Raw genomic sequence first — 431,827 nt, forward strand, 5'->3', positions numbered from 1 at the left:
GTGAAAGGTGAAAGGTGAAAGGTGAAAGGTGAAAGGTGAAAGGTGAAAGGTGAAAGGGATTATGTTAAATAGAGGTTCTCAAATCTCGTCTATGTTCTCCGCGGCCCGTTCTTATTAATAAACCGATAATCCGGCAAATCGTATAAATTCTGGTTCAAACAAAAAAAGCCGCCCTCAACAGGCGGCTCTCTTCATTAACTATAAAAGCTATTAAACGCTTTTCTCTGCTTTAACAACCACATGAATGCTCATAGGGTGTTTGTTCATTTCTTTTTGAATCCTGGCGCTGGTTGCAGCCGAATGGCTGTTCAGGTGCGGGGCAATAACCAGTGAAACTATCGACATTAACTTAATAAGGATGTTCATGGATGGGCCTGAAGTATCTTTAAACGGATCACCTACAGTATCACCTGTTACTGATGCTTTGTGCGGTTCCGATTTTTTGTAGAAGATCTCGCCATTGATATCGCAGCCTTTCTCAAATGATTTTTTGGCGTTGTCCCATGCACCACCTGCATTGCTTTGGAAAATCCCCATCAATACGCCCGATACGGTAACGCCTGCCAGCAAGCCGCCTAACACTTCGGGGCCAAAGGCAAAACCGATGATGATAGGGGTGATCAGCGCGATTAAACCAGGGGCAACCATTTCGCGGATAGATGCTTTGGTAGATATGGCCACGCATTTTTCGTATTCTGGTTTACCCTCGTAAGTCATGATACCCGGAATTTCGCGGAACTGGCGCCTAACTTCTTCTACCATGGCCATGGCGGCCCTGCCCACGGCTGCTATCGCCAAGGCAGAAAAAATGAATGGAATCATTCCGCCAACAAACAGACCTGCCAATACATTGGCTTTATAAATATCAATATGTTCAATGCCTGCAACGCCCACAAAAGCCGCAAATAAGGCTAATGAAGTTAATGCTGCTGAAGCAATGGCAAAACCTTTACCTGTAGCGGCTGTAGTGTTACCAACAGCGTCCAGGTTATCGGTACGGTGGCGTACTTCTTCGGGCAGGCGGCTCATTTCGGCAATACCGCCGGCATTATCCGCAATAGGCCCAAAAGCATCTATCGCCAGCTGCATGGCCGTTGTTGCCATCATACCGGCGGCGGCGATAGCTACACCATATAAACCGGCAAAGTAATATGACCCGTAAATACCCGATGCCAAAACAAGGATAGGCAGTACAGTTGATTCCATACCTACAGATAAACCGCCGATGATATTGGTAGCGTGACCGGTTGACGACTGCCTGATAATGCTCAATACCGGGCGTTTACCCATGGCGGTGTAGTACTCGGTTATAATCGACATTAAAGTACCTACTACGAGGCCAACCAATATCGATCCAAAAACACCGTTTTTTGTAAAAGGTATCACGTCAGTTTTTACTACCCCGTTAACTTCATCACGTACCATGTGAAATTCGTCCGAAGGTAACATCCATTGAACAACAAAATAAGTAGCTACAGCAGTTAGTATAATTGATGCCCAGTTACCTATGTTCAATGCTTTTTGCACACTGTCGGTTTCTGATTTGATTTTCACCATAGCCGCGCCCACTATCGAAAATATCAAGCCAAGGCCGGCAATTACCATTGGCAGCAATACGGGGGCAATACCACCGAATTTATCGTGTGATACGATTTCACGGCCCAGCACCATAGTAGCCAGCATAGTAGCTACATATGAGCCAAAAAGGTCGGCACCCATACCTGCAACATCGCCTACGTTATCACCTACGTTATCGGCAATGGTGGCCGGGTTGCGCACGTCATCCTCGGGGATACCGGCTTCAACTTTACCAACAAGGTCAGCACCTACGTCGGCCGCTTTGGTGTAAATGCCACCGCCAACACGGGCAAACAGCGCTATGGATTCTGCACCTAATGAAAAACCGGCTAAAACGTCAAGCGCTTTTGCCATGGCTTCGCCGTTAACACTGCTGCCTGCTACTTTAACAACATAAAACTGATAAAAAACAATAAAAAGCGATCCTAAACCAATAATAGCCAAACCGGCCACACCCAGGCCCATTACGGTTCCGCCGGTAAACGATACTTTTAAAGCTTGTGCCAAACTGGTCCGTGCGGCCTGTGTGGTTCGTACGTTAGCTTTGGTAGCAATACGCATCCCCAGATAACCTGCAAAGGCAGATAGAAACGCGCCTATCAGAAATGATATGGCAATAACAGGACTTGAAGTAGCAACCGTTGTGCCCGACCATGCCAGCAAAATACCGGCAACCACAACAAATCCGCCTAATATTTTCCATTCGGCACGTAAAAAGGCCATAGCGCCATCTGCAATGTAACCGGCAAGCATGGCCATGTCGCCGTCACCGGCGTTTTGTTTGGTAACCCAGGCGGCTTTAATAGCCATAACAAGGATCCCGATAAGCCCCAAAACAGGAATTAAATAAATTAAATAATTGTTCAGAAAATCCATATCACAAATTTGGTTTAATAAAGTAGTACTGCTTGGTTTAACAGTGTGTAATAACAATTGGTGATTGCAAAATAGTAATTTTATTTATTTACTATAGTGATCGTTAATATTAAAGTTTTTTGAATAGTTTAGAGATTTAAACCCTAAAACAATATATGGCGAAAAACTCATCGCAACCAAAAATGAAACATGAGCTTAGCTTGCTGGACGGTACCATGCTGGTATCAGGATCCATGATAGGCTCAGGTATTTTTATTGTTAGTGCAGATATTACCCGTAACGTTGGCTCGGCTGGCTGGCTGATAGCTATCTGGGTTATCACCGGTTTCATGACCCTTACCGCGGCCCTAAGTTATGGCGAATTGAGCGGTATGTTTCCCAAAGCTGGTGGCCAATATGTATATTTAAAGGAGGCTTACAACAAGCTCGTCGCTTTTTTATATGGTTGGAGCTTTTTTGCAGTGATCCAAACGGGCACTATCGCGGCGGTGGGGGTGGCTTTCAGTAAATTCACCGCCTATTTAATACCTGCTTTTAGCGAGGATAATATATTATGGAAGTTGCAAACCGGGGCAACATCAACGGGTGATGCGAAGTTTTTTGCTATAAGTGCCGCCCAGGTGGTATCTATTATATTGATCATTATCCTTACTTATGTAAATACCCGCGGGGTAAAGGGCGGAAAGGTTATTCAAACCGTTTTTACTTTAACCAAGCTTATCAGTCTTTTTGGTCTTATAATTTTTGGCCTTTTTGCTTTTAAAGCAGATATATGGCATGCCAACTGGACAAACGCGTGGGATTTGCATAACCTAAATAAAGACGGCAGCATTACTACTCTCACCACAGGTACAGCACTTGGCGCTATTGCCGCAGCCATGGTTGGTTCTATCTTTAGTAGCGATGCCTGGAATAGTGTGACCTTTGTTGCCGGCGAAATGAAGAACCCGAAACGCGACGTTGCTTTAAGTATGATGTGGGGTACTATCATTGTGACTTTTATTTACGTGATGGCCAATGTGGTCTACACTGGCGTATTGTCATTACATGAAATTACTGTTGCCGATAAGGATAGGGTGGCTGTAGCTGCTTCACACGTTATTTTTGGTAACGTGGGCACTTACATAATTGCCCTTATGATCATGGTGTCAACGTTTGGCTGTAATAACGGTTTGATCCTTTCGGGGGCGAGGGTTTATTACACTATGGCCAAAGATGGTCTGTTTTTCAAGAAAACAGGCAGCCTGAATAAATTTGGTGTGCCACAGTTTGGTTTATGGATCCAGTGCGTAGTTGCCTCGTTACTTTGTCTGAGTGGTCGTTATGGCGATTTGCTGGATATGATCTCATTTGTGGTAGTGGTATTTTATGTACTGACTATATTGGGCATATTTATTTTACGTGCTAAACTCCCTGATGCCGAACGTCCTTATAAAGCTATAGGTTATCCCATTTTGCCTGCACTTTACATTGTCATGGGGATTGCATTTTGTATTTTGTTGCTTGTTTATAAACAAAGCTTTACACTTATCGGGCTCGGAATTGTGCTTATAGGTTTACCGATATATTATATTTCGCAACGGAACGTTAAAAAACAGGATGAGGCGCTTACTGGTAATTAGTTTTTTATTTATAGGAGAGTCTGTTGCGGCGCAAACGCTTCAGCAAAAAATATCAAATGCTTTTGGGAGGTTGCAGGCGGATAGCCAGTGCAATTATGCTTCAGTATCATTAACCGTACTTGATGCCAAAACCGGGGAACAGGTGTTTGGCGGTAACCCTAACATGGGTTTGGCTACCGCTTCAACGCTTAAAACCATTACCAGTATTACGGCTTTTAATATTTTAGGTCCCGATTTTCAATATCAAACGCAATTAGGTTATACCGGCGAGATTGGGGCCGATGGCACCCTGACCGGAGATATCATCATTAAAGGTGCTGGCGATCCAACCCTGGGCAGCTGGCGTTATGAGCAAACCAAAGAGGGGCGTGTAATAGCCCTTATGGCCGATGCCCTGCAAAAGGCCGGGATCAAAAAAGTTAACGGCCGCATCATTGGCGATGACAGCATCTTCGGTACACAATCCATCCCCGAAGGCTGGATCTGGCAGGACATCGGTAACTATTACGGAGCCGGTACATCGGGTCTTTGCTGGCGCGAAAATCAATTTGATATAAAGCTGCGTACGGGTGCGGTTGGTAGCCAAGTTGGCATATCGCGTACTATTCCGCTGATGCCATACCTTGCATTTAAAAGCGAGTTGACAAATGGTTCTGCCGGATCAGGCGATAATGCTTATGCTTTTTTACCGGTTGACAGTAAAGTAATATATCTGCGTGGTACTTATGCCATTGATCAGGATAAGAAAAGTATTTCGGCGGCCTTACCCGATGCTGCTTATGATGCTGCGTTGCGGCTCAATGATACGCTGAGGGGTTTAGGTATCATTATCGGTAATGAGCCGGAATCAGCCAATACGTTGAGCGCTAAAAACCTGCCATTGCCTGTAATTGCTAAAAATCTGGCAACTATATCATCACCAACTTTAAGCAAAATAGTTTACTGGCTTAATCAGAAAAGTATTAACCTTTACGCTGAGCAACTGCTCAAAACCATAGCCTGGAAACAGGGACGCAAGCCTACAACGGCAAATGGTGTGGATGAGGTACAAAAGTTTTGGGCGGCCAAAGGTATAGATACCCGCAGCATGAATATTTACGACGGCAGCGGCCTTTCGCCCGGTGACAGGGTAACTACGTTAACGCTGGCCCGCATCCTGCAATCGGCAAAGAAGGAAAGCTGGTTTGCTGATTTTTATACAAGTCTGCCGGTTTATAATGATATGAAAATGAAAAGCGGTAGCATCAACAATGTGTTGTGCTATGCCGGTTATCAAACCAAAAACGGGCGAGAGCTTTGTTTTTCTATCATGGTTAATAATTTCAGCGGCCCGAGCCGTGGTATAAAGGAGAAAATGTTCAGGGTGTTGGATGAATTGAAGTAGTAAGAGTTTACAGGAATAATTTTGATGATTTGACGTTATATAGTGAACTTAATACTATAAACCTCATCATGAAAATATTAACCTTAGCTCCCCACAAACCTATTACCTACGCTCCTGGATTAATTAGCCTGGTTTTACTTCCTGTGCTTTGCGTGCTTTTCTTTCACCAGCATAAAGTGTTTACACAACGGAACTGCATTGATTTGGTAATGTTTGATCCTTCGTGGCCCAAACTGACACCTTCAGAACATAAGGTTAGTTTTCCGCCCGATAGAAGTTTTATCGATGTTAACCTCAATGGAGATCCTGCGAGTGACAGGTCATTGCTTGACTTTGCCCGTATGGAGATCCGTACCATGCTTAAAACCAGGAATACCACGCTTGGCATACGCTTTCATTTTGGCAATAAATCGCGATATTGGACATATGTGAATGCGCTTGATATTTGTTATACTGAAAAGGTGCAGTCATGGATGGCTTATCAGGATTATATTTACGTTGTATATGTAAAACCCCGATATTAGTACAAGTTGAAGAACATATAAACCAATGAAAAAACTCAATATCCTTTTACTTGTGATAGCATCATTCGTTGCCTGCAAAAGCAAAACCAGCTCAAATGATGATGTCCAGTCCATCAAATTTAAGTTCACAGAGCTTGGCCGCGAAACTCAGTTCAGGATCACCTGCGATAAGTTTGATTATTACTTCCCCGAAGGGAAAGAAAAAAACTTTAACAAAAAGCCGGGAATTGATAGTGTTATGCAATTGCTAACCGGTATGAAGATGGTGAGTGACGGTACAGAACCGGACGTGCGCGGGAAGATCTATATTACACACACTACCAAAACCGTTGATACCGTATGTGTTGGCGCTAAAGCACTCAGCTACAAAGGTACAACTTATGAAACGCCACAGGAGCTGTTGGTGTTGATACAAAAATAGGTTGCACAGGGGTGCAAATGGTTTGTTGTAATCAAATCATTACTTAGGGAATGAGCAGGATCATCTAAAAATAGCAGCGGTCAGTTTTTCATTTTGGCCAGCCGTTCGGGCGAAAGCACGGTGATCTGGCTTCCTTTTTTATCGATTAGGTTTTCATCTTTAAAATCGGTAAGGGTACGGCTCACAGTTTCAGTTGCCACACCGGCCATAGCAGCAAGGTCTTCCCGCGAAATTTTGAAATCCCCACCCTGCTGTTTATGCAGTCGCACCAGGGTATCGGCCATCCTTTTCCGTACTGAGTTATACGCAAGCTGCAATAATTGCTCTTCCCGGTCGCGGATATGATTAGAAAGCAGTTTGATAAACTCACGCGCAATATCAGGGTATAAATTGAGCAAGTTGTCTAATTGATCTTTAGGGATCAGGCACAGATGGCTGTCCTCCATGGCGGTCGCTGTGTCGATATAAGCCTCGTTCGAAAGTAGAGCATTTACGCCAAGGTATTCCTCGGCAGAGTGGATGGCGGTCATCAACTCACGGCCATCGTTTGCCAGTTTAACGGTTTTAACCCTGCCTTTCAATATCAGGTACAAGCCATTTCCCTTATCACCATCATAATAAATTACCTGGTCTTTTTTAAACAGGCGTACCTTGCGTTCGCCAATAATACGTTTAAGTTCAGCGAGACCGCTGTTCTTCGATACAATTGAATTTAGGTTTTCGAGCGATTGACTATAAAAGCATTGCTGGGCAGTTTTTTTCCTGAGCCTGCTTTCAATGGCGTTCAGCAGTTCAATATCATCAAAAGGCTTGGTTAAGTAATCATCGGCACCCATTTCCATACCTTTACGTTGGTCAATCCGTTCGGCCTTTGCGGTTAAAAATATAAAAGGTATGGCGGCAGTTTCGGGATTTTTATTCAGCATAAATAAAACGCCATAACCATCAAGTTCGGGCATCATGATATCGCAAAGTATTACATCGGGCAGGTTGTTAACGGCCAGTTCAATACCGGTTTTACCATTATCGGCTTCAAATACCGTGTAACCGGCCAGCCCCAGTATTTCTACCACGTTTTCGCGGATATCGTTGTTATCTTCGATGATAAGGATTTTTTGGTTCATGATGCGGGAAATGAAATGGTGAATGAAGTACCCTCGTTTACGTTACTTTGAAAATCAACCCTGCCGTTCATAAGGGCAGTGTACCGGGCCACAATATTAAGGCCTAAACCGGTACCCGCGATATTGCCTGTATTGTGCGCTCTGAAAAATGCCTCAAATAAATGCTTCTGGTCGCTTTCGGGAATGCCTATGCCATTATCTTTTACAGTAATGGAACAGCCGGAAGCATTTATTTCGGTACTAAATTCAATAAAACTGTCCTCGCCCGAATATTTGATGGCGTTTGTGATGAGGTTGATGATGCAGTTTTTGAGCAGATTAATATCGAGGTAAACCATACTATCTGTACCTGTATGCTGATAAAGGATATTTTGGTTTTGCTTGGCCATAATCTGCATTTCTTCAGTTAGCTCTTCGGCCAGCTTAACCAGGTCAAACCTGGTGTATGATGGTTCAATACGCCCGGCTTCCAGTTTTTCGAGCGAGAGAAAATCATTCAGAATGGTAGTGAGGTTGCCAACGGCGTTTTTGATTTTATTAACATGCTTGCTGATCTGCAGGCTGTGCAAAGGCTCGGCATATTTATCAATGAGCGAGGCTGATAATTGAACAGCGCTTAGCGGCGTACGAAACTCATGCGATGCCATGGATACAAAACGGCTTTTCAATTGCCCCAGTTCTTTCTCTTTCTCGAGAGACTGGCTTACTTCCTCCTTGGTTTTTTGCAGTTCAACAACAAATTGTTTCAAGGAGAGGGTGCGTTCCTCTACCACCTCCTCCAGGTGTGATGTGTATTCCTTCAGCTTATCTTCAGCTTCCTTCTCACGGCTAAGGTCGTGTATAAAGCCGGCATATATTTTACGTCCCGAAAAATTTACGTCACTAACCCCAAGTCTGAACGGGAATTGGGTGCCGTCTTTACGCAAGCCTGTTACTTCACGACCTATACCAATGATATGTGGTTTACCGGTAGTTTGATATCGATTGATGTAATGATCATGCTCCTGCCTGTAAGGCTGGGGCATCAGCATCGATACATTTTTTCCGATAACTTCATGAGGTTCATATTGAAATAACTTGCAGGCCGATGGGTTAATAGATTCGACAATCCCCCGTTCATCGATAGTAATAATGCCATCGATAGCATTTTCAATAATCGCTTTTAATAAGGCAGCATTTTCCATAGATGAGGTTTGAGATATTTATCTGCTTTTGCAAATATCAAATTTGATATGGATTTTTTACACCTAAAGATGGTATATCTTAATTAAAATTAAAATTAGGCCTTTTTTGTAAGAGGAAAGTTACCGGTAGTTAACTTTGAGTTTATCTGCTTAGGCGTTATTTGCGCCTTGTTAAAAAACAGCTCAATGAAAAAACTCCTGCTACTAACTATGCTTGGATTAGGTGGTTTAAGCGCCTTTGCACAAACCCAGGCCCCTGTTAAAAATGCCCCGACAGATTATGTAAAGATTAAAAACTACGGCCTGCTGACTTTATTTGAGCAGGATGCCGAAGTAAGCAATTTACTTAAAAACGATCCTGAACTGGCACAGCTCACTCAGAAAAAGCTAAGCGCCCTTAGCACTTCTCTTACTGATTGTAAAGACGCGGCGTGCTTAGTAACTGCGGTAAAACTAACTGATGAGGACATCAAAACCGTAAGCGACCGGCTTGCAGCACTATATAAAACAGGTAACGCGTTTGACAGGATGGTTAAATCGAAACTGATCCCATCGGGCCTTTATAGCTTGTATAAAAAACTATCGCCAGAGCAATTGCTTATAAAAGCATGGGAGCAGGACGCAGGTAGTATTAATTACACTATTGGCATTTATGCTGAAGGCAAAAAGCCTAACTATCCGCAAATAGATTCTATTAGCTATAATGTTAAAGCGAGGGCATATTATACCCTGATGTATGATGCTTCCGCTACATTGTTGGGTGATATTAAAGGAACAAAGCTGTTTTTTGAACCCGCTACGCAGGCAGCCCTGCTTTATCTGCAGATCAACGAAAGGCAGGATCCAGCCAATTACGAGCCTATGGAGTTAGGTAGCAATAAGGCTGCCGTAACCCGTATCAAAACCATTAAATGGGCCGATTATCCTTATTCAAATATTCTTGTACCCGGCGCTGGTCCGGATAATTTAACATCGCCATTGAGCGGTGAGGGGATGCTGCGCTGCAGACTGGCGGTACAGGAATATAAGGCAGGCAAAGCGCCGTTTATCATTGTATCGGGCGGCAATGTGCATCCATATAAAACAAAGTATAATGAAGCCGAGGAAATGAAAGTTTATTTAGTAAAAACCCTTCACATTCCTGAAAATGCGATCATCATTGAACCTCATGCACGTCATACCACAACAAATATGCGTAACAGCGCGAGACTGCTTTATAAATATGGTATCCCTGCCGATAAGCCCGGAATTGTGGTAACCGATAAATCACAAACCGATTTTATAATGAATATGGATGCCCGCTGCCAAAAGGAACTGAACTATGTGCCATATAAACTGGCCAAGCGTAACTCCGAAACCGAAGTTGAATATTACCCGGTAGAAGAAGCCAAACAAATTGATCCTGACGAACCCCTTGACCCTCGTTAAGAAAGCCGAAAGCGGAATGAGCAAAGCTTAAAGCTGTGGTCTGATCATTCATGTAATATTTTATTAAACTAATGCAAAAACTTACTTTAACTATGGTAGCTGCTGTTTTAGGTATCGGCAGCATCACCACCGGTACCATTGATCATAAGCTTAACCGGGCCATAACTATCGACTCGTTGGGCGCCTGCCAGGGTATTTCATACCAAAATGGTCGCATATTTTTATATGGCGACAGGGAAGTTGGAATGATCCGGGAGTTTAAGTTGGAAAATGATAGCCTGGTATATCTGCATAAGGAATATAAGCTAACCCAAAACGGGCAGGATATTATTAACCACCCTACCGGCATAGCCTATAACAATGATAGAGGCCCAACCTTTATAGGCAACTCTATCCGATTGAATGCGGCGGGTAGCCAGTGGAGAGCGGTTATTTATAATGTAAACTGGAAAGGCTTGCTTAAAACCGGTACGCTTGATGGTAACTTAATTAATACCATTGAGGATGATGCCTGTATCCAGGGCACCCGTCCGGAATATGTAAAGTATAATAATAAGTGGTATGTAGCCACTGCAGATTATGGTGATCACGGCAACGAAGTGCGTTTATACGACCCTGAAAAGCTGGCCAAAGCCAAAAGCACGAAGGAACCTGGTGTGCTTTACAAAAAATTTACGTGTACACCCTGGGTACAAAATCTGTTTTGGAAGGCTGATAAAGGCGTTTTAGTATTGATCCAGAATAAGCTTGAGGGCAGGCAATGGCGGCTTACTTATGTTGATCTTAAAAAATCAATAGAGGCCGGTAAACAGGTGGTGCTAAGCCAGGTTGATGGTATTGACAGAGGCGATGAGTTGGAAGGTTTTTCCCTGCTCGGTGGTGGTGAGAAAGGGATAGCCGTAACCTCCTCACGGAAAAATAACGTGAATTTTACCACTACTTCATGGTAGTGTTAAAAAACGGGCTAAAGCAAAAAAATCTGCAAATAGGCAAGTATTTTTCTATTTTTTGTTTAATGTAAATTTAACACTAAGGTATCCTTTGGTTAAGATAACAGGTTTAGCTTTGCTGTCATTATTACAATATTAATAACTTTATATTAATATTATTTAATGATAACGCAATAATAATTATTAAATTATTAATCTTTGGCTCATGTCTTTAAAAATATCGCCTATGTAACATAACTTCAACTTAACATCGGGCCCGGCGATAAAACTAAGAACCGGTGAATGCGCTAACACTCACCCGGTCCGGGATAATTGTCAAATAACTCAAAAGCGGTCCAAGGCTTTAAGTCATTTCTTTCAACAATCAATTTTAAAAATATGAATAAAAAGATTAACCCAAATCTTTTGAGCAGGTTTTTTTTAATTCCTGTATTGTTTTTACTGGTTTTGCTAAAACCTTTTATCTCAAATGCTTCGGTAAAAAATATAGTATATAACGCAACCCAAATCACGGGTATTGTTACCGACGAAACTAATCTTCCGTTACCCGGTGTATCAGTTCGGATCAAAGGGACTGATAAGGGTACCGCAACTAACACAAACGGTAAATATACCATCTCGGTCGAAGAAGGCGCCATGCTGGTTTTTAACTTTATTGGTTATGAGCAGCAGGAAATAACTGTTGGCGGTTCATCAACCATTAACGTTAAGATGAAACCAAAGTCAAACATGCTTAATGAGGTGGTGGCCATCGGTTACCAGTCTATTCGTAAAAGTGATGTTACCGGTTCTATTGCCAGCGTTAAAGCCAGTGATCTTAATCTTTCTGCTCCTTCATTGGGGCAGGCCCTTGCTGGTAAGGTATCAGGTGTACAAGTGTCTCAAACCAGCGGTGCACCTTATACAAGCACTAAAATCAGGGTAAGGGGCGTTGGCTCATTCAATGCCAGCTCTGATCCCCTATATGTAATTGACGGTTATCCGGCCGGTAATGATATCTTCATTAACCCTGATGACATCGAAAGCATCGACATTTTGAAAGATGCTGCATCTGCCGCTATCTACGGTTCACGCGCATCTGGCGGTGTAGTATTGATCACTACCAAAAAAGGTAAAGAAGGTAAAGGCCGTTTTGAATATGATGTACAGACCGGCGTTGATCAGCTTGCCCACAAAGTAAAATTGCTTGATGCCGATCAGGCAGCACTGCTGGTTATCGACGGACGTAACAACGCTTATCATGACCTTTGGGTTAATTCAGGCCATACCTGGAACGATGCCATGTATTCGGATAACAACGTAACCCGCGTTACTAACGTTGGTAACTCGGGCAGTGTGAGCATTCCTAACGGCTTATATGATTTTGCTTCACAAACCCCTATTAAACAAACAGTACATACCGATTGGCAGGACGAGCTTTACCGCAACACGTTTTTCCAGAAACATACCTTGTCTTTTTCAGGAGCATCGAATGGTATTCGTTATTATGTAAGCGGTGCGTATCAAAACCAGCCAGGTATTATTCAATCAACAGGTCAGCAACGTGTTAACTTTCGTACAAATATTGATGGTGATGTAAGTAAACGTATTCATATTGGTGCAAACATAGCTTATACTCAAAACACCAACCAGGAAACACAAGAAGGCCGCTTTGATCATAGCCCAATCCTTGGCGCCTTGATTTATATGCCTTACCTGCCTGCTTATAATGCTGATGGTACTTTACAAACAAACGTTGAAGCTGCCGGTTCATCACAATACGGCTATCAGAGCATCGAAAATCCTGTAGCACTTGCCGAGCGTATTAAAATTAATAGAAAGGGTTACCGTAATACTTATAATGCAAACGTTACTTATAATATTTTGCCTGGTTTTAATTTTAAAACTAACCTTGGTACACAAACCTATACCGAAAAATACGATTACTACTACCCAACCACGATAAGCAGTGGTGCGTTCCCTCCGGGATCTCAGCAGTCAATACTGGCGGCCAATGCACAGGCATCAAACCTTGTTAACGTTGACAGGCTGGCTGAGTTTACGTTGAATTATACCAAACAATTTGGTAAACACCACTTTGATGCGTTAGCCGGTTACACTGCGCAAAAAACAACCAGCGATTACATCAGTGTAAAAGCAAACGGTTTTCAGAGTGATTATGTACCAGAACTTTCAGGTAAAGGTGCCGATGCAGCCTTCTTTAGTTTAAACTCGGCTTCTAAAAGTACTTATACGTTATTGTCATATCTTGGTCGTGCAAACTACAACTGTGCGGGTAAATATTTCTTAACCGCATCGTTTCGTGCCGATGGTTCTTCTCGTTTCGGACCGGCAAATAAATACGGTTATTTCCCTTCTGTGGCCACAGGCTGGAACCTTTCTGACGAGTCTTTCTATCACAATTTCCTTGGCGAACAGTCAACAGTTAAGATTCGTGCAAGCTGGGGTAAAAGTGGTAACTTCAATATCCCTAACTACGCTATCGCACAAACCCTGGCCAGCCCGGTTGGTGCAGTGTTAAACGGTGGTATTGCTACTGCTACATACGCCGGCGGTTTAAAGGATCCTAAGCTAAGCTGGGAAACAACCTCACAATATAACTTTGGTGCCGATATTGGTTTATTTAACGGCCGTTTACAGGTTATCGCCAACTATTACTTAAGTTATTCATATAACCTTTTGTACAATCAGCCAATTTCGGCAATATCCGGCAGTACTACTATCTTAACTAATCTGCACGACTCAAGGATCCGTAATACCGGTTTTGACTTGCAGTTAGATGGTAAGATAATTAATACAAAGGATTTTACATTTGGCGCGAGCGGTAATATTTCATTAAACCGCAACAAAGTAGTTAAACTGCCTGCTCAAAATACCCTCATCATCAACGGTGCCGAGCGTTCATACCTTACCAGTATAACTACCCAGGGCCAGCCTATCGGTATGTTCTACGGTTTCCAGGTTGGTGGTATAATCAACGCTTCTAACTATGGTAAAACTGCTCCATCAGCTTCTCAAACCAACCCTGCCAAAATTGGCGACCTTTGGTTTGTTGATACCAATAAAGACGGTGTTGTGAATGATGCTGATAAAACCATTATCGGTTCACCATATGCTAAATTTACTTACGGCTTCGCCCTTAACAGCACTTACAAACGTTTTGACTTCGGTGCTTCATTCAACGGTTCTTATGGTAATAAGATACTTGACGGGCAGGATTATTATTTGTACAATGGGGAAGGTTCCGGTAACCAGTATGCTAATGTTGCACAACGTTATCGTAACGAAGCTGAACCAGGGGACGGTTCATTTTACCGTGCTTCACGTGCCGGTACGCAAAGTAACAGTACCCGTTTATCAACTTTTTACCTGCAAAGCGGCTCATATCTGCGTTGTACCAACCTTACTTTAGGTTATACCTTGCCTGCCTTCCTGCAGCAAACTTTAGGCCTGAGCAAAGCACGCGTTTTTGCCAGCGTTGTGAACGCATTTACCATCACCAAGTATAAAGGTTATAACCCAGATGTGGATTATAATTATTCAGGCGCTGCTTCAAACAATACTCAGCCTGCCAATCTGGCCCCAGGTATCGATTATGGTACTTACCCGCTGGTTAGATCTTATAACTTAGGTGTTAATGTTACTTTTTAATGAATTTTTTAAAGAGATATTGAGATGAATAAAAAATTTGTAGCCATTGCCTGCCTTGCAGTTGCAGTGGCGATAAGCCCGTCTTGTAAAAAAGACTTTTTAAATGAGAGTGACCCCAACGCTATAACGGTTGATGCCAGCTATAAAACCCCTAATGATGTGTTACTGGCTGTAAACGGTATTTATCAATCGTTACGCAGTGGCAATAATGTAGGCGAAAGCAGTGATTTGTGGACAGATCAGCGTTCGGATGACACCGGTACTCAGGATAACCAGTCAAACGCAGGCGAACCTTTTCAGTTTGGTAATTTTTCGATACTGCCAAGCAATACCTATCTTAAAAATCATTGGGTATCGCTTTATGGTACTGTTACCCGCGCTAACGTGGTGTTGTCGCATATTGATGCTGTGCCGTTTCCGGATAATAGTGTAAAGTTGCAATACATTGCCGAAGCCAAATTTTTACGTGCATTTACTTATTTTGAATTGGTGCGCCTTTGGGGGGATGTACCGTTGGTTACTAAGCAATTATCTTATGCTGAATTGCCTGCAGCTACTTTCCGCGAAAAGCAAGCTGTTGTTTATCAACAGATAGTGGCCGATCTGACAGATGTTATCAATAACAGCCCGCTCCCTAACCTGCAAGCTTCTACCGGCAGAGCCTCAAAAGCGGCTGCTAATTTCCTGTTGGGTCAGGTGTACCTTACTATGGCAACTACCCAGGATCAGGCTAACCGTACAACTAACCTTACCAATGCCAAAACATATCTAATGAATGCTTATAATATGCGTACTTTTGGCACGCTAAACAGCATCCCTTATACTGATGTTTTTGATGTCGCAAAAAAAACAACATGTCCGGAGTTAATCTTCCAGATAGTAAATATTCAGGGTGATGTTAATTATAGCTCTTCAATTGCGGCTAATTTCCAGGCGAAGGGTGAGACTATCAACTCGCAAAAAAAATCATCAGGTGCTGGTTATAATGTTACTCATGATTTGATTAATGAGTATGAAACCAACGATCCCCGCATGACTTTCTCTGTTAAATATGCCAATGATCCTATTGTGAAAGACTGGTTTGTTACTAAATTCAGGGATGTGAGCACCAGCGCCGGCGTAAATGGCTACGGCGGTAACGACTGGATCCTGATGCGCTATGCTGATGTGATCCTTTCCCTGGCCGAAGTTAATAACTACCTTGGCGACCAGGCTGCTGCTATCGGCTTCCTTGACCAGGTACGCACACGTGCAGGTATGCCAACTTATGCTGTATCAATGACTAACAGTGATTATGCCACCAAATACCCAACATTAAAGCTGGCTATTTTGCATGAGCGCCGTGTTGAGCTTGCTTTTGAGCATCACCGCTGGTACGATTTGTTGCGTACCTTTAACGATGCAGATCTGGTAGCTTACTTCAAAGCAAAAAAACAAACTGATTTTGGTTTGGCTTCATTGGCAAACTTTACCACTAAAGATCGTTATTACCCGATTCCGTTTGATGAGTACAAACTTGACCCTGTTAAGATGTACCAAAACCCGGGTTATTAATACTGGTATTATATAGAAGGAAGCCGCCTCGTAAGTCAATTATGAGGCGGCTTCTTTTATCATCTGTTAATAGGTATTTATCAAATTCAAATAACATTTCTGTTATGTATTAAGTTTGTTTTGCCTCCGGAAAATATAAAGTGTTGATCTACTGCAAACTTTTGTTTGAGTTTTGTAAGAACTGATTTACCAGAAGCAAATAGTGATGTAGTTATCATTAAGTTTGTGTAGCTCATCAAAGCAAAAAAATGAAAACGGTAACAGTAGAAGATTTTTATAAAAAGGCCGCCGAGCGTACCAACTGCACGGTGGGAGACCTGCTTCCGGCTGATATCAACAAGGAGATAGGGCATTTTAATGTATTTAACCTTAGCGACATCATCGCTATAGTAAAAAAAGACCCTACCCATGTGCCTTACAATCGCAGGCTATATTACAAGATAAACCTGGTAAGGGGCCGAAACATAGCTGAGTATGCTGATAAGGTGATCGATATTGAAAAAAATGCGCTGGTATTTGGTACCCCAAAAATCCCTTACAGTTGGAAACCACAGGATATGGAACAGTCTGGCTATTTCTGTATTTTTACTGATGAATTTTTGGTGCAATCAAAAAGTGGGGTAATATTGGATTCATTGCCTATTTTTAGTCCCGGAGGGTGCCCTGTGTTTATGCTTACTGATGGACAAGCAGAGGAGATCACACTTGTTTTTAGGAAGATGCAGCAGGAAATAGCATCAGACTATCTGTACAAGTATGATCTGATCAGAAATTATGTGCTGGAATTGATTCACTATGGCCAAAAATTGCAGCCTTTTACCAATTATAATAACAGTCATAATGCATCTGCAAGGGTATCATCCCTGTTTATTGAGCTGCTTGAAAGGCAATTTCCAATAGCGTCACCCGATCAAAAGGTGATCCTGCGTACTGCTAAAGACTATGCCGACAGGCTCGCTGTTCATAGTAACCATCTCAATAAGGTATTAAAAGAAAGCACCGGAAAAACAACCACCGAACATATAGCCAACAGGCTCATCCAGGAGGCCCGCATCCTGCTCAAACAAACCGACTGGAATATATCGGAAATAGCCTATAGCCTGGGCTTCGGGCAGTTGTCGCATTTTTCAAACTTCTTTAAAAAGCAAACATCGTTATCGCCGGTTGAAGTACGGAATTTGGTTGGGTGAGGGCTGGCTGCCGATAATTATCTAAATGTGAAAAATGATTGTCGTTAATTTAAAGAGAAGCTGAGCCTATATAAAAAATCGTTGATCATTTGAACGACAGATTAAATGAATTTACCTTGAATAATGGGTATAGGTTTGACAGGGGTGAAGCTAATGATTATGAATAATATCGCAATCGACACAAATATTCTGCTTTACGCCTCATGATTTTTATCCCAAAAAAGCTAAAAATAATAAACCCATTTAAGGCAAAAGGATAATAATATTTCGAAGTAATTATCCCATTTACAACTCATCATCCTGAGTTAAAAGAAAAAGTTTATCATGATTGATAATACTGATCTTTTTGCCATTTGTGCTAATCAGTTTTTCCTGTAACAACTCGTTAACTACCCTGAAAACGGTTTCGTAAGTGGCGCCGGCGTATGAGGCCAGGTCCTGCCGGGTAAGTTCTACATCAATATGGCCTTCCGGGTTTGTACCAAACTGATTTTTGAGGCTTATGAGTGCCTGGGCAACGCGGCCCTTTACCGGCATATGCGCGAGATTACGCATTTTGCGTTCAGCCTCCTGCAGTTCGTCGGCAAAAAATAACATTAGCTGGTAGGTAAACTGAGGGTTTACTTTTAAAGTAGCTTCAAAAAACTCCATATCAATGTAGCATATAATACCTGCTTCCAACGCTGTTGCCGAAATAGGGTAGTGGGTGGCATGTTTACCCAACACACGGTGACCAAAAATGGCACCCTTATTGGCAAAGCGAATAATAAGTTCTTTATCCGGCCCCCATTTTTTATGAACTTTTACATTGCCTTCATAAACAAAGTAAATTCCTTTCACCGGGTCGCCTTCACTGAAAATAACCTGTCCTTTTTTTACATTAAAGTTTTTTTTGTTGGCTGCAATTGCAGGCAGCCACTCTTTTATACAGCCCTTACATAAAAGACAGGTTTGATTATCGCACTGGATATTTCTTTTCATTCAAATCTTGATCAATCAGTCAACGTTTTGTTGTAAAAATATCAATGAAAATTGTATTTTTTATCAAAACAATGAATTTTAATTGATGAATTTTTCTATAATTATTGGTTTATATGATTTTAACAATGATAAATCATGTTTTTTGTTAAGCGAAAAGATTAATTATGCTTTTTAAGGTTTGTTTTAAGCGTTTATTTTGTGTGTTTATTAATAAACGGAATCTTGTTTTAAGGGGATGTGCAAAATGCGATGGCTAATTTTAAAAAAGCCTCATATTATCCCATTCTTTACAGCAAACATTACCAGCCCTGCGGTATTTCGTACGCCCACCTTATCTATCAGGCGCTGCCTGATCCCTTCAACCGAGCGCGGACTAAGGAATAGTTGTTTGCCCATTTCATTGGCAGTTTTTTCGGCACAAATTAATTTCAGTACATCCTGTTCCCGTTCGGTGAGTTCAACGCCTTCTTTAAAGGATGGTTTGATATTACCTTTTATCACCAATTTCTTTAAAAGTGCGTTGCTTACTATATTGTTAAAGTAATAGCCTGTTTCGTGTACCGAATATATCGCTTTCCTGATTTCTTCAGCTTCTGCGTTCTTTAGCAGATACCCGTTGGCGCCAATCTCCATTAAATGAATTACGAACTTTTCGTCATCGTACATCGTCACCACTAAAATTTTCATATCAGGATACTTCTTTTTAATGTGTTTGGTAGCTTCCATGCCATCCATAACAGGCATTTTAAGGTCCATGATAATTACATCGGGCATATTGGTTTCAATGCCTTTTATCAGGTCTTCACCATCGCCGGCCTCAAGCATTACTTCCAGGTTCTCATCCTGGGTAAGTCCAATTTTGAGGCCGTCCCTGTATATGGTATAATCATCGGCTATGGCAATTTTAATAGGTTTCATCGCCTTATTTTTGATTGTTATAATGGTTAAATAGTAATCGTTCGGGGGATGCTGATATTAATGTAGTATCCCTCGGGCTTGTGATTGAATGATACCTCGCCTTTCAGCAAAATGATGCGGGTTTGGATAGCTTTGAGGCCAAGGCCCTGTTTATTAAACTTCAGTTCTTCATATTGTGCATGGCTAAGCCCCTTCCCATTATGAAAAATACTAATGTTTAAAGCATCGTGGTTATAAGTTGATGTGATATGTATTTTTTTAGGTCTGGCATGTTTAAGTATATTGTTCATTAACTCCTGCACCATGCGGTATATGCTAATATCATTTTCATTAGCCTGGGTTGTATATGAATCATCAAGATCGGTGGTAATAAATATGAGGTCGTTATTTGTTATTTTCTCAACAAAATGCCTGATTGCTTCATTTAGCCCGAACTCTTTCAGAATACTGGAGTGCAAATTGTGCGAAATACCACGCACCTGTTTAATGGCCATGTCAAGCAGCTCCTGTCCTTTTTCATACCTCGGCTCATTGTTTTTATCAATAACGTTGATCTTTACTCCTTGTAGATGCAGCTTTGATGCCGATAAAATGGCGCCCACTTCATCATGCAGCTCTTCGGCAATACGATGACGTTCAGTTTCTTCACTGCGCACAGCTGCCTCTATCAACTGGTTTTGCTGGGTTTGATGCAGCCTTTGTATTTTTTGCTGATACTGGTATTTCTTACGCTGAAAAAATATAAAAATGAGCAATATACTTGCGAATAAGGAAAGCATAACCGCAATGCCCATAAAGAGCAGGAGCCTGATATCATCATTCGTTTGTTTCATATAACCCTTTCGCTATAAATACACATAAAATGGTATACGTGAAATTGTGGATGTTCCACAGGTTTATGGCAAAATTGTGCAGGCGTATTGTGAGTTCATTGTATAACAAAAAAATAAAAAAATTTACAGTGTAGTAAATACCCAGGCCGGTTACTATCCAAAAGTCGGGCTGTTTCTTACCGGGTTCTTCATCGTCGGTTATTTTAAACAGGTAATACTGCATACAATAAAACATCATAATTACCGCCTCAAATGATAGTAATCTGCTGCTCAATTGTCCGTAATCAAAAAAATTTTGATAAAAGCTGAAATTGATAAGTACAAACCCTAAAAAAATATAAGGCGCTATCCTTTTTGTTTTGGACAAAAACTGCTGGTTTAACTTTATAAAAAAAGAGCTAAATAATAACACCCTGATTATGGAGTGTATATTATACAGATAATTATTGGTGTTGTATGGATGCGGTAAAATGGTTTTAAGCTTCCATATGGCGTCAATAGTTACATTAATTGCCAGCGCTGTCCATAAATATATAACAACAGGTTTGTTAAAAGCAGGTTGTTTTTTCTTCAAACAAAGAATGGCCAGGGGAATGAGCAACGCCCAAACCTCCGACCAGTCAGATATACCTTTCATTAGCTGTTCCACTTTGCAGCAGTTTTGTAACGCTATTACATTTTTGCCGGAGGTGATGGATTTGAATCAACATTCCCGGTGTCTGAGTCGCGGTAATCAATAGGTACACCGTTTTTTATAAGGCTGATGGCGTATACAAGGTGCTGGTTGGAAGCTATGATCTTAGGAGTAAAAACCAGGAAGTCATAATCACGTTTTTTTCCGCTATCGGTTGAGATAATTGCCATAATAGCTTTTTTGGTTAGATACGTATTGCCTAAAACCACCGGGCCGGTTAAGTTAACCAGTGTATCTTTTGTAATAGCCAGTGTATCGGGATGCATGGGGTTAAGATAGCCTCCGGCTGTATCCAGAATATATGATACGAGCTGATATGGCTTTTTAACATCATCAACTTGGGGGCTGTAAAACTGAAAAACAAAATTGTCAGTTTTGGCCGAGTCGAGCCAGTGATTAACCTGTGTAGCGGTGTACTTTACCTGGGCAAATTTGCTAGCCTGCCTGCATGAAGTCATGGCAAAAAACAAGCAAATAGTAATCGCGGCAGCGATCGGTCTGAATAAGTTAAAAGGTCGTTTTTTCATGATATAATAGGTTTAATATGCAGGTAATATAGTTGTATTATTTGTATTTTATGTTGGTAATAATAAATTATATAAGTGAGAAATTATTTATACTACTGTGAAAAAATTTCTCACTAATTATTTATTGTTCGCTTCGTTTTCTGCTGATTTTCCTATACCGCAAAGTTAGTAGGTGTGAAATAGTGTGAAAGGGTGTTTTTATGGTTTGTATACGTATAAATACTTATTTTTTTTATTCGGTATTTTTTCTCTAATAAGCCTGTTTAAATAAGCGGAGGTTTGTATTGTGATAAGCGAATAAGAAAAACCGGTTAAGAAGCGCCTCGGTTCTGTTCGCTCTGATCAAAGGAGCTAACCCGAAAATCCTTTAAAGAGTAGGGACATTTATTTATCCTAATAACCTTTTTAGTCATGGCAATTAACAGTGAATTTGTCTCCACCTCGCAGGAGATCATCAACATCCAGGTAGTTATTGATACCGATGCAATTACTACCGATTATCCAAACCCAAGTCAGGATCCTAACAATCCAACAGGTTTGCCGCATAACTATATGTATATGGTTGCTACCCGCGGTAATACCATGACCGGATCTGGCGGCGCCGACCTTAACATCAAAGCTGATGTAGGTGATGTTATACGCTGGTATGCAGTATCAGAGTACGGTAACTTTGATTCGGCTGTAGTTATTTACAAGTTAGCATGGTATGCGCAGGATGTAGTATTTGATGGTGAAACTTTCAATGTATATACGCGCACAGGCATTTTGCCAATTAATGGTACCGCTATTCCGGTTGGCTTTTCTACTCAAAATTTTTGGTTTAACCAGGCTACTGTAATTAGCAAAGGCACCGAACAATACAACGTGCAGTTTGCACTTTATGTGCGCCAGCGGGGCGTTGATAATCCGGTATTATTTGGTTACTATTACTGGGACCCAACCGTTACCGTACAAAGCTAATCCAGCTTAAACCCGAATTAAAAGAACAGGCACAAGCCCGGTTTATCATCAAATGATACCAGACTTGTGCCTGATTTCCATTAAACGGCTTTAAAGCTTTTTTATTTGGTTTTACCACTACCTCCTTTACTGTCATCTCCCTCGGGTTGGTCGGTTGGTTTTTCATTTCCAACGGTAGTTGAATCATGTTGCTCTGTTGGCTGGTCTTTGGTTGGTTCGGTAGCCTTTAACCCGGCATAAGTGCCAGCACTGATACCCATCATCAGCAATATATTGTTATCAAAATCGGGAAGTAGATTTGATGATACGGTTTTTTGTATAAAAATTAGCCCGAACAGGATATTGAACAGCACGTTTTGAAGGCGCTGGATATTGATGCTGGTCCTGTCAGATAGGATATCGTGAAAAAAGCCTTCACTATGTGCTTTAGGATCAATCTCCGTTTTGGTTTTTTGGTCATTTTCGATAACCTTGCCCGTAGCCATAGTTGCAGCGCTAATGCCCAGGATAGCCAGCAGTGAGCCTGGGATATCAGGAAGTGCCCCCGTTTCATTACATATATACAGGTAGGTGACCGAAAAAATGACCGTCCAATAAAGAAGTTGTGTGCGGCTCAGACTGTAGTATAAATTGCTGTCATCTTTTAAAATATTGTTTTTTAAGCCCATAGCCAGGAAGCCGGCCATAATAGCGGCCATTATCCATACCCAAACCCGGTTTATTTTCTGTTTAACCTCAAGTTGTGTTTTTATTAATCCTTTGGTTATGTAGCCACCTGAATAGCCCACCGAAAAATAAACCGGGATGCGGGCTTTATCGATGGATTTGCTGGCTAAAAACTGTACGGCCAGGTTCTGTACCGACTCGTCTATTTTGAAATACACGATCTTTTCGTAGTCGTTATTACTCCAAAAAGCAGTTTCTCCTACTTTGATATCGTCAACATACAGGGTTTTGAACGAATCGATTGGGAGTGTGGTTTTGAGCCTGATAGCGATGATCTCATTTAACCTGGCCGAATCTTTTCTTCCGCTTAGGTTGTAAATATTTAATATAGAATCAGGAAGAAGGGCTTTAGTTACTGAATCTTTTTTAACCCTGTTATTTTTTACACTATCGGGGTTTGCAGGCTGAGCATGAACTGCTTCAGAGAAAGCAAGAATAAAAAAAACAGCTGTAAATAGTTTAAAAACTTGTTTTTTTAAACAGGGGTTTAGTAACAGCAGTGAAGCTATTACAGCTAAGCATAACAGGAAGGCCATCGGTTTAATAATTGTTGCCTACTCTTTGATCCCTTTTTCGGCACACAGGTATTACTGGTAATCAAATTTAAATTAATTGCTGAACAAAATGAATACCTAATATCAGGTATTTTTATTTTTAATTAATTGGTAATAAGTTAATTGCAGTATTGTTGGCTGCTTTTTATTAATAGTGATTTTTAATGTAAAATCCCCGCTATTGTATAAAATCGGCAACAAAAGGTTAATATATCATTATACTGAGCCCTTGTCACAGAGGTATTTTTAGCCGTGCAAATATCTTGTTGCATATTACCGGTTAATCTATTATCCTGATGAGATCTAAATTTACCTTCACCGCGATTATTGCTGCCTGTTGTTTACTGCCCTGTTTTTTGTATGCACAGGTTAAGCCTGCTGCAAACTTAATGAAGCTTAACGCACAGGAATATCTTGAATATAATGGCATAAACGTAATGCTTGCCCATGATTTTTACCCTGAGGGGCACCAGGGTGGGGTAGGCATTATTCAAAACGGACAGCGTGTAGCTACCAATGGTGATATCAGGCTGGAGCCTACGCCGGGTCAATGGTCGCCTATACCCAAAGTAGGTAAGCGTGTGGTTAATAAAGCTACCGGCGAAGTAAGCGTACGTATGGAGTTCCCCAACCCTGATATGAACCGCCATGGTTTTAACCCTATTATCTATCCGGATCTGAATTTTGCTTATAATATTCGGGTGGTCCCTGCAGGAAAGGCGTTCAGGATCATTGTTGATTTGGATAAGCCATTGCCCGATAATTGGATAGGTAAAGTAGGTTTTAACCTGGAGTTATTCCCGGGGATTTTGTTTGGCAAATCTTATTACATGGATAAGCAATTTGGCATATTCCCTCAACAGGCCGACGGACAAACTTATATCGACAAAGAAGGTGAAACCCAGGTTATGCCCATGGCCGAAGGCAGAAAGCTCACTATTACGCCCGAAACCGATTTGCAGCGCATGACTATCGAAAACCTTTTGGGCGGCAGCCTGCAATTGTTAGATGGCCGGGCCAAGCATAACAATGGCTGGTTTGTAGTACGTTCGTTAGTGGCTAAAGGCGCGTCAAAAGATGCTGTAGAATGGTTGATAACTCCAAATGCTGTAGAGGGCTGGCAATCGCAACCGGTAGTGCAGGTATCGCAGGTAGGCTATCATCCCGCGCAGCAAAAAATTGCAGTAATTGAACTGGATAAAAATGATAAAAGAGTATTGCCGGTTTCGCTGATGAGGATAAATGAAAACGGCGGACTAATAACCGCTTTGAAAGCTACACCCACCATTTGGGGAGATTTTTTAAGGTATCATTACCTGCAATTTGATTTTACAAAGATCACCACACCGGGTATGTACTTGGTGAAATATGGCAATTATCAAACGGAGCCATTCCAGATCAGCACTGATGTATTTAGAAACGATGTATGGCAGCCAACGCTTTCATATTTCCTGCCTATACAGATGTGCCATATGCGTGTTAACGAAAAATACCGCGTATGGCATGGCTTATGCCATATGGATGATGCCCGAATGGCGCCGGTTGATTCCAACCATTTCGACGGCTATATTCAGGGGCATAGTACACTCAATAAATATAAACCGGGCGATAACGTGCCATTTCTCGACCGCGGTGCATGGCATGATGCCGGGGATTTTGACCTGCGGGTTGAATCGCAGGCAGAAACGGTACATGGGCTTACATTAGCTTATGAGGCTTTCGACGTAAGATATGATAACACAACTATCGACCAAAAGAACCACATCGTTGAAATTCACCAGCCCGATGGCAAGCCGGATATGCTGCAACAGATTGAGCACGGTTTATTAGCCATTACAGGAGGCTACCAGGCCTTGGGACGTTTTTACCGTGGAGTTATTGAGCCAACTATCAGGCAGTACACCATTTTGGGTGATGCCGCCAATATCACCGATAACACACCTTTTGTAACCAATGCTTCAAATATTAACCCTGTATTGAAAACTCCCGCGGCGGCTGATGACCGCTGGGTGTTTACGGAGGAAAACCCTGGCCGTTCGTTAGAAACAGCCGCCGCCTTGGCTGCTGCAAGCCGTGTAATGAAGGGATATAATGATACACTTGCTACGCAATGCCTGCAAATAGCACAGGAAGTTTGGAAAAACACACCTGACCAGACTTTGCGCCATCGGGTTGCTTTGGCGGTAGAATTACTCATCGCCACAAAAGATAAAACCTATGCCGATTACCTGGTAAACAATACCGATGCGATAGCCAATAGTATTGATAATACCGGCTGGCTGGTTGGCCGCACCATGGGGTTGATCAATGATGCAAATTATCATGATAAAATAACCGAAGCAGTAAAAAAACTATATGCTCAAATTCAGCAGCAGGGAACTAAAACCCCTTATGGAGTTCCGTATGAACCCAATATTTGGGGAGCGGGGTGGGGTATCCAGAATTTTGGTTATAAACAATACTTTTTATACTCCGGTTTTCCGTCTGTTTTTAGCGACACCTATATGCTGCACGCCATTGATTTTGTGCTGGGCTGCCATCCAGGTTATAATACAGCTTCGTTTGTATCGGGCGTAGGTTCAAAATCAATGACAACAGCCTACGGCTTTAACCGGGCCGACCGCTCATATATTCCCGGTGGTATTACCTCCGGCACGGCGCTTATCCGGCCTGATTTTCCCGAACTGCTTAACTGGCCTTACCTATGGCAACAGGGCGAATACGTTTTGGGCGGTGGCACAACCGACTACCTGTTTTTAGTTTTAGCGGCCGATCATGTTTTAAATAAAAAGTAAGCTTATGAAATTGAAGATCACTTTGCTATCGGCTTTAACCAGCGCCGTGTCGATTGTATTTGCCCAAAATAATCAGGGCGAAAAGCAAAAGATAGCCCATGAAATGCAAATATCCATGGTTGATGAACTGCTTAAGCCCTGGTACCCGGCCGCTATTGATACTGCCGATGGTGGCTTTTTAAGTGCTTTCACCTATGATTTCAAGCCAACAGGTTACCAGGATAAAATAATAGTGACCCAGGCACGCCACGTTTGGAGCAACAGCAAAGCCGCTGAACTTTTCCCCGCAAAAAAATATTATGTAGAGGGGGCCCGCCATGGCTATGAGTTTTTGCGGGATAAATTGTGGGATAAGCAATACGGGGGCTTTTACATTTTTACGGATAGACAAGGCAACCCCAAACAGGGTGGCTTTGCTCCTAAAGAAGCTTATGGTAATTCTTTTGCAATTTACGCGCTTGCAGCATATTACCAGGCCTCGGGCGATACCAGCGCATTAAATTTGGCTAAGCAATGTTTTTGGTGGTTGGAAAAACACGCTCACGATCCGGTTTATAAGGGGTACTATCAGCATATGCAGCGTGATGGAACACCAATTGTAAGGGATGCAACCATAAAATCTACTGCCGAAACGGGTTATAAAGATCAAAACTCATCCATCCATCTGCTGGAGGCGTTTACCGAATTATACAGCGTGTGGCCGAATGAATTGCTTAAAACCCGCCTGAAAGAAATGTTAATGCTGGTGCGTGATAAGATCACTAATGATAAGGGAAATCTTATCCTGTTTTTTCAACCCGATTGGACACCGGTATCTTACCACGATTCTACCCTTGCCGTTTATAAGCAGCATCATAGCCTTGACCATATTTCGTACGGACATAATGTAGAAACGGCTTATCTGATGCTCGAAGCTTCACATGCTTTAGGTATTGAAGGGGATGTCAAAACCTTGCAGGTGGGCAAAAAAATGGTTGATGATGCGTTGGATAATGGCTGGGATAATAAAGTGGGCGGTTTTTACGATGAGGGCTATTACTTTAAAGATAAGCCCGGACTTACCATTACTGAGGATACCAAGAACTGGTGGGCGCAGGCCGAAGGGCTCAACACGCTGCTCATTATGGCTGCCAGGTATCCGCAGGATAAGCACCAGTACTTTGAAAAGTTTAAAACCCTGTGGCAATACACGCAAACCTATCTCATTGACCATGAACACGGCGACTGGTACCAGGGCGGCATAGATAAACAACCACAGTATAAAACAGCTCTCAAAGGCCAGGTTTGGAAGGGAACTTACCATACTTTCCGCGCGCTGATGAACTGTATGATGCAACTTGACCCGGATAAAATACCACCCACCGCGCCAAAGCAGGTAATACTGGTTAAAGCTACCGGTACTTTAAAATGGCAGGCATCTAAGGATAATAAGCGGGTGCTGGGCTATAATATTTACAATAAAGGCAAACGGATAGGTTTTACGCCGTTAAATTATTTTGTGGTGGACAGGAGTTTGGGGGGTAAAGGCAAGTTAACAGTGAGAGCGGTTGATTTGGCGGGTAATCAGTCTGCTTTAAATAAAGCTTTTTAATTTAATAATTAACAGATTATGATAATGTTATTGTGAGTTGGTTAATGTTCAAATTTCTTGATCAGGTTTTTATTAGGGTGCACTTTTGCTTTTTGCTTTCAGCCTTCAGCTTTTGAAAGTGACTACGGTCATTTTTTTAACGCACCATGATCATGTTACAGGTAAACTGTATCAGCCATCTTTGTATCATTAAAAGATAACAATCATGGCAACTTTAAAAATAAATGCTCCTGAATGGACAGCTGCAAATACCAGTACCGTTAACACCGCTAATACTAAAGCCGGCAACAATACATGGAATAAGTTAATGGCCTTTGCCGATAGCCAGGCATCTAATAAAACAGTTTGGTTCATGTTTTCACTTGTTTCACAAGGTGTGCTCTTTTTACCTGTACCTGCTTTCCTGCTGTATTATTACAATGCTCCGATAATAGTACTGGTAGTAACTCTTGTGTTATTCTTTGCCAACATAATAGCCGGAATGGGCGGCTCCGGTATCCGTACACTGCTTGGTTTTTTCGCGTTCAGCGTTCTGGTCCATATTACCATGTTGCTTGTATTTATGCTGTAATATAGCTTATTGACCCCCTGATTTAATATGTGCTGAAAAGTCGCCGGTTTGCCGGCGGCTTTGTTGTTTTAAAAAGGAGTGGATAGGGGATGAGTCAACAAAAAGGGGATTGTGCACAGCACAATCCCCTTTTTGTATTTTGTAAAATGTAATTAAGCGTAAGTAACACTTAAAGTAATTGGTACGCTCAGTGCTTTTGAAATAATGCAGTTAGCTTTGGCGCCTTCGGCAATTTCTTTGAATTGTTCTTCAGAAACACCATCAATTGCCGATCCTTTTATTTCTAAATGGATGCCTGTAACTTCTAAAGCCTGCATATCAAGGTCAAGAATTGCATCGGTAGTTAAATCATTAGGAGTAAAGCCTGCCTGGGTTAAAGCAGCGCCAACGGCCATAGTAAAGCAGCCTGCATGAGCAGCAGCTAATAACTCTTCGGGGTTAGTACCGATGCCATCGGCAAAGCGGGTTTTAAATGAATACTGGGTTTTGTTTAATACAGTGCTCTGGGTAGTGATCTCTCCCTGGCCTGCCTGTAATGTACCGTTCCAATGGGCGTTTGCTGTACGTTTCATAGCGTGTGGTTTTTGTTTTTTGGTTATTTAGTCCATAGACCATAGTCTATAGTTTTATTATTATTTAATCCATAGGCATGGTCAATGGTCCATAATTTATAGTCTTAATAAGTGCAGCTTCTATGGACTATCGACCATAGACTATTGACCAATTAATGCCATTTAGCGCGTTCATACTGAACAGGCCATTTTATTTCCTCGCCAAGCTCATGTGCCGCGCGCAGGGCAAAATGTGGATCACGAAGCATTTCCCTTGCAAAAAACACAAGATCGGCGCGTTCGTTTTCTATAATTTCATTAGCCTGGTCCGATTTGGTGATCAAACCTACCGTACCTGTAAGTATACCGCTTTCTTTTTTAACTTTTTCGGCAAATTCAACTTGATAACCCGGTGTTAACGGGATTTTAACATTTGGTATGTTGCCGCCTGTTGAGCAGTCAATCAGATCAACACCTTTTCCTTTTAAAATATTGGCTAATGCAACAGAATCACCTGCCGTCCAGCCGCCTTCTACCCATTCGGTTGCCGAAATCCGTACAAACAGCAGGTTCTCTTCAGGCCAAACTTCCTTAACACTTTCAATTATTTCGAGGAGTAAACGAATGCGGTTTTCAAAACTTCCGCCATATTCATCTGTACGTTGGTTACTGAACGGTGAAAGAAATTGATTGATCAGGTATCCGTGTGCACCATGCAATTCTATCACTTGAAAACCGGCGTCAATGGCCCGTTTAGCAGCGGCTTTGAAATCGGCTTTTACTTTTTCAATGCCCGCTTTATCTAAAGCTATGGGTGGTTCTTCATTTTCAAAAAAAGAAATGGTACTTGCCGAAACACTTTGCCAGCCGTTTGGCTGATCGGCAGGGGCCTGTTTACCGCCGTTCCATGGTTCCTGGTGACTTGCCTTACGCCCTGCATGGGCCAGCTGTGTGCCCGGAACAGCGCCCTGAGCCTTTATAAAATCAGTGATCTGTTTTAGTTTTTCAACATGTTCGTCTTTATATAAACCCAGATCGGCGAAGGTAATGCGGCCTTCGGGTGATACCGCGGCGGCTTCGGTGATAATTAACCCGGCACCGCCTGTAGCAAAGCTACCAAGGTGTACCAGGTGCCAGTCGTTGGCAAAACCATCCTGGCTTGAATACTCGCACATAGGCGATACTACGATGCGGTTTTTTAGTTCGATGTTTTTTATTTTAAGGGGAGAGAATAGTGTAGACATGTTTTTTGTTTTTGCAAATATGCGTACTAACAAGCAGTGTGTATGTACTGTTTTTGTAAAATGATATTGCAGTGAGAGGAAAGAGGCGTTTTGTGCCAGGCGTAATTGTCCGAATCAGAATTACAGAATTATTCAATTTTCAGAATAAGGTCATTCTTTAATAGCGCAGGTTGTGCTATTTACTAAAACGTTACATTTACCGCCATGTTTACCATTACTGCACGCCTGGCAACTTTTAATGATATCCCCGAATTGCAGCGGCTGATCGCTCTTTCTGTTCGTGGATTAAGCACTAATTATTATAATCAGCAGCAAATTGAAAGTGCTATTAAGTACATTTTTGGAGTGGATACTCAATTGGTTACCGATGGTACTTATTATGTAGCCGGAATAGACGGCGTTACCGTAGGCTGTGGCGGCTGGAGCAAACGCAATACTCTTTACGGTGGCGATCAGCATAAAGAAATTGAAGACCCATTGCTTGATCCCAATCATGATGCTGCCAGGATCAGGGCTTTCTTTGTTCATCCGGATTATGCCCGGAGGGGTATAGGTAGTTATATCATAAAGGTTTGCGAAACTGCTGCACAAAACAACGGCTTTAAAAGCCTGCAATTAGGGGCCACATTACCCGGTGTGCCGCTTTACGAAGCTATGGGGTACAAAGCCATAGAAAATATTGATCAGCCGATGCCCGATGGGGTAATATTGCCTTTGGTTAAGATGTTTAAGGTTTTATAGGCGTGGGTTTCATATTAAACCCTCCGTTTCAGCGTTATAGCTTTGAACCAAGCCCGCAATCATGTCCAGGAAAATATTGACGGTAATAATCTTATTAATGGCTGTTACCTTAACACAGGCGCAAACTGTTGAAGATACCTACAACAAATACCTCGACTTTAACCTGGCACGTTTACAGGGAGAGCAGGATAAGGCAATGGACTTTTCCCGGCAAATTATGCAGGATACGGCCAGGCTATCAGTCAAAGTAAAGATCAATTTTTTCAATTCACTGGCCAGGCTTTATGAAGATGATAATCAAAGTGTAAATGCGATACCCTTATACGAGCGCGTAGTTGCTGCCGAACCTGATTATTATGTGGCCCACCGGGCTTTGGGGTACTTGTATCTCAAAAATATCTCCGATGCTGATAAACCTTTAAATAGCCCATCTACAGATGCCGAATACGTTAAGGCTGTAAAAAAAGCCCTGCCTCAATTGGAGAAGGCGCAGGCCTGCGATGCTGACGACAATACTTTAGCCCTGATTAAAACGCTTTATAAAAACATAGGTGATGATGCCGGGTTGACTGGACTGAATAACCGGTTAAAGATTTTGAAAGGAAAGTGTGAGGATATTTTGGGTGATTAATACAATATATATCAATAGAGAGGAGCTTGCCGGGATAGTGCCATAGGCGCGACGTGGAAATCTCTTCGCTTGTAAAGGTGTTATGTTTTGAAGTATCTGTATAGCAAGCGATTGCCACGCTATCGCTTGCTATGACAAGGTTTGGTTAGCGCACCCTACTTTTGCCTAAAGCTATCACCAATAAACGCTAATGCATCGGTGATGCCGGTGCGCCAGTAGGTCCAGTTGTGGGCTCCGTCGCGGATGCGGAATTCATGTGGCACTTTCTTTTCTGTAAGGGCTATATGCAGCAGGATGTTCCCTTTGCTTAGCGCGTCATCATCACCGCAATCTATCCAGTAGCGCACATTTTTCAGATCATCGGTTGTTTTGCTTTGTACCAATCCCATTATGGAGTTAGCCTGCCAGGTAGCATTAAGGCGTTCTTTTCCTTTAAGATCGGGGCCAAATACCTTGCTATATACATCCTTCCAGCGCTCGTCGGGTATCGCCATAAAATCATCATCGCCACGTACCGCAGCACTCAAAGCCGCTGCTGCCGAGAACATATCGGGATGTTTAAGGCTATATACCAATGTGCCAAATCCTCCCATGGATAAGCCCGCCACGCCGCGGTATTGTTTAGTACCTTTTATACGGTATTCTTTTTCGATAGATGGTATAAACTCCTTGAAAAAGAAGTCCTCATAGTTTAGTTTCTCCTTGTATGCATTGATAAAGAAGCTTGTGCCCCCGTCGGGCATTACAATGATCATCGGTGGAATGGTACCATCGGCAATAGCTTTATCGGCATAGCGGTTAACTTCACCAAATTGCAGCCAGCCGGTATGGTCATCCCCATAACCATGCAACAGGTATACTACGGGGTAGGTCCGGTTTGATGTTTCATAATCAGCAGGGAGGTATACTGTGTATTTTACATTATGATTTAAAATATCGCTTTTTATATATTGCTCTTCAATCACCTTGCCGGTAGTTTGCGCAAATACATTTGCCGAAATCAGCAATAAACAAACCAGCAAAATCCTTTTTATAATACTCATATTCTAATTGATTCAATTAATCGTCATTTACACATCCGCATATCTGAAAACAGCGCATCTGCTACTTTTGCCTGAAACTATCACCAATAAATTGCAGTGCGTTGGTGATCCCTGTACGCCAGTAGGTCCAGGTGTGGGCGCCATCGCGCATGCGAAATTCATGCGGTACATTTTTTTCGGTAAGGGCAATATGCAACAGGCAGTTGCCTTTGCTCAGAAAGTCGTCGTCGCCGCAATCTATCCAGTATCTTACAGATTTTAACTCATCGGTAGTTTTGGTTTGCACCAGGTTTAAAACCGAATTACTTTGCCAGGCATTGTTAACCCTGTCTTTCCCCTTTAAGCCCCGGCCGTAAAGCTGTGCAAATATTCTTTCATAAGTATCATCAGGAGTGCTTACGAGCTGATCGTCAGGAAATACAGCGGCACTTAAGGCCGCACCGGCTGCAAACAGATCGGGATGTTTAAGTGTATAGATCAGTGTTCCGTAACCGCCCATCGAAAGCCCTGCAATGCCCCGGTATTTTTTTTCGGCCTTGATGCGCAACGCTTTTTCAATATGAGGCATAAACTCTTTGATGAAAAAGTCTTCATATTTTTCCTTACTGTCATAAGAGTTGATGTACCAGCTCGAATCGGCATTTGGCATTACAATGATCATCGGCGGGATAGTGCCATCGCTAATAGCTTTATCGGCATAGCGGTTAACTTCGCCAAATTGCAGCCAGCCGGTATGGTCGTCGGTATAGCCGTGCAGGAGGTAAACTACAGGGTAGGTGCGGTTGGCCGTTTCATAATCCGGAGGTAGATAAACTGCGTAGTTTACATTGCGCTTTAAAATTTTGCTTTTGAGGTTTTGCTCTTCAAGCACCTTGCCCTGCTGTGCAAATAAATTGAAGCCGCTTACCAGTAGCAGGAATAAAAAAACGGGTTTAAGTATTTTCATAGTGTGGATGTTTCAGGTTTAAAAATCAAGGGCCTTTCCCTGCTGAGGATATACCAGGTTTAGGTTCAGTTTATTGGCAGCTTTTAACTGAGTTTTGATTTTGCTGATACTTGTCATTGGCGGCTTTAAATGAGTTATTACAATGTTTAAGCCTTTTATAGCATCTGTGCCGGTAAACGAAGCCAGTTTATCCATCTCGGCCATTAACCATTTTGGCGTAAGGTGACCAAACAATGTTTTATCCGGCTGCTCATTAGGGAAAGATACCTCTATTAAAATAGCCTTTAATTTTTTGCTTTTTATCAGCGGAGCAGCGGCCTGCCACAGGTTTTGCATGTTGTTGCTTTTTTCTATCTCGTCGGGGCCTGTATCACCTAAATAAAGCAAATAATTGTTATTGCTATTAACCAAAAAAGCAGTACTGGTTAAATTGGAATGACTGAGCGGGAAAGCCCGGACCTTAAGCTCGGTATTTTCGATAGCTGTTTCGGTACCGGGTTCCAGTACTTTATAGTGATATTTTTTCAGTGCCGGTGTTTCACCCTGGTCGGCAAAATTGGCCCAGCTTTTCCATGTAAAATAGTGCGTCTTTATCGTTTCAATACAATCATTAAGTGCATAGATGTTTTTGGTGCTGTCCTCGGGCGAATTAATAATGAGCCCGGCAATATGGTCAAGATGTGGATGGGATATAAAATAGCCTTTAATATACTGCCTGAGCACAGCATTGCCGGGTACATTAAAGCTTTTACACGTTACAGCTTTTTCAATGCCATAATGGATTGTGCCTGCATCAAGGCAGATGTAATTATTACTGCCTTTGGGTGCAAGCATATAAGCCGATAAGTTACTTTCATCAATACCCCCTAGCACACCTAAAGGTACCAGCCTGAAAGTTGAGGTCTTTGGAGTTTGAGCAACCAAAATTACAGGAAAAAGGAAAATATATAAAAATGGCAGTAATTTATACTTGAGGTTCATTTCAGGCAGATTTAGCTTTAGTATGCTACGCTACTAAATTAAGGATATGCATAAATAATTAAAGTAAAATGCCGCCTGTTTTTATGAACAGTCACATTACATAACGCGTTTTAAGGCATCGTTCACAAAAAAATTTGCGAACAGGAAGCCAAAACAGGGTGATTTTTAATAACAGGCCGCGCTTACGCCTGGTTTTTAAAGGCTCATTACATTTTTTACACCTGTAAATAGTGCGTGGCGTATATCTTACAATTTCCATTGTTAGGGGGAGCAACAGTTTCTGCAAAATTAAAGTTCAGTGTATTTAAACGAAAGGTTACAGGTTTGGGTTTGCCTTTTTTGAGAATTTATTCTGTTTTCATGGTCTTCGCAGCAGGTTTTTTATATTCATAATCGCCACCTAACAGATACCCCCACGGTTTAAGTGTTTCAATGCGGTCAAATATGATCTTGAATATGGCAATAACAGGAATAGAAAGGAACATACCCGAAAGGCCCCAGATCATTTCGCCTAAAATAATGCCTATAAAAGAGATGAGAGCATTGAGCCTAACCTTTGAACCAACTATAGTGGGCAGCAAAAAATTAGCATCAACTGCGTGAATGCCTATAACACTAACAGCCACCGCTACAGTGTTGCTGATACTGCCTGTAGCAAAAGTTATAACAGTACTTAAAAGCAAGGCAGTGAAGATCCCGATGTATGGAATAATATTGAAAAGACCGACTATAATGCCCAGCAAAGCGGCATATTTTATACCTATCATCCAAAAAACAGTAATGGCTACGCCGGCAACTATTACCATCTCCAGCAGCAGGCCTAAAATGTATTGCCTCAAAATGCTTTGAATATTTTCAACGATATCCATTACTACATGCTCGTTTTCGTCCCTGAAAACCCATACTATAAAACGAATGAGCAAACGCCTGTATAACAGTATAAAAAAGGTGAAGATCATGATGAACACATAAAACAGCATGATTGATGAGATGGCCCCAAAAGTAGTGCCTAGTACATCAGTGCCCGACTCCATGAGTTTTTTGGCGGTGTCATCAACATAGGCCATTTGTTTGGCGGCGTTAACATGAAACGCATGTTGGATCCATTCCTGCAGGTCCCGTATGGATTGCGTAACCTGTTTTTTAAGCATTGGCCAGTCGTTAGCCATGTTTGAGATCTGTGACCCTACCAGGTAGAGGATCCCCCCAACAACACCAACCAATAATAATATAGAAACCAGCGATGCCATGCTGCGGGGTAATCTCAGCTTATTTTCCAGAAAATTACAAACGGGAAGCAACAGTATGGCGAAAATAAAACCAAAGATCATGGGATCAAGCAGATCCTTACCCATAATAATCAGGTAACCCAGGGCCATAAAACCAATAAGTACTAAAGCAAGACGTTCGTAAAATGGAGCGATGAGTTTTTTTGTTGGCATATGGGGCAAATGTAGAGGTATTTATGAAGGTTTAACACGTAATTATTTCAGAAGTTTGAAGATAAGTAATAATCGGGAACAGACCCGGTGAAAAATGCGAAAGGTTTAAATCATGCCGGATTGAGCAGCAGTTGCAGTTTTAAGTAGCAACAGGAACAGTTTGGTGTACTTGCTATTACAGTCGTTAACTCTACCTATACAGCAACTGCCACTCAGTAACTGCTACTAAAATTGTCGCTGCTACTATTAAAAAACTACTGCTGATTTTATGTTTTGGCAAATATTTTGCATTGTAATATTATCATTTACTTAAAAAGTAACATTATGGCAAAGTATTCAGAAAAAGCCGGAGAGAAGGTTGAGAAAACCATGCACGAAATGAAGGAAGGCAAGCTGAAAAGCGGCAGCGGCAAAAAAGTAACCAGCAAAAAGCAGGCAGTAGCTATAGGCCTTTCAGAAGCGCGAAAAGAAGGCGCCAAAGTGCCGAAGAAGAAAAGTTAATAGATTATAACCGGAAAAATTTCGGCACCTGTCGAAGTTTGATGAATTTAAACATCATGCTTCGACAGGTTTTGGCCTGATCCTTTTACTTTTTTAATGTAAACGCGTCGATGATATCCATCAGCGTCACAGCTTCATCAATGGAGCAGGGGTTGGGCCCTTCGCCATTAAAGTAAGCTACTATTTTGGATATGAAAGGCTGCTGGATATGCTCGGGATGAGTGAAAGTTATGGTGTCTTCTTCACTATCAGTTTTCCAATTGATGTAATTGCCAAAAAACGGGAAGATGATTTTTCCTTTTGTGCCTATGATCTCGCAGGTATCGGTGGTTTCACTTTCGGCTACATTAAAACACCAGGAACCGTTAACCACTACCTTGTTTTTAAATAGGATCTGCCCGCAAACATGATCGTCGGCAGGCGTTGAGTTTGATTGATTGAGCGAAAAACCATGATACATTTCAGGCTCGCCGAAATAATACAGCATCAAATCGAGCTGATGCGGGGCAAGATCATGGAAGTAGCCGCCGCCTGATAATTCGGGCTGTACACGCCAGTTGGTTTCCACGTCGGCAATCAAAGTTGGTTTGCGGCTTTGCCACATCCTGATCTGCACGGTACGGATCTCGCCAATCAACTGCGTGTCAATTAATTCTTTAACCTTTAAAAACATAGGTAAAGCCCGGCGGTAATGGGCAACCGTAAGTTTTGAACTGCTTTCCTTTACCGCCTCCGCCATAGCCCTTGCTTCGGCCGAATTACGGGTGACCGGTTTCTCGACATAAACGTTTAACCCTTTTTTTAATGCGGTAAGTGCATAATCGAGATGGGACGCGGGAGGGGTGGCTATGTAGATCGCGTTTAATTCCTGGTCGTTCAGTAATTCACTGGCATCGCTGTACCATTTGCCTACGCCATGGCGTGCAGCATAATCGGCCGCTTTTTCTGCATCGCGGCGCATAACTGCCACAAGGTTACTTCCCGCCACTTTTTTAAATGCAGGCCCGCTCTTTTTTTCAGTTACGTTGCCGCAACCTATAATACCCCAGTTTATCATTGTTAGCCCCTCTAAATCTCCCCTAAAGGGGAGACTTTAATTTTTATTTAAGGAAAGATATTAAAATTACTTGTCGAAAAGAATAGAAATTGGCGCTCCACCATAGTTCCCCCTTTAGGGGGTTAGGGGGCCAAAATTTCTTCTATCCTTGCTAACTCCTCTGCCGAAAACCGCAGGTTATCCAAAGCTTTTAATGAATCGGATAATTGTTCGGGCCTGCTTGCGCCTATCAATACAGATGTTACGCGCTCATCTTTCAGGATCCAGGCCAGTGCCATTTGGGCCAGCGACTGTCCCCGTTGTATTGCCAAACTGTTTAAATCCCTGATCTGGTTCAGGCGTTCGTCGGTGATGTGACTTTTTTGAAGGAAACCGGTCGGTCGGGCAGCCCTTGAATCTTCGGGGATGCCATGAAGGTATTTATCCGTCAATAAACCTTGCGCCAGTGGTGAAAAGGGGATACAGCCTACGCCTTCGTTACCTAAAACATTCAGCAAACCGCCTTCAACCCAGCGCTCAAACATGGAGTATTTAGGCTGATGGATAAGGCACGGTGTGCCAAGCTCTTTGAGTATTTTGATAGCTTTCGAAGCCAGTTCGGCAGGGTAGTTGGAAACACCAACATACAAAGCTTTTCCCTGGCGAACAATGAGGTCCAACGTAGCCATGGTTTCCTCAAGCGGCGTGTTTGGATCGGGGCGATGGTGGTAAAAGATATCCACATAATCAAGCCCCATGCGTTTAAGGCTTTGATCAAGACTGGCTACCAGGTATTTTTTTGAACCCCAGTCACCATACGGGCCCGACCACATGGTGTAACCGGCTTTACTTGATATAATAAGTTCGTCGCGGTAATCGCGGAAATCTTCCTTCAGGATCTTTCCAAAATTCTCTTCGGCTGAGCCGGGAGGCGGCCCATAGTTGTTGGCCAGGTCAAAATGGGTGATGCCGCTGTCGAAAGCGAGATGTAATATTTTGCGGTAATTATCGGCAACGTCAACATGACCGAAATTATGCCAAAGGCCTAATGAAATAGCCGGAAGCTTGATGCCACTGTTACCGCAGCGGCGATATTGCATTGTTTGATACCTATCGGCAGATGCTATATATGTCATATTTTTAGGTGAGGATCGGGCCGTAAAAATAGAACTTTAGGTAGATTAATAAAGGTATTTTTGACTTTACTGAAATTAAATTATGGCATGGCTACTATATCATTAACCTGCATCTGATGTTTGGCCCAATCGCGGAGTAACTGTAAAAAAGGAAGTAATTCCCGGCCTGTATTGGTAAGGGTATATTCAACCTTTGGAGGTACTTCAACATGCACCTGCCGAACGATGAGGCAATCATCTTCCAGCTCACGCAGGGCCTGGGTAAGCATTTTAGAGGTTACTCCTGTTACAGTGCGCCGTAACTCGCCATAACGCATGGTGCCATTGCGTAAACGCCACAGGATGCGACCTTTATATTTGCCGCCTATCCGCTGAAAAGCGTAGTCGATACCGCATCTTGGAGCCTCGTGTTTTGATTTTTTATCCATCAATTAAAAATAATATAACTGATTTACAGCATGGTAACTTTTTAGTAATCAGGCTACTTTTTTGTGCCTTATTGTTAATGGAATATAGCAAATATAACTTTGCTGCATGAAATATAAATTGCTTTTCATTCTAATATTGTTCACTACGTGTGCAGCATTGGCACAGAACAAACCCTCTGGTCATAATTTGACCGGAACCTATGAATTGGTAACAGTTGATAATATTGCCGCCGACGGCAGCCGCACCCATCTTTACGGGGATTCGCCGAAGGGGACCCTTATAGTTGACGCTATGGGGCATTACGCTTTACAGATCTACAGTGAAGGCCGGCTAAAATTTGCATCGGGTGATAAAGCTAAGGGTACCGATGATGAGAACAGAGCCGCGATAAAAGGATGTAATGCTCATTACGGTACCTATAAAGTTGAAGGGAATAATATCATTTTCAATATCGAACATGCATCGTTCCCAAACTGGGAGGGCACACAGCAAAAACGCCCCTTTACAATTTCGGGCGATATTTTTAAGTACACTGTACCTGCGCCAACTACCGGAGGAGCGGTAATGGGAGAGGTGGTTTGGAAGAAACTGTCTTAATCAGAATTTACAGGATTTAAGAATTAACAGCATGTTTTACTTCAAGCCCAGATTTTACAGGATTTGAATTAGCAGAAAACCTTGCCAATTCCTATATCAAAATTTTGCAAATCCTAAAATTCTGTAAATTCTGATTCAGACAACTTCAGCCACCACAAAAGTGCTGCCGCCTACAAAAACAAGATCATCATTAGCTGCATTTTTTTGTGCCGATAACAATGCCTCTTTTACAGAAAGGTAGGCTTCACCAATTAAACCATGAGCCCCCGCCTGTGCTTTCATGCTTTCAGCGTCCAGGCCTCTTGGAATGTCTGGTTTGCAGAAATAATAAGTAGCATCTTTAGGCAGCAGCGATAACACTTTGCCGGTGTCTTTATCATTTACCATCCCGATAACCATGTGCAGATGATTGTATTTAACAGATGCGATATTTTTCAATACTTCCTCTATGCCATCTGGGTTATGCCCGGTGTCGCAAATAGTAAGGGGATTTTTACTTAAGGTTTCCCAGCGGCCATGTAAGCCGGTGAGATTTTTGACTTGCTTTAAGGCTGTGTCGAGATGCTCATCGGTAATTGCAAAGCCTTGCTCGCGTAATTCATCAACGGCGGATAAAACGGTTTTTACATTTTTAAGCTGATAGCTACCTGTTAGGTCGAGTCCGAAAGTCCGAAAGTCCGAAAGTCCGGAAGAGGTATGGCCCAATGGGTTTCGTTTTGCACTAATTTTAAGTAGCCCTTCGTTTTCTTTCCGACTTTCGGACTTCCCGGCTTCCGGACTTGAAATCGTCCACTCTCCTGATGCAAACCGAATGTTGCTGTTAGTTTGCGCAGCTTTATCGATAAACACGTTTGATACCTCCGGTTGTTGTTCACCAATGATTACCGGGATGCCCGGTTTGATGATGCCTGCCTTTTCGCCGGCTATAAGTTGCAGGGTATCGCCAAGCATGTTCATGTGATCCCAACCTATATTGGTAATTACCGAGAGCAGCGGAGTGATCACATTCGTTGAATCCAGCCGACCGCCCAAACCTACCTCTATAACGGCGATATCCACCTTTTCTTTGGCGAAAACATCAAAGGCAAGAGCAACGGTCATCTCAAAAAAGGAGGGGACTATTTCATCAAAATCGGCCCTGTGATCTTCAACAAAGTCAACTACCGTTTGCTCGCTGATCATTTGTCCGTTAATGCGGATCCGCTCGCGAAAATCTTTGAGATGGGGTGAGGTATAGAGCCCTGTTTTGTAACCGGCAGTTTGTAAAATAGCGGCCAGCATGTGCGATGTTGATCCTTTGCCATTAGTGCCGCCTACGTGCACACTTCTAAATTTATGCTGAGGATTATCCAACCGCCTGCAAAGCCCGAGCGTATTGGTAAGGTCTTTCTTAAATGCCGAAGCCCCGTCCCGTGTAAACATGGGAAGCTGGGTATAGAGGTATTGGAGGGTTTGATTATAGTCCATAGTCCATGGTCCATAGTCCATAGTTGATGGTCAATGGATTTTACCGCAAACTTATGGTTTATGCGTCATAGTGCATAATCATGGTCGATCCAATTTACCGTAGGTTAACAGATAAATGCTATGGTCTATCATCCATCGACTATGAACTAAGAAATCAATTTACCTTAAACACAAAAACAACGGTACCCTGTTGCTGATCGGGGGCATTATCAAGCGGGTTGAGTTTGGAATTTTTTACAGCATCTTCGCATTTTTGAAGCAAGCCGGCATCTGATATGGTGGTACCACGGGCACCAGCACGGGCATACGTAACGTTGCCATCTTTATCAACCCTGATATCAACTACAATTTTACCGCTTTGACGGTTGTCATCACTTACAGAGGGTCGGCTCACAAAGTTACGCTGTGCCATATTCAGGCTACCGCCATTGCCGGATCCTGTTCCATTATAGTTATTGGTGAGTGTAGTACCCGTAGTTTTACCCTGGTTGCCCGGAGTTTTGCCTGTGCCATCGCCTTCACCGGTACCGGTTGATGCTTTGCCTCTGTACAAAGCATTTTGGTTAACGGTAGGTTTTGCCGGCGGTGTTTTTACCGGTGGAGTAGGGGCAACATTTTGACTTGGTTTTTTAGTAGGCGCGGCCACTTCTGGGGCATCCTCGTTATTTTGGGTAACTACCGTTTTTTCGCTGCTTTCGGGCGTTGGTTTTTCTTCGGTGGGTTTACTTTCGGTAACTTTATCCGGCTTAGTATGATTGGCTTTTTCCGCTACCGAAGGTTCTTCGGTGCTCATGTAATCATCGCCCATACCTTCATCAACCGTACCGTAGTTTACCAATATGCCGCCTGTTCCGTTCTCTTCAACCGGCGGATTTTTGAATACTATAAAATAACATGCCGCTATCAGCACAGCCATAATAATGCCTGTTGCTATAAATGCTTTCGGATAGTTATTTTCTTCCCTGTACTCCATTTTTATAATTAGTGCAATTTTTTAGTTAGCAGTATTTTCTTAGTTGCAGTGACAGTAGCGAGTAGCACTTTTTTATTCTTATCAGTAATCTGTTAAAACTGCTGCTAAAAACTGCAACTGCTACTTAAAGAACAACTGCTACTAAAAAGAGTGGCAGTTTGTTTAAAAGATTACGGTAACTTACTGCAATAATCTACTATAAACTTTAAGCTCAACTGCCACGGTTATCCCTTAGGTTCTGTCGCCAAAACCAGTTTAATGTTCAACTTTTGTGCTACGTCCATTACCTGTACCACATCCTGTATGGCTACAGTTTTATCAACATATAAAACTATGGTAAGTTCGGTAGCCAGGGTTTTGTAACCCGCCAGTGTAGTTTGCAGGGCATCCACCGGGATCTCCTTTTTATCCACGTAGTATTTCAGGTCTTTGGTTACGGAAACAGTTATGGTTTTTTTAGATACCGACTGCCCTGTTGATGACTTAGGAAGCACCAACTTAATAACGTTAGGGTTGGTAACTGTTGATGCTATAAGGAAAAACAGCAGCAGAAAAAACATAATATCGTTCATTGCCGACGTATGTACTTCTGCCGATGCGCCCCTGTGTCGTTTTCTTAAATTCATTTGCTCGGCTCCTCTAACAGGTCAATAAATTCAATAGCATCGGTTTCCAGCTTTAGGATCACCTTATCAACCATCATATTTAAAACGTGGTAGCACACATAAGCTACGATACCTACAAACAAACCTGCGGCTGATGTTACCATTTTTACGTATAAACCGCCAGAGATTACACCCATGCTGATGTTATCGGTTTTTGAGATATCATAAAAAATCTTGATTACACCGGCAATAGTACCAAGGAAACCAAACATCGGTGCTATACCGGCTACGATACCTAAAATACCAATGTTTTTTTCCAGTTTTGATACCTCAAGCTTACCAACGTTTTCAATGGCGCCTTCAATATCTTTTATAGGGCGACCAATGCGCAATAAGCCTTTTTGCAGCATGCGCCCGAGCGGCGTGTTATTGTTACGGCAAATAGCAATGGCCGATTCCAAATTGCCCGAGTGGATACTTGAACGTACCTGTACCATCAGGTTTGATTCATCACGAGATGCTTTACGGATAGTAAAGTAACGTTCAAAAAATATTACCAGCCCCAGTACAGCTAAAATACCTATCGGGATCATTACCCAGCCACCCTTGATCAGCAGGTCGCCAAAGCGAAGTTCTTCAGTTGGCAGTGCTGCGGTTGTTACGGCGTGGTTTGCGGTATCTGCCAGGTGTTTGGCGGTATCTGTAATTTGCTGAATTAATAATAAAGTCATTTCGTGGAATCAGTAATTTGTTTTGAGTATGTGTCTTTAGTTATTTTTCCTTGTGATATGAGTTTTTTTCTCACGGCTTCTGCTTCCTCGGATGAGGAAAACCCTCCAATTATGATCTTGATCCGCGGACCGGTTCCGGGGCCTTTCAGCAGGCGGGCATCAATCCCCCTGCTTTTATAATCTTTAACCGCCTCATTGCTTTTGGTTATCGTTTTAAACGATCCTAAAAATATCGCAAACTCCGGTTGTGCTACGGTATCTGTTTTAGCTGCCGGATTATTTAACGCTTCAACAGGTTTAGAAATTGCCTTTGCCGTATCAGCAACAGTTGGAGTGGAATCCTTTTGGATCCTATCCGGCTTAATTATGGGAGCAGCTTTGGGCTTTTCAACCTTTGGTTGTTCTTTAGGGCTGTCATTGTTAAGATGTAATAGTGCGGGGTTATATTTATATACGCCAAAAGCTGCTGCGGCAAGTATAACCACTGCAATTGCTATTATAACCCAAATGCTGATACCCCGCTTAACTTCGGGTTCATCATCAATATACTCAGGCTGCTCAACAAGGGTTGCGTTTGCAGGCGGCGGTGTATAGGTTTGCTGTAGAGATATAGCCGTAGGCAAAGGCGGCGGCGGTGGCGGCGGGGGCACGTAGTTAACCTTGTTAATGGTTACCGGAGTAAGGCCAAAAAACAAAGGATCGCTGCCCGATGCCTGTTCCTGCGGTCTGAAAGCAATTTTGCCTTCCTGCATATAAAACCAGCCTAATTGGGCAAAAGGTACTTCATGCAGCACCAGCTCCTGCTTAAGGCTGTTGATGTATTTTTCGGTGAAATATTTGGATGATGCCAGCGAGATTTTTTTCTTTTCGGCGATATGGCGTGTCAGGATCTCATCGTCTTTAGCCTCCTGATCAAAATGCAGCTTATGACCGGGCGGATAAAAAGTTGCCTGTACATCATCATAATAGCCATTTACGCGCAGGCGCGAAAAGCAGCCCAAGCCAGGTACACTTATTTCGGTGTACCGGCCGAGTAGTTCGCTTAAATAATTGGCTATATCCATCCGGTAAAAATACGGTTAATTTTAAAACATCAAACAGGGCTTAAAACGAGTACCCTACCCCGCCAAAGATATTAAATCCGTAGTTAGGGTAGTATAACCAATTTTGATACGAACTGCTCAGGATATTATTAGCCTGCGCAAATACCGAAAACTTGCTGTTTATCCTGTATTCTACGCTGCCGCTCAGGTCGCCAAAGCCCTTAATAGGCTGTTTAATCTGGTTGTAAACCGGGCTTCCCGGGGTAGATGTTGGTGCCAATACCAATAACCTGTCGGTTGTTGAGCCGCGGATAAGTAATGAGCCTGTAACAGTCAATTTGCTGTCGATATGTATAGCTGTACCAGCAGTTAATAAAAATTTGGGCAAATTCCATGGCTCACTTTCTTTAGCCATTTGATAGTCTTTTATTTCAACGCGACCGAAAATGTTAAAATCGTCTGTTGCTTTAAAATCCAGCTCGCCGTTAAAACCGTTTACGCGTGTTTTGCCATCATCATAAATAACAGCGAATTTGTTGCCCTCGGCGTTGAAGTTACTCACCATTAAAGGCATGTTTTTAATGCTGTTGCGGTACACGGCAGCTTTGAAGCTTAAGCCCGGAGCAAGCGTACCTTTTAAACCAGCACTGATATCCAGCTGATCAACCGAGTTTTTGATGTTGATGTTTTGGCCAAGGAATGGATTGATCATGGCAAAATCGTGCAGTGAAGAGCGGTTAACATCACCTTTGGCTTCCACAAACAGCCGTACATATTTAGGTACCACCTGTACCTCAAGCTTTGCTGCCGGGAAAATGTAAAACTTGCCAAAGTCGCCAAACTCTTTCACAATGTTAACTCCCGCGTCTATCTTGTAGTTAGTACCCTGAAATTTGATGTAGGGGTTAACCCTTGCAATGTTATTACCAAGACTGTATAGACTGTCTTTTTGACTGGCCAGGTCTAACGAAGCGCTTAAGCCTGCATAAAACTGCTTAACAGTTTGATTTAGAAAGCCTGAAATAACTACATTGTTTTCACGTGCCTGGTAAGCATTGCTAAATGCGTATCCTTTTAACTTTACAGCATAGGTAAAGTCGTTTTCAACGTCTTTGTAATTCTTTGCCAGTTCAACCTCGCCGCTTATGGTATTGAAGTGCTGTTTTGTCGGCACAAAATTGTTGTCGGGAGCATCCTGGTTGTAACCGTAAAAATAGGTACCTAAACGATTGTAATTGATGCGGCCTGAGACATTGTTATCGCCAATGATACTTTTACCGAAAACACCAACGTCATCGCGGCTTTGGGTTTGTTTTTGCAGTGAGCCAGATTGCGACAAATGTTTTATGAAACCGCCAAATTGTAAAGCCTCATCCCGACCGTTGGCAAAATAGCCTTCGCCATAAATGGTTTTCAGGTTGCCAAAACCAACTTTAGCAAAGTTGTTGGTTAAAACAGAATCCTGTTCTGCCGGCCTTTTCATTGGGTCAAGCTGCCTGATCTCGGAGTTTTGCTCCTGGCGTTTATCAAGCGGGGCATAGGTTAAAGGTGCTTTAAAGGGCACTTTATCTTCCAAATCAGGGTTACGACGGATCTTTACCGCATCGGCCAGCACCGGTTTGTAGGCAGTGGTCACTACAATTTCTTCTGATAAGCTACCGCCATTGGCAGCGTTATTGGGATTATTGCCGCCTCCCTTTTTAGTAGTATCCTGCGCTGTTTTTGCAGCAGCATCGCCCAAGCTTTTGCTGTCTGTAGCTTTTTTAGCTATAGGTTTTGGCGCGGCCTTTTTAGGTGCCGGTTTAACGACAGTTTTTTTTGTCGCAGTTTTTACTGTTGTTTTTTTGGTAGATTTCTTTGTTTGTGCCTGGGCAGGAACAAAGTATAATGCTATTATTAAGGTAAGCAGCGTATATGTGTATCTTGAGTTCATTGCTTGTCTTTTTTTATATTACTCTTTGTTACTGTTTGTTAGTTGTATCGGGCTGGGCAGTTTCTTTGGTGCCTGCGGCAGGGGCTTTGGTTTTGCGGCCGCTCAGTTTATCCAGCTTTTCTTTAGCAGTAGGTAATATGTCGTCATCGGCTTTATAGTTATCAATGATACTTTGCAGGGTTGCTTTTGCCTGGAAGGTATCTTTTAAGCCCACATAGGTGTCAGATAACAAAATGTATGTTTTGGCTACCCAGTAATCGTAGTTTGGCATTTCCTTGGCCAGGTCAAAACACATTTTTTGCGCTGTTTTATAACGGCCTTTTTCATACTCAATAAGGGCAAGGTTGTAACGGGCTTCGGCAGCAGCAACGGTTTTGGTGTTGGTTGCAGTATAGGTGAACTGCTTAACAGCAATGGCGGTATCGCCGGTTGCGAGGTAAGCTTTACCTTCGTAAAGACCGGTTTTAAATTTATCTTCCTGCGATGTTTTATCATTGGTTTTAACAAGCTCTGCGTATTTAATAGCATCGTCGGTCATTAACATTTCCGAGTAGCAGTACATCAGGTTGGTGATGGCAAAAGTATAGTCGGCCTTATATTCGGAGTTGGTTTCCAGGCGTTTCAGGAACACTACAGCTTCGTTATATTTCTTTTGCTGCATGTATAATTTAGCCATGCTGATCAATGCTTTTTCGCTGTAGGCGCTGGTCCAGTCATTAAGGATCACATTGTAGTCAACAACGGCTTCGTCTGTGCGGCCCAATGCAGCTAAACCTTGCGCGCGGATAAAGCGTGCCTGTTTTTCGTAGATCTGTTTGCCTGGGAACTTATCGAAATAAGCGTTTACCGCGCTTACAGTACCCTGCCAGTCGCCTTTAAGATAAAGGTTGTTGGCTGCGGTTATCATTATGCTTTCCTGGTCAGACGTGGTATAGTTACCAATAGGGGTGGTACCAGCATAATTGATGAATGTTTGGGCATCGCCTTTATCGGTATAGATCTTTTCAATCTGTTTTAAAGATTGTTTTGCCTCATCTGTTGACGAGTAATCCTGTACTACTTTTTTAAATGATTCAACAGCAAGGTCATCATTGCCTGCGTTATAATCTATCAAACCAATGGTAACCAGCGCACGCGGTACATAACTGCTGCGCGGATATTTCTGGATCATGGCATTCAGATCGGTTTTAGCTTTATCTCCGTCTGTTTTCAGGAAATAGGTGTAGGCAATCTCAAAAGATGCATCATCGGCATAATCTGAGTTAGGGAACTTGTTCAGCACATCATTAAGGGTACTGATCTTAGTATCTAACGAGCCTTGTAACCCCTGGATCATACCACGCTGAAATAAGGCGTAATCTTCGCCCTGGTTGTGCATGGCTATAATGCGGTTGTAGTAGTTCATGGCATTGCCGTAGCTTTTCATTACAAAGTAGCTATCGGCCAGGCGGGTGATGGCATCATTTTGGGTATTAACGTCTTTAACATCACCCTGTAAAAACTTCTCAAAGTAGTTGGCTGCTTTTTTATACTGCTCATCGCCAAAAGCTGCATAAGCTAAAGCATAGTTGGCGTAGTTAGAAACATCAGTTTCCTTAGCTTCAGGCATGCTCAGGAATTTCTCAAAATTCTCTACCGATTCGCCGTATTTACGAACCTCGAACATGGCCTCGGCCATCCAGTAAGTAGTTAAGGCTTCAGTTTTGCTATCAACCGGATCTTTTAATGAACGAAGGAAAATACCGATGGCATTTTCAAAAGCACGCTCATTATAAAACTCCAGACCGCGGTAGTAAGTAACTTTTTGATAGGCTAAACGTGCACTCTGGCTTTTATTAGGGATGGGCTCCAGGATCTCAACAGCTTCTTTATAGCTGCGTGAGTTTAGTAATTCTTCACCCAATAATACCTTAACCTCGTCAATACGTTTTGAACGTGGGTATGTAGCCAGGTATAACCTTGTGGCACCTAAAGCTTGCAGGTTAAAATCGAGCTCGTATGATAGTTTGGCATACTCATAAAGGGCATCTTCCTGCAATTGCTTATCATAATCAAGCTTGGAAGCGTTGAGGAACGCATTACGTGCGCTCTGTTTGTTGTTCATTTTCAGGAACACATCGCCAAGGGTATAGTTACCGCTTTGACTGTAAACATCGTGTTGTTCAACCAGTTTTTCCAGTTCGCTGGCAGCTTTGGCATAGTTGCCTACTTTATAATAGGTATAACCCATCTGGTAGCTGTCCTGCGTGTTTTGCGTACGGCCCTGATCCCGGTCTTCAAAACGGCCATAATACTTCACCGCGTTGTCATAATCAGCCTTGGCAAAGTACGATGCGGCGATGATACGCAGCATTTCAGTTTCGTTTTGCTGATGTGTGCTGTTTACAATAGGAACGGCGTAGTTGAGCACATCGTCATAACGCTTATCTAAAAAGTAAACTGCCGAGATATAGTAAGGATAGCTGTTTTCGTATTTCTTTGAGTTTTTAAGCTTTTCAAAGTTTACCAGGGCAAGATGATAATCCTTGTTCAGGTAAGCGATGTAGGCAAAATAATAAGTAGCATCTTCGGTAAACTCGGTGCGTTTGTTTTTAACCTCGCCAAAAAGCAATTGGGCATTTTTGTAGTCTTTTAGCTCAAAATAGGCATAACCCTTGCGAAATTTATACTCGGTATTGTCATGGCCGTTAAGCTCGCCTGCCTCAACCTTGTTAAACCAGCGGATAGCGTCTTCATATTTACCTTGTTTAAAATACGATTTACCAATCTGGAAAAAAGCCTGTTTGGTAAGCGGATTTTCAGGGTGTTCTTTTATAAAACGGAGAAACATGCTTTCGGCATCATCATTACCCAGGTTAAGGGCGCAGAATGCTTCATAATACTGGCAGTTTTCTTTAGTGAGCGATAGCTCGGTTTCAAACTGTGGCTGGGTGCTTGTTTTAATTTTGTAAGCCTCAACCAGGCGAAATTGTTCGGCCGCCGAAGCAAATTTTCCTTTGTCCATCAAATCAATAGCCGCATGATAAGTGCGGTAAATTTGAGTGGAAGGATTTTGCTGGGCTCGTGCTGTTGTAACTAAAAATACGGGAATGAGCAGGGTGATGTATCTTGTTTTGATCATAAAGCGCATACTAACGATAGTGCGAAAATAGCTAAACCAAAAAGAGGCTTTTCACATTAGAAATTAACAATTGTGGATAACACTTCTTTTAACGAAGGTAATACTTAAGATAATATCCATGTGGAAAACTTTAAAATTGTTGAGTACTGCCGTGGTACCGGCTATGGATAATCAAAAGTAATAATTACACGTTAAACAGTGCAATTTATTTGTATTTTGAGCATTATAATACCCTGGGGGCGGCGTGCCCCATCCATTATTTTTACCAATTATGAATAGCGTTCTTAACAGAGGGGGATTGTGGTTGCCGGTTATTTTGTACATGTTGGTGTTTTGTCCGTTAAATTCAAAAGCACAAAAAACAAATGCCGAAATTGTTTTAACAAACAGGCAGTTAAATGATAAACCGAACGAATTTTATATCGCAAATGTTACTGATGAACGGCCCGACCGGAGTGCCGTCGCCTGGTTATTATCGGCCACAGGTAATTTGCCGGCAGTAAAACATGAAGTTGATCTACAGGGAGGCACAGCAACAGCTGTTAAACAATTTGCTGATAATGCTATCCCTGTTAATAAGATGTTACGCCCGGTGGTCATCCGCATTAAGAAGTTAAAGCTTACCGAAACGGCAATGGCCGATGGCAGGATAGAGGGCCAGCTTGACATACAATTGTGGTTTGAATTGAAAAAAGCTGAGGACAATGTGCATTTGATTGATTACCCGGCAGCTACAACATACTATCGCGGCGCGGGGCAACAGTACGATACCGGGGCGCTGATAAGCCGGGCCCTTGAAGCAGGACTGGTGTATTTTAACAGATGGATGAATCGTGAAGCGGGCACTAACATCAAACTGGCTAAGGGAGTAAAGTTAATTTTTACCGATTATTCGGAACAGCCGGAAGGCGATACCATCTACTACTCGGCTAAACGGCCTTTAACCTGGAATGACTTTCAGGATAAAGCCCGGGGCGAAAAGTATGTTGCCGAGGTGCAGCCAAGTTTCGGTTACACAGAACAGGTAGAAGTAGTGAAGTCGGTAGTGGTAGTGAAGATAAGCATGCGCGTGTTTTTGCCTAAAAGTGCCGCCTGGGTGAAACCGGAAGGACGTACAGACTATGCTCTAAATCATGAGCAGCGGCATTTTGATATTGTAGCAGTAATAGCCCGGCATTTTAAGAGGGCCCTTATGACCATGAAACTCCCGGTTGATAACTATGATGGCTATATTAACGTACAATACCTTGACTCGTACCGTGAAATGAATCAGCTACAAGATCAGTATGATAACGAAACCAGTCACGGTACAAACCAATACTACCAACGGGAATGGAATATGAAGATAGATGGATTTTTAAGAGATTAAAGCAGGAGACTCAACACGCCCGAGCCCGGGGGATAAATAGCACATATATGAATTTAAATTCGTGGATGTCAGCATAATGTTACATGGCATAACACATCCTTATGCTGTTCAGGACTTATTTTTCTTATGTTTACTCTCCTTTATATAATTGGATTGTTAATTTTAGGATCATAAGCAAGGGGGCGAAATGAATTTTGGCGGAGTTACCATAAAGGATATTGCTAAAGAGTTAGGGATCTCACCGTCAGCGGTTTCCAAGGCGCTTAAAGACAGTCATGAAATTGGCGAAAAAACTAAGGCGCTTGTACTGGAGTGTGCTAAAAGGCTTAACTATCAGCCCAATCTTAACGCTCAAAGCCTTAAACGGGGCAACAGCAAATCTATCGGCATTGTGGTTTCAACTATTGAGAACCAGTTTTTTTCGCAGGTGATCAATGGCATCGAATCAGTAGCACACAGTAAGGGATATAATGTGTTTATTACACAAACCCATGAATCGTATGAGCTTGAAATGCAAAATGTACGTCACCTGACTTTTCGCTCCATTGATGGTTTGCTGATCTCCCTCTCAACCGAAACCCAAAATATTGATCACCTGAAAAACCTGCATGAAAAAGGTTTGCCTATTGTTTTCTTTGATAGGGTAAGCGATGAAATTGATACGCATAAAGTAGTGGCCGATAATTTTGCCGGGGCATATAAAGCCACAACACAATTGCTTGAGGCAGGATACCGTAAAATAGCTCATATTACCAGTTCGGTAAACGTGTCCATTACCGCCGAACGCTTGAGGGGATACAAGGATGCACTTGAACAACATGGTATAATACCTGATGAAAAACTGATCAAGTACTGCCCGCATGGTGGTAAAGACCTTGCCGAGATCGAAAACGCGCTAAGTGAATTGTTTTCTGAAAGTAAACCCGATGCTATCTTTACAGCCTCCGACAGGATCACGACTACTACCTTGTCCCTTCTTCATAAATTAGGCTTCCGGATCCCTGCTGATATTGCTTTGCTCGGCTTCACCAATACCCAACTGGCCGAAGTTTTAAACCCACCGCTAAGTGCTGTTTATCAGCCCGGTTTTGAAATGGGAAAAAAGGCAACCGAAATGCTGATCAGCATTATCGAGAGCAAGCGGCCTGTTACAGAGTTTGAAACTACCGTATTGCCTACCCGGGTTTTTATCCGCAGTTCCTCTCAACCGGTAAAAGCTTAATATTAAACACCTGATTGGTAATAAATGTATGCTTAACATTTGTTGTTTTTGTGAAAACTTTTACAGATTTTTAGCGCATTATAAACCACGCTAAAACCTTTCAGCCCTATGAAAAAAATGTTCACTGCCTGTTTGCTGCTGCTTTTATTTTACAGCGCGGCAATTGCACAAAATACCGGCGATAAAACTTTTACCAACCCGTTGTTGCCATCTGGCGCCGATCCCTGGGTGATCTGTAAAGATGGGTTTTACTATTATACCAATTCAACAGGGGGCAATATTGTTATCTGGAAAACAAAAGATATTACCAAGTTGAGTACTGCACCTAAGAAAGCTGTTTGGGCGCCGCCGCCTGGTACAGCTTATTCCAAAGACCTATGGGCGCCCGAACTCCATTTTATAAATGGCAAATGGTATGTATATTTTGCCGCGGATAATGGCGATAACAATAACCATCGCATATATGTACTGGAAAATAGCTCGGCCGATCCAATGGAAGGTACCTGGGAGTTTAAAGGAAAAATAGCAGATAGCACCGATAAATGGGCTATTGACGCTTCGGTATTTGAAAATAACGGTGGTTGGTATATGATCTGGTCGGGCTGGGAAGGAGACCATAACGGGCAGCAGAATATTTACATCGCTAAAATGAAAGACGCTATGACCATCGGCAGCGAACGCGTGAAAATATCGAGCCCGGCTTATCAATGGGAAACCAATGGCGATCTGCATGATGCCGGTAACCCGGCACATGTAAGCGTAAATGAAGGACCGGAAATTTTGAAGCATAAAGATAAGTTATTCCTGATCTATTCGGCCAGCGGCTGCTGGACTGACTTTTATGCATTGGGCATGCTTACCGCTTCTAAAAATAGTGATCTGTTGAACCCTGCCTCATGGATCAAAACAGAGGAGCCGGTATTTAAGCAATCGCCGGAAAACAGCGTTTACGCGCCCGGTCATAACTCATTCTTTAAATCGCCAGATGGAAGGGAAGACTGGATCCTGTACCATGCCAACTCAAACCCTAACGAAGGCTGCGGTAATAAACGTTCGCCGCGTGCGCAAAAATTTACCTGGAATAAAGATGGTTCGCCAAATTTTGGTATGCCAATGAAAGATGGACAGCCTTTGGTTGTACCTTCGGGAACGAAATAGCATTCTGGAATAACCGACGTCGTGATTTCGATAGAGCAGAAGGCTCGGAATGTGTGCCGGAGCGAAGGAGAACTTATACAAGCTGTCTGTATAGTTTGTAGCAGGGCGTATAAGATTTCGACGAGGGACGAGGAGAAATGTCATTGATTTAAATCTCTGCTCCATCTTCTTGACAAATGTCAATTTCCTTCTTATCAAATGTCAATGTACAGGTTATAGTGTCGCGGTAAATTTGTATCAACAAAAGAACGATACAAAATGTCAAAAACAATTTTTATAACCGGAACAAGCACAGGATTTGGTAAATTAACCACTATAACCCTTGCAAATGCAGGCCATACCGTAATAGCAGGTATGCGCGGAATAAATGGCAAAAATGAAACTGTAGCCAAAGAGCTTTCAGCCTTGCCAAATGTTGAAGTAGTTGAGGTAGATATTACTGATGATAATTCAGTTAAAGCTGCTTTTGAATATACATTAACCAAATACGGCCATATTGATGTGTTGGTGAACAATGCCGCAGTTTCAGGCTTTGGCGTACTGGAGGCTTACTCGCTCGATCAGATCAGGCAGATGTTTGAAGTGAATTTTTATGGAACCCTGCGCACCATCTTTGCGGTTTTGCCGGGGATGCGTAAAGCTAAAAATGGCCTTATCATCAACATTACATCGGGTGCAAGTGGTCATACCCTGCCATTCATGATTCCTTATCTTGCATCAAAATTTGGGGTAGAAAGTATTACCGAAGGTTTAAAGGATGAGCTTGCACAGTTCAACATCGAGAGCGTTAGTATCCAGCCGGGCGTATATCCAACCGAAATGAATAATGGCAGCAAAACAGGTATCCATGCCGATAAACCGGAAGTTATAGCCGAGTACGGCGAGGCCTCAGCACAGCAATTTAACGCTATGGGCACCGCGCTTTTCAGCAAAATGGCCGAGTTTAACATGGACCCGCAAACTATTGCCGATGGTATATTGAGACTGGTTGAAATGGAAAAGGGCACAAGGCCTCTACGCTATCCGCTTGATGCAGTAGCGCAGGGTACCGACCAGGAATTTATTGATGCCCGCGCCGCTATCAAAACAAAATGGTTAAGCAAATACACCGCATAACCTAATTATAAAAATATGACCCGAACAAAAGCAAATATCCCCGGATAAAGGAGATATTTGCTTTTATATGTTTGAGCAATTTAAAGAGTACATTGGCCAGAAAGCAACACTCACCGAAGCTGACTATGCTAAAATTGAAGCAGTTTGTATTTTTAAAAAACTCCGTAAAAAGCAGTATTTATTGCAGGAAGGCGATGTTTGGAAGTATAACGCTTTTATAACCAAAGGCTTGGTTCGATTTTACAGCGTTGATGAAAATGGCCGCGAAAACATAGTAAGCTTTGCCAAAGAAAACTGGTGGACCGGCGACCGTGCCAGCCTGCTTACCGGCGAGCCTTCTAAAAATAATATTGATGCTATTGAGGATACAGAACTGATACTGATTACCAAAACAAACTTCGACAGGCTTTGCCATGATATACCGGCTTTTAACGATATGGTTAATGCCATCCTTAACAAAAGTTTCATTACCAGTCAAAACCGCATTCACTCGGCTATTGCTTTTACTGCCGAGCAAAAATACCTTGATTTTGTGCAGAAATATCCCGATCTGTCGCTAAGGGTGCCACAGGCGATGATTGCATCTTACTTAGGCATTACACCCGAAACCTTAAGCCGTGTACGAAAAGAAACTGTAAAGAAACATTAACCCTGAAACTTCATCAGTTCAATGTTTTTCTTTTTCATGGCTTGCAATACCGTTTTACCGTATTCCGTAAAATATTGGTGCCGTTGTAACAGGCTTAAATTGAGGGCATGCCATTCTTCGTCGCTATACTGCTTATCCAAATGTACTTCCCATTCCTGTTTTAAATCATGGGCAAAATCCAGGTAGTTTACAGATGCCAGGTGGTGCATATCGGCATCGCAAATAATTTGCTGGATAAGGTTTTGGGGCGATTGCGGTAATTTGGTGGCTTCAATACAATCCCATACCTGTTGTATAAAATCATTATTATAGTGGTGCTGCATTAAAAAAGTACCGGCAATGATCATGCTTGTGTCTTCATGGCCGTTATAATGATAGAGGTAGCCTGTATCATGAAACCAGGCAGCTATTGTTAAAATAGTTAGTTCCTGCTTTTTTAATTTGCAGTGTGCTGCAATTTCTGTTGCTGCGTTAACAACGCCCAATGTATGTTTAAGGTTATGAAAGTACATGGTTGATGGTAGGTTTTCTTCCATCAGCGACTTGACATAGGCAGCAGCTCTTTTTACTATACTTATTGCAGGCATAAGATAGTTGCGATACTACCCTCACATTCTGTAGGAATTCTGGATAAATATTAACCGGCCAAACTCTCAACAAAAAGATGACACTTTTATCTTATTTGTGTAAACATGGATTTTGCGTTTTTAAGCGGGATTTTAAACCTGTATTTTAGATGCATAAATGTTGATAGATGAAAAATACACTTCAAATAGCACAACTTTACTTGCGCTTTGCTTTAGCTATTGGTTTTTTGTTGCCCGTGGCAGATCGCTTGGGTTTCATGGGGCCGGCAGGGCAAAATTCAGTAAGCTGGGGTAGTTGGGATAATTTTGTGGTTTATACCAATACGTTGATGCCATATTTGAGCCGGTGGATGGCAGGTGTCATGGGTTTTTTAGCAACAGTGGCCGAGGTTTCAATAGCCATCATGTTTATTGTAGGTTTTAAGATTCGTACGGCAGCTTATGCAAGTTTTGCTCTTACGCTTACTTTTGCCCTTTGCATGACCATATTTTCAGGAATCAAGGCTCCTTTTAATTATTCGGTTTGGGCCGATAGCGCGGGTAGTTTATTACTGGCAAGTATAGCTACTTATCGCTGGAGCATTGATTTTATATATGATGAAGCTTAGTGCATGTTAAGGCTTTTTAGTATTCATTTACCTTTGAAGGTATCAAAATAACCGCTTATCAAACCTGGGCTTATTTCATCGCTAAGCAGGCCTATATAATTGTCGGGCCGTATTAGCAGGTATAAACCCGATTGTACCCCTAATTTTTGCCAGCTTTCATTAAGGGGTAAATTAACTACTTTGATGTAATTTATTAAGTGAACAGGAATTAGGCTGTCGTACCCAATGCTGCCAATACATAACAGGTGAAATTTGGGTTCCATGAGCAAATGATAGATGCTTTGTAGTTTGCCGTCGATAGCGGTCATAACGTAGGGGCACCTGTCGCCGGCACTAAATTTTAGCTTCTGTTTAATAAACTGCAGGGAAAGCCGGCTTTTTCTGTACGAATACCAAATTTGGGACAAGATCCTGAAAATCCGTTTTGAGATCCATTGGGTTGACAGTACGAGGCGTAAAATATTGGGCATAACGTAGGTGCGTAACTGATATAAGAACCAGTTACAGCTTGTCATGAAAGCAAATATTTTATCGGTAAATTTCATGAGCCATTGGGCAAAAGGGTACCGTTCGTCATGATATGTATTAATAAGTTTATCGTCAGCAACACCTTGCAGCACCAGGGCCAGTTTCCAGGCCAGGTTATGTGCATCCTGCAAGCCGGTATTCATGCCCTGTCCACCTGCGGGACTATGAATATGTGCGGCATCGCCCAATAAAAAACATCGGTTTATCCTGAACCTGTTAACACAGCGGTGATGTAGTTTATAAACTGAAAACCAGTTTAATTTTTCTACGTTCAGCGGCAGCTTAATATTGGCCGTGATCACATCTTTAAGATCATCAAAACTAACATTTTCTTTGCCTTCAAAACCTTTGGGCAGGGTACCTAAAATGCGGTAATTACCATTGCCATACATTGGGAAAAAGGCGCAGAAATTAACACGCGACAGTGATGCGATGAGCTTGTTTGCGGGTTGCAGCCAGCTAAGCTTTACATCGGCAACAAAAAATTTATTTTGGTAGGTGCCTCCTTCAAAATTTAATTCCAGTTGCTGCCTTACCAGGCTCGATGAACCATCGCAAGCCAGCAAGTAGGAGGCTTTAATACTTATTTTGCTGAACGGATCACTTTTATCGTAAAGGCTGGCCACTACGTGATCATCATGCTGTTCAAAACTAACCAAACTGGTTCGCCACAAAACGTCACGGCCTGTAGCTTTCAATTGCTCGTAAAGCAGTTCCTCGTTTTTAAACTGTTCAAATGCCTGCAGGTTGGGGAAATCGGTGAGTCCGTTACCTGCGTTGGTTGTTTCGAGTGTTGCTTTTTCCCGGCCATTCATATAAATGGCGAATTTTCCAATCACCTGTCCCTGTTGCAAAACAGTATCAGCCAAGCCCATTTGCTGATAAATTTCCATGCTGCGGGCTGTAACCAACATAGCCCGCGACTCATGAGTAGGTGCGGGCTTGGTATCGATAATAATAAACTCAACGTTAAAGCGGGCCAGCTGGCAGGCGGCCATTAAACCGGTTGGCCCGGCACCGATAATAATTACTTGTGTATGCACGATGTATTACCGGGCTTAAAAATATGAAATTAATTGGCAAAGCGCAGGCATTATTGCACTATCGCCAGTAATTATTAGCTGCAGCTATGGTGGCAAATTCGGTTGCAACTGTTTGTCCTACGGCAATGAGCATCGCTGGGTCTTCGGCGTAAACACCTCTTAGCTTACCACGAATTTCGGCGTCGGGCTGGGTTACCTTGATGATGAGCCGGGCCATTTTAATTGCAAGTTCACGGCCTTCCTGTGGTGTTGCTGTAATTAGTGAGTCGCCTGGGATTAGTTGTACTGTTTCTGACATGGTGATAAATTTAATTAGTTATAAAGCTGATTAATAGGTTTTTGATGCGTTGTTAAAAAACAGGTTGTAATATTGTGCCCTTTTTCTTAAAATCAGAAAAGCTTATACCGGTAGTGTTTTTAAAAAATTTACTGAAATGGGCCAGGTCACAAAAGCCCAGATCGTATGCAATTTTTTTCATGCAGCTATCAGGGTGTATGGCCTGCCGTTTTGCCTCGGCGGCAACCCTTTGTCTGATGTGATGACCGGCCGGCTGGCCTGTTAGCTTTTTGACCACCTCGTTGAGGTAATTGGGGGTTACCGCTAACCTGCTGGCATAATCGGCAACCATTTTATTCTCCCTGAAGTTTTTATCAAGCAAGGTCATGAAGTTTTGCAGGATGGCAGTATTTCGCGATTGCTTTGGCGCTTGCTCCGAGTCCAGCTGGCGTGAAAGATAAATTAGGAAAATCTTGAAATAACGCTTCAATATCTCGGATCGGTAAAGGTTATGCCTACTGTATTCTTTAAGCATTATTTCGCTGATATCAATCATATCTTTGGCCAGTTCACTGCTTATGGTGATGATCTGCGTTTGGTTAAACATTTGATAAATGGGGCTGTATACAGGCTCCCTGCCGTAATCTTCTATATCTAAAAACGAATCGGTAAATGAGATGACATACCCTTGCAAACTGCTGCTAAATTTAAGATTATGCAGCCGGCCGGGTTTGATCAATAGTAATTGATTGGGGGTAACAGCTTCTTTTTGCAAATTGAGCCTGTAGTAACCGTTACCGGCTGTTATCCAAATCAGCATAAAATAATCGTTAGGAAGGTCAATGCCGTTTTCTTTGATCCACTCAATGGCATGGATCTTAAAAGGAAAGCAGCAGGATGCTTTGTCAAAGTGTAGCGGAGCAAAATCGTTAGCTTGTTTCATGGTTACTTAGTTTAAAGCTTGTAATACATGTACCGCAACTCTAATTTCGTGCCGTTGTGTTTACTTTATTGATATTCAGTTATTTGTTGTTTTTATAAGCGCTGCTTCTTAACGAAATATCATTATATTCCTGATGGGAAAGCGAAATATCGTCCGTATATATCCTTAACCGCCTAAGCCGTGTTCTATCACCGGCAAAAGCGGGCGCGCCGATATACTCAAGCTAAATCTATTGAAAAAACATTTATTAGTCGGGAGAAGGGATGCCGATATTTTTGTTCTGCTTCAGTCATCCTACATTCACGAATAAAAGAGCTTGAAACTGGTAAGTTTGATGCTTAGTATTTGATTATTAATCATATAGATTAATATTTGCTTTTATTGCAAGGTGGTAATACAATACATAATTTATACATCAAAATCCATATTTAATACATTGATAAGGTTTGGGCATCATATTATTTTTATAAGTTGAATTTGAGGACATGCCTATTTGTGTATAGGCATGCATTGTGAACAGGATTTTTGGTTTAGGCCGGTAATAAAAATAATACCAAGTGAATATCAATATAAGCTTATCCCGGTTTTATTGCAAGCTGACGTTAACAGGCTTTTTGCTTTTGATATCCACAAACTCGCCGGCGCAGCGTTACGATCATATCTCCCAGGGTGTTTTGTGGGCAAAAAGTAGTTCGTTTTTTATGAGGTGGGATCTTATAATTGTCGGCATTGTTGCGTTGCTTTTCGTTTTGGGGGGTGCTTGTGTTGGTTATTGGCAAAAGCAAATAAACGGTAAACGGTTGCAGCTAAAGGAGAAAGAAATCAGCGAGCAAAATCAAATGCTGCAGCATTTAACCGCGGATAAAAATCGTCTGCTTGATGAAAAGGACTGGTTATTGAAAGAGGTGCATCACCGGGTAAAAAATAACCTGCAAATAGTGATGAGCCTGCTTAATACCCAATCGGCATTTTTAAAAAATAACGCAGCGCTTGCCGCCATCCGTGAAAGCCAGAACCGCGTACAGGCTATAGCGCTCATCCATCAAAAATTATATAGCAGTTCAAACGTAGCCTTTATTGATATTGCTGTTTACATCAGCGAACTGGTTAATTATCTTGCCGATTGTTACGACGCTCATGAACGGGGAATCAGGTTTGAACAGCAAATTGAACGTGTTAAAATAGATGTTGCCCAGGCCGTACCTGTTGGCCTTATGCTCAATGAAGCTATTACCAATGCTATTAAGTATGCTTTTCCACACAAGCGTGGTTATATAAACATCTCGCTTGGTACACTTGATGATAATAATATCATGTTGAGCATTGCCGATAATGGTATTGGCCTGCCACAGGGTTTTGATATTAAAGAAGCGTCGTCATTGGGTATGGAAATGATGAAGGCCCTGAGCAAGCAGCTTGGCGGGAATTTTAAAATGGAAAATAGCGAAGGCGTGGCAATAACCCTGGTTTTCCGTGCCGAAAAGAATTTCGGGAATATCGAAAATGAATACTATCCTATATAGTATTAACGTCTCATTTGTATTGGGCCATATGTAATTTGTACTACTGAAACCATAATTAGTACATTGATTTCGGGTATCTCCGGCCCGAACTTTACATTGTTAAATAACAGTTAATAATTAAGCATTAATTAATTGTGCGATAAACGTGTAAAGCCCTCATGCTATGAAAAAGTTTGTTTGTTTGGCAGTTGCCTTCTTTACAAGTGTGTTGATGTTTATAGCAGCAGGTTTATTTATTAAGCTTAGCACAAGTTTGATGGAACCCCTGGTGCCTGCCAGGTTTTTCATAATCGTGCTTTATAGTATATGTTCATTGAAATTTGCTTTGCTGGTTATTATGCTTATGCCGGACAAACCTGTGCTTAAGCAAATGAGCATCGGTTTTATATCGGCCGATATGTTTTTAGTGCTACCGGGCAACGTCACCTGTATTGCAATAAGCGTGCCTGTGCCGCTTATTGCAATACAGGCATTACTCCTGCTTTTTTACATGGCTTTGCAAGGTCGTTTGTGGCTTTATAAGGTCAATGAAAATACTATTGAAAATGAATTGATGGCATCACCTATTTAATGAATGACAATATGCATCACTATGATGAACAATTGATTAATCTCATTATTGATCTGCAGGAGCGGGGCTTTAATCACGATTTTGTAATTGAGAAAGAATATATCAGGTGCTTACAATACAACGAGCTGATTTCGCCCGATGATTTTGATATCCTGGAAACCTATCACTGCAAATCATCGGGAAAGAATAATGATTGCAGTTTGGTGTATGCCATTCGGTTAATTAACCATGACATGAAGGGCATATTAATGAGCGATTACGGGGTGTACATTAAAGGGATGTCATTAAGCTTATGGTCAAAATTTAATAATGTAATCAGGTTAAATCTATCAGTAATAAAATAAAATTTAAGAAAAACATATCCAAATGAACAGGGAAATCAGAAATATGGAAAGCCGGACGGGGCTAATGCCTGAACACCCCATAGGAGCAGCATACATAGGCAATTGGAAAATCCAGCTCCGGTCAAATAAGGTATCCTTTTGCCCGCGAATGCGCAAGATGCTTGAGCTATCAAAGGGATATGATGAAAATATCGAAGAACTTTTTGGGCTTGTTAAACCCGGGCAGTTGAGCGGACTTATCCATGAGTTTAAGGTTGCCTCCTTTAATGGAACCAAATTTGAAAAGCAGGTGCAAATTGTAACCCCATCCGGTACCGAAAAATGGATCCGGCTTACAGGTGTTTTATACTCACGCCGGTGGGGTACTGCCGAGCAAATGATTGGTACCATTGAAGATGTTACCCAGAAAGTTAACGAGGACTGCCTGAGCATGGCTATTTTAAATCATGAACTGCGTGCGCCGTTAACTATTATAAAGCTCAATACCCAGTTTTTAATTAACCATCTTGCACTCAGTATCAATAAACAACCAGTGAGGTTGCTGAACATGGTTGATCAGCATATTAACGGGATGACCAAGTTGATTGATGAATATTTATCACCATCAACCGGCGAGGACAGATCAGCACAGCTCAATTATAGCCTGTTTGATATTAACGACCTGGTTGATACAGTGCTTGGTGAAATGAGGATTCTTTATCCCGGGCACCGCTTTTGTAAATATCCCACTGCCGATAGCATTTTGGTTAGGGGAGATAAATACAAGATTATCCAGGTGCTGATCAATTATTTAACCAACGCTGCCAAATTTTCGCCGCCATGCTCACACATTAACATTAATATAGACTGTAACGAAAATGATGTTGAAGTATCGGTGCATGATGAGGGGGTAGGGATTAATGAGGAAAGCAGCCAGGCGCTGTTCCAGAAGTTTTACCAGTGCAATCAAAAATCGATGAGGCAAAAAAACAGCAAAGGCCTGGGTTTGTATATTGTGAAAAGCATTATCCAAAAACATGGCGGTACAGTGAAGGCCGAAAACGGAAAGGATGGAGGTGCTGTATTTTCTTTTAGCTTGCCGCTTAACCAGCAAAATAAATTTAACAGCACCAGCCAGGAAGCAATAAAACTAATGGCATAAACTGTCAGGTTTAAGTAAACGAAACAATAAAAGATATTTATATCTTTTATTGTTGATTTAAATAATTACTTTTGCTTTATAAAGCAATGGGAATATTTTCAAAAACATGTGAGTATGCGGTAAGGGCGGTATTTTTTATAGCCCAGCGCACCGCCGACGGTAGTAGGGTTGGCATAAAGGAAATAGCCGTAAACATTGATTCGCCCGAGCATTTCCTGGCTAAAATACTTCAGGATTTAAGCAGAAGAGGTATCATTCAATCCGTAAAAGGCCCCAACGGCGGTTTTTATCTTGATGCACAAAGCCTGGCCCGCCCGCTATCAGATGTAATAGAAGCAGTTGACGGCGGAGGCATATTCAGGGATTGTGGTTTAGGATTGAAAGAGTGTTCATCAAAAAATCCATGTCCCTTACACCATGATTTTTTAGATGTAAGGAACCGTTTACAAAACATGCTTGAATCTATCACCATAAGCCAGTTCAATGAAGATTTGAACCTGGGAATTGTAGTACTAAAAAAATAAATCGCCCGCCCGAAAGACTTAAGGCGCGGTCAAAGCATCAAATTTAGTAAATTAAATAAAATCTGGTGTTGAAATAACTAACTAAAGGATAAAAAGGTATTAATATATTATATAAAAACCAAATTAATACCTCAAAGAAATCCGATGAGCTTTGAGGTGATATGAAAAGTAGGAAGACTTACGAAATTTCAAAAACTTCATAAGTCTGGGCTCTGCAACTTGTCGCGAATAGCCGGTTGAAATACACTAAATGGTCTTTTTACGCGCTATTCTTAGACCGGTTTACACTGGCAAGGTGGTTAGGCTCAATGGAATAATAATTGTGATGGTTACTGCTAAATAGCGTGTATTTCAACAAATAAACAACTAATGAACGATATAGAAGACCTAACATCAATTAAGATACTGGTTGATGAATTTTACACCAGGGTGCGTCTCGATGAACTATTGGGCCCCATTTTTGCCGAAGTTATAAAAAACGACTGGCAGCCGCACCTTGATAAAATGTACGCCTTCTGGAATGCCGCTTTGTTTGGTGTTCCGGGGTTTAAAGGTAATCCTTTTGCGAGGCATGCGCCGCTACCTATCGGTAATGCTCATTTTGATCGCTGGCTGGATCTGTTTAAAGAAACTGTTGATGCTCATTTTGCCGGTCCTATGGCCGATGATGCCAAGAACAGGGCGGGCTTAATGGCGGTAATGTTCATGAGTAAGCTGGCCAATATGAAGGGTGGATCAGGAAGAGTTATTATGTAGCCGATATTTCCAGATATAAAAATCAAATGTTATGAAACAACTTGAAGTAAACGAACACTTCCAGGTGGTTAAGGTTGAGCTTACCGCAGGTGCAAATATGAAAAGGCACATAGCTACTTCAGATGCCTGCCTGATTGTAGAGGAGGGGAACGCCCTGCTCATCTACGCTGGCGAAACCTATGAACTTGGCAAAGGCGAAACTTTTCTGATCCCTGCCAACGAGCAGCATATGCTTAAAATAATCAATGATTTTAAGGCCTGGATTGTATTGGCTAATGGCGCGAAGATCAAATACCTTGAAGCTGATAACATTTACATTAATTGATATGATTATAGAACAAGTGCGGGGGCAAATGCCCTTGGCTACAGGGCCGATAGTTAAAATACTAAAACAAGGCAGTCACTATAAAGTGATAGCAATCGGCCTTAAAAAAGGAACGGTTTTAAAGGAGCATAAAACCGCTGTACCCGCCACGCTGATAGTAACCGAAGGAAGCGTGTTGTATAAAGAACATGAACGCTCGGTTGAGTTGAAGCGCGATACTGATTTCGAAATACCAATAAATGTGCTGCACAGTCTGCTGGCCCTTGAGGATAGTATTTGCCTTTTGATACAGGGTTAAACAGGCACAGCAATTAATTATAAATATATACTGTTAAAATGATGATTACTAAAGAACAAAAAGAGCTGGTTAAAGCCACAGTGCCTGTATTGAAAGAGCATGGAGTATTATTAACAACTCATTTTTACAACCGGATGTTTACTCATAACCCCGAACTTAAAAATGTGTTTAACATGGGCAATCAGCAAAACAGCAAACAACAAACCGCTCTTGCCATGGCTGTACTGGCTTATGCCGAGCATATAGAAAATCCGGGCGTGTTAATGCCCGTGCTTGATGGCATTGGTCAAAAACATACAAGTCTTGATATTAGGCCCGAGCATTATGCTATTGTTGGCGGTCACCTGATTGCCTCAATCAGCGAAGTATTGGGCGATGCCGCTACACCCGAGCTGCTCGAAGCATGGACTGTTGCTTACAATCAGCTGGCGGCTATTATGACTGGCCATGAACAAAACCTTTACAGTAAACAAGTGGCTAAAAAAGGTGGCTGGACAGGCTGGAGACCATTTGTGGTAAAACAGAAAGTAAAAGAATCGGCAGAGATCATTTCCTTTTACCTTTATCCCGCGAACGGTGGAGCGGTACCGGATTTTACGCCCGGTCAGTTTTTAAGCGTGCGTTTGTTTTTGCCCGAGCTTAACCTGTTACAACCCCGTCAGTACAGTATTTCAAGTGCGCCTAATGGTGAGTATTACCGGATTTCGGTTAAACGCGAAGCTGGAACTGAATTGCTTGCCGATGGCATGATCAGCAACCGCCTGCATAATTTTGTTAATGAAGGTGATATCATCGAGGTATCTGCACCGGCAGGTGGCTTTGTACTAAATGGTGATGGTGACCACCCAATAGTTTTCATTAGCGGCGGCGTTGGCCAAACCCCATTAATGAGCATGATGGAAAGCCTGATTAAAAGCGGCAGTAAACGACCAAAAACCTGGGTCCACGGTTGCCGCGACAAAAATGTACATGCCTTTAAAGAAGTTATTGAACATTGGGAAGGTAAAAACGAAGAGGTTAAAAAGCACATTTTTTATAACCAGATTGAAGAAGGGGTGACTGATGATTTATATGAAGGCTGGGTTGACCTGAGCCAACTGGGTGATGAGATATTTGAGCCTAATACAGAATATTACATTTGCGGTCCGGCTGGCTTTATTGAACTGCATTACCGCGAGCTCGTTAAAAAAGGGATCGATAAACAGCTGATCCATTTTGAGGAGTTTGGCCCGCAAACTTTGCAGCTGAATTAAGCAGCGTTTTAAAATGTAGAGACGCATCACATGCGTCTCCCGCATGCAAATTCTTGAAGTTAATGATTACGAAGCGGCTTGTCATATGTGAGACGCATGTGATGCGTCTCTACCAGTAAACAAACTCTAAAAGTAATAGTTATTCGTGCTGAAATAAGCTGTCTTTCACATTGGCTATTTCAGCACGAAATAACCATCCAACATTATTATCCTTTCTTCAGCGTTACTACCGCTTCATTTGGTTGAGCCTGGTATAACACGTAAGTGCCCTGGTCATCTTTAGCTGTACTAATCTTTTTGCTTTTTTTGCCCTGGATAACTGTTGTGCTTGTCCAATTGGGTGATACATAGGTTTTGAGCGTCACCGGCAAATAATACAATTTACCATCGAGGTTATGGCTCACCTTAACCTGAATACTGTTGCCATTTACCGAAGCCACAGCTTTACCGTGCTCTCGCTCGCGCATGTAGCGGGTTACGTCGCCAAAGGTGGCTACCCAAAGTTTATCGTTTTTGCTTTTGATGTATTGGAAATATTCATCGAGCAGAGTGCTTGGCAAGGCTTCGTAACCCATGCCGTCAATCCCATGGAAAACAAGTACCAGCCAGGTATTGGTATGATTAAGCGTAGTATCAACCCAAAGCTTCATCATAGGTAGCGGTGTTTTTGTAGTTGCGCCGCGCTGCCATTGAATATAATCTTTATCTGTTGAGCCGGGTGTTTGTTTGCTGGCGCGATCAATTTCCTTTAACCATGGTTCGGGCATGCGATTACGCAGTGCCGGGTAAATTTTAAGCGCGTAGCTCATCACCCGGTCGTTTTCAAAACCGTACGGGCACTCGGCCGAAAAGGTATGTTTAGGGCCAAGCTGGGCCAGGATATCGGCCTTACTTTTTTCCAGTTCCCAAAGCAGGTTTGGCTCATCAAGTCCGGGCATACTGGGGTGGGTGATAGAATGACTGGCAAACTCGTAACCTTTAGCCGCATCTTTTCTGAAATCATCCCAGGTTGAACCTATGGATTGTTTAAACTCATCGTTAGGTTCATAACCTGGTTTCAACTCGCCATTGCGGACCTTGGCATAGATGTCATCCAGCACTTTAAAAGCTTTTTCCTTTTTACCGCTATCGTACAAACTTCCGGCCTGCGTATGCGAAGCGATGGTACCCATATAACCCAAATACCCTGTGGCCGAGCATCGCTCAAAAAAGTTCTGATCGTTGGTTGGTACGATTGCCGATTCTTTGATGATCTCTTTTACCGGGCGACCAATAAATCTCCCATGGTATTTGGATCCGGGAATGGAACCTGTAATGATGAAAAATGTGGCCGGCATTTTTAGGCGTTCCATCACAGGGAGGGCTTTTCTGAACTGGTTCATGGAGCCGTCATCATAAGTAAGGGAAACAGCTCCGGTTTTGCCGTATTGCCATTTAGTTATTTCGGTTGTACCCGCTTTGGTTTGGGCATTGCTTTGCAAGCTTTGCAGGCCGATAAATGCAGTGAGCAGCAGGGTTTTAATTGGTTTATGATTGGTGGTTAGCATAACTAAAATTAACTTTTTAAATTAATTTACAAAGTAATATTGCTGTTTCAATTGGCAGTATATGAGGTCTGAAAACTATTTATGGAAAAAGGTTTGTCATTGCATCTTAAGGGTAGAGTGATTGATCAACCGTTAAAAAACGTTAAATTTTAACCTATGGATATTTTATATCTTGGTACGTCGTTTAAACATCAACCAAAACCATTATCCAGCATGTTACCACAACCTGCCAAAACCCTTGCCTGCTTGCTTATCTTAAGCTTAATTATTTCGATTAACCCGGTATCGGCACAAACTAAATATGACGTGCTCAATTTCCGGATCGATTCACTGGCAGCCGTAGGTTTGCCCAAATCAGCATTGAAGGAAGTTGATAAACTCGACAAACTGGCCCATGATGAAAAAAATGCCCCTCAGCAGGTACACGCGGTAATTTATAGAATGACTTTTCAATCATACATTGAGGAAGAAGCATTGGTGTCTATTATCGCCCGCTTAAAAGCTGATATTGATAAGGCGAAATTCCCCGTAAAGCCGGTGCTGCAATCAATGCTGGCCGAAATGTATTGGAATTATTACCGGGAAAACCAATACGAATACAGCCAGCGCAGCCACCTCGAAAAGCATAGTGACGACTATACCAAGTGGGACCTGCAAACTATTATTTCTGAAACAGCCAGGCAATACCAGCTTTCGCTTATGGATGCAAAAGAAGAGCAGTCCACGCCAATTGGTGTGCTTGACGGGGTTTTAGACGGTGATAAAAGTATCCGCTATCTGCGGCCTACGCTTTATGACCTGTTGGCACAACGGGCATTCGAATTTTTTTTAGCTGATGAGCCGGAAGTCATCAAACCTAAAATGGCTTTTTCGGTAAATGATCCGGCCTTTTTTGGTGATGCCCGTTCATTTGTCGAGATAAAGATCCATACTACCGATACCGCTTCGACATGGTACAAGGGTATTAAATTACTGCAGCAGATAACGGCCTTTCATTTGCATAAAAATAATGATGAAGCCCTTGCTGATCTTGAATTGCAGCGCCTGAAGTTCCTGCATGAAAAGTCTGCATTAAGTAATGCGGACTCATTATACTTTACAGCCTTAAAACAAATAGCCACAAGCTACGCCGCTAAGCCGATAAGCGCCGAGGCATTGGTGCTTATCGGTAGTTACTACAGCGGGATAGACAGTTTGGTAACTGCCCATAATTATTATAAAAAAGCTGCAGAATTATTTCCCAACAGTGTTGGCGGTAAAAACGCGGTGACTTACATCAGGGAATTAGAAAATGAAAATTTATCTGCCCAAATAGAAGAAGTATACGCCCCTGGCAAACCTTTGCTGGCCAGCTGGCAATATAAAAATGTTAAAGAGGCAAAATTTGCTATCTACAGTATTACCGATGTCCAAATTGAACAGTTAAAAAAAGATGGCAAACAGAGCGAAGATCAGGATTTAATGATCTCAAAACGGCTGTACAATTTTGTAAGTAAATTAAAACCTGTGGAAACCGGCGGATTTTCGTTACCCGGTCCGCATGATTACCGGAGCCATAGCACTGAATTTAAGATAAACCCGCTTAAGGCCGGTAATTACATCCTTGTGATTGATGATACATTGTTAAACAAATCTCCTTTAGCGGCTATGGCAAAATTTAGGGTAAGCGGTTTAGCTTATGTTACCAGGCAAAGGCCGGATGGGGTAAAGGAGGTCAGGGTGCTGGACCGTGATAGTGGAAAGCCTTTAAAAGGTGTAAAAGTTGATGTATACAATACCTATAATGATAAAGGGAAAATATTACGAAACGCTATTAGCAATGGCGTTTCGGACGCTGAAGGTGTGTTTACCTTTACCTGCAAAGGAGATTATTATAATGTAAACCTGTCAACAGCTAACGATAAATTTGCTGATCAGAATAGCTATGTATCGGGCTATCTCGAAACAAAACAACCTGCCGCCCAGCCTATTGAACGTACTATTTTATTTACCGACAGGCAGATCTATCGTCCGGGCCAAACCGTTTATTTTAAGGGCTTGCAGATAAGCACTTTGAATAACAAAAGCAGTATTGTGCCTAATGAGCAGGTTATAATTACCTTATTTGATGCCAACCGGCAAAAACAAAGCAGTCTTAATCTTAAAACTAATGAGTATGGCACAGTAACCGGCTCGTTTATTGTACCTCAGCAAGCGCTGGGCGGCATGATGTCTGTAACTACCGATCATGGATCGGCCTTGATTCGGGTTGAGGAATATAAGCGGCCTACCTTCCAGGTAGCGTTTTCGCCGGTTAAAGAAACTTACCGATTTAACGATTCCGTTCACATCAACGGAAAAGTTACTGCGTTTTCGGGATATGGCCTTTCAGGCGCTAAGGTAGCCTATCACGTAAAACGGGTTGCAGCGTTTCGGCCCTATTATGCAAAAGTAAGGGGCGATAATTTTACGGGGGATGACAATGTGGAAGTAACATCAGATACTATTAGAACGAATGATAATGGTGACTTCCAATTTACCTTTAAGGCTTCTGCCGGTAACGGACAACTTCAGGATATGTTTAATTATACCGTAACTGCCGATGTTACCGACGGAAGCGGCGAAACCCAATCGGCCAATACGGTTGTTAAGGTGAGCAATAATGTGCTTGACCTGGATCTGTCAGTACCTGAACAATTGTCGACAAAAGATAAAACCACTATCCCCGTAAAGCTTAGCAACATAAATGGGCAGCCGCAAAACGGCGTTTTAAATGTAAGGGTTTATTCACTAAACCAACCCGAGGGGGTATTTAAGAAGCGTTTGTGGGACGCTCCCGATCAATACCTGATGGGCGCCGATGAATACAAAAGGCTGTTTGAAGGTTATGCCTATAAACAGGAAGATAAACAGGATAATTGGCAAGTAAATAAAACAGTTATAGAAACCGATGTAAAGGTTACGGACACTACCAATAGCCAGCTTGATCTGGCAGCGTTAAAAAAGCAGCCAACCGGTGTTTATGAGCTGATTATTAATGCCAGGAGCAATAATGGCGACACCACATCGCAAACCTATTACATAAAAGTTCATACTGATCCGGCCAAAGCACCCGATATGGATAGCTGGGTAACGACTATCAATGATGAAGTAGGAAAAGCCGACGATACGGCTGAGTTTTGGCTGGGCGTGACGAGGGAAAGCAATATACTTGTTGAACAATATGAGGGCGCCAAGATGCTTTCGGCAAAATGGCTTACTGTTGGTGCAGATTATCAGCAAAGCTTAAAAATAGCTGTACCTGCAACCGCTAAAAATAATTTCGCGGTACAGTTTTTAATGCTGAACGATAACCGTCGGTATAGTTATTACAAGCAGATAAAAATAAAAGATACTGCCTCGGCCCTGAATATTCGATTACTTACTTTCAGAAATAAGCTGCAGCCTGGTGAAAAAGAGCAATGGAAATTACAGGTATCGGCACCCGGTAAAGAAAAAGAACAGGCCGAATTGCTGGCCGGCATGTATGATGCCTCGCTTGACGATGTTGCAACATCTCAAACCTGGAATAAACAATTATCGGTCTACGGTGGCAATGATCCCCAATATTTTAGCTGGCAGGCTTACGACGAATTTGTAAAGGCTACTGATACCTATGTTTTTAATAATCTCCAATATTATCGTCCACGCATAGTAAGTTTTGATTATGAAACCCTTAATTGGTTTGACTATAATTATTTCGGCGGCGATAATTATGGTTATAATACCTACATCGAATCGGTAAAGCAACATAAAACAGTATCGGCTAAAGATAAGCGGCTCGAGGGATTGTATCTTAAAAATTCGGCACTTGTAAAAAACGGCGTGATAGTAAGCGGTAGGGTTGTTAATGTGTTCAATTTGCCCATAACGGGTGTTAAAATCGCTATTAAAGGTACAAGTATCAGCACACAATCAAACTCATTAGGATTCTACAAAATCAAAGTACCGCGAAATGCTACATTAATATTTACCGGTAAATACCTGGTTGAAAAATATATGACACCTCCGGTAAACGGCTATTTACGAATGAGTTTAGAAAAATTAGACAAAATAAGAATTAACGGAAAAGATTATATGCGTATTGCTGATCCCGGTGTGAAATCTCAAATGGGAGAGCCTAACCAGTACATTAACATAGATGAGCCGGTAGGTAATAGCGATATGAAGGGGTTTGTAGAAAACGATAATAATATTGTGGGGGGGCTACGGGGAAAAGTACCCGGCATGCAGGTTGTTAACCGTTCTATGGGTTATTTTTCTAACGTACCATTGCGGGAAATACAGGCTAATGTTCCGAAATTTGATAAAGAACTATTATCTGTAGGTTATGGCTCCCTAAAACCAATCGCCACCCGCAAAAACTTTAATGAAACAGCTTTCTTTTACCCGCAACTCCGTACAGATGAAAAAGGAGAGGTATTGATTGAGTTCACCATGCCCGAGGCACTCACCAAATGGAAGTTCAGGGCTTTTGCACATGATAAACAGCTACAGCTTGGCTATACCGAGGCAGAAGTGGTTACACAAAAGCAATTGAGCATAACCGCCAATATGCCCCGCTTTTTACGTGAAGGTGATACGGTGGTCGTTTCCGCTCGGTTAGCTAATCTCGAAGGAGAACCATTAAAGGGACAAGTGGAGTTACGGCTCTTCAATGGCATTAATATGCAACCTGTAGAACTATTAACAAATAAAGATGATGCACAACAAAAGTTTGAGATCGGCGCTTCGGCAACTAAATCAATTTCTTTTAAACTGGTAATCCCGCCCGGGCTTGATGCACTTACTTATCGTTTAACAGCTGACGTGGGTAAATACACCGACGGTGAAGAAAATACTATCCCGGTATTGCCAAACCGCATGTTGGTTACCGAAAGTATGCCGATGATGGTGCGGGCTGGTCAAAGCAAAACGTTCAACTTTGATAAGCTGATCAATAACAGCAGCACTACGTTAAAAAGTAAAACCCTCACGCTGGAATACAGTCAAAATCCAGCCTGGAATGCTGTGCAGGCCATTCCTTATATGATGGAGTTTCCGTATGAGTGTTCGGAACAATTGTTTAGCCGTTATTATGCCAATAGCTTGTCGACAGATTTGATCAGTAAAATGCCGCTGATCAAGCAGGTATTTGATCAGTGGAAAAGTGGCGACAGTAAAGAATTGCTCTCCAATCTCGAAAAGAACCAGGAATTAAAAACCACACTGCTCGAAGAAACACCATGGCTGCAGGATGCCCTTAGCGAGTCGGAGCAAAAGAAAAGGATAGCCCAGCTTTTTGATCTCAATAAAATGAGCTACGAAATGAAGGCTAACTTGGATAAACTGAAACAAAAGCAATTACCGAACGGCGCTTTCCCCTGGTTTGGGGGCAATTATGCCGATGATTACATCACCCGCCATGTTTTGGAAGGAATAGGACAGCTTTATCATCTGAAGATAGCCACAGCTGATAATAAAATATTAAAAGAGATTGCCGGCAAAGCGCTTGGGTATATGGATGCCGGGCTGATAAAACAGGATAAAGAAGAGAAGAAACAAAAGGACTATCAAAAAAGAGAGATTGGTTACGATGAAGCCCATGCGTGGTACGTGCGGAGTTACTACACTGATAAGCAAATGGAACCGGCGTTAAAATCTATCTTCAATAATTATCTGAAACGAGCCGAAGATCAATGGGTAACGCGAAGCATTTATGAGCAGGGGATGATAGCCCTTACCATGGTGCGTAACGGCAAACCATTGGTTACAAAGGCCATCATTAAATCGTTGATGGAAACGGCACAAACTTCGGACGAAATGGGTATGTACTGGGGAAAAAACATGGTGGGTTATTACTGGCACCAGTCGCCAATTGAAACGCAAAGTTTAATGATAGAGTTGTTCACTGAGGCTGGTAATAACGCGAAAGCGGTTGAGGAAATGAAAATATGGCTTATGCGCAAAAAGCAAACCAATAACTGGAAAACCACCAAAGCGACTGCCGCTGCAGTGTATGCACTGCTATTAAAACAGGAAGACTGGCTGCAAGGTGGCGCTGCATCTGAAATTAAGCTGGATAATAAACCGCTCGCCAAATTAAAGCCGGATGTTAAAGCTGATGCCGGTACAGGCTACATAAAAACCAGCTGGATTGATGAGCAGGTAAAACCAGCATTGGGCAAGGTGGAGGTCAAAAATAACGGAAAATCCATCTGCTATGGTGCTATGTACTGGCAGTACCTGGAGCAAATGGATAAGATCAACCCGTCGCAAACGGATATCCATTTGGAGCGTAAGTACTTCATCAAAAAGCAAACAGATGCAGGCCCCGTATTGCAGGAGGTTGATGTAGCGCATCAGCCTAAAACCGGAGATTTGCTCAAAGTGGTGGTGTATTTAAAAGCCGGTCGTGATTATGAATATGTGCAGCTTAAGGATCTTCGCCCGGCAGGTACGGAGCCTGTAACGGCTTTATCGGAATATAAATACCAGGATGGTTTATCATATTATCAGGTATCTAAAGATGTAGCAACCAACTTTTTCATTAGTTATTTAAACAAAGGCAGCTACGTATTTGAATATGAATTGCGGGTAGCACAGCCTGGCAATTTTTCAACGGGGATTACCAGTATCCAATGCATGTATGCGCCGGAGTTTAATGCGCATAGTGAGGGGAGCAGGGTGGTGTTTAAATAGAAGTTTTTTTTAAGCTTTTTGTCGTTTCGATAGAGCTTGGGGGAATGAGTATAGGGGCAAAAGAGAAATCTTATGAGCCCGGCTGAGCGGTTTTGCAAAGTCCGCTTAGCAGGGTGTATAAGATTTCTCCCTGCGGTCGATGACAAGGGATACGCGAAAAAAACAGTTAGATGAATTGAAAATTAGCTGATAATATTATACAAAAGGGGGGTAACACTTTTTTTGTATAAAAAACGATTAATTATCTGATTGTTAAATATATATGTAAGTGTTAGCCCTGAATTCTGTTAACCCTGTTAACCCCCTTTGTTAGTAAATCCAACTCAAACTCTATATCACTTATTAACTGAATAAGAAAAAAAATGAGGCTAATCCTGATTTGCGGTACAGCTTCATAGTATATTCGATTCAAAGGATAGAGCAGCGTTTAATAACAAAAAAACAGCCCGAAGTTAAAAACTCCGAGCTGTGGGCGTGATAAAGCAGTAGGTATTAAGCTTTTTTAAAAATGCTTGATATATAACCAACTTCGGCACGTTCAGGTGCCCGGTCGATATAGATCTGACGGTCTCGCGGTGCCCAGGTTCCCAATCCATCAACATAGCGGTTGAACATACAAAATGCAGCCGCAATCAATACCGTATCGTGGATCTCCTTATCATCGGCGCCTTCTGCACGGGCGGCCTCAATCTGATCGGTGGTTACGTGTTTCCCACCTTTTTGTACGCTGCCGGCAATAGCTAATAGTGCTTTGATCTTTGGTGAAAGATCAGCCGTAGAAAAATTAGCTTTGATAGCATCTATCTCGTCAATATTGCAGCCAAGGTAGTGCCCGGCTACAGCGCCGTGCACATTCTGGCAAAAAAAACAATCGTTAAGGTAGGATACATAGGTTGCAATCAGCTCCCTTTCGCCACGCGATAATGAATTGTTATCATCACGAAGTAATTGCTCGGCAAGGGCATTCAACGGGGCCTCTGTTTCCGGACTATAAAACATCAACCCACGAATGCCGGGCAGATCGTTATTTAATTCTATATGTGCCATATCTGTCAGGTTAAATTAATGCTGTGGTTGTGGTAATACGTAACCTTTAGCCATACGTTTTCCCATTTCGACGTAAGCTTCTGGATCGGTAGGGGTAAGGCTGGCAAGCCCGTCAACATAGCGGTTAAACATACTGAACGCAGCTGCTATCAATACCGCGTCGTGGATCTCACGGTCGGTAGCTCCTTCTGCGTGTGCGGCGTCAACGTCTTCCTGTTTTACTTCTTTTCCTAATATCTGCACTTTACCGGCAATATTCAGCAAAGCTTTTAGTTTGTTGCTGATGGGGGCTTCGGTCATATCGCGCAGCACTTCGTCAACAATAAGGGCGTCATCTTCATAAAGGCAACGGGCGGCAGCGGCATGACTGCTGTAGCAAAATGTGCAGTTGTTACGATATGATACATAAGTGGCTATCAACTCACGGTCGGCCGGACTTAAGGTTGATTCTCCGCGTAATAACACTTCGGCCAGTTCATACAAATACTGACCGGTTTCGGGCCTGAACATTACCAGCGAACGGATGCCCGGAACGCCTTCGGGTACATTGATGTGTGCCATATTTTTAATTAGTGAATTAGTGAGTTATTGAATTAGTGATTTTTTTAATTTTCTTCTAAGCTTTCGGCTTTAAGCCTTCAGCTTTTTGCTTTTTCCTCGCCTTCGGCTTTCTCCCGTACAAATAATACTACCAGTAAGCCAATTATAAATACCAGTGAAAAGATGAATAAAGCGTTACCGTAGCCACCCAGGGTTGATACCAGTACCCCTACAAATAAAACCGCAGTAGCTGTAAATATTCGCCCGATGTTGAAGCAAAAGCCAGTTGCAGTTGCTTTGATGCCGGTTGAAAATAATTGTGGAATATAGGCTGATAATACGCCCTGGCTCGCCCCGAAAAATAGCGCCAGTATGATGATCTCGATGTAAACTGCTGCACTGAACGTGGTATTGGTTTTAAACAGGATAAATGACATACCCGCGCAAACCGCGAAACAGATCACCATGGAGCGCCTTATAGATAACAGGTTAACAAGCCATCCTGAAAAGAAACCACCGGTTAACCCACCCATACCCATACACATCATGCTCAGGCCGCGTTCTTTTGCGGCATCATGGTCGGTAATCAGGCTTTGCACCCAGGTAGGTAGCCACGAAAATATGGCCCATAAACCTATCAGCATTGTACCGAAGGTTAAGGAGCCAACAATAAGCTCGCGGCGATGGCTTTTAGAGAGGAGCTTGTTCAAGGGATTTTCGCGGTTGACGATATCGTTACGGTAGTTGAGCCAGTTTTCAGATTCATTCAAAACCAGAGCGCCTATCAATGCCAGTGCAAGAGGGATCGCCCCGACAAAAAAGCCCGACCGCCATGATGATACAATAAAGTTGATTAGCCCTGCAGAGAAAATACCTATCGGGAAAGCTATGGAAAGAATGCCTATGATCACTGCTTTGCTTTTGGCCGGCCAGACTTCGCTCACCAGCGTTATGGATGTTACCAAAACGCCGCCTACGCCAAAACCGCTGAAAAAGCGGCAACACAGCACGCCCCACCAGGTTGGCATTAACCCGGTTAAAATGGTAAATACGCCATAGCTGCCAATGGCGAGCAGCAGGGCTTTTTTCCGACCCATTTTATCGCTGATTACCCCCCAGGTAAACCCACCAAAGGCCCAGCCGAATATAAAAATGGCATTGATATACCCGCTGATGGCGTTGATTTCATTGGCCGGAACGGCACCCTGTAGATCCTTTACCACAACAGGCAGGTAAACCGACATCAGCGTGGAAACCGAACCGCCCAGGGCAGTACTAAAAAAACAGATCACAAACAGCACCACCCTATAGGCGGCACTGAGGTTTGTTTGAGGTTTTACAAGCTGCTGTTCTTCAATTGCTAAAGTGCTCATGTTGTTCTATTTTAAAAGGTCATCAAATACTATTGAAACATAATAAATGGCGCCAATTGCCGGCGAACCATACGATTGGTAAATGCGGTTGTTGAAGATATTGCTGCCTCCCAGTTTAACGGTTGATTTAAGTTTTGGCAGTTTTTTGCTGAACTGCAGATCAACAACTGAATAGGCATCTACACGGCCCGGACGGGTGCCGTTGAATGTACCATACCAGTCGTAAGCAGTTTGCCAGTGCCATGCCGCGTTAAAACCGAAATCATTGATTACGTTGCTGTTGCCAAACGTAGCGTTAGTGCTCCATTTTGGTGTATTGAAAGCCGCAATATTGTTAGGATTAGCGTTGCGAAGGTTAAACACCGATAAAGTTGCGTTACCACCTAAAGCGTAACCGCCATTAAGCAGATAGGTCAACCCCGCGCTTGCTCCTTGTGCCGATACTTTATCAGGTGCGTTAGTATACAACTGAAACGCGTGTACTTTACCATTGGGAATGTCAGTTGCTGAAGCGGTTGTAACCTGGCCATCAGAACCAAGAATTGGGTTGCTCGGCTGGATAACCACGGTATTCAGGATAAAGTTGGTGTAGCTGCTGTAATAGTAGTTTACATCAATCAATAATTTATCCATCATCAAGCCTTTGTAGCCCAGCTCAAACGCTTTCTGTTGCTCTGGTTTGATATACGCTACACTTGCTTTTTGTAGGAGGCTCTTATTTTGTTCAATAGCTTGCGGAAATGGTGTCCCACTTTGTACCGCTTTGCCAAACGCTGCACCAAAGGCACTTACCGATGATGAAGTGAACGAGTTTTCATAAACGTTTAAGCCCTTGCTGTTATTAGGCGCGCCACCCAAAATAGTGATAGGGCCTACGTTAAGGTGGATAAACTGATCAACCGGGGTTGGGTTCCTGAAACCGGTTTGATATGATGCCCTGAAGTTTGAGGTTTTATCAACCGTATAAACTGCCGAAACACGAGGAGTGAAGCTGCCTTTAAAGTTTTCGTTTTTATCATAACGGATAGAAGCTGTTAGTTTCAGGTTGTCATCAAACAGTTTTTTGCCGGCTTGTAAAAATGAGCCGTACTCTTTAATGGTTACACGATTTACCTTATCATCAAACAAACTGCCATTGGTAAACATCCTGTAATCGCGGAAACTGCCGCCTGCCAAAAGCTCAAACACTTTTATGGCGCTGGTAAAATCATACTGGCCTTCGGCATGGTAAAATTTACTGTTACTGAAAACACCTGCGCCACTTAATCCATAATTATGAATTGATGCATTCTTAGCATTGTTAAATTCTGTTGTACCCGGTAAAAAGCGACCCTGGTCGGCAAAAGTCCTTGCGGCGGAATTGCTGTTTGGTGTAACGCCACTTACCGAACCGTTAAATGCTGCGGCATAGCGGGTAAACCAGGTATCATCGGCTTTATCAGGTGTTACGGTGTTGCCATTAAGGTCTTTTACCCAATCGCGGTTAATGAACTGAGCCAGTGAGCGGGTATTGTATGAGTCGTGTGAATTTTCTTCAACCGAGTAGCCGCGAACGAAGAAGTTGCTGCCTTTTAACTCAATCCTGTGTGTTTGCAAAACAAAGTTATTCAGGTCGAAACGGCTGCTGCCTGTATAGCTTGCAGTACCGCGACCGTAGTTGTATTGGTAGATTGCCTCCAGATTATTGTTGAAGCGGTATTGTAATGCGCCGTTAAGTTTAAGGCTGTAAACGTTGTAGTTCATTAGGTCTTTTTCTTCATAACCAGTTCTGGAAACAAGGCCAATTCCCGGTAAGGTTTTTGTAACCTCATCTCCATAAATGTTAAGTGCATCGCGGCCAGGGTTATTGGGGCCGCGCTGAGCGGCTGGAGTTGATGCGCTTACGTCGGTATAGTTATCGGCATACCAGTCGCGCCCGGTAAGGTATGAGGCGTTGATTTTAAACGCGAATTTATCATTGAATGCTTTGGCATAACGGGCTGCAAAGTCATATAAGCCCTGCGGCTTAACAACCGATTCGCCAAAGTGGTTGAGACCGCTTTTTACCTGTACGGTTAATCCCTGGTATTTAAACGGATCTTTGGTTTTAAGCGAAAGTAAGCCGTTAAAAGCTACCGGACCATACAATGCCGAAGCCGCGCCCGGAATAACTTCCACACTTTCGATATCAATATCCGAAGCGCCAAAAAGGTTACCTACCGAAAAGTTTAAACCGGGGGTTTGATTATCCACACCATCAACCAGTTGTAAAAAACGGCTGTTACCTGTGCTGTTAAAGCCGCGTGTGTTGATCTGTTTGTAGGTTAAACTGCTGGTAACGGCTTCGAGGCCTTTCAGGCTCTGTAATCCATCGTAAAATGTGAATGAAGGGTTTTCCTTAATGGCCTTAAGGCTCATTTTTTCGATACTTACCGGCGATTGTAAAATGCTTTGGTTGATACGGGTAGCCGATGATACCACCTCATTAAGCACAATTGCCTTTTGTATTAGCTTGACGCTGATATTGTTATTGGCAGATGTTATCTGGCTTTCCTGCACTTCAAAGCCTACTGCCGATATAATGATAGTAAAGGGCAGCTTCAATTTATTGGCATTTAAAGTATAGTTACCCTTTGAATCAGTAGTGGTGCCTGTAAGTTTTCCTTTAACAGCGATACTTGCGCCGGATACAGGTTTGCCTGTAGCTGCATCGGTAATGTTGCCCGTTATTTTAATGTCCTGTGCAAACAGGTTTATTGAGCTGAGCAGTAATATGATGAATAAAAGTTTTTTCATTGTGATTGGGTTTTACTTCAAATGAGGATTAGGGTTATTTTTTTAAATGATCATAGCCTTGTGGCAGGCGGGTATAGCCATGGTTTACTAATCGCTCGGCCAGTATGTTGTAATAGCCGGCATCAGCAGGTAAGGCTGTGGCCAATCCGTCAACATAGCGGTTGTAATAGCAAAACAGGGCAGCTATGAGCACGGTATCATGGATCTCGATATCGGTAGCTCCGGCAGCTTTGGCACGGTCGATGGCTTCGGTAGTTACATTCCGGCCATTTTGGGCAGTTAGCTTTGCAATGGTAAGCAAAGCTTTCATTTTTTCGGTAACCGGGGCAGTTTCAATGTTTTCCTTTACTTTTTGCGCTGTTTCAGCTTCACCTGCAAGTAGGTCGGCCGCGGCGGTGTGAGCGGTAGTGCAAAAGGTGCATTGGTTGTTGTGTGATACCACTGTGGCGATCAGCTCACGATCGGCTTCAGACAAGGTTGATGGCCCGCGCAATAAAAACTGTGTAAGGTTACGGATAGGTTGTGCCGCTTCTTTGGCATACTCCAGCAGGCCGGTAATGCCCGGCAAATGGCTTTCAAGTGTAATGTAAGGCATTTTAATAAATTGAATGTTTATAGGTTGGGAGAGGATGTATCGTCTGGAGATTACTAATCTTATCGATATGTTGTTATTTTCATAACTCTTGAGCCACGAATAAACTATCGACAGAAATAAATAATAACACAGCGGTAGAGTGGCACAGCCGCTACCCTAAGAAATGAACTAAAACAGGAGAAGATTAACAAACGGCCTTTGGCGGTTGCTCGGGGATATCCTGGTGAGCAGGAATTAACTGTTGAACTATGTGAGCAACAATTTGTTGAGTATATTTTATAGGGCAGCCAAACTCAAAATGTACAAAAGTGAAATTGAGGTTATCCTGCATAATTATTTTACCAAAGGGTACATGCTCCTTTTGCGGTACCGGGTTTTCTTTTATATCCTTTGCGTTAATAATGTTTTTATCGGCCAGCTGGGTGGTTTCGTAGTTTGGGATGCACATCAAATAAATTGCGCGACTGGTTACGCGCATTTTTTGATAATTGTAGCTGTTGTTGCCAAACCGGATCTGCCCATGAATATTTTCGTAGTTTTTCCAGTCGGTTATGCCAGGCATGTTTACCGGGATTACTACCTCGGTAAGGTCTTTCACATTGTAAAAGCCTTTGGCAGTTTGTTCGGCAAAGTATTTATTGCTTTTGTAAACCATGAACTGATGCAATGCCAGTTGCCCGCCTATATTAAGCAGGTGAAAACCGAGCAGCATTAGGGCAATAAACTTCTTCAATTGGTTTACGAACAATGAGTGGCTTAAAATTGCTGTTTATAAACGCAGTATCCAAATTTATTTAGAATAATTACGCGTAATGTGTAGCTGGTTTTCTTATTCTTTACCGGTTGTGATTAAAAGTTTCAATAGCTCTCGTACTGGTTGAACTTTCGGCTTAAAGAATGTCTTGTTCACGACATGGCTTGTCCGGTTCACATAGTTAGTGATAGGGCACCGGGCGATATCAGGGTATCTTTGAGCATACAAAAAACAAAAATTAATTAAATAAATAACACAATGGAAACTATTGAAGAATCAGGTATCAACAAGATCAAGGTTATCGAAGATATCTCACCTAATAAAATCGACAAAGTATTATATACAGGTAAAGTTCGTACCGTTGGCGGTCGCGACGGTGGTTCATCTGTTAGTACCGATGGCCAGTTGGATATCAAACATTCAACTCCCGGAACCCCTAAACCAGGCACTAACCCCGAGCAATTATTTGCAGCAGGCTGGTCAGCATGTTTTGAAGGTGCCATCGGTATTGCTGCTGCTAAAAAACGGATTGCCCTTCCTGCCGAACTGGCTATTGATGCAGAAGTGGATTTGGGTATTACCTCAGGTGCATACTTCCTGCAAGCCCGTTTAAATGTAAGTTTGCCAGGTTTGGATGTTGAAGTAGCCAAAGCATTGATTGAAGAAGCACACCAAACATGTCCTTATTCAAAATTGACTTACGGTAATATCAATGTTGAGATCAATTTAGTATAATTCGCCCCCTTCCGTCCCCCTAAAGGGGGTACTTTAAAAGCAACAAAGATGCCTTCCCAATTTAATTAGGAAGGCATCTTTGTATTCAAGAAAACTAAAGTTTAAATTTCTATACTCTCGCCAATACCCGGTAAAAATAATTTTAATCCGGCTTTTTCAAACTCACTAACAGCTTCGTCTTTATCTATTTTAATAAAGCCAAAGGTATCATAATGAACTCCCAAAACTTTATTGGCCTTAACAAGCTTTGCCGCTTCAATGGCATCTTCAACGCCCATCGTTAACATGTCCCCGATAGGAAAAACCGCGAAATCGAGATCAACCCATTTGGCCACCAGTTCCATATCTAAGGTGAGACCGGTATCGCCGCTGTAATACAGATTGCCATCATCAGTCGTTAATGCATAACCACAGGCTACACCGGCATAGCTACCATCTGGAAAGCTGGCAGAGTGTTGGGCAATGAATGATTTTGCAGTACCGAAATCAAAAGTCACCTTGCCGCCAGGGTTTAAAGGATGCACATTTTTAACGCCTTTTTTGCTGAAGTAATCATACACCTCATAAATACCCACAACCATAGCGCCTGTACGGTTGGCTATAGTTTCTACATCCAAAATATGATCGTAATGCCCGTGCGATACAAAAATGTAATCAGCTTTAATTTCATCAATGTTAATTTCTTTTGCCAATTCGTTACCTGTAATAAAGGGATCAAACAAAATGTGTTTACCTCCGGCTACTACCGAGAAGCATGAGTGACCGTAATAGTTGAGTTTCATTGGTTTGTTTTTTATGTTAATGATGATTAGTTTAAGAGCGGAGTTAAGGCGTTTAAGACAGGCATTGGCAATAGCTTAAAATGATCGTAGGCTGCGTAGGTAAATTTACCTGTTATATTGTTTATTTTAGGATGTAGAAATGTCATCTTTTTTGACATGATAGTATCAGCCGGGGAATAAGCTGAGTACGAATCAGTTTTTTTGTTAAAGCCGGTAAGAAGCGTGCTTCCCGCTTGATTTTGTTTACTGGTATTAGCACCCGGCAACCTGAATTCCGGCGATAATTGTGAAGCATCAAAGCGGCCTATTTCAGATGAATAGTTGCGTCCACTCGCTGGCAGGTTTATTTTAAAAGTAAATGCCCGCTCGGTACAATTTAGTTCGTTTGCCTGGGCATAAACCCCAATGCTTAAAAATGTTGCTATGGCAATTAGCAGTAATGTTTTCATGATAGTATTTATTAAAAACAGGATCGGCCCTGCGAAGGGCCGATCCTGTTTATGTTAGATTTAGTTATTTTCCACCGGTTTTTTTCTCTTTCCCGGAACGCAGATCAATTCACAATCCTGCGGGTTACGTTCAAACGGTGCCCTTGTCAGGAATGATAAAGAGAACAGTGACAAGAATCCCATTAATAACCGGCCTTGTTTCAACTTGCTCATGATTTTTGAATTTATAGTTGTTATATTTTGGCTACAGCTTCATTGGTTAAAACTGCTTTTGTTGCGGTTAAAACCTCACCATTATCTTTGTTTTGTATAAAGCCTACTACTTCCCATTCTTGCTGGTTAAATTCTTTAGGAACGCTAATAATGGTTTGGCTTGTTTTTACCTGGCTTAGGGCAACTGTTTTTAAGTCGCGTACAATTTGGGCGTGTGATAAGGTTCTGCCTTCGTTTTCGCCGCGGGCAACTTTGCTGATGGCTGTTTTTTGTACAATGGCTATCAGCAATTGTTGGTTATCAGTGTTGCCCGATAGTTCGTAATTTACAGCAAGCTTATCGCCGGTTTGTTGTGCTTTTAAGGAAACCTGAGCGGCTTGTGTGGTTGTTAGTGCATTCGAAATCGCTTCACGAAGTGCCGGCTCATCCGAGCCAACCATCTCAGTTTTACCATTAACTATAACTTGGGGTGTATAAACCTGGGCATTTAAATGGTAGCTATATTCTTTTTGGCGTTTTGAAAACATGGCATTGCTGAATGCATCTTTCCAGCCGAGGTTATTCCAATAGTCCACATGGTAAGCCAATATGTAAACGGGTTTGTCCTCTGAGTCTTTTTGGATCCTCGCCAGCAATTCATCAGCAGGAGGACAACTTGAACATCCCTCTGAAGTAAACAATTCTACCAAAGCAAAACCTTTTTCGGGAGTAGCGGCGTTTTCAGTTTTAGGGGCATTTATTTTACGATTAGCGTAAGCTGCTGTAGCGAGTGCCAGTGCCACGGTACCAACGCAAAAGCTAAAAATTTTTAAGGTTTTCATATTTCTTGATTTTTTATTTACTTCAAAATTATACCCTAAATAGCCGCAGAAACAGCATAAAAAAGCCCAACCAGACATATCTACAGTTCAGTTGGGCATTTGTTAAGTCGAAAGTCTTGAGTCAGAAATCGTTTTACTTAGGACTTAAGACTCAAGACATCGGACTTAAAACTATCTATTCTCGAGCCAGCTTAAAAATACCGGCGCTTTTTCTTTATTGATGAGTAATTTCTCGGGAGTTGGAATGGTTAGTTTCACAAACAGCTTACGCATAAAATAATGCTCCACCTCTTTTATCGCACTGAAGTTAACTATGTATTGCCTGTTGAGCCTGAAGAACTGCTCCTGCGAGAGCTGACCGCTGATCTGATCAAGCGACTGGTTAACCACATATTCCTGCTGATCAAAAGTCATGATGGTCGACAATTCGTTACGGATGTAAAAGAAAGCGATATCATTGGTAGCTATCGTGATGTACTTATTGTTTTTAAATACCAGGAAGCTTTTTTTACCTGCCGGAGGAGTAATCTGCGATAACAGGCTGCTGATATCCGGCTGCGAGCCTTGCTGAAAGAAATTTCGCAGTTCATCTACCTTTTTAAAAGCATCGGCAATATCTGTTTTTGAGAAAGGCTTGAGCACATAATCAACGCTGTTGGCCTTAAATGCCTCTAACGAATATTCATCAAACGCAGTGCAGAAAATAATAGGGCAGTACACCTTTACCAATTTAAAGATCTCAAAACACAACCCATCCGAAAGCTGGATATCCATAAAAATAAGATCGGGCTGCCTGTTCTCTGAAAGATAGGCAACCGAGCTTTCAACGCTCTGAAGCTTCGCAATTATTTTTGAGTGCGGCCTTAATTCTAATATGATACCTTCAAGCGAGCGGGCCGCTTTTAGTTCGTCTTCAATTATGATAATGTTCATGTATAATAGGTAGTTTAACTTTGAATATTTTATCTTCAGATATGATCTCTATGTGTTTATCAAGCAGGTGATCGTAGCGTAGATTAATGTTCTTAAGTCCAACACCTGTTGATGGTTCTTCAAAACGCTTTGGTTTTATTTCGTTTTCCATAACGATGTTTTCACCTTCAGCATAAAGCTTAATATGCAACGGATGATCCAGCGATACCACATTGTGTTTAATACAGTTTTCTATCAATAGCTGCAGCGTGAATGGGGGGATTAGCGTACCGCGATATTGTTCATGTATAGTATTAGTGAAAATAAAACCGTCTTCAAACCTGGCTTTAAGTAAAAAATTGTAAGCTTCTACAATTTCCAGTTCTTCGGATAAATGAATAAGGTCTAACCTGCGGCTTTCAAGCGTAAAACGATAAAAATTTGAAAGTTTAAGGATGAAATCTACCGAGTGTTGGTCATTGGTCTCAACCATCGCCTTTAGGGTATTGAGACTGTTAAACAGGAAATGCGGGTTGATCTGCTGTTTCAACAGTTCATATTGTGCGCCAAGGTTATCGGCCTTGATGCGTTCCAGCTCAACGTTAACCTGCTGGTTTTGGTAGTTTTGGTACAACAGGTTTATAAGCATATAAAATACGAGGTTAATAAGTATACCCCTTACCTCAATCATCAGCATTACCGGGCCGAAATTTAAATGCGTTAATATCAGTTGCTGTATGTAGGCTAAGGCCAGCATTACCCCCATACCTATCAGCAGTGTTGTAAGAAGCCGGGAATACGAGATGCTTTTATTCAGTTGTTTATTGCCCGATTGCTTTGGCAGCGTATAGATATTATAGTACCATACAAACAGTGAAAAAGAAGCGGTAACAGCCGAATTCACTGCCGCTTCAGCGGGTTTAAAATGGCGTTCGGCTATTTGGGGAACAGAGGCCAGCAGGCCAAGGAAAATTGAACTGCTCCATATAATTCCGGGGGAAATTTTAAATGTAGTGTTATTTTTCATTTACTGTAAACGGGTTTACGGAAATACGGACAGTTGCCGGGCAAATATAGAGTTAATTACGGCCTGTGAGCCAAATCCACCTTCATGATGCTGAAAGGGAAGCTAATGTTAATCTGTTTTGACCAAACACTTTAATTATTTTACGTTTTTGAGGGCTAAGATATAATCACCCGGGCTGTTGAATTATAAATTTATAGTTAAACCGGGCATTTGCCTTCCTGAATCAGACATTTGGAAACATGAAAAACCAATGTCAAATAAAAGAATATCGTAGACAGATTAATTCTTTTACAGGTTTTCTAAATCAACCTAAAATAGTTTGGATCAAGATTTTTTACTTAAAATTGTACATTATTTCAGTTAACTGTTCCCGTTAAAAGCAAGCCGCTCAACATTGGAGATTAAAGAACTTATAGATTCTATTCATTACAACAATGATGAATCTGCCTTTAATGAATTGTATAAGCTGCTGATCAATAATCTTAATCAGTTTGCCTGGTCCTTTTTGGGCGATAAGGAAGCTTGCGAAGAGATCATCAATGACCTTTTTGTAAATATCTGGACAGGCCGCCACAAGCTTAACAAGATCTCGAACCCTAAAGTATACTTTTATGTGGCTATAAAAAATGCCTGTCTTAACCATATCCGAAGCAACACCTCAAAAAGAAACCGCGATGCTCAACTTGCCGAAACCTATTATTTTCATTTATCGGTTGATCCCGCGCAATTGCTCATCAGCAAAGAGCTGCAGGCCGGAGTTTTAAACGCTGTAAACAGTTTGCCGCCCCGTTGTAAGCTCATTTTTAAAATGGTTAAAGAGGATGATCTCTCCTGCAATGAGGTAGCCGATATCCTTGGCCTGTCGAACAAAACGGTTTTTGCGCAACTGGCTATCGCCCTGAAAAAACTTGACGAGGCGCTGGGGAATAAATAGGTTAATCCCCCTCAAAAAAATATTTTAATTTCTTTTAGGAAAAACCGGGAACTGCCGTGTCCTTAATGCAGAATACCAATTACTATGAGCAAATCCAGGTTTATTGAGTTAATGGCCAAAAGCATGGGCAAAACTGCCAGTGCTGAAGAATTGACCGAACTCGACATGTTTCTTGAACAATTTCCCGACTATAAAAAAACGTATAATGTTACCAATGCTTTAAAAGGAAACGGCACTGAAGCAACAGAAACAAAACCAGAAGAGATTAACGGAAACCTGGAGGAAATCTGGAACCGAATTAAAAACTTGAACGAAAATTCGGCGAATGATACTAAGATAAAACCAATGTTCAGGTGGCAATGGGTTGCTGCAGCGGTACTGGTGCTTGTTACTACGGGAGTTTTATTTTATAACAGAGCGGCACAGCAGGATACTTTAACCGTCGAAAATATATTACATGAAATTCATGTGCCTTATGGTAAAACCGAAAAGCTCAAATTGCCCGATGGGACACAGGTTACGCTAAATGCGGGCAGTACTTTTTCGTACCCCGAGGCTTTTGAGAAAAACAGCCGGGATGTAAGCCTTACCGGCGAAGGTTTTTTTGAGGTAACTAAAAATTCTAAGAGACCTTTTCTGGTACATACTGCCAGACTTGTTGTAAAGGTATTGGGAACCGTTTTTAACGTAAAAGCCTACAATAACGATAAAACTGTAGAAACAACATTGCTAAAAGGTAAAGTACAGGTTGAATTAAAAAACAATCCCGAGAAAAAGATCATCCTGTTGCCTAACGAAAAGCTGATTGTTATTAATAACCGGGAACCACAAAGTGTAAAACCCAAAGAGGGAAAAATTGAATACCAGGTAACCGAACTGCCTGATGTTAAGCCGAACGAAGTGAAAGAAACAGCCTGGGTTGATAACCGCATCCTGTTCACCAACGAAATGTTTGAAGATGTGGCTGCTCAAATTGAACGCAAATACAACGTGCAGGTTGTGTTTGAAGATCGGGCGCTTCGTACCGAGCAGATAAGCGGGTTACTTGATAAAGAGACGTTGAAGGAGGCTTTGGGCATTATTGAATTGACCACACCGTTCAATTTCAGGGTTGATGGACAAACGGTTTATCTGTCAAAGAAAGATAAATAAAAACAAAATAAACTAACTAACCACTAATTAACAGCTTATGATATTGAAAACTTACCTGTCAGATTCCTGAAACATCCTCAAATAAACAAGGGAAGAGCTGCCACTCCTCCCCGCAAACAAATAGGATTTTATTAACGGAGTAAGCTATTGTAACACAGCACTTACTCCATCCATTTATTTTCAAAACAAATGTAATGAAAAAAACAAGAAGGGTGTTCCCGCTTCGTGGCGCGCCCGTGTGTCTCAAAGTTATTTTGCTGATGAAAGCAGTATTTTTATTGGTCATGGTTACCTGTGTGCAAGTTTCTGCAAAAGTGTACTCACAGCAGAAATTTACACTTAACCTAAAGCAGGCCGAAGTAAGTAGTGTCCTTACCAAAATTCAAAAACAAAGTGATTACCGTTTCTTTTACAACTATGCCAGTATTAAAAAGTTGGGCAGGGTTGATGTGGATGTAAAAGACGCAACAATTGATGAGCTGCTTGCCGTTATTATTGATGATAAGCTTTCCTACAAAATGAATGATGATCATGTAGTGATCATCGCCAACCAGGAGGATGCCAAAAGCCTTGCCCTTATAAAAGGAAAAGTTGTTGATGCCAAAGGCGAACCGCTTATTGGTGTAAACATTAGGCTTCAAGGGACTAACCAGGGCACCACTACCGATGCAAATGGTAATTTCAGTATCGATGCCCCTGTAAACGGTGTGTTGGAAATCTCTTATATCGGGTATGAAAAGAAGGTTGTTACAATAACCGGAAGCCAAACTTTAAATATCACCCTGGTTGCCTTGCCATCTGCCTTGACCGAAGTTGTGGTTGTTGGTTATGGTACCAGCAAAAAGGTTGATGTTACGGGTGCAGTAGCAAGCGTTAAAGGATCGGATATTCAAAACTTGCCTGTTAGTACAGCGGCTCAGGCTTTAGATGGTCGTGCAAGTGGTGTAAGTATTGTTCGTAACGATGGTTCACCTGGCGCTGCGCCGAGCATCAGGATCCGTGGAACAGGTACAGTGAATGATGCCAATCCGTTAATTGTAATTGACGGTGTACCTACCAGTAACCCTGACGCGTTAAGTGACATTAACCCTAATGATATTGCCAGCGTTGACATTTTGAAAGATGCTTCATCAAGCGCTATTTACGGTACCCGTGCTGCAAACGGTGTAGTTTTGGTAACCACAAAAAGAGGTACCTATAATCAAAAGCTTGCAACAGCATTTAATTTCTACAGTGGTTTTTCTAACACAACTAAATATCTTAGCCTGTTAACTGCTCCACAGCTTTATCAGCTAAAAAGAGAGCGTTATACCAATGATGGTGTTGCTATTGACGCGCCATGGGATGATAGTTATTATGCTACACAAAGAACCGACTGGCAAAGGGCTATTATGGGTACCGGACATGTAACCAATGGCGATGTTAGTATTCAAGGCGGTAACGATGCTTCAAACTATTACTTTTCAAGCTCTATTTATAATGAGGATGGTATTATTGATAAAACCAACTTCAAACGATACAGTACACGTATCAATTCCGAGCATAAGATAACTTCGTGGTTAAAGCTGGGAGAGAACGTTCAACTGACCTACGGTAATAACAATGGCTTTGATAACAATAATTCGCAAACAGGTTTGATATTTTCGGCTCTGCGTTTTAACCCGGCTATACCACTGGTAAATCCTGATGGTACTTACGGTACATCAAAGGCTTTTGCTAATCAGTTGGGTGATATCAACAGTCCCTATGCTACTATCCAAATGGCCGACAGGTACACTAAAAAGTACAGGGCATTGGCCAACGCGTTTGCTGAAATTACCTTTTTAAAGGAGCTGAAATTGAAAGTTAACTATGCCTTTGACGGTACATTTATCCGCAATTATAATTTTAGTATCGCAGATAATAATCAAACAAGGCCAAATCCAAATTCTACTTTAACCCAATCTGAAGAGGAAGTATCGTCACAGTTGCTTGAATCTTTTCTTACGTATGATAAGGTGTTTGGCAAAAATCACGTAACTTTTACAGGTGGTTATTCTTATCAAAACTTTAAAGATTACGGTTTTAACGCTCAAAGGGTTGGTTATGACGATACCGATCCCGATCAACGGGTGCTTAACCAGGGCAATGGCCAATTCAATTCAAATATCTTGCCTCAGCCATCTTCATTACAGTCGGGCTTTGCAAGGTTATTTTATGATTTTGACAGCAGGTACCTGGCAACCGTTACTTTTCGTGCAGACGGTTCTTCCAAATTTGCGCCCGGCAAACAGTGGGGGTACTTTCCTGCATTTTCCTTGGGCTGGAGAATTACCAGTGAAAAATTCATGAAAAATATCACCTGGGTTAATAACTTGAAATTGACGGGTGGTTATGGTGAGTTGGGTAATCAAAATGTACTGCCTTTTCAGTATCTAAGCTTGATCAAAATTGGCAGTACTTATGAAAATGGTGGTTATGCCTTTGGTGGCACGGGAGTAAGTGGTGCAGCTGTTACAAGTATTGCAAATCCGGATATTACTTGGGAGCGTACTGCTATGACCAACATTACCCTTGATGCTGGTTTCCTGAATAACCAGTTAAATACCACACTTACGTATTTCAATAAGAATACTAAAGATATGTTGATATCACCGCCGGTAGTAGGTTCAGCGGGTTCGGTAGCTATTCCAAATCAAAACATCGGTACAATGAATAACAAAGGTGTCGAAGTTGAAATTAACTATCAAGGCGGCGATAAACTAAAATATTCATTCGGTGCCAATGCTTCGTTTATCAAAAATAAGGTAACTAAACTTAATGGAGAAGGCACTTTCATTGGTTCGACAGTTTACGGGCGTTCAAGCCAGGAAATCTCAAGAACATATCAGGGTCAGCCGATAGCTTCTTTTTACGGATGGAAAACAAATGGCCTTTACCAAACCCAGGCAGAAATTGATAACGATCCGGCGCTTAAAAATGATTCGCGTAAGGCTAATATCAAACCCGGCGATGTGCGCTTTCTGGATTTAAATGGCGATGGCCAGATTGATGGTAATGACCGCACCAATTTGGGCAATCCAAATCCTAATGCTACAGTTGGTTTGCAAGGCAGTCTTTCATACAAAGGTTTTGATTTTGCAGCAAACTTTACCGGCGTATTTGGTGTAAGCCTTTATAATGCCGATAGGATGCAAGGTATTGATCCAACCTATCCGTTTAATCTTTATGCCGAAGACATGAACCGCTGGACAGGGGCGGGCACAAGCAACTCGATCCCGCGTATGTCATTAGATCGTGCTAACGACAATTATCGCACATCCGACTTGTTTGTCGAAAGCGGGAATTACTTTGCCCTCAAAAACGCCACTTTAGGTTATACTTTACCTGCAAGCTGGGCTAAAAAAGCAACACTGAAAAGCGTAAGGTTATATGCATCAGGTCAAAACATATTTTTTATAACCAATTATAAGGGATACACGCCTGAGCTTGGTTATACTAACGGCAACCTGCAGCGTGGGGTTGATGTGGCCCAGTATCCTACGGTACGTACAATTACATTCGGTATAACTGCTAAACTTTAAAATCATGAAATCGAAAATTACAATATATATGGTTATAGGGCTGGCGTTACTCAACAGCGCCTGTAAAAAAGCACTTGACCTTAAACAACAAGGGGTTTATACCTCAGATAATTATTTCAGGAACGAAGTTGATGCTGTAAATGCGGTTTCCGGTATTTATAGCCTTTTGGAAGAAGAGGATTATGTTGGCCACGCGGAGGCTACATTTGATGTTCCATCTGACGATTACTGGCGTTCAGGTGATCATAGCGAAGATGAGGGCATTGAGAACTTAACTTATGATGCTTCAAATGCTGCCATCAGGTATCCATGGAAATGGAGGTATGAAACCATTAACCGGGCAACCAATTGCATCATTAACATCCCAAAGATCACCGCAATATCTACCGATATTAAAAATCGGAGTATGGGCGAAGCTTATTTTTTACGTGCCTTTGGCTACTGGCGTTTAATGATCATTCATGGCGATGTACCTATCATTACCGAAGATGATTACTCAAAACAAACTTTTAATGTTCCAAAATCGCCAATTGAAGAAGTACGAAAACAGATCGAGTCGGACTTGTTGAAAGCGGTGGATCTTTTGCCTGAAAGCTATGGCTCTGCCGACCGCGGCCGTGTAAGCAAAGGAACTGCATTGGGCTTATTAACCAAGCTTTACATGTATTGGGAAAAACTTCCTGAGGCAATTGCAACCGGTCAAAAAGTGATTTCCAATTCACATTACGCGTTGGCTGCTAACTACGCCGATAATTTTACCCGCGCTAATGAAACCAGCACCGAGTTGCTTTTTTCGATCCAGGCTGTACAAACCGTTGTGCAAAATGACTTTACAGTTTATTACATTCCAAGATCATGGAATGGTTATGGCTTTAGTCAGCCATTACAGGGACTTGCCAATGAGTTTGAGGCAGGTGATCCACGTAAACAGGCTACTTTATTAAGCGTTGGCGACAAGGTTGATCTGGGTGATGGCAAGGGCTTGACAACGTTTACCGCCGATCTTTCTGCTACTGGTTATGCATTTAAAAAGTACGCTGTATTTAATACTGAAGCTGATGGCGGCGGAGTTGACCACAGTTATGCTGTGCCTCTAATGCGTTCTGCGGATATTTATTTATTAGTTGCCGAAGCCTTGATCCGTACACAAGGTGCCGGAGCTGGTGACGCTTTGATCAATCAGATCAGGCATCGTGCATCTCCGTTGTTAAAGCCGGTTTCCGGAGCAGGTATGAAAGAGCTGATCCATGAGCGCCGTGTTGAGCTGGCTGGTGAAGACCAACGTCACCAGGATTTGATGCGTTGGGACAAAGCCAAAATTGTGGATATAGCTGCTATTTATAATCTGGCTGTTTCCAAAGCTCCGCTTGATCAAAACAAAACGGTAACCTTTGTTCGCCCTAAAAACTATTATTTCCCAATCCCGCAGGTTGAGATTGATAAGAGTAAAGGTGTGTTGGTGCAGAACCCTAATTTTAAATAATGATATCCTCATACCGGCAATAGGAGAGAGCCTTCTGTTGCCGGTATTTATTTCCAGCGTTTAACTATCTGTTGATGAGAAAGTGCTTACTTGTTGTTGCTATTATTTCATTGGGTTTTAAAGCCAATGCCCAGGTTGATCAGAAAGCCTCGTACGATTTTATTGAAAGAGTAATTGCCGGCAAAAGTAATTTGTTTGCTGTTGAGGCTATCCCCCAACAAAACGGCAAAGATGCGTTTGAGTTGGAAAGCCGCAACGGTAAAATTGTGTTGAGGGGTAACAATGGACTTTCAATAGCATCAGCATTAAACTACTATCTTAAAAATTATTGCTTTTGCGATATCGGCTGGAATGGCACTAATCTTAATTTGCCTGCTACCCTGCCTGTGGTTAAAGGTATTATCCATAAAACCACGCCTTATCAATATCGCTACTATTTAAACTATTGCACGTTTAATTACACCATGGCCTGGTGGGATTGGGAACGCTGGCAAAAAGAAATTGATTGGATGGCTTTGAACGGTATTAACCTGCCGCTGGCTATAACAGGTGAAGAAGCCATTTGGCAAACTGTTTATAAAGAAATGGGCTTTACCGATAAACAACTGGATGAATTTTTTAGTGGCCCCGCTTATTTTTCATGGTTCTGGATGGGGAATATCGACGCCTGGGGCGGCCCGCTGCCACAGCATTGGATGGACTCGCACAAGGCATTACAGAAAAAGATTTTGGAGCGTGAACGCTCATTTGGGATGACACCTGTTCTGTCGTCATTCACCGGCCACGTGCCGCCATCATTTAAAGACAAATTCCCCGGTGCCAAGATTAAAAGAACCAACTGGGATGCCGGTTTTCCCGATGTATTTATACTTGACCCCGACGATCCGATGTTTGAAACCATCGGTAAAAAATATATAGAAGCACAAACTAAAGAGTTTGGTACCGACCACCTGTACTCGGCCGATACTTTTAATGAAAACGTGCCGCCAACAAACGATTCAACCTACCTGGATGGCATGAGTAAAAAGGTATTCAACTCCATGGCCGCTGCTGATCCTAAAGCAATCTGGGTAATGCAGGGCTGGATGTTCCATTATAATAACAAATTTTGGCAGCCGCAACAAATTAAAGCTTTGCTTAACGCTGTACCTAATGAACAAATGATAGTGCTTGACCTGTACAGCGATGCCCACCCGGTTTGGAACCGTACCGAAGCTTATTACGGCAAACCGTGGATCTGGAGTATGCTCCAAAACTTCGGCGGGAATATCAGCCTGTTTGGTCGTATGCGCCATGTAGCTGCCGATCCTGCCATAGCCCTGCACGATCCCGAATCAAAAAATATGCGTGGTATTGGTGTTACACCCGAAGGTATTGAACAAAACCCAGCGCTGTTTGCCCTGATGCTGGAAAACGTTTGGCGCGATAACCCGATTGATGCCGATAAATGGGTTGCAAATTACGCTCAACGCCGTTACGGGCAGGTAAACAGCCAGGCCGGTGAAGCGTGGCACATGCTGTTAAATTCGGTGTACTCAGGCGGCTTAACCGAAGGCGGCCCAGAATCGATTATTGTGGCAAGGCCAACGTTGAAAAAATATATCGATAGGGTGCTTACCAAACTGGATTATGATCCCATGCAACTGGCTAAAGCATGGACATTACTTATAAACGCTGCCGACAGCCTGAAACAAAGTGATGGCTTTCAGTATGATTTGGTTGATGTAACACGGCAAGTATTAGCCAACTATGCAAGTCCGCTGCAACAAAAAATGGCTCAAGCTTATCAAAATAAAGATCAGCAACAGTTTAAATTATACAGCAGCCAGTTCTTGGAACTGATGGACGATATGGATGCTTTGTTGAGCACCCGTAAAGATTTCCTGTTAGGCAAATGGATCAACGAAGCCAGAGCTAACGGCGTAACCGATAAAGAGAAAAACCTGTATGAGTTTAACGCCCGTGACCTGGTTACCCTTTGGGGTGACAAAGAAAGTGGCCTGCGCGAATACTCAAACCGTCAATGGGCTGGTTTAATCAAAGGCTATTACAAACCACGCTGGGTAATGTACTTCGGTTTGCTGGATAAGTCATTATCAACCAAAACTGACTTTAATGCCGAAGCTTTTGATAAGCAGGTGAAAGATTGGGAATGGCAATGGGTGAACAAACATGATAATGCTTATACCGATGCTGCAAAAGGTGATGCCGTTGAAAAATCAAAGCAATTGTTTGCGAAGTATAATGCGATAATTTTGGGGACGCGATAAGAAGTTTAATAAAAACGATGTCATTTCGATAGAGCAGGGGAGGAATCGAGAACTGGGACGAAAGAGAAATCCTATACGCCCTACAAGGCACAGCATAGTTTAATGGAATGGCGTATAAGATTTCTCCTCACGCTACGCTTAGGCCATCACAAGTTCGTCGAAATGACAGGAGTAAAAACATACAGATAAAGACTTACGAAGTTTTCAAAACTGCGTAAGTCTGGATTTTTGAAAAATCATGAGAATACGCTATACCATATTAACATTTATCCTATTGTTAACCGCTTTTACATCAGCCCTCAGCCAGGGCTCAAACGATTATATCTTCCCAACTACAGCAGTTGCTAAGCCTTATATTGATTTTGACAGTAAAGGTTTCATTGTTCAGGGTAAACGTACGTTTATAGTATCAGCCGGATTGGAGTACTCTCGCATACCGCATGAACTTTGGTACGACAGGTTGATGAGAATCAAACGGGCAGGTTTTAATTGTATCGAGATCTACACTATCTGGAATTTTCATGAAGAGCAGGAAGGTAAATTTAACTTCAGCGGGGACCGTGATCTTGGAAAATTTCTGGACATAGTAAAGCAACTTGGTTTATATGCCATTGTGCGTGTTGGCCCGTATTATTGCGCCGAATGGGATAACGGTGGCTACCCGATATGGCTTAAATTTAAAAAAGGTCTGCGGGTACGTGAAGACAATAAACCATTTGAACAATATGTCGACCGCTTTTTTGATCATCTTTTGCCTGTGGTGTTCCAAAGGCAAATCAATAAAGGAGGAGCGGTTATACTGGTTCAGTTAGAAAACGAGCATCCCAACGGTTGGGGAACCGTAATGCCCGATGGTTATTTCAAACATCTTCAGGCAAAAGCTTTGGATATGGGTATGCAGGTGCCATATTTCTTCAGCGGTTTACACCACGCCAGTGACCCTGCAGGTGATGGAAAGCTTGACGATGATAAACGCCCGAACCCATGGTTCTCTACAGAGTTCTGGACTGTTTGGTATTCACAATATGGAGCCAAGCCGGGAGATGCTGAGCTTTACGACAGACGTACCTGGAAAATCATTGCTCATGGCGGTAACGGTTATAACTACTATATGGCCCATGGTGGTTCAAACTTTGGCTATACCAATAATGACGAGGATGCAGCTTCGTACGATTATGGCACGGGTATAGGCCAGGCGGGCGATTTACGACCGATTTATTACACTTTCAAGCGCGCCTCATGGTTCTCCCGCAGTTTCCAGGATGTATTGGAAAACAGCACAAACGCTTCCGAAATATACAAAGGCATTGCTGCTGATACAGCAGTTAAAATATCTGCCCGTACAAGCCCGGCTGGTGATCTGATATTCCTTGATAATCCGGGAGCATCTAAGGTAAGTACATTGTTAAATATCAAGGGTGACGAAGGTTTGCTTGCGGGTAAAAAGATCAGCGTGCAGCCTAAAGAGATCTATCCTTTGGTGCACAATTACAAGCTTAATGATGAAGTTACGCTTGATTGGGCGCTTACCCGTGTATTCGCTATTGTTAAACAGGTTAATACGACGACTATAATTGTTGATGCTGAAGCAGGCGATCAGTTGTTGCTTCGTTTCAATACTAAAGAGAAAGCTTCGTCAGCATCGGCTTCGGTAAAAATCGGCAATAATAATTTGCTAATTGATGAGCAAATGCCTGCTACTGCCGAAATGCCGGTTGAATATACTTTTAATTCAGGCTCGCAAACTATAAGGGTTTTGGCCATGAACCACACTTTAACCGATAAAACGTGGATAGTTGGCATTGAAGGCACAAGCTATATCATCACAGGGTTAAACTATGTTGGTGATCTATCGGTTAAAAATGGACAATTAAAAGTTACGGCAGAAACGCCTTTAATACAAAATGCAGGCCAGAAGATAATGTTATACACTGATGGTAAAGGGATTGCTTTCAGTGTCGACGCGCAAGAAGGGAATCAGCCGCGGACTATCAGTCTAACTAACTGGCAGTATAAAGACGCGTCCGTTAATGCTGCTCCAAATGTTAATGCCAGCAGCTGGCTCAAATCAAAAGATCCGCAGCCAATGGGAGCGGATGACGATATAACTGCCGATGCCTGGTACCGGGCTTCGCTAAACATAACATCTAACGGAAAATATACCTTGCAGGTTAAAGGAGGGGGCAGGGGACAGGCGTTTATTGATGGCAAACCTGCTGCTAAATGGAAATTGAACGATAATGAGTTAACGATTAATCTAACCAAAGGCAAGCATAACTTAGCTGTTTTTGCAGCGCATGACGGGAGGGATAAGCTGGCCGCCTATCTGGGGCCGATTGATGAGGTTGATAGCAAAGGGCTTTTCGGTAACGCGTTGATCAAAAAAGGCGGACCGTTTATTTCTGAGCTTAGCGATTGGTATTTTACCAGGGCCAATAAAAAGTATGATGTAAAACAAGGACCACCGGCGTTTGATACATCGGTATACAAAAAGTATAAAATAGGCAATGATGTTTTCAACCTGAAAGAGGGTTATGCCTGGTTTCACATAACTATTCCGCAGCAGCCGGCGGGGACTTCAAAATTAGCAGTGCTGTTTAAAAGCGTTGACGAAAACGCCACCGTATTTATTAACGGTAAACAAGTAGCCCATCATGACGGCTGGAACCAGCCATTTGAAGTGAACATTACTGATGCAGAAACCTTAAAACACCCGGTTGATCTTACCCTTTTTATTGAAAATTACTCAAATGAAGGGGGCATCGATCAATCTGTAAAAATCAATGCCATAGGTGATGCCACAGCGGTAATCAACTGGCAATTAAAAGGTGGTCCGGGTGATGCGCAAGCTGTTCAGGGCTGGACGAAGCTTGAAGCAGTTAAGCAAGTAAAAAACGTACCAGCCTTTTATCGCACCATTTTCAGTCTGCCATCATCAGCAGGAAGTACATTCATCTGGCGTTTTGATCCCGATGGATTAGGACATGGCTCCGTTTGGGTTAATGGTCACAACTTAGGCAGGTACCCTGAAAAACTGGATATGAAAAGCCTTTATATCCCCGAATGCTGGCTTAAACCGGGTGTAAACCAGGTGGTGGTTTATGACGAAGACGGCAATAGTATCAATAAAACCCGTATTGTGGCAGAAGGAGCTGCAGGCCGGTTAATCAAAGAAATTTCAATACCCCTTAATTAATATAATTGCAAAAATGGCTGCAACAACCGAAAGATTTACCGCGCTCGATGTTTTCCGTGGTATGACCATTTGCTTCATGATCATCGTTAATGCCCCCGGTTCGGGGGCAAACGTATGGTCGCCGCTTGATCATGCACCCTGGATTGGTTTTACACCTACCGATCTGGTTTTTCCTTCTTTCCTTTTCGCAGTAGGCAACGCGCTTAGTTTCTCTAAAAAGAAATTTGAAACTGATGCCGCTTTTATAGGCAAGATTTTTAAGCGCACTGTGATCATTTTTCTGCTGGGGCACCTGATGTATTGGTTCCCGTTCTTTCACCGTGAAGCAGGTAGCTGGGTATTTAATCCGCTAAGCCATACCCGTATTATGGGGGTGCTACAACGGATTGCTTTGTGTTACTTTTTTGGCGCGTTGATAGTTCATTACTGCTCGCAAAAAACGGCCGTTATCATATCTGTTTTACTTTTAATTGGCTACTGGGCATTCCTGATATTTTGTGGTGAACCGGGTAAAGAGTATACCATGCTTGGCAACGCAGGTACCCGGTTGGATATTGTATTGATGGGCAACAACCATTTATATCATGATAAAGGCGGCCCCATAGCTTTCGACCCGGAGGGTTTACTCAGCACCATGACGGCTATTGTTAATGTGATTGGCGGGTACCTGGCCGGAGCGTTTATACAGCGTAAGGGTAAAAATTATGAGTCGATTGCGCGCTTGTTCATGTGTGGGGTATTGCTGATAGCTGCTTCATTATTCTGGGCACAATTTTTCCCTATAGCCAAAAAATTGTGGACAAGCTCATTCACACTTCTTACTATCGGGATTGATCTTTTACTGTTAGGTTTTATGGTGTTCGCCATCGAAATAAAAAAGGTAAAGAGTAGCACAAACTTCTTTCTCATATTCGGGCGCAATTCACTGGCCATATATCTGCTGTCAGAATTGCTGTTAACCGTGTTCCAAACCATTTGGGTAAAACCACAGCTAAGTTTTTACGACTGGATAAACCAGGCGTTTTATCAAAAAATATTCCCCGGCGCGTTTGGTACATTGGTGTTTGCGCTTTGTTATATGATGCTTTGCTGGCTGGTGGCATATCTGCTTGATAAGAAAAAGATCTATATAAAAATATAACATCCACGTAGAGACGCATAATTGCGTCTCCAACTATACAGAGAGGGTATACACGTTAAATGCCCTGCAAGAGGGAGACGCAATTATTCGCCTCTACATTAGTGTTTTAAATTATTGATTGCGCAATTGAAGAAGATAATCTGTTTAGTTTCAATCATTACATTATTGGGCAGCAACCTCTATGCCCAGCAAATAAATCATCTACAATATGTTGATCCGTTTATTGGTACATCACTTAGCAATGTGCTTACTAAATGGGGCAACAATGGTGGTTGTTATCCTGGAGCCGTTGCGCCATCGGGTAGCGTACAGCTAAGTCCAGAAACAAGGACAATGGGGGCAAGGGGATATAATTATACCGATAGCTCAATTTATTATTTCAGTTGTTTTGGCCACATGAGTGGCTTCCCCGAAGGTTCGTCCGGACATTTCTTTGTGATGCCATTTAATGGAAACAATATTTTTGAGCCTGGTAAATCAAATCTCCGTTTTTCGCACAGAAATGAAATGGCTGCTCCTGGCTATTACAAGGTAAGTTTTGACGGTAAACAGATTGTCGCCGAAGCTACCGCTACGGCAAGAACAGGCATGTTCCGTTTTACATTTAATGGGAACGCTAATCCGCAAATCTTTATCGGTAATGCCGGCGAAATTCAGGTGGTATCAAATAAAGTGCTTCATGCTTCAAATGCTAACGCGGTAATAAACTTTAACCAAGGGTACACTGATAAAAAAGAAGTTAAAGGCGGCTGGCTGTTTACTTTCAGCAAAGCTCAGGCAGGTGCCACAATTATCACTTTACAATTAAGCAAATCATCGGTTGGTTACCCCGGGGCACAGCATAATATCAATCAGGAAACAGGTAGCCTTAGTTTTGACGAGATACGCGCCAAAATAAATAGGGAATGGGCTAAACTATTATCAATCGTTGATATAACCGATGATAATGAGCAGAATAAAAGGGTGTTTTACACAGCACTTTATCATTCATTATTGCTGCCGTGGGTTGCTGATGACGCTGATGGCAGTTACCGCGGTACGGATGGTAAGGTCTATCAAAAAACAGGTCAAAACCAGTATGAAGCTTTTTCTCCATGGGATACATTCCGGTCGTTACATCCTTTGCTCACTTTGTTATATCCGCAAAAGCAACAGGATGTGATCTTGTCTATGTTGGATGTATACAAGCAAAGCGGTCACCTGCCTACCGAAAGTATGACGGGCAACCATGCTGTTCCAATTATTGTTGATTCCTATTTGAAAGGGATTGTGGGCTTTGATAAAGATTTTGCTTATAAGGCTATGAAGAAAGATTTGGTTGACGGGCCATTTGTTCAGTCAGACATGGAAGTTTATCACCAAATGGCCTATGTCCCCTTTACCCGGCCCGAGTCAGTTACCCGCACGGTTGAGTATGCCTATGATGACTGGGCGCTGTCGCAATTCGCAGATAAGGTGATGAATGATAAGCCGACTTATCAGTTATTATCAAGCAGAGGTTTTAACTACCGCAATCTTTTAAATAAGGACGAACTGTTTATGCTTCCGCGTAATGGAGATGAGTTTAAGCTTCAGCCCGGCACATCGGGTTATAAAGAAGGCGACAAATGGGTATATTCCTACTTTGTGCCTCAAAATGGTAAAGACTTGATTAATATGACCGGCGGCAATGAGCAGTTTGCCGCCCGTTTGAATTCAGCTCTTCGCAATAATGTTATCCTCTTTGATAACGAAACTGTTTTTCACTTACCTTATCTGTTTAACCAGGCCGGCAAGCCACGGTTAACACAAAAATGGGTGAGAGATATCATGCTCAATAGGTTCAAGGCTACTCCTGGCGGTTTGCCCGGTAATGATGACCTCGGTTCAACATCAAGCTGGTATGTCTTTAGCTCGCTCGGGATATATCCGGTATGTCCTGGTAATCCGCTTTACGCTATCGGTGCGCCTTTGTTCAAATCTGTAACGCTTCATTTACCCAATGGCAAAAAGTTCATCATCGACAGTAATAATTCATCTGCAAAAAATAATTACGTACAGGCTCTGCATGTGAATGGCAAAGCCTGGCAACAATTGGCCCTGACACATTCGGTGTTGGTTAACGGTGGTGCAATGACTTTTGATATGGGGAAAGCCCCAGGTAACTGGCCAACCGATAAAGATCCGATTGAGCTATCGGCCACACAAAAAAATACTGCCTTTAGTATAGCGAGTTATTCGGTCGATAAAAAAAATGCAGTGCCTGACGAGCCGCTTGTGATAAGGTTTAAACTTAAAAATACAGGTAGCAAGGGCATTAAAACCGTAAAGCTGTTGGTTAACGGAAAGCCATATAGTTATAAAAACTGGCTGGTTGAGCCGGGACAAACTGTTCAGGATTCTATTGAGTTTCGCCTTTACCCTGTGGGAAAAACGGTACTGAAGCTTGATAATACACTACCGTTGATTGTCGAAGTGAATCTGCCTGCAAAACCGCAGGAACAAGCTTTTAATATATCGGGGCTGGAGGTAAAACCGATGATCAGGTTGAATGAAAGCCAGGAAATAAAATACCGGATAAAAAATACTGGCGGATTAAAGCAAACCTTTATTATACCTGTAATCCAGAATGATTCGGTTGTTTTTACCGATAATATTAAACTTGATGCCGGTGAAGTTAAAACCATTAGTCATCATATAAAAGCTTCCAAAAACGGATTTGAATATGTGAGGGTCGATACGGCGAAAACTATCTACAAGGTTTATGAAAATGCTACAGAATCATTATTACTTGATTTCGCATCGATAGTCCGTGGTAAGATAGTTGCTGATAGTTCGGGCTTTCATAACAACGGAAATGTTATTTCATCTTCAGTAACGACTACTAATGATAAATTGTTATTTAGCGATAGTACTTATGTGGAAGTCCCAAACTCACCAGCTTTGGACAATATGGATGAATCCATTACTATGATGGGATGGGTTTACCCGATGGGCAATAAGAAAGGTCTGGTTGATATCATTACCAAAGGCGATAACCATGTATTGCAAATGACGGATAGCAAAACCCTCACTTTTTTTGCCGGTGGATGGGGCAGGGGGGACTGTACCGTAAACCTTCCTGTCGATTGGAAGCAGCACTGGCACCACATAGCCGGCGTGTGCAACGGCAAAACGCTGTATGTTTATATCGATAGTGTTTTGGCCGGAACCACGCTGTTAGAGGTAACCGCTGATCTGTCGGTAAATAACAAATGGACGTTAGGCCGAAACGAAGAGTTTCCATCGGAACGCGTGTTTCACGGCTTTATGGACAGAGTGAAAGTATTCAAAGCCGCATTATCCGCTGATGATATCAAAAATATAGTGTCGTCAGAAAAAAAGTAAGCTGGTGGTGTCTCCTACGTTTAAGAACGATATTTAACAATCTCTAACTGGCTGTTGATGCTCTTGCTATTAATTGCGATGGCATTATCAGTTCCTGCTTGGCTTCATTAAGCCGCCCGGACAGACGGCCGAAAAGGGTTTCCGCTGCCTGCTTCCCCATATCATACGCAGGTTGTAAAATTGTAGTAAGCGATGGATTAAGTATGGCCGCGGTAATTTGATTGGTAAAGCAAATAACTTTTACATCACGAGGGATCTGTAGTTTCAGTTCATCGCAAGCCAGATAAGTTGCGGTAGCCAACTGCTCAACTGTAGCTATGATACCATCTGGTTTAACGGTCGTCAAATGCGCTTTGATCATATTTACGTTTTCCTCCGTATATTTATTGGAGCAGGTTACTATTTCTGCATCTTTAACTACAAACCCATTTTCAGTTAAAGCGTTGCGATATCCTTGTTCCCGGGCGGTTAAAATAGAAGGATATCCACTGATGGTAACCAGTGAGATGTTTTTACATCCGGCTTGCAACAAGTGTGTGGCTGCGTTGTAAGCGCTATTATAGTCGTCGGTTACTATTTTATCCGCAGTAATATCCTCGCAAACCCTGTCAAAAAAAACTATGGGGATGCCTGTTTCCTGTAATGTTTTAATATGTCCGGTATCCTGGGTGCTGCTGGCTACCGACATAATGAGGCCATCAACGCGTCCGCTGGCCAGGTCGTTAAACATGGATGCTTCCCGTTCATAACTGTCATGGGAAAGGTAGATCAGCGCATGGTATTTTTTTGGCGCGACAATACTTTCAATTCCGTTAATGGCCTGGCTAAAAAAGCTGTCGGCAATTTCGGGTATAATGATGGCTATAGTATTGCTGCTTTGTTTGCGGAGACTGCTGGCATAAGCGTTAGGTACGTAATTTAAACGCCTGGCAGCTTCCATTACCCTCAGTTTGGTTTCAGGACTTATATCATAGCTATCGCGAAGCGCTTTGGATATAGTTGCGGTTGAAAGGTTAAGCTCTTTCGCAAGCGTTTTCATATTCACCTTATCGTTCTTATTACCGCCGGTCATTTTTAGTATTGGTTATGCTTAATTGTGGAGCAATATAACGAAAAAGATGTTCAGTAGTTTCGACACGACTCAACCTGAACGGAAGAAGGGCTTCTATATGTTAAAACAATATTGGGTGCGGTTTAAATGAGAAAAGGCACAATTTCTTGTGCCTTTCGTGATCCCGCTGGGATTATATTTTGAAGGCTTAATGCCTCTATTTATCAATAAGTTACGACTATGAATTTGTAATGGGTCACCGAAAAGGTCACCGATTTACTTTGTACTTACTTGTACTTGTTTGATGTCGTTTAAAGAACGAAAATTAATGTTTACAAATGTACAATTTATAGTTAAAACTTAAATGTCATAAAGCAAAAACATTTTAAGTTCTGCGGATTAGAATCACTACATAATTGCAGAATTATGTAAGTATGTATTTTTATATTTTTGTAAGTTAAATTTGCGAAATCCATTTACTATATCAAAATACATTTACTTGTAGATGGTGTGCATATTGTCGTTAAGTTTCTCGCCCGAGTAACTCCCACCCTTAATAAATATCTTGACTGTTCTATTGCTCCTGGAGTAGGTTTATAAGGAACGATTGAGTGATATTTGTCTTCCCAAATTATCACCTCATCAAATTCTTTTCCTTTTGATTTGTGCAAGGTCATTACAAATATTCCATTATAACTACGATTACTCAATGAAAAATGTTCTTGCAGCAAAGCATCTTTAATCGCATTTTTCGCATTAGCATAGTGCTGATTTTGTCGCCAAGCTTCTGCAAGCCTTTCACCCAATAAAGCACCTTTGTTAAGCAATCGCAAATATTTGGAATCTTCAAATATATCTTTCAAAACAGAATTTGTACAATGCTCCAAGAGTTTCCTTACTTTAAGCCAATCAGTTTGCGGAGTACCTGAATATTCTATTTTTTCGATTCCCTCTACTATGGTATTAATTTCATCTACTAATACAACACGAGTTTTACCTCTAACAGTACCAGTTTCCAAGTACGATTTTAAGAACTCTGCATTTTTTAAGTCTTCTTGTGTGATTTTGTCTTTTCTTCCTCGCAAATGGGATATGATATTACTGATAAAATCTTTTTTTCTTTCGTCAGGGGTATTTGGTTCCATTAACCCTGCAATAATCATCGCCGATAAGGACGGCCCAGATGGGTCAATCATTACTTCGTGGTAAAACTCAGGCAAGCGTGATGACTTCTTTGATAGATAGGAAGAAATTGATAAGGTGGTTGCTTTGGTTTTTACTAAAACAGCAATCGACCAATCCCCATTTGGATTAGATGCTCTTAACCTTTTTAAGCTGTTTAGTAATGTATATTTAACAGCCGACATTGGTTCGCCACCATCAAATGTATAGGGGGTGACTATTACATCTTTATATTTAACACCTTTATTTGCACCAGTTAAAAGATCATTACCAAATTTGGTTATATCTTTTCCATTACTACGGTTGTTTTCATCACCAAAATCAAATTCAACAGGCTTAAAACAATCCTCAAACTCTTTAATTCTTTTAGGATTGGCACCTCTAAAATCATAAATCCTTTGATATGGATCTGCTAATGCTATGATGGTGCTTTTTTTGCCCAAAAGTTTAATAAAATCCCATTCATGTGGGTCGGTATCTTGAAACTCATCTACAAAAATGTATGGGTAGGTGTCGCTGATTATATTACGGACTGATACAATTCTTTGTAAAATTTCTTTTGCTTTCTCAGCAAACAAATCGAATGTTAAAATACCTTCATCTACAAACATCGATGTGCATTTTGCTCTCCTTTGTTCTTCATCAAGGCCGAACAATAATGAAGCGGTTTCTGGAGGTGGTAGGAGCCTTATAAATCGATGTTTAACAATTAACCTACTATAGGTTTGAATAATTGACCAGGTAAATCCATGATATGTGTTGATTTCAAGGTGCTTAAAACTTTCATTGGGTATCATTGATTTTGCGCTTTCAATTACCCGACCAACAGTCGATCTCGCAAAACTTAAAAACAATATTTTTTGTCCTTTCAATAATTTCCCATCTGATATTAGTTGCTGCGCTTTTAAAATACTTATTGTTGTCTTGCCGGCACCAGGGCCTCCTTTAACCATAAGATGCCCGTCTTCAACCAATAACTGTTTTCTTTTTTCACAAAGTTTTATCATCGACGCAATCTTAAATATCTATCTTGATTTTAATATCTTTAATAGTTTTACGCAATGTTATCGGGATTTCATTCACAGTACAATCACCTATCAAATCTGCTGCTGCGCCTGCACCCTTCGCCCATTTGAGATAGTCACCTATAGACTTTTTTATTTCATCATCAGTTGAAGTCTTTAGAGGTTTAACAGTTGATAAATGACTTGGCCATGAACCCTCCTTAGTGAGTTTAAGGGCGAATTTTTTAAGGGCGGCGGAATCGGTTTCTTCGATTATTAATTTTTCAAATCCTTTGTACGGTATCTCATAAGCATAATCCACATTCGCAACAATTTTTTCTTTATGCTCATCTGTTTGCTTATCGAAAACTGCTAATACGATTTTTTTTAACCCCCTAAAATATTCGCCATAAATAGGAACTGAACTTTCGGAAGCGGCGTCAAATACTGCTACACCCAAAGCCTCAAATGACAAATATTTGTCAGGATTTATTTCTTCCAGTCTTTTAGCGGCAGCAGAATAACTGGTGGCTTCAGTATTACCTTCTGTAATTAAAACTCTTTTAGCCAACAAAGCTTCTGCGAAGCGTAATCGAAATTCCGACCGGTAAGATTTTGGCTTTATAATGGAAGGCAAATCAACTGATTTACTGAACACAATTCCTTTTTCTCGATTGATAAGGCAAATACTTTCAGGAGTAAATTCTTCTAATACAAAAGGGGAATGCGAAGTAAATATAGCTTGGTTAGTTTTTTTGCGAATTATGTTTACTATCCGTTTTTGTGTATATGGAGGAATTGCAATTTCAGGTTCCTCCATTGCAAAAATTACTGTATCTTTCATTTCGGCAATCATTGAAAGTAAGGCAAGAACCATAGTATTAACAGTACCTGTTCCCTGATGATGAAACGGAGCATAGTAATCATCAGTTCCCGTTGACATAAAAACTGTTAGAGTTTTACGCAGACTTTCCCGAGTAAGATCTGTTACTTTGAGATGTGGTTCTGATCCCCAGTCAGCAGGAACAAATTCCTTTAATGCCTCCTGTACACCATCTAATACTTCTTTAACGCCAATGGTAGGGTCTGTTGCAACAGTGGTTACTCGCAATTTTTGGAGTACATCCTCCCACATTTTAGGTCTAAGTTCACGTATTTTAAGAATTATGTCTAACAAAGACCCCCTTTCAAGGCTTAATGCCCTTGAGCCTGTACGTAAAGCTCGCAAGTATAAAAATCCGCAATCTCGTTTATCTTTTTTTCCAAAACTGGCAAAAGTTAAATTTTCTCTTTCGGGGTGACAGAAAAAAGTTTCTCCAGCAAAATCATCTTCTTCCGAATCGTAATAACCTTTGAAGGCTACTCTTAATGCTTCAACAACGTGTTCTTCATCTACAACTTCACCGGGAGGCTCTTCAATTAGTTTATCTTCCTCTGTATCCCAAAATTCAAGATGGTTTTTGAATTTCCGTACTTGCTCAGCGTTTAAGCCGGTAATTACAATTTCTATGAAAATATTTACAGGGGTTTCTCCAATAAGATATTCCCCATTGTAAAAGTCATGTTCGTCAACTACAGGTGTACGATAAAGCCTGTCTGGGCCAAGAACCAAATCCATAGCTTCAAGAATGGTAGACTTACCCGCATTATTATCTCCAATAAAAACTGTATGCCCTTTTAAAATTATATCTGCTTTACGTATTCCTCGAAAATTTTGAATTTTAATTGATGTGATTTGCATGTAGGCAACGATGGATAGGTGAAATTATAATTATAAAAATACCTATTATTTGATGGATATTCCTGTATAACCTTTAATAAAAAACACCTACCTCATACATGAGGTGTGAAAAATCTATTTTTTTCCTTTTCAGCTTTGCTCCATAAAATATTGATTATGGAAAAAGCTATTTCACATTTCGATAAACACGGAAAGATGTTCCGCGACCAACTTATTACAGTTGGCGACCTTTTAGAATTTAAAGACCTTTTGCTATCAGATATAAAATCTATGCTTAAAGACCAGGTTAGCGGTAAAACCAAAAAATGGTTAAAAGCTATGGAGGTCCGTAAGATGCTAAATATATCACATGGCAAGCTACAGGCTTTGCGAGATAACGGCAAAATCCCCTTTACCAAATTAGGCAAAGTCACTTATTACGATGCCGACAAAATAGAAGGGCTAATGGAAACAGCAACCGTCGTTAAATTCTAATTATGCAAAAGCGCAGGGCTAAGCGACGCGTTATTCAGCAGCAGGAATTGATTGCTGTTTTTGATGACATTTTGGCTTATTCTACCAATAAGGGAATGGGCTATCAAATACCGCCGCTCATCGGCCATGTGGCAATTTATTTCGATCAGCAAAGTATGGCTTTGCCGGATGCCCAAAGATTTTTTCAGCATCACGAAAATATGGAATGGAAGACCGTTACGGGCAGGCCGCAAAAAAACTGGAAAGTTTTAGCAAAGGATTGGATTTACAACACTGTTCAGCAAACAAAATTATTGGAACGCAAGGAGGCAAAACGCGTGGCGTTCCCCGATACATAATTACAGGTTACTGTATTTACAGCAATATGTAATTATAGAATTATGTAATTGTAGAAGACTGCAATTGTGGAAGTACAGGCTTACAGCAATATGTATTTACAATACCTCTGCAATTAAAGAAATATGTATTTAAAGATTTACAGCATTATGCAATTACAGCATTATGTATTTATAACAATTTAGAATTACATAAAATGGGAAAGATCATCACGGTAGCCCACCAAAAAGGGGGCGTAGGAAAAAGCACACTCGCAATGAATTTAGCAGTGTGTTTTCAGGATCAACTAAACGTTGCTTTGGTTGATACGGATTTACAGGGTAGCCTCTTTCAGATTAAAGAGGAACTACCTGGCCTGGCAGTTGTCGGTAACGAACAGTTGCAGGAAATCAAAAGGTTAGATTACGACCTGATTATAGTTGATACCCCGCCTTATCTGTCGAACAAACTACCGGAACTGTTCAGTCTTTCGGATTTTATATTGATACCTACTAAAGCAGGCTTTTTTGATGTAATGGCTATCCGGTCAACCATCGCCTTAGTAAAGGATGCGCAGGTGAAAAAGCCCGACATACAAGCTGGCATTGTAATGAATATGATTAAACCCCGCTCAGGCATAACTAAGGAGGTAAGCGGCCTTTTAGAAAGCATGGAAACCCCTGTTTTGGAAACTATGATACATGACCGGGTGAGCATTGCAAGGTCGTCTATCACCGCAGGGGTGTTACAAGGAAGCGATATCAAAGCGATAGAGGAAATTACATCCTTAGCGGAAGAGATCGTTAACCGCATCAGTGCATAATTACATAAATACATATTTATGTAATCGTCAAAAATCTCTTGAATAACGATGTACTAAAAGAAAGATTTACAATGACAGATTATAAAGACAAACTCGGCGGTTTAGCGGACAAACTTAAAAAGGATACGCCCAAAACGCCCATACAGGAAGTTCACCCGATCAGGCAAAGTGCCGCATTAAAAGAGGAAGAGGCGCAGTTAAATGTGTGGATTCCAAAGGCGCTTTTAAAGCGCATGAAATCCTACGGGGTGGAGTACGATACATCTTTAAAAGACATCAGTGTCGATGCTTTAAAATTCTTTTTAGATACCAAATTGAAGAAGTCAACATGATACAGGTCTTAAAGGAATGCTGGCAGGTTAAAGAAGTTTTAAGGGATGAGATTGCCTCTTAATAGCAATCAGCAAGATAAACGTTTGTCGGACAAACGGATCTTGCCCCTTCCTTCCGAAGTCTGTCGGGGGTAGGGTAAAAATCCTCCAGGGTCGGATTTTTTAAAGATTACAGAAATGGAAAACGAAGAAGAAAACAGGGAGCGCAAAGTAACCACGAGGTTTAAGCCCAATGAATTTAAAGTACTTGATACCCGCTTTAAGAAAACAAGATTTTTAAAAATGAGCGAGTACATCAGGTGCGTTTTGCTTGAAAGACCGATCACGGTAAATTACCGGGATAAGTCAATGGATGAAATGCTGGAAGAATTGGCATTGCTCCGAAAAGAGTTAAATGCAATCGGCAATAATCTTAACCAGGCAGTTCGACAAATCAATAGTGCGCACGGAAATGCGGATAACCGCTTATGGTTAAATCTGCTTTCCATCATTGGCAGTAAGGTCGATCCGGCCATCGGTCAGATCAAAGAACGTATGCAAAACTTTTCAGAAATATGGTCGCAAAAATTAAAACCGGGAGAAGCATCAGCGGTGCAATAAACTACAATGAACATAAAGTAAGGCAGGGCAAAGCAGAGTTGATTTCAGCACAAGGTTACCTGAAAGATCCGGTCAATTTAACGTTCAATGATAAGCTTCAAAGATTGACCGATCTTACCAATCGAAATGAGCGAACGCTCGTGAATACGCTGCATGTTTCTTTAAATTTTGCCGTGAGCGAAAACTTGGAGCAAGGCGTTCTTCAGCAAATTGCCGATGATTATATGGATGGTTTAGGTTTTGGCAAACAGCCCTATTTGGTTTATCAGCACCATGATGCAGGACACCCTCACCTGCATATCGTAACGACCAATATTGAGCCGGACGGTAAACGTATAAGTTTTCATTTACTGGCAAACAGGGCTTCTGAAAGTTCGAGAAAACAGGTTGAATTAAATTACAATCTGGTAAAGGCAGAAGAGCAGGGTAAACAGCAAAATGTAATCAGCAGGCCATTGGAACAGGTGAATTATGGCAAGTCAGAACTTAAAAGGTCGATCACCAATGTGGTGAATGAAGTGGTAAAAGCGTACAAGTTCACAAGTATTCCCGAACTAAACGCGGTACTAAATCAATACAATATTACCGCTGATCGGGGTTCTAAGGATTCAAGAATGTATGAAAAAAACGGGTTGGTTTATTGGATACTTGATGAAAAAGGCAACAAACTTGGGGTTCCGATCAAGGCCAGCAGCATCTACGGAAAGCCAACTTTAAAGGCACTTGAAGACCGTTTTAGATTAAATGAGGTGTTGCGCAAACCCCTGAACGAGCAATTAAAATCAAAAGTTGATAAAGCATTAGCAACGCCGATCTCTAAAATGACGTTTCAAAAAAAGTTAAAAGAGGACGGTATTCAAGTCATTTTTCGGCAGAACGAAGAAGGCCGTTTATACGGGATAACGTTTGTAGATCATGGGTCAAAATCGGTGTTTAACGGGAGCGATTTAGGCAAAAATTATAGTGCTGCCACATTAATAAATTGGTTTAAAAAGGATGAGGTCAACCATAACCAAACAGTTTCCAAAAAGGAAAATAACATCGCACAGGCTCCAAAAAATACTGACAATATTTCAGCATCGAATACGGCCGGCAGCAATGGTGATTCGCTGCTTAATATATTATTCAAAGAAGAACAACAAGACATGGCAGCTATCGGCAGGCTGCAACAGAATAAGCGCAAGAAAAAAAGAAAAGGACACTCACTTTAAAATATATTATCATGCAAACAGGTGAAAACGAACAAGCCCTAAGAAAGATAATTGACTTTACCAGGCTTTTAAGTATAGCTATTTTAATAGTACATTTTTATTTAAGCTGCTACCCGGCTTTCCAGATTTTAGGTTTAACAAAGCCTTTTGTAAATCACATTTTATTACCCTTATCGAAGATGGTAGTTTTTGCTAAAGTGCTTTATGCAAAACTGGCCGCGCTGATCCTTTTGATGATTTCGCTGGTGGGTAGTAAAGGCAAAAAAGATGAATCGATTAAGGCAAGCAGGATTTTTATTTATTGTATGATGGGATTGATAATGTACTTTATCAGCACCCTGTTTCTTACAATACATTATCCGGCCACTACGATAGCAGTATTGTATATCGGCGTTACAGTCATTGGTTACATGCTACTACTTTCCGGTGTAAGCCTGCTTTTCAGGATGCTAAAACTTAATTTAGGCAAGGATATATTCAATAAAGAAAACGAATCTTTCCCGCAGGAAGAACGGCTTTTAGTGAATGAATACTCTATCAATTTACCTGCGGTTTATAATCTAAAAGGTAAAAGCCGTAAAAGCTGGATAAATATTATTAACCCGTTCCGGGGAACACTGATTGGTGGTAGCCCAGGTTCGGGTAAGTCTTACTTTGTCATCCGTCACATTATTACACAGCATATTCAAAAAGGCTTTACCATGTTGGTTTATGACTTCAAGTACGATGATTTAACAAAGATCGTATATAATGCATTGATAAAATATGGCCACCTATACAAAGTAAAACCAACTCAATACATTATCAATCTTGAAAATATTATGCACCGGGCTAATCCCTTAGAACCGCATACCATGTTTGATATTACCGATGCGATAGATTCAAGCCGCACAATTATGCTCGGCCTTAATCGCGAGTGGATTAAAAAGCAAGGTGACTTTTTTGTTGAATCCCCCATTAATTTTATTACCGCCATCATGTGGTTCCTAAAGAAATATGAAGATGGGCGCTATTGTACTTTACCCCATGTAATAGAATTGGCGCAGGTAGAATATAAAGACCTGTTTGAAGTATTGTTGCAAGAACCTGAAATAGAGGTATTAATTAACCCTTTTGTGTCTGCCTGGCAAAATGAGGCTTACGAGCAATTGGAAGGACAGGTAGCCAGTGCTAAAATCAGCCTGGCCCGTATATCGTCGCCGCAATTATATTATGTATTGAGCGGCAACGATTTTTCTATGGACATTAATAATCCTAATGAACCCAAAATAGTATGCCTTGCCAATAATCCGCAAAAGTCACAAATCAATGGCGCGGTTTTGTCCTTGTATATCAACCGGATTAATAAGCTGGTTAACCGCAAAAATCAATTAAAATGCAGTATGATTTATGATGAGTTTCCAACTATTTACTTTAACGGTATTGATAACCTGATCGCTACAGCCCGATCAAATAAAGTGGCCGTTACATTAGCCGTTCAGGATTATAGTCAACTAAAAAAAGATTATGGGCGTGAACAGGCAGAGGTCATTTTGAATATTGTAGGGAACATTATTTTTGGACAAGTAACCGGCGATACGGCAAAACAACTTTCAGAGCGGTTTGGCAAAATTAACCAAGAAAAAGAAAGTATCTCGATCAATAGTCAGGACACCTCAATCAGTAAATCAACACAACTGGATTACGCCATACCTGCATCGAAAATATCCGCCTTATCTTCCGGTGAATTTGTAGGTATGGTGGCAGATGATCCCGATAACAAAATTGATCTAAAAACTTTTCATAACGCGATACAAAACGATCACGAAGCAATCAGGCAGGAAGAAGCAGCCTATCAGCCTATTCCGAACGTACGCAATGTCGACCAGGCGGAGGTGCTGATAACTTATCACCAAATCAAAGAAGACGTTAAAAGAATAATTGAAAGCGTTTTAAGCAACATTTCTTAAATAAAGCAAATATTTTTCGTAATATTTCATATATAAGAATTAATACAACGTATCCGTTGTGTTAATTTCGTTCTGTTTGCCATTCTTTTATACTTCCGATGAAAAAGGAAGAACTTTTAAAAGATTTAGGTGAGCGAATACGCACTGTCCGAAAGGATAAGGGTATTACTCAACTACAGCTTGCTCACTCCATCGGAAAAGACCAGCAATCAATTCAACGTTTAGAAGCAGGTAATATAAACCCCTCATATATTTATCTGCAAGAAATAGCCGAAGGTTTAGACACCACCCTTCTGGATATGCTGAATAAAGAATTGCCTGCAAAAACCTGATAAAAATAAACATTGCGAGAACTTTATTTAATTACAGCGATGTAATTATGCTTTGCTATACGCGAATATTACGCCGTATAAGTTTTACGGCTTTACACACATTTTTTATAACCCAGTACTAAACCTATCTAACCTTATCTATGAGAACTATTACAGAGCGCTTTTACAGCGCTTTAGAAAACCAATTAAATGAAGTTTCAATTAATGGCGATTCATTAGCCGATCAATATAAAACGTCTATCCAGCTTTGCAAAAAAGCAATGGCTAAACTTAAAAATTATATATCCAGCTACAATTTTGAAAACACCGAGGATGAGGTGGAATTTTTCAAAGTTGTAAAACCCCAATTTTATAGTAAGTATATCTACTTTATCAATGTGTATAATTTTTTGATGCAAAAGCCTTTAGGAAGTGAGGAAATTATAAAGGATTATATCAACTACGAACTAACCGATATAAAAAGGTTTTTCGACCATAACCATGCATTTTACCAGTATTACCGTTCCGGTTCTACACAAATGGATGAAGTTTATTTTACGCGCGGAGGCTTTGACGTTCATGTAGAACTGGAAGATTTTGAAGAAGATGAATTATATTCTACAAGCCATGATTATAAACTATCTAAAGTTATAGCTAATGAGAAATACCAGGATTATCTTAACCTCGAATTGCAAAAGATTTTAAATCACGATGAAAAGCCACAGGAAATCGGTATAGAATTACCATTGACCTGGACTGCCAATAAAACGGATTTGGTCGAATTGATTTACGCACTGGTCGCGTTAGGGGTATTTAATAATGGAAATACCGAAATCAAATCGGTGGTGAGTTTCTACCAAACGGTTTTTCACGTCGATCTTGGCTCTTATTATCATAAGTACACGGACATAACACGCAGGAAAAAAGAAAGAACCTCATTTTTGGATAAACTAAAGCTGGCTTTGTTGCGCCGTATTGATGAAAAATTGGATGAGGAACCAACTCAACAACAAAGGATCAAATTTGGGTGATTTGCAATAGTTTGTTTTTCAGATACTTATTTGCCGGTTAAATAAAAAAACACCTACCTCATGTGTTAGGTGTGAAGAATATATTTTAGGTAACCCAACCTTTGTTTTCGGAATCGCCGCATGGTGCGGTGGTTTTTAAACCAAAGTAATATGTTGTCTTCAATTTCGTGGCAGCACTATCTTGCAGCCGTTGTTATCATCACCATTTCATATTACCTGTACGTAATTCTCAGGTACTATCAAAAAGAGATCGGCAATCTTTTTAATCGCAAGCCGCAAAATGCTGATGTATTTTCAGCAATTCAATCTCCTGTTATTTCTGTCATGGGCCAGGCCAAACCGGATAATGGTGTAACCGTCACCGAAACCCAAAATTTACCATTTACCGATGTTATGCCGGACGAACCTATACAATCCATCACGGAGCAAATGCAAACCGCCGACATTCAAAGTGATCCATCTTCTGAATTAGTATCGGAAGCCGGTAACTTGATTGATGCGTTTAAGGATGTTGATAATAAACAGGAGTTTTTAACGCTCTTGGGTATTTTGGTCAGCTCTTATAAAAGGTTTCAGGAGCAAATAGATCTTCCGGCTGCTCTAAGCCGTGTGGTAGAAATTTCCAAAGACAAATTAAAATTCACAGTTGCCCTATCCGATTTTCAAAACACTTGGGCTTAGGCAACCTATCCGTTTACATTAATTCATAAAATTATGAAATCTCAAAAAACAGACTTCCGTTCAAGAGCGGTTAATTTTTTCAGGCATCTACTGGCAACAGTCACCTTATTGATAATCAGCCTAAGCCTTTACGCTCAGGATGGCAATTCAGGAATAACGGCAGCAACTACACAGGTTAAAAGTTATTTCAGCACAGGCACAAGTTTGATGTATGCTATCGGTGCCATAGTCGGACTTGTGGGAGCGATCAAAGTATTCAAAAAATGGAACGACGGTGAACATGATACTGGCAAAGTTGCTTCAAGCTGGTTTGGCAGTTGTATCTTTTTAGTGGTAGTCGCTACGGTACTAAAATCATTTTTCGGAGTTTAAAATTTTAATCATGGCATTGTATCAGATAAACAAGGGCATAAACAAGCCAATCGAGTTTAAAGGGCTGAAAGCACAATACATTGGCTACCTCGCTGTGGGGCTTGTACTGTTGCTGATCGGGTTTGCTGTAATGTATATCGTCGGGGTGCCGGTAGTTTCCTGTATCATCATCATATCCGTTTTAGGAAGCGCCCTTTTTTACCAGGTATTCAAATTAAGCCATAAATACGGTGAACACGGCTTAATGAAAAAAGCAGCCAAAAGGTACTTACCCGACCATTTGAAGTTTACTACACGAAACATCTTTTTACAACTAAAAAAATAATCATGGCATCACACAGCAAAGCAGAGCAGGTATTTCCTGTATATAAGGTGGAACATAACTGCATGGTTTCCGCAAATGGCGACCTTACCATTGGTTATAAAGTGAACCTGCCCGAAATTTTCACTTTGTCAAATGATGAATATCTTTCTTTTCACGAGGTGATTATAAAAGCGTTGAAACTACTGCCTAAAAATACCGTGTTTCATAAACAGGACTGGTTTATCAATGATCAATATGAAGCTGTATTTGCTAAAGAGGACCATCAGCAGGTTAAAACATTCTTATCTCATTCAAGCGAACGCTATTTTCACGAACGCGAGTTTTTGCATCATCATTGCCATATCTTCATTACTAAAAAACCCGATAAGTTTAAACAGTATTCAAGCGCAGTTAGTTCCCTGATGCGTAAACGCATAGTGCCTGTACAAACAACCTGCGACGAATTGTTCAGGGACTTTCAGGATAGCGCAGGGCAGTTCGTAAGAGTGTTGGAGGATAGCGGTTTAATTAAGTTAACGCGCCTGAACAATGACGAATTAGCCGGAACATTAAATAAGGCCGGGGTTTTGGAGCAGTATTGTTTTCTGCTTAATCAAAGCGAGGCACCAGTATTGAAAGATATTCATATTCAGGATGAGATCAGGATCGGTGATAATCACTGCCAGCTTTACACTTTAAGCGATGCCGAAGATTTGCCGCCATTATGCGGCCCGAGGATCACTTATGATAAATATAGTACGGATAAAACAAAATTCAGCACTGGTTTTGCTACGCCGATAGGTACGCTATTAAAATGTAACCATTTGTATAACCAATATATATTTATCGGTGACAGCCTGCAAGCGATCAAAAAATTGGAAGCAAAAAAATTGCGCCTGCAATCTCTTTCGGCTTATTCGCGCGAAAATGCGATTGGCCGCGATGCTACGCACGATTTTTTAAATGAGGCTATCAGCCAGCAACGCCTACCTGTAAAGGCGCATTTCAACGTTTTAGCCTGGACGGATAACCCTGCGCTATTAAAAGATCTAAAAAATAAGGTTAGTTCATCGTTGGCTCAAATGGATGCGCAGCCTAAACAGGAAACCGACGGTGCTGCTCAAATCTGGTGGGCGGGGTTGCCTGGCAACGAAGCCGCTTTTCCAATGAACGATACATTTGATACTTTTGTTGAACAAGCTACCTGTTTCTTAAACCTTGAAACAAATTACCAGTCAAGTATCAGCCCATGTGGCATTCGCTTAGGCGACCGTTTATCCGGCAAACCGGTTCATGTGGATATTAGTGATGACCCGATGACTAAGGGAATTACCACCAATCGCAATAAATTTATTTTAGGTCCGTCAGGCAGCGGCAAATCTTTTTTCACCAATCACTTATTAAGAAGTTATTTTGAGCAGGGTTCGCATGTGGTTTTAGTAGATGTGGGACATAGCTATCAGGGACTTTGTGATTTTGTTGGTGGTTATTATTTTACTTACACCGAAGACGAGCCGATCAGTTTTAACCCGTTCTACATCGCTGATGGTGATTATCTGGATACCGAGAAAAAGGAAAGCATCAAGGCGATGATCCTGGCTTTATGGAAGAAAGAAGATGAAGGCGTACAGCGGTCAGAATATGTCGCCATATCCGATGCTTTGTATCACTATTACGAGAAACTAAAAAACCATCCTGAAATTTTTCCGTGTTTTGACAGCTTCTATGAATTTCTAAGCGAAGATTTTTATGAAACGATGAGGCAATCAAAAGTTAAAGATATACGTTTTGATATTGATAATATGTTATTTGTATTGAAACCATACTATAAAGGTGGTGAATACGCCTACCTGCTGAATGCGAAAGAAAACCTTGACCTTTTGCAAAAGCGCTTTATTGTCTTCGAGTTGGATAATATTAAAGACCATCCTATTTTATTCCCGGTAGTTACACTCATCATTATGGAAACGTTTGTTTCTAAAATGCGAAAGCTTGCCAAAGACACTCGTAAAATGATTCTGATAGAGGAAGCCTGGAAAGCTATTGCACGTGAAGGTATGGCCGAGTACATCAAATATCTTTTTAAAACAGTCCGTAAATATTTTGGTGAGGCATTGGTTGTTACCCAGGACATTGAAGATATTATTAGTTCGCCGGTAGTTAAACAGGCCATTATCAATAACAGTGACTGCAAGATCTTACTTGACCAGCGAAAGTATCAAAATGACTTTCCTAAAATACAACAGCTATTAGGGATAACGGATAAGGAAACGGCACTCATTATGAGTATGAACCGCAACAATGATGAGAACCTGAAATATAAAGAAGTTTTCATCAGCTTAAACGGCCAGTTATCAAAAGTTTATCGCACCGAAGTAAGCCGCGAAGAGTATTGGACTTATACCACAGAATCTTCGGAAAAAGCAAAAGTTCATGCCTACACTAAAAAATTAGGCAGTGTAAAGCTTGCGATAGCCGCTATAGTCAGAGAAGAATTAGAAAAAGCAGCATAAACTAAAACCTATAATTATGAAAGCATTAATCGTTATAATAAGCCTAACATTTGTAGCCCTTATAGGATGCAAAAGTAATTCCCAAAGCAACTCGTTAGAGGGTACTTTTACAAACCAATCTAAAAGTGAATATAGTACCGCATCAGATACATTAATAATAACGCGATCGAGTCAATCAAGCAATACTTATCAAATCGAGCGAAGAACAGGTTTTCAAAAAATACGGAACGGGGTAACTCAAGCCAAAGAATATAAAACCGAAAAATGGCAATCATCATGGAGTGACGATAAACAAGTATTGTCTGAAACTGAATATGGCCGTCAGATAACTCCCGGTAAAGACGGTAATTCCGTAAAGTTGAAAAATACGGAGTACCAAAAAATTAAGTAATATTTTCTAAATATCAGTAAGTAATTCCTGTATATACACAGGGATAAGGGGGCTTTTTATGAAAAATTTACCTATAAAAATGGTTTCATTGGTGGTATTTATTGCTTTGATATTACCCGTCCAGAAAGCAAAAGCACAATTCGTAATTGGCGAAGTGATCAAACTCACAGTTACCAAAATCATTAAGGCTATTGACCTTAAAGTACAGCGTATGCAGAATAAAACAATATGGCTTCAAAACGCGCAAAAGGTCATCGAAAATCAAATGTCCAAAACCAGGTTGACTGAAATTTCAGGTTGGACAGAACAGCAAAAACAATTATACAGCAACTACTATACGGAATTAGGAAACATCAAAGCCACCATATCAAAATATCAGCGGATAAAGGATATCACGATGAAACAAGCGGCTCTGGTCAGTGAGTACAAACAAGCCTGGAGTCTATTTCGCCAGGATAATCATTTCAACCCGCAGGAACTAAGTTATATGCAGCAGGTTTACACCGGCATCTTAGATGCGAGTGTAAAAAACCTTGATGAGATCATGCTCGTAGTTAGTCCGGCAAAAACACAAATGACGGATGAACAACGCCTCGAATTGATTAATAAAGCCAGTGACCATTTGGATGAAAATTACAATGATTTGCACCAGTTCAATAATCAGGGTATCAGGTTAAGCCTGCAACGCAGTAAAGATTTAAGCGACACACAATCAATTAAAAAGCTTTATGGAATCAATTAACCAAATAAAAACACGGGCCGACGAGATCCGTCGTAAGAGCAAGAAGTTGCTGGCTTTTACGGTAATGACAGTTGCCGCATCTGCACTGGCTACTACGGTAAGGGCGCAAACTTTTGCTGAATGGTTCCAACAAAAAAGCACGCAAAAAAAATACCTTTTACAGCAGATAGCTGCATTACAGGTTTACGCCGCTTATTATAAGGCCGGCAATAATATCGCTCATAATGGCCTGGGTTCTATTACGGGGTCTTTAAAAACAGAAAACGGGTTGCATACTACCTACTACAATAACCTGAATACCGTTAGCCCTGTAGTAAAGAATAACAAACAGGTAACCGACATACTGCAATGGCAAAAAGATATACTTTCTCGAATGAGTCCGCTTGAAAAAACCGCCAATCTTAACGATGGTGAAAGAAAGTATATCATAATGGTTAAGACTGCTTTATTTAAAGATTGCGACCAGCAGATCACCGAATTACAAAATGTGATTACTGATAGCAAACTAAAAATGAGCGACGAAGAACGGTTAAAACATATTGGTGTGATTCACTCCGCTATGCAAAATAATTACCGTTTTGCTTCTGCATTTGCTGACCAGGTTAAAGTTTATGCAGTGCAGCGTGCGCAGGAAAATAATAATGTGATCTCCGAAAAGAAGATTTACGGGATTCAATAAAAAGCCAGTTATTATGAAGAAGAAAATAAAGAATATCGTAATTATAGTGGTCTTTTTTCTTTGCCTGGTTACGACAAAAGTTGCGACCGCACAGGTTCAGGAAATGCAGCAATTGATTTTAGATATTGAAAAGCTAACCCAATTGAAAGGCATATTGAGCGATATGAAAACGGGTTACCAGATCTATCAGCAAGGCTATGGTAGTATATCCCAATTATCCAAAGGTAATTTTGACCTGCATAGCATTTACCTTAATGGTTTACTTTCTATAAACCCTACTGTTAAAAACTATGGCAGGGTAGCCGAGATAATCACCCAGCAAGTTAGTTTGGTTAGCGAGTATAAAAGTGCCTATAAACAATTTCAGCAAAGTGGCTCATTTAGTTCAGGGGAATTGAATTATATGAGCAATGTATATACGCAGCTTGTCAACCAAAGCCTGCAAAATCTGGACGATCTAACAAATGTGCTTACCGCTGGTAAACTGCGAATGTCCGATGATGAACGAATGCGGGCTATTGACCGCATCTATGCCAGCAGTTCAGATAAGCTGCAATTTCTCCGGCACTTCAACCGGCAAGGCGTTTTACTCAATATTCAGCGCACAAAGAATATTGGTGACACCCGAACGGTGAAGCGGCTCTATGGTATAAATAACTAATCCCAATTTTATGAAAAAGAACATTAATTTAACCGCAATTCTTGCGGTAACGGGGATAGCTTTTCCTTTATTTTCCAAAGCAGACGGCCTTGCTACAGATATACAGGGCTTGCAGGGAACTTTAAATGGCGTTTATAATGATATGTTGCCTATGTGCAGCCAACTCATCGGAGTTGGCCGGGCAATAGCCGGATTTGGTGCGTTATGGTACATCGGCAGTCGCGTATGGCGGCAGATAGCCAGTGCCGAGCCTATAGATTTTTACCCCCTGATGCGGCCATTCGCTTTAGGCTTAGCCATTCTTTTGTTCCCTACGGTCATCGCCATTATCAATGGAATTATGTCGCCGACCGTAAGTGCTACGGGTGGGATGGTACAAAATTCAGATGCGGCTATCGCCGCCTTGCTGAAAGCCAAAGAAGCGGCGGTAGAAAAAACGGACACCTGGCAAATGTATGTTGGTGCTGATGGCGATGGCGACAGGGATAAATGGTACAAATACACCCATCCCGATGACCCTACAGGCTCAAACGAAGGTATGCTTGCCAGTGTAGGTAATGATATGAAGTTTGCTATGTCCAAAGCTTCCTATAATTTCCGCAATTCAGTTAAGCAATGGATGTCCGAAGTATTGCAGGTGCTATACGAAGCAGCGGCTTTATGTATCAATACCATCCGGACTTTTTACCTGATCATTCTCGCCATATTGGGGCCAATTGTATTTGGATTAGCTGTCTTCGATGGTTTTCAGCATACCTTAACGGTGTGGCTGGCTAAATACATTAATGTATTTCTATGGCTGCCGGTGGCAAATATTTTCGGTGCGATTATCGGCAAGGTTCAGGAAAATATGCTGAAACTGGATATTACCCAGGTTCAAAATGCGGGTGATACTTTCTTTAGTTCCACAGACACCGCTTACCTCATATTTTTAATTATTGGCATCATCGGTTATTTCACCGTACCAAGCGTAGCCAACTATATAGTAAATGCAGGCGGCGGCAACGGTTTACTACAAAAGGTAAACAGCATCGTAAGCAACACGAGCCAGTCGGTAGCCGGGGCGGCATCATCAGGTTTGTCAGCAGATGCCTTTGGCAATCAAAAATCCAACACCAGCCAAAGCATGGCCGACAGCGCAGTATCAAAGCCATACTTTCAGGATAATGGCAGTAACCCAAATAACGGTCGGGCAAGCAAGATCGATCCACAGCAAGCCTAATTATTCACCTATAAATAAATAATCATGTTTACACATCTCAAAAACATTGAAACAGCCTTTAAGCACATCAAATTATTCAGCTATTTTTTGATTGCAGCATGTACCATTATATCCTGTTTCGCACTTTATAAAAGTTACCAGGCAGCGAACATCGCAGGCAGCCACATTTACATTTTGGCTAATGGGAAAGCGTTGGAGGCTTTTGCAGCCGACCGGAAAGACAATATACCGGTAGAAGCACGCGATCATATCCGAATGTTCCATCATTATTTTTTCACTCTTGACCCTGATGAAAAGGTAATTGATGCCAATATAGGCAAAGCCTTATATCTGGCTGATGAAAGTGCCAAAAATCAATACAACGATTTAAAGGAAAAAAGTTACTACAACAACCTTATTTCCGGCAATATCAGCCAACAGGTTACCGTGGACAGTATTCAACTGGATATTAACCAATACCCTTACTACTTTAAATGCTACGCCACTCAAAAGCTGATCCGCTCTACTTCAACTGCGAACCGCAGCCTGATCACACAGGGTTACTTGCGGAATGTAGCAAGGTCGGACAATAACCCACATGGTTTTTTAATCCTGCATTGGGAAACTTTAGCTAACAGGGACACTACCATTCAACACTAAAGCTATGAATTTATCAAACAGTAAAACATCAGCGCAATTGAGCGACAAGGTTGCAGCATCGCTGGCAAAACAGATAATTAATTTTCAAACTCTTTTTTCGGCCGGGCTTAACAGGTGGTTTAACGCCTACACTATTCGCCAAAAGAAACAGATCGCTATTGCAATCGGGCTGCTAATATCCATCATATTGATTAGCAGTTCATTTTGCAGCTTTTATACCATTCCCAAATTATCACAAAATTATACCTCTGCCCATATTGGGCAGGCATCCGATTTTCCCAATCCCCGATTTATTAAACGTCAATTAACAGATTCATTAACTAAAAAAAAGTAAATCATGAATGCAGTATTAAACAGCGGCCAATTGCCGCAGCATACTCCTGAATTTTTGAAGGAGCGCAAATTTTTAGTCATTATGCCCCTGCTTATCATCCCGTTTTTAACGATGGCATTTTGGGCGTTAGGCGGCGGTAAGCAATCCGCATCTGCCTTTGAAAACTCTAATGCGCAGGGATTAAACGCTACGCTACCACAAGCGCAATTTAAAGATCAAAAAGCCCAGGACAAAATGGGCGTTTACCAAACCGTTAAAACGGATTCCGCGAGTTCAGCCAGTAGCGGGGTTAGTGAAAGCTTCGTAAAATCAATGGGACTGGATGCCGCTAAAGCGGGACACACCGATTCAGTTACCCAGCGTTCAACCGCTAATCTTACAGGTGGCCCGACAATAGCAGATGTGAACGAAGCAAAAATTCAGGCCAAGCTTGCCGCTATTAATCAGCAGATTAACCAGCCGGAAACACCGAATTACGGCAGTGGTGGTACTTCCTCGCCGCAATCTGCCGCCGACGTAAAAAGGTTGGAATTAATGATGAAAGCCATGAATGGTAGCGGTAGTAGTAGCGACCCTGAAATGAAGCAGCTAACTCAAATGCTTCAGCAAATAAACGATATACAAAATCCCGGCAACGCCAATAGCAGGTTGCGTAACCAATCACTCAAAAACCACGGGCGCGTTTATGCGGTGATGGCAGCGAATGATGATGACGATTATCATTCCGCATCCAATAAAATGCAAGTAAGCTACGCATCCTATGATGGTGGTGGTCAATCAAAGAAACGCCGCTCTGCTAATACTGCCGAAACAGCAGGTAATACCATACAGGCAGTAGTGCATGAAGATCAAACGTTAGTAACCGGCGCGGTTATCAAATTAAGATTGCTGGATGGTATCTATGTAAACGGCAAAATGATACCTAAAGGCAGTTTTGTTTACGGCACTTGCTCGTTGAACAATGAGCGTTTAGAAGTCAAAATTACCAGTATTCGTTACCTCAATAACATTTTGCCGGTAGCGCTCGCTGTTTACGACCTTGACGGTATGGAAGGCTTATATGTTCCAGGTTCCATCGGAAGGGATGCCGCAAAAAATGGTGTTGGGGATGCCGTGCAGTCTATGCAACTCCTGTCAATGGATCAGTCTGTAGGTACACAGGCCGCAAGCGCGGGCGTTGAAGCCGCCAAAGGTTTATTCAACCACAAGGTAAAACAGATCAAAGTTAAAGTAAAGGCCGGTTACGAAGTCCTTTTAAAGGATAGTAACGACCGTGACAATTAAACCAAATAAGCCATGAAAAAATCATTCATTATTTTCATTCTTGGTGCCTGGGGGACAGTTTCCTACGCGCAAGATACCGCCTATGTTAGCCGTGATAAAACCACCGCTTTATTTTTTAAATCCGCTGTTAAAATTATCAGCAAACCAACATCAGATTTTGATGTAAGCCAAAAAGAAGATGCGCTGATTACTATTAAAGCGCTGGATGCGGATTTTAAGCCCACACGCATAAATGTGCAGGAAATTAGCACTGCCAAAATCTATCACATTCCTGTTGAATATTCTTACGGGCGTGCCGGTAGGCGTATTGAAGTTGACGGAGCAGCACCAATGACGGTAAGGGTTATTAAAACCGCTGATTATAATTACAGCGCAGTAGTTACCCAATTAGCCGAGGGTAAACGCAAAGATGTAGTAGACCGCGAAAAAACAGGAGGTGTAAAAGCCTGGGTTGATAAACTTTCACTTGCTGGTAACCGGATTTTCTTTAGGCTGGATATTCGTAATAAATCCAATCTGCCTTATGAAATTGATTTTGTCCGTTTTTATATCAGGGATTTAAAAACGGTTGCGCGGATGGCTACTCATGAGCAGGAGATAGTGCCATTAATTACCACACTTCATAAAAAAACTTCAATTGCACATAAACAGGAGATTGCAAAGGTATTTGGCTTTCACCGCTTTTCGCTTTCTGAAGACCAGGCACTGAATGTTGAATTATACGAGCGCAACGGGAACCGCCATTTATACCTGCAAATCAAACAAAAGGATCTGGACAAATCAAACCCGATTGAAGTGCCCAGGCTTGCTTTGGAAACAGTCGCTTTCAATCATTAAATATAAATGCCAAACTGGTTGCATATAAAAACTAAGGTATGGAAGACGAGCAAAATTTTGACGAATTGATAGGCGAATTGGATTCGTTGGGTATCAATACAAGGGATATAAGCGGCACGATCTGGCAAGCAATACAACAGGAAGTCAGCCTGAAGGCTATATCTTATCATGATGAGCAGGCAAGGATTGTTTTAGACATTGGATTAGACGATTCATATAGAACGAGCCTGTTTGATTATGCGGTTTATTATCCAATAACACCTGAAAGATCTCATGTACAGGCATTTGATACTGATGTACCTCTTTCCGATGCAAAGAAGCTACTTCAGTTGCGGATAAAAAAAAACATAGACGAGCCAATAGGTGCTTATGAACCGATGTCACAAAGAGAAGTAATACAAGAATTAAACACTTTAAATCAAAATGTTATGAACACACAAAATGCAGAATTTTTAAAAAAGAGCCTTTTAAACTTAGGGTTTGGAGAAAAATTAAACACTGAACTTGATAAAGAAATGGCCGCTAAAACACCGGAGTTTAAGTTAGGACTGCAACACGAGTTTAACCAAAAGACGGTTGACTACACTTTGCACTTTAAAGCCGGTGATAATCAGGATATGTATTTCTTCAACAAGTATGATGCAACCATCAACCACAAGGACGACTCTGCAAAGAACATCGATCAAACTTTTTTTATAAATAAGGGCAGCGGCATTACTGCTAAGGAAGCCTTTAACCTGATGGAAGGCCGCGCCGTTCACAAACAGCTTTACAACTTAGAGGGGCAAAAATACCAGGCTTGGTTAACGCTGGATGATAAAAATTTGACCGAGAACGGCAACAAAAAGATCAAGCATTACCATGAAAATTATGGCTACGATCTTGAAAAAGTTATTGCCGGAAAAGGTATTAGGGAACTGGAAGACCCGAAAACAAAGGAAGAACTTTTATACTCCCTTAAAAAAGGTAATGCACAACAAATAACCATTGGAGGAGACGATGGCGATAAAAAGTATTTTATCGCGGCTAACCCACAATACAAAACCGTTGACCTTTTCGACCATCAGATGAAAAAAATAAAACGGGAAGAATTGCTGCAGACCGACCAAAAGCCTGTTAGAAATTTAAAACAACGTGAGCAGCAAAAGGAGGATGCTCCTGCAAAAAAGCAGTCGCGTAAAGCCAAAGTTCACGTTTAGGCAAATTAAAAAGGGAAGTAAAGGCTTCCCTTTTTTTGTATTGTGATTTTTTTAAATCCAGTTTTTTATTGTTATATAAATACGAATGGCTTACTTTAATTTGGTGATACTTGACAAGTTCGTCCCATCATTCTCTAAATACTACGTAAATTGCGGATCATAATTTATTCTAAACCATGTACATATTCAACCGCGACACCATAAAACCTTTCGACATTCTTCTATTCAGATTCCCAGGAAACAGAATGTCTGATGCAATCCGACGGATATGCAGATCAGAGTATAGTCACGCGGTCGTTTATATTGGCGACGATTCTTTTATAGAAGGTGTAGAACCAGTTGTTACGCTATTTTCGACTTACAGGTATTTTTTTAACGAATTGGACAACCTTAAAGTGCTGCGTTTGAAACCGGAATTTATCGCAGGATTTGATTCAACAAAAGCAGAACACGCAATCAGGCGGTTAGCCTATTGTAATTACTCTAATTCACTACTTTCTTCCATGAGAAAGCAGGATTTGAACTATGAACATATCAGCCGTTTTAAGGATGATGGGCAATGGACAGGCGGCGTAGTATGCTCTACAATGGTTTCGCTGCCGTACTATGCTGGCGGAATAGATATTTCAAATAACGAAGAACCATACTATGTTGACTTTGGTAAAATAGAAAGTTCTGAATATTTTGAGGATGTTACTGCCGATGTTTTTGTTCAGGTCGAAAAAGAGCCAGGCGAAAATATGTTTGATTATTTCAGTATGCTGCCTACGAATACCATTTTGGAAAAACAGGCAGAAATTGTTGGTCGGCTAAACAATTTTGTTGAACAGCTTTTTAAGGAGGTTAAGGCTGAAAAAGATTTATTTCCTGAATTGAAAATTACTGATAAAGATTTTGTTTTTAGTAATTGGGAGGATATTTACCCATACATAAATCAATGGTTTGAAACTGAAAAAGGCCAGGAAATAGATAACCGAATTTATCAGGAGGTTTATTCATCAGGCTACACCAACTTATGGTTTGACGAGGTACATTCAAAAAGATCGCTGTATTTCCCTTTTTATTTTATTTTACCTCGTGAAGATGGACCAAAACGAAAAATCGAATCAAAAAAACATTATGAACTTTCATGTGAAAGCTTTGAACATGCACTGGAGCGAATGAGCGAAGCCGAAGATGCTTTATTTAACAATTTTACAATTTGCCCTTCAAAAACTTTACATCTGTTATTAGATATGTACAGATCGTGGACAGATTTGCTTCGATCAACTATACGAGAATATCAGAGTATAATCAAAGAATATGATCAGCTTAAAGCAGCACTTGTTCAATTCGGGTAGCCATCAAATAAATTTAAATACTATTTATCGCTGCTTTTAATTCCTTGGCTCCAATCGTGAAATTGGTGATAATGTTTGCTTTTTGCGTTGGGTCAGATGTTACTTCTCTTGTACTTTTTTCAAACAGAGCAACTTCAAGCTGCCTGTTTTGTAAAGCAGATACGGCATAGCTTGATACATTTGGATTAGAAGTTATTTCTTCTTCCTTTTCAGCGAGACAATGTTTTAGATCGTTTACTATTTCTTCTAATTCTTTCATGGTCTAAGTCTTTATCCAAAATTAATAATTATTATAAGCAATGCGCTTTTAAACTTATAATTATTGTATGCTGTCCCTCCGGCCAGGCTTTCCGCTATATCTTTTCCCTGAAAAGGATGCCGTTTCAATCCTTGACAGGTGACCACTCCAATATCCGACGATCAAAGATAGCTGCTGCATTTTTGCTGCGCTGCAAAAAGCATTCGCTAATCCGCAAACTTCCCCCAGCTCCGATTAAGAGCATCGTTCAGGACTTCACTCGTTTACCCGCTTCATTTTATTACGCCGGGAAAAGCTTCGCTTGCCTTCATTCTGCACTTAATAGACTGCTGAAATATCAGATGCTTTCAAGATGCTATTTTCCAAAGAAAACGGACAAAAGAGGCGTCAAGATCGGTCAGCCCGGTCGTACGCACGCATAATGTCCTCCGCTTTGCTGCGGCCACCCTTCGGGACTTATAGTTCTCCCGCCCAGGCTTTACGACCGCCTTTTTGACTTTCTTTTTTACCGTTTTTTCTTTTGAAAAATAGCTTTTCAGGGAAAGTCTTCGGGAAAAGAGGGAAACAAAAAAACAAATTTTTAACCCTTTTAAATCATTTAAAAAATGAAAACAGCAGAAAAAAATGCAAACGGTGTACAAGGTGCAGCAGCAAAAAACAACCAAACAGTTAACCGCAGTGAAAACCGCCCAAGCCTTACAGGAAAGGAAGCTAAACAAGATGAAACCGCTAAAGATCAAACACCTGCCCAAATTCCGCAAGTTGAGAAAACCAACCCTGCCGAGGCTAAGACCAGTAGCCCCGCTACAATGGATAACCAACCCGCTAACGTTGCGCCCTTTACCACAGGACAAGGCATAGACGAGCCTAAAGCAGAACCCGCCAAAAGCGAAGAAGTGAAAGCGGAAGCCGTGCAAGCAGCACCCGTTAAAACCGAAGAAGTAAAAGCCGAACCTAAAAAATTTGCTTTGAACTTAGAGCAAACTTTAAAATCGGTGGAGGGCTTGCACCGCCTAAGCATTCAGCGCATTACCCTGTTATCCCGTATCAAATTACTGGAAGATTTTGAGGTGAAACTGATTGAGGAAAACGACGAACTGGAAAATAACCCTTATCAGGGTTGCAAGCTGATTATCAAAGATGATAAAGGACGGGAGTTTGTCACCAATACGCCGAACCTAATCCGCATGGTTTCACAATTTATATTCGATGCCTGCCACGAAAAACTGGCCGAAATTGAAGCAAACATCATTTTCCCCAATGCTTAAACAAATTATGCTCCCATCCCGAAGCTATCGGGATGGTGAGCATTTTTTATGGTTTCACAAAAAACAGCAATTCCTATGTACGAACAATTTGTAGAACTGACCAACCAAATATTTTGGGAGGGTTACGCTGAAACATTAGCAAAAGAAAACCCTACACGGTTTCAGTTAGAACTAAATGATTTTATAAACACCTACCAATTTTAAAGCAATGGAAGACACGATTTTTTTATTGGTGAAAGTGAAAATTAAAACCAGTTACCAAAGCATACACGATGCTATAGCCGAACTGCAAACCGAAACGGTTTACACCATCGGCAGCACAGAAAATGTACAGGTTATTGAAACGGAAATAATAGACTTAAAAACTAAAAAATAAAGATCATGGCACATCAAATAAATTTCAATCAGAAAACGGGCAAAAACAGCTTTATGAGTGTAAAGGAAAAAGCCTGGCACGGATTAGGGCAAATTATAGACCGTTACCCAACAAGCAGCGAAGCTATACAGCACGCAGGTTTAGATTATATTGTGGAAAAACGCCCTTTATTTACTTATGATACCGCCAACCATTTAGGCGAGGGTAGCGATGATATAATGATACCGGAAATTGAAGTGCCTAATTTTTTTGCAACAGTTCGGGCAGATACTGAACAGGTTTTGGGTGTAGTGGGCAACGATTACGAAGTAGTGCAAAACCGTGATGCTTTTTCGTTCTTTGATGAGATCGTAGGCGGTGGCGATGGCATTTTATACGAAACGGCAGGGGCTTTAGGTAATGGTGAGCGGGTATTTATCACCGCTAAGTTGCCCGATTATATTAGGGTTGGTGTAAAGGACTGGATAGAGCAGTATTTATTTTTGACTACTACGCATAATGGTTTAGGGAGCATTACCGCAGCTTTTACGCCAATCAGGATAGTTTGCAATAATACGCTTAACGCTGCCATGAATAACCATTCAGGGGCTATTAAAATACGCCATACCGCATCGGCTACCGAACGCCTGAAACAAGCCCACACGCTTATGGGTATCAGCAAATCGTTAGGCGGTGAAATGGAGGGCTTATTTAACCAATGGGCTAAAGTGCGTATCACGGATGCCGAAGTTAAAAAACTGATACAAATTGCAATGGCACCTAATAAGGAAGTTTTAGAAAATTTAGCCGAAGGCAAATTAGATTTGCTTTCAACCCATTATACCAATATCGTAGATAACGTGTATGAGTACGCATTAGGTAGCCAGACCCAGCAGATGGAAACCACCGCCGGAACGGTGTTTGGTGCTTATAACAGTGTTACGGGGTATTTTCAGAATGTGCGCAGTTTCAAAAGTGACGAGGCGAAGTTTAAATCTATCATGGATGGTACAGCCAAACAACGGGCGCAAACCGCCTTTAATCTTTGCCGTGATTTTGCGGTGCAGGGTAGCGAAGCATTGATTTTTAATTGATAACTAACAGGGGGAGCAATCCCCCTTTAACTTTTTTCAGATGAGTATTTTAGCGGATAAAACGGATTACAGGGTTTTGAGAATCATAACCAAATCGCTTAAACAGTTGGAGGAAATAAACGACCTGAATTTGAAGGTGACCAAAGTAGATGATTTTGAAATCAGCCTGGCAACAAATATGCTAAAGAGCGTACTTGACAACAATGCGCAGGTGATTAATATAACCTCAACTGGATAGACTACTTTTTTTTAATATTAAAGGGGGAGTAATTCCCCTTATTTTGAAAAGTCCCGGCGGCGGGCTATCGCCCGCCCGGAAGAACGCCCCCTGTTTTCTTATGGTTTGATGATCTTTGGTGAAAACAGGGGGCGGTTTGAAATTGCCTCAAAATCAATATAAAGAACGATAACAATAATTATAAATTTCTGTAGATGCTTACCTATTTACTGGTAAGCATTTCTGTTTACCTTGTGATAAGGTTTCCTCTAAAAAACAAAAGTTGACGAGGAAAGCGTGCGGAGGAAATAATATATATTTGCGATCAACAAAGCTGCATTCGCGGCTTATTGTGATAAGGTTTAGGTAAAGGTCTTCAGCAGCGAGTGCATGGAGACCTTTTTTTTTAAAGGCTCCCACACTTCCTGAAATGCAATCCGTATGCAATAAAAAAAATTCTTATTTAAATAATTGCTTAAATACTTATATTTGTTTTCTAATTTTCAAATTATGAACACGTGTAGCAGGATTTTTGCCGATGAGGCACAGATTAACAATTGTAAGGAAACGCTACAGGCCAAGCAAGCTGTTTTCACGGAATTGACCCAAATTCTTTCATTAGCTGCTAATGAAGCACGGCTAAAAATATTATTCCTGCTTCATTTGGAAAATGAGCTTTGCCCCTGTGACCTCAGTGATATATTGGGGATGACAATTCCTGCTGTCTCTCAACATTTACGCAAGCTTAAGGACGGTGGGATTATCAAGTTCCGCAAAACCGGTCAGACTATTTTCTATTCGCTAAAGGACGCAGCGGTTTTGCTGCCGCTATTTAATTTATTGCAAAAACCATTAACTATTGAATCAGTATGATAAGCACTAATGTAAATAAGAGTTGGGTAGCTGGATTGATTGCAGCGTTTGCAGCATCGCTATGTTGTATCACGCCAGTTATAGCCTTTTTAGGAGGCATCAGCAGTATCGCTTCGTCGTTTGCCTGGATAGAACCGGCACGACCGTACCTCATCGGTTTAACCGCTGCGGTGTTCGCATTTGCCTGGTATCAGCAATTAAGTAAGAAGGCCAAAACAGTTGAATGTGATTGTGAAGCAAAACCTGCATCGTTCTGGCAATCCAAAAAGTTCTTGCTGATCGTTACTGTACTATCCGTTGTCCTGATTACATTCCCATATTATTCATCGTTCCTGTATGGATCTCCGAAGCAGTCTTCGGTACCGATGAGTCAGCAAAGTAGTCTTAAATGGGCAAAGTTTGCAGTTAAGGGGATGGGTTGTGCCGATTGCACAAAACATATTGATGGCGAGTTATCTAATGTGCCGGGGGTAATCAAGGCAAGTACGTCATTTGAGAAAGCCACGACTACTGTTGGATACGATCCAAAGAAAACGTCAGCAGACAGCCTGAAAAAGAAAATCGATCAGATCGGCTATCGGGCTACTATCGTACAAACTAAATAATATGGTTAAGGAAATTCAATTACAATCGACACTAACATGTCCTCAGTGCGGGCACAAAAAAGACGAAACAATGCCAACCGACGCTTGTCAGTACTTCTATGAATGTGAAAACTGCCATGCATATTTAAAACCCCTTGCCGGCGATTGCTGTGTGTTCTGTAGTTATGGGACGGTTAAATGTCCGCCTATGCAACAAGGTTCATCTTGCTGCAGTTAATATCGAATAAAATAAAAAAATAAGTTTCCTCTGCGTTCTTGTGAACAAGCCTGGGTGCTATCTACAGATTTGGCAGCTTAGGTTTCAGACTGTTTGTTCTATTACCTTTTCCGTCCTTTTAGTGTGTTTAATTATCAATTGCTTTGAGGCCACGATAGTTGAGCCTTATAATACAAGGCTGCTTTGGCTTGCAAGTCAACAAAGTGAGCAATCCCTTTTTCTTTATACAACGTTAAAGTTTCCAGCGTTTTGTAAACCACTTTGAGCAATCGTCTTGCAACAGCCATGATCGCTTTCTGCGCTTTCATTCGTTTACGAAGTTTGTCGAATAATGCATGCCAGTAAGAATCCTTCATTCTGATAGCCGCCCATGCTGCACTAACCATTGCGGTACGCAGGTAGGTGTTGCCTTTTTTAACACCGGTGCTTTTTCTTTTACCTGCACTTTCATTATTCCCTGGGGCAATACCGCACCAGGCGGTAAAATGATCAGCAGTAGGAAAACGTGTCATATCCTTACCAGCCTCGCTTAAAATGATTTGAGCTGATTTTACAGCAATGCCACTGATGCTATCTAAACATTCTACTGCTTGGGCGTAGTGCTCGCTGATGATATTATCTATTGAAGTTTCTAACCGATTTATTTGTTTCTGAACATGATCATAGTCCTGAAGCAACATTTGCAGTTGAATTAAATGATGCTCCTGTAAAGTACCTTCCAGTGCCATAGTCAAGCGCTCTCTTTTTTGTTTGATTTGCCCTCTCGAACAGTTCAATAAGACCTCTTTGTCAGTGACGCCCCGAGCAAGAAGGCGAATGATGTCCATTGCGGTTTTAGTATGAATAGTGCTGATGACTGAACGTAGTTTAATGTTATTGCTTTCCAATATCTTGAGGAGCCGGTTCTGTGTTTTAGTTTGCTGCCAGGTATAAAACAACCGGCTGCGGCAATAATCGCGCAGAATGCGCTGGTCGTTATCCGGCATAAAGCTGGCGCGTACAAAGCCGTGCAGTAAGAGCGTGCACAGCCATCGGGCGTCCTTACGATCTGTTTTGCGTTTGGGAATTTGCTTAATGTGAACCGGATTTGCGACAGTGACATTGATACCTGCTTCGGTAAGGATGAAATATAAACTCATCCAATAGATGCCCGTGCTTTCCATAAGGCAGTGCTCAACTTTGTTCCGTGTCAGCCAATCCCTGACATCCTTTAACTCGCAAGTAAATGTACCGAACTCCTTTAGCTCCTGTTCGCTACCATCTTTGGATGAAATAAACCCAACAATCTTGTCTTTGTGCATGTCCAGTCCGCATGCCCTTTCCAGCTGTGGCATGATATGGACATCGGTATTTAATGCCTTTCTCATAAAATGTTCTCCTTTCCTTCAACTACATTTTTATGAGCCTGGATGTTTGTTCAAATCATATCACTTAGGTTAAAAATCCCTGGCAGCGAGTGTCGGGGATTTTTTATTTAACTCGATTTTATTTGTAAATAATTTCTAAAAGAAAAAGGAAAAAAAGAAAGCCTAAAATTTGTCCGCGCAGGTAAAAAGGAAACGGAATAAGTCCCGAAGGGTGTAGCCAGGAGGAATCAAGTGGCTACATTATGCCGTAGTCTTTTTCGGATGTTACAATCCTATCAAATACGCGGGCAAAGCTTCGCGTTGCTTTTTTTGATTTGCTGCCGTATTTTGTTATTTAGAATTATTCTAATACATTTGCCTTGAATGAAATACATTGCGGTCATATTCAGTATCTATTTTGCTTTGCTGGCGGTAATGCCATGTCAGGATAGAGAGGATATGATTGCCAGCGTGATGCATCTTACTATTCAAAAAAGTCATGCACCAAATGACGAACGCGGCCAGGAAACCTGCCCTCCTTTTTGTACCTGTTCTTGCTGTTCAACTGCCAGGGATTTAACTGTAACTGTAACTATCGGCGTTTTTACAAAAACAATCGCCAGTGAATATCCTGATTACGACATTCCTGCTATTCAAAAACAGCCAATCAAAATCTGGCAACCCCCGCAAATAGGTTAATACGAAATTTCTTGATGTTTTCGCCTGCAATCAACTTTGCACGGCTTTTCCGTATTCGTATTAATTTTTACAATTTATGTTTGACAAGATTATCGCGTTTTCTATCAGGAACAAGGTAACTATCGGGATTATGACACTGGTTTTAATACTGGTGGGCATTTATTCGGCCTACAACCTGCCGGTTGACGCGCAGCCCGATATTACCAATAACCAGGTACAGATCATTACACAGGCCCCCAGCCTTGGGGCGCAGGAAGTGGAGCAGTTTATTACTGCTCCGATTGAATTATCTATGGCTAATATCGCCGGGATCATTGAAAAGCGTTCAATATCCCGTTCCGGCATATCGGTCATTACCATTGTCTTTAAAGACGATGTAGATATTTATTGGGCAAGGCAGCAGGTCAATTCCCAATTAAAAGAAGCTGAAAACAGTATCCCGACAGGTTTAGGCGAACCTACGCTGGCACCAATCACTACCGGGCTTGGTGAAATCTACCAATATGTGATCCACACAAAAAAGGGCTATGAAAACAAATACACCGCTGCCGATCTACGCACCATACAGGATTGGTTGGTGCGTACCCAATTAGCCGGAACCGTTGGCCTGGCAGAAGTAAGCGGCTGGGGCGGTTATGTAAAGCAATACGAAATAGCTTTAGACAACGACAAGCTGAACTCTTTGGGTATTACTATACCGCAGGTATATGAGGCCCTGCAAAAGAACAACGAAAATACCGGCGGCTCTTATATCGAGCAGCAACGTAACGCTTATTTTATCCGTGGCCTGGGACAGGTGCAAAACCTGGACGACATCCGCCGGATTGTGGTCGCCAATACCAAAGGCTCGCCTATATTGGTGCGGGACATTGCCACCGTGCAATTCGGTAGCGCGACCCGCTACGGAGCGGTAACCCGAAATGGCGAAGGTGAGGTTGTAGCCGGTGTAGCCCTGATGCTCAAAGGTGAGAACTTCAGCGAAGTGATCAAAAATGTTAAACAGCGGATGGTACAGATACAAAAATCCCTGCCGGAGGGTGTCGTTATCGAACCGTTCATTGACCGTACAGAACTCGTAGGCCGGGCAATTAATACGGTTAAACGTAACCTTTTAGAAGGTGCATTGATCGTTATTTTTGTGCTGGTGTTATTGTTGGGGAATTTACGGGCAGGCTTAGTTGTCGCTTCGGTCATTCCTTTAGCTATGCTTTTTGCCTTTTCTATGATGCGTTTATTCGGCGTATCCGGTAACCTGATGAGTTTGGGGGCAATTGATTTTGGTTTGATCGTAGATGGTGCGGTGATCATTGTCGAAAGCGTGGTACATCACATCACGACAGGCAGCTATAAACAGAAAGGCGTAGAAAAACTCACCACCGCGCAAATGGATGTGGAGGTTCGGGATAGTGCCAGCAAACTGATGAAATCAGCCGCGTTCGGACAGATCATTATATTGATTGTTTACCTGCCGTTATTATCTCTTGTCGGGATCGAAGGCAAGATGTTCAGGCCAATGGCGCAAACCGTGGCTTTCGCTATTTTGGGCGCATTTATCCTGTCACTGACCTATGTGCCTATGGCAAGCGCCCTGTTTCTCAGTAAAAAAACAGCTCACAAACGTAATATATCAGATCGAATCATAGAATTTTTACAGCGGATATACCATCGTGCATTAATAGCCGTATTGAAAATAAAAGTGATTACTGTTACCATCGTATTTATTGTATTTGGTATTGCGATATGGGCTTTTAGCCGTATGGGCGGGGAGTTCATCCCTACTTTGGATGAAGGCGACCTGACCGTAGAAATTTCTATGATGCAAGGTACTTCCTTAACCGAAGTGGTCAAAACTTTCGGTAAAGCAGAGAAGCTGTTAAAAGCTCAATTTCCGGAGATTAAACAGGCGGTTACCCGCATTGGCAGTTCCGAAATACCTACCGACCCGATGCCGATGGAAAAGGGCGATATGATGCTGGCCATGAAACCTAAAGGGGAATGGAAGTCTGCAAAAAACAAGGAGGAGATGATCGATAAGATGGAGGATGCGTTATCGGCTATTCCCGGCATTAACGTCGAAATATCCCAGCCGATGCAGATGCGTTTTAATGAACTCATGACGGGTATCCGGCAGGATGTAGCAATCAAGATTTATGGGGATGACTTGGATATTTTAGCGGTACAGGCCGATAAATTAGCCAAACTGATCGCACCTGTAAAAGGGGTTAGCGAACCTTATGTTGAGAAAGTTAGCGGGCTACCGCAAATACAGGTAAACTATAACCGGGATAAAATGGCACAGTACGGTTTGAGCATCAGCGATGTAAACATGATCCTTAAAACCGCCTTTGCAGGAAGTGTGACCGGTGTGGTATTCGAGGGTGAAAAAAGGTTTGATATGGTAGTTCGCCTGAATCGTGATTTACGGGAAAATATATCCGGCGTTGAGAACCTGTTAATACCGCTTCCATCGGGCAACAAAGTGCCGTTAAGCCAGGTGGCAGATATTTCATTTAAAGATGCGCCTGCACAGGTATCGCGGGAAGATGGTAAAAGGCGCATCTACGTCGGCTTTAATGTAAAAGATCGTGACGTAGAATCTACCGTTAAAGAAATACAGGCAAAACTTAATACCGCATTGAAATTACCCACCGGTTATTACCTTACCTATGGTGGACAGTTCCAGAACCTGCAAGCAGCCAAAGCGAGGTTACTGATCGCTGTACCTGCGGCTCTGTTATTTATCCTGGTGTTGCTGTATGTGACTTTCCGTTCGGTAAAAGAAAGCCTGCTGATCTTTACAGCGGTTCCCCTTGCTTCAATGGGTGGCGTGGCTGCTCTGTTATTGCGTGGTATGCCATTCAGTATATCCGCGGGGGTAGGTTTCATCGCCCTGTTTGGTGTGGCGGTACTCAACGGTATCGTACTGATCGGTTATTTTAATCAGTTAAAGGAAGAAGGCATGACCAATATTTATGAGCGCGTGTTAGAGGGTACAAAAACCCGGCTTCGCCCGGTACTGATGACCGCTTCCGTGGCTTCGTTAGGTTTTCTGCCGATGGCTCTATCATCAAGCGCAGGTGCTGAAGTTCAAAGGCCATTGGCAACTGTTGTAATAGGAGGCTTAATTACCGCGACCTTTTTAACGCTGTTTGTGTTACCATGCCTTTACCTCTTATTCAACCGCAAAGAAGCCGGAAAGATCAAAGTACCTAAAGCGTTGACTACCATGTTGATGATCCTCGGTTTTGGCTTTTTCCAGCAAAACACTGCCCAGGCACAGAGCAAAGTGCCGCTTACTTTAGACAGTGCCATCAATCAGGCCCTTAAAAACAACCTACAGATTCGCTCTGCTGGTTTGTCCGTCGATCAGGCCAGGGCGTTACAAAGATCGGGTACGGATATCCCAAAAACTGAATTGATGGTAACGCAAGACCCGACAAGTGGCGGTAACATGGATAATGCTATAGGTATCACACAAAATATCGCCTGGCCCGGCTTATACAAAAACCAGCGTAAGTTATTGAACCAGCAAACGCTATTGGCAGAACGCACAGGCCATTTAACCCGTGCCGAGGTGACCCGTCAGGTACGGAGCGCCTGGTATGCGTATTTATTGAACAGGGAAACTTTGCGCATCCTGAATTACCAGGACAGCGTTTATAAGGGCTTTGTTAAAAAAGCGGAGGTTCGGTTTAAAACAGGCGAAACTTCCAACTTGGAACTCATCAGCGCGAGAAACAAATATCAGGAAATTGTAGCGCTCAAAATTGGGGCAGAGGCAGATCTGCGAAGCAATGAATTGAGTTTGCAGCAACTGCTTAACACTTCCGGGCCATTGGTTATCGCTGAAGGTAATTTGCCTTTGGTTTTAAACCTGCCAACGGATAGTATCAATGTAGCTAATAACCCGCAGGTTAATGTTGACCTGCAAAACATTGAAGTCGCTAATGCGAGGATCGCTGTTGAAAAATCAAAAGGGTTGCCTGATCTGACTTTAGGCTACAACCAGCAGTTAGTTATCTCCGGTTTTAATCCTGCCAATATTAACCGGGAGTATTCACCGGGTACACGCATTGCAGGCATACAGGTAGGTGTTGCGCTGCCGATATTTAATGGTGCTAACCGGGCAAGGGTCAAATCCGAAAGGCTATCCGCGCAGGTCGCGCAAACCAATTATCAGCAAACACAATCACAGGTACGTTTGCAATATGAGCAGGAAGTACAGCAATACCAGAAATTTAAACAGGCGGTTGATTATTACCGGTCAGGCGGTTTAAAGCAGGCTGATGAACAGTTACGGATCGCGCAGGTATCATTTAACCTGGGCGAGATCGGTTATATCGAGTATATCCAAAATATGTCCGCTGCGGTACAGGTTAAATTAGCTTACATCGAAGCGGTGAGCCGCTTAAACCAGTCAGCCATTCAAATACAATTTATCAAAGGAGAATAAACAATGAACATTCAAAAATATAAACTAATAGCGGCTGCCTTTTTGATCGGGTTAGCCTTTGCTTCCTGTTCGGGTGATTCCGGCAAAAAGGAAACGGACGGCAAAGAGAACAGCGGCGCGGAAGAAACTACGAAAAAGAAACCCGAAGGATTGGAATTGACATCGGAACAAATGCAAACGGTTGGTATCGTAACCGGCCCGATAGCGCAAAAGAACCTGGATTCGGTGATCAAGGCCAACGGGCAATTAGCAGTACCGCCACAAAATAAAGCGGATGTAAGTATCCTGTCCGGCGGTATCATCAATCATATTAGTGTGATCGAGGGCCAGCAGGTAAAACGTGGACAATTGCTGGCTACAATTAAGAACCAGGACCTGATCAAAATACAACAGGATTATTTAGCAGCTAAAAACAACTTCGCTTATGTACAGGCAGAATATAACAGGCAGAAGCAATTGCAGGAAGCCGGTGCGGGTACTGGTAAATCGTTCCAATCATCCGAAGCAACTTATAATGCGGAACGTTCCCGTATTACAGCCTATGAAAGCCAGTTAAGCCAGTTGGGTATTTCGCCGGGCAAAATAGCGAACGGCAATATTGTTTCCCAATTCCCGGTACTGTCACCTATCGGCGGCACGGTCGGACAAATTACAGCCAATACAGGTGCCTTTGTGCAGCCTGGTACGTCTATCATGGAAGTGGTGGACAACTCCAAAATACACTGCGACCTGACTGTATTTGAGAAAGACCTGATGCACGTTAAGGTAGGCCAAAAAGTAAATTTCCAGTTAACGAATCAGGAAAATCAAGTGATTACCGGAACAATCAACGGTATCAATAAATCCTTTGAAAATGAAAGCAAAGGGGTTACAGTTCATGCGGTCATCAATAACAAGGAGCAAAAGAACCTGATCCCCGGTATGTATGTAACCGCGCTGATCAGTACAGGCAGCAGGTTAACAGCGGCTGTACCGGTTGATGCGGTCGTTCGTGCAGAGGGAAAACAATATATTTTCATTGTCGTAACTACAGCGCAAAAAGAGGGTAAAGAAAATACCGTAAAGTTTAAAAAGGCAGAAATAACTACTGGTGTAACGGAATTGGGTTTTGTACAGATCAAACCCATCGAAGAAATGCCGCCATCAGTCATGATCGCTTTAAAAGGTGCATTCTATTTACAATCAAAAGCTTCAGGAAGCGCAGAGGAAGAATAGGTTATGAAAGAGCTGGAAAACAAATTAATGGAAAAGCGGATCAATCCCACCGCTATGCGTTTGGTGGTACTGGACTACCTGCTTAAACAAACTAACGCTGTCAGTTTAACAGATATGGAATTAAGCCTCGAAAAAACCGACCGGGTAACTTTATACAGAAGCGTAAAAACATTTGAAGAACATGGGTTAGTACACCGGATCGATGATGGCACTGGCATTACTAAGTTCGCACTTTGCCAACCGGCTTGTACCGTTGACGGACACCACGACCTCCACGTACATTTTTACTGTACGAATTGCGGTGAAACCCACTGTTTGCCTAAAACGCAAATACCGGAAGTTAAACTGCCGGGCGGTTACGAAAGGCAGGAAACAAGCTTGCTTGTCAAAGGCTTATGCGCTGAATGTAAAAATTAATGCACTACGATTGCAGGGCATACCTGCTTAAATTTGAAGATGTTAATCATGAGTGAAGAAAAATTTGTGGCTTTTGACGATCAGTTGAAAGATCTGCGGCCCGAAGTAAAACAGAAGGCATTGGAACTGGCAGAAGGTTATCATCAGGATGGTCTGGAACCCGGTATAGCCTTGAAAAAAGCAATTGCAGAAGCCGAACTTTGGTTTTTAGATTCAGAAGGATAAACCGTTTAATTTAAAACTATGAAAAAAGAAACTAAGAGCGGTGTGGCAGATACAAATCTGCCGGATAGCCACATAAAAACAGGAGAAGATAAAGCCCAGGTTAATATCATAAAGGATACTGATCGCGAATTGAAATCGGATGAGGAGGAAGAAGAAGATGAAACACTGGATTTGAATAAACCTGCTGAAGAAGAAAACTGGCTAAGCCATTGGCCGCTGCTTACCGCTTTAGCTATTTTGATGGTTATGCTTACCCTGGAGTTTGGATTTGAATTTCAGCCGGTCTTTCCCGTTAACCTGATCATATTTTCCGTGGCGTTTTTACTTGCCGGTTATAATGTGTTAGGTATGGCCTGGCGCAAAGCCAAACATTTTGATTTCTTTAATGAGTTTTTCCTGATGAGCGTAGCTACTTTGGGTGCATTCAGCATCGGCTCTTACAGCGAAGGAGTAGCGGTTATGGTGTTTTATTCTATTGGTGAATGGTTCCAGGATGCGGCGGTCAACAAAGCCAAAAAGAGCATAAAAGCCTTACTGGACATCAGGCCGGATAAAGTAACAGTGATTCGGGATGGTAATACATCAGTTACCGATCCGAAAGAAATCAAAATCGATGAGATAATCCAGGTAAAAGCCGGCGAAAAGGTTGCGCTGGATGGTGAACTCTATTCGGATGCGGCTACTTTCAATACTGCGGCTTTAACCGGAGAAAGCAAACCGGATACCAAAAGAAAAGGTGAAACCGTGCTGGCCGGGATGATCAATTTAGATAAGGTATCAGAAGTGCAGGTGAAATCGCTCTTTAAGGATAGTAAGTTGAGCAAGATACTTGAAATGGTACAGGATGCCACAGCCCGTAAATCACAGACGCAGCTTTTTATAAGCCGTTTTGCAAAAATCTATACACCAATTGTTTTTGCGCTTGCTTTGCTGGTTTGTTTTGCGCCCTATTTTTTTACCGACCCTTATAATTTCCATCAATGGTTTTACCGCGCACTGGTTTTTCTTGTCATTAGCTGCCCCTGCGCTTTGGTAGTATCTATCCCACTGGGTTATTTTGGCGGCATCGGCCTGGCCTCCCGCAGCGGTATCTTGTTTAAAGGTTCTAATTTTTTAGATGTGATGACGACCATTAATACCGTCATTATGGATAAAACAGGCACTTTAACCAAAGGTGTATTTAATGTGCAGGAGGTTATCACTGATGGCATTGATCAAAAGGAACTGGTCAGGATCACAGCTGCTATCGAAAGCAATTCGACCCACCCTATCGCAAAAGCAGTTGTTGCCTATGCGGGGGATTCGCTGGGTGATTTGAAAGCAAAAGATGTACAAGAAATATCAGGACATGGGTTAAAAGGAGATGTTGAAGGCAAAACTGTTGTAGCCGGAAATAGCAAACTATTAAAGAAATTCAATATCGCTTACCCTGGGGAAGTAGATCAATTGGTTGATACGGTGGTTGTCGTCGCTATTAATGGCAAGTATGCAGGTTACCTGACGATTGCAGACGAAATTAAAGAAGATGCCAAACAGGCCATCGACCAGATGCACAGCCTGAAAATACAAACCATTATGCTGTCCGGTGATAAACAGGCGGTAGTTGATAAGGTGGCCAAACGGTTAGGTATTGATAAAGCCTTTGGAGATCTGCTGCCTGATGGAAAGGTGCAAAAGGTACAGGAATTTAAAAATTCAGGCAATCGGATAGCATTTGTGGGAGACGGCGTAAACGATGCGCCGGTGGTGGCGCTGGCTGATGCCGGAATAGCGATGGGTGGCTTAGGCAGCGATGCCACTATAGAAACCGCAGATATTGTTATTCAAAATGATCAGCCCTCTAAAATAACTGCCGCTATTAAAATCGGCAGGATCACCAAACAGATCGTCTGGCAGAATATCACCATCGCGATGGTCGTCAAAGTCATTGTATTGGTTCTTGGAGCAGGTGGTGTAGCCAATTTATGGGAAGCTGTTATTGCCGATGTCGGCGTTGCGCTTTTAGCCATCCTGAATGCTGTCAGGATACAAAAAATGAAGCTGGAGTAAATTATTCACTAAACAGGTTAAGCTATGTTGGCAGATACAGATGATGGGGCCTTGTTAGGGTTGTTGCACAACAAAAACACAAGGCGCGAAGCGTTTGAACAGGTACTGAAAAAGTATCAGCAGAAAATATACTTTTTCCTGCGCAGAACAGGTTTAGAACACGAGGTTACGGATGAATTAGTACAGGATGTTTTCTTGAAATTCTGGAAATTGCCAAATGCAGAGCAAGAAAGCAATTCCTTAATTATCACACTCTACCGCCTCTCGGTCGCAAGGTTGAAAAATAGTCACCCGGCGGGTTTGCAGGGATTAACGCAGCAAGAACAAATTATTGTAGTTTTAAAAACGCAGGAAGATTTTGACTTTCAGGAGATAGCACAAATTGTAGCTATACCTGTTAACGAGGTAAGAAGCCTATTCAAAACTGGTATTATCAAAATAAACGACCAACTCTAATTAACAACTAAAATAACGCAATGGCACACGCACACGACCACACCTCTTCCAATCATGGTAAAGCTTTTATGATCGGGATATTTTTAAATACTGCTTACGTAGTGATGGAAGTCATTTATGGCCTGATTGCCCATTCGTCGGCACTTTTGGCCGATGCCGGGCATAATGCAGGCGATGTTTTAAGCCTGGGGTTTTCATGGGGTGCTTTAGCTTTTGCGCTTAAAAAACCCTCGCCAAACTATACTTACGGGTTAAAACGCATGAGTATTTTAGCATCCATCCTTAACGCTTTGATCCTGTTGGTTACGATGGGTATTATTGCCGGGGATGCCATACACAAATTCAAACATTTAGAGAATGTAGATGAAAACATCGTAATGTGGGTTGCGGCTGTGGGTATCCTGATCAATGGGTTTACCGCCTGGCTATTTATGAAAGGCCAAAAGGAAGACTTGAATATTAAAGGTGCATTCCTGCACATGGCTGCTGATGCCGCTGTCGCGCTGGGTGTGGTCATTGCCGGTTTCATTATTAAATTAACACACTATAACTGGATCGACCCGGTGATGTGTTTTATAATCATTATCGTGGTCGTTTGGGGAACCTGGGGCCTACTAAAAGATTCAGTCAACTTGGCGTTGGATGCTGTCCCGGAGGGCATTTCCATTGCAAAAGTTAAAAACTACTTTTCAGGCGTAAAAGGTGTAAAAGGAGTTTACGATCTGCATATATGGGGTATGAGTACCACACAAACTGCGCTATCTGTCCATTTGCTTGTGCCGGATCATAAAGACGATAATATTATAATGGAGATCAGGGAACAGCTACACGAGCAGTTTGAGATCACGCATCCCACCATCCAGATTATTCATGATGAAAAGTTCATGGCCTATAAAAAAGATTGTGTCAATGGATAAATAGAAATTAGCAAACTGAAAAAAGAAGATTGCGGTTAACAAAACGAAATTTGCTTAAAAGAAATTTTCTAACTTAGCGTAGTTCCCCTGATTAATAATAAATATCATCCAAAGAGGCGATTGCTTCTTTGGATTTTTTATGCCAGCGGTAATTTGAAATAAAATGTTGAACCAGCACCTTCCTCACTTTCAATAGCGATCTGACTGTTGTGGTATTTTAAGATCTCAGCCACCAGGTAAAGCCCAATACCAAATCCTGAAACTTGTTTGATCCGCTCATTCTCTACACGATAGAAGCGCTCGAATAATTTATCCTGGTCGCGGCGCCTGATGCCGATCCCCTCATCGCTTACCGAAAGTTGGGCGTAGCCATCCGTTGTTTTACAACGTACAATTATCAGGCTGCCTTTAGGTGAATATTTAACAGCGTTACTTAATAAATTCTCAATCACCTGCCCGATCTTTTCCCGGTCAGCATTCACCACTACAGATTCGCAGTCTTTTAATTCTATCGGGTGAGAAGGAGAAATGACCGCAAAATCTGTCACAACTTCCAATAATAATTCATGGATATTGAACGGATGTATATCTAACTTAAATTCGCCTTCCAGCAGCCGGGCATTGTCCAGGAGGTTACGGATCAGGCTGTGCATTTTATTGCTTTGCTTATCTACGCGGGTCAATGCGTTGATCCTGAAGTCATCGTCATCCTCCTTCGCTTTAGCTAAAAGCACCTGGATATACGATTTAACCGTAGTTAGCGGAGTTTTTAATTCGTGGCTGGCGATATTTATAAAATCATTCTTGCGTATCTCCGCAAGTTTCTGTTCAGTAATATCATACACAGACCCGATAAAACGGATAGGCTTTTCTTTTTGATCAAAAAAGACCTTGCCTTTTGATTTGACCCAGCGCAATTTCTTGTCTTTTGCGCCGATCGTGCGGTATTCTACGTCATAGTCGCCATTGGATACGCTTTTGATGAAGGCTGAATCTTTGATCAATGAATCGACCCGCTCCCGGTCATCAGGGTGAAGTCCAGGGAGAAAATCCCCCTCATAGGTTACTTCACGATCTCCGTCTATATCGAACAGCTCACGGCAGCGCTGATCCCAGTACATCAGCCCGGTAACTAAATTTTTATCAAATGTTCCCAGTTCCGCTGCCTGTACAGCCAGCCGGAACGAAGCTTCCGAAGCTTCTGTTCGTTTGCGATCTTCGACGCGCTGCGTCACATCTTCGGCCGCTACAAGAATACCAGATACCTTACCATCGGAATTATGCAGCGGCTCGTACAGATAACTAACGTAATTCGTGATCAACCCATCAGCCGTTTCCAGTAAATGCGGAGTTTCAACTTCTCCGTGCGGCTCACCGGTTTCATAAACGTGTTTAAGCACATTGGGGAAAGACTGGCCTTTTAATTCGGGCAGTACTTCCAGCAAAGGCTTGTCCAGCGTTTGTTCGGGCGTTTTTCGCCAGTAATCGAACAATGCCTGGTTAGCAATTTCCACCACAAATTCAGGCCCGTTTAGTACCAGCATAATATAAGGGCTCTTGGTCACTAATTGCCTGAATTTGTTTTCGCTTTGTTCTATCTGCTTTTGGGCCACAACCCTGGTGGTTACGTCGTTGGCAAAGCAGATCACACCGCTGATCTTTCCTTCTGCATCTTTGAAGGGCTGATAAGAGCAATTCAAAAAGTAGTTCCTTAATTGGCCTCCGACCTCAAGCTGTGCCTCCACATCTCCTGAAAAATAAGGAATGCCTGTGCGAAATACGTTGCGAATAAGTTTTTCAAATGGCTGATTTCTCAGCTGGGGAAGGGCATCGCCGAATTTTTTTCCTAATACTACTGTTGTTTTTCCCCAGGTTCTTAACACCGCCGGGTTTGCCAGGGTAATAACCAGTTCTTCTCCCATTAAAAGGAAGATAGGAAATGGAGAGGATTCAATAATAGTACGAAAAACAGTGACAGAATCCTGAATGTCCATTTTGGGCGGCTAATTTTATAAAGTGTCTGGCTAATTATAGTAGATTATAAAGCATTGATTCAATGAAATGTTTTAATAGAGAATGTTTTTTTCTTGATGTGTAAACAATTATTAAACCGCAGTACGAAATCTTCAAATTATATAAATCTTTCGCTGAATCCTGTAAGAGTTTAAGTGTAGGCCCGGTGTAATTTTGTCTTATCAAACAATTACACGCATGGCAGCACAGCATTTGATTACACTCACTTTCCCCGTTACTGGCATGACCTGCGCCGCCTGTGCATCCAGCGTAGAATCGATGATCGGCTTACAAAATGGAGTTGAAAAGGCCGAAGTTAACTATGCCACACAATCCGTCAAAGTGGCCTTTCATCCCGAAATCATTGAGCCTGCCGGTTTGCAGCGTTCTGTTCAGTCAATCGGATATGATTTGATCATTGATACCGTTAACGGTAAAGAAAAACAGGAAGAAGCGAAACTGGATCAATACAATAAGCTGAAAAGAAATATCATGTGGGCGGGTGTTTTAACTATCCCCACTGTACTGATCGGCATGGTATTTATGAATATACCCTATGCCAATTATATCATGCTAATGTTGACCGCACCTGTGCTTTTCATAGCCGGCAGGAGTTTTTTTACAAATGCCTGGAAACAAGCCGTTCACAGAAAGGCAAACATGGATACCCTGGTCGCTATGAGTACCGGTATTGCTTTTTTATTCAGCGTTTTCAATACGGCCTATCCTGAATTTTGGCACCGGCAGGGTCTGCACCCGCATGTGTATTTTGAAGCCGCTTCCGTCGTAATCGTCTTTATCATGTTAGGCAAACTTCTGGAAGAAAAGGCTAAATCAAATACATCTTCCGCCATTAAAAAATTAATAGGGCTGCAACCCCAAACGGTGCTATTGATAACCGCTCATGGGCAAATTGAAATTCCGGTGTCCGATGTTCAGGTTGGCGATCAATTATTAGTCCGTCCGGGCGACAAGATTCCGGTCGATGGAACGCTTTATGAAGGCAGCTCATTCGTTGACGAAAGCATGATCAGCGGCGAACCTGTTGCGGTAGAAAAAAAGGCCGGGGACCAGGTTTTTGCCGGAACATTGAACCAAAAGGGCAGTTTCCGTTTTACTGCCCAAAAGGTGGGCGGGGGTACGATGCTGGCGCAGATCATTCAATTGGTGCAGGACGCGCAAGGTTCCAAAGCACCGGTACAAAAATTAGTAGATAAGATTGCTGGCGTTTTCGTACCGGTAGTCATGCTGATCGCTTTATTAAGTTTAAGTGCCTGGCTGTTATTCGGAGGGCAACATGCCTTAACCCAAGGGTTGTTAGCTATGGTGACGGTATTAGTTATCGCCTGCCCCTGCGCGCTGGGTCTGGCCACACCTACAGCAATAATGGTTGGTATAGGCAAAGGCGCAGAAAACGGGATTTTGATCAAAGATGCCGAAGCGCTCGAATCAGGCCACAAAGTAAACGTGGTAGTACTTGATAAAACCGGAACGATAACCGAAGGAAAACCCAATTTAACCAACTTCTTATGGGCTGATCGAGCCAGGCTTGATCAGAACCAGTTGCAAACTATCTTTTTATCAATAGAGCATCAATCAGAACATCCGTTGGCTGAAGCTATTGTTTCCTATTTGACATCAGAAACTGCAACGATTATTCCTATTACCTCCTTCAACAGCATAACAGGCAAAGGTGTTGAAGCAGAATTTGAGGGACAGGTTTATTTCGCAGGAAATCATAAACTGATTGAGGAAAAACATATTGTTATTCCGGAAGAGTTGCAAAACGATATTGATAGCTTTTTAAAACAGGCTAAAACTGTGATCTATTTTGCAGATGATAAGCACGTATTGGCCATAGCAGCTATAGCAGATCAAATTAAATCTGGTTCAGCCGAAGCGGTAAGACAGTTAAAATTGCAGGGTATAGAAGTTTATATGCTGACCGGCGATAACGCGCAGACCGCCGAAGCCATTGCTGCCGAGGCTGGTATTGAACAATACCGTGCCGATACCCTGCCTTCGGATAAGGCCGGATTTATTAAGGAATTGCAGGCCATGGGTAAAGTCGTAGCGATGATCGGCGATGGTATAAATGACAGCCAGGCATTGGCGCAGGCGGATGTGTCCATAGCGATGGGTAAGGGTTCTGATATTGCGATAGACGTTGCCAGGATCACTTTAGTTTCCTCTGATCTGCGGCAGGTGCCCAAAGCGCTAAGGCTTTCCAAATTAACGGTTCGTGCCATTCGTCAAAACCTGTTTTGGGCTTTTGTTTATAACCTCATTGGCATACCTATAGCCGCCGGGATATTATATCCGGTCAATGGCTTTTTACTCAACCCGATGATCGCAGGCGCGGCAATGGCCTTGAGTTCGGTATCCGTGGTGAGCAACAGCCTCCGGCTCAAACTTTCAAAACTTAATCTTTAATTTTTTAAATCAACAATCATGGAAACTTTAAAATTCAAAACCAATATCAAATGCGGTGGCTGTATTGCAACCGTAACCCCGGCTTTAGACAACCTGGAAGGCATACAAAAATGGGAAGTAGATACCACGAACCCGGATAAGATCCTTACTGTGCAATCGGACGAAGCATTTAACGCTAACGACGTTATAACCGCTTTAAAAACTAAGGGATATAACGCTGAAAAAATTTAGTCGTAATATTGTTTAAAGAAAAAAATGATTTTACACATCAAAAATATGGTCTGCGACCGTTGCATCATGGTAGTCAGGCAACAGTTGGAAAATATCGGGTTGGATGTTGGCGAAGTCAACTTAGGCACAGCTACAGTAAACCCCGAACTAAATAGTGAGCAATTGAGTTTGATTTCATCGCAGTTTAAATTGCTGGGCTTTGAGTTACTTGACAATGAAAAGGACCGGGTCGTTGAACGGATCAAAAGTCTGATCATTGAAAAAGTTCACCACAGCGACTTGGCGGATACGCATCTTAATTTCCCGCAATATCTGTCAGATGGGTTAAATAAGGATTATGCCTACCTCAGCCGGATGTTCTCTGATGCAGAAGATACCACCATCGAGAAATTTATCATCCAGCAGAAAATCGAGAAAGTGAAGGAATTGCTGGAATATGGCGAGCTAAATCTAAACGAGATCACCTGGAAGATGGGCTATAGCAGCAGTGCGCATTTGTCTGCCCAATTTAAAGCCGTCACCGGGATAACGCCCAGTCAATTCAAAACTTCTGAAAAAATGAGTAGGAAAGCTATCGATAAAATCTAAGCGAAACCAAACAAAGACATTATTGAAAGGGTTAGTTTATAAAACTTTAACTATGGAAAAGGGAAACTACAAGACATTTGTTTTGACGCTCTTCTTGTCTTTTATTATTATGTATGGGGTTATGTTTTTGAATGTTGACCAGGCTGACCATATTTATTTAAGTATGACGCGCTTTTACATGACGTTAATGATGGTAGCCGCTATGGCCTTATTAATGTTAGCAATGATGCGGATGATGTATAAAAACCGCAAGCTGAACATGGTTATCATTTTATCCAGTACGGCGGCTTTTGTTCTCTCACTTATCGGTGTGCGAACCCAAACATTTGTTGGTGATGTCCAATACATGAAAGGAATGATACCCCACCATTCTATCGCAATTATGACCAGTAAAAATGCAAGTATTAAAGATCCAGAGGTAAGAAAACTTGCTGACGGTATTATTAAAACCCAAGAAAAAGAAATTGCGGAAATGAAGGCGATCCTATCACGCATGAAAAAGCAGTAAAGTCCTTTTTATTATCTTAATAATTCGACAAATCAGTCAATTTCTACCCACATCTATTCATCAAGAAAATATTTTACAATATATTTATAGAATATTGCTAAAATCTTAATGAGAAAAAAGTGTGCCTTATTTTTGACCGCATTTTACTTGGTGCTCACCACCGGTTTATATGCCTGTCTGGCACACTGCGCTCTTGAATTTATCGGAACAAAACTTGGGCTTGTCCACAATGTGACCGATAATTCAAAAAATTCAGATAAAGACGAGGAGCCGTGTGATGACTATTGCAAATGTTGCTATCATCATGGGGTTTACGTTGTACAGGAAAATTTCAGTCCAGACGACATTTTTCATTTTGTATATTCTCAGCCCATAATATTAACTAAAGAGATTAAACTTATACCTAATACACCAACCTTACGCCATATTGAAGTAAAATGGCCGCGAGCTACCGGGCCGCCTAATAGACTAACCGCCAAATTATATATTTCTTACCGATCAATTCTGATTTGATTTGAGTCACCGTTTACAACGGAATAGCAGTCTATTGTTATTTTTTTTGACTTAAATCACACCTTTAATGAAATTTATTAAAATTTTGGCCAAGACTTTTGGCTTCGAAAAGCTATATCATAAATTGCATGATATAGCCTTAAAAACTCGCGGCTTAGATGTCTTAAACACCGAACAAACCATTGAATTCATGACGCGATATGTACTGGTCGTTGTTCCTGAAAACAAAGAAATGTTACCTGAAATAAAGAATTGTGCAAGCCCTCAAAATCTGATTTTTTACGCCAAGCAAAGCGTTTCCGACCGGCTTTATATTTGGGACTATAAAGATATTGCATCGCCAGCATTTTTATCCAAATATGGGTCGGTAGTATTGCAACGCAAAGTTTTGTGTACCGACTGGATGAACGTTAGTTTTTATAAAAACATTTGGAAATCCGATACACGTTTTATTTTGGCTAAGCCAACTGTAATTGCGTTGTTTAGTCATTTCCAGGACGGTTTTTTTTATGGCGGATATTTCGACTATGTGTTTCTGGTCGTCGCAAAGTTATGCCGGATCAAAGATTTTTTTCCAGATGAGGACTTTGCTCACATGACAATCTCATATCCTCTTTTTAATACATCATACGAAAAAGACTATTTGAATTTGCTTGATATAAACCCAGGAAATATAGTTGACAGTCAAAGCATGAAAGTGGTTACCAACCGAATGATAGTCTCTAATTGCGGGCACTGGTATCCGAACATTGCAGATATTGAATCTTTGAAGCGACATATCCAAAAAAAATTACAACCGGCTAAAACAGCATCAAACAAAGTGTACATAAGCAGAGTTTGCAGGAGAAGAATTTTAAACGAAGATGAAGTTGTCATTTTGTTAAGATCATTTGGCTTTATAATAATAGAGGACAAAAACAGGTCTATAAGTGAACAAATATCTATTTACCGAAACGCTTCATTCATCATTGGGCCACATGGTGCATCCTTTTCAAATGTGATCTGGTGCGAGCCAGGCACACAACTTTTCGAGATTTTTTCACCTAACTATGCACCGGATTTTTTTCTCTATCTGGCATCAATAATGAAAATGAAATATCACGCTTATTATGAAGGTGAACCTACCGGGAACATGGACTTTAAAGATGCTATGGTTGAAAACATCACGGTATCAATCCCCAAATTAGAACAATGTTTGAGGGAAATCTTTAACCATCCCGCATGACGTATGTGAAATTTAGTTGTACATTCAATTTATCATGAGCGAACACTTACAGTCTATTATCAGCCAATATAAAAGCGACCAAGAATCGGTGTATAATACCTGGTTCATCAATAATGAAGAAAGATTGAAGGCGTTTCGTTCGATCCGCCGGGGAGTATTGCAGGTTATTGATGATATTAGAACGAAGCGCTTTGGAAACGATTTTAAAGGAACCTCACTTGAATTTGTTTTGAATTGCATTACGGAGCAAAAACAAGTTTTTGAAGGGGCATCACATCCTTTTTATTGGAAACCCAAATTACGGATTCCTGATATTTACGAAAACCAGGCTAACAAGATTGCCTTTGGCCAGTTCTTAGAAAATTGTATTAACGCGAAGAATGAACAGCAGATCGTCAGGGAAATTGAAAAGTTGGATGCCTTAAAAATCAAAGGATTGGGGCCTGCTGTGGCCAGTATTCTTTATTTTTTGCATCCAACCCTGATCCCTCCATTTAATACAGCCATCATTAACGGGTTTAATTACTTGTTTAAAGACAAGAAAAAATTAGGGAGTTGGAGCGAATATCTCAAGATAAGGGAAGTCATCATGGATATGAACCGGAAATACTGCAACGAACTGTCATCAGATACCGGCGCATTTGCCGGCTTGCTATTCGAAATCGGCACGCAAAAACTATTGTTAGGTAAGGATGAATATCTTTCAGAAACTGAACGCACCCGACTTGAAAAGTTAATTGAAAAACGTCACAAGGACAAAAGAGTCGAAACTGCCGATGACCATTTGCATGATGAAATGCAGTACCATCTATTAAAGATCGGACACTCCCTTGGGTATGATGTGATCGCGGCCTCTAACGACCGTTCAAAGTCATGGAACAACAATAAATTTACTTTTATTTCATTGGCGGATTTCCCTAAACTTACATTAGAAAAAGAGGTGCTAAATACCGTTAAACTAATTGATGTGCTGTGGTTTACCAAGGGAACGGCCAACGTTATTGCGGCTTTTGAGGTGGAAAAAAGCACGAGCATTTATTCTGGTATTTTGAGGCTTAATGATCTGAGTTGCAGTTTGAATAATAAGGAAGAAGTCTTATATCTTGTGGTACCCGATAACCGTGAGAAAGATGTCATCATGCAATTGTCCCGTCCATCTATAAAACAAGGAAATATGCAAATGAAATATATCTGTTTTAGCGATCTGAGGCAGCACTGCGATGCTTTATGTAAATTTGGTGATAATCATTCCATTATGCAAAAGATAGCCCGGACTGTGGCTTAGCCGGTTTTGGTATAGGGTATATAGGGTATAAATTTAAAACGTAATTATATAAAACAATTTGACAACCTGTTGTTTAACTTTGTAGTTGAAGATGAAAAGTAAAGCACTTTTATTATTATTTATATTCCTGCTAAATACGGTTACCGGATTTGCATGTGCTTTACGTATGTCTACCCATGAGCATGATGAAGCTACAGAACACCACCACGATGGAAACGGTGGTAAGGAGCAACATCATGACGAAACAACTGAACATCATCATGAACATGGTGGGCGAGAAATACAGGCTGCTGTTACTGATCAGTTACTCCTGTACAACCAAACGTCGATCGCTCAAAATGACCCTTGTTGCCAGAATGCGGTCAATAGCTTTAACACCTTAGCTAAAGTTACCCCTCAGTCGGCTCAAATTATTTTACTGCCCCTGTTCAGTTATTTAAGTACTTACTATCAATTCTTTTTTAAACCGGTTACGTTAACTCAAACAGTACCTCTGGTATTGGTTGACGGGCGACGACGGCCTCCTCCATATTCTATCCGCGTCGCGCTGCAAAGTTTTCAGATTTGATTAATTAATAGATTATTAGACCTACATGGACTTGCCATGTGCCAATTTTTTCTATTACATTAATCAATTCAGATCATGAAAAAGATATTTTTATTGGTTGCGCTGATCGCAACTGCTTCTAATCAACTACTTTTTGCGCAGGATACAAAATCAACTTCTCTTACATCGTTAATAGCTTCTTATTACAATATTAAAGATGCCCTGGTTAAATCAAACAGCGCCGATGCGGCTACTTATGCAGGAGAATTTCTAAAGGCTGTTAACGGTGTGGACATGAAATCGCTGCCAGTCGCTGACATGACCACTTTTATGGCGGAACAGGAAAAACTGGCTTTCGATGCCAGGCATATGTCTGAAAGTAAGGACATAGCTCACCAACGCGAGCATTTCGCCAATTTTTCAGTCAACTTTTTCAAACTGGCTAAGGCTGTAAAATTAACGGATAAGCCCGTTTACTATGCCTATTGCCCAATGAAAAAGAGCTATTGGCTATCGGCTGAGGATGTGATCAAAAACCCTTACTATGGTAGCCAAATGCTTACCTGCGGTAAGGTCACTGAAACCCTGAATAAATAAGCTAACTAAATTCTTAAAGATTTGATTTCCCTGCGCGGCGACTTGCGCAGGGCGATCAGTAATTTATAATCATCGTATGAAAAATCTAATCATTATTTCGGTAATCTGCCTGGCTTCATTTTCAATGATAGCCTGCAATAACACGAATAAATCAGCATCCAATAGCCCCAAAGATTCGACTGGAACAAATTCAGCAGGTACATCTAACCCAGCAAAAAGTGGTGTTGACTCAAAAACGACCGCTGCCGTAAAGGAAATGGTAGGAAACTACCTGAATTTAAAAAACGCATTGGCCAAAGATAACAGCGCCGATGCCGCAACTGCCGGGAAAGCTTTATCCGAAGGCTTTATGAAATTTGATCAGTCAGCATTAACGCCAACTCAAAAGAAGTCATTTACCGACATAGCCGATGATGCAAAAGAAATGGCGGAACATATCGGGATGAGTGGCGGGAAGCTACCCCACCAGCGCGAACACTTTGATATGTTAAGCAAGGATATGATTGACTTTGTTAAATTATTTAGTGCTGGTCAGGGTTTATATGTTGATCACTGCCCGATGTATAATAATAACAAGGGAGCGGATTGGTTAAGCGAAACCAAAGAGATCAGAAACCCTTACCTCGGCACTAAAATGCCCACCTGCGGATCGGTCAAAGAGGAATTAAAATAGGAACTATGAAACGGATCGTAAAAATTACCGGTACGGTATTGGTAACCGTTCTTCTCGCTATCCAATTCATACCCCGTGATCATAATGAGAAAGGAACTAAACCAGTGAATGACATTGCACAGGTAATTTCCGTTCCCGAAAATGTAGGCGCTATACTCAAAAAATCATGTTATGATTGCCACAGCAACAACACGGATTATCCCTGGTATGCGAAGCTTCAGCCATTTCGGTTGATGCTTGACAGGCACATCAGGGGCGGTAAAGCAGAGCTTAATTTCAACGAATTCGGAACCTATTCTTCCAGGAAACAAAGGAGCAGATTAAGGGCCATTGATGAAAGCCTGGAAGAAGGCTCGATGCCTTTATCTTCTTACACCTTTATCCACAAGAACGCTATTCTTTCAAAGGAAGATAAAGCGACATTAATGAACTGGGTTAAAATGGCAGGCGACAGCCTTTTATTAAAAAATTAAAGATGAAAAAATTATTAATCGTGGCAATGATGCTTTGTTTGAAGCAATTCGTATTCGCCCAAAACGATATGAAAAATATGGCTGGGATGCAAAAGCAGCCAACGGTAACCTATACCTGTCCCATGCACCCGGAAATCCACGCAACCAAGCCGGGTAATTGCCCTAAGTGTGGCATGAAACTGGTTAAAGAAAAACCAAAAGCCCTACCGAAAAAATCCCCCGCCAAAAAAACAGGCGACATGGATGGAATGAAGATGGACGGGATGAAAATGGATCAGAATAAGTCCGAGACTGGAAAGCCGAATGATATGCAAATGCCCAAAGACAACGGTAAAAATGCCGATAATATGGGTGGAATGAAAATGGATGGCATGAACATGGGTGACGCTAAGGAAGCAGCCAATGACATGAAAAACGCAAAAGCAAAGTTAGGCCCGATTAACACACTGGTCAATAATGCGCCGCCCCGCACTATTCGTTATGATCTTTATATTGCAGACACCATTGTCAACTACGCGGGAAAACCCAAAAGAGCGATTGCGGTTAACGGCAGCATCCCAATGCCGACCCTGACTTTTACCGAAGGCGATACCGCGGAGATCTACGTGCATAATAAACTAAAAGAAGAAACATCCCTGCACTGGCATGGGCTTTATTTGCCCAATCGCTATGATGGGGTACCTAATCTGACACAGATGCCGATCAAGCCGGGAGAAACCCATTTGTATAAATTCCCGATCAAACAACATGGTACCCACTGGTACCATAGCCACACTGGCTTGCAGGAACAAATCGGTATGTACGGGGCTTTTATCATGAACAAACGTAAAGAGTGGGATATCCCAACCCTTCCGCTTGTATTAAGCGAATGGACAAATATGAATCCTAAAGAGGTTGATCGTAGTCTACACGCAGCATCCGACTGGTTCGCTATACAAAAAGGGACAACACAAAGTTATGCAGAGGCGATTGCTTCCGGCCATTTCAAAACAAAAGTTACCAATGAATGGAAACGCATGAACGCGATGGATGTCAGCGATGTTTATTACGATAAATTTCTGATCAATGGAAAAAATCAAAACGAGCAGCCTCAATATAAAGCCGGTGATAAAGTGAGGTTAAGGATTGCCAATGGCGGTGCTACCTCTTACTTCTGGCTCAAATATGCAGGAGGCAAAGTTATCGTAGTAGCTACTGACGGCAATGACGTTGAACCTGTTGAAGTTGACCGGCTGATCATCGCCCCATCTGAAACCTATGATGTGGTAGTCACAGTTCCTGAAAATAAAAGCTATGAGTTTTTGGTAACGCCCGAAGACCGTACCAAATCAGCCTCGCTTTGGTTGGGCAGCGGTCAAAAAGTTTATGCCAGTAAAATGCCAAAGTTGAAATACTTTGCGGGAATGAAGATGATGAACGACATGATGGACATGAGCGGTAACATGGTTCAAATGGAAGGCATGAAGATGCAAAACCAAACCATGGATATGAATACCGTGATGTACCCGGAAATAACCGGAGCTGACAAACCCCAGGCGGATGATAAAAAACCGGCCATGCCGGGTATGCAGATGCCTAATGACAAAAGCATGGCAGGTATGAATATGGCGGCAGATAATTCAGACATCGTTACCCTTAATTACGGAATGCTGCGTGACCCTCATCATACTACCTTACCAAAAGGGCCGATGCGGGAATTGAAGTTTGAACTGACGGGTAATATGAATCGTTATGTGTGGACAATGGATAACAAAACAGTATCGGAATCGGATAGGATCTTGATCAAAAAAGGTGAAAACCTGCGGATCATCCTTTATAATAACAGTATGATGCGTCATCCTATGCACCTGCATGGGCATGACTTCCGGGTAATCAACGGGCAGGGTGAAAACGCGCCGATGAAAAACGTGGTGGATATTATGCCGATGGAACGGGATACGATTGAATTCAATGCATCTGAACCGGGCGGCGATTGGTTTTTTCATTGCCATATACTTTACCACATGATGAGCGGTATGGGAAGGATATTCAGCTATGAAAACTCTGCGCCAAATCCTGAAATCCCTGATCCAAAGCTGGCACAACGAATGCTGAATCGCGATGATCAAATGCCGCATTTTATGGGTAAACTTGGTTTGGAAAGCAATGGGAGCGATGCGCAATTTATGCTCTCTAATACCCGGTGGAAAGCAAGTACCATGTGGCATTTAGGAACTGACGCTACCATGGGTTATGAAAGTGAAACAATGATCGGGCGTTATATTGGAAGAATGCAATGGTTATACCCTTATATAGGATTTGACTACCATTACAAGAAATTTGACTCTAATGAAAAAAATATATTTGGCAGCGATGCTAAAAACCTGTTCGGTCAAGTGAGCAATAAGGATAATCGGCATACGGTTGTAGCGGGTCTTGCCTATACTTTGCCGATGCTTTTTGTGGCCGATGCGCGCATCGATGGTGACGGTAAGTTACGCTTCCAGTTAGGCCGTGACGATATACCGGTTTCCAGCCGCCTGCGCTTTAACATCATGGTAAACACAGATAAAGAATACGCGGCAGGTTTAAGATATATCGTTACGAAGTATTTCTCTTTATCAACCCATTATGATAGTGATATGGGCCTGGGCGGCGGATTAACACTAACGTATTAAATTTTACAGCTATGAAAAATCAACACGATCATCACACTATGGGAGCGCATAAAATCCCAGCTATTAAACAACCAGGACCCAAGGCTAAAGCTGAAACTATAGATCATAGTAAAATGAACCATGGCAGTGACGGGCATATGGGTATGTCGGAGCATGATCACCATAGCATGATGATCGCTGATTTTAAAAAGCGTTTTTACGTGGTGCTCGTACTGACACTTCCGGTTATGCTGCTGTCTATGCAAATTCAGCAATGGCTGCACCTGGATATTAATTTTGCCGGTTCATCGTACCTGCTTTTTGCTTTAGCATCTGTCGTATTTGTTTATGGCGGCTGGCCATTTTTAAGCGGCTGGATGAGCGAAATGAAGGCTAAAAATCCCGGCATGATGACTTTGATCGGTTTTGCGATCACCGTTGCCTATGCCTATAGCGCAGCTACGGTGTTCGGACTGAAGGGTATGGATTTCTTTTGGGAACTGGCTACCCTGATCCTGATCATGCTCTTAGGGCATTGGATAGAAATGCGGTCAGTCATGGGTGCCTCAAATGAACTGGAGTTATTGGTTCAGTTAATGCCCGCAGATGCGCACATGGTCATGGGTGACAAAGTACATGATGTAAAAACAGATACGTTAAAAGAGAACGATGTAATTTTGGTAAAACCGGGAGAAAAAGTGGCCGCAGACGGGATTATTCTGGATGGTGAAAGCTATTTGAATGAATCCATGTTAACCGGTGAATCCAAGCCCGTTCAAAAAGTGAAAGGCGATAAAGTGATCGCGGGTTCCATCAATGGAAATGGTTCATTTAAAGTAACGGTATCTCACGCAGCCAAAGATTCCTATTTGTCGCAAGTAGTCAAACTGGTAGACGATGCGCAAAAGTCAAAATCTCAAACGCAGCTATTGGCCGATACTGCGGCAAAATGGTTAACCCTGATCGCATTGGTTACAGGTATAGGTACTTTTCTGTACTGGTACTTAACAGGGCAAAGTTTGGCGTTCGCGATGGAAAGAATGGTAACGGTAATTGTTATTTGCTGCCCCCATGCTTTGGGTTTGGCTGTACCACTCGTCGTAGCTAAGTCAACTGCCTTATCGGCCAAACATGGCTTGTTGATCAAAAACCGGACGGCATTTGAGAACGCAAGGAAGATCACCACCATTGTATTTGATAAAACGGGGACACTAACCGTAGGTAAGTTTGAAGTATCTAAAATAGTATCGTTAGATAAAACCATCAAAGAAAATGAACTGGTACGTTTAGCATCGGCATTAGAACAAAAATCAGAACACCCTATTGCTACAGGAATCCTGCTAAAAGTGAAAGACCTGAAATTAGACATTCCGCCAGCCGAAAACTTTAAGGCCATCACCGGCCAGGGGGTTCAAGCCACCGTAGATGGCAAAAAGTTAATGGTGGTTAGCCCCGGTTATTTAAAAGAAAATAAATTAGCCCTGCCGGATGGCTTTGCGGCCAATGACACGGAAACAGTTGTGTTTGTGCTAATTGATAAGAAATTGGCGGGATATATTTCACTGTCAGATGAGATACGCCCGGAATCGGCAGAGGCTATTAAGACCTTAAATGCTGAAAACATCAAATCTATCCTGCTTACGGGTGACAACAACAAAGTAGCCGCCAGTGTAAGCAAAACTTTGGGTATGGACAGTTTTATAGCCGAAGTATTACCGCATCAAAAATTAGAGAAAATTAGAGAACTGCAAAGCAAAGGCGAGTTTGTAGCCATGACCGGCGACGGGGTAAATGATGCTCCTGCACTCGCCCAGGCAGACATCGGTATTGCAGTTGGTTCGGGAAGTGACATAGCAGCAGAAACAGCCGGGATTGTTTTGGTGAACAGTAATCCCAAAGATATCGTCAGCTTGATCTTGTTTGGCAAAGCCACCTACCGCAAAATGATACAAAACCTCATTTGGGCAACCGGTTATAATGTGATCGCCCTGCCATTAGCAGCCGGGGTATTATATAACCAGGGCATTGTATTAAGCCCGGCGGCTGGCGCTGTATTAATGACGGTCAGTACGGTCGTGGTAGCCATTAATGCCAGTATGCTTAAAGTAAAGGAGTAATAATACAACAGGATATAAATTTTAATCGGAATTATATAAATAGATCGCCGTGATTGCCCTTAACTTAGCCTTATAATAAATACACGTTTAATATATCATGAAGTATATCGCTGTTTTCCTTATCCTGAATTTACTGCTGTTATCCTCCTTTTCGGGGATAGCCGGTATTCAGTATGGCGCAGCAAAGTGTTGTAAACAAAAAACGCATCAGGATTGCTGTAAACAGCAAAAACAAAAATCTGCCGGCGATTGCGCCAAAGGAAATTGTGATGCGATGGTCAATTGCGGAACTTGCAGTTTTATCATTGTTCAGCCGTCGTCATTTTCGCCTGCGGTTGTTGATCTTCAACAACAAGCAGCTTATCCTTTCTTAATTGGTGCCTTATCCGATTATTACGGCAATGGCTGGAACCCTCCGAAAGCTTAATAATTCAATTCGTTTTTTCGGCCTGTCTATGGCCGTATTATTCAAATAATTATTAATCTTAAAATTCAAAATCATGAAAAAGTTTCTTTTCATCACTATGGTGATGTTGCTATCCGCTATATCAATAACTTATGCCAATACTCCTTGCTGCAACAGCAAAATGAACCACTGTACAACTTGTGCTAAAAGCTGCGGGCCGAACTGTAAAGATTATTGCAGTAAAACTTGTAAGGAATCGGGTGTTTGCAAGACTACTTGTAAATTATAATAACTGAATAAAGCCGCCACTTTTGTGGCGGCTTTAAAACTAATTGCCAAACAGGACGTATAATTTATTATCTTCGATTTGTGAAACGCACCACACTCATCTTATTAACGGCTCTATATCTCTTATCCTGCATGGGTATCGGGGTAAACCGCTTTTATTGTTGTGGTAAACTGGCTTCGGTTACCCTGACCTACGCCATGCCGGACAATAACACCAAAGATTCAGGTGATAAGGATAATTGCTGCAAGCATGAAAAGCAAAGTTTCAAGGTAAAGGATAGTCATTTTAGTGCAGTCACTGCGGCTTTGGCTCATCCAGTACCTGCGATGATCCCGGCATTTATAATGCCGTACCGCGAACTTACTTTAACGCAATTACAACCGAAGATCACGTATAACGGCAATGCTCCCCCTGGACATTCCGATACACCCGTTTATACCCTTAACTGTACTTACAGGATCTGATCCTGAACTTTCCCATAGCCCTGCCATTCTGCATCCGGCTATTATTCCTTTGTAATCAATCTTAATTTATAATTCAAGCACAGGCTTTGCCTATGCTATTTATCCATTTTTAATTTTAAAAATCATGAAAAAAGTAACCCTAATGGCTATTGCCATTCTGTTTTCTGCCGCGACCGTTTTTGCCGCTGACACGCACACCGGTAAAATGGCTTCCGACACCACCAAAAAATTAAAACCGGCTAAAGTGCAATACACTTGTACGATGCACCCGGAGGTATTAAGTAACAAGCCTGGAAAATGTCCGAAATGCGGTATGGCTTTGGTTAAAAAGACCGATGCCAAAAAGAAACCCGCAGAAAAAATGAAGATGTAAAATCATTCATCCCCTTTGCTATTAGCGAAGGGGATGATTAAAGCAATTAAGATGATTAACCAATTGATTACCCTGTCTTTAAAAAACAGGTATATCGTTCTGCTGATCGCGGTTGCCCTTTTTGCATGGGGAGCCTACGCGGTTAAAGACAACCCTATTGATGCCATACCCGACCTGTCGGATAATCAGGTGATCGTATTTACCGAATGGCAAGGTCGCAGCCCTCAGATCATGGAAGACCAGGTGACTTACCCGCTGGTGAGCAACCTGCAAGGCATTCCCAAAGTAAAGGCCATCCGCGCAACTTCCATGTTCGGGATGAGCTTTGTGTATATCGTATTTGAAGATAAAGCCGATGTGTATTGGGCAAGGAGCCGGGTATTGGAACGGCTGAATTATGCGCAGCGTTTATTGCCGCCGGGTATTACACCAACATTGGGGCCTGATGGTACAGGTGTCGGCCATATTCTTTGGTACACTTTGGATGCGAAAGGCATGAACCTGGGTGAACAAAGGGCTTTACAGGATTGGTATGTGAAGCTGGGTTTGCAAACCGTGCCGGGCGTAAGCGAGGTTGCTTCCTTCGGCGGCTTTGAAAAACAATACCAGGTTACCATCGACCCGCATAAATTGAACTACTATAATATTTCCTTGTCACAGGTACTTAAATCTATCAAAAGCAATAACAATGATGTAGGCGGACGTAAGTTTGAAATGAACGGCACCGGTTTTATTGTTCGTGGTCTTGGTTATATCAAAAGCTTAACGGATGTAGAAAACATCCCGGTTGGCGTGATTAATACCAACCCGGTCAGGATCAAAGATGTGGCTACCGTACAAATGGGCGGCGATGAACGCCTGGGCATATTTGACCGTAACGGCAACGGTGAAGCCGTTGGCGGCATCGTGGTGATGCGCTACGGCGAAAATGCGGACAAGGTGATCCATGCCGTCAAGGATAAAATGGCTGATATTCAAAAGGGCTTGCCTGCCGGGGTCAGTTTTAACATTGCCTATGATCGCAGTGAGTTGATCGAAAACGCGGTAAACTCTGTAAAGCATACGCTGATCGAGGAAATGATTACGGTTTCTATTATCGTAATCCTGTTCCTTTTTAGCTGGCGCAGCGCATTAAGTATCATTATCCAAATACCTATTACTATAGCAGCCAGCTTTATTTTATTAAATGCTTTTGGCATATCATCCAATATCATGTCGCTAACTGGCATCGCCTTAGCCATCGGCGTGATCGTGGATAACGGTATCGTCATGGTAGAAAACTCGCACCGGAATTTATCCATTTCACAACAAAAAGAAAAGTCATGACCACAGCAGAACGAATAAAAATCATAGAACAATCCTGCAAGCAAGTAGGGCGTGGCGTGTTTTTTTCAACGCTGATCATTGTTGCCTCATTCCTGCCGGTGTTTCTATTAGAAGGGCAAGAGGGTAAATTGTTCGGCCCATTAGCCTGGACAAAAACCTTTATACTGGCCATTGATGCGATATTGGCGGTAACCTTAGCGCCCGTGCTGATTTCCTTTTTTCTGAAAGGAAAGTTAAGGACGGACGATCATAACCCGCTGAACCGGGGATTAGAAAAAATTTACCGGCCTGTATTGAACTGGTGCGTAACCTGGCGCAAAACAACGCTTTCGATCAACATCGTTGCTTTACTTATCAGCATACCGCTTTTGCTTTCATTAGGCAGTGAGTTTATGCCACCGTTGGACGAGGGTACGATCCTGTTTATGCCGGTCACCCAGCCGGATGTTTCCAACGCGGAAGCCAAACAATTGCTGCAAGTGCAGGATAAAATCATTAAAAGCGTACCCGAAGTGGCCAATGTATTAGGTAAAGCAGGCCGTGCCAATACCGCTACGGATAATTCACCCATCAGCATGACCGAAACCATTATCCTGTTAAAACCAAAAGATGAATGGCGCAAGGGTTTAAAGAAAGAAGACATCATCGACGAACTCAATGCCAAACTGCAAATACCCGGCGTAGTGAACGGCTGGACACAACCGATCATCAACCGCATCAATATGCTTTCCACCGGTATCCGCACAGATGTGGGCCTGAAAGTTTACGGACAGAATTTAGACACCATCAATGCCCTCTCCAATCAGATGAAGCAGGCGTTGACCGGGTTAAATGGCGTAAAGGATTTGTATGTTGACCCGATAACCGGTGGCAAATACCTGGATATACAAGTGAATAAAGATGCCATAGGCCGCTACGGTTTGAGCGTGGATGATATAAATGAGGTAGTGGAAAGCGCATTGGGCGGTATGAACTTAACCACTACCGTCGAAGGCCGGCAACGGTTTAGCGTTAACGCGCGTTTGGCGCAGGATTATCGCAATAACCTGGAAGAGATCAAACGCACGTTGGTACAAACGAGCAGCAACGGCCCGATACCTTTATCATCCGTGGCGGATATTAAGATCAGCAACGGCCCTGCCATGATCCAGTCGGAAAACGCCTTATTGCGGGGAACGGTATTGTTTAATGTGCGCGACCGGGATTTAGGCAGCACGGTAAAAGAGGCGCAGGACAAATTAAATACGCTGGTCAAAACCTTGCCCAAAGGCTATTATATTGAATGGAGCGGACAGTATGAAAACCTGATACGTGCGGAGCATACGTTAAAGTTAATCTTACCTATTGTACTGATTATCATTTTCGCTTGTCTGTATTTTGCATTTCATTCGATACGGGAGGCATTTTTTAGCCTGATCTCTATTCCATTCGCGTTGATCGGCGGGGCTTATATGGTGTATTTTTTTGGGGTTCACTTATCGGTTGCGGTTGCCGTTGGCTTTATAGCCCTATTTGGTATCGCCGTGGAAACGGGTATTGTGATGGTCATTTATCTGAATGATGCCATGCAGCAATTGGTGGCGCTCAAAGGCAACAGTAGAGAAACGATTACAAAAGCTGATTTGCGTGAATATGTGATGAACGGCGCGGTAAAACGTTTGCGGCCAAAACTGATGACAGTCTGCGTAGCCCTGTTCGGTTTGGTGCCGGTGCTTTGGGCAACGGGTACCGGCAGCGATGTGATGCGGCCTATCGTACTGCCGATGATCGGCGGCGTTTTAACATCTTCCACCCACATCCTACTGGTTACCCCGCTGATCTTTTTGATGGTCAAGGAATACGAACTCAGGAAACATGGCAAACTGGAAATATTGGAGGTAAAGGAATAATGAAAACAAGAGATCAAATCTTACTTACCGCAGCTATTTGCTTTGCAGGTTTATCTGCTAAAGCTCAGCGTTTACCCTTAAACAGCGTTTTAGCCAGTGTGGGCAACAACCCGGCCTTACAGGCTTATGATGCTAAAGCCCAGGCGCAGGATGCCTATGCGACCGGGGCCAAAAGCCTGGATGCGCCAAAGATCAGCGCCGGGCAATACCAGACGCCTTACCAATTAAGCCCCAATGGTGGTTCCTTTATGATACAAGCTGAACAAATGTTCACCAACCCTGCTAAACTTCGCGCAAAAGAAAATTATCTGAAAGGGATGTCCAAAGTAACAACGGAAGATAAGGGTTATTTAAAAAACCAACTCATTGCACAGGCAAAGCAATATTATTACGAGCGAGTAGTGTTGGAAAAGAAATTGGCGCTATTGGAGGGCACGCAAGGCTTACTGGAATATATGCTTAAAGATGCCAATATCCGGCTCACTTACGGAAAAGAGAAACTGCCCAATATTTACAAGGCCAAGGCGGAGTTATTTGAATTGGAAAATACCCGAGAACAGCTTAACAACGAGATCAGCCAGAAAAATATCCTGCTCAATATCCTGATGAACCGTGATAAGGCTACCGTTTTTACGGTGGATACCAATGTTGCGGTGAAAGATTATGAAAGCGCGCTTACCGATACGGCTGCCCTTGCCGCTGGCCGCAGCGATATTAAAGCCATCAGTCGTAATTTGGACTTGCAGGCCTTAAATGCCCAAATGGAATACAGCAAACGTAAGCCGGATTTTGGCTTACAGGCCGGGCACATGTTCAGCTACGGCGGCAACGCCAATCAATATATTCTCATGGCTTCGGTGACAATACCTGTTGCTCCCTGGTCTTCCAAAGAATATAAGGCCAACCTGAAAGGCATACAATACGAGGTGGCGGAACTGCAACAGAAGAAACTGGATATGCTGAACCAGGCAGCAGGTGCTTTAGCCGGCATCCGGGCCGACATGCACAGCAAGAAAAGGCAATTGAATAATTATCAGCAAAACATTATCCCCGCCCTTCAAAACAGCTATAAATCCGCTTTACAGGCTTATGACCAGAACACCGGCGATCTGCCTTCGGTATTGGTTGGCATCAAAGATCTACAGACAGCCCGGCTGGAAGCACTTGATCGTTTACAGGAACTATTAAACTTACAGGTGGCTTATGAAAAAGAGAATGAGCAATATTAAAATATTAATGGCAGTTCTGTTGTTCGGCATGGCGCTGATCACTGCCTGTTCCGATCATAAAAATAAACCCGCTATTACGCAGGTTCAAAACGCGGTCAAATACACCTGCCCGATGCACTCGCAAATACTGGAAGATCATCCGGGTAGCTGCCCCATCTGCGGAATGACCTTAGTAAAAAAATCAGGCCAGGCCAGTAAGGGCGCAGGTATCAGTTTGAAAACGGTTTTACAGTCGGTCAATGCTTCGGTTATCTCCACAGTTGAGGCCATAGTGCCTGAACAAAAAACAATACCGACAACCGTTTCGGCGAACGGCTATCTGGATTTTGACACACGGACTTTTAACAATATCGCTGCCCGCTTTTCGGGCCGTATCGAAAAGTTGTATATCAAATATGCTTTCCAGGAAATTCACCGCGGCCAGCGCATTTTTGATATTTATAGCCCGGAACTGGTGACCGCCCAGCAGAATTTGATATTTGTGAGCAAAAACTCTCCACAGGAAACGGGGTTGATTAGCGCCGCCAAACAGAAATTGCTGTTATTGGGTATGACAAATGCACAGGTGGCGCAAGTGTTGAAAACAGGCAAATCTTTCTATAGTCTACCGGTGTTCAGTCCTTATGAGGGCCATGTGCATGATATGCCGCATAGCCAGATGCAGGGTGCGCCGGATACGAAAATGCCAACGGATGTGACCGGGAACCAGCCTTTAGCTGTTAAAGAGGGCATCTACGTTGAAAGGGGGCAAACGCTTTTCAATGTAGTTGACCCGCACCACCTTTGGACGATCCTGAAAATCCAACAAGCTGATGTAAATAACATCAGGCTGGGCCAGCCGGTAACGATTGCTATTGCGGATGCGGATATGCAGATGAATGGCAAGATCGACTTTATCGAGCCGATTTTGCAGGCAGGCGACCGTTCCGTTTCGGTGCGCGTTTATCTGAATAATCACCAGCACGGCATGAAAGTAGGCAGCCTGATTAAAGCCGAGATAATAACCGGGCAAACTAAAGGATTATGGATACCCCGGTCTGCGCTAACGGATTTAGGAAAAACAAAGATTGTTTGGCTTAAAAAGGGCGGCACATTCGAGGCTCGTCAGGTCAGTGCCGGTTTAACTAATGGTAACCAAATTCAAATTACTAAAGGTTTGACCATAATGGATAGTCTGGCAAGCCATGCCGAATACTTAACAGACAGCGAAAGCTTTATTAAAACAAAAGGAAATGAATAAGATCATCACGGGGCTATTGTTGTTGATGCTGGCGTTTTCCGCCTGCAAGCAAAAACCCCAACAAGCGATAATACAAACACAAAACAAGGCTTATTATACCTGCTCGATGCACCCGCAGGTACACGAGGAACATCCGGGCAATTGCCCGATTTGCGGCATGAAGCTGATTAAAGTGGAATTAACCGGTAATAATAAAGCTTCGGATAAGATCACTTTAACCGCTACGCAGTTACAATTAGCCAATATCCAAATTGATACTGTTCGGGAAGCCTATACCGGGCAGGAAAAGACGTTGACCGGAACAGTTACAACAGATGAAACGAAAGCGGCGGAACTTAGTGCAAGGACAGCAGGACGGATACAGCAATTGTTTGTAAGGACGGTAGGTGGAAAGATTGCTGCGGGTCAGCCCGTTTATACCATCTACAGTGAAGATTTGCAAGAAGCTGAAAAGGAATACCTATTGGCAAAACAGCAGCAAAGACTATTGCACAATCCCGATGTGGATTATGGTCAACTCATCAGCAGTGCCGAAAGCAAGCTAAAACTATGGGGCCTTACATCCGCGCAAATCAAAAACTTAGCGGCTTCGGGAAAGGCATCAGCCACCACAACCATATTGAGTAAGGCAAGCGGAACGGTAAGCGATATATTAGTTCATGAGGGGGATTATGTCACCGAGGGCATGACCATCCTGAAAACACAGGCGTTAAACAGCTTATGGGTGGAAGCTCAGCTCTATGCCGGTGAAACCGGGAATTACAAGGAAAACGACCGGGTAAGCGTAGCCTTTCCAGATCTGAACGGGCAGATATTACCCGGCAAAGTGGAGTTTATCAATCCCGAATTATTGGATGCTTCAAAGGTAGATTTAATAAGGATCAGCATTGCCAATCCGCAGGGATTGATCAGGCCGGGTATGCAGGCTTATATCTCCATTGGCAAGGGTGGTAACCGCTCATTAGCGGTATCAACTTCGGCAGTTCTCACCGACGGAAACGGCAGCAAAGTTTGGGTCAAAAATCCTGACGGTAGTTTTTCGCCAAAAATGGTCGAGGTTAGTTCGGGAAATCAATCGTATGCGCCTGTTATTTCCGGTTTAAACAAAGGTGATATTGTGGTTACTAACGGGGCCTATCTATTGAATAGCGAAGCGATCTTTAAAAATGGCAGCGATAATATGGCCGGTATGAAAATGTAATTACAACATATCTGCTATACAACGCTAATCCATTTTCAATTGCTTATTGCGATTTTAAAATTTCATGAAACTTCTTTTGCAGGGCTTTTTTGTCAGGAAGTATAGTTTGATACTCCGCTACCATTGCAGGAGATAAGTTTCTGCTTAATGCGTATTCTACAACTTCACTATCTTTATTTTTGCATAATAAGATACCTATGGATGGGTTTTCGTGAGATTTTTTTACATCCCTATCCAATGCTTCTAAATAAAAATTCAGTTGCCCAAGATGTTCAGGTTTAAATTTATCAGCTTTTAGTTCAAATGCTATTAAACATTGGAGGCTACGGTGATAAAAAACTAAGTCAATAAAAAAATCACTATTCCCGACCTGGATTCTATATTGTTCATCCATAAACAGAAAGTCCTTACCCAATTCCAAAATAACATTTTTCATTTGGGCTATTAGCGCATGTTGCAGGTCGCCTTCGCTATGGACTTCCGATAAATTGAGGAACTCAAAAATATAAGTGTCTTTGAACGCACCGGCTATGTCAGGTTTTAATTCTCTCATCACTGATGAGAGTTTTTGATTGCCTATCATTACTCTTTCAAATACGCCACTATTCATTTGCCTTTCTAATTCTCTGGAACTGTACAGCTCTTTAGCACACAAGCGCAGATAAAATTCCTTCTCTTCAATAGAACGGCAACGACTAAATATCGCTAAATTATTTGTCCAGGTATTTTCTCTCAGCAGTGCCGAGAGATTTTGATGATCCTTATAGGTTTCATAAAATTGCTTCATGCGCCATAAGTTTTTATCGGAAAAACCTTTTAGTTCAGGTTCGGCAGTTAATATATAAACCGCCAAACTCGATACAATTGATTTTCCCCATTCCTCATTCTCAATTCTGTTGCTTATATATTCACCAACTTTCCAGTATAAGTCAATCAATTCCGTATTTACTGCTTTGTAAGCGTTGAAGCGCGATTGCTGAATTAATCCTATTACCTCTATAAACTGATTTTCCACCTGCTTTTTCATAATTTTAGATTTAAGATACCTTTAATAATCCTTGTTCCCCGAAAATTTTGCTTTCTAACGCCATCATATTATTGCTGATCTTTCGCTTAGTGATTTTGGCGTAAATTTGAGTTGAACGCAAATCCTTGTGACCTAACAACTTTCCGACAGTTTCTATAGGAACATCATTTTCGAGAAGAACAGTTGTCGCAAATGTGTGCCTCGCTGTATGCGTGGTAAGTTCTTTTTTGATACCGCAAATTGTTGCTACCTCTTTGATGTACGCGTTGTAGCGAACGTTGCTATTAACAGGCAACAACTTATTCTCACTTAAACAGTAGGAATGATTTTTATATTTTTCAATTATTGCCAGGGCTATTGGTAACAATGGTACTGTTTCTTCAACGCCGGTTTTTTGCCGATCTTTCGTAATCCATAATTTGCCATCCAACCCTTTGAAGATATTTGCCGGTTCAAGATTATAGACAGTTTCGTAAGCATAGCCAGTAAAGCAACAGAAAACATAAACGTCACGCACCTCTGCTAACCGCTCAACTGAAATTTCTTTTTCATACATTCCGACCAACTCGTGCATTTCAAGTGTTTCTCTATCAGGATCTTTATAAGTGCATTTAAACCCTGATATAGTATTATGTTTAATCCAGCCTTCATCAATGGCGCGATCTATAATCTGTTTGAGCGTTTTTACATATTTCATGGCGGTATTATCCCCGATATTTTCCATAGTTAGATGGTGGAAGAAATTAACGGCGAAAGCCATTTCAATATCTTCTAAAGCAATATCAGCCACTTTAAGTTTTTTCTTTAGAAAGTCCTGTACTTTATCTTTTAAACGCTCATAACGTACTAAAGTACCCTTACTGCCTTTGTTCTTGTCAACCCTTTGTGCAAATTCTTCGTTATGAAGTTTGAAAGCCTGCATCAACGTTTTTTGTAAAATCAGTTTAGGCATGTAAGCATCTTTAATCATATCAGGATGCACACGTTTATTTACAGCCGATACTTGATTATAGTGTTTTTCTAACTCTGCTTTAGTTTTTATAATGTAGCTGTTGATTAGTTTGTAATCGGCGCAGCCACTTGTGGCTGTTGCGGATTCTTCGTCCCAATGATCGGGATGAATTTTTTTGCCGGAAGAAAACTCCGTGCGGCCCCCTTTTACGGTTATGCGAACATAGATCGGCACCAAACCTTCTTTGGTAGCCTTTTGGCGTTTAAGCCAAAATAAGATAGAAAGATCTTCATTTACTTTCATGAGATTTTTTTGTTTAAAAGATGAAACCAAACGTTTTTAAACTGAAAATCAAACTGGTACAAGTCACCAGTATTAATTCGGTGACCTAATTTCGGAAGAAACAATAGGTCACCGAATAGGTCACCGATTACTTTGAATTACATTGAACTAACTTGTATTGAAATTTTTAAGAAAATCAGAGGGATGGTTTTGAAAAAAGCTGGTTTCTAAGCTAAAAACCGCGTTTAAACAAAAAAGAGCCTCTTTTTCAAGAGGCTCTTACTTCAAAAACCGGCTACGAACTCTGGTATTCTGTTCGTCTCTGTGATCCCGCTGGGACTCGAACCCAGGACCCCAACATTAAAAGTGTTATGCTCTACCGGCTGAGCTACGGAATCTTTCTTTAAATTTTTCGCTTACTAAGGCGTGGCTGTTTAAAGGCAGCTTTTGTTTTTAAATGAAAAAGCCTCTTTTCAAAGGCTTTGTGATCCCGCTGGGACTCGAACCCAGGACCCCAACATTAAAAGTGTTATGCTCTACCGGCTGAGCTACGGAATCATTCTTTAAACTTTTTCGGTTCGGTTAACCGTTTCCGTTTAAAGTGGTGCAAATATAGGGTTCCTAATTATTACCTGCAAGCTATTTTTTAAATTAATGTTAAGGTTTTTTTAAGCCGTTAAAAACCAGTAAACTACAATTTTAGAACGGCTATTTTACCACTATTCCCGGCTAATAATACAAGCTTACCGTGTTTTGCCCTACGGCAAACGTTAAAACTTGTGCTATCTATTTGTTTCCATGTTTGGCCGCCGTTTGTTGTAATATTGCTCCCGGGTGTGCCTGTAGAAAGAAACATTCCGGATTTTATGTGCTCAACACTTGATTGAAACCCTGCCGGCCCTGTTTGGGATGGTGTAAATGTGAGGACAGGGTGAACCGCCAGGATAGTCGCCACTGAATCTGTTTTTTTATCACTGGCATAATCACCCCCAACAATGATACCGGTATTTTGCCCTATCGATATTGAAAAAGCGCCTTCACTGCTTTTTTCATGTGTAAGTGGAAGGTTTGAATACTGCCATTGATTATTGTGAGGCTGTAAGGAAATAAGCCTGGCGTTACTACCCCCTGAAACGATGTATATCGCCTCTTTGTCCGATACTCTGAGGCATGTGCCACTTGCGGCAAACGATGCCTCTCCAGGCAGTGCATTTGGGGCATTATTCGACTCGTTCCAGGTTTCACCGCCGTCTTTGGTTTCCAGTAATAAAAATTTATTGTTGATCGGGTCGCCCAAGATGTAGCCATGAAGGTTATCGGCAAAATCCATGGCGTCTAAAAAATAGGTGGTATCCGTTTTTCGATATTTTTCATGCCAGGTTTGTCCGCCATCAACCGTTTTCAAGATGAGGGACGGCGTGCCCGAACTCATGATTACGGCCTCTTTATCGTTGAAAGCTTCAATATCCCGAAAGTCGGATTTTTCATAGCCCTTTATTTGCTGCCAGTCCCAGGTTTTGCCGCCATCGTTTGTTTTGGCGATGTATCCTTTGCTGCCGCTTATCCATGCCGTATTATCATCAACTACAGATAAACCACGGATGCTTGTTGGTTTATCCTGTTGTAAAACGGTAATAGTTTGTGCTTTCAGGACAGAATTGAACCACAAAGAACAAAGTAAGATACTTGAAATAAAAATGCGGTTTAGTTTCATTACGTGTGATATAAAGAGTTTTATGAAACCTAAGTTAGATTTTCAAAGGCCGTTAAACAACATAATATTGATTTTTTAATTTATTAAGTTGCAATTTGCCGGAAACGATTATATTTGCACGCTTGTTAATAAAACGATAAGCCCGGATGGCGAAATTGGTAAACGTTGCGGTCTCAGAAGCCGTTGAGAATTGTCTCTTGAGAGTTCGAGTCTCTCTTCGGGCACGCCTTTTTTAAAGTAAGAAAAATTAGAATGTGAGAATTGAAAGATTCTCACATTTTTTAAAAGCCCAGGTGGCGAAATTGGTAGACGCACCATCTTGAGGGGGTGGCATTCGTAAGGATGTACGAGTTCGAATCTCGTTCTGGGCACACCTCTTAAACTTTTTTTTTAAGATCTCTTCCCCTCTTTTAATCCACGGACTTCCTGCTGTAATACATTAACTTGTCCTTCCAGTACTTTCAACCTGATCTCATTGATCCTGCTTTGTGTTTCCTGCGATGAACGGATATCTTTAATGTCGCCTTTCAATTGGAAGTAGCCTGTCATTACCGAAACAACAATGCTTACGGTGCTGGCTATGGTGACTATCATATTCTTTATGGTAATGCCCCTGATCTCTCTGTGTTCAAATGTTGTCATGATGTAGATATTATAAATTGGTTGAGAAATGCGCGGGTATTTAATTGCTTGCGCTATAATGATGGTGAGCAAAATCTCAAAATCCCCATTAAAAAATAAAACGCCTGGTAATATTTTTTATATGCGATTTTGATAGGTATGGTAAATCATAAAACTCCAAAAAAAGATTTAATCGGGCTTTAAGATTCAGAGAAATTCAATTAACATAGCCTTTTATGAGCCTGCGCCAATTAAAATATCCTGCTTGACTAAGGTGGATACCATCAATCGTAAGATCAGGGTCTATCTTATCTCCTTTTAAGAACTCGGGATACAAATTAATAAACGTTACATTAGAACTATCGCAAATACTTTTGGCATCCTTATTATACCTTACAATTTTTGTATTTAAAGTGTCTAACGACGTAGGGAGAATCGATTCAACAAATATGCCTGTACTCGGTGATTTCGTTTTTATTAAGTTTATCATTGTAACAAGATGAGCGATAACAGTATCTGAAGGTATCGCATATCTAAAATCATTTATCCCAAATTCAATAAAAAGCCTTTTCGGTTTACGATAAATCAGCCTGTTAATTACTTCTATACCATTTTCTGATATACTACCAGCAAAACCCATGTTCTTAACAAATGGATTATCAAATCCTCTTTCAACATTAAATCCTTCCGTAATGCTTGTTCCTAAAAAAACAATTTCATTTTTATTGGGCTTTGATTTTAAAAAATTCGACCAACGCTGTTCGGTATCTGATGGCTTTTGGGGATGAAAAAACAGCCAATTGCCATAATACAGCCGTTTACCCACAAAAAACAATACAAATAAAATATTGAGTGATAACGAAGCTATCAACAAACGTTTTTTAAACTTATTATTAAATATTAATTATCTACAATTCTTATGCGAATTTATAATTATAAATTAAGTTAGTGTTACTTCTTTAAACATGTTGATTCGCCATGAGAGTAGCTTATAAAGCGCATTGCGGGAAACTATACCCATTAAACTAACGTAACCTGCTTCCACGCTTGCCAAGAACCATATCCAACCCTTACAAACTCATTCGTTACAGAATCATAAGAGGATAGTGTTTGTTTAACGGTACCAATACTCGATCTATGAGTTATCACCATTCCATTAATCGGCCACCCATCAGAGGATAAAACAAAATCGGTACATATCCCCGTCGGAAACGCAGATGGCGATTTAGAAAGTGTTATCCCTCCTGGAGTACCGTCATAAACGAGTGCAGTTGGAACCGGGGATAAAATGTAAAAAGACTGCCAGCCCGATATTGACCATCCTACACGAACGTATAACTTACCGTTGTTAGTTCCATCGAACGAGGCTAATTCTTGCCTATACATATCATTACTAAGATGATGAGTTATAAGAAATCCGCTAATAGGCCACCCGTTAGACGATTCAACATATTCGTATGTAATACCCTTACGATACGCAGATGGTAACGCAGAAAATAAACGTCCTGATTGCCCGGCATCAACAACATCAGGGGCTCTAAAATATTCAGGGAACAAAACATCAAATGTCTTATTAGCAATTGCTACATAAAGCGGGTCTTGCGGGTGAACTAATTCGTTTGGTAGTGATATGTTTATGGCTGTTAGGTAATCCTGCCCATGCACACTATCTTGAAAAGTACCGTATATGTCTTGAAAAATACATTGGTACTTTCGCGCCAATGCTCTTAGACCGTTATTAACTAGCTCATTAAAAATCTGCCCTTGATGTCCATTAACATCGTCTGTCGTCGGATTTTGCGATTGAAGAATAATAGCTAAATGCTGATAATCAAACCCCGTTGTACTCCTGATGGTAGACAGTCCAGTATCCAAACGCCCTAAAAAAGCAATAGCATTAGCTTCGGGAGTACCTCCAACCCACGAATCATTTATTCCCCAACGTAAAATGTATACGTCAGGATTTTGGGCTAAATCTGCCGGTAAAGCAGTCGATAGCCAGTAGGCAGTACTTTGCCCTCCTACACCGCTGTTAATATATGTAACGTTATCTATGTGATTATTTAAAGTAATTTGATTAAGAAGTATATCCGGGTGATAAGTATTTGAGCTTGCACCAGTTCCCGCGGTTGTGCTATCTCCTGAAAGAATTACCTTAACAGCTGTTTTAGCTAATAGCTTTTTGTGAAATGAAGATAAATACTCCTCACCGAATACTCTTTGGTATTTATCAGCATAGCTATTTATTTGCTGTTTTAGATAGGTGGTTTGTTTTAAAATTTTAACGTCGCCCTCTATAGTTACCCCCTTTGTATTATCAAAAGCAGTAACCGAGAAATCGCCATTGTCAAATATTCTCTTATTGGCAGCTAAAGCATTTGCAACCGCCGCCGTATCATCCGTCACACCATCCCCAACAGCTCCATAATCAACCCTGAAAGATTTAATCTGCCCGGATGGTTCAGACGAGCCGCCCCCGCCACTACCAGAAGGCGCATTAATCCAATGCAAATCACCATCAGTATTGCTGTTTTTTGCCAGGATCTGCCCACTTGCCCCTCCCGAAGGAATCTTAAATAAACCGGTAATTTGCGCTTGCAGCTTCCCTAAAGCCTGCAAAATGCTATCGATTGCTGATATTGCCGAGGCACTCCCGAATCCGATACCTGTAAGTACAGCGTTTAAAACCCTCGATACCGTGAAATATTTGTTTGTCGCGCCTTCGGGTACAGCATCGGTAGTACCGGGCGACGCGACAATTTGGATGTATGCCGATCCGCCCCACCTGTATTCATTGTTGGTATCGGTAGTAATATAGATTTTTCCGGTTTCTCCGATCGCCGGCAGGGATGCATAATTGGCAATCTCCAGTACATCATCAACATAGCCGGGGAGTTGGGCTGCCGAAATCTTTCCGCTGCCATCTAAACCCGCATAGCCGTTGGGGGTGTTTTTGTTCGCAGTTTCTTCAAATTGTACGCCCGAAACTATCAATGAAATTCCGCTGCCCCAGATACCGGCGGTCTTGGGGCCGAAAAAATAATAAGAGGAGGTGTTGATATAAAAATCACCGTCGGTACCCAGGCTGTTTGCCGGATTGGTTAGCCCGTTTAATATGGTTTTGCCGTTTGTACCATTGGTACCATCCGTTCCGCTTGCCCCTTGTGGTCCCTGCGGACCTGTTTGCATAGAGAATACCTGGTTCCATGCTCCGGCGGTCTTTTTGTAAAATATACCGCTTACGGTGTTTATAAATGTATCGTCATTATTACCGGTTGACGTACTGGGGCTGGTTGTGCCATATAGCACGGTGGTATCGCCGGTGCTTCCGGTGGCTATGGTGTAAACAATTGTCCAAACACCTGCTATTTTTTGCGCAAAGGAGCCTGCTGCAGTGTTTATAAATACGTCCCCGTCTTTACCACTTGTGTTTTGCGGAAGCACCGGGCCGAAGGTTAGGTTAGCTCCGGCGTTTAGCCCTGAATTGATAAATTGAAGCAGGGTGGCAAAATCGAATTGATAATCGGCATTGTTGCTGATCAGGATTGATCTGTCTTCGGTATTTATAGTTTCTGCTATCGGGAGCTCGCTTATTTTTTTATCGTTCGCCATCAGTTTAAAAATTCGGTTATTGGTAAATTGTAATTGTTAATTGTGCCCGGATAGTTGAAATCATTTTTGTCGATACCACGGATCCGCGGACCGGACTGGCGGCTGCTTTTATTCTTTTCGTTGTAGCGCCAAAGCGGAAAGTTTTCCTGGTTATCTCTTAAAAATTTTTCTATATCATTGGTATAAGCATTGGCTATACTGCGCTGCTGCTGCACCAGTTTTACAATCTCGGGCGATGAAAGGGCATCGCCGTTATCGTGGCGTTTAATAACTGGTCCAGTTGCAGTGTAGTATATAGCGTCGTTTTCAATAAAGCGGGCAAAGGTGAAATAAACCAGGGCGGGAGCGAGGCCTTCGTATAATACGATGCGGCCATACTCGTCAAGATATTCGCTGCCGTTTAACAGATCTTTATAAGCCTGCGGCGCATCATCTTTTATAGTGCCGTCATCATTGCAATAGGTTATTAGCTGGTAGTACAAAGCATATCCTAAAAATGGTTTTAGGTCGAGCTCCTGGGCCTTTTTGATAAATACTTTGAGCCGTTCGGGTTTAATGTTTACGTTAATATCTTCATATTGTTGAAATATGGTTTGATTAATTAAATAGATCATGGCATGGCCTCCTAACTCCTGTTAAGGGATTTGAAAATGTTATTTACGATTGTGTTGATTGACCTGGAAGTCGAAAGTCTTAAGTCTAAGGCCTTGAGTCAGTATTTCTTTATACTTAGAACTTACAATTAAAGACTTATGACTTAAATCACGGACACATAGCTTCAGCTTCTGCTTGTTTAAAACCATAAGCGTATATCAAAGCGGCTATTTTGCTTTTTTGAGGAATGGCCGATTGCAGGAGCCCGTTGATGGCGTTTCCGGCCTTGATACCCGGGCTATCATCGGCTGCTATCGCTGTTACGGGTACGATGTTCCAGTTATTACCGGGATTTATATTTCTGTAAAAACGATTGAAAATTTCAGCTAAAGTTTCTGACAGGTCAAGCCTGTCGGCCGCGGTATTGTCATTGAACTCAAGAATAGCCTGCTTCTTTTCGCTGCCGTTGCTTAACCCTGATGATTTTTCGGCGTTAATCAATTCTTTTGGCACCGAAAAGCCTTTAATGATGCGGGCTTCGACAGATCGTTCCGTCGTTTCAAACAGCTTATCGTTATTCTGAATAGGGTAGGCTTTGAATTCCGGTTTTGAGTTTTCATCTTCATATTCAATTACGATGATCTTTTGCGCGCTTTTCGCACCCTGAAATGCGCCGAGGTCTTTTTCAAGCTGCGATGGGATATTGGCCGCTGAGTACTCATCGGCATCAGGCCTGGTGTTTTCGGCCTCCTCGCGGCGCGACTGCATAAAAAGCATGGTTGATGGCAGAAACCCGGTGGTTACCTCCCTGTTGTTGAAAATCTTGATCCCGGCCTCGGTTTCAAAATCCTCCCATACCGAATCTGCTTCAATTAACGGGTAATCATCAACTTCCGGATTAAAATAAAACAACTGTCCTTTGTAATGTTCCCATCCGCCGGCCCGGGATACCTGTTCCCGGATCACCTGCGGATCAGGATTATACCTGTCTAAAAAAGTGATCTTGCTGCGCATGATGTTTTTCCAGGTTTTGCGGCCCCAATCCGAGTATAGCGCGTATTTATCGGCTGTTTCCGGGGCATCAGTATCACCCATGCGGATATCTTCGAACTTCACATAGCTTACTGATACAATCTTAAAATCAGCATTGTAATTTAGGTGAATGCCGAAACCAGTGAAAAGTGCTTTGTCGGTAGCCAATGCCTTTAATAGTTTGGCAAGGGTCAAGCCTTTAGAGTTAATTACCTGTTTGCCGAGGTCCCTTTGTTCAAACCCGTTACCGGCAATGAATTTTGTTCGTTTGTTCCAGCAGTCTTTTGCTGTAGGTGATCCGGCTACCAACTCGAGCATGCGCTGCGGATAAGCATTATCCAGGTCATAATTAAGAATACCATAGGTTTGGTTTGGCCTTACCAGTATTCGCCGTTCAATTTGCGGAAGGTAGGTTTTCATTTTGAACCTCCTTTGTTTGAATCTTTATTAGCCATTGATTTGCGCCTATTCTTAGATTGGATTATAACTCCCCCTTCAGGGTGACGGGGGGCAAACAGCGCTTCTATATGTGGATATCGTTGTAAGTACCATTCTGCTTCTTCATCGCTCAGGTTTTCATTGCAATGTATTGCTGCCGAACCAGGTGCAAATTGATGAAAGCCGGGTTTAAGCATGTATTTCTTTGTTATTGCGTCATCAGTCATTTGGTCATTAGTTTTAGGTTATAGAAAAAGGATCTTTTAATGGTCATTAGCCATTATACAATGACTAATGACCTCATGACACAATGATTATGCTGTAACCAGCGCCTCGATAGCTGATAAAGTGCTGGCATAAGTGGCGTTACCAGTGCCGGGAGCAATAGATACCGCGCGGGGAGGGTAGGGCTCTTTCATTTTATCAGGATTGGTAAGCTTCAGTTTGTAACCACCGTCAAGTGATTCATCTGCGGCATTACGTTCGGCATCGGTTAGGATCAATCCGTTTACCGCGCCAAAAAGTTCAATAGCCGAATCGCTTGATTTATAGTTATTAACCGCTATGGCGCGTACGCGGCCATATCCCATGGCCATAAGCTGGCCTTTGATATCAACAGATAAACCTGCTATGTTGAAATCTATCTCTTCGGTATAACGCGGGCCTACCTGTGTTTTTGTTTGTTTAGAAGTAGTATTGAAACTGTTATTTGTTCCTTCAAATTTGTAAACTTTGGCATTGCTCACAGCGGTTAATCCTTTAACAATAAGCGGGTTGCTGGTGTCGTAAGTGAGCACAATATCATCCGCATTAAAGATATAGATCACATCCTCAATACCCGAGGTAATAGGTTCATCCGTACCCAGGCTAAAACCTGCGTTTATTTTATTATAAATTGACATGTTATTATTGGTTGATTAAGTTAATGGTTGATTAAGTTGATTGGGTTAGTTAAGGATAGGGTAAAGAGTCAATAACCACTCACCTAACCAACCCAATCAACAATTCACTAAGCAGAGAGGTAGAACAGTTCGTTGGCAAATTTGAAATTTACGGCCGCTTTCATACGGGCTTTCATGCGTACCACGTTATCGTTGGTGTAAGGCTTCAGGTAAACGGTTGATAGCTCAGAAGCATCACCTAACAGGTCGACACCAAGGAACAGGTTTGACGACCTTGCACCTAAAATGGTATTAGCCTGCCAGTGGTTCATGATCTGGAGCGGAATACCCAGGTAGTCCATCTTTTTCATATCGGTAAAAGCGTTGATAACGTTTAATGCCTTGTTTGCCTGCGCCTGGGCATACGCATAACCCACATGTAAAGGAATCTGTAAGTTAAAATCTTCCTGTATCCTATCGGCAGGGTCAAGCTGGGCGTAAACGCTGCCCAGCACCTGCAATACATTGCTTACGTTAATGTAGTTTACTATAGCCGCGGTAGCTGTGCCGCTAAAAGTTGCGGGCTTACGGCTGTTAACTTCGTTGTAGTTACGCACCAGCTTAAACGAGGTGGCGCTCGCTACCTGAATAAAGTAAGATTGGCCCTGAACAGCTATGCCTGGCGCGCCATTGGTAGTATCCTTGCTGGTGCCGGTTACCGCGGTGATTGTAACAACATCGCCATCAGCGAGAGGGTTGAGGTATCGGCCACGGTTACAATGCCGTTTGCATCAATTGCGGTAGCTGCCAATGAGGTGGCGGGTTTGCTTAACCCTACTTTGTAAACGCCTGAAGCCGCAGCTATTGATAGGAGCAGGCCGGGGAAGTCGGCTGTAAAGGCAGCTTCCTTAGTGGCGCTTTTGCCAAGCCAGTACAAGCGTTCGTTAGCAATCTGGATTTTTGTTAAATAACGCTGTACCATAAAGTCCGACAGGTCAACCACACCTTCGTAATCCATAAAGGCACCTGGTTTAAGCGACTGGGCTTCCCAGCTTTGCGCAAGTTTATCCCATTGCTCCTGTTTCATGAATTCGTAAACCACAGGGTCAAGATAGCTTTCCGTTTGGTGGGCGGTTGTGCCCTGATCGGTAAAGATGCCCGATGGGTTTTGCAATACAACGTCGTCATCAACATCAAGGATCACCTTGCGGGCTTTTACGTCGTTGATTACTGTGAGCAGGCCACGCTTAACCGAATCAGCTTCCAGTAATGTGCTTGCCATAAATCCTGCCAGCGCTTCGCCGGCGTAGGTGTTGTTTGTAAATGTAAATTGAGCCATAAAGTTTAGCTCCCCGGCCCCCTAAAGGGGGAGCTTTTGATTGTTTTAACGTATAGGGATAGTGAGAAAGAGTTAATTAGATATGATAAGGTTTAGATGGTATGTTGATTTGTTTAGGAAGCGATAGCTTTTTTTACAGCGTTTTTCGCGATTTCGGTTTGTGGGGCAAAGAATGGAGCAGGCTCTGAATGGGTTTTATTGCTGCGCTTTGAACTTTCAGGTATAAAGGTTGATTTGATTTCGTTCTTTACTTCAGTACGTGTTTTTTGCAGGCGGTTGTTGGCTTCCTCAAGCGCGCTACGAGCTTCTGTCAACAGTGCGTTTTGTGCATGCAGGCGGGCTTTTAACTGCTGCATACGGTTTTGTACATCAGCAGTTTTTTTTGTCGATTTAAATTTACTTTCCGGCAGGTTGTCGTCTTCATCCTCTGCTTCCGGTGCTGTTTCAGGGTCAGCAGGTGTTACCGTTTGAATCTTTCCGTGTTTAACGTCCAGTTGTTTGCCATCGGCGCAGGTATAAGTATCGCTTATGGCGGGCGTAGTCATGTCTTCGTCCTGGTAAACTTCGGCACCTTCTTCAATTTGGTCTGCGTGGTGCAGCGTTCCCTTATCGGTGATGGTTTGCTTGTTTACCACTTTTTTGAAAAAATTCATGATCTTGTTTAATACCGACGTGGTTTTCTCAATGAGTTCTTTGTTTTCGATGTTCATGCTGTTGTTATTTATGTTTAAGAGTTTGTTGATGCATCGCTGGTAAACTGCTGGGGCAGCGTTTGTATAGTTTTTAATAAGCGCGCTGTTAGTGATCTCTGTTTGATAATCTTCTATTTGATCGATAAAGCCGAGATCAAGGGCCTGATCGGCAGTCATCCAGGTGACGGAGTTGATCAAGCTGTTTACGGTAACTCCGTCTAACCCGGATTTGTCCATGTAGATCTGTGCCAGGCGCTCCTGAACTACATTTAACATTTGTACATCTTTTAAGAGTTCATCGGCGTTGCCGCCTGTGCCAACCATAGGTTTGTGAATCATAAGCAATGCGTATTTGCTCATGATCACTTTTCTGCCGCCCATTGCAACAACTGAAGCTGCCGAGGCAGCCAGCGCGTCGATATAGGTAGTAATTTTACCGGGATACTTTTTAAGCAGATCATAAATAGCGATGGCATCAAATGCACTGCCGCCTACCGAACTGATGTGTACTTCAACGTCATCGCCCGCTGCCGCCTCAAGTTGGGTTTGTATGTAAACTGATGATAAATTACCCGAACCAATGCAGTCGGTTTCGGTATCGTATAAATAAATTTTGTAGCTCATATTGGTATTGTTTTTGTCTGAAAGTCGGGAAGTCAGAAAGTCCTGAAGATGGACTGGGGATTGTTAATTAGCTTGTAATAGCGGCCGTTTTTTTTACGTCTTATAATGCCGGCTGGCATGTATCAAAGGTCGTTGTTATTTTTTGTTTGGATGGTGACAGTGTTTTGTCAGTTGTTTATCTGACCCCGAATTTTTTGAATGAATTGAATTTGCTTCGGCTGATTCTGGCTATGGGCTATTTTTTGTTTAGCTGATTGATATAACAAATGTCGATACAAATTTCTTTTAATCTGGTGACAGTGTTTTGTCAGTGGAAGAATTTTTAAGCTGCTTTTTCAGAAAAACAGTTGAGTGCACGCCAAATAGTGCGTTCGTCCTTATTAAACTTGATTTCTGCCTCAAGCACAGCCTGATTTTTATTAATACCACGGGTTTGCTGCTGGGCGTTCACCCATAAATAAATTTCGCGGTACACAAATACTTTAGTGGTTATAAAGCCTGCTTTATACATGGCCGAGAAAATGCCTTCATCAAACAGGGTGTTTGCGATTTGAATATCCATAGAGGTTAGCGGTTAGCGGTTAGCGGTTAGAGGTTAGCGGTTAGAGGTTAGAGGTTAGAGGTTAGAGGTTAGAGGTATGTTAATTATGACAATTGGCATAGTTTGCTACAAATTTACCCTGTTTATAGTTTGAGCCAGAATATTTTGCTGGTTGTTAATATCCTTAACATCCACATAAACAGGAGGGAAGTTATTGATCATTTGGTAAGCGAGGGTATTGGCCAGGTCCTTCACATCATTGACTGGTTGATTATAATAACGGTTAGCGTTGCCTCCGTCGGTAAATATACCTCCTATGGCATAACCGCGGCCTGGATTGGGTATCGAAAAGTCACGACCACCATGCGCCACGTTAATTGCACTTACCAAATTGCGGGCCCAGGGATTACGCATTGCTTCAGACACAACAATAGCTTCACCCGAACGGAGGTATGCGTTTGTATTATCGGTACGGCTATAACCGGGCAATAATGCCCCCCGACCGTCGGACTGATAGTGTAAGCCGCCTTTAGCATATTGAGGTGGTTTTTGAGCTACAATAGTGGCTACTTGTATAGCTGTAGAGGCGATGATGCCCGGTATAACAAAGGGAGCAAGTATACCCGTTTGTGACGTTGCTTTGGTAATGGCCAATGCACCGTTAATAACGGCTTGTAATATCGATGCTTTCTGTTCTGCCTTAAAGGCCTTGACTTTTTCTGCAGCTTCCTTTTTTTGATACTTATCTTCAATCGCTTTTTTCTGGGTGTTTGTCAGGTTTTTATTGCTTAGTTCGGCTGATTTGTCTTTTTCCAACCCTCTTATCCTGGCGCCGCTTTGAGTTTTAATGTTGTTTTGAATGATAGAAAAAGCTTTATCGGCCACTTGTTGTGCGCTTTGCAATGCAAACTCTTTACGTTGTTGCTCGTATTGCTGAGTTAACGCTGTAATATCCTTTTGCTTTTGATCTTCTAATTCTTTAATCTTGTCGACGTTGCCGGCGGCCAGTTTAATCTCGTAACTATATTTATCATCAATGAGTTGTTTTTCAGCTTCTAATTTCTGACCGGGCAGCAGGGCTTTATCAACCTTTTTCTCATCCTTTGCCACAGTGTCCTCGTGTTGATTAGCATCTATTACGGCCTGCATTTGCTTTTTTGCTTCATCAAAATCATTTTTATTAAAAAACTGAATTTTATCACCAATACCAAGATGGAATTTTTGTTGAAGCTGCTCACTTTTTTTGTCGTAATCTTCCTGGCTGATCAGCTTTCTACTCAGCGCATCATTCAACGCGGCGAGTTCAATGTCGTAGTGTTGCTTATCAAGCTCAATTTGTTTGGCAAATGTAATTGCCCTGGCTTGCAATAATTGGGCGGCGCGGGAGGTATCTATTTTCTGTTTCTTTTTTTGTGGGGCTGTGTCAGTGTCAAAATTATCCCAAAAACTCATGTCCATTTCTTTCGCTATATCAGCAGCTTGTTTTTGAAATCCGGCTGCTATTGCTTCCAACTTCTTTTGCTCGTTTTGGGCATCTTTTACTGCTTGAGCCCGCCGATTTTCGGCTTGCTTTTTCTTTTCTCTATCGGCTGTTTCACTTGTGTTTGGTATACCTCTTGACCCTTCGCCAGCGGCACCCGGATTTCTGTTTAGTACGTCCATCACTTTGTCCCAAAATGTAAGAGAATCATCGTCTGACTTTAATTTGGCTTGCTCTGCTTCATAAGCTTTTTTTGCAGCATCCTGAAGTGCTAACTGGGCTGCAGCTTTGTATAAGGTCATTTTTATATAGGCGGGCCCATCTTTTGTTAACTTGTTCTCAACTTCGGCCAATGATGATGCCTTGCCCATTGTTTTTCCCAGCGTTTCATTATATTGATTCAATACATCTTTTTTCTTAAGAAAACCATTTCGGGCTAAATCGACATTTATTTTTAACTCATCTAATTGCTGGATAGCTTTTGAATAGTCGCTACTGCTGAAAGCTTTATTTAGTGCATTTAATTTAAGTGTAGCGTCATTAATAGCATCTTTTCCTTGTATGAGAGATGCAACCCATTCCATTATTTCCGGGCCATAAATAGTTAATATAGTTAGACCAGCGCTTAATATATTGGTGAATGTAAGAAAGCCTGCCCTTACGCCTTCAATGATATTTTTCCATATAGAAAATGTGGATGAAAGTGTTGATAAAGTTTCCTTGAATGCATTGCCAGATTTTGCAGCTGCCTCATTTTGTTCATTCAATTTTTTAATTGAGTCTGTTAATTTGTTAAGGTCTTTATCTAAGGCATGCACATTGTCTGAGACATTTTTTATCGGTTTACCAAGGTTACTTATGCTGTTCTTTAAATTGATAAACGCCTGGTTGTATTTTTCGATCTGCTGAATGGAATTATTCATGTCCGAAAATATCGGGTCATCATTGGATGAATTTGTCATTTTGATTATTAGTTTTAATTATGTTTAGGTAAAAAAGTAGCCGCTAATATTAAACAAAAAAGTCTTTTTTAATTTGATGGCTTAATGCTTAAAATTCCATTTGGCATAATTTAAAGATTGATTTAATTCAGAATGATTAGAAGAATCTGCGGTTATAGCGAACTGTCCGAGCTATGGCTTAGGATATTAGGATGCGGAACTGATTATCAACAAAGTTGTGTGCAGCCTTAACTAAATAATCAGGCGATATTTATTACTGTAGCTTTTTAGTTATTTTAGTAATGCTTTCTATTTTGAAATCAAGTTTAGGGTTTGAGAAAGCATAATCCTTATCATCCCCATTACTTGTAAACTCAATATCCCCCGTTTTATTTTTCTCAAATGATCCGGTTATTAATACTCTATCACCTTTTAACAAATCTTTTAGCTTATCTTTTATGATGGTATTGTCTGGTAGTACCCTGGCAGATAATACTATATTACTCAAATCTGGGTATTTTTGGTCGTCATCTAAGTAAATCTTTGGCGTAACAAGTAAAGTTGCCTCGATATAATCAACGGGGTAACTTTTTAATTCAATTTGATAAAGAGTAGCCTGCCATTGCACAGCTTTCGCATGCAAAGTATCCACAATCAATTTAGCTACCTGAGCATGTTGTTTATCATATATTTCATTTTTTTTTATCGCATTTTCTTCTCCGGAATAGAGAGAATCAGCTACATGAAATTTATTTATTAACGTTAATTCCTCAGTCGGTCGGTCATCTACTATTTTAACAGGAGGAGTGCAACTTGCTATAATTAATAATAACAACAGAAGGTTATATGATTTCATCAAAGTGATAATTTAGATTTTACTAATATTATTGGTAAATATAACGTTTACACTTTGGGTTGCAAATAATATTTGAAAAATAAAAAAATGTTAACCAAGCTTTACTAATTCTACTTTTGTCGGCTGTCCTTTACGCCAGCTATCGATTTTGTTGATATAATAATAACAGCTGTCCTGCTCCAGATAAACCGGAATAAGCAAATCAAGTTCCATGATATCGCGCGGGGTTAATAAAAAATAGCGCACTACCTTTTTGGTTTGGGTTAGTATCTTTTGCAGTTGCGGATAATAGTTTGTTCTTAAACCTGGCTGCTTTGCGCCGTTAACTCCCGGTTTATCGCTAAAGCAAAGGTTAAATTCACCATCGGGTTTATAAAAATAAGGCACCGATACTACGTCATTTACCTCAACAGTCTTTTCGCCGTCGGTAAATTTTACCGTAGGATAATCTTTAAGATTGAGCAGGTTTAACTTTTGATCAATCAATATTCTTGGTGATGTGCTGATGCTGAAATCGTTGGTATCGCTATCAGGATCGAGCTTTTTAATTTGCGCTATAGTTCCACCGGTAAATGCCCGGTTAAGGGTAGGGGCAAACTGGCTTTCGAACAGGTCGGCACTTGCCGGCAGGGTCTTATCTTTAACTATAATTTCAGAATCGGCCAGTTTTTTGGGTAATACGTTATCGTCATCCTTGTATTTCATGTAATTAACCTGTGCATATCCGCCGAGTTGAAAACTTATGGTTTTACCCTGATCAATACACTTGCTTGTCCAGTTTTTTGCGATTGGAATATTGGAAACAATATCTGCAAATGAATTAAAGGACACGGTGTGGGTACTGTTATCTGTTTGGCATACAATGCCGAAACGTTGCAGCGTATCCTTCAATAAATCTTTCTGACTTATATCCGGAAAAATGCGTTCGCATTGTACCTGCTGGCCATATAAAACCGGTTTCTGATCAACATCGAACCTAAACACAGCGCCTTTATGAATAAATACGGTGGTGTTATAACGGTGCAGGTGGTAAGTGATGAAAATCGAATATCCTTTATTAAGCTCGAAATCGTATGTGAGCTTTAAATTCTTAACCGGTTCTGTGCGCTCACGGGTATTAGGCGGATAAGCCTTATCTGTAAAGTTGATGGTTTGCTTTGCCACTTCGCTTGAATGGCCGTTTGCATCACGATAGTTTATGATGAGTTCAAAATACCCGTTATCGCCGGTATTGGCCACGCCATGCATGTCTAAGTCGAGAATGAGGCTTGCTGTGCCGTTAACCCGCTCTGTTGCGTGGTATTCCTGAAATCCAATTGGTAAAGTTCTGTCCGTATTATCATTGGCATGCATACCTAACTGCCCGCCATCAATTACAAGTTCGTTATTTGTAACGTACAACATCGATGCTGATTTACTCAAACCTTCAACTGAGTTCTGAAAATCGGTACCATGTTCAAACTCGTCATTGGCAAACTGACAAATAAGTTTAGGGTATAACTCATTTTTAAGCAAGGAGCCTGTTGCTTTATAACCTGTGTTTTTGATCATTAGTTCGATTGCAGTTTTAATGAAAAAACCTGGCCGCATGGTATACACATCCAAAGGTTTATCAAAATCAACCTCATTTATTGATCCATAATCAACAACAGGCCATATCCAACCCTCTTCCTTTTTTTGTGATGCAACAATGGTTTCCAAATTCCAGGGATGGTCAAAAGCCTGCCACGGCAGGTTTTTACCCAAATTGGATGTGGTGCTGCTGCTATCGCCCATGTCATAGATTTTTCCCTCCAACGCGTCAAAAAAATCAACATTGCCACTTAATATGGTGATGTTGGCCGTATCCTGTTCAATGCTGTTAAGCACAGCTAACCCATAAGGGATGATTTCAAGCCCATCCTGTATAATTTTAGCCTGATAATTATCATAGGGCAGGTTTGTAGTAAAAGCTACCTGATCCGGAAAACCCAGAATTTGACGGTTACGTTGCGTTAGCGGGATCTTAAACTGGTTGCTGGTATTGCCCTGCTGGTTTTTAACTTCGGCCAGGTTATTGATCTGGAAGGTAAGCGCAATAGGGCTGTCATCAGTTAAATCAACCAGTTGGTCATTAATATAAAGTTGTATCTGATTCATGAAATTAGCAAATGTTAGTTGTTGACCGTTGTTTAAAACAATTGGTTTATTATCAATAATTTATTTAAGTTTATGATCCCGACCAATTAACCTGAAACAGCATTCAATGCATGTAAAGTATCTTTTGATAATTGCCATATTGGTATGTTGCCTGGTATCATGCAAAAAAGATGATAAGGCTGCTAACCCTGTAGTTACTATTACAGGTAAATGGTACCTGAAAAAATATCATACCCGCAGTTATAAAAACAATGTGCTGTTGAGAGATACTGCCCGTACAGATTACTCGGCTGCTGATTTTGAAATTTTTAATAATGATGGTTCAGGTTATACGTCAAACCGCACTCCGTCGGGCGAAACGGCGCTTATTAAATATCAATACACTTTGAAGGATAAAGTATTAACCATAAGTAAAACAACACCAGCATTTTATGAAGGCACTTATACCGTTAATACACTTAGCGAAAAGGCACTTGAAGTAAGTTATGAAAGTAGTATAACTGTTGATGGTGATTATTACTATGGGATTGATAACATTAGTTTTACGAAAGAATAAGTCCGTTACTGGGTTTGAATATTTATGGACGGCATGTTGAATGTTATGCTAAACGGGGCCTGCCCGTTGCGGGTTTCATATTCGCTGTAGGTAGCGGTATTTATCACAATGGTTTGCCACCTGACGGGATTTTTATTTACCAGCATCTGTACCTTTGGCGAATATTTAATTGACTGCAGCCCGCGGATATCATTTACAGAAAGATCTTCGGCCATAACCTTCATTTTTTGCCCTGCACTTTTGCTGATCACTTCTTCAATTCCTTCCTGGGTTTGCCAGTTTTGTACAAAGTTTTTAATGATAACAGCATTTTGAACATCCAGGCTTATTTCCTGGTTAAATACAAAACGATAGTAATTCCAGGAACCACTAAGCCCGATCCATCTCAGGTATACTGAATTATCATCAACAGCATCATCTATCCGTACAGTTTGTGCTTTGGTTAACGAATGCGAACCATTTTCATCATCATACCTGATCTGGATATTAAAGTAATAGGCCACGGCCTGGAAGTTTGCATTAACCATAAGCCGGTGCAAGCCGGCTGGACCTGTTAACGGCATGATAAAAGATGTTTGGTTACCGATGCTAAACTTGCTGCCATCTTCATTCAGGATCCACGAATCATCCTCATTTTGCAAATAATCGGGTTGTGAACCACCGGGTAGCGGGTTCCGGTTAATATCAAGCAAAGTAAGCAGGCAATAGGGTTGGAGGCCGGCCATCTCATCGGTGCAGATGAACCCAATATCAAATGGGTATCCGGCCGAATATGCAGACTCTTTAAAGTCCGTTATCCATTGTGCGGGTGAGTTGATATTGGGAACATAAGCAGCAAGATTGCCGCCATACTTATCTCCGAGTTGTTTGGCCGCATAAACCACATAGTACGGATACTGAATTTGACTGAAGCTGCTTGTAAATCCTTCGTTTGAGCCATCATCATAATGCTGGGCGTACTCAACCGTATAAGCGGCACAGAGATTGGTATCGCGATGATCAACCTGGTTATAATCGTTGCTGTCGGCCGGGCGTAGCAAGCTCTGTAAAAAGTTTGACAGGTCTGCTTTTACTAAGCCGGTATTATCCGGCCGGTTTACTGATTTTATGGTGGATAGGTTATTGGTAAGCGGATCGGTATAGGTAATGCGGGTATGCAGCTCATAATACGGGTACATGCTGTTGATATTAATAAAACCGGTAGTGTCACCGTTTATAAAGGGAGTATCAATCACTATGCTATTGGTGCCTGTTACTTTTTCAATGGTATAAACTCCTTTATAAGCGTTCGACTTCAGATAGATTTTATCCCCTTCCTTAACTTTAACCAACCCTGTATTGGTGTCTTTAAAATTGGCGTTAACACTGATGCAGGCATGTCCTTTTTCGCTGTCGGCTGTTATGCTTTTAATCGTGAAATCTTTTCTTTGATAGGTAAACACGATAGGATTGAACGCCGCGCTCCAGCGTGATACATATCCATCGGGGAGCATTACCGAAGGATCACCGGTTAACAGATTGGTGGATGTTGAAATACTAACCTCCGCGGTGTCTGTACAGCCTAAGGGGTTACTGTCTTTTACAAGTATGTGTTTTAACCCCCCGCTTTGGTTTGTAAAAACAGGAGACGCCTGCCAGTTTGCACCCAGATCGATACTATACAATATGGATGCAAAACTTGAGGTCGCGTTAACTGTAATCTGAGCGTCGGCAGCTCCCGGGGCCGACTCGATCTTATTGATAGCTATATAATTTATCTTCAGATCACAAACAGAGGGATTGGGGGAAGGATTGTCACCGGCTTTGACAGCAATTATGCTGAACGATATATAGTTGCTCCGGATCATATCGCCCTGGGGACTATATTCGTAATCCCTGATGATACCTGAATAAAGTGGGAATGATTGCCCGGCTACAATAACGTTGAAGGTGCTTGTATACCCGTTTTCGTTACGCTGATAGGTGACTTCGCAGTTATTGCCATTGGTGGGCTGCCCGGTATCAGCATCAATAATGCTGATGAATACATCGCCCTGATCAATTTGCCCCCCGTTTTGGTCGGGGTAGGTTGTTGAGCTGATGGTTTCATTAATAGTGGCTGTTATATTCATTTTTTATTAGTTAGAATGAGGGTTTAAAAAACATCAAAATACATGGCCGATAAAGTTATGGTTAAACCAATACCGGTGGTGTTAACATCAAACTTGTTATAAACCGGCACACATTTGGCTTTTTGCCCTGCTTTGACCCTGAAGTACCGGCCTTCGCCTTCCCTGTATTTTGAGGCTTTTACCACAAATTGACTGGCCATTTGCAGCGCTTGCGATACGTAGGTTTCATTTTCGGCCGTGAACTGTCCAAAATCTGTTTTGAACAGAAACTCCATATAAACGGTAAACATATTATCAACCGAGCCATTGACCTGCGGACTTACCTCAATAGGCTGAAGGGGGTAAAGAAATACGTAGGGAAAGCTGATATCATCTGCAAGGGTATTCAGTTCGGCCTGGGTGCCATAGGCAAATGCCGGGTTGCCATTAAGTGTTTGTACAATAGCTTCTATTTGGTTACGCATAATAATTCAGGCCCCGATCCCTGGGTTGGGGTGGTTTGGTATTTAATAGCCTTGCAGGGATAAGGCGCTTTAAGTTGTAGTTTGAGATAGCTCGCTATATCGTTTTTGATATTCAGCTTCGGTTTTGTTAAGCAGCAGTTTGGTAAGCAAGCGCTCATATGGCATACTCATGATCAAGTCCCATTTGGTAATATCGCCGCCTGCTAATGAGTTTACAGTGTTGATATATTTAAATTTTTCGAAGGACTGGATTCCTGCCCTTTTTTCCAATACGGTAGGAGCCGATGCCAAAAGCTTATTCTCGGCATCGATAAGCTGGGATAACAGGTAAAAAAATGCTTTGAGATGGGCAGTGCCTCCGTTACCCGTAGCTTTTTAACTTCGTCCATAAAGCTTTCTACCTCATATTCGTTATATTTTTTACCTGTTGCCCGGCAATAGAAGTATTGCGCCAATATCTGGCAGCAAGCGTTTAATGAAGGATTAAAATGTTCCTGCCAATCATCTTCGCCATGGGTTTTTATATGGGTATTTATTTCTTCGGCTATGATATCGCGGGCTGCCATAAATGCGCCGGCAGGCTCAACCGAAAGGTTTTGCATTACTTTTACCTTTGTTTTTTGGGGTGGTGCCCCGCTGCCCCCTGATAGCATAAAAATTACCTCTTTGGGGATCTCGTTACTGTTGTACAGGTATTTAATCTGGTGGGATAAAGAAAGCACGGCATCGCCAAACTGGTGCAGATCATCATAGTTTTTGATGTTATGAAGCTCAGTAACCGGTATGCCCGAAAGTATGCTGATGGCCTCCAAATCTGTTATATTGGGCCGGGCTTGCAAATCCATTAGTTGGCCGAGGGTTACTTCATTTAATTGCGTTGGTATCCGGACCCGCAACTTGCCCTGGGTTGTTTTTAATATTTGTTCTGTCATATCTATTAAGCCTGTGTCGGTTTTGTAGTTTTTATTATGGATGTTTAGATCAGCCCGTGTAATACCCCTACCTGTTGAATGCTTTGCCTGTGCGGCAGGCGCGATTGAAGTTTTCCGGTGCCGTTTATTTTTAATTTATTAAGGGCGATATACCTTAAGGGGTCTATCAAATGGTTCCATGAGTCAACCGGTTCATTGATGGTTTTGCCTGTTACATCTACGCGCCATTTATAACGGTTAAGCTCGTTGCGCAGGTTTGTACTATTGCGGGTTATATTTATTTTGTAGCGTTTAAGGATATCAATAGAGTTTTTAACACTATCGGCACCTTTTTTTGCAGCTGTAACGCGCCACCCCAGGCGTTTTAATTCTTCTATTGATTTGGGTTCTGCACTATCTGCAATAATTTCGCAGTTAAAACCTACACCGGCCTCTTTTAATTTTGAGGAAATATCTGTGTTGGTGAGGCCTGTTTTGTAGAGTAACTCGTTTACCCACAATTCGCCGTTTTGCTGGTATACTTCAATGCATCCGGTTTCATCATTGGTAAAACCAAAATCTAAGCCCAGGGCTATCAAACGGGCATCGGCCGGGATAGATTCGCAGATATACCAGTTGTCAAATATAAGCCCGTTTATTTTGCCGGTTAAACCACGGGCGTATACTTTCCATAGTTCAATATCAACAGTTTTTAACGCTTCTATTTTGTCACGTACTTCCTGACCTAAAAACGGGTTATGCCGATGGTCGGACACTATAAGTTGTACCCCCGGTTTACCAATTAAGTGCTCATGTACCCAAAAGCCGGTATTGGGGTTATAGTCAATAAAAATGCGCTTTTTGGTACGCAGGGCCAATTCTGTATATACATCCCATGTAAGGCCATTGGCTTCGTTGATAAACAGGTAGTCGCGCTTTCCGGATTTTGCGTCCTGTCCGTTGTCGTAGCTTTTAAACTCAATTATGCTACCGTTGAGAAACTCGAAAATACGGTCGCTTTTATTATAGCTTTTAATTTTTGCCTGTAATACCGGCGAAGAGCTGTATATATTTAGAGCATCGCGCAGGGCGCCTGCTTTAAGGTTAGGGATATCCTGTCCAACTATGGTGATCACCTGTTTGGGGTTTTCGCAGGCAAGGCAAAACAGCGCCTGCTCAATGGCAAATGTTTTACCGCTGCTGGTACCTCCCTGGTTAATTACCACATGCGCGGTTGAAAGATAATTTTGTTTGAACAGGACAGAGCAGTGAAAACCTTCCGGCTCTTTAAATGTAATGTCGGTGATTACTTCTTCATCGGTCATTGTTACTGATTTTAATCTGATAGCTGAGGTTGCAAACGGGTACCGGGGTTATAGTTTTACCTCTTTTTCGCTACCGGCAGGAGGAGGACCGGAGCTAAAAACCTTTACTGTTAAAATGTTCCCTGCTTCTGTATTTGGTAATGGATCATGTTTTTCGTTCCACCCCATATTTTTTAGCGCGAACATTGCCCCGGTTACATTTTGGTGCAGATGGGCTTCATAGCAGGCTTCTACGCGTAAAACGCCCTGTTTAACTGCCTGTGAAAACGGGCCGTGCTGTACATATGTATAAAACTCCTGCCGGCTGCTAAAGCCAAGGGCAAGGGCCAGTCCTGATAATGTTGCAGGTTCGGGTTCACGGTCCCAAACCTTTTGTTCAATAGTTTCTGCATTGTCTTTACTGTTTTTTACCGGTTTTTGTTCAATATGATATTTCCCCTTTATATAGGCGAAATATTTGTCAATAAGCCGCTCAACCTGGGCGGCGTTATTAAAGGAAGATATATCAGGCTTCATTATGTTTTGAATGCCGATTGGCATAAGGGAATAATCAAATGTCGGGAATATTTTTCACAATTACTAATTTTATTGGTAATTTTTTATTTAAGCAGATGTAGGCGGATGGGCATAGCGGTGGAATGAATAAAATGTAAATATTTTCTTTTTTAATAGAAAAAATTTACATTTGTGTATGAGCAAAGCAATTAAACGTAATACAGCTATTGAAGGCCGGCAAGGGCAGGCTGCATCCCGCCCTTATGTATTTACCGATGCGCCTATGCAGGTTTTTAATGATCTGCTGATGCCTTATGAAACCTATTTTAAATCGCCTTTGGCTAAGCTTGGGGCTATAAAACAAGGGTTGCGTTCAAATTCCATCACTGATTTATTAAAGGTAACCGGTGCTACTCAAAGTGATATTGCCAAATGGTTGCATATAACCGAGCCTACTTTGCGTAAGCATTTGCAAAGCACACATGAGCTAAACCAGGGGCTGAGTGAGCACATCATTCAACTGTTTGAGCTTTTTGACAAAGGCCTGGATACCTTTGGCTCCCTTGATGAGTTTAAAGGCTGGCTAAAACATTATAATCCGGGTATTGATGCTATCCCATTTGATTTGCTCGATACCATAACAGGCATTGGTATTGTAATAAGTCAGCTTATCCGTATTGATTACGGTGTGCTTGCCTAAAAATAATTATTGAATTAATGATTTAGTGAATTATTGATTGCATTTTTAACGCAAATTTATGATCACTAAATAGGTTATTAATCTTTCCTTCTATCTTTTGAACGTTTACCGGATAAGTCAAACCAAGTATGCCCATGACCGCAAAGGCTCAGGAATTGACGGCCGATGGAATTCATTGGGACAATATATGATCTATACAGGCGGTTCACTGGCTCTTTCATGTCTTGAAAAACTGGCGCACTCGCCTGGTACTGCTTTATATGCCGGTGATTTTTCAGTTATTATATTTCAGATACCGGATAACCTGCCTGTTTTTGAAATCACTGTAAACAAACTCCAAAAACTTAATGCCAACTGGCACAAGGTAATTAACTACCCGGTTACTCAATTGCTTGGTGATACCTGGCTTCGTAAAATGGAAACGGCCGTATTAAAAGTGCCATCGGCAATTATTGACCTGGAGTATAATTACCTGCTTAATCCGGCCCATCCCGATTATAACAAAATAACTATCAGCAGTGTAAATAAGTTCACTTTTGATCCGCGGCTTAAAGCTCAATAAAATCTTGTACAAACAAATAACTTAAATAATTATTTTATAATTGCACGGATAAACCTTTACTTTTCCTGCATCGAATAATTATAATGGGTATTAATAAAACAAGCATTTTAATTTTTGCAGGCCTGCTCATAAGTATCAGAGTACACGCCCAGGATAAAAGATACATCCCGATAGGGCACACTAAATATAAAGATACAATACTGGTTACCCATCCCGACACTACTTTTGAAAAAGATGTATTTGACGTTATAGGATCCATTTTTGGTGAAAGCAAGAAGCCCGGCAAAGTTGATTCTGTAACTTCAAAACCGGTAATATCAATTATTCCGGCTATAGGTTACACTTTACAAACAGGGCTGGCGGGTACTATATCGGGCAATGTGATTTTCAGGTTAGCACCCGATACCCGGATCTCCACTATAACGGTAAACCCTGCTTACACTCAAAATAAGCAGGTGATCGTCCCCATCCAATCAAACATATGGTCGAAAAATAACAAATATGATTTTATAGGCGATTTCAGGTTTTACAAATATCCGCAAAGCAGTTTTGGCTTAGGCAGTAATTCTGACAGGGATAATGAAAATCCCCTGGTTTACAGTTTTTTTCGTTTCCATGAAACTGTTTTGCGCAATGTATCCGGAAATTTTTACGCCGGTTTGGGGTATATTTTTGATGACAGGTGGGATATGTACGAGAAAGGTCAGTTAAACGGAAAAACGTCCGACTATGAAAGGTACGGCCCCGTTAGCCGCGCTATATCAACCGGGATAACGTTTAGCGGGCTCTATGACAGTCGCGACAACCCGATTAATGCATCGCGCGGATTCTACACCTCATTACAGTACCGGGATAATTATACTTTTTTAGGCAGTACAACTGCTTGGCGCTCTTTAATTGTTGATGTGCGCAAATACTTCAGGTTTCCGGAAAGCTCGGATAACGTGCTGGCCTTTTGGTCATACAATTGGCTGGTAATTAATGGTCGGCCGGCATATCTCGACCTGCCCGCTACAGGGCATGACCCGAGCTTTACTACCGGGCGCGGATACATACAGGGTAGGTTTAGAGGGGCGCAAATGGTTTACCTTGAAAGCGAATACCGGTTTAAAATAACCCGTAATGGTTTACTTGGAGGGGTAGCTTTTGTAAACGGCGAGTCGTTTTCGGCGGCACCGGGTACGGCTTTGCAAACTGTGCAGCCTGGTTTTGGAGCCGGTTTAAGGGTTAAACTGAATAAGGTATCCAAAACAAACATAGCCATTGATTATGGTTTCGGGCGCGAAGGGTCAAAAGGCTTGTTTATTAATGTGGGCGAAGTGTTTTAATTGGTCGATATTGGTTTGATTAACAGTATATTGTCTGTAATTTGTATTTTAATTTTTACATTTTGGATGGTGAAAATTCCTGAAAATAGGCCGTAGCTTGCCCGTTTTTTGCATTTTTATTAAAAGGGCATTACCGCGCATAAACCGGCAACTTTAGCATGACTATTGACGTATATTCATATAAAGGTTAAAAAAAGTTAAAAAATTAATTCGTTTAACCATATTTAATGAAATTTGTAATTATTTATTGCTATGTTTATTCGCCAGTAAGCCTATGATACGTACCAGTTTTACTAAATGGTTTGTTTTACTAAGTTTATCCATTTCGGTGGCTTTAACTTCCTGTCAAAAAGACGAGGAAGTGAAAGATATCAGCGCGGTTAAAACATCTGGCAGTAAGGACAGCGTATCATCAGTAAACATTATCAATACTCCGGGTAATTTTCTTGCAGGCAAAGGTACTTTAAAAGTTACCATCGAAGATTCTACTTACACTTTCGATGCCAGCCAGGATTCAATTGCATTCATAAACGTGCATAATGGCGATAACAAATACTTTGGCATCACAGCAATCAATAAGGCGCATAACATGAGTTTTGGCATCAGCTCGTTAGGATTGGCGTCGGTGAAAACCAGCAGCGACGTAGCCGGAAGCCAGTTTTTATTTAAGGTTGATGAAAAAAAACCATTACTTCAATATACCCTTACCAAATATGCCGGACAACAGGATTTTGGTAAGATTGATATGGATCAGTATAATCACGAAAATATGATTGCTAAAGGTACTTTCTTTACCTTTTTAGCTAAAGACGATAAGTCTGACTCTCCTTTTTACCGCGTTGAGGGAAGCTTCGAGCTACAACTCAAATAAAATCCGGTTCTGTTTTTAACATTTGGTTTGGAAGTTTTATTCAGTAATATGAAGGTAAAAAAGCCATTACCTAATCATCATTAGTGCCCGGAGAGGCAGGAATCCGGCTCTTTTTTTGTACCTTTACGCAAATTTTAAAAACATTGATGAAAGTATTTATTGCAGGTCTTCCTTTAGAAGTAGATGAGGCCGAATTAACAGCTGTTTTTGGTGATTTTGGGCCGGTTAAATCGCTCAGGATCATTAAGGATCGCGAAACAAAAGAGAGTAAGGGTTTTGGTTTTGTGGAGATGGTTAACGAGGATGAAGCGAAAGAAGCGATACGTTGCATGAATGGAGCAAGTTATTATGGCCGCAGGATCACGGTTAACGTAGCCGAAGATAAAGGTCCTGGCTTTAACGGCGGTGGCCAAAAAGGTGGCTTCAGACGTAATTAATACCAACTAAAACATTATTCTTCTTTTTTTAAAATATTAGCCGGCTTAGTCCGGCTTTTTTGTTTTTGGTGATGCGGGATTTTATAATTTAAATCACTTAAACTAATTTGTTGCTTTCCAAACAATAGCCCTGAAATTGATCTGTTTACGTGCGCAATTTAATGGGCACGTGCTGCCGGCCGGGACTTATTATCACGTGGTTGATCTTAAAGATGGTAAGAAACCGCTGTCGGGGTATGTAACACTTTTAAAGTGATATATGCGAGCCGGCGCAATTAAGTAACTTATTGTTTATGATGCTTGTGCCAGTGAATTGTTAACATCGAGGTTACTAAGTAAGCTGTCAAGCTTGAGGTTAAATTCTTTCAATTTGATATCGCCTTTTTCAAAAGCTCCTGTTAAGCGTGTTAACTCCTGTTCAATACTTGTTACAATGGCATTGTTGGTATTAGTAGCATTCTTTTGTAAATCTTCAATTACTTCTATTTTATGTTCTGCAGCTTTAAGCAGGTATAGTTGTTGCACATCGGCGGTTATATGACTACTATCGCCAGCTTTTGTGTTTTGCCGTTTGTTAAATTCAACTAAAATTATGGCAGCAATAATAGCCGCGATTACCAGTATCATGATAGGTTCCATCTTCTTCTCTTTTTATTACAACTTTATCACTCCGGCAGAGGCCTGCGGTTTATAATTACTATAAATATAATTGAATAAAAAATAAACTAAAAAGCTATTGTTGATAAAATGCCCATTTGTGAATAACTATTGAGAAATGGTTGTAAGTTTTGTGTAAATATGTGAAGCTTTAAATAGATGGAAACAGGTTAGCCATACCGGATAGCTGTTGTAATTTGTTATTGTTTGCTATTGAGCCGCTTTTCGTAGCACAAAAAACTTAAACCCGGCCTTATATCCAGGCTAATTTCGCCGGCCAAAACATAGCCCAGCTTTGGGAATAGCTTTTGCGTTGCCATGTTCGCAATATTGGTGTCAATTCGTAATGTATTTATTCCTCGCTGTATAGCTTCATGTTCGGCCTGCTTGAGAAGTGCTGTGGCGACGCCCCGGCCCTGGTAGTTAATGTTTACAGCAAGCCGATGCGTAACTATAGCAGCTTCACCGATATCAAGCCCGGCCTGCGCATATTCTGCATCCTGATCGGTAGTTAGGGCAGCCACACCCGCAATTGCTCCTGTAACTTCGGCGACCCAAAGTTGGTTAAGGTTAATGTCCTCTGTAAATACTTGTTTATTGGGATAGTCGTCATTCCATTGAAAATTACCTGCTGCTTTCATGCCAGGTATTACTTCAGCTACAAAAGCTAATATCTGGGGTATATCATTGAGGGTAGCCAGCCGGATTGTCATTTTATCTGTCAAGCAAATTGTAATTAAAAATAACGAAGTTTTAAGCTATGATAGCTTGATTTTTGTAATAAATAATCGGCTTATTTCGCTGTGGGCCGTTTTATAATACTGTTTGGATGTTAATTTATAGGTATGATAACCGCTCACCGGGCAGGCAACAATGGCGGTGGAATTTGTTGTTCTTTTAATAAATTCTACCGCCACGCTGGTTAATGGTTATGCTTTTTGTGGATGTCTTTAACAAGGCAAAGTTTTTTGATGTCGACTACTTTTATAATAAATGGGGCATATTTGAGCCGGTTGCCAACCATTTCGGTTGTATTATCTGAATGTGCAATTACTTCATCAGGGCTATCCCCTGCAAGCAGGCGTTTATACATTCGGTAATCTCCCCACTCGATGTAATAAACCTCGCCGGGCAGGATCTTTTTGTCATGAATTATTTTTAGTGCAACCCAGCAGCCGTTTTCAAGATATGGGTACATACTGTGCCCCCAAACCGGAAGTGCGAAATCGCAATCCTCAATGCCCGGGAAATTCATATGACCAACCGGCTGTGAATCATTAATGTCGTTATATACTTCTACGCCTGAAGCGGTTGCAGAAATTTCATACATAGGTATGCCCTCACTGTGTTTGGATACAGGCTTTGATTCAGAGAAATTCTGTTTTTTGTCTCCGATTATGTATTCTTTGTATTTTTCTTTAAAAATACGGAGTTTTTCTGGATCTATGTTCTGTCGGCTCTTTATTATTTCAGTGATTGAGCTTGGCGAGTTAAAGCCTAACGCTTCAGCTAATTGAGCATTTCCATTAAAAGCTTTTCCCTTAAGCTGATTGTAAAGTATGATAAACTCCAATGTGTCGGGCCGTACAATCTTTATTTTGTTTGGTTTTATGTCGTCTTCCATGATGAAAATAATTTAAATATTTTTCTTGATTATAATAAAGATTATTCTGTATATTTGTTTCGTTGATAAATGCTAATGTAAGTCAAATTATTTACAAATCAAAATGTTCGTTTCGTTTTATAAAGAGTATTCTTTTGTTAAGTACGATATTCTGTAATTTAAAATCAAGAAATAATATCAATAAATAATCAATATCATACCACCATGCATATAGTATTTTCGGCCCTGCGGCAATTGACAGGAAGTAATAGCAATCAACATAATCGAGATACTTTGAATGAACATGAGGCTTTGCAGCGCTTTGAGGGTTACAAAACTGCATGTGAAAAATATAGAGATGAAATTGCTGCTATCCAAAAGTATATGCCGGGATGGATGCCCGCTTTTAAACGGTCATAACCTGGTTGCAGGTATTACGGCCTTAAATTCTCAATTAAAATAATACGAAATCAATACACTAATTATCATGATAAAAATTTCTCAAAAACTTAAAAGCCAGCTTTGGTGGCTTATTATATCGGTTGACTATGATTACAGCCGGATAACTATTGCCGAACACGATATTACCGATGAAGTGCTTACTTTGTGGCTGGAGGATAAACAGGATTTTAAAAACTCAATTGATGAATGCCTTCAGGTAGATATCCGGATCCGTGACCTTGCCCGGATCATTAAAGCCGAAAATCTGAATAGTTACGAGGGTACCAAATTACACCCAACCAAAAACTTTGCCTACAAGGCCCGCATCGAAATTAACACCCCCTTGCAATGGTATAAAGAGGACGCCTCGTCACCCGAACAGCAATGGACCCGCGAAGCTGTATTGAAAGCTTTGCTTACACAACTTGTAGAAGAGGGTGCTGCAAGTGATTATGCGTATTAAATTAGCTATAAAATATGCTGTTTGGCATTTAATTCATAATTGACCGTGTTGTTAAAATTGCTTTAAATACCGTTTTACAGGCTTGAGATCATTCACCGTCTATTAGTTGTGGCTTTTACCTGATTGGCCATAACCAGGCAAATCAATCGTAATAACCCGGTATTTATTACCAAGGTATTTTACCTGATTGTTAAAGTAACTTTTGTTAATGCGTCGTCCATGTACAAAAAGCAATGTGGTATCACCTTTGCCTGTATCTGTATAGGCAATGTTAACGCCATGGTTGCTGATTTTTACGGCAGACTTATCAATAGCGTTTTTGTTTTGCGGGTGCTGGGTACAGGCATACCACAATCCAATTGAGGTTGCCAGTGAAAACAATGCGGGTAACTTTTTCATACAGACAGATAATTATATGCAGCAGGTTCGCTATATAAATATCCGTTTATGAATAGGTTGCAGCAAATGTTTAACTTATTTTAACAAAGCGATCATTGTTGCCTGAAGGAGGGCCGGGATGCAGGTCCCGACGCTATTTTACTTTTACCAGCTGTTGTTCTTTTTCAATATGCTCAACCAGCTCCAAATCTTCGCTAACAGCTTCGGCTTCCGGACTTGCGTAGTTTAGTTTGCGGAAACGCCACTGGGCAAAAGCAGGTTCCTGGAAGCGGTTTATCAGTTTAAAAAATTTGGGGAAATTGTGTACTTCTTCCAACAACAGGCCGGTTACAATACCATTGTTATCAAGTATTTCGCGTATGGTGTATTCCTTATCTTTGGTGATCCAAATCTCAAAGTCCTGCCGTATTTCAGCCATCTTTTCAGGATCTATTTTGTCATTTATACAAATTACCTTATCGCCCGGTTTCATAATGATCGCAATTTTATGTATTTCTTTTGTTAAGAGATTGTGAATGTAAAGGTCGGCTTTTTATACATATTTTAAAATTTGTGCGCGGGGATTTTTGTGTTAGAAAAATATTCGAAAAAAGTTTTAAATATTATGCAACCTTATTTTATTGGCTTCGTATTAAAATGTATAATGAATGTTTAATATCAGAGCTTTATATGGATTATTTTTATTTGTTTATGATAGCGGGGCTCGGACTGGTATTTGTTATTTTACAGTTTGATAAGCAACAACGCAGCAGGGTTAACTTATTGCTGAAAAACGCGAATGATGTGCAGCCGTTACTGATGAAACGATGCATGGATCAAAAAATAAGTAAAATTAATGCCGGGCTCAGTGCTGATACCTGTCATACGAATATTCGTAACGATGCGAAGCAAAAAATAGATGCAAACCTGCAACAGATAGCAGATGAGTACCATGCAGGAAAGATCAGTTTGCCGGTTTATAATGATAAGCTTGGCGAGCTGCTTGAAAATTTAGGAAATAAATAATTTATGGTTTAACCTGAGTTTATTTTATTGTCATATATAGTTTTTGTTGGTTAGTTTTACTTTAAGGTCATCTGCTGTTGGGGCATTTGACCTTTTTTGTTTTGGGTGCTTGTTCAATAAAGCAATTATATATTGCATGGATAAACAAAATGATTATTATTGCAGTCACTTATGTCTGACGAAGCGATTATAAAACGGTTAAAGGTAGTTGTTAAAGAGCACGGCGGCCAGCTGGGGCTTGCCGGGGCCATTGGTGTTGATCAGGGTTTCATTAGCAAGGTGATCAACAAAAAGCAGGATATTAGCTATTATCTTATCCGCAAACTCTGTTTCCAGCTTAAATACTCGCCCGAATGGCTTATTCTTGGTACAGGCGAAAAAATAATCAACAAACCCGAATCGGCCAAGCTTATTACCGAAATACAAATGATGCGTACCGAGGTTGATATTTTACAGGCCCGTATGCGCGCCTACGAAATGGAATTGAAAGAGCTACGCGCGCAATTACATATAGAAGATAAGAAGGCGGTATAGCCACTCCAAGTCCGCGTAAATGTAAAAGCCCCTTTCGGGGCTTGGTTGTTATTTATAGATCAGTTAATAGTTACTTATTATACGAGTATTGTAAATAAAAAGTTATTGTTATTTGCAATATTTTATAATGAAATCAGATGCTTCTTTTGCGCCCATACTTAAAGCTTTATTCATATCGGCGCAGCCGCCGGTTTTATCATCAAGTGCTATTTTTGCAAGCCCCCTTTGTAGATAAGCACGGCCATTTTTCGCGTCAAGGCTTATAGCGGTATTACAGTCTAAAATTGCTCCGTTCAGATCTTTTAAATTTATTTTGGCGGCAGCCCTGTCAATATATAGATCAGGATTGTTAGGGGCAAGTTTAAACACGGCTGCAAAATCTTCTTTCACTCCCTGGGCGTCCCCGAGACTACTTTTAGCAATACCGCTATGCGAGTAAGCTTTTACATTGGTATCGTTCATATAAATGGCATTATGATAATCATCGGCAGCGCCGGCATAATCCTTCATAGCCATTTTAGTATCGCCCCTGATTAAAAAGGTTTCGTCGTTTGAGTAAATTGACACAGCACGGTCGAGATCAGCCAGGGCGCCTTTATAGTTTTTAAGTTTGGCTTTTACAAAGCCCCGCGCTTGCCATACTAAAGCGGTTGAATCTGATAGTGAGTCAATTTTTAGTGCGTTGCTCAAATCGGCTATAGCTCCGTTGTTGTCTTCAGCGTCTGCTTTGGCCAGGCCCCGCTTCAATAATAGCGTTATATTTTTAGGGGCTTTTAGTACACCGGTATTATAATCGGCCATGGCCCCTTTGGCATCGCCGGTGGCGGCTTTTGCTTCACCCCGATAAAGGTAAAAATCAGCATTTGCAGGGTTAAGTGCTATAGCCTTGTTAAATATTTGTACGCCATTGTTAGTGTATTTAAAAAAATTATTGATTTTACCCAATCGTGAATAACCATTTTGTTGTTGCGGGGCAATACTGATCAGTTTTTCGAGGTCAGTTACAGCTGCGGCATAATCGCCCAGTTTGGTTTTTTCAATGGCCCGGTTTAAAAAGGCATAAGTATAAACCGGGTTTATAGCAATCGCCTTGGTATAGTCGTTAATAGCAGCTAAGGGAACTCCTAAATCGCGATAAGCATCGCCGCGCGACAGGTAAGCTTCATCGCTTTTACTGTTCAGGTTGATTGCTTTTGTTAAATCGGTAATCACTCCCGCGGTATCCTTCATGGCCATTTTAGCTTTGCTTAAGGTTACGTAAGCACTTATGCTGTTAGGGTTTATTTTAATTGCCGAATCGGCATCAGCCCTGGCGCCTTCGTAATTGCCTAATGCCAGCTTTGAAAATGAACGGCTTTGGTATGCATCGCCGTTTTTGGGTTCAAGGGCAATAGCTTTGTTAAAATCTTCCAACGCGGCATTATTATCTTTTTTGTCGCTCTTAATAATTCCACGATATAGGTACAGATTTGCATTCCGGGGGAATTGAGCAATTGCCTTGTTGAAATAATCAAGAGCGCCATTTGAATCGCCCAGGCTGCTTTGGGCATTGGCCATGTAAAGCAAAAGGTTTTTAAGGTTGGGGTTGATAGCAGCCGCTTTTTTATAATCATCAACCGCACCTTTAAAATCATTTAGTTTTGCCCTGGTATTTGCCCGGTAAAAATAAGCTTCAGCGTTATCGGGATTAAGCGATAGTGTTTTGGTATAATCAGCAATAGCGCCATTATAATCGTTTATGCTGGCCTTGCTGCCTGCCATGTATTGATAGATTTCGGCGCTGTTAGGGCTTAGTTTAACAGCCATATTATAATCAGCAATGGCTCCGGTAAAATCGTTGTTATTGTTTTTGGCCAGGCCCCGGTACTTGTAAAGATCGGCGTTATTTGGTGTAAATTGAAGTGCTGTGGTAAAATCGGCAATAGCGCCGGTATAATCGCTCATATTACTTTTGGCATTGCCCCTGTAGTGAAACATGTCTGCAGTTTTAGGTCCTAACGCTATCGCGCGGTCAAAATCAATAATGGCGGCCTGATAATCTTGTATGGCAGCCTCTGCATTGGCTTTATAAAGGTAGGCGTTGGTTAAATCGGCTTTTAGGACAATGGCCTGAGCATAATCATTAATAGCTGCTTTATAGTCTTTGAGGTTGCCATATGCATTGGCCCTGTAATAAAAAACGTCTGCGTTTTTGTCGTTTAATTCTATAGCACGTGTAAAATCTTGTATGGCATCTTTGTAATTCCTTACATTGGCTTTTGAGTTTCCCTCCTGGATATATTTACTTGCTGTTTGGGCAAGTGAACATAGCGGCAAAAAAAGCAGAAATAGAATTTTTTTCATGAACACGGCAGCGGTTTATCAAATATCAATAAAAAACTGTTATTGACTATGGCAAAACTTATACCATAATGAAATATCTTATAACTGATAAGAAAAGAGTGGGGGGGGTAATGGGCATTGGGGATAAAATTGGGGCGTAAAAGCCCCAATTTTAAAGAGTTTAATTACAACCGGGCAGGAATATTCCTTTATTTTTTTATCAATGATCAGGAAAAAGAAGCTTCGTTTGTCCTGTCCTGATTCCGTTTTTTTCCATATGCTATCGCGGCTGTACAAAGCGCAATGCACACCAATAATGCTACCTCAATTACAACGTGAATTACCGGAACCTTGCCAGGGAAGTTTGACAACAAAATACCTGCATCCGGAACCAATAGACCAACAAGGGGGAAGCAAAAGAACATTCTTAATATTATTAATTTTTCCATAATTATTAACATTTAGTATGACAATGCTAAGGTACGTATTATTTCTTTGTAATTTAAATAAAATTGCATTCATTCCATTGAAACCCTCAAAATCAGCCGGCTAACAATTTCGAAGGCATCGTTTACAAAAAGCCTCTGCAATTTTTAGTTAATTAAGTGTTGATAGAACATTACATTGCGGTTATTGTTTTAACTTCCGTGTTTTTTTATAGATTTTTTTAGGGTGATATAGGTTTTTAGCCCATATCCAAAATGAATAAAAATAAATTTTTAAATAAGCGAATGCTCACTTATTTTTGCGTTGAAATGAGGCCACGCGACGAACATAAAGAATACAAAATACGCCAGAAGGCGATAGAATTGATAGTGGCTGAAGGCCTTGACGGTTTTGGAGTGAACAAGCTTGCGCGGTCGGCAGGGGTATCACCCGCTACTATCTATATTTATTATAAAGATAAAGAAGAATTAATAAGCAGTATTTGCGTTGGCGTAGCTGAAAAGATGATGACTTTTAGTCTTCAAAATTTTTCGCCTGATATGGATTTTGCAGATGGGCTGAGGGTACAATGGCGCAACCGTCTTGAGTATTTCATGCAATGTCCGTTAGATATGGAGTTTATTGAAATTATGCGCTATACCCATTTTTATGAAAAGGTAACCGCCATGCTTACCGTTAATTTTGGGCAGGTACTGGGAGCATTTATGCGTAATGCCGAAAAAAAGCAGCAACTGATACCACTGCCTTTTGAGGTTTATTGGGCGGTAGCATATGCGCCTCTTTATCAGCTTATCAAATTTCATAACCAGGGCAACAGCTATGTGAACAGCAGTTTTAAATTGGATGATAAACTGATGGAGCAAGCATTGGGTCTGGTATTAAAAGCATTAAAGCCTTGATCAGTATGTCAGCAACCACTATTAAACTTAATCATGTTAATTTGCCGGTGACCGATGTTGCCGCCTGCTCTGAATTTTTTGAGCAATATTTTAATTTTAAATGTACTGGCGTAAAAGGTAATAATATGCTGGCCGTAATGGAAGGCAAGGATGGTTTTATCCTGGTGCTTATGGCTGATACCTTTAACCGGAATGGCAATAACAGTTACCCCGATGCTTTTCATATCGGTTTTTTGGTTGACAGTCATGAACAGGTTGCCGAAGTTTATGACCGGCTGGTAAAAGGGGGAGTAGCTGTAACGCAAGCCCCTGCGCCTTTGCGTGGCGGTTATGGGTTTTATTTTAATGCTCCGGGTAATATATTAACGGAAGTTACCTGTTTAGCTTAATGAGTGTAATAATTAAGTATTAAATTAAATAATCAACTTATGGTACATGCATCAGCCTATAAAGATCCGCATCACGTGATGCTTTTTTTTCAAGAGATTGACAGCCTTGCGGATAACGAACAATGTTTAGTTGATAGAAATGGTTATTACGATGATCTTAAAAGCAATGGCAAAGTTGTTATAAGCGGTAGTTTCTGGAACCAGGATAGAAACTTTGTAATAGTTTCTTTTTCAGATGATAATGAGCTTGTGCAGATTATTGAAAACGATCCCGCGATAAAACAAAATGTACTTGAATTGGTAAAAGCAATGCCTTTTTAACCCTTTTTTCAGGGTGAAAATACGTAGTGTAAAATGGGTTAAAATACGGGGTGCGTCACGCTTGTATATCTGTATACTACACAATATTTTTGGGTAAACGGATTGCCCATGGAGCCTTTTAAACTAAGAGTTAATAAGCGGACTTATAAAATCATACCTTCGGTTGTTAATGAAACCACTTTCAGTGTATTAAACTACTCGGCTTTTTACACCATAACCAGGTTAACAAAAGGTTACTGGGAAATTATCGAGCATCGTTTTGGAGATCATCTAATCCCTCTGCAGGAAATAGGCCGCTCAATTGAGGAATATTATAAACTCTGATGCTGTTTAAATCTATAAAAACTCACATTAACCATATCGAAAATATTTATTGCTTTTTAATAAATATTATTTTAATTACTCTCTAAAGTGTTAAATTAGACGTATTAACTGATACCTTAAAATATTATGGAAAAATTAGCAATTTTAAGAATGTTTGCCGGCTTTCCATTGTTCGGCTTATTACTGCCTGATATTTCTACTTTTATAGTTGGCCGTTTTCAAGATATTTCGCCGTTTCATATATACATTGAATGCTTTTTATTTCTTTTTATAATTGCTTGTACATTGGGCATAGCCTATATCCGGAAACTTGGCGACAGGCCAGGTTCACAGTTGCAATAATAAATTACTGGCCTCGGCCAGTTACAGTAGTTTTTAACATTAATCATTATAAACCCAATATATTGTTTAGTACCCTTAAAGCCCTGTTGCCCGGTTTATTTAGGCCGGGCTTTTTTGTGGCTTTACATGTTATGAAATTAATTTAGTGTTCGGGGTTAACTTTATTTTTTTATTTTTACGGGTAAATGAACCCTAAACACCATTATCTAACTTCTCCCCGTAAGGCGCACTTACTCCTCATGAAAAAATCAGCTATCTGTTTTAAGATATTTTTAATATTTATACTGTTTTGTTGTTTTAATACTGCTATGGCCCAGCATCATTCAAGCCGGGCGTTAACGTATGGTGGCGGAGGCAGTGGCGCCGTTAATTTTAGCGATGGCTGGGGCATAGCCGCAGGTACAGGTGTTGATATTCCGCAGGGCAATTTTAATTATACCTTTAAGCCTGCCAATAGTTTTAATGCCAGCGTTTACAGGTTCTTAGGCCCTTTTACCGCAAATCTGAGCGTAGGGTACATGAACTTTAAGCCCGATGAATATTTAATTTCAGAGGAAGTTGAAGGCACCGGCTCAACTGCTAATACGTATTATGCGGATATGCCCGTAATTGCCGCGTATGGTGGTGCTGCTTATAATATTGATATAGCCGATAACTTCCGGGTATATGGCGGTGTGAACTTAGGGGTATATTTTACTGATTTTGCTGTAGGTTATGAAATTGACGGCGTAGATCCATTTGTTTATGATAAATGGTCGCAATCATTATATTATGCTCCTAAAGTAGGGGTGATATTTCCGATAACTCCTAAGTTAGGGGTCAGCATCGAATCAAAATATAATTTTTTTTCCCAGAAACTAACTTTGGGCGATGTTTCGGCAAAACAAAACTGGAATTCTCTTTCGCTTGGGGCCGAGCTGGTTTTTAAATTTTAAATTGTTATAAATAATAGCATAACAATTTACAGCCGCCGGTGTTATCAATCTCAATTTATTGATATTTACACAAAAAATTGTATTGATGAAAGGCTTGCGCACTGTTACATTTCTGTTTATATCCAACACCTTTATGACATTTGCCTGGTATGGACACCTTAAGTTTAAAGAGTACGAATGGGGCAAAAACCTAAGCTTAATAGCCATTATACTTATAAGCTGGGGCTTGGCATTTTTTGAATACCTGTTCCAGGTACCTGCTAACGAAGGAGGCTTTAAGGAAAACGGCGGCCCCTTTACCCTGGTTGAATTAAAAACCATTCAGGAAGCGATTACGCTCACGGTATTTATGATTTTCACAACCCTGCTTTTCAAAAATGAAAAACTGGGCTGGAACCATTTAGTAGGTTTCGGACTAATTGTGCTGGCGGTATTTGTTATTTTTAAAAAATGGTAATTAACTAACACTTAGGTAAAGCGGTCTGAATGATACGCTGTAAAACTTACCGCCCGCTTCCCGTTTTCATATTTGCTGGACTACCTGCTTTCTTAATCCTGGCTTATTGGGATAACGCAGATGCTGTTTACATTTGATTAATAGCTTGTAAACAACTCAATAACAATATGGAAATAACTTATAAAACCGGTACAATACCATCCGCCCGGCAAGTGATAGAACTTTATGATACAGCCGGGCTGAAACGCCCAACCCATGACGAGCAGCGGATTGCCAGGATGTACCAAAACTCAAACCTTGTGGTAAGCGCTTGGGATGGTGATAAACTGGTAGGCATATCTCGCGCGCTAACCGATTTTTGTTACAGCTGCTATCTTTCAGACCTGGCGGTTACTAAAGCTTATCAAAAAGAAGGAATAGGCAAAAAGCTGATTGAACTAACTAAAGAAGCTATTGGCGATGAAACTATGCTTTTATTGCTTTCGGCCGCAACAGCTATGGAGTATTATCCTAAAGTAGGTATGGAAACTGTTCGTAACGGCTTTATCATTCACAGGGTAAAATAAAATAAGGGCAGGACGATAAGTTTATATCTTTTCATCCTGCCGTGATTTAGCGTTTATTTACCGCCAAATATATAAAATACAGAGAGCAATACGCCATTGTTAATTATATTGAAATTAACGTTATTGGTACTTCCAATCTGGCTGTTATAATCGTCTTTGATCTTGCTGTGATTGTAAGAGAAATTGGCCAATGTGGCGGCTACGCCAAGTTTTTTTGTAGGGTAATAAACAAGACCCATTGTTGCTCCTGCTACATAACTGTCAGTTTTAGTTGGAGTACTTGTATCAGCTGATCTGAAATCGTAGCGACTGTATCCGATATACGGTCCTGCGCGAAGCCCTAATTTATCGCCGAACATAAAATATTTTCTCAGAAATAGTGCAGCCCCATATTGATGTGAAGTTACGTTGTTGGGATAATTACTGTTTTTACCGTTTTGTGAGGTGTGGGCGTAATTAAGACTTACTCCAATATCAAGTTTATCTGCTATAAAATAACTATAGTTAGGACCGATGCTGAAATTTGTATTTTTAACTTCAGATTCGTAAGGGTTGGGGACCGACTGAAAAGCGTTTTGCGTCGATTTCTGATACATAAATTGCAGATCGATACCTAATGTTTGTGAACCTTTTTCGGTTTGGGCTTTTGATATTTGAAAAGCCAATAAAAATACGGGGATTAAGATTAGGATTTTTTTCATTTGTGTTAACGTTTTGGTGTGTTGAGCTATTGAAACGGAAAAACACAAAAGATATTTTGCCCGAGAAAGGCTTTTAATAATATTTATAAAATAAATTTAATTTGAGCTGAAATAGATAATATAAGTTATAAAAACTCGTTATAACGGATTTTTTATAGTTGTGCTAATATTCAATAAAATAAATATCAGAACGAAGCATAAATGTTTAATTAGGGTGATGATGTAAGGTGGGTTACTGTTAATTCCCCTCCAAATTATTACGGTATTGCTTTAGCGCTGTTAGGATTGATCGTACAATTTCGTTTTGGCCGCTGGTCGAGTTCAGATATGCTTCATCAGATGGATTATTGATAAACCCGGTTTCAACCAGTACGGCAGGCATACCGCTTTGTGCCAATACCAAAACACCCTGTTCCTTTACGCCCAAACTATGCCTTCCATTGGTTTTACGGAACTGATTGTCAACCAAATCACCAAACTGTATACTTTGCTTGCGGTATTTTTGCTGAAACGCGTTAAGTACAATAGTATTTACCGCAGCATCATCACCATAGCCATTGTATTTTTCTTTGTAATCCTTTTCTATAAATATCGAAGCATTTTCACGCAAGGCTTCACGCTGCTCCTGGCTGCGGTGAAAGCCGTATACAAGCAACAATGTTCCCCTCGATGATCCTTTTCGCTGGGGCGATGAATTACAATGAATGGAAATGAACAGGTTGCCGTGATTGTCGTTAGCGATATCGGTACGTTTGTGCAACTCAATAAAAACATCGGTACTGCGGGTCATTACTACTTTAATGCCGCTCATTTCATCATTTATAGCATCCCTTAACTTTTTGGCGATACTTAAAGAAACGTTTTTTTCCTTTGAATAAGTCCCGTGCGATCCCGGATCTTTGCCTCCGTGTCCGGCATCGATAATAACCGTTTTAAATTTGAAACGATTGGGGCTTGCTGTTGCAGACTGTTGCCCGAAACACCTGGCGGTGAACATCACGCATAGTAAGGGAAAAAGCGAAATAAATATTTTATATTTTTTGGGAAAGGAAGCAGGCATGAACATATATGTATACAGGTTTATAAACATTCATTCTATAACAAATAATTATAGGTATGATATTGTTTTAACCGTATGGTTTAAAAAGCGCATTTGTTAAAGTGCGCAAATATAATACATGTTTGATTTACAGCACTATCTAAAAAATAATAGCCCGGGTCCGTAACAGAAGTTTAAACTTTGCATTATGTATGTATATTTAATGACTTAAACAGGTGTGATCATGATGTTAAAAAAGCTGTTGTTAATTGTATTGGTATGTCAGGCATTTTTGGCCTGCAGTCAGCAAAAAGGCGTAGTTTATGGCGATAATGCCGTTGCCGGTAAATATTATGATATTAGGGGAATAAAGTTGTATGCCGAAGTTTATGGTAAAGGCAAACCCCTGCTGATGATACATGGCAACAGTAGCAGCATCAATGCTTTTAAAAAAAATATACCCTATTTTGCAAAGAAGTACAAGGTAATAGCTGTTGACAGCCGTGCACATGGCAAGTCCACCGATCCGCGCGATTCACTTACTTTTGAAATGATGGCCGATGATTTTGCTGCCCTGCTCGATGTAATGCATATCGATTCGGCTTATGTGATAGGATGGAGCGACGGCGGCATTAACGCGCTGGTGATGGCTATGCGCCATCCCAACAAAGTAATAAAACTGGCCTCGACCGGTGCCAACCTCTGGCCCGATTCTACAGCCCTTATACCTTCCTTATGGAAGGATATGGAAAAAGAATATGCCGCCAAAAAGGATTATCATTTTATCACCGCCAAAGAAAAGAACGATAGGAAGGTGTTTATGCTTGATTATAAAGAACCCCATATTAAACTTTCGGCATTGAAAGCTATTAAATGCCCGTCGCTGATTATTGCCGGCGACCATGACCTTATAGTAACAACGCACACTGTTCAGATAGCCGAAAATATTCCGAACGCGTATTTATGGATCCTGCCCAACTCGGGTCATGGCACATTGGTTGAACATACCGATGAGTTTAATAAAAAAGTGGATGATTTTTTTGAGCAACCGTTTCACCGGCGTTAAGGGATATAAAAAGGGGGATGTAATTGGTTACAAGGTATTTAAAAAGATGGCCCGGTTGGTACGCCGGGCTATCTCACATGATTACTTTAATTTAGTAAAATCTCAATTGCTTTGGGTAACAATTTTTTTTGCCTTAGGTTTTATAAAATTTGCGTTACATATGCTTTTGGGGCAATTTCACTATACTAATTACGGCCTGATGCCGTTTTCACAATAACTCAACCGTAAGCTAACCTGCAGCTTTTACTGTTTAAGTAAAGTAATATGGAATCAAAAAACCAAAGGCTGCTTATCGACACGCTTTTAACCATCTCATTTCTTTTAATAGTTTTACTTGCCGTTATTATGGTTTTTCAGCCCGGTGTTTATTCCAATTAATATTATCTTTATTGGGAAGTAAACCCAGATAAAAAAACATGCTTAAACCCGGTGAACATATTGAAGATACACCTGCCGAACTGCAGGCTCTGCTTGACAACGATGCAGACGCCCGTGCGTTTTTTGAAAGCCTGTCCAAATCATATAAACAAGGTTATTGTGATTGGGTAGGTTCGGCTAAGCAGGAGGCTACCCGTAAAGTAAGGGCCGATAAGGCATTGATCATGCTCCGTAACAAACAAAAAACCTTAAAAACCTAAGTATAAATCTCCCCGGAAATAGTTTGTTTTTCTTGTAAGTTCTACTAAAATGGTAGTATATTGTCATCTGATTTCAATAAAAACATGTTTAAACATTTATTTTATTTGAAGTCCGGATCATTTACATACTTTTGAGCCATAAATCAAAAACAAAAAAAGAAATTAAAACAATGAAAAAGATTTTTATCCTGTTAGCAGCAGCATTCACCTACACGGCGGCATCAGCACAAACTACCTGGACTGTAGACAAAGCTCACTCAAACGTTAAATTTACAGTAACCCACTTAATGGTATCTGATGTTGATGGTATTTTTAAAAACTATGATGCAACCATCACTGCCGCTAAACCTGATTTCAGCGACGCTAAATTTCAGATCAGCATACAAACAGCCTCAGTAACTACAGATAATGATCAGCGCGATAAACACATCACAAGCCCTGATTTTTTTGATGTTGCTACTTACCCAACTATTACTTTTACCAGCACCGGTATCACCAAAACATCTGATAAGCACTACAAACTTACCGGTAACTTAACTTTACACGGTGTAACCAAACCGGCTTCATTTGATTTATGGTACCGTGGTACTATCCAAAACCCAATGAGCAAAGCTGATGATGCAGGTTTCCAGTTAACCGGCACCATCAAACGTTCTGATTTTAACTTCGGTTCAAAATTTGGCAACGCTATGGTAAGCGACGAAGTTGCTATTAAAGCAAATGGTGAGTTTGGCAAAGCCAAATAATTGCAAAAATATATTAACAGGAACGGCGCGGATAACCCGCGCCGTTTTCTTGTTTTATGATACAGGCAGTGGAAGATCTATGCTTGGGAAGGCAGATATTGCATTTTTAATCCCTGCTTTTTTTGATAGCGGATTATTAAGGTGCAAATGCTAATTATTGAAATAAGGGCCGCGCTTGCTATGACATGTGTAAAGGGTACTTTAAACTCCGGATTGATAAGCGTTTCGGTTATGTCAGGAATGATGATGGCGATGAGGGGTAAGCAGGAGAATAGCCTCAGGAAACCAAGTTTTTTCATAAAAGTGATAATGGTATTTAGCGCAACTAATGCGCTGTAAATATGCCACTATGTTTCTTTTTATAAAATACCCGTTACACGGTATTTTTACAACCTGAATTGGTAATTTGCTGAGTAACTGCTTAGCTTTGAAAGAAGCGCCGGTAAAACGAGGGAAAAAAGAAAGTCCGCTTAGGCCTTGCGGGAAAGCAGTTGTTTTAGGGTATTAAACCACAATTGATTTTTAGCTCCAAAAAGGGTATGATCAACAATAAGATATAAGGTGATAAGCTCTTCTTTTAGCCTGTAGCGTAATCTTAACGGCTGCCAGAATAAACCATTGTTCCGTACCATCGAACGTTTGTAAAGCTCGTCAAAACCTAAATATAACTGTTCAAGACTATCAAGCGGGATATGTTCATAGCTATCGCCGTCAAGTACAAGGCTTTTAGGGGTAAGTATAATTTCGCCGTTGTAATGGTGTGGTGGCGGGGTAAATGCAAATAATGCTCCTCCGTCATTTGCCAACCCTAATGTGGCCAGGTCATAATCGTGACTCCACATTACCTTTCCAATTCTCAATATCTGCATGTTATAAACTTCGGTATTTTAAACGGCAATTACAACAGATTGTTATCATTGTAGTTTCATTTTGTTACAATAATGTTAATACCCCTTATGGGTTACCATATCATGTGCTAAACAGTAAAATCCCTATCTTTGATTTACAGGAAATATTTTCCTTTTATTAAGTAATTGAATAATATCAATAATCAAGTTATTAGCTTAAAGCTTTGTGCATTCAGCTCTCAGCTTTTATATAAATAATATGGCTACAGAAGTTAAGTGCCCAAGTTGTGGTTTCGGTTTTCCGATAGAGGAGGTAATGGCCGAGGAGTATAAAAAAGAGCTCAGGGTTAAAATGATGGATTATACCCGTCAAAAAGAAGAAGAATACCGCAAAAAGGATGAGGAGTTTTTAAATAAGGAGCGCCAGCAGCAGGCAGCCTTTGAACAAAGGCTTAACAACGAAAAAAAGCAATTGCAGCAAACGCTTGAAGACAACCTGCGTAAAACCATAAGCCAGGATTTTGAAAACCAGCTTGTACTTCTCAAAAATTCAGCCGCTGAAACAGAGGAAAAACTAAAACTATCACGCCAGAAAGAGCTGGAATTTTTGCAGCGCGAGAAACAACTGCATCAAAAGGAAGAGGAAATGGAGCTTGCAGTGCAGCGCAAGCTGCAGGAGCAGCGGAACGAACTTACCGATCAGATCCGCAAGCAGGAAGCAGAACGCCACAGCATAAAAGATACCGAATACCAGCTAAAGGTAAAAGAGCTTGAAAAACAGCTTGACGACCAGAAGAAACTGGCTGATGAAATGAAGCGCAAAGCCGAGCAGGGTTCTATGCAGCTGCAGGGCGAAGCCCAAGAGTTGATACTGGAAGAGTTATTACGCAATTATTTCCCGTTCGATATCATAAGCGAAGTAGGTAAGGGCGTACGCGGTGCCGACTGCGTACAAACCGTGCGTAACCAGTTTGGCCAGGAGTGCGGCCGCATTATTTATGAAAGCAAGCGTACCAATGCTTTTTCGGCAGACTGGATCGAGAAGCTTAAAAAAGACATGCGCAGCATGGGGGTTGATGTAGCCGTTATTGTAACCCAATGCTACCCAAAAGGCATGGATTGTTTTGGCGAGCGTGACGGGGTTTGGATTTGTAGTTTTGATGAGGTGAAGGCAGTATCCTACATTTTAAGAGATGGGGTGATGAAATTATCAAACCTGGCCAAATCACAGGATAATAAAGGTGATAAAATGCACCTGTTGTATGATTACCTTACCAGCAGCGAGTTTTCGGAGCAATGGAAGGCTATTCGTGAAGGATATATGAGCATGCGCCAATCCATTCAGCGCGAACGCGATGCCATGGAAAAACTCTGGAAAGCCCGCGAAAAGCAATTGGATAAAGTGCTGCTAAGTGCCGCTCACATCCGCGGCAGTATTGAAGGGATTGCGGGGAGTGATACTATTCAGCTTAACCTTACCGATGATGAGGATGCGTTGCTGTTGGAGTAATTAATGTAGTTTCAGTCGGTCCATATACTACCGCAAACGTCGCCGCTTGTGGTTATCATGCAGTGTCATGCGGATTGCTTGCAAATTGATAACCTGAACCTCGGCTATAAGTGAAGGCCTGGAATCAAATGTTCTTAATTACCGAAGGATGATATTTTGTGAGTTTTTGCCGCCCTATTTTGGATAGTGCACTTGCATGGCAATTATTTTGATCGCCTTGTCAGTATATCAATTTTTGCGCTAAATACAAAGGCATGAAGCAGGGCGATATTAACTCAATTAATCATATTATAAACAAAGAAATAGACAACACTCATAACAAACCTGCTAATAAAAATAGCTTTTACTTAAATTAGCTGTTTACATACTGAACCTTGCCTGTACATCCAAATGAAAGTTAATTTTATTAACGGTTTAATTTTACGCTCGGCTGCTTTGTCGTACAGGCAAAAGCTTGATAAAAAAAACTTGCTTACATTATGGAATGACAGGTTAATCAAAGAAAGTATTTACCTGGCAAGTAAATCGCTTTATAATGAACTGGATGCTTTTTTTGCAAACGGGCAGCAAACGAAAGCTAAAGAAGCTCAATTACTATCAAGTTTTTATAAATATATGGCCCGTATGTCAAACCGGGCTACGCCGTTTGGGCTGTTTGCGGGTTGTTCATCGGTTTACTGGGGGGCTGCAAATAAAGTAAAACTTACGGCAAAGTTCAGGAGACATGCAGTGCCCGACGCTGTGGTGAGTTTCTCGCTTGCCAAACAAATTGAAAATGCCAATCAAATATCTGCAGGATATAAGCTAAATAATACCCTTTATAAAGTTGGGGGCGATTTACGATTTATTACTTATCAAATTATTGATAACCAAAGGGTTTACCAGGTGAGCGCCATTGCCTGCAATGAGGTGCTTGATGACATAATTACCGTTGTTGGTGATAAAATATGGAATAAACAACAACTGCTCGAAAAATTCCCGGATTTTGAGCCTGATGATTTCATTGTGTTTATTAATGACCTTATTGAAGGGCAACTGCTAAAACCGGCATTTGAGCCGGCAATAGGGTATGATTTTCCAGTCTTTTTGCAAAAGACTGATGATCCGGGATTAAGGGATACCATTAATGAATTGGTCGATTTGCTTAATAAAATTAATAATGGAGATGTTGAAAGCTCAAACTGGTTTTCGTTATATACTGCTATTGAACAAATTACTAATCACATAACCGGCAGGGAACTTAAAGACCAGGTGCATGTAACCAGGTTTAACGAGCTGGAAAGCCGGGAGCTTGGTCAATCATTGCAATGGAAAATAACTAAGGCGATTGCATTGCTTAATAATGTGAGTGCTGTGGCTCCCAATAAAAGGATTGAGCAGTTTAAAGGCAGGTTCGGGAAAAGGTATGAGGAGCAGAGCGTACCGCTCCTGGAGGCATTTGACACCGATACGGGAATTGAATACGGGCAATGGTATGAGCATGAAACCCTTTTTACAGAAGGGCTGTATACCGGAAGCGAAGGGGGGCCTTCATGGGTGGATTATACAGAGATAGATTTTAAAATGCTTAATCTGTTAAACCGCGCCAAAATTGAAAAACAGTATAAAGTTATTATACCTGATAATTTTGCCAGGGAACGCAGCCCGGATCATTTGCCATTTTCCATGTCGGCGGTTTTTCAGCTTTTTGAAAACGATATGGTATACCTGGAGAGAGTTACCGGGCCCGGCGCTTTAAGCATGATAGCGCGGTTTGCAGTTGGGGATGCCGAAATTTATAAAACAGGTTTAGAGATAGCGGCAAAGGAGATCGCCAACTGCCCGGATGCCATGTTTGCCGAAGTGATCCATATGCCCGAAGAACGGATCTTAAACGTCATGATGCACCCGCCTTTCTGGCCCCATGAACTGGCTTATATTGATGATGCCAAGGGAAGTTCAGTTTTGAGGCTTGACGATATCTACATAAAGCTTGAGCAGGGCGTTTTTAAATTGTTTTCAAAAAAACATCAGCGGGAAGTAGTTCCGCGCTTAAGCAGTGCTTATAATTATAACAGGTCGCAGCACCCCATTTACACCTTTTTGTGCGATATCCAGCATCAGCGGGGCAATGGCAGCTTAAGTTTTAACTGGGGGGCACTCTCTACAGATTTTGTGTTTTTTCCACGCGTTGAAACCAGCTTTGGCGTTATCCTGCACCGTGCCACCTGGAAGTTTACGCCCGCTATTTTGGGTGAACTTTGCAAGGCTGAAAAATTCATGGATAAATTCGGCGATTTGTTTAACAGCTTTAGGAATGAGTGGTTACTGCCCGATAAATTTTATATAATAAAGGGCGATAATGAATTACTGATTGATACTGAAAATGAGATTAGTATACAGGTACTTGCAAAGGAAATAGCAAGGCAGGACCCGGTTTTGATTTTATCTGAGTGTATTCACCTTCAGCATGAGGCTATTGTACAAGATGTGGATGGCGATCCTTACATGCACCAGTTTGTTGCACCCTTCCATTTCGATAGGCCTTTGAAGCCCCCATATTTCCAATATATTGAAAATACGCTTCAGCGTAATTTTTTTCCCGGCAGCGAGTGGTTATTTATCAAGCTATATCTCAGCAGTAATATCGCCAACGAGGTGCTGTTAAAATTGGATGAACTGTTAAATTATTCGGGTACTGTTAAAATAAAACAATGGTTTTTTATCCGGTACCATGACCCGGATAATCACATTCGGGTTAGGATTAATTTGCTTAAGGACGGTGATTTTCAGGATGTTTACCTGGCTGTGCGCGAGGTGTTGTCGCCATTTTTGACAAGCGGGCAGCTTCATGTTGTACAGCTTGATACCTACGTGCGCGAACTGGAACGTTACGGGCAACAAATTGAACAAGCCGAGGGCCTTTTTTGTATTGAAACTTCGTTTTGCTGCAGCGTATTCAGGCTGCTTGAAAGCAACCGCTATGATACCGAAGACTGGCTCCTGATTTTTTGGCTGATCAAAGATTACCTAAACCTGATGAGCAATAACCTAAACGACCAACTGCAATTTGTTGAAAGGCAGCAGGCTTATTTTTTTGCCGAATTTGATGATAAGGCGGTTAAAATACAGATTGATCAGTTATATAGAAAATATCATGGCAGCCTCAATAACCTGCTTTTAGCATATGATGACCTGCTTCGGCAAAAAAGAATGCAGGTAGAATTACTGCTGCAAAACTACACTATTGATTGGAATGCGAAGTTTTTGAGCAGCGTGATCCACATGGCAATTAACCGCTATTTTAGCAGCCGGCAGCGCCTGCATGAATGCATCTTGTACGGGATGCTCTTAAAGTTCCTTAAATCGGAAAAAGCCCGGAACGGGAAAGTATAGCTTACTTAAACATCTTGTTATTGAGCAGTGCGAAAAAGCTGTCGCGGTAAGTAACACCTATGGGGATCTTTTCTTTGATCTTATCAAAGATCACCATGTTGCCATCAATAGCTTTAATGCGTTTTAAAGCGATAATGTAGGATTTATGGGTCCGCGCAAAATTTTCCTGGGGCAGGGTGTCAACCAAGGTTTTCATGCTCACCAATGAGATATGCCGTTCATTTTCTGTAAAAACCGAACAGTAATTTTTAAGTCCTTCTATATAAATGATATCCTCAAAGTTGATACGTACAATTTTACCGTGATCGGTTTTCAGGTAAAATGAGTCGGGCTTTGGCTGCAGGTCAATTACCGGCGCTGGCTTATTAGATGAAAGCAGTATTAGCTTGTCAAGGGCTTTTTGTGAAGCCTGTAAAAACCTGTCGAAAGCGAAGGGCTTAAGCAGGTAATCGAGCACATTGTTTTCAAACCCCGCCAGCGCAAATTCACTAAAGGCTGATGTTATGATGATCTCCGTGCTTTTCGGTAGCATTTTAATCAGGTCGATACCCGAAAGCTCAGGCATGTTTATATCAAGAAAAATGAGGTCAGTGGCTGATCCTTTTAAATATAATAGTGCTTCAATAGGATTGGTAAACGTTTCGGTAAGGTTAATAAAAGGCACTTTTGATATAAAATCGCTTAAAATATCAATGGCATAAGGCTCGTCCTCAACTATAATACAGTTAATTACTTTCATGATACTTTAAAGGCATGGTAAGTTTGCATTCATAGCTGTTGTGCGTTTCATCCACCAATAATTCATATCCGTCCCGGCCATATTCATCGGTTAATCTGTCGCGAATATAATTTAATCCTATCCCGTTCGACTGTATTTTGTTAACGCTGTTATTGTTTTTATAATTAAGCGAATAAAAATGCAGCTTCCTATCTTCAACAGTAATGCTCAACACAGCCTCCTTTGTACTTTGATTGAAAATGCCGTGCTTAAACATGTTTTCGATGAGGGTAATTAAAACCAATGATACTACCTGATACGGAATAACACCGCTTTCGATACTTATCTTCATAAAAAAAGCTTTGCTGCGATCTTCATGAATTTTTATGAAGTCTTTGATATAGGCAAGCTCACTTTCCAGGCTGCTAAACCCGTCCTCATTTTTGGTTAATGCATACCGCATAATGTTTGAAAGTGTAATGATTGACTGCCCTACTTCCGGGAGTTTCTTATAAGTTTCAGCATATAAAAAGCCGAGCGTATTAAATACAAAGTGCGGATTGATCTGTGATTTTATTACATTTAGTTCGGCTTGAAGGGCTTTCTTTTCTAATTTTTGCCGCTCCTCAAGCATTTGAGCCTTTTCCAATCTGTGCTGTGCAGCCTCGCGCTCTTTTAATATTACCTCTTTGGCAAAACCATAAGCTACGCCCATTACAGCAAAGTAAATAGAGCGCATAACAAATGTCAGAATCCTGGCGGGGGTTCCATAAACCTTAAGTGAACTATGCTGGAAAATGATGAGCGAAAATGCTTTTAAGTAAGCGGATACTACAATGATAGCTGCGGAAACAACAAGGGTTGCTGTTACTAATAACAATTTGTTGTTGGTTTTTTTATTGAGGAATTTATAAAAGTTCCAAATACCATAAAATACTCCGGCATTAACCATGAAGGCAACAATGGTGTTAAGAAACTCAACTTCCACGCCGGCAAAATAAACAACCACTTCTTCATAAAGTACATAAGTAATCCAAAAAAGTAGATGCTGAAATATTGCTTTTAGATTTTCCTTATTCACGATAAAGTCCTCTGTCATTTTTTTCGTCACTCTTAAAAGCGGTTTTGGTCATTCGGAAAGGGGCATTGGTACTAAATTTTTTCTCGGTAAAAGCCTGTTAACCAAATTTATACTATCTGGGTTAAATAATTAACCATTTACAGCCATTTAAAAGTTTAAAATTATGAAAAATCACGACAAAGCAACCTTGCCAAAAATCCAAATTAAACAGGTACAGATACTCAATAGGGTTTTAAATAATAACGTAGCAAAATATGCCAATCAAGCCTGTTTCATGCAAACAACTACCGAAACAGGTACTATAACGGCTACTGCAACAGGCATTATTTAGTTTAGTCGCCCCGGATGCTGGTATCAGGAAAAAAATGAACGGAGTGTTTTTCATCAATGAGGTTATTATCAATAGCCAGCTGTCATGAAAGCGACAAAATTATCCGAGCAATATAAATTTTCATCAGGCCTGATGTTCAGGTTTCCTGCATTTGATTGCGTGGAAGCAATTGATAAAGAAACTATCAGGGCATTCACAAAAGATGAATTGTTTATGCAGGCGCTTTGGCTTACCTCTAAAGACTTGTATGAAGCGGTTTTGCATATAGATGATATTACAGATGCGAAAAAACTGGAGAAGCTTGAAATAACCTTAGCCAAATTTATTAACAGGAGCGCCACCGGCACCAATCCATCAGGGTTATTTGCAGGTTGCGCTCCTGTTACCTGGGGGAATACGACCGATTTACAGCTTGGTAATGCTTACCAGCATGTAAGGCTTAATGTTGCCGTAGCGGTTAATTTGAACGGCCAGATTTTAAATAATCGCCTCATACGGACATTGTTAAGTTACAAGGTAAATAAAACAATGTATACCTTAAACGGGACCTACCGTAAAATTGACCGTCAAACTGTAAACCGTGGTAAATACAAAGCATCGCCGGTAAAGATATCTGACGATCTGCAGGCGGTTATCGGGTTTTGTGAAAACGCCAGGACATACAATTCGATAGGCTTATTTATAACGCAAAAACTTGGCAAAAATCCGGAATGTGCCGCTGCTTTTTTGGATCAATTGATTAAAAACCAGGTTTTGTGGAGTGAGCTTGAACCGTGTATTGACAGCGGGGAATACCTTGACCAGGCCATTGGCATTTTTACCCGGTTGGCATACCAAAGTGCACAGGCACAAAGCTATTTGTCAAAACTGAATACCGTTAAGCAGGTGCTAACAGGCACCGATAATGTAATTACAAAAAATAATAAGGTTGCTATGATTTTGAAAGATTTACCAGGTGATGCCTCACAGGGGACATTGCTGCAGGTTGATTATTTTAGGCAGGCAGATTCGGCTACGCTTGATAAAGCTTATGCTGATAAATTGCTCGATGCCATTGATCTGCTTAACCGGATCACACCCAGGCATCAAAGTAAAAACCTGGAAACGTTTATAAAACGCTTCCGCGACCGGTATCATGAGCGGGAGATTTTGCTAACAGAAGCGCTTGATCCTGAAAAAGGTATCGGTTATGCCATAAACTGTTATACAGAACCATCTGGCTTTGCAGCTGATAAGGAAGATCTGCAATATACCAGCGCCGTGAAGTGGCTTATCGGGCAAATTGTTAATAACCCCGGGCAGGAAATTATCCATTTGCAAAAGTCACAGTTTGAAAACGTTAAGGCTTACGATGATGAGTTGCCCCCAAGTTTTTCGGTAATGTTCCGAATTTCGGGCCATGATGAGCCCTTGCTGTACCTTGAACATTGCGGGTGGCCGGCCGGTACCTCCATGTTTGGCCGTTTGGCTAATGCCGAGCGGAATTTTGGCCAGATCCTTGATGAAATAGCCGAAACAGAAGCCCGTATTTATGAGCCGGCTATAGTTGCCGAAATTGTACACTCGCCTGATGACTGCTTAGGAAGCTTTACCTCTGCGCCGTACCGGGGCTACCAGTTTCAAACACCGGTAAGCGCTGGTGACCAGGAAGTTAATATAACAGATCTGCTCGTATCTGTTAAAGGAAATAATGTTGTGCTGCGTTCGGCCAAATTAGGTAAACGGATTATTCCCCGCTTAAATACAGCATATAATTACGGAATGACAGCTTTACCTGTGTACCGGTTCCTGGCCGATCTGCAATGCCAGGATTTAAAATACGAGCTTGGGTTTAATCTTGACATATTACCTAAACTTGGGGTAACCAAAACGCCAAGGGTAGTTTATGAAGGCGTAATATTAGCCTTAAAAACCTGGTACATAAACAATGCTGATTTACAGCAGCTGTTAAAAGAACTGGCTATTGATTACAGCGAAGCATGGGCGAAGTTTGTTAGATACTGGGATTTGCCCGAGGCTTTCGTTTTTACAGATATTGATAGTGAATTGGTTGTACATACCAACAGCAGGCTTGAGGTTGCTGCATGGCTTTCGTCATGCAAGAAAAAGAATGAAATTATTTTAAAGGAATACATTGGCGAACGCGATAATGTCATGCTTAAAAAGAAGGATGAAAAGCTTATCGGTAACCAGTTTGTCGCTGTTTTAAAGCGGGACGAAAAAGTAGCCGGCAAGTATACCAGTATGGGGCCGCTTAGCACAAACGTGGCCAAACGCCAGTTTTTCCCGGGTGATGAATGGCTGTATGTAAAACTGTATTGCGGCATAAACACTGCCGAACATGTGATAGGCAATGAGCTGATACAGCTAAGCAAAAAGCTTTACCACGAAGACCTGATTGATCAATGGTTTTATGTACGATATGCTGATCCTGAACCTCATATTCGTTTCAGGGTCCATCTGGCTTCTGTATTTGCATTGGGCAGGGTCATTCAAAATATTAACAATTGCTTTTCGGCCTTAATTAAATCAAAGCAGATCTGGAAGGTGCAGTTTGATACCTACGAGCGCGAACTGGAACGCTATGGGGAGGCGTCGATTGAACTTGTTGAACAGTTGTTTTTTAACGATAGCCTTGCCATAGCCAGCCTCATATCAAGAGCGGATGTGACCGAAAACTTTGAAGAGGTGAGGTGGCTCTGGGGGCTGTTATCAATTGACAGGCTGTTGAATGATTTTGATTTTCAGATCGAACAAAAAAACGAGCTTATGGAGCTGCTTGTAGCCTCATCATATCCGGACGTTAATTATGATAACCTGCTTTCAAAGCAACTGACTTTTAAATACAGGCATTACCGCAACAAGATTGAGGGCCTTTTTGCCGAAGGTGCCGCGGTTGCAGGCAACGACCTGCTCAGGTACCGGAGTTTAAACAACAGACCGGCAGCTTTATTGCTCGCCGAGCTTATTTCATCCGAAACGGTACCGCAGGATTTGAACCTGCTTGTGATCAGCCTTATTCAAATGAGTATGAACCGCTTGTTTAAAACCAGGCAGCAGGCTCACGAACTGGGCGTGTACGATTTTCTGCTGCTTTATTATAAATCAGTTTTGCAAAACAAAGAAACGGATTACAACAATAAATATATTGGCGGGGTTGTAAATGATTACATGACAGGCAGGCCGTATCTTCAATAAATAATGGTTAAGTACCCTGAAATACTATTTTAACCTTCCCTACACAAATCTATTAAGCCTTCTGCTAACGCGGAAGGCTTTTTGTTTTATATAAATGTTTCGGTCATTATTTTCTTAATAAAAGTTTAACAGAAATTCCAGCGGCCTACCAATATTATAAATGTATTTTTAACCCCAAAATTACCTGAACCCGGGAGGTAGCTTTTACATTATGGAAAGAAGATCAGCATTAAAAAATATAGGCGGCCTGCTTCTGGCGCCTTCATTAGCACTTGGCAATACAACACCAGCTGCAAAGCCATCATTACGAATAGCCCACATTACCGATGTGCACCTTAAGGATAAGTTTGATGCCCCTGCCAGGTTTACCAGGTGCCTCCATCACCTGCAGCAGCAAACGCCAAAGGTTGACATGGTATTGAATGGCGGCGACATTGTTTTTGATATGAACAAGGAAAACATCGGCACCATCAATGATCAATGGAAGCTGGTGCAAAACATCATGAAAAATGAATGCAGTTTGCCCGTTCATTATTGTTTGGGCAACCACGATATCTGGTGGTACGAGGACGACAAGGGACAGGCCATCTACGGAAAAAAATACGCTTTGGATAAGTTACAGCTTGTAAAGCCCTACTACAGTATGGTTAAGAATGGCTGGAAGGTTATTGTGCTGGATAGTGTGCATTTAGATATTGATAATACCTGGTATATAGGTAAGCTGGGCGAGGAACAGCTTAACTGGCTCAACGATGAGCTGAAAGCTACGGACGCCAATATGCCGGTAATGGTTATGTCGCACATACCGATATTGACGGCTTTACTGATGATAGAGGATGATATTGTAAACAAGTGGACAATGCTTGGCGGCGATATGCATACCGATACGGCTAAGATCATTAACCTGTTTTACCAGCACCCCAACGTAAAGTTATGTGTGAGCGGTCACCTGCACATGCGCGATAAGGTGGTTTATAACAATGTTACTTACCTGTGTAACGGCGCCGTTTCCGGTGCCTGGTGGGAGGGGAACCGCCGGGAAACAGCCCCCGGCTATGGTTTGATAGACCTGTATGCCGATGGTACTTTTGAAGAAAAGTATGTGAATTATTAAAATATAAAAAAGGGGCAGGCTAAATCAAATAGCCTGCCCCATAGCATATATATGTTGGTTGTTTAGAGCTGGAGAATACTTTTAAACTTTTCGGCATAATCATTAAGCTGTGTAATTATTTGACCGCATAGTTCTTTTTGGTTGCCGTTTTGAGTAATGGCTGCCATATTATTGAGAAGTTGCATACTGATCTGCACATCGCGCGGACTTAACCGGCCTGTATCTTTTTGCAACTGATGGTAGTTATAATCAAGCTGATCGGTTAGGTAGCTGTTAACACTTTTGATCAATTTATTACCCAGCTTGGCATAGTCCAACTTATACGAGGTATCGGCCATTGTTATTTTGCCTTGTGCCGTCATAAAGTTAGGGTTGATGTCGGGCATTACCTCTTCATATTTGTGCAGGGTATTAAGTGCCAGGTTACGATGGCCTTCTTTCAGTAATGTCGCCGACAGATCAGAAAAAGCAGAAACCATTTGAGGGAAAAACATAGTTGTTGATTGCTGATCAAGGTATTTGGCTGTTTTGAAATTGCCGAACTTAAACTTATCCATCATGTTGCTGTACATCACCAGGCTGTTGATCTTTGAAAGCTGATCTCTTAACGATGAATCAGTTTTGAAAGGCAATAGGCGATAGGTAAAACCTTCCTGGTACAAATATGGCTGTAAGCCAACCATGCTTGTTTGCCCAATAGATGTAGTGAAACAAATTGGCCGTTTCCAGTCGTTATGGGCAAGTATATCTATCATGGCAAGGTTTTCTTTGGTGATATAATTGGGAGGGAATTTCCATTTCATGGTATCCGTAAGTAAGCCTTTTTGCTCGGGCGTGATCACCTTATTTTTCATTACACCATCAGCATTAACTGCCAGCTTGAAGTTTTTGGTAGGCAAATAATTTTCGGTTGTGCCGTTGGTGTATTCAACATGCGTACGTTTATCATCCGAAGTAATAAAGTCAAATATCTCTTTTACATCAACATAGCCCGGTATTTTGGCATCATTATACCTGATCACATCACGGGTGCCCAGTTTATATTTATCAAAGCTCATGGTGATGGGCAGTGCGTCGGCCTGGTTTATTTTGCGTTGCATTTGCCTTACCGACCAGTCGGCGCTTAACAGGCTCAGGTTTACGATGCGTACATCAGGCCGAATGTTTTCTACCTCCTGGTCATACCATAGCGAGTAGGTGTCGTTATCACCCAGGTCAAATAAAATAGCATTTTTAGGGCAGGACATGAGGTAATTGTAAGCCATGTCATGCGCCGCCATTTTGGTTGAGCGGTCGTGGTTTTTCCATTCTTTACTTGCCAGCAAAACAGGGCCAGCAATTGTACAAATAATAAAAGCGCCAATAGTGGCAAACCTCGGGCTGATCTTTTTAGGCACCATGTCAATCAGCGCTATCAATCCTAAACCAATCCAAATGGCAAAGGCATAAAACGAGCCCACGTACGAGTAATCGCGTTCACGGGGCTGTACAGACGGCTGGTTAACATATAATACTATAGCCAACCCGGTGAAAAAGAACAGCAACGTTATTACCAGCGCGTCTTTCTTTCGCTTCTTGAAATGGTAGAGCATGCCTAACAAGCCAACCATTAATGGCAGCGCATAAAGGGGCGTATAGGTAACATTATTCAATACAAACTTAGGCGTATTGGAGGCATTGTTGAACAAGCCCGATGTCCAGTTGCCGCCGATGCCATTCATGTTGGTTTGGCCTTCCATATCATCATCATTATAGCGGCCAACAAAATTCCACATAAAATAACGCCAGTACATCTGGTACATTTGCCAGCTGAACATCCATCTTAAATTATCCGAAAAGGTAGGCGTAGCGTTATCGCTCAATTGCAGCCAGTTGCGGTAAAACTGGGCATCCTGGGCGTAGGTGGTATTCTCCTCTGTCGACCACATGCGGGGCAGAATGCTGGTGTGGTCATAAACATAATTAGGCTTATTGTAAGCTACCTCGTATTTGCTCTTTCCTTTACGATAAAGCGGTGTACCGTCGGTAACATCTGTTATTTTGGCATCGAAGTAAGGGCCCTTAAGCAATGGTGTTTCACCATATTGGGTACGGTTAAGATATTCATACATCGTAAAGGCATCGCTGGGGTGTGAGTTGTTAAGGTTGGTGCCCGCCGATGCCCTGATAGGGATGTAAACAAAAGAGCTGTAACCAAAATAAACAAACACAACGCAAAGCAGGCTTATATTTAAAAGATGTTTCTGCTTGCGGATGCTGTACCGGATCCCGGCGATAAGCAAGCCGATGATCAGCAAGAAAAAGAACAATACGCCGCTGCCAAAACCAAGTCCAAGGCTGTTTACAAAAAATAGATCGAACCGGGCGGCGAGGCCTATGGTATATCCCCTGATGCCAAACTGAACAAAGGCCAGGATAAGGATGCTTATAGCGAATGCCAAAAGCCCGCTTTTAACACTGATGTTTTTATGCCTGCGGAAATAATAAACCATTACCAAAGCAGGTATGGTTAATAAATTAAGCAGGTGAATGCCGATAGAAAGGCCGATTACATAAGCTATAAAAACCAGCCACCTGTCGGCACGTGGTTCATCGGCAACGGCATCCCACTTTAAAATAGCCCAAAATACTACTGCGGTACATAATGACGACCATGCAAAAACAATGGTTTCAACTGCCGAAAACCAAAAGGTGTCGGTAAAGGTAAATGCAAGGGCGCCGGTTAGCCCGGCACCCATTATTTGTAAGGTTTGGGTTGTATTAACAGTAGTATTTTTTGTAGCAAGGAGTTTTTTAGCAAGGGCGGTTATGCTCCAAAATAAAAACATAATGGTAGCCCCGCTGGCCAATGCCGAACCCAGGTTGGTAAAGTAGGCAACTTTTGTCCTGTCGCCCATCGAAAGCAGCGAGAAGGCCTTACCTATCATGGCAAAAAGAGGGTAGCCCGGTTGGTGCGATACCTGGAGTTTATAGGCGCAGGAAATAAATTCGCCGCAGTCCCAAAAACTTACGGAGGGCTCTAAAGTAAAGACGTAAGTTACGGATGCAAGGGTAAAACAAAGCCAGGCCAAAAGGTTGTTGATCTTATTGTAGCTCATGATAAAGTGTAAAAGTTTTTTTCAAGTAGTTAATACCAAATTAGGGCTTAAAATTGGTAACGTATTGAAATTTAACACTTTTAACATTTGTTAACACTTGGAGGGTTGAAGTGTTAAATGGTTGTTAAAACAAACCCTTCCCCCAAATATGCGTTAAGCATAGGTGGTTTTTATGCGGAAGCTAAACGATTTGTTTTATGAAGATTGAAAAGTTTTATGACCAGGTTTATATATGGGTGATTCGCTATGCACCCAGTTTTTTGATTGGGCTGGTAGTTTTATTCATCGGCCTTTGGCTGATTAATATGTTGTTGAAATGGTGGCAGGGCCATATGCAAAAAAAGGAAATAGATCCTACTATTAAACCCTTTTTGCAGAGCCTTGTAGGGGTTGTATTGCGTGTGTTGCTAATTTTAGGAGTTGTGCAGATCATGGGTGTGCCCATTACTTTGTTCACTGCACTCGTGGGTGCCTTTGGTGTAGCCGCTGGTTTAGCGCTTTCAGGTACTTTGCAAAATTTTGCAAGCGGTGTGTTGATACTGCTGCTCAAGCCCTTTGTTGTGGGCGATAATATCATAGCTCAAGGCCTTGAAGGAACGGTTATCGCTATCCAGATCTTTTATACCATTGTTAAAACCTTTGATAACCGAATAGTTATTATGCCTAACAGTAAACTCTCAAACGAGGTGATCATCAACATCAGCAGGGAAGGCACCCGCAGGCTTGATATCGAGCTGAAGTTTACCAATAATATTGATTTTAATGAGGTGAAGTCGGTCATTAACTCTTCTATCGATAAATCAAAAAATATATTGGAAACTCCGGACAGGAGGATAGGTATTGCCAGTTTAGATCCTGATGGTTATCGTGTAGGAGTTAATGTTTGGGTTCATGCGCATGGTTTCCAGGATACCAAGCTGGCCGTACAGGAAAATATTTTGCAGGATTTGAAAGCTTCCGGGGTTAAAATACCAGGTTTATAAAATATGTACGCATGGATAATTTAGAAAATAAGATCACGGTGATTGTTGAAACGCCTAAAGGCTGCGGCCATAAGCATGATTATGATGCCATCACCATTCAGTTCAGGCTTAAAAAACTACTGCCGGCCAGTATGGTTTTTACATCAAGCAGGGATAGCGCTCATCGCCCCGAGAAGAAAAAAGCGTAATGTTATCATTTATAAAAGCGCCTTTGCTTACCAGGCAAAGGCGCTTTGCGCTTCTAAATTCTGAAGAGCTATTTACTACATTATAATGAAACTGCCATTGTTTTTTTGGCATCGGCTTCAGCCCGGCTCATTTGTTTAATATGCTCACGATGGTTCATGCCCCATTCGCGTAATTCCGAAACAACCTTACCAAGCGTATCGGCATATTCGGTACGTTCATAAATTACAGTTACCGGTGTGGTATCATAAACAGTCCGTTTAACAAAGCCATTTAGTTCAAGCTCCCTTAACTCTTTCGAAAGTATTTTAGGCGTGATGCTTTCCAGGTCGCGCTGAAGTTCCTTAAACCGTTTAGGGCCGGTCATTAGGCTTACCAGCATTGGCAGCTTCCATTTGCCGTTTACTACATAAAGCGTATCGCGTACTGCGGTTACAGAAGCTTTGCAGGTCTCTTTATTGTGAATGATTTGTTCGTTGTTCATACTCGCTATCCTTAACGATACCGGTATCCTTTAGGATAGTAGTATCTTTTTAATAGCAAAGGTAGCTAAGTTTGCGGTAAATAATTCATTAGATGAAAGCAACTAAAATTTTTTACTGGATCCTGAGCGCTATTGTAGCATTGATGATGGCTTTTTCATGCTATTCATACTTAACGAAGCCCGAAATGGCTGCAGCCTTTCATCATTTAGGCTTCCCTGATTATTTTAGAGTTGAACTGGCAATAGCCAAGCTTATCGGTGCAATATTACTATTGGTACCAGTGCCTGCCAGGTTAAAAGAATGGACTTATGCGGGATTTACTTTTGTATTTGTTTCTGCGTTTATCGCACATACCGCATCCGGCGATCCGGTAGCAAACCGTGTGATGCCGTTGGTGTTTCTGGCGATTTTGGGAGGATCGTATGTGTTATATTATAAGAAGCAGAAGTAATGTGAGATATGTTTCTACCACGTCATTGCTGTAACCATCAGGTAGCCAAAAAAGCGTGATGACAGGTAAAATATATTTTGGCGGTGTTGCACGTGGGCTGCGTTAGTGATTGCAGTGTAAAGCCCGGAGCGCGCAAAGGGGGTGCGGGTAGGAAAGGTGAGGACTTGCAACGGAAAGCCCGGGCCGCAGGCAACGCCCATGTTATAAAAATTTATCGGAAAAATATAATTAATAATCAATAACTTACGATCTCGTCATTATAAGGGACGACGCAATCTTTAACTGTACACGGTCGATTTGCAGGCCTGCTCTACTGATTGGGGATTGCTTCGTTCCTCGCAATGACGGATTTTATATCCTATTTCCCAATTCCTACGGCACCAGCAATTTCTCAAACTCCGTACTATCGCCCTTAAACACATTAAAATCCACAACATGGTTAATGCCGTTAACATGGGCCTTATCTGAGTGCTGCCAGAATTTCCAGTTAGTTTTATTAGATACAAGCAGCTTGGGCTGGTAATAATGGGCAATCCAAAGGGTATAACCATCAAAATAACCTTCCAGGTAATCCTGGTAAAATTTAAGGTTAGTATAGATGATGGGCTTAATCCCTGTACGGTTTTCAATGGTTTTGATAAAACTCTCCAGCTGTTCGCGCATCTTTTCAGGACTGGTACGATACAACCTTTCTATATCCACCACCATGGGCAGGTCGCCTTTTTCGGTTTTTACCGTTTGAAGGAAAAACTTAGCTTGCCATACGCCACTTTTTTGCGGAAGGAAAAAATGATAAGCGCCGCACATGATGCCTGCCTTTGGCGCTTCTCGCCAATTACGCTGAAAATATGGGTCAACACTTAATACACCCTCGGTAGCCTTGATAAATGCGAAGCTGATATGGACATCACCCTCGCGCATGGCTTTTACCTGTTTCCAGTTTATACGGCCCTGGTATGAGGACACATCAATGCCATATACGGTATAGCCATCGGGGATATGAATGGCAAAATCCTTGTATTTACGATAATGCGTATCCTCTCCTGCATCCATGATCCATCGCCAGGTAGCGCTGCCAAATTTTAAAATATAGCCATAATAAAAAGGCGAAAACAGGATGAGCAGCAAAGCGCCTACAGCCACTATCCACTGTGTGGAGAAATTGGCCTGCTGTTTTGCTTTAACTACCGGCTTTTTACGGGCAGGAGCTTTCTTTCTTACAGGTGTTTTCTTTTCAGGAGCAGGCACGGGGTAAAATTACGAAAACGAACCGTTGATTAGGGATGATTACGTTGATTGCGCTGATTTTTTTGATGATCAAAGCGGTCTTCGAATCTAATTGTGTTAAGTAAGCTAATCAAAATCAACACAATCAGCGAAATAAAAAAAATCAACGGTCAGGTTTGACATTGTGCTGATAAAACAATCTCTATATTTGTAAGGTAAACTTACAAGTTTAACTAATTAATTATATGGGCGACGAAAAAGAGATTCAACTGGCTTCGGAATTGAGGTTTATTATAGGTAGGCTTAGTAAAAAGATCAGGAAGACTTCGACTACTGCCGAAAAGCTTTCGCTTACCGAGCGGTCGACCATGGCACTGATCTTTCAGCATGAAGAGATCCTGCCTAACGAGTTGGCGGCTATGGAGAAGATCACCACACAATCCATGTCGCAGATATTGAGTAACCTGCTCAATCTCGGGTTAATCAAAAGGCGCATTTCCGAATTGGACAAGCGCAAGGTTATTATTTCACTATCGGAAGCTGGGATCAGCCTCATCCACAAATCCAGGAGTGAAAAAGACGAGTGGCTTAACCGTGCGCTTGAAACTACCTGTACTGCCGAAGAGCAGGCAGTTTTAAAGAAAGCCCTGGCACCCCTGGCCAAACTTGTTGACTTTGATTAATTAATGAAAACTGACAGAAAGAGATAGATGAGTAAGATAAGTACATTCAACGCTTTTAAAAGCCGCAACTATCGGCTGTATTTTGCCGGGCAGTCAGTTTCGTTACTGGGCACCTGGATGCAGAAAACTGCTGTTAGTTGGGTGATCTATTCGCAAACGCATTCCAAGTTTATGTTGGGCTTAACTCTGTTTGCAAGTTTGTTCCCTTCATTCCTGTTCTCGTTTTTGGGTGGTGTGGTTTCTGACAGGTATAACCGTTTTAAAGTGCTGCTATTTACACAGGTGGCTTCAATGGTACAGGCTGTTTTACTCACTGTGCTGGTGTTTTTCGGATATTATTCGGTTTGGGCCATCATGGCATTGACTGCTGTTTTAGGGCTGATTAACGCATTTGATGTTCCGGCAAGGCAATCGTTAGTATACGAAATGGTTGATGATAAATCCGACCTGCCTAATGCGCTTGCCCTTAACTCTTCCATGGTGAACCTGTCGCGGTTAATAGGGCCGGGGATAGCAGGCCTGATTATTGAAAAATTCGGCGATTCGGTTTGCTTTGGGGCTAATGCATTAAGCTTTATTGCGGTAATTGGCTCATTGCTGATGATGCGTTTGCCCGAATTTACTCCCAAGCCCCACGGTAAAAACGTGCTCGCCGATCTGAAAGACGGCTTTGAATACATTCAGCAAACGCCCACTATAAAGTTTATGTTACTGATGCTTGCTTCAATAAGCCTGCTTGTACTGCCTTTTAGTACGCTGATACCGGTTTATGCTAAGGATATATTTAAGGGAACGGCGTCAACTTTTGGGGTTATAGATAGTGTGATAGGGCTTGGTGCTTTTGGCGGCGGCATTTTGCTGGCCTCATTAAGTGCCGGTACCGATCTTAAAAAGATCCTTGCAGTTAATACAGTAATATTTGCGGTGGGGCTGATCGCATTTTCACATATGCACAACTATCCCGTGGCGCTGTTTTTTTCGGCTATTATCGGTTTCGGTATGATGTCGCAGGTTACCATTGGTAATACCATTATCCAAACTACTGCTACTCCCGAAATGCGAGGCCGGGTAATCAGTTATTACGCCATGTCTTTTTTTGGGATGCAGCCGCTTGGCGGTTTGCTCATTGGCGCAGTTTCGCAAAAAATAGGCGTACCCGATACTGTTATGGCCGAAGGCATGGTAGCACTGCTGTTGGGTGTTTTACATTTTGCTTTTTTACGGCGCAGCAGGCTTAAAAAGAAAGCGATGGCTGCCGTGCAGCAATCTACCGAAGCAATTTCTTAACCATTAAAACAATCAAATTATCATGATAACTGCACTTGATCAAAATACGGCACTCGTACTGATAGACTTACAAAAATATATTGTACAGCTTTCATGCGCGCACCCCATGGCCGGCATCCTTGAAAAATCGGCAGCGCTTGTCGAAGCCTTTCGTAAAGCAGGTAAACCCATTGTTGTTGTTCATGTAGAACCTATAGGTGCGGCTTTTAAAACAAGGCGTGATAACAATAGAAACAGCATGACCGAACTCCCTGCCGATTGGAACGAAATAGCTCCTGAAATTAAAACCGAGCCAACGGATATTTTTATCACCAAAAAAAACTGGGGCGCTTTTTATAATACAGGTCTGCACCAGGAATTGCAAAAAAGAGGCGTTACACAAATTGTACTGGCAGGTGTAGCTACCAGTATCGGTGTTGAAGCTACTGCCCGCTCGGCCAACGAGTATGCCTACAATATAGCTTTTGCCAGTGATGCCATGACCGATATGTTTCCCCAAGCGCATGCCCACAGCTTCAAATACATTTTCCCGAGGATAGGGGAGGTGGGGACTACCGCCGAGATTATTGAGAAGTTGGGATAGATAAGGGTAAGTGTATAATAGGACGCACCTTTGCTTTGTATCTACCCTTAGTAGGTTGAAGAACCCAGACTTACGAAGCTTCAAAAATTTCGTAAGTCTTATTCTTCTGGTCATCCATTCTTTGTGCTTCTACTATTTCGGCGAAAAAACAATCTTCATGCAATAGGCATTTATAGTTAAATTAGCAGTGTGGATATTGCTACTAAACCGCCTATGAAAAAGATCTCCCCGCTTAAATTCCTGGTAGTTTTAATTCATTTGCAGGGCTTATTTATTTGCTTAACAAACAAAGCTTTTGCCCAGGCGGATTCGGCGAAAGTCACCGTAAATAGTCCTGCATTTATCTCACCTGCTGTTCAGCGTTGGGACGACCGTGTCATGATCGATTTGCAAAATCAACGCACAACTGGCCAAACAGGTTTTTTCATGTTCCTGAGCAAAAATGTTTTGTATGGCGATATCGGGATCCCGGCGGGCTTACTGGTAGGAGGTATTGCAAGCAATAACAAAGAAATGCGCCAAAACGCAGGTTATGTGGCAAGCAGTACGGCAATATCATACGGCTTTATGTTGTTGATAAAACATTTGGTGAAGCGACCGCGGCCATTTATTCAAAATATCAATATTACACCTGTTTACAGGGCAGGTGGTACCTCATTCCCGTCGGGGCATACTTCATCAAGCTTTGCCACAGCTACAGCTTTATCGGCTGCCTATCCTAAGTGGTACGTCATTGCGCCATCTTTCTTTTGGGCGGGGGCCACAAGTTATTCAAGAATGTATTTAGGTGTTCACTATCCTACCGATGTGGCTGCTGGATTAACGTTGGGTGTGGGCAGTGCTGCGGTTATGTCGTTTTTGAAGAAGTAGAGGTAATTTATGTTTGAAAATTTTTTAATTATGATTTAACTGGTATCTTTAGTTATCAAATTGCCGGATATATGATTGCTATACTTGATTTTTTGTTTGGATTATTACTCACCGACTGGAGGCGTATCCGCAGGCTTAAATGGAACCGGAAAGATTAGATGGAAGTTTTTCATTCTGATTATTTTAATCCAAAAAAACGCAATACGTTGAATTTCTTTTTGGTATCAATCAAGGCATCTTCCTGATAAACTTCAATGTGAATTTTTTTTCTGTCATTGACAACTACACCCGTATGGTTTTCAATATTGGAAGTTATGCGTTCGAACTTATTAAGAGCAAGCATCCTTTCAATTATCCTTACACCATCTGCGTACTCGTCATAAATGTCTATAGGTAAGGGAAAGTAGTTTTGAGTTGATTTAATGAACCTTGTGAAAAAATAAGGATCTAAATCGCCAAATTCCAATCCAAACACAAGCGGGACTTCTATTATTTGGCCGGACCTTTTGTGCTCGAAGCCACAATGAAAACCATGTAAAAAATAACGCCATTCTTTAATTATTCCACTTTGTTTTTTATTAGCAAAAAACGGGTTAAATGAACTAAGCGGGAACTGTGGATTGATCTCAATACCTAATTTTGAAGCTAACTTATTGATCAATAATTCAGATAAGGCGCGGTAATCTTTTGCGCATTGTTCGAAAAATAGCTGATTGTCGTCGATTTCTTTATCCGTTAGCAGTTTTGCAATATTTATTTCAGGCTGAGTTGCATGTATGTAAACTTGAAATCCCTTAAGATCATTTTTTAGTTTTTTGCCAATTTCTTCTCTTTGGTATTGCAAAGTTTGTTCAAAAATCAACCTTAGTCTTTTTTCACGAGGTATTTTGCTTATTACCTCTAAAGAAGGAATCTGTTTGACTGAACCTATTATTAGCGTTTGGGTTATCCTATCCACTGTTATTATAAATGAACTGCAGTAACATTTAATTATCTGCACTTATAGGTAGCTAAAATAAGTTATTTGTTCGATGCACGTCGCACACTTAAATAACCTCATAGTGTTAGTAATGCAGATATAATTTGAAGGGAAATTTCTCCTTATTTGAATAAAGTGATATCTTGACCTCAATCATTCTCATAGCTTGCCATAAACAACGGCGAATGATAAACTATAAAAAATGAATACAAATATTGATCAAAACGGCTCAAGAAAGATAGGATTAGTGTTGTCTGGCGGGGGGGTAAGAGGGGTGGCCCATTTGGGGGTGATGCAGGCCCTAACCGATTATGGTATCAAATTCTCGCATATCTCGGGCACAAGTGCAGGCGCAATAGCTGCGGCTTTTTTTGCAGAGGGATATACCCCAAAAGAAATTTTACGCGTCATCAAAGACAACAGCCTGCTTAAATTGCTGCGCCCGGCATTTGGCAGCAACGGTTTGATCTCAATAACACATGCCAGGGTATTGATTAATAAATATATTCCGCATAATTCCTTTCAAAGCCTCAAAACACGTGTTACCATTCCGGCGGTTGACCTGGGCGAAGCAAAGCTGGTTTACTTTACCGAGGGCGAACTGGATATCGCAATTTTGGCTTCCTGCTGTTTGCCAGGTATTTTTAAGCCCATTATGATTAATAATCATATGTATGTTGATGGCGGGATCCTCAATAATTTCCCGGTTGAGCCCTTGGTAGGCAATTGCGACCTGATTATTGGCTCATGCTGCAACCATTTGCCGGTAGTTACAACTATCAAATCATTTGGGAACCTGGTTGACAGGGCCGCTATGATAGGAATTAACGCGAACCTTAGCTCACATAAAATGCTGTGCGATATAGTTATTGAACCGCATGGTTTGGGAGGGTATGGTATTTTTGATACCGACGCGGCCGAGGAAATTTATATGATAGGCTACGAGGAAGGCTTAAAAACCATCCGTGCTAACGAAAAATTAAAGGAGATCACCCTTTCACAAAAAAGGTAAAACTGCTTTGGAAATGGTATTACAATGTGACGTAAAAATTAAGATATAACTATGAAAAAAGTAACTGGCCTTGGAGGTGTATTTTTTAAATGCGACGATCCGAAAGGTATGAACGAATGGTATGTCAAAAACCTTGGGCTGCCTTCCGGCGAATACGGGACAACGTTTGAGTGGCGGCATGCAGATGATCCGTCAAAAATAGGGTCCACCTCATGGTGTACGTTCCCGCAGGATACCAAATATTTTAATCCGTCGGCCAAGCCGTTTATGATTAATTACCGGGTAGAAAATCTTGTTACACTGGTAGACGAATTAAAAAAAGATGGGGTAACCATTATTGACGAGATTGCCGAGTATGACTATGGCAAGTTTGTTCACATTCTCGATCCGGAAGGGAACATTATTGAGCTTTGGGAGCCAGGCGATGAATCGGAGCCGGATAGTGCTGCGGGATAATTTAGTTCTAAGTCGAAAGTCTTGAGTTCTAAGTTAGGATTTATCCCTATCGACTTAGAACTCAAGACTTTCGACTTAAGACTTCTGACTTCTGACTAACGATCAGGGAAACTTAACCCCGTTATAATCAGATATATTCACCTGTGGTATTGATGAGTTGTATTTGTCATTAATAGCCTTGATAAATTCATTGGCAACAATGGCATATCCGCGTGGTGTAAGGTGCACCCCGTCCAGCGAAAACAGGCCGCCGCTGATATAGTTGGAATTAACGCTTACTCCGTCAACCACCATCCCGTTCAGTTTAACATTTTGCAGAAAGGTATATGCATCAAATACAGCCAGGCCTTTTGCTGCCGCTATAGATTTTATGGTTGTGTTATAAGAAGTCACATAATCCTCGGTAAGGGCAACCTCCTTTTCGTCAAGTACATATTGGTTATCTATCGGCGTATACGGCGTTAAACCGTAAGGCAGGTTGCCAACAGGGGTTGCGACCGGCTGCCCGATCTTGCTCGTCGGAAAGGTAAGTACGATAAGATCGTTAGGCGTTGCTGCGCGCGGCGCATAAGTACTGCCCGAAACCAGAGCGTTAATATACAATGCTTTTGCATTGGGGTTGGCTTTTTGCACGCCGGCCAGTATTGCAGAAACGGTGATGGTATTAAAATAAGGTATTGAGGTTACATCGGGTACGGTTGCAACTACGCCTTTCTGTCCCTTGGCAGTAAGGGTGTTGATCAATACATTATACAGAGCAGCAAAAGTATTTTTGTCTGTCAGCACGTCGCCGGTCCCTCCGGATGTGGCATAGCCTAAAGCGTCATTATTTCCCAGCCAGTTAGAGAAGAAGGTAAAGGGCTTGGCCATAACAAAACCAAGATAGGTGGTGGAGTTTGTTGGCGCGTTGCCCGGCAGCAAGCGTTCAAAATACCCGTTAAGGTTACCATAGGGAGCGTAAGTGATGTGCATCAGCTTAATGCCGGGTACGCCATAGTTATTAATATCGCCCGTATATTTGGTATAGAGAGTAACATCTCCAAAACCGGGTACTGTAAGTTTCCCACGTATTGCCAGGTTAGTAGTTACCGGGGTTGTAATCGGTGTGCCATCGGCATTAAACCCGGTGAGTGATAAATAGCCCGATCCGTTTGCCTGGGCGGTGCTGAATAGCGGCTGCGTAAATGCGCCACCGCCAACCGATTGCATTTGCTTGCCGATGATGCTGGGATAGGATACCTGCTGACCTGCAAGGTATAAGCCCCCATCGGCATAACCGGCAGTGAGCGAGTTACCCAACGCAATGTATCTTGAAAAATCAACAGAACCTGCGGACGGCTTTGGCGTATGGATTTCGGGCTTGCAGGCACCTAATAACAGTAACCCTGCAACAATATAAATATGTAATTTAAACGTTTTCATGAACTGATTTCTTTAAGGATTACCAATGATAGGCTAATGAGATACCTGGTATATAAACATCGGTTTTAAATGTTCCCGATAGCTGCGATTCGATATTGGTTTGGGTGCGTTGCATCAGGTGCTCGTACTCAAAGGAGATATCTATATCGAGGTGCTTGGCTACGGTATAACCTAAGCCCAGGGTACCATAAACCCGGTTAGCATCCGGAGCTTCGGGAGTTACATAGCCATCTAAAACAGCGGTGCCGCCATAGCCACCGCCAAAACGCAGGGCCAGTTTATCGGTAGCCTTATATTGAGCGCCCCCGCGTAAGCTAAATGCCTGTTGATAATTCCGGGCGGAGTGGGTATCCTGTAATACAGCCGTATTGTTTTTATAATCAAACGATAGCGTTTTATAACTATCCCAGTTAACCAGGTTAACATCCAGGGCCAATATCCATTTGCTGCTGGGGTAAAAGCCGAAACCGATGGAGTTAGTGGCTGGTAGGGGTATGGTTGAACTAAAGGTATTGGGCTGAGGGAAACTGCTTTGCAGCGATGCAGGCACAGTAAAAATAGCGTTCCCTGCCGAAATTGTGGTATTTACCTGCGAGCGGTGTGTGATCCCTATGGTAATACCTGCTTCCGTTTTGAAGTAAACGCCCGCGTTCCACCCGTAGCCTTTGCCGCCGCCTTTCAACCGGGCCTGTCCTGGGTCGCCGCTGCTGTTTGCCAGTGGGATGGCCCGCGTCAGATCAACGCTGCCATGGTTGTAAACAAAGCCTCCGCCAATGCTCACCCAGTCGGCCAGTTTTATACTTATTGTTGGCTGAACATAAATGGCTTTCAGGTCGAGGCTTTCCAGTACATATTTGCCTTGCCAGGTATTGCCCCAGTCGGTTAAGCCGCCAAAAGGAGTATAAACGCCAAGTCCCAGTTTCCAGAAGGAAGATTTGGGCCCCCATACCGCATAAGCATGGAACGGGGTAGCAACTTTATTGGAAGTATGGTCCTGTATTGAGGTTCCGGCGGGGTTGAAAACAGATTTGAACAGTAAAGGGCTTATTCCTCCCTGTATGTAATTTTCGGGCAGCATGGCTACCGCGCCCGGGTTAAAAAATACGGAAGCGCCATCCTGTACGATACCCGTACCTGTATGGCCCATTCCTATTTGCTTTTGCCCCCCCAGGTTCACCTGGAAACCCTGGGAAAAAGCTAACAGCGGTGCTGCGGTGAGCACCAATAGTAGAATTTTTCTCATAAAAATATAATTGGTTCGTGACAGGAAATTGCTTGTAGGTTACAATTTGAAACTGTCAGGGATAAAATTAGTTTGGATTAAAAAGAAAAAAAGGGCTATAATGCGGAGATATTAGTCAAAAAGTCGGATAAAGCTTATTTTTAATACCAGATAAGAAAAGTTGCTTTACAACCGTCTTTAATAAATAAATAGTTAAAATTATATATCTAAACTATATGAATAATAAAGTTGGACAATTAAGCCTGTCAAAATTTGCAGATCTTTATGCAGACAAGCTGGCTGGTGCCGATTTTTTTGTTGTTGACGAAAAGCAATTATTGAGCCTGAGCGAATATCCTTATCGTTCGGACGGTTATATTATAGGCATTTGTACCCGGGGCACAGCCAAAGTAGAAGTAAACCTGCAGGTTTATGATGCCCGGCCGGATGCCATGCTTCTGGCAACCCCCTTTCATGTTTTGAGGATCTACGATAGCAGTGCCGATTTTTTATGCAGGTTTGTTGTTTTCAGCAAAGCTTTTCTAATCGAAAATAATGCTAATAGCCATTTCCTTGAATCATTCAGTTATTTCAACAGCGCGTCTATCCCGGTAATTTATCCTGGCAATGCCGATGCCAAAATGATCCTGGAAATTTATTTATTGATCCAGCGCAAATTAGCGCGCGAAGGGCATCCTTACGATGTTGAAATATCCAGGAGCATTTTGATGACACTGCTTTATGAAATACAGGCCATTTACGAAAAGCAACACCTGATAATAAAAGGTAAACAAACCAGGAAACAGGAACTAAACGTGCTTTTCCAGTCCCTCATTTTCCATCATTATAAAGAACATCGCAGCGTGCAATACTATGCCGACGCGCTGTATGTATCTCCCAAACATCTAACAGAAACCATTAAGGAAGTAACCGGGAGGACCGCGGGCGAATGGATAGACGATGCGGTAATATTGGAAGCCAAAGTACTACTAAGAAACCACGAGATCAGCATTGCCCGCGCCGCCGAGAGCATCCATTTCCCCGACCAATCATCGTTTGGCAAATATTTTAAAAAGCATACCGGCATGTCGCCTTCTGACTATAGAGCGATATCTGCGCATTGATTGTTTGAAAAAAATGTCATAGCGAGTAAGCGCCAGGGAATCCCCGAAAAAAATTGTAACGACTTGTAAAATATATTTTAGCGGTGTTGTGCGGGGGCCGCATTAGGGATTGCAGTGTAAAGCCCACAGCGCGGGTTGGGACTGTGGTCAGGAAAGGCGAGGACTTGTAACGGAAAGCCCGGGCCGCAGGCAATGCCTATATTATAAAATCGATTAAAATATTATTGATAATCAGTAATTTACGATTATTTCATTATAAACGCAGCGCGGCAATCACACGGTAGCATAGCGGCCCTGTATAGTATGCGATTGCTTCGTCGTTCCTCCTCGCAATGACGTGGCTTTTCGAATACATGAAATGTTATTTCCGTAATATATTTAAGCCAATGGCAGTCTTTCCACCCTCCCACATTCCCTCTTCTTTCCGACTTTTTGACTAATATCTCCGCATTGCTGCCCTTTCTTTGGCTTCATAATGCCTCTAATTTTACTCCTAATTATAAACCAATAAAACTTTATGAATGCCACAGAACCGATGAAAGCCATAAAAGGAGGGGAGTTTCTGATCAGGGAGACTTCCGCGGAAAGCGTTTTTATTCCTGAAGAATGGAATGAAGAGCAGTTGATGATCGCCGAAACATGTACCAATTTTTTGGCACAGCAGGTAACACCAAACCTTCAGCGTATTGACGAGCAGGAGGAGGGGTTAATGCGCCATTTAATGGACGAGGCAGGTGCGCTTGGATTGTTAGGCATCTCCGTGCCCGAAGAATATGGCGGTTTTGGTAAAGATTTTAAAACTGCCATGCTGGTTACTGAAAAATTAGGTGCCGGTCACTCATTTTCGGTTGCTTTTTCGGCGCATACAGGTATAGGTACCCTGCCTATATTATACTACGGTAATGATGCCCAAAAGCAAAAGTACATCCCCAAGCTGGCCAGCGGCGATTGGAAAGGGGCTTATTGCCTTACAGAGCCTGCCGCAGGCTCAGACGCTAATTCGGGTAAAACCAGGGCAAAACTTTCTGCAGATGGTAAGCATTATCTTATCACCGGGCAAAAAATGTGGATCACCAATGCCGGTTTTGCCGATGTGTTTACGGTTTTTGCCAAAATAGATGATGATGAAAACCTGAGCGCGTTTATTGTTGAAAAGGATTTTGAAGGTCTTTCGTTAAATACCGAAGAACATAAAATGGGGATAAAAGGCAGCTCGACACGCCAGGTGTTTTTTAACGACTGTAAAGTGCCGGTTGAAAACCTCCTTTCCGAAAGGCAGAATGGTTTTAAGATAGCAGTCAACATCCTGAATCTCGGCCGCATCAAATTAGGCGGCGGCACCGTTGGGGCCAGTAAGGATGTGATCACCTCATCGGTACGTTATGCCAATGAGCGGGAGCAGTTCGGTCGCGCTATTTCCAAATACGGGGCGATAAGATATAAACTGGCCGAACAGGCTATCCGTACTTATGCGGCAGAATCGGCCGTGTACAGGGCCAGTCAGAATATGGAGGAGGCTACAGAAATGTTAATTGCCTCCGGCCTTGATGAAAATAAAGCCAAACTGAAGGGGACTGAGCAATTTGCTATCGAAGCAGCGATCCTTAAAGTTCATGCTTCAGAGGTTTTAGATTATGTAACTGACGAAGGTGTGCAGATTTACGGCGGCATGGGCTATAGCGCAGAGGCGCCGATGGATAGGTCGTACCGCGATTCCAGAATCAACCGGATCTTTGAGGGCACCAATGAAATTAACAGGTTGTTAACTGTTGATATGATGCTGAAACGCGCCATGAAGGGTGAGCTTGACCTGATGGGACCGGCTCAGAAAGTAGCCGGTGAATTGATGAGCATCCCCGATTTTGGCGCAACCGAAGAAGATGGCCTGTTTACTAAAGAAAAGAAATACATAGCCAATTTTAAAAAGGCCATATTGATGGTAGCCGGTAGCGCTGTTCAAAAACTAATGATGCAATTGAGCAAAGAGCAGGAAGTATTGATGAACCTGGCCGATATGCTGATAGAGCTTTATGTAAGCGAATCGCTGCAATTGAGGGTAGAGAAATTGGTTGGCTTAAGAGGAGAAGAAGCGTGTAAGGAACAATTGGATATGATGCGGGTGTACATCAATGACGCGGCCGAACATATTGCGAAATCGGGTAAAGAAGCATTAAACTCATTTGCCGAAGGCGACGAAAGAAGGATGATGCTCATGGGACTAAAGCGCTTCACTAAAACCGAAGACATCAATACCACCCAGGCACGCAGAAATATTGCAGCCAAATTGATTGCTGAAAATAAATATTGCTTTTAGTGCTTCATCACTTTTTTAATGTTGTGGTAACACATCACTTCAAACAAAAGAAAATGTCATTTCGAACCCTTGAAGGGCGGGAAATAGCGAGGCAAGGGTGAGAAATCTCCTACGAGATGCAGATTTGTGCGGGTTAAAACAGGGCGTAGAAGATTTCTCCTCACCGGCTGGGACACGCCCTTCAAGGGTTCGTTCGAAATGACATTATTTTTCCATTAATAATTAAGTCATTAAAGACGTGTACGAAGAGGAAAATCTCACGATCCCCGCGTTTATTTTCCCTAAATAATATCAACCAAAAACAAAATTCTGATAATGAAAATATTAGTGTGTATAAGCCAGGTGCCGGATACCAGTACTAAAATTGTATTAAAAAATAATAACACTTCTGTTAATAGTGATGGAGTTACTTATGTGATTAACCCATATGATGAATGGTACGCGTTGATCAGGGCTATCGAATTAAAAGAAAGCGGTATCGCCACCGAAATTCATTTGATAACCGTAGGTAAGGCCGATGTAGAGCCCGTGATCAGGAAAGCATTAGCCCTAGGCGGCGATGAAGCTATCCGTATTGATGCTGAGAGCAATGATCCTTATGAAACCGCTCATTATATAGCCGAATATGCTGCCGGGGTTGGTTATGATCTTATTTTATGCGGCAAAGAGTCTATCGATTACAATAATGGAACTACAGGCGCCATGCTGGCCGAGTTACTTGACCTCGATTATATTGGTTTTGCAACCGGGATCAGCATAGAGGCCAATGCTGCTGCGGTAAATCGTGAAATAGAAGGCGGTGAAGAAACAGATGCCTGTAATTTACCGCTGGTTATTTCCTGCCAGAAAGGTGTTGCCGAAGCCCGCATTCCCAATATGCGCGGCATCATGGCGGCACGTACGCGTCCGTTAAAGGTAATTACGCCTTCAGGAATAACTGCTGTAACCGAAATACTGTCATATGAATTGCCGCCTGCCAAGGCCGGTATCAAGCTGGTAAGCCCGGATGATATGGATGAATTGGTGCAGCTGCTGCATACCGAGGCTAAGGTTATATAATGTCAATTATTATTAAATGTAGAGACGCATAATTGCGTCTCCCGAATGCAAATTATGGCAATTGAAAAAGATAAGTAAAGCCGCTTGTCCTGCGGGAGACGCAATTATGCGTCTCTACCCGAAAAAACTTAAATAGTTTTTAAACAGTTAACTTCTAACTAAAAAAACAAAAAAATGTCTGTAATAGTATTGGTAGAACATACCGGAGGAATTATAAAAAAGCAAAGCTTTGAGGCTGTGCAATATGCCGCTCAAATAGCCCCAAAAATGGGCACTACGGTAACTGCCGTTGCTTTAGGCAGCGTTACCGAAGCTGAAATGGAAAACCTTGGCCAGTACGGTGCTCAAAAAGTGCTGCACGTTGCCGATGGCCGGTTGGACGAGTTACACTCAAGGGCATATGCCAGCGCGTTAATAGCCGCAGCACAAAAGGAGAATAGTAAAGTAGTTGTAGCCCTTCATGATATCAGGGGCAGGGCGGTAGCGCCGCGGATAGCTGTAAAATTAAAAGCAGGCCTGGTAGCCGGGGCGCTTTCATACCCTGATACGGAAAAAGGCTTTGTAATTAAAAAGGCCGTGTTTTCGGGAAAAGCATTTGCCTATGTAAACATTTTAAGCGACGTAAAGGTGATTATGCTGATGCCTAACACATTTCCACCTCAAAAGCAGGAAGGTAAAGCAGTTGTTGAGCAACTGGATGTAAGCTTTAGCGAAAAGGATTTTAGTGTGAAAGTAAAATCGGTAAATAAAGTGACAGGTGAAGTACCGCTTGCGGATGCCGAGCTGGTTGTTTCGGGTGGCAGAGGTTTAAAAGGCCCGGAAAACTGGGGCATACTGGAAGACCTGGCGAAAGAGCTGGGCGCTGCTACGGCCTGCTCGCGCCCGGTAGCCGATTCGCACTGGCGACCGCATCACGAACATGTGGGCCAAACAGGTGGCACCGTTCGTCCAAATCTGTATATAGCGGTAGGAATATCCGGAGCTATCCAACACCTGGCCGGGGTTAATGGTTCAAAAACTATTGTAGTGATCAATAAAGATCCCGAAGCTCCGTTTTTTAAAGCAGCCAATTATGGGGTAGTTGGTGACGCGCTGGAGGTTTTGCCTCGACTAACGGCAGCAGTCAAAAAGTTTAAAGAACATCATCAATAAATAATCAGGGCTATGGAGTTTTTTTATGAAGGACAGGTGCTGTGGTCGCAGATAGACTCGAACCAACATATGCGGCATTCTGCATATGCCGATCTTGCAGCACAGGCACGCATCACCATGCTTGAAAGCCTGGGTTTAAAACTGCCTACACTTTATGAATACAAAATAGGGCCTGTATTATTCAGGGAAGAAATGATTTACCTGAGAGAGATCGGGATCAATGAGCAGATCAGGGTAACCTGTGAGCTTACTAAATCCCGGCCTGATGGTTCCCGCTGGGCAATCAGGCATGAGCTGTACCGGGGCGACGACGTCAAAGCTGCAATCATAAATGCCGAAGGTTCATGGATAGATATGGAAAAGCGTAAGCTGGCCGTATTGCCGTCAGAGCTAAGCCAGATGTTTATGAAGGCGCCCCGCAGCAGCGATTATGTGGAAGAGGCCAATCCAGCCTGAAATAATTAAATAGTGTTGAATATCAGTTTATAAGCTTTGGGCTTTATGCCTTCTGCTTTTAGCTTTAAATAATTTATCTATGACCGATCTGAAAGGCACTTTTGAAAGGGCCGTTAAAGAGAGTAAGGAACTACCCTCAAAACCTGATAATGAAACATTATTACGCCTGTACAGTTTATATAAGCAGGCAACGGAAGGCGATATAAATACAGAAAACCCTCCGGGCATGTTTGATTTTGTAGCTAAAGCAAAATATGATGCCTGGTTAAAACAGAAGGGCACTACCGCTGATAATGCGATGCAGCAATATATTCAGCTTGTAACGCAATTATCAAATAAAACCAGCTAACTTTAATTCCGAAATATTGACAAATGTTTCCGCCGTTTAGACCTTTATAAAGCACCGCAGAAATAGATATTTGTTTTTATAAACCATCCCGGTATCGGGGATATGATTAGAATCTATTAGTTCACATAGATAATTAAATAGTAATAACCAGGCTATTAGCTTTAAGCCTTGTGCATTCTGCTTTTAGCTTTATATAAACCATTTTATAATTCTACTCTGTCTCTTTTTAGGTGGCTTCTGATACCCGTATTGATATTAGGTAAATGCGACAGAGGCCCTAAAAACCGACTTGTTTTTAACTATAAAAAACACCTAAGTCAATGTCAGCATCAAAAAAACATTTCACCCGTTTTGTATTAATCCTGCTAGCCATTGTGGCGGTAAGCATCAATGCAAAAGCGCAAACCGATAAAATTGAAGGTTTATGGTACAACGATGTAAAAACCGCCAAAATCCAGATCACTAAAGAAAGCAACGGTAAGTTTTATGGTAAGGTGGTATGGCTTAAGGAACCATTAAAAGATGGGAAGCCGAAAGTTGACGAAATGAATAGTGACGAAAAATTGCGTTCAAGGCCCAGGCTGGGCTTACCCGTATTGGCTGATTTTGTGAAAGATGGCGATAACAAATACTCGGGCGGAACAATTTACGATCCTAATAACGGCAAAACGTATTCCTGTAAAATGACCTATAAAGGTAAAACCCTGGATATCCGCGGATACATTGGTATTTCGCTTTTCGGGCGGACAACAACCTGGTCGCGGGCAGAGTAAAATAAAGATAAAGAGTTTTAATAACACAAGCAGATACTAATGAATGCTAAACGAATTATAAAAAAGGTTGCAGTATTGGGGTCGGGAGTAATGGGCAGTCGTATCGCCTGTCACTTTGCAAATATTGGCGTACAGGTACTGTTGCTTGATATTGTACCCAAGGATGCTCCGGCAGATAAAAAAGCGCGGAATAAAATTGTTAATGACGCGCTGGACTTCGCGTTAAAGTCAAACCCTTCGCCCATCTATCTCAAATCTTTCGCAAAACGTATTACAACCGGCAATTTTGAAGATGATATGCCCAAAATTGCGGATTGCGACTGGGTTATAGAGGTAGTTGTGGAACGGTTGGATATTAAACAACATGTGTTTGAAACAGTAGAAAAGTACCGTAAACCCGGCACACTGATCACTTCCAATACATCCGGTATCCCGATACATTTAATGGCCGAAGGTAGGAGCGATGACTTTAAAAAATATTTCTGTGGAAGCCATTTCTTTAACCCTCCCCGGTATTTAAAATTACTGGAGATCATTCCCACAAAAGACACCTTAGCGGGCGTTGTGGATTTTTTGATGGACTATGGCGCAAAATACCTGGGGAAAACTACAGTATTAGCTAAAGATACGCCGGCATTTATCGGTAACCGCATCGGGGTTTTCAGCATCATGAGTGTGCTGCATTATGTGGAGCAAACCGGTATGACGGTTGAAGAGGTTGATAAACTGACAGGGCCTGTAATAGGGCATCCTAAATCGGCTACGTTCCGTACCAATGATGTGGTGGGTTTAGATACGATGGTGCACGTTGCCAACGGTCTTTACAAAAACGCACCCGATGATGAGGCAAGGGAACTATTTAAAATTCCTTCATTTGTTGAGGGAATGCTAAAAAATAACTGGCTGGGCAGTAAAACCGGCCAGGGTTTTTATAAAAAAGAAAAAGGTGAAGGTGGAAACCAGTTTTATGCGCTCGATCTGAAAACGCTTGAGTACAAACCCTCTCAAAAGGTAAAATTCGCCTCGCTTGAAACTACAAAGGCGATTGATAACTTAAAAGATAGGCTCAGGATCCTGGTTGCAGCAAAAGACAAGGCAGGTGATTTTTACCGGGCTACCTTTTATCAGTTATTTGCTTATGCCAGTAACCGCATCCCCGAAATAGCCGATGAACTTTATAAAATAGATGCTGCCACCAATGCGGGCTTCGGCTGGGAACTGGGCCCATTTGAAAAATGGGACGCGCTTGGTGTTGAGGATACGGTAAAAGCCATGGAAGCCGTGGGAAACAAACCGGCCCAATGGGTATATGACATGCTTGCGGCGGGTGCAAAAAGCTTTTATAAAATAGAAGATGGCAAACGCCTGTATTATGATATTCCGTCGAAAAGCCACAAGGTAATTCCCGGTACCGAAGGCCTTATTTTGCTCAGTAATATCCGGGAAACAAATACGGTGTGGAAAAACAGCGGTACTACCATTACCGATATTGGTGATGGTATCCTGAACCTTGAGTTTCATACCAAAATGAATACAATAGGCGGCGAGGTGATTGAAGGCATCAATAAAGCCATCACCCTTGCCGAGGCAAGTTACAAAGGCCTGGTTATATCAAACGAGGGTGCAAATTTCAGCGCAGGGGCCAATGTGGGCATGATATTCATGATGGCCGTTGAGCAGGAGTTTGATGAGCTCAATATAGTGATCAAAGCCTTCCAAAATACGATGATGCGCATCCGTTATTCATCGATCCCGGTGGTGATAGCGCCTCATCAAATGGCCCTGGGTGGTGGCTGCGAAATGTGCCTGCATGCCGATAAGGTAGTGGCACATGCCGAGCTATACATGGGTTTGGTTGAGTTTGGTGTTGGCTTGATTCCCGGAGGTGGGGGCACAAAGGAATTTGCCCTGCGCCTTTCAGACGAACTACAGGAAGGTGACGTAGAACTCAATAATTTCCGTGATCGTTTTTTAACCATCGGCCAGGCAAAAGTATCCACTTCGGCTTATGAGGCATTTGAATTTGGCTATCTTAAAAAGGGCAGGGACATAGTGGTAGTATCGCGCGACGGGTTACTTACCGAAGCTAAACAGCAATGCCTGCAGATGGCGAACGAAGGGTACATACAGCCTATTCCGCGCGGAGATATCAGGGTGCTGGGTAAGCAGGCCCTGGGTTTGGGTTATGTAGGGGCCAATACCATGTACAGTGGTAATTACATAAGCGAGCACGATGTGAAAATTTCGCAGAAACTGGCTTATGTGCTTTCGGGCGGTGATCTGTCCCAGCCTTCAATGGTGAGCGAGGAATATTTGCTGGGGTTGGAGCGTGAAGCCTTTGTTTCGCTTTGCACCGAAAAGAAAACGCTTGAACGCATTCAATCCATTTTAACCGGCGGAAAAGTGTTAAGGAACTAATTTTTTTAAATATAAAATCTCAATAAAATGAACGCATATATAGTGGCAGCCAGCCGCAGCGCTGTTGGAAAAGCTACCCGGGGCGGGTTTAGGTTTACCCGTCCGGATACGCTCGCGGTAGATGTGATCAGGCATCTGCTGGCATCAGTGCCTAATGTTGATAAAGAGCAGATTGATGATGTAATTGTGGGCAATGCTACACCCGAAGCCGAACAGGGATTGAATGTTGCGAGGCTGATTTCATTAATGGCGCTTGATACCGATAAAGTACCCGGCATGACGGTGAACCGCTATTGCTCGTCGGGGCTGGAAACAATTGCCATTGCCTCTGCAAAAATACACAGTGGCATTGCCGATTGTATTATCGCGGGTGGTGTAGAAAGTATGAGCCTGATCCCGATGGGGGGCTGGCGCATTGTTCCTAACGCCGATATTGCCCTTGCACATCCCGATTATTACTGGGGCATGGGCCTTACTGCCGAAGCTGTTGCTAAAGAATATCATATTGGCCGCGAAGAGCAGGACCAGTTTGCTTATAATTCCCACCAAAAAGCCATCAATGCTATTAAAGAAGGTAAGTTTAAAGATGAAATAGCGCCGGTAAATATTGTGGAAACCTATGTAGATGAGAGCGGCAAAAAAGCGAAAAGGGAATTTAAGGTAGATACAGATGAAGGCCCGCGCAGCGATACCTCAATTGACGCGTTGGCAAAGCTTAAACCGGTATTTGATGCAAAAGGAGTGGTTACCGCAGGCAATTCGTCGCAAACCAGCGATGGGGCTGCTTTTGTCATGGTGGTTAGCGAACGTTTTATGAAACAGAACAACCTTAAACCTATTGCCCGGCTGGTTAATTACGCGGTTGCAGGTGTTCCGCCCCGGATCATGGGGATAGGCCCGCTGGTGGCGATCCCAAAAGTGTTGAAAATGGCCGGGATGAAACAGCAGGATATTGACCTGATAGAATTGAATGAAGCCTTTGCTTCGCAATCATTGGCGATAATAAAAGGGCTGGAGCTTAATCCCGAAATTGTAAATGTAAACGGAGGGGCTATATCGCTCGGCCATCCGCTTGGCTGTACCGGGGCTAAACTTTCTGTTCAGCTTTTTAACGAATTAAAACGGCGGGAGAAAAAGTATGGTATGGTTACCATGTGTGTAGGCACGGGGCAGGGCGCGGCGGGTGTATTTGAACTGTTGTAGGAATTTACCTTTATCTAAACCATTGCAAGCATGGAAAAGGCGACAAGATTGTTTGATTGCATGATTACCCAGGCTAAGGAGCCTAAGGTGGATCTTTTGAATGCGAAGGAGAATGGTTCCTGGCGGTCATACAGCACCCAAGAAGTGCATGCCATGATCAACCAGCTATCCGCAGCCCTGTTGGCCCTGGGCGTTTCGGGCGGTGACGGCACTACCGAAGGCCGCGATAAAATAGGTTTGATAAGCAATGGCAGGCCCGAGTGGATTATAACCGATCTGGCAGTACAGCAAACGGGAGCCATACTGGTCCCGCTATACCCTAATACAGGCACTAAAGAAATTGAGCAGATCCTGAACGAGGCAGAAGTTAAATATGTATTTGTAAGCAGCAAAGATTTATGCGAAAAGGTTAAGGAAGTTCATTTAAATATCTCCTCGTTAAAAGGCATATTTACTTTCGATAACATCGATGGCTGTGATTACTGGGGTACATTGCTTAAGCCTTTGCAAGAAAGTTATCAGAAAAAAATACAGCAGATAAATGATCAGATTACCGAAGACGATGTGGCAACCATCATTTATACTTCGGGCACTACCGGCCGGCCAAAAGGGGTAATGCTTACGCATAAAAACATTATGACCAATGCCTCGGCATCCGGCGATATTCTTAGCCGGATTCCGGTTACAGAAAAACGTGTTTTGAGCTTTTTGCCTCTGAACCACATTTTTGAAAAGATGTGTACCTATGTTTATCTGTATTATGGCTTTTCTATTTATTACGCCGAAAATATGGACACCATAGGCGCGAATATGAAAGAAATAAAGCCTTCACTTTTTACCGCTGTGCCCCGCTTGCTCGAAAAAGTGTTTGAGAAAATTATGGTGCAGGGGCAGAAACTAACCGGTATTAAAAGGAAGATCTTTTTCTGGTCGGTAAAACTGGCCGAAGCTTATGAAATTAATAATACCAGCCTTCGGTATAAAATTAAACTGGCCATAGCCGATAAACTGGTTTACAGCAAATGGCGTGCTGCTATAGGTGGTAATATAAAGGCTATAGTAGTTGGCAGTTCGGCCTGCCCCATTAAGCTGGAAAGAGTTTTTACAGCTGCAAATATTGTTATTATGGAAGGTTATGGGCTTACCGAAACATCGCCTGTAATTGCTGTTAACTGTTATGAAAAAAGCGGGAGGAAATTTGGCACCGTAGGTCGTTTGCTGAGCGGTGTGCAGGTGAAGATAGCCGCCGATGGAGAGATCCTCTGCAAAGGCCCTAATGTGATGCTGGGCTATTATAAAAATCCTGAGCTTACGGCAGAGGTATTGGAAAACGGCTGGTTCCATACCGGGGATATAGGCGAACTGGACCACGATTCGTTCCTGAAAATAACAGATCGTAAAAAAGAGATCTTTAAAACCTCGGGCGGTAAATACGTGGCCCCGCTACCCATCGAAAATAAGATGAAGGAAAATTATTTTATTGAGCAGATGATGGTTGTTGGTGCGGAAAAGAAATTTGTCGCGGCGCTCATTGTACCATCCTACACTCATTTAAAACCCTGGTGCAAGGAAAATGGTATTGCTTTTACAACTAACAATGAGTTAGTTAAAGATGCGAAGGTAATTGAATTGTATCAATCCATTATTAATAACTATAATCCCGAATTTAACCATGTTGAACAGGTGAAGAAGATCACCTTGCTTCCCAACGAATGGTCGATAGATAGCGGTGAACTTACCCCGACAGGTAAAATGAAACGGAAAGTGATCACCGAAAAATACAAAGCCGAGATAGATAAAATGTATCTCTGCCAAGTAAGTGAGGATCCAACTCTTGTAAATTAATTGATGAATACATTTCAAACAACAATACAGGGCAGGCTGGTTACAATTTCGCTTGATAGGGGCCGCTCAAATGCCATTAATCATGAAATGGTTAAAGAACTGGCGGCCTGTATCAAAACATTGGAGCATGATGACAACGTGGGCGGGGTTATTTTAACCGGCAAGGAAGGCTTTTTCTCTTCCGGTATCGACCTGATTGAGGCCTATGATTATGATGAAGCGCAAAGCCGCCAATTTTGGGTGGATTTTTTAGCCTTGCAAAATACTTTAGCCGCTTTCAGGAAACCTTTGGTAGCTGCCATTAGTGGTCACAGCCCGGCTGGCGGCTGTATATTAGCTATTTGCTGCGATTATCGGGTGATGGTCGAAGGCGCATTTATCATCGGCTTAAATGAAGTTCCGGTTGGTATTATCGTACCTGACAGTGTTTTTAGCTTGTATGCCTTTTGGCTTGGCCAGCGTAAGGCATATCAGTATTTAATAGAAGGTAAGCTGCTTAAGGTAAACGAAGCACTGGAAGCCGGGCTCGTTGATGAAACTGCTGCGCCGGATAAGTTAATGAGCGCTGCAATAGAAAAGGTAATGGCCTATATAAAACTGAACCCGGTTACCTGGACGGAAAGTAAATTGAATTTGCGAAAGGAGTTGATAGGGAAACTCAAAGCCGACCAAACCGATACCCTGAACAAAATGCTAAAACAATGGTGGGCACCCGAAACCAGGCAAGGCCTTCAAATGATGATCCAGAATTTAAAATCAAAAAATACAGCTGTTAAATAATTGACAATGACAGATCCTAAAACTTCAAATGATGCTGCAAATCCAAACGCCGCAACTGTCGGTGGAATGTTAAGAGATGACGCTTTAAAAGGAAAAACCATCATTGTAACCGGCGGCGGAACAGGTTTAGGTAAAGCAATGGGGACTTACTTTTTGCATTTGGGCGCTAACCTGGTAATTACCAGTCGCAAATTGGACGTACTGCAACAAACCGCTGCCGAAATGGAAGCCGAAACCGGGCGTAAAGTATTGCCAATAGCCTGCGACGTGCGGAAGTATGACCAGGTTGAAGCAATGTTGCTGAAAGCTATCGAAAGATTTGGGCAGGTTGATGCACTATTGAATAACGCGGCGGGTAATTTTATTTCGCCTACGGAGCGTTTATCGGCAAACGCGTTTTCGGCTATCATTGATATTGTTTTAAAAGGTTCGGCCAATTGTTCGCTGGCTTTGGGCAAATATTGGATCAGGGAGAAAATGCCCGGAAATATCCTGAATATCATAACCACTTATGCTTTTACAGGTTCGGCTTATGTTGTGCCCTCGGCCTGTGCAAAAGGCGGTGTGCTGGCCATGACCAGGTCCTTAGCCGTTGAGTGGGGCAGGCATGGCATCCGCGCCAATGCAATTGCGCCGGGCCCATTTCCCACCAAAGGCGCATGGGAAAGATTATTGCCCGGAGACATGGCCCAAAAGTTTGATTTTAAAAACAGGGTGCCGCTTAAAAGGGTAGGCGAACACCAGGAGCTGGCTAACCTGGCCGCTTTTTTGGTGTCTGATTATTCAGGATACATTAATGGCGAGGTGATTACCATCGATGGGGGAGAATGGCTGCAGGGTGCCGGTCAGTTCAGCGGGCTCGAAATGATACCGGATGAAATGTGGGATGATATTGAGAAAGCTACAAGGTCGGCGTAGGGTGGTAATCGATTAGTAATTGAGTGTGTTAATTACCGATCTGAAGAAGTGAAGTTTTCAAATGCATTTTTGCCCTCTTCAAAAGCTTTTAGGTCTTCCTCTGTCCAGGTTGAAACTTAAGATATTTTCTTCCTGTATGCCGAGGGCTGTGGTTTAATTTGTTGTTGTATAGTAACACCAAGCCCCTAAGTATTTGTAACCAAAATACTTTTAGTATCGGGAATATCCATTACTAACCTCTCCAAGCTGGCCTTGTTGATTTGCATCCCTTTTCTAAACGAAGCGGTATCTGTAAAGGTATATGGAGCAATACCTTTAATATTTACTTTCAATCTACCATTTAAAACAACATCATTAACATTCACTATCGGATCATCATAGCAGTCTTTTCCGGCGTCAACGACAAGCGACTTCTTTTTTAAAGCCTTCGCTGCCTGGTCATCAAACTGTAGTAAACCACCTCATGCGGATATTATGAGGTGGTTTTTTCGTCCACTTAAGCTGTCTTGCGATGGATGTTCCTTTTGTTTTTTCTACGGCGCGCTTGGAAGATATAGATCGAAAAAAAGCGAAGAGGCAGCAGTACTACTTCGTATGGTGTCGAAAACATACATTGAGATCGGTTAAAATCAGTATGAAACAATAAAGCCATCGAAGACTTTCCAATAATGCAGCATATATTGATGCTTAAAACAATTTTATATTACTTAATTCGATAGAGATAAACAGCGGGGCAGGAACAAGGGCGGTATTATCTTCATTCCTTTTGTAAACATGCCTGCTTGTTGGGAATTTGATGCCCTGAACTTCGGCATAATTTGCCAAATAATGAACAGATGCCGCATTGTTGAGAATCTCAACATTATAGTCATGCCTCTTGAACAGGCCTGACTGATCGATATAAAATACCTGTTCCCTGCAGTGTGTTGCAATGTTTTCCGGGAAAGTGACATGCAGCCGTCTTAATACCTCACCATTTTCAGTCCACGGCTCCAGTTCTTTCACTTTATATCCGGGTTCCGCTAAACAAAACGGTGTGTTCAAATAAGTCCACATGGCGTAGCCTGTGAAATAGGTTACCTGAAGTTTTGACCAGGGTGTTTCTGTTACATAGTCTTTAAAGCTGTGTCGTGGAAAATACAATTGATCGACCAGTGCGTCCTTCTCATCTATGATGGCGACTTTGTTAGTTTCAAAGGTATTATGCCAACCTTCTTTTATAAAAGGAGAGAACGACACATGCTGTTTTGTAGTGCTCAACAAGACATTAATGTCATCCATAATACCTGGGACCTGCTTAAATGCCCAGGTAACGCCCCCAATTTTAAGATGTGCAGAAATATATTCAAACTTTTTCCAGTTATCCAAGCCGCCATGGGCATCAATCGTAAATTTTAAGAGATCATTCATATCGTGAGTTAATTTAATTTGCAATCTGAATAAGCTATTTTTTCGTTGTTGCTTTTTGCAAGTGCAAATATAAATCTTTCTACTTGTTATTTGCAAGTAGAAAGATTTATGGTGGTGGGTTTTCTCTTACTAATGGGTTTTTATGCTTAAATTTGCACTTGTAATCAGCAAGTGAAATGCTTGTGAAGTTTATGACGATATCATGAAAAAGATAAAGAAACGTTCTGCCTGCCCGATAAGTTTTAGCCTGGACTTTCTCGGAGATAAATGGACATTACTGATCGTCAGGGACATACTGCTTAATAATAAAAATACTTTTGGCGAGTTTTTCCAGTCGGCTGAAGGTATCGCAACCAACGTATTAACAGATCGCTTAAAAATGCTGGAAACCGAAGGTTTCATCATGAAATACCCCGTTCCTGGCAAGGCCAGGGTGGCCTATTGCCTTGCAGAAAGAGGCATTGCCCTTATCCCGATTATTATGGAAATGGCAATATGGGGAGTGTCAGAGAATAACACGGAAATAAAAAAAGAGTTAACGGCAGCCCTTAAGAACGATAAGGAGGCCGTCTTATCAGGATTAGCAAAGAAACACCTGGCGATATACGAACAAAGGAAAGAATCAAGGATTGAACCCGATCAGGTAAACGTTTAACGATCAAGCATCCTGGGCAGTGCAGTCATTTTCACTCCTCCGCCATTGGCAGTACGTTTTCATTAGTTGGATAACCGGCCGTGATCATTTTGCTTTTTATCAGTTTTGTTATTCAGACCCCTGCCTTCCCTGAACACTTACTCGATAATGTATCTTCCGCAGTGCTTTTTATATAAAATCAGGAAATAAAATCCATTTCCTGTGCCGGGATAAGTGTAAACAGTATGCCTTTAAAGAGAAAATCCACAAGGAACAGCGGCATCGCGTCATTTTGGCTACTATAAACTGCAATACGGCCACACATCGCAAATAACTCCTGCCGATTTTTGTACGGTAATATTTAAGCAAAAAATGGGAAAGACAATTTTTATTACCGGGGCATCTTCAGGGCTGGGTAAAGCCACTGCCAAATTATTTCAAAGTAAAGGCTGGAACGTTATCGCGACAATGCGCAATCCCGCCCTTGAAACAGAACTTACTGCATTACAAAATGTAACCCTGCTGCCATTAGACGTTACCAATTTGGAGCAAATTCAAAGTACCGTAAAAGAAGCAACCGGCCAACATGATATCGATGTGGTATTTAATAACGCCGGTTATGGCCTCGTTGGCGCGCTGGAAGCTTTTTCAGATGAACAGGTGGTAAGGCAGATAAACACAAATTTGCTCGGTGTCATCCGCGTTACGCAGGCTTTTGTACCCTATTTCCGAAAAAAGAAAAGCGGGTTGTTTATTACCACAACTTCTATCGGCGGCCTGGTGACCTTCCCTCTCGACTCGATCTATCACGCAACAAAATGGGCGCTGGAAGGCTGGAGCGAGGGTATGTCCTATGAACTGGGGCTTCACAACATCGGTATCAAAACCATTGCGCCGGGTGGTATCAAAACTAACTTCGCGGGTGAGCCATTAGATGTTGCCCGCCACCCTGCCTATGAAGAAGGATTGGAAAAGCTGTTTAACCTGATGAATCCTGCCAATTTTGAACCTGTGGAATGGATTGCAGATGTGGTATATGAAGCTGCTACAGATGGTAAGCAGCAGCTGCGCTATGTTGTAGGGGCATTTGCCAGGCAGTTGTATGAAAGGCGTTTGGAAATCGGTTCTGAGGTAGCAGTACAGGAGATGAACAAAATGGTCTTCGGAGAATTAGTAAATTAGCCAAATGAGGAAAGAAGCCAACAACCCTTTGCGGATAGATTCTATTTCAGCACTGCACAGGATGCTGGGCTTACCCAAGCCATTACATCCGTTAATAAGTCTGGTGGATAATACAAAAATGGTGGTAAATAAAGCGCAGCTGAACAGTTCTTTTCTCTTCAACTTTTATAAAATTTCTTTTAAGAAAACGCTGAAAGGGCTCATCGGCTATGGACAGGGCCATTACGATTTTGATGAGGGCGGTATGGTATTTACCGCCCTCAATCAATTGCTCTCAATTATTAGTAACGACGAAGAGTATGAAGGCTTCTCATTGCTTATCCACCCGGACTTTATCAGGAACTACCCGCTGGATAAAAAAATCAGGTCGTATGGATTCTTCTCTTACGAAACGAATGAGGCCCTGCACCTTTCTGATAAAGAAAAGACGATTATTTTAGGCGTTCTGGACAACATACAGCAGGAATTAAACGGAGCTATTGACGATCTCAGCCAGGACTTGCTAATTTCTTACATCGAGGTGCTGCTCAATTACAGCAACCGTTTTTACAAAAGGCAATTTATTACCCGCAAGGCGGTAAGTAATGATATGCTTATGCAGATGGAAGATGTATTAAATGACTACTTTGAAAAAGAACAGGGATTGGATAAGGGACTACTGACGGTAGAATACCTGGCGCAGCATTTACATGTCTCCCCACGGTATTTAAGTGATATGCTGCGTTCCCTTACCGGCCAAAATGCACAGCAGCATATACACGAAAAACTGATAGAAAAAGCAAAGGAATATCTTTCGGTTTCCCATTTAACAGTTGCAGAAATAGCCTACCAGCTGGGTTTTGAGCATCCGCAATCGTTCAATAAAATATTTAAAAGAAAAACCAATGTAACGCCCCTGGAATTCAGGGCCTCGTTCAATTAAACAGCCAGTAAATGGATATCAGATTATTTATAGAAGAGTGGATTAAACTGGGCAATGCTTTCGATACGGATGCATACCTGGAAAAGTACCGGGCCGATGCAATTCTGGACGACCCTTCTGTTGGGAGGAAATTTATCGGTCACAAAGGCATCCGGGATTATTTTACCACTTATTTTATAGGATATAAAACTCAGACCCGGTTAATGAAGTTGGACATCCACGGTAACGAAGCGCATCTGGAAGTGGAATTTACCGGGGAATTTCCCGAGGGGAAAATCGGCGGTACTTTTGATATTATACTCAAAGATGAAAAAATCGCAGCAGTAAAAGCAGCGCTTATTTAAGCAGTAAAACAATAAGTTGCGATTTCGGCTGCAAACCTGTGATCAGGCTGATTTAAGCGTCATTTACCAACCCGGGCGATATTTTTAATATTTCCTGATTGAACTGGTATGTTTTGAGGATCGAGGTTTACTGGTGTGTAGTTTAATTAACACCGGTAAGGTTAATTTAATGGTTGTATAAAACACGCTAAGGAAGCCGGCAGTAACGCATGAAACGTAATAAAAAAAATTGTGTTGTTACTACTTGTGCTTTTTTATTGATAGATTCGGGAACTAGCTGGAATCTATGTCAATGTATCTTAAACTTGATGATCAACAACTGTTGCGATTATTGATTAATGGTAGTGAAGACGCATTTGCAGCTATCTACAACAGGTATTGGCGAAAACTTGTTGCGATAGGTTATAGTCATACTAAAGACAGGTTTTTAGCCGAAGAAATTGTACAGGAGGTTTTTCTGAGTATCTGGAACAGACGGAATGAACTAAAAATAGATACGGTAAGTAGTTACCTGGCAACAGCCATAAAATTTTCAATATTTAAACATATTGCAACCAATAACCGCCGTCAGAGAATTTTATCGGCCATGCCGAACGCAAGCTTAGTGGAAATGACGGATGAGCTTGTGCATGCCCGCTTTTTGAAGGAATATATAAGCGGCGTGGTAGAGGAGATGCCCGAAAAATGCCGCCTGGTTTATAAACTAAGTCGCGAAGAAGGGTTAAACGTTGGCGAGATCTCGCAAAAAATGAACATTGCCGAAAAAACGGTTGAAGCACATCTGTCTAAAGCGCTTAAAGTGCTCCGCCTCAATTTGAAAGAATTTATGGTATTGGCCATATTTCTTCACAAAATTTAACATCGCCCAGTTAATTTTGTTGTTTATCCGCGTCTTACCAAAGGTTTGTTCATTAAGTTATTTTAAATAAATATTAAAGTTTTTGTTTTTTGACTAAGGGTAACTTCATAGTTGTTGTACATCCTGTTATAAAAAACAAAGATGGAAGACGAACACCTGCAGTCGCTTGCCAAAAAATATCTTTCCGGCACGGCTACCGAAGCCGAAAAGGCCGAGTTGCATACCTGGTATAGACTTAAGGAAGGGGAAGATCTGATATTGCCTTATCTTGATCAGCGTGAAGAAGCGGAAGCAAGAGAGAGGATGTATAAAAACCTGAAGCAAAAAATGGATGATGCCGATGGTGAACAGCACCGACCTAAAACACTTAAATTCAGGCTGGCTGCTGCGGCTATCGTGTTGCTGGGTATTGCCATGTCGTTTTATTACCTTAACATATACCACTCTGGCGGGCAACTACGGCTTGTAACAACCAAAAGCGGCGAGCATAAAAAAATTGAACTTACCGATGGTACTTTAATTTACTTAAGTTCGGAATCAAAGCTTTCATATCCCGTTGCCTTTAAAGGAAATACCCGCGAGGTGATTTTAGAAGGAGAAGCTTTTTTTGAGGTAGCTAAAGACAAATCAAAACCCTTCATTTTGCATACCGGTAAGTTAACTACAAAGGTGTTGGGTACATCATTTAATGTGGATGCTATCCTGTCACACCCTGATGTTACCGTGGCACTTATAAGCGGTAGGGTAATGTTTTCTGACGGAAATGCGCAAGCTGTACTTAAGCCCAACTTCCAGGTAGTATACAATAAATCAAAAAAACTGCCACGGATTGAAACAATTCCGGATTCGGCAGCGCTTATTGGCCGCCATAAAGGCTCATTTGAATACAAGAACACCCCGCTTGAACAGGTAATTGAAGATCTGAACCGAAACTTTAATACTCACGCCGTTGTAATAGGCGCTGTTAAAAACTGCACCTTTTTTGGCCGTATTAAAGAGGGCGAAAGTCCGGAGCAGTTTCTTAACAAGTTAGGAATAATTATGGATGCTACAGTAACCGGTAAAAATGGCGGTTATGTTATCAAAGGAAAGGGAGGAGGTTGCCGTTGAGCTAAGTCATCTACTTTAAAACAATCTTCAGCAGGCCCGGCAAGGCCTGCCTGAAGATCAAAAAATGTCATTCGTTAAAGCAGTACTTGAAAGGTTGGAGCCAAAAGTATCTGCAATTTTTTTAAACATTTTATTTAGTGAATATATGAAAAATAATGTGCCCTGCCAATGGGGCCGCAAGTGTACGCTTTTTATGAAATTGAGCACATTAATGCTTTTATTATGCAGCACTGCGTTTTCTATGACTCGCGTTGATGCAAACGGGCAGGAGGTCCTGAAAAAAAAGATCACTGTAAACGTTAAAAATAGTCCGGTTTCTGATGCGCTCGAGAAGATCTCCGCCTCATCGGGGGTTAAGTTTACTTATAATGGAGCGGTAAGTAACAGTACCGAAAAAGTATCGGAAAAAGCGGTGAATATTGAACTTGGCGTTGTACTTAAACGGGTGCTGGCTAAAACCGATTTTACTTTTATCGTACTCGACGATGGCGAAATTCTTGTTCGCTATGATGATGCTAAAAAAAATACCAATTCTGGTAAAACGTTTTTTCAGCGAATTGTTACAGGCAGGGTCACCGATGAAAAAGGCATTGCGCTGCCCGGCGTTTCCGTTAAAGTTAAAGGAACAGACAGGGGTGGTATAGCCGATGCTAAGGGAAATTACCAGATCCAGGTTAATGCAGATAGCGAAATTTTGGTTTACAGTTTCATTGGCTATAAGAACCAGGAAGTAGCCGTTACGAACAAAAAGGTTATTGATATACAAATGCAGCCCGCGGCTGATAATGAACTAAAAGAAGTAGCGGTAGTAGCTTATGGCACGCAGAAAAAGGTAAGCCTTGTAGGCGCACAGTCAACTATTGATATTGAAAACCTGAAACAGCCTGTTTCGGATGTTACCACCCTGCTGGCCGGGCAGGTTGCCGGCGTTATCGGCGTACAACGTTCCGGCGAACCGGGCCGTAGCAGTGCCGATATCTGGATTCGTGGTATATCAACCTTTACGAGCAGCTATCCATTGGTATTGGTTGATGGTATTGAGCGCTCTATCAATAATATCGAGCCTGAGGATATTCAATCTTTCACGATTTTAAAAGACGCGTCGGCCACTGCGGTTTACGGTGTTCGTGGTGCAAACGGTGTTATCATTGTACAAACCAGGCGTGGGGTAGCCGGTAAGCCCAAAATAAACGTCGATTTTTATGAGGGTATAAACTCATTTACCCGTATCCCTAAAATGGCCGATGGCGTAACCTACATGAATATGGTTAATGAGTCATTAACCACCCGGGATCAGCCTGCCAAATACACGCAAACCTATATCCAAAACACCAAAAACCAGGTTGATCCGCTGTTGTATCCGGATATTAACTGGATAGATGCCGTTTTTAATAAATACAGCCACAACAGGCGCGCTAATATCAATGCCAGCGGCGGGGTACCAAGTGCCCGTTACTACGTTTCGGCAAGTTATTATGATGAAACCGGCTTGCTTAAAACAGATGAGCTGGCCAAATACAATTCAACTATTGATTATAACAGATACAATTTTACCAGTAATCTAAACCTTGAGCTTACAAAAACCACCAAACTTGATTTAGGTGTACAGGGTTTTGTGGGCAAAGGGAACTATCCTTCAGTTTCGGCCAGCGATATTTTTGTGCAGGCCATGATCGTACAGCCTACGGCTTTCCCCATTATGTATCCTGGCGGTTTTGTTCCGGGTGTAAACCCCAACGGCGATCAGCGAAATCCATATGCTGATTTAACTACACGGGGTTACAGCACCACGTATTCGAGCCAGTTATATTCAAATGCCAGGCTTACGCAGGACCTGAAATTTATTACACCGGGCCTGAGTTTTACGACCATGTTTGCTTATGATATCAACACATCACACAGCGTTAACCGCAGCAAGCGTTTGGATACCTATTTTCCTGATGCAACAACACCCTATAACGCCGACGGATCGCTTAACCTGATCAAAACATATTCGGGCACAAGTACATATCTTAACTTTTCGGAAGCAAGCGGCGGTTACTATAAAACCTATACCGAATCGTCGCTGAATTATGACTGCACTTTTGGCGATCACCATGTCGGCGGCCTGCTATTATTTAACCAGCAGGATCAAACCAATTATCCGGGGGGCTCCTTTGCAAACTCAATTCCTTACCGTTACAGGGGCCTGGCCGGCAGGGTTACCTACTCCTATAAAGACAGGTATTTTGCCGAGTTTAACGTAGGCTACAACGGATCTGAAAACTTCTCGCCCCAAAAACGCTACGGCTTTTTCCCGGCCTTCGGCGTGGGCTGGCTTCTGTCCGAAGAGAAATTCTTTGAGCCGCTGAAAACAGCGTTCTCCATGTTTAAGATCCGTTACAGTAATGGTTTTGCGGGTGCTGATGACGGCGGTCCGCGTTTTGACTACCTTACTTTTTTAACAGATGGTGCCGATGGTTATACATTCGGTCTTAACCGACAGGGTGTAAGCGGAATCAATATTACCAATTATGGTGTAAACGTGACCTGGGCAAAATCACACAAACAGGATCTCGGCTTTGATATACGAACGCTGAATGATAAGCTCTCACTTACTGTTGATTTGTTTAAAGAACACCGCACGGGTATTTTATTGCAAAGGCAGGCCGTTCCAAGTTTTGTAGGGCTTGCAAACTCGCCTTACGGTAACCTGGGTATTGTTGATAATAAGGGGATTGATGCCAGCCTACAGGATAACATGACTATTGGCAAGGTTAATTTAAGCATCCGTGCAAACGTTACTTATAACAAGGATAAGGTGATAGAAAACGATCAGCCCATACCGCCGTATCCATGGATGAACCGTCGCGGTAACAATGTACTGGCTAATTACGGTTATATAGCCGAGGGTTTTTTTACCAGCCAGGATGAAGTTAACAAAAGCGCGGTACCCGGTGATAAAAGCAGCATAAGGCCCGGCGATATCAAGTATAAAGACTTGAATAACGACGGTGTGATTAACGCTTATGATGTTACTAAAATTGGCCGCGGCGATGTGCCTTCGTTAATTTACGGAGCCGGCTTTACGGTATCGTACCTGAATTTCAGCGTGGGCGCTTTTTTTCAGGGTACAGGCCGGGCTGACAGGTATATTTCAGGTAATGCTATCCAGCCGTTTTCAACCAATGGCGGTGTAAGCAATGCCTATGCCAATATTACCGACCGATGGACACCCGAAAACCCCAATCCCAACGCGTTTTATCCACGCCTGGCCTTTGGCGATGCCGCGAACACCAACAATACCCAAACCAGTTCATTCTGGATCAAAAACGTTCAGTTTGTAAGGCTTAAAACATTGGATGTTGGGTATACGCTGCCTAAAGGTTTGTTTAATAACCTGGGTTTAAAAGGAGCAAGGGTATATGTAATGGGGTATAACCTGTTCACCTTCAGTAAGTTTAAATTATGGGATCCAGAGCTTAACACAGGCAATGGAACGTCTTATCCTAATACTAAAACGTTGTCGCTAGGCCTTAGCGCGCAGTTCAATTAATACTAACTGTATTTAAAAGTCAGGTATGAAAAAAATATTAATAATGTCTTTCTTACTATCCTTGGTAAGCATGAACTTTTCCTGTAAAAAGGGATATCTGGACCAGGTTCCGGATGATAGGTTAACCCTTGATCAAACGTTCAATAACCGTAATACGGCATTGAAATTTTTGGCAAATATATACTCTAATATGCCCGATGAGGCTTCGCAGCGTTTTGCCGGTTTCGGGAATACCGTAGGCCAGTGGACGGGTGGCAGCGATGAGGCCGAATATGTATGGGGCTTTGTAACCAGCAATAACATCAATAATGGTACTTATGATGCTTCAAGCAGCCTGATCAGTGGCTTCTGGACTTATTTTTACCAGGGGATCAGGAATGCCGGAGTATTTATGGATAATATAGATAAGGTGCCAGACCTTACGCCCGATCTTAAAACGCAGTACAAGGCCGAAGCGAGGGCATTGCGTGCTTTATATTACTTTTATCTTTTGCGCATTTATGGGCCTGTGGTTATTATCGGCGATAAAACCATCGCTCCGGATGCATCTTTTAACGATGTTCAGTTACCCAGAAATTCATATGATGAGTGCGTAAGTTATGTTACTGCCGAGCTTGATCAGGCGGCCAAAGACCTTCCTGCATTGCCTTCTAATGATAATAATTATGGACGTTTTACCAAAGGTTTTGCATTGGCCATCAAATCTGAAATGTTGTTGTATGCTGCCAGCCCGCTTTACAATGGCAATACCGATTATGCCCCTATGAAAAATGCCGATGGCAAACAACTGATCACTCAGCAGCCCGATGCTAATAAATGGAAGCTTGCTGCAGATGCCGCTAAGGAATTTATTGACCAGTTTGTTCCGGCGGTGTATGATCTTTATCGTGTAAATGACCCAAGCGGCAATTATAGCCCGTATCTATCATGCCGTGATGTATTGTTAAAAGATTGGAACAAAGAAGTTATATACGCCAATATTGGCGCAGGCGTTACGAACCGGCAGTACGAAACAACCCCATACCATCAGGGTGCAGCTGACGAAGACAGGGGGGCCGGAGGTCTGGGCGCTACCCAGGGTATGGTTGATGCTTATTTTATGGCCAATGGACGCGCTATTGATGATGCCGCATCTGGCTATCAAAAAACTGGCTTCTCAGATTTTAAGGCACCTTATGATGATCAGTCAAGAAGTACCTACAATCAATGGGTAGGGCGCGAACCTCGGTTTTATGTAGGCATTACCTATAACGGCAGCGAGTGGCTTAATAAAAACTCAGGCAATGTGATTACACAACTCTGGAATACCGGTAACTCGGGCCGCAACACCGGTGGTAATGATTATTGCCCCACCGGATACGTGGTGCGAAAAAATATGCCACCAAGCGATAGGACACAAGGCAACCGCTCATGGGTAATGTTAAGGCTTGCCGAAATTTACCTCAACTATGCAGAAGCGTTAAATGAAAGCAATCCGGGCAACGCCGATGTGCTGACCTATATTAACCTGATCCGTAACCGCGCCGGCATCCCCGAATATGGCAAAGGTGTCCCTGCACCGGTAGGGCAGGAAGCCATGCGCCTGGCCATCAGGAAGGAACGGCAGATAGAACTGGCATTTGAAAACAACCGTTTTTTTGACGTAAGGCGCTGGAAAATTGCCGAAACTACGGAAAGCGGACCAACTTACGGATTAAATATCAGTGCCGACCTGCCCGATTTTTATAAAGTGGTGTCGTTCGAAAATCGTGTTTTTTCTAAAAAACACTACTTCTATCCATTGCCGCAAAATGATATTAATAGTGATAAACTATTGGTGCAAAATACCGGTTGGTAAACTCATTGAAAAAAGCATACCGGTAAAGGCCATTTGAAATTGGCTTTTGCCGGTATAAAAAGCAAATCATCCTGTTTTAAATAAACAAATCCTGGTTGCCGTGCAAAAGCGCCGCAGCGCAGGATGTTAGCACATTGTTATGAAATTTATCAAATATGCATCATTACTGGTGGTGTTTTTCTTTACACATATTTTAATCAGTTCGGCAACTCAGTTCAGCTCCGGCGACACGCTGAAAAGCCCTGCCAAAAACTGGAAAGAGCATTGGTTTGAGCACGACCTTATAGTTTCGCGCACTTATGCCGATGCTAACGTGGTTTTTTATTATGATGATAACATGTACCCTTCAGTAACATGGCCTTATAAAACCATGTCGGCTGTTTGGGCTTATGTAAAAAAAACATACGGAGCATTCGGTACTGATCCCCGCCTGTACGTGGTGTTGCACCGTGTGGTTAACAATAAGCTGGGCGGCGGGCACCCTGCATCGTACTTTGATGCCAGTCATGATCATCACAATACCATTGATTGCGGGCTTGATGACTGGACAGGCTCTGAAGGGCAGCAAATTGGGATGCCTGTTCATGAGGTAGGGCACATTGTTAGCGGTGCCAGCCACGGGGTAAAAGGCTCGCCATCGGATGCTTTATGGGGTGATAGCAAGTTTATGGAAATTTTTAACTATGATGTACTGAAACATATTGGTAGGGAAGATGAAGCAGGCAGGGTTTATAAACAAATGCAAACCCAGTATGATGATTTCCCCCGCCCCCGGTCGCAGTGGTTTAAAAACTGGTTCTACCCAATTTATCATAACTATGGCGAAGCAGCGGTATTGAATAAATATTTTGGTTTGCTTGCCGATTATTTCCCGCAAAAAAATAAGGAGTACACCAGGGACCTGAACTGGGGCGAGTTTATACATTTTTGGAGCGGTGCCGCCGGTGTAAACCTCAAGACGCAGGCATCTGTAGCCTTTGGATGGAGTGATGAATGGGAAGCGCAGTTTATTAAAGCGCAGCACGATTTTCCGCAGGTTAAATACAAATAAGTTTAACAGTGAAAATGCTGATAGACCGCTGGCCAATTTTTTTTAAGAAAAGACCGCTGCCTGGTTGTAAAGACATTTAAAAACATTAATCATTAACTCAATTAAAAAATGAAAAAGATCTTAGTGAAATATTACCCGGTACTGATGGCCCTGGTAGTATTAATCAGTTCATGCTCAAAAAACGACGATAATTACGATTACCGGAAGATGCCAACTTCGGTTGAATTGCCTATAGCGGCGCATGCAGGCCCCGCATCGTTTGATAATGGCGGTTTTAAGTATAAAATATCTGAAAGCATCAGCGCGCAGCCGCAGTCCTTATCCACTACTGTGTTACTGTCTGCAGTAAAACCGCTTACAAAGGCCTTAACAGTTACCCTTCAGGTTGATATGAATGCCGTTACCAGTCTTAACGCGGCACACAGAGCCCTATTTGTTGCCGATAGTACCGAGGCGGTAAAAAACGGTACTGATCTGCCTGATCGTAACAGCGCACAATACGCCACCTTTGTACCTTTGCCATCAAGCGCTTATAATGTGCCAGCTTCAACCGTAACTATCGGGGCCGGACTTTTATCGGCCAATCATAATATCAACCTGATTACCTCGGGCCTTTCGCTTAGTACTAATTATATGTTGCCCCTATCTATTACAGATGCGCAGGGCCAGGCTATCAATTACTATAAAACAGTATACTATATTATTGGGATAAAAAGTCAGTATGAAGGCACCTATACAGCAAATGGTTCTATCGCTTTTCCTGATCCTTCAATAAACAGATCATGGACTAACAGAACTAAAACTTTAACAACCATTAACGGAACAACTGTACGTTCAGAAGCGGCAGACCTTAGTGGAAGTAATTACTACATGTATTTAACGGTAAACGCCGATAATTCGGTAACTGTTAAATCGGCTCCTGAAGCCGCTAACCAAACTATCCAAAATAATGGTGTATGTATGTATGATCCGGTTACAAAAACTTTTAGACTAAATTACAAATACGTAGGTGGCACCGGCGATCGGCGAATCAGTGAGAGCATCAAGTTGAATTGATACTTAAAAATGCAGTAGATAATCCAAACGCTTTCATCAGAAACGTTATTCGGTGAAAACACCTGATTAGAAAAGGCAAATGCCAGGATGCCAGCTATGTGAACATGTTCGTTTAGCCCGAAACGCTGGCATGCAAGAGGTTATCGGTCCGACTCTGATATTACCCACTTGACTGAAACCAACAGGTTGAAAGGCCTTTAGATACCCTCTAAAGGCCTTCGTTTTTGGCTTACGGTTCCCTGCATGAAAAGGAAGTGTGGCACTCTTTCCGACAGGAAATGTATACTCAAAATAATGATAACTGGGTGAGTACCGGCCTTAACCCGGCGTTGCCCGCGCCCGACCTGGGCTACTTTATCGGTTACCGGATATGCCAGGCATATTATGACCAGGCAAAAGATAAAAAAGCAGCGCTAAAGGAAATCATCGAATTAGATTACGCAAACCCGGTAGCAGTGGACGATTTTTTCAAACGTTCGGGTTACCGATGCGGCCGATCGGGTAACTGACCCACGATTTAAAAGTTTTGAATGGTGGTAAAAACATTTTCGATAAATTCAACAAAAAAAGCTGCTCAACTTAACGGGGGCAAGTAATTTGGATTTTGAAAGTTTTTTAAAAGACGCATTTTTAGCCTTTAAACGCAAAAAAAGCCCTTAGCAATGCGCTAAGGGCTTTTCAAAACAAGTTTTCCTACAAGGGCTCGAACCTCAATCTTCAGAGCCAGAATCTGACGTGCTACCATTACACCATAGGAAAATAAACAGAACATCTGCCGCTTAAAGAGACGGCGTTTCGTTCCGTGCAAATATACGAAATATGCAAACCGGTGAAAACCCCGTTTTAAAAAAAGCCACATCCGGATTGTTCCTGATGTGGCTTTTTTTACAGTAGGATTATGTGCGGGTTAGTCCTCGTTCACGAATGAACGCAGCATCCATGTATTTTTTTCGTTGAATTGCATGAAGCGGTTGATCATGTCGTTAGTGCCATCGTCTCCGGCATCGGCGGTGATGGTTAATATCTCGCGTTCCATTTTTATCAGCGCAGCCAAATCGTCAATAATAGCTTTCACCATCAGGGTATCCTTTAGGCCGATGGTCTGGATCTCTTTAATGCTTGATGTTTCAATATAATCTTTAAAAGTACTGATAGGAGGTTTGCCAAGGCTCAGGATCCTTTCGGCAAGCTCATCAATAGTAACCAGCGCGGCAGTGTACAGCTCTTCAAATTTCAGGTGCAGGGTAAAAAAGCTTGTGCCTTTAACGTTCCAGTGGCAGCCACGCAGTTTTTGGTAGTGGATATGGTAATTAGCCAGCAGGTCGTTCAGGTGGTCAACTACCGGTTTTACTTTAACTTCTTCGAGGCTTATTTCTTTTGCGTCCATAAATAATAGTGATGTTTTAGTTGTAACATGCCTTTACGGGCAATGTTTGGCAAAGGTAAACAGTTTTAATTTTAATGAGCATATTTGCATTCTCTATGACTTCGCTTTTACCCTTCATCAGCAAAACTTACCAGTCCCCGGTTTGGCGTATGGAAATTGACGAAAGCAGCCAAACGCTGTTCCTCGAGATCAGGGACCATGCCGATAAGCAGGTTAGTTTTTCGGCCCTGAACCTGCAAAACGGTGAGGTTTATTTTGAAGGCTTAACTACCCCCGAGCGCTGGCTTACCGGTATTGAAGCTGCTTATGATGGCGTATTATTGCTGCATAATTACCAATCGGCCACAGGGCCGGTACATAAAGGCGTCACTGCAATTGAAGCCGCTTCGGGCAAAGAGTTATGGAATAATTTTACTTTAGCTTTTGATCATCTGTCGGTTAATGGCCCTGTAGTGTATAATGCCCAATTACAACCGAAGAAATTATTTTTACTTGATGTTAAAATCGGCAATACACTAAGAGGATACGAGCCGGTTCCTGATCAACCGCTGAATAATCAGATCATTAGCCCTGAACTGTTGCCCTCAGCGGAAGTAAATAGTTTATATTTACCGCTCAGCGTATATGCAAATGCGGTTCATTATATCAGCTACAATAGATTCAGAATTGTATCTTTGCACACGCTTTTGCAGGAGCATCTTGAACAGCACTTGTTTGTATTTAACGAGGAGGGTACCCTTTTGTATCACGATTTGTTACATAACGCTATACAAAAAATGCAGCCCGAGGCGTTTGTACTACATAATAATCAGCTCATCTATTTAAAAAACAGATCGGGCTTAATAGTGTTGAACTTGTAAATTACTGTATTATAATTTATTATGAAATTTAAGATTTTATTATTGGTCGCTCCCTTACTCACACTCTCCATATCGCTTTTTGCAAACCCAGTTGTTGATTCAATTGGTGTTGAAAACCTGAACGGCAAAAAAGTGATCGTTCACAAGCTTGATCCCAAAGACAATTACTACTCTATAGGCCGTCGCTACAACGTCAGCCCTAAAGCTATTATACAGTTTAATAATAACGCCCCGCTTAAAATTGGCGGCATTGTTAAAGTACCTACCGAATTACCTTTTTCAGGTGAAGCTGCTGCACAGCCTGCCGTAACTGCGCCTGCAAAACAGGTAGCAACTACTTCTGCGCCTGTACAACAAAAGCCGGTTACCCAGGCCCCTGTTCAGCAAAACAAACCACAGGTACAAGCTCCGGTTAGCTCACCTGCGCCTGTAGCCCAAGCTACAGTAAATAAAACACAGCAAGCAGCTGCCGATACCGTTAAAAAAGTAAGCATGCTTAATGTGCAGCAATACAAAGTATCGGCGGGCGAAACCTTGTTTTCTATCGCCAAGCGTTTTAATACATCTGTTGAGGATATCAAAGCACTTAATAAACTAAGCTCTGATTCATTAGCACCTAACCAGGTGATTAATGTGCGCAGCGGTTTACCTCCCGAAGAGGTTAAACAGCCAGTAATGCAGCGCGATTCAACTTCTGTTGCTGCGCAGCAGGACACCACCGGCGACCATGGCAAAGCTAACCGTTTTGGTTTATACGAGAAAGTTGAAAAAGGCGTGGCTACCTGGATGGATGACGCCGGTTTAGATCCTAAAAAGGAGTTGGTGCTGCACCGTACAGCACCAATAGGCACCATCATTAAAATTACCAACCCTATGAACAATCATACCACCTTTGCAAAGGTTGTTGGCCGTTTTACCGATAACGAAACAAACAAAAATGTTTTGATCATCATGACCAAGAACACTGCCGATGCTTTAGGTGCTTTAGATAAACGTTTCCAGGTAAATATCAGCTACGGCAGCCCGAATGAATAAACCTTATATTATTGGAATTGCCGGCGGAAGCGGCTCAGGCAAAACCTTTTTTTTAAAGTGCTTTTTAGAACATTTTACTGCCGACGAGGTGAGCCTCGTATCGCAGGATGATTATTACATCCCGGTAGCACATAACATGACCAAGGAGGAGAACAAAGAATATAATTTTGATCTTCCTTCAACTATTGATCATGAACATTTTCAGCAGGATATCAGCAAGCTTTTAAATAAGGAAGCTATCCTGAAACAAGAATACACTTTCAATAACCCCGATGCTATCCCCAAAATGATAGAGATCAAGCCTGCACCTATTTTGATAGTGGAGGGCTTGTTTATCCTGCATTTTAAAGATATATCGGAGCTGCTTGATTTGAAAGTGTTTATTGATGCTGATGAAGACATCGCCCTGCAGCGCCGCCTTAAACGCGACCTGATAGAACGCGGCTATTCGCACGATGACGTGATGTACAAATGGATCAACCACGTGGTGCCGGCCTACAAAGAATACCTGCTGCCCTACAAAGATGAATGCGACCGTGTGATCACCAATAACACCCACGTTGCTGAGGACATTATGGTGATAACGGAAGAGATTTCGGCTGATTTGAGGGGACGTTTATTTTAAGACAGATCGCCTAAAATCTCTTTAAGTGCTTTGTCGTAATCGGCTTTGGTAATAACCCCGGCATCAAATTGTTTGTATAGTTCATGCAGCTTCAGCGCTTTTTCGGTGGTATAACCCGGATAACCCGATTTATAATAATCTAAAGGCGCTTTTTCCTTTTCAAACGACCAGATAAGCGCCCAAATCCAGCCGATAATAGTCCAGCCCAGAAACAGGTTTAACAGGAAGATTAATTTAAAGTCGGCTTTTTCGCGGGCAATTATAGCGGGTATAAAATACAGCAGTGCGCCAATTGCCATGCCCATCATTCCAGCAATGCCAAATATGAAATTCATGTTTTAAAGATAGGAGTTTCTTTGAGAGGGATGCTATAGCGTTTTACTAAATCGTCATTGCGAGGAACGAAGCAATCGCGAGCTATACAGAGCGGACTTGCTTATTGAGGATTATTAATAATTGTAATTTGATTTTTATAGGTATTAATGAGCTCCCTACGGTCGGTTGTCTTCGTGCTTTATGATGACGTCATTGTAAATAATTGATTATCAAGTTGGTTTTTTGGGCCTGTTTTGTGATATGGGCGTTGCCTGTGGCCCGCGCTATACGCTCATACTGCACGGGCATTAGCCACAAGGCCGGTATCCGCTGCTATCGCTAACGCGCCAGACACACCATCGCTAAGATATATTTTATACGTCATCACGGTGTTTTTCAGGATTTCCTTGATGGTTACTCAATGACGTGACTACAGAATTATTTCCGGCACGTCGCCTTCAATAATGAGCTTCCCTGCCGTAGCCTGTTTTATTTCTTCAACACTTACTCCCGGAGCCCTTTCAATAAGCCTGAAACCACCTTCGGGCAAAACGTCAAATACACCCAGCTCCGTCACGATTTTTTTAACGCAGTGTACGCCGGTGAGGGGAAGGGTACACTGGGGCAGCAACTTTGATTCGCCCGCTTTGTTTACGTGCTGCATGGCTACAATGATATTTTCGGCCGACGCTACAAGATCCATAGCGCCACCCATACCTTTAACCATTTTACCGGGGATTTTCCAGTTGGCTATATCCCCATTTTCGGATACTTCCATAGCGCCAAGGATGGTAAGGTTTACCTTTTTAGCCCTGATCATCCCAAAACTCATGGCCGAATCAAATATGGCCGATCCTGGCAGCATGGTGATGGTTTGTTTGCCTGCATTAATGGTATCCGGGTCTTCCTCCCCCTCAAAAGGGAAAGGTCCCATCCCCAATAAACCATTTTCGGATTGTAATACCACATCCATGGTATCCGGTATATAATTGGCTACCAGCGTTGGGATGCCAATGCCGAGGTTAACATAATAACCGTCTTTTATTTCTTTTGCAATTCGCTTTGCGATGCCTTGTTTGTCAAGCATGATTTTCTTTATTAAATCATGTCATTGCGAGGTACGAAGCAATCGCATGCTATACAGGGTGGCTATGCCTCTGTGCGATTGCCACGCTACGCTCGCAATGACATGTTGCGTTTTATTAATTATGTCATTGAGGAACGAGGCAATCGCTTGCTATACAGAGAGACTTGTATAGTCGCTCTGCCAATCGGGGATTGCTTCGTGCCTCGCAATGACGTGGTGTTTGATATTTATTGTTTACTTCTCACCGTTGCATGCTCAATTCGTTTTTCGTAGTTGGCCCCCTTAAAAACCCTGTGTACATAAATACCCGGTGTATGGATATGATCCGGATCAAGTTTGCCGGGTTGTACCAGTTCTTCCACTTCGGCAATGGTTACCTTACCGGCCATAGCCATTACCGGGTTAAAATTGCGGGCGGTTGACCGGTATACCAGGTTACCCATAGTATCACCTTTCCAGGCCTTTACAATGGCAAAGTCGGCATTAAAAGCCATCTCCATTAAATAATCCTTACCGTTAAAGTTGCGCACTTCCTTGCCTTCGGCCACTTCGGTGCCAATACCTGCGGGGGTGAATATGGCGGGCATGCCGTAACCGGCGGCCATACAGCGGGTGGCCAGCGTACCTTGTGGTATCAGTTCCACTTCAAGCTCGCCGCTTAGTAACTGGCGTTCAAATTCAGCGTTTTCGCCCACGTACGATGAGATCATTTTTTTTACTTGGCGCTGCTTCAGCATCAGGCCGATGCCGAAGTCATCAACCCCGGCATTATTGGAGATACAGGTGAGTTGCTTAACCCCCTTTTTTACCAGGGCGGCAATGCAATTTTCGGGCAATCCGCATAATCCGAATCCGCCGAGCATAAGGGTCATGCCGTCGGTAATATCGCGGATGGCCTCATCGGCACCACTAACTACTTTATTCATATATTATAATTGGTTGCTATAAATTTAAGTAAAATAAGCCTGAAGCTTATGGTTATGTAGATAACTTATTAGGGCAGGTTTGTGTTTTATGAATGTAAGCGTATTACATTGTTTTAACTTAAGCTTTTGAAGGATGGAATGGAAATGGGCGATCGGGGCCACAAGTCAGCTCTGCACCACCCTGCACACAAGACTTGCGCCAAAAGAGGCATAAACCAAAGCCGCCCAGCATGAGGGTCATACCATCGGAAATGTCGCGGATGGCCTCATCGGCACCACTAACTACTTTATTCATATATTATAATTGGTTGCTATAAATTTAAGTAAAATAAGCTTAATGCTTATTGTTATGTAGATAACTTCCTACCGCACGACTGTGTTTTTATAAATGATGTTTTATAGGTTTTATAAAACAAATAGAAATTAATTTTATTATTAATTAATACACCAAATATCAAAACCTATGGAATTAAGAGATGACGAGTTCAGGAGCGACGAGCTTAAACGCCCCGAACATGAAGAAAACAAACCCAATGCTTACCGGGTGGACGACGACAATAATGAGGACGAAAAAGACCTGAAGCGAAGTTATCTGTTTGGTAGCTCAGAAATGAACAGCCCCAATGACCCAGGTATGGAAGGAAACGGTATGGGAGGCGAAAATTTTGGTCAAAACAATATCACCCCGGCCGGTAACGATAAAGACAATCCGTCACAAATGGCGGGCAATAATAACGAATACTTTAACCGCACCCAGCCTGCCGAGGAACATCCCGAAAACAGCAATTTTAAAGATCCTAACCAGGCAGGTAACGCCAACTACGGCAATGTGATCAACGTATCACAAAACGGCCGTTCGGATGAGGACAATGGACAAACGGAAACCAGTAATAGCAAGCCCAACCCGCAGCAGCAATACCAGGAAGGAACTGCCGATGATGACGGGGATGCCAGCAAAAAGCAACAAACCAATATTCCAGGACCTAATGAGTTGCCTGATCAGCAGAAGGTAGGGGAGTAAGGTGAAATTTTATGTCATTGCGAAGAGCGAGTCGGAATGAGCCTTGGGGCGACGTGGCAATCTCGTCGTTTTGCAATACGAAAAGCATATTTGCCCTGTATTGCTACGAGATTGCCGCGTTACGCTCAATGACATGGTTTTATATTTTACCACTTAACCGTCTTTTCCATAAAAGCGATCAAATCATCGGCCATAGCTTGCTGCTCTTTCAGGCTCGGATGCCCCGGTGTATTTTTATAAGGAATAAAGTGCGTGTAAATGCCTTTATCATTTAAAGCAGCAACGGCCTTTTCGATATAACCAGGCCATGGCGAACCTGCTTTGGTTGCATCCATGCTGCCCAGCGCGCAAATGATCTGTGCTTTAGGATATACCTTGCGGATACTTTTTACAAACTCTTTATAAGCTTTAATGATCTGCTCCGGCTCGGGGGCTTTACTGCCAAAGCGCTCTTTAAACTGTGGATTGTTGGGTTGGTTTACAATCCACGAATCATTTTGAAACAGGTTGATCACTACTACATCGGGCGTATACTTTTTGAAATTCCAGGTGCTTGTTGGGTCTGTTGGATCAAGGCGGTTATACATTTCGGGCATAATGAGCGGGAACCAGCTCACGGTAATGCCGATACCGCTTTTAGAGGTGCAAACATACTGTGCATTAAAGTGACGGGCAGTAAGGGCCGCGTAGCTAAGGTAGCCGTTTTCATAAGGGGCGCTGCCACGATCCTGCCCGGTGGTGTCCTCATCGGCATAACCGCAGGTAATGGAGTTGCCGAAAAATTCGATCTTACGTTTTTTAGCCTCTGGTGCAGTTAATGCAGTAGCTTCTTTGGCCAAGGTGAACTGATAAAAAAGGGTTTTGCCTTTGTCCCATTCGGTACGTTTAAACAGTTCGAGGGTGTGCTTACCGCTCGGCAGGTTCTCAGCGAGTGTATAAGCCTGTTTGGTATTATCAAGGTGAATGGTGTTTACAACCTTGTCATCAACAATGATGGTAAAATAGTTTTCGCCCCGTTCATCCTGCATCACAGCCGATGCGCCGGTTCCGTCAAAACTAATTTTTAATGATGAGCCCGTCCAGTACAGTTCGGCAGCTTCATCAGTTTGATTGATCCGACCGGTGTAGCGGATGCGCTGATCTTTGCTCTTTAAAATAATATTTTGAGCAAGACAGCTTGTTATTGAACCGGTAAATGCAATGAAAAATACAAGAAAATATAATCTGCGCATCTTTATTAGGGTTTGGCCGCCCTAAAAATAGGAAACTTATGCAAAATCAATGCAGCAAAAAAATCTCCTCTATGCCTATGCCGTTGTTGGTGTTGTCCCCAACAACTTCTATTCTTTCAATAAATTATGTTTTTTAATTACGTTACCGTTAATAAAACTGGTAAACAAATTTTGTTGGTGACAACACCAACAACGGCGGGGTTGCCCTAAAAATAGGAAACTTATGCAAAACGCGGATAAGTTATTAGCCTATTCGCAAATATTTGTTAAGAAACTATCATTCAATTGGCATCCCAAATTGCAGCAGGTAACCATTATAGTCAAAAACGCCGAATTCGCGCATGCCGTAATTAAAATCTTCAATAGGGTAGCAAATTACTGCCCTGTCTTTCAGTTCGCTCCACAATAGATCAACTTTATCTGTCCGGATATAAAACGAGCCGGTAAATTTGGGCACGGTGAACGATGCATTATCAACAGGCAAAGCTAACATGATCTCAATATCATCACGGCTTACCGTAGCCCAGCCCCAGTCTTCATCATAGCCAATACAGGTAAAACCAAGGTTATTAATGTAAAAATCAACACTTTCCCGTACCTGCCGGGTGTATAACATGGGAGCAATAGATTTTAAAGACATATTTGAAATAAGTTAGGGCGCAAATTGTAAAAACGTAGTTCAATTAAAGCCGTCATTGCGAGGTACGAAGCAATCCCAAACTTTACAGAGCGGCTATGCTAATCGGGGATTGCTTGGTACCTCGCAATGACGGGGCTTTTATGATATTTTAACGTTATGGTTACTTCAAATATACATAAGTTATTCCATCTCCGCCACGATCAGCATGCTCATCTTCCATGCGGTCAACCTGTTCATATTTTTTGAGGTATTGCCTGATCATTTTGCGTAAAATTCCATCGCCTTTACCATGAATGATCTTGAGGTTGTTAAAACCCATCATCAGTGCACGATCAAACAGTTTTTCAATGGCGTGAAGCGCATCTTCGGTACGCTGGCCACGTACGTCAATCTCCGGACTAAAACTGGCCATGTCATTGGTGTGCGAACTGAAATTTCGCCTGATCTCTTTAGGTACCGATGATTTGGAAACTTTGATCACGCGTTTCTTTTTAGCAACCGTGCGTAAATCGCCAATGGCAATTACTACATTCTCTTTAATGATCTCTATCACCTGGCCTGTAGTTTCCGAATCGATGAGTTTCACCCAGTCGCCAGGTTTTAATTCTTCATCGGCAGGAGCAGCAGGTTTTGGGGCCTCAGTTTTAACGGTGTTCTTTTTAAGCTCAACATTCAGATTTTCGCGCAGCTGCTTTGTCTTTTCTTTATCGGCATTGCTGCTCTTTATTTCGGAAATGGTATTTTCAACCAGCTTGTTTGCGTTCAGGATAATGTTCTTAGCCTGATCCTTGGCTTCCTTAATCAGTGTGCGTTTATTTTCTTCGAGATAGCTTTTTAACTTCTCGTTTTCTGCAAGCAGCTCATTAACCTTGCGTTGTTGTTTATCCAGTTTTTGTTTGGTTTCAAAAATAGAGCGCTTTTCACGCTCCAGGTCAACAAGCAGGGTATCCACCTTTTTTTGCCCCTCACTTATTTTGTTTTTGGCGAGGTTAAGCACGTTTGCCGGCAAGCCTATTTTTTGGGCAATCTCAAAAGCATATGAACTGCCGGGTTTGCCGATCTCCAACTGGTACAGCGGCCTCATCTCAATATTATTGAACAACATCGAAGCATTTTCAATGCCCTCGGTGTTGCTGGCAAATATTTTAAGATTGGAGTAGTGCGTAGTTACCATGCCCTTAACCTTTTTTTGATTCAACGATTCCAACACGGCCTCGGCAATCGGCCCGCCAAATTGCGGATCGGTACCGGTACCAAATTCATCTATCAGGATCAGGGTTTTGCCGTTGGCCTGCTCCACAAAGTTTTTCATTTTGGACAGGTGGGCGCTATACGTACTCAAATCACTTTCTATCGATTGGTCATCGCCTATATCAACAAAAAGTTGCTTGAACACACCTACAACGCTGGCCTCATCGGCAGGGATCAGTAAGCCAGCCTGCACCATCATTTGCAATAAACCAACGGTTTTCATACAAACAGATTTACCGCCGGCGTTGGGACCCGATACCACGATGATGCGGGTACCTTCGTCTATCTGCATATTGAGTGGGACAACCGTTTTTTTCTCTGCCTTAAAATTCAGGAACAATAGCGGGTGACGGGCATTGTATAATTTAACCCTGGCCTCGTTTATCACCTGCGGCATTTCGGCCTCAATATCAATGGCAAACAGGGCTTTGGCGCGCACAAAATCAAGCTTGGTTAGCAAACCATGATAGGAGAGTAGCAAAGGCACATAAGGCCTTAATTCGGTAGTTAAGGCGGTCAGAATTTTTACTATCTCCCGGCGGCGTTCAAACTCCAGGTCGCGGATGCGGTTGTTGAGTACAAATACCTCTTCGGGTTCAATATAAACTGTTTGGCCCGATGCTGATTCGTCATGCACAAAACCTTTCAGCTTGCGTTTGTTTTCGGCCAGCAGGGGGATCACCAGCCTACCATCGCGTACTGTTAACGAACCATCGGCAGCCCAGCCGTTTGATGTGGCATTTTTAAAAACCATATCAATTTTTTTGCGGGCTTCCTGCTCGGCTTTGGCAATGCCTGTGGTAATTTCCATCAGCTCGCGCGAAGCATTGGGCCTGATCTTGCCTTTCTGATCAATTACGGCGTCTATCTTTTTAAGGATTGCCTTTTCAATAGGCAGGTGCTCAAAAAGGGCTTCAAGGTTAGGGTACAAGCCTTCACGCTCGTTAAAATAGGCAATAACGGCAAATACCGTGGTTAACGAAGCCTGAACCTGGTAAAACTCTTCTTCGCTTAAAAAAACGCCCTCTATACGGGCTTTATTGGCAAGGGACTTTATATCGAAAAAATGCTGGATGGGCAGGACCTCATCATTAACCAGGATATTCTTAAACTCGTTTGCCTGGCTCAGGAATTTATGGATCTGGTCGTAATTGCTCATCACCTGGATCTTGTCAACCATTTGTTGACCCATTTCGCTCAGGCAATGTGCTTTTATCAGTTCTTTTATCTCGGTAAAACCCAGCTTATCTACACTGTTTTGGGGGTAAAGCATCAGGTTATGACTTTAAGTTTTTTAACGAATCGGCTTTGCGGGCTTTCTTGCTTTTGCGGGGATGGAATCTCCTTGCCGAGTCGGTTTTTAGTTTAGTTTTTAAATTTTTCAATGAGTCGGCTTTGCGGGCTTCCGTGTTTTCATGCGGATGCATTTTTCTTGCCGAATCTATTTTAGTTTTAATATTTAAGTTTTTTAGCGAATCGAGCTTACGCGTAGCCTTGCTCTGTTCTGTTTGCACTTTGGCAAGCGAATCGGTTTTACTTTTAATTTTAATATCTACCTGGTCATAAATGGCCAGCAGTTTATCGGGCTGCATGGCGTAGTACCGCATGCTGCGGTTGAAATGCGCGGTATCGGTATGCAGGCGCTGAAACATGGCAATATATTTACCCGCGCCGTATTTATACAAACTATCGGGTATCTGCGTGGTATTATACAGGCTGCCGTCGATGATGTGCATTTCGGTTAACACCGCTGCCATAGCGTCGGGTTTGAGGACGTCGTTGGGAATACTTTTGCCATTGCAGGCACATAAAAAAAGTGCTGCAGAAAAAAACAAGGTTATATATTTATGCATTCAGTAATTTAGCGGCTGATTAATTAAGCAAATTTACGGATAAATGAGCATTGCAGATAACATCAAAAGCTTAAAAAAGGAAACGGAAGCAGATAAGGTAATATTATTGGCCGTATCAAAAACAAAACCTGTTGCAGATGTACAGGAAGCATATGATGCCGGACAGCGCCTTTTTGGCGAAAACATAGTGCAGGAGATGGTTGAGAAGTATGAGCAACTGCCTAAAGATATCGAATGGCATTTGATTGGTCACCTGCAAACCAATAAGGTAAAGTATATAGCGCCTTTTGTAAGTATGATCCAGTCTGTTGATAGCCTGAAGCTTTTGCACGAGATCAACAAACATGCTGAAAAAGCCGGAAGAATAATTGACTGCCTTTTGCAAATTTATATAGCCGACGAAGAAACCAAATACGGACTGGGCTTTGATGAAGCAATAGAATTGCTGCGCTCTGAAGAGTTTGCTGCAATGAAAAATATCCGGATCCGTGGCTTGATGGGTATTGCTACCAATACTGATAACGAAAAGCAGATTAAAGAAGAATATTACGAACTGAACACCTTTTTCGAGGGCATAAAAGTGAGTTATTTCCGGAAAGAGGAAAGCTTTGATATCCTGTCGATGGGCATGTCGTCTGATTATAAACTGGCTATTGAGCAGGGCAGTAATATGGTAAGGCTGGGCAGTACCATATTTGGCGGCAGGGTAATTAAGCACTGGAAGAATAATTAATTAGCACATCATGTCATTGCGAGCGCAGCGTGGCAATCGCATGGAGGCATAGCCGCCTCGTGTAGTATGCGATTGCTTCGTCATTCTTGCTATGGCCGTTGTTGGTGTTGTTACCAGCAACATGTTTTTTGCAATGAAATTTGAGTGTTCAATTTTTCAAAAACGGGTGTTCAACTTTTAAAGTTGCAAAAAGTTAAGTGGCTGATTGTCAGTTATTATGCGTTCATTGTTGCTTAAATGTGCAGTGGGTGGTAAATTAAATATCTGATTATCAATTAGTTTTGTTTTGAAGGTAACTATGAGTGTTCACACCTAAAAAAGTTGAACACCTGTTAAAATAAATATAAAATTGTTGGTGACAACACCAACAACTGCGAAGCGAAAAGATAAAAATGAATAATACAGAAAATAAAATTGAAAGTCAGCACCCTCTTCAGGGGGCCGGGGGGCTAATTATAAGGGAAGCCATTCAAACCGACTGTCCGCGCCTGATGGAGCTGGTGCATGAGCTTGCCCTCTATGAAAAAGCCCCGGACGAGGTTACCGTAACCCTGCAGCATTTTGAAGAAGCCGGGTTTGGCCCTAACCCGGTCTGGAAAGCTTTTGTTGCCGAAGTTGACGGCCTTGTGGTTGGTTTTGCCCTATACTATATCCGATACTCCACCTGGAAAGGCTCCCGCATGTACCTTGAAGATCTCATTGTAACTGAAGATATGCGTGGCAAAAAGATCGGCAAACTACTTTTCGACAGGTTGATCCAGGAAGCTAAAGAAAGAGGTTTCAGCGGTATGGTTTGGCAGGTACTTGACTGGAATGAGCCGGCCATTAACTTTTACAATAAGTACGGCGCGAATATTGAGGCGGGCTGGTTAAATGCTTCGCTTTCAAAAGAGCAGTTGTTAAACTACTAATACTATACCTATGAAAAATCTGTGCCTGGCGTTTTTTCTGGCGATGGGATTATCATCGTGTCAGTGGGGTGTTCCTAATAAAATCCCCGAGAGGTCATTTGATACCCTGCGTTATGCTTATAAAGTAATCAAAGCACGGGCGGCAGATTGCGGTGCTAAAGCCGATAGCGCCTGTACGGTAGTGAAAATTAATTACCCGTTGTTTGACAGCGACAAAATTTTAAATGATACCATAATCCGTAAGCTTACATCGATGTTTGCTATGGATGGAAGGCCCGACACCAGCCTGGAGCTGATGACCAAAAAGTTCCTGAAATCATATGATGAATTCAGGAAGACTAACCTGCGGCCGGGAATGTTTTTTACGCTGGATGATTCCGTTAAGGTGATCCACCAGGATTCGAGCTTAACAACGCTCGAAGTTCGGGGTTATTCATATACTGGCGGCGCTCATGGCAGCACATCTGTCGGCTTTATAAACTGGGATACCAAAGCCGGTAAAGACCTTAAACTTGATGATGTTCTTGTTGACGGGTATCATGATAAATTAAATGCCGTTGCCGAAAAGATCTTCAGGAAGAATGAAAAATTAAGTGATACCGCATCACTCGCCACCAATTATTTTTTTAAGGATAACAAATTCGCGCTCAATACTAATTTTTCCATTACGCCACTCGGGATTAAATTTTTGTACAATCAGTATGATATTAAACCATATGCGGCCGGTATTACCGAATTGTTTATTCCATACGCACAGATCAAATCATTAGTACAGCCGGGTTCGGTTGTAAGTCAATTCATTAAATAAATGCTTGTTTTTAAATTCGGAGGAGCGTCGGTTAAAGATGCTGCGGGTGTTACCAACCTTGCTAACGTTGTAAAACAATATACTAATCAACAATTGCTCATTGTGGTATCGGCCATGGGCAAAACCACCAATGCGCTGGAGAAGCTTACCAAAGCCTACATGGAGCAAACCGATGATATGCACGGGATCTTTAACGAAATTAAAGAATATCATTACAACATCCTGAGCGGATTATTTGAACCGGGCCACCCTGTATTTGATGAAGTTGCCAATACTTTTGTGGAAATTGACTGGGCCATTGAGGATGAGCCACATGATAGCTATGATTTTGTTTATGACCAGATCGTATCCATTGGCGAACTGGTGTCAACCCGGATAGTTAATGCCTACCTGAACAAGGTTGGGCTCAAAAGTAAATGGCTTGATGTACGCGGATATGTGCATACCGATAATACTTACAGAGAGGGTATAGTAGATTGGGATAAAACTAAAGCAAGTATCAGCAAGGATCTTCCAACCTTACTTGAAAAAAGTATTGTTGTAACCCAGGGCTTTTTGGGCGGCACCTCCGAAAATTTTACCACCACACTTGGTCGCGAAGGGTCTGATTACACAGCATCAATATTTGCGGCTTGCTTAGGCGCCGAATCGGTTACTGCCTGGAAAGATGTTCCGGGCATCCTGAACGCCGATCCGAGATTTTTTGCTGATACGGTTAAATTTGATGAGCTCTCCTATACGGAAGCCATCGAAATGACCTATTACGGGGCCAGTGTCATCCACCCCAAAACCATCAAACCCTTACAAAATGCTAAAATACCCCTGCTGGTAAAGCCGTTTACAGACCCATCTGCGCCAGGTACAGTAATTAAAGAAGATGGACATAATCAGTTTACCAAGCCGGTGATCATCCTGAAACAAAACCAGGTATTACTGTCAGTATCAGGTAAGGATTACTCTTTTATAACGGAAGATCACCTTAGCGATGTGTTTCGCCTGTTTGCTCAAAACAATGTTAAGGTAAATGTGATGCAAACATCAGCATTAAGTTTTTCGGTTTGCTTTGATTTGAACGAAGAGCGTTTTGAAAAGTTGCTGAACGGCCTAAAACAAGATTTTAAAGTGAAATATAACGATGGGCTAACGCTCATTACTGTACGCCATGACGGGGCGAATACCGTTAAGAAACTAACCGAAGGCAAAACCATTTTGCTGGAGCAAATTAGCAGGAATACAATACAGGTGGTGGTTAGGTAAAAGTCAAAAATCTCACTTTATCAACATTCGTCAGTGTTCAAATACCTGCTTTTAGCGCCAAAAAGCTATATTTGGGCATGAAGGCAATCAACACGATCAGGGATTCAGCAAATATCGGCCTCGGGATTTTATCGGCAGCTTTTGGTCTTAAGGGGTTTTTATTATCCAGCCACTTTATCGACGGAGGTGCTACCGGGGTATCCATGCTGATATCTGATATAACGCTTATTCCTATATCCATATTGATCTTTGTTATCAACGTGCCTTTTTTATGGATAGGCTACCGGAAGCTTGGACTTTGGTTTGCTATCAAAAGTACTGTGGCCATAGCTTTGCTTTCATTATGCCTTGCAGTAGTTCAGTTTCCGGATGTTACTCATGATAAATTGCTTACCGCGGTATTTGGCGGCGTGTTTATCGGTACCGGCAGCGGGTTGGCCATGCGTGGCGGAGCTGTGCTTGACGGTACTGAAATAGCTGCCGTATTGGTAAGTAAAAAAACGCAGCTGCTTAAAGTGAGCGACTTTATTTTGCTTCTTAACGTTTTGATATTTGGGGTTGCAGCCTCGGTATTGGGTGTTGAACCGGCCATGTATTCAATATTAACCTATATGGCTGCCGCCAAAATGATCGATTTTTTGCTGAACGGTATCGAGCAATATTCGGGTGTTACCGTTATCTCAACTAAAAGTGATGCTATCCGCAGAGCGATAACAGTTACGCTTGGCCGTGGCGTTACTATTTATCAGGGGAAAAGCGGTTACGGAAAAGACGGTCATGTCAATGATCCCCGCGATATTGTATTCACTGTTGCTACCCGTTTGGAAATCCCATCATTAAAACAAACTATTCTTCGTATCGATCCCAAAGCCTTTATTGTACAACAAAGTATTGACGATACAACAGGCGGGTTGTTGAAGCGCAAGAAACTACATTAAGAAGCTTAAAGCTTAAAGCCGGCCGAAGGCTGAAAGCAAACATCTTTAAATAATGGCAATAGGATAGCATTTTCTGGCTTTTAGCTTTCCGCTTTAAGCCTTCAGCTTACAAAACGCTTACCGGGTGCTTATGATCATCAATGGCAACAAACGTAAAAGTGCCGGTGATAGCTTTTTCGCGCACAAAAGAGTACATTTCTTCAATATAGATTTCAACCAAAACTTTTAGGCTGGTATTGCCGATATGGGATACACGGCCAACAAGTTCAATAATGGTACCTGCCGGGATAGGGCGGTTAAAGTCTATCCTGTCGGATGATACGGTAACCATTTTTTTACGGGTGAAGCGGGTGGCCGTAATGAAAGCTACCTCGTCCATCATGGCCATTGCCGAACCTCCGAAAAGCGTGTCGTAGTGATTGGTGTCGCTCGGGAACACGGTTTTGAATATCCGTGATTCAGCTTCTTTAATTCGTTCTTCAGTAGTCATTGAGTTGAATTTTAACTCCCTCTCTTTTGGAGAGGGTTGGGGTGAGGTTGCTTATCTCAATTTACCCCATTTTAAATAAGTAGCGCCCCATGAAAACCCAGCACCAAATGCTGTCAGGATCATGTTATCGTTCTCTTTAAAATCTTCTTTATAATCCCACAACGCCAGCGGGATAGTGGCAGCTGTGGTGTTACCATAACGGTCGATGTTGATCTTAACACGGCTTTCAGGTAGGCCCAAAGCATCACCTACGGCGTGGATAATGCGGTAATTTGCCTGGTGGGGTATTAGCCAGTTGATATCATCTATGGTAAGGTTGTTACGCTGCAGTACAGATGTGCAGCTTTCAGTCATCCCTTTTATAGCAGCTTTAAAAACTACACGGCCATCCTGGCGTATATAATGTAGTTTGCCATCAATAGTTTCTTCAGATGCCGGGTTCATAGAACCTCCGCCGGGTACATATAAATGTTCCCTGCCGTGCCCATCTGTTTTAAATACACTGTCAATAACGCCAATGTCTTCGGTAGATGGTTCAAGCAATACCGCGCCGGCGCCGTCGCCAAAAAGGATACAGGTGTTGCGGTCGGCATAGTTTACAATGGCGCTGTTTTGATCGGCACCGATAACTATTACTTTTTTATAACGGTTGCTTTCAACCAGGCTCGAGCCAAGGGTAAAGGCATAAAGGAAACCACTGCAGGCCGCGTTAACGTCAGACGCCCAGGCATTGTTTAAACCACATTTATCACAAACGATGCTGGCGGTGGAGATAAGCAGGTAATCGGGAGTTGAGGTGGCTACAATAACACAGTCAATTTCAGAAGGATCAACTTTGGCATTTTCAAGTAAATTTTTTACTGCAAAGGTAGCCATATCTGAAGTAGCCAGTGTTCTGTCGGCGAGGATCCTTCTTTCTTTGATCCCTGTACGTGAAACTATCCAGTCGCTGTTAGTTTCAACCATTTTTTCTAAATCACTGTTAGTTAAAATGTTGTCGGGAACATAGCCGCCTACACCGGTAATCACCGCACTGCTTTTTAATGCCATAAATATTATATACTCTCAAAAAAACATGCAAAGATAGAGAAATTTGACGGTTTAAAGTTGTCATGCAACTGTATGTTTATACAATCTTATCTGCCTGCGCACCGATAATTTGCTGTTTATCGACACAAAAAGGCAGCTAGCCGACACATGTTTCAACACAGACTATACTGCTTTTACTTTTGAATCAACAGATTAGGTTAAACTTAAAAGCAGAACATACAATGGAAAGAAAGAACTTTTTAAAAAGCCTGGTAATCGGCGCAGTGTCATCGTCGGTATTGGTTGAAGCCTGCAAAAAGGATGCTGATACCGCCACAGCAACTACTACTTCATCTTCCGGCAGTACTTCGGGGTCAACCGATTCAGGCACCTGCAGTGTTGCACCTACCGAAACCGAAGGCCCCTATCCAACACATTCACCTGCATCTTATATAAGAAGCGATATTACCGATGGCCGTACCGGGTATAAGCTTACCGTGAAAATTACAATCAACAATAGCAATAATAGCTGTAGCGCGCTATCGTCAGCATTAGTTGATATCTGGCATTGCGATGCGGAAGGCAATTATTCTGAATATGGCGGCAGCGGCACACAATCAACAAATTATACTTCCGTACATTTTTTACGCGGCAGGCAAACTACCGATTCAAATGGCCTGGTAACTTTTACCTCTATATTTCCGGGATGGTATACCGGCAGGGCAACGCATATTCATGTACATGTGTATAACTCATCGGGTACATCATTGAAAGTAACACAGATTGCTTTTCCGGAAGGTGCCGGCACGGCCCTGGCGGCTGTTAATGGTTATGCTAAAGGCATGAGCGGATATACGTATAATGCGAGTGATAATGTGTTTAGCGATGGGTATACGCTTGAAACCGCTACTGTTACCGGTAGTACCACCGCCGGTTTTGTATTAGCTATCAGCTTAAGTGTACCTGCTTAAAAAAACATTTTGTTTGTAACAGGGCGCCGGCGACAAGCCGGTGTTTGTTTTTTTTGAACCATCATATGCAAAAACGCCTCATCATTTTATGTTATCGTAAAATCATCGATATCCGCTCGGTTAAGCAATGGGATAAGCTGGTTTTTGAAAGCACCTACCTGGAATTTAAAATGCAGGCCCAGAACTTTAGCCAGGGAACAGCCTATACATCCTATGCCGAATTGTTAAGAAATGTGCCCAATGCCCAGCGTTTAACCGGTATGGTTGCACCATCGGTTACAGGTTATATTCAGCAGCTTGGCAGTATTATGCCCGATATTTTAAATAATATTGGCAGGCGGTTTCTTGCGTTCAGCAAGTTTCAGCTGGAGATCATCAATTCGGATATTAATGATAAGGATAAACACCAGGTCGCGGTTAATTTTTATTCCGAACCGTTGTTTTGGCATGATACCATAGATAATTACCTGCTCATATCCGCTCAACAGGCCGAAAATCAGTTAAATGTCGAAAATAATTGCATATCTACCAACCTTATGCAATTGCAGCCGTATATAAACATAACTTCATTGCAATATCACAATTAACATGGAAAAGATCTCACCGGGACAAATACATTTGGCCGACCAGAGAGGTTTCAGCAAAACCGCAACTCTGCTTCGTTACAGTAATTTCAATTATGGTAACTATTTTAACGAGCATCGTAAGCCCTTTGGCAGGCTGGAGATATGGAATGATGAAATGCTGGCCGGTAGTAGTTCAATTGATGTAGCTGTCGAAAACTCGGGCTGGTTTGTTTTAATGCCGGTAACCGGTGAGTTGTTGTTAAAAAGGGTAAATGGAGATATCCGCCTGATTGATGTTGGAGAGCTGTTTGTAGGTTATGCTGTTGCCGGTGAGCGTCTTGAATTAACTAATCTTTATAAAAGCGATTGGATCAATTACATTTATTTTCAGCTAAAGGATAATGATATAATAAACCCGCATCGTGATACGGTTTTTAAGTTTGATTTTACGGGCAGGGCAAACGAATTGATTGACTTGGTTCCAACCTGCGGAATATATCCGTTTCGATTACATATCGGGGTATTTGGTGGCAGGATAGATGCCTTTTATCAACTGCAAAATAGTAGTTCATTGTTTTACGCATTTGTGCTTGCCGGGGCTTTTGAGCTGCAGGGTCGCCTGATGCATGAGCGTGACGGATTGGCGTTATGGCAGGTGGAAGAGGCTGACATGGAAGCATTAAGCAATAACGCGGTGATTGTGATATTGGAAATATTAAAATAAATCACCTGTTGTAGAGGCGCATTATTGGCACCTTCTGTAATATACAGCCAACCCCTTACAAAAAGGGTACCTCATTAATTTAACGAGGTACCCGGCTAATCAAGATATTTCTCATTTAAATTGCCATACCACCCGATGCTTCAATACGCTGGCCATTAACCCAACGCGCATTTTCAGTACAAAGGAAAGCTACTACGCCGCCGATATCTTCCGCAACACCTGGCCTGCCCAATGCAGTTATGCTGCTTACCATTTTTTGGGTTTCTTGGCTATTGCGCAAATGGCCGCCGCCAAAATCGGTCATGATGGCGCCGGGGGCAACCACATTAGCTCGGATACCTCTTCCGCCGAGTTCTTTAGCCAGGTAACGGGTGAAAATTTCTACCGCGCCTTTCATAGATGCATACGCCGAAGAACGCGGAACTGATACCCGCGTCAGCCCGGATGATACGTTGACAATCCCACCGCCATCTGCCATCAACGGGATCAGTTTTTGAGTTAAAAAGTATACACCTTTAAAGTGCACGTTCAATAAATCATCAAAAAATTCCTCGGTAACATCGCTAATGGCGCTGTAACCGCCTTGCCCGGCATTATTAATTAAAAAGTCGATATGATCGGTGCCGAATTTATCCGTCAAAACTTCGCGCAGTTTTTCGGTAAATGCGTCAAAGCTTTTAATTACACCAGTATTGAGTTGCAATGCAGCAGCCTTTGCGCCGCTTTGTTCTGCAAGGTTAACCACCTTTGCTGCTTCCTCTGTATTGGTATTGTAGGTTATAATAACATCTATTCCTTTTTCGGCAAGCCTTAAGGCCATGTCCCGGCCTAAGCCACGGCTGCCGCCGGTAACCACGGCAATTTTATTTCTGTTTTCCATTTCTTTTGTTTTGATACAAAAGTAAAACAGATAGGAGAGGAAGGGTTTGGATAAATCAATCCATTATTTACAAAATTCAAATAATGGGTAAGATATCGGCGCTTTTAGTAATTGTATAACTGTGGTTTAAATCTTTTAGCCAGATAGCCGGTAGCTTTTTGCGGGTCAATATCGGCTATAATTACACCGGTTGTTCCATAAGCCTGGTAAACCACACACGTACCATCCGGCGCTATGACCGAACTTGCTGATTCCGGGTAAAGCGAACCATAATTAGAACTGGCAAAGTAGATGGTGTTTTCCAGCGCCCGCATCATCATGGCTTTTTCGTAATAGGGGTTTGCCATACTGCCCCATTCGGTAAGCAATACCCCATCAGTATTACTGCCCGAAAAATGAGGGTGGAAAACAATGTGCGCGCCATTGCGTGCCGCCCATCTTACCGATTCGGGATAACGGAACCCTTCATGACAAATGGTAATGCCAAATTTTAAGCCATTCACTTCAAAAATACTTCTCTGGGTGCCCGGAACCCAAATGGCGTCTTCCGATGGGTCTAATTGATTTTTAGTTTGATATCCAAGCACGTTGCCGGTTTTGGATATTACATGTGCAATGTTTAAAAGCCCGTCTTCGCTGTACCAATCCATAGGCATAATTACCGCAATATTATTTTCGGCGGCCATCCTGCATACTTCATCCAGCGCCGATCGCAATATTGCCGGCGATGTTGGCTCCGGATCGGCTATCATACCCGGATATGCAGGTATATATGATTCAGGGAAACAGATAACCTCTGCCTGTTGTGACGCTGCATCTTTAATCAGCTTTTCGGCTTGTTGCAGACCATCATTAATTGATTTCGGAAAAGGTGGGGTGGCAATGGCTATCTTCATGCGGTGTTAATCTATATGCTAAATTAAAGGTTTGCGAATATCTGTGGTTAATATTTATCCCCTCATGTGTCACTTTTTTATTTCAACCCATGCTTGGCCGATATTTATAAAATTATCATTGTACATTTGTAGAGGAGATCCTCTCCAAACTCAATAAATCATCATTCACACTACTTAACGTTTACTACTATGATTGAAACTAAAGCGTATGCTGCGCAAGATGAAAATACACCGCTTGCCCCCTGGACTTTTGAGAGGCGCGAAGTTGGTGCTCATGACGTACAGTTTGATATTTTGTACTGCGGCGTTTGCCACTCCGATTTGCACCAGATCAAAAACGACTGGTTCCCCGGCATTTTTCCTATGGTGCCCGGACATGAAATTGTTGGCCGCGTAGTTAAAGTTGGCGAGCATGTAAAAGGTTTTAAAGTTGGCGACCTTGCCGCCACCGGCTGTTTGGTTGACTCATGTCGTACATGCGAAAACTGTAAACGCGACCTTGAGCAATATTGCCTCAATGGCAACTCGCAAACTTATAATGGCCTTGAACAGGATCATAAAACACCTACTTATGGTGGTTACTCAAACACCATTGTTGTTAATGAGGATTTTGTGCTGCACCTTAAGGAAGGGGTTGATCTGGCCGCCGTTGCCCCGCTATTATGCGCCGGCATCACAACCTACTCGCCGCTAAGGCACTGGAAAGTAGGCAAAGGCCATAAGCTTGCCGTGCTTGGCTTAGGTGGTTTAGGCCATATGGCGGTTAAATTTGGTGTTGCCTTTGGTGCCGATGTTACGGTATTAAGTACATCTCCCAAGAAAGAAGAAGACGCTAAAAAATTAGGTGCTCACCACTTTGTGGTAACTACCGATCCAAAACAGGTTGAAGCAGCTAAAAACTCCTTCGATTTTATTTTGGATACCGTATCGGCCGAGCATGACTTTAACATGTACCTATCGTTATTACGTACCGATGGTGTTCATATCTGCGTAGGTGTTCCCCCTAAACCGGCTGAGATTGCTGCGTTCAGTTTATTGGGTGGCCGTAAAAGTTTAGCCGGTTCGGGTATTGGCGGTATCAAAGAAACCCAGGAGATGCTTGATTTCTGTGCCGAAAATAACATTGTTTCGGATATTGAAATGATTGATATCAAGGATATTCACACTGCTTATGACCGTATGGAAAAAGGCGATGTGCGTTACAGGTTTGTAATTGATATGGCTACGTTGTAAAGTAATTTATAATTGATAACAGAAGGCCGTGCGGGAGCATGGCCTTTTTACTATAGTCATATTTACACCCTTCAAAAGTCGCTTTAGCCCCCTGCATACGAACGAGCACCAGTTTAATTTTGATATAAAAAATATAACCACTGATATTATGAGAAATTTAGTATTGTTTATGCACATTTCACTCGACGGTATGGTTGCCCGCACTGATGGCGCTATGGACTGGATCAAAGTGAGCAATGAGCTGTTTGAGTATGCCAACGCCCGCACACAGGTAGCTGACACCGCCCTGTATGGTCGTAGAACTTTTGAAATGATGGATGCCTACTGGCCAACAGCAGCCGATGGGCCAAACCCCTCAAAACATGATATTGAACACGCTACATGGTATAATAATACACTTAAGTATGTAGTGTCTGAAAATGCTGCCGGGCAAAATACCGATAAGATTAAATTTATCAGTGACGATGTAAAGGCGCGGATTTCAGACCTCAAAAAACAGGAAGGCAGCGAGATCATCATGTTCGGCAGCCCCGGCCTTGCCCGTTATTTGATGCAGGAAGGATTGATTGATGAATTTTGGCTGTTTATAAACCCGATAGTGCTTGGCGCCGGTGTTCCGTTGTTTCCTAATGCGGAAATAAAACTTAAACTGGAAAAAAGCACAACTTTCGCCGATGGTGTTCTCGGGGTGCATTATATAAAAGAGTAGTGTTTTGCAGGTAGATATCTTACCGTTATAAAAAAAACTGCAACCCGAGGCAACGCCTTTGCTAAAATGGTAGTAATCATTATGTACACAAACATATTACTACATGAAATTACTATCAAAGCTAACAGCAGCGGCCCTTGTGACAGGAACACTGTTTTTTTCAAATACGGTAAAAGCGCAAACCACTCCTGCAAATGCGTTCCGTTTAGGTTTAGGAATTGAAACCGGCTTGCCTACAGGTGTAGCAAAAATTGGCACTACTTTTACCTTAGGTGGTACAGCCCGTTTACAATATGGTATAAGCAATAGTTTTGCGCTTACTTATACTATGGGCGGGTATCATTTTTTTCAGAAAGAAAATCCTGCTACGGGTAAACGCTATCCAAGCTATGGCGAAATTCCGATTAAATTTGGTTTCAAAGAGTTTTTTGTACCAAGTGTATATGTTGCCGGCGAAGCAGGTATCGCTTACGAAAAACTGGAAGAAGGCTGGGGCCCGCACAGACTTGATCTTTCGCCTGGTATAGGCTGGGCCAATAAAACCTGGGATGTAAGTGTACGCTATGAAAACTTTTCGGGTGCTAATCAGGATTATTTTGGTATGGTTGGCCTGCGTTTAGCCTACGGGTTTGCTTTATAATTTCGCACTTAATGTAACGATTAACTAATATGAACTAACAAACACCCGGGTTACCCAGGTTATGTTAGGTTGACTGGCCCTCTTTCGGTTATTACCGGAGGAGGGTTTTTGTTTATTTTCGGGTTGACAGCTAATTATTTTATCCTGATTTTAGGAACGAGAAACCTAACCCGTTTTTTTACTAAACATCACAAGTTTTGCAGCTAACAGAAGATCAGATATACGCTCTCGCACCTGATGAAGCTTCAAAAAAAGCAGGTCGTGATTTGGCTAACCCGGCCAAATGGGGAAGTAAAGGTATTAGTGAAGAAGCCCTTTGGGGCGAATGCCAGGGTAGCGGCAGCAAACCTTACCAAACTCAGGTTGATCTTGGAGCTATCGCCTTTAAATGTTCATGCCCCAGTCGTAAATTTCCATGTAAGCATGGCTTAGGCTTAATGCTTTTATGTGCGAGGCAACCAGGCTTATTTGCCAAATCAACAATGCCTGCCTGGGTAAGCGATTGGATAAACAAACGAGCCGAAAAAGAAGAAAAAAAAGTTGAAAAGGCGGACGAAAAACCTGTAGATGAAAGCGCTCAGGCTAAACGTGTACAGGCACGTGAAGAAAAAGTAAGTGCAGGGATAGCCGAACTAATGGTTTGGATCAAGGATATTGTACGCGGCGGAATTTTAACCATCCCCGAAAAAACGCCGGCTTACTGGGATAACATGGCCCGCCGTATGGTTGATGCCCAGGCATCGGGATTGGCTGGTATGGTGAGGAACCTTGGTGCTACCAACTTTTGGAACGAAGGCTGGCAAAGTGGCTTCATAGATAAATTACTCCAATTATATTTAGTTGCAGAGGGGTACAATAACATTCAAAATATTGACCCGGATTTGCAGCAGGATTTACGCGCTGTCATAGGTTTCACCACCAACCAGGAAGAGCTGCGGGCGCAAACAGGTGTAAGTGATACCTGGCTTGTTATTGGAAAGGAAAGCCGCGATGAGCAGCAACTAACCATTGAGCAAAACTGGCTTTACGGTTTAAAAACCAACAGGTATGCGCTGGTGCTGCAATTTACGGTTAAAGGGCAATTCCCGCCGCTTAACTTTTCGCCGGGAATATACCTGGATGCTACCCTGGTGTATTTCCCGTCGGCCCTGCCGTATCGTGCTATCGTTAAGGATTATAATATCATAAGGCCAATCGATAACGTTAACATAAAAACATTTGCAGGCTGGCAGCAAGTTGCCGGTTATGAAACCATACTAAACAGTCGTTTGCCATTTCGCAGCGAAATGCCCCTTGTTATAGCATCGCTAACACCGGTTTTTTACCAAAAGCAATGGTGGCTACAGGATAGCGAAGGCTGCCTCTGTAAAATATCAGCAAGTTATACCAACATCTGGCAACTGATTGCCATAAGCGGAGGCGACCCGGTAAACATGGCCGTCATCGGTAGAGAAAATGAATATCGCCCGATTGGCGTTTGGCATCAAAATAATTACAAAAGTATCTGATGAAGGCCTGGGAAAGTATCATAAACACCGCAATGCTGGGTACTGATAAACCTACACCTGCTATTGCTGATTTGCCGGAAGAAGTAGCCCTGATCGCTAATGTGATAGAGGCCTCAGCAGGCTTAGATAAAGAAGAACGCTACCTGCAAAAAGCTGCTGTGATCTACAATTACAGGCAATCGGGTTTTGTACCCTTTCAAAAAAATGATCTGCCGGCTAATAAAGCGCCTGCAGAAACAAGACCGTACTGTTCACCCGAAGCCGCCGGGGTTTTGAACGCCATATTGGGCGAGGAGAACGATCAATTACTACAATTGTGGTTAATGCAATGCTGTAAATCAGGGCAATTACTATTGCCTGATGTATTGCCGGTCGTATTTGAAAAAGCACAAAAGGAGATGGCATTGCGCAAAGTTGTTATTGAATGCAGTGGTAACAGGGGAGTTTGGCTTAGCAAAATGAACCTTATGTGGAACTGGTTTACTACTATAGCCGATGAGGAACTATGGCAAATGGGTACGCCAGCCCAGCGTTCAGAAATATTGAAAAGCTTAAGGCTGAGTGAGCCCGCCAAAGCTTTAGAATGGCTGCAGCAAACGTGGGAGCAGGAGAATGCAGCCGGTAAATTGGAATTGCTTAAAGCCATGAAAGTGAATAGTAATGCTAATGACCTGCCATGGTTGGAGGGCTTGCTCAACGAAAAAGGGCAAAAGGTTAAAGATGAAGCTTTGGCCCTGCTCAAAAGTATTTCTGGTTCGTCGGTTGTTAAACAGTATCAGCAGTTGCTACGTGAATCTGTATCGCTAAAAAAAGAAAAGGCCTTATTAGGTTTAACTACCAAAACTTCCATCCAAATAAAACTTCCCGCCGTAGTTGACGAAAGCATCTACAAATCGGGCATCGAAAAATTATCGGGGCCTAAAAGTACGGTAACTGACGAAAACTATGTTGTTTATCAGCTCATCAGCAGCGTGCCGCCTGCGTTTTGGGAAGATCAGTTTGAAGCAACGCCCATTCAGATAGTTGAATATTTTGAAAAATATGCACCTGCTATGGTACCGGCTTTGGCCAATGCGGTAGCAAAGTTTGGGCAAAAGAATTGGGTGCCGTTTTTTCTCGGGCAAAATATGTTCTACCCGGATTTTGTTGAAATGCTAAGCGGCAGGGAACAGGAAAAATACCTGCTGAAAGCCTTGAGCAACGATCCGCAAAATACAATCGCACATGCCATCCGCATTAGTGATGAATGGGGCACCGAGTTTGCGGTTGCAGCCCTGCTTAAAATGGCTAACTGGCCTTACGAATATAATCGTGGTTTTTTTACCCGGTATATCAGCCTGGTCCCTGTCGGGGCTTTGAAACATGTCGAAAACATAACATCACAGCAGGTTAACCTCCAGCCAACCTGGGACAAAACCCGCAATCACTTAATTAATTTACTCGACTTAAAACAGCAAACGCTTAAAGCCTTTAACGCATAAAAACTTTAACATGTCACAGATATTACGTCAGCATGCAGAGCAATTATTTGCACACGAACTGGAAGAATTGAAAAAGCAGGACGGTGATAAGCGTCCGGCCAACTGGGTACTTTCTCCTCAATCGGTAGTAACCTACCTGGTTGGCGGAAAGCTGAAGAATGGCTTTGAGGTTTCGCCAAAATATATTGGCAACCGCCGCTTAATGGAGATTGCTGTAGCTACGCTCACAACAGATCGTGCCCTGTTATTATACGGTTTGCCCGGTACAGCAAAAAGCTGGGTGAGTGAGCATTTGGCAGCGGCTGTAAGTGGCGATTCAACCATGATTATCCAGGGAACAGCTGGTACCAGTGAAGAGGCTATTCGCTACGGCTGGAACTATGCCCGTCTGATAGCACAGGGCCCATCGCCGGATGCGTTGGTAGAAACGCCAGTAATGCGCGGGATGAAAGAAGGCAAGATAGTTCGTTTAGAAGAGCTTACCCGTATCGGCGCCGATGTGCAGGATACACTGATCACCATTCTTTCTGAAAAAATGCTGCCCGTGCCTGAGCTTAATATCGAAGTGCAGGCCGTTAAAGGTTTTAATATCATAGCCACAGCCAATAATCGTGATAAAGGTGTAAATGAATTATCAAGCGCGTTAAAGCGCCGTTTCAATACCGTCATCCTTCCCTTGCCTGATTCGGTGGAAGAGGAGATAGACATCGTACGCCGCCGGGTTGAAAGCTTTGAAAAAGTAATGGAACTGCCGGCCGAACCGCCGGCATTGCAGGAGATCCGCCGGATAGTGACCATCTTCCGTGAACTTCGTGCAGGCGTTACGCTTGATGGCAAAACCAAGATCAAAGTGCCGTCAGGTACCTTAAGTACTGCCGAAGCTATCTCCGTTGTCAACAGCGGTTTATCAATGGCTGCTTATTTTGGCGATGGACAATTGAAGGCAGCAGATCTTGCCGCGGGCATTATCGGTTCGGTAATTAAAGACCCGGTGCAGGATAAACTGGTTTGGCAGGAATACCTGGAAACTGTAGTAAAACCACGTACCGATTGGGCCGACATTTACCGTGCCTGCCGCGATCTGTAATCAAAAAACCTTAAGCCAATGGCAGTACATATTTTAGGCATAAGGCACCACGGGCCGGGTTCGGCGCGTAACGTGAAAGCTTTTCTGGAAACGGTTAGGCCCGATATTGTTTTGGTTGAGGGGCCGCCGGAAGCTGATGCCATGCTGCAATGGGTAAGCAACGAAGGTTTGAAACCACCAGTAGCGCTGCTTTGCTATCAGCCGGATGACCCGCAACGCTCGGTATTTTATCCCTTTGCCGATTTCTCGCCCGAATGGCAGGCAATTGTTTATGCCCGCAGGCAAAATATCCACGTGCGTTTTATGGATCTCCCTGCCGGTAACCAGATGCTTGTTGAAAAGGAGCAAAAGGTTGTTGAACAACAACAAGAGCCGGATACAGATCAGATCAATAGCGAGGGACAAAGCCTTGAGCAACTCTATAAAAGTCCGATAAGTTACCTGGCAGATGCCGCCAGCTTTGCCGACGATGAAAAATGGTGGGAGCATACGTTTGAGTACCGCAATAATAACGATGAGGTTTTTGATGCGGTATCTGAAGCTATGCAGGCGCTCCGCGAGAGTTTTCCTAAAAAGGATAAAAAGCTTGAACAGATGCGCGAAGCATACATGCGCCGTACTATCCGCCAGGCCGAAAAGGAGATGTTTCATACCATAGCGGTAATCTGTGGTGCCTGGCATGCGCCTGCCTTGCAATGGAAATCATCGCAAAAAGATGATAATGAAATACTGAAAGGGCTGCCAAAGGTAAAAACAGAGTGTACCTGGATTCCCTGGACTTTTAACCGTTTAAGCTTCCGTAGCGGTTACGGTGCTGGTATCAATTCGCCGGGGTGGTACAACCATATCTGGAACCATCCGCATGATGATGGTACCTTGTGGATGGCCGAGGTGGCACAACTTTTCCGTAAGCAGCAGATGGATACCTCCGTTGCCCATATTATTGAAGCGGTAAGGTTGGCCGGTGCGCTCGCTTCACTGCGGGGTTTGCCCAAAGTAGGGTTAGAGGAACTGAATGAGGCCACGCTGAGCGTGCTTTGTAACGGCGAGAGCATTTTGCTAAAACTGGTACATGACGAATTAATAGTTGGCCACCAGATAGGCGAGGTGCCGGTTGAGATTCCGAAACCGCCGTTGCAACTCGATATCGAAAAACAACAAAAGAAATTAAGGCTGCCCGCAACAGCTGATTACAAAGATTATACACTCGACCTGAGGAAAGATACCGACCTGGAGCGGAGTATCTTCCTGCACCGCCTGCAATTACTGGACATTAATTGGGGCAGGCAGCAATACACCAGCGGTAAGGGTACTTTTAAAGAGCAATGGCGCCTGCAATGGGACCCCGGCTATTCGGTGGAGATTATTGAACGCGGCAATTTGGGCAATACCGTAGCTGAAGCGGCCGCGAATAGCGTCCTCAACCAGGCAAAAGAAGCAAGGGAACTGAAAGTTATAGGCGATCTGCTTGAAAAAACGATTCCGGCAGAATTGCCGGGAGCCATTGAAGCGCTGATCAGTCAGCTTAATAATCTGGCTGCAGCCTCTGCAGACGTTATCGAAATGATGGAAGTAGTGCCCGGCCTGATAACCGTGGCAAGGTACGGCAATGTACGCAAAACAGATGCCGAATTGGTGATCAGCATTATCAATAGCATTATTACCCGCGTTTGTATCAGTTTGCCCAATGCCTGTATCGCTATTGATGAAGATGCCTCTCAAAAGCTGCTGGAACTGTTTTTTAAACTGAACGATGGCATTAACCTATTGCAGGATATGGGCATAATTAGCATGTGGCAGCAAACGCTGTTGACTATAGCAGCTAATAAAAACACCTCGCCGGTTATAGGAGGATATAGTACCCGTTTACTGCATGACGCCCGCAAATTGGAGGGCGATCAACTGATGCAGTATTTCAGTTTTGCTATGTCATCGGCCACGGCTCCGGTCATCGCCGCAGCCTGGCTCGAAGGCTTTTTGAAAGGCAGCGGTACTTTATTGTTGCTTGATCAGGACCTTTGGCAGGTGATCGACAATTGGGTAGCCAGCCTTGCCGATGAGGTCTTTATGCAAGTGCTGCCTTTACTGCGCCGCACCTTTGCCAATTTTACCAATCCTGAAAGGAGAAAGCTTGGCGAAAAGGCCAGATCCGGCGGTGGGACGGGGCATCAGCATACAAATATCAGCGCTAATTTTGATGCCGAAAGAGCTAAGCAAGGTTTGCCGGTTATAATGCAATTATTGGGTTTAACCATAAATATTAACGACACAAATGGAAATTGAACCGGAGCACCTGCGCAAATGGCGGTTAATACTGGGCGGTAATCAAAATGAAGGCACCGGATTTAGCCTTGATGATGCCGACCTTAAGGTTGACCGCACACTTGAAGCTTTGTATGACAGCGATAGAACCGGAGGCCTCGGTGCATCATCACCGAATGTAAGCCGTTGGCTGGGGGATATCCGTACCTTTTTCCCATCAAGCGTAGTACAGGTAATGCAGCAGGATGCATTAAAGCGCTTGAACCTGACCCAAATGCTGTTTGAAAAGGAGATGTTGGAAAATGTAGAGCCGGATGTTCACCTGGTAGCAACTTTGATGACATTGAGCCGCGTTATTCCCGACAAAACAAAAGATACCGCCAGGCAGGTAGTACGTAAAGTTGTTGACCAACTGGTAAAAAAGTTAGCCGAGCCCACGCGCCAGGCCATAACCGGTAGTTTAAATCGTAGTGTCCGCAATACAAGGCCGCGGCATAATGAAATAAACTGGGGGGCAACTATTCTTAAAAATCTTAAGCATTATCAACCCGAATATCAAACTATTATTCCCGAAACGAGGATTGGTTACGGTCGTAAGCGCTCATCATTAAAAGATGTGATCCTGTGTCTTGACCAAAGCGGATCGATGGGATCATCAGTGGTTTATTCGGGGATTTTTGGAAGCGTTATGGCTTCTATCCCAGCTGTAAAAACTAAAATGGTGGTTTTTGATACCGCCGTTGCCGATTTAACTGAAGAATTGACCGACCCGGTTGAGTTATTATTCGGCGTGCAATTAGGTGGTGGCACGGATATCAATGCAGCTTTAACCTATTGCCAGCAAATAGTTACCCGGCCTACGGATACCGTATTGGTGCTCATTACCGATCTTTACGAAGGAGGTAACGTTGCCGAAATGCGCCGTCGTGTGATAGAACTGGTTGCGGCAGGTGTGCAGTTGGTAGTATTGCTTGCTTTAAGCGATGACGGCTCACCATCGTATGATCATGGCAATGCACAGTTCCTGGCCGATATGGGTGTGCCCGTTTTTGCCTGCACACCCGATAAATTTCCTGATCTGATGGCCGCCGCGCTCACTAAACAGGATATTGGTATGTGGGCGGCCAGGGAAGACCTTATTATAAAAAAGTAGAGGATTGGCGATTTTACCGATAAACCACCCACCTATACGCTCGATACTTTATCAAAAGTATTACGGTTAGGCAGGCTGGAACAATTTTATAGTTTGATAGATGCTGTTTGCTTACCAGCTAAACTTTAAAAGAGCCACCCCTTGCCTTGGTAACAATACAGTGGCACCTGCCAGCCCTGATTTAGCTTGTAGCGTAACCTGTTTGCCAAACTGTTGTAATTGCTCTGCTTTTTCAAGTTCCTTAATTTGCGTAGCTGTAGGTTTTTGCGGTGAACCCATCTTTTTCCACACTTCGTAGGCATTGCTATGCTCATCATCTATGCGGTATTGAGTTAGTTTTACAAAGGTGGGTGGCAGGTGTCCTATCTTGATCTTTACGGTTTTCCCTGCATCGTGCAGGTCATCATCATGGTAGTTCCACAGCAATACGGTCATTTCTTTTTTATCTGCGGCTGCCAAAGCACCAATATCTGTATTATTTCCCCTGATGCTTGAATCAGCTACGGTTTTAAGCGAATACATCTGGTCGCCGGTTACTTTCAGGCGTTTGCCTTTCATCATGCCCAGCATCCGGAAAACGTTAAGTACCGGCTTATCAACTCCGTTTGTAGCCAAATCGCGGAAGCCATAAAACCAGGGCTGGTTTTCAAACTCGAACGACCATGATACGGAGCCCATAAAATTTATACCTAATGAGTCGGCCAGTTGGTATTCGCGGGCTATGGAAGCTGCTGTATAGCTCGAATACATGGTGCCATTGCGGTAAGCATTTGAGGGATTGGTAGCCATACCGCAGGCCGCGCAACCTTCCGGGTCCGATTCGCCTATCACTATCGGGGTGTTTTTAGTTTCGGGATATGATGCTACAATTTTAAAGCCTTCTCTGATATCGCGGATCTGCGGGGCCATGTTCATACGCACCCGGCCATTGATCAGCGTAGGCTGCCCTTTGGCATGGAAAGAGATCACATCAATAGGCGAACCTATTTTGCCTGTTGCATAGTTGGTGTCGGCAATGCAATGATTAATGAATGCGTTCAAAAACTTCATCCCGCCGGGACTTGAGCCACCTGCAACTTCTGGTCCGCCCACGTGCGCGGTAGGCAGGGCACGTTTTACGCCATGGGCAGCATAATCATACAGTTTAAAGAACTCTTTCATAGTACCTTTCCAGTAGCCTATGTTTGGTTCGTTCCACACTTCCCAGTACCAGCTTTCAACCTCGGTTTGGCCGTAGCGCTGTACACAATGCTTTACCCATTGATAAATAAGCTCTTCCCATTTATTATAATCTTTGGGAGGGTACGCCCATCCTGTGTAAACATCATCATAGTTATCGCCGGGTTTCCAATAATGGCGATAAGGTTTGGGGTGGGTTGACAAGGCCTCGGGCATAAAACCTATCTGGGCATAAGGTTTCATGCCCAGTTTAATGTAAGTGTCGAATATGCTGTCAACCAGGTGCCAGTTATAAATAGGTTTGCCGCTGGCATCCTCAGTATAGGCATTGGTTGATCCCCACTTTAACGCGGCTGTGCCATCGCCTGTGGTAAGCAGGTTGTGCACACGCATGCGTACCGGTACCGGGCTCAAAGTGGCCAACTCCGACAAAAGTTTACGGCCATCCTTCATGTAGGTATAGTTAGGCTCATCGTGGCCAAACCATGCCCAAAAGGGGTACATATCGCCAATTTTATTATTTAGGCTGATGGTGATATTGGCCTGGTCCTGGGCAAAAATGCGGCCGCTGATAAATAATAAAAGGCAGGGGACAAGTTTGATGATCTTCATTCAGGTAGTTTGGTGGTTTATAAGGAGTATAGATCAAACATAGGTAATTTTATTTATTGTAAAAAGAACAATTAAAATGCGGGCATGGCCTTTCAATCAATTTTAAATCACGTACAACATATTTAACTTAATTTACGTTAACAGCGTGTTAATTTATTGTTTACGCGCTTCAGAAATTCTACAGAATTAAATTGTATAATTGCTGCTATCAGCGCTTAATAAGGGGGATTTCTTTGCAAAAGTTCAGGTTTTATTTTATTTCGATGCTATTGGCAGCTTCGTTCTCGCTGTCATCATATGCCCAGGTTAAGGATACATTACAAAAAGATGCTGTAAAAAGGGATTCTTTGCAGAAAGATTCGGCCAGGAATATCCTGACATTGCCCGATACGGTTAAGCATCTTCAAAGTAGGTTTCCGTCATACATACCGCCCGCGGCTTTTATCACTTATGGCCTGTTATCGTTTAAAGTGGGATTTATACGTAATATTGATTATCGCGTACGGAATGATATGAACAAGGATCATCCCGGCTTCCATACCAAGGTTGATAATTACATGCAATACGCGCCTATAGTGTCCGTTTATGCGCTTAACCTGGCTGGTGTTCATGGTAAAAATACATTTATAGACCGTACTATGCTGCTCGTGCTTTCTGAAGCCATATTTGCCGGTACCACTTTTGGCTTAAAACGTGTTACCCACCGTGAGCGGCCCGATGGCTCAGATAAGTTTTCGTTCCCTTCAGGCCATACCGGTAACGCTTTTGTTTCTGCCGAGTTTATGGCCCAGGAATATGGCGACCGGTCGCCCATATACGGTGGTGTGGGCTATGCGTTTGCAACTACCACTGCTATTTTGCGTGTATATAACAACAAGCATTGGTTTAGCGACATCATAGCAGGAGCTGGTTTTGGTATCCTGTCAACCAAAGCGGCTTATTACCTGTACCCGCTTATCCGTAATGGCGTATTCCGTGGGGGAAATGAGAAAGGGAAAAACAACAACTCTTTATTGTTGCCAACTTACCAGGACGGAAGGGTTGGATTAACCTTCGCCAAGAGTTTTTAAACAACTGATCTTATATTTATAATTTGCAACCACCTTAATATTAGGGTGGTTGTTTTGTTTTAGAGGAATTTTTTTTCAAGAAAAATAACTTAGCTATTGTAACGTACGTTTTTAATACATACCTTTGGTTTATGAGTTTGTTTAAAAAGGATATTACTGCTGATTTAACGCCAACCAAAACAGAAATGGACGTTTTGCAGGTGTTGTGGCACCATGGCCCGTCGACAGTGAGGTTTGTGCATGATAAGCTTAACGAGCAAAAGGAAGCGGTAATTTATACAAGCACCCTTAAGCTGATGCAGGTAATGAAAGAGAAGGGGATGCTTAATCGCGATGAAACCAATATGAAGCACGTTTACAGCGCCGCGGTTGAGGAAAGCAGGGTGAAAGGTAATATGCTTGGCCGTTTTGTTGATTCGATGTATAATGGTTCGCCGAGCGATTTGATTGTAGCCCTGTTGGGCAACGACAAAACATCGGCCGAAGAACTCAGAAAAATAAAAGAGCTGCTCAAAAACATGGACGATCAATAATTAAACTTTACAGATATGTACCTGCTCCTTAACACCAACACCATTTCCCACAGCCTGATACAGGCTTTTAGCTGGATGCTGATCCATTCGCTGTGGCAGGGGCTGTTGTTGTCGGTTATGAGTGCGGTGGTGATGTTCCTGACCAAAAAAGCAAGCGCGGCAGTAAGGTACAACCTGGTGCTTGTACTGTTTTTACTGTTTATAGGGAGCTGTCTGTTCACTTTTGTTTGGGAATGGAACAGGCAACCTGTAACTGCGGCGTTTGGTAATGCTATAGGTAATCGTGCATCGCAGCTATTAAACCTTAATGCTGATGGGATCCGGAATTTTGCCAATACCTGTATCGGTTATTTTACCGTCAATGCACCAATGGTTGTGCTGCTGTGGTTTGTGTTTTTCCTGTTCCGCTCTGTAAGGATGATGCGCGGGCTCATATTTATCCATACCGCCAAACACAGGCAGGTATCCGAACCTGTCGGGTATTGGAAAAACAGGGTTGAGCTGCTTTGCGAAAAACTGCAATTGAAGCGGGCTATTCGGCTGCTTGAATCGGGTTATGTGAAAATACCCATGGTTATCGGGCACCTGAAACCGGTAATCCTGATCCCGGCGGGTTTATTGGCAGGGCTGCCGCCCGAACAGGTTGAAGCGGTGTTGCTGCATGAACTGGCCCATATCCGCAGGCATGATTATTTCGTTAACTTTTTACAAACCATTGCCGAAACCGTATTTTTCTTTAATCCCGGCTTATTGTGGATCTCGTCCCTGCTTCGGGATGAGCGGGAAAACTGCTGCGATGATATCGCCCTCGCCCAAACAAAAAACAAACGCGATTTTATACAGGCATTGATCAGCTTTAAAGAACATTCGCTTTACGGAGCAAATTATGCGGTTGCGTTCCCCGGTAAAAAGAACCAGCTGTTGCAAAGGGTAAGCCGCATCCTTGGTAATAAAAACAAAACGGTAAGCCAGGGTGATAAAGCATTTTTGATAAGCGGTGTTGTTATCCTTTCGGCAATAATAGCTACGGCGACCATCGCACAGATCCGGGAAGTTAATAATCCCGGTAATGATAAAACTTATGTGTATAAACAGGAGCGGCATATCACACCATCTGCAGGTGTACAGCCGGTTGCACCCGTTAAATCTGTCGATAAACCAAAACACCCAAAGTACAGAAACATTGCGGTAGCTCAAAAGCCTGTTGCTGCAAATGAAAATGTGATTATGGCTAATGCTGAGCCGCGTTCTCCACAGGAGCAGCTTGAAGCTGATGCGAAGCTCGCAAAACAACGGGCCGAAAAAGAAAGCCAGCAAGTTTCGGCCGATAAAACCGAATATAACCGCGGGCAGGAACAGGCCCGCCGGGATCAGGAACATGCCAAAGTAGATCAGGACCAGGCTCGTCGCGACCAGGAGCAGGCCAAACGTGATCAGGAACAAGCCATGCGGGATCAGGCGCAGGCTAAACTTGACCAGGAACAGGCCGAAAGGGACCAGGTACAAGCTAAGCGCGATCAGGAGCAGACGCGCCGTGACCAGGCACAGGTAAGTAAACCCCAAACAGAACCTATAAAAAGCAAAGTAAGCGTTCAGAATTAAGCAGGTACATTTCTTATTTGGTAGTTAGAGCAGAGGTGCACCCTGCTTTATTGGCCGGACTATGTAATAATCAATTATGTTAACAATCAATTTTTAAACTGCCCTTCCCTTGGGCGGAAGGGAAATCTATTGCCCAAGTTTTAAACTATTAAATCAACAGAAAAATGAAAACCAATTATTTAAGGAGTGCCCTGTTGCTGATAGCAGCAACGGCGTTAACAACTGCGGCAAATGCGCAGAAACCGGGAAAAAAAACGGCCTTCAACGCCTTTTCTTTCCACCAAACTGCATTGCTGTCTAGTTTCTGTAACGCCATTACTATTTTCTGCAACATTCCTATTGGGAATGCCCCGGAACCACAGGCTGGATCTAATATTTTGATCCTATCTAATGCTTTTAAGATTTCCTGTTTTTCATTACTTTCAAATTGTATGTTTTCGCCGTTATCCAGTTTAAACAGAGGTTCCAATCGTTCATTAGAAATATCGGTTTGTGCATGAATATAGTATACTAAGCTTTGCGAAGTCATGTAATCGACTATTTCGCGGGGTGTATAAAAGCTACCGGTAGATTTCCTCGCAGTATCACCGCTATCTGGGTCAATTTCTGCTAATAAGTTTTCAAATATCCTTCCTAACATTTCAGGATCAACGCTTACCTCAATATCAACTACCGAATTCTCATCGATTGTAAAATTGTATTTCTCTAGCTCAATAAAAAAATCAAAAAACCACTCGTCCGGAATGACAAGTGTATTGATATTTTGTGACAGTCCCGTCGTTTTGTTTAATGAATAATAGTCCTCATCTTGCTGTTCAAATAGACCGCCATTTAAAAAAGGAACTTGTTCGCAACCTAAGGGCAGGTCTTCATTCCTAAAATCCATCGGAGTGTTTAGAGTTTGAAAAAAAAGTTTCTCCAAGATAAAATGATAATAACCTGGGTTTTCTTTCACAGCTTCACTAGAAAGTAAATGTTCAGGTAATAAGGAAATATCTAACCTGGATTTTTTAACTTTCAGAAACCAGCAAAAAACCGTCCGGCCAATTAGCCGAACTGCGAACTCTTGGTAAATTTCATGCGAACCCGGACCGTCTCCTATTGAAGGTAAAATGAGACTCCTTTCATAATTAATCGTTTTGCCATTTCGGATTCGTTTGCCTCCAATTAAATTGGAAAATTTATCTGCGATAATTTCATAAAATTCCTTGTTTAATGCCTCAACGCTAAAGGCACTTCTTAAATCTTCCAGGCCAATCGGCTTGCCCGATAACGAAATAATCCTTAAAACAGGGGTTCTGATTTTTTCTCCTCTTCCTAAAAGATATGTATATCGCTTAGGTTCGGTTTTTTTTACACCTATAGTTCCATCTTCATCGAGAGTCCTTATTTCTGATACAAAAGATAAACGCCACTTGTTGTCTTGAACAAAAACAATTAAGGCACCGTCCACGTCGTATTTATAAACTTGTCTAAGTAGTTCCCTTAAACCTACTTTATTGCGTTCAAGCCAAACTCCCGGTTTAATATTGACTTGATAAATCCCAATAATTCTATCGTCTTTAGTATTGAAATTACCCAATTCGAACGCCTCAGATGCCTTATCATTCGTTGGCAATAAAATAGACAGTGGATTTTGATGTAAAAATTTTACATCGAATATGTCCACCAATACCTTTTGCCATAATTCAATTGAATATGGCTTTGAAAATATGTCTTGTAATTGTTTTTTATCCATTAATAAATGTCTCGCTTAAAACAACTTCAGGTGAAATGTTAACTTCAATTTCTTCTGGTTTTTCTTCATCACTTGATTCGTAAGCATCATATTTATTAGCAACAAGCAATATAAGGTTATCCAATTGTCCATACGTAATTTGCCGTTTGTCTAATTGTTGCCTGATTTTTTTTAATTCATTAGGTAATGGTGTATGTACACCTTTATCCACTAGAATAATTAAGTTTTCACAGGCAACTTTTACTTCTGACCTCTTAGTGAGACTTTTAAAATCTCTCAAAAACTTTTTAGCTTGAGACGAAACTCCGTCAGCTTTATCATTAGTTGTTACTGTTGCCGTAGATACACCTAAAAAATCCTTCTCAAAAGTAGTCAAAGCTGTTTGAACTTGATTATAATGCATTTCAGGTAACTCAAAAGATGTTTCATTTATTTTTGCCTGAAATAATTCTGCTGCTTCAAGAAATGACAGGGGGGTTGGTTTAAATTTTTCATCGACTTTATAAAACTCGATTTTGAAATTAGATTTTAGAAACACAACAGATGAATTAATTACATTCTCTTTTTGAGCTTCTTTGCTATCTCTTGCTGTCCTTGCCTTTAATGGAAAACCTTTAATTCTTTTGAACTCCTTAGGATTATTGTCTTTAAACTCTCTAATAAATCGAAGATATTGTAAACGTTTATCTTCATCATCAGGCAATCCTTCTTTAAACAATTCAAACTGTTCTAACAGCTCTTCGTGCGTATAAATTTGCGCATCCTCACCAAAGGCTGTGTGAAATCCTTGTAATTTAACCAAAGCTTTGCTGTATAGTTTAATTTCCTCATCTCCCTGTTGCGAAGGATAAAAGTTATAATTATAGATGACACCGGCTACACTGCCAATTCTATTAACGCGTCCAATACGTTGCATTAATCTAGTTGCATTCCAAGGGGTATCATAATTCACAATAACATTGGCACGGTGCATATTTACACCTTCTGCTAAAACATCAGTAGTGATAATTATACTGTAAGTGTTTTTTTGCTCTCCTAAATAATTGGCATCAAAATTTTCCTGTATAGTATCAAATTGTTTACTCCTGTTTTCAGAGGATATACAAAGGATTTTTTGATCTAGAATTGCTTCTAACTTTTCACAGAGATAATGTGCCGTGTCGGCGCTTTCTGTAAACACAACAAGTTTGCCTGTGGGGTTAATTTCCTTGTTAAATAATTCGGTCTTAAGAGCAACAACAAATTTATCTAATTTGGGATCTTCGATTATGTTTTTCCATTCCTCAACCAACTCACTTAAAAAATCATGATCTTTTTTTAAATCAATAATGAAATTTTCGTCGAAATCTTGCGGTTTAAAAACATTGCTTTTAGGATTTGATATACTGTCTTCCAAAATTTTTGTTTCAATCTGTTCAAATGATAACCCCTTTTCCATTAAACTATTAACACCAAGATCAGGTGCTATAAATATCTTCCCTTTTTCAAACATCTCAATCATCCTACCAGTCGATATTTTGAGGTTATTAAGTGAAGATTTAAAAGCAGTAAAGCTACTTTCAAGCCGTTTTATCATTAGCGTTTTCATTATAGCTGCAAGTGAATAAGAAACCAATTCAGCATTGTCATAGACACCCTCGCTAATTTCCTTATTTAATGCACCTATAGCCTGATAGCGTTTGTAATTAATTTTGTCTTTGTCCGTTAAAAAAAATATCGTGTGATAAAATAATTTGCTCAAGCGCGTATTTAATTCGTATAATTTTGCCTTGGGAGCGGCGATTTCAGGAAACCTTATTCCTTGCGCATTTAAGTCTTCGAGATATTTAGGATAGTTTTTCAAATCTCTTCTTGTTCTCCGGACTGTTATTTGTGAAATAACTTTTTCCCTAATTGTTAGATATAACGCGCGGATTCGTTCCATGTCAGGAATGTCAGCTTGTAGAATTTCACGATATTCGCGAATAATCGGTCCGAAAAAAGTTTGAAGGTTCGTAACCTGCAATGTACTACGCCTTGCGTCTTGGAAAAGCAACAACTGATAGTATAAATCCTGTGGCCGGTTATTTAATGGGGTTGCGGATATTAGCATTACCTTTTTCCTTGCACCGGATAGTAATCCTTCGCCGTTGCGAGGTGCCTTACATATCCGCTGCAATTGGCTAAACATTTGCGATGTATGATTGCGATATCTATGCGCTTCGTCAACCAGTACTAGATCATAATCTTCTTTAGCCCAATAGTTTATATCACCTTCGATTATTTTATTGATTTTGCCATTTGAAACAAATTTAGTATGGCGATCAATCCCAAATTGTTTAAAAGTATTTTTCCAATTCTTTTCGAGCGCAGGAGGGTATACGACAAGAATCTTAGTATATAATGACCCGTTAGCAATTAAGAACCGCTTTGCAATCATAGCAGCAACTACAGTTTTACCTAAACCTACTACATCTGCTAAAAAGAAACCATTATGCTCACTAAGCATTTGAAAGCCTTCGTTCACAGCATCTATTTGGTAACTAAGCTTCTTAAAAGATTTGGGTAAATCACCTACAGTATCTGGGTCATAATCAATGTTTTTTCCAAAATATTCAATCAAAAATTTGATGTAAATCTCAAATGGCGTGAATGATTGACCAATATGTGTTTTTTGTTTCCACAATTGTATGTCGGCAGGTAATATTTGAGTGCTTTCTGCCCACAAATTACTAAACTCCAATTTTGTGAACTGAACATCATCGTAGTTTTTCAATGCAATATTAAGTTCATAATTAGGCGCTTTTTTGAGACCCAGACCAGCATCTGTTAAATTGGATGACCCCATTATTACCCACCCATCGGAATGTTCTGTGTGTTTTTCAGGCAGAAATAAATAAAACTTAGCATGTATAGCTTTGGATTTATGAGCTCTAATTTCGATACGACCGTCGATCATATCATTTATAAATTGCAAAATTCCATTTTCAACGGTAGAAGAATATTTTGCCTCTTTTATGTCTTGAATAAACCACTTCAAAAACTCATCTTTTGCTTTTACCTCATCTCCAAAGTACAACAGTCCCTTACTTTGAGCCTCGGCAAACATTTGGTCAACGTTTATTCCGACAAGTATTTTAATTTCTTTTAAGTCTTTTAAATGCTCTTGCAAAGCGAAATAACCTGAAGATCGAAAATATCCTATAACGGCATGAAAGGCATATAAGTCTTTCATGTCACGGATTATTCCTGTGAATTTATCAAAGAGATTGCGCTCTTTGTTATTAGTAAAAAAATGAGATGACATACACTACAATATTAAAGCAATATCTCACTAAAATTTCATATTGTTTTAATTTATAAGATTTTTATAACCGCCTCTCTAGTCGATTAAAATTTATTTTTATAACTAGCTTTTAAAAAATGAGTATTTTAAATTATAGTTATGAAGCATCGATTTGCTATATGATTTGAGCTCAAGCAGATAGATTATGTGCAGCAGGAAATATTTCTCTCTACGCGGCGAGGCCGGTAATAGAATGGTTCACGTGCAATAACGTGCTGTGTAGTTCAGCAACTTTCGGTAGCAAAGTTGGTATGTATATTTATCCCAACTAATGTAACGATAAGCCTTAAAAATTGGGTCTTATCGTTACACTGGAAGTAAACTTTTCATTATCATGGCCTATATCGGCATCTCTTTTTCCGCTTAAACTGATTCACCGCATTTTGATCCATATCACCAGCATTGTTATCAACGCCGAGCAAATTCCCGATAAGATTGCCACCAAGTATAGCCGAATTAACCATCTGCTGCCGACCCGATTGTTGGATTGATAGATCTGCTCCGCGCTCGCCACGATGCTTTTTATTTGAAATGATAGGTTGGCCGCTGTGCTCTCCAACTGGTTGAGCCGCCTTGATGTTATTTCTATTTGCCTTTCCGATTTGATCCTGTAGTTTTCCAGTGCCCTGCTGTACATCATTTCTATTTCCGGCAGTAACTTTTGTATCTGCGATAGTTCGCTCAGTTGCTCCGGTAGAGGTTGATTGTCCGGTTCGTTCAGACTGGTTGGCTCTTGTCCTAACATTTGCCTGGTATATTGCTGTGCGATCTCTTTCTTGTTCATAATTGATAGCATTTTTAACAGCCTGCCATTTGTAAGCGTTTCCTAAATGAGCGCCTTTAAATTGCATCCCTTCATAGCCGTAAGAAATTCCACTTACAAATCCGGTGCTGGCCTGATTAAATAAAGCATTAATACCCTGTGCTTTAAGTTGACTGATAAATTGCTCTGCGATTGGCTTTTGATTTAGTATGTTTTTTATAGTGACCTGCAACTTCATTTTTACAGATGGTTCGTCTGTGTGCTTCATCATTTCCAACTCGTTCTTAGTCATCGCTCGTTCTTTTGCCTGGCGACTGGAGATTACTTCAGTTAATCCGTATTGCTTTTCTAACTTCCTAATTATCTGTTCGCTTCGCTGGTAGTCTTTACTATCGGAAAGGACTGTACCATCATAACCAATGCGGTTAACTAAAATGTGCATGTGGGGATGATCTGCATCAAAGTGACGGAATATTGCATATTGGTGTTGGTCAAATCCCATAGCCTCCAGATAATCTTTGGCAATGGTTAACATTTGATCATCCTTCAAATTTTCATGTGGTGGAAAGTTAACCGAGGTATGATAAAAGTATTTGGCCAAATTGGGCCTTAGCACTCGGATCATTTTTACTTCATCCATAATTGTCCGCTCGTCGTGTTGAGCAAATGAAGTGTCGAGCCACTTTGCTACGCCCTTGTTTACTTTCTCAAGGTTATAATTAAGTGCTCCTCTAAAACCCTTCCCTTTGACCTGATCCCCTGTCATTTCATTAAACAGTTTAAAATATCCTTCTGCGTTTTCATCAATCCTAAAAGGATAGAAAGGTAGGCCGGTGATAATTTGCCCGCGTGTAACTGCTTTACTGCCTGATTGAGATTTACACCAACCTTTTGCAGTTCACGGTACAGCGCTGCATTTACTGGCGATAGCTTTATATTGGGAAATCTTCCAGTAAAGGCTTTTTGCCTGATCCAGTTTGCCGGTGTCATGCCCGATGCTTCGGCATAGTTTAAGACGGTATCATTCTCATCTTTTGTCAGCCGGATATTCACTTGTATGATCCTTTTTTCTTCTTCCTGTAACGTTGGCCTTCCCATGATCTTAGATTTTTAAACGAAGTGCAAAATCAATTTTAACTCCGAAGGAGCAAGCCGTTTAAGCGTAGCGAAAACATGGCTTGCTCCTAACAGATGAACACACATTTATTTACTGAAATTTATACGTTTGCTTTTTGCTTCCCCTCTCAAAACTTTCATAATATCCTCGTAATTGTAGTAAAGGATACCACCTATTTTAGTGAATGGTATAGTTCCATTCTGCCGTAAGTTTTGCAAGGTATTGTCGGAGATTTTTAGAAGATTCTTAACCTGGTAGGTCTTTAAAAACTTTTTTTGCTCCTCTGTTGAGCCGCCGCCTCACAAAGCTTTCATTTGATTTATCAATCGTTCTCCAAACTCCTGCAAATCCTCTCTGGTGATAATTTCTGCAGCCATAATAAATATTCGTTTTTATTTGTTAAAACTTAAACCTATTGCGATATATGGTATTAGACAAGTCCAACTTTCGGCTGTACCCTTGGTACAAAGTTGTACCCTTTGTTTAAATAAAATTCACCACTCATGCCTAACTTATGTGTTTTTTTTATTACAACGAGTTGTTATGTATTAGCACAAAAGTGAAAGTCTTGCTTGAAAAAACTTCACACCTCATGTACGAGGTAGGTGTTTTTTTAACAAAAATCAACGAATGGTATTGGAATTTACTCCAAGTTTATCCGAGTCGGACTTGGAAATTTTTAAAGCAAGATTGGGCTTGCCATTATAAACAATTTGATGTTCCAATTTGGAACATCAAATTGTTTAATTTATTAACTATTACTGATTGGTGATTTTATTAAGGACGGTAGATTTTTTCTCTTCCATCTTACCTCTTAGCATATCCATATCCCGGCTAACTGTACTATCTAAAATTTTTGCATAATGCTGGGTAGTACGAATATTCTTATGTCCCAACATTTTTGAAATGCTTTCTATAGATACCCCGTTTGCAAGCGTAACTGTAGTGGCGAAGGTGTGCCTGGCAATATGAAACGTTAATTCCTTTTGAATGCCGCATACATCAGCTATCTCTTTTAAATAGGCATTCATTTTTTGATTGCTTAAAACTGGCAGCAATTTCCCTTCATTAATACATGAGGGATAATCTTCATATTTTTTCAATAGTTCAAGAGCCACGGGCAGTAAAGGGATGCGGGAAGCAGTGTCGGTTTTTTGCCTTGTAGTAAATATCCACTTCTGGCTATCAATGCCGGTGCTTATTTCAGAGCGTTTCAATTTATTGACATCGGCGTAAGCCAGGCCGGTATAACAACTGAATAAAAATACATCACGAACTTGATTCAGTCTTTCTGAAACAAAGCGCTTTTCACTAATCAAATCCAGCTCCTCTCTTGATAAGAAATCTCTGATTACTTCTTTAATCTTCGTCTTATAGTTAATAAAAGGACTACGTACAAGCCAATTGTTAGCCACGCAGATATGGATTATCTTTTTTAAGTTCTTGATATACTTTACTGCTGAGTTGTTATTGCAGTGCCTTACGGTTCTAAGATAGAATTCCAGCGATGTTACAAACTCATGGTCTAAATCCTGAATATTAATATCAGAGACCTTATACTTCCACTTTAAAAAGTTTTTTACATGTTTAATCGTGGTCTGATAGCGAATGGCTGTAGCAGGTGCATACTCTTTTCCAACCAGCGCCTCAACCTGCCTGTTATGATCTTCAAAGATGGGGATCAACATACGGCAAACAACTTCCTCTTCAATGCCATTCATGCGATCTTTAAAGGTTTGTGCGGTAATGGGGATTTTCCGTTCGATCATTTCCCGATAAATCTCATAAGCTTTTTGCTCAATTGTCTTGAGGTGGCTGTTGACAGATCGGGCATCTTCTGTATTGCCCATTACTTTTTGGGCGGTATTATTCCATTTATCAGGCGGGGCGTTTCGCTTAGTTGCGATCTCAACTCGCTCACTATCAATAGTTATCCGAAGATAAATAGGGGCGTTTCCATTGGGTAACGCCTTTGTTCGTTTCATCTGAAACAAAAGGGCAAAAGATTTTGTCATTTTCAGGTCTCTAAAGGGTTAAAAAATCAGTCCTTTACACAGCGGATTTCAATCAGTTGATTTTGTATAACAAATTGAAATACAATAGCTTCCAGTGTTTCCAGAGACCTAAGGTAAGAAACTTGTCGAGGTCTCCGAATAGGTCTCTAGAACGTTGAGCTATTTTGACATCTTTTGAGGGAGAATTCATAAAAAAAACGCTATAAAACCGGGTTTTATAGCGTTTTGATCTTCTTTAGACCTGTAAAAGTGGAGCCGGAGGGATTCGAACTCTCGACCCAATAATTATGACGGCTAATAATCTTAGGAAAAGATAGAGATAGTCAGAATAATTGGTTTGAATCAATATGTAAATGAAATTCATGTTAACATGAGTATCGACGCTCTGCTAATATGCCCAATTAGAATTTCAAAATTCTGAGTTGAAGTATTATGCTATTTATGGGAAGGGTCATCTTTCGGATCGACATAAGTTACTCCGGATGGGCCGAACCCGGTTATTTCGACAATAACTGGTTCTTTTCCGGTCATGGCAAAGTGATTCTGTCCGGCTACTTCCGAATAAATACTGCCTGCGGGCAACTCTTTGAGTTTTGATGAGTCAAATTTGTCACCGTAACCAAAGTGCCATGTGCCCGACAGTACCGTGGCCGTGCGTTGGTCCGGATGCATGTGGGCGGCTATTTTGGTATTCGGTTCAATCTCCAGCAGTATCATATACATTCCTTGTTTGGAGGGGTTGCCCATGATTACTATTTCCTTAACAGCCGAATAATTGGACGATCCGGGAGCATTTGTACCCCCACCGGTTTTGAGGGCCTTCACTTCGTGGAGATTTAGACGAAATTGACCGTTCTTGGAAATTTGGGCGCTGGCAGTGCCGGCGAATAAAAGCGCCGACAACGAGAAAGTAAGGATGCGAAACATAAAGTTTTTTTTAAAGGTGAAAAAGATGTTCATATCATCCCTTCATTCAACTTAGATGCCAGTATATTAAATTTCTGATTATCAGAAATTTAATATACTGTTGGTTTTTTTCGGTACGACATATCGAGGTTGTGAATAAACAACCACGATATGCAGTGGTCCTAGGCAATCTTGAATGAAAAAGAATTCCAGTGGGGAGGGGATGTTCTGTACCGTAGGTTAAAGAAAGAAGGGGGGATTAGTCATCCTCCCATTAAAACCGCATCGGTTTTGAACGAGATCTTTAAGCACAAACCTTTTTCGCTGATGATTTGAAGCTTGCCATTTAGCTGTTTACTTAAACCCTTAATAAGTTTCATCCCTAAAGAGTGGCATTCCTCTATATTAAATCCCGGCTTAAGCCCCCAGCCATTGTCGGCTATGATCAATAAATAGCTGTTTTCACAAGTTTCAGTAAGAGTTATGTTGATTGTTCCATAGCCATCTTCGGGGAAGGCATATTTTATAGAATTCGTGATCGCTTCGTTCAAAATAAGGCCAACAGGAACAGCCTGTGCAACATCCAGTTGTATCGCGTCCACCTCTCGCAGAAAGATTATCCGGCTTTGTGGATCAAGGTATTCTTTTAGATAGGAAACAAATCCATCAATGTAGTCCGCCATGTCAATTAATGCCAAGTCGTCGGACTGGTAAAGTTTTTGGTGGATCAAAGCGATCGACTGCATTCTGTGTTCGCTATTCTGAATGATCGCCAATGCCTCGGCGTTGTCGACAAAAGACGATTGTCTTTGTAAAAGGCCGATGACGATCTGAAGATTGTTTTTCACCCGGTGGTGTATCTCTTTGATCAGCCATTCTTTGTCCTTAACTAATTGGTTAAGTGCATCATTTTTCTCCCTGATCTCGTTATTGGTTTTTTGTTTGAGCCGGTAGTTGTAATAAAATAACACCATGAATAAAACTACCGCGGCGCTACCGCCCAGGGCAACATTGCGTGAAGTATTTGCCTGTCGGGCAATGTTATCCTTGATTTGATTGCTCTTAGTTAGTAATTTGATATCTTTCTCCTTTTGATCTGTTTCATATTTAATTTGCAATTCGGCAATTTGCTTGCTTGTGGCTTCGTTGAAAATCGAATCGCTTAAGGCTTTATATCGTTTAAAATGGTTTATGGCGGAAGGAAAATTTCGCAGCGCTGAGTCGATCTGAAAAAAAAGCAATTCAAAATCGCGGGCCCGCGGAATGCTATTTATCGTTATTCCTCCCTTTGAAAAGTAGGCGGCTTTGGTATATTTTTTCTGATGTATATAAAACCTGGCAATATCGTATTTCGCAAGTTCAATTATTTCCGTGTTTATACCGCCCTCATTGTAATCTCTCATCATCGCCAGGTAGTTTTTCTCGGCCATAGTAGGCTCGTTTAGCGCCTCGTAGCAATTTGCTTTGATTTGCTCAATTACGGCAGCCATGAACTTACTGTCATGCGGATGCCGCCTTTCTATATATTCGATATAATTCAGCGCTTCACGCGGCTGTTTTAATTTAATCAACCCCTGTACTACGAATCCCGCTGTCCTGAATATATATTCCTGCGGGACGTTATTGCCTTTCTCTCTCAGCTCGATCGTCTTTTTGTAGTAATAAATGCTCTTCTCCGTTTCTCCGAGGTCCTGATAGATCTGTGCCAGTTCACCATAGGTCGATTCAGAGGCCTTGCCCTTTGACTCCGATATTTTGACGCTTTTCAAGATATAAAAGAGGGATTGGTTCAAATTGCCTTGATATCGGTTTACAGACGCCAGGAGCCTGTATACTTGGTCAAGTTGCAGGTCGTTGGCGTTTTTATACTGGCTGACAACTTTTTTACAAATCTGTTGGGCTGTATCTAATTTATTTAGCGATACATAGCCGCCGGCAATTTCCAGGTTGACATCAATGATCCTCGCCGGCATTTTTAATTTTTGAAAAATTTCGAGCGCCTTCTTTAAAATTTCAATTTTTTCTGAAGCATCTGTTTCTTTCTCACCGAACCGTTGCAATATGCCAGCCTGATTGTAGAGGTCGTGGATGTCCTGGTAATGATTTATGATTTTCACGAAGTAAGCATCGGCTTGGTCTTTATTACCTTTCGCAAAACTGACTTCTCCTAGTTTGCCCAGGCTTTCGTACTTACCATACCTAGATGTGTCGTTTAAAGCATTGCTAAGCTCAAGTTCCTTAGTAAAGAAGTATTTTGCACTGTCCAGGTCGCTCTTCTTTTTCTGATATTGCTTTTTGAGGTAATAATTGCCTAATTCATGTAGGATTTTTAATTGAGCAGTATCTGGCTTGCTATCATGAAGTTTTTTTAATAAGTTGTTTTGCTGGCTGAAACAAGGGGAAACAATTGCCAATAACATTCCGGCAAAGAAAAGAAACTTCAGAATAGTATTTTTAGATCGTGCAGCCATTGAGTATTAACCAAAAAGTATCGTTCAATTTGTGATAAAAGGTTATTAAAAAAATATTAGCGTGATTAACGAGCCATGACTTGTAAATAATCGCCCGCAAAAAAATACTAACGGTCACTACAGTATTCGCCCAACTGAAGCAAATAACATAGTGACCATTAAAATTAAATATAGCGAATTACTTTAATTACCCGCCTTAGTTCCGCAGAAAGAAATCGAGCAGATCTTTCTGAACCTGCGGCGTATTTTCCTGCACAACCCAATGCCCCGAATTTTTGATGATTGATTCCTTTACGTTTGTGGCTACCAGCCTGCAATGCTCTGCAAGAAAGGAACCGGCAAAATGATCTGATCCCATAGCCAGCAAAGGCATCGGCAGCTTATTCTTCATCAGCTCAAGATTATCCTGGCCGTCCTGGTTAAATGCGCCGAACCAATGAAAAGCCCCTGTGGTAGCACCTGGAACCGAATAAGCCCGGATAAATTCATTCCGCTCAGCTTGCGTAAATGCGTCTTTTACATAACCCACCACAGGCCAGAAATCGGTGAAGAATGTCCCAACCCTGCCACTAACGAGCTCGCCTGAATGTGGCTGGGCGAAAAAGCCAAACCACCATGCCTGCGCTTTAACCTGGCTCCAGACAGGCTCAACCCCTGGCAGCAATGCGTCCATCAATGCCAGTTTCTTAACTTCGTTCGGGAATTGTGCGGCATAAGCATAGGCTACCATCAGGCCGATGTCGTGTCCGGCAAGATTGATATTTTTATAGCCGAGTTTTTTCATTAATTCGTGCATATCTATCGCCATATTTTTTTTGTCATATCCATCGGCTGGCTTCGCTGATTCGCCGACGCCCCGCAGATCAGGGGCGATCACCCTGAAGTGTTTTGACAGTTCAGGCAACAAACGGTTCCACATATACCAGTTTTGACCGAATCCATGGATAAGAAGTAAAGGCTCTCCTTTACCGCCGGTTACGTAATGAATTTTGACGCCGTTTACTGTTGCGTATTGGTGCTTGAAACCAGTTGGGGGTGACGCAGGCGTTGTAATAGCAGCTGGTTTAGTTGCCGCCATGAAAGCTGAGGCATGTGTTGGGGCCAGCCAACCGGCGCTTGCTACTATTAAAAGAACGAGAAATGATTTGGTAATTGTTTTCATGATTTTGATGGGGTTTTATTGTCTGATAATTGTTACTGTCATTTGCTAAGTTGTTCTATTTTCCGGTGGGTAATTGCTCTATCCAATGGGCAATAAAATCTGCGTCTTCCTTCCAGGTGGGTTGACCCAGAACAAAATGATTTCGTCCTTCGAATTCTTTATAGTCGGTTATCGATCCAGTATGTTTATATTTTTTATAGTTGGCGTAATTCAGTGCCGCCGGGATAAAATTATCGGTTGAGCCTGCTATGAATAATAAAGGTGCATGCGGCTTTTTAAAATCGACCTTTGCAGCTTTGGATATGGCATCCCTAACCACCAGTTTGGATTCTGGTATAAGATATTTGTAATACCCTTCCTTTTGTTCTTCATATGACATCCCATTTGTAAATGCGTATTGCCATTGCTTAAAAGACATTAAAAAGGATTTTTTTGCTGAAGTAAAAAATCCAAGTGGACCCCAACCGGCTTTATAAAAAGAGAACTTGAAGGTGAAGACGCCTTGCGGTTGCAAGGAGTGTATTGCTACTCCGGCAGCTGCCAATTCCCGTTCAAGTAAAATTTGGGTAATGAGCCCGCCCATCGAATGCCCTATTAGGATAGGTTTTTCAGGCAATTGCCGGACAAACTCGTCGAAATAATTCGTTAGGTTTTCCAGCCGTAGGGCCGCAATACAGGAGTTCGGTTGCGTTTGCCGCAGGTCATTGGCTGCGCCATCCTTAGCGGGCCATGGAGGAGCAATCGTTTTATAGCCTTCTCCTTCAAAAAAAATACGCCATTCGTCCCAACACGAATTGCTCACAAATGCTCCTGTTATAAAGACTATGGTTTTTGAAGAATCTTTGTTCATGGTGTTCTGATAGTTAAAATTGTCATCGGACTGGCAGTCGCCGGGATCAACTCAATAGATATGCCAGTGCTTGAAAATAATTGATAATCAGATTTTTGTAAAATGGAATTATAGCCGTGTTACTTTATCTCGTAGCTGGCTCAGTATTATAACGAAATAGCGTTGTTTTTAGAGGTATTTTGGGTGTCAATACAGTGCGATGTAGCCTGCGATGTTCCTTGATTGCAGTTATTTTGCTGCGATAGCTTGGCCCCGAAAACAGCCAAACGAACACTTGTCCCGCTTATTTTTGGAAGGATCTTGTAATGCCTAATTTCTTCATTTTGGAATTTAAGGTAGTCGGCGGTAAATTCAGCAACCTGGCGGCACCGCCAGGGCCCCATATCTTCCAGCCGCATTCATTCAATGCCCGCAGGATATGTGTTTTCTCATTTTCTTTCATTGTTTGAACGTTTGCATTTGCAATGAAACTCATGGCTGGTTGCTCGGTTTGGAATGGTAACGCAATTGTATCAATAAAGTCGCTTTTAGCCAGTAACACGCTTCTTTCGATCAGATTTTCGAGCTCACGGATATTGCCGGGCCAGCGATAGGTCTGCATACTTTCCAAAACCTTTTCCGACAAGCCTTTAATTGCTTTCCCGGTTTTGCGGCTGTAAATAATTAAAAAATGATTAGCAAGCGCGGGGATATCTTCTTTACGCTCGCGTAGCGGAGGCATAACAATCGGGAAAACATTTAATCGGTAATACAGGTCGAGCCGGAAGCGACCTTCAGCGACTTCCATTTCTAAATTGCGGTTTGTAGCAGCGATAATGCGAACATCAGTTTTAATAGTAGTTCGACCCCCGATACGTTCAATTTCCTTTTCCTGCAGTACCCGCAACAACTTTACCTGCAATTCCAACGGGATTTCACCAATTTCGTCTAAAAACAATGTTCCTGTATGTGCTTGTTCAAACCGCCCTATTTTTCTCTCAAACGCTCCGGTAAAAGAACCCTTTTCGTGTCCAAATAATTCGGAATCAATTAAAGTGGCAGGCAAAGCAGCACAGTTTACCTTAATAAATGGTTTGGATTTACGCGGGGACAAGTAATGAATACGCTCTGCGATTCTTTCTTTGCCTGTCCCGCTTTCGCCCAGGATAAGGACGGAAGAATCCGCCGGCGCTACCTGTTGAACATTATCGAAAACATTTAACAAAAGGTGGCTGCTTCCGATAATCCCGGCAAATAAATCAGCACTCGTTTCCCGTCCCGCTGTTCTGTGCACTCCATTATAAACGGGGTTGCTACCCAAAGGGCTCTTTGAGTCAGAGACCATGATTTGGGCAAAATCACCAATTAAATTCCTGAATCGGTCGCACAATATTAAATGATCAGAGTCGTATGCATCTGGCCGACGGCCGTAGAAAAAGAAATAAATTGCCTGGTTGCCAGACAAGGGTACCGGAAAAACCAAAAGCGATTTCATTGAAAACGTTTCCGTTATCAGTTTTCTCATCGGTTGTTCATTAAAAGCCGCCTGCAGCTCCTTTTCGTCATACCAGGTTGCCAACTGCTCCCATGTGCTTTTTCCTTTCAAGGCTGAAAGCTCATATGATTTTTTGTTGGTGATAACCATAAGTTCCTTGGGACCAATGGTTTGGTATTCCTCGAATCCAATACGCATAAATCCAATTTCGTCATTATTGTTGTCATTTGACTTAAGGCCAACGGATAGATATTCGAATGGAATATAAGGTTGAAGTGCCTGGCCGATTTGCATCAGTTTGTAAGTCCAGTCTGCTTGCAAATCAATGATCCGTGCCACTTTTTTCTGCAATGCCGCATTTTGCCTCAATTTATTTTCAAGGTTGTTTTCATGCCGGTAAACGGCAATGTCTAAAGCCACAAGAACATCTTTTTCGCGGAATGGCTTTACGATAAAGCCGTAAGGATTCGTTTTCTTTGCTTCTTCAAGGATACTTTGATTGGAGTTCGCAGAAAGATATACAAATGGAATATTTTCTTCCGTTAACTGATTTGCCAGGTCGATACCGGTTAATTTGCCTTTCAGGTAAATATCCAACAAGACAAAATTAGGCCTATTGATCTCGATCAACTCCAGGGCTTCATCAACTGAATCAGCTATACCGCATATATCATAGCCGGCATTCTGTAATAAATTGCGTAAAACATCAGCAATGATATATTCGTCTTCGACGATCAAGATCTTCTTACTTAACTGGTCTGTCATGTTTAGTCCACCTGATATTGATTACATTCGTCGGTTACAGTTTTTGTAAACGCACTAATTCATAAATCCTGCCAAATGAATCGAAAGTAACGCTTAATCAGCCGCTCGACTCAAATCAGTTAAAATTACATCACTTTCACCTAATATAACGAACATGAAGGTTTAATTCATGCCGAGATCTACATGGATGGCCATTATGGATTAATAATTACAACCATATTTCGTAAGGTTTGAATTTCAAGAACCACGATATTTCGTTGTTTTAACTCAAATAGTAATCATAAAATCACTGCTAAAAAGCATTATGCTTAATATCTTTAATGAAGTACGTCTCTTATTTGTCTTATATGTCACTCTTCTCTTGAAATAGCGTGATGTTGTACCTGTAGTCGAAAAATGGCGCAACCGATTGTTTTGCACTGTATTCTCGCACAATACATATGATCTCATCATTTTTGCCTGTTTGGAGTGTCAAACAGGCTCCGTCCAATTTTTGAGGTATTAATTATGTTTTATATTTGTGTGTGCGTACACACAAATACTTATTCTATTTTTTCTCGTAATTTATCAACTATGCTAAAAAGACTGTTGTTTTTAATTTGTATCGGCCTAACAAGCGTTACCAAAGCTCAGGATGTTTTTCTTTCGGGTGTAAAACCGGGCAAGGCATTCGTGTTTTCTACTAAAGGGGCATTGGTTTTAAAAAATAATTGTTTATCTGTAAAGTGGCTTGCTGGTAAATCGATAATTGCCATAAACGAATCTGCCGTTCAGAATAAGAAACAAATTAATTTAAAAGGCTCTCCTTTATTTGGATTAGAGTTTAAGGATGGTACTGTAATAAATTCTGCTGATTTTCAATTAAGTACCACTCCGAAAATTGTTCAGATCAAAGGAGATCCTGAGGCAGTTAAATTTTCTGAAAAGGAAGATGGTGTGAAAATTTTAGCCGAATTTTTGAATGTGAAATATGGCATTCGTGTAAAGTGGGAGGCCATTTTGAAAGATAATTCCAATTATATCAGACAAGTTTTCGGCGTTTTTGCTTTGAAAGACTCTTTAAAGATCAGGAAATTGAATCTGATCAATTTTCCGGCAGAAATGGGTATTAAGCTGTTGGGGGTTGTGGACGGATCGCCAATGGTATCGGATGATTTCTTTTTTGCCTGTGAAAGTCCGATAAGTAAATGCAATAATCAGAATGGCCGGATCAGCAGCTATATTGAACGGCAGGAGCCAACTCTTAATTTCGAAGCTTCTACTGTGTGGGGCATTGCCCCTAAAAGCCAGTTACGAAGGGGATTTCTTTATTACCTGGAGCGGGAAAGAGCGGCGCCATACCGCCAGATGCTTCATTATAATTCATGGTATGACCTTTCCTGGGCCGATCGTAAGTTAACCGAAGCTGGTTGTCTTGATCGTATTCAGGCATTTGGTGACAGTCTTACGGCAAAACGTCATATTAGCTTAAACGCATTTTTGTTTGACGATGGCTGGGATGACAACCAAACATTGTGGCAGATCAGCCAAAAGAATTTCCCTGCAGGTTTTGATAACATTAAAGCGCTGGCTGATAAATACGGAGCTTCATTGGGAGTGTGGATGTCGCCCTGGGGTGGTTACGAGCAGGCAAAGGAACAGCGGCTACAGTATGGCCGAAGCCAAAATCCTCCTTTTGAAACTAATTTGCATGGGTTTTCTCTTTCCGGGCCGGTTTATTCGTCCAGGTTTAAAAGTACTGCCGCTAAGTTCGTGACCAGTGATGGTATCTCTATGTTTAAATTTGATGGTGTAGGGGCGGGAGATCAGTCTACAGGTGCCACTGTTGAATATCAAACAGATATGGAGTCTTTGCTGAATTTAGTAACGGGCTTGCGTAAGGTAAAACCGGATTTATATTTTAGCCTCACCATAGGTACCTGGCCGTCGCCTTTTTGGCTTAAATATGGTGATGTAATTTGGCGGAATGGCTGGGATACAAACACGCAAGGGCAGGGCAATGGTCGTCAGCAATGGCTCAATTACCGGGATGGTCAGGCCTATAAGAATATTGTAATGCGCGCTCCCCTTTATCCTTTGAGCTCCCTGATGTATCACGGGATTTGTATTGCGGATAATGGCGCGCCTGCTAAGTTTGACATGGATGATAAAGATATTTCTGACGAGATATGGTCGTTTTTTGGATCTGGAACCAGTTTGCAGGAGTTGTATATCAATCCCCATAAGCTAAACGAGGCCAACTGGAATTGCCTTGCCGCTGCCATAAAATGGTCGCGCGAAAATGCGGATATTATGCCGGATGTGCATTGGGTAGGCGGCGATCCATCCAAAGGGGATGTTTACGGTTTTGCAGCCTGGTCTCCGCAAAAGGCTGTTCTTACCTTAAGAAATCCCTCGAATACAGCTAAAACATACCTGGTTAATACCCGGGAAGTATTTGAATTGCCATCAAATAGTACTCCAGATTATATCTTTTATAATGCGAAAGTTAACAGTAAAGAAACGAAGTCGTATGTGTTTAAGGGAGCCGTTCATGCTGTTAAGCTTGAGCCGTTTGAAGTGATGGTTTTAAACGCTGTACCTGTAAAATGACGGTTTAATCCATTTGTTTGTCTTCTGATTTGAATTATAAATTGATGTTGTAAGTGTGCGCGCAAACGCATTGGCCTGCATGAGGGTGTGTATGGCAACATTGTTTTTAAATAAATAAAAATGAAACGCGTATTCGTAGTAGTATTGCTAATCCTTTGCCTTTTTAATAAAACATCTTTTTCGCAAAATTTAGCTCCATATAAATGGTATAATCCGGTTAAGGCTGATTTTCCGGTTATAGAAGGGCAGGCCTGGTCAAAAGAAACGGCAGGTAGTTATGACAGGCTTCCGGCGCGTGCTCAAAAGGGCCTTAATCCCAATGTGTGGAACATCTCCCATAGCAGTGCCGGTTTGTACATTAAGTTTAAAACAGATGCACAGAATTTGGTTATCCGGTATAAAGTTAATGGCGAGTTTGCTATGTCACATATGCCGGCCACTGGTGTAAGTGGGTTGGACCTTTATGTATTGGATCCTAATGGCCAATGGTGCCTTGCTCCGGGTAGTTTCTCGTTTAAGGATACCATTACCTACCGGTTTTCAAATATTAAGGTAAGTGCCGATTTTGCGGGGCGAAGTTATGAATACCGGCTTTTCCTGCCTTTGTATAATTCGTTATCATGGCTTGAAATAGGTGTTCCACTTGGTAGTGCATTTAATTTTATGCCTTTATCCAAAGAAAAGCCGGTGCTTGTATACGGAACATCCATTGCGCAGGGGGCCTGTGCTTCAAGGCCAGGTTTAGCATGGACCTCCATTTTGCAGCGCGCGCTGGATCGCCCGTTGATTAATCTTGGTTTTTCCGGCTCCGGATTGCTTGAGAAATCAGTTATTGATCTGATGGCAGAGGTGGATGCGAAAGTATATGTGCTTGATTGTATGCCTAATATGATAAGTTTTTCTGACCAGGAAATCGAAGCACGTTTATCTGCAGCGATACAAACTTTAAAGCAGAAGCACCCATTGGTGCCGATATTGCTTGTTGAACACAGCGGGGGGAACGCGGGCGGACTATTGGATACGGGTAGAAATGCCGGTTATGGTCATGTTAATAAAGTGCTTGACCTGGCTTATTCAAAGTTGATTGCAGCCGGAACAAAGGGTATTTATTTATTGACTGGCAAAGAAATCGGGTTTGGTATCAACTCAACAGTTGATGGCTTACATCCTAATGATATCGGAATGGAGCAGTATGCCGCAGCATATGAGAAAGCAATCCGTGTTATAATTAATGAACCAATTGGCCGCTATTCAACCACGCGGCCCGCAGTACAAAGCAGGGATGGGTATTATGACTGGCGAAACAGGCATAATGAAATATTAACGCTTATCAAAACCAGTTCGCCAACGATTGTATTTCTTGGTAATTCGATCCTGAATTACTGGGGTGGTGAGCCTAAGGCGCCTTTAGCAAGAGGAGCTGATTCGTGGGATAAATATATCGAACCTTTGGGTGTGAAAAATTTTGGTTTTGGCTGGGACCAGGTAGAGAATGTGCTATGGCGTGTATACCATGAAGAAATAGAAGGGTTTAAGGCTGACAAAGTGATGATTATGATAGGCACCAATAACTTGTCTGCCTACAGTGACCAGGAAATATCAGAAGGGTTGAAAATGCTTGTGCTGGCTGTGAAGGAACGTCAGCCCACAGCGGAGGTTCTTTTGTCGGGTTTGCTGCCCAGGAGGGCGATGGAAAGCCGGATAAAGGTGCTCAATAAAGCCATTGCTAAACTGGCAGCTCAAACCCAGGTCCGTTTTATTGATCCGGGCAAACTATTGCTTAACCATAAAGGGAAGATTGATGAATCACTTTTCGGAGATGGCCTGCACCCCAATGAGGTTGGTTATCAAAAGCTGGCGGTAACATTGGTGCCATATCTTAAAAAATAATAAAGATGCCGGTATGAAATGCGCTTGACATGTGCAACGCTGAAATAAGTTCAGTATAGCGGAATTGTTTTAAAAGTAATTTCTATCAAATGATAGTCGATATTGATGAGATGGACTATATTAAATTACTTTTGCTATCTTTTCTACGCTAAAGTTTATTATGAAGAATAAAATTGTTCGCATTAAAGACATTGCCGAAAAAGCGAAGGTTTCGACGGGTACGGTTGACAGAGTACTGCATAAGCGCGGGCGGGTATCAAAAAAGGTAGAAGAGAAAGTGCTCAAAATTATTGAAGAGATGGATTATGAGCCCAATCTTATGGCAAGGGCTTTGGGATCCAATAAAATATACCAAATAGCAGCCTTAATACCCGATCATGAAATTGATTTCTATTGGCACGCGCCTAAGGCCGGAATTGAAAAGGCAGAAAAAGACTTGAAGCAATATGGCATTATTGTACAACAATATGTGTTTGATCCATATGATGTAGATTCATTTATAAGCAAGGCCAATAAATTAACCACTGATAAGCCCGACGGCATAATTTTATCGCCTATATTTTACCGGGAAACCCTCCCTTTTTTCGAGAAATGGAAGGTTGCCGAAATTCCATTTGTGTTGTTTAATACACAAATTGCTGAATGTGAGCCTTTAAGTTATATAGGCCAGGATTCATATCAGAGCGGGTTTTTGGCTGGTAAGCTTATTCATTATGGGCAACCCGATTCCTGCTCTATTTTAATTGCACACATTGATGAAGAGACGAGCAACGCCGCTCACCTTTTAAAAAAAGAGCAGGGATTTCGCAATTATTTTGCTCAAAATAACCTGGATCATCAGTACAAAATTCTGAGGGTTGAGTTAAACAGGTCAAATGCCGCTGTTTTTATGAAACAACTGGGGGATATTATTGACAGCACCCCTGATTTAGGCAGTATTTTCGTGACAACATCTAAAGCTCATGAAATTGCGAAGTACCTGGAACAGCGATATATAAAGCATATTAAAATAATAGGATATGATTTATTGCCTCCCAATCTGTATTTTCTGAATAAAGGGACAATCAGTTTCCTGATCAATCAAAACCCGAAAGGGCAGGGCTATTGGGGCATCTACCAGTTAACCGACAGCCTGGTGTTCAAAAAGGAAGTACCCATTATCAAGTATCTTCCGCTTGATATCGTTACAAAGGAAAATGCGAACTATTATGTTGATGATGAGGATGCCGTTTATTTAGATATCTGATCTCTCCTTAGCTAATTGTCCTTCATTCACAGGTCTGTATCCGCCATTGTTCGGTTATCCGGTTCAAACCCCAGTCAAATCCTTTTCTGCCAAAGCCCAATTTTTATGGGTTAAGAAAAAAAGGTACAATAAATTACTTGATCTCTCACAACGGCGCTATGCTTTTAAGTTTCCCATTTGCGGCTTAGTGTCCTTGTACGCAAAAAACTTTTTAATAACATTTTTTGTGCACAACCAGAGGGGCTCAGCTCAGCGTGGTATCCGCCGATAAGTTCTCGCTGATTAATCTGTTTCATTTATATAACCCGAAGGTTTTTCCGGTGCATTATCCTCATGAAAAAAATAGTAACAAAAAATTAACAAAATGTGTGCGAACACACTAATATAATTATATTTGTATCAAGGTGTTTATGCTAATTTAATGTGTTCGTAAACATTTTGCTGATCTCAACGTATAAACGAAAAATAAATGTCATATAATATCTCTGAAATAGTATCCAATTTTTGCATTGAAGGAAATGTCGCAGCTATTATTCCGTATGGGTCCGGGCACATAAACGATACATTTCATTTAAAAAATGCAAACCCGGGTTTGCCGGGGTATTTGCTTCAGCGAATCAATCATCACGTGTTTGAAAACGTTCCGGCTTTGATGAAAAATGTACAATTAGTAACAGATCATTTAAAAGAAAAATTGACCGGCATTCCTGGTTCAAACCCCGATAAAGAAGTACTGACAATAGTTTCAGCTAAAGACAAACAGTGTTTTTTTTGTGATGAAACAGGTAATTACTGGAGAATGTATTGTTTTTTGAAGGATACCAAGAGTTATGACATGGTATTAACCGAGCAGCAAGCTTATGAAGGCGGCAAAGCATTTGGGAAATTTCAGTTACTGTTGTCAGATCTTGATAGCGGATTACTTTACGAAACCATACCAGGCTTTCATAACATCACCATGAGGCTTGATCGTTTAAACAAAGCGGTATTGGACGATCCGAAGAACAGGATTAAGGATGTTTTGACTGAGTTGTCGTTTATAATTGAAAGAGCAGATCAGATGGCTACTATCATGAATTTGGGAAAGGAAGGGAAATTGCCGCTGCGCATTATTCATAACGATACCAAATTCAACAACATATTGCTTGATATGAATGATCATGAACAATGTGTAATTGACCTGGATACAGTTATGCCAGGCTATGTGGCATATGATTTTGGCGATGCCATCCGCACTATCATCAATACCGCGCCCGAGGATGAGCAGGATGTTACTAAAATAGAGCTAAACATCCCCTTATTTAAAGCTTATGCAGCGGGGTATTTTGAATACGCCGGTAGCTTTTTGTCAGATACAGAAGTTAAATCGCTTTCGATGGGAGTTTTATTAATACCCTATATGCAGGGTGTGCGTTTCCTGACGGATTATATAGAAGGGGATGTTTATTACAAGATCCACTCTCCCGAACATAATTTACAGCGAGCCAGGGCGCAGTTCGAGCTGCTTAGTAAGCTTGAAAAAAATTACGACGTTTTTGATCAGATAATTCATAACACTGCAAAAAAGTACATACAGATAACAACCGAAATTAAATAATGGAACTTACAGTAGCATTTTTAGAAGATATGGACAAAAGCAGTCCTATTGAACACATGTCTGTTTTGTTAGACGAGCAGGAGAAGCACCTTGTTGGAATTGTACCATGGCCCGATTATGATTACAAACCCGATGTTCATTTTGCGATAGCTTACAGCAACGATTGTTTTATGTTGAAATATTACGTAAAAGAAAAAGCGATAAAAGCTTCCTGTTACAAACCTAATGAACCTGTTCACCAGGATAGCTGTGTGGAGTTTTTCATTGGCTTTGGTACCGAACTGGAGTATTACAATTTCGGGTTTAACTGTATCGGCACTTGTTCGCTTGGGTTCGGAAGGGGCAGGGAAAATCGCGAGTTATCACCTGAAAAGCTAATACGGCTTATAAAGTCTCAGGTGCGGTTAACACAGCAAACAAATATTGGGCATGGCGATATTAGCTGGGAGCTTACCCTGATGTTACCGTTGGATGTGTTTTATCATCATTCATTTACATCATTAAAAGGACAACAATGTCATGCTAATTTTTATAAATGTGGCGATGAACTACCTGAGCCACACTTTTTAACGTGGCATAATATTGAATGCGACGACCCTGACTTTCACCACCCGGAGTTTTTTGGGGAAATAAAGCTTGAAGCTTAACATAGCCATGCGGCATTTATATGTGTTTGAAGTTATTTGCAAGGTAATAGCACAGAGTTTTTTGTTTTTATTATTGATAATGTAGATCCCGGAAAAACGACGATTTTATGAGAATAAAACTTATATTAATAATGTTATTATATAGTGCAGTGGCTTTGGCACAGGTTAAAGTTGATGAAACTTACCAGGAGCTTCCGGATCCCAAACCTGTAAAACAGGCAAGCTGGAGTTCGCTGAAACCCGGAGTTTATGTAAGTTTCGCTACCGCCAATATACGTTATGATAAACATAATGCTCCTGCCATATCTCCTTTACAGGCTCAATGGAAAACCAAAGCCTGGAAAGGAGAAAAAGTGCATACTCAATTCCTGATATGGACAACCCGGAATCTGAAACAACTAAGCTTTATATGGAGTAAACTTAAAGATGGTAAAGGGCATGAAATCCCCGAACAAAATATAAACGCGAGTTTTGTACGTTATGTGATGGCCGATGGGTTAAACAACGAAGGCGGTGGCTGTGGTATATTGCCCGGCCATGATTCCAGCCTTGTTGAGGATGTTATTGACCCTGTAAAAATGCTTCCGGCAGGTAAAAATACAACCCGGCCGGTTTGGTTAAGTGTGAGTGTACCGGCTACTGCTATTGAAGGCCTTTACAGGGGGAATGTGAAGGTAATTGAAGGGAAAAATGCACCGCCTTTAATTTTACATTACGCTATACAAGTGCTTAATCATACCTTGCCTGCACCGGAGCACTGGAAATTTCACCTTGACTTGTGGCAAAATCCCTATTCGGTGGCCCGGGTGTATGGTGTAAAGCCATGGTCAAAGCAACATTTTTATGTAATGCGCCCTTACATGAAAATGCTGGCAAATGCCGGGCAGAAAGCAATTACTACCACACTCATTCATGATCCGTGGAATAGCCAAACCTATGATATTTACGGATCGATGATAAAATGGACAAAAAATAAGAATGGCTCATGGGGGTACGATTATTCAGTATTTGATAAGTGGGTGTCTTTTATGATGTCATTGGGGATTAATAAGTTAATCAACTGCTATAGTATGATTCCCTGGAATCTAAAGTTTTACTACTATGACGAAGCCCTGAGAAAAGACACGATGATCGTGGCTAAACCCGGCTCGGCAGAGTACGAGGCACATTGGCGCCCAATGCTGATGGATTTTGCCCGCCATCTTAAAGAAAAAGGATGGTTTAATAAAACCACTATAGCTATGGACGAAAGATCCATGGCCGATATGCAAAAAGCTATAGCGTTAATAAAAAGCGCTGATAAAAATTTTAAGATTTCGTTAGCGGGCAATTATCATCCGGAAATTGAAAAAGATTTGTTTGATTATAGTGTGGCGTCAAACCAGTTAATGGATCAAGCAACAATTCGTTTGCGCAGGGAATCGGGTTTAAATACCACCTATTATACCTGCTGCACAGAAGGGTATCCCAATACCTTCAGTTTTTCGGCCCCGGCCGAGTGTGTTTGGCTGGCATGGCATGCCGCATATAAAGGATATGACGGGTATTTGAGATGGGCTTACAATTGCTGGACCAAAGATCCTTTACGTGATACACGATTTGGGGCATGGTCATCGGGCGATGCTTACCTGGTTTATCCCGGTCCACGGTCCTCTGTTCGCCTGGAACGATTGATCGAGGGCATCCAGGATTTTGAAAAAATTAATATTTTAAAGGAACGGTTTATAAAAAATAACCAGCAGGATAAATTACTTCAGCTAAAAAATATATTGGAAGGTTTTGACATTGGAGAGTTGAAAAATAAGACTGCTGCCGAAACACTTCAGGTCGCGCAGGATCGACTGAATAGCTTATAAATCACAAAAAAAACGTTTTAATAATTTATATTTATTGTTTGCCCGCTTTCATTTTCAGTTTTTTTTTGACTTTATTTATACCTTCTGATTATTTTGAAAAGCTTAATATAAATGGCTTACACCAAGCCCTTAAGAAATAGCTTTTTTAATTTTAAAAAGTTAAAATCAATAATCGATAATAAGTACATTCTTTGGATGATGCCAATTATAAATTTTATAATGCAGAATGAATAGCCTGGAAATTCAGCTGATGACGGATGAGGATCTTATAGCATTGATCAGGGAAAATGACCTTGGGGCGTTTGAACGTATTTATAATAAATATTGGTCAAAGCTTTATCTTTCAGCATATAACATCATCAGAGATCGCCAGGTAGCTGAAGATGTAACCCAGGAAGTATTGGTAAACCTGTGGATGAAACGGGCCAATCTCAAACTCACTTCGTTAAATGCCTATTTATATACATCTGTTCGTTACCAGGTGTTTAATGTTATCCGTTCGGGTAAAGTAAGAGCGGATCTTTTTAACAGGCTGGAGGAGCTTTTTAGCAATAACGGCGGCGAGGAGCTCCTGTCTGAAAAAGAAATTAACCGTTTGCTGGAACAAGGTGTTGCTGAGTTACCTGAAAAATGCCGCCAGATTTTTATTATGAGCCGCAAAGAACACTTATCAACCAAAGAAATTGCCGAACGGCTGGGTATCGCGCCAAAAACAGTCGAAAACCAACTGACTGTAGCCCTGAACCGTTTACGTAAAACATTGGGCGATTTTGTTTGCATAGCCGCCATTATGTTATGCGGGCGTTGGTTTTAAGCTTTTTTACCTGTATCTGGTTGTATTTATCCCTTCCTTAGATATTATTACGGGTTTTACTCTCCAAAATTTCATGATTCCTTAATGCTGTAGAAATATTTTATTATTCTTTGGGGGTATGGCCTGTTTAGGGTTACTTACATACAATAACTACCCAAATGAAAAAAGAAACACTGATAAACTTAATAAACAAATACTTATCAAACGAGGCTACCCCCGAAGAGGAGGCCCGGTTGCTAAGCTATTATGATACACTCCAAAAAAACAAGCTGCAATGGGATGAGCTTGAAATGGGCGATGAGAATGTAACAAAGAACGAGTTGTACAGCAAGATACTATCGGAGATAAAAAAACGTGAATCTGCACCTAAAAAAATGATTTTTCTGAGGAGGTGGTTTGTGGCAGCCTCTATCACAACATTGCTGATCGCGTCGGCTTCATTGGTTTTTTACATGAAGCATAACAGCTCATATTTCATCGCAAAAAATAGTATCTATCCCGTAAACAAGCACAGTATTGCCCCGGGAGGAAATAAAGCATTACTAACTTTAGCCGATGGTTCAAAAATTACCCTGGATGATGCCGCGTCCGGCGAACTGGCCAAACAATCGGGTACAAAAGTATCTAAGGCGGCAAATGGTCAGTTGGTTTACACAGTTGAAAACTCTGCATCTCATGCCACTGCTCCGGGTTTGCCCGAATACAATGTTATTGAAACCCCAAAGGGAGGGCAATACCAGGTTAATTTAGCCGATGGCACTAAGGTTTGGTTAAATGCCGGATCTTCACTCAAATATCCTACAAATTTTGATAGTGCAGTACGCAAGGTTGAATTAGCAGGAGAAGCTTACTTCGAAGTTGCTAAAAATGCACATAAACCATTTCAGGTTATCAGTAACCAGCAGATGGTGGAGGTTTTGGGTACACACTTCAATATCAGCTCTTATACGGACGAAACTTCGGTTAAAACTACTTTATTAGAAGGCTCGGTTAAGGTATCTGCGCTCAAGGCCAATCAATCCAAATTACTGAAACCAGGTCAGCAATCTGATATCAATTACGCAAATAACACAATTTCGGTACAACCGGTTAACACCGAAGAGGTTGTGGCTTGGAAAAATGGTTATTTCCTTTTTACCGACGAAGATTTGAAAAGCATTATGAGCAAGTTTGCCCGCTGGTATAATGTTGAGGTAGAATACCAGGGCAATGTGGATAATTTAAGATTTGGAGGGATGGTGTCGCGTTCAAAGGACCTGGCGCAGGCATTGAAGATAATTGAACAGACAGGGAACGTAAAAACCAGGATCGAAGGAAGGAGGGTTATCATTATGCCGTGATCATTACCCAGCATAAGGTAGCCTAAAAAGGAAAGCCGGAAGTGGTGGAACACTTCCGGCCGGAAAGTTAGGGCTTTGCCATGAAATTAAATTCGTAGTCCAATTACAGATTAAACCCAAAACAAGTTCAAATGTATGAAATGTTATGAAATAAGTTTATACACAATCCCCCGTATAAAAAATAAAGCACTGTTGATCATGAAATTATCGATCATATTGTTATTAGCAACAATACTTCAGGTGAGTGCTAAAAGCTATGCACAAAAAATTACATTGTCAGAAAAAAATGCTCCGTTAGAAAAAGTGCTTAAAGAAATAAGAGAGCAAAGCGGGTACGATTTTTTTTATAACTCAAAGCTGATTAAAGACGCTAATCCGGTTAGTATCAATGTACGGAATACAGAATTGGAAGAAGTATTGAAACTGGCACTTTCGGATCAGCCGTTTATCTATAGCATAGAAGAGAAAACAATAATTATAAAACCTAAGCCTGCGCCTGTTAAGCCCTCCGTTCAGGCAGTACCTACTATCAAAGTTTCAGGTGTTGTTACTGATTCAAAAGGTGTCACTTTACCCGGCGCGAGTGTACGTATCAAAGGGACTGATAAGGGGGTAATAACTGATAGCGAGGGGCGGTTTACCATTGAAGCTAATGATAACAGCACCCTTGTTATTTCATTTGCCGGTTTCATTGCCAAAGAAGTTACGGTTACCGGAGCAACATCTTTCCTGACCGTTCAGTTACTTGACGATACCAAGGGTATAAATGAGGTAGTGGTAGTAGGCTATGGTAAACAAAAGAAGCTGACCATAACCGGGGCTGTTACAACGGTGAATGTTGCCGATATAACAACTCCAAACCGCTCCTTATCTAATGCATTGGCAGGTAAGGTAGCCGGGGTTATATCAATGCAAAGAAGCGGGGAGCCGGGTTATGATAACGCGTCATTTACCATCAGGGGCATTGGCACTTTTACAGGTAACTCAAACCCGCTTATTATTATAGACGGCGTGCAGCGGGATGACGTGAACAGTACTTATGGTGGAGCTTACAACAACATCGATCCAGAAGATATTCAAAGCATTTCCCTGTTAAAAGATGCATCGTCAACCGCCGTATATGGGGCCAAAGGTGCCAACGGGGTTTTGATCATTACCACTAAAAAAGGTGTTGCAGGTAAACCTAAAATTTCCTTTAAGACAGAAACATCCATGTCGGGCCTTACCAGGACCCCTAAAATGCTGGATGCCGTTTCATGGATGAGGTTGCATAACGAAGCAACTACAAATGATGGTAACCCTGCTGCATATTCTGAAGAAACTATCCAGAAAACGGCAAGCGGGTTAGACCCATACCTTTATCCCAATGTAAACTGGATAAAATCTGTATATAAGAATTGGGCACCCGGCTATAATACCAACTTAAATGTAACCGGCGGTGCCTCAACGGTAAGGTATTATGTTTCTGCTTCTTTTTATGATCAGGAAGGAAGTTATAAAGTAACCAAACAAAACGGCTACAACCCCAACCTTAACTTTAAGCGTTACGATTTTAGGTCAAACCTTGACATTGATATCACGAAAACTACCTTATTGACCATGAACCTGGATGCGATGCTGGTAAGCAGCCGCTATCCCGGCATCTCGGCAGGAACCATCTGGTATGAATCATACTTAACCCCACCCAACGCGTTCCCGATAAGATACCCCGATGGCAAATGGGCCGGTCCGTATAATAACGGCGGATCTAACCCGGTAAATGATATTCAAAATTCCGGTTATAACAGCGAGTTTCGCCCTACTATCCAGTCTGTTTTTTCCATTAACCAGAAACTGGATGCTATAACCAACGGACTAAGCGCCATGGCTCGGTTTTCGTTTGATTCGTACAGCGAAAATGACAATGGCAGAACAGGGACAAATGATCTTTTTTTAGCCTCATCAAGAGACTCGCAGGGTAACCTTGTATTTGGCCAGTCGAGGTATGGAAGCCAGTTTTTGGGTTATACCCAGTATTCATCTGCCGAAAAAACCATGTACCTGGAAAGCAATATTAATTATGATCAGTCTTTCGGCAAACACCATATTGGCGCGCTTCTTTTGTACAATATGAGGTCAAGGGTCCAGAGCACAGCGGGTAGTGTTATAAACTCTATTCCTTATAACAATCAGAGTTTGGCCGGCAGAACAACCTATACATATGCCGATAGGTATTTGCTTGAATTTGATGCAGGCTATACCGGTTCAGAAAACTTTGAGCCTGGCAAAAAATTTGGCTTTTTCCCGGCTGTTTCTGCGGGTTGGGTAATTTCAAGGGAGCCTTTTTTTAAGGATTTTTCAAAAACGTTTAATCTGCTTAAAATAAGAGGTTCTCATGGCCTTGTAGGTAACGACCAAATTGGCTCTCACTACCAAATCACCAGGTTCCCATATATCAACCAATATGGCAGTGGCGGCTCCGTGGGCTTGGGCCTTAACGGAACTGTATATGGAGGCACTAAAGAAACTGTTATAGGTGTTGAGAACCTGACATGGGAAAAAGCCAGGAAAGATAATATTGGCCTGGAAATAGGGCTGTTCAATAAACTGAATATCACTATTGATGCCTATAAAGAGAGACGGACAAATATTTTAGTTCAGCGAAGCTCATTATCAGGGATACTGGGTGTAAGCGGGGTTGTATTTGCCAATTTGGGCGAAATGAATAACCACGGTATTGAGGGTAACATTGAGTATAATGACAATATCGGCAAGGTGGGCTTGCGCCTGTATGGCAATTTTACTTATAACAATAATAAAATTGTACAGCAGGACGAACCGAAACAGTTGTATGCTTATCAACAAGCCACCGGTCGCAAATATGGCGATAACCTGATGTACGTTGCAGAAGGGCTATTTACCTCACAGGAAGATGTTGATAAAAGCCCTACCCAGTTTGGCGCTGTGTTAAGGCCCGGCGATATCAAGTACAAAGATGTAAATGGCGATGGAGTGATCAACAGCTATGACAAGGTTTATACAGGCAAATCCGACATTCCTACCATATTGTATGGCGCAGGCTTTACGGTTGGCTATAAAAAGTTCGATCTTTCTCTTTTCTTCCAGGGAACCGGTAATGTAATTATCATGGCAAACGGTTCTTCTATAACCGGTGCAGGCGCAGAGGGCGCGGGTATTGTGCCATTTACAGGCATGGGCACTTATCCATCGGGTATGCTTGCAATTCTTGAGAACAGGTGGACAGTTGATAACCCGAATCAGAATGTTTACTATCCGCGTTTGGGCATTGCTAATCAAAACAGTAATAATTACCAGCCAAGTACATGGTGGTCAAAAGACGCAAGTTTTGTTCGTTTAAAACAGGCAACATTGGGGTACACACTTAAGCCGCTGTCCTTTACAAAGGCTGGTATTAACTCAGTTTACCTTTATTTAACTGGGCAAAACCTGTTAACATTCTCCAAATTCAAACTTTGGGACCCGGAGCTTGGCTCTAACGGCGCAGGCTATCCACCGGTACGAATACTTGCCTTAGGATTAAGGGTTGCGTTATAGAAATCGTGAATTTAAATCAGTTTCAAAAGAATTTAAAGTGTGCCAAATGAAAAAAAACATACTAATAATGGTAGTTGGGATATGTTTCCTGGGTGCCTGTTTATCGTCCTGTAATTACCTTAATAAAAAACCGGATAACCTGTTAACATCAGATCTGATCTGGAGCACCAGGGCTAATGCCGAATCGTATTTATATAATATATATGGTTATATCAAACAAACCGATGGGGGAGATTACAGCGCGATGGGGGCAAGTGACGAGTCGTCGGTATCCATCCCCGGTACCAATGTAAGGCAAATGGTTGTGGGTAACTGGAGCCCGGTAAACGCCTATTTTGATTACTGGGATAACTACTATACCGGAATCCGGTCGTCTTTCATTTTTGAAGCCAATATTGATAAGGTTCCTGCTACCCAACTAAGTGTCAGCCTAAAAAATCAATATAAAGCCGAAGCAAGGTTTTTGCGCGGGTGGTTTTACTGGCAGTTAATAAAGCAATATGGTCCGGTGGTGAAAGTAACGGAAACGTTAAGCTTAAATGATGACTTCAATAAGTACCCGAGAGCGTCTTTTGACGAATGCAAGGATTATGTTAACCAACTGATGGATCAGGCCGCTTCGGGTTTACCGGCGCAATGGCCTTCAACCAGCAATTACGGTCGGCCAACAAAAGGTGCCTGCCTTGCTGTAAAAGCTCAGCTGGCCTTACTGTCGGCAAGCCCCTTATGGAATGGTAATCCATCATTTGCTTCTTTTAAAAACCAGGATGGCACCCCGCTGGCACCCACAGTATTTGACGCCGGCAAATGGAAAATAGCTGCCGATGCAGCCAAGGTTGTAATTGATCTTGGTTCGTACAAGTTATTTACAAATCTGGATAATGGCGGAACCCAGTTTGATCCTTATCTGTCTGTCAGGGACCTTTTCTTAACAAACTGGAACAGTGAGATCATATTTTCAAGAAACTCCTGGAATTATTGGGGATATACCAAATGTGTGTCGCCGGGGCCGGGAGGATATAGCATGTACAATGCCACCCAGAATGTTGTGGATGCGTTTTATATGAATAATGGCCGCACCATTGATGATCCGCTTTCGGGATATACAGCTACAAGTTTTGCTCAAAGTAATGGCGCAAAATATTGGGAGCACAGCAAAGGGCAATGGAACATGTATGCTAATCGCGAACCGCGGTTTTATGCCTATATCCAGTATAATGGCCGACCGGTATTGCCTGCGCCAACTGTTGATGATAAAAACTATTATTCATCTGCAGCGAATATTGACGGCACAGGCCGGGTTGAATTTTATTATAACGGTAAAGCCGGTGCAAAAGCCAGCGGCGCAAGTAATAATATTACCGGATATGATGTATTAAAAAATGTAAGTCCTGCCGATAACATAAGGATGGATGCCACCAACTACAGGCCGTTTATATTGATCAGGTATGCCGAGATATTATTGGATTATGTAGAAGCCCTGAATGAATATGATCCTTCGAACCCCAATGTCGTGCTTTATCTTGATCAGATCAGGACAAGGGCAGGCTTGCCTGGCATAGAGACAGTTTATCCGGGAGCTGTTGGAAACAAGGATTTAATGCGGAAATATATTTTAAGGGAACGCCAGGTAGAGCTTTGTTTTGAAAGCGACCGATACTTTACCCTTGTAAGAAGGCTGTTACTGGGTGCCGATGAAAATCAGACTATTTATGGCCTTAATGTCAACACTGACGATCAAGGCCTGGGATTTGCATTTACCGGGCTTTACAACAAAACGCTTTTTCAAAAAAGGGTATGGAACAATAAAATGTACCTATTCCCAATATCCCAGTACCAATTGGACCGTGACAGGGCATTGGTACAAAACCCTGGTTGGTAATGATGACTCTTATTGACCCGACAGGGTTTAAAAGGTCTGGAAATAAATAATTAAACCGTAATTATTCAAATGAAAACATTCATAAATATATTGGCAAAAGGCATCAATCAATACCTGCTTGCCGGGGCGCTTTTTATAATGATAGCTTTTGTAAGCTGTAAAAAAGAAAAAGTTCCTGCACATGATCCTGCATCACCTATCAGTATTAGTACATTTATCCCAGCACAAGGTAGCGGTGGTACCGAAGTATTGATCTCCGGTACCAACTTTTCAACAGATACCTCGCAAATTTCGGTTACCCTGAATGGGTTCAAACTGAAGGTCATTGGTGCCAACACCAAACAAATGATGGTAGTGGTGCCTAAGAAAGCAGGTTCCGGGCCCATAGTTGTAACTATTGGAAAAGGAACCGCAACAAGCACCGATAATTTTACATACCAATATACCAGGACTGTCACCACCCTGGCAGGATCAGGTAAAGCAGGCTTTGCAAACGGTAAAGGAACAGATGCTATGTTTGATTTTAGCGGGCAAAGCTGGTACAGAAGCTGCGGGGTGACTGTTGATGACAACCTGAATGTTTATGTTGCCGATCCCGGAAATCACTGCATCAGGAAAATTGATACGGCAGGTAATGTATCTACACTCGCCGGTAATCCCCAGGTTTCGGGTTACGCGGATGGTAAAGGGGGCGCGGCAAATTTCTCCCTACCTTACGATGTTGCCGTTGATGCCCAGGGAAATGTATATTCCGTTGATCCGGGAAATTATGATATTCGTAAAATAAGCCCCGATGGTACTGCAACTACCTGGGCTTGGGGAAACCAATCGCCATGGAGCATTGCTGTTGACAGGACCACAGGTTATATTTATTACTCCAGCTGCTCCAGCCCCGGAAACATCTACCAGGTATCAGCTCAATGGACTACCAAACAGGTGATATCCGGTCTTAACTATCCCGCTGGAATCAAATTTGACAAAGCCGGCAACTTATACGTATCGGTTAATGGTGACCAGGTTATCAGAAAATTTAATGCCGGCGACTGGAAGGGCAGTATCATTGCAGGGCAGCTTGGGGTTTCGGGTTATTTAAACGGAGCGGCTGCAACTGCAAAATTCGCTTATCCATGGGGCATCGCGGTTGACAATAGCAGCAATATTTATGTGGCAGGCAATGGAACCTGGGACGGCGGAAGCTACAACCCCGACCAAAGTATCCGCTTTATACAAGCTAATACTTTTGATGTGAGCACCTTTGCCGGCAGCGGTACGGCAGGTTATGCTGACGCAATAGGAGGATCTGCGCTTTTCAGCGCGCCAACCGGTGTTGCTGTTGATAAGAATGGAACCGTGTATGTTTTGGATAAAAACAACAATCGGATAAGAAAAATAGTTTCGGAATAATTACGATCCTTTTTAAAAATACTATCACAGTTTATTTTTCAACCCAGACATATCCTTGTTGTCCGGGATAAATATGAGTAGTAGTTAATAATTGTTTGGGTTTATTTAAGGGGTACTCCGTAGCAGAAACACGTTTCTGCTACGGGCAGGTACTGCGCGGTTTTAAGTGCGAATAAACTTAATGCATGTCAAACAATGGCTACGCCAATTTTTCTTAGAATAAATTTAATGAAACATTATATAAATATCTTTTTAATACATGTTTTTGCCATTCAGGCAATGGCTTGCAGCAAAAAAACGGTAGGTAATGACGTAATAGTCTCAACCGGTAATACACATATCTACTATGTATCAGTTAACGGCTCTGATGCTAATTCGGGCAAAATCAATGCCCCTTTCCAGTCCATCAATGCCGCCTTAGATCATGCCTTGCCCGGTGATACCGTTATGGTCAGAGGTGGAAGCTATTATGATAAGGTTGTGTTTCCTAAATCGGGGGCAATGGATAAGTTGATCACATTGAAGGCTTACCCCGGCGAAAAGCCGGTGATAGACGGAAGTAAAATAATAGTTTCGGGCTGGGTGCCGCTGGTTACACTGAGCAATGTAAGATATATAACATTGGATGGCTTTGATATCTGTAATTTCACGAGCTCAACTTTTAATACCGATCCTGAAGGGATCGCCATCAATGGCAATTCGCACGATATCACTATCAAAAACTGCAACATTTATAACATAAAGAACAACGCATCCCTGAACGACTGGCGAAGCGGACACGCTATACTGGCAATTGGTAACGGAACTACTGCCATTACTAACCTGGTTATTACGCATTGTACTGTACATGATACGCAGACCGGTACAAGTGAAAATGTAACGCTGGCCGGTAATATTGACGGCTTTGTTTTTAGCCATAATAAAGTATATGATACAGAAAACATCGGGATAATTGTTGCCGGTGGTGATGGTTTAAACCCCAAAGGGGACGTAGCAACCAACTATGCCCGCAATGGCGTGATAGGTGATAACATTTTTCACGATAATACCATGACCAGGACGCCGGAAACCTGGGGCCCCGACAGGTACGGTGCTATCTCCATTTATGTTTGCGGCGGTGCTAATACCATTATCGAAAGAAACACAGTATACAACAGCGACCGGGGGATAGGACTGGTAAGTGAAAGCAACGTGTATGCAACCAAAACCACCATCGTGCGAAATAATTTTGTATATAACTGCTATCGCACAGGTATATACATGGGCGACTATCTGAACTACACATCCGGCGGAACTAAAAACTGTTACATAGTAAACAATACCTTATATCAGAATAACCGTGTACTGGGCGCTTTTGGCGAAATTGAAGGGGAGATCAGGCTTACGGAGCATTGCGACGATAACGTGATCAAAAATAACATAGTTTATGCAAGGCCCGTTGATGTATTTATTCATAAGTATACCACAACAGGCAGCAATAACATTATCGACAATAATTTATACTATACTACTGGCACTCCGCAATGGATTTGGAACAGTACTAACGGTGCTCCATATACCGATTTTAGCGCCTGGAAAGCATTCAGTGGCAATGATGCCGGTTCAACAAACGGGCAGGACCCTCTTTTGTTGAGTACATCATCGCCTGATCTCCATATACAATCGGCCTCTCCTGCAAAAAATACCGGAAATGTAATTTCTGCCGATATAAATGGCACTACAGATATTGACGGAAATACACGCATTGTAAATAATAAGATAAGTAAAGGCGCACAGCAGTAACATGTTTAATTAAAAAAGTATGCTTATGAAATGTAATGTCTATGTTTTTTTAATGCTTGGTTTTGCTATACAGGCATTTGGTTGCAGTAAAAAGAACGATCCCGGCGGTAATGTCACAATTACCGGGAGCACTCATGTTTATTATGTAGCTGCCAACGGGTTAGAGTCAAATAAAGGAACAATTGACGCGCCTTTTCAAACTATCAATAACGCGCTTTCCCATACCATTCCCGGCGATACCGTAATGGTAAGGGGTGGAGTATATAGCGAAAAGGTTGTATTTCCCAAATCTGGCGTAATGGATAAGTATATCACGTTGAAAGCTTACCGTGGGGAAACACCTATAATTGACGGTAGTGCTTTTAGTGTTAATGGGAGGGAAGCCCTGGTAACCATTGATAAGGCAAAGTATATAGTTGTAGATGGCTTTGAAATACGCAATCTTAAAACCGCAACCGGCGATCCCAAAGCCATTATGGTTGAAGGTGGATCCGACTACATTATTATAAAAAACAATACGGTATACGGTATTGATTATACTCAGCTACCGCTCAATGGAGGTGGAAATGCTATACTGATCATCGGGAATACTACCGATCCCGTAACTAATATTACCGTTACCGGGAACACAATCCATGATTGTAAAACCGGGTACGGCGAAAATTTAACCATCAATGGCTATGTTGACGGTTTTACCATCACCAATAATACCATTTATAATGCTCAAAATATTGGGATAGATGCAGCAGGAGGCTATGCCGCAAATAGCGATCCAACGCTTAACTATGCCCGTAATGGTGTTATCAGCGGCAACACCCTCTATAACATTGAAAGCAAAAGAGGACCGCTTGGTGGACATGGCGCCATAGGTATTTATGTAGACGGCGGCAGGAATGTGGTAGTGGAAAAAAACAAAGTGTCCGTTACAGACAGGGGGATTGGTGTTGTGAGCGAAACCAATGGCTTCCCCACCGATCATGTTACCATAAGGAATAACCTGGTATTTAACTGTTGGTGCTCCGGGATCTATATGGGTGGGTATTTAAATTACACAGGCGGTGGTACAAGCAACTCGGCTATAGTAAACAATACCTTGTATAATAACAACCAGGCATTAGGTGCCTTTGGCGAAATAGAAGGGGAGATAAGTATCAGGGAAGATTGCACCAATAACGTAATAAAAAATAACATCATTTATGGCGGGGCATCAGATATGTTTATTCATAAATATACCAACCGGGGATCGGGTAATATCATAGATTATAACCTGTATTACACCACAGGCCCCGCGCAGTGGACCTGGAACGGCGTGGCCTATACCGACTATAACTTATGGAAGGCAGCCTGCGGTGGAGACGCCAGTTCAACATATGGCACCGATCCTTTATTTGTCAATACATCCGGCCTTGATTTTCACCTGCAATCATCGTCAGTAGCAAAAAATAGCGGGCAGGTGATATCTGATGGCGTTAACGGTACGGTTGATTTTGATGGTAATACGCGTATCGTAAATAAGCAGATAAGTAAAGGGGCATATCAATAATCAATACCCATTGTTTTTAATCTTGATTACAAAATGGAAAAGATTCCCACAATTAAAGAGATAGCTAAACGCTTAAAAGTAAGCCCTTCAACAGTGTCGCGTGCTCTTCATGGTCATCCCAGCATTGGCCTTGTAACTACCATGCGGGTTAATAAGGTAGCAAGCGAACTAAATTATGAGCGAAATCAAACAGCTGTATTTTTTAAACAACGAAAAACATTAACTATTGGTGTAATTGTTCCGGATTTTTCTGACGCGTTTTTTTCTTCGGCCCTTAGTGGGATAGAAGATTACGCCAGCAAAAGAAATTATAACGTTTTTATTGGGCAATCGTTAGAAAACCCCGATAAGGAAAAACGTATCCTGGAAACAATGAAAACCCATCGGTTAGACGGCATTATCATTTCGATAAGCAAAAATACCACGAATTATGAAGTGTTTGAGCAATTGAAAAAATATAACATTCCTGTTGTGTTTTTTGACCGTATTCCCGGCATGGAAGATATTCATTACTCGGCTTGTAATCTCCAATCGGGAATGTTACAAGCCATTGATTGTTTAATAGAAAAAGGGCATCGTAGTATTGGGTTAATTAATGGTCCATCGCAACTGGCCGCAAGTAAAGAGCGCCTGGATGCTTATAAGCAGGGGCTTGATAAATATCAGATAGCAGTAAATACTGACCTGATAGTCTCTTCGGATCTGTCGTCGGCGCAAAATACTTATGCTATGCGGCGGCTATTATCTTTAGCTGATAAACCTACAGCTATTATCACTTTTAACGATTACGTGGCACGCGATGCAATTAAGTTGTTGAAGAACTATAATTTGGCTCCCAATCACGATATTAGCTTTGTCAGTTTTGCAAATTCTCCTATTTGGAGTTTTATGGATAGTGCCCCAATGGCATCCATTGAACAATTCCCCCAAAAGCAGGGCATAAAAGCGGCCGAAATACTTTTTAAAATAATTGATGATCGCATCAGTGAAGCGTCGTTAACACCGGTTTTCTATCATGCGGTATTTGATTCCAGTATGGTGTCTCATAGAGGGCGTACCAATGTATAGGATAAGGTTATAAAAGTCCCAATCTCGATTTGCATAAAGCATTAGCGGGTAATATTTATACAAAAAGGGGTTTATATATTTTTTAGAAATTACACGCAATAATTTGATTGTTAACTACATATGTGAATGTTGGCCCGGAATTGTGTTAACCCTGTTAACCCCTCTTTGTTAATAGAGTAAATCCAACCCAACACTATATATCGCTTAGTATCTGAAAAATTCAAAAAAAGCGGGGCTCATCATACCGCCTCGTTTTTTTGAATTTATAAGGCAGAGGTTGATAGGCTTGTTGTTTGTATACTCTTTAATATTCCAATTCAAAAGTGTCACTATACTTTAATTTGCTGCTCTTTTGTAAAGATTTGGGAATTTGAATACTTAACTGCCCATTTTGATAGGCCCATTTTAACTTTTCAGAGTTGCCCAACAGGCTTACTTTTTTAATCCGTTTAATATTGTTTACAGGGAAACTTACCTCGGCCGGAAGGGTTACATTATCTTTTTCTGATAGCCAGAAGGCATATAATGTGTTTTTTGTTTTTGACCTTGTAAAATATATGTTCCCAACAGAATAAGGTATAACAGGTTCGGAAGCGTAAATTCCTTTTCCGTTAATCTTCATCCAATTCGCAATGTCCTGTAACCTTTGATAGGTAATCAGATTCCAGTCGCCATCCGGTCGGGGGGCTATATTAAGCAAGAGGTTACCTCCCCTTGAAACTATTTTTATCAGCGTTTGTACCAATTGACGGCTGGGCTTAAATTCGTCATCAGGAACATAACTCCAGTATTTGCCAATAGTCATACAGGTTTCCCATGGGTAGGATAAGGGCTTGTCCGGTACTTCCTGTTCGGGCGTGGTATAGTTTTCAAATTCGCCGGTCACTGTCCTGTCTACCATAATCAAACCCGGCTGATAGCTGCGGCTCATTTTTGCTATCCGGGCCATGTCAATATCCTGGTTATAGTGTTGCGGGTCGTTGTCCTTTGTAACAGATGGCCTTACCCAGCCGCCATCGAGCCATAAAATATCTATTTTACCATAACCGGTCATTAATTCTTCAATTTGGTTGTAGGTAAAATCTTTAAATTTTTGCCAGCGCTCAGGATATCGTTGCGGATCGTAGTTAACATTATGATCTTTAGGAGGAAAGTAAGGCCACCAATAATTTTCATTATGCCAGTCGGGTTTGGAAAAATATGCCCCTATCATAAAATTGTCTTTACGGAAGGCATTGAATATTTCTTTGGTTACGTTGCTTCGCGGATTTTTCGAAAACGGAGTTTTAGGGTCGGTAATTTTATAATCTGTTTGTTTAGTATCAAACATGCTAAAGCCATCGTGATGTTTAGTAGTAAATACCACATAATTCATCCCCGCAGCCTTGGCCGCTTTAACCCATTTTTCGGGGTTGAAATTGACGGGGTTGAAAGTGGTTTGGAGGTTTTCGTATGCTTTTTTATAAGTGAAATAATCATCGCTATAGGGGCCGGTACGCGTAACCCAGTCATCAGGGCAAATAGTCCAGCTTTCGGCCACACCCCATTGGCTGTATGTCCCCCAGTGCATAAATAAACCAAACTTTTGGTCTTGCCAGCGGGCAAGTTTTTGCCGTACCAGGGAATCTTTAGGAAGCTGGTACGTATCTGACATTTTATGCTCGTTTTGTGCCAATGCGGCCTGGCTGCATCCTAAAATAAACAGGCAAGGTAAAAGTTTTCGGATCATGATGGTATAATACATTGATAGTTTTGCTTTCATAGTAGATGAGCAAACATTAATTTAAAACCAATTCAATTACCGGTATCTCACTATCGGGCTTGGTTTCTGGTAGGTTTAATATCAGGTCGTTACCTGTGTCTTTTGATTTGCTATCCTGTTGTATCTCCGACGCGTCATGTAAAAACTGAACGTATTTTACTTTATCCTTGTAGCCTGGTAAAGTAAGTGTTTTGCCGGGATATGCTAACAAATGCACATATAAGCGCCGGGTATTTGCATTATAGGTAAGCAGGGTGTGCTCCGGGGCTACAAAGGTTTCCGGAGCTTCGGTACATCCGTAAATGGAGCGGCTGTTATATTTCATCCAGGCAGCTATTCCATCCAGCCTTTCGTTAGCACGTTTATCAAATAAACCGCGTGCAGTAGGGCCCACGTTAAGCAACAGGTTGCCTCTTTTACTTACGGCCTCTATCAACATCGTAATTAATTGCGTGGTGCTTTTCCAGCTGTTTTCATCCCGAAAATATCCCCAGGAACCAGAAAATGTTTGGCAGGTTTCCCAATAAGTTTTGTAATCGTTTTTTTTGACCCATTCCGATAAATTTACCTGTTCGGGTGTCAGGTAATCCCAACCGTCCTGGTATTCATTTAAATCGAGGCGGTTATCAATTATAATATTGGGCTGTAGTTTTCTTATTTCTTTAACGAGTTCAACAGATCCCCAGTCTTTGGCCCCTTTTCCATGTTTGCCATTATCAGGGTACGAAAAATCGAGCCATAGCATATCAATTTTGCCGTAATTGGTAAGCAGTTCTTTAATCTGGTTGTGCATATAGGTACGGTACCTGGCCATATCACGCCCTTTGTTCAGCTTATCATAATCCTCGTCCTTTTCGCTTGCCGGTTGCAATGGGTGTAAAACATCAACGGTAAAGTCGGGGTGATGCCAATCCAACAGTGAATAATAAAAACCTATTTTTATACCCTCGGCTCTAAATGCATCAACAAAGTCCTTTACAAGGTCTCTTTTAGCAGCGGTTTTAGTAGCCTTGTAGTCAGTATATTTTGAATCAAACAGGCAAAACCCTTCATGATGTTTAGTGGTAAGCACAGCATATTTCATCCCGGCCGCCTTAGCTTTCTTTGCCCACTCTTTGGGATTAAACAAATCTGGATTAAACTCATCAAAATAACGCTGGTATTGCGCATCCGTCATGCGCTCCCATCTTTTTACCCATTCATGCCTTGCCGCCTGCGAATAAAGTCCCCAATGAATAAACATACCAAAGCGATCATTAGTCCACCAGGACATACGTTTGGCTTTTTGTTCGGGTGTTTCCGTTCCTATTTTCTTTTGGGCATATAAAGGGGAAAATGCAATAAAAAACAATAAAATACCTGTTAACGTTTTTTTCATTTGGCGGATAGCTGACGTTAGTTTTAAAAAGCGTGTTTAAAAAAGGAGATGTTTTACATCGATAAAATTTCATCAACCACTTCCAGTAAAGGCCTTTGAGGCTTTTCGGGATTTAGCTTTTGGTTGTCGTCCACCCATTTTCGTTCCCAGGAAAAGTAATCAGGTTCCTGAACGTTTTTACCTTGCAGATTGCTGCGCAGATAATCAAAATAACTCTCCCAGCGAGGCAAGTAATAGCTATCCATCAGACCGGCCCACTCTTTATAAGCATACTCATGCAGATTGTCTTCGGTACGCACATTTTCACCCCAATAGGTAATTTGCATTAATTCGTTTTTTAAATTGTTTGCTTTTTCTTCTGCGGTATTGCCGTTATCTATAGCTTGTTTGAGATAGGTGTTGAGCCTGAAATACTGATCGGTATTTAAGAGATCATCTGTCAGCCTTATCATATGCAGGAATTTTGCGCTGGCTGCGTTAAATGTTTGCAGATTCTTGCTGTTATAAGCGGTTACCATTTCATTAAATGTGAGCGTGCCTTTATTAGCCAGCAGTTGCCGCACCATATTGATGAGGTCTATTTTATAAGTAGCCGAATTTTTAAGAGCAGGCGCCGCTTTTGCAAATTCTTTTACCGCATTTGCAAAAGCAACTGTGTCATAATTCCGGGTGAGCGTACCCCAACTGGAAATTGATTTAACTTTAAGTGCGGGCCTTGCGCAAAAAATGGATTCGCCAGCCCCTTCCTGATAACCGGGAAGGCTTTGATAAATGGTTTGTAAAAATCCCTGCCAGGCATTACTTGCATGCCCATTGCTTTTACCATAACGATATAGAGCGTATTTATCGATCCAACTGCGGGTGTCTACATGTTCCTGGCGCCAGCCCAGTTCAAGCATCAGGTCATAATCAGGAGGGTTGTTATTGATGCCTTCAGGCATAATCCCCACACCTTTAAGATAATTGCTGTAAGTGCTTTTACGGGCACGGTATACCTCATCGGCAAAGCGCTGCAGTTTTCCATATACGCCAGGCCGTTCGCCAAAATTGTTAACGCTGCACCATATAAATGGTGTATTATCATAAGCCTTACGCTTTTCCCAGTTATTGGTAAACTCACCAAAAAGTTCCTGTACCAATACTTTTGATTTATCGAGACCATCAAGCATGGCCTGTTTGGGATTATCCTGCCAGCCCTGCAATACCCATGTTGAAGCTGGATAGTAATTTTGCATAGAAGCCTGTATGGCGGTACCTGCTTTTTTCAAATCCACTCCTTCCGTTTTACCACCTTCATGAAAAGGGTCGCCGGCAAAAAAATGGATGTTCTTACCGTATAATTTTTGAATTTCGCTATAGTAGATGCCGGCAATGCGGCTAAACTCAGGATCAGTGGGGTCAAGTATATCAGGTCTTTTAAAAGCACCCCAGGTACCCTGATCAATGATATGTGCTTTACTTTTGTTTTTTAATGAGCTTGGCACCATGCCGTAAAAACCTTGCAACACAGGTTGTATACCCAACTCCTGCATCCGCTTCATCATTTTCTGTTGAATCAGCTTCCTGTTGTCTATCTGGCTTTGAGGCATGGGACCTCCCCAGCCTTCAATATTTCCCATCAGCCACCATGCGGTATAAGCAGGCCCAACAATGAAACTGTTAATTTCATTTTCAGTGTATCCTATTTTCCTCAGCGTGTTTTGCCATACCGCTTCCATCCCTTCAACAGTAAGCATTGTATTAACACCATTTAACGCCATCCAGTCAAGCTCCCGTTCCCAGTCGGGCCAGCTATAAAAGCTCATTGTGTAATTATAGGTGCAGTAATTTAACGCATAACGATACTTGGCCGCAGCTTGTACGGTTACTTTTTTGTTAACATTAGGAATAGGAAACACGGGCGACATGTTATCACCCATGTGAGAAATAGAGCGATGGCAGTAATATTTTAAATACCAGTTTATACCAACAGCTGCCGCATTGGCTCCTGAAGCATGGATAACCAGTTTATTCTTGATGGTTTGCAGTTCAACTATTTCTGAACTGGTGTTTTTTAAGGGTTCAAAAACGATATGGTTGCTTAACCACGGAGCGCGCCTTTTAACCAGTGCTTTTACAGCATCAAATTGTTGCGCTAAAAGCTGTATAGGCAATAATAAAAGTAGCAGACAGGTTAGTTTTCGCATAAAAATTTGTTGGTTTTTTCTGTTAATATGTCCGAAACTAACTAAAATTTAATGGAAAGATTATGCATAATTCTATGCCCTGGAGCCTTGAAACCTACGCAAACGTTTGTTACTGTAAAGACAAACGTTTGCGTAAGTTTTCACTGTTTTTTATCAAATATAGAGCGGGCGATATGCTAATCCTGCCTGGATAACCCCGATTGACATTAACAGCCTGGGTTATTTTATGATAGGGCGAAAAAATGTAGCCGATATTACAGTTACCTAAGGACTGCCGATAACTACGGCCTATAACGGCCGCTGAAAAATGGAATAAAGGCGCTAAATTAGAGCAGAATTACGGATATTAATAACCTAACCAAACTGGTGGTTTAACTCACGAGTTCGGTTGATTTTTAATATGGTCACATGATACAATATTATAAATGTTAAAATCACTCTTGAATACCCGCATAAGTTATTATAAATATTATAACCGCAGTATATTAAAAGCAACACCGCTACTGCATTTACTGGTAACCTTAACAACAATAAGCGTTAGTGCTCAAAATTTGAGTGTAAAAACTGCTTTAGCCTCAAAATCAACAGATATTACAGTGGCCACTGCTCAAAAAAGTATAAGTTTAGCTATTGATAATTCTGATTACCAGGCGGTGAAACTTGCGGCTTGCTTTTTTGCTGACGATATAAAACAGGTTGCCGGAACTTCGCCGGCTATTACTACTTTGCAACGCCCCTCCGCTGAAATGATTATTGCCGGCACTATTGGTAAAAGCCCAGCTATTGATAGGTTGATAGCTGCACACAAGATCAAAGATATTATTAAAATTAAAGGCCGTTGGGAGGCTTCATTATGGCAAATAGTTAACAACCCCGCACCTGGTGTAAAAAAAGCGCTCATTATAGTTGGAAGCGATAGACGAGGGACAGTTTATGGACTCTTACAAATTTCAAGGAAAATAGGTGTATGCCATGGCATTGGTGGGCAGATGTTCCTACTGCTAAAAGAAAAACAGTTACGATCTCCGTACCTAAACCAACTTGGGATGAACCGGCAGTTAAATATCGCGGTATCTTTATTAATGATGAAGACTGGGGAATAAATCAATGGGCGAGGAAAAACTTTGAAAAGGATTTTGCACACGGCATTGGCCCCAAAACATATGAAAAATTATTTGAATTGATGTTGCGTTTGCGGCTCAACTATATTTGGCCTGCTATGCATGAGGTGTCTAAAGAATTTGGCGATACTCCCGAGAATGTAGCTTTGGCCGATCATTATGGTATTGTTGCAGGTTCATCACATTGCGAACCGATGCTGTATAATAACGTGCATTGGAACGAGAAACTTAAAGGTGCCTGGAATTATAGCACTAATCCTGATAGTATTTATAAATATTGGAAAGAAACTGCTAAGGACAGAAAAGACAAAGAAGCAGTTTGGACAATGGGTATACGCGGTATACATGATCGTGGTATGGAATCGCCACCATCAGGTATACCTGAAAGGATAACCCTTTTAGAAAAGGTATTTAAAGACCAGCGAGATCTTATTAATCAATACGTCAATAAACAATGGGGGGCTGTTGCTCAATGTTTTGTTCCTTATAAAGAAGTATTGCCTGTGTATGATGCCGGCTTAAAAGTACCTGATGATGTAACTCTGATTTGGGTAGATGACAATTTTGGATACATTCGCCGCTTATCGAATCCAACCGAAAGGAAGCGGTCTGGCGGTAGCGGATTATACTGGCACTTATCTTACTACGGTGGTCCTCATTCGTATACATGGATTAATTCTACCGCCCCGGCATTGATGTGGGAAGAGTTTCATAAGGCCTGGGAAAATCAGGCCCGGACGATGTGGGTGATCAACGTAGGTGATGTTAAACCGATGGAATTGGGGATCGACTATTTTTCACGCTTATCATGGAACCCGGAAAGTCAAAAGACGGATGCACAACCCCAATTTTTAAAAGCATTTCTTACAGAACATTTTAATGAAAATGTAGCTAAGCTTAACGACTTGCTTACAGAATTTTATCGTTTAGGCACAGTACGAAAACCTGAATTAATGAATCGTGATTGGGCTATTTCTTTGTCGGATAACGAAGCTGTGCAATTACAAGCTGATTATCAGAGATTATTAAATCTTGAAACTTCTGTAGCAAAGTCTGTACCCTTAAATAAGCAGGATCCTTATACAGAAATGATTGGTTTTCCGGCCCGTATCATGGCAGAAACCGGACTTATATTTATGCATGACAGGGCAATTGTTTATGGCGCAAATCAAGCTACCCATCATGTCGAGATAGATCGCCTTAAAGCGGCTTTGGAATCCGAAGTTAATAATTACAATAATAAAATAGCAGGGGGGAAATGGCAATATATGATGCCGGGAACAATAACCGGTCAAAATCTTCTATCATGGAATAGCCAGGTAGCATGGCCATGGGCTGAAACCAGGAAACCGGATACCACCAAAAAAGCAATTCAGGCGGATATAACAAGAAACGCTTCATCTGCCGATGAACAAACCCCAGCCGGAACCGCAAAATGGTCGGTTATACCAGGATTGGGCAATAGCGGCCGGGCTATGGCATTGACACCGGTTAATCTTAATTTATCATGGAAACCTGGCGATGCAAAAGCTCCAACATTGAATTACAATTTTAAAACTGATGGTAATTCAGCAAAGGTGAGGATTGATTTTATGCCAACTTTCAGAATTTATCCTGGTATGCAATTAAGGGTAGCCATTTTAGTTGATAATAAATTTATTTCAACAACAGAAGTGCCGGGGTCAAATGGCAAGGAAGATGAGAATGGACCTAACCGTAACCAGGGTATTAGAAATAATTACGTTAGTGCATTAATAGATTTACCATCATTAACCACCGGTACACACAAATTATCTATCAGGGCTATTGACCCTGGCGTAGTAATTGATAAAATTTCATTTTATAAAAATTAGCGTCCTTAACTTTTTTATTTACTCCCAAAGCCGACGGGGCCAAAAGAAAACGATATATTCAGGAAACCGTCCTGTGGAAATCAGTAGGTGATTGCTGCGTGTGCTTCTTAAAGTATTTCAAAAAGTACGATGGGCGCCTACGACCCATGCAAAGCTCCATTCCTTTATGGCAGGATCTGTAAAATTTGTATTGGACATGCAGCGCCGTTTTGGAGAAACGAGGGTTATGTCGGCTCATGAATATTAAACTCCTGATGAACAACAAATGATGATCAAGACCAATCTTTCAGGAATGAGGCAAAAACTTCTTTATATTGTTCTGTTACAGGTATCGTAGTATTTGTAATCTGGACAGAATTTTTGGTAACGGATTTGACTGCTTCTTTGGATACGATAAATGAGCGGTGAATTCGCAGGAAAATACTGGCCGGGAGTTTCTCTTCAAGGTTTTTCAGGCTTGTGAGGGTTAATAACGGTTTATCCTGGTTCGCCAGGAAAATCTTTACATAATCTTTAAGTCCTTCAATATAAAGGATGTCTGCTATATTAACCTTTACCAGCTGATAATCAACCTTAAGATAAATATAGTTCTTTTCAACAGGCGTTCCGGGAGTTATATTATTTTGAGCGCTTTCCAAAATCTCAAAATAATCATATGCTTTGGCAGCCGCCTTTGAAAAATCAACAAAACTAAACGGTTTCAATAAGTAATCTAACGCGTTCACCTTAAAGCCCTCTAAAGCATATTGATCATAAGCCGTTGTAAATATAACGCGCGGACCTTTTTTCTTTCCGGTTTGCTCAATGATCCTTGCCAGTTCAACACCGCTTAGGTCGGCCATCCTGATGTCTAAAAATATCAATTGAAGGCCGGGTTGTTGATGAATAGCTTTCAGCGCTTCGATAGCGTTGCCGAACGTACCCTGTAAATTTAAAAACGGGGTTTGTTCAATGTACGAAGTAATTAGCTTTAAAGCTATCGGTTCGTCGTCTACAGCTATGCAGTCAATTTTCATTTGAATCGGAAAGTTAAATTTACAATGAATTCCCTGATATTGGAGTCGCGGTCAACCGATAATGTGTAGCGCCCGGGATATAGCAGGTCGAGCCTTCTTTTCGTATTTACAATACCGATGCCATTACTATCTTCCAACTGAGCTGTTTGTTCTTCAAAAAGTGAATTCCTGATCTCCAGCTTCAACTCTTCGGCAGATTGGCTGACCTCTATATAAATGTAACTTGGGTGTACACCGCTGATGCCATGCTTAAAGGCATTTTCAACAAATGGCAGGAAAAGCATGGGGGCTATTTCATGATTTTTTAGGTTGACTTGTTTTTCAAAAATGATCTGTACATCATCGCTCAGTCTCAGCTTCATCAGTTTGATATAGTCCTCAATAAATTTGATCTCCTTTTCCAGGTCGGTCAGATCGTTCTTGGTTTCATAAATAACATAACGCATCATATGCGAAAGCGTGTAAACCGCATCTTTAGACGCCACGGGGTTGCTATCGGCGAGTGCATAAATGGTATGCAGGATATTAAAAAAGAAGTGCGGATTGATCTGCGCTTTTAAAAAAGAAAGCTCTGAGCTGATTTTTTCCTGTTCAGTGGCACGGAAGGCTTCCTGATCGGCCTTGATCTTCCTGGAGACCGCGATGATTGTGCTCACTCCGAGTAAAACAAGTGCAGTTATGATAGTCCAGTAATTATAAACATGATTATCGTCAGATGATTTTTTAGCCGGGTTTTTGTAAACTTTGGTAAATACAGCTTTCCAGCCGGTTACTTCATCTAACCAATTGTTTAAGTACACAACGGAGACGAGAATAGCTATCATCAAAAGAACAAATAATACAGCCTTGTTTTTGTAAATCAATTGGGGCGTAAAATAAAACAGATTGGCATAGAATAATGTTGCCCATACCAAATGTATCAATACCTGTTTGATCCAAAATTCACCGGGGAGTTTCAAGGGCCAGGATAATGGGAATAACATTAACGCTAATAAACAGGCCACTATATAAAAGTGAACTGAGAAAAAGATCTTCTTTAAGCCTGAAAAAGCCATATCGCGAATTTTACCATAAAAATAGCGGAAAAAAAGTGCGTTTTGTTTCTCAGGCAAAACGCACCATACTGTATCAAATACAGTAATCAACTAAATCCCATCTCACCGGGATGCTGCAAATGACAAAATGTTTTTTTATTTTTTTTTAGGAATAGATGGTTTACAGGAATTAATAGACAGAATGGCAACTTTGATCTATAGCTTTTATTGAAAATTCCTCCAATCACAAGGGCATAGACTCTAACGTTCATTTGGTCTATTATTAAGGCCGATCCGTCTATTCTGCAGATTTTGATCAATGTATTTACTTTGTTTTGTTTCAAAATCTCGAATATGGGAACTGAAAATTACAAGTTCAACTTAAAAAATACAACGAGCCTGCGGGCATTGAAACTGATAACCTGGTTTTTATTGGCAGCAGGGACTGTGCAAGCCCAACAGCCCGCAGGCCCGCCATCAGGTGCCCCTATGGGTAATGGAACTATCTTCGGAACCGTAATAGACTCCCTGACTAAAAAGCCACTGGACTATTCGACAGTAAGCTTATTTAAAGCTGGTACAACTGCTCCAGTGAACGGTAGCCTGGCAGATCAGAAAGGGAGTTTCAAAATCACTGGTGTGGCGCCGGGAACTTATCGCGTCCAAATCGCTTTTATAGGTTACTCCACCAAAACAATTGACGGGGTTGTTTTAACGGGAGCCAAAACCGACAGAAACCTTGGGCAGATTATCGTTTCGCCAAGCGCTAAGATGCTGGCTGATGTTCAGGTTACCGGGCAAAGAGCCCTGGTGGAGAACCACATTGATAAATTAGTTTTTAATGCAGAAAAAGATGTGACCAGTGCCGGCGGCAATGCTTCTGATATCTTGCGCAAAGTGCCCATGGTTTCGGTTGACATGGACGGCAATGTTTCCCTCCGCGGAAATCAGAACGTACGGATACTGATCAATGGCAAGCCTTCAGGAGCGTTGGTAACCAACGCGGGCGACGTTTTGAAATCCATGCCTTCCGATCAGATCAAGAATATTGAAGTGATAACGGCGCCCTCGGCTAAATACGATGCGGAAGGTTCGGCCGGCATCATCAATATTATTACCAAGAAGAAGGAGGTTGCCGGTGTAAGCGGCTCCATCAATATGGGTATAGGCACCCGTCAAAACAATGAGAGCGGGAATATCAATTTCAACAAAAATAAACTAAGCATTACAGCTAACCTGGGTTATAACGTTGGATGGCCGCAAACCACCTATCAATCCTTCAGCAGTCGAAATACCGAGCTGGGTACATCATCCTCGTCAAACGGGCAAAGTACATCAAATCGTCATTTTACTAATGGCTCGGCATCTTTGGGATATGATTTTAATGATCAAAACACGTTTAACTCTACTTTTAGCCTAAGGGGAGGGGCATTTAAAAATAAAGGTAACTCGGTAAATAGCAATAATTCTGCATCAGAGGGAAATATCGATTATACAGCCTTAACAAGCAACGAATTCAAAGTCTCCAACTTTGACTGGAATAACGATTTTACTCATAAGTTTAAAAAGGAAGGTGAAGAATTAAGCTTTGCTTTTCAATGGACACATGGTACATCAGATGTAAACTATCTGTCAGAATATTCTGCTTTTACCCAAAACCAGCGTGCGGTTAATAACGGTACCAATAACGAGTATACTTACCAGTTGGATTACGTACTACCGGTCAGCAAGGTATTTAAGCTGGAAACAGGTGCGAAAAGTATTTTAAGGAGGATCTCCAGCGAATACGATTTTTTCAATCCGGATGCTTCAGGCGCGTACGTATTTAATACGGCCACATCCAACACCTATAGTTACGACCAGGACGTGTACTCGGGCTACGGCTTGCTTACTGCAAATTTGAAAGATGGTTTTACTGTACAGGCAGGTGCCCGGTTAGAGCATACAAAAATTAATGGAAATTCGGGCAATGTAAGGGCCGGCCTGGCACCTTTTGATAATACCTATACCAATTTTATTCCAAGCTTTGTGATTTCAAAGGCTTTAACGCCTACCCAAACGCTGAAACTAAGCTATAGTAAGCGTATCCAGCGGCCGAGCCTGCAATATTTAAACCCGTTTCTGAATACCAGCAACCCTCTCAACCAAACGCAGGGCAACCCGGAATTGTCGCCCGAAATTACGCAGACCGTGGAAATGACTTATTCTACCTTCATCAAAAGCAGTGTTATCAATGCCTCCGTTTATTATAGGAAGACCGATGATATTATTGAAAGCTATGTACGTACAGTGCCTTACACCACGGTGGATAATAACGGGAACCCGGTTACCAGGGATGTTTCCCTCACCAATTACCTTAACGTGGGTAACAATAATTCCGTTGGTGTAACCTTCTTTGGCTCAACAGAACTGTTCAAGGTCCTCACCATACGGGGCAACGTTAATGCGTTTACCTATAAACCGCAGGTGATCAGCAGCCTTCAGCAAGCAAGCCAATCTACCTATGTTCAGTACAATGCCTTCATTAGCGGAACAGTAAAAATAAACAAGGCTTTGTCTGCCGAAACTTTTTTGATCCAGAACTCGGCAAGGAGAACTTTTCAGGGAACAAACCCATCTTTCAATTTATGGGTGATAGGTTTGAAGCATGATGTTTGGAAAAAACGCGGAACGATTGGTTTGAACATTACGCAGCCATTTAAGGATTATAAAGACTTTACCTCCAATATTAATAGCGGCCCGCTTAGTCAAAGCAGCAGGTTCTCAGTGCCGTTCAGATCTTTTGGCGTTAGCTTTGCCTACAATTTCGGTAAAATGAATTTTGGTCCGCAGATGCCTAAGAAGAAACGCGGCGTTAACAATGATGATTTAAAACAGGGCGACAGTAATGGGCAAGGGGCGCAAAATTGATAGAAAATATTGAGGGCAAATTTTTGAGTAATTCCCTTATCAAGGAAAATGAGGGCTATATGGGCTATATTTCTAACGAACTGATCCCGGCAATAACAAACAATCTGACTGAAAAAATATTCAAAAAACAGGAAAGGTACTACTGGTAGAGATTAAAATGGAAAAGCAACAACCCCATAAGTACCTGAACCTTACGCCGGGCTCGGCGGGAAATGACATACCTGCCGGGATATTTAAAAATGATAAAATGTAATCCTGATAAATATCCCGGACTGGTTTGTTTGATATGGTGATGCTATTTAAATGACTTAAAAGCCTCCGCAGCCTGGTTTAATTGCGCAGCGCTGTTAGTTTGCGGGCCATTGTGTATGATGATCCGATACCTGAATGTTACCGATTCGCCTTTCTTTAAAGTCAGGTTCTTTTCAGATTTGCCATTGGTAAACACCTTTTCGCCCAGCGGATTGGCTGCAAACAGGCCGTAGCCACGGGCATGCCAAAAAGTAGGATAATTAGGGTTTTGAGGATGATCGATAATGGTAACGCTTACCGAATCGGTTCCAATTTTACCATATACCTTGCACCATACGCCGCGGGTGCTCCATGCATCATTGCCTGTTTTGCCCTCGCTGGTGAGGTAAGTACCGTTGGCAACTTTATCAGTGCCACCTTTTACTATGGTAACATTACCCTTATCGTCAGTAAATTTCTGGTCGGCAGGGTCAGGGATTTGCAGCTCATGGGCCAGACGCAGGCCAAGCATGCCATCTTTGGCATCTTTAAAAAGAGCGTCCTTATCCGCAGTAAGCGTAGTTACACGGTCAATGATCCGTTCCCGGGCATTTCCGCTAAATTCAAAGCGGGTTTGCTCTTCCAGTATTACTTGTTTTTGCTGATCTGTCCAGTTTGCATGATAGGCCAGTATGCCTTTTGTGCCATCTTTTGTTTCCAAAATTTTGTCGGTTCGAATCCAACCATAACCACTCTTTTTAGCGGCCGGTATGGCATAAGAGTTATTCCAGAAATCAAGACCGTTCAGGTTTTCAAAGTTAAACCATAACCCTATGTGATGCGGATGATCTGTAGGATCGCCAGGCCGAGGGGCCAGCGGAAAGCCGCGGGTCACCAATGTGCCGTTTGCCGACCGCAAAGGGTAAAGAACGGGTTTTTCTAAACTATCCGGATAAAGGAAACTGGTAAAGGGTTTTCCACCTATCAGGATATCTATTTTATTATTTGTTGTTTTTACCAGCCTTACCGGTTCGGCTTTTTGAGCTTGTACTACAGGAAACAATAGCATATTTGCGGCAACGGCAAGCCCCAGTTTTTTTATGATCTTCATTGATTGATGTAAGGTTAAAAAAGGTTGTGCGCTAATGGCAAGGCACAGCCAATGTCAATAATGTTTGTGACCTATCCGGCTATTAATATTTAAAAACTTTTCCATTAGCCATTACTTCCTGGGTAGCTTCATCAAAAGTGGCCTTATAGCCGGTATGAACAGCTGCATTGGTCATGATATTGGCTATCGAATGGCTGTAACCGGCTTCAACCGGGGCGTTTGGCTGCTTACGACTGCGCACGCATTCCATCCAGTTGCGTACGTGGTTTGAAGTAAGTATATCACCTCCGGTATTGGCTGATGCTACCACCTTTTCGGTATTAGCCAGACTAATCTCAGGCAGCAGGTTTGCCTTCATATGCATGGCATCGGCCATTTTTTGAGTAAGACCTCCTTTTGGCGATACTGTATTGGTGATGAGGTTAAGCTCACCGCCGTTTGAATAGTAAATTTCGGCCGGGTGCTCATCGCCATTGTGCATGCGTGAGCCAAAAGTAACCTGGAAGCCGGTTGAAGGATCATTAAGCGGACCGTAATCAAAAGCGGCCAGTATGGTATCCCAGTTGCGGCGCCCATCTTTCCACATATAGATACCGCCGTTGGCAACTACACTACGCGGGTGTTTTAAGCCGGTAAACCAGTGTACCGTATCAATCTGATGGCTCATCCACTGCCCGGGCAGTCCTGATGAATACGGCCAGAACAGGCGGTATTCCAGGTATTTACGCGGGTCGAAATCTTCATAAGGCCGGTTCATTATAAAACGTTTCCAGTCGGTATCCTGTTCCTTCAGCTGTCCTAATAACTCCGGCCGGCGCCAGCGGCCTGGTTGGTTCACATTCCAGGTGAGCTCAACCATGGTGATAGGGCCAAACTTGCCCGAACTGATAAATTCATTGGCTGCATGATAATTAGCGCCGCTTCTGCGCTGCGATCCAATTTGCACAATTTTGCCCGATTCCTTTACTGCTTTTAAGGCAGCCCGGTTATCTTCCATGGTTTCGGCAAATGGTTTTTCTACATAAGCATCGCAGCCGGCCTTCACAGCTTCAATAGCATGGCGTGCATGCTGGAAATCAGCAGTGCTGATGAATACAGCGTCCACACTTTTACTATCATATAATTCTTCATTATTGCGGTAAGCTTTTACATCGTGCTGCATTTTTTCTTTCCAGAGGGCAGAGCCTTCCTCACGTCGCTTGTTCCAGATATCAGATACGGCTACTACATCAAAGTTGAGTTCTTTATAATGGTTCATGAAACTGGGCACGTGCGAACTTTTGTGCCTGTCTGAAAAGCCTACCACCCCAACCCTGACCCGGTCATTGGCGCCAATGATACGTTTATAACTTTGTGCGCTCCAACTTTTGGGGGCAAGCATAATTCCGGCCCCGGCTAACGAGACCTGCCTGATAAAGGTACGGCGTGATTTTTCCATGTAATAAATAGTTTTAGTTGCAGGTTGTTTTTCTTCAAAATACGGGTACGTCAGGGGGCAGGTACCTGTATTTTTTGCTGATTAAAAGGTAAACTGGTTAAAGCCGGTGCTTATGCGCGACTAAATCAAATATCGAAGAATAGAATTGAAAAGCAATAGCGTTTTTAAATGTTAATGTAACAATAATACTGTTTTTTGCAGATCAGATTTCCTTAAATAATGTCCTGGTTTAAAAATGTAACAGGTTAATATTTAATTAAACAAATTGGTTAAGTAACCCTAATTTATAGTGATATAAGGTTTGGGGATAAAACCCTTAATTGATAATTGTTAAATCCTAAAGCGCCTTTCATTTTTCATGAAAGGCGCTTTTTTTAACTGAAAGTTGTTCGATACTTTCAGATTTTAATTTCAATATATTGATTAATAGAATGTTAGTTTTTACTTAGTTAGCTTTCGTTTCATTAACTAACTTTCTTTAGGGTTAGGTTCCCCTTTACCTGTAGTAATAAGATTGTGCAAACTTCCCGTAATATAACCGGTCCAGGCGTTTGAGCAAACCTCATAACATTCATGAGGTGGAACCAGGCCCTGGTGGGTGAAGCGGACTTGTGTTTTGTCGTCCTGTTCGGAAATTTCAAAGATCACTTTGGTGCCTTTCCATTCGGTTTGATCTTTGGTGAAACTAAAATAGTTGTCCAGTACAAGCCAAACCACTTTTTGGTTGGGAACAACTTCTGTTAATTTCAAGGTACAGCGGTGAAGGTCCCTGGCTTTGTAGGTAAACTCGTCATTGAGTTTTTCTGTGCCGCCTTTAACTTCTTCCGACCACCATCCGCGAACATTATTGATGGCATCATAAGCCTCTTTAGGGGTTTTATCTACTGAAATGGTTATAGTTAAATCCTGATCTTTCATTTTTTGTTCATTTTATCGTTCATTAAAACTCCCAGTTTGTCCAGTTTATCGCCCCAGAATTTATCATAGTAGGCTAACCAGGCCTGTAGCTCTTTAAAGCCGTCTTGCTTCAACACACAATGCCTTTCTCTGCCGATGTCTTGTATAGAGATAAAACCGGCATTGTAAAGCACTTTGATATGCTTTGAAACGGCCGGCCTGCTCATATCAAAGTTCTCAGCCAGTGAGTTGATTGTACGGCTGTCTTTTGAAAGCAGGTGCAGGATCTGCCTCCTGCTTGGGTCAGCAATTACCTGGAATACATCAAGCCTGTGCTGTTCCATCTTTTTCCGCGTTTATGATCTGCAGCATTTTATTGATAAGCACCAACCAGCCTTTTTCCATCGAGCTAAACATCAACGGGTTTACAGAGTCTGCAAAATCACGGTGTACCAGCAAAAGTTCGGTGCCATTATCTTTTTCGGTTAACATCCAGTTTACTGTCGAGTTGCTTAGTTCACCATTGCCCGGGCCGAATTTCCATGAATAAGAAAGTTTTTTGAAGGGGATAACCTCCAGGATCTTGCAATAAAAAATCCCGTCGAAATCCATTTCGGGCATAGGTTTGGCCCTGAGCTGAAATTCGTGGCCCAGTACAGGTTTCAGATCGCCGGGCATGAGCCATTGCGATATCAGTTCCTGATCGGTTAAAAATTCCCAAACCACTGCGGGTGGGTGCGGATAAAATAATTGGTGCTGAATAATTTTTGCCATGATAGGTAACCTTTAAGTTACTCAAATGTATATGTAACTTGTGAGTTACGCAAATTTATTTTTATTTTTATTTGGGATGTTCGAAAAAGCTTGTTAAAAATGTAGAGACGCATCGCATGCGTCTCCCACATGCAGATTACGATAGGCAAGCGCTGTGTAAAGGAAGCTTGCCCTATGGGAGACGCAATTATGCATCTCTACGTAAAATGATTGGGGACTTTGTGTTTTAGGGTAGCTTTTCTACGCGGGATGAGCGTTTTGATATAGGATCACCCCAATTATTATCAAGGTTATTACAAGTAGCACGGCCAGGATAATCTTAATGACGCTTACCGGGCGCTGGCCGATAACTTCACCGGTGCTGGCATTAACTGTAAATTGATAAATCTTGTTATTGTAGTTATAGGCACTTACCCAAACCGGTAACATCAGGTATTTTATAGCTTTATCAAAATATTGGGTGTCGGTGCTGTCGATTCTTTGCTCGTCTCCGCCTATGTCGTCCCGTATTGCCGAATTTATCGCTCCAACAGTTTGTTCGGCCGCTTTAGTAAAACCTTGTTCCGGGCCTAACTGGTAAGTTTCGGAACGGAAACCGCTCATATAACGTTCATCAAACTTAACCAGCATATTAAAGTTCCATGGGCCGAGTTTGGTAAGCGTTTTTTCGGGCAATGAGTTGCTGGCGGGGACCATCAAATCGCGAAAATCACATTCCACCCTTCCTGATGCATATGACCAATCAGTATGGCGTACCTGCCTGGTTCTGGTCTGCGATTTCCCGTCTACGGTTTCAGTATACGTTTCGGTGGTGTAGTAGTAATCGCCGCGCTCACCGCTATAATCGGTGATGGTGTAGGTATCATAAGTCCAGTGAGGGAGGTAAACACCTTTTAGCGCCGATGACGCATCACTAACTTTTTTTGCCAGATCGTTTGGCGCCCACCACAAGCTTTTAAGCCATTTTTTGAAAAAATCAACACCCTGTTGTTGGGTAACGGCAAATGGCAAAATATAATGAGGCGGCACATATTGCTGTCCGCTTTCAAGGTCCAAAACCAGGGGAGCTGTACAAAACGGGCATTTATCCGAGGTTACAAACTGATCGAGGATGGTTTGAGAGCCGCAGCTTTTACAATTCACTACCTTAAGATCGGCACTTTGTTTATTGTTGTCAATACCGGCGACAAATTCGTCATAATCATAAGGTAGAATATCGCGGCTGTCGGGGGCACTTTCAATGGCGTTGCTCACGCCACAGTAATCACACAGCAAATTATGGGTGCCGGGATTAAAGTGCAATAACGCCCCACAGCCCGAACAGTTTAAAGAGTTGTTTATAGCCGATGGGTTAACCTCGTTGTTCATTTCAGAAATATAGAATTAGGAATGATTATAGGTTAGGCTATTGGTGGAGGGACGTTACTAAATAATTCGGCTATTTCCTCAACAGATGATGCTACAGCCCAGGCAGCCATGCCTTTTTTCCAAACCATACTTTCCCTGCTTAGCTGCCCGCTGGCTATCATCGCATTGATGTCGTTTAATGAATGCGGACCGTCAGATTTGCCGTCTTTCGCAATATAGTACTGAACAGCGGGCTGGGGTGGAGGAGGCGGTACATTGCCACCGGTATTGTTGGGAGTAACCTGATTTTGCTGAAAGATATTGCCAACCTGGCCCATCATCGCAGCGCCAACACCAAGGCCCATACCGGCAGCACCTAAATTACCGCCTATGGTATTTTCGGCAGATTTTTCAATAGCATTGGCAGCCTGGAATTGTGCATAAGCGCCGAGATTACCCAATATGCCCATTTCGCTGCGTTTATCCAGCACCTGCTCAACTTCGGGTGGCAGGGAGATATTTTCGACTAATAGTTTGGTTAGGTTTAAACCAAGCTCAGCGAAATCGGGTTGGATAGATTCTGTTATGAATTTGCCCATTTCGTTGTAGTTGGCTGTCAGGTCAAGCACGTTTATCTTTGATTCGGCTACGGCATCCATCCCCCGCGAAACAACCGTGTTCCGCAACTGCTCATTGATATCGTCAATGATGAAATCGGGATTAGTGGCGGCGATTTCCTTAATAAATACTTTGGGGTCCAGAACCTTAAAGTTAAACGAACCAAATGCCCTCAGCCGCACCGGCCCAAATTCAGCATCGCGGATCATTACCGGGTTTTTGGTACCCCATTTTTGATTGGTGAACTGACGCAGGCTTACGAAGAATATATCAACCTTAAACGGGCTTTCAAAGCCATATTTCCAGCTCATTAAGGTGGTTAAAAGGGGCATATTCTGAGTTTGGAGCTCATAAGTACCGGGAGTAAATACATCGGCGATGAGTCCCTCGTTCATGAAAAGAGCGGCCTGCGATTCGCGAACAATAAGTTTTGCACCCATCTTTATAGCATTATCATGGCGCGGAAATTTCCATACAAGCGTATTTTGGGTGGTATCAACCCACTCTATTACATCTATAAATTCGTTACGAAGGATATTGAACAGGCCCATATTTTTTTGATATCAGGTTTAAATAATGATTAAATATGTGAAAAAAACAAATAGGTGAATGCGCCCACTGCTAATTATTTTATGTTTTTAAATCTGCATAAAATAAAAAACCGGACACTAATCAATTGACTAATGCCCGGCTCAAATGTTACAAAATGAACTAAATTAAGGAACGATCTTATCAAGCGGCGGGATATTGGTTTCAGCACCAGCGTATCCTTTACTTTGATTGATGTGACCATTTACGTTCAGGTCGATCTCGCTTTGCGGGACAGGCCACAGCACGTGATATGGTGAAATAGTATAGTGGTTACCCGAGTTGGTTACAACATTAGGGTTTTTGTAAAAATCGTTCTTCTCCATTATCCTGTCGTAAAAGAAGTTGCTTGTTGAAAAATTAGCTATGTTATAGCTTTTTCCGTTATAAGCGGCAATTCCTGTTTGCGCAAAAATGAAAGCGATACGGGTAAGCTCGGTTTTACGTGGCTCCTCCCAATACAGTTCTCTTTGGCGTTCGTCAAGTATAGTGCCGATATTAACTTTGCCCGGATCTGTTAACAACTGTGCATTTGCACGTGCCCTTACTTTGTTGATATCATCCATAGCAAGTGCGGTTTGGCCTTTCCATACGTAGGCTTCGGCACGCAACAGGTAGGTTTCGGCTAAGCGAAAAACATACCAGTCGGTGTTGGTACCACGCGGAGGGCTCCACCATTTATCAAGCGCAATAGGGCCCGAGCCTATGAACACTTTGTAATGCGGCCAGCCAAACCAGGCGCGGATGGTATCTTTTGCTCCATTTAGGAAGCGTTGATTTACGTTAGCATCAGTATACTGTTCCAAATGTTTACCGTACCAGGTAGGGTCGGAAGTTTTAATTGCAGGACTGTTGTAAACCAGGTCAGTCATGTTCATCCAGTTGCCGGGTGCATGCCTTAAGTCTGTATTATCTGTCCAAATGTACTTGGTAGCATAAGGTGTACCACGTAAACGGCCAATACCACGGCCATACCATAAAGTAAGCGGGAACTCTTCGGTTACTTTATCCGAGATACCCGGCTTTAATGCACCCGGAGTAAGAATAGTACCGTTATGCCACATCGGCACGCAGTTCCTCATCACCTGCGATCCGTTTGGTGTTGCTCCGTCAAGTGTTTCGCGGTCAAGCACTACGTATAAAGCTTCGGCATTGGTTCCCAGCGCTTTGTTTTCAGGCCTGTGAAGGTCCCAGATGATGTTTTTAGAAGCATCGCCGGCAACAATACCAAAACGGCTGGTCATAAGGTGATATGGGCCGTTAATAGCAACGTTGGCGGCTGCAATGGCATCATCAAATAAACCAAGTGCCAGATCAACTTTAGCTAAAAGGTGGGCAGCACCGCCTTTGGAGATGTCGCCTTTAGCGTTCGCATCGGTAAGGTTAGCTACGGCGAACTCCAGGTCTGTTTTCATTTGCTTTAGGATAACGATACGCTGGGTACTGAAGTAGCCGGTGTTTACCGCAGTTTCTTCTTTTAGCAGCAATGGCACATCGCCAAACTCATGCACTAAACGATAGTAGCGGTAAGCACGATGAAATAAGGCTGTCGCTTTTACCAGGTTTTTATCGGCGTCTGACGGCCATTTAATGTTATCCAGCCTCGATAAAATAACGTTACAGTCATGTATCCCCTGGTACCAGGCGCTCCAGTAGCGGCCTATCTTGTTATAGTCGTCGCTGTTTAAGTTTGCGGTAGGGGTGATCCGCGCGTTCAGATCCTGTGCCGGCGTGGTTTTATCGGTAGTACCTTCAACTGCGGCATCAGTAAATATCGATTCGGTAAGCAACGGGGCCGAGTCGCCAAAGTATTCAAATCTGACGCTTACATTTAATGTAGCCAAAGCTGCTTTAAATGCAGCAGGTGAGGTATAAGTTACGTCGGGTGTAAATTTTGAAGGTGCCTGCGGATACAGATCGGCCCGCTTGGTACAACCCCCGGTTATAAATATGGTTACCGCTGTTAAAGCCGCAGCCATGATGTTTTTGTTTATCTTGTTCATGTATTAAATCCCTCCTTTAAAAAACTACGTTAAACCCGGCTGATAAATATCTTGGAGTAGGACCGCCGTTTTGCGGATCCCAAAGCGGCCAGCTTGAAAACACAGCTGCATTGCTTGCGTTCACAAATAATTTGGCGCTTGATATGCCCAGGCGTTTGATGAGCTGCGGACTGAAAGTGTAGCCGATAGAAGCGGTTTGCAGCCTTACAAACGAAGCTTTACGCCAAACATTAATGGTTGTGCCTGATGAACCTGAGTTTAAACGGGCGTAATCATCAATCTCGTTATCAGGTGTCCAGTAAGGCAATACGTATGAGTTCATACGCGCAAAGCCTACGCTGCCCGGGTTGTTTAAAGCCTGGTTGTATTGCCTTAACTGACCAATGCTTGATACCAGCAGGAATGATACATCGAAATGTTTAAGGAAATTAAAATCATTGCGTAACGACCAGCTGAAGCGTGGATTGGTAGAGCCCAGAAATTGCTTATCGTCGTTGGTGAATTTAAAATCGCCGTTTACATCCTGCAGTTTAAAATCACCGGGTTTAGCGCCGTATTTAGCTGCTTCAGTAGCATCTGCGGTTTTCCAAACACCCAGGATCCTGTAATCCCAAACAGCGTTGATATCGTGACCAATGAACCAGCCGTTGCCGATATCATCTTTTTCAACATTGGTGGTAACGCCGTTGGCATCGGTAACCGGGAATGCACCATACAGGTGAACAATTTTGTTGCGGTTTAAGAAAAATGTTCCGCTGGCATTCCAGTTAAAGTTTTCGCTTTTGATGACCTTGCCGTCCAATGAAATTTCAAACCCTTTATTGTTAACCTGGCCGATGTTGGTATACGGGTTTGAGTTATTAGTACCACCTGGTAAAATGTTTAATGAATTGTAACCCTGAACGTCAAGGATACTGCGTTTAACCAGCAGGTCGGTAGTTTTACGATCATAAACATCAATAGAGCCGCTAAGCCTGTTGTGCAATACGGTGAAATCAAGCCCGATGTTGGGGCCCACGGTGCGTTCCCATTTTAAGGCAGCGTTTTGTAAGGTACTTACATAGATACCGCTGTTGTTAGTAACCGTACCCGAGTTGTTTGCCGTGGGATATTTAACGCCACCCAATACAGCCAATGAGATAGAAGGATCGGCGGTAGTAGTAGAAGTACGGTTACCGTTAGCGCCATAGCTGAAACGTAGTTTGCCATAATCCAGCCATTTAAAAGCATCACCTTTCATGAAGCTTTCATCACTGAATACCCAGGCAATTGCTCCAGAAGGGTATACCTCGCGTGGATGCTGCAAGCCAAATGCGGAGAAACCGTCGCGGCGTACAGTGGCGGTAACAATGTACTTGCCCAACAAGGTGTAGTTGATCCTGCCCATGATGGCATCGGCATTATAAATTCGGTCATCGCTGCTTTCAACAGGTAAATTACCGGCGCCTATGTTGTGGTAACCCAAAATATCGGTTGGGGTTAACTGTGTGTTTGAAGCATTGGTATACCAGGTTTGGTATTTTTCTTTGTTAAGCAGGAAGGTTGCATCAAAGCTATGGATGCCAAATGTTTTGTTCCAGCTTAAAATATTATCAAGGTTGTACCTGTAGCGGTTTTCTTGCGAGCGTATAGCTGTACCTCCAGAAAGTTCATTAGGGTTAGCTACCGGGCGGAAAAAGAAGTTCCGGTACGATTCGATGGTTGGCGCATAATTCACCGTATACTTAATACCGAAAGGAAGATCCAAACGGGCAAAAAGTACCGAGAACAGCGTGTTTTGAACCGCTACGTTTTGATTATAGCGGTTGCCGAGAAATGGGTTACGCTGGTTCAAACCGCTGTCATCGGTATCGATACGGCGTAATGAGCCATCGGCATTGTACACATCTCCATAAGGAGATGAGTTAATGATCTGCGTCCAGTCGGCTTCGGTAGCGTCAATACCCTGACCACTCAGCGGGGTGCTGGCTGCACCTTCATCGCGGCTTGCAAACTGCGCATTTACACCAAGGGTTAAAAATTTAGCAGCCTTACCTTCCAGGTTTACGCGGAAACGTCCGTCGGTATACTGGCCGCCCTGGATCAGGTTCTGGTTTTTGGTGTAGTTGCCCGATACATAATATTTAACGGTTTCTGAACTTCCCGAAAAGCTGCCGGTATAATCCTGGCGGAAGCCATTGCGGAAAATCAGTTTTGACCAGTCGGTCATTTTACCAGCCTGGTAGTTGGCAATCTCGTTAGGGAATAAGCCCAAACGTTGCAGCCAGATGGTAGTTGGGTCGCCTGTAGCACCATTGAGGAACTGGGCAAGCGTTACACCATCGGGCAGTTTGTTAGGGTTGCTGTAATAGTAATAAGGATTTGAAGTATTAGAACTGCGGGCACCGTCGGCACGCCAGTTAAGAAAGCCGTCGCCGGTGTAATATTTTTGATTTTGCAATAGTTGAGCGATACCAAAGTTGGCATTCAAGGTGATTTGGGTGCCGCCTTTTTTACCTTTTTTAGTGGTAATGGCTACAACGCCGCCAGCAGATTGAGCACCGTATACAGCAAGTGCGCTTGGGTCGCGCAGTACATCAACGCGGTCGATATCGTTAGGGTTGATATCAGCCAGCTGGCCGGGATAAATAACACCATCCAATACGATAACAGGCTGTACGTTGCCCGAAAGAGAGGCTTTACCCCTGATCTGCAGGTCGCCTGTACCGCCGCCTTTGGCTGAGGTATTCAATGCAACCGATATCCCCGGGATGTTACCCCTGATAATGTCTGTAGCACTGGCCGGGTGTTCATTTTCCAATTTCTCGGCCTTAACACTGCTGATGGCACCGGTAACATCTTTAACGGCACGTGTGCCGTAACCTATAACTACAACTTCTTCCAACTGTTTGTTGGCATCGGCCAGTGTTACATCAATTGTTGTGCGTCCATTAACTGGCTGCTCTTGTGTGGCCGAACCCACAAAGCTGAAAACGAGTATAGCGTTGCTGTTGGCTGTGATAGAATAGCTGCCTTTTAAATCAGTAACTGTTACCGCACCTGTCGACTTGTTTTTTACAGTAGCGCCAGGTATTGGCAGACCCTGGCTGTCTTTAACAATACCTTTCACGGCAATGTCCTGTGCGAACGTGCGTGTTAGTATTGTAATAAGTAAAACAAAAATTAGCGTAATTTTTTTCTTCATAATTAATTGCTGTTTAATTGGTTAAGCAGCCCATGGCTGCCGGAACGGGCTATAGGCAAACCTGGTTTACACCATAGCGATGCAGGTAAATAACTGCTATGCAATCTTTACTTCATATAAGCGATTTGTTGGTTAAGCGTATTACTAATTGGTATTTGGTGGGGTAAATGTAACGCGGAATAAACCAATAATGCAATAGTTTGATTGTGTGTAAGTTATTGATTTTAAGATGTTTAAATCAATTTTGATACGTTTTGATAACGAGGAACTCAAACGTTGAAGTGGCGTATTTACAGCAGGTTACACCCGGTTTGTTTTTGCAGCTGATACGCTTGATGAACAAGAAAAAAAAGTGAAAATAATTTAAAAAATGACAAAGGAGGAGATCGGGGAGATGGTTAATACTTGTTTTATAATGATAAAAATGAGGTTTTCACGCTATGAGGGTCCTCTGCGAGCTTGGGTTAACGCACAAAACTAATAGCAAATGGCTATTGCCAATCGACTGATTAGCGTAGGTTGAACCCCCTCTGGGTTTCGTAAAAGTGGGGAAGGATATTTCTACAAACCTTTTCCCGCTCTGGGTGACTAATAAACAAACATTAATTGAGATGTACTGACAGGTGGTGCACCAGAGGTGCAAAAGGTTTGCAGCTTCCAGTTCCAGTGGTAATCCTTTGCCCAGAGGGGCAAAACAAGGAGCTTTGCTGAATAAATCATCGTCGGCCACAACGGCGTCGTGTTTATAGCAAATATGGAGTATGTTTTAGCGCGTAGGTGCCTTCTATCGATATTCAGAAAGTTTACCTCACATCACCAACACCGTCCAGCCTTGCTGATCATTCTTCTTTCGTGATTTTTTCTTTTCATGCAACACTTTTTTTATGCGGATGGCGTAAGTCCAGCAGGTGCTTTGGCGGATATCGAGCTTTTCGGAAAGCTGGTGCGATGATATCGTGCCGTTAGTACTGTAAATAAGATAGGTTAGATAAAAAGCCTTATTGATAGGGATGCGGCTGTTTTGAAATATGGTATTATGCAGCGCTGATTCTTCATAACTGCATTTGGTACAGCGGCGGCTGTGCGGCAACCTTCCGGCACAATATGTTGTATTTGAGCAGCGGGTACAAATAAAGCCGTCTTTCCATTTTAAAGCCGACAGGAATTTAAAACAGGTTTCCTGGTCGGGATACTTTGCGCTGAATTCTTCATAGCCCAACTCTGTAGATAACGCGCGTGATTCGGTAACCTTTTCAATGTTTGTTTTGAGCTGAACATTATCTTTTTCAAGCAAGACATTCATTCTTAATATTTCACCAGCCTGCTTTTCCAACTGCTGGTTGGCCCGTAACAATTCTCTGTTTTGGTTTTCGATGATCTGGCTTTGTTGCCTCACCTCGTTTGATTTTTCAACCAGTTCGTGTGTACGGATTTCAACCTGGCGCTCCAATTCCTCATTTATCGAATCCTTCAACTGGCTGTTCAATTGCATTTGCCGTATGGTTTCTTCATGGGCTGCATCCTTCTCTTTCCGCAGGATCCTTACCTGGTCGCCAATGGCAAATGATAACAGTACCATCTCAATAATAAAACAAAAGCTGAGGCTATAGTAACTTATAGGAGCTGGTAAAAAGTAAGTATAACCAAGAGCGGTAAGAGCTTTAACTATAAAGCCCACAAACAAAATGGAGTAGGCCAGCACAAAAAAGCGGGCCGGCTTGTAACCGTTTTTATAGATATACACACCGGTAGCAAAAGCCAGCGATAGCGGAATCACTTCAACAAACTTATATACAAACAGCGAATTGTTGAAGAAAAGGCAATACAGAAAATAGGTGGTGCGCAGCAATATCACACAATTGATTATCCTGTTTAATTGCGGAGCTTTTGTTTTAACCTGCAATAACTCCTTGCTGAATATCAGGGCACAAATACTGGTAAAATATAGGGCAGTGCCGTTCCCGTAATTATTTAAAGCCGGCGCTCCCGGCCATAAATATTGGAACGCGATACCATCGGCACTCATTTCGTAAAGGCCTACGCTTAAAATGTAAAATACGTAGTACAGGTATTGTTTCTTTTTAACCGCAAGGAACATGAGTAGGTTATGGAAACAAAAAATAAGGATCATGCCATAAAACAGGCCGTAGGTTAAGTATTCGTTAAGCGCATAATGAATAAAGTAATTAATGGTACGGTAAACTATAATAACATTTACCGCATTGTGCGATTTGATCCTGAAATAATAAGTATGATAACCAGGTTTGGTATCTCCGATCTGAAACTCAAAGTTTTTATGATGAAAAAGCCTGCTGTTGAAATTAAGGCTAGCGCCCGATTCACTTTTGATATAGTTACCTGCCGCATCAGGCATATAAGCCGTTACCTCATCGGTTGTTTGATCAAACAGCTCAATAATGCTGTTGTTGTTTACAGGTTCGCTAAAGTACATCCGCACGCGAAACCAGTAAGCAGAGTTTTTATAGTGATTGCTGGGATAGTATGAGCTGTTTTCGTTAAAAGAGGAGCTTATTTCCTGTATATCCCGGAAAGTTAGCTTGCCGGTGCTATCCTGCAGGTATTTTACCTCGTTAAGGGTAAACTTATGTTGCTGAACACTTTTATCAACCCGGAGTATATTTTGAGCACGAGAAGTAAGTGCCCATAGGCATATAAAAAAAACAAATAAATACTTAGTCAATGCAGGTAAATGTTTAATCAAATGTTTTCAATAAGTAGTGTAGCTTGCAATAATTTAAAATGCATAATTATTGCATTCTCCCATTTTTTGGGATGACGGCCATACACAATAATGTTTATTAAGAACAGGTTTATAATATCCCAAATATAATTAATTGTTAATTATTTGTCGTTGCTGGTTGCTCTATTTTCTTTATGTTTTCTGACACGCTTTTGATGGATTGTAATTCACGATGTATCAAAATAGGATAAAATTTGCGAATGAAAGCCTGCTACATTTTGATACCTTTGGCAACAACCAGTTATTAATTACGGCGGATGTTTCAGCAATTAAAGGCCTTTTTGCTCATTTTTTTTATATGCTATTCTTTAGCAGCCATAGCAAAAGGCCCTGGTTTCCCGGTTAGGTATTTAGGTATTGAAGATGGCCTTTCAAACAATGCGGTAACCTGTATTACGCAGGATAAATATGGCTTTATGTGGATGGGAACTTATGACGGCCTCAACCGGTATGACGGCTACACATTTAAAGTCTTCCGGAACATCTGGGGCGATAAAAACTCGCTCGTCAATAATCACATTAAATCCATTAATGCCAGCGGCGGGCGAATATACGTGGGAACCGAAAAAGGACTCATGTATTTTGATTATGCCGACTCACGCTTTCACGCGCTTTATTGTTATAATGAAAAGCATGAGCCCATTAAAATTGGGTTTAATATCAATGAGATAGTCTCCGACCGGTCGGGCAATATTTTCGCGACCAATGGTACATACGGCTTCCTAAAATTTGGGAAAACAGATACCATTGGCAAAGAGATCCTGTATGATGTCAAAAAACAACAGTTTAATACAATTGCTGCCCAGATGGATACGCAGGGCACTATCTGGATTCTGGTAAACGGGGTTGGGCTTGGCAGGTACGATGCAGCGGCTGAAAAGATAAAAATTGTATCCCAAGAACTGGCATATGCAGGTTGTATGACCATTGATGGAAAAGGTAAAATTATTGCAGGCGCAGGTAATGAATTATGGATGTATGATCCTGTCACCTTGAAAACTACGCGGCTGGAGAACGGGCTTAACAAAGTGACCAACAACAATATTTTCAGCCTCACCACAACTAGAAACGGCGATATCTGGGTTGCAACCAATGGGGGAGGGATTAAAGTTTGGAACCCGGAGACCAATACGCTCATCTATATCAATGCAGGCGAAACACCTAACAGCTTACGGAGCGATGCTGTTGATGCTGTTTATGAGGATGATGAATCCCGGATCTGGATAGCAACCTTACGGGGTGGCGTGAACATTATTGACCGTAAACCGGCCTCATTTCATGTGTTCGCGCATGATGCTTTTAATAAAAACAGTGTTATCAATAATTTTATCCTGTCGTTTTGCGAAGATAAGCAGCATAATGTATGGATTGGCACTGACGGCGGCGGGTTAAATTACTGGAACACGAAAACAAATACGTTTACTGCCTATGTACACCAAAATATTCCGGGATCTATCAGCAGTAATTTTGTTGTAAGTATTTTAAACGACTATACCAATAAGATTTGGGTGGCAACCTTTAATGGTGGCATTGATGCGTTTGATAATGCAACCGGCCGGTTTAAACATTATAGCTGTTATAACCCGGTAGATAAAAAAGAAGAACGGAATTTTTGGAAGCTTTATGAAGATTCGCAGCACCGTTTGTGGGCAGGCAGTACCTGGGGAGGGGCATTGTTTTTGTACAACCGAGCCAAAGATCAGTTTGAACTTTTTGATAACAGCCTGGTAAATCTCCACGCGCTTTTTGAAGATCACAGAGGTAATTTGTGGGCGGGAAATTATAGTCGTCTCATCAAAATAGATGTTCAGCATAAAAAACACCAGGTTTATTTTGTCGGCCAGGCCATCAGGGCTATCACCGAAGATAATAAACGCAATTTATGGATTGGTACCGAAGGCGGAGGGCTGCTTCAATATAATACCGACACCCATCAGTATAAAAGATATACCGAATCGGCAGGGTTACCGAGCAATACTGTACTGAATATATTGGTTGATAACAGCGGGAATTTATGGTGCAGTACTTATAACGGCCTTTCTAACTTTAATGTAACAACGGAAAAGATCACCAATTACAACGCATCTGATGGATTACAAAGTAACCAGTTTAATTACAACGCGGCCCTAAAACTGGCATCAGGCAAAATGTTGTTCGGCGGTATAAAAGGGTTTAATTTGTTCTCGCCTGATAGTATTGCTCCTTACGCGCACCAGCCCCGGCTCATGCTTTCTGATTTTAAAATAAACAATGTATCAATTGAACTCGATAGTGCCTATGGCCTAAAACTGCCGTTAAATGAATTAAAGAAAGTAACTATCCCGTTTAGCCAGGCTACGCTGAACATCAGTTACACAGCGCTTGAATATTCATTTCCCGAAAAGATCTCCTACGCCTATTACCTTGAGGGCTGGGACCATGGCTGGAACTATGTAGGCAAAATAAAGTCGGCCTATTTTTCGCGTCTCAATGAAGGCTCCTATACACTGAAAATCAGGGCTACCAATACGGAAGGGCAGTGGACAGCGCCACCCATTACCATTAAAATTATTGTTTTGCCACCATGGTACCGCACCTGGTGGGCCTATGTAATTTACCTGTCATTAATAGTTGCTATAGGTTACGCGTTTTACAGGTACAGATTAAACCAGGCCAGGCTCAGGTTTAAGGTAAAGCTGGCCAACCTGCAGGTGGAGAAAGAAAAGGAGCTCAACGAAAAGAAGCTGACTTTCTTTACCAATGTATCGCATGAGTTCAGGACTCCGTTAACGCTTATTATTAACCCTATAAAGGACCTCCTTAATCAAAGTAAAGGCAATACCGAAGAGTTGAGCACGATATACCGCAACGCACGCCGTTTGCTGGGGTTGGTTGATCATTTGCTCCTTTTCAGAAAAACCGAAAGTGAAAATGCGTCGCTTAAAGTGAGCAGGTTAAATTTTGTTACTTTATGTAATGAGGTTTATTCGTGCTTTATTCAGCAAGCCAAAATTAAACACCTTAATTATACCCTCGCAGGTGGAGCAGATGCCATTGAAGTATACTGCGACCTGGAAAAGATAGAAATAGCCTTATTTAACCTTATTTCAAACGCTATAAAATTTACTCCGGATAAGGGGATTATCCACGTTGTAATTGAACAGGACGATGTTTATGTATATTTTAAGGTAATTGATAATGGTATAGGCATAAATACCGAAGCGGGCGACAGGCTGTTTGATAAATTTTACCAGGCAAAGGATAAAAATTATTTCCGCAAGGGTTTTGGCATAGGCTTATACCTGGTTAAGGTTTTTATAGAAAGTCATAAAGGTAATATCCGCTACTCTAATAATCCCGATGGGGGGACAACTTTCGTGCTTGCGTTGCCAAAGGGCAAATCACATTTTTCGGAGGATGTTATTGCTGACGATGTTGTGCCAGATTACACTTACGTAAATGACCTTATTGGCGAAGATAACAAGGATGTTATGCCGGAAGATGAGGACTTGGCGGCATTGGAACTCTTCAGTTCGGCGCGGCATACGCTTATCGTGATTGATGATAATGATCAGATCCGTTCATACATCAAAAAAATTTTTACGCCGGGCTATAACGTAATCGAGGCACAGGACGGTACTACTGGCCTCGAACTTATCAAGAAGCATATTCCCGACGTAATTATAAGCGATATTGTAATGGACGGCATTAGCGGACTTGACCTGTGCCGGATTGTTAAGGAAGATCAGGCTATAAACCATATCCCTGTTATCCTATTAACCGGGGACACTACGCCTGATATTATGCTTAGAAGTATAGATGAGGGAGCCATTGATTTTTTACGCAAACCATTTGATAAAGAATTGCTGATAGCCCGGGTAAAAAGTGTATTGCGCAATAAAACCGAGCTCCAAAACTATTTTTATAAGGAAGTTACCAAGAAAAGTACCGGCCGTAGCATCTCCCAGGAAAACAAAGACTTTCTGAATAACTGTATTTCGGTAATTGAGCATTATTTTACCGACGATAAGTTCGATGTATACGTGCTGGCTAAAGAGATCGGCATCAGCTATGCAACGTTATTTAAACGTCTTAAAAACATCACGGGGCAATCGGTCAATAACTTTATCCGGTTTGTGCGCCTGCGCAAAGCTGCCGAATTATTGATCCAAACCAATTGTAATGTCAACGAAGCCGCTTTCCAGGTTGGCTTTAGTGATGTGAAATATTTTCGCGAACAATTCTTCAAACAGTACGGCATCAACCCGTCTGATTTTATCAAAAAGCACCGCGCCAATTTTCAAATTTCGTATCGACTGAACGAGTTCGAAAAAAGCTCTTCCAAATAGCCCGCCTTTATTAGGATGATATTCCATCACTCTGAAAGCTTGCTGAAATAAAATAAAAGTGAATTTGACACTTATTTTCTCGTGTATTCTACAGAAATCATCAAAAAGGCGTGTTTTTGTATGTTTTGACCCCGGTAATTTATAGTTTTACCCCTCTCTCGTAATGCCAAATTACGCTTATTTCGTTCCAACCGACAGGCAATAATCAGTACCAATATTTTATTGCCGGCAATTCATAAACTAAAAATTAATGCAATGAAAGTTTCAAAAATGCGCAACCGGGCAGCTTTTGCCATGGTGTTAAACCAGCCTGGATAGGCTCAGTTACCGCCCAAAATTCCAAATTAAATGAACCCTATAAACCAAATTAAATTATGAAATATAGATTTACTCTCTTAAAAAGTTTTTCCGTATTGCTTTTAATGATGATGCTCACAGGCATTGCTCAGCTGGCAAGCGCGCAAACAAAAATTAATGTAAAAGGTGTTGTAAAAGATGCCACCGGCAATGTGTTGCCCGGTGCAACTGTAAACATCCAGGGCACAACCCAATCAACCACAACCGATGTTAATGGCGCTTTTAAAATGGAAGTTGCCGAAGGCTCAACGTTAAAGATCTCTTTTGTGAGCATGATAACCAAATTCATTGAGGTTACAAAAAATACCACCACACTAAATATCGTACTTGAAGATAGTAACAAGCAGCTTAATGAAGTTGTAGTAGTAGGTTACGGTACGCAAAAACGATCGGACGTTACCGGCTCTGTTACAACGGTGCCTAAGTCCCGCTTGTCGCAGTTGCCTGTTACAAACGTTTTGCAGGCCGTAGAGGGAGCGGTTGCCGGGGTAACTGTAACCACATCATCCTCAATTCCTGGTCGCCAGCCTTCAGTTACGGTTAGGGGGCAAAACTCTATCTCGGCTGCTTCTGGCCCTTTTGTGGTAGTTGATGGTATCCCGCTTACCAAAAGTGGAGGATCACTTAATGATATTAACCCCAACGATATTGCATCAATGGAGATCCTTAAAGATGCTTCCGCCGTTGCTATTTATGGTGCTAACGGCTCGCAGGGCGTTATCCTGATCACTACAAAACGTGGTACTACTGGTAAACCTGTAATTCGTTACAATGGATATGCCGGCTATGAAAATCTGGGGCATATACTTGAACCACGTGGTCCGGCCTCATTTACCCAGAAGTTCCTTGATTATGAGTCGCAAAACCACTTAACCCAGCAATTTCCCGAGCCGGTGTATAATAACTCTGAAAGGGCTAACTACGCTGCCGGCCGCACTATTGATTGGGTAAAAGAAGTTACCCAGCAAGGCTTTATGCAGGATCACAACCTGAGTGTAACAGGCGGTACCCCTGATGTTAAATACTTTTTATCAGGCGATTACCTAAAACAAAAAGGTGTGATAAAAGGCTATCAGTATAACCGTGCAAGCGTACGTTCAAACTTGGATGTAAACGTAACCAGCTATCTGAGTGTAGGCGCCAATTTGTATTTCGCCAATAATAATTATGATGGCGGCAGGGCAAACTTACTCAACGCTACAGCCATGAGCCCCTATGGTAACATATATAATGCTGATGGCACTTATGCCATTTACCCAATGGCCCCCGAACAGCTATATGTTAATCCTCTGCTTGGTTTAACTACCGACCAGATAAACCGAAGCGTGAATATAAGCGGCAACGGCTATGCCGAAGTAAAATTTGGCGGTGTACTCAAAGGTTTAAAATACCGCTTAAATGCCGGGTATACTTACCTGCCTACCCGTGTAGACGGCTATAGCGGCCGTTTGGCTAATACACCTTTAGGTTCGGCAACCGCGGTAAGTTCCGAAACAAATAGCTACACGCTGGATAATCTGTTGCTTTATACCCGCGATTTTGGTAAGCACCGGATCGATTTCACCGGCTTATACAGTGCTCAACAACGTAAATATTTCATTTCGGGAATAGCCGGTACTGGTTATATAAACGACGAACTGTCATTTAACCAGATTGGTATTGGCGCAACAGTATCAGGTGCAAGTGTAAATGGCTTTTCAGGGAGCTATTCAGACAGATATGCGCTTAATTCGCAAATGGCCAGGTTGAATTATTCATATGACAGCAGATATCTGGTAACCCTGACCGTAAGGCGCGACGGTTCATCAGTATTTGGTGCCAATACTTCCAAATATGGCTGGTTCCCGGTTGCAGCCCTTGGTTGGAATGTAAGTAATGAAGATTTTCTCAAAAACTCCAAACTGATCAATAGCTTAAAGCTTAGGGCATCATATGGTAAAACAGGTAACGAGGCTGTAAGTGTTTACAGAACCATTACATCGGATGGTACGGTAAGGTTTCCTTTTAATGGGGTAAGCACCGTAGGCATACAAGCAAGCAACCTTGGTAATGGCAACCTGCACTGGGAGAGCACTAATCAGGCTAATATCGCGGCCGACTTTTCTGTGTTAAATAGCAGAATCAGCGGTACCGTGGAATATTATGATTCAAGAACAACCGGGCTATTGTTAAACCGTGCACTACCAACCATTACCGGTTACAACCAGGTTGTTGATAACATAGGTAAGGTAGCAAATAAAGGTATCGAGGTAACGCTAAATACCCGCAATATTGATGGCAAAGATTTTAGATGGGAAAGCACTATTGTGTTTGCAGCTAATAAAAATAGAGTTGTTGCCCTTTATGGCGATGGCAAAGATGATATTGGCAACAAATGGTTTATTGGCAAACCTATCAATGTAATATATGATTATAAAATGACCGGTGTTTGGCAAACAGGTGAAGATCCCTCCAAGCAGGATCCCGTTGCTAAGCCGGGGGATTTGAAATTTGCCGATATTAACGGCGATGGTAAAATTACTGCCGATGGTGACAGGGTAATATTGGGACAGCAGGACCCTAAATGGACGGGCGGTTTAACCAACACATTTCATTATAAGAATTTCAACCTAAGCATCTTTGTACAAACGGCACAGGGCATGTTAAAAAATAACGCCGATTTAAATTATGCCGACGAATCGGGCAGAAGAAATACGCCTGCCGCGGTTGGTTACTGGACACCAACTAATAATAGCAACGACTTTCAGTCATTAACTTATACCAACACGCGTGGTTATGGTTATCCGCGTAATGCCAGTTACACCCGTATTAAAGATGTGACTTTTAGTTACGTAGTTCCTCAAAGATTGCTTGATAAAGCAGGCATAAGCGGTTTAACCTTTTATTTAAGCGGTAGAAACCTGAAAACGTTTACAAACTGGATAGGATGGGACCCTGAGGCCAATTACTCAACCCGCGGATCGGGCGATTGGGTAAATAATTATCCACAAACCCGTACAATCATTTTAGGTGCTAATATTTCTTTAAAATAACTAACCCGTAAAAAGACATGAAAAACTATTCAGCAATATTACTCTTTGCAGGTGTGTTAACAGCATTCGCATCTTGCAAAAAATCATATCTCGACGAAAAACCATACTCGTCATATACTCCCCTTACTGTTACCGATTCATTGGGTATGGAGGCATCGGCAATAGGTTTATACAACCTTGAAACCGGTATCCTAACCTATTCAGGTGCGCAAGGCTGGCCAAGTGTTTGGCAGGTAGGTACCGATGTGGCGAACGCTACAGCCCAGCAGCAGGGGATAGAGGTGCCTTATTATAATTATAGTGCGCTGGCACCACAGGATGACGCCGCCAAATATATCTGGGGCAAATATTATGCGATGATCAATAACGCTAATATTATAATTGACAATGCTGAAAATCCATCAAATACAAAATTAGGATCTATAGGAAAAAAGCAAGTGGAAGCAGAGGCCAAGTTTTTCAGGGCCTATGCCTACAATAACCTGGTTACCTTATTTGGTAAAGTGCCGCTTACTGATCACGCTTTAACTGTTCCGAAGATAAACTTTACCCGTGCGTCTCTTGATGATTTAAACGCGCTTATTACCAGTGACCTTAACTATGCAGTTACTAACCTGGCCGACCTGAATGCCGGTACCGCGAAAACAAACGCTCAGGGTAAGCCGGTTGGCAGGGCTAACAAATATATGGCAATGCAGTTGTTAGCCGAAGCTTATCTGCGTATGGGTAAAAACGACCTTGCTGAGCAGCAAGCTCAAGCCATTATCAATAGTGGCAAATTTAGCCTGATCAAAGCCCGTTACGGCGTAAGGGCAGGTGGCGCAGGCGATTACTATTCAGATATGTTTGTATATGGCAATCAACGCCGTGCGCAAGGCAACGCCGAAGCTATCTGGGTGCTTGAGCAGGAAAATTCATCAGTTGTTGTAGGTGGAAATGTGGATAATGCTCAGCAACGCAGGGTGTGGGGCGCGGCATACTATCAGATTCCGGGAATGTTGCCTTGCGATTCCTTAGGTGGTCGTAGTATCGGGAGATTAAGATTAAGTAACTGGGTGCTTTATGGGCTGTATCCACAAGGGGACATTCGTAATTCACAATACAATATTAAAAGACAATACTATTACAATGATCCTAAGTACCCTGCGTTATTAGGAAAACCTGTACCATTTGCTGGCGCGGATACCTTATTCAGGATTTGCCCGAGTACAACTAAATGGGGCGCGTTTGATCCTAACGATACTTTTGGCTACGCCATGATCAAGGATTTTATCATGATGCGTTTAGGTGAAACTTACCTGCTACTCGCCGAAGCACAGTTTAAACAAGGTAAAACTGCTGATGCAGCCACTTCTATTAACCTGTTAAGGACGCGGGCCAATGCACCACAGGTAACGGCCGCGCAAATGACACTTGATTTTATACTTGATGAACGTGCCAGGGAATTGATCGGCGAGGAAAACCGCCGCCAAACCTTGATGCGTACAGGTACACTGGTTGACCGTGCCACGCGGCTTAATAGTAACGATGCCGTTCACCCAACAACCGGGCTCGCAGCTAAGAATCTGCTGCTACCTATCCCTCTGTCTGAAATTCAGTTGAATAAAGATGCGGTGCTGGAGCAAAACCCGGGTTATTAATTAAAACACAAATAAAAAGTAAGGGCAATATCCATTGCCCTTACTTTTACTTTTTTATGAAGCTATACCATTTAAGATCGCTGTTTTTTATATGTGTCCTGTTTGGGAGCACTATTGTTGTATCTGCTCAAACCGACAAGGTAACTACTACCACTATTGGTTTGGGCTGGGCTAATAACTCTGTCAATACAGTTGTTTTCCGCAAAAACTCATTAGTTACTTTTAAGGGTGAACAATACGCCGCTTATTATAACAACGACCAGGCTTTAGTGTTGGCTAAGAGAAAAAGCGGATCTGGTAACTGGCAGGTTGCTGCAACGCAATATAAAGCCGATGCTGCTGATGCCCATAAGGATATCAGTATCATGGTTGATGGTGCCGGCTATTTGCATGTTGCCTGGGGACACCATAATCAGACTTTAAACTATGCTAAAAGCATTAAGCCCGGAAGCCTAACTTTGTCGGCCCAACAAAGCATGACAGGGGTTGGCGAAAACAAGGTCAGCTATCCCGAATTTTATCGTTTACAAGATGGCGATCTGTTATTTGTTTACCGCGACGGAGGTTCGGGTAACGGAAACCTGGTCATGAACAGGTATAATATAACTACTCAAAAATGGGTTAACATACAGCAAAATCTTATTGACGGTGAGGGTAAACGCAATGCCTACTGGCAAATGTGCATCGATAAAAAAGGGACAATCCATATTTCATGGGTATGGCGCGAAACGCCAGACGTAGCAAGTAATCATGACATGTGCTATGCCCGATCAAACGACGGAGGTTTAACCTGGGAAAAATCGACTGGCGAAAAATATATGCTCCCGATTAATGCTGCTAATGCTGAGTACACATGCCGGATTCCACAGCACAGCGAGCTCATCAATCAAACATCCATGTTTGCCGATGACGGGGGCAACCCTTTTATCGCAACCTATTGGCGCGATAGCAGTTCAACTACACTACAGTATCATATTGTTTTTAAAACCAGCAGTAGTTGGCATTCGGCCAATCTTGGTTTTAGGAAAACAGCATTCGGTCTTGGCGGTACAGGTACCAAACTGATCCCGATATCGCGCCCGCAAATTATAGCCTGGAATAAAAGCGGAAAACAATCAGTAGCGATTATTTTCAGAGATACCGAACGTGGGGATAAAGTTTCTGTGGCTGTAAATAACGATCTGCAAAGTGCGAACTGGCAGGTTAGTGATTTAACTGCCATGCCTGTAGGGGAGTGGGAGCCCACCTATGATACCGAACTATGGAAAGATAAAGAGGTTCTTAACCTGTTTGTACAAAAAGTAACGCAGGTAGATGGTGAGGGTAAGGCCAACGTGGCGCCTACGAAAGTACAGGTGTTGCAATGGAAACCTTGAAATAGAAAGTCTTAAACCCTGATTCAGAAGTTCTAAGTCTTTAGAAAAACTTAAGACTTTCGACTTGAGACTTACAACATGGAACTTGAACCAAAGTATAATAAACAAATAACAGCCCGGATGAAGAAACTCATATTTTATTTTCTATTGATAAGTGCTCCGTTTTGTGCATCGGCCCAAAGCAAAAAGAATACCGCACAAGTATCCGACAGGAAACTGTGGTTAAGCTACATGGATAAGGTAGCCCGGCCAGTGATCAGCAACCTTGCAGCCGATCAGCTTAAGGAAAAAATGCCAATGGAACTATCTGACAGAGTAGATAATAAGGAAAGTCGTGCTAAGGTGGGATACCTGGAAGCTTTTGGCCGCACATTGTGTGGTATAGCGCCGTGGTTACAATTAGAGGGAGGTGATCCCGCCGAAGTAAAACTTCGTGAGCAATACCGGGCATGGTCTTTAAAGGCTATCGCTAACGCTGTTAATCCGCAGGCTAAAGACTATATGCAATGGAGCGGTGGCCAGCCATTGGTTGATGCCTCGTTTGTTGCTTTTGCCTTGGTACGGAGCCCATGGTTATGGGAGCACCTTGATGATGCTACCAAAAAACAAGTGGTTGAAGTAATGAAAACTACCCGGGCAACTGTTCCGGTTTACTCCAACTGGATTTTGTTTTCGGGGATAATAGAGGCATTCTTTTGCAAATATGACCTGGGCTACGATCCGGTAAGGGTTGAATTTGGTATCCGCGAATTTACAGAACATTGGTATGTTGGCGACGGTATGTATTCGGACGGGATGAGCTTTCATCTCGATTATTATAATAGCATCGTGATCCATCCCAATCTGAGTACCATATTGGAAGAGGTAGATGCTAAAAAGAAAACTTATGTGCGTGAGGAACAACGTGAGCTGGCTGTTGGCCAACGTTATGCCGAAGTGCTTGAGCGCCTTATTAATGCTGATGGAAGTTACCCCGCTATAGGACGGTCGATAGTTTATCGCGGCGGCGCATTTCATCATTTAGCAAATATCGCCTACAAAAAACAACTGCCTGCAAGCCTGAAACCGGCACAGGTAAGATGCGCGCTAACAGCTATGATCAAAAAAACGCTTGGCGCGCCGCAAACTTTTACTGCCGATGGCTGGCTTAATATGGGTTTATATGGCAAGCAGCCCAGCCTGGCCGATTTTTATATTACAACAGGCAGCCTGTATTTCTGCGCCACCGCTTTTGTACCATTAGGTCTGCCCGAAGCCGATCCGTTTTGGGCTGATGCGGAAGAACCCTGGACCGCAGTTAAAATTTGGAGCGGCCAAGATGCACCTGCAGATCATGCACTTGATATCAGAAAATAATACAACATCTTTATATGAAATACTATCGTTTTTTATTGCCGGCCTTTTTGCTGCTAAGTATCATCGGTCGTGCGCAAACCAAATTAACCAGTTTTAGTCCGGGCGCAATCTGGCCAGATGATAAAGGGGTGCACATCAATGCCCACGGGGGAGGCATTCTGTATAATAATGGGGTTTATTATTGGTTTGGCGAACACAAAATTGCCGGCGATGCAGGTAACCGGGCAATGGTTGGAGTTCATTGCTATTCGTCAAAAGACTTATACAACTGGAAGGATGAGGGGATCTCGCTGAGTGTTTCGCCAGATACCACAAATGATATAGCAAAAGGCTGCATCCTGGAAAGGCCCAAAGTTGTTTATAACAAAAAGACAAAGAAATATGTAATGTGGTTTCACCTGGAACTATTAGGCAAAGGCTACAGCGCTGCCCGCGCCGGGGTTGCTGTAAGCGATAAGGTGACCGGCCCGTACAAGTTTATTAAAAGCTATCGCCCTAACCCAGGGCAGATGCCGTTTTATCCGGCACTTACACCCGAAGGTGATAAAATAAACTGTGTTAATCCGGCTCACGAAACCGATAAGTTTTTTTGCCGCGATTTGCCCGGCGGCCAGATGGCCCGCGATATGACTGTTTTTGTTGATGACGACGGCAAAGCCTACCACGTTTTTTCATCCGAAGAAAACTACACCCTTGATTTGGCCGAACTAACTCCCGATTATACAGGGCATACAGGTAAGTTTATCCGTATCTATATAGGCCATCAAACCGAAGCTCCTGCATTATTTAAACGTAACGGAATTTATTACATGATAGGCTCGGGTTGTACAGGTTGGGCACCCAACGCCGCCCGTTGGTTCAGTGCAAAATCAATTTGGGGGCCTTGGACTTACCACGGTAACCCTTGCCAGGGACAGGATAGCAAAATAACTTACGGCGGTCAAAGTACGCATGTATTGCCTGTGGCCGGTAAAAAAGATGCCTTCATATTTATAGCCGATAAATGGGCTCCAAAAGACGCCATTGATGGCCGTTACCTGTGGTTGCCCATCAGCTTTAAAGGTGATGATATCGAAATAAGCTGGGTAGATAACTGGAACCTTGACATATTTAAGAAATAATATGCGAAACTTCATAAGCTTATGCTGCCTGCTGTTCGTTACCGGTACGGCGACCGCTCAAGACAGTCTCATTACCAATATCCAAAGCCGTAAAGCACTTGATCTGAACGGCAAATGGCAATACATTGTTGATCCGTACGAAACCGGGTTTTATGATTATCGGTATAAGGAGCTCAACGAAAAAAATGGCGATGCCTATTGGAACAGCGGCATCCCGGCTAATAAAACTGAGAAAAAGGAGCACGGCTATATCGATAAATATAGCATTGATGTACCCGGCGACTGGAACCATCAAAAGCCGGAATTTACTTATTACGAGGGTACTATCTGGTATAAAAAATCGTTCGACTACGTTAAACCGGCCAATGGCGGCAGGCAGTACCTTTATTTTGGTGCGGTAAATTATAGGGCCGATGTATACCTGAACGGTAAAAAGCTGGGCATGCACAAAGGTGGCTTTACGCCGTTTAATTTTGAAATTCCTGCCGGGCTGCTTAAGGAAAAGGATAACCTGTTGGTGGTTAAGGTTGATAATAAGCGCTATGCAGACGAGGTGCCAACCCTTAACACCGATTGGTGGAACTACGGAGGTATCACCCGCGATGTAAAACTGGTTGAAGTACCGGCAACTTATATCCGCGATTTTGTAATCCAGCTTAAAAAGCCTGTTAATGGTGCGGCTCCCGCAAAACAACCGGAGATAAGCGGATGGGTTAAACTGAGCGATACTCCGCCAACTGGTCAAAATATCACCGTACAAATACCCGAGCTCAAGTTTAGTAAGCAGTTTGCTGCCACAGGCAAACTTACGCAGGTTAGCTTTAAATTGCCAAAGGTGCAGCTATGGTCGCCCGAAACACCTAAGCTGTATAAAGTTATCATAAGGTCCGGTGCCGATAAAACAGAAGATAAGATAGGGTTCCGCACCATCGAGGCGTATGGCCCGAAGCTATTGTTAAACGGTAAGCCTGTGTTTTTACGGGGGATCTGTATCCATGGCGAAATACCGCAGGACGTGAGAAGGGCTTACACCCAGCAGGATGCTGAACAATTGTTAACCCAGGCGCATGAACTTGGCTGCAATATGGTTAGGCTGGCACATTATCCTCATGACGAAAAGATAACCCGCCTGGCCGATTCGCTGGGGATTATGGTTTGGTCGGAGATCCCGGTTTACTGGACGATTGATTTTGGCAATGCTGCTGTACTTGAAAAGGCAAAAGCCCAGCTTAATGAAATGATCACCCGCGACCATAACCGCGCCAGTATCATTATCTGGTCGGTTGGGAACGAAACACCGGTGAGCCCGACACGTACGAATTTTATGCATGATCTGATTATCAGGGCCAAACAACTGGATGATACGCGCCTGGTTTCGGCGGCGCTTGAGGTAAATTATGGTTCGGGTAAAGATTTGAATGTGGTGGATGATCCGCTGGGTGAGTTTGTTGACCTCGTTGCTTTTAACGAATACCTTGGCTGGTATGGCGGCATGCCCGATAAATGCCGTTCTACAAACTGGAGCACGCCATACAATAAACCTTTATTTATCAGCGAAACCGGGGCCGAAGCTAAAACCGGTTTTCATGCCGATTCATTGACCCGCTTTAGCGAGGAGTACCAGGAGTGGTATTTTAAGGAGCAGGTAGCTATGTTTAAGCGGATGCCTGCAAATTTCGTGGGCCTGTCACCATGGGTAATGGCCGATTTCCGGTCGCCCAAACGGAATAACCCACTGTACCAGGAAGGCTGGAACCGCAAGGGTCTTTATGATGATAAAGGCAACAAAAAGAAAGCTTTTTATATTCTTCAAAACTATTACAAACAAAAAAGCGCAGAAGCGCTGAACAGATAGCGCATCACAATGAAAAAAATTACAATATCTTTTTTAACATTATTTTTATGCTTCAGCATAGCGGGCTTTTGCCAGGTACCCAAACATACCTTTGCGCTGGGCGATGAGGCTTTCCTGCTTGACGGGAAACCTTTCCAGATGATCTCGGGCGAAATGCATTATCCCCGCGTACCGCGCGAAGCCTGGCGCGCCCGCATGAAAATGGCTAAGGCAATGGGCTTAAATACCATTGGCACCTATGTTTTCTGGAACCTGCACGAGCCGCAAAAAGGCAAGTTTGATTTTAGCGGTAATAACGATGTGGCCGAGTTTGTTCGTATTGCTCAGCAGGAAGGCCTGTGGGTGATCCTTCGCCCAAGCCCGTATGTTTGTGCCGAATGGGAGTTTGGAGGATATCCTTACTGGTTGCAGAACGAAAAAGGCCTTGAGGTGCGTAGTAAAGAAGCCCAATACCTTAAAGAGTATGAAAGCTATATCAAAGAGGTAGGCAGGCAATTGGCCCCGCTACAGATAAACCATGGCGGTAATATCCTGATGGTACAAATTGAAAATGAATACGGCTCATATGGCAGCGATAAAGAGTATCTGGGGATTAATCAAAAACTATTTAAAGAAGCCGGTTTTGATGGATTGCTGTACACCTGCGACCCTGCCCCCGATTTGGTAGCTGGTCATTTGCCGGGATTACTTCCTGCTGTTAACGGTCTTGATAATCCTGCAAAGGTTAAAAAGATCATTAATGAAAATCACGATGGTAAGGGCCCGTATTATATTGCCGAGTGGTATCCGGCCTGGTTTGATTGGTGGGGAACTGCCCATCACACTATCCCTGCCGAACGTTATGCCGGTAGGCTTGATTCCGTACTGGCAGCAGGGATTTCTATCAACATGTACATGTTTCATGGCGGTACTACCCGTGCGTTCATGAATGGTGCTAATTTTAAAGATACCTCGCCTTATGAACCGCAAACGAGCAGCTATGATTATGATGCACCCTTAGATGAGGCAGGTAATGCTACCCCGAAATTTATACAGTTCAGGCAGGTGATCCGTAAGCATTTGCCTGCCGGTATGCAATTGCCGGATGTGCCGGCAGCCAAACCGGTAATCACAATTCCTGCTGTTAAACTAACACAATCGGTAAGTTTATTAAATACTCTGCCAGCTGTTAAAGAAAATCTAAGTCCGCTTACGTTTGAAGACCTGCACCAGGACTATGGCTTTGTGTTGTACCGAACTGTTTTAAACGAAAGCAAAAGCGGACAGCTCAAACTAAAAGAGCTTAGGGACTATGCGGTGATTATGATTAACGGTAAAAAAGTGGGCACGCTCGACCGTAGGCTTAATCAGGATAGCCTGTATCTAAAACTTCCGGCAGGTAAAGTAACGCTTGATATTTTGGTGGAAAACCTTGGCCGCGTCAACTTTGGTAAGTATCTTTTGCAAAATAAAAAAGGGATCACTCAACAGGTGCTTTTAAACGGAACAGAAGTGCAGCATTGGAAAATGTATTCGCTGCCGTTTCATGATCTAAGCACCGTGAAATTCTCCGCTGCAAAGCAAAATGTAGAATCGCCGGTTATCAGGAAAGGTGGATTTACGCTGGATAAAGTGGGTGACACTTACCTTGATATGAGCAACTGGGGAAAAGGTGTGGTATGGGTAAATGGCCACAACCTTGGCCGGTACTGGGGCATTGGTCCGCAGCAAACCTTATACCTGCCGGTTGAGTGGTTGAAAAAAGGATATAATGATGTTGAGGTGCTTGAGCTGTTAAAACCTGAGCAAGATCAGTTATCCGGCGTCGATAAACCGATATTGGATGTGGTAAAATCTTAAATAAGCTTAAAGCCGAAAGCTTAAGGCTCAAAGCCTTTTTATGTGTATCGGAGAAATAAACTAATAAAAGCTTTGAGCTTTTCGCTTTAAGCCTTAAGCTCTTTTAATAATATAAATACTATTTACAATGGCAAGAGTAGCATTTAAAATGAAGCTTCATGAAGGGCAAACCGCCGAGTACAAGGCGAGGCATGATGCCATTTGGCCCGAATTGAGCAGTTTGCTTAAAGATGTGGGGATCAGTAATTATTCTATTTTTTTAGATGAGGACACGCACTGGCTTTTTGGCGTAATGGATGTTGAAGATCAGGAAGCCCTTGATCATTTGCCTGATAGCCCTATTATGAAAAAATGGTGGTTATACATGGCCGATATCATGGATACTAATGCCGATCATTCGCCGGTGAGTGTGCCTTTGAAAGAGGTGTTCTTTTTGCCATAGATAGGAATATTGCTATTATTAAAATGGTTGTCATAAAGTGCGTGCTGCGGTAGGCGCCTTTGTGGTGCCCATTTTTGTTTTGTACGGATAGTATATGCCTGGCTTTCACCTTGCTGTATATGTTGTATCTTAATTAAAACAATTATTTTTACGGATATAGTTAGTTTCATACCATGGTTGAGATATTTCAGAATATCCGTAAAATATACAGGTTCAGCGCACCTTGCGAAGAGCTGGCTAACTATATCGAATTTTATTCACAATCAGTTTTAGATTTATCTGCACAGTACGTAAAAAATGAATTTTCATCGGTGAAAATGTTCCCCAGTTGGACACCTACTTTTTATATCAACCTTGGTTCGCCTTATTATATTGATTTGAAGGATACCCGGTATCATGTAAGGGAGCAGCAAGATGTTTTAATATTGAGAAATGAGGACGTTACCAGGCATAAACTACCTGCCGATAATATATTCACGGTTAAATTTAATCCGGGCGGTTTAGAAGCCGTTTCAGGTCTAAATCAAGTCCCGGTTATTGACAAGATCATTAACCTTAATCAAATTTTGCCCTGGGAATTACTTCAAAAAGTAAAACGGCCTGTAAGTTTCGAGGAGCGTGTAATCATTGTTGAATCATTTTTGTTAGAGAAGCTCATTAAACAGGTAAGCCAGGATCATTATGTTAAAATTGTTAACGACAGCATTGGCGAATATCAGGCTACTGGCATGCAGTTGAATACATCAAAAGTTGCTGAGAAGCTGTTCATTACTTCTAAAACTATCAATCGGTATTTCAACAGGGTGATTGGCACTCCGCCTAAAAATTATTTCTCAATTGTGCGGGGCAGAAATGCATTAACAGCATTTGTAAATAACAGAGAAAGCTTTGTTCCGATAGATTATGGATATTATGATTTGAGCCATTTTTATAAGGACGTTATGAACCTTACCGGTCAAAGGATAACCAAGCATCAATTTTAATTTGTCCGTTTTTTACTTTTAACGGGTAAGGCAGATCGCTTTCTTTGTAAGCTAAACAACGGTCATGAAAACATTCCTTATCATATTATTTGGCGCTACTTTTCTTATTCAAAAAGCTTATAGCCAGAAATACAAACCGGTATTAGAGCCTTACCCCGGGTTGGTTAAGGCAGACCCAAGGCTTGTTTTAAAGACCGGTTACCTTGTTGTACCGGAAAATAGAAGTAAACCGGCAGGGCGCAAAGTGAAGATCCCGTTTTTATTTGTACGCAGGCCGGATCAGGATGCACGCAAAAAGATCTCACTTTACACTACAGGGGGACCGGGTTATAGCACTACACGTAATATCGATAGCATAGGTTATGACTCCGGCTGGTTGGCCTACGGTGGCTTTATTGCTTTTGACCAACGCGGGACAAAGCGGGCGCAGCCATGCCTGGATTGTATGGAAGTAGCAGCGGCCATCAAACGCAGTTACAGGGAAGGGAAAAATAAAGATAGCCTCGTATCTCAGGCCGTTACCCAATGCCGAAACCGGTTTACAAAACAGGGTGTCGACCTATCAGCCTATAATACTATTGAAAGCGCAGAGGATATAAATGATTTAAGGTTAGCCTTAAATATTGATTCGCTTAACCTGGTTGGTATATCCTACAGTGGCGGCCTGATGCTTACCATGGCGCGAAACCATCCTGAGGGCGTTCGGGCGTTGCTTTTGAATTCACCGCTCCCCGGTTACGTAAATTTTGAGGAGCACGCTTTATTTAATATCAATGAAGCGCTTGAGCAGGTATTTCATAATTGCAAAACGGATTCCTCTGCCACGAAATATAAAAATTTAAGAACGAAGTTCCATCAATACTTCAGCGCTATTACCGGGAAGAAGTATACCATAGCTTATCAGGAAAAAGGAAGCAAGCAAGCTAATAATCTCACTTATACAAAAAACGAACTACTCGATGCAATAATAGGCCGGATGAACTCCCGGCAGGTTAGCACGGTGCCTGCGGTAATGATTGATTTAATTGAAGGCCGTCATGATAAATATGTACAGGAGGAGTTTGATGGCTATTTCGCGGGTAATTCAAGCGTATCACTGGGTATGAGGTATTCTGTTTATTGTTCAGAACAAATTTCATACGATGATCCTACATTGGAAGCACAACAACATTTGGTATTACCGTGGTTGGCCGGGTATCCGTTTAATGATGTAAATCATGCCATATGCAATTGTTGGAAGGTGAAGGCTGAACCTGCTATAGCAAAGCAGCCTGTTTATTCCACAGTACCGGCATTAATTTCGGCAGGTGACGTCGACCCTGATTGCAGGCCATTTTATAATAGATTAATTAAGCGTTATATGCCTAATAGCCAATTATTGATTATCCATAATAGAGGGCACGCCCCCGGTTTCAGTGTAGATGGAACTGATTATGTGAAACTTTTTTTTGAAAACCCTTATAGAAAACTTACATCTCAATCAAAAAACCTGATCATAGAATAGCTTAATAGCTATTGTCAGGTTTTTCGGTAATAAAGGTTTTGTCGTCTGTTAACATTATGCTAACATAGCAGCCTTACATTTGAGCCAAAACAACTCTTTGGCATGTATCCTGCACTTACTGATGAAGCGTTGATGGGGCTTATCCAGCAAAGCAACCCCGTTGCCCTTGAAACTCTTTTTAACCGTTACTACAAAACCTTATGTCAATTGTGCACGGTGTACACTAAAGATTATACCGTTGCCGAAGAGATCACTGCTAATCTTTTTATTAAACTTTGGGATAACCGCGATACAGCCATCCTTAATGTAAAAAGTTACCTGTTTGTTGCTGCCAAAAACCTCTCTTTGAATCATATCCAAAAAAAGAAGGATCCGGTACATTCCATCGAAGATATCGACCTGCAGGGACATGTATTAAAAGACAGGGACAACCCATTCAAAATCCTTTCGGGTCGCGAATCGTACGATAAAATACTAAACCTTATTGATACGTTACCAACCAGTCAGAGGCAGGTGCTGCTCATGAGCCGTATCGATAATCTCGACAAAAACGAGATAGCCAAAGTGCTGGGGATCTCTGTGCGTACGGTTGAAACTACACTTTACCAGTCTATCAAAAAACTTCGTCAGCTGTTAAAAGGGCAGCACAATTTCACTTCCGAGGGTTAATAATTTCTTAATGTAAACTTAACTTTTTTCGCTACGTATCGGCTACGTAAAATCAGTCTTTATTGCAGAGACAGATTTAATGGAAGATAATAGTTACCGCTTAATAGTTGAATATTTTGAAAAAACCATCAGCGATGATGGCTTAACACAGTTACAGGAGTGGATTGAGGAGAACCCCGAAAACCTTGCCCAGTTTAGTGAAACCATCCAGATCCTGGAAGCATCCAAAACATACTTTAAACAACCGGAAAATGCCGAGAGCGCCTGGGCAAAAATCAATGCACATATAATCCAACCTCAAATACCTGTAACTAAACGCACTACTAAATTCAATTGGATAGCTTATGCTGCCGCCTGTTTGCTTATTTGTACTACCGGTTGGTTTGGATATATGTATTTCAAACAGTCGCCGGTTTTGGTTTACGAAGAGATCAGCAATGTTGATGGCAAGCATTCAAAAATAATGCTGCCCGATAGTTCGACAGTTTATCTGGGTGGTGGCAGCAAACTCAGATACGCCAAAAACTTTAGTGGCGAGAAACGTGATGTAACGCTTAACGGCGAAGCTTTTTTTGATGTGGTTCATCAAGCTAAGCCTTTTGTAGTTAAAAGCGGCGATATCACCACTGTTGTATTGGGTACTTCATTTAATATTAAAGCCTACCTGGCCGATCATAAAGTAGCTGTAACCGTGCAAAGCGGTAAAGTAGGGGTAATGGCCAATGTGCAGGGAAAACCTCAAATGGTTAAATACCTGGTAAAGAACGAAGCGATCAGCATCAATACCCAAAACGGTATCTACACTTTTAACAACACTGATGCATCATCAGTAAGCTCGTGGATCAATAACGAATTTGTTTTCTATAATACAACTTACAGTGAGATAGCCGCTTCGCTTGAGCATCATTACGGCGTTAAGATCAGGTTTACAGAACAGGATTTGGGCAATGTAAGGCTTACAGCCAAATTAAGAGGTATAACATTGACAGATGCCATGGAAACCCTTAGCGCGCTATCAGGATTAGGCTATACGCAAAAAGGTAGTCAGCTTTTTATTTCAAACAATAATCAAAAAGGAGGAAGTATAATGAAATAGTATTACCCGGCTATTGGTAAAAGCCTGGACGTTGCTGGTAACAACCCCAGGCTTCAGAATTTTGACAATTTAAACTCACGGTTAGACAAGTATAAATTAAAGTAAATATATGAAAAAGTTATGGTTATTAACCATGCTGTTCTTTTTACAATTGCCTTTTGGCGGCATAAACGCTAAGGCTCAAACAGTAATAAACAAAAGGATCACGTTTGGTGCCGAGGGCACCATGCTCAAGGATGCCTTTCAGCAAATTGAAAAATCAAGCGATATCTCTATCAGTTATAATAATAGCCTGCTTGATGATAAACGCAAAGTACACATAACAAAAGCAGAGCGCTCATTAGGAGAAACTCTTGACCTGCTTTTAAAAGGAACTACCTGCACTTACAGAGCAGCAGGCGAACGTAATATCCTCATCATTGCAAAAACACAGGATAGGGGTAGCATTAAAGGGAAAGTGGTTGATGAAAAATCAGAACCACTTCCAGGTGCTACAGTGAAAGTTCCGGGAACAGGGGTCACTGCTATCAGTGGCGTTGATGGTTCATATACATTAAATATTGTGCCGGGTACTTACACGGTTGAGGCAAGCTTTATCTCTTACGAAACAAAAAGGATTCAGAACGTAAGTGTTAGCTCAAATACAAACACTGTTTTAAATATCACACTTAGTCCCGCCGATAATAAACTTAACGAGGTTGTGGTAACAGCACTCGGTATCAAAAGGGAAGATAAAAGTTTGGGTTATTCCGCCCCGGTTATTAAAGGCGATCAGCTAACCAGCGCTCTTTCTGGTAACTGGACTGATGCGTTATCGGGCAAGGTGGCAGGTTTAAACCTCATCCGTTCAAACAGTGGACCGGCAGGATCAAACAAAATTATCCTGCGTGGCGAAAACAACCTCACCGGCGATAATGAAGCCCTGATAGTAGTTGACGGTGTTGTAATTAACCAGGGTAGCGGCAGACGTACAAGCAACTCCGGCGAATCGGCTTATGGTACCAGCAGCGATAACATGCCTGCCGATTATGGCAGCAACCTGAACGACATCAACCCAGAGGACATTGAAACGGTAACGGTATTGAAAGGCCCGGGCGCGGCGGCGCTTTATGGCCAGCGCGGTGCTAACGGTGCTATTATCATTACCACAAAATCGGGTAAGAAACATAGCGGTTTGGGTATTACCTTTAACTCGAATGCGAGCCTTGAAAGCGTAAACCGCTGGCCCGATCTGCAATATGAATACGGACAAGGTACGGCAGGCTCCCGTTATTATTCATATGGTGCCGGTCCAGATGGTGCAAGCACAAGCGCAACAAGTTCGGCTTACGGACCTAAATTTGATGGCCAGCTTTTTTATCAGCTTGATCCCGTTACACAAAAGCAAAGTACAACGCGTACGCCATGGGTGCCATACAAAAACCAGATCCGCGATTTTTTTGATGTTGGCCAAACTTTCACCAATTCGGTAAGTGTTGATGGTGGCAGCGATAAAACAACGGCTCGTTTTTCGGCAACCAATGTTACCAATCACTGGATAACGCCAAACACAGGTTATACCCGTAACAGCATCGCTTTATCGGTAAATTCAAAGATCAATGATAAGTTGACCATCAACGCAAAAGTAAACTACAACAACAGAAACAGTGATAATTTACCGGGGGCGGGCTATGGTAACCAATCGCTGATGTACTGGTTTATTTTCTGGCAACCCAATGCCAATTTAAACTGGTTGAAGAACTACTGGAAAAACGGCCAGGATGGTAAAGCGATCTTTTATCCTTTCAGCTCGTTTCCTGAAAACCCTTATGCCGTTTCTTACGAGTTTATCAATAAATCAAACCGCAACTCGGTTACCGGGAACGTTGAAGCGCTTTACAATGTAACAAAAGAGTTTAGCGTACAGGTTCGTGCTACTTTAGATATGGGCTATGAGCAGCGCGCACAACAACGTCCGTATGATGCCGGTACCAAATATCCAAAAGGTTCCTATCGTACGCAAAACATCTATTCGGAAGAGCAGGGTGCCGATTTCCTGTTGAAATATAACAAGAAAATAACACACGATGTTAACATTACCGCTACAGCAGGTGGCAGTATGCTCCGCAACAATTATAATCGCGATGAAGTGCGCGCCGACTCGTTAGTATATCCGGGCGTGTATTCAATGGCCAATAATGCAGGGCCCCTGGTTACCCAGCCATATAAATCAAAATACGCTATCAACAGCTTCTACGGCTTATTGTCTACATCATTTAAAGATTACCTGTATGTGGATTTAACAGCCCGTCAGGACTGGATCAGTACGTTGGCTACTGCTAACCGCACCGATCAGGTTGGGTTCTTTTATCCATCGGCAAGTATGAGCTTTTTGCCATCAGAAGCATTCAAGCTGTTTAAATTCATCGACTATGCAAAATTGAGGGCATCGCTTGCAGGGGTTGGTAGCGGTACAACAAACCCTTATCAAACTTCATTTAACTATGTATCAGCGGGCAGTACCTATGCAGGTGGTTTGCAAAATCCGCGTACGCTATCAAACCCCGATTTGAAACCACTACGCACCACAACTCTTGAAGTTGGTGCCGAAGCAAGGATGTTCAATAATCGTTTGGGCTTTGACATTGCTTTATACACAGGTAACACCAAAAACCAGATCCTTAGTCGTACTGTCGATCAATCGTCGGGTTATAACCAGGCAGTTATCAACGTAGGTAAGGTAAGCAACAAGGGTATCGAAATTTCATTGAACGGTACGCCTGTGCGCAAAGCCAACGTGTTTAGCTGGAATGTTACTGCAACCTTCAGCGCCAATAAAAATACCATTGAACAGCTTGCCGATAGTGCCGTAGTGCTGCGTAACGGCCCAACAGGCGGTGGGCAGATTGTTGCTCGTGTAGGCGGCAGCATGGGCGATATGTATGGCCGCGGTTACTTACGCTCGCCCGACGGGCAAATCGTTTATGACCCATCTACAGGTTTCGCTAAACTATCAGATAACCTGGTTTATTTGGGCAACACCATTCCAAAATGGAAAGCAAGCATGGGGCACGATTTCAGATATAAGCAATTTAACCTGCACCTGTTATTTGATGCCCAGGTTGGCGGTGTGTCATACTCGCTATCAAACTATAAACTGGCCGAACAGGGTAAAACAACACTTACCTTACCGGGCAGGTATAACGGTATCATAGGTAAAGGTGTTATTCAAAATCCTGACGGAAGCTACCGGCCGAATGATGTCATTGCAACAGATGTTGACGGTTACTATCGTTCACACTATGGTATTGATAATGCCGAAGGCAATACGTTTTCAACCAACTTCCTGAAATTCCGCGAGGCAAGGTTTGACTATTCATTGAGCCCGCGTTTGGTTAAACGCCTTGGATTAACACGAGCTACAGTGGGTGTATACGGACGCGACCTGTACATCTGGACAAAGTGGCCAATCTTCGATCCTGAATTTGGTACCCTTTCGGGCAGCGATATAGTGCAGGGATTTGAGATTGCACAGTTTCCATCAACCCGCACATTTGGTTTTAACATAGTTATTGGCATTTAATAATTAACAATATGAAAAGGAACGGATATATACTTATATCGATGATGATGTTGTTCGTTAGCATAATGTCGTCATGTAAAAAGGATTTTATTGAACTTAATACCGATCCCAACGGCACGCCAAACGCCCTGCCGCAGCAATTGCTGGCTCCGGCGTTGGTAAATACATTGGGGACTAATATGCTTCGCGCTCGTAATTTTAATAACGAGCTGATGCAGGTTACCGTTGATCCCGGCGATTCGGAAGGCAAAGTATTCAGGTATGATATCAAACGCACCTGGGCCGATGCTACCTGGAATGCCTGGTATACCCAGTTAACCAACTTTAAAGATATTTATAACATAGCCAGTAAGGAAGTTACCTACAACAAAACGTATATGGGCATTTCACTTATTTGTCAGGCATGGTTATATTCCTTGTTGACAGATACTTATGGCGATGTGCCTTACTTTGATTCGAACAAAGGCAAGGAAGGGAACTTTACGCCTAAGTTTGATAAGCAGAAAGATATTTACCTGGATATTTTCAAAAACCTGGAAGCAGCAGATACCCTGCTCAATGCGTCGGCAAACGTAGTTGCCGGCAGTGATCCGGTATTTAGCGGCAATGCTTTAAAATGGCGCAAGTTTGGTAACACGCTTTATTTAAGGTTGTTGTTAAGGGTATCTGGCAAAGCCGATGTTTCGGCTGATGTGATAGCTAAGATCAAGCAAATTGTTGATACCAATCCCGATGTTTATCCCATTATGGGCAGCAATGATGATTCGGCAGTTTTGCGGTGGACCGGCTCCGGTGCTTTAACATCTCCTTTTATTGGCGGAGTACGTGAACAAGACTGGCGACAGCCCGGTGTTTGTGAGTTTTTTGTAAACAACCTTGCCAAATGGGCTGATCCCCGTTTAACTGCTAACCGCTGGTCGATATCAAGCTATCAGGGTGGTATCCAGGGAATCCCGAGCGGCTATGCGCCCGGCCAAAACATTGGTATCAAATCATATTTCCTTTCTACCACATCGGCAACTACATTGATGAACGACCCATTGATGGGTAACATCATGAACTATTCGGAGCTACAGTTTATCCTTGCTGAAGCTGCAGCGAAAGGCTGGATAGCCGGAGATGCGGCCACTTATTATAAAAATGGTGTACAAGCAGGTATCACATTCTGGATCCCGACTTATGCAACCCCTATAGATACCTATTTAGCAGGCGCCGATATTGTTTGGGACAATGCTGCCCCGCTTGATGAAAAGATGGAGATGATCCATGTTCAAAAATACTACTCCATGTTTTACACTGATTTTGAGCAATGGTTTGAGTACCGTCGTACAGGTCACCCGGTATTGCCAAAAGGTAACGGTTTAAGGAACAACGGCATTATGCCGGCAAGGCTGCAATACCCGGTTTATGTACAATCGGCCAATCCTGATAGTTACAAGGCCGCAGTGGCTGTACAGGGTGCCGATGAGATCAGCACGCAGGTTTGGTGGCAAAAACAATAATCAACTGGTTTTAAACTAAGAGATCTATAAAATGAAAAAGATATATTTATTACTGGTGCTTGCAACAGCCATCGGTATAAATTCATGCAAAAAGAATAACTATGCTGAAGGTTCGTTAAGCCCGATTATTGCCGTTGTTGACCTGAAGGGGATTTACAAAGGCTCGGATGTTGTGCTGAACAGCACCAATATGGGCGGAGCAAAGGAAATAGTGGGCGTAGTAATTTCAAACGCCGCAGCAGGTAATAGTCCTGCCGGCGTATTAGTGGTGCAAAACAACCGCCGTAACGCAGTTAGGGGTATTTCTCTCGAAATAGGTAATGCAGCTGCAAACTATGTTCCCGGCGATTCGGTAATAGTGCAAGTTGAGGGCGCTACACTTACCAAAGTAAACGGCAGTATGCGTGTTAAAGGCCTTACCGAAAGCTCAGTGAATAAAGTTGCCACGAATAAAGCCGTTAAAGTGCAGTCGGTTCCATCAGCAACCTTGCTGGCTTCGCCCGATGTTTACGAAGGTACACTGGTTACGATAGCTAAGGCAGTAACCGACCCGGAGCCGCAGCAGGGCGAAACTTACGCGGGTGATAAAACACTTAATGACGGTTTTGGCAAAATAATAATGCATACAGAGGCTAACGCTGCTTTCGCAACTACCGAATTACCGTTCAGCGCTAATTTTACAGGCATTCCGTTTGCGATAACATCAGGCACCGATACCAAAATGCAGCTTTGGCCGCGTACTATCGATGATGTGTTTACACTTGCTGCAACCAAGCCATCGCCAATCATCATAACCGGATACCTTACCAATCCTTCGGGCAGCGATGCTGATTATGAGTATATCCAGTTCAAGGCAACTAAGGACATTGACTTTGCGGTAACCAATTACGCTGTGGTAACCTGTAATAATGCGGGTACTAACCCGGCACCTGCCAATGGCTGGGCGCAAGGTTTGGCAAAAACTTACAAGTTTGACCTCACATCGGGCACAGTTAAAAAAGGCCAGTTCTTTTATGTAGGCGGTAATAAAAATATCTGGGGTAAAGGCTCAACAGATATCAGCTCATCCAACTGGATCAACAGCACCATGTATGCCGAAGTGCCGGGTGCTGATTTCGGCAATGTAACTACCAATCTGTTAGCTAACAGTGGTAACGTGGCAGGAGTTTCAGTTTTTGCGGGTACAACAGTGAGTGCCGCAAGCGTTCCGCTTGATGTTATCATGTACGGTGGCGGTGGTACCGTGTACTCGGCTGGCCCGCCGGAGATTGGCTACCGCATTACCAATACCGATTACTATAGTACCATTAATCCGGTAACCCGTACTGATCAGGGCTTTTATGGAGGCGGTACCAATACCTCAAAGCTCACCTTACCAACTGATGGCCTATTTAGCCAGTTAGGAGGTGTGTATGATGCGCTTACCGGCAGATGGGTAAGCGGCAGAACCGTAACCAGCGTTCCTCTTACACTAACATCGCCAATTAGCGCCATTGAAACGGCTACAGGCGTAACAACAATTCAAAATTAAAACCTCACCCCAACCCCTCTCCAAAGGAGAGGGGCTTTATATAACAGGATCAAAATATTTATTTAAGTCCTCTCCTTTGGAGAGGATTTAGGTGAGGTTAAAATATTATTAAATGAACAGAAGATCATTTTTACAGGGCATTGGCCTTATAACCGGCGGTGCGTTCATATCGCTCGGTGCCAACGCACTTACACAAATATTAACCGGTGATACCGTAAAAGGCCGTGTCACTGCAGGCAAAAAAGGAATTAAAGGCGTAGTAATATCCGACGGTTTTTCGGTAGTACTTACCGATGATAAGGGTAATTACGAGCTTACTCCAAATGAAAAAGCTAAAAGTATTTTCATGAGCACACCATCAGGCTACGAGTTTAAAACAGATTATAACGTATCTAAGCATTACGAAAACATAGGCGGCAGTTCGCATTTTGATTTTAAGCTGGAGCCGTTAAAAGTTGATGGTCACAATCACCACTTTATTATCTGGGCCGATCCGCAGGTTAAAAACAAAAAGGACGTTAAGCAGATGATGGATACCTCGGTTCCCGATACCATTGCTACCATAAAATCATTAGGTAAAAACGCACTGGTACACGGTATTTGCGTAGGCGATATTGTTTGGGATAACCATGAGCTTTTCCCGGATTATAATGAGGCCGTAGCACAAATGGGGATCCCGTTTTTCCAGGCGATAGGTAACCACGATATGGATTACCGTATGGGAGGCGATGAAACTTCTGATGTTACCTTTAAGCAAATCTACGGGCCAACTTATTATTCATTTAACCGGGGCAAGGCTCATTATGTAGTATTAGATAATGTTCGTTACCTGGGTGTTGAGCGTGAGTATGATGGCTATATTACCGAAGATCAGCTAAACTGGCTGGCAAAAGATCTGCAATACGTTAAGAAAGATCAGTTACTGATCATTAACCTGCATATCCCGGTATATAATCAGGTGAAAAATAACCAGGATTTTTATAAAGTGCTGAATGGCTTCAGCAATGTGCACATCATGTCGGGTCATACGCATTACCATGATAACAATATCACCAACGGTATTTTTGAGCATAACCACGGCACAGTATGCGGAGGCTGGTGGACGGGGCCTATTTGCGTTGATGGTACCCCACGTGGATACGGCGTGTATTCGGTAACTGGTACGGAGCTAAAATGGTATTATAAATCGACAGGTTTACCGGCCGAAAACCAGATCAGTGTTTATGCCGAAAAACTAACCGACCAGATGCGCCTCATCGCCAATGTTTGGAACTATGACCCACAGTGGAAGGTAGTGTATTATTTAGATGACAAACCGATGGGAGCGTTGTCAAAAGAACAGGGATATGATCCCTTATCGGTAAGTTTGTATAAAGGCGATCAGCTACCGGCAGGCCGGCATTTTGTGGAGCCGCATGAAACAGGGCATTTGTTTGTGGCGCACTTTGATCCGTCGGTTAAAAAGGTTAGGGTTGAAGCTACAGATCGTTTCGGAAATAAATATTCAAGCGAATTAGATGCAAAATAAAATAAACATTGTTACCGGTATAAGTCTTATCTTGTTATCAGGCTTTACCGTTGTTAAAAACATGGAACTAAAAAATGCAGATTTCCCCTCATTCAGCGCCGAAGCACATCGCGGCGGCAGGGGACTGAGGCCCGAAAATACCATTCCTGCTATGAAAAACGCCATCGATCTTGGTGTTGTTACTACGCTGGAAATGGATACGCATATTACGGCGGATGGGCAGGTGGTTTTATCGCATGATGAATATATCAATCCGCTGTTTTCGCTTACGCCCGATGGTAAGGATATCCTCAAGGAAGATGCGAAAAACCTGATCCTCTATAAAATGAAATATGAGGACCTGAAACAATATGATGTAGGTTCAAAGCCGTACAGCAAATTTCCGCGCCAGCAAAAGATAAAAACCTACATGCCATTACTATCCGAATTGATTGATTCGGTACAGCATTATATTAAGGTAAATCATAAAAAGCCGGTATTCTACAATATCGAAACCAAATGCTCACCAGAGGGCGATGGTATTTATAATCCAGCTCCGGACGCGTTTGTGGATAAGCTGATGGCTGTTTTGATCGAAAAGAAGGTCCTGCCTTACGTTGTGATCCAGTCGTTTGATAGACGTACGCTGCAGATCATCCACAAAAAATATCCTGATGTGCGTACTTCTTATCTTATCGAAAACAAAAAATCGTTTGAAGATAATATGGCCGATCTTGGTTTTACTCCTTTCATCTACAGCCCAGACTATAAACTGGTTGATGCCGACCTGGTAAAGAAATGCCATGATTCAAAGATTAAAGTACTACCATGGACAGTAAATACAAAAGCCGAAATTGAACAGCTTAAAAGTTTAGGTGTTGATGGTGTGATTACTGATTATCCGGATTTGTTTTAGGAAGCAAATCCGCCCTTTATAGCATGCGATTGCCACGTCGCGCCCAAGCTTATTCCCGTTTCGCTCCTCGCAATGACATGTTTTTTGTTGTGCCGAACCTTATCCACGCCAAATAAGCTGAATGTAATGTCAATTTACCATAATCTAAACATTGAATTTAAATGTGATATTGCAGTTTGTTAAAACGTTTTATCAATTTAACCAACAACCCAATCATGTTTAAGTTAAAAGCTATATGCTTTATTGCGATTTGTGCCGCTTCACTCTCACTAAAAGCACAAACGGCCCGGCAGCCTGTAAAACCGCTTGCCCAGCTTCAGCAGGAATTTGTCGATCTGCGCTTCGGTATGTTTATCCACTTTAACATCCCAACCTATATGGATCAGGACTGGGCCGATCCTGATGCTTTGCCAACTATCTTTAACCCTAAAAAACTGAATTGCGACCAGTGGGCAAAAGCCGCTAAATCGGCAAACATGACTTACGGTTGTATTACCACAAAACACCACAGTGGTTTTTGTATCTGGGATACCAAAACAACCGATTATAACGTGATGAACAGTCCGCTGAAAAAAGACGTAGTGAAAGAGTATACTGATGCTTTCAGGGCTAACGGTCTAAAGGTGTTTTTATATTACTCAATACTAGATACTCACCACAGGTTAAGGCCAAACATGATCACGCCAAAGCATATTGATATGGTAAAAGCGCAAATCACTGAGTTGATGACCAAATACGGCGAGATTTCGGCTCTGATCATTGACGGCTGGGATGCACCATGGTCGAGGATTTCATATGATGACGTTCCGTTTGAAGAAATCTACACATTGGTGAAATCATTACAGCCAAACTGTTTGGTGATGGACCTTAATGGTGCCAAATATCCGGCAGAAGGCATGTATTTTACTGATATCAAGACTTACGAAATGGGAGCAGGGCAACGGGTTTCAACTAAAGATAACCACATGCCGGCTATTGCCTGTTTACCATTGCAGGCCAACTGGTTTTGGGAAACAAGCCACCCTACAACCCCGGTTAAGGAGCCTGCCAAACTGGTTAACGATATCCTGAAACCATTGAACAACGTCGACTGTAATTTTATCCTGAACGTGGCACCAAACCGCGATGGTTTATTTGACGATAACGCCCTTGCCGCGCTTAAAGAAATAGGCAAACTTTGGAAAAACGAAGGGCCAGTGGCTAAGCTTTCTACGTTGGATGCACCGATTATTTCATCAAACATTGCAAAAAATCAGCCGGCAAGCGCAAGCTGGAGCGATGATTCTGCTATTATGGATTTTGCTAACGATGATGATTTTCATAGCTCATGGGTGTCAAACCCAACAGTTAAAAATCCATGGTACGAGATAGATTTTAAGAAAGACCAGGCATTGAATACCATTGTTATTGCCGAAGAAAAACCGAATATTTCACATTACCGTTTGGAATATTACCTGAACGGAAGCTGGAAGCCATTGTTTGATGGTGATAATGCTAATAAGATTAAAGTTCACCGTTTTGACAGGGTATGGGCTGGCAAGGTTCGGATCTCGATAGATAAAGCTGATCATCAGGTATCAATAGCCGAATTCCAGGTTTATAACGAAAGAAGATAATACACTATAACTGCTGAAATTTACTAAGGAAGACCCGCCCGCAAGGCGGGTTTTTTTTGCTGTACCCCGTTTTTGTATATTAAAATGCCAATAAGCATTATTTTTTATAGCTGTTGCATTGGTATACTTGTAAAAACAATTCTAACCTATTTATGAACCAAGGCTTGAAAACAACACTCCTGTTTGTAGTTTTACCGCTATGCATGCAATTGATTGCGCCAAACGCAAACGCGCAAAACAATACTTTATGGTATAAAAAGCCCGCAAAAGCGTGGACAGAAGCTTTGCCGATAGGCAACGGCAGATTAGGAGCCATGATTTTTGGTGGCGTTGATGATGAGTTGCTGCAACTCAATGAATCTACCCTATGGTCGGGTGGACCGGTGAAGCAAAATGTAAATCCCGGTGCATTTCAATACTTGGCCCAGGTAAGGGAAGCGTTGTTTAAAGGGGAATATCAAAGGGCACATGAGCTAACGCAAAAGATGCAGGGCTTATACTCTGAAAGCTTCTTGCCTATGGCCGATCTGCATATCAAACAATCATATAATGGTGGTAACAGCACCAGCTATTACCGCGATCTGAATATCGGGAATGCTGTTGCCACAACAAAATATACCGTTGGCGATATAAACTATAAACGCGAAATTTTTGCTTCGGCACCTGATAAGGTAATTGTTATCCGGTTTACGGCTGATAAGGCTAAACAGTTAAACCTTAAAATAAATACGAGCAGCCAGCTTCGTTTTCAAAAAGAGGTGCTGAATAAAAATGTATTGCAGCTTAGCGGTAAAGCTCCGGCGCATGTTGAGCCAAGCTATGTTGATTCAAAAAATCCGATAGTTTATGATGATGATGATAAGTGCAGAGGTATGCGGTATGAGGTGTTGGCAAAGGCCGTAAGCAGTGATGGTAAAATAACTGCCGATACAAGCGGGATCACCGTAAAAGGGGCATCAAGTTTAACGCTGTACGTTACCGCAGCCACCAGTTTTAAAGCATACAACCAATGCCCTGATGGCGACGAAAAGGTTGCGGCCAAATACCTTGATAAAGCTGCTGCCAAACCTTATGCACAGTTGCTCGCCGCCCACCTGACCGATTATCATCGTTTTTTTAACAGGGCAAGCCTTAAAATTAACGATAACAAGGGCAGTCATGCCGAATTGCCTACTGATGAACGACTTGCGCTTTACAATAAGAATCATGGTACTGATCCTGGCATTGAAGCTTTATATTTTCAATATGGCCGTTACCTGTTGATAAGCAGCTCCAGAACACCGGGCGTTCCTGCTAACCTTCAGGGCATCTGGAATAAAGAATTACGTGCACCATGGAGCTCAAACTATACCAGCAACATCAACGTGCAAATGAACTACTGGATGGCAGAGGATTGTAACCTGTCTGAAATGCACCAGCCTTTATTTGAGTTGATCAAAGGATTGTCGGAAACGGGCGCTGGTGTTGCTAAAGATTTCTACCATGCTAAGGGCTGGGTAACCCACCATAATACAGATATCTGGGCTTTGGCTAACCCCGTAGGCGACCTTGGTCATGGCGACCCTAAATGGGCAAACTGGGCAATGGGTGGCGACTGGCTAACCCGTCATCTTTGGGAGCACTATTTATATACCGGCGATAAAGCGTTTTTAAAAAATACAGCTTACCCTTTAATGAAAGGCGCCGCCGAATTTACTTTTGATTGGTTAGTGCCCGATGGTCAGGGCCATTTGGTAACTGCACCTTCTATGTCGCCCGAAAATGATTTTATTTATGCTGAGGGTAAAACCGGGGATGTTTCTGTTTCTACTACAATGGATATGGGTATCATCCGCGATCTGTTTGATAACCTGATAGCAGCAACTAAGGTACTGGGCGTTGATGCAGCTTTCAGGGATTCGCTTATCGCCAAAAAAGCTAAACTGATCCCGTATCAGATAGGCAGTAAAGGCCAATTGCAGGAATGGTACAAAGACCAGGAATCGCCTGACCCGCATCACCGCCATGTATCGCATTTATATTCGGTTTACCCGGCTAATGAAATTTCGATAGCTGTAAACCCAGAACTGGCAGCGGCGGCTAAAAGATCGTTAGAGTTACGCGGTGATGAAAGTACCGGCTGGAGCTTGGCCTGGAAAGTAAACCTTTGGGCCCGGTTAAGAGATGGTAACCATGCCTACAAACTTTACCGCGACCTGTTGCGCTTAACCGGCGAAAGCGGTTACAACTACAGCGAGGGTGGGGGTCTCTATCCAAATATGTTTGATGCCCACCCGCCGTTCCAGATAGATGGTAACTTTGGTGGTACCTCTGGTTTGGCCGAAATGCTGCTGCAAAGCCAGGATGGTAATGTACACCTGCTACCTGCATTGCCCGATGCCTGGGCCAATGGTGAAATTAAAGGTTTGGTAGCCAGAGGCGCATTTGTAGTTGACATGAAATGGGCAGCGGGCAAGGTTGTGACCGCCCAAGTGTTATCAAAAACAGGCGGCACCTGCCATATTATATCTAAATCCAAACTGACAGTTAAAGGTTTAAATGCTACTCCTGTTAAAGTAAAAGAGGGGTATGAGTTGGTGATCAATACAGAAAAAGGCAAATCATATCAATTAGTAAGCAGCATATGAGCAACAGCAGGAGAGACTTTTTAAAGAAAGCATCGCTGGCGGGCGCAGCAGCAATGGCAGCACCGGAATTGGTATCAGCATCAGCAAAGAATGATGATTATTTGCCAGATGATGGCATTGGAAAAACTTTTCTTTTCCAGGGCGATTCGATAACCGACGGCGGCCGCAGTTACGATAAAGACTGGAACCATGTTTACGGTCAGGGCTACGCTTATTTGATAACTGCCCGTATTAATTTTGACTATCCCGGCCGTGATTACCAGTTTTTTAACCGGGGCATCAGTGGTAATACCGTAAATGATCTTGCATCACGCTGGCAAAAAGATACGTTGGATATTAAGCCCGATGTATTAAGCATACTAATAGGCATTAACGATGTGCACAGGGTAATAATGCAGGGCCATAAAGCAACCGCCGACGATTTCGGCAATGCTTATGATAGGCTGTTAACACAAACTAAAGCTGCGTTACCCGATGTTAAGCTGATCATGTTAGAGCCTTTTATTTTACCCGTTGGTATGGTAAGCAAGAACCCGGAGCTTTGGACAACCGAAGTTCAAAAGCGACAGGTTATAGTTAAATCACTTGCATCAAAATTTAACGCCATTTTTGTGCCTTTGCAGGAGGTGTTTAATAAAGCTTTACAAAAAGCCAATGCTGAGCATTGGATCTGGGATGGTGTTCATCCCATGCCGGCAGGGCATGAGCTCATTGCCCGGGAATGGATGAAGGCGGTTAAAAAGCTGTATTGATTTTTGCCGTTTTACGATACAAAAACTCGTTGTGAGTATAGCGTGGCAATCCCATAGTCAATGCATGTCCAATTTGTACAGCTACGAGATTGTCTCGCCGTTTCTTTACATGACTTTTTAACCACTATCTCCAACCCAAATCTCTTCTTCCGAACACTAACAACGGCGTAGAAATTAATGAATCTTTTTCCAATCTATGATATCATGATATTCGTAGTAATCAGCAATAGATTCAATATCATAAAGAATTGGTTCTGCTGAAATGTGAATGCTTTCTAAATATTTTAGATATTTCTTATGGGTTGAAAAACCCCGCTCTATTTTTTTTGCTGGAACCACAACATACCACCCTTCTTTAACATAATTTCCATGAAGAATTGAATTAGTGTAATAAACCAGAATTACGCCATCTATAACATTTGCTTTTTTAATGTGAGAAAAGCCTGTATCCCCATCTATGCCTTCCAGATTCATTCCCCATCCTGATTCTTTAGTTACAATTATTGCTTCATAAGGTTTAATGAATGGTAACCTGGCTGAATCCCATTCTCCTTTTGCTGTGTAAAATTCATCTATATTAGATCGTTTATGAGATTGCCCGGAGCAGGAGAATAGCAGTAAAATGGTTAAAGGAAACAAAAGAGTCGTTTTCATTGTGGTTTATTGTACATTTCGTTGCCAAGAGCTAACCAAAAAACTGTCTTCACGCAATTATTGGTTAAGGTAATAATAGAATTGTAAATAAAAGCTCTAAAAAAATATCAAACAGGCTGTTGGTCGGTTAGTTCGTAGCACAAATAAACTTTATCACTGGCTTTGTTTTTGATTTTAAAGAAAAAGCTTTAGTACTACAAAAGCAGATCGGGTAAGCCTGATCCGCTTTTGTAAAACTTAATTACTTTCTGCTATCAGCTGAATAGCTTCTTCTCGGGTTTTGTGTTCAATGGCCATTACAAATTCAACAGGGCCGCCGCCTTTACCGCAGCCAAAGCATTGAAAAATATTTTTTTCGGGCGACACCATCAGGGAGGTTGCCTGGTCTTTATGGAAAGGACAGCGGCCTTTTAAATTTCTCCGGCTTTCTTCAAGCAACACATATTTTGAAACAATTCGTACAAGATCGGCCTGTACCGGCAACAGGGAATGAGATGCAGACATGTTGGGCGATAGAATGATTAATTTATCAGGCTGCGAAAATAATTTTTTACCAGGTTGCAATAAGGGATTGTTGAAAAAAAAGTTATTCCCACGGGACAAAGTAATGCCTCTTTATCACATGTGGTAATTTACGTAGCAACTGGGCATCATTTTATTTAGCAGCCCACATGCTAAGTTGATGGATGTTTAACAGATTGCTTGCCCCGCGCATTCCCAAAACAAGTTCGGTATGACTTTTTTTTAGTAACTGGCCATGCTTTCTGCTTTTCTCAGAAATATCTACTTTAGCCACACAAGCAAATCGGCAAAAAGACTTTGCGCTTTGCGAGAGAAAAATCAAACACCATGAACTACACTCAAATTTGCAAAGCTTTTAATGATTTAACCGTTACCGAGCTGTACCAATTACTAAAGCTCAGGAGCGAGGTATTTGTAGTTGAACAAAATTGTGTGTTTTTAGACACCGATGATAAAGACTACGCTTGCCACCATCTGTTATTGTTTGATAATGATCAGGAACTGGTGGCCTATGCCCGTATTGTACCCGCGGGTAAATCATATGCCGAAGCATCAATTGGGCGTATAGTTAGCAGCAAAAAAGTACGCGGTACGGGTGTAGGTAAAATACTAACCCAGGCCGCCATCGATCAAACTAAAAAGATCTATGGAGATGTGCCTATCCGGATAGGGGCACAGTACTATGCTATCAAGTTTTATGAACAGTCGGGCTTTAAAATTGATGGTGAAATTTATGATGAAGATGGTATCGACCATATTGAAATGATCCTGTCCTGACAGATCTCTACCTGAAAAGAGCACTGATGATTATTGTTGCCCGCTTTACTAATTTGATGCAGTTGTAAATGTGTTACTGATTAAATTGTATGATGACACTTCCAAAAAAACTACATAGCATGAAAGTCATAATCTGCGAGGCGATGGTGTTTATCACGCTTGTACTGTCATCTATTGGTTGGGATTTGTCATACACATACCATGATCATCCTATGCCGTTGATTTTTTACTTTTGGGTAACCGCATTTACGTTATATTGGCGCCGTAAAAAGACAGTTCAGCGTGTATAGGCATCTGCCAAAATATGAATAAGTTATAACAAGAATAACAATCACAAATTACATATATCATGAAAACAAACATCGGAATTAATGAAGCAGACCGCCAGGCCGTTTCAGATCAGTTAGCCAAATTATTAGCCGACGAATTTGTACTGTACACCAAAACCCGTAATGCTCACTGGAATATTGAAGGCCCCGACTTTCATTCAATGCATGTGTTTTTTGAACAGCAATACAACGAGCTTGATGAAATTATGGACAGCGTGGCCGAACGTATCCGTAAGATAGGTCATTACGCACCAGCTACTTTAACCCAGTTGTTGCAACTTACTCATTTAACCGAAAGGCTCGATCACAAAAACGATAGCGCTGGCTTTTTGAAAGAATTGCTTGAAGACCATGAAAGTATCATCGAGTTCATACGCGGTAATATCAATCCCTTCGCAAATCAGTTTAATGACGCCGGTACCAGCGACTTTATTACCGGCTTGATGGAAACACACGAGGGCATGGCCTGGATGCTGAGGTCGCACTTTAGATAAAATGATCTCCCCGTTTAAATAACACCTTTCGGCTCAAATGATCTTCCGGATGCAAACGGAAGATCATTTGAGCCGAAAGTAAAATAATTATCCCTGCAATATTATTCAGCCTGCTCAAGGTAAGTTAGTTGTTGATGATAATCCTATTGCCATGTAAACCTTTTGCACCTTCAGTGCATTGCTTACTTGTTCTGAAGTAAGCCCCCCAAAGGAGAGCGTTAATACCATCGATAGTATAATGTATTAAAAAAAGATAGTACAGGATGCCAGATCATGATGAAAGCGTTAGTATTGTTTAATTATAAACTTACCAGCTTTCACGATAAATCTGTCTCATTTGTATTTAATCTCCGGTAATATCTTTAAAGAAGGTGCGGTTAAAGACCTTGACTCGATAAAAAAGACTGTGATTAACCGGCAACTAATAAAGCAGTGCGAAATACGCCTTTACAGCAGTATTTTCCATTGGGCTCTTTCTCAAGAGCGGAATTTTAAAAACAGACAAAAAGATATTTTCACATGAAGAAAATCATCGGCATACTTACACTAACCATCATCTGTTTTATCTGTCAGGCCCAAAAGCTTCCTCCGGTTTTTGATGCTAAGCGATCTGCCGAAGCGCAATCTACAGAAACGGTAAGGAAATATCTTTCACCGGTCCGCATTCTTTGGAAATCGCCGAATGCAGCTACCAATATTATCAATGCCGAAAAACTGCTGAAGCAAGGTGATGGACAAGCCGATCTTTCAGGTAATGACTTGTGCATTCTTCAAAGTGATGAAAAGGGAAAGCCCGGTTTATTGCTTGATTTTGGTAGGGAATTGCACGGCGGTTTGCAATTGGTAACCGATCAGTCAAGGGGTGGCAAGCCGGTGAGGGTGCGTATCCGTTTTGGCGAATCGGCAAGCGAAGCTATGTCAAACATCGATACCATAAAAGGTGCTACTAACGACCACGCTATGCGCGATATGATTATGTCCCTGCCATGGTTGGGTAAGCTGGAAATCGGTAACACCGGTTTTCGCTTTGTACGGATCGATTTGCTGGATGATAACAGTCAACTTAAGCTGAAAGAAGCAAGGGCTATTTTTGTTTACCGCGATATCCCTTACCTCGGCTCATTTAAATGCAGTGATACGCTGCTTAACAAAATATGGCTTACCGGTGCGTACACCGTACACCTCAATATGCAGGATTATCTTTGGGACGGTATTAAACGCGACAGGCTGGTTTGGGTAGGCGATATGCATCCCGAAACATCAACCATTGCCGCTGTATTTGGCGATAATCCGGTAGTGTCAAAGAGCCTTGATCTGGCACGGGACATTACCCCTTTGCCCGACTATATGAACGGTATGGTATCTTATTCTATGTGGTGGATCCTAATCCAACGCGATTGGTATATGTACACCGGTAATTTGAAATATCTGCAGCAGCAGAAAGCTTACCTGGTAAAGTTGCTGAATCAGTACGCTGTACAGGTTGATGCAAACGGCAGCGAAAAGTTGGACGGCGCCGGTCGGTTTTTGGACTGGCCATCGAGCGAAAACAAACCTGCTATTCATGCGGGTTTACAGGCCATGCTGGTGATGACCCTGAATGCCGGTGCCGAACTCTGCAAAATATTGAATGATCAGGCCACCTCCCAAAAATGCGAAGCCGCGGTTGCTAAACTAAAAACCAATGTGCCGGATGCCAGCGGTTCAAAACAGGCGGCAGCCTTATTGGGCTTATCGGGTTTACTCCCTGCCGAAAAAGCAAACGATATTCTTTCTAAAGAGGGAATACACAATTACTCAACGTTTTTTGGTTATTATATGCTGTTGACCAAAGCCAAAGCCGGCGACTACCAGGGTGGCATTGACGCTATCCGCAACTTTTGGGGCCCGATGCTGAACCTTGGCGCTACTACTTTTTGGGAAGATTTTAATATCGACTGGCTGCCCAACGCTTCGCGGATAGATGAGTTGGTGCCCGATGGTAAAAAAGATATCCATGGTGATTATGGCGCTTATTGTTATAAAGGTTTCAGGCATAGTCTTTCGCATGGCTGGGCATCAGGGCCAACACCGTGGTTAACTGAGTATGTGCTGGGTGTAAAGATAATTGCGCCAGGTTGTAAGGTAATTAAGATTGAACCCCATTTGGGCGATCTGAGCTTTGCCGAAGGAACTTATCCAACACCATATGGTATTGTGAAAATTAAACATGTTAAGCAGGCTGATGGTAAAGTAAAAACCACAATTAATGCGCCCGCGGAAGTTAAGGTGGTCCAATAAATATCTACCGTTGCCGCTGGCAAAACCGTAAAGTATTGCCGTCAGTATCCGTAACATAAAACTCGCGCGTTCCCCAGGTTTGGTCGGTTGGTCCCTGGTGAACGGGCGATTCTTTTTTAACTGAGGTATCCAACCCGCGGGATAGGTAATATGTAAACCGGCTATCCACATCATTAACCCAAACATTTACCACCGAACCAAATAAGCGGTCGCTTTCATATACGGTTAACTACATCTCTCCAAATTCGCTTATTAGGTCAATAACGCCGTCATCAGCCGTGGCTTCAGGGTATTTGAGCCTGAAATCAAGCACGTTGGTGTAAAAACCGACGGCTTGTCGTAAATCGCGGCATTTAAAAAGCGGGATCATTTTCATTGTGAAGTATTTGCTTAAAGTTAGCCCTAAACTTTTGTTAGAAGAAATATTAAAAGCGCGGTGATTGAATAATTGGATTTTTCATTGTTCAAAACAAATTTGTTACGGAGTTATTGATATTAAAAGTGCTATCTTGGTGTAATTATAAATCGCTGTACCTATGTCTACAACAAAGCCCTTCACTCCAACCGACGGCGAAGACAATTCAAACGGAACGCGCCGTGATTTTCTTAAGCAAACATCGCTGTTAACGGCCATTGCCTTAACACCGGGTACTGTAGTTAAAGCGGCCGAAAACCAATGGGATGAGAAATTTGCCGGCGTTTTTGAAAAGCAAGCCCTGCACCTGGAGGTGAACGGTGTAAAACATGAATTGATGGTTGAACCGCGTGTGACCCTGCTGGAAGTGCTGCGCGAATACCTCGACCTTACGGGTACCAAAAAGGGTTGCGACCGCGGCCAGTGCGGCGCTTGTACAGTGCATGTAAATGGCGTACGCATTAACTCGTGCCTAAGCCTTGCATTGACAAATGATGGTAAAAAGATAACTACTATTGAAGGCCTTGCCAAAGAGGAAGAGCTGCATCCCATGCAGGAGGCTTTTATTAAGCACGATGGTTTTCAGTGCGGATATTGTACATCAGGACAGATCATGTCGGCCGTGGCTTTGCTTAAAGAAGGACATACCGGATCTGAAACAGAGATCAGGGAATTTATGAGCGGTAACATTTGCCGTTGCGGCGCTTATCCCAATATTGTTAAGGCTATTCAGGAAGTTAAAGGAGGTATGGTATGAACCAGTTTCAATACACACGACCAGCCGAAACGGCTGTTGCCATTAAATCATTGGCAAAAGAACCAAACGGCTACTTTTTGGCAGGCGGAACCAACTTGGTTGATATGATGAAAATGGGATTGGTAGTACCGGACAAGTTGATTGATATTAACCGCCTCCCGCTTAAAAAGATAGAGAGAACGCCTACAGGTATACACATAGGTGCTTTAGCCTCCAATAGCGAGGTTGCCGAGCACGCTTATATAAAGGCGCAATACCCGTTGCTGGCGCTGGCCATCAATGCCGGTGCTTCGCCGCAGTTGCGCAATATGGCTACCGTTGGGGGCAATCTTATGCAACGTACCCGCTGTCCTTATTTTTTTGATACTGCTATGCCTTGCAATAAACGTACTCCCGGAAGCGGTTGTGGAGCATTGCAAGGGATTAATCGTATGCATGCCCTTTTTGGCGCCAGCGATAAATGTATTGCTGTTAACCCCAGTGATATGAATGTGGCGATGGCCGCGTTGGATGCCACCATCCACGTAACGGGTGTAAAAGGCCCGAGAGCCATTAATATTGGTGATTTTCACCGCTTGCCAGGCGATCATCCGGAACTTGATAATACCTTGCAAAAAGGCGAGTTGATCACTTCAGTTGATTTGCCCGCAGCATCATCTGCTTATAACAAGCATGTTTACTATTTAAAGATTCGCGACCGTACATCATATGCCTTTGCCCTGGTTTCGGTGGCTGCCGCTTTGCATATCGAAAATAATACTATTACAGGTGCAAGACTGGCCATGGGCGGGGTGGCACATAAGCCATGGCGTTTAACCGCTGCCGAAATATTTTTAAAAGGTAAAGCTATTACTGAAGATAATTTTAAGCAGGCCGCGCAAATTGCCATGCAGGGTGCTAAAGCTTATGAGTACAATAAGTTTAAGTTAAAGCTTGCACCTAATGCTATTGTACAATCCTTAAAATTGGCCACCGGCCTTGCATCATAAATTAACGACTATTTAGCTAATAGATTTAATACTGATCTTCATGAAAAAAGACGCAATTGGCGATTCCTTAAGCCGTGTTGATGGCCGGTTAAAAGTAACCGGCGGAGCTAAATACAGCGGTGAGTATAAAGTCCCCAACCTCACCTATGGGGTGCTGGTATCGGCAACTATTGCTTCTGGTACGGTAACTGCACTTGATACCAGGGCTGCCGAGCGTGCACCGGGAGTGCTTGCTGTCATTACGCCATTTAATGCGCCAAAAGTACCGGGCTACCAGGCCGGCGCAGAAAGGCCGGTACGCGGGCTTAAGTTATTTAATGATAATAAGATTTACTTTAACTCGCAACCCATTGCGTTGGTAGTTGCTGATACCTTTGAACGGGCTACCTATGCGGCATGCCTGGTTAAAGCAACTTACAATACTGAGCCTTTTGAAACTGATTTTCATAAAAACATAGATAAAGGGGTAACCCCGCAAAAAGGTAATTATAAAGATTATGTGCGCGGTGAGGCAAATGCCTATAAAAATGCCCCGGTAGTGGTTGAGGAGGAATATCTGCTTCCTACAGAAGTACATAACCCTATGGAATTGCACGTTACCACCGCGTTTTGGGATGGGGATGATAAGGTTACACTGTATACCAAATCGCAGGGCGTAAAAGGCTCCCAGCGATCCATTGCTGCGGCGTTCGGACTTAACCCCGATAATGTGCAGATCAATTCGAGGTTTGTTGGTGGAGCTTTCGGCTCTTCGTTACGTACCTGGCCGCATGAAATTGCAGCCGCACAGGCAGCTAAACTGGTAAAACGCCCGGTTAAACTTACACTCACCCGCGAACAGATGTTTACGCAGGTAGGATATCGCCCTTTAACCATTCAAAAAATAGGACTGGGCGCTACTGCCGATGGTAAGCTGATTGGTATTACCCATGAATCGCATTCGCAAACAGCCGTTTATGAAGAATTTACTGAAGGGGCGGTAAATGTATCGCAGTTTTTATATAACAGTCCTAATGTAAATACGCTCTACAAGGTAGTGCCTTTAAATGTCGGTGTGCCTGCGCCTATGCGTGGTCCGGGAGAGGCTACAGGTTCTTTCGCACTTGAATCGGCGCTGGATGAGTTATCTTACAAGCTTAACCTCGATCCCATAGAGTTAAGACTAAGAAACTATACCGATACTGATCCTGAACGGAACAAGCCATGGTCGAGCAAATACCTAAAGGAATGTTACCAGAAAGGGGCCGAGGCCATAGGCTGGGCTGATCGTAAAGCCCAACCCGGCGCCAATAAAGAGGGCGAATGGCTGGTAGGCTACGGGATAGGCTGCGGTGCGTTTGGCGCATACCGGGGCAATGCCGTGGCTAAAATAAAGTTGACGGCCGATGGCAGTGTGAACATTCAGAGTGCCACGAGCGATATCGGCCCGGGCACCGGCACATCAATGGTATTGATAGCTGCTGATACTTTGGGAATCCCTGCGGATAAGATCACGTTTGAGCTGGGCAATTCGGCTTTTCCTAATGCGCCAACGCAGGGTGGGTCGGCAACGGTATCATCTGTTGGTTCGGCGGTACATGATGTGTGTGTGGCTTTGAAACAGAAACTGTACATTATGGCCGGCAAACCCGCCGATAGTATGGAGCCTATTGATTACGTTGCTGTGTTAAAGCAAAACAATATGCCGTCGGTTGAGCTTACACAAGAATCAAAAGGCAATCCCGAAGCGCAAAAATATTCCATGTACTCGTTTTCGGCGCATTTTGCCAAAGTGCATGTACACCCGCTTACAGGGCAGGTAAAGATCAAAAAGATTGTAGCCTGTGTTGATGCCGGAAAAATAGTTAACCACAAAACCGCCAGCAGCCAGATGATTGGCGGCGCGGTTGGCGGTGTAGGCATGGCCATGACTGAAGAAGCTGTTTTTGATAATCGCTACGGGCGCTATATTAATGGTAACTTTGCTGATTACCACGTGCCTGTAAATGCCGATATCCAGCAGATAGAAGCTATATTTATTGATAAGCCCGATCCGGTTTTAAACCCGGTAGGCACCAAAGGTATTGGCGAAATTTCGTTGATAGGGGTAGCTCCCGCTTTGGCAAACGCCATTTATAATGCTACGGGCAAAAGGGTAAGGGAATTGCCCATAACACCCGACAAACTGATATAGCTGTAAAGCTGCTGATGAAAGAGATCATTGATATTGTTGCTGCCTATGATGAGGCACATGCACTGGGAAAAAAAACTGCACTGGCTACTGTTGTATTGGTGGAAGGTTCTGCCTATCGTCGGGCCGGCGCACGTATGCTGATTACTGAGGACGGGCAACTTACCGGCGCCATCAGCGGCGGGTGTTTGGAAGGCGATGCCCTACGCAAAGCCCGACTGGTGATCCTGCAGCAACAACCTTTACTGGTAACCTATGATACTACCGACGATGATGATGCCAAGCTGGGCGTAGGATTGGGTTGCAACGGTATTATCCATATTCTTATTGAACCCATAACCAGCGATATCAATAACCCAATTAGTCTGTTGAAAAATATCGTCAGCAATGGTCAGCATGTCGTACTTGCAACTGTATTCTCCATTAAAGACAGAAAAGCGGCGCAGCCCGGTACGTGCCTTTGCCTTACCGAAGATAAACTTACGATAAGCCATTCCGAGCATCTGCCATACCAGGTTGCTTTGGTAAGTGATGCTGAAAGGGTACTGGAGGAACAGCGATCAGAAATACGGTTTTACCAAGCTGATACCGAGTATACTGCTTTTGTAGAACATATTAAACCTGTGATTTCGCTCGTGATTGTGGGGGCAGGTAACGACGCAATTCCTTTAACACGAATAGCTGCGGTTTTAGGTTGGAATATTACCGTGATAGATGGTCGGCCTAATTATGCCGTTAAGCAACGGTTCCCGTTTGCTCAAAATATTGTAACTGCCAAACCGGCTGAGGTATTATCACATATAAAGATCGGTGATCGCACGGCTATGGTTATGATGACCCACAATTATAACTATGAGATAGCGCTGCTTAAAGAACTATTACCGACATCGTTACCCTATATCGGCATCCTCGGCCCCAAAAAGAAATTGGAACGTATGCTGGCAGAAGTTGAACATGCAGGCATATCTATTAGCGAAGCACAAATGAACAACATCTATGGCCCGGTAGGCTTGGATTTAGGCGCAGAGGGGGCCGAAGAGATAGCCTTATCGATTATGTCTGAAATTAAAGCGGTATTATCAGCACGCCAGGGATATTCATTGAAATATAAACCCGCGCCCATTCATATTTCTAATCTTCAATACCTGGTTAAGTAGCCGTCAGGTATCCGTTCTTTTTTATTATATACTTCTGATAATTTTTCAATATCTCCCGAATTAACCGTTTTGGTTGCGATTTGTCATACCGCAATCATTAATTATCTCAAACCGTAAAATAGACCAAAACATCAGAGCTTTAGCCATTTTTAATCAGGTATTACTGCGCAATTTTGTATCGCATAGGTGAGGTAATGCAGAGGAATGGGTTGAGTTTTTAAGTGTGTAATATTTAAACTAAGATGAGGCCGGTTGCCATAAACTTCAGTAAATTCATGGTAGAAAAACGAGGCAAATGAAGCCGGAATATTTTTCAGATCGGAACCTGATCCTGCTTTACCTGCCTATAAAATATTAAGTATCATGACAAGTATAACACCCCAAAGCGGCAAAAAAAAGATAGTAATTGTTGGCGGCGGTTTTGCCGGGCTTAACATTGCACAGCAGCTATATAAAAACAATTATTATGATGTTACCCTGGTTGATAAAAATAACTACAATTATTTTACACCGCTGCTTTACCAGGTAGCAACCAGTTTCCTTGAACCATCAAGTATCAGCTATCCCTTCCGTAAGCTTTTCAGGGATAAAAGATTGAGTTTCCGTATGGCAGCCGTGGTTAAGGTTGATCCTGCGGCAAAGATTCTTTATTTGAGTAATGGCGAGCTATCTTATGATTACCTCGTTTTCGCGGCCGGTGCAAGTATAAATTTTTACGGGATTGAGAGTATCAAACAAAATGCCATCTCCCTTAAAGAAATTAACGACGCGCTCCGAATGCGTAACAGCCTTATTAAAACAATGGAAAAGGCAGCCATTACTACCGATCCAATAGAGCGTCAAAAGCTTTTAACCATAGTAGTTGCCGGGGGCGGTCCAACTGGTGTTGAAGTAGCTGGTATGCTTGCCGAGATGAAAAACTATATCCTGAAAAAGGATTACCCCGAGCTAATGAATGCCAAAGGTAAAATTTACATAGTTGATGGCGGCCCTGATTTGCTTGCCCCCATGAGTGATAAAACCCACAAGGAAACCCGCCAGGCGCTGATTGAGTTGGGTGTTGAAGTTAAATTAAATGCCCATGTAAACGATTTTAATAATGGTGTGATAACCTTTGCCGATGGTGAAACACTTGAAGCCAAAACCCTGATTTGGGCTGCCGGTATCATTGCCAATACTTTTGAGGGGATCCCTGCGAGTAGTTTAGGCATAGGCCGCCGCATGATCACTGATGAATATAACCGGGTTAAAGACCTTGAAGATGTATATGCCATAGGCGATATCAGCGTGCAAATAACCGATCCGGTTTATCCCAAAGGGCACCCGCAACTGGCACAGGTTGCCATACAAATGGGACGCAATACTGCCAAGAACTTTATAGCCATGGCAAAAGGCAAAGCCATAAAACCATTTAAGTATTTCGATAGGGGAGATATGGCCATTGTTGGCCGGCATAATGCCGTGGTCGACCTGTTTAAGCACAAGGTACACCTTAGTGGTATTGCGGCTTTATTTGTATGGCTATTTATCCACTTAATGTCGTTGGTGAATTATAATAATAAAATTAAAACTTTGTATAACTGGGCTGTAGCCTTTTTAACACGTGATCAGGCACTAAGGATGATATTCGGGAGCGGGCAGAGCCGGGCAGATTAATCGTCTGTATTAAATGGTTTGCTTATACAAAAAAGGGGCAGCGCCTGGTGCAGGTTGCTGCCCCTTTTTCGTTTCTCAAATAATGAGCAAGCGCCTTTATGGCCGGGAGCATTGTAACAAATGAGGTGTCCCAATTTTTTGATTCCCGAAAAAAAAATGAAAAAAGCCCGGTGCTCCTTTTTTTGAAAATCCATGTGTTCCATTTTTTAAGTGAAAAATAACGGAACGGGATAAAAATGTTATTCGTTGATAATCAGAGGTTTGTGTTTTTGTGTGGAACACAGTTAAATTATTGATAATCAGTATTTAAAACTTTTTTGGGTATTTGTTAGGTGTTTCACCCTTAATCCAACGGTGGCTGATTTTGAGTGTATTTTTGTGCTTCTTTTTATGTTTTTTGATAAGACCGGTTGACGAAATCTTGATGGTGACAAAGTACTGCCACCATTGCTTAAAGCCGGGAAGATTAGCTTTGCGCTTTTCTGTGTATATGACGAAGCTTCGCTTCGTCGGCCCTGAGGCCTGAGTACTTTTATTGCCGCTGCACATATGCCGCATGTGCTTTATCTGATATTAGTTTAAACATACCCGCGAAACGCGTACCAGCATGGTAAAATACTTGTTCGCACAATTGAGATTTAGCAGTTTAATGGTAGTTTTGAGCCAACCAATCGCAATTTTATGAGACGTTTAATTTATATGCTTGCTTCAGTATTTACTATGCTGACTGCCAATGCACAACCGGCTCCCGTTAAGGTAAATGAAGGGATGCTGCAGGGTACTTTTGAAAATAGCCTCACAGTTTATAAAAGTATTCCATTTGCCGCTCCTCCGGTTGGTAAATTGCGCTGGTGCCCTCCGCAACCCGCCGCAAAATGGGATGGTGTGCGCCTGGCCGACAAATTTGCCCCGGAACCTATGCAAGGGGGCAACCCTGTGTCGGGAAAAAGTGAAGATTGCTTGTACCTGAACGTTTGGACACCTGCTAAATCACCCGATAGCAAAATTCCGGTCCTTGTATGGATTTACGGCGGTGCTTTCAATGCCGGCGGCACTGCCGAATGGGCTTATAACGGTGCCAATCTGGCGAAAAAAAATGTGGTGCTGGTAAGTATCGCCTATCGCGTGGGCCAGCTTGGATTTTTGGCGCATCCTGAATTGAGCGCCGAAAGCCCCAAACGAGTATCCGGTAACTACGGCCTTCTTGATATGATAGCAGCACTTAAATGGATTAAACAAAATATTGCAGCCTTTGGAGGCGATCCTGGCAAGGTAACTATTTTTGGCGAGTCGGCAGGAGGCATCGCGGTTAGTATGTTATGTGCAAGCCCACTGGCTAAAGGACTGTTTCGCGGGGCCATTTCCGAAAGCGGGGGCTCATTTGGCCCAACGCGTACCACAACATTTCCGGGCGAAAATATGAAAAAGCTGCATGATGCCGAAGCTGCCGGCGAAGCATATGCTAAAGGTGCCGGGTATCCCTCAATTGACAGTTTGCGAAAAGTTGATGCTGATAAGCTCCCCGCCGTACGCGGGCTTGCATGGCCCATTGTTGATGGCTGGGTGATTCCCGATGATCAATATAAGCTCTACGAATCCGGTAAGTATAACGACATACCAATACTGGTTGGTTATAACTCTGATGAAGGGGCCAGTTTTTCGCCGCCTAAAACTACGGATGACTATATCGCCGCAGTAAAAAACCGTTATGGAAAATTCGCCGATGAACTTATTAAGGCTTATCCGCCCGGCACCGGTACGGTAGCCAAAACCGCGCGCGACTTAACACGTGATGCAGCGTTTGGCTGGCATACCTGGAGCTGGGCTACATTACAGGCAAAAAGGGGCAAATCCAAGGTTTTTTATTATTATTTTGATCAACACCCCGAGTATCCGGCAGGTTCCTCGCAGGCAGGTTATGGATCGCCGCATGCACAGGAAGTGGCTTATGTGTTCGGCCTGCTTAATGTATCAGGTGCGCAGGCTAAAGCAGACCTTGATATTTCGGATGCAATGAGTACTTACTGGACAAACTTTGCAAAGTATGGCGACCCCAATGGTGACGGAAAGCCCGAATGGCCGGCCTACAGCCCCGCCCGTCCGGCAGTAATGTACTTTTCCCAAACGGCGCATACCGGCCCTGTTCCGGACCTTGCGTCGCTGAAAGTATTGGATGCTTATTTCAGATGGAGGCGTTCGCCGGATGGCCAGGCCGGTGTTAAGTAAACCGGAGCGCCCGGCTCCTCGTAAATGGCAGGTACCGGATCAAAGAAAATAGCTGTTAGTCCGATTAAGCTTTAAATAAAACTTGAATGAAGTTAAGAACTATTGATGCAACATCACTGACACCGGCCGAAATGCAGGTTTATCTGCACTATGCCATTGCTCCCCGGCCAATATGTTTTGTATCCACTATCAACAAAAGCGGCGGGGTTAACTTAAGTCCGTTTAGTTTTTTTAATGTTTTTAGTATCAACCCGCCAATATGTGTTTTTTCGCCCACAAGCAGGGCGCGGGATAATACCACTAAACACACGCTCGAAAATGTTTTGGAAGTGCCTGAATGTGTGATCAATATTGTGAACTATGATATGGTGCAACAGACCTATTTAACCAGTATGGATTACAAAAAAGGGGTAAACGAATTTGCGAAAGCGGGCTTTACTGAACTGGCTTCGGATACGGTAAAACCACCGAGGGTGGCGGAGTCGACCGTTCAATTGGAATGTGCAGTGAATGATGTGATATCGTTAGGAAAAAACGGGGGCGCGGGTAATTTGGTTATTGCTGAGGTGAAACGGATCCATATCAGCGAAGCTATTTTGGATGCTAATGATAAAATAGACCCGCATAAAATAGATCTGGTGGCCCGTTTAGGTGGCGATTGGTATTGCAGGGTAACCGGTGATAATTTATTTAAAATTTCCAAACCAACAGGCAGCGCCGGAATAGGTATCGGTGTAGATGCTTTTCCAAAAGAGGTTAAATATTCCAAAGTATTAACCGGGAATGATCTTGGGATATTGGGGCTTGTTGAAGCGCTGCCATCACATGAGGAGGTAAACGCTTTTAGCAAAACCGATGAAATGAAAGAACTGGTTGATGCTGCCACCAGTGACACTCACACCCTGCACCTGCATTTAAAAGCCAAACAATTGTTAGATAACGGCCGTGTAACGGATGCATGGAAAGTGTTGCTGATGTAGGTTACGCTTGTGCCTGTAGGTGATTAGCTTATAAAAGTCAATGCTACCGTAAGCGGTAGTGAGTACTTACGGCAACGGGAATTGACAGCATAATAGTAATTGGCTTTTATAGTAAGGTGGATATTAGCTATTTTTGAGCATGAAACTAAACCGCCTTATCATACTGTGTTTTGCTGTTTTATTTTTTTATGGATGTAGAAAAGGAGAAAACGCAAAAGAAATAATACCAGCACTTACACCCGGTCCGGGAGCGGCAGAAATTGGACTATCAGGTGATATAAAAAACCCTGATGGCTCCGCGGCCGAAGGAGTGGATGTTACTATAGATGGACATAAAATCACAACTTCAGCTTCCGGCTTGTTTGAGTATACCGGCAAAGTAAGTAACGCTGATAAGGTAAAACTTTCGATATCTAAAAAAGGGTATTTCAAATTCAGTAAAACCTTTACCCTGGAAGAGAATAGTACGATAGAAAACCTCTCTTACCTTTTAGTTTTGGAACAAACCGTCGGAAGTTTCGGATCGGCAAGCGGCGGTACCATTACCACTACCTACGCTACGCTGGTTTTTCAGCCTAATAGCTTTGTTAACCAAGACGGAAGTGCCTATAATGGAAACGTGACCGTAAAAATGCCTCCCAATATCATTAGCGAATATGCGGATAAATTGCCGGGGGATACCAGGGCTTTAACGGCAACGAATCAGAAAGTTGTGTTAGACCATTGGGGCGGGATGAATGTGCAGGTTTATGGCAACACGGGGCAACTGCTTAAACTGGTAAAGCCGGTTAATTATACCTATAAAATTGACTGGCGATATGTTTACATTAACAAAAGCAACCCAATAAAGATATGGAGTTACGACGAAGCCGATGATATCTGGAAAGAAGCCGGCGACGCTACCTTGAACGGACAATATTTTACCGGTAGCACAACAAGCCTATCCTATTTGCAATGGGGCACAGCTTATCCGCAAGCTTTGCTCAGGGCTTATGTAACGGATGGCAATTCAAACCCGGCCAGCTTTTTTAGGCTTGGTTGCGGTATAGATAATTACGCCGTTAATAGTTTTTCGGGCGTAAGAATTAACTCGAAAGGCGTTGCATTAATTTACGTGCCGGCCAATACACAAATACGTACAGCCGTAGCATCGCCATGTTATGATATGTTGAACGCCTTTTTAATCCCGCCAATTGCGGTCGATAAAAAATTGGAGCAACCACTGGTTGTTAATTTGGCGCTATACATAACCACCTTTGAGGGTAAAATAGAAGATTGCGGATTTAACGGCGTGAAGGGCAGGGCCGAGTTTACTTTTAACGGCAAAAAGATGCTGAGTAATCTTGATAACAATGGCTATTTTAAGTTTACCTTCCTTCTGTGCCAGTTCAATGGTTACAATGGTAAATTGGTTGTTTATGATGAGCAAAACAAAATTATTCATCAAAACAGCAATAACCCGATAAGGGCCGGCATTAAAAATGCCTATTTGGCTTCATTGTGTACTGTACCGCAAGCTGGTAAGGTAACAATAAATGTAAATGGAAAAACCTATACGTTTGAAACGCCTAAAGATAGCCTGTCGATGAGCGAGACTTTTGAACCCTGGAATGGTAGCCCGACAACCATGATCTCTGCGCACAGTGCCGACAGAACACAGGGCTTTCTTCTGACTTATCTTGGCTTTAAAGGGGGGAAAGTTGATTTGTATACCTGCGGCTTTTCTATACCTTCAAATAATTACACCATGACGTGGGGGCTTTACGAACGTGGTACTACCCAGATCACAAAATATAAAACGAGCGACACCTTAATTGAGGGAACGTTTAAAACTAAAACTAATCTCAATTTTTCGGTAGGGGCGCCCGGTGAGGTGGTGGAGATAAGCGGTAGTTTTAATATTTCGAGGTAACGGGGGATTAGCCTATAAAATCCCCCGCTGCCGCAAGAGCTGGGGGGGCGGCACCTGTGCACCAATTAAAGGCAGCGTATGCTATGATTAATTTTATAAAAATTCAATCAATTCCGCTTCTCCAACGCATCTTGGCCCTTCGTGTATCCACCATTTTCTGCCTATATTTAAGTAGTGCTCTATTTTCCAACCTAAAAAGAATCTTACAGTTACTGCTTTTTCTTCACCGGGCTCAATTGTAAACCCATCATCCCACCTAATATCCCCGATGTATGTTTCAAACCTGTTGCCATCTTTGTTATATTCAAAAACGTGATTGGGCCGGTATCCGCTTAATATCCCTGTTCGTCTTCCGCCATCTTTGGTTGCTTTTAGCTTTATTAAAGCTTTAACAGAAATTAGTTGGTGTTCTTCCTGCTTTATTTCCCTGATACTCGCAAGAGTATATTTATCATAAGCCATAACATCAAATACTTTTGATGCCCCTGTATCAAGCCATCTTTTGTAGATGAGTTTGCCGTTCATGTATACGTAGAGTTCGCGATCTTTGACTTCTTTGTGGATTAGCATGGTATTTATAAAGGTAGAAATTGTGCGTGTAAACACCATGAACTATAAGATAGTTAGTGTTGAGAACGTGCTACACATGAGCACCAGCCAAGGGGAGTTTAACCAACCACTGCGACAGCCATGTTTCAGGTGCTTTTTATCATTTTAAAAGAAATAATAAAAATAATAAAAATAATATCATAAGTTATAATTAAATCGTTAATAAGCTTAGTTACAAATCTGAACCTTACTTCAAGTCACAAATCATCCATGCTGAAATTTTTGCTAATTCTTTTCTTGATGAGCTTTTTATCATCTATCATCAGCGCTCAAACCTTAGATAGGATAGAAACCGGCATAACCGATACATCAAAAAAACATTCGCCTGTTCGATCCCGATCTGCTTCTTTTGCACCCAAAATTTATCAGTCACGAGAGAGAATATATCATCCGGATAGTTCCCATATCCCGCACAAGGCAGTTATGCGTTCTTTTATGATTCCAGGTTATGGACAGGTCTATAACCGCAGATGGTGGAAAGTGCCGTTGATTTATGGTGGCCTGGGACTCCTGGCCTCGGCAATAATATATAACCAACATCAATACAATGAATATCTCACTATATCGCGATATCGTCAGGGTGATCCGCCAAGCCCCGGCGCCCCCTATTACGACCGATATGTTCTTTTCAGGGATTATCAGGTTTCTGATGCCCGATTGAGCGATGTACGGGAGAATTCAAGAAGAAACAGGGATTTGAGTATAATGGGTTTTCTGGCAGTTTGGGGCATCCAGGCAATTGATGCATACATTGATGCGAAGTTCCTGCATTCTTATTCAGTTGATAATAATCTATCATTCAGGGCAACTCCCCAAGTTATAAATCAACGGGTATATGCACAGCATGCCGGCTTTAAATATATTCCGGGTATTAAAGTAATTTGTAGCTTCTGATAAGTTGTTTAAAAGCGATTCAGTAAAACTTATATTAAAAAGTCACGAGTACGCTACCCTTTTGCCCTGCGCTGCATATTCGCGCCAATTTGGAATAGCATTACAAACTATCAAAATCGTTGATTAATACCATTACTTGTCCGAAAAGCGCCATGGTTCATAGTAGGTTGCCTGTTAATTTTGTATTTAAAAAAGAAGCGCAAAATGAACAGGACAACCGCAACTCAAATCATCATCAGTCAGATCAAAAACAAGCAGGTTAAATACCAGGAATTGGCCAATGCCATCAGCAGAAGCTTAGTTTGGACAACCCTTGCGTTGCACGGGCAGGCTGTAATGGAAAAACACGAAGCCGAAAAGATCGGCGAACTGCTTGATCTGGATGCAGAACTTGTAACCTCCCTGCAGGAGATCCCCGATAGAGGTTCCTTAGATGAAATGCCGCCTAAAGACCCTACCCAATACCGTTTTTATGAATTGCTGTTGGTTTACGGCACAACCCTTAAAGCTATCATCAACGAACAGTTTGGCGACGGAATCATGAGCGCCATTGATTTTACCATGGATATCAGCAAGGTTGAAAACCCTGCCGGCGACCGCGTTAAGGTGATTATGGAGGGCAAGTTTCTGCCGTTTAAGAAGTGGTAAACTAACAATGTTTTCTTTGCCTTGGTTGGAGTTATACAACTGCTAAACTTCGACTTGTTGGGGACATGATTACATCCCCTCAATAGAATTCGATAGTGTACTACTTGCCGATCATTTTTTTACTTAAATATGGGCTGTAATCGAGAACGCCTGTGGAGGATGGACATTTATAATGTTGAAAAAAGAAAGGATAAAAAGCACTATACCTCCAATTGCTGGTGCACGCGTGTCGCTTGTACCTTGTCCGTTTGCTTTGAAAGGATTTTTGACGAATTTGCAACTTCACCTAATTAGATTTGTGACCAGTTGAGAGGAACACGCGGCACGTGGCCGTTGCACAACGCGCCAGTTATTTTATAATAATTTATGTTAAGATACTGGTTTTTAGTATCTTAATGACATGCAAGGAAAGAAGCACTAT

The 431,827-nt window shown here is 42.2% G+C and carries 364 protein-coding genes, 4 tRNA genes and 1 pseudogene; 235 read left to right on the forward strand and 134 right to left on the reverse strand.

Going from position 1 to position 431,827, the window contains the following annotated elements; all coding sequences use genetic code 11:
- Window positions 1-210: 210 nt before the first annotated feature.
- Window positions 211-2,454 carry a sodium-translocating pyrophosphatase gene (locus tag BLS28_RS04380; protein ID WP_091163077.1) on the reverse strand — a complete coding sequence of 748 codons (2,244 nt, stop codon included), beginning with the start codon at window positions 2,452-2,454 and terminating at the stop codon, window positions 211-213.
- Between the two features lie 155 nt (window positions 2,455-2,609).
- Between BLS28_RS04380 and BLS28_RS04385 the strand changes: the two genes are divergently transcribed.
- The 4 genes from BLS28_RS04385 to BLS28_RS04400 all read left to right on the forward strand — a co-directional run bounded on the left by BLS28_RS04385 (window position 2,610) and on the right by BLS28_RS04400 (window position 6,405).
- Entirely contained in the window at window positions 2,610-4,076 is a 1,467-nt protein-coding gene (locus BLS28_RS04385; RefSeq protein ID WP_091163078.1) for an APC family permease, read from the forward strand.
- Window positions 4,054-5,460: a D-alanyl-D-alanine carboxypeptidase/D-alanyl-D-alanine endopeptidase gene (gene dacB / locus BLS28_RS04390; protein ID WP_091163079.1), complete on the forward strand. Its 1,407-nt coding sequence runs from the start codon at window positions 4,054-4,056 to the stop codon at window positions 5,458-5,460. The genes BLS28_RS04385 and dacB overlap by 23 nt, the downstream gene beginning before the upstream one ends.
- Window positions 5,461-5,528: 68 nt before the next feature.
- Window positions 5,529-5,984 carry a hypothetical protein gene (locus tag BLS28_RS04395; protein WP_091163080.1) on the forward strand — a complete coding sequence of 152 codons (456 nt, stop codon included), beginning with the start codon at window positions 5,529-5,531 and terminating at the stop codon, window positions 5,982-5,984.
- Between the two features lie 25 nt (window positions 5,985-6,009).
- Window positions 6,010-6,405: a hypothetical protein gene (locus BLS28_RS04400; RefSeq protein ID WP_091163081.1), complete on the forward strand. Its 396-nt coding sequence runs from the start codon at window positions 6,010-6,012 to the stop codon at window positions 6,403-6,405.
- A gap of 80 nt (window positions 6,406-6,485) precedes the next feature.
- On the opposite strand, the gene BLS28_RS04405 is transcribed toward BLS28_RS04400, so the two are convergent.
- The gene (locus BLS28_RS04405) at window positions 6,486-7,529 is read right to left on the reverse strand and encodes a response regulator (RefSeq protein WP_091163082.1); all 1,044 of its coding nucleotides are present in this window, start codon (window positions 7,527-7,529) and stop codon (window positions 6,486-6,488) included.
- Window positions 7,526-8,713, reverse strand: a complete 1,188-nt coding sequence (locus tag BLS28_RS04410) for a PAS domain-containing sensor histidine kinase (protein WP_091163083.1) — start codon at window positions 8,711-8,713, stop codon at window positions 7,526-7,528. Before BLS28_RS04410 ends, BLS28_RS04405 begins: the two co-directional genes overlap by 4 nt.
- A 186-nt stretch (window positions 8,714-8,899) precedes the next feature.
- On the opposite strand from BLS28_RS04410, the gene BLS28_RS04415 reads away from it, so the two are divergent.
- The 5 genes from BLS28_RS04415 (at window position 8,900) to BLS28_RS04435 (ending at window position 17,486) form a co-directional block, all read left to right on the forward strand.
- The gene (locus BLS28_RS04415) at window positions 8,900-10,141 is read left to right on the forward strand and encodes a YdcF family protein (RefSeq protein ID WP_091163084.1); all 1,242 of its coding nucleotides are present in this window, start codon (window positions 8,900-8,902) and stop codon (window positions 10,139-10,141) included.
- Between the two features lie 71 nt (window positions 10,142-10,212).
- Window positions 10,213-11,091: a hypothetical protein gene (locus tag BLS28_RS04420; protein WP_091163085.1), complete on the forward strand. Its 879-nt coding sequence runs from the start codon at window positions 10,213-10,215 to the stop codon at window positions 11,089-11,091.
- A gap of 378 nt (window positions 11,092-11,469) precedes the next feature.
- Window positions 11,470-14,742, forward strand: a complete 3,273-nt coding sequence (locus BLS28_RS04425) for a SusC/RagA family TonB-linked outer membrane protein (RefSeq protein ID WP_091163086.1) — start codon at window positions 11,470-11,472, stop codon at window positions 14,740-14,742.
- A 24-nt stretch (window positions 14,743-14,766) separates the two neighbouring features.
- Window positions 14,767-16,296, forward strand: a complete 1,530-nt coding sequence (locus BLS28_RS04430; RefSeq protein ID WP_091163087.1) for a RagB/SusD family nutrient uptake outer membrane protein — start codon at window positions 14,767-14,769, stop codon at window positions 16,294-16,296.
- Window positions 16,297-16,544: 248 nt separating this feature from the next.
- Window positions 16,545-17,486 carry a helix-turn-helix domain-containing protein gene (locus BLS28_RS04435; RefSeq protein ID WP_091163088.1) on the forward strand — a complete coding sequence of 314 codons (942 nt, stop codon included), beginning with the start codon at window positions 16,545-16,547 and terminating at the stop codon, window positions 17,484-17,486.
- A 285-nt stretch (window positions 17,487-17,771) separates the two neighbouring features.
- On the opposite strand, the gene BLS28_RS04440 is transcribed toward BLS28_RS04435, so the two are convergent.
- The 5 genes from BLS28_RS04440 to BLS28_RS04460 all read right to left on the reverse strand — a co-directional run bounded on the left by BLS28_RS04440 (window position 17,772) and on the right by BLS28_RS04460 (window position 21,439).
- Window positions 17,772-18,467, reverse strand: a complete 696-nt coding sequence (locus tag BLS28_RS04440) for a Crp/Fnr family transcriptional regulator (protein WP_091163089.1) — start codon at window positions 18,465-18,467, stop codon at window positions 17,772-17,774.
- Between the two features lie 270 nt (window positions 18,468-18,737).
- On the reverse strand, window positions 18,738-19,385 hold the full coding sequence (locus BLS28_RS04445) for a response regulator transcription factor (protein WP_090523305.1): 648 nt from the start codon (window positions 19,383-19,385) through the stop codon (window positions 18,738-18,740).
- Between the two features lie 26 nt (window positions 19,386-19,411).
- Window positions 19,412-20,218: a sensor histidine kinase gene (locus BLS28_RS04450; RefSeq protein ID WP_091163090.1), complete on the reverse strand. Its 807-nt coding sequence runs from the start codon at window positions 20,216-20,218 to the stop codon at window positions 19,412-19,414.
- Window positions 20,202-20,855, reverse strand: coding sequence for a hypothetical protein (locus BLS28_RS04455; protein WP_091163091.1), 654 nt, complete (start codon window positions 20,853-20,855; stop codon window positions 20,202-20,204). Before BLS28_RS04455 ends, BLS28_RS04450 begins: the two co-directional genes overlap by 17 nt.
- Window positions 20,856-20,890: 35 nt before the next feature.
- Complete coding sequence (locus BLS28_RS04460; protein ID WP_143020689.1) at window positions 20,891-21,439, reverse strand: hypothetical protein; 549 nt, start codon at window positions 21,437-21,439, stop codon at window positions 20,891-20,893.
- A gap of 411 nt (window positions 21,440-21,850) precedes the next feature.
- On the opposite strand from BLS28_RS04460, the gene BLS28_RS04465 reads away from it, so the two are divergent.
- Window positions 21,851-22,399, forward strand: coding sequence for an inclusion body family protein (locus BLS28_RS04465; RefSeq protein ID WP_091163093.1), 549 nt, complete (start codon window positions 21,851-21,853; stop codon window positions 22,397-22,399).
- Between the two features lie 101 nt (window positions 22,400-22,500).
- Here the strand turns inward: BLS28_RS04465 and BLS28_RS04470 are convergent, their stop codons facing one another.
- A complete protein-coding gene (locus tag BLS28_RS04470; RefSeq protein ID WP_091163094.1) occupies window positions 22,501-23,661 on the reverse strand; it encodes a hypothetical protein in 1,161 nt (386 codons plus the stop codon).
- 314 nt (window positions 23,662-23,975) lie between these two features.
- On the opposite strand from BLS28_RS04470, the gene BLS28_RS04475 reads away from it, so the two are divergent.
- The 3 genes from BLS28_RS04475 to BLS28_RS04485 all read left to right on the forward strand — a co-directional run bounded on the left by BLS28_RS04475 (window position 23,976) and on the right by BLS28_RS04485 (window position 28,636).
- The gene (locus tag BLS28_RS04475; protein WP_091163095.1) at window positions 23,976-26,474 is read left to right on the forward strand and encodes a glycoside hydrolase family 9 protein; all 2,499 of its coding nucleotides are present in this window, start codon (window positions 23,976-23,978) and stop codon (window positions 26,472-26,474) included.
- 4 nt (window positions 26,475-26,478) lie between these two features.
- Window positions 26,479-28,065, forward strand: a complete 1,587-nt coding sequence (locus BLS28_RS04480) for an AGE family epimerase/isomerase (protein ID WP_091163096.1) — start codon at window positions 26,479-26,481, stop codon at window positions 28,063-28,065.
- Window positions 28,066-28,270: 205 nt separating this feature from the next.
- Complete coding sequence (locus tag BLS28_RS04485; protein WP_091163097.1) at window positions 28,271-28,636, forward strand: hypothetical protein; 366 nt, start codon at window positions 28,271-28,273, stop codon at window positions 28,634-28,636.
- Between the two features lie 152 nt (window positions 28,637-28,788).
- Here BLS28_RS04485 and BLS28_RS04490 read toward each other — a convergent pair whose 3' ends face one another.
- Both BLS28_RS04490 and BLS28_RS04495 read right to left on the reverse strand, forming a co-directional pair.
- On the reverse strand, window positions 28,789-29,208 hold the full coding sequence (locus BLS28_RS04490; protein WP_090523343.1) for an OsmC family peroxiredoxin: 420 nt from the start codon (window positions 29,206-29,208) through the stop codon (window positions 28,789-28,791).
- Between the two features lie 152 nt (window positions 29,209-29,360).
- The gene (locus BLS28_RS04495) at window positions 29,361-30,431 is read right to left on the reverse strand and encodes an NADH:flavin oxidoreductase/NADH oxidase (protein WP_091163098.1); all 1,071 of its coding nucleotides are present in this window, start codon (window positions 30,429-30,431) and stop codon (window positions 29,361-29,363) included.
- A 204-nt stretch (window positions 30,432-30,635) separates the two neighbouring features.
- On the opposite strand from BLS28_RS04495, the gene BLS28_RS04500 reads away from it, so the two are divergent.
- The gene (locus BLS28_RS04500; protein WP_091163099.1) at window positions 30,636-31,172 is read left to right on the forward strand and encodes a GNAT family N-acetyltransferase; all 537 of its coding nucleotides are present in this window, start codon (window positions 30,636-30,638) and stop codon (window positions 31,170-31,172) included.
- Window positions 31,173-31,269: 97 nt separating this feature from the next.
- Window positions 31,270-31,803, forward strand: a complete 534-nt coding sequence (locus tag BLS28_RS04505; RefSeq protein WP_091163100.1) for a tetratricopeptide repeat protein — start codon at window positions 31,270-31,272, stop codon at window positions 31,801-31,803.
- A 155-nt stretch (window positions 31,804-31,958) separates the two neighbouring features.
- Here the strand turns inward: BLS28_RS04505 and BLS28_RS04510 are convergent, their stop codons facing one another.
- The 4 genes from BLS28_RS04510 to BLS28_RS04525 form a co-directional block, all read right to left on the reverse strand.
- Complete coding sequence (locus BLS28_RS04510; protein ID WP_091163101.1) at window positions 31,959-32,846, reverse strand: alpha/beta hydrolase; 888 nt, start codon at window positions 32,844-32,846, stop codon at window positions 31,959-31,961.
- Between the two features lie 61 nt (window positions 32,847-32,907).
- Window positions 32,908-33,792: an alpha/beta hydrolase gene (locus BLS28_RS04515; protein WP_091163102.1), complete on the reverse strand. Its 885-nt coding sequence runs from the start codon at window positions 33,790-33,792 to the stop codon at window positions 32,908-32,910.
- 18 nt (window positions 33,793-33,810) lie between these two features.
- On the reverse strand, window positions 33,811-34,773 hold the full coding sequence (locus BLS28_RS04520) for an MBL fold metallo-hydrolase (protein WP_091163103.1): 963 nt from the start codon (window positions 34,771-34,773) through the stop codon (window positions 33,811-33,813).
- 347 nt (window positions 34,774-35,120) lie between these two features.
- Window positions 35,121-36,215, reverse strand: a complete 1,095-nt coding sequence (locus BLS28_RS04525) for an AI-2E family transporter (protein ID WP_091163104.1) — start codon at window positions 36,213-36,215, stop codon at window positions 35,121-35,123.
- Between the two features lie 324 nt (window positions 36,216-36,539).
- Between BLS28_RS04525 and BLS28_RS30720 the strand changes: the two genes are divergently transcribed.
- Window positions 36,540-36,716 carry a DUF6496 domain-containing protein gene (locus BLS28_RS30720; RefSeq protein WP_167516215.1) on the forward strand — a complete coding sequence of 59 codons (177 nt, stop codon included), beginning with the start codon at window positions 36,540-36,542 and terminating at the stop codon, window positions 36,714-36,716.
- Window positions 36,717-36,801: 85 nt separating this feature from the next.
- On the opposite strand, the gene BLS28_RS04530 is transcribed toward BLS28_RS30720, so the two are convergent.
- The 3 genes from BLS28_RS04530 to BLS28_RS04540 form a co-directional block, all read right to left on the reverse strand.
- Window positions 36,802-37,773, reverse strand: a complete 972-nt coding sequence (locus tag BLS28_RS04530) for a Gfo/Idh/MocA family protein (protein ID WP_091163105.1) — start codon at window positions 37,771-37,773, stop codon at window positions 36,802-36,804.
- 122 nt (window positions 37,774-37,895) lie between these two features.
- Window positions 37,896-38,888, reverse strand: a complete 993-nt coding sequence (gene mgrA / locus BLS28_RS04535; protein ID WP_091163106.1) for an L-glyceraldehyde 3-phosphate reductase — start codon at window positions 38,886-38,888, stop codon at window positions 37,896-37,898.
- A gap of 80 nt (window positions 38,889-38,968) precedes the next feature.
- Window positions 38,969-39,316 (reverse strand): winged helix-turn-helix transcriptional regulator, encoded by a 348-nt coding sequence (locus tag BLS28_RS04540; RefSeq protein WP_091163107.1) that lies wholly within the window; start codon window positions 39,314-39,316, stop codon window positions 38,969-38,971.
- A gap of 106 nt (window positions 39,317-39,422) precedes the next feature.
- On the opposite strand from BLS28_RS04540, the gene BLS28_RS04545 reads away from it, so the two are divergent.
- Window positions 39,423-39,914, forward strand: a complete 492-nt coding sequence (locus BLS28_RS04545) for a lipocalin-like domain-containing protein (protein ID WP_091163108.1) — start codon at window positions 39,423-39,425, stop codon at window positions 39,912-39,914.
- A 135-nt stretch (window positions 39,915-40,049) separates the two neighbouring features.
- Here BLS28_RS04545 and BLS28_RS04550 read toward each other — a convergent pair whose 3' ends face one another.
- The 7 genes from BLS28_RS04550 to BLS28_RS04580 all read right to left on the reverse strand — a co-directional run bounded on the left by BLS28_RS04550 (window position 40,050) and on the right by BLS28_RS04580 (window position 49,787).
- Window positions 40,050-41,402 carry a bifunctional folylpolyglutamate synthase/dihydrofolate synthase gene (locus BLS28_RS04550; protein ID WP_256337341.1) on the reverse strand — a complete coding sequence of 451 codons (1,353 nt, stop codon included), beginning with the start codon at window positions 41,400-41,402 and terminating at the stop codon, window positions 40,050-40,052.
- Between the two features lie 133 nt (window positions 41,403-41,535).
- A complete protein-coding gene (locus tag BLS28_RS04555) occupies window positions 41,536-42,354 on the reverse strand; it encodes an energy transducer TonB (RefSeq protein ID WP_091163110.1) in 819 nt (272 codons plus the stop codon).
- 224 nt (window positions 42,355-42,578) lie between these two features.
- Window positions 42,579-42,980, reverse strand: coding sequence for an ExbD/TolR family protein (locus BLS28_RS04560; RefSeq protein WP_090523411.1), 402 nt, complete (start codon window positions 42,978-42,980; stop codon window positions 42,579-42,581).
- Window positions 42,977-43,690: a MotA/TolQ/ExbB proton channel family protein gene (locus BLS28_RS04565; protein ID WP_091163111.1), complete on the reverse strand. Its 714-nt coding sequence runs from the start codon at window positions 43,688-43,690 to the stop codon at window positions 42,977-42,979. The genes BLS28_RS04560 and BLS28_RS04565 overlap by 4 nt, the downstream gene beginning before the upstream one ends.
- Complete coding sequence (locus BLS28_RS04570; protein WP_091163112.1) at window positions 43,687-44,754, reverse strand: HU domain-containing protein; 1,068 nt, start codon at window positions 44,752-44,754, stop codon at window positions 43,687-43,689. Before BLS28_RS04570 ends, BLS28_RS04565 begins: the two co-directional genes overlap by 4 nt.
- 40 nt (window positions 44,755-44,794) lie before the next feature.
- Window positions 44,795-46,666: a porin family protein gene (locus BLS28_RS04575; RefSeq protein WP_091163113.1), complete on the reverse strand. Its 1,872-nt coding sequence runs from the start codon at window positions 46,664-46,666 to the stop codon at window positions 44,795-44,797.
- A gap of 28 nt (window positions 46,667-46,694) precedes the next feature.
- Complete coding sequence (locus tag BLS28_RS04580) at window positions 46,695-49,787, reverse strand: tetratricopeptide repeat protein (protein ID WP_091163511.1); 3,093 nt, start codon at window positions 49,785-49,787, stop codon at window positions 46,695-46,697.
- 271 nt (window positions 49,788-50,058) lie between these two features.
- On the opposite strand from BLS28_RS04580, the gene BLS28_RS04585 reads away from it, so the two are divergent.
- The 5 genes from BLS28_RS04585 (at window position 50,059) to BLS28_RS04605 (ending at window position 55,301) form a co-directional block, all read left to right on the forward strand.
- Window positions 50,059-51,156 (forward strand): DUF922 domain-containing protein, encoded by a 1,098-nt coding sequence (locus BLS28_RS04585; protein ID WP_143020690.1) that lies wholly within the window; start codon window positions 50,059-50,061, stop codon window positions 51,154-51,156.
- Window positions 51,157-51,343: 187 nt separating this feature from the next.
- Window positions 51,344-52,378, forward strand: coding sequence for a LacI family DNA-binding transcriptional regulator (locus BLS28_RS04590; protein WP_091163115.1), 1,035 nt, complete (start codon window positions 51,344-51,346; stop codon window positions 52,376-52,378).
- Between the two features lie 108 nt (window positions 52,379-52,486).
- A complete protein-coding gene (locus BLS28_RS04595) occupies window positions 52,487-53,536 on the forward strand; it encodes a glycoside hydrolase family 43 protein (protein ID WP_091163116.1) in 1,050 nt (349 codons plus the stop codon).
- 258 nt (window positions 53,537-53,794) lie between these two features.
- Window positions 53,795-54,652 (forward strand): SDR family oxidoreductase, encoded by an 858-nt coding sequence (locus BLS28_RS04600; protein WP_091163117.1) that lies wholly within the window; start codon window positions 53,795-53,797, stop codon window positions 54,650-54,652.
- Between the two features lie 67 nt (window positions 54,653-54,719).
- Window positions 54,720-55,301, forward strand: a complete 582-nt coding sequence (locus BLS28_RS04605; RefSeq protein ID WP_091163118.1) for a Crp/Fnr family transcriptional regulator — start codon at window positions 54,720-54,722, stop codon at window positions 55,299-55,301.
- Here BLS28_RS04605 and BLS28_RS04610 read toward each other — a convergent pair.
- On the reverse strand, window positions 55,298-55,888 hold the full coding sequence (locus tag BLS28_RS04610) for an HD domain-containing protein (protein WP_091163119.1): 591 nt from the start codon (window positions 55,886-55,888) through the stop codon (window positions 55,298-55,300). The genes BLS28_RS04605 and BLS28_RS04610 overlap by 4 nt on opposite strands.
- A gap of 167 nt (window positions 55,889-56,055) precedes the next feature.
- On the opposite strand from BLS28_RS04610, the gene BLS28_RS04615 reads away from it, so the two are divergent.
- Window positions 56,056-56,496, forward strand: coding sequence for a hypothetical protein (locus BLS28_RS04615; protein ID WP_091163120.1), 441 nt, complete (start codon window positions 56,056-56,058; stop codon window positions 56,494-56,496).
- A 23-nt stretch (window positions 56,497-56,519) separates the two neighbouring features.
- On the opposite strand, the gene BLS28_RS04620 is transcribed toward BLS28_RS04615, so the two are convergent.
- Genes BLS28_RS04620 through BLS28_RS04630 form a run of 3 tightly spaced genes read right to left on the reverse strand, consistent with a single transcriptional unit; the run spans window position 56,520 to window position 59,287 of the window.
- The gene (locus BLS28_RS04620) at window positions 56,520-58,067 is read right to left on the reverse strand and encodes an FAD-dependent monooxygenase (protein WP_091163121.1); all 1,548 of its coding nucleotides are present in this window, start codon (window positions 58,065-58,067) and stop codon (window positions 56,520-56,522) included.
- A 58-nt stretch (window positions 58,068-58,125) separates the two neighbouring features.
- Entirely contained in the window at window positions 58,126-58,365 is a 240-nt protein-coding gene (locus BLS28_RS04625) for a hexameric tyrosine-coordinated heme protein (RefSeq protein ID WP_091163122.1), read from the reverse strand.
- 52 nt (window positions 58,366-58,417) lie between these two features.
- Window positions 58,418-59,287, reverse strand: a complete 870-nt coding sequence (locus BLS28_RS04630; protein WP_091163123.1) for an AraC family transcriptional regulator — start codon at window positions 59,285-59,287, stop codon at window positions 58,418-58,420.
- A 557-nt stretch (window positions 59,288-59,844) separates the two neighbouring features.
- On the opposite strand from BLS28_RS04630, the gene BLS28_RS04640 reads away from it, so the two are divergent.
- The 9 genes from BLS28_RS04640 (at window position 59,845) to hmpA (ending at window position 66,022) form a co-directional block, all read left to right on the forward strand.
- Complete coding sequence (locus tag BLS28_RS04640) at window positions 59,845-60,810, forward strand: sensor histidine kinase (RefSeq protein WP_176844370.1); 966 nt, start codon at window positions 59,845-59,847, stop codon at window positions 60,808-60,810.
- Window positions 60,811-60,973: 163 nt separating this feature from the next.
- Complete coding sequence (locus tag BLS28_RS04645) at window positions 60,974-61,381, forward strand: hypothetical protein (protein WP_143020691.1); 408 nt, start codon at window positions 60,974-60,976, stop codon at window positions 61,379-61,381.
- An 11-nt stretch (window positions 61,382-61,392) separates the two neighbouring features.
- Window positions 61,393-61,725, forward strand: a complete 333-nt coding sequence (locus BLS28_RS04650; protein WP_143020692.1) for a hypothetical protein — start codon at window positions 61,393-61,395, stop codon at window positions 61,723-61,725.
- Window positions 61,726-61,747: 22 nt separating this feature from the next.
- Window positions 61,748-62,866 (forward strand): PAS domain-containing sensor histidine kinase, encoded by a 1,119-nt coding sequence (locus tag BLS28_RS04655; protein ID WP_091163128.1) that lies wholly within the window; start codon window positions 61,748-61,750, stop codon window positions 62,864-62,866.
- A gap of 86 nt (window positions 62,867-62,952) precedes the next feature.
- Window positions 62,953-63,390, forward strand: coding sequence for an RrF2 family transcriptional regulator (locus BLS28_RS04660; protein ID WP_091163129.1), 438 nt, complete (start codon window positions 62,953-62,955; stop codon window positions 63,388-63,390).
- A 369-nt stretch (window positions 63,391-63,759) separates the two neighbouring features.
- A complete protein-coding gene (locus BLS28_RS04665; RefSeq protein WP_091163130.1) occupies window positions 63,760-64,146 on the forward strand; it encodes a group III truncated hemoglobin in 387 nt (128 codons plus the stop codon).
- A 31-nt stretch (window positions 64,147-64,177) separates the two neighbouring features.
- Window positions 64,178-64,471, forward strand: a complete 294-nt coding sequence (locus tag BLS28_RS04670; RefSeq protein WP_091163131.1) for a cupin domain-containing protein — start codon at window positions 64,178-64,180, stop codon at window positions 64,469-64,471.
- 1 nt (window position 64,472) lies between these two features.
- Window positions 64,473-64,769, forward strand: coding sequence for a cupin domain-containing protein (locus tag BLS28_RS04675; RefSeq protein WP_091163132.1), 297 nt, complete (start codon window positions 64,473-64,475; stop codon window positions 64,767-64,769).
- A 38-nt stretch (window positions 64,770-64,807) separates the two neighbouring features.
- Entirely contained in the window at window positions 64,808-66,022 is a 1,215-nt protein-coding gene (hmpA, locus tag BLS28_RS04680) for an NO-inducible flavohemoprotein (RefSeq protein WP_256337342.1), read from the forward strand.
- Window positions 66,023-66,228: 206 nt separating this feature from the next.
- Here hmpA and BLS28_RS04685 read toward each other — a convergent pair whose 3' ends face one another.
- Complete coding sequence (locus BLS28_RS04685; RefSeq protein ID WP_091163133.1) at window positions 66,229-67,569, reverse strand: polysaccharide deacetylase family protein; 1,341 nt, start codon at window positions 67,567-67,569, stop codon at window positions 66,229-66,231.
- A gap of 156 nt (window positions 67,570-67,725) precedes the next feature.
- Here BLS28_RS04685 and BLS28_RS04690 point away from each other — a divergent pair, with 156 nt between their 5' ends.
- On the forward strand, window positions 67,726-74,268 hold the full coding sequence (locus tag BLS28_RS04690; protein WP_091163134.1) for an alpha-2-macroglobulin family protein: 6,543 nt from the start codon (window positions 67,726-67,728) through the stop codon (window positions 74,266-74,268).
- Between the two features lie 492 nt (window positions 74,269-74,760).
- Here the strand turns inward: BLS28_RS04690 and BLS28_RS04695 are convergent, their stop codons facing one another.
- From BLS28_RS04695 to BLS28_RS04720, 6 genes are all read right to left on the reverse strand, one after another.
- Window positions 74,761-75,315 (reverse strand): carboxymuconolactone decarboxylase family protein, encoded by a 555-nt coding sequence (locus BLS28_RS04695; RefSeq protein WP_091163135.1) that lies wholly within the window; start codon window positions 75,313-75,315, stop codon window positions 74,761-74,763.
- Window positions 75,316-75,330: 15 nt separating this feature from the next.
- Window positions 75,331-75,876, reverse strand: coding sequence for a carboxymuconolactone decarboxylase family protein (locus BLS28_RS04700; protein WP_091163136.1), 546 nt, complete (start codon window positions 75,874-75,876; stop codon window positions 75,331-75,333).
- 77 nt (window positions 75,877-75,953) lie between these two features.
- The gene (locus BLS28_RS04705) at window positions 75,954-77,228 is read right to left on the reverse strand and encodes an MFS transporter (RefSeq protein WP_091163137.1); all 1,275 of its coding nucleotides are present in this window, start codon (window positions 77,226-77,228) and stop codon (window positions 75,954-75,956) included.
- Window positions 77,229-77,234: 6 nt separating this feature from the next.
- Window positions 77,235-80,003, reverse strand: coding sequence for a TonB-dependent receptor (locus tag BLS28_RS04710; protein ID WP_091163138.1), 2,769 nt, complete (start codon window positions 80,001-80,003; stop codon window positions 77,235-77,237).
- A 34-nt stretch (window positions 80,004-80,037) separates the two neighbouring features.
- Window positions 80,038-80,598: a carboxymuconolactone decarboxylase family protein gene (locus BLS28_RS04715; RefSeq protein ID WP_091163139.1), complete on the reverse strand. Its 561-nt coding sequence runs from the start codon at window positions 80,596-80,598 to the stop codon at window positions 80,038-80,040.
- Window positions 80,599-80,782: 184 nt separating this feature from the next.
- Window positions 80,783-81,331, reverse strand: coding sequence for a hypothetical protein (locus tag BLS28_RS04720; RefSeq protein ID WP_129571063.1), 549 nt, complete (start codon window positions 81,329-81,331; stop codon window positions 80,783-80,785).
- Window positions 81,332-81,610: 279 nt separating this feature from the next.
- On the opposite strand from BLS28_RS04720, the gene BLS28_RS04725 reads away from it, so the two are divergent.
- Window positions 81,611-82,087: an organic hydroperoxide resistance protein gene (locus BLS28_RS04725; RefSeq protein WP_091163141.1), complete on the forward strand. Its 477-nt coding sequence runs from the start codon at window positions 81,611-81,613 to the stop codon at window positions 82,085-82,087.
- 101 nt (window positions 82,088-82,188) lie between these two features.
- Here the strand turns inward: BLS28_RS04725 and BLS28_RS04730 are convergent, their stop codons facing one another.
- The 5 genes from BLS28_RS04730 to BLS28_RS04750 form a co-directional block, all read right to left on the reverse strand.
- Window positions 82,189-82,869: a metal-dependent hydrolase gene (locus tag BLS28_RS04730; protein WP_091163142.1), complete on the reverse strand. Its 681-nt coding sequence runs from the start codon at window positions 82,867-82,869 to the stop codon at window positions 82,189-82,191.
- Between the two features lie 26 nt (window positions 82,870-82,895).
- Window positions 82,896-83,318 carry a hypothetical protein gene (locus BLS28_RS04735; RefSeq protein ID WP_091163143.1) on the reverse strand — a complete coding sequence of 141 codons (423 nt, stop codon included), beginning with the start codon at window positions 83,316-83,318 and terminating at the stop codon, window positions 82,896-82,898.
- 233 nt (window positions 83,319-83,551) lie between these two features.
- Window positions 83,552-84,352 (reverse strand): DUF1223 domain-containing protein, encoded by an 801-nt coding sequence (locus BLS28_RS04740; RefSeq protein WP_091163144.1) that lies wholly within the window; start codon window positions 84,350-84,352, stop codon window positions 83,552-83,554.
- Window positions 84,353-84,523: 171 nt separating this feature from the next.
- Window positions 84,524-85,285 (reverse strand): LytR/AlgR family response regulator transcription factor, encoded by a 762-nt coding sequence (locus BLS28_RS04745; protein ID WP_091163145.1) that lies wholly within the window; start codon window positions 85,283-85,285, stop codon window positions 84,524-84,526.
- Window positions 85,266-86,291, reverse strand: a complete 1,026-nt coding sequence (locus tag BLS28_RS04750; protein WP_091163146.1) for a sensor histidine kinase — start codon at window positions 86,289-86,291, stop codon at window positions 85,266-85,268. The genes BLS28_RS04745 and BLS28_RS04750 overlap by 20 nt, the downstream gene beginning before the upstream one ends.
- Before the next feature lie 394 nt (window positions 86,292-86,685).
- Between BLS28_RS04750 and BLS28_RS04755 the strand changes: the two genes are divergently transcribed.
- The 8 genes from BLS28_RS04755 to BLS28_RS04790 all read left to right on the forward strand — a co-directional run bounded on the left by BLS28_RS04755 (window position 86,686) and on the right by BLS28_RS04790 (window position 103,396).
- Complete coding sequence (locus tag BLS28_RS04755) at window positions 86,686-87,225, forward strand: RNA polymerase sigma-70 factor (protein WP_175489876.1); 540 nt, start codon at window positions 86,686-86,688, stop codon at window positions 87,223-87,225.
- An 84-nt stretch (window positions 87,226-87,309) separates the two neighbouring features.
- The gene (locus BLS28_RS04760; RefSeq protein WP_091163147.1) at window positions 87,310-88,377 is read left to right on the forward strand and encodes a FecR family protein; all 1,068 of its coding nucleotides are present in this window, start codon (window positions 87,310-87,312) and stop codon (window positions 88,375-88,377) included.
- A gap of 194 nt (window positions 88,378-88,571) precedes the next feature.
- Window positions 88,572-91,940: a TonB-dependent receptor gene (locus BLS28_RS04765; RefSeq protein ID WP_091163148.1), complete on the forward strand. Its 3,369-nt coding sequence runs from the start codon at window positions 88,572-88,574 to the stop codon at window positions 91,938-91,940.
- A gap of 4 nt (window positions 91,941-91,944) precedes the next feature.
- Window positions 91,945-93,423 carry a RagB/SusD family nutrient uptake outer membrane protein gene (locus BLS28_RS04770; protein WP_091163149.1) on the forward strand — a complete coding sequence of 493 codons (1,479 nt, stop codon included), beginning with the start codon at window positions 91,945-91,947 and terminating at the stop codon, window positions 93,421-93,423.
- 74 nt (window positions 93,424-93,497) lie between these two features.
- On the forward strand, window positions 93,498-95,693 hold the full coding sequence (locus tag BLS28_RS04775; RefSeq protein WP_091163150.1) for an alpha-N-acetylglucosaminidase: 2,196 nt from the start codon (window positions 93,498-93,500) through the stop codon (window positions 95,691-95,693).
- 238 nt (window positions 95,694-95,931) lie between these two features.
- Window positions 95,932-98,889, forward strand: coding sequence for a beta-galactosidase (locus BLS28_RS04780; protein ID WP_091163151.1), 2,958 nt, complete (start codon window positions 95,932-95,934; stop codon window positions 98,887-98,889).
- A gap of 13 nt (window positions 98,890-98,902) precedes the next feature.
- Window positions 98,903-100,030 carry an acyltransferase family protein gene (locus BLS28_RS04785; RefSeq protein WP_091163152.1) on the forward strand — a complete coding sequence of 376 codons (1,128 nt, stop codon included), beginning with the start codon at window positions 98,903-98,905 and terminating at the stop codon, window positions 100,028-100,030.
- Between the two features lie 126 nt (window positions 100,031-100,156).
- The gene (locus tag BLS28_RS04790) at window positions 100,157-103,396 is read left to right on the forward strand and encodes a GH92 family glycosyl hydrolase (RefSeq protein WP_143020693.1); all 3,240 of its coding nucleotides are present in this window, start codon (window positions 100,157-100,159) and stop codon (window positions 103,394-103,396) included.
- A 43-nt stretch (window positions 103,397-103,439) separates the two neighbouring features.
- Here BLS28_RS04790 and BLS28_RS04795 read toward each other — a convergent pair whose 3' ends face one another.
- The 3 genes from BLS28_RS04795 to BLS28_RS04805 form a co-directional block, all read right to left on the reverse strand.
- Window positions 103,440-104,468: a LacI family DNA-binding transcriptional regulator gene (locus BLS28_RS04795; RefSeq protein ID WP_091163154.1), complete on the reverse strand. Its 1,029-nt coding sequence runs from the start codon at window positions 104,466-104,468 to the stop codon at window positions 103,440-103,442.
- Window positions 104,469-104,926: 458 nt separating this feature from the next.
- A complete protein-coding gene (locus BLS28_RS04800; protein ID WP_091163155.1) occupies window positions 104,927-106,636 on the reverse strand; it encodes a UvrD-helicase domain-containing protein in 1,710 nt (569 codons plus the stop codon).
- Window positions 106,637-106,646: 10 nt separating this feature from the next.
- The gene (locus BLS28_RS04805; RefSeq protein WP_091163156.1) at window positions 106,647-108,374 is read right to left on the reverse strand and encodes an ATP-dependent nuclease; all 1,728 of its coding nucleotides are present in this window, start codon (window positions 108,372-108,374) and stop codon (window positions 106,647-106,649) included.
- A gap of 156 nt (window positions 108,375-108,530) precedes the next feature.
- On the opposite strand from BLS28_RS04805, the gene BLS28_RS04810 reads away from it, so the two are divergent.
- From BLS28_RS04810 to BLS28_RS04920, 24 genes are all read left to right on the forward strand, one after another.
- Complete coding sequence (locus tag BLS28_RS04810) at window positions 108,531-108,848, forward strand: helix-turn-helix domain-containing protein (protein ID WP_217633088.1); 318 nt, start codon at window positions 108,531-108,533, stop codon at window positions 108,846-108,848.
- Between the two features lie 2 nt (window positions 108,849-108,850).
- Complete coding sequence (locus BLS28_RS04815; protein ID WP_091163157.1) at window positions 108,851-109,186, forward strand: hypothetical protein; 336 nt, start codon at window positions 108,851-108,853, stop codon at window positions 109,184-109,186.
- Window positions 109,187-109,380: 194 nt separating this feature from the next.
- Window positions 109,381-109,986 (forward strand): AAA family ATPase, encoded by a 606-nt coding sequence (locus BLS28_RS04820; protein ID WP_091163158.1) that lies wholly within the window; start codon window positions 109,381-109,383, stop codon window positions 109,984-109,986.
- Between the two features lie 71 nt (window positions 109,987-110,057).
- The gene (locus tag BLS28_RS04825; RefSeq protein WP_091163159.1) at window positions 110,058-110,318 is read left to right on the forward strand and encodes a hypothetical protein; all 261 of its coding nucleotides are present in this window, start codon (window positions 110,058-110,060) and stop codon (window positions 110,316-110,318) included.
- 177 nt (window positions 110,319-110,495) lie between these two features.
- Window positions 110,496-110,918, forward strand: a complete 423-nt coding sequence (locus BLS28_RS30480) for a plasmid mobilization protein (RefSeq protein ID WP_143020694.1) — start codon at window positions 110,496-110,498, stop codon at window positions 110,916-110,918.
- Window positions 110,873-112,129 (forward strand): relaxase/mobilization nuclease domain-containing protein, encoded by a 1,257-nt coding sequence (locus BLS28_RS04830; protein WP_091163160.1) that lies wholly within the window; start codon window positions 110,873-110,875, stop codon window positions 112,127-112,129. The genes BLS28_RS30480 and BLS28_RS04830 overlap by 46 nt, the downstream gene beginning before the upstream one ends.
- A gap of 11 nt (window positions 112,130-112,140) precedes the next feature.
- Complete coding sequence (mobC, locus tag BLS28_RS04835) at window positions 112,141-114,078, forward strand: conjugal transfer protein MobC (RefSeq protein ID WP_091163161.1); 1,938 nt, start codon at window positions 112,141-112,143, stop codon at window positions 114,076-114,078.
- A 98-nt stretch (window positions 114,079-114,176) separates the two neighbouring features.
- Window positions 114,177-114,410 (forward strand): helix-turn-helix domain-containing protein, encoded by a 234-nt coding sequence (locus tag BLS28_RS04840; RefSeq protein ID WP_091163162.1) that lies wholly within the window; start codon window positions 114,177-114,179, stop codon window positions 114,408-114,410.
- 140 nt (window positions 114,411-114,550) lie between these two features.
- On the forward strand, window positions 114,551-115,420 hold the full coding sequence (locus tag BLS28_RS04845) for an RteC domain-containing protein (RefSeq protein WP_091163163.1): 870 nt from the start codon (window positions 114,551-114,553) through the stop codon (window positions 115,418-115,420).
- Between the two features lie 150 nt (window positions 115,421-115,570).
- Entirely contained in the window at window positions 115,571-116,101 is a 531-nt protein-coding gene (locus BLS28_RS04850; RefSeq protein ID WP_143020695.1) for a hypothetical protein, read from the forward strand.
- 33 nt (window positions 116,102-116,134) lie between these two features.
- Window positions 116,135-116,473, forward strand: coding sequence for a DUF4134 domain-containing protein (locus BLS28_RS04855; protein WP_091163165.1), 339 nt, complete (start codon window positions 116,135-116,137; stop codon window positions 116,471-116,473).
- A 10-nt stretch (window positions 116,474-116,483) separates the two neighbouring features.
- A complete protein-coding gene (locus tag BLS28_RS04860) occupies window positions 116,484-116,798 on the forward strand; it encodes a DUF4133 domain-containing protein (protein ID WP_091163166.1) in 315 nt (104 codons plus the stop codon).
- A 2-nt stretch (window positions 116,799-116,800) separates the two neighbouring features.
- Complete coding sequence (locus tag BLS28_RS04865) at window positions 116,801-119,290, forward strand: TraG family conjugative transposon ATPase (protein WP_091163167.1); 2,490 nt, start codon at window positions 116,801-116,803, stop codon at window positions 119,288-119,290.
- Window positions 119,291-119,306: 16 nt separating this feature from the next.
- On the forward strand, window positions 119,307-119,681 hold the full coding sequence (locus tag BLS28_RS04870) for a hypothetical protein (RefSeq protein ID WP_091163168.1): 375 nt from the start codon (window positions 119,307-119,309) through the stop codon (window positions 119,679-119,681).
- A gap of 58 nt (window positions 119,682-119,739) precedes the next feature.
- Window positions 119,740-120,423, forward strand: a complete 684-nt coding sequence (locus tag BLS28_RS04875) for a conjugal transfer protein TraI (RefSeq protein WP_091163169.1) — start codon at window positions 119,740-119,742, stop codon at window positions 120,421-120,423.
- Window positions 120,410-121,102 (forward strand): hypothetical protein, encoded by a 693-nt coding sequence (locus tag BLS28_RS04880; RefSeq protein ID WP_091163170.1) that lies wholly within the window; start codon window positions 120,410-120,412, stop codon window positions 121,100-121,102. The genes BLS28_RS04875 and BLS28_RS04880 overlap by 14 nt, the downstream gene beginning before the upstream one ends.
- 13 nt (window positions 121,103-121,115) lie before the next feature.
- Window positions 121,116-121,763 carry a hypothetical protein gene (locus BLS28_RS04885; RefSeq protein ID WP_091163171.1) on the forward strand — a complete coding sequence of 216 codons (648 nt, stop codon included), beginning with the start codon at window positions 121,116-121,118 and terminating at the stop codon, window positions 121,761-121,763.
- 10 nt (window positions 121,764-121,773) lie between these two features.
- Window positions 121,774-122,985, forward strand: coding sequence for a conjugative transposon protein TraJ (gene traJ / locus BLS28_RS04890; protein WP_091163172.1), 1,212 nt, complete (start codon window positions 121,774-121,776; stop codon window positions 122,983-122,985).
- 24 nt (window positions 122,986-123,009) lie between these two features.
- Window positions 123,010-123,624: a conjugative transposon protein TraK gene (gene traK, locus BLS28_RS04895; RefSeq protein ID WP_091163173.1), complete on the forward strand. Its 615-nt coding sequence runs from the start codon at window positions 123,010-123,012 to the stop codon at window positions 123,622-123,624.
- Window positions 123,625-123,628: 4 nt separating this feature from the next.
- Window positions 123,629-123,958 carry a hypothetical protein gene (locus tag BLS28_RS04900; RefSeq protein WP_091163174.1) on the forward strand — a complete coding sequence of 110 codons (330 nt, stop codon included), beginning with the start codon at window positions 123,629-123,631 and terminating at the stop codon, window positions 123,956-123,958.
- 3 nt (window positions 123,959-123,961) lie between these two features.
- Window positions 123,962-125,242, forward strand: a complete 1,281-nt coding sequence (traM, locus tag BLS28_RS04905) for a conjugative transposon protein TraM (RefSeq protein WP_091163175.1) — start codon at window positions 123,962-123,964, stop codon at window positions 125,240-125,242.
- 12 nt (window positions 125,243-125,254) lie between these two features.
- A complete protein-coding gene (locus BLS28_RS04910) occupies window positions 125,255-126,079 on the forward strand; it encodes a DUF4138 domain-containing protein (RefSeq protein ID WP_091163176.1) in 825 nt (274 codons plus the stop codon).
- A 38-nt stretch (window positions 126,080-126,117) separates the two neighbouring features.
- Window positions 126,118-127,278, forward strand: coding sequence for a hypothetical protein (locus BLS28_RS04915; RefSeq protein ID WP_091163177.1), 1,161 nt, complete (start codon window positions 126,118-126,120; stop codon window positions 127,276-127,278).
- A 380-nt stretch (window positions 127,279-127,658) separates the two neighbouring features.
- Entirely contained in the window at window positions 127,659-128,618 is a 960-nt protein-coding gene (locus BLS28_RS04920) for a hypothetical protein (RefSeq protein ID WP_091163178.1), read from the forward strand.
- A gap of 13 nt (window positions 128,619-128,631) precedes the next feature.
- Here the strand turns inward: BLS28_RS04920 and BLS28_RS04925 are convergent, their stop codons facing one another.
- Window positions 128,632-128,877, reverse strand: coding sequence for a hypothetical protein (locus tag BLS28_RS04925; protein ID WP_091163179.1), 246 nt, complete (start codon window positions 128,875-128,877; stop codon window positions 128,632-128,634).
- 605 nt (window positions 128,878-129,482) lie between these two features.
- Here BLS28_RS04925 and BLS28_RS04930 point away from each other — a divergent pair.
- The 7 genes from BLS28_RS04930 (at window position 129,483) to BLS28_RS31490 (ending at window position 133,506) form a co-directional block, all read left to right on the forward strand.
- The gene (locus BLS28_RS04930) at window positions 129,483-130,145 is read left to right on the forward strand and encodes a prolipoprotein diacylglyceryl transferase (protein WP_091163180.1); all 663 of its coding nucleotides are present in this window, start codon (window positions 129,483-129,485) and stop codon (window positions 130,143-130,145) included.
- A gap of 208 nt (window positions 130,146-130,353) precedes the next feature.
- Window positions 130,354-130,521, forward strand: a complete 168-nt coding sequence (locus BLS28_RS30725; protein WP_176844371.1) for a hypothetical protein — start codon at window positions 130,354-130,356, stop codon at window positions 130,519-130,521.
- A gap of 5 nt (window positions 130,522-130,526) precedes the next feature.
- Window positions 130,527-131,594 carry a DUF932 domain-containing protein gene (locus BLS28_RS04935; protein WP_091163181.1) on the forward strand — a complete coding sequence of 356 codons (1,068 nt, stop codon included), beginning with the start codon at window positions 130,527-130,529 and terminating at the stop codon, window positions 131,592-131,594.
- A 40-nt stretch (window positions 131,595-131,634) separates the two neighbouring features.
- Window positions 131,635-131,832, forward strand: coding sequence for a hypothetical protein (locus BLS28_RS04940; protein ID WP_091163182.1), 198 nt, complete (start codon window positions 131,635-131,637; stop codon window positions 131,830-131,832).
- Window positions 131,833-132,282: 450 nt separating this feature from the next.
- Window positions 132,283-132,684 carry an ArsR/SmtB family transcription factor gene (locus BLS28_RS04945; protein ID WP_256337343.1) on the forward strand — a complete coding sequence of 134 codons (402 nt, stop codon included), beginning with the start codon at window positions 132,283-132,285 and terminating at the stop codon, window positions 132,682-132,684.
- The gene (gene merTP, locus BLS28_RS04950; protein ID WP_091163184.1) at window positions 132,681-133,289 is read left to right on the forward strand and encodes a mercuric transport protein MerTP; all 609 of its coding nucleotides are present in this window, start codon (window positions 132,681-132,683) and stop codon (window positions 133,287-133,289) included. The genes BLS28_RS04945 and merTP overlap by 4 nt, the downstream gene beginning before the upstream one ends.
- Before the next feature lies 1 nt (window position 133,290).
- A complete protein-coding gene (locus tag BLS28_RS31490; protein WP_091163185.1) occupies window positions 133,291-133,506 on the forward strand; it encodes a GDCCVxC domain-containing (seleno)protein in 216 nt (71 codons plus the stop codon).
- A 134-nt stretch (window positions 133,507-133,640) separates the two neighbouring features.
- Here the strand turns inward: BLS28_RS31490 and BLS28_RS04960 are convergent, their stop codons facing one another.
- On the reverse strand, window positions 133,641-134,873 hold the full coding sequence (locus BLS28_RS04960) for an IS110 family RNA-guided transposase (RefSeq protein ID WP_091163186.1): 1,233 nt from the start codon (window positions 134,871-134,873) through the stop codon (window positions 133,641-133,643).
- A gap of 363 nt (window positions 134,874-135,236) precedes the next feature.
- Here BLS28_RS04960 and BLS28_RS04965 point away from each other — a divergent pair, with 363 nt between their 5' ends.
- From BLS28_RS04965 to BLS28_RS05000, 8 genes are all read left to right on the forward strand, one after another.
- The gene (locus tag BLS28_RS04965; RefSeq protein ID WP_091163187.1) at window positions 135,237-135,551 is read left to right on the forward strand and encodes a DUF6660 family protein; all 315 of its coding nucleotides are present in this window, start codon (window positions 135,237-135,239) and stop codon (window positions 135,549-135,551) included.
- A 76-nt stretch (window positions 135,552-135,627) separates the two neighbouring features.
- The gene (locus tag BLS28_RS04970) at window positions 135,628-140,004 is read left to right on the forward strand and encodes a CusA/CzcA family heavy metal efflux RND transporter (protein WP_091163188.1); all 4,377 of its coding nucleotides are present in this window, start codon (window positions 135,628-135,630) and stop codon (window positions 140,002-140,004) included.
- Between the two features lie 3 nt (window positions 140,005-140,007).
- On the forward strand, window positions 140,008-141,219 hold the full coding sequence (locus BLS28_RS04975) for an efflux RND transporter periplasmic adaptor subunit (protein WP_091163189.1): 1,212 nt from the start codon (window positions 140,008-140,010) through the stop codon (window positions 141,217-141,219).
- A 3-nt stretch (window positions 141,220-141,222) separates the two neighbouring features.
- The gene (locus BLS28_RS04980; protein WP_091163190.1) at window positions 141,223-141,636 is read left to right on the forward strand and encodes a Fur family transcriptional regulator; all 414 of its coding nucleotides are present in this window, start codon (window positions 141,223-141,225) and stop codon (window positions 141,634-141,636) included.
- 48 nt (window positions 141,637-141,684) lie between these two features.
- Window positions 141,685-141,861: a hypothetical protein gene (locus BLS28_RS30730; protein ID WP_176844372.1), complete on the forward strand. Its 177-nt coding sequence runs from the start codon at window positions 141,685-141,687 to the stop codon at window positions 141,859-141,861.
- 240 nt (window positions 141,862-142,101) lie between these two features.
- The gene (locus BLS28_RS04990) at window positions 142,102-143,910 is read left to right on the forward strand and encodes a heavy metal translocating P-type ATPase (RefSeq protein WP_439822830.1); all 1,809 of its coding nucleotides are present in this window, start codon (window positions 142,102-142,104) and stop codon (window positions 143,908-143,910) included.
- Between the two features lie 24 nt (window positions 143,911-143,934).
- Window positions 143,935-144,366 carry an RNA polymerase sigma factor gene (locus tag BLS28_RS04995; protein WP_091163193.1) on the forward strand — a complete coding sequence of 144 codons (432 nt, stop codon included), beginning with the start codon at window positions 143,935-143,937 and terminating at the stop codon, window positions 144,364-144,366.
- 20 nt (window positions 144,367-144,386) lie between these two features.
- On the forward strand, window positions 144,387-145,283 hold the full coding sequence (locus BLS28_RS05000; protein ID WP_091163194.1) for a cation diffusion facilitator family transporter: 897 nt from the start codon (window positions 144,387-144,389) through the stop codon (window positions 145,281-145,283).
- A 137-nt stretch (window positions 145,284-145,420) separates the two neighbouring features.
- Here BLS28_RS05000 and BLS28_RS05005 read toward each other — a convergent pair whose 3' ends face one another.
- The gene (locus tag BLS28_RS05005) at window positions 145,421-147,277 is read right to left on the reverse strand and encodes a PAS domain-containing sensor histidine kinase (RefSeq protein ID WP_091163195.1); all 1,857 of its coding nucleotides are present in this window, start codon (window positions 147,275-147,277) and stop codon (window positions 145,421-145,423) included.
- Window positions 147,278-147,494: 217 nt separating this feature from the next.
- On the opposite strand from BLS28_RS05005, the gene BLS28_RS05010 reads away from it, so the two are divergent.
- From BLS28_RS05010 to BLS28_RS05110, 21 genes are all read left to right on the forward strand, one after another.
- Window positions 147,495-149,729 (forward strand): heavy metal translocating P-type ATPase, encoded by a 2,235-nt coding sequence (locus BLS28_RS05010; RefSeq protein WP_091163196.1) that lies wholly within the window; start codon window positions 147,495-147,497, stop codon window positions 149,727-149,729.
- An 18-nt stretch (window positions 149,730-149,747) separates the two neighbouring features.
- Complete coding sequence (locus BLS28_RS05015) at window positions 149,748-149,960, forward strand: heavy-metal-associated domain-containing protein (RefSeq protein ID WP_091163197.1); 213 nt, start codon at window positions 149,748-149,750, stop codon at window positions 149,958-149,960.
- Window positions 149,961-149,984: 24 nt separating this feature from the next.
- Window positions 149,985-150,548 (forward strand): helix-turn-helix domain-containing protein, encoded by a 564-nt coding sequence (locus tag BLS28_RS05020; RefSeq protein WP_091163198.1) that lies wholly within the window; start codon window positions 149,985-149,987, stop codon window positions 150,546-150,548.
- A 52-nt stretch (window positions 150,549-150,600) separates the two neighbouring features.
- On the forward strand, window positions 150,601-151,056 hold the full coding sequence (locus BLS28_RS05025) for a DUF305 domain-containing protein (RefSeq protein ID WP_091163199.1): 456 nt from the start codon (window positions 150,601-150,603) through the stop codon (window positions 151,054-151,056).
- Window positions 151,057-151,164: 108 nt separating this feature from the next.
- Complete coding sequence (locus tag BLS28_RS31705) at window positions 151,165-151,569, forward strand: HYC_CC_PP family protein (protein WP_091163200.1); 405 nt, start codon at window positions 151,165-151,167, stop codon at window positions 151,567-151,569.
- Between the two features lie 67 nt (window positions 151,570-151,636).
- Window positions 151,637-152,794, forward strand: a complete 1,158-nt coding sequence (locus tag BLS28_RS05035; protein ID WP_091163201.1) for a glycosyltransferase family 61 protein — start codon at window positions 151,637-151,639, stop codon at window positions 152,792-152,794.
- 34 nt (window positions 152,795-152,828) lie between these two features.
- Window positions 152,829-154,079, forward strand: a complete 1,251-nt coding sequence (locus tag BLS28_RS05040) for a type II restriction enzyme NmeDI-related protein (RefSeq protein ID WP_091163202.1) — start codon at window positions 152,829-152,831, stop codon at window positions 154,077-154,079.
- A 91-nt stretch (window positions 154,080-154,170) separates the two neighbouring features.
- A complete protein-coding gene (locus BLS28_RS05045; protein ID WP_091163203.1) occupies window positions 154,171-154,647 on the forward strand; it encodes a hypothetical protein in 477 nt (158 codons plus the stop codon).
- Window positions 154,648-154,722: 75 nt separating this feature from the next.
- A complete protein-coding gene (locus BLS28_RS05050) occupies window positions 154,723-155,223 on the forward strand; it encodes a DUF3347 domain-containing protein (RefSeq protein WP_256337344.1) in 501 nt (166 codons plus the stop codon).
- 76 nt (window positions 155,224-155,299) lie between these two features.
- Entirely contained in the window at window positions 155,300-155,896 is a 597-nt protein-coding gene (locus BLS28_RS05055) for a DUF3347 domain-containing protein (RefSeq protein ID WP_218134351.1), read from the forward strand.
- 5 nt (window positions 155,897-155,901) lie between these two features.
- Window positions 155,902-156,369, forward strand: coding sequence for a heme-binding domain-containing protein (locus BLS28_RS05060; RefSeq protein WP_091163204.1), 468 nt, complete (start codon window positions 155,902-155,904; stop codon window positions 156,367-156,369).
- A 2-nt stretch (window positions 156,370-156,371) separates the two neighbouring features.
- The gene (locus tag BLS28_RS05065; RefSeq protein ID WP_091163205.1) at window positions 156,372-159,026 is read left to right on the forward strand and encodes a multicopper oxidase domain-containing protein; all 2,655 of its coding nucleotides are present in this window, start codon (window positions 156,372-156,374) and stop codon (window positions 159,024-159,026) included.
- 11 nt (window positions 159,027-159,037) lie between these two features.
- Window positions 159,038-161,122, forward strand: coding sequence for a copper-translocating P-type ATPase (locus BLS28_RS05070; protein ID WP_256337345.1), 2,085 nt, complete (start codon window positions 159,038-159,040; stop codon window positions 161,120-161,122).
- A gap of 97 nt (window positions 161,123-161,219) precedes the next feature.
- Window positions 161,220-161,549, forward strand: coding sequence for a hypothetical protein (locus BLS28_RS05075; protein ID WP_091163207.1), 330 nt, complete (start codon window positions 161,220-161,222; stop codon window positions 161,547-161,549).
- Between the two features lie 348 nt (window positions 161,550-161,897).
- On the forward strand, window positions 161,898-162,281 hold the full coding sequence (locus BLS28_RS05080) for an HYC_CC_PP family protein (protein ID WP_143020697.1): 384 nt from the start codon (window positions 161,898-161,900) through the stop codon (window positions 162,279-162,281).
- 124 nt (window positions 162,282-162,405) lie between these two features.
- Complete coding sequence (locus BLS28_RS05085) at window positions 162,406-162,654, forward strand: heavy metal-binding domain-containing protein (protein ID WP_091163209.1); 249 nt, start codon at window positions 162,406-162,408, stop codon at window positions 162,652-162,654.
- A 51-nt stretch (window positions 162,655-162,705) separates the two neighbouring features.
- Window positions 162,706-163,980: an efflux RND transporter permease subunit gene (locus BLS28_RS05090; protein WP_143020698.1), complete on the forward strand. Its 1,275-nt coding sequence runs from the start codon at window positions 162,706-162,708 to the stop codon at window positions 163,978-163,980.
- On the forward strand, window positions 163,977-165,869 hold the full coding sequence (locus BLS28_RS05095) for an efflux RND transporter permease subunit (protein ID WP_091163211.1): 1,893 nt from the start codon (window positions 163,977-163,979) through the stop codon (window positions 165,867-165,869). Before BLS28_RS05090 ends, BLS28_RS05095 begins: the two co-directional genes overlap by 4 nt.
- Window positions 165,869-167,098 carry a TolC family protein gene (locus BLS28_RS05100; RefSeq protein ID WP_091163212.1) on the forward strand — a complete coding sequence of 410 codons (1,230 nt, stop codon included), beginning with the start codon at window positions 165,869-165,871 and terminating at the stop codon, window positions 167,096-167,098. Before BLS28_RS05095 ends, BLS28_RS05100 begins: the two co-directional genes overlap by 1 nt.
- Window positions 167,073-168,338 carry a heavy metal-binding domain-containing protein gene (locus BLS28_RS05105; protein ID WP_091163213.1) on the forward strand — a complete coding sequence of 422 codons (1,266 nt, stop codon included), beginning with the start codon at window positions 167,073-167,075 and terminating at the stop codon, window positions 168,336-168,338. Before BLS28_RS05100 ends, BLS28_RS05105 begins: the two co-directional genes overlap by 26 nt.
- Complete coding sequence (locus BLS28_RS05110; RefSeq protein WP_091163214.1) at window positions 168,331-169,539, forward strand: efflux RND transporter periplasmic adaptor subunit; 1,209 nt, start codon at window positions 168,331-168,333, stop codon at window positions 169,537-169,539. The genes BLS28_RS05105 and BLS28_RS05110 overlap by 8 nt, the downstream gene beginning before the upstream one ends.
- A 43-nt stretch (window positions 169,540-169,582) precedes the next feature.
- Here the strand turns inward: BLS28_RS05110 and BLS28_RS05115 are convergent, their stop codons facing one another.
- From BLS28_RS05115 to BLS28_RS05135, 5 genes are all read right to left on the reverse strand, one after another.
- Entirely contained in the window at window positions 169,583-170,566 is a 984-nt protein-coding gene (locus tag BLS28_RS05115) for a PDDEXK nuclease domain-containing protein (protein ID WP_218134352.1), read from the reverse strand.
- Window positions 170,567-170,576: 10 nt separating this feature from the next.
- Window positions 170,577-171,821 carry a site-specific integrase gene (locus tag BLS28_RS05120; protein WP_091163215.1) on the reverse strand — a complete coding sequence of 415 codons (1,245 nt, stop codon included), beginning with the start codon at window positions 171,819-171,821 and terminating at the stop codon, window positions 170,577-170,579.
- Window positions 171,822-172,125: 304 nt separating this feature from the next.
- Window positions 172,126-172,198: transfer RNA gene (locus BLS28_RS05125), tRNA-Lys, on the reverse strand.
- Between the two features lie 87 nt (window positions 172,199-172,285).
- Window positions 172,286-172,358 (reverse strand) — tRNA-Lys (locus tag BLS28_RS05130).
- Window positions 172,359-172,491: 133 nt separating this feature from the next.
- Window positions 172,492-173,514 carry a WD40/YVTN/BNR-like repeat-containing protein gene (locus BLS28_RS05135; protein WP_091163216.1) on the reverse strand — a complete coding sequence of 341 codons (1,023 nt, stop codon included), beginning with the start codon at window positions 173,512-173,514 and terminating at the stop codon, window positions 172,492-172,494.
- A gap of 140 nt (window positions 173,515-173,654) precedes the next feature.
- On the opposite strand from BLS28_RS05135, the gene BLS28_RS05140 reads away from it, so the two are divergent.
- Both BLS28_RS05140 and BLS28_RS05145 read left to right on the forward strand, forming a co-directional pair.
- Window positions 173,655-173,738: transfer RNA gene (locus tag BLS28_RS05140), tRNA-Leu, on the forward strand.
- Between the two features lie 63 nt (window positions 173,739-173,801).
- Window positions 173,802-173,885 (forward strand) — tRNA-Leu (locus BLS28_RS05145).
- 19 nt (window positions 173,886-173,904) lie between these two features.
- Here BLS28_RS05145 and BLS28_RS05150 read toward each other — a convergent pair.
- The 14 genes from BLS28_RS05150 to BLS28_RS05215 all read right to left on the reverse strand — a co-directional run bounded on the left by BLS28_RS05150 (window position 173,905) and on the right by BLS28_RS05215 (window position 189,304).
- Complete coding sequence (locus BLS28_RS05150; RefSeq protein ID WP_091163217.1) at window positions 173,905-174,156, reverse strand: hypothetical protein; 252 nt, start codon at window positions 174,154-174,156, stop codon at window positions 173,905-173,907.
- Window positions 174,157-174,352: 196 nt separating this feature from the next.
- On the reverse strand, window positions 174,353-175,006 hold the full coding sequence (locus BLS28_RS05155; protein WP_176844373.1) for a GDSL-type esterase/lipase family protein: 654 nt from the start codon (window positions 175,004-175,006) through the stop codon (window positions 174,353-174,355).
- A gap of 149 nt (window positions 175,007-175,155) precedes the next feature.
- Window positions 175,156-177,747, reverse strand: coding sequence for an SGNH/GDSL hydrolase family protein (locus tag BLS28_RS05160; protein WP_091163219.1), 2,592 nt, complete (start codon window positions 177,745-177,747; stop codon window positions 175,156-175,158).
- Window positions 177,747-178,361: a DUF6712 family protein gene (locus tag BLS28_RS05165; RefSeq protein ID WP_091163220.1), complete on the reverse strand. Its 615-nt coding sequence runs from the start codon at window positions 178,359-178,361 to the stop codon at window positions 177,747-177,749. Before BLS28_RS05165 ends, BLS28_RS05160 begins: the two co-directional genes overlap by 1 nt.
- A 148-nt stretch (window positions 178,362-178,509) precedes the next feature.
- A complete protein-coding gene (locus BLS28_RS05170) occupies window positions 178,510-179,793 on the reverse strand; it encodes a hypothetical protein (protein ID WP_091163221.1) in 1,284 nt (427 codons plus the stop codon).
- Window positions 179,790-180,038: a hypothetical protein gene (locus BLS28_RS05175; protein ID WP_091163222.1), complete on the reverse strand. Its 249-nt coding sequence runs from the start codon at window positions 180,036-180,038 to the stop codon at window positions 179,790-179,792. Before BLS28_RS05175 ends, BLS28_RS05170 begins: the two co-directional genes overlap by 4 nt.
- A gap of 87 nt (window positions 180,039-180,125) precedes the next feature.
- The gene (locus BLS28_RS05180) at window positions 180,126-180,713 is read right to left on the reverse strand and encodes a hypothetical protein (RefSeq protein WP_091163223.1); all 588 of its coding nucleotides are present in this window, start codon (window positions 180,711-180,713) and stop codon (window positions 180,126-180,128) included.
- A 107-nt stretch (window positions 180,714-180,820) separates the two neighbouring features.
- Window positions 180,821-181,309: a hypothetical protein gene (locus tag BLS28_RS05185; RefSeq protein ID WP_091163224.1), complete on the reverse strand. Its 489-nt coding sequence runs from the start codon at window positions 181,307-181,309 to the stop codon at window positions 180,821-180,823.
- 98 nt (window positions 181,310-181,407) lie between these two features.
- Window positions 181,408-182,031 (reverse strand): hypothetical protein, encoded by a 624-nt coding sequence (locus BLS28_RS05190; protein ID WP_091163225.1) that lies wholly within the window; start codon window positions 182,029-182,031, stop codon window positions 181,408-181,410.
- Between the two features lie 113 nt (window positions 182,032-182,144).
- Window positions 182,145-183,347, reverse strand: a complete 1,203-nt coding sequence (locus BLS28_RS05195) for a head maturation protease, ClpP-related (RefSeq protein WP_091163226.1) — start codon at window positions 183,345-183,347, stop codon at window positions 182,145-182,147.
- 322 nt (window positions 183,348-183,669) lie between these two features.
- Window positions 183,670-183,909 (reverse strand): hypothetical protein, encoded by a 240-nt coding sequence (locus BLS28_RS05200; RefSeq protein ID WP_091163227.1) that lies wholly within the window; start codon window positions 183,907-183,909, stop codon window positions 183,670-183,672.
- Window positions 183,910-184,014: 105 nt separating this feature from the next.
- Window positions 184,015-186,330, reverse strand: coding sequence for a hypothetical protein (locus BLS28_RS05205; RefSeq protein ID WP_091163228.1), 2,316 nt, complete (start codon window positions 186,328-186,330; stop codon window positions 184,015-184,017).
- A 253-nt stretch (window positions 186,331-186,583) separates the two neighbouring features.
- On the reverse strand, window positions 186,584-187,165 hold the full coding sequence (locus BLS28_RS05210; RefSeq protein ID WP_091163229.1) for a hypothetical protein: 582 nt from the start codon (window positions 187,163-187,165) through the stop codon (window positions 186,584-186,586).
- A gap of 90 nt (window positions 187,166-187,255) precedes the next feature.
- Window positions 187,256-189,304, reverse strand: a complete 2,049-nt coding sequence (locus BLS28_RS05215; RefSeq protein WP_091163230.1) for a hypothetical protein — start codon at window positions 189,302-189,304, stop codon at window positions 187,256-187,258.
- Between the two features lie 106 nt (window positions 189,305-189,410).
- Here BLS28_RS05215 and BLS28_RS05220 point away from each other — a divergent pair, with 106 nt between their 5' ends.
- On the forward strand, window positions 189,411-189,860 hold the full coding sequence (locus BLS28_RS05220) for a hypothetical protein (protein WP_091163231.1): 450 nt from the start codon (window positions 189,411-189,413) through the stop codon (window positions 189,858-189,860).
- Between the two features lie 5 nt (window positions 189,861-189,865).
- Here BLS28_RS05220 and BLS28_RS05225 read toward each other — a convergent pair whose 3' ends face one another.
- The 5 genes from BLS28_RS05225 to BLS28_RS05245 form a co-directional block, all read right to left on the reverse strand.
- A complete protein-coding gene (locus tag BLS28_RS05225) occupies window positions 189,866-191,971 on the reverse strand; it encodes a hypothetical protein (RefSeq protein WP_091163232.1) in 2,106 nt (701 codons plus the stop codon).
- Between the two features lie 23 nt (window positions 191,972-191,994).
- Entirely contained in the window at window positions 191,995-192,435 is a 441-nt protein-coding gene (locus BLS28_RS05230; RefSeq protein ID WP_091163233.1) for a hypothetical protein, read from the reverse strand.
- Window positions 192,436-192,647: 212 nt separating this feature from the next.
- On the reverse strand, window positions 192,648-193,367 hold the full coding sequence (locus BLS28_RS05235) for a hypothetical protein (RefSeq protein ID WP_091163234.1): 720 nt from the start codon (window positions 193,365-193,367) through the stop codon (window positions 192,648-192,650).
- A gap of 44 nt (window positions 193,368-193,411) precedes the next feature.
- Window positions 193,412-194,671: a PBSX family phage terminase large subunit gene (locus BLS28_RS05240; RefSeq protein WP_091163235.1), complete on the reverse strand. Its 1,260-nt coding sequence runs from the start codon at window positions 194,669-194,671 to the stop codon at window positions 193,412-193,414.
- A 48-nt stretch (window positions 194,672-194,719) separates the two neighbouring features.
- Window positions 194,720-195,187 (reverse strand): terminase small subunit, encoded by a 468-nt coding sequence (locus BLS28_RS05245; RefSeq protein ID WP_176844374.1) that lies wholly within the window; start codon window positions 195,185-195,187, stop codon window positions 194,720-194,722.
- Between the two features lie 175 nt (window positions 195,188-195,362).
- Between BLS28_RS05245 and BLS28_RS05250 the strand changes: the two genes are divergently transcribed.
- From BLS28_RS05250 to BLS28_RS05270, 5 genes are all read left to right on the forward strand, one after another.
- Window positions 195,363-195,866, forward strand: coding sequence for an Xre family toxin-antitoxin system antitoxin (locus tag BLS28_RS05250; RefSeq protein ID WP_091163237.1), 504 nt, complete (start codon window positions 195,363-195,365; stop codon window positions 195,864-195,866).
- 97 nt (window positions 195,867-195,963) lie between these two features.
- Window positions 195,964-196,428 carry an RES family NAD+ phosphorylase gene (locus BLS28_RS05255; RefSeq protein WP_167516197.1) on the forward strand — a complete coding sequence of 155 codons (465 nt, stop codon included), beginning with the start codon at window positions 195,964-195,966 and terminating at the stop codon, window positions 196,426-196,428.
- 83 nt (window positions 196,429-196,511) lie between these two features.
- Window positions 196,512-197,756, forward strand: coding sequence for a BamA/TamA family outer membrane protein (locus tag BLS28_RS05260; protein ID WP_091163238.1), 1,245 nt, complete (start codon window positions 196,512-196,514; stop codon window positions 197,754-197,756).
- Window positions 197,757-198,030: 274 nt separating this feature from the next.
- Entirely contained in the window at window positions 198,031-198,627 is a 597-nt protein-coding gene (locus tag BLS28_RS05265; protein ID WP_091163239.1) for a hypothetical protein, read from the forward strand.
- A gap of 146 nt (window positions 198,628-198,773) precedes the next feature.
- Window positions 198,774-199,064: an RNA recognition motif domain-containing protein gene (locus BLS28_RS05270; protein ID WP_090523751.1), complete on the forward strand. Its 291-nt coding sequence runs from the start codon at window positions 198,774-198,776 to the stop codon at window positions 199,062-199,064.
- A 291-nt stretch (window positions 199,065-199,355) separates the two neighbouring features.
- On the opposite strand, the gene BLS28_RS05275 is transcribed toward BLS28_RS05270, so the two are convergent.
- From BLS28_RS05275 to BLS28_RS05285, 3 genes are all read right to left on the reverse strand, one after another.
- Window positions 199,356-199,703 carry a hypothetical protein gene (locus BLS28_RS05275; protein WP_091163240.1) on the reverse strand — a complete coding sequence of 116 codons (348 nt, stop codon included), beginning with the start codon at window positions 199,701-199,703 and terminating at the stop codon, window positions 199,356-199,358.
- 218 nt (window positions 199,704-199,921) lie between these two features.
- The gene (locus tag BLS28_RS05280) at window positions 199,922-200,434 is read right to left on the reverse strand and encodes a GNAT family N-acetyltransferase (protein ID WP_091163241.1); all 513 of its coding nucleotides are present in this window, start codon (window positions 200,432-200,434) and stop codon (window positions 199,922-199,924) included.
- Window positions 200,435-200,643: 209 nt separating this feature from the next.
- Window positions 200,644-201,345 carry a S24 family peptidase gene (locus BLS28_RS05285; protein WP_091163242.1) on the reverse strand — a complete coding sequence of 234 codons (702 nt, stop codon included), beginning with the start codon at window positions 201,343-201,345 and terminating at the stop codon, window positions 200,644-200,646.
- A gap of 466 nt (window positions 201,346-201,811) precedes the next feature.
- On the opposite strand from BLS28_RS05285, the gene BLS28_RS05295 reads away from it, so the two are divergent.
- Complete coding sequence (locus BLS28_RS05295) at window positions 201,812-202,228, forward strand: hypothetical protein (protein WP_091163244.1); 417 nt, start codon at window positions 201,812-201,814, stop codon at window positions 202,226-202,228.
- A gap of 102 nt (window positions 202,229-202,330) precedes the next feature.
- On the opposite strand, the gene BLS28_RS05300 is transcribed toward BLS28_RS05295, so the two are convergent.
- Together BLS28_RS05300 and BLS28_RS05305 are read right to left on the reverse strand one after the other, a co-directional pair.
- A complete protein-coding gene (locus BLS28_RS05300; RefSeq protein ID WP_091163245.1) occupies window positions 202,331-202,627 on the reverse strand; it encodes an alpha/beta fold hydrolase in 297 nt (98 codons plus the stop codon).
- A 133-nt stretch (window positions 202,628-202,760) separates the two neighbouring features.
- Window positions 202,761-203,099 carry a hypothetical protein gene (locus BLS28_RS05305; RefSeq protein ID WP_091163246.1) on the reverse strand — a complete coding sequence of 113 codons (339 nt, stop codon included), beginning with the start codon at window positions 203,097-203,099 and terminating at the stop codon, window positions 202,761-202,763.
- A 197-nt stretch (window positions 203,100-203,296) separates the two neighbouring features.
- Here BLS28_RS05305 and BLS28_RS05310 point away from each other — a divergent pair, with 197 nt between their 5' ends.
- Together BLS28_RS05310 and BLS28_RS05315 are read left to right on the forward strand one after the other, a co-directional pair.
- Window positions 203,297-203,632: a hypothetical protein gene (locus BLS28_RS05310; protein ID WP_143020700.1), complete on the forward strand. Its 336-nt coding sequence runs from the start codon at window positions 203,297-203,299 to the stop codon at window positions 203,630-203,632.
- Window positions 203,633-203,803: 171 nt separating this feature from the next.
- Window positions 203,804-204,166: a helix-turn-helix domain-containing protein gene (locus BLS28_RS05315; protein ID WP_091163248.1), complete on the forward strand. Its 363-nt coding sequence runs from the start codon at window positions 203,804-203,806 to the stop codon at window positions 204,164-204,166.
- Between the two features lie 108 nt (window positions 204,167-204,274).
- Here the strand turns inward: BLS28_RS05315 and BLS28_RS05320 are convergent, their stop codons facing one another.
- Window positions 204,275-206,509, reverse strand: coding sequence for a tetratricopeptide repeat protein (locus BLS28_RS05320; protein WP_091163249.1), 2,235 nt, complete (start codon window positions 206,507-206,509; stop codon window positions 204,275-204,277).
- 206 nt (window positions 206,510-206,715) lie between these two features.
- Window positions 206,716-206,937: a hypothetical protein gene (locus tag BLS28_RS05325; RefSeq protein ID WP_129568850.1), complete on the reverse strand. Its 222-nt coding sequence runs from the start codon at window positions 206,935-206,937 to the stop codon at window positions 206,716-206,718.
- A 252-nt stretch (window positions 206,938-207,189) separates the two neighbouring features.
- Here BLS28_RS05325 and BLS28_RS05330 point away from each other — a divergent pair, with 252 nt between their 5' ends.
- The 8 genes from BLS28_RS05330 to BLS28_RS05365 all read left to right on the forward strand — a co-directional run bounded on the left by BLS28_RS05330 (window position 207,190) and on the right by BLS28_RS05365 (window position 211,168).
- A complete protein-coding gene (locus tag BLS28_RS05330) occupies window positions 207,190-207,834 on the forward strand; it encodes a TetR/AcrR family transcriptional regulator (RefSeq protein WP_256337346.1) in 645 nt (214 codons plus the stop codon).
- A 5-nt stretch (window positions 207,835-207,839) separates the two neighbouring features.
- Window positions 207,840-208,223 carry a VOC family protein gene (locus BLS28_RS05335; RefSeq protein ID WP_229701616.1) on the forward strand — a complete coding sequence of 128 codons (384 nt, stop codon included), beginning with the start codon at window positions 207,840-207,842 and terminating at the stop codon, window positions 208,221-208,223.
- A gap of 39 nt (window positions 208,224-208,262) precedes the next feature.
- A complete protein-coding gene (locus tag BLS28_RS05340; protein ID WP_091163251.1) occupies window positions 208,263-208,544 on the forward strand; it encodes a YciI family protein in 282 nt (93 codons plus the stop codon).
- 108 nt (window positions 208,545-208,652) lie between these two features.
- Window positions 208,653-208,868: a hypothetical protein gene (locus BLS28_RS05345; protein ID WP_091163252.1), complete on the forward strand. Its 216-nt coding sequence runs from the start codon at window positions 208,653-208,655 to the stop codon at window positions 208,866-208,868.
- A gap of 126 nt (window positions 208,869-208,994) precedes the next feature.
- On the forward strand, window positions 208,995-209,210 hold the full coding sequence (locus BLS28_RS05350) for a hypothetical protein (protein ID WP_090523794.1): 216 nt from the start codon (window positions 208,995-208,997) through the stop codon (window positions 209,208-209,210).
- A 308-nt stretch (window positions 209,211-209,518) separates the two neighbouring features.
- On the forward strand, window positions 209,519-210,145 hold the full coding sequence (locus BLS28_RS05355) for a hypothetical protein (protein ID WP_143020701.1): 627 nt from the start codon (window positions 209,519-209,521) through the stop codon (window positions 210,143-210,145).
- 85 nt (window positions 210,146-210,230) lie between these two features.
- Complete coding sequence (locus tag BLS28_RS05360) at window positions 210,231-210,602, forward strand: DMT family protein (protein WP_091163254.1); 372 nt, start codon at window positions 210,231-210,233, stop codon at window positions 210,600-210,602.
- 167 nt (window positions 210,603-210,769) lie between these two features.
- Window positions 210,770-211,168 carry a GNAT family N-acetyltransferase gene (locus BLS28_RS05365; protein WP_091163255.1) on the forward strand — a complete coding sequence of 133 codons (399 nt, stop codon included), beginning with the start codon at window positions 210,770-210,772 and terminating at the stop codon, window positions 211,166-211,168.
- Between the two features lie 53 nt (window positions 211,169-211,221).
- Here the strand turns inward: BLS28_RS05365 and BLS28_RS05370 are convergent, their stop codons facing one another.
- Window positions 211,222-211,869, reverse strand: coding sequence for an outer membrane beta-barrel protein (locus BLS28_RS05370; protein WP_091163256.1), 648 nt, complete (start codon window positions 211,867-211,869; stop codon window positions 211,222-211,224).
- 238 nt (window positions 211,870-212,107) lie between these two features.
- Window positions 212,108-212,929, reverse strand: a complete 822-nt coding sequence (locus tag BLS28_RS05375) for an N-acetylmuramoyl-L-alanine amidase family protein (protein ID WP_176844375.1) — start codon at window positions 212,927-212,929, stop codon at window positions 212,108-212,110.
- Between the two features lie 223 nt (window positions 212,930-213,152).
- Between BLS28_RS05375 and BLS28_RS05380 the strand changes: the two genes are divergently transcribed.
- The 3 genes from BLS28_RS05380 (at window position 213,153) to BLS28_RS05395 (ending at window position 215,358) form a co-directional block, all read left to right on the forward strand.
- Window positions 213,153-213,974: an alpha/beta fold hydrolase gene (locus BLS28_RS05380; protein ID WP_218134353.1), complete on the forward strand. Its 822-nt coding sequence runs from the start codon at window positions 213,153-213,155 to the stop codon at window positions 213,972-213,974.
- A 416-nt stretch (window positions 213,975-214,390) separates the two neighbouring features.
- Window positions 214,391-214,612, forward strand: coding sequence for a YdeI/OmpD-associated family protein (locus BLS28_RS05390; RefSeq protein ID WP_091163259.1), 222 nt, complete (start codon window positions 214,391-214,393; stop codon window positions 214,610-214,612).
- Between the two features lie 170 nt (window positions 214,613-214,782).
- Complete coding sequence (locus BLS28_RS05395) at window positions 214,783-215,358, forward strand: YceI family protein (RefSeq protein WP_090523809.1); 576 nt, start codon at window positions 214,783-214,785, stop codon at window positions 215,356-215,358.
- A 470-nt stretch (window positions 215,359-215,828) separates the two neighbouring features.
- On the opposite strand, the gene BLS28_RS05405 is transcribed toward BLS28_RS05395, so the two are convergent.
- The gene (locus BLS28_RS05405; protein WP_129568859.1) at window positions 215,829-216,227 is read right to left on the reverse strand and encodes a hypothetical protein; all 399 of its coding nucleotides are present in this window, start codon (window positions 216,225-216,227) and stop codon (window positions 215,829-215,831) included.
- Window positions 216,228-216,465: 238 nt separating this feature from the next.
- Here BLS28_RS05405 and BLS28_RS05410 point away from each other — a divergent pair, with 238 nt between their 5' ends.
- Together BLS28_RS05410 and BLS28_RS05415 are read left to right on the forward strand one after the other, a co-directional pair.
- Window positions 216,466-217,716 carry a DUF2130 domain-containing protein gene (locus BLS28_RS05410; RefSeq protein WP_176844376.1) on the forward strand — a complete coding sequence of 417 codons (1,251 nt, stop codon included), beginning with the start codon at window positions 216,466-216,468 and terminating at the stop codon, window positions 217,714-217,716.
- A gap of 390 nt (window positions 217,717-218,106) precedes the next feature.
- Window positions 218,107-221,091 (forward strand): lantibiotic dehydratase, encoded by a 2,985-nt coding sequence (locus tag BLS28_RS05415; protein ID WP_091163262.1) that lies wholly within the window; start codon window positions 218,107-218,109, stop codon window positions 221,089-221,091.
- A 1-nt stretch (window position 221,092) separates the two neighbouring features.
- Here the strand turns inward: BLS28_RS05415 and BLS28_RS05420 are convergent, their stop codons facing one another.
- Together BLS28_RS05420 and BLS28_RS05425 are read right to left on the reverse strand one after the other, a co-directional pair.
- On the reverse strand, window positions 221,093-221,830 hold the full coding sequence (locus BLS28_RS05420) for a LytR/AlgR family response regulator transcription factor (RefSeq protein WP_090523820.1): 738 nt from the start codon (window positions 221,828-221,830) through the stop codon (window positions 221,093-221,095).
- Window positions 221,817-222,908 carry a sensor histidine kinase gene (locus BLS28_RS05425; RefSeq protein ID WP_091163263.1) on the reverse strand — a complete coding sequence of 364 codons (1,092 nt, stop codon included), beginning with the start codon at window positions 222,906-222,908 and terminating at the stop codon, window positions 221,817-221,819. The genes BLS28_RS05420 and BLS28_RS05425 overlap by 14 nt, the downstream gene beginning before the upstream one ends.
- A 145-nt stretch (window positions 222,909-223,053) precedes the next feature.
- Here BLS28_RS05425 and BLS28_RS30735 point away from each other — a divergent pair, with 145 nt between their 5' ends.
- The 3 genes from BLS28_RS30735 (at window position 223,054) to BLS28_RS05435 (ending at window position 227,533) form a co-directional block, all read left to right on the forward strand.
- Window positions 223,054-223,221 (forward strand): hypothetical protein, encoded by a 168-nt coding sequence (locus BLS28_RS30735; RefSeq protein ID WP_176844377.1) that lies wholly within the window; start codon window positions 223,054-223,056, stop codon window positions 223,219-223,221.
- An 84-nt stretch (window positions 223,222-223,305) separates the two neighbouring features.
- The gene (locus tag BLS28_RS05430; protein WP_091163264.1) at window positions 223,306-226,419 is read left to right on the forward strand and encodes a lantibiotic dehydratase; all 3,114 of its coding nucleotides are present in this window, start codon (window positions 223,306-223,308) and stop codon (window positions 226,417-226,419) included.
- Between the two features lie 211 nt (window positions 226,420-226,630).
- Entirely contained in the window at window positions 226,631-227,533 is a 903-nt protein-coding gene (locus tag BLS28_RS05435; RefSeq protein WP_091163265.1) for a metallophosphoesterase family protein, read from the forward strand.
- 62 nt (window positions 227,534-227,595) lie between these two features.
- Here the strand turns inward: BLS28_RS05435 and BLS28_RS05440 are convergent, their stop codons facing one another.
- On the reverse strand, window positions 227,596-230,631 hold the full coding sequence (locus BLS28_RS05440) for a glycosyltransferase family 117 protein (protein WP_091163266.1): 3,036 nt from the start codon (window positions 230,629-230,631) through the stop codon (window positions 227,596-227,598).
- A gap of 197 nt (window positions 230,632-230,828) precedes the next feature.
- Here BLS28_RS05440 and BLS28_RS05445 point away from each other — a divergent pair, with 197 nt between their 5' ends.
- Window positions 230,829-231,614 (forward strand): mechanosensitive ion channel family protein, encoded by a 786-nt coding sequence (locus tag BLS28_RS05445; protein WP_091163267.1) that lies wholly within the window; start codon window positions 230,829-230,831, stop codon window positions 231,612-231,614.
- 11 nt (window positions 231,615-231,625) lie between these two features.
- Window positions 231,626-231,802, forward strand: coding sequence for a hypothetical protein (locus BLS28_RS30740; RefSeq protein ID WP_176844378.1), 177 nt, complete (start codon window positions 231,626-231,628; stop codon window positions 231,800-231,802).
- Window positions 231,803-231,882: 80 nt separating this feature from the next.
- Here the strand turns inward: BLS28_RS30740 and BLS28_RS05450 are convergent, their stop codons facing one another.
- Entirely contained in the window at window positions 231,883-232,284 is a 402-nt protein-coding gene (locus BLS28_RS05450; protein WP_090523849.1) for a winged helix-turn-helix transcriptional regulator, read from the reverse strand.
- 92 nt (window positions 232,285-232,376) lie between these two features.
- Between BLS28_RS05450 and BLS28_RS05455 the strand changes: the two genes are divergently transcribed.
- The gene (locus BLS28_RS05455; RefSeq protein WP_091163268.1) at window positions 232,377-232,736 is read left to right on the forward strand and encodes a DoxX family protein; all 360 of its coding nucleotides are present in this window, start codon (window positions 232,377-232,379) and stop codon (window positions 232,734-232,736) included.
- Between the two features lie 372 nt (window positions 232,737-233,108).
- Here the strand turns inward: BLS28_RS05455 and BLS28_RS05465 are convergent, their stop codons facing one another.
- Window positions 233,109-233,984 (reverse strand): glycoside hydrolase family 25 protein, encoded by an 876-nt coding sequence (locus BLS28_RS05465; RefSeq protein WP_091163270.1) that lies wholly within the window; start codon window positions 233,982-233,984, stop codon window positions 233,109-233,111.
- Window positions 233,985-234,208: 224 nt separating this feature from the next.
- Between BLS28_RS05465 and BLS28_RS05470 the strand changes: the two genes are divergently transcribed.
- From BLS28_RS05470 to BLS28_RS05485, 4 genes are all read left to right on the forward strand, one after another.
- A complete protein-coding gene (locus tag BLS28_RS05470) occupies window positions 234,209-234,646 on the forward strand; it encodes a MarR family winged helix-turn-helix transcriptional regulator (RefSeq protein ID WP_091163271.1) in 438 nt (145 codons plus the stop codon).
- A gap of 27 nt (window positions 234,647-234,673) precedes the next feature.
- Window positions 234,674-235,933, forward strand: a complete 1,260-nt coding sequence (locus BLS28_RS05475) for an MFS transporter (RefSeq protein WP_091163272.1) — start codon at window positions 234,674-234,676, stop codon at window positions 235,931-235,933.
- A gap of 22 nt (window positions 235,934-235,955) precedes the next feature.
- Window positions 235,956-236,516: an isochorismatase family protein gene (locus BLS28_RS05480; RefSeq protein ID WP_218134354.1), complete on the forward strand. Its 561-nt coding sequence runs from the start codon at window positions 235,956-235,958 to the stop codon at window positions 236,514-236,516.
- A 213-nt stretch (window positions 236,517-236,729) separates the two neighbouring features.
- Window positions 236,730-237,386, forward strand: a complete 657-nt coding sequence (locus tag BLS28_RS05485; protein WP_256337347.1) for a phosphatase PAP2 family protein — start codon at window positions 236,730-236,732, stop codon at window positions 237,384-237,386.
- Between the two features lie 178 nt (window positions 237,387-237,564).
- Here the strand turns inward: BLS28_RS05485 and BLS28_RS05490 are convergent, their stop codons facing one another.
- Entirely contained in the window at window positions 237,565-238,344 is a 780-nt protein-coding gene (locus BLS28_RS05490) for a DUF6896 domain-containing protein (protein WP_091163274.1), read from the reverse strand.
- 223 nt (window positions 238,345-238,567) lie between these two features.
- Between BLS28_RS05490 and BLS28_RS05495 the strand changes: the two genes are divergently transcribed.
- On the forward strand, window positions 238,568-239,377 hold the full coding sequence (locus BLS28_RS05495; RefSeq protein WP_091163275.1) for a patatin-like phospholipase family protein: 810 nt from the start codon (window positions 238,568-238,570) through the stop codon (window positions 239,375-239,377).
- A gap of 51 nt (window positions 239,378-239,428) precedes the next feature.
- Complete coding sequence (locus BLS28_RS05500; protein ID WP_091163276.1) at window positions 239,429-239,833, forward strand: VOC family protein; 405 nt, start codon at window positions 239,429-239,431, stop codon at window positions 239,831-239,833.
- A 102-nt stretch (window positions 239,834-239,935) separates the two neighbouring features.
- Here the strand turns inward: BLS28_RS05500 and BLS28_RS05505 are convergent, their stop codons facing one another.
- Both BLS28_RS05505 and BLS28_RS05510 read right to left on the reverse strand, forming a co-directional pair.
- Window positions 239,936-241,255, reverse strand: coding sequence for an SGNH/GDSL hydrolase family protein (locus BLS28_RS05505; protein ID WP_091163277.1), 1,320 nt, complete (start codon window positions 241,253-241,255; stop codon window positions 239,936-239,938).
- A 19-nt stretch (window positions 241,256-241,274) separates the two neighbouring features.
- A complete protein-coding gene (locus BLS28_RS05510) occupies window positions 241,275-242,498 on the reverse strand; it encodes an OmpP1/FadL family transporter (RefSeq protein WP_091163278.1) in 1,224 nt (407 codons plus the stop codon).
- Between the two features lie 215 nt (window positions 242,499-242,713).
- Here BLS28_RS05510 and BLS28_RS05515 point away from each other — a divergent pair, with 215 nt between their 5' ends.
- The 12 genes from BLS28_RS05515 to BLS28_RS05570 all read left to right on the forward strand — a co-directional run bounded on the left by BLS28_RS05515 (window position 242,714) and on the right by BLS28_RS05570 (window position 256,868).
- Window positions 242,714-243,601, forward strand: a complete 888-nt coding sequence (locus tag BLS28_RS05515; RefSeq protein ID WP_090523879.1) for a helix-turn-helix domain-containing protein — start codon at window positions 242,714-242,716, stop codon at window positions 243,599-243,601.
- 517 nt (window positions 243,602-244,118) lie between these two features.
- Window positions 244,119-245,915: an acyl-CoA dehydrogenase FadE gene (locus tag BLS28_RS05520; protein ID WP_091163279.1), complete on the forward strand. Its 1,797-nt coding sequence runs from the start codon at window positions 244,119-244,121 to the stop codon at window positions 245,913-245,915.
- A gap of 315 nt (window positions 245,916-246,230) precedes the next feature.
- Window positions 246,231-246,974: an electron transfer flavoprotein subunit beta/FixA family protein gene (locus tag BLS28_RS05525; RefSeq protein WP_091163280.1), complete on the forward strand. Its 744-nt coding sequence runs from the start codon at window positions 246,231-246,233 to the stop codon at window positions 246,972-246,974.
- A 174-nt stretch (window positions 246,975-247,148) separates the two neighbouring features.
- Complete coding sequence (locus BLS28_RS05530) at window positions 247,149-248,126, forward strand: electron transfer flavoprotein subunit alpha/FixB family protein (protein WP_091163281.1); 978 nt, start codon at window positions 247,149-247,151, stop codon at window positions 248,124-248,126.
- Between the two features lie 12 nt (window positions 248,127-248,138).
- Complete coding sequence (locus BLS28_RS05535) at window positions 248,139-248,582, forward strand: acyl-CoA thioesterase (RefSeq protein ID WP_208102441.1); 444 nt, start codon at window positions 248,139-248,141, stop codon at window positions 248,580-248,582.
- Between the two features lie 79 nt (window positions 248,583-248,661).
- On the forward strand, window positions 248,662-248,931 hold the full coding sequence (locus BLS28_RS05540) for an acyl-CoA-binding protein (protein ID WP_090523886.1): 270 nt from the start codon (window positions 248,662-248,664) through the stop codon (window positions 248,929-248,931).
- A gap of 320 nt (window positions 248,932-249,251) precedes the next feature.
- Complete coding sequence (locus tag BLS28_RS05545) at window positions 249,252-249,704, forward strand: DUF2147 domain-containing protein (protein ID WP_091163282.1); 453 nt, start codon at window positions 249,252-249,254, stop codon at window positions 249,702-249,704.
- A 39-nt stretch (window positions 249,705-249,743) separates the two neighbouring features.
- Window positions 249,744-252,122: a 3-hydroxyacyl-CoA dehydrogenase/enoyl-CoA hydratase family protein gene (locus BLS28_RS05550; protein WP_091163283.1), complete on the forward strand. Its 2,379-nt coding sequence runs from the start codon at window positions 249,744-249,746 to the stop codon at window positions 252,120-252,122.
- A 27-nt stretch (window positions 252,123-252,149) separates the two neighbouring features.
- Window positions 252,150-253,325 carry an acetyl-CoA C-acyltransferase gene (locus BLS28_RS05555; protein WP_091163284.1) on the forward strand — a complete coding sequence of 392 codons (1,176 nt, stop codon included), beginning with the start codon at window positions 252,150-252,152 and terminating at the stop codon, window positions 253,323-253,325.
- A gap of 30 nt (window positions 253,326-253,355) precedes the next feature.
- Window positions 253,356-255,170: an AMP-dependent synthetase/ligase gene (locus BLS28_RS05560; protein ID WP_091163285.1), complete on the forward strand. Its 1,815-nt coding sequence runs from the start codon at window positions 253,356-253,358 to the stop codon at window positions 255,168-255,170.
- 3 nt (window positions 255,171-255,173) lie between these two features.
- A complete protein-coding gene (locus BLS28_RS05565; RefSeq protein WP_091163286.1) occupies window positions 255,174-255,950 on the forward strand; it encodes an enoyl-CoA hydratase/isomerase family protein in 777 nt (258 codons plus the stop codon).
- Window positions 255,951-255,956: 6 nt separating this feature from the next.
- Window positions 255,957-256,868: an SDR family oxidoreductase gene (locus BLS28_RS05570; RefSeq protein ID WP_256337348.1), complete on the forward strand. Its 912-nt coding sequence runs from the start codon at window positions 255,957-255,959 to the stop codon at window positions 256,866-256,868.
- 687 nt (window positions 256,869-257,555) lie between these two features.
- Here BLS28_RS05570 and BLS28_RS05575 read toward each other — a convergent pair.
- The gene (locus BLS28_RS05575; protein WP_091163287.1) at window positions 257,556-258,278 is read right to left on the reverse strand and encodes a hypothetical protein; all 723 of its coding nucleotides are present in this window, start codon (window positions 258,276-258,278) and stop codon (window positions 257,556-257,558) included.
- A 202-nt stretch (window positions 258,279-258,480) separates the two neighbouring features.
- Between BLS28_RS05575 and BLS28_RS05580 the strand changes: the two genes are divergently transcribed.
- From BLS28_RS05580 to BLS28_RS05630, 11 genes are all read left to right on the forward strand, one after another.
- Entirely contained in the window at window positions 258,481-258,933 is a 453-nt protein-coding gene (locus BLS28_RS05580) for a winged helix-turn-helix transcriptional regulator (RefSeq protein ID WP_091163288.1), read from the forward strand.
- A 351-nt stretch (window positions 258,934-259,284) separates the two neighbouring features.
- Window positions 259,285-260,094, forward strand: a complete 810-nt coding sequence (locus BLS28_RS05585; protein ID WP_091163289.1) for an SDR family oxidoreductase — start codon at window positions 259,285-259,287, stop codon at window positions 260,092-260,094.
- Between the two features lie 4 nt (window positions 260,095-260,098).
- Complete coding sequence (locus BLS28_RS05590) at window positions 260,099-261,016, forward strand: helix-turn-helix domain-containing protein (protein WP_091163290.1); 918 nt, start codon at window positions 260,099-260,101, stop codon at window positions 261,014-261,016.
- An 11-nt stretch (window positions 261,017-261,027) separates the two neighbouring features.
- Window positions 261,028-261,360 (forward strand): Cif family virulence factor, encoded by a 333-nt coding sequence (locus BLS28_RS05595; RefSeq protein WP_091163291.1) that lies wholly within the window; start codon window positions 261,028-261,030, stop codon window positions 261,358-261,360.
- A gap of 292 nt (window positions 261,361-261,652) precedes the next feature.
- The gene (locus BLS28_RS05600) at window positions 261,653-262,219 is read left to right on the forward strand and encodes an RNA polymerase sigma-70 factor (protein WP_223266138.1); all 567 of its coding nucleotides are present in this window, start codon (window positions 261,653-261,655) and stop codon (window positions 262,217-262,219) included.
- Window positions 262,220-262,360: 141 nt separating this feature from the next.
- Complete coding sequence (locus BLS28_RS05605; protein ID WP_091163293.1) at window positions 262,361-263,329, forward strand: FecR family protein; 969 nt, start codon at window positions 262,361-262,363, stop codon at window positions 263,327-263,329.
- Between the two features lie 241 nt (window positions 263,330-263,570).
- Entirely contained in the window at window positions 263,571-266,864 is a 3,294-nt protein-coding gene (locus BLS28_RS05610; RefSeq protein WP_256337349.1) for a SusC/RagA family TonB-linked outer membrane protein, read from the forward strand.
- 25 nt (window positions 266,865-266,889) lie between these two features.
- A complete protein-coding gene (locus BLS28_RS05615) occupies window positions 266,890-268,701 on the forward strand; it encodes a RagB/SusD family nutrient uptake outer membrane protein (RefSeq protein ID WP_091163295.1) in 1,812 nt (603 codons plus the stop codon).
- A 139-nt stretch (window positions 268,702-268,840) separates the two neighbouring features.
- Window positions 268,841-269,752 carry a hypothetical protein gene (locus BLS28_RS05620; protein WP_091163296.1) on the forward strand — a complete coding sequence of 304 codons (912 nt, stop codon included), beginning with the start codon at window positions 268,841-268,843 and terminating at the stop codon, window positions 269,750-269,752.
- 108 nt (window positions 269,753-269,860) lie between these two features.
- Entirely contained in the window at window positions 269,861-270,808 is a 948-nt protein-coding gene (locus BLS28_RS05625; RefSeq protein WP_091163297.1) for a BT_3987 domain-containing protein, read from the forward strand.
- Between the two features lie 278 nt (window positions 270,809-271,086).
- Window positions 271,087-271,317 carry a hypothetical protein gene (locus BLS28_RS05630; protein ID WP_143020702.1) on the forward strand — a complete coding sequence of 77 codons (231 nt, stop codon included), beginning with the start codon at window positions 271,087-271,089 and terminating at the stop codon, window positions 271,315-271,317.
- A gap of 398 nt (window positions 271,318-271,715) precedes the next feature.
- Here the strand turns inward: BLS28_RS05630 and BLS28_RS05640 are convergent, their stop codons facing one another.
- Window positions 271,716-272,195 carry a Dps family protein gene (locus BLS28_RS05640; protein ID WP_091163299.1) on the reverse strand — a complete coding sequence of 160 codons (480 nt, stop codon included), beginning with the start codon at window positions 272,193-272,195 and terminating at the stop codon, window positions 271,716-271,718.
- Between the two features lie 74 nt (window positions 272,196-272,269).
- On the opposite strand from BLS28_RS05640, the gene BLS28_RS05645 reads away from it, so the two are divergent.
- The 3 genes from BLS28_RS05645 to BLS28_RS05655 are packed head-to-tail and all read left to right on the forward strand — an operon-like array spanning window position 272,270 to window position 274,715.
- Window positions 272,270-273,055 (forward strand): DUF4905 domain-containing protein, encoded by a 786-nt coding sequence (locus BLS28_RS05645; RefSeq protein ID WP_091163300.1) that lies wholly within the window; start codon window positions 272,270-272,272, stop codon window positions 273,053-273,055.
- Window positions 273,056-273,076: 21 nt separating this feature from the next.
- Entirely contained in the window at window positions 273,077-274,090 is a 1,014-nt protein-coding gene (locus BLS28_RS05650) for a LysM peptidoglycan-binding domain-containing protein (protein WP_090523953.1), read from the forward strand.
- Entirely contained in the window at window positions 274,083-274,715 is a 633-nt protein-coding gene (locus BLS28_RS05655; protein WP_091163301.1) for a uridine kinase family protein, read from the forward strand. Before BLS28_RS05650 ends, BLS28_RS05655 begins: the two co-directional genes overlap by 8 nt.
- Here BLS28_RS05655 and BLS28_RS05660 read toward each other — a convergent pair.
- The 4 genes from BLS28_RS05660 to BLS28_RS31680 all read right to left on the reverse strand — a co-directional run bounded on the left by BLS28_RS05660 (window position 274,712) and on the right by BLS28_RS31680 (window position 277,338).
- Window positions 274,712-275,050, reverse strand: coding sequence for a superinfection immunity protein (locus BLS28_RS05660; RefSeq protein WP_091163302.1), 339 nt, complete (start codon window positions 275,048-275,050; stop codon window positions 274,712-274,714). The genes BLS28_RS05655 and BLS28_RS05660 overlap by 4 nt on opposite strands.
- Before the next feature lie 410 nt (window positions 275,051-275,460).
- Window positions 275,461-276,117, reverse strand: a complete 657-nt coding sequence (locus BLS28_RS05665; protein WP_090523970.1) for a 3-oxoacid CoA-transferase subunit B — start codon at window positions 276,115-276,117, stop codon at window positions 275,461-275,463.
- Between the two features lie 227 nt (window positions 276,118-276,344).
- On the reverse strand, window positions 276,345-277,043 hold the full coding sequence (locus BLS28_RS05670; protein WP_091163303.1) for a CoA transferase subunit A: 699 nt from the start codon (window positions 277,041-277,043) through the stop codon (window positions 276,345-276,347).
- A gap of 118 nt (window positions 277,044-277,161) precedes the next feature.
- Window positions 277,162-277,338, reverse strand: a complete 177-nt coding sequence (locus BLS28_RS31680) for a hypothetical protein (RefSeq protein ID WP_218134365.1) — start codon at window positions 277,336-277,338, stop codon at window positions 277,162-277,164.
- A 168-nt stretch (window positions 277,339-277,506) separates the two neighbouring features.
- On the opposite strand from BLS28_RS31680, the gene BLS28_RS05675 reads away from it, so the two are divergent.
- Window positions 277,507-278,064: a hypothetical protein gene (locus tag BLS28_RS05675; protein ID WP_091163304.1), complete on the forward strand. Its 558-nt coding sequence runs from the start codon at window positions 277,507-277,509 to the stop codon at window positions 278,062-278,064.
- A gap of 146 nt (window positions 278,065-278,210) precedes the next feature.
- On the opposite strand, the gene BLS28_RS05680 is transcribed toward BLS28_RS05675, so the two are convergent.
- The 4 genes from BLS28_RS05680 to BLS28_RS05695 form a co-directional block, all read right to left on the reverse strand.
- Window positions 278,211-279,296 (reverse strand): SGNH/GDSL hydrolase family protein, encoded by a 1,086-nt coding sequence (locus BLS28_RS05680; RefSeq protein ID WP_091163305.1) that lies wholly within the window; start codon window positions 279,294-279,296, stop codon window positions 278,211-278,213.
- 277 nt (window positions 279,297-279,573) lie between these two features.
- On the reverse strand, window positions 279,574-279,936 hold the full coding sequence (locus BLS28_RS05685; RefSeq protein WP_208102442.1) for a VOC family protein: 363 nt from the start codon (window positions 279,934-279,936) through the stop codon (window positions 279,574-279,576).
- A 160-nt stretch (window positions 279,937-280,096) separates the two neighbouring features.
- Window positions 280,097-282,460, reverse strand: a complete 2,364-nt coding sequence (locus BLS28_RS05690) for an endonuclease MutS2 (RefSeq protein ID WP_091163306.1) — start codon at window positions 282,458-282,460, stop codon at window positions 280,097-280,099.
- Between the two features lie 4 nt (window positions 282,461-282,464).
- Window positions 282,465-283,040: a DUF4296 domain-containing protein gene (locus tag BLS28_RS05695; protein WP_090523992.1), complete on the reverse strand. Its 576-nt coding sequence runs from the start codon at window positions 283,038-283,040 to the stop codon at window positions 282,465-282,467.
- 43 nt (window positions 283,041-283,083) lie between these two features.
- On the opposite strand from BLS28_RS05695, the gene BLS28_RS05700 reads away from it, so the two are divergent.
- The 5 genes from BLS28_RS05700 (at window position 283,084) to BLS28_RS05720 (ending at window position 287,687) form a co-directional block, all read left to right on the forward strand.
- Entirely contained in the window at window positions 283,084-283,773 is a 690-nt protein-coding gene (locus tag BLS28_RS05700; protein WP_091163307.1) for a YggS family pyridoxal phosphate-dependent enzyme, read from the forward strand.
- A 392-nt stretch (window positions 283,774-284,165) separates the two neighbouring features.
- Window positions 284,166-284,684 (forward strand): GNAT family N-acetyltransferase, encoded by a 519-nt coding sequence (locus BLS28_RS05705; protein ID WP_091163308.1) that lies wholly within the window; start codon window positions 284,166-284,168, stop codon window positions 284,682-284,684.
- Window positions 284,685-284,694: 10 nt separating this feature from the next.
- Window positions 284,695-285,492 (forward strand): DUF3298 and DUF4163 domain-containing protein, encoded by a 798-nt coding sequence (locus BLS28_RS05710; protein ID WP_091163309.1) that lies wholly within the window; start codon window positions 284,695-284,697, stop codon window positions 285,490-285,492.
- The gene (locus BLS28_RS05715; RefSeq protein WP_091163310.1) at window positions 285,493-286,749 is read left to right on the forward strand and encodes an aspartate kinase; all 1,257 of its coding nucleotides are present in this window, start codon (window positions 285,493-285,495) and stop codon (window positions 286,747-286,749) included. It begins immediately after the preceding gene.
- Between the two features lie 77 nt (window positions 286,750-286,826).
- Window positions 286,827-287,687, forward strand: coding sequence for a YitT family protein (locus BLS28_RS05720; protein ID WP_091163311.1), 861 nt, complete (start codon window positions 286,827-286,829; stop codon window positions 287,685-287,687).
- Between the two features lie 106 nt (window positions 287,688-287,793).
- Here the strand turns inward: BLS28_RS05720 and BLS28_RS05725 are convergent, their stop codons facing one another.
- Both BLS28_RS05725 and BLS28_RS05730 read right to left on the reverse strand, forming a co-directional pair.
- Window positions 287,794-288,177, reverse strand: coding sequence for an acyl-CoA thioesterase (locus BLS28_RS05725; RefSeq protein WP_091163312.1), 384 nt, complete (start codon window positions 288,175-288,177; stop codon window positions 287,794-287,796).
- A gap of 51 nt (window positions 288,178-288,228) precedes the next feature.
- Window positions 288,229-289,227, reverse strand: a complete 999-nt coding sequence (locus tag BLS28_RS05730; RefSeq protein ID WP_091163313.1) for a beta-ketoacyl-ACP synthase III — start codon at window positions 289,225-289,227, stop codon at window positions 288,229-288,231.
- 221 nt (window positions 289,228-289,448) lie between these two features.
- Here BLS28_RS05730 and BLS28_RS05735 point away from each other — a divergent pair, with 221 nt between their 5' ends.
- From BLS28_RS05735 to BLS28_RS05745, 3 genes are all read left to right on the forward strand, one after another.
- On the forward strand, window positions 289,449-290,177 hold the full coding sequence (locus BLS28_RS05735) for a dioxygenase family protein (protein WP_091163314.1): 729 nt from the start codon (window positions 289,449-289,451) through the stop codon (window positions 290,175-290,177).
- A 65-nt stretch (window positions 290,178-290,242) separates the two neighbouring features.
- The gene (locus tag BLS28_RS05740) at window positions 290,243-290,764 is read left to right on the forward strand and encodes a hypothetical protein (RefSeq protein ID WP_091163315.1); all 522 of its coding nucleotides are present in this window, start codon (window positions 290,243-290,245) and stop codon (window positions 290,762-290,764) included.
- A 1-nt stretch (window position 290,765) separates the two neighbouring features.
- The gene (locus BLS28_RS05745; RefSeq protein ID WP_091163316.1) at window positions 290,766-291,467 is read left to right on the forward strand and encodes a pirin family protein; all 702 of its coding nucleotides are present in this window, start codon (window positions 290,766-290,768) and stop codon (window positions 291,465-291,467) included.
- Window positions 291,468-291,582: 115 nt separating this feature from the next.
- Here BLS28_RS05745 and BLS28_RS05750 read toward each other — a convergent pair whose 3' ends face one another.
- Together BLS28_RS05750 and BLS28_RS05755 are read right to left on the reverse strand one after the other, a co-directional pair.
- Window positions 291,583-292,347 carry an SDR family NAD(P)-dependent oxidoreductase gene (locus BLS28_RS05750; protein WP_091163317.1) on the reverse strand — a complete coding sequence of 255 codons (765 nt, stop codon included), beginning with the start codon at window positions 292,345-292,347 and terminating at the stop codon, window positions 291,583-291,585.
- Between the two features lie 104 nt (window positions 292,348-292,451).
- The gene (locus BLS28_RS05755) at window positions 292,452-293,243 is read right to left on the reverse strand and encodes a carbon-nitrogen hydrolase family protein (RefSeq protein ID WP_091163318.1); all 792 of its coding nucleotides are present in this window, start codon (window positions 293,241-293,243) and stop codon (window positions 292,452-292,454) included.
- Between the two features lie 189 nt (window positions 293,244-293,432).
- On the opposite strand from BLS28_RS05755, the gene BLS28_RS05760 reads away from it, so the two are divergent.
- From BLS28_RS05760 to BLS28_RS05795, 8 genes are all read left to right on the forward strand, one after another.
- Window positions 293,433-294,476, forward strand: a complete 1,044-nt coding sequence (locus tag BLS28_RS05760; protein ID WP_091163319.1) for an NAD(P)-dependent alcohol dehydrogenase — start codon at window positions 293,433-293,435, stop codon at window positions 294,474-294,476.
- Window positions 294,477-294,624: 148 nt separating this feature from the next.
- Window positions 294,625-295,185 carry a dihydrofolate reductase family protein gene (locus BLS28_RS05765; protein ID WP_091163540.1) on the forward strand — a complete coding sequence of 187 codons (561 nt, stop codon included), beginning with the start codon at window positions 294,625-294,627 and terminating at the stop codon, window positions 295,183-295,185.
- A gap of 103 nt (window positions 295,186-295,288) precedes the next feature.
- Complete coding sequence (locus BLS28_RS05770) at window positions 295,289-295,825, forward strand: hypothetical protein (protein ID WP_091163320.1); 537 nt, start codon at window positions 295,289-295,291, stop codon at window positions 295,823-295,825.
- A 197-nt stretch (window positions 295,826-296,022) separates the two neighbouring features.
- On the forward strand, window positions 296,023-297,333 hold the full coding sequence (locus BLS28_RS05775) for an SWIM zinc finger family protein (protein WP_091163321.1): 1,311 nt from the start codon (window positions 296,023-296,025) through the stop codon (window positions 297,331-297,333).
- The gene (locus BLS28_RS05780; protein WP_091163322.1) at window positions 297,333-298,814 is read left to right on the forward strand and encodes a DUF5691 domain-containing protein; all 1,482 of its coding nucleotides are present in this window, start codon (window positions 297,333-297,335) and stop codon (window positions 298,812-298,814) included. Before BLS28_RS05775 ends, BLS28_RS05780 begins: the two co-directional genes overlap by 1 nt.
- Window positions 298,815-298,824: 10 nt before the next feature.
- Window positions 298,825-299,901, forward strand: a complete 1,077-nt coding sequence (locus BLS28_RS05785) for an ATP-binding protein (RefSeq protein ID WP_091163323.1) — start codon at window positions 298,825-298,827, stop codon at window positions 299,899-299,901.
- An 18-nt stretch (window positions 299,902-299,919) separates the two neighbouring features.
- The gene (locus BLS28_RS05790) at window positions 299,920-302,184 is read left to right on the forward strand and encodes a DUF5682 family protein (RefSeq protein WP_091163324.1); all 2,265 of its coding nucleotides are present in this window, start codon (window positions 299,920-299,922) and stop codon (window positions 302,182-302,184) included.
- A complete protein-coding gene (locus BLS28_RS05795; protein ID WP_091163325.1) occupies window positions 302,174-303,316 on the forward strand; it encodes a VWA domain-containing protein in 1,143 nt (380 codons plus the stop codon). The genes BLS28_RS05790 and BLS28_RS05795 overlap by 11 nt, the downstream gene beginning before the upstream one ends.
- Before the next feature lie 111 nt (window positions 303,317-303,427).
- On the opposite strand, the gene BLS28_RS05800 is transcribed toward BLS28_RS05795, so the two are convergent.
- Entirely contained in the window at window positions 303,428-305,107 is a 1,680-nt protein-coding gene (locus BLS28_RS05800) for a GH39 family glycosyl hydrolase (RefSeq protein ID WP_091163326.1), read from the reverse strand.
- Between the two features lie 263 nt (window positions 305,108-305,370).
- Here BLS28_RS05800 and BLS28_RS05805 point away from each other — a divergent pair, with 263 nt between their 5' ends.
- The 3 genes from BLS28_RS05805 to BLS28_RS05815 all read left to right on the forward strand — a co-directional run bounded on the left by BLS28_RS05805 (window position 305,371) and on the right by BLS28_RS05815 (window position 308,312).
- Complete coding sequence (locus BLS28_RS05805; RefSeq protein WP_091163327.1) at window positions 305,371-306,177, forward strand: phosphatase PAP2 family protein; 807 nt, start codon at window positions 305,371-305,373, stop codon at window positions 306,175-306,177.
- Window positions 306,178-306,308: 131 nt separating this feature from the next.
- Complete coding sequence (locus BLS28_RS05810) at window positions 306,309-306,710, forward strand: BlaI/MecI/CopY family transcriptional regulator (protein ID WP_091163328.1); 402 nt, start codon at window positions 306,309-306,311, stop codon at window positions 306,708-306,710.
- Between the two features lie 15 nt (window positions 306,711-306,725).
- Window positions 306,726-308,312 (forward strand): M56 family metallopeptidase, encoded by a 1,587-nt coding sequence (locus BLS28_RS05815; RefSeq protein WP_091163329.1) that lies wholly within the window; start codon window positions 306,726-306,728, stop codon window positions 308,310-308,312.
- A 175-nt stretch (window positions 308,313-308,487) separates the two neighbouring features.
- Here BLS28_RS05815 and BLS28_RS05820 read toward each other — a convergent pair whose 3' ends face one another.
- From BLS28_RS05820 to BLS28_RS05875, 11 genes and pseudogenes are all read right to left on the reverse strand, one after another.
- Complete coding sequence (locus tag BLS28_RS05820; RefSeq protein ID WP_091163330.1) at window positions 308,488-310,050, reverse strand: DNA methyltransferase family protein; 1,563 nt, start codon at window positions 310,048-310,050, stop codon at window positions 308,488-308,490.
- On the reverse strand, window positions 310,043-313,336 hold the full coding sequence (locus tag BLS28_RS05825; protein ID WP_091163331.1) for a helicase-related protein: 3,294 nt from the start codon (window positions 313,334-313,336) through the stop codon (window positions 310,043-310,045). Before BLS28_RS05825 ends, BLS28_RS05820 begins: the two co-directional genes overlap by 8 nt.
- A 371-nt stretch (window positions 313,337-313,707) precedes the next feature.
- Entirely contained in the window at window positions 313,708-314,904 is a 1,197-nt protein-coding gene (locus BLS28_RS05830; protein ID WP_091163332.1) for a relaxase/mobilization nuclease domain-containing protein, read from the reverse strand.
- Window positions 314,901-315,236, reverse strand: a complete 336-nt coding sequence (locus tag BLS28_RS05835; RefSeq protein ID WP_091163333.1) for a plasmid mobilization protein — start codon at window positions 315,234-315,236, stop codon at window positions 314,901-314,903. The genes BLS28_RS05830 and BLS28_RS05835 overlap by 4 nt, the downstream gene beginning before the upstream one ends.
- Window positions 315,237-315,341: 105 nt before the next feature.
- Window positions 315,342-315,509: pseudogene (locus BLS28_RS31540) on the reverse strand (helix-turn-helix domain-containing protein); the annotation flags it as partial.
- A gap of 504 nt (window positions 315,510-316,013) precedes the next feature.
- Window positions 316,014-317,270 (reverse strand): site-specific integrase, encoded by a 1,257-nt coding sequence (locus BLS28_RS05850; RefSeq protein WP_091163335.1) that lies wholly within the window; start codon window positions 317,268-317,270, stop codon window positions 316,014-316,016.
- A gap of 435 nt (window positions 317,271-317,705) precedes the next feature.
- A complete protein-coding gene (locus tag BLS28_RS05855; protein WP_218134355.1) occupies window positions 317,706-318,095 on the reverse strand; it encodes a cupin domain-containing protein in 390 nt (129 codons plus the stop codon).
- A 344-nt stretch (window positions 318,096-318,439) separates the two neighbouring features.
- Window positions 318,440-320,647: a tetratricopeptide repeat-containing sensor histidine kinase gene (locus BLS28_RS05860; RefSeq protein ID WP_091163336.1), complete on the reverse strand. Its 2,208-nt coding sequence runs from the start codon at window positions 320,645-320,647 to the stop codon at window positions 318,440-318,442.
- 196 nt (window positions 320,648-320,843) lie between these two features.
- Window positions 320,844-321,809, reverse strand: a complete 966-nt coding sequence (locus BLS28_RS05865; RefSeq protein ID WP_091163337.1) for an alpha/beta fold hydrolase — start codon at window positions 321,807-321,809, stop codon at window positions 320,844-320,846.
- A gap of 55 nt (window positions 321,810-321,864) precedes the next feature.
- Window positions 321,865-322,659, reverse strand: a complete 795-nt coding sequence (locus tag BLS28_RS05870; protein WP_091163338.1) for an alpha/beta hydrolase — start codon at window positions 322,657-322,659, stop codon at window positions 321,865-321,867.
- A gap of 283 nt (window positions 322,660-322,942) precedes the next feature.
- Window positions 322,943-324,898 carry a sigma 54-interacting response regulator gene (locus tag BLS28_RS05875; RefSeq protein ID WP_091163339.1) on the reverse strand — a complete coding sequence of 652 codons (1,956 nt, stop codon included), beginning with the start codon at window positions 324,896-324,898 and terminating at the stop codon, window positions 322,943-322,945.
- Window positions 324,899-325,471: 573 nt separating this feature from the next.
- Here BLS28_RS05875 and BLS28_RS05880 point away from each other — a divergent pair.
- The 14 genes from BLS28_RS05880 to BLS28_RS05945 all read left to right on the forward strand — a co-directional run bounded on the left by BLS28_RS05880 (window position 325,472) and on the right by BLS28_RS05945 (window position 348,114).
- Window positions 325,472-327,490 (forward strand): alpha-amylase family protein, encoded by a 2,019-nt coding sequence (locus BLS28_RS05880; protein ID WP_091163340.1) that lies wholly within the window; start codon window positions 325,472-325,474, stop codon window positions 327,488-327,490.
- Between the two features lie 120 nt (window positions 327,491-327,610).
- Window positions 327,611-329,380 (forward strand): SGNH/GDSL hydrolase family protein, encoded by a 1,770-nt coding sequence (locus tag BLS28_RS05885; protein ID WP_091163341.1) that lies wholly within the window; start codon window positions 327,611-327,613, stop codon window positions 329,378-329,380.
- Between the two features lie 160 nt (window positions 329,381-329,540).
- Window positions 329,541-330,626, forward strand: coding sequence for a substrate-binding domain-containing protein (locus BLS28_RS05890; protein WP_091163342.1), 1,086 nt, complete (start codon window positions 329,541-329,543; stop codon window positions 330,624-330,626).
- 469 nt (window positions 330,627-331,095) lie between these two features.
- The gene (locus BLS28_RS05895) at window positions 331,096-332,223 is read left to right on the forward strand and encodes a phosphotransferase enzyme family protein (protein ID WP_091163343.1); all 1,128 of its coding nucleotides are present in this window, start codon (window positions 331,096-331,098) and stop codon (window positions 332,221-332,223) included.
- Window positions 332,223-332,870: a carbohydrate-binding family 9-like protein gene (locus BLS28_RS05900; protein ID WP_091163344.1), complete on the forward strand. Its 648-nt coding sequence runs from the start codon at window positions 332,223-332,225 to the stop codon at window positions 332,868-332,870. Before BLS28_RS05895 ends, BLS28_RS05900 begins: the two co-directional genes overlap by 1 nt.
- 131 nt (window positions 332,871-333,001) lie before the next feature.
- Window positions 333,002-334,726: a DUF4091 domain-containing protein gene (locus BLS28_RS05905; RefSeq protein WP_218134356.1), complete on the forward strand. Its 1,725-nt coding sequence runs from the start codon at window positions 333,002-333,004 to the stop codon at window positions 334,724-334,726.
- 226 nt (window positions 334,727-334,952) lie between these two features.
- A complete protein-coding gene (locus BLS28_RS05910) occupies window positions 334,953-335,540 on the forward strand; it encodes an RNA polymerase sigma-70 factor (RefSeq protein ID WP_091163346.1) in 588 nt (195 codons plus the stop codon).
- Window positions 335,541-335,698: 158 nt separating this feature from the next.
- Window positions 335,699-336,880 (forward strand): FecR family protein, encoded by a 1,182-nt coding sequence (locus BLS28_RS05915; protein ID WP_091163347.1) that lies wholly within the window; start codon window positions 335,699-335,701, stop codon window positions 336,878-336,880.
- A 198-nt stretch (window positions 336,881-337,078) separates the two neighbouring features.
- Window positions 337,079-340,435 carry a TonB-dependent receptor gene (locus tag BLS28_RS05920; RefSeq protein WP_218134357.1) on the forward strand — a complete coding sequence of 1,119 codons (3,357 nt, stop codon included), beginning with the start codon at window positions 337,079-337,081 and terminating at the stop codon, window positions 340,433-340,435.
- A gap of 46 nt (window positions 340,436-340,481) precedes the next feature.
- Window positions 340,482-342,317, forward strand: coding sequence for a RagB/SusD family nutrient uptake outer membrane protein (locus tag BLS28_RS05925; protein ID WP_091163349.1), 1,836 nt, complete (start codon window positions 340,482-340,484; stop codon window positions 342,315-342,317).
- Window positions 342,318-342,386: 69 nt separating this feature from the next.
- Window positions 342,387-343,721, forward strand: a complete 1,335-nt coding sequence (locus BLS28_RS05930) for an IPT/TIG domain-containing protein (RefSeq protein ID WP_218134358.1) — start codon at window positions 342,387-342,389, stop codon at window positions 343,719-343,721.
- Window positions 343,722-343,949: 228 nt separating this feature from the next.
- The gene (locus tag BLS28_RS05935; protein WP_176844379.1) at window positions 343,950-345,503 is read left to right on the forward strand and encodes a right-handed parallel beta-helix repeat-containing protein; all 1,554 of its coding nucleotides are present in this window, start codon (window positions 343,950-343,952) and stop codon (window positions 345,501-345,503) included.
- A gap of 25 nt (window positions 345,504-345,528) precedes the next feature.
- Window positions 345,529-347,046 carry a right-handed parallel beta-helix repeat-containing protein gene (locus BLS28_RS05940; protein WP_176844380.1) on the forward strand — a complete coding sequence of 506 codons (1,518 nt, stop codon included), beginning with the start codon at window positions 345,529-345,531 and terminating at the stop codon, window positions 347,044-347,046.
- A 33-nt stretch (window positions 347,047-347,079) separates the two neighbouring features.
- Window positions 347,080-348,114 (forward strand): LacI family DNA-binding transcriptional regulator, encoded by a 1,035-nt coding sequence (locus BLS28_RS05945; protein WP_091163351.1) that lies wholly within the window; start codon window positions 347,080-347,082, stop codon window positions 348,112-348,114.
- Window positions 348,115-348,418: 304 nt separating this feature from the next.
- Here BLS28_RS05945 and BLS28_RS05950 read toward each other — a convergent pair whose 3' ends face one another.
- From BLS28_RS05950 to BLS28_RS05960, 3 genes are read right to left on the reverse strand one after another with little or no spacing between them, the layout of a single operon-like run.
- Complete coding sequence (locus tag BLS28_RS05950; protein ID WP_256337351.1) at window positions 348,419-349,876, reverse strand: alpha-L-fucosidase; 1,458 nt, start codon at window positions 349,874-349,876, stop codon at window positions 348,419-348,421.
- Between the two features lie 16 nt (window positions 349,877-349,892).
- The gene (locus BLS28_RS05955; protein ID WP_091163352.1) at window positions 349,893-351,254 is read right to left on the reverse strand and encodes an alpha-L-fucosidase; all 1,362 of its coding nucleotides are present in this window, start codon (window positions 351,252-351,254) and stop codon (window positions 349,893-349,895) included.
- A gap of 53 nt (window positions 351,255-351,307) precedes the next feature.
- Complete coding sequence (locus tag BLS28_RS05960) at window positions 351,308-353,440, reverse strand: alpha-N-acetylglucosaminidase (RefSeq protein WP_091163353.1); 2,133 nt, start codon at window positions 353,438-353,440, stop codon at window positions 351,308-351,310.
- Between the two features lie 425 nt (window positions 353,441-353,865).
- Here BLS28_RS05960 and BLS28_RS31300 point away from each other — a divergent pair, with 425 nt between their 5' ends.
- Complete coding sequence (locus BLS28_RS31300; protein WP_256337353.1) at window positions 353,866-354,543, forward strand: hypothetical protein; 678 nt, start codon at window positions 353,866-353,868, stop codon at window positions 354,541-354,543.
- The gene (locus BLS28_RS05965; RefSeq protein WP_256337358.1) at window positions 354,540-356,414 is read left to right on the forward strand and encodes a glycosyl hydrolase 115 family protein; all 1,875 of its coding nucleotides are present in this window, start codon (window positions 354,540-354,542) and stop codon (window positions 356,412-356,414) included. Before BLS28_RS31300 ends, BLS28_RS05965 begins: the two co-directional genes overlap by 4 nt.
- Window positions 356,415-356,686: 272 nt before the next feature.
- Here BLS28_RS05965 and BLS28_RS05970 read toward each other — a convergent pair whose 3' ends face one another.
- Together BLS28_RS05970 and BLS28_RS05975 are read right to left on the reverse strand one after the other, a co-directional pair.
- Window positions 356,687-357,430, reverse strand: a complete 744-nt coding sequence (locus BLS28_RS05970; RefSeq protein WP_091163355.1) for a LytR/AlgR family response regulator transcription factor — start codon at window positions 357,428-357,430, stop codon at window positions 356,687-356,689.
- Window positions 357,427-358,413 (reverse strand): sensor histidine kinase, encoded by a 987-nt coding sequence (locus tag BLS28_RS05975; protein WP_176844381.1) that lies wholly within the window; start codon window positions 358,411-358,413, stop codon window positions 357,427-357,429. The genes BLS28_RS05970 and BLS28_RS05975 overlap by 4 nt, the downstream gene beginning before the upstream one ends.
- Window positions 358,414-358,818: 405 nt before the next feature.
- Here BLS28_RS05975 and BLS28_RS05980 point away from each other — a divergent pair, with 405 nt between their 5' ends.
- Window positions 358,819-361,374 carry a TonB-dependent receptor gene (locus BLS28_RS05980; protein ID WP_091163357.1) on the forward strand — a complete coding sequence of 852 codons (2,556 nt, stop codon included), beginning with the start codon at window positions 358,819-358,821 and terminating at the stop codon, window positions 361,372-361,374.
- 295 nt (window positions 361,375-361,669) lie between these two features.
- Here BLS28_RS05980 and BLS28_RS05985 read toward each other — a convergent pair whose 3' ends face one another.
- From BLS28_RS05985 to BLS28_RS06030, 10 genes are all read right to left on the reverse strand, one after another.
- On the reverse strand, window positions 361,670-362,716 hold the full coding sequence (locus BLS28_RS05985; RefSeq protein ID WP_091163358.1) for a DUF6807 domain-containing protein: 1,047 nt from the start codon (window positions 362,714-362,716) through the stop codon (window positions 361,670-361,672).
- 82 nt (window positions 362,717-362,798) lie between these two features.
- The gene (locus BLS28_RS05990) at window positions 362,799-364,154 is read right to left on the reverse strand and encodes a Gfo/Idh/MocA family protein (protein WP_091163359.1); all 1,356 of its coding nucleotides are present in this window, start codon (window positions 364,152-364,154) and stop codon (window positions 362,799-362,801) included.
- A gap of 468 nt (window positions 364,155-364,622) precedes the next feature.
- Window positions 364,623-365,072: an SRPBCC family protein gene (locus BLS28_RS05995; protein ID WP_091163360.1), complete on the reverse strand. Its 450-nt coding sequence runs from the start codon at window positions 365,070-365,072 to the stop codon at window positions 364,623-364,625.
- Entirely contained in the window at window positions 365,069-365,395 is a 327-nt protein-coding gene (locus tag BLS28_RS06000; protein WP_091163361.1) for an ArsR/SmtB family transcription factor, read from the reverse strand. The genes BLS28_RS05995 and BLS28_RS06000 overlap by 4 nt, the downstream gene beginning before the upstream one ends.
- Window positions 365,376-365,825, reverse strand: coding sequence for an SRPBCC family protein (locus BLS28_RS06005; protein WP_091163362.1), 450 nt, complete (start codon window positions 365,823-365,825; stop codon window positions 365,376-365,378). The genes BLS28_RS06000 and BLS28_RS06005 overlap by 20 nt, the downstream gene beginning before the upstream one ends.
- Before the next feature lie 240 nt (window positions 365,826-366,065).
- A complete protein-coding gene (locus BLS28_RS06010) occupies window positions 366,066-367,193 on the reverse strand; it encodes a zinc finger domain-containing protein (protein ID WP_091163363.1) in 1,128 nt (375 codons plus the stop codon).
- A 32-nt stretch (window positions 367,194-367,225) separates the two neighbouring features.
- Window positions 367,226-368,341, reverse strand: coding sequence for an SPFH domain-containing protein (locus tag BLS28_RS06015; protein ID WP_091163364.1), 1,116 nt, complete (start codon window positions 368,339-368,341; stop codon window positions 367,226-367,228).
- 165 nt (window positions 368,342-368,506) lie between these two features.
- Window positions 368,507-370,381, reverse strand: coding sequence for a RagB/SusD family nutrient uptake outer membrane protein (locus BLS28_RS06020; RefSeq protein ID WP_091163365.1), 1,875 nt, complete (start codon window positions 370,379-370,381; stop codon window positions 368,507-368,509).
- 16 nt (window positions 370,382-370,397) lie between these two features.
- Complete coding sequence (locus BLS28_RS06025; protein WP_091163366.1) at window positions 370,398-373,565, reverse strand: SusC/RagA family TonB-linked outer membrane protein; 3,168 nt, start codon at window positions 373,563-373,565, stop codon at window positions 370,398-370,400.
- An 808-nt stretch (window positions 373,566-374,373) separates the two neighbouring features.
- Entirely contained in the window at window positions 374,374-376,266 is a 1,893-nt protein-coding gene (locus BLS28_RS06030; RefSeq protein WP_091163550.1) for a 7TM diverse intracellular signaling domain-containing protein, read from the reverse strand.
- 317 nt (window positions 376,267-376,583) lie between these two features.
- Here BLS28_RS06030 and BLS28_RS06035 point away from each other — a divergent pair, with 317 nt between their 5' ends.
- From BLS28_RS06035 to BLS28_RS06135, 21 genes are all read left to right on the forward strand, one after another.
- Window positions 376,584-380,654: a hybrid sensor histidine kinase/response regulator transcription factor gene (locus BLS28_RS06035; protein ID WP_091163367.1), complete on the forward strand. Its 4,071-nt coding sequence runs from the start codon at window positions 376,584-376,586 to the stop codon at window positions 380,652-380,654.
- Between the two features lie 374 nt (window positions 380,655-381,028).
- Entirely contained in the window at window positions 381,029-384,043 is a 3,015-nt protein-coding gene (locus BLS28_RS06040) for a SusC/RagA family TonB-linked outer membrane protein (RefSeq protein ID WP_091163368.1), read from the forward strand.
- Between the two features lie 17 nt (window positions 384,044-384,060).
- Window positions 384,061-385,683: a RagB/SusD family nutrient uptake outer membrane protein gene (locus BLS28_RS06045; protein ID WP_091163369.1), complete on the forward strand. Its 1,623-nt coding sequence runs from the start codon at window positions 384,061-384,063 to the stop codon at window positions 385,681-385,683.
- Window positions 385,684-385,739: 56 nt separating this feature from the next.
- A complete protein-coding gene (locus BLS28_RS06050; protein ID WP_091163371.1) occupies window positions 385,740-387,059 on the forward strand; it encodes a BNR repeat-containing protein in 1,320 nt (439 codons plus the stop codon).
- Between the two features lie 78 nt (window positions 387,060-387,137).
- The gene (locus BLS28_RS06055) at window positions 387,138-388,415 is read left to right on the forward strand and encodes a DUF2264 domain-containing protein (protein WP_256337354.1); all 1,278 of its coding nucleotides are present in this window, start codon (window positions 387,138-387,140) and stop codon (window positions 388,413-388,415) included.
- A 14-nt stretch (window positions 388,416-388,429) separates the two neighbouring features.
- Complete coding sequence (locus tag BLS28_RS06060) at window positions 388,430-389,536, forward strand: glycoside hydrolase family 43 protein (protein ID WP_091163373.1); 1,107 nt, start codon at window positions 388,430-388,432, stop codon at window positions 389,534-389,536.
- Window position 389,537: 1 nt separating this feature from the next.
- Window positions 389,538-391,391 (forward strand): glycoside hydrolase family 2 protein, encoded by a 1,854-nt coding sequence (locus BLS28_RS06065; protein WP_091163376.1) that lies wholly within the window; start codon window positions 389,538-389,540, stop codon window positions 391,389-391,391.
- A 9-nt stretch (window positions 391,392-391,400) separates the two neighbouring features.
- The gene (locus tag BLS28_RS06070; protein WP_091163378.1) at window positions 391,401-393,230 is read left to right on the forward strand and encodes a glycoside hydrolase family 35 protein; all 1,830 of its coding nucleotides are present in this window, start codon (window positions 391,401-391,403) and stop codon (window positions 393,228-393,230) included.
- 127 nt (window positions 393,231-393,357) lie between these two features.
- A complete protein-coding gene (gene rhaM / locus BLS28_RS06075) occupies window positions 393,358-393,672 on the forward strand; it encodes an L-rhamnose mutarotase (protein ID WP_090532916.1) in 315 nt (104 codons plus the stop codon).
- 173 nt (window positions 393,673-393,845) lie between these two features.
- Window positions 393,846-394,655: a helix-turn-helix domain-containing protein gene (locus BLS28_RS06080; protein WP_091163381.1), complete on the forward strand. Its 810-nt coding sequence runs from the start codon at window positions 393,846-393,848 to the stop codon at window positions 394,653-394,655.
- Between the two features lie 64 nt (window positions 394,656-394,719).
- Window positions 394,720-396,159: an alpha/beta hydrolase gene (locus tag BLS28_RS06085; RefSeq protein WP_091163383.1), complete on the forward strand. Its 1,440-nt coding sequence runs from the start codon at window positions 394,720-394,722 to the stop codon at window positions 396,157-396,159.
- 102 nt (window positions 396,160-396,261) lie between these two features.
- The gene (locus tag BLS28_RS06090) at window positions 396,262-396,828 is read left to right on the forward strand and encodes an RNA polymerase sigma factor (RefSeq protein ID WP_091163386.1); all 567 of its coding nucleotides are present in this window, start codon (window positions 396,262-396,264) and stop codon (window positions 396,826-396,828) included.
- Window positions 396,829-396,907: 79 nt separating this feature from the next.
- Window positions 396,908-397,924, forward strand: coding sequence for a FecR family protein (locus tag BLS28_RS06095; protein ID WP_091163388.1), 1,017 nt, complete (start codon window positions 396,908-396,910; stop codon window positions 397,922-397,924).
- A gap of 109 nt (window positions 397,925-398,033) precedes the next feature.
- Complete coding sequence (locus BLS28_RS06100; RefSeq protein ID WP_176844382.1) at window positions 398,034-401,486, forward strand: SusC/RagA family TonB-linked outer membrane protein; 3,453 nt, start codon at window positions 398,034-398,036, stop codon at window positions 401,484-401,486.
- Between the two features lie 11 nt (window positions 401,487-401,497).
- Window positions 401,498-402,988, forward strand: coding sequence for a SusD/RagB family nutrient-binding outer membrane lipoprotein (locus BLS28_RS06105; protein ID WP_091163390.1), 1,491 nt, complete (start codon window positions 401,498-401,500; stop codon window positions 402,986-402,988).
- Between the two features lie 31 nt (window positions 402,989-403,019).
- Window positions 403,020-404,519 carry a DUF5689 domain-containing protein gene (locus BLS28_RS06110; protein ID WP_091163393.1) on the forward strand — a complete coding sequence of 500 codons (1,500 nt, stop codon included), beginning with the start codon at window positions 403,020-403,022 and terminating at the stop codon, window positions 404,517-404,519.
- Window positions 404,520-404,631: 112 nt separating this feature from the next.
- A complete protein-coding gene (locus BLS28_RS06115; RefSeq protein ID WP_091163396.1) occupies window positions 404,632-406,047 on the forward strand; it encodes a calcineurin-like phosphoesterase C-terminal domain-containing protein in 1,416 nt (471 codons plus the stop codon).
- A 61-nt stretch (window positions 406,048-406,108) separates the two neighbouring features.
- A complete protein-coding gene (locus tag BLS28_RS06120; RefSeq protein WP_256337355.1) occupies window positions 406,109-406,942 on the forward strand; it encodes a glycerophosphodiester phosphodiesterase family protein in 834 nt (277 codons plus the stop codon).
- Between the two features lie 215 nt (window positions 406,943-407,157).
- Window positions 407,158-408,558, forward strand: coding sequence for an alpha-L-fucosidase (locus BLS28_RS06125; protein ID WP_091163558.1), 1,401 nt, complete (start codon window positions 407,158-407,160; stop codon window positions 408,556-408,558).
- Between the two features lie 164 nt (window positions 408,559-408,722).
- Window positions 408,723-411,185 (forward strand): glycoside hydrolase family 95 protein, encoded by a 2,463-nt coding sequence (locus tag BLS28_RS06130; RefSeq protein ID WP_256337356.1) that lies wholly within the window; start codon window positions 408,723-408,725, stop codon window positions 411,183-411,185.
- The gene (locus BLS28_RS06135) at window positions 411,182-411,937 is read left to right on the forward strand and encodes an SGNH/GDSL hydrolase family protein (RefSeq protein ID WP_218134360.1); all 756 of its coding nucleotides are present in this window, start codon (window positions 411,182-411,184) and stop codon (window positions 411,935-411,937) included. Before BLS28_RS06130 ends, BLS28_RS06135 begins: the two co-directional genes overlap by 4 nt.
- Window positions 411,938-412,111: 174 nt before the next feature.
- On the opposite strand, the gene BLS28_RS06140 is transcribed toward BLS28_RS06135, so the two are convergent.
- Window positions 412,112-412,591 (reverse strand): hypothetical protein, encoded by a 480-nt coding sequence (locus BLS28_RS06140; RefSeq protein WP_091163405.1) that lies wholly within the window; start codon window positions 412,589-412,591, stop codon window positions 412,112-412,114.
- Window positions 412,592-412,828: 237 nt separating this feature from the next.
- Window positions 412,829-413,095, reverse strand: coding sequence for a CHC2 zinc finger domain-containing protein (locus tag BLS28_RS06145; RefSeq protein ID WP_129570681.1), 267 nt, complete (start codon window positions 413,093-413,095; stop codon window positions 412,829-412,831).
- Between the two features lie 345 nt (window positions 413,096-413,440).
- On the opposite strand from BLS28_RS06145, the gene BLS28_RS06150 reads away from it, so the two are divergent.
- The 3 genes from BLS28_RS06150 (at window position 413,441) to BLS28_RS06160 (ending at window position 416,993) form a co-directional block, all read left to right on the forward strand.
- Window positions 413,441-413,890 (forward strand): GNAT family N-acetyltransferase, encoded by a 450-nt coding sequence (locus tag BLS28_RS06150; RefSeq protein ID WP_091163410.1) that lies wholly within the window; start codon window positions 413,441-413,443, stop codon window positions 413,888-413,890.
- Between the two features lie 349 nt (window positions 413,891-414,239).
- Window positions 414,240-414,713, forward strand: a complete 474-nt coding sequence (locus BLS28_RS06155; protein WP_091163413.1) for a Dps family protein — start codon at window positions 414,240-414,242, stop codon at window positions 414,711-414,713.
- Window positions 414,714-415,232: 519 nt separating this feature from the next.
- On the forward strand, window positions 415,233-416,993 hold the full coding sequence (locus tag BLS28_RS06160; RefSeq protein ID WP_091163415.1) for an alpha-L-rhamnosidase-related protein: 1,761 nt from the start codon (window positions 415,233-415,235) through the stop codon (window positions 416,991-416,993).
- A 229-nt stretch (window positions 416,994-417,222) separates the two neighbouring features.
- On the opposite strand, the gene BLS28_RS30745 is transcribed toward BLS28_RS06160, so the two are convergent.
- Window positions 417,223-417,369: a VOC family protein gene (locus BLS28_RS30745; protein WP_176844383.1), complete on the reverse strand. Its 147-nt coding sequence runs from the start codon at window positions 417,367-417,369 to the stop codon at window positions 417,223-417,225.
- A gap of 160 nt (window positions 417,370-417,529) precedes the next feature.
- On the opposite strand from BLS28_RS30745, the gene BLS28_RS06170 reads away from it, so the two are divergent.
- The 8 genes from BLS28_RS06170 to BLS28_RS06215 all read left to right on the forward strand — a co-directional run bounded on the left by BLS28_RS06170 (window position 417,530) and on the right by BLS28_RS06215 (window position 429,255).
- Window positions 417,530-418,165 carry a (2Fe-2S)-binding protein gene (locus BLS28_RS06170; protein WP_091163420.1) on the forward strand — a complete coding sequence of 212 codons (636 nt, stop codon included), beginning with the start codon at window positions 417,530-417,532 and terminating at the stop codon, window positions 418,163-418,165.
- The gene (locus tag BLS28_RS06175; RefSeq protein WP_091163422.1) at window positions 418,162-419,154 is read left to right on the forward strand and encodes an FAD binding domain-containing protein; all 993 of its coding nucleotides are present in this window, start codon (window positions 418,162-418,164) and stop codon (window positions 419,152-419,154) included. Before BLS28_RS06170 ends, BLS28_RS06175 begins: the two co-directional genes overlap by 4 nt.
- Before the next feature lie 40 nt (window positions 419,155-419,194).
- Window positions 419,195-421,327 carry a xanthine dehydrogenase family protein molybdopterin-binding subunit gene (locus BLS28_RS06180; RefSeq protein ID WP_091163424.1) on the forward strand — a complete coding sequence of 711 codons (2,133 nt, stop codon included), beginning with the start codon at window positions 419,195-419,197 and terminating at the stop codon, window positions 421,325-421,327.
- A gap of 14 nt (window positions 421,328-421,341) precedes the next feature.
- Window positions 421,342-422,481 carry an XdhC family protein gene (locus tag BLS28_RS06185; protein WP_091163427.1) on the forward strand — a complete coding sequence of 380 codons (1,140 nt, stop codon included), beginning with the start codon at window positions 421,342-421,344 and terminating at the stop codon, window positions 422,479-422,481.
- Between the two features lie 363 nt (window positions 422,482-422,844).
- Window positions 422,845-424,137, forward strand: a complete 1,293-nt coding sequence (locus BLS28_RS06190) for an NAD(P)/FAD-dependent oxidoreductase (protein ID WP_091163429.1) — start codon at window positions 422,845-422,847, stop codon at window positions 424,135-424,137.
- A gap of 681 nt (window positions 424,138-424,818) precedes the next feature.
- Window positions 424,819-426,363 (forward strand): carboxylesterase/lipase family protein, encoded by a 1,545-nt coding sequence (locus tag BLS28_RS06205; RefSeq protein WP_091163437.1) that lies wholly within the window; start codon window positions 424,819-424,821, stop codon window positions 426,361-426,363.
- A gap of 86 nt (window positions 426,364-426,449) precedes the next feature.
- On the forward strand, window positions 426,450-427,343 hold the full coding sequence (locus tag BLS28_RS06210) for a flavin reductase family protein (RefSeq protein ID WP_091163440.1): 894 nt from the start codon (window positions 426,450-426,452) through the stop codon (window positions 427,341-427,343).
- Between the two features lie 139 nt (window positions 427,344-427,482).
- Window positions 427,483-429,255: a hypothetical protein gene (locus tag BLS28_RS06215; protein ID WP_091163443.1), complete on the forward strand. Its 1,773-nt coding sequence runs from the start codon at window positions 427,483-427,485 to the stop codon at window positions 429,253-429,255.
- A 93-nt stretch (window positions 429,256-429,348) separates the two neighbouring features.
- On the opposite strand, the gene BLS28_RS06220 is transcribed toward BLS28_RS06215, so the two are convergent.
- Complete coding sequence (locus BLS28_RS06220; protein WP_091163445.1) at window positions 429,349-429,825, reverse strand: hypothetical protein; 477 nt, start codon at window positions 429,823-429,825, stop codon at window positions 429,349-429,351.
- 279 nt (window positions 429,826-430,104) lie between these two features.
- Between BLS28_RS06220 and BLS28_RS06225 the strand changes: the two genes are divergently transcribed.
- Window positions 430,105-430,758, forward strand: coding sequence for a DUF5683 domain-containing protein (locus BLS28_RS06225; protein WP_091163449.1), 654 nt, complete (start codon window positions 430,105-430,107; stop codon window positions 430,756-430,758).
- A gap of 204 nt (window positions 430,759-430,962) precedes the next feature.
- Window positions 430,963-431,406, forward strand: a complete 444-nt coding sequence (cynS, locus tag BLS28_RS06230) for a cyanase (protein ID WP_091163451.1) — start codon at window positions 430,963-430,965, stop codon at window positions 431,404-431,406.
- The last annotated feature ends 421 nt before the right edge of the window (window positions 431,407-431,827 follow it).

Source organism: Mucilaginibacter gossypii (assembly GCF_900100945.1).
Taxonomy (GTDB): Bacteria; Bacteroidota; Bacteroidia; order Sphingobacteriales; family Sphingobacteriaceae; genus Mucilaginibacter; species Mucilaginibacter gossypii.

Bases quoted from the DNA above. Each gene is read 5' to 3' on its own strand.
- BLS28_RS05670 (WP_091163303.1), bottom strand. From the start codon at position 277,043: ATGAATAAAGTAGTTAGTGGTGCCGATGAGGCCATCCGCGATATTACC.
- BLS28_RS05735 (WP_091163314.1), top strand. From the start codon at position 289,449: ATGGAAAGAAAGAACTTTTTAAAAAGCCTGGTAATCGGCGCAGTGTCA.
- BLS28_RS31705 (WP_091163200.1), top strand. From the start codon at position 151,165: ATGAGAAAAAAGTGTGCCTTATTTTTGACCGCATTTTACTTGGTGCTC.
- BLS28_RS05715 (WP_091163310.1), top strand. From the start codon at position 285,493: ATGCTTGTTTTTAAATTCGGAGGAGCGTCGGTTAAAGATGCTGCGGGT.
- BLS28_RS05085 (WP_091163209.1), top strand. From the start codon at position 162,406: ATGAAAAAAGTAACCCTAATGGCTATTGCCATTCTGTTTTCTGCCGCG.
- BLS28_RS05690 (WP_091163306.1), bottom strand. From the start codon at position 282,460: ATGCTTTACCCCCAAAACAGTGTAGATAAGCTGGGTTTTACCGAGATA.
- BLS28_RS05510 (WP_091163278.1), bottom strand. From the start codon at position 242,498: ATGAGAAAAATTCTACTATTGGTGCTCACCGCAGCACCGCTGTTAGCT.
- BLS28_RS04450 (WP_091163090.1), bottom strand. From the start codon at position 20,218: ATGAAACAAACGAATGATGATATCAGGCTCCTGCTCTTTATGGGCATT.
- BLS28_RS05605 (WP_091163293.1), top strand. From the start codon at position 262,361: ATGGAAGACGAACACCTGCAGTCGCTTGCCAAAAAATATCTTTCCGGC.
- BLS28_RS04520 (WP_091163103.1), bottom strand. From the start codon at position 34,773: ATGAACCTCAAGTATAAATTACTGCCATTTTTATATATTTTCCTTTTT.
- BLS28_RS05335 (WP_229701616.1), top strand. From the start codon at position 207,840: ATGTCAGCAACCACTATTAAACTTAATCATGTTAATTTGCCGGTGACC.
- rhaM (WP_090532916.1), top strand. From the start codon at position 393,358: ATGGCAAGAGTAGCATTTAAAATGAAGCTTCATGAAGGGCAAACCGCC.
- BLS28_RS05435 (WP_091163265.1), top strand. From the start codon at position 226,631: ATGGAAAGAAGATCAGCATTAAAAAATATAGGCGGCCTGCTTCTGGCG.
- BLS28_RS04915 (WP_091163177.1), top strand. From the start codon at position 126,118: ATGGAAGACGAGCAAAATTTTGACGAATTGATAGGCGAATTGGATTCG.
- BLS28_RS06135 (WP_218134360.1), top strand. From the start codon at position 411,182: ATGAGCAACAGCAGGAGAGACTTTTTAAAGAAAGCATCGCTGGCGGGC.
- BLS28_RS04850 (WP_143020695.1), top strand. From the start codon at position 115,571: ATGTTGTCTTCAATTTCGTGGCAGCACTATCTTGCAGCCGTTGTTATC.
- BLS28_RS05235 (WP_091163234.1), bottom strand. From the start codon at position 193,367: ATGACAGAACAAATATTAAAAACAACCCAGGGCAAGTTGCGGGTCCGG.
- BLS28_RS31680 (WP_218134365.1), bottom strand. From the start codon at position 277,338: ATGAATAAAGTAGTTAGTGGTGCCGATGAGGCCATCCGCGACATTTCC.
- BLS28_RS04935 (WP_091163181.1), top strand. From the start codon at position 130,527: ATGGCACATCAAATAAATTTCAATCAGAAAACGGGCAAAAACAGCTTT.
- BLS28_RS06060 (WP_091163373.1), top strand. From the start codon at position 388,430: ATGAAATACTATCGTTTTTTATTGCCGGCCTTTTTGCTGCTAAGTATC.
- BLS28_RS05240 (WP_091163235.1), bottom strand. From the start codon at position 194,671: ATGACCGATGAAGAAGTAATCACCGACATTACATTTAAAGAGCCGGAA.
- BLS28_RS05870 (WP_091163338.1), bottom strand. From the start codon at position 322,659: ATGAACAAAGATTCTTCAAAAACCATAGTCTTTATAACAGGAGCATTT.
- BLS28_RS05585 (WP_091163289.1), top strand. From the start codon at position 259,285: ATGGGAAAGACAATTTTTATTACCGGGGCATCTTCAGGGCTGGGTAAA.
- BLS28_RS05975 (WP_176844381.1), bottom strand. From the start codon at position 358,413: ATGTTATTCCCATTATCCTGGCCCTTGAAACTCCCCGGTGAATTTTGG.
- hmpA (WP_256337342.1), top strand. From the start codon at position 64,808: ATGATGATTACTAAAGAACAAAAAGAGCTGGTTAAAGCCACAGTGCCT.
- BLS28_RS05790 (WP_091163324.1), top strand. From the start codon at position 299,920: ATGGCAGTACATATTTTAGGCATAAGGCACCACGGGCCGGGTTCGGCG.
- BLS28_RS05810 (WP_091163328.1), top strand. From the start codon at position 306,309: ATGAGTTTGTTTAAAAAGGATATTACTGCTGATTTAACGCCAACCAAA.
- BLS28_RS04580 (WP_091163511.1), bottom strand. From the start codon at position 49,787: ATGATCAAAACAAGATACATCACCCTGCTCATTCCCGTATTTTTAGTT.
- BLS28_RS04865 (WP_091163167.1), top strand. From the start codon at position 116,801: ATGGCATCACACAGCAAAGCAGAGCAGGTATTTCCTGTATATAAGGTG.
- dacB (WP_091163079.1), top strand. From the start codon at position 4,054: ATGAGGCGCTTACTGGTAATTAGTTTTTTATTTATAGGAGAGTCTGTT.
- BLS28_RS05555 (WP_091163284.1), top strand. From the start codon at position 252,150: ATGAACGCATATATAGTGGCAGCCAGCCGCAGCGCTGTTGGAAAAGCT.
- BLS28_RS06120 (WP_256337355.1), top strand. From the start codon at position 406,109: ATGGAACTAAAAAATGCAGATTTCCCCTCATTCAGCGCCGAAGCACAT.
- BLS28_RS06105 (WP_091163390.1), top strand. From the start codon at position 401,498: ATGAAAAGGAACGGATATATACTTATATCGATGATGATGTTGTTCGTT.
- BLS28_RS05340 (WP_091163251.1), top strand. From the start codon at position 208,263: ATGGTACATGCATCAGCCTATAAAGATCCGCATCACGTGATGCTTTTT.
- BLS28_RS04780 (WP_091163151.1), top strand. From the start codon at position 95,932: ATGAGAATACGCTATACCATATTAACATTTATCCTATTGTTAACCGCT.
- BLS28_RS05305 (WP_091163246.1), bottom strand. From the start codon at position 203,099: ATGAAACCGGGCGATAAGGTAATTTGTATAAATGACAAAATAGATCCT.
- BLS28_RS04435 (WP_091163088.1), top strand. From the start codon at position 16,545: ATGAAAACGGTAACAGTAGAAGATTTTTATAAAAAGGCCGCCGAGCGT.
- BLS28_RS04995 (WP_091163193.1), top strand. From the start codon at position 143,935: ATGTTGGCAGATACAGATGATGGGGCCTTGTTAGGGTTGTTGCACAAC.
- cynS (WP_091163451.1), top strand. From the start codon at position 430,963: ATGAACAGGACAACCGCAACTCAAATCATCATCAGTCAGATCAAAAAC.
- BLS28_RS05040 (WP_091163202.1), top strand. From the start codon at position 152,829: ATGAGCGAACACTTACAGTCTATTATCAGCCAATATAAAAGCGACCAA.
- BLS28_RS05890 (WP_091163342.1), top strand. From the start codon at position 329,541: ATGAAGAATAAAATTGTTCGCATTAAAGACATTGCCGAAAAAGCGAAG.
- BLS28_RS05350 (WP_090523794.1), top strand. From the start codon at position 208,995: ATGGAAAAATTAGCAATTTTAAGAATGTTTGCCGGCTTTCCATTGTTC.
- BLS28_RS04675 (WP_091163132.1), top strand. From the start codon at position 64,473: ATGATTATAGAACAAGTGCGGGGGCAAATGCCCTTGGCTACAGGGCCG.
- BLS28_RS05865 (WP_091163337.1), bottom strand. From the start codon at position 321,809: ATGAAAACAATTACCAAATCATTTCTCGTTCTTTTAATAGTAGCAAGC.
- BLS28_RS05675 (WP_091163304.1), top strand. From the start codon at position 277,507: ATGGAATTAAGAGATGACGAGTTCAGGAGCGACGAGCTTAAACGCCCC.
- BLS28_RS04480 (WP_091163096.1), top strand. From the start codon at position 26,479: ATGAAATTGAAGATCACTTTGCTATCGGCTTTAACCAGCGCCGTGTCG.
- BLS28_RS04910 (WP_091163176.1), top strand. From the start codon at position 125,255: ATGAAAAAATCATTCATTATTTTCATTCTTGGTGCCTGGGGGACAGTT.
- BLS28_RS05580 (WP_091163288.1), top strand. From the start codon at position 258,481: ATGAAAAAGATAAAGAAACGTTCTGCCTGCCCGATAAGTTTTAGCCTG.
- BLS28_RS04800 (WP_091163155.1), bottom strand. From the start codon at position 106,636: ATGATAAAACTTTGTGAAAAAAGAAAACAGTTATTGGTTGAAGACGGG.
- BLS28_RS04405 (WP_091163082.1), bottom strand. From the start codon at position 7,529: ATGAACCAAAAAATCCTTATCATCGAAGATAACAACGATATCCGCGAA.
- BLS28_RS05955 (WP_091163352.1), bottom strand. From the start codon at position 351,254: ATGAAAAAAACGTTAACAGGTATTTTATTGTTTTTTATTGCATTTTCC.
- BLS28_RS30730 (WP_176844372.1), top strand. From the start codon at position 141,685: ATGAGTGAAGAAAAATTTGTGGCTTTTGACGATCAGTTGAAAGATCTG.
- BLS28_RS30725 (WP_176844371.1), top strand. From the start codon at position 130,354: ATGGAAGACACGATTTTTTTATTGGTGAAAGTGAAAATTAAAACCAGT.
- BLS28_RS05590 (WP_091163290.1), top strand. From the start codon at position 260,099: ATGAGGAAAGAAGCCAACAACCCTTTGCGGATAGATTCTATTTCAGCA.
- BLS28_RS05880 (WP_091163340.1), top strand. From the start codon at position 325,472: ATGCTAAAAAGACTGTTGTTTTTAATTTGTATCGGCCTAACAAGCGTT.
- BLS28_RS05455 (WP_091163268.1), top strand. From the start codon at position 232,377: ATGAAAGCAACTAAAATTTTTTACTGGATCCTGAGCGCTATTGTAGCA.
- BLS28_RS05925 (WP_091163349.1), top strand. From the start codon at position 340,482: ATGAAAAAAAACATACTAATAATGGTAGTTGGGATATGTTTCCTGGGT.
- BLS28_RS05745 (WP_091163316.1), top strand. From the start codon at position 290,766: ATGGAAAAGATCTCACCGGGACAAATACATTTGGCCGACCAGAGAGGT.
- BLS28_RS06080 (WP_091163381.1), top strand. From the start codon at position 393,846: ATGGTTGAGATATTTCAGAATATCCGTAAAATATACAGGTTCAGCGCA.
- traJ (WP_091163172.1), top strand. From the start codon at position 121,774: ATGAAAAAGAACATTAATTTAACCGCAATTCTTGCGGTAACGGGGATA.
- BLS28_RS05105 (WP_091163213.1), top strand. From the start codon at position 167,073: ATGAAAAAGAGAATGAGCAATATTAAAATATTAATGGCAGTTCTGTTG.
- BLS28_RS05315 (WP_091163248.1), top strand. From the start codon at position 203,804: ATGTCTGACGAAGCGATTATAAAACGGTTAAAGGTAGTTGTTAAAGAG.
- BLS28_RS06050 (WP_091163371.1), top strand. From the start codon at position 385,740: ATGAAGCTATACCATTTAAGATCGCTGTTTTTTATATGTGTCCTGTTT.
- BLS28_RS05610 (WP_256337349.1), top strand. From the start codon at position 263,571: ATGACTCGCGTTGATGCAAACGGGCAGGAGGTCCTGAAAAAAAAGATC.
- BLS28_RS05025 (WP_091163199.1), top strand. From the start codon at position 150,601: ATGGAAAAGGGAAACTACAAGACATTTGTTTTGACGCTCTTCTTGTCT.
- BLS28_RS05875 (WP_091163339.1), bottom strand. From the start codon at position 324,898: ATGACAGACCAGTTAAGTAAGAAGATCTTGATCGTCGAAGACGAATAT.
- BLS28_RS05225 (WP_091163232.1), bottom strand. From the start codon at position 191,971: ATGAATATAACAGCCACTATTAATGAAACCATCAGCTCAACAACCTAC.
- BLS28_RS04740 (WP_091163144.1), bottom strand. From the start codon at position 84,352: ATGAAAACCTTAAAAATTTTTAGCTTTTGCGTTGGTACCGTGGCACTG.
- BLS28_RS05005 (WP_091163195.1), bottom strand. From the start codon at position 147,277: ATGGACATTCAGGATTCTGTCACTGTTTTTCGTACTATTATTGAATCC.
- BLS28_RS04570 (WP_091163112.1), bottom strand. From the start codon at position 44,754: ATGGATATAGCCAATTATTTAAGCGAACTACTCGGCCGGTACACCGAA.
- BLS28_RS05655 (WP_091163301.1), top strand. From the start codon at position 274,083: ATGAATAAACCTTATATTATTGGAATTGCCGGCGGAAGCGGCTCAGGC.
- BLS28_RS04400 (WP_091163081.1), top strand. From the start codon at position 6,010: ATGAAAAAACTCAATATCCTTTTACTTGTGATAGCATCATTCGTTGCC.
- BLS28_RS04650 (WP_143020692.1), top strand. From the start codon at position 61,393: ATGCATCACTATGATGAACAATTGATTAATCTCATTATTGATCTGCAG.
- BLS28_RS05600 (WP_223266138.1), top strand. From the start codon at position 261,653: ATGTATCTTAAACTTGATGATCAACAACTGTTGCGATTATTGATTAAT.
- BLS28_RS05595 (WP_091163291.1), top strand. From the start codon at position 261,028: ATGGATATCAGATTATTTATAGAAGAGTGGATTAAACTGGGCAATGCT.
- BLS28_RS05285 (WP_091163242.1), bottom strand. From the start codon at position 201,345: ATGGAAGACGACATAAAACCAAACAAAATAAAGATTGTACGGCCCGAC.
- BLS28_RS05755 (WP_091163318.1), bottom strand. From the start codon at position 293,243: ATGAAGATAGCCATTGCCACCCCACCTTTTCCGAAATCAATTAATGAT.
- BLS28_RS05380 (WP_218134353.1), top strand. From the start codon at position 213,153: ATGATGTTAAAAAAGCTGTTGTTAATTGTATTGGTATGTCAGGCATTT.
- BLS28_RS05760 (WP_091163319.1), top strand. From the start codon at position 293,433: ATGATTGAAACTAAAGCGTATGCTGCGCAAGATGAAAATACACCGCTT.
- BLS28_RS06070 (WP_091163378.1), top strand. From the start codon at position 391,401: ATGAAAAAAATTACAATATCTTTTTTAACATTATTTTTATGCTTCAGC.
- BLS28_RS05765 (WP_091163540.1), top strand. From the start codon at position 294,625: ATGAGAAATTTAGTATTGTTTATGCACATTTCACTCGACGGTATGGTT.
- BLS28_RS04825 (WP_091163159.1), top strand. From the start codon at position 110,058: ATGACAGATTATAAAGACAAACTCGGCGGTTTAGCGGACAAACTTAAA.
- BLS28_RS05010 (WP_091163196.1), top strand. From the start codon at position 147,495: ATGGCAGCACAGCATTTGATTACACTCACTTTCCCCGTTACTGGCATG.
- BLS28_RS04385 (WP_091163078.1), top strand. From the start codon at position 2,610: ATGGCGAAAAACTCATCGCAACCAAAAATGAAACATGAGCTTAGCTTG.
- BLS28_RS05405 (WP_129568859.1), bottom strand. From the start codon at position 216,227: ATGCAGATATTGAGAATTGGAAAGGTAATGTGGAGTCACGATTATGAC.
- BLS28_RS05515 (WP_090523879.1), top strand. From the start codon at position 242,714: ATGAATAATAAAGTTGGACAATTAAGCCTGTCAAAATTTGCAGATCTT.
- BLS28_RS05390 (WP_091163259.1), top strand. From the start codon at position 214,391: ATGCTTAAACCCGGTGAACATATTGAAGATACACCTGCCGAACTGCAG.
- BLS28_RS04940 (WP_091163182.1), top strand. From the start codon at position 131,635: ATGAGTATTTTAGCGGATAAAACGGATTACAGGGTTTTGAGAATCATA.
- BLS28_RS04775 (WP_091163150.1), top strand. From the start codon at position 93,498: ATGAGAAAGTGCTTACTTGTTGTTGCTATTATTTCATTGGGTTTTAAA.
- BLS28_RS05960 (WP_091163353.1), bottom strand. From the start codon at position 353,440: ATGCGAAAACTAACCTGTCTGCTACTTTTATTATTGCCTATACAGCTT.
- BLS28_RS06065 (WP_091163376.1), top strand. From the start codon at position 389,538: ATGCGAAACTTCATAAGCTTATGCTGCCTGCTGTTCGTTACCGGTACG.
- BLS28_RS04750 (WP_091163146.1), bottom strand. From the start codon at position 86,291: ATGAAAAATAACACTACATTTAAAATTTCCCCCGGAATTATATGGAGC.
- BLS28_RS04745 (WP_091163145.1), bottom strand. From the start codon at position 85,285: ATGAACATTATCATAATTGAAGACGAACTAAAAGCGGCCCGCTCGCTT.
- BLS28_RS05535 (WP_208102441.1), top strand. From the start codon at position 248,139: ATGGAGTTTTTTTATGAAGGACAGGTGCTGTGGTCGCAGATAGACTCG.
- BLS28_RS04925 (WP_091163179.1), bottom strand. From the start codon at position 128,877: ATGAAAGAATTAGAAGAAATAGTAAACGATCTAAAACATTGTCTCGCT.
- BLS28_RS05625 (WP_091163297.1), top strand. From the start codon at position 269,861: ATGAAAAAGATCTTAGTGAAATATTACCCGGTACTGATGGCCCTGGTA.
- BLS28_RS04875 (WP_091163169.1), top strand. From the start codon at position 119,740: ATGAAAAATTTACCTATAAAAATGGTTTCATTGGTGGTATTTATTGCT.
- BLS28_RS04900 (WP_091163174.1), top strand. From the start codon at position 123,629: ATGAATTTATCAAACAGTAAAACATCAGCGCAATTGAGCGACAAGGTT.
- BLS28_RS04980 (WP_091163190.1), top strand. From the start codon at position 141,223: ATGAAAGAGCTGGAAAACAAATTAATGGAAAAGCGGATCAATCCCACC.
- BLS28_RS05280 (WP_091163241.1), bottom strand. From the start codon at position 200,434: ATGACAATCCGGCTGGCTACCCTCAATGATATACCCCAGATATTAGCT.
- BLS28_RS05200 (WP_091163227.1), bottom strand. From the start codon at position 183,909: ATGGATATTCAAATCGCAAACACCCTGTTTGATGAAGGCATTTTCTCG.
- BLS28_RS05710 (WP_091163309.1), top strand. From the start codon at position 284,695: ATGAAAAATCTGTGCCTGGCGTTTTTTCTGGCGATGGGATTATCATCG.
- BLS28_RS05900 (WP_091163344.1), top strand. From the start codon at position 332,223: ATGGAACTTACAGTAGCATTTTTAGAAGATATGGACAAAAGCAGTCCT.
- BLS28_RS05820 (WP_091163330.1), bottom strand. From the start codon at position 310,050: ATGGATAAAAAACAATTACAAGACATATTTTCAAAGCCATATTCAATT.
- BLS28_RS06175 (WP_091163422.1), top strand. From the start codon at position 418,162: ATGAACCAGTTTCAATACACACGACCAGCCGAAACGGCTGTTGCCATT.
- BLS28_RS05780 (WP_091163322.1), top strand. From the start codon at position 297,333: ATGAAGGCCTGGGAAAGTATCATAAACACCGCAATGCTGGGTACTGAT.
- BLS28_RS06020 (WP_091163365.1), bottom strand. From the start codon at position 370,381: ATGAACAAGATAAACAAAAACATCATGGCTGCGGCTTTAACAGCGGTA.
- BLS28_RS05275 (WP_091163240.1), bottom strand. From the start codon at position 199,703: ATGGAACCTATCATGATACTGGTAATCGCGGCTATTATTGCTGCCATA.
- BLS28_RS04445 (WP_090523305.1), bottom strand. From the start codon at position 19,385: ATGAAACCTATTAAAATTGCCATAGCCGATGATTATACCATATACAGG.
- BLS28_RS05615 (WP_091163295.1), top strand. From the start codon at position 266,890: ATGAAAAAAATATTAATAATGTCTTTCTTACTATCCTTGGTAAGCATG.
- BLS28_RS05250 (WP_091163237.1), top strand. From the start codon at position 195,363: ATGAGCAAAGCAATTAAACGTAATACAGCTATTGAAGGCCGGCAAGGG.
- BLS28_RS04440 (WP_091163089.1), bottom strand. From the start codon at position 18,467: ATGAAAAGAAATATCCAGTGCGATAATCAAACCTGTCTTTTATGTAAG.
- BLS28_RS04630 (WP_091163123.1), bottom strand. From the start codon at position 59,287: ATGAAACAAGCTAACGATTTTGCTCCGCTACACTTTGACAAAGCATCC.
- BLS28_RS05480 (WP_218134354.1), top strand. From the start codon at position 235,956: ATGATAACTGCACTTGATCAAAATACGGCACTCGTACTGATAGACTTA.
- BLS28_RS05740 (WP_091163315.1), top strand. From the start codon at position 290,243: ATGCAAAAACGCCTCATCATTTTATGTTATCGTAAAATCATCGATATC.
- BLS28_RS05980 (WP_091163357.1), top strand. From the start codon at position 358,819: ATGGGAACTGAAAATTACAAGTTCAACTTAAAAAATACAACGAGCCTG.
- BLS28_RS06155 (WP_091163413.1), top strand. From the start codon at position 414,240: ATGAAAACAAACATCGGAATTAATGAAGCAGACCGCCAGGCCGTTTCA.
- BLS28_RS05055 (WP_218134351.1), top strand. From the start codon at position 155,300: ATGAAAAATCTAATCATTATTTCGGTAATCTGCCTGGCTTCATTTTCA.
- BLS28_RS05210 (WP_091163229.1), bottom strand. From the start codon at position 187,165: ATGAAATCATATAACCTTCTGTTGTTATTATTAATTATAGCAAGTTGC.
- BLS28_RS30740 (WP_176844378.1), top strand. From the start codon at position 231,626: ATGGATAATTTAGAAAATAAGATCACGGTGATTGTTGAAACGCCTAAA.
- BLS28_RS05090 (WP_143020698.1), top strand. From the start codon at position 162,706: ATGATTAACCAATTGATTACCCTGTCTTTAAAAAACAGGTATATCGTT.
- BLS28_RS04415 (WP_091163084.1), top strand. From the start codon at position 8,900: ATGAAAAAACTCCTGCTACTAACTATGCTTGGATTAGGTGGTTTAAGC.
- BLS28_RS04420 (WP_091163085.1), top strand. From the start codon at position 10,213: ATGCAAAAACTTACTTTAACTATGGTAGCTGCTGTTTTAGGTATCGGC.
- BLS28_RS04530 (WP_091163105.1), bottom strand. From the start codon at position 37,773: ATGATAAACTGGGGTATTATAGGTTGCGGCAACGTAACTGAAAAAAAG.
- BLS28_RS05365 (WP_091163255.1), top strand. From the start codon at position 210,770: ATGGAAATAACTTATAAAACCGGTACAATACCATCCGCCCGGCAAGTG.
- BLS28_RS04545 (WP_091163108.1), top strand. From the start codon at position 39,423: ATGAAATATAAATTGCTTTTCATTCTAATATTGTTCACTACGTGTGCA.
- BLS28_RS05330 (WP_256337346.1), top strand. From the start codon at position 207,190: ATGAATAAAAATAAATTTTTAAATAAGCGAATGCTCACTTATTTTTGC.
- BLS28_RS04690 (WP_091163134.1), top strand. From the start codon at position 67,726: ATGGATATTTTATATCTTGGTACGTCGTTTAAACATCAACCAAAACCA.
- BLS28_RS04555 (WP_091163110.1), bottom strand. From the start codon at position 42,354: ATGGAGTACAGGGAAGAAAATAACTATCCGAAAGCATTTATAGCAACA.
- BLS28_RS05110 (WP_091163214.1), top strand. From the start codon at position 168,331: ATGAATAAGATCATCACGGGGCTATTGTTGTTGATGCTGGCGTTTTCC.
- BLS28_RS04770 (WP_091163149.1), top strand. From the start codon at position 91,945: ATGAAATCGAAAATTACAATATATATGGTTATAGGGCTGGCGTTACTC.
- BLS28_RS05885 (WP_091163341.1), top strand. From the start codon at position 327,611: ATGAAACGCGTATTCGTAGTAGTATTGCTAATCCTTTGCCTTTTTAAT.
- BLS28_RS05830 (WP_091163332.1), bottom strand. From the start codon at position 314,904: ATGACAGGGGATCAGGTCAAAGGGAAGGGTTTTAGAGGAGCACTTAAT.
- BLS28_RS04660 (WP_091163129.1), top strand. From the start codon at position 62,953: ATGGGAATATTTTCAAAAACATGTGAGTATGCGGTAAGGGCGGTATTT.
- BLS28_RS04870 (WP_091163168.1), top strand. From the start codon at position 119,307: ATGAAAGCATTAATCGTTATAATAAGCCTAACATTTGTAGCCCTTATA.
- BLS28_RS06185 (WP_091163427.1), top strand. From the start codon at position 421,342: ATGAAAGAGATCATTGATATTGTTGCTGCCTATGATGAGGCACATGCA.
- BLS28_RS05985 (WP_091163358.1), bottom strand. From the start codon at position 362,716: ATGAAGATCATAAAAAAACTGGGGCTTGCCGTTGCCGCAAATATGCTA.
- BLS28_RS04700 (WP_091163136.1), bottom strand. From the start codon at position 75,876: ATGGCACACATCAATGTACCCGAAGGCGTTCCGGGCATCCGTTCGCTG.
- BLS28_RS04730 (WP_091163142.1), bottom strand. From the start codon at position 82,869: ATGAAACTCAACTATTACGGTCACTCATGCTTCTCGGTAGTAGCCGGA.
- BLS28_RS05725 (WP_091163312.1), bottom strand. From the start codon at position 288,177: ATGACTACTGAAGAACGAATTAAAGAAGCTGAATCACGGATATTCAAA.
- BLS28_RS06010 (WP_091163363.1), bottom strand. From the start codon at position 367,193: ATGAACAACGAGGTTAACCCATCGGCTATAAACAACTCTTTAAACTGT.
- BLS28_RS04645 (WP_143020691.1), top strand. From the start codon at position 60,974: ATGAAAAAGTTTGTTTGTTTGGCAGTTGCCTTCTTTACAAGTGTGTTG.
- BLS28_RS05430 (WP_091163264.1), top strand. From the start codon at position 223,306: ATGAAAGCGACAAAATTATCCGAGCAATATAAATTTTCATCAGGCCTG.
- BLS28_RS04855 (WP_091163165.1), top strand. From the start codon at position 116,135: ATGAAATCTCAAAAAACAGACTTCCGTTCAAGAGCGGTTAATTTTTTC.
- BLS28_RS04560 (WP_090523411.1), bottom strand. From the start codon at position 42,980: ATGAATTTAAGAAAACGACACAGGGGCGCATCGGCAGAAGTACATACG.
- BLS28_RS04805 (WP_091163156.1), bottom strand. From the start codon at position 108,374: ATGCAAATCACATCAATTAAAATTCAAAATTTTCGAGGAATACGTAAA.
- BLS28_RS05180 (WP_091163223.1), bottom strand. From the start codon at position 180,713: ATGTCAATTTATAATAAAATAAACGCAGGTTTTAGCCTGGGTACGGAT.
- BLS28_RS05270 (WP_090523751.1), top strand. From the start codon at position 198,774: ATGAAAGTATTTATTGCAGGTCTTCCTTTAGAAGTAGATGAGGCCGAA.
- BLS28_RS04470 (WP_091163094.1), bottom strand. From the start codon at position 23,661: ATGGCCTTCCTGTTATGCTTAGCTGTAATAGCTTCACTGCTGTTACTA.
- BLS28_RS06140 (WP_091163405.1), bottom strand. From the start codon at position 412,591: ATGAAAACGACTCTTTTGTTTCCTTTAACCATTTTACTGCTATTCTCC.
- BLS28_RS04760 (WP_091163147.1), top strand. From the start codon at position 87,310: ATGAGCAAATCCAGGTTTATTGAGTTAATGGCCAAAAGCATGGGCAAA.
- BLS28_RS30720 (WP_167516215.1), top strand. From the start codon at position 36,540: ATGGCAAAGTATTCAGAAAAAGCCGGAGAGAAGGTTGAGAAAACCATG.
- BLS28_RS05320 (WP_091163249.1), bottom strand. From the start codon at position 206,509: ATGAAAAAAATTCTATTTCTGCTTTTTTTGCCGCTATGTTCACTTGCC.
- BLS28_RS04970 (WP_091163188.1), top strand. From the start codon at position 135,628: ATGTTTGACAAGATTATCGCGTTTTCTATCAGGAACAAGGTAACTATC.
- BLS28_RS05640 (WP_091163299.1), bottom strand. From the start codon at position 272,195: ATGGACGCAAAAGAAATAAGCCTCGAAGAAGTTAAAGTAAAACCGGTA.
- BLS28_RS05560 (WP_091163285.1), top strand. From the start codon at position 253,356: ATGGAAAAGGCGACAAGATTGTTTGATTGCATGATTACCCAGGCTAAG.
- BLS28_RS05345 (WP_091163252.1), top strand. From the start codon at position 208,653: ATGGAGCCTTTTAAACTAAGAGTTAATAAGCGGACTTATAAAATCATA.
- BLS28_RS05990 (WP_091163359.1), bottom strand. From the start codon at position 364,154: ATGGAAAAATCACGCCGTACCTTTATCAGGCAGGTCTCGTTAGCCGGG.
- BLS28_RS05705 (WP_091163308.1), top strand. From the start codon at position 284,166: ATGAATAATACAGAAAATAAAATTGAAAGTCAGCACCCTCTTCAGGGG.
- BLS28_RS05220 (WP_091163231.1), top strand. From the start codon at position 189,411: ATGCATGTAAAGTATCTTTTGATAATTGCCATATTGGTATGTTGCCTG.
- BLS28_RS05945 (WP_091163351.1), top strand. From the start codon at position 347,080: ATGGAAAAGATTCCCACAATTAAAGAGATAGCTAAACGCTTAAAAGTA.
- BLS28_RS05730 (WP_091163313.1), bottom strand. From the start codon at position 289,227: ATGGCATTAAAAAGCAGTGCGGTGATTACCGGTGTAGGCGGCTATGTT.
- BLS28_RS04990 (WP_439822830.1), top strand. From the start codon at position 142,102: ATGGTTATGCTTACCCTGGAGTTTGGATTTGAATTTCAGCCGGTCTTT.
- BLS28_RS04670 (WP_091163131.1), top strand. From the start codon at position 64,178: ATGAAACAACTTGAAGTAAACGAACACTTCCAGGTGGTTAAGGTTGAG.
- BLS28_RS05695 (WP_090523992.1), bottom strand. From the start codon at position 283,040: ATGCATAAATATATAACCTTGTTTTTTTCTGCAGCACTTTTTTTATGT.
- BLS28_RS30735 (WP_176844377.1), top strand. From the start codon at position 223,054: ATGAAAAATCACGACAAAGCAACCTTGCCAAAAATCCAAATTAAACAG.
- BLS28_RS05630 (WP_143020702.1), top strand. From the start codon at position 271,087: ATGTATACTCAAAATAATGATAACTGGGTGAGTACCGGCCTTAACCCG.
- BLS28_RS05620 (WP_091163296.1), top strand. From the start codon at position 268,841: ATGAAATTTATCAAATATGCATCATTACTGGTGGTGTTTTTCTTTACA.
- BLS28_RS04610 (WP_091163119.1), bottom strand. From the start codon at position 55,888: ATGCCTGCAATAAGTATAGTAAAAAGAGCTGCTGCCTATGTCAAGTCG.
- BLS28_RS04810 (WP_217633088.1), top strand. From the start codon at position 108,531: ATGGAAAAAGCTATTTCACATTTCGATAAACACGGAAAGATGTTCCGC.
- BLS28_RS05570 (WP_256337348.1), top strand. From the start codon at position 255,957: ATGACAGATCCTAAAACTTCAAATGATGCTGCAAATCCAAACGCCGCA.
- BLS28_RS04615 (WP_091163120.1), top strand. From the start codon at position 56,056: ATGAAAAATACACTTCAAATAGCACAACTTTACTTGCGCTTTGCTTTA.
- BLS28_RS05720 (WP_091163311.1), top strand. From the start codon at position 286,827: ATGAAGGCAATCAACACGATCAGGGATTCAGCAAATATCGGCCTCGGG.
- BLS28_RS05325 (WP_129568850.1), bottom strand. From the start codon at position 206,937: ATGGAAAAATTAATAATATTAAGAATGTTCTTTTGCTTCCCCCTTGTT.
- BLS28_RS05410 (WP_176844376.1), top strand. From the start codon at position 216,466: ATGGCTACAGAAGTTAAGTGCCCAAGTTGTGGTTTCGGTTTTCCGATA.
- BLS28_RS05395 (WP_090523809.1), top strand. From the start codon at position 214,783: ATGAAAAAGATTTTTATCCTGTTAGCAGCAGCATTCACCTACACGGCG.
- BLS28_RS05860 (WP_091163336.1), bottom strand. From the start codon at position 320,647: ATGGCTGCACGATCTAAAAATACTATTCTGAAGTTTCTTTTCTTTGCC.
- mgrA (WP_091163106.1), bottom strand. From the start codon at position 38,888: ATGACATATATAGCATCTGCCGATAGGTATCAAACAATGCAATATCGC.
- BLS28_RS05295 (WP_091163244.1), top strand. From the start codon at position 201,812: ATGATAAAAATTTCTCAAAAACTTAAAAGCCAGCTTTGGTGGCTTATT.
- BLS28_RS05800 (WP_091163326.1), bottom strand. From the start codon at position 305,107: ATGAAGATCATCAAACTTGTCCCCTGCCTTTTATTATTTATCAGCGGC.
- BLS28_RS05160 (WP_091163219.1), bottom strand. From the start codon at position 177,747: ATGGCGAACGATAAAAAAATAAGCGAGCTCCCGATAGCAGAAACTATA.
- BLS28_RS04500 (WP_091163099.1), top strand. From the start codon at position 30,636: ATGTTTACCATTACTGCACGCCTGGCAACTTTTAATGATATCCCCGAA.
- BLS28_RS05260 (WP_091163238.1), top strand. From the start codon at position 196,512: ATGGGTATTAATAAAACAAGCATTTTAATTTTTGCAGGCCTGCTCATA.
- BLS28_RS05850 (WP_091163335.1), bottom strand. From the start codon at position 317,270: ATGACAAAATCTTTTGCCCTTTTGTTTCAGATGAAACGAACAAAGGCG.
- BLS28_RS04595 (WP_091163116.1), top strand. From the start codon at position 52,487: ATGAAAAAAATGTTCACTGCCTGTTTGCTGCTGCTTTTATTTTACAGC.
- mobC (WP_091163161.1), top strand. From the start codon at position 112,141: ATGCAAACAGGTGAAAACGAACAAGCCCTAAGAAAGATAATTGACTTT.
- BLS28_RS05415 (WP_091163262.1), top strand. From the start codon at position 218,107: ATGAAAGTTAATTTTATTAACGGTTTAATTTTACGCTCGGCTGCTTTG.
- BLS28_RS04550 (WP_256337341.1), bottom strand. From the start codon at position 41,402: ATGGACTATGGACCATGGACTATGGACTATAATCAAACCCTCCAATAC.
- BLS28_RS04485 (WP_091163097.1), top strand. From the start codon at position 28,271: ATGGCAACTTTAAAAATAAATGCTCCTGAATGGACAGCTGCAAATACC.
- BLS28_RS05205 (WP_091163228.1), bottom strand. From the start codon at position 186,330: ATGACAAATTCATCCAATGATGACCCGATATTTTCGGACATGAATAAT.
- BLS28_RS06210 (WP_091163440.1), top strand. From the start codon at position 426,450: ATGAAGTTAAGAACTATTGATGCAACATCACTGACACCGGCCGAAATG.
- BLS28_RS06180 (WP_091163424.1), top strand. From the start codon at position 419,195: ATGAAAAAAGACGCAATTGGCGATTCCTTAAGCCGTGTTGATGGCCGG.
- BLS28_RS04425 (WP_091163086.1), top strand. From the start codon at position 11,470: ATGAATAAAAAGATTAACCCAAATCTTTTGAGCAGGTTTTTTTTAATT.
- BLS28_RS05680 (WP_091163305.1), bottom strand. From the start codon at position 279,296: ATGCGCAGATTATATTTTCTTGTATTTTTCATTGCATTTACCGGTTCA.
- BLS28_RS04465 (WP_091163093.1), top strand. From the start codon at position 21,851: ATGGCAATTAACAGTGAATTTGTCTCCACCTCGCAGGAGATCATCAAC.
- BLS28_RS06015 (WP_091163364.1), bottom strand. From the start codon at position 368,341: ATGGGCCTGTTCAATATCCTTCGTAACGAATTTATAGATGTAATAGAG.
- BLS28_RS05915 (WP_091163347.1), top strand. From the start codon at position 335,699: ATGAAAAAAGAAACACTGATAAACTTAATAAACAAATACTTATCAAAC.
- BLS28_RS05970 (WP_091163355.1), bottom strand. From the start codon at position 357,430: ATGAAAATTGACTGCATAGCTGTAGACGACGAACCGATAGCTTTAAAG.
- BLS28_RS05045 (WP_091163203.1), top strand. From the start codon at position 154,171: ATGAAAAGTAAAGCACTTTTATTATTATTTATATTCCTGCTAAATACG.
- BLS28_RS05550 (WP_091163283.1), top strand. From the start codon at position 249,744: ATGAATGCTAAACGAATTATAAAAAAGGTTGCAGTATTGGGGTCGGGA.
- BLS28_RS04380 (WP_091163077.1), bottom strand. From the start codon at position 2,454: ATGGATTTTCTGAACAATTATTTAATTTATTTAATTCCTGTTTTGGGG.
- BLS28_RS04475 (WP_091163095.1), top strand. From the start codon at position 23,976: ATGAGATCTAAATTTACCTTCACCGCGATTATTGCTGCCTGTTGTTTA.
- BLS28_RS05360 (WP_091163254.1), top strand. From the start codon at position 210,231: ATGAAAGGCTTGCGCACTGTTACATTTCTGTTTATATCCAACACCTTT.
- BLS28_RS05520 (WP_091163279.1), top strand. From the start codon at position 244,119: ATGAATGCCACAGAACCGATGAAAGCCATAAAAGGAGGGGAGTTTCTG.
- BLS28_RS04575 (WP_091163113.1), bottom strand. From the start codon at position 46,666: ATGAACTCAAGATACACATATACGCTGCTTACCTTAATAATAGCATTA.
- BLS28_RS05930 (WP_218134358.1), top strand. From the start codon at position 342,387: ATGAAAACATTCATAAATATATTGGCAAAAGGCATCAATCAATACCTG.
- BLS28_RS06085 (WP_091163383.1), top strand. From the start codon at position 394,720: ATGAAAACATTCCTTATCATATTATTTGGCGCTACTTTTCTTATTCAA.
- BLS28_RS04785 (WP_091163152.1), top strand. From the start codon at position 98,903: ATGGCTGCAACAACCGAAAGATTTACCGCGCTCGATGTTTTCCGTGGT.
- BLS28_RS05000 (WP_091163194.1), top strand. From the start codon at position 144,387: ATGGCACACGCACACGACCACACCTCTTCCAATCATGGTAAAGCTTTT.
- BLS28_RS06045 (WP_091163369.1), top strand. From the start codon at position 384,061: ATGAAAAACTATTCAGCAATATTACTCTTTGCAGGTGTGTTAACAGCA.
- BLS28_RS04605 (WP_091163118.1), top strand. From the start codon at position 54,720: ATGTTTGAGCAATTTAAAGAGTACATTGGCCAGAAAGCAACACTCACC.
- BLS28_RS05665 (WP_090523970.1), bottom strand. From the start codon at position 276,117: ATGCTTGACAAACAAGGCATCGCAAAGCGAATTGCAAAAGAAATAAAA.
- BLS28_RS05175 (WP_091163222.1), bottom strand. From the start codon at position 180,038: ATGACTGATGACGCAATAACAAAGAAATACATGCTTAAACCCGGCTTT.
- BLS28_RS04965 (WP_091163187.1), top strand. From the start codon at position 135,237: ATGAAATACATTGCGGTCATATTCAGTATCTATTTTGCTTTGCTGGCG.
- BLS28_RS04460 (WP_143020689.1), bottom strand. From the start codon at position 21,439: ATGAAAAAACGACCTTTTAACTTATTCAGACCGATCGCTGCCGCGATT.
- BLS28_RS05770 (WP_091163320.1), top strand. From the start codon at position 295,289: ATGAAATTACTATCAAAGCTAACAGCAGCGGCCCTTGTGACAGGAACA.
- BLS28_RS05750 (WP_091163317.1), bottom strand. From the start codon at position 292,347: ATGGAAAACAGAAATAAAATTGCCGTGGTTACCGGCGGCAGCCGTGGC.
- BLS28_RS05370 (WP_091163256.1), bottom strand. From the start codon at position 211,869: ATGAAAAAAATCCTAATCTTAATCCCCGTATTTTTATTGGCTTTTCAA.
- BLS28_RS06000 (WP_091163361.1), bottom strand. From the start codon at position 365,395: ATGGAACAGCACAGGCTTGATGTATTCCAGGTAATTGCTGACCCAAGC.
- BLS28_RS05950 (WP_256337351.1), bottom strand. From the start codon at position 349,876: ATGAAAGCAAAACTATCAATGTATTATACCATCATGATCCGAAAACTT.
- BLS28_RS31490 (WP_091163185.1), top strand. From the start codon at position 133,291: ATGGTTAAGGAAATTCAATTACAATCGACACTAACATGTCCTCAGTGC.
- BLS28_RS04455 (WP_091163091.1), bottom strand. From the start codon at position 20,855: ATGAAAGGTATATCTGACTGGTCGGAGGTTTGGGCGTTGCTCATTCCC.
- BLS28_RS06095 (WP_091163388.1), top strand. From the start codon at position 396,908: ATGGAAGATAATAGTTACCGCTTAATAGTTGAATATTTTGAAAAAACC.
- BLS28_RS05020 (WP_091163198.1), top strand. From the start codon at position 149,985: ATGATTTTACACATCAAAAATATGGTCTGCGACCGTTGCATCATGGTA.
- BLS28_RS05530 (WP_091163281.1), top strand. From the start codon at position 247,149: ATGTCTGTAATAGTATTGGTAGAACATACCGGAGGAATTATAAAAAAG.
- BLS28_RS05375 (WP_176844375.1), bottom strand. From the start codon at position 212,929: ATGCCTGCTTCCTTTCCCAAAAAATATAAAATATTTATTTCGCTTTTT.
- BLS28_RS04930 (WP_091163180.1), top strand. From the start codon at position 129,483: ATGAAAACAGCAGAAAAAAATGCAAACGGTGTACAAGGTGCAGCAGCA.
- BLS28_RS05660 (WP_091163302.1), bottom strand. From the start codon at position 275,050: ATGAATTTCATATTTGGCATTGCTGGAATGATGGGCATGGCAATTGGC.
- BLS28_RS05920 (WP_218134357.1), top strand. From the start codon at position 337,079: ATGAAATTATCGATCATATTGTTATTAGCAACAATACTTCAGGTGAGT.
- BLS28_RS05035 (WP_091163201.1), top strand. From the start codon at position 151,637: ATGAAATTTATTAAAATTTTGGCCAAGACTTTTGGCTTCGAAAAGCTA.
- BLS28_RS04820 (WP_091163158.1), top strand. From the start codon at position 109,381: ATGGGAAAGATCATCACGGTAGCCCACCAAAAAGGGGGCGTAGGAAAA.
- BLS28_RS06090 (WP_091163386.1), top strand. From the start codon at position 396,262: ATGTATCCTGCACTTACTGATGAAGCGTTGATGGGGCTTATCCAGCAA.
- BLS28_RS04840 (WP_091163162.1), top strand. From the start codon at position 114,177: ATGAAAAAGGAAGAACTTTTAAAAGATTTAGGTGAGCGAATACGCACT.
- BLS28_RS04880 (WP_091163170.1), top strand. From the start codon at position 120,410: ATGGAATCAATTAACCAAATAAAAACACGGGCCGACGAGATCCGTCGT.
- BLS28_RS06125 (WP_091163558.1), top strand. From the start codon at position 407,158: ATGTTTAAGTTAAAAGCTATATGCTTTATTGCGATTTGTGCCGCTTCA.
- BLS28_RS05245 (WP_176844374.1), bottom strand. From the start codon at position 195,187: ATGAAGCCTGATATATCTTCCTTTAATAACGCCGCCCAGGTTGAGCGG.
- BLS28_RS05795 (WP_091163325.1), top strand. From the start codon at position 302,174: ATGGAAATTGAACCGGAGCACCTGCGCAAATGGCGGTTAATACTGGGC.
- BLS28_RS05910 (WP_091163346.1), top strand. From the start codon at position 334,953: ATGAATAGCCTGGAAATTCAGCTGATGACGGATGAGGATCTTATAGCA.
- BLS28_RS05190 (WP_091163225.1), bottom strand. From the start codon at position 182,031: ATGGCTCAATTTACATTTACAAACAACACCTACGCCGGCGAAGCGCTG.
- BLS28_RS05215 (WP_091163230.1), bottom strand. From the start codon at position 189,304: ATGAATCAGATACAACTTTATATTAATGACCAACTGGTTGATTTAACT.
- BLS28_RS04705 (WP_091163137.1), bottom strand. From the start codon at position 77,228: ATGAGCACTTTAGCAATTGAAGAACAGCAGCTTGTAAAACCTCAAACA.
- BLS28_RS05050 (WP_256337344.1), top strand. From the start codon at position 154,723: ATGAAAAAGATATTTTTATTGGTTGCGCTGATCGCAACTGCTTCTAAT.
- BLS28_RS06035 (WP_091163367.1), top strand. From the start codon at position 376,584: ATGTTTCAGCAATTAAAGGCCTTTTTGCTCATTTTTTTTATATGCTAT.
- BLS28_RS05100 (WP_091163212.1), top strand. From the start codon at position 165,869: ATGAAAACAAGAGATCAAATCTTACTTACCGCAGCTATTTGCTTTGCA.
- BLS28_RS06170 (WP_091163420.1), top strand. From the start codon at position 417,530: ATGTCTACAACAAAGCCCTTCACTCCAACCGACGGCGAAGACAATTCA.
- BLS28_RS05015 (WP_091163197.1), top strand. From the start codon at position 149,748: ATGGAAACTTTAAAATTCAAAACCAATATCAAATGCGGTGGCTGTATT.
- BLS28_RS05440 (WP_091163266.1), bottom strand. From the start codon at position 230,631: ATGAGCTACAATAAGATCAACAACCTTTTGGCCTGGCTTTGTTTTACC.
- BLS28_RS05895 (WP_091163343.1), top strand. From the start codon at position 331,096: ATGTCATATAATATCTCTGAAATAGTATCCAATTTTTGCATTGAAGGA.
- BLS28_RS04540 (WP_091163107.1), bottom strand. From the start codon at position 39,316: ATGGATAAAAAATCAAAACACGAGGCTCCAAGATGCGGTATCGACTAC.
- BLS28_RS05505 (WP_091163277.1), bottom strand. From the start codon at position 241,255: ATGAAAACGTTTAAATTACATATTTATATTGTTGCAGGGTTACTGTTA.
- merTP (WP_091163184.1), top strand. From the start codon at position 132,681: ATGATAAGCACTAATGTAAATAAGAGTTGGGTAGCTGGATTGATTGCA.
- BLS28_RS04845 (WP_091163163.1), top strand. From the start codon at position 114,551: ATGAGAACTATTACAGAGCGCTTTTACAGCGCTTTAGAAAACCAATTA.
- BLS28_RS04695 (WP_091163135.1), bottom strand. From the start codon at position 75,315: ATGGCACATATAGAATTAAATAACGATCTGCCCGGCATTCGTGGGTTG.
- BLS28_RS05485 (WP_256337347.1), top strand. From the start codon at position 236,730: ATGAAAAAGATCTCCCCGCTTAAATTCCTGGTAGTTTTAATTCATTTG.
- BLS28_RS05150 (WP_091163217.1), bottom strand. From the start codon at position 174,156: ATGACAACATTTGAACACAGAGAGATCAGGGGCATTACCATAAAGAAT.
- BLS28_RS04815 (WP_091163157.1), top strand. From the start codon at position 108,851: ATGCAAAAGCGCAGGGCTAAGCGACGCGTTATTCAGCAGCAGGAATTG.
- BLS28_RS05785 (WP_091163323.1), top strand. From the start codon at position 298,825: ATGTCACAGATATTACGTCAGCATGCAGAGCAATTATTTGCACACGAA.
- BLS28_RS06190 (WP_091163429.1), top strand. From the start codon at position 422,845: ATGACAAGTATAACACCCCAAAGCGGCAAAAAAAAGATAGTAATTGTT.
- BLS28_RS06110 (WP_091163393.1), top strand. From the start codon at position 403,020: ATGAAAAAGATATATTTATTACTGGTGCTTGCAACAGCCATCGGTATA.
- traM (WP_091163175.1), top strand. From the start codon at position 123,962: ATGAATGCAGTATTAAACAGCGGCCAATTGCCGCAGCATACTCCTGAA.
- BLS28_RS05470 (WP_091163271.1), top strand. From the start codon at position 234,209: ATGGGCGACGAAAAAGAGATTCAACTGGCTTCGGAATTGAGGTTTATT.
- BLS28_RS30745 (WP_176844383.1), bottom strand. From the start codon at position 417,369: ATGAAAATGATCCCGCTTTTTAAATGCCGCGATTTACGACAAGCCGTC.
- BLS28_RS04510 (WP_091163101.1), bottom strand. From the start codon at position 32,846: ATGAGTATTATAAAAAGGATTTTGCTGGTTTGTTTATTGCTGATTTCG.
- BLS28_RS04430 (WP_091163087.1), top strand. From the start codon at position 14,767: ATGAATAAAAAATTTGTAGCCATTGCCTGCCTTGCAGTTGCAGTGGCG.
- BLS28_RS05115 (WP_218134352.1), bottom strand. From the start codon at position 170,566: ATGAAAAAGCAGGTGGAAAATCAGTTTATAGAGGTAATAGGATTAATT.
- BLS28_RS04975 (WP_091163189.1), top strand. From the start codon at position 140,008: ATGAACATTCAAAAATATAAACTAATAGCGGCTGCCTTTTTGATCGGG.
- BLS28_RS05815 (WP_091163329.1), top strand. From the start codon at position 306,726: ATGTACCTGCTCCTTAACACCAACACCATTTCCCACAGCCTGATACAG.
- BLS28_RS04795 (WP_091163154.1), bottom strand. From the start codon at position 104,468: ATGACCGGCGGTAATAAGAACGATAAGGTGAATATGAAAACGCTTGCG.
- BLS28_RS04885 (WP_091163171.1), top strand. From the start codon at position 121,116: ATGAAGAAGAAAATAAAGAATATCGTAATTATAGTGGTCTTTTTTCTT.
- BLS28_RS04765 (WP_091163148.1), top strand. From the start codon at position 88,572: ATGAAAAAAACAAGAAGGGTGTTCCCGCTTCGTGGCGCGCCCGTGTGT.
- BLS28_RS05575 (WP_091163287.1), bottom strand. From the start codon at position 258,278: ATGAATGATCTCTTAAAATTTACGATTGATGCCCATGGCGGCTTGGAT.
- BLS28_RS05165 (WP_091163220.1), bottom strand. From the start codon at position 178,361: ATGATCTATTTAATTAATCAAACCATATTTCAACAATATGAAGATATT.
- BLS28_RS05835 (WP_091163333.1), bottom strand. From the start codon at position 315,236: ATGGGAAGGCCAACGTTACAGGAAGAAGAAAAAAGGATCATACAAGTG.
- BLS28_RS05685 (WP_208102442.1), bottom strand. From the start codon at position 279,936: ATGTCTTTAAAATCTATTGCTCCCATGTTATACACCCGGCAGGTACGG.
- BLS28_RS04515 (WP_091163102.1), bottom strand. From the start codon at position 33,792: ATGAAAATACTTAAACCCGTTTTTTTATTCCTGCTACTGGTAAGCGGC.
- BLS28_RS04505 (WP_091163100.1), top strand. From the start codon at position 31,270: ATGGCTGTTACCTTAACACAGGCGCAAACTGTTGAAGATACCTACAAC.
- BLS28_RS06005 (WP_091163362.1), bottom strand. From the start codon at position 365,825: ATGGCAAAAATTATTCAGCACCAATTATTTTATCCGCACCCACCCGCA.
- BLS28_RS04395 (WP_091163080.1), top strand. From the start codon at position 5,529: ATGAAAATATTAACCTTAGCTCCCCACAAACCTATTACCTACGCTCCT.
- BLS28_RS04725 (WP_091163141.1), top strand. From the start codon at position 81,611: ATGGAAACTATTGAAGAATCAGGTATCAACAAGATCAAGGTTATCGAA.
- BLS28_RS05805 (WP_091163327.1), top strand. From the start codon at position 305,371: ATGCTATTGGCAGCTTCGTTCTCGCTGTCATCATATGCCCAGGTTAAG.
- BLS28_RS05300 (WP_091163245.1), bottom strand. From the start codon at position 202,627: ATGAAAAAGTTACCCGCATTGTTTTCACTGGCAACCTCAATTGGATTG.
- BLS28_RS05310 (WP_143020700.1), top strand. From the start codon at position 203,297: ATGGATTATTTTTATTTGTTTATGATAGCGGGGCTCGGACTGGTATTT.
- BLS28_RS06205 (WP_091163437.1), top strand. From the start codon at position 424,819: ATGAGACGTTTAATTTATATGCTTGCTTCAGTATTTACTATGCTGACT.
- BLS28_RS05545 (WP_091163282.1), top strand. From the start codon at position 249,252: ATGTCAGCATCAAAAAAACATTTCACCCGTTTTGTATTAATCCTGCTA.
- BLS28_RS06115 (WP_091163396.1), top strand. From the start codon at position 404,632: ATGAACAGAAGATCATTTTTACAGGGCATTGGCCTTATAACCGGCGGT.
- BLS28_RS05995 (WP_091163360.1), bottom strand. From the start codon at position 365,072: ATGAAAGATCAGGATTTAACTATAACCATTTCAGTAGATAAAACCCCT.
- BLS28_RS05650 (WP_090523953.1), top strand. From the start codon at position 273,077: ATGAAATTTAAGATTTTATTATTGGTCGCTCCCTTACTCACACTCTCC.
- BLS28_RS05475 (WP_091163272.1), top strand. From the start codon at position 234,674: ATGAGTAAGATAAGTACATTCAACGCTTTTAAAAGCCGCAACTATCGG.
- BLS28_RS05525 (WP_091163280.1), top strand. From the start codon at position 246,231: ATGAAAATATTAGTGTGTATAAGCCAGGTGCCGGATACCAGTACTAAA.
- BLS28_RS05445 (WP_091163267.1), top strand. From the start codon at position 230,829: ATGAAGATTGAAAAGTTTTATGACCAGGTTTATATATGGGTGATTCGC.
- BLS28_RS05565 (WP_091163286.1), top strand. From the start codon at position 255,174: ATGAATACATTTCAAACAACAATACAGGGCAGGCTGGTTACAATTTCG.
- traK (WP_091163173.1), top strand. From the start codon at position 123,010: ATGTTTACACATCTCAAAAACATTGAAACAGCCTTTAAGCACATCAAA.
- BLS28_RS06040 (WP_091163368.1), top strand. From the start codon at position 381,029: ATGAAATATAGATTTACTCTCTTAAAAAGTTTTTCCGTATTGCTTTTA.
- BLS28_RS05495 (WP_091163275.1), top strand. From the start codon at position 238,568: ATGAATACAAATATTGATCAAAACGGCTCAAGAAAGATAGGATTAGTG.
- BLS28_RS05905 (WP_218134356.1), top strand. From the start codon at position 333,002: ATGTTATTATATAGTGCAGTGGCTTTGGCACAGGTTAAAGTTGATGAA.
- BLS28_RS06160 (WP_091163415.1), top strand. From the start codon at position 415,233: ATGAAGAAAATCATCGGCATACTTACACTAACCATCATCTGTTTTATC.
- BLS28_RS06215 (WP_091163443.1), top strand. From the start codon at position 427,483: ATGAAACTAAACCGCCTTATCATACTGTGTTTTGCTGTTTTATTTTTT.
- BLS28_RS05265 (WP_091163239.1), top strand. From the start codon at position 198,031: ATGATACGTACCAGTTTTACTAAATGGTTTGTTTTACTAAGTTTATCC.
- BLS28_RS04490 (WP_090523343.1), bottom strand. From the start codon at position 29,208: ATGAAACGTACAGCAAACGCCCATTGGAACGGTACATTACAGGCAGGC.
- BLS28_RS06145 (WP_129570681.1), bottom strand. From the start codon at position 413,095: ATGTCTGCATCTCATTCCCTGTTGCCGGTACAGGCCGATCTTGTACGA.
- BLS28_RS05450 (WP_090523849.1), bottom strand. From the start codon at position 232,284: ATGAACAACGAACAAATCATTCACAATAAAGAGACCTGCAAAGCTTCT.
- BLS28_RS05935 (WP_176844379.1), top strand. From the start codon at position 343,950: ATGAAACATTATATAAATATCTTTTTAATACATGTTTTTGCCATTCAG.
- BLS28_RS04685 (WP_091163133.1), bottom strand. From the start codon at position 67,569: ATGCTAACCACCAATCATAAACCAATTAAAACCCTGCTGCTCACTGCA.
- BLS28_RS04665 (WP_091163130.1), top strand. From the start codon at position 63,760: ATGAACGATATAGAAGACCTAACATCAATTAAGATACTGGTTGATGAA.
- BLS28_RS04735 (WP_091163143.1), bottom strand. From the start codon at position 83,318: ATGAAAACATTACTGCTAATTGCCATAGCAACATTTTTAAGCATTGGG.
- BLS28_RS04655 (WP_091163128.1), top strand. From the start codon at position 61,748: ATGAACAGGGAAATCAGAAATATGGAAAGCCGGACGGGGCTAATGCCT.
- BLS28_RS06100 (WP_176844382.1), top strand. From the start codon at position 398,034: ATGAAAAAGTTATGGTTATTAACCATGCTGTTCTTTTTACAATTGCCT.
- BLS28_RS05095 (WP_091163211.1), top strand. From the start codon at position 163,977: ATGACCACAGCAGAACGAATAAAAATCATAGAACAATCCTGCAAGCAA.
- BLS28_RS05425 (WP_091163263.1), bottom strand. From the start codon at position 222,908: ATGACAGAGGACTTTATCGTGAATAAGGAAAATCTAAAAGCAATATTT.
- BLS28_RS04600 (WP_091163117.1), top strand. From the start codon at position 53,795: ATGTCAAAAACAATTTTTATAACCGGAACAAGCACAGGATTTGGTAAA.
- BLS28_RS05065 (WP_091163205.1), top strand. From the start codon at position 156,372: ATGAAAAAATTATTAATCGTGGCAATGATGCTTTGTTTGAAGCAATTC.
- BLS28_RS06055 (WP_256337354.1), top strand. From the start codon at position 387,138: ATGGAACTTGAACCAAAGTATAATAAACAAATAACAGCCCGGATGAAG.
- BLS28_RS31300 (WP_256337353.1), top strand. From the start codon at position 353,866: ATGTTAAAATCACTCTTGAATACCCGCATAAGTTATTATAAATATTAT.
- BLS28_RS06220 (WP_091163445.1), bottom strand. From the start codon at position 429,825: ATGCTAATCCACAAAGAAGTCAAAGATCGCGAACTCTACGTATACATG.
- BLS28_RS05070 (WP_256337345.1), top strand. From the start codon at position 159,038: ATGAAAAATCAACACGATCATCACACTATGGGAGCGCATAAAATCCCA.
- BLS28_RS05700 (WP_091163307.1), top strand. From the start codon at position 283,084: ATGAGCATTGCAGATAACATCAAAAGCTTAAAAAAGGAAACGGAAGCA.
- BLS28_RS04715 (WP_091163139.1), bottom strand. From the start codon at position 80,598: ATGCCTTACATTACACTTGAAAGCCATTTGCCGGGCATTACCGGCCTG.
- BLS28_RS05940 (WP_176844380.1), top strand. From the start codon at position 345,529: ATGAAATGTAATGTCTATGTTTTTTTAATGCTTGGTTTTGCTATACAG.
- BLS28_RS06225 (WP_091163449.1), top strand. From the start codon at position 430,105: ATGAGCTTTTTATCATCTATCATCAGCGCTCAAACCTTAGATAGGATA.
- BLS28_RS04830 (WP_091163160.1), top strand. From the start codon at position 110,873: ATGGTCGCAAAAATTAAAACCGGGAGAAGCATCAGCGGTGCAATAAAC.
- BLS28_RS06150 (WP_091163410.1), top strand. From the start codon at position 413,441: ATGAACTACACTCAAATTTGCAAAGCTTTTAATGATTTAACCGTTACC.
- BLS28_RS05170 (WP_091163221.1), bottom strand. From the start codon at position 179,793: ATGAAAACCTACCTTCCGCAAATTGAACGGCGAATACTGGTAAGGCCA.
- BLS28_RS04590 (WP_091163115.1), top strand. From the start codon at position 51,344: ATGAATTTTGGCGGAGTTACCATAAAGGATATTGCTAAAGAGTTAGGG.
- BLS28_RS05355 (WP_143020701.1), top strand. From the start codon at position 209,519: ATGGCCCAGCATCATTCAAGCCGGGCGTTAACGTATGGTGGCGGAGGC.
- BLS28_RS04565 (WP_091163111.1), bottom strand. From the start codon at position 43,690: ATGACTTTATTATTAATTCAGCAAATTACAGATACCGCCAAACACCTG.
- BLS28_RS05195 (WP_091163226.1), bottom strand. From the start codon at position 183,347: ATGAGCTACAAAATTTATTTATACGATACCGAAACCGACTGCATTGGT.
- BLS28_RS05540 (WP_090523886.1), top strand. From the start codon at position 248,662: ATGACCGATCTGAAAGGCACTTTTGAAAGGGCCGTTAAAGAGAGTAAG.
- BLS28_RS04410 (WP_091163083.1), bottom strand. From the start codon at position 8,713: ATGGAAAATGCTGCCTTATTAAAAGCGATTATTGAAAATGCTATCGAT.
- BLS28_RS05825 (WP_091163331.1), bottom strand. From the start codon at position 313,336: ATGTCATCTCATTTTTTTACTAATAACAAAGAGCGCAATCTCTTTGAT.
- BLS28_RS04495 (WP_091163098.1), bottom strand. From the start codon at position 30,431: ATGTCTACACTATTCTCTCCCCTTAAAATAAAAAACATCGAACTAAAA.
- BLS28_RS05645 (WP_091163300.1), top strand. From the start codon at position 272,270: ATGAGCATATTTGCATTCTCTATGACTTCGCTTTTACCCTTCATCAGC.
- BLS28_RS04960 (WP_091163186.1), bottom strand. From the start codon at position 134,873: ATGAGAAAGGCATTAAATACCGATGTCCATATCATGCCACAGCTGGAA.
- BLS28_RS05420 (WP_090523820.1), bottom strand. From the start codon at position 221,830: ATGAAAGTAATTAACTGTATTATAGTTGAGGACGAGCCTTATGCCATT.
- BLS28_RS30480 (WP_143020694.1), top strand. From the start codon at position 110,496: ATGGAAAACGAAGAAGAAAACAGGGAGCGCAAAGTAACCACGAGGTTT.
- BLS28_RS04710 (WP_091163138.1), bottom strand. From the start codon at position 80,003: ATGAAAAAACTTTTATTCATCATATTACTGCTCAGCTCAATAAACCTG.
- BLS28_RS06025 (WP_091163366.1), bottom strand. From the start codon at position 373,565: ATGAAGAAAAAAATTACGCTAATTTTTGTTTTACTTATTACAATACTA.
- BLS28_RS04625 (WP_091163122.1), bottom strand. From the start codon at position 58,365: ATGTCAGAAACAGTACAACTAATCCCAGGCGACTCACTAATTACAGCA.
- BLS28_RS05500 (WP_091163276.1), top strand. From the start codon at position 239,429: ATGAAAAAAGTAACTGGCCTTGGAGGTGTATTTTTTAAATGCGACGAT.
- BLS28_RS04525 (WP_091163104.1), bottom strand. From the start codon at position 36,215: ATGCCAACAAAAAAACTCATCGCTCCATTTTACGAACGTCTTGCTTTA.
- BLS28_RS05060 (WP_091163204.1), top strand. From the start codon at position 155,902: ATGAAACGGATCGTAAAAATTACCGGTACGGTATTGGTAACCGTTCTT.
- BLS28_RS05230 (WP_091163233.1), bottom strand. From the start codon at position 192,435: ATGCGTAACCAAATAGAAGCTATTGTACAAACACTTAATGGCAACCCG.
- BLS28_RS05120 (WP_091163215.1), bottom strand. From the start codon at position 171,821: ATGAAAGTAAATGAAGATCTTTCTATCTTATTTTGGCTTAAACGCCAA.
- BLS28_RS04860 (WP_091163166.1), top strand. From the start codon at position 116,484: ATGGCATTGTATCAGATAAACAAGGGCATAAACAAGCCAATCGAGTTT.
- BLS28_RS05075 (WP_091163207.1), top strand. From the start codon at position 161,220: ATGAAGTATATCGCTGTTTTCCTTATCCTGAATTTACTGCTGTTATCC.
- BLS28_RS04585 (WP_143020690.1), top strand. From the start codon at position 50,059: ATGAATAGCGTTCTTAACAGAGGGGGATTGTGGTTGCCGGTTATTTTG.
- BLS28_RS05135 (WP_091163216.1), bottom strand. From the start codon at position 173,514: ATGAAACTAAACCGCATTTTTATTTCAAGTATCTTACTTTGTTCTTTG.